General features: G+C 63.8%; 389 protein-coding genes, 16 tRNA genes, 3 other RNA genes, 20 pseudogenes and 1 riboswitch (2 of these 429 only partly in view). Of the genes and pseudogenes, 274 read left to right on the top strand and 154 right to left on the bottom strand.

The window, feature by feature from the left end:
* The 8 genes from NDY25_RS06425 to NDY25_RS06390 form a co-directional block, all read left to right on the top strand.
* Positions 1-1,271 carry the 3' portion of a CocE/NonD family hydrolase gene (locus NDY25_RS06425; RefSeq protein WP_168957097.1) on the top strand. Its footprint begins 310 nt before the window's first position, so 1,271 of the gene's 1,581 nt are visible here — the last part of the coding sequence; its start codon lies beyond the left edge, outside the window; the stop codon is at positions 1,269-1,271.
* Positions 1,272-2,182: 911 nt separating this feature from the next.
* Positions 2,183-2,275 carry a potassium-transporting ATPase subunit F gene (locus NDY25_RS06420; RefSeq protein ID WP_006452907.1) on the top strand — a complete coding sequence of 31 codons (93 nt, stop codon included), beginning with the start codon at positions 2,183-2,185 and terminating at the stop codon, positions 2,273-2,275.
* A gap of 15 nt (positions 2,276-2,290) precedes the next feature.
* Entirely contained in the window at positions 2,291-4,105 is a 1,815-nt protein-coding gene (kdpA, locus tag NDY25_RS06415) for a potassium-transporting ATPase subunit KdpA (RefSeq protein WP_168957096.1), read from the top strand.
* A 12-nt stretch (positions 4,106-4,117) separates the two neighbouring features.
* Entirely contained in the window at positions 4,118-6,166 is a 2,049-nt protein-coding gene (gene kdpB / locus NDY25_RS06410; protein WP_168957095.1) for a potassium-transporting ATPase subunit KdpB, read from the top strand.
* A 3-nt stretch (positions 6,167-6,169) separates the two neighbouring features.
* Positions 6,170-6,823: a potassium-transporting ATPase subunit KdpC gene (gene kdpC / locus NDY25_RS06405; protein WP_168957094.1), complete on the top strand. Its 654-nt coding sequence runs from the start codon at positions 6,170-6,172 to the stop codon at positions 6,821-6,823.
* Between the two features lie 76 nt (positions 6,824-6,899).
* Positions 6,900-9,560: a sensor histidine kinase gene (locus tag NDY25_RS06400; protein WP_168957093.1), complete on the top strand. Its 2,661-nt coding sequence runs from the start codon at positions 6,900-6,902 to the stop codon at positions 9,558-9,560.
* A complete protein-coding gene (locus NDY25_RS06395; RefSeq protein ID WP_168957092.1) occupies positions 9,550-10,266 on the top strand; it encodes a response regulator in 717 nt (238 codons plus the stop codon). The genes NDY25_RS06400 and NDY25_RS06395 overlap by 11 nt, the downstream gene beginning before the upstream one ends.
* Before the next feature lie 291 nt (positions 10,267-10,557).
* Entirely contained in the window at positions 10,558-12,528 is a 1,971-nt protein-coding gene (locus NDY25_RS06390; RefSeq protein ID WP_168957091.1) for an alpha/beta hydrolase family protein, read from the top strand.
* Positions 12,529-12,709: 181 nt separating this feature from the next.
* On the opposite strand, the gene NDY25_RS06385 is transcribed toward NDY25_RS06390, so the two are convergent.
* From NDY25_RS06385 to NDY25_RS06370, 4 genes are read right to left on the bottom strand one after another with little or no spacing between them, the layout of a single operon-like run.
* A complete protein-coding gene (locus NDY25_RS06385) occupies positions 12,710-14,098 on the bottom strand; it encodes an FAD-binding oxidoreductase (RefSeq protein WP_168957090.1) in 1,389 nt (462 codons plus the stop codon).
* A complete protein-coding gene (locus tag NDY25_RS06380; RefSeq protein WP_168957089.1) occupies positions 14,095-14,634 on the bottom strand; it encodes a metal-dependent hydrolase in 540 nt (179 codons plus the stop codon). Before NDY25_RS06380 ends, NDY25_RS06385 begins: the two co-directional genes overlap by 4 nt.
* A gap of 16 nt (positions 14,635-14,650) precedes the next feature.
* Complete coding sequence (locus NDY25_RS06375) at positions 14,651-15,019, bottom strand: YraN family protein (protein ID WP_006451851.1); 369 nt, start codon at positions 15,017-15,019, stop codon at positions 14,651-14,653.
* Positions 15,020-15,023: 4 nt separating this feature from the next.
* Positions 15,024-16,754, bottom strand: coding sequence for a penicillin-binding protein activator (locus tag NDY25_RS06370; protein ID WP_168957088.1), 1,731 nt, complete (start codon positions 16,752-16,754; stop codon positions 15,024-15,026).
* A gap of 82 nt (positions 16,755-16,836) precedes the next feature.
* On the opposite strand from NDY25_RS06370, the gene rsmI reads away from it, so the two are divergent.
* Together rsmI and rnpB are read left to right on the top strand one after the other, a co-directional pair.
* The gene (gene rsmI, locus NDY25_RS06365; RefSeq protein WP_168957087.1) at positions 16,837-17,658 is read left to right on the top strand and encodes a 16S rRNA (cytidine(1402)-2'-O)-methyltransferase; all 822 of its coding nucleotides are present in this window, start codon (positions 16,837-16,839) and stop codon (positions 17,656-17,658) included.
* A 146-nt stretch (positions 17,659-17,804) separates the two neighbouring features.
* Positions 17,805-18,154: RNase P RNA component class A (gene rnpB / locus NDY25_RS06360), an RNA gene on the top strand.
* 382 nt (positions 18,155-18,536) lie between these two features.
* Here the strand turns inward: rnpB and NDY25_RS06355 are convergent.
* From NDY25_RS06355 to NDY25_RS06345, 3 genes and pseudogenes are all read right to left on the bottom strand, one after another.
* A pseudogene (locus tag NDY25_RS06355) lies at positions 18,537-18,853 on the bottom strand (CcdB family protein).
* On the bottom strand, positions 18,850-19,101 hold the full coding sequence (locus NDY25_RS06350) for a type II toxin-antitoxin system CcdA family antitoxin (protein ID WP_168957085.1): 252 nt from the start codon (positions 19,099-19,101) through the stop codon (positions 18,850-18,852). Before NDY25_RS06350 ends, NDY25_RS06355 begins: the two are co-directional and overlap by 4 nt.
* A gap of 50 nt (positions 19,102-19,151) precedes the next feature.
* Positions 19,152-19,919: an NRDE family protein gene (locus tag NDY25_RS06345; protein ID WP_168957084.1), complete on the bottom strand. Its 768-nt coding sequence runs from the start codon at positions 19,917-19,919 to the stop codon at positions 19,152-19,154.
* Positions 19,920-20,233: 314 nt separating this feature from the next.
* On the opposite strand from NDY25_RS06345, the gene mraZ reads away from it, so the two are divergent.
* From mraZ to lpxC, 15 genes are all read left to right on the top strand, one after another.
* Positions 20,234-20,689 (top strand): division/cell wall cluster transcriptional repressor MraZ, encoded by a 456-nt coding sequence (gene mraZ, locus NDY25_RS06340; protein WP_116906581.1) that lies wholly within the window; start codon positions 20,234-20,236, stop codon positions 20,687-20,689.
* A gap of 14 nt (positions 20,690-20,703) precedes the next feature.
* Complete coding sequence (gene rsmH, locus NDY25_RS06335; protein ID WP_168957290.1) at positions 20,704-21,762, top strand: 16S rRNA (cytosine(1402)-N(4))-methyltransferase RsmH; 1,059 nt, start codon at positions 20,704-20,706, stop codon at positions 21,760-21,762.
* A complete protein-coding gene (ftsL, locus tag NDY25_RS06330) occupies positions 21,759-22,022 on the top strand; it encodes a cell division protein FtsL (protein WP_005991913.1) in 264 nt (87 codons plus the stop codon). The genes rsmH and ftsL overlap by 4 nt, the downstream gene beginning before the upstream one ends.
* 208 nt (positions 22,023-22,230) lie before the next feature.
* Positions 22,231-24,099 carry a peptidoglycan D,D-transpeptidase FtsI family protein gene (locus NDY25_RS06325; RefSeq protein ID WP_168957083.1) on the top strand — a complete coding sequence of 623 codons (1,869 nt, stop codon included), beginning with the start codon at positions 22,231-22,233 and terminating at the stop codon, positions 24,097-24,099.
* 8 nt (positions 24,100-24,107) lie between these two features.
* Positions 24,108-25,583: a UDP-N-acetylmuramoyl-L-alanyl-D-glutamate--2,6-diaminopimelate ligase gene (locus NDY25_RS06320; protein WP_180336505.1), complete on the top strand. Its 1,476-nt coding sequence runs from the start codon at positions 24,108-24,110 to the stop codon at positions 25,581-25,583.
* On the top strand, positions 25,580-27,073 hold the full coding sequence (locus NDY25_RS06315) for a UDP-N-acetylmuramoyl-tripeptide--D-alanyl-D-alanine ligase (protein WP_168957081.1): 1,494 nt from the start codon (positions 25,580-25,582) through the stop codon (positions 27,071-27,073). The genes NDY25_RS06320 and NDY25_RS06315 overlap by 4 nt, the downstream gene beginning before the upstream one ends.
* On the top strand, positions 27,063-28,148 hold the full coding sequence (gene mraY, locus NDY25_RS06310; protein WP_023902725.1) for a phospho-N-acetylmuramoyl-pentapeptide-transferase: 1,086 nt from the start codon (positions 27,063-27,065) through the stop codon (positions 28,146-28,148). Before NDY25_RS06315 ends, mraY begins: the two co-directional genes overlap by 11 nt.
* The gene (ftsW, locus tag NDY25_RS06305; RefSeq protein ID WP_168957080.1) at positions 28,148-29,524 is read left to right on the top strand and encodes a putative lipid II flippase FtsW; all 1,377 of its coding nucleotides are present in this window, start codon (positions 28,148-28,150) and stop codon (positions 29,522-29,524) included. The genes mraY and ftsW overlap by 1 nt, the downstream gene beginning before the upstream one ends.
* 59 nt (positions 29,525-29,583) lie before the next feature.
* Complete coding sequence (gene murG / locus NDY25_RS06300; RefSeq protein ID WP_168957289.1) at positions 29,584-30,801, top strand: undecaprenyldiphospho-muramoylpentapeptide beta-N-acetylglucosaminyltransferase; 1,218 nt, start codon at positions 29,584-29,586, stop codon at positions 30,799-30,801.
* Positions 30,798-32,231, top strand: coding sequence for a UDP-N-acetylmuramate--L-alanine ligase (murC, locus tag NDY25_RS06295; RefSeq protein ID WP_168957079.1), 1,434 nt, complete (start codon positions 30,798-30,800; stop codon positions 32,229-32,231). The genes murG and murC overlap by 4 nt, the downstream gene beginning before the upstream one ends.
* Positions 32,228-33,184, top strand: a complete 957-nt coding sequence (locus NDY25_RS06290; protein ID WP_168957078.1) for a D-alanine--D-alanine ligase — start codon at positions 32,228-32,230, stop codon at positions 33,182-33,184. The genes murC and NDY25_RS06290 overlap by 4 nt, the downstream gene beginning before the upstream one ends.
* 112 nt (positions 33,185-33,296) lie before the next feature.
* Positions 33,297-34,133 carry a cell division protein FtsQ/DivIB gene (locus NDY25_RS06285; protein ID WP_256627839.1) on the top strand — a complete coding sequence of 279 codons (837 nt, stop codon included), beginning with the start codon at positions 33,297-33,299 and terminating at the stop codon, positions 34,131-34,133.
* On the top strand, positions 34,130-35,365 hold the full coding sequence (ftsA, locus tag NDY25_RS06280) for a cell division protein FtsA (protein WP_003485272.1): 1,236 nt from the start codon (positions 34,130-34,132) through the stop codon (positions 35,363-35,365). The genes NDY25_RS06285 and ftsA overlap by 4 nt, the downstream gene beginning before the upstream one ends.
* Before the next feature lie 290 nt (positions 35,366-35,655).
* Positions 35,656-36,894: a cell division protein FtsZ gene (gene ftsZ / locus NDY25_RS06275; RefSeq protein ID WP_104550786.1), complete on the top strand. Its 1,239-nt coding sequence runs from the start codon at positions 35,656-35,658 to the stop codon at positions 36,892-36,894.
* A 235-nt stretch (positions 36,895-37,129) separates the two neighbouring features.
* A complete protein-coding gene (lpxC, locus tag NDY25_RS06270; RefSeq protein WP_006448956.1) occupies positions 37,130-38,041 on the top strand; it encodes a UDP-3-O-acyl-N-acetylglucosamine deacetylase in 912 nt (303 codons plus the stop codon).
* A gap of 186 nt (positions 38,042-38,227) precedes the next feature.
* Here lpxC and NDY25_RS06265 read toward each other — a convergent pair whose 3' ends face one another.
* Positions 38,228-38,674 carry a DciA family protein gene (locus NDY25_RS06265; RefSeq protein ID WP_006448957.1) on the bottom strand — a complete coding sequence of 149 codons (447 nt, stop codon included), beginning with the start codon at positions 38,672-38,674 and terminating at the stop codon, positions 38,228-38,230.
* On the opposite strand from NDY25_RS06265, the gene NDY25_RS06260 reads away from it, so the two are divergent.
* From NDY25_RS06260 to NDY25_RS06240, 5 genes are all read left to right on the top strand, one after another.
* Complete coding sequence (locus NDY25_RS06260; RefSeq protein WP_006448958.1) at positions 38,675-39,619, top strand: M23 family metallopeptidase; 945 nt, start codon at positions 38,675-38,677, stop codon at positions 39,617-39,619.
* Between the two features lie 155 nt (positions 39,620-39,774).
* Positions 39,775-42,513 (top strand): preprotein translocase subunit SecA, encoded by a 2,739-nt coding sequence (gene secA, locus NDY25_RS06255; RefSeq protein WP_168957076.1) that lies wholly within the window; start codon positions 39,775-39,777, stop codon positions 42,511-42,513.
* Positions 42,514-42,714: 201 nt separating this feature from the next.
* Positions 42,715-43,080, top strand: a complete 366-nt coding sequence (locus NDY25_RS06250) for a VOC family protein (RefSeq protein ID WP_233366302.1) — start codon at positions 42,715-42,717, stop codon at positions 43,078-43,080.
* Positions 43,081-43,228: 148 nt separating this feature from the next.
* A complete protein-coding gene (locus NDY25_RS06245; RefSeq protein WP_168957074.1) occupies positions 43,229-44,176 on the top strand; it encodes a Nudix family hydrolase in 948 nt (315 codons plus the stop codon).
* Positions 44,173-44,691, top strand: coding sequence for a P-loop nucleotide/nucleoside kinase family protein (locus NDY25_RS06240; protein ID WP_168957073.1), 519 nt, complete (start codon positions 44,173-44,175; stop codon positions 44,689-44,691). Before NDY25_RS06245 ends, NDY25_RS06240 begins: the two co-directional genes overlap by 4 nt.
* A 253-nt stretch (positions 44,692-44,944) precedes the next feature.
* Here NDY25_RS06240 and NDY25_RS06235 read toward each other — a convergent pair whose 3' ends face one another.
* Both NDY25_RS06235 and metF read right to left on the bottom strand, forming a co-directional pair.
* Positions 44,945-45,604 (bottom strand): hypothetical protein, encoded by a 660-nt coding sequence (locus NDY25_RS06235; RefSeq protein WP_256627974.1) that lies wholly within the window; start codon positions 45,602-45,604, stop codon positions 44,945-44,947.
* A gap of 141 nt (positions 45,605-45,745) precedes the next feature.
* Positions 45,746-46,573: a methylenetetrahydrofolate reductase [NAD(P)H] gene (metF, locus tag NDY25_RS06230; RefSeq protein WP_168957071.1), complete on the bottom strand. Its 828-nt coding sequence runs from the start codon at positions 46,571-46,573 to the stop codon at positions 45,746-45,748.
* Positions 46,574-46,786: 213 nt separating this feature from the next.
* On the opposite strand from metF, the gene NDY25_RS06225 reads away from it, so the two are divergent.
* Both NDY25_RS06225 and NDY25_RS06220 read left to right on the top strand, forming a co-directional pair.
* Positions 46,787-47,023: a hypothetical protein gene (locus NDY25_RS06225; RefSeq protein ID WP_023903043.1), complete on the top strand. Its 237-nt coding sequence runs from the start codon at positions 46,787-46,789 to the stop codon at positions 47,021-47,023.
* Positions 47,024-47,164: 141 nt separating this feature from the next.
* The gene (locus NDY25_RS06220) at positions 47,165-48,142 is read left to right on the top strand and encodes an NAD(P)H-quinone oxidoreductase (RefSeq protein ID WP_168957070.1); all 978 of its coding nucleotides are present in this window, start codon (positions 47,165-47,167) and stop codon (positions 48,140-48,142) included.
* A 140-nt stretch (positions 48,143-48,282) separates the two neighbouring features.
* On the opposite strand, the pseudogene NDY25_RS06215 reads toward NDY25_RS06220, so the two are convergent.
* Positions 48,283-48,464: pseudogene (locus tag NDY25_RS06215) on the bottom strand (hypothetical protein); the annotation flags it as partial.
* Positions 48,465-48,628: 164 nt separating this feature from the next.
* On the opposite strand from NDY25_RS06215, the gene NDY25_RS06210 reads away from it, so the two are divergent.
* Positions 48,629-49,564: a Gfo/Idh/MocA family protein gene (locus NDY25_RS06210; RefSeq protein ID WP_168957069.1), complete on the top strand. Its 936-nt coding sequence runs from the start codon at positions 48,629-48,631 to the stop codon at positions 49,562-49,564.
* A gap of 148 nt (positions 49,565-49,712) precedes the next feature.
* Here NDY25_RS06210 and NDY25_RS06205 read toward each other — a convergent pair whose 3' ends face one another.
* Complete coding sequence (locus tag NDY25_RS06205) at positions 49,713-51,383, bottom strand: histidine phosphatase family protein (RefSeq protein ID WP_256627838.1); 1,671 nt, start codon at positions 51,381-51,383, stop codon at positions 49,713-49,715.
* Between the two features lie 628 nt (positions 51,384-52,011).
* Here NDY25_RS06205 and NDY25_RS06200 point away from each other — a divergent pair.
* Positions 52,012-52,557: a DUF2058 domain-containing protein gene (locus NDY25_RS06200; RefSeq protein ID WP_168957068.1), complete on the top strand. Its 546-nt coding sequence runs from the start codon at positions 52,012-52,014 to the stop codon at positions 52,555-52,557.
* A gap of 58 nt (positions 52,558-52,615) precedes the next feature.
* Positions 52,616-53,170 carry a DUF3228 family protein gene (locus NDY25_RS06195; RefSeq protein WP_168957067.1) on the top strand — a complete coding sequence of 185 codons (555 nt, stop codon included), beginning with the start codon at positions 52,616-52,618 and terminating at the stop codon, positions 53,168-53,170.
* Positions 53,171-53,352: 182 nt separating this feature from the next.
* Here NDY25_RS06195 and NDY25_RS06190 read toward each other — a convergent pair whose 3' ends face one another.
* The 3 genes from NDY25_RS06190 to ahcY are packed head-to-tail and all read right to left on the bottom strand — an operon-like array spanning position 53,353 to position 55,828.
* On the bottom strand, positions 53,353-53,592 hold the full coding sequence (locus tag NDY25_RS06190; protein WP_146094702.1) for a hypothetical protein: 240 nt from the start codon (positions 53,590-53,592) through the stop codon (positions 53,353-53,355).
* A gap of 2 nt (positions 53,593-53,594) precedes the next feature.
* Positions 53,595-54,329, bottom strand: a complete 735-nt coding sequence (locus tag NDY25_RS06185) for a hypothetical protein (RefSeq protein WP_168957066.1) — start codon at positions 54,327-54,329, stop codon at positions 53,595-53,597.
* 56 nt (positions 54,330-54,385) lie between these two features.
* Positions 54,386-55,828 (bottom strand): adenosylhomocysteinase, encoded by a 1,443-nt coding sequence (gene ahcY, locus NDY25_RS06180; protein ID WP_168957065.1) that lies wholly within the window; start codon positions 55,826-55,828, stop codon positions 54,386-54,388.
* Positions 55,829-55,859: 31 nt separating this feature from the next.
* A riboswitch (S-adenosyl-L-homocysteine riboswitch) is annotated at positions 55,860-55,973 on the bottom strand.
* Between the two features lie 127 nt (positions 55,974-56,100).
* Between ahcY and NDY25_RS06175 the strand changes: the two are divergent.
* From NDY25_RS06175 to NDY25_RS06145, 7 genes and pseudogenes are all read left to right on the top strand, one after another.
* Positions 56,101-58,624 (top strand): annotated as a pseudogene (locus NDY25_RS06175) (S9 family peptidase).
* A gap of 401 nt (positions 58,625-59,025) precedes the next feature.
* The gene (gene ppc, locus NDY25_RS06170; protein WP_168957064.1) at positions 59,026-61,740 is read left to right on the top strand and encodes a phosphoenolpyruvate carboxylase; all 2,715 of its coding nucleotides are present in this window, start codon (positions 59,026-59,028) and stop codon (positions 61,738-61,740) included.
* Positions 61,741-61,885: 145 nt separating this feature from the next.
* A complete protein-coding gene (locus NDY25_RS06165) occupies positions 61,886-62,458 on the top strand; it encodes a TetR/AcrR family transcriptional regulator (protein ID WP_006450143.1) in 573 nt (190 codons plus the stop codon).
* Positions 62,455-63,492, top strand: a complete 1,038-nt coding sequence (locus NDY25_RS06160) for a DUF4105 domain-containing protein (RefSeq protein ID WP_168957063.1) — start codon at positions 62,455-62,457, stop codon at positions 63,490-63,492. The genes NDY25_RS06165 and NDY25_RS06160 overlap by 4 nt, the downstream gene beginning before the upstream one ends.
* A gap of 77 nt (positions 63,493-63,569) precedes the next feature.
* The gene (locus NDY25_RS06155) at positions 63,570-65,534 is read left to right on the top strand and encodes an esterase/lipase family protein (protein ID WP_256627973.1); all 1,965 of its coding nucleotides are present in this window, start codon (positions 63,570-63,572) and stop codon (positions 65,532-65,534) included.
* Between the two features lie 1,017 nt (positions 65,535-66,551).
* On the top strand, positions 66,552-67,754 hold the full coding sequence (locus tag NDY25_RS06150) for an OmpA family protein (RefSeq protein WP_343243421.1): 1,203 nt from the start codon (positions 66,552-66,554) through the stop codon (positions 67,752-67,754).
* 551 nt (positions 67,755-68,305) lie between these two features.
* A complete protein-coding gene (locus tag NDY25_RS06145) occupies positions 68,306-69,532 on the top strand; it encodes a histidine-type phosphatase (RefSeq protein WP_425526359.1) in 1,227 nt (408 codons plus the stop codon).
* A 1,305-nt stretch (positions 69,533-70,837) separates the two neighbouring features.
* Here NDY25_RS06145 and metK read toward each other — a convergent pair.
* Positions 70,838-72,049, bottom strand: coding sequence for a methionine adenosyltransferase (gene metK, locus NDY25_RS06140; RefSeq protein ID WP_006449196.1), 1,212 nt, complete (start codon positions 72,047-72,049; stop codon positions 70,838-70,840).
* Between the two features lie 234 nt (positions 72,050-72,283).
* Between metK and NDY25_RS06135 the strand changes: the two genes are divergently transcribed.
* Positions 72,284-73,372, top strand: coding sequence for a metal-dependent hydrolase (locus NDY25_RS06135; RefSeq protein WP_168957060.1), 1,089 nt, complete (start codon positions 72,284-72,286; stop codon positions 73,370-73,372).
* 30 nt (positions 73,373-73,402) lie between these two features.
* Here the strand turns inward: NDY25_RS06135 and NDY25_RS06130 are convergent, their stop codons facing one another.
* The 4 genes from NDY25_RS06130 to NDY25_RS06115 form a co-directional block, all read right to left on the bottom strand.
* A complete protein-coding gene (locus NDY25_RS06130) occupies positions 73,403-74,230 on the bottom strand; it encodes a class I SAM-dependent methyltransferase (RefSeq protein WP_168957059.1) in 828 nt (275 codons plus the stop codon).
* A 40-nt stretch (positions 74,231-74,270) separates the two neighbouring features.
* On the bottom strand, positions 74,271-75,269 hold the full coding sequence (dusB, locus tag NDY25_RS06125; RefSeq protein WP_168957058.1) for a tRNA dihydrouridine synthase DusB: 999 nt from the start codon (positions 75,267-75,269) through the stop codon (positions 74,271-74,273).
* A gap of 599 nt (positions 75,270-75,868) precedes the next feature.
* On the bottom strand, positions 75,869-76,825 hold the full coding sequence (locus NDY25_RS06120) for a ribokinase (protein WP_043888963.1): 957 nt from the start codon (positions 76,823-76,825) through the stop codon (positions 75,869-75,871).
* A gap of 78 nt (positions 76,826-76,903) precedes the next feature.
* Positions 76,904-78,202, bottom strand: a complete 1,299-nt coding sequence (locus tag NDY25_RS06115) for a NupC/NupG family nucleoside CNT transporter (protein ID WP_006451423.1) — start codon at positions 78,200-78,202, stop codon at positions 76,904-76,906.
* Positions 78,203-78,923: 721 nt separating this feature from the next.
* On the opposite strand from NDY25_RS06115, the gene NDY25_RS06110 reads away from it, so the two are divergent.
* The 5 genes from NDY25_RS06110 to NDY25_RS06090 all read left to right on the top strand — a co-directional run bounded on the left by NDY25_RS06110 (position 78,924) and on the right by NDY25_RS06090 (position 84,420).
* Complete coding sequence (locus NDY25_RS06110) at positions 78,924-79,892, top strand: potassium channel beta subunit family protein (RefSeq protein ID WP_168957057.1); 969 nt, start codon at positions 78,924-78,926, stop codon at positions 79,890-79,892.
* Positions 79,893-80,083: 191 nt separating this feature from the next.
* Complete coding sequence (gene hemP, locus NDY25_RS06105) at positions 80,084-80,323, top strand: hemin uptake protein HemP (protein ID WP_180336504.1); 240 nt, start codon at positions 80,084-80,086, stop codon at positions 80,321-80,323.
* Positions 80,324-80,597: 274 nt separating this feature from the next.
* Positions 80,598-82,829, top strand: coding sequence for a TonB-dependent hemoglobin/transferrin/lactoferrin family receptor (locus NDY25_RS06100; protein ID WP_168957055.1), 2,232 nt, complete (start codon positions 80,598-80,600; stop codon positions 82,827-82,829).
* Positions 82,830-82,834: 5 nt separating this feature from the next.
* Entirely contained in the window at positions 82,835-83,467 is a 633-nt protein-coding gene (locus tag NDY25_RS06095; RefSeq protein ID WP_168957054.1) for a ChuX/HutX family heme-like substrate-binding protein, read from the top strand.
* A 29-nt stretch (positions 83,468-83,496) separates the two neighbouring features.
* Positions 83,497-84,420: a DUF6607 family protein gene (locus NDY25_RS06090; RefSeq protein WP_168957053.1), complete on the top strand. Its 924-nt coding sequence runs from the start codon at positions 83,497-83,499 to the stop codon at positions 84,418-84,420.
* A gap of 94 nt (positions 84,421-84,514) precedes the next feature.
* Here NDY25_RS06090 and NDY25_RS06085 read toward each other — a convergent pair whose 3' ends face one another.
* From NDY25_RS06085 to NDY25_RS06055, 7 genes are all read right to left on the bottom strand, one after another.
* On the bottom strand, positions 84,515-84,868 hold the full coding sequence (locus tag NDY25_RS06085; protein WP_168957052.1) for a DMT family protein: 354 nt from the start codon (positions 84,866-84,868) through the stop codon (positions 84,515-84,517).
* 84 nt (positions 84,869-84,952) lie between these two features.
* A complete protein-coding gene (locus tag NDY25_RS06080; protein ID WP_154844876.1) occupies positions 84,953-85,837 on the bottom strand; it encodes an ABC transporter permease in 885 nt (294 codons plus the stop codon).
* Positions 85,834-86,673, bottom strand: a complete 840-nt coding sequence (locus NDY25_RS06075) for an ABC transporter ATP-binding protein (RefSeq protein ID WP_168957051.1) — start codon at positions 86,671-86,673, stop codon at positions 85,834-85,836. Before NDY25_RS06075 ends, NDY25_RS06080 begins: the two co-directional genes overlap by 4 nt.
* Before the next feature lie 3 nt (positions 86,674-86,676).
* On the bottom strand, positions 86,677-87,726 hold the full coding sequence (locus NDY25_RS06070) for an ABC transporter substrate-binding protein (RefSeq protein ID WP_168957050.1): 1,050 nt from the start codon (positions 87,724-87,726) through the stop codon (positions 86,677-86,679).
* 85 nt (positions 87,727-87,811) lie between these two features.
* Positions 87,812-88,729, bottom strand: coding sequence for a TauD/TfdA dioxygenase family protein (locus NDY25_RS06065; RefSeq protein WP_168957049.1), 918 nt, complete (start codon positions 88,727-88,729; stop codon positions 87,812-87,814).
* A gap of 245 nt (positions 88,730-88,974) precedes the next feature.
* Entirely contained in the window at positions 88,975-91,458 is a 2,484-nt protein-coding gene (locus NDY25_RS06060) for an ABC transporter permease (protein ID WP_168957048.1), read from the bottom strand.
* On the bottom strand, positions 91,455-92,054 hold the full coding sequence (locus NDY25_RS06055) for an ABC transporter ATP-binding protein (protein WP_043889686.1): 600 nt from the start codon (positions 92,052-92,054) through the stop codon (positions 91,455-91,457). Before NDY25_RS06055 ends, NDY25_RS06060 begins: the two co-directional genes overlap by 4 nt.
* Positions 92,055-92,163: 109 nt before the next feature.
* On the opposite strand from NDY25_RS06055, the gene NDY25_RS06050 reads away from it, so the two are divergent.
* The 3 genes from NDY25_RS06050 (at position 92,164) to NDY25_RS06040 (ending at position 95,050) form a co-directional block, all read left to right on the top strand.
* A complete protein-coding gene (locus NDY25_RS06050) occupies positions 92,164-92,832 on the top strand; it encodes an arylesterase (RefSeq protein ID WP_168957047.1) in 669 nt (222 codons plus the stop codon).
* Positions 92,833-92,923: 91 nt separating this feature from the next.
* Entirely contained in the window at positions 92,924-93,637 is a 714-nt protein-coding gene (locus NDY25_RS06045) for a response regulator transcription factor (protein WP_002811889.1), read from the top strand.
* Between the two features lie 141 nt (positions 93,638-93,778).
* Positions 93,779-95,050 carry a sensor histidine kinase gene (locus NDY25_RS06040; protein ID WP_176339600.1) on the top strand — a complete coding sequence of 424 codons (1,272 nt, stop codon included), beginning with the start codon at positions 93,779-93,781 and terminating at the stop codon, positions 95,048-95,050.
* Positions 95,051-95,081: 31 nt separating this feature from the next.
* Here NDY25_RS06040 and NDY25_RS06035 read toward each other — a convergent pair whose 3' ends face one another.
* Positions 95,082-95,783, bottom strand: a complete 702-nt coding sequence (locus NDY25_RS06035) for an SGNH/GDSL hydrolase family protein (RefSeq protein WP_168957046.1) — start codon at positions 95,781-95,783, stop codon at positions 95,082-95,084.
* 318 nt (positions 95,784-96,101) lie between these two features.
* Here NDY25_RS06035 and NDY25_RS06030 point away from each other — a divergent pair, with 318 nt between their 5' ends.
* The 7 genes from NDY25_RS06030 (at position 96,102) to NDY25_RS06000 (ending at position 101,404) form a co-directional block, all read left to right on the top strand.
* Positions 96,102-96,482 (top strand): diacylglycerol kinase, encoded by a 381-nt coding sequence (locus NDY25_RS06030; protein WP_023902762.1) that lies wholly within the window; start codon positions 96,102-96,104, stop codon positions 96,480-96,482.
* 341 nt (positions 96,483-96,823) lie between these two features.
* Entirely contained in the window at positions 96,824-97,456 is a 633-nt protein-coding gene (locus tag NDY25_RS06025) for a LemA family protein (RefSeq protein WP_023902764.1), read from the top strand.
* Positions 97,457-97,750: 294 nt separating this feature from the next.
* Positions 97,751-98,638, top strand: coding sequence for a TPM domain-containing protein (locus NDY25_RS06020; RefSeq protein WP_168957045.1), 888 nt, complete (start codon positions 97,751-97,753; stop codon positions 98,636-98,638).
* Entirely contained in the window at positions 98,638-99,129 is a 492-nt protein-coding gene (locus NDY25_RS06015) for a TPM domain-containing protein (protein ID WP_168957044.1), read from the top strand. The genes NDY25_RS06020 and NDY25_RS06015 overlap by 1 nt, the downstream gene beginning before the upstream one ends.
* Positions 99,130-99,183: 54 nt before the next feature.
* Positions 99,184-100,074: a prolipoprotein diacylglyceryl transferase gene (lgt, locus tag NDY25_RS06010; protein WP_168957043.1), complete on the top strand. Its 891-nt coding sequence runs from the start codon at positions 99,184-99,186 to the stop codon at positions 100,072-100,074.
* Complete coding sequence (locus tag NDY25_RS06005) at positions 100,071-100,865, top strand: thymidylate synthase (protein ID WP_168957042.1); 795 nt, start codon at positions 100,071-100,073, stop codon at positions 100,863-100,865. Before lgt ends, NDY25_RS06005 begins: the two co-directional genes overlap by 4 nt.
* 44 nt (positions 100,866-100,909) lie before the next feature.
* Positions 100,910-101,404, top strand: a complete 495-nt coding sequence (locus NDY25_RS06000; protein ID WP_104591458.1) for a dihydrofolate reductase — start codon at positions 100,910-100,912, stop codon at positions 101,402-101,404.
* Between the two features lie 164 nt (positions 101,405-101,568).
* Here NDY25_RS06000 and NDY25_RS05995 read toward each other — a convergent pair whose 3' ends face one another.
* From NDY25_RS05995 to NDY25_RS05925, 15 genes and pseudogenes are all read right to left on the bottom strand, one after another.
* Positions 101,569-102,756 (bottom strand): acyl-CoA dehydrogenase family protein, encoded by a 1,188-nt coding sequence (locus tag NDY25_RS05995; RefSeq protein WP_168957041.1) that lies wholly within the window; start codon positions 102,754-102,756, stop codon positions 101,569-101,571.
* Between the two features lie 268 nt (positions 102,757-103,024).
* Complete coding sequence (locus tag NDY25_RS05990; RefSeq protein WP_168957040.1) at positions 103,025-103,783, bottom strand: ABC transporter ATP-binding protein; 759 nt, start codon at positions 103,781-103,783, stop codon at positions 103,025-103,027.
* On the bottom strand, positions 103,780-104,634 hold the full coding sequence (locus NDY25_RS05985; RefSeq protein WP_168957039.1) for an ABC transporter permease: 855 nt from the start codon (positions 104,632-104,634) through the stop codon (positions 103,780-103,782). Before NDY25_RS05985 ends, NDY25_RS05990 begins: the two co-directional genes overlap by 4 nt.
* Before the next feature lie 8 nt (positions 104,635-104,642).
* On the bottom strand, positions 104,643-105,647 hold the full coding sequence (locus NDY25_RS05980; protein WP_168957038.1) for an aliphatic sulfonate ABC transporter substrate-binding protein: 1,005 nt from the start codon (positions 105,645-105,647) through the stop codon (positions 104,643-104,645).
* A gap of 11 nt (positions 105,648-105,658) precedes the next feature.
* Positions 105,659-106,822, bottom strand: a complete 1,164-nt coding sequence (gene ssuD, locus NDY25_RS05975; RefSeq protein WP_006451485.1) for an FMNH2-dependent alkanesulfonate monooxygenase — start codon at positions 106,820-106,822, stop codon at positions 105,659-105,661.
* Between the two features lie 265 nt (positions 106,823-107,087).
* Positions 107,088-107,651: an FMN reductase gene (msuE, locus tag NDY25_RS05970; RefSeq protein WP_104550672.1), complete on the bottom strand. Its 564-nt coding sequence runs from the start codon at positions 107,649-107,651 to the stop codon at positions 107,088-107,090.
* Between the two features lie 600 nt (positions 107,652-108,251).
* The gene (locus NDY25_RS05965) at positions 108,252-109,208 is read right to left on the bottom strand and encodes a symmetrical bis(5'-nucleosyl)-tetraphosphatase (RefSeq protein WP_168957037.1); all 957 of its coding nucleotides are present in this window, start codon (positions 109,206-109,208) and stop codon (positions 108,252-108,254) included.
* Positions 109,209-109,236: 28 nt separating this feature from the next.
* On the bottom strand, positions 109,237-109,620 hold the full coding sequence (gene apaG, locus NDY25_RS05960) for a Co2+/Mg2+ efflux protein ApaG (RefSeq protein ID WP_006451488.1): 384 nt from the start codon (positions 109,618-109,620) through the stop codon (positions 109,237-109,239).
* A 36-nt stretch (positions 109,621-109,656) separates the two neighbouring features.
* The gene (rsmA, locus tag NDY25_RS05955) at positions 109,657-110,445 is read right to left on the bottom strand and encodes a 16S rRNA (adenine(1518)-N(6)/adenine(1519)-N(6))-dimethyltransferase RsmA (protein WP_006451489.1); all 789 of its coding nucleotides are present in this window, start codon (positions 110,443-110,445) and stop codon (positions 109,657-109,659) included.
* Positions 110,446-110,550: 105 nt separating this feature from the next.
* A complete protein-coding gene (gene pdxA, locus NDY25_RS05950; RefSeq protein ID WP_168957036.1) occupies positions 110,551-111,519 on the bottom strand; it encodes a 4-hydroxythreonine-4-phosphate dehydrogenase PdxA in 969 nt (322 codons plus the stop codon).
* Positions 111,520-111,523: 4 nt separating this feature from the next.
* Positions 111,524-112,924, bottom strand: coding sequence for a peptidylprolyl isomerase (locus tag NDY25_RS05945; protein ID WP_023902939.1), 1,401 nt, complete (start codon positions 112,922-112,924; stop codon positions 111,524-111,526).
* Positions 112,921-115,350, bottom strand: a pseudogene (gene lptD, locus NDY25_RS05940) (LPS-assembly protein LptD). The gene NDY25_RS05945 and the pseudogene lptD overlap by 4 nt, the downstream one beginning before the upstream one ends.
* Before the next feature lie 127 nt (positions 115,351-115,477).
* Complete coding sequence (locus tag NDY25_RS05935) at positions 115,478-116,386, bottom strand: histone deacetylase family protein (protein ID WP_168957034.1); 909 nt, start codon at positions 116,384-116,386, stop codon at positions 115,478-115,480.
* 37 nt (positions 116,387-116,423) lie between these two features.
* Positions 116,424-116,981: a cob(I)yrinic acid a,c-diamide adenosyltransferase gene (locus tag NDY25_RS05930; protein ID WP_168957033.1), complete on the bottom strand. Its 558-nt coding sequence runs from the start codon at positions 116,979-116,981 to the stop codon at positions 116,424-116,426.
* 1 nt (position 116,982) lies between these two features.
* Positions 116,983-117,561, bottom strand: a complete 579-nt coding sequence (locus NDY25_RS05925) for a hypothetical protein (protein ID WP_168957032.1) — start codon at positions 117,559-117,561, stop codon at positions 116,983-116,985.
* Between the two features lie 129 nt (positions 117,562-117,690).
* Between NDY25_RS05925 and ubiH the strand changes: the two genes are divergently transcribed.
* The 5 genes from ubiH (at position 117,691) to NDY25_RS05900 (ending at position 122,578) form a co-directional block, all read left to right on the top strand.
* Complete coding sequence (ubiH, locus tag NDY25_RS05920) at positions 117,691-118,899, top strand: 2-octaprenyl-6-methoxyphenyl hydroxylase (RefSeq protein ID WP_168957031.1); 1,209 nt, start codon at positions 117,691-117,693, stop codon at positions 118,897-118,899.
* The gene (locus NDY25_RS05915; RefSeq protein WP_168957030.1) at positions 118,896-120,077 is read left to right on the top strand and encodes a UbiH/UbiF family hydroxylase; all 1,182 of its coding nucleotides are present in this window, start codon (positions 118,896-118,898) and stop codon (positions 120,075-120,077) included. The genes ubiH and NDY25_RS05915 overlap by 4 nt, the downstream gene beginning before the upstream one ends.
* A 102-nt stretch (positions 120,078-120,179) precedes the next feature.
* Positions 120,180-120,899: an alpha/beta fold hydrolase gene (locus tag NDY25_RS05910; protein ID WP_168957029.1), complete on the top strand. Its 720-nt coding sequence runs from the start codon at positions 120,180-120,182 to the stop codon at positions 120,897-120,899.
* Positions 120,900-121,003: 104 nt separating this feature from the next.
* Positions 121,004-121,435, top strand: a complete 432-nt coding sequence (locus NDY25_RS05905; protein ID WP_168957028.1) for a nuclear transport factor 2 family protein — start codon at positions 121,004-121,006, stop codon at positions 121,433-121,435.
* Between the two features lie 114 nt (positions 121,436-121,549).
* Positions 121,550-122,578 (top strand): SphA family protein, encoded by a 1,029-nt coding sequence (locus NDY25_RS05900; RefSeq protein ID WP_043907453.1) that lies wholly within the window; start codon positions 121,550-121,552, stop codon positions 122,576-122,578.
* A 175-nt stretch (positions 122,579-122,753) separates the two neighbouring features.
* Here NDY25_RS05900 and NDY25_RS05895 read toward each other — a convergent pair whose 3' ends face one another.
* Positions 122,754-123,428, bottom strand: coding sequence for a GntR family transcriptional regulator (locus tag NDY25_RS05895; protein WP_168957027.1), 675 nt, complete (start codon positions 123,426-123,428; stop codon positions 122,754-122,756).
* Positions 123,429-123,663: 235 nt separating this feature from the next.
* On the opposite strand from NDY25_RS05895, the gene NDY25_RS05890 reads away from it, so the two are divergent.
* From NDY25_RS05890 to NDY25_RS05880, 3 genes are all read left to right on the top strand, one after another.
* The gene (locus NDY25_RS05890) at positions 123,664-124,560 is read left to right on the top strand and encodes a gallate dioxygenase (RefSeq protein WP_168957026.1); all 897 of its coding nucleotides are present in this window, start codon (positions 123,664-123,666) and stop codon (positions 124,558-124,560) included.
* A gap of 10 nt (positions 124,561-124,570) precedes the next feature.
* Complete coding sequence (locus tag NDY25_RS05885; protein ID WP_168957025.1) at positions 124,571-124,930, top strand: protocatechuate 3,4-dioxygenase; 360 nt, start codon at positions 124,571-124,573, stop codon at positions 124,928-124,930.
* Positions 124,931-124,996: 66 nt separating this feature from the next.
* Entirely contained in the window at positions 124,997-125,998 is a 1,002-nt protein-coding gene (locus NDY25_RS05880) for a LysR substrate-binding domain-containing protein (RefSeq protein WP_043888995.1), read from the top strand.
* Between the two features lie 195 nt (positions 125,999-126,193).
* Here NDY25_RS05880 and NDY25_RS05875 read toward each other — a convergent pair whose 3' ends face one another.
* The 7 genes from NDY25_RS05875 to NDY25_RS05845 all read right to left on the bottom strand — a co-directional run bounded on the left by NDY25_RS05875 (position 126,194) and on the right by NDY25_RS05845 (position 133,563).
* Positions 126,194-127,672 (bottom strand): AMP-binding protein, encoded by a 1,479-nt coding sequence (locus NDY25_RS05875; protein ID WP_168957024.1) that lies wholly within the window; start codon positions 127,670-127,672, stop codon positions 126,194-126,196.
* A 147-nt stretch (positions 127,673-127,819) separates the two neighbouring features.
* The gene (locus tag NDY25_RS05870; RefSeq protein ID WP_168957023.1) at positions 127,820-129,289 is read right to left on the bottom strand and encodes an aldehyde dehydrogenase; all 1,470 of its coding nucleotides are present in this window, start codon (positions 129,287-129,289) and stop codon (positions 127,820-127,822) included.
* Between the two features lie 83 nt (positions 129,290-129,372).
* On the bottom strand, positions 129,373-130,200 hold the full coding sequence (locus tag NDY25_RS05865) for a p-hydroxycinnamoyl CoA hydratase/lyase (protein ID WP_168957022.1): 828 nt from the start codon (positions 130,198-130,200) through the stop codon (positions 129,373-129,375).
* A 34-nt stretch (positions 130,201-130,234) separates the two neighbouring features.
* On the bottom strand, positions 130,235-130,708 hold the full coding sequence (locus NDY25_RS05860; RefSeq protein WP_256627836.1) for a MarR family winged helix-turn-helix transcriptional regulator: 474 nt from the start codon (positions 130,706-130,708) through the stop codon (positions 130,235-130,237).
* Positions 130,709-131,312: 604 nt separating this feature from the next.
* Entirely contained in the window at positions 131,313-131,711 is a 399-nt protein-coding gene (locus NDY25_RS05855) for an EF-hand domain-containing protein (RefSeq protein ID WP_168957021.1), read from the bottom strand.
* A gap of 144 nt (positions 131,712-131,855) precedes the next feature.
* A complete protein-coding gene (locus tag NDY25_RS05850; protein WP_168957020.1) occupies positions 131,856-132,578 on the bottom strand; it encodes a hypothetical protein in 723 nt (240 codons plus the stop codon).
* Positions 132,579-132,660: 82 nt separating this feature from the next.
* Positions 132,661-133,563 (bottom strand): SMP-30/gluconolactonase/LRE family protein, encoded by a 903-nt coding sequence (locus NDY25_RS05845; protein WP_168957019.1) that lies wholly within the window; start codon positions 133,561-133,563, stop codon positions 132,661-132,663.
* A gap of 263 nt (positions 133,564-133,826) precedes the next feature.
* On the opposite strand from NDY25_RS05845, the gene NDY25_RS05840 reads away from it, so the two are divergent.
* A complete protein-coding gene (locus NDY25_RS05840; RefSeq protein WP_256627835.1) occupies positions 133,827-134,936 on the top strand; it encodes a Gfo/Idh/MocA family protein in 1,110 nt (369 codons plus the stop codon).
* 270 nt (positions 134,937-135,206) lie between these two features.
* Here the strand turns inward: NDY25_RS05840 and rlmM are convergent, their stop codons facing one another.
* The 6 genes from rlmM to NDY25_RS05810 all read right to left on the bottom strand — a co-directional run bounded on the left by rlmM (position 135,207) and on the right by NDY25_RS05810 (position 140,647).
* Entirely contained in the window at positions 135,207-136,250 is a 1,044-nt protein-coding gene (rlmM, locus tag NDY25_RS05835; protein WP_168957018.1) for a 23S rRNA (cytidine(2498)-2'-O)-methyltransferase RlmM, read from the bottom strand.
* A 36-nt stretch (positions 136,251-136,286) separates the two neighbouring features.
* A complete protein-coding gene (locus tag NDY25_RS05830; protein WP_024938261.1) occupies positions 136,287-136,847 on the bottom strand; it encodes a nucleoside deaminase in 561 nt (186 codons plus the stop codon).
* Positions 136,847-137,263: a hypothetical protein gene (locus NDY25_RS05825; protein ID WP_168957017.1), complete on the bottom strand. Its 417-nt coding sequence runs from the start codon at positions 137,261-137,263 to the stop codon at positions 136,847-136,849. Before NDY25_RS05825 ends, NDY25_RS05830 begins: the two co-directional genes overlap by 1 nt.
* Positions 137,264-137,438: 175 nt before the next feature.
* Positions 137,439-137,690 (bottom strand): hypothetical protein, encoded by a 252-nt coding sequence (locus NDY25_RS05820; protein ID WP_256627834.1) that lies wholly within the window; start codon positions 137,688-137,690, stop codon positions 137,439-137,441.
* A 60-nt stretch (positions 137,691-137,750) separates the two neighbouring features.
* Entirely contained in the window at positions 137,751-138,680 is a 930-nt protein-coding gene (locus tag NDY25_RS05815; RefSeq protein WP_256627833.1) for a DMT family transporter, read from the bottom strand.
* Positions 138,681-138,907: 227 nt separating this feature from the next.
* Positions 138,908-140,647 (bottom strand): glutamine--tRNA ligase/YqeY domain fusion protein, encoded by a 1,740-nt coding sequence (locus NDY25_RS05810; protein ID WP_168957016.1) that lies wholly within the window; start codon positions 140,645-140,647, stop codon positions 138,908-138,910.
* Between the two features lie 245 nt (positions 140,648-140,892).
* Here NDY25_RS05810 and NDY25_RS05805 point away from each other — a divergent pair, with 245 nt between their 5' ends.
* Positions 140,893-141,534 (top strand): glutathione S-transferase family protein, encoded by a 642-nt coding sequence (locus tag NDY25_RS05805; protein ID WP_168957015.1) that lies wholly within the window; start codon positions 140,893-140,895, stop codon positions 141,532-141,534.
* Between the two features lie 2 nt (positions 141,535-141,536).
* Positions 141,537-141,767: a putative signal transducing protein gene (locus NDY25_RS05800; protein ID WP_006449566.1), complete on the top strand. Its 231-nt coding sequence runs from the start codon at positions 141,537-141,539 to the stop codon at positions 141,765-141,767.
* A gap of 505 nt (positions 141,768-142,272) precedes the next feature.
* Here NDY25_RS05800 and NDY25_RS05790 read toward each other — a convergent pair.
* The 3 genes from NDY25_RS05790 to NDY25_RS05780 are packed head-to-tail and all read right to left on the bottom strand — an operon-like array spanning position 142,273 to position 145,348.
* The gene (locus NDY25_RS05790; protein ID WP_006452452.1) at positions 142,273-142,737 is read right to left on the bottom strand and encodes a response regulator; all 465 of its coding nucleotides are present in this window, start codon (positions 142,735-142,737) and stop codon (positions 142,273-142,275) included.
* Positions 142,734-144,644, bottom strand: coding sequence for an ATP-binding protein (locus NDY25_RS05785; protein ID WP_168957014.1), 1,911 nt, complete (start codon positions 144,642-144,644; stop codon positions 142,734-142,736). Before NDY25_RS05785 ends, NDY25_RS05790 begins: the two co-directional genes overlap by 4 nt.
* A complete protein-coding gene (locus NDY25_RS05780; protein WP_168957013.1) occupies positions 144,641-145,348 on the bottom strand; it encodes a helix-turn-helix transcriptional regulator in 708 nt (235 codons plus the stop codon). The genes NDY25_RS05785 and NDY25_RS05780 overlap by 4 nt, the downstream gene beginning before the upstream one ends.
* 124 nt (positions 145,349-145,472) lie before the next feature.
* Between NDY25_RS05780 and NDY25_RS05775 the strand changes: the two genes are divergently transcribed.
* Together NDY25_RS05775 and msrA are read left to right on the top strand one after the other, a co-directional pair.
* Positions 145,473-145,988 carry an SgcJ/EcaC family oxidoreductase gene (locus NDY25_RS05775; protein WP_168957012.1) on the top strand — a complete coding sequence of 172 codons (516 nt, stop codon included), beginning with the start codon at positions 145,473-145,475 and terminating at the stop codon, positions 145,986-145,988.
* A gap of 83 nt (positions 145,989-146,071) precedes the next feature.
* On the top strand, positions 146,072-146,722 hold the full coding sequence (gene msrA / locus NDY25_RS05770) for a peptide-methionine (S)-S-oxide reductase MsrA (RefSeq protein WP_168957011.1): 651 nt from the start codon (positions 146,072-146,074) through the stop codon (positions 146,720-146,722).
* A 262-nt stretch (positions 146,723-146,984) separates the two neighbouring features.
* Here the strand turns inward: msrA and NDY25_RS05765 are convergent.
* The 6 genes and pseudogenes from NDY25_RS05765 to ahpC form a co-directional block, all read right to left on the bottom strand.
* Positions 146,985-147,553, bottom strand: a pseudogene (locus tag NDY25_RS05765) (type 1 glutamine amidotransferase family protein).
* A 157-nt stretch (positions 147,554-147,710) separates the two neighbouring features.
* Positions 147,711-148,679, bottom strand: a complete 969-nt coding sequence (gene tal, locus NDY25_RS05760; RefSeq protein WP_168957009.1) for a transaldolase — start codon at positions 148,677-148,679, stop codon at positions 147,711-147,713.
* Positions 148,680-148,746: 67 nt separating this feature from the next.
* On the bottom strand, positions 148,747-149,172 hold the full coding sequence (rnk, locus tag NDY25_RS05755; RefSeq protein WP_168957008.1) for a nucleoside diphosphate kinase regulator: 426 nt from the start codon (positions 149,170-149,172) through the stop codon (positions 148,747-148,749).
* Positions 149,173-149,624: 452 nt separating this feature from the next.
* A pseudogene (locus NDY25_RS05750) lies at positions 149,625-150,565 on the bottom strand (LysR substrate-binding domain-containing protein).
* 90 nt (positions 150,566-150,655) lie between these two features.
* Positions 150,656-152,248 (bottom strand): alkyl hydroperoxide reductase subunit F, encoded by a 1,593-nt coding sequence (gene ahpF / locus NDY25_RS05745; RefSeq protein WP_168957006.1) that lies wholly within the window; start codon positions 152,246-152,248, stop codon positions 150,656-150,658.
* A gap of 218 nt (positions 152,249-152,466) precedes the next feature.
* Positions 152,467-153,030 carry an alkyl hydroperoxide reductase subunit C gene (gene ahpC / locus NDY25_RS05740; RefSeq protein ID WP_006451401.1) on the bottom strand — a complete coding sequence of 188 codons (564 nt, stop codon included), beginning with the start codon at positions 153,028-153,030 and terminating at the stop codon, positions 152,467-152,469.
* Positions 153,031-153,231: 201 nt separating this feature from the next.
* Here ahpC and prmC point away from each other — a divergent pair, with 201 nt between their 5' ends.
* Positions 153,232-154,083, top strand: a complete 852-nt coding sequence (gene prmC / locus NDY25_RS05735; RefSeq protein WP_168957005.1) for a peptide chain release factor N(5)-glutamine methyltransferase — start codon at positions 153,232-153,234, stop codon at positions 154,081-154,083.
* Positions 154,084-154,314: 231 nt separating this feature from the next.
* Positions 154,315-155,256: a prolyl aminopeptidase gene (gene pip, locus NDY25_RS05730; RefSeq protein ID WP_168957004.1), complete on the top strand. Its 942-nt coding sequence runs from the start codon at positions 154,315-154,317 to the stop codon at positions 155,254-155,256.
* Positions 155,257-155,414: 158 nt separating this feature from the next.
* Here pip and NDY25_RS05725 read toward each other — a convergent pair whose 3' ends face one another.
* The 4 genes from NDY25_RS05725 to NDY25_RS05710 are packed head-to-tail and all read right to left on the bottom strand — an operon-like array spanning position 155,415 to position 158,320.
* A complete protein-coding gene (locus tag NDY25_RS05725; protein WP_168957003.1) occupies positions 155,415-156,221 on the bottom strand; it encodes an N-formylglutamate amidohydrolase in 807 nt (268 codons plus the stop codon).
* Positions 156,214-156,765 carry an NUDIX hydrolase gene (locus tag NDY25_RS05720; RefSeq protein WP_006451767.1) on the bottom strand — a complete coding sequence of 184 codons (552 nt, stop codon included), beginning with the start codon at positions 156,763-156,765 and terminating at the stop codon, positions 156,214-156,216. The genes NDY25_RS05725 and NDY25_RS05720 overlap by 8 nt, the downstream gene beginning before the upstream one ends.
* Positions 156,762-157,757 carry a 5'-3' exonuclease gene (locus tag NDY25_RS05715; RefSeq protein WP_218973909.1) on the bottom strand — a complete coding sequence of 332 codons (996 nt, stop codon included), beginning with the start codon at positions 157,755-157,757 and terminating at the stop codon, positions 156,762-156,764. The genes NDY25_RS05720 and NDY25_RS05715 overlap by 4 nt, the downstream gene beginning before the upstream one ends.
* Positions 157,745-158,320 (bottom strand): nitroreductase family protein, encoded by a 576-nt coding sequence (locus tag NDY25_RS05710; protein WP_168957001.1) that lies wholly within the window; start codon positions 158,318-158,320, stop codon positions 157,745-157,747. Before NDY25_RS05710 ends, NDY25_RS05715 begins: the two co-directional genes overlap by 13 nt.
* A gap of 361 nt (positions 158,321-158,681) precedes the next feature.
* Here NDY25_RS05710 and NDY25_RS05705 point away from each other — a divergent pair, with 361 nt between their 5' ends.
* Positions 158,682-161,045: a DUF1631 domain-containing protein gene (locus NDY25_RS05705; protein ID WP_168957000.1), complete on the top strand. Its 2,364-nt coding sequence runs from the start codon at positions 158,682-158,684 to the stop codon at positions 161,043-161,045.
* Positions 161,046-161,231: 186 nt separating this feature from the next.
* On the opposite strand, the gene NDY25_RS05700 is transcribed toward NDY25_RS05705, so the two are convergent.
* Positions 161,232-162,098 carry an alpha/beta hydrolase gene (locus tag NDY25_RS05700; protein WP_168956999.1) on the bottom strand — a complete coding sequence of 289 codons (867 nt, stop codon included), beginning with the start codon at positions 162,096-162,098 and terminating at the stop codon, positions 161,232-161,234.
* Positions 162,099-162,228: 130 nt separating this feature from the next.
* Between NDY25_RS05700 and NDY25_RS05695 the strand changes: the two genes are divergently transcribed.
* Entirely contained in the window at positions 162,229-162,828 is a 600-nt protein-coding gene (locus NDY25_RS05695; protein WP_023902788.1) for a TetR/AcrR family transcriptional regulator, read from the top strand.
* Between the two features lie 126 nt (positions 162,829-162,954).
* Here the strand turns inward: NDY25_RS05695 and NDY25_RS05690 are convergent, their stop codons facing one another.
* From NDY25_RS05690 to NDY25_RS05675, 4 genes are all read right to left on the bottom strand, one after another.
* On the bottom strand, positions 162,955-163,449 hold the full coding sequence (locus NDY25_RS05690) for a DUF3106 domain-containing protein (protein WP_256627832.1): 495 nt from the start codon (positions 163,447-163,449) through the stop codon (positions 162,955-162,957).
* Positions 163,450-163,454: 5 nt separating this feature from the next.
* On the bottom strand, positions 163,455-163,799 hold the full coding sequence (locus NDY25_RS05685; RefSeq protein WP_006451760.1) for a hypothetical protein: 345 nt from the start codon (positions 163,797-163,799) through the stop codon (positions 163,455-163,457).
* Positions 163,796-164,359 carry an RNA polymerase sigma factor gene (locus NDY25_RS05680; RefSeq protein WP_074058743.1) on the bottom strand — a complete coding sequence of 188 codons (564 nt, stop codon included), beginning with the start codon at positions 164,357-164,359 and terminating at the stop codon, positions 163,796-163,798. Before NDY25_RS05680 ends, NDY25_RS05685 begins: the two co-directional genes overlap by 4 nt.
* A 245-nt stretch (positions 164,360-164,604) precedes the next feature.
* On the bottom strand, positions 164,605-165,024 hold the full coding sequence (locus NDY25_RS05675; protein ID WP_043909879.1) for a hypothetical protein: 420 nt from the start codon (positions 165,022-165,024) through the stop codon (positions 164,605-164,607).
* A gap of 195 nt (positions 165,025-165,219) precedes the next feature.
* Between NDY25_RS05675 and sufT the strand changes: the two genes are divergently transcribed.
* From sufT to NDY25_RS05650, 5 genes are all read left to right on the top strand, one after another.
* Positions 165,220-165,774 (top strand): putative Fe-S cluster assembly protein SufT, encoded by a 555-nt coding sequence (gene sufT / locus NDY25_RS05670; protein ID WP_006451756.1) that lies wholly within the window; start codon positions 165,220-165,222, stop codon positions 165,772-165,774.
* Between the two features lie 64 nt (positions 165,775-165,838).
* Positions 165,839-166,924, top strand: a complete 1,086-nt coding sequence (locus NDY25_RS05665; RefSeq protein ID WP_168956997.1) for a branched-chain amino acid aminotransferase — start codon at positions 165,839-165,841, stop codon at positions 166,922-166,924.
* Positions 166,925-167,232: 308 nt separating this feature from the next.
* On the top strand, positions 167,233-168,978 hold the full coding sequence (locus tag NDY25_RS05660) for a S8 family peptidase (protein ID WP_168956996.1): 1,746 nt from the start codon (positions 167,233-167,235) through the stop codon (positions 168,976-168,978).
* Between the two features lie 256 nt (positions 168,979-169,234).
* Entirely contained in the window at positions 169,235-170,644 is a 1,410-nt protein-coding gene (locus tag NDY25_RS05655) for a S8 family peptidase (RefSeq protein WP_168956995.1), read from the top strand.
* A 333-nt stretch (positions 170,645-170,977) separates the two neighbouring features.
* Positions 170,978-172,675 carry a S8 family peptidase gene (locus tag NDY25_RS05650; protein ID WP_256627831.1) on the top strand — a complete coding sequence of 566 codons (1,698 nt, stop codon included), beginning with the start codon at positions 170,978-170,980 and terminating at the stop codon, positions 172,673-172,675.
* A gap of 209 nt (positions 172,676-172,884) precedes the next feature.
* Here the strand turns inward: NDY25_RS05650 and ybaK are convergent, their stop codons facing one another.
* The 4 genes from ybaK to wrbA form a co-directional block, all read right to left on the bottom strand.
* The gene (gene ybaK / locus NDY25_RS05645; protein WP_168956993.1) at positions 172,885-173,358 is read right to left on the bottom strand and encodes a Cys-tRNA(Pro) deacylase; all 474 of its coding nucleotides are present in this window, start codon (positions 173,356-173,358) and stop codon (positions 172,885-172,887) included.
* Positions 173,359-173,362: 4 nt separating this feature from the next.
* Positions 173,363-173,848, bottom strand: coding sequence for an asparaginase domain-containing protein (locus NDY25_RS05640; protein ID WP_168956992.1), 486 nt, complete (start codon positions 173,846-173,848; stop codon positions 173,363-173,365).
* Between the two features lie 155 nt (positions 173,849-174,003).
* Positions 174,004-174,348: a DUF2069 domain-containing protein gene (locus NDY25_RS05635; protein WP_023902799.1), complete on the bottom strand. Its 345-nt coding sequence runs from the start codon at positions 174,346-174,348 to the stop codon at positions 174,004-174,006.
* Positions 174,345-174,941: an NAD(P)H:quinone oxidoreductase gene (wrbA, locus tag NDY25_RS05630; RefSeq protein ID WP_168956991.1), complete on the bottom strand. Its 597-nt coding sequence runs from the start codon at positions 174,939-174,941 to the stop codon at positions 174,345-174,347. Before wrbA ends, NDY25_RS05635 begins: the two co-directional genes overlap by 4 nt.
* Before the next feature lie 111 nt (positions 174,942-175,052).
* On the opposite strand from wrbA, the gene NDY25_RS05625 reads away from it, so the two are divergent.
* The 4 genes from NDY25_RS05625 (at position 175,053) to NDY25_RS05610 (ending at position 178,522) form a co-directional block, all read left to right on the top strand.
* Positions 175,053-176,330 (top strand): YihY family inner membrane protein, encoded by a 1,278-nt coding sequence (locus tag NDY25_RS05625; RefSeq protein WP_168956990.1) that lies wholly within the window; start codon positions 175,053-175,055, stop codon positions 176,328-176,330.
* On the top strand, positions 176,327-176,938 hold the full coding sequence (locus NDY25_RS05620; RefSeq protein ID WP_168956989.1) for a TlpA family protein disulfide reductase: 612 nt from the start codon (positions 176,327-176,329) through the stop codon (positions 176,936-176,938). Before NDY25_RS05625 ends, NDY25_RS05620 begins: the two co-directional genes overlap by 4 nt.
* On the top strand, positions 176,938-177,204 hold the full coding sequence (locus tag NDY25_RS05615) for an acylphosphatase (protein ID WP_168956988.1): 267 nt from the start codon (positions 176,938-176,940) through the stop codon (positions 177,202-177,204). Before NDY25_RS05620 ends, NDY25_RS05615 begins: the two co-directional genes overlap by 1 nt.
* 85 nt (positions 177,205-177,289) lie before the next feature.
* Positions 177,290-178,522: a hypothetical protein gene (locus NDY25_RS05610; RefSeq protein ID WP_168956987.1), complete on the top strand. Its 1,233-nt coding sequence runs from the start codon at positions 177,290-177,292 to the stop codon at positions 178,520-178,522.
* Here the strand turns inward: NDY25_RS05610 and ppk2 are convergent.
* From ppk2 to hemA, 5 genes are all read right to left on the bottom strand, one after another.
* The gene (ppk2, locus tag NDY25_RS05605) at positions 178,504-179,286 is read right to left on the bottom strand and encodes a polyphosphate kinase 2 (protein WP_168956986.1); all 783 of its coding nucleotides are present in this window, start codon (positions 179,284-179,286) and stop codon (positions 178,504-178,506) included. The genes NDY25_RS05610 and ppk2 overlap by 19 nt on opposite strands.
* 31 nt (positions 179,287-179,317) lie before the next feature.
* Positions 179,318-179,836, bottom strand: a complete 519-nt coding sequence (gene moaB / locus NDY25_RS05600; protein WP_023902806.1) for a molybdenum cofactor biosynthesis protein B — start codon at positions 179,834-179,836, stop codon at positions 179,318-179,320.
* Between the two features lie 574 nt (positions 179,837-180,410).
* Positions 180,411-182,117, bottom strand: coding sequence for an O-linked N-acetylglucosamine transferase, SPINDLY family protein (locus tag NDY25_RS05595; RefSeq protein ID WP_168956985.1), 1,707 nt, complete (start codon positions 182,115-182,117; stop codon positions 180,411-180,413).
* Positions 182,114-183,199 (bottom strand): peptide chain release factor 1, encoded by a 1,086-nt coding sequence (prfA, locus tag NDY25_RS05590; protein ID WP_168956984.1) that lies wholly within the window; start codon positions 183,197-183,199, stop codon positions 182,114-182,116. Before prfA ends, NDY25_RS05595 begins: the two co-directional genes overlap by 4 nt.
* Positions 183,177-184,475, bottom strand: a complete 1,299-nt coding sequence (gene hemA, locus NDY25_RS05585) for a glutamyl-tRNA reductase (protein WP_168956983.1) — start codon at positions 184,473-184,475, stop codon at positions 183,177-183,179. Before hemA ends, prfA begins: the two co-directional genes overlap by 23 nt.
* Before the next feature lie 65 nt (positions 184,476-184,540).
* On the opposite strand from hemA, the gene NDY25_RS05580 reads away from it, so the two are divergent.
* From NDY25_RS05580 to NDY25_RS05310, 55 genes are all read left to right on the top strand, one after another.
* Positions 184,541-186,229: a tetratricopeptide repeat protein gene (locus NDY25_RS05580; protein ID WP_168956982.1), complete on the top strand. Its 1,689-nt coding sequence runs from the start codon at positions 184,541-184,543 to the stop codon at positions 186,227-186,229.
* Positions 186,226-186,882, top strand: a complete 657-nt coding sequence (gene lolB / locus NDY25_RS05575) for a lipoprotein insertase outer membrane protein LolB (protein WP_168956981.1) — start codon at positions 186,226-186,228, stop codon at positions 186,880-186,882. The genes NDY25_RS05580 and lolB overlap by 4 nt, the downstream gene beginning before the upstream one ends.
* Positions 186,864-187,751 (top strand): 4-(cytidine 5'-diphospho)-2-C-methyl-D-erythritol kinase, encoded by an 888-nt coding sequence (ispE, locus tag NDY25_RS05570; RefSeq protein ID WP_168956980.1) that lies wholly within the window; start codon positions 186,864-186,866, stop codon positions 187,749-187,751. Before lolB ends, ispE begins: the two co-directional genes overlap by 19 nt.
* 3 nt (positions 187,752-187,754) lie before the next feature.
* Positions 187,755-187,831 (top strand) — tRNA-Gln (locus NDY25_RS05565).
* Between the two features lie 157 nt (positions 187,832-187,988).
* A complete protein-coding gene (locus NDY25_RS05560) occupies positions 187,989-188,948 on the top strand; it encodes a ribose-phosphate diphosphokinase (protein WP_006450614.1) in 960 nt (319 codons plus the stop codon).
* A gap of 109 nt (positions 188,949-189,057) precedes the next feature.
* Entirely contained in the window at positions 189,058-189,693 is a 636-nt protein-coding gene (locus NDY25_RS05555; RefSeq protein WP_168956979.1) for a 50S ribosomal protein L25/general stress protein Ctc, read from the top strand.
* A gap of 51 nt (positions 189,694-189,744) precedes the next feature.
* The gene (pth, locus tag NDY25_RS05550; protein WP_168956978.1) at positions 189,745-190,329 is read left to right on the top strand and encodes an aminoacyl-tRNA hydrolase; all 585 of its coding nucleotides are present in this window, start codon (positions 189,745-189,747) and stop codon (positions 190,327-190,329) included.
* 74 nt (positions 190,330-190,403) lie between these two features.
* Complete coding sequence (gene ychF, locus NDY25_RS05545) at positions 190,404-191,495, top strand: redox-regulated ATPase YchF (RefSeq protein ID WP_168956977.1); 1,092 nt, start codon at positions 190,404-190,406, stop codon at positions 191,493-191,495.
* A 153-nt stretch (positions 191,496-191,648) separates the two neighbouring features.
* Positions 191,649-191,734, top strand: a tRNA-Tyr gene (locus NDY25_RS05540).
* Positions 191,735-191,763: 29 nt separating this feature from the next.
* Positions 191,764-191,837: transfer RNA gene (locus NDY25_RS05535), tRNA-Gly, on the top strand.
* Positions 191,838-191,870: 33 nt separating this feature from the next.
* Positions 191,871-191,946: transfer RNA gene (locus tag NDY25_RS05530), tRNA-Thr, on the top strand.
* Positions 191,947-191,992: 46 nt separating this feature from the next.
* Positions 191,993-193,183, top strand: a complete 1,191-nt coding sequence (gene tuf, locus NDY25_RS05525) for an elongation factor Tu (protein WP_108350190.1) — start codon at positions 191,993-191,995, stop codon at positions 193,181-193,183.
* A gap of 106 nt (positions 193,184-193,289) precedes the next feature.
* Positions 193,290-193,365, top strand: a tRNA-Trp gene (locus tag NDY25_RS05520).
* Positions 193,366-193,414: 49 nt separating this feature from the next.
* The gene (secE, locus tag NDY25_RS05515) at positions 193,415-193,825 is read left to right on the top strand and encodes a preprotein translocase subunit SecE (protein WP_168956976.1); all 411 of its coding nucleotides are present in this window, start codon (positions 193,415-193,417) and stop codon (positions 193,823-193,825) included.
* 13 nt (positions 193,826-193,838) lie between these two features.
* Positions 193,839-194,396 carry a transcription termination/antitermination protein NusG gene (gene nusG / locus NDY25_RS05510; RefSeq protein WP_043908886.1) on the top strand — a complete coding sequence of 186 codons (558 nt, stop codon included), beginning with the start codon at positions 193,839-193,841 and terminating at the stop codon, positions 194,394-194,396.
* A gap of 198 nt (positions 194,397-194,594) precedes the next feature.
* Complete coding sequence (gene rplK / locus NDY25_RS05505) at positions 194,595-195,023, top strand: 50S ribosomal protein L11 (RefSeq protein ID WP_168956975.1); 429 nt, start codon at positions 194,595-194,597, stop codon at positions 195,021-195,023.
* Between the two features lie 3 nt (positions 195,024-195,026).
* Positions 195,027-195,725 carry a 50S ribosomal protein L1 gene (gene rplA, locus NDY25_RS05500; protein ID WP_006450622.1) on the top strand — a complete coding sequence of 233 codons (699 nt, stop codon included), beginning with the start codon at positions 195,027-195,029 and terminating at the stop codon, positions 195,723-195,725.
* Positions 195,726-196,274: 549 nt separating this feature from the next.
* Entirely contained in the window at positions 196,275-196,808 is a 534-nt protein-coding gene (gene rplJ, locus NDY25_RS05495; protein ID WP_016900680.1) for a 50S ribosomal protein L10, read from the top strand.
* A 54-nt stretch (positions 196,809-196,862) separates the two neighbouring features.
* Positions 196,863-197,228 carry a 50S ribosomal protein L7/L12 gene (rplL, locus tag NDY25_RS05490; RefSeq protein WP_006450625.1) on the top strand — a complete coding sequence of 122 codons (366 nt, stop codon included), beginning with the start codon at positions 196,863-196,865 and terminating at the stop codon, positions 197,226-197,228.
* A gap of 294 nt (positions 197,229-197,522) precedes the next feature.
* Positions 197,523-201,674, top strand: a complete 4,152-nt coding sequence (gene rpoB, locus NDY25_RS05485) for a DNA-directed RNA polymerase subunit beta (protein ID WP_006450626.1) — start codon at positions 197,523-197,525, stop codon at positions 201,672-201,674.
* A gap of 100 nt (positions 201,675-201,774) precedes the next feature.
* Positions 201,775-205,992, top strand: coding sequence for a DNA-directed RNA polymerase subunit beta' (gene rpoC, locus NDY25_RS05480; RefSeq protein WP_168956974.1), 4,218 nt, complete (start codon positions 201,775-201,777; stop codon positions 205,990-205,992).
* Between the two features lie 222 nt (positions 205,993-206,214).
* Complete coding sequence (rpsL, locus tag NDY25_RS05475) at positions 206,215-206,589, top strand: 30S ribosomal protein S12 (RefSeq protein WP_006450628.1); 375 nt, start codon at positions 206,215-206,217, stop codon at positions 206,587-206,589.
* A 12-nt stretch (positions 206,590-206,601) separates the two neighbouring features.
* Positions 206,602-207,069, top strand: coding sequence for a 30S ribosomal protein S7 (gene rpsG / locus NDY25_RS05470; RefSeq protein WP_006450629.1), 468 nt, complete (start codon positions 206,602-206,604; stop codon positions 207,067-207,069).
* A gap of 140 nt (positions 207,070-207,209) precedes the next feature.
* Entirely contained in the window at positions 207,210-209,327 is a 2,118-nt protein-coding gene (gene fusA / locus NDY25_RS05465) for an elongation factor G (RefSeq protein WP_006450630.1), read from the top strand.
* 50 nt (positions 209,328-209,377) lie between these two features.
* Complete coding sequence (tuf, locus tag NDY25_RS05460; RefSeq protein ID WP_055819390.1) at positions 209,378-210,568, top strand: elongation factor Tu; 1,191 nt, start codon at positions 209,378-209,380, stop codon at positions 210,566-210,568.
* Between the two features lie 465 nt (positions 210,569-211,033).
* Complete coding sequence (rpsJ, locus tag NDY25_RS05455) at positions 211,034-211,345, top strand: 30S ribosomal protein S10 (RefSeq protein ID WP_003486723.1); 312 nt, start codon at positions 211,034-211,036, stop codon at positions 211,343-211,345.
* 11 nt (positions 211,346-211,356) lie between these two features.
* Positions 211,357-212,007 (top strand): 50S ribosomal protein L3, encoded by a 651-nt coding sequence (rplC, locus tag NDY25_RS05450; RefSeq protein ID WP_006450633.1) that lies wholly within the window; start codon positions 211,357-211,359, stop codon positions 212,005-212,007.
* Positions 212,008-212,019: 12 nt separating this feature from the next.
* The gene (rplD, locus tag NDY25_RS05445) at positions 212,020-212,625 is read left to right on the top strand and encodes a 50S ribosomal protein L4 (protein ID WP_023902821.1); all 606 of its coding nucleotides are present in this window, start codon (positions 212,020-212,022) and stop codon (positions 212,623-212,625) included.
* Positions 212,622-212,921: a 50S ribosomal protein L23 gene (gene rplW / locus NDY25_RS05440; protein ID WP_002811694.1), complete on the top strand. Its 300-nt coding sequence runs from the start codon at positions 212,622-212,624 to the stop codon at positions 212,919-212,921. The genes rplD and rplW overlap by 4 nt, the downstream gene beginning before the upstream one ends.
* 10 nt (positions 212,922-212,931) lie before the next feature.
* Entirely contained in the window at positions 212,932-213,759 is an 828-nt protein-coding gene (gene rplB, locus NDY25_RS05435) for a 50S ribosomal protein L2 (protein ID WP_168956973.1), read from the top strand.
* A 6-nt stretch (positions 213,760-213,765) separates the two neighbouring features.
* Positions 213,766-214,035, top strand: a complete 270-nt coding sequence (gene rpsS, locus NDY25_RS05430) for a 30S ribosomal protein S19 (protein WP_005993369.1) — start codon at positions 213,766-213,768, stop codon at positions 214,033-214,035.
* Positions 214,036-214,047: 12 nt separating this feature from the next.
* On the top strand, positions 214,048-214,383 hold the full coding sequence (rplV, locus tag NDY25_RS05425; RefSeq protein WP_002811686.1) for a 50S ribosomal protein L22: 336 nt from the start codon (positions 214,048-214,050) through the stop codon (positions 214,381-214,383).
* Between the two features lie 17 nt (positions 214,384-214,400).
* The gene (rpsC, locus tag NDY25_RS05420; protein WP_006450636.1) at positions 214,401-215,135 is read left to right on the top strand and encodes a 30S ribosomal protein S3; all 735 of its coding nucleotides are present in this window, start codon (positions 214,401-214,403) and stop codon (positions 215,133-215,135) included.
* Positions 215,136-215,140: 5 nt separating this feature from the next.
* Complete coding sequence (gene rplP / locus NDY25_RS05415) at positions 215,141-215,554, top strand: 50S ribosomal protein L16 (RefSeq protein WP_006450637.1); 414 nt, start codon at positions 215,141-215,143, stop codon at positions 215,552-215,554.
* A complete protein-coding gene (rpmC, locus tag NDY25_RS05410; RefSeq protein WP_006450638.1) occupies positions 215,554-215,739 on the top strand; it encodes a 50S ribosomal protein L29 in 186 nt (61 codons plus the stop codon). The genes rplP and rpmC overlap by 1 nt, the downstream gene beginning before the upstream one ends.
* Before the next feature lie 11 nt (positions 215,740-215,750).
* On the top strand, positions 215,751-216,020 hold the full coding sequence (gene rpsQ / locus NDY25_RS05405; protein WP_005993374.1) for a 30S ribosomal protein S17: 270 nt from the start codon (positions 215,751-215,753) through the stop codon (positions 216,018-216,020).
* Positions 216,021-216,034: 14 nt separating this feature from the next.
* Entirely contained in the window at positions 216,035-216,403 is a 369-nt protein-coding gene (rplN, locus tag NDY25_RS05400; protein WP_003486699.1) for a 50S ribosomal protein L14, read from the top strand.
* Positions 216,404-216,418: 15 nt separating this feature from the next.
* Positions 216,419-216,736, top strand: coding sequence for a 50S ribosomal protein L24 (gene rplX / locus NDY25_RS05395; RefSeq protein ID WP_006450639.1), 318 nt, complete (start codon positions 216,419-216,421; stop codon positions 216,734-216,736).
* 11 nt (positions 216,737-216,747) lie between these two features.
* A complete protein-coding gene (rplE, locus tag NDY25_RS05390) occupies positions 216,748-217,290 on the top strand; it encodes a 50S ribosomal protein L5 (protein WP_006450640.1) in 543 nt (180 codons plus the stop codon).
* 18 nt (positions 217,291-217,308) lie between these two features.
* Entirely contained in the window at positions 217,309-217,614 is a 306-nt protein-coding gene (gene rpsN, locus NDY25_RS05385; protein WP_005917137.1) for a 30S ribosomal protein S14, read from the top strand.
* A 204-nt stretch (positions 217,615-217,818) separates the two neighbouring features.
* Positions 217,819-218,217 carry a 30S ribosomal protein S8 gene (gene rpsH, locus NDY25_RS05380; protein WP_006450641.1) on the top strand — a complete coding sequence of 133 codons (399 nt, stop codon included), beginning with the start codon at positions 217,819-217,821 and terminating at the stop codon, positions 218,215-218,217.
* Positions 218,218-218,232: 15 nt separating this feature from the next.
* On the top strand, positions 218,233-218,760 hold the full coding sequence (gene rplF, locus NDY25_RS05375; RefSeq protein WP_006450642.1) for a 50S ribosomal protein L6: 528 nt from the start codon (positions 218,233-218,235) through the stop codon (positions 218,758-218,760).
* A 91-nt stretch (positions 218,761-218,851) separates the two neighbouring features.
* On the top strand, positions 218,852-219,211 hold the full coding sequence (gene rplR / locus NDY25_RS05370; protein ID WP_006450644.1) for a 50S ribosomal protein L18: 360 nt from the start codon (positions 218,852-218,854) through the stop codon (positions 219,209-219,211).
* A 159-nt stretch (positions 219,212-219,370) separates the two neighbouring features.
* Positions 219,371-219,913 (top strand): 30S ribosomal protein S5, encoded by a 543-nt coding sequence (gene rpsE / locus NDY25_RS05365; protein WP_003486682.1) that lies wholly within the window; start codon positions 219,371-219,373, stop codon positions 219,911-219,913.
* A complete protein-coding gene (gene rpmD / locus NDY25_RS05360) occupies positions 219,906-220,097 on the top strand; it encodes a 50S ribosomal protein L30 (protein ID WP_006450646.1) in 192 nt (63 codons plus the stop codon). The genes rpsE and rpmD overlap by 8 nt, the downstream gene beginning before the upstream one ends.
* Before the next feature lie 4 nt (positions 220,098-220,101).
* The gene (gene rplO, locus NDY25_RS05355) at positions 220,102-220,545 is read left to right on the top strand and encodes a 50S ribosomal protein L15 (protein ID WP_012439114.1); all 444 of its coding nucleotides are present in this window, start codon (positions 220,102-220,104) and stop codon (positions 220,543-220,545) included.
* A gap of 7 nt (positions 220,546-220,552) precedes the next feature.
* On the top strand, positions 220,553-221,920 hold the full coding sequence (gene secY, locus NDY25_RS05350; protein WP_023902825.1) for a preprotein translocase subunit SecY: 1,368 nt from the start codon (positions 220,553-220,555) through the stop codon (positions 221,918-221,920).
* A gap of 334 nt (positions 221,921-222,254) precedes the next feature.
* Positions 222,255-222,611 (top strand): 30S ribosomal protein S13, encoded by a 357-nt coding sequence (gene rpsM / locus NDY25_RS05345; RefSeq protein WP_003486672.1) that lies wholly within the window; start codon positions 222,255-222,257, stop codon positions 222,609-222,611.
* A 10-nt stretch (positions 222,612-222,621) separates the two neighbouring features.
* On the top strand, positions 222,622-223,014 hold the full coding sequence (gene rpsK, locus NDY25_RS05340) for a 30S ribosomal protein S11 (protein ID WP_002811645.1): 393 nt from the start codon (positions 222,622-222,624) through the stop codon (positions 223,012-223,014).
* A 14-nt stretch (positions 223,015-223,028) separates the two neighbouring features.
* Positions 223,029-223,655, top strand: coding sequence for a 30S ribosomal protein S4 (gene rpsD / locus NDY25_RS05335; RefSeq protein ID WP_024938562.1), 627 nt, complete (start codon positions 223,029-223,031; stop codon positions 223,653-223,655).
* 53 nt (positions 223,656-223,708) lie between these two features.
* Positions 223,709-224,707, top strand: a complete 999-nt coding sequence (locus tag NDY25_RS05330) for a DNA-directed RNA polymerase subunit alpha (RefSeq protein WP_023902826.1) — start codon at positions 223,709-223,711, stop codon at positions 224,705-224,707.
* 181 nt (positions 224,708-224,888) lie between these two features.
* The gene (rplQ, locus tag NDY25_RS05325) at positions 224,889-225,272 is read left to right on the top strand and encodes a 50S ribosomal protein L17 (RefSeq protein WP_003486665.1); all 384 of its coding nucleotides are present in this window, start codon (positions 224,889-224,891) and stop codon (positions 225,270-225,272) included.
* A 312-nt stretch (positions 225,273-225,584) separates the two neighbouring features.
* Complete coding sequence (locus NDY25_RS05320; RefSeq protein WP_023902828.1) at positions 225,585-226,103, top strand: disulfide bond formation protein B; 519 nt, start codon at positions 225,585-225,587, stop codon at positions 226,101-226,103.
* Between the two features lie 48 nt (positions 226,104-226,151).
* Positions 226,152-227,543, top strand: coding sequence for a class II 3-deoxy-7-phosphoheptulonate synthase (locus NDY25_RS05315; RefSeq protein ID WP_168956972.1), 1,392 nt, complete (start codon positions 226,152-226,154; stop codon positions 227,541-227,543).
* An 86-nt stretch (positions 227,544-227,629) separates the two neighbouring features.
* Positions 227,630-228,757 carry a mechanosensitive ion channel family protein gene (locus NDY25_RS05310; RefSeq protein WP_074056773.1) on the top strand — a complete coding sequence of 376 codons (1,128 nt, stop codon included), beginning with the start codon at positions 227,630-227,632 and terminating at the stop codon, positions 228,755-228,757.
* Here the strand turns inward: NDY25_RS05310 and NDY25_RS05305 are convergent.
* From NDY25_RS05305 to typA, 3 genes are all read right to left on the bottom strand, one after another.
* A complete protein-coding gene (locus NDY25_RS05305) occupies positions 228,747-230,363 on the bottom strand; it encodes an amidase (RefSeq protein WP_256627972.1) in 1,617 nt (538 codons plus the stop codon). The two genes, NDY25_RS05310 and NDY25_RS05305, sit on opposite strands and share 11 nt — an antisense overlap.
* A gap of 109 nt (positions 230,364-230,472) precedes the next feature.
* On the bottom strand, positions 230,473-230,892 hold the full coding sequence (locus NDY25_RS05300; protein WP_256627971.1) for a DUF2127 domain-containing protein: 420 nt from the start codon (positions 230,890-230,892) through the stop codon (positions 230,473-230,475).
* A gap of 72 nt (positions 230,893-230,964) precedes the next feature.
* The gene (gene typA / locus NDY25_RS05295) at positions 230,965-232,794 is read right to left on the bottom strand and encodes a translational GTPase TypA (RefSeq protein WP_006450655.1); all 1,830 of its coding nucleotides are present in this window, start codon (positions 232,792-232,794) and stop codon (positions 230,965-230,967) included.
* A 218-nt stretch (positions 232,795-233,012) separates the two neighbouring features.
* Here typA and NDY25_RS05290 point away from each other — a divergent pair, with 218 nt between their 5' ends.
* The gene (locus tag NDY25_RS05290; protein WP_006450656.1) at positions 233,013-233,507 is read left to right on the top strand and encodes a peptidylprolyl isomerase; all 495 of its coding nucleotides are present in this window, start codon (positions 233,013-233,015) and stop codon (positions 233,505-233,507) included.
* Positions 233,508-233,623: 116 nt separating this feature from the next.
* Complete coding sequence (locus tag NDY25_RS05285; protein WP_168956970.1) at positions 233,624-234,610, top strand: malate dehydrogenase; 987 nt, start codon at positions 233,624-233,626, stop codon at positions 234,608-234,610.
* A gap of 173 nt (positions 234,611-234,783) precedes the next feature.
* On the opposite strand, the gene NDY25_RS05280 is transcribed toward NDY25_RS05285, so the two are convergent.
* The 3 genes from NDY25_RS05280 to NDY25_RS05270 all read right to left on the bottom strand — a co-directional run bounded on the left by NDY25_RS05280 (position 234,784) and on the right by NDY25_RS05270 (position 238,051).
* Positions 234,784-235,398: a glutathione S-transferase family protein gene (locus NDY25_RS05280; protein ID WP_006450658.1), complete on the bottom strand. Its 615-nt coding sequence runs from the start codon at positions 235,396-235,398 to the stop codon at positions 234,784-234,786.
* Between the two features lie 66 nt (positions 235,399-235,464).
* On the bottom strand, positions 235,465-235,926 hold the full coding sequence (locus NDY25_RS05275) for a cell wall hydrolase (RefSeq protein WP_014506828.1): 462 nt from the start codon (positions 235,924-235,926) through the stop codon (positions 235,465-235,467).
* Between the two features lie 814 nt (positions 235,927-236,740).
* A complete protein-coding gene (locus NDY25_RS05270; RefSeq protein ID WP_168956969.1) occupies positions 236,741-238,051 on the bottom strand; it encodes an MFS transporter in 1,311 nt (436 codons plus the stop codon).
* A 190-nt stretch (positions 238,052-238,241) separates the two neighbouring features.
* Between NDY25_RS05270 and NDY25_RS05265 the strand changes: the two genes are divergently transcribed.
* Positions 238,242-238,319: non-coding RNA, sX9 sRNA (locus NDY25_RS05265), on the top strand.
* A 186-nt stretch (positions 238,320-238,505) separates the two neighbouring features.
* Here NDY25_RS05265 and NDY25_RS05260 read toward each other — a convergent pair.
* Positions 238,506-240,545, bottom strand: coding sequence for an NADPH-dependent 2,4-dienoyl-CoA reductase (locus NDY25_RS05260; RefSeq protein ID WP_168956968.1), 2,040 nt, complete (start codon positions 240,543-240,545; stop codon positions 238,506-238,508).
* Positions 240,546-240,704: 159 nt separating this feature from the next.
* Positions 240,705-241,727 carry a zinc-binding alcohol dehydrogenase family protein gene (locus NDY25_RS05255; RefSeq protein ID WP_168956967.1) on the bottom strand — a complete coding sequence of 341 codons (1,023 nt, stop codon included), beginning with the start codon at positions 241,725-241,727 and terminating at the stop codon, positions 240,705-240,707.
* Positions 241,728-242,138: 411 nt separating this feature from the next.
* Between NDY25_RS05255 and NDY25_RS05250 the strand changes: the two genes are divergently transcribed.
* The 3 genes from NDY25_RS05250 (at position 242,139) to NDY25_RS05240 (ending at position 244,816) form a co-directional block, all read left to right on the top strand.
* The gene (locus NDY25_RS05250; RefSeq protein ID WP_023902839.1) at positions 242,139-243,236 is read left to right on the top strand and encodes an OmpA family protein; all 1,098 of its coding nucleotides are present in this window, start codon (positions 242,139-242,141) and stop codon (positions 243,234-243,236) included.
* A gap of 190 nt (positions 243,237-243,426) precedes the next feature.
* On the top strand, positions 243,427-243,945 hold the full coding sequence (locus NDY25_RS05245; RefSeq protein WP_256627829.1) for a hypothetical protein: 519 nt from the start codon (positions 243,427-243,429) through the stop codon (positions 243,943-243,945).
* 19 nt (positions 243,946-243,964) lie between these two features.
* Positions 243,965-244,816, top strand: coding sequence for a pseudouridine synthase (locus NDY25_RS05240; protein ID WP_168956965.1), 852 nt, complete (start codon positions 243,965-243,967; stop codon positions 244,814-244,816).
* On the opposite strand, the gene NDY25_RS05235 is transcribed toward NDY25_RS05240, so the two are convergent.
* Positions 244,770-245,159, bottom strand: a complete 390-nt coding sequence (locus NDY25_RS05235) for an HNH endonuclease (protein ID WP_168956964.1) — start codon at positions 245,157-245,159, stop codon at positions 244,770-244,772. The genes NDY25_RS05240 and NDY25_RS05235 overlap by 47 nt on opposite strands.
* Positions 245,159-246,367 (bottom strand): glycine C-acetyltransferase, encoded by a 1,209-nt coding sequence (gene kbl, locus NDY25_RS05230; protein ID WP_168956963.1) that lies wholly within the window; start codon positions 246,365-246,367, stop codon positions 245,159-245,161. Before kbl ends, NDY25_RS05235 begins: the two co-directional genes overlap by 1 nt.
* 90 nt (positions 246,368-246,457) lie before the next feature.
* Between kbl and NDY25_RS05225 the strand changes: the two genes are divergently transcribed.
* The 5 genes from NDY25_RS05225 to NDY25_RS05205 all read left to right on the top strand — a co-directional run bounded on the left by NDY25_RS05225 (position 246,458) and on the right by NDY25_RS05205 (position 251,425).
* Positions 246,458-247,558 carry a sulfate ABC transporter substrate-binding protein gene (locus NDY25_RS05225; RefSeq protein WP_074056781.1) on the top strand — a complete coding sequence of 367 codons (1,101 nt, stop codon included), beginning with the start codon at positions 246,458-246,460 and terminating at the stop codon, positions 247,556-247,558.
* Between the two features lie 3 nt (positions 247,559-247,561).
* Complete coding sequence (gene cysT / locus NDY25_RS05220; RefSeq protein ID WP_043888978.1) at positions 247,562-248,422, top strand: sulfate ABC transporter permease subunit CysT; 861 nt, start codon at positions 247,562-247,564, stop codon at positions 248,420-248,422.
* The gene (gene cysW, locus NDY25_RS05215) at positions 248,419-249,372 is read left to right on the top strand and encodes a sulfate ABC transporter permease subunit CysW (RefSeq protein ID WP_104551821.1); all 954 of its coding nucleotides are present in this window, start codon (positions 248,419-248,421) and stop codon (positions 249,370-249,372) included. Before cysT ends, cysW begins: the two co-directional genes overlap by 4 nt.
* Positions 249,373-249,379: 7 nt before the next feature.
* Entirely contained in the window at positions 249,380-250,411 is a 1,032-nt protein-coding gene (locus NDY25_RS05210) for a sulfate/molybdate ABC transporter ATP-binding protein (RefSeq protein ID WP_168957286.1), read from the top strand.
* Positions 250,412-250,708: 297 nt separating this feature from the next.
* On the top strand, positions 250,709-251,425 hold the full coding sequence (locus tag NDY25_RS05205) for a TorF family putative porin (RefSeq protein ID WP_168956962.1): 717 nt from the start codon (positions 250,709-250,711) through the stop codon (positions 251,423-251,425).
* 620 nt (positions 251,426-252,045) lie between these two features.
* On the opposite strand, the gene tdh is transcribed toward NDY25_RS05205, so the two are convergent.
* Entirely contained in the window at positions 252,046-253,080 is a 1,035-nt protein-coding gene (tdh, locus tag NDY25_RS05200) for an L-threonine 3-dehydrogenase (protein WP_180336495.1), read from the bottom strand.
* Between the two features lie 269 nt (positions 253,081-253,349).
* The gene (locus NDY25_RS05195; protein WP_180336494.1) at positions 253,350-255,785 is read right to left on the bottom strand and encodes a TonB-dependent receptor; all 2,436 of its coding nucleotides are present in this window, start codon (positions 255,783-255,785) and stop codon (positions 253,350-253,352) included.
* A gap of 105 nt (positions 255,786-255,890) precedes the next feature.
* On the opposite strand from NDY25_RS05195, the gene NDY25_RS05190 reads away from it, so the two are divergent.
* The 11 genes from NDY25_RS05190 (at position 255,891) to NDY25_RS05140 (ending at position 269,524) form a co-directional block, all read left to right on the top strand.
* On the top strand, positions 255,891-257,972 hold the full coding sequence (locus NDY25_RS05190) for a phosphocholine-specific phospholipase C (protein ID WP_168956960.1): 2,082 nt from the start codon (positions 255,891-255,893) through the stop codon (positions 257,970-257,972).
* Positions 257,973-258,214: 242 nt separating this feature from the next.
* On the top strand, positions 258,215-260,299 hold the full coding sequence (locus NDY25_RS05185; RefSeq protein WP_180336493.1) for a S46 family peptidase: 2,085 nt from the start codon (positions 258,215-258,217) through the stop codon (positions 260,297-260,299).
* Positions 260,300-260,390: 91 nt separating this feature from the next.
* Positions 260,391-261,035, top strand: a complete 645-nt coding sequence (locus tag NDY25_RS05180; RefSeq protein ID WP_115039917.1) for a histidine phosphatase family protein — start codon at positions 260,391-260,393, stop codon at positions 261,033-261,035.
* An 84-nt stretch (positions 261,036-261,119) separates the two neighbouring features.
* Complete coding sequence (locus NDY25_RS05175; RefSeq protein ID WP_425510785.1) at positions 261,120-261,632, top strand: hypothetical protein; 513 nt, start codon at positions 261,120-261,122, stop codon at positions 261,630-261,632.
* 136 nt (positions 261,633-261,768) lie between these two features.
* Positions 261,769-263,061 (top strand): bifunctional tetrahydrofolate synthase/dihydrofolate synthase, encoded by a 1,293-nt coding sequence (folC, locus tag NDY25_RS05170; protein WP_256627828.1) that lies wholly within the window; start codon positions 261,769-261,771, stop codon positions 263,059-263,061.
* 59 nt (positions 263,062-263,120) lie between these two features.
* Entirely contained in the window at positions 263,121-264,188 is a 1,068-nt protein-coding gene (locus NDY25_RS05165; protein WP_256627827.1) for an SPOR domain-containing protein, read from the top strand.
* 230 nt (positions 264,189-264,418) lie between these two features.
* Positions 264,419-265,165: a CvpA family protein gene (locus NDY25_RS05160; RefSeq protein WP_168956956.1), complete on the top strand. Its 747-nt coding sequence runs from the start codon at positions 264,419-264,421 to the stop codon at positions 265,163-265,165.
* A 30-nt stretch (positions 265,166-265,195) separates the two neighbouring features.
* Positions 265,196-266,662, top strand: coding sequence for an amidophosphoribosyltransferase (gene purF / locus NDY25_RS05155; RefSeq protein ID WP_006449393.1), 1,467 nt, complete (start codon positions 265,196-265,198; stop codon positions 266,660-266,662).
* A 61-nt stretch (positions 266,663-266,723) separates the two neighbouring features.
* Positions 266,724-267,527 carry a ferritin-like domain-containing protein gene (locus NDY25_RS05150; protein WP_168957283.1) on the top strand — a complete coding sequence of 268 codons (804 nt, stop codon included), beginning with the start codon at positions 266,724-266,726 and terminating at the stop codon, positions 267,525-267,527.
* A 187-nt stretch (positions 267,528-267,714) separates the two neighbouring features.
* Positions 267,715-268,968, top strand: coding sequence for a zinc-dependent metalloprotease (locus NDY25_RS05145; RefSeq protein WP_168956955.1), 1,254 nt, complete (start codon positions 267,715-267,717; stop codon positions 268,966-268,968).
* A 136-nt stretch (positions 268,969-269,104) separates the two neighbouring features.
* Positions 269,105-269,524, top strand: coding sequence for a hypothetical protein (locus NDY25_RS05140; protein ID WP_168956954.1), 420 nt, complete (start codon positions 269,105-269,107; stop codon positions 269,522-269,524).
* A gap of 31 nt (positions 269,525-269,555) precedes the next feature.
* Here NDY25_RS05140 and lpxH read toward each other — a convergent pair whose 3' ends face one another.
* The 8 genes from lpxH to NDY25_RS05100 form a co-directional block, all read right to left on the bottom strand.
* Positions 269,556-270,299 (bottom strand): UDP-2,3-diacylglucosamine diphosphatase, encoded by a 744-nt coding sequence (gene lpxH / locus NDY25_RS05135; protein WP_168956953.1) that lies wholly within the window; start codon positions 270,297-270,299, stop codon positions 269,556-269,558.
* Positions 270,300-270,623: 324 nt separating this feature from the next.
* Positions 270,624-271,166 carry a phosphatase PAP2 family protein gene (locus NDY25_RS05130; RefSeq protein WP_043909856.1) on the bottom strand — a complete coding sequence of 181 codons (543 nt, stop codon included), beginning with the start codon at positions 271,164-271,166 and terminating at the stop codon, positions 270,624-270,626.
* Positions 271,147-272,283, bottom strand: a complete 1,137-nt coding sequence (locus tag NDY25_RS05125; protein WP_168956952.1) for a glycosyltransferase family 4 protein — start codon at positions 272,281-272,283, stop codon at positions 271,147-271,149. The genes NDY25_RS05130 and NDY25_RS05125 overlap by 20 nt, the downstream gene beginning before the upstream one ends.
* A gap of 216 nt (positions 272,284-272,499) precedes the next feature.
* A complete protein-coding gene (gene ppx / locus NDY25_RS05120) occupies positions 272,500-274,026 on the bottom strand; it encodes an exopolyphosphatase (RefSeq protein WP_006451734.1) in 1,527 nt (508 codons plus the stop codon).
* A 165-nt stretch (positions 274,027-274,191) separates the two neighbouring features.
* Positions 274,192-276,294 (bottom strand): polyphosphate kinase 1, encoded by a 2,103-nt coding sequence (gene ppk1 / locus NDY25_RS05115; protein WP_104551379.1) that lies wholly within the window; start codon positions 276,292-276,294, stop codon positions 274,192-274,194.
* Positions 276,295-276,415: 121 nt separating this feature from the next.
* Positions 276,416-277,744 (bottom strand): phosphate regulon sensor histidine kinase PhoR, encoded by a 1,329-nt coding sequence (gene phoR, locus NDY25_RS05110; protein ID WP_167387194.1) that lies wholly within the window; start codon positions 277,742-277,744, stop codon positions 276,416-276,418.
* A 79-nt stretch (positions 277,745-277,823) separates the two neighbouring features.
* Complete coding sequence (gene phoB, locus NDY25_RS05105; protein WP_006451737.1) at positions 277,824-278,513, bottom strand: phosphate regulon transcriptional regulator PhoB; 690 nt, start codon at positions 278,511-278,513, stop codon at positions 277,824-277,826.
* Positions 278,514-278,708: 195 nt separating this feature from the next.
* Positions 278,709-280,355, bottom strand: coding sequence for a M48 family metalloprotease (locus tag NDY25_RS05100; RefSeq protein WP_168956951.1), 1,647 nt, complete (start codon positions 280,353-280,355; stop codon positions 278,709-278,711).
* A gap of 148 nt (positions 280,356-280,503) precedes the next feature.
* On the opposite strand from NDY25_RS05100, the gene grxC reads away from it, so the two are divergent.
* From grxC to NDY25_RS05085, 3 genes are all read left to right on the top strand, one after another.
* The gene (gene grxC, locus NDY25_RS05095) at positions 280,504-280,812 is read left to right on the top strand and encodes a glutaredoxin 3 (protein ID WP_006451739.1); all 309 of its coding nucleotides are present in this window, start codon (positions 280,504-280,506) and stop codon (positions 280,810-280,812) included.
* Positions 280,809-281,204: a carboxymuconolactone decarboxylase family protein gene (locus NDY25_RS05090; protein ID WP_074056792.1), complete on the top strand. Its 396-nt coding sequence runs from the start codon at positions 280,809-280,811 to the stop codon at positions 281,202-281,204. The genes grxC and NDY25_RS05090 overlap by 4 nt, the downstream gene beginning before the upstream one ends.
* Positions 281,205-281,463: 259 nt before the next feature.
* Complete coding sequence (locus NDY25_RS05085) at positions 281,464-282,471, top strand: isocitrate dehydrogenase (RefSeq protein WP_168956950.1); 1,008 nt, start codon at positions 281,464-281,466, stop codon at positions 282,469-282,471.
* A gap of 115 nt (positions 282,472-282,586) precedes the next feature.
* On the opposite strand, the gene NDY25_RS05080 is transcribed toward NDY25_RS05085, so the two are convergent.
* Positions 282,587-283,348, bottom strand: coding sequence for a Bax inhibitor-1/YccA family protein (locus tag NDY25_RS05080; protein ID WP_168956949.1), 762 nt, complete (start codon positions 283,346-283,348; stop codon positions 282,587-282,589).
* Positions 283,349-283,500: 152 nt separating this feature from the next.
* On the opposite strand from NDY25_RS05080, the gene NDY25_RS05075 reads away from it, so the two are divergent.
* The 5 genes from NDY25_RS05075 (at position 283,501) to NDY25_RS05055 (ending at position 284,651) form a co-directional block, all read left to right on the top strand.
* A tRNA-Pro gene (locus NDY25_RS05075) sits at positions 283,501-283,577 on the top strand.
* Between the two features lie 42 nt (positions 283,578-283,619).
* Positions 283,620-283,696 (top strand) — tRNA-Arg (locus NDY25_RS05070).
* Between the two features lie 32 nt (positions 283,697-283,728).
* Positions 283,729-283,805, top strand: a tRNA-His gene (locus tag NDY25_RS05065).
* A gap of 84 nt (positions 283,806-283,889) precedes the next feature.
* Positions 283,890-283,965: transfer RNA gene (locus NDY25_RS05060), tRNA-Lys, on the top strand.
* 239 nt (positions 283,966-284,204) lie between these two features.
* A complete protein-coding gene (locus NDY25_RS05055; RefSeq protein ID WP_233366316.1) occupies positions 284,205-284,651 on the top strand; it encodes a hypothetical protein in 447 nt (148 codons plus the stop codon).
* Positions 284,652-284,655: 4 nt separating this feature from the next.
* Here the strand turns inward: NDY25_RS05055 and NDY25_RS05050 are convergent, their stop codons facing one another.
* Complete coding sequence (locus NDY25_RS05050; RefSeq protein WP_168956947.1) at positions 284,656-285,951, bottom strand: PAS domain-containing sensor histidine kinase; 1,296 nt, start codon at positions 285,949-285,951, stop codon at positions 284,656-284,658.
* A 267-nt stretch (positions 285,952-286,218) separates the two neighbouring features.
* On the opposite strand from NDY25_RS05050, the gene NDY25_RS05045 reads away from it, so the two are divergent.
* The 10 genes from NDY25_RS05045 (at position 286,219) to NDY25_RS05000 (ending at position 295,564) form a co-directional block, all read left to right on the top strand.
* Positions 286,219-286,303: transfer RNA gene (locus NDY25_RS05045), tRNA-Leu, on the top strand.
* A gap of 203 nt (positions 286,304-286,506) precedes the next feature.
* On the top strand, positions 286,507-287,802 hold the full coding sequence (tig, locus tag NDY25_RS05040; protein ID WP_168956946.1) for a trigger factor: 1,296 nt from the start codon (positions 286,507-286,509) through the stop codon (positions 287,800-287,802).
* Positions 287,803-287,925: 123 nt separating this feature from the next.
* On the top strand, positions 287,926-288,552 hold the full coding sequence (gene clpP / locus NDY25_RS05035; RefSeq protein ID WP_023902875.1) for an ATP-dependent Clp endopeptidase proteolytic subunit ClpP: 627 nt from the start codon (positions 287,926-287,928) through the stop codon (positions 288,550-288,552).
* A gap of 124 nt (positions 288,553-288,676) precedes the next feature.
* Complete coding sequence (clpX, locus tag NDY25_RS05030) at positions 288,677-289,963, top strand: ATP-dependent Clp protease ATP-binding subunit ClpX (RefSeq protein ID WP_256627826.1); 1,287 nt, start codon at positions 288,677-288,679, stop codon at positions 289,961-289,963.
* A 144-nt stretch (positions 289,964-290,107) separates the two neighbouring features.
* The gene (gene lon, locus NDY25_RS05025; protein WP_168956945.1) at positions 290,108-292,579 is read left to right on the top strand and encodes an endopeptidase La; all 2,472 of its coding nucleotides are present in this window, start codon (positions 290,108-290,110) and stop codon (positions 292,577-292,579) included.
* A gap of 214 nt (positions 292,580-292,793) precedes the next feature.
* Complete coding sequence (locus tag NDY25_RS05020; protein ID WP_006451749.1) at positions 292,794-293,066, top strand: HU family DNA-binding protein; 273 nt, start codon at positions 292,794-292,796, stop codon at positions 293,064-293,066.
* Positions 293,067-293,077: 11 nt separating this feature from the next.
* Positions 293,078-293,152, top strand: a tRNA-Val gene (locus NDY25_RS05015).
* Between the two features lie 28 nt (positions 293,153-293,180).
* Positions 293,181-293,257, top strand: a tRNA-Asp gene (locus NDY25_RS05010).
* A gap of 94 nt (positions 293,258-293,351) precedes the next feature.
* A tRNA-Asp gene (locus tag NDY25_RS05005) sits at positions 293,352-293,428 on the top strand.
* A 165-nt stretch (positions 293,429-293,593) separates the two neighbouring features.
* Positions 293,594-295,564, top strand: coding sequence for a peptidyl-prolyl cis-trans isomerase (locus tag NDY25_RS05000; RefSeq protein ID WP_168956944.1), 1,971 nt, complete (start codon positions 293,594-293,596; stop codon positions 295,562-295,564).
* Positions 295,565-296,010: 446 nt separating this feature from the next.
* Here NDY25_RS05000 and NDY25_RS04995 read toward each other — a convergent pair whose 3' ends face one another.
* A complete protein-coding gene (locus NDY25_RS04995; protein ID WP_168956943.1) occupies positions 296,011-297,189 on the bottom strand; it encodes a lytic transglycosylase domain-containing protein in 1,179 nt (392 codons plus the stop codon).
* A complete protein-coding gene (gene gloB, locus NDY25_RS04990) occupies positions 297,186-297,953 on the bottom strand; it encodes a hydroxyacylglutathione hydrolase (protein WP_168956942.1) in 768 nt (255 codons plus the stop codon). The genes NDY25_RS04995 and gloB overlap by 4 nt, the downstream gene beginning before the upstream one ends.
* A 12-nt stretch (positions 297,954-297,965) precedes the next feature.
* Between gloB and NDY25_RS04985 the strand changes: the two genes are divergently transcribed.
* The 3 genes from NDY25_RS04985 to dnaQ are packed head-to-tail and all read left to right on the top strand — an operon-like array spanning position 297,966 to position 299,853.
* A complete protein-coding gene (locus NDY25_RS04985) occupies positions 297,966-298,622 on the top strand; it encodes a hypothetical protein (protein ID WP_006450175.1) in 657 nt (218 codons plus the stop codon).
* A 31-nt stretch (positions 298,623-298,653) separates the two neighbouring features.
* Positions 298,654-299,106: a ribonuclease HI gene (gene rnhA / locus NDY25_RS04980; RefSeq protein WP_104550701.1), complete on the top strand. Its 453-nt coding sequence runs from the start codon at positions 298,654-298,656 to the stop codon at positions 299,104-299,106.
* 12 nt (positions 299,107-299,118) lie between these two features.
* Positions 299,119-299,853, top strand: a complete 735-nt coding sequence (gene dnaQ / locus NDY25_RS04975; RefSeq protein WP_168956941.1) for a DNA polymerase III subunit epsilon — start codon at positions 299,119-299,121, stop codon at positions 299,851-299,853.
* Here the strand turns inward: dnaQ and NDY25_RS04970 are convergent.
* Entirely contained in the window at positions 299,850-300,554 is a 705-nt protein-coding gene (locus tag NDY25_RS04970; RefSeq protein ID WP_168956940.1) for a PP2C family protein-serine/threonine phosphatase, read from the bottom strand. The genes dnaQ and NDY25_RS04970 overlap by 4 nt on opposite strands.
* Before the next feature lie 197 nt (positions 300,555-300,751).
* Between NDY25_RS04970 and NDY25_RS04965 the strand changes: the two genes are divergently transcribed.
* Both NDY25_RS04965 and NDY25_RS04960 read left to right on the top strand, forming a co-directional pair.
* Positions 300,752-300,840 (top strand) — tRNA-Ser (locus NDY25_RS04965).
* A 99-nt stretch (positions 300,841-300,939) separates the two neighbouring features.
* A complete protein-coding gene (locus NDY25_RS04960; RefSeq protein ID WP_168956939.1) occupies positions 300,940-301,344 on the top strand; it encodes a DUF6165 family protein in 405 nt (134 codons plus the stop codon).
* 105 nt (positions 301,345-301,449) lie between these two features.
* Here NDY25_RS04960 and NDY25_RS04955 read toward each other — a convergent pair whose 3' ends face one another.
* Positions 301,450-302,499: a glycosyltransferase family 9 protein gene (locus NDY25_RS04955; protein WP_168956938.1), complete on the bottom strand. Its 1,050-nt coding sequence runs from the start codon at positions 302,497-302,499 to the stop codon at positions 301,450-301,452.
* Positions 302,500-302,519: 20 nt separating this feature from the next.
* Between NDY25_RS04955 and NDY25_RS04950 the strand changes: the two genes are divergently transcribed.
* The 6 genes from NDY25_RS04950 to NDY25_RS04925 all read left to right on the top strand — a co-directional run bounded on the left by NDY25_RS04950 (position 302,520) and on the right by NDY25_RS04925 (position 306,314).
* Positions 302,520-303,269, top strand: a complete 750-nt coding sequence (locus NDY25_RS04950; RefSeq protein WP_168956937.1) for a 3-deoxy-D-manno-octulosonic acid kinase — start codon at positions 302,520-302,522, stop codon at positions 303,267-303,269.
* Positions 303,269-304,018, top strand: a complete 750-nt coding sequence (locus tag NDY25_RS04945; RefSeq protein WP_168956936.1) for an MBL fold metallo-hydrolase — start codon at positions 303,269-303,271, stop codon at positions 304,016-304,018. Before NDY25_RS04950 ends, NDY25_RS04945 begins: the two co-directional genes overlap by 1 nt.
* On the top strand, positions 304,018-305,052 hold the full coding sequence (gene moaA, locus NDY25_RS04940) for a GTP 3',8-cyclase MoaA (protein ID WP_168956935.1): 1,035 nt from the start codon (positions 304,018-304,020) through the stop codon (positions 305,050-305,052). Before NDY25_RS04945 ends, moaA begins: the two co-directional genes overlap by 1 nt.
* Before the next feature lie 76 nt (positions 305,053-305,128).
* Entirely contained in the window at positions 305,129-305,626 is a 498-nt protein-coding gene (moaC, locus tag NDY25_RS04935; RefSeq protein ID WP_168956934.1) for a cyclic pyranopterin monophosphate synthase MoaC, read from the top strand.
* Positions 305,623-305,868: a MoaD/ThiS family protein gene (locus NDY25_RS04930; RefSeq protein WP_006448430.1), complete on the top strand. Its 246-nt coding sequence runs from the start codon at positions 305,623-305,625 to the stop codon at positions 305,866-305,868. Before moaC ends, NDY25_RS04930 begins: the two co-directional genes overlap by 4 nt.
* Positions 305,865-306,314 carry a molybdenum cofactor biosynthesis protein MoaE gene (locus NDY25_RS04925; protein ID WP_168956933.1) on the top strand — a complete coding sequence of 150 codons (450 nt, stop codon included), beginning with the start codon at positions 305,865-305,867 and terminating at the stop codon, positions 306,312-306,314. Before NDY25_RS04930 ends, NDY25_RS04925 begins: the two co-directional genes overlap by 4 nt.
* Before the next feature lie 75 nt (positions 306,315-306,389).
* Here NDY25_RS04925 and ffs read toward each other — a convergent pair.
* An RNA gene (gene ffs / locus NDY25_RS04920) (signal recognition particle sRNA small type) lies at positions 306,390-306,486 on the bottom strand.
* Positions 306,487-306,865: 379 nt separating this feature from the next.
* On the opposite strand from ffs, the pseudogene NDY25_RS04915 reads away from it, so the two are divergent.
* From NDY25_RS04915 to NDY25_RS04905, 3 genes and pseudogenes are all read left to right on the top strand, one after another.
* Positions 306,866-307,272 (top strand): annotated as a pseudogene (locus tag NDY25_RS04915) (tyrosine-type recombinase/integrase); the annotation flags it as partial.
* Between the two features lie 156 nt (positions 307,273-307,428).
* Entirely contained in the window at positions 307,429-307,806 is a 378-nt protein-coding gene (locus NDY25_RS04910) for a hypothetical protein (RefSeq protein ID WP_256627824.1), read from the top strand.
* Positions 307,807-308,266: 460 nt separating this feature from the next.
* Positions 308,267-308,863, top strand: a complete 597-nt coding sequence (locus tag NDY25_RS04905) for an RES domain-containing protein (protein WP_256627823.1) — start codon at positions 308,267-308,269, stop codon at positions 308,861-308,863.
* Positions 308,864-309,099: 236 nt separating this feature from the next.
* On the opposite strand, the gene NDY25_RS04900 is transcribed toward NDY25_RS04905, so the two are convergent.
* From NDY25_RS04900 to NDY25_RS04870, 7 genes and pseudogenes are all read right to left on the bottom strand, one after another.
* Positions 309,100-309,735 (bottom strand): XVIPCD domain-containing protein, encoded by a 636-nt coding sequence (locus tag NDY25_RS04900; protein WP_256627822.1) that lies wholly within the window; start codon positions 309,733-309,735, stop codon positions 309,100-309,102.
* A gap of 20 nt (positions 309,736-309,755) precedes the next feature.
* Positions 309,756-310,253 (bottom strand): hypothetical protein, encoded by a 498-nt coding sequence (locus tag NDY25_RS04895; protein WP_256627821.1) that lies wholly within the window; start codon positions 310,251-310,253, stop codon positions 309,756-309,758.
* A 291-nt stretch (positions 310,254-310,544) separates the two neighbouring features.
* Positions 310,545-311,273, bottom strand: a complete 729-nt coding sequence (locus NDY25_RS04890; RefSeq protein ID WP_256627820.1) for a hypothetical protein — start codon at positions 311,271-311,273, stop codon at positions 310,545-310,547.
* A gap of 24 nt (positions 311,274-311,297) precedes the next feature.
* The gene (locus NDY25_RS04885; RefSeq protein WP_168956929.1) at positions 311,298-312,194 is read right to left on the bottom strand and encodes a hypothetical protein; all 897 of its coding nucleotides are present in this window, start codon (positions 312,192-312,194) and stop codon (positions 311,298-311,300) included.
* A gap of 176 nt (positions 312,195-312,370) precedes the next feature.
* Positions 312,371-312,750, bottom strand: a pseudogene (locus tag NDY25_RS04880) (hypothetical protein).
* Complete coding sequence (locus NDY25_RS04875; protein ID WP_168956927.1) at positions 312,747-313,058, bottom strand: hypothetical protein; 312 nt, start codon at positions 313,056-313,058, stop codon at positions 312,747-312,749. The pseudogene NDY25_RS04880 and the gene NDY25_RS04875 overlap by 4 nt, the downstream one beginning before the upstream one ends.
* Before the next feature lie 45 nt (positions 313,059-313,103).
* Positions 313,104-313,864: pseudogene (locus NDY25_RS04870) on the bottom strand (hypothetical protein).
* Positions 313,865-313,975: 111 nt separating this feature from the next.
* Between NDY25_RS04870 and NDY25_RS04865 the strand changes: the two are divergent.
* Positions 313,976-314,314, top strand: coding sequence for a helix-turn-helix domain-containing protein (locus NDY25_RS04865; protein ID WP_046343993.1), 339 nt, complete (start codon positions 313,976-313,978; stop codon positions 314,312-314,314).
* 142 nt (positions 314,315-314,456) lie between these two features.
* Here the strand turns inward: NDY25_RS04865 and NDY25_RS23265 are convergent, their stop codons facing one another.
* A complete protein-coding gene (locus tag NDY25_RS23265; protein ID WP_233366327.1) occupies positions 314,457-315,041 on the bottom strand; it encodes a BrxR family transcriptional regulator in 585 nt (194 codons plus the stop codon).
* A gap of 121 nt (positions 315,042-315,162) precedes the next feature.
* Here NDY25_RS23265 and NDY25_RS04855 point away from each other — a divergent pair.
* The 4 genes from NDY25_RS04855 to NDY25_RS04840 all read left to right on the top strand — a co-directional run bounded on the left by NDY25_RS04855 (position 315,163) and on the right by NDY25_RS04840 (position 320,112).
* Positions 315,163-316,270, top strand: a protein-coding gene (locus NDY25_RS04855) for an IS3 family transposase (protein WP_256627624.1) whose coding sequence is annotated in 2 segments (ribosomal slippage) — positions 315,163-315,419 and positions 315,418-316,270 — 1,110 coding nt in all. Because the reading frame shifts where the segments join, the coding sequence is not laid out codon by codon here.
* A 233-nt stretch (positions 316,271-316,503) separates the two neighbouring features.
* Positions 316,504-319,077, top strand: a complete 2,574-nt coding sequence (locus NDY25_RS04850) for an RHS repeat-associated core domain-containing protein (RefSeq protein ID WP_233366606.1) — start codon at positions 316,504-316,506, stop codon at positions 319,075-319,077.
* Between the two features lie 23 nt (positions 319,078-319,100).
* The gene (locus NDY25_RS04845; protein WP_256627819.1) at positions 319,101-319,253 is read left to right on the top strand and encodes a hypothetical protein; all 153 of its coding nucleotides are present in this window, start codon (positions 319,101-319,103) and stop codon (positions 319,251-319,253) included.
* Between the two features lie 376 nt (positions 319,254-319,629).
* A complete protein-coding gene (locus NDY25_RS04840) occupies positions 319,630-320,112 on the top strand; it encodes a hypothetical protein (protein ID WP_256627818.1) in 483 nt (160 codons plus the stop codon).
* Between the two features lie 702 nt (positions 320,113-320,814).
* On the opposite strand, the gene NDY25_RS04835 is transcribed toward NDY25_RS04840, so the two are convergent.
* Together NDY25_RS04835 and NDY25_RS04830 are read right to left on the bottom strand one after the other, a co-directional pair.
* Positions 320,815-322,296 (bottom strand): site-specific integrase, encoded by a 1,482-nt coding sequence (locus NDY25_RS04835; RefSeq protein WP_256627817.1) that lies wholly within the window; start codon positions 322,294-322,296, stop codon positions 320,815-320,817.
* An 86-nt stretch (positions 322,297-322,382) separates the two neighbouring features.
* Positions 322,383-322,475 (bottom strand) — tRNA-Ser (locus NDY25_RS04830).
* A 233-nt stretch (positions 322,476-322,708) separates the two neighbouring features.
* Here NDY25_RS04830 and dnaX point away from each other — a divergent pair.
* The 4 genes from dnaX (at position 322,709) to NDY25_RS04810 (ending at position 326,242) form a co-directional block, all read left to right on the top strand.
* Positions 322,709-324,769, top strand: coding sequence for a DNA polymerase III subunit gamma/tau (gene dnaX, locus NDY25_RS04825; protein WP_168959460.1), 2,061 nt, complete (start codon positions 322,709-322,711; stop codon positions 324,767-324,769).
* 6 nt (positions 324,770-324,775) lie between these two features.
* Positions 324,776-325,096 carry a YbaB/EbfC family nucleoid-associated protein gene (locus NDY25_RS04820; protein ID WP_005913896.1) on the top strand — a complete coding sequence of 107 codons (321 nt, stop codon included), beginning with the start codon at positions 324,776-324,778 and terminating at the stop codon, positions 325,094-325,096.
* 96 nt (positions 325,097-325,192) lie between these two features.
* Positions 325,193-325,786, top strand: coding sequence for a recombination mediator RecR (recR, locus tag NDY25_RS04815; RefSeq protein ID WP_154844822.1), 594 nt, complete (start codon positions 325,193-325,195; stop codon positions 325,784-325,786).
* A 105-nt stretch (positions 325,787-325,891) separates the two neighbouring features.
* Positions 325,892-326,242: a histidine triad nucleotide-binding protein gene (locus NDY25_RS04810; RefSeq protein ID WP_006448425.1), complete on the top strand. Its 351-nt coding sequence runs from the start codon at positions 325,892-325,894 to the stop codon at positions 326,240-326,242.
* Positions 326,243-326,365: 123 nt separating this feature from the next.
* On the opposite strand, the gene NDY25_RS04805 is transcribed toward NDY25_RS04810, so the two are convergent.
* From NDY25_RS04805 to NDY25_RS04790, 4 genes and pseudogenes are all read right to left on the bottom strand, one after another.
* Positions 326,366-326,878, bottom strand: coding sequence for a Slp family lipoprotein (locus tag NDY25_RS04805; protein ID WP_256627970.1), 513 nt, complete (start codon positions 326,876-326,878; stop codon positions 326,366-326,368).
* Between the two features lie 23 nt (positions 326,879-326,901).
* A pseudogene (locus NDY25_RS04800) lies at positions 326,902-328,851 on the bottom strand (transglutaminase TgpA family protein); the annotation flags it as partial.
* Positions 328,844-329,800: a DUF58 domain-containing protein gene (locus tag NDY25_RS04795; RefSeq protein ID WP_256627815.1), complete on the bottom strand. Its 957-nt coding sequence runs from the start codon at positions 329,798-329,800 to the stop codon at positions 328,844-328,846. The gene NDY25_RS04795 and the pseudogene NDY25_RS04800, both read right to left, overlap by 8 nt.
* Before the next feature lie 5 nt (positions 329,801-329,805).
* Positions 329,806-330,759, bottom strand: coding sequence for an AAA family ATPase (locus NDY25_RS04790; RefSeq protein ID WP_168959463.1), 954 nt, complete (start codon positions 330,757-330,759; stop codon positions 329,806-329,808).
* A gap of 36 nt (positions 330,760-330,795) precedes the next feature.
* Here NDY25_RS04790 and NDY25_RS04785 point away from each other — a divergent pair, with 36 nt between their 5' ends.
* Both NDY25_RS04785 and NDY25_RS04780 read left to right on the top strand, forming a co-directional pair.
* Positions 330,796-332,646, top strand: coding sequence for a glycosyltransferase family 39 protein (locus tag NDY25_RS04785; protein WP_168959464.1), 1,851 nt, complete (start codon positions 330,796-330,798; stop codon positions 332,644-332,646).
* Positions 332,647-332,754: 108 nt separating this feature from the next.
* The gene (locus tag NDY25_RS04780) at positions 332,755-334,470 is read left to right on the top strand and encodes a hypothetical protein (RefSeq protein ID WP_256627814.1); all 1,716 of its coding nucleotides are present in this window, start codon (positions 332,755-332,757) and stop codon (positions 334,468-334,470) included.
* A gap of 102 nt (positions 334,471-334,572) precedes the next feature.
* On the opposite strand, the gene NDY25_RS04775 is transcribed toward NDY25_RS04780, so the two are convergent.
* Positions 334,573-335,148 (bottom strand): Maf family protein, encoded by a 576-nt coding sequence (locus NDY25_RS04775; protein ID WP_256627813.1) that lies wholly within the window; start codon positions 335,146-335,148, stop codon positions 334,573-334,575.
* Positions 335,149-335,256: 108 nt separating this feature from the next.
* Here NDY25_RS04775 and NDY25_RS04770 point away from each other — a divergent pair, with 108 nt between their 5' ends.
* The 13 genes from NDY25_RS04770 to NDY25_RS04710 all read left to right on the top strand — a co-directional run bounded on the left by NDY25_RS04770 (position 335,257) and on the right by NDY25_RS04710 (position 345,896).
* A complete protein-coding gene (locus tag NDY25_RS04770) occupies positions 335,257-335,766 on the top strand; it encodes a YceD family protein (RefSeq protein ID WP_168959498.1) in 510 nt (169 codons plus the stop codon).
* Positions 335,767-335,863: 97 nt separating this feature from the next.
* Entirely contained in the window at positions 335,864-336,058 is a 195-nt protein-coding gene (rpmF, locus tag NDY25_RS04765) for a 50S ribosomal protein L32 (RefSeq protein WP_003483870.1), read from the top strand.
* A gap of 88 nt (positions 336,059-336,146) precedes the next feature.
* Positions 336,147-337,124, top strand: coding sequence for a beta-ketoacyl-ACP synthase III (locus NDY25_RS04760; protein ID WP_168959467.1), 978 nt, complete (start codon positions 336,147-336,149; stop codon positions 337,122-337,124).
* Between the two features lie 61 nt (positions 337,125-337,185).
* Complete coding sequence (locus NDY25_RS04755; protein ID WP_168959468.1) at positions 337,186-337,968, top strand: BUD32 family EKC/KEOPS complex subunit; 783 nt, start codon at positions 337,186-337,188, stop codon at positions 337,966-337,968.
* Between the two features lie 104 nt (positions 337,969-338,072).
* Positions 338,073-339,017: an ACP S-malonyltransferase gene (fabD, locus tag NDY25_RS04750; protein ID WP_168959469.1), complete on the top strand. Its 945-nt coding sequence runs from the start codon at positions 338,073-338,075 to the stop codon at positions 339,015-339,017.
* Positions 339,018-339,104: 87 nt separating this feature from the next.
* Positions 339,105-339,848: a 3-oxoacyl-ACP reductase FabG gene (gene fabG / locus NDY25_RS04745; RefSeq protein WP_168959470.1), complete on the top strand. Its 744-nt coding sequence runs from the start codon at positions 339,105-339,107 to the stop codon at positions 339,846-339,848.
* Positions 339,849-340,004: 156 nt separating this feature from the next.
* The gene (gene acpP / locus NDY25_RS04740; RefSeq protein ID WP_002814322.1) at positions 340,005-340,244 is read left to right on the top strand and encodes an acyl carrier protein; all 240 of its coding nucleotides are present in this window, start codon (positions 340,005-340,007) and stop codon (positions 340,242-340,244) included.
* Positions 340,245-340,384: 140 nt separating this feature from the next.
* Positions 340,385-341,620, top strand: coding sequence for a beta-ketoacyl-ACP synthase II (fabF, locus tag NDY25_RS04735; protein WP_168959471.1), 1,236 nt, complete (start codon positions 340,385-340,387; stop codon positions 341,618-341,620).
* Between the two features lie 170 nt (positions 341,621-341,790).
* A complete protein-coding gene (locus NDY25_RS04730; protein ID WP_168959472.1) occupies positions 341,791-343,146 on the top strand; it encodes an aminodeoxychorismate synthase component I in 1,356 nt (451 codons plus the stop codon).
* A gap of 66 nt (positions 343,147-343,212) precedes the next feature.
* A complete protein-coding gene (gene mltG, locus NDY25_RS04725) occupies positions 343,213-344,280 on the top strand; it encodes an endolytic transglycosylase MltG (protein ID WP_425510770.1) in 1,068 nt (355 codons plus the stop codon).
* Positions 344,277-345,236 (top strand): DNA polymerase III subunit delta', encoded by a 960-nt coding sequence (locus NDY25_RS04720; protein WP_168959473.1) that lies wholly within the window; start codon positions 344,277-344,279, stop codon positions 345,234-345,236. The genes mltG and NDY25_RS04720 overlap by 4 nt, the downstream gene beginning before the upstream one ends.
* Complete coding sequence (locus NDY25_RS04715) at positions 345,233-345,586, top strand: PilZ domain-containing protein (RefSeq protein ID WP_003483889.1); 354 nt, start codon at positions 345,233-345,235, stop codon at positions 345,584-345,586. Before NDY25_RS04720 ends, NDY25_RS04715 begins: the two co-directional genes overlap by 4 nt.
* 235 nt (positions 345,587-345,821) lie before the next feature.
* Positions 345,822-345,896: transfer RNA gene (locus NDY25_RS04710), tRNA-Val, on the top strand.
* Positions 345,897-346,092: 196 nt separating this feature from the next.
* On the opposite strand, the gene NDY25_RS04705 is transcribed toward NDY25_RS04710, so the two are convergent.
* Together NDY25_RS04705 and NDY25_RS04700 are read right to left on the bottom strand one after the other, a co-directional pair.
* On the bottom strand, positions 346,093-346,350 hold the full coding sequence (locus tag NDY25_RS04705) for a Txe/YoeB family addiction module toxin (RefSeq protein WP_023902910.1): 258 nt from the start codon (positions 346,348-346,350) through the stop codon (positions 346,093-346,095).
* Positions 346,347-346,598, bottom strand: coding sequence for a type II toxin-antitoxin system Phd/YefM family antitoxin (locus NDY25_RS04700; protein ID WP_043888988.1), 252 nt, complete (start codon positions 346,596-346,598; stop codon positions 346,347-346,349). Before NDY25_RS04700 ends, NDY25_RS04705 begins: the two co-directional genes overlap by 4 nt.
* Before the next feature lie 185 nt (positions 346,599-346,783).
* Here NDY25_RS04700 and NDY25_RS04695 point away from each other — a divergent pair, with 185 nt between their 5' ends.
* Positions 346,784-347,110 (top strand): hypothetical protein, encoded by a 327-nt coding sequence (locus NDY25_RS04695; RefSeq protein ID WP_168959474.1) that lies wholly within the window; start codon positions 346,784-346,786, stop codon positions 347,108-347,110.
* 242 nt (positions 347,111-347,352) lie between these two features.
* Here the strand turns inward: NDY25_RS04695 and prpR are convergent, their stop codons facing one another.
* Positions 347,353-348,972 (bottom strand): propionate catabolism operon regulatory protein PrpR, encoded by a 1,620-nt coding sequence (gene prpR / locus NDY25_RS04690; protein WP_180336594.1) that lies wholly within the window; start codon positions 348,970-348,972, stop codon positions 347,353-347,355.
* A 174-nt stretch (positions 348,973-349,146) separates the two neighbouring features.
* Between prpR and prpB the strand changes: the two genes are divergently transcribed.
* From prpB to pbpC, 13 genes are all read left to right on the top strand, one after another.
* Positions 349,147-349,995 (top strand): methylisocitrate lyase, encoded by an 849-nt coding sequence (gene prpB / locus NDY25_RS04685; RefSeq protein WP_256627969.1) that lies wholly within the window; start codon positions 349,147-349,149, stop codon positions 349,993-349,995.
* Between the two features lie 75 nt (positions 349,996-350,070).
* Positions 350,071-351,225 (top strand): bifunctional 2-methylcitrate synthase/citrate synthase, encoded by a 1,155-nt coding sequence (gene prpC, locus NDY25_RS04680; protein ID WP_168959477.1) that lies wholly within the window; start codon positions 350,071-350,073, stop codon positions 351,223-351,225.
* 207 nt (positions 351,226-351,432) lie between these two features.
* Entirely contained in the window at positions 351,433-354,075 is a 2,643-nt protein-coding gene (acnD, locus tag NDY25_RS04675; RefSeq protein WP_168959478.1) for a Fe/S-dependent 2-methylisocitrate dehydratase AcnD, read from the top strand.
* A gap of 64 nt (positions 354,076-354,139) precedes the next feature.
* On the top strand, positions 354,140-355,339 hold the full coding sequence (prpF, locus tag NDY25_RS04670; RefSeq protein ID WP_168959479.1) for a 2-methylaconitate cis-trans isomerase PrpF: 1,200 nt from the start codon (positions 354,140-354,142) through the stop codon (positions 355,337-355,339).
* A gap of 321 nt (positions 355,340-355,660) precedes the next feature.
* Complete coding sequence (locus tag NDY25_RS04665) at positions 355,661-357,877, top strand: TonB-dependent receptor (RefSeq protein ID WP_168959480.1); 2,217 nt, start codon at positions 355,661-355,663, stop codon at positions 357,875-357,877.
* A 106-nt stretch (positions 357,878-357,983) separates the two neighbouring features.
* Entirely contained in the window at positions 357,984-358,955 is a 972-nt protein-coding gene (locus tag NDY25_RS04660; protein WP_168959500.1) for a nucleoside hydrolase, read from the top strand.
* Between the two features lie 900 nt (positions 358,956-359,855).
* Positions 359,856-364,757 carry an alpha-2-macroglobulin family protein gene (locus tag NDY25_RS04655; protein WP_180336595.1) on the top strand — a complete coding sequence of 1,634 codons (4,902 nt, stop codon included), beginning with the start codon at positions 359,856-359,858 and terminating at the stop codon, positions 364,755-364,757.
* Between the two features lie 153 nt (positions 364,758-364,910).
* Positions 364,911-365,378 carry an REP-associated tyrosine transposase gene (locus tag NDY25_RS04650; protein ID WP_168959482.1) on the top strand — a complete coding sequence of 156 codons (468 nt, stop codon included), beginning with the start codon at positions 364,911-364,913 and terminating at the stop codon, positions 365,376-365,378.
* Positions 365,379-365,651: 273 nt separating this feature from the next.
* The gene (locus NDY25_RS23110; protein WP_251756664.1) at positions 365,652-365,849 is read left to right on the top strand and encodes a hypothetical protein; all 198 of its coding nucleotides are present in this window, start codon (positions 365,652-365,654) and stop codon (positions 365,847-365,849) included.
* A 208-nt stretch (positions 365,850-366,057) separates the two neighbouring features.
* Positions 366,058-368,751 carry a TonB-dependent receptor gene (locus NDY25_RS04640; RefSeq protein ID WP_233366605.1) on the top strand — a complete coding sequence of 898 codons (2,694 nt, stop codon included), beginning with the start codon at positions 366,058-366,060 and terminating at the stop codon, positions 368,749-368,751.
* Positions 368,752-368,914: 163 nt separating this feature from the next.
* Complete coding sequence (locus tag NDY25_RS04635; protein ID WP_256627812.1) at positions 368,915-369,862, top strand: glycerophosphodiester phosphodiesterase family protein; 948 nt, start codon at positions 368,915-368,917, stop codon at positions 369,860-369,862.
* Between the two features lie 149 nt (positions 369,863-370,011).
* Positions 370,012-370,788 (top strand): CPBP family glutamic-type intramembrane protease, encoded by a 777-nt coding sequence (locus tag NDY25_RS04630; RefSeq protein ID WP_168959484.1) that lies wholly within the window; start codon positions 370,012-370,014, stop codon positions 370,786-370,788.
* A 104-nt stretch (positions 370,789-370,892) separates the two neighbouring features.
* Positions 370,893-373,316: a penicillin-binding protein 1C gene (gene pbpC / locus NDY25_RS04625; RefSeq protein WP_168959501.1), complete on the top strand. Its 2,424-nt coding sequence runs from the start codon at positions 370,893-370,895 to the stop codon at positions 373,314-373,316.
* A 563-nt stretch (positions 373,317-373,879) separates the two neighbouring features.
* Here pbpC and NDY25_RS04620 read toward each other — a convergent pair.
* Both NDY25_RS04620 and NDY25_RS04615 read right to left on the bottom strand, forming a co-directional pair.
* The gene (locus NDY25_RS04620; protein ID WP_168959485.1) at positions 373,880-374,440 is read right to left on the bottom strand and encodes a ferritin-like domain-containing protein; all 561 of its coding nucleotides are present in this window, start codon (positions 374,438-374,440) and stop codon (positions 373,880-373,882) included.
* A 42-nt stretch (positions 374,441-374,482) separates the two neighbouring features.
* Positions 374,483-374,965, bottom strand: coding sequence for a peroxiredoxin (locus NDY25_RS04615; protein WP_168959486.1), 483 nt, complete (start codon positions 374,963-374,965; stop codon positions 374,483-374,485).
* 159 nt (positions 374,966-375,124) lie between these two features.
* Between NDY25_RS04615 and NDY25_RS04610 the strand changes: the two genes are divergently transcribed.
* The 10 genes from NDY25_RS04610 (at position 375,125) to NDY25_RS04565 (ending at position 385,782) form a co-directional block, all read left to right on the top strand.
* Complete coding sequence (locus NDY25_RS04610; protein WP_168959487.1) at positions 375,125-375,601, top strand: Hsp20/alpha crystallin family protein; 477 nt, start codon at positions 375,125-375,127, stop codon at positions 375,599-375,601.
* Positions 375,602-375,741: 140 nt separating this feature from the next.
* Positions 375,742-376,638, top strand: coding sequence for a DnaJ C-terminal domain-containing protein (locus NDY25_RS04605; RefSeq protein WP_168959488.1), 897 nt, complete (start codon positions 375,742-375,744; stop codon positions 376,636-376,638).
* Between the two features lie 423 nt (positions 376,639-377,061).
* The gene (gene pilH / locus NDY25_RS04600) at positions 377,062-377,448 is read left to right on the top strand and encodes a twitching motility response regulator PilH (protein ID WP_168959489.1); all 387 of its coding nucleotides are present in this window, start codon (positions 377,062-377,064) and stop codon (positions 377,446-377,448) included.
* Positions 377,449-377,844: 396 nt separating this feature from the next.
* The gene (hflK, locus tag NDY25_RS04595) at positions 377,845-378,987 is read left to right on the top strand and encodes an FtsH protease activity modulator HflK (RefSeq protein WP_115039970.1); all 1,143 of its coding nucleotides are present in this window, start codon (positions 377,845-377,847) and stop codon (positions 378,985-378,987) included.
* A complete protein-coding gene (gene hflC / locus NDY25_RS04590) occupies positions 378,984-379,847 on the top strand; it encodes a protease modulator HflC (RefSeq protein WP_023902980.1) in 864 nt (287 codons plus the stop codon). Before hflK ends, hflC begins: the two co-directional genes overlap by 4 nt.
* Before the next feature lie 266 nt (positions 379,848-380,113).
* Positions 380,114-380,311 (top strand): DUF2065 domain-containing protein, encoded by a 198-nt coding sequence (locus NDY25_RS04585; RefSeq protein ID WP_081376439.1) that lies wholly within the window; start codon positions 380,114-380,116, stop codon positions 380,309-380,311.
* Positions 380,312-380,738: 427 nt separating this feature from the next.
* The gene (locus NDY25_RS04580; RefSeq protein ID WP_256627811.1) at positions 380,739-382,031 is read left to right on the top strand and encodes an adenylosuccinate synthase; all 1,293 of its coding nucleotides are present in this window, start codon (positions 380,739-380,741) and stop codon (positions 382,029-382,031) included.
* Between the two features lie 174 nt (positions 382,032-382,205).
* The gene (locus tag NDY25_RS04575) at positions 382,206-384,869 is read left to right on the top strand and encodes a M1 family metallopeptidase (RefSeq protein ID WP_168959490.1); all 2,664 of its coding nucleotides are present in this window, start codon (positions 382,206-382,208) and stop codon (positions 384,867-384,869) included.
* A 330-nt stretch (positions 384,870-385,199) separates the two neighbouring features.
* A complete protein-coding gene (locus tag NDY25_RS04570) occupies positions 385,200-385,484 on the top strand; it encodes a CopG family transcriptional regulator (protein ID WP_104627855.1) in 285 nt (94 codons plus the stop codon).
* 1 nt (position 385,485) lies between these two features.
* Entirely contained in the window at positions 385,486-385,782 is a 297-nt protein-coding gene (locus tag NDY25_RS04565) for a type II toxin-antitoxin system RelE/ParE family toxin (RefSeq protein ID WP_256627810.1), read from the top strand.
* 46 nt (positions 385,783-385,828) lie between these two features.
* Here NDY25_RS04565 and bdcA read toward each other — a convergent pair.
* Positions 385,829-386,383, bottom strand: a pseudogene (gene bdcA, locus NDY25_RS04560) (SDR family oxidoreductase); the annotation flags it as partial.
* On the opposite strand from bdcA, the pseudogene NDY25_RS04555 reads away from it, so the two are divergent.
* Both NDY25_RS04555 and NDY25_RS04550 read left to right on the top strand, forming a co-directional pair.
* Positions 386,373-386,861: pseudogene (locus NDY25_RS04555) on the top strand (TetR/AcrR family transcriptional regulator); the annotation flags it as partial. The pseudogenes bdcA and NDY25_RS04555 overlap by 11 nt on opposite strands.
* 39 nt (positions 386,862-386,900) lie before the next feature.
* Positions 386,901-387,201: pseudogene (locus NDY25_RS04550) on the top strand (MarR family transcriptional regulator); the annotation flags it as partial.
* A gap of 65 nt (positions 387,202-387,266) precedes the next feature.
* Here the strand turns inward: NDY25_RS04550 and NDY25_RS04545 are convergent.
* From NDY25_RS04545 to hsdR, 7 genes and pseudogenes are all read right to left on the bottom strand, one after another.
* Positions 387,267-389,069, bottom strand: coding sequence for a GmrSD restriction endonuclease domain-containing protein (locus NDY25_RS04545; RefSeq protein ID WP_168959493.1), 1,803 nt, complete (start codon positions 389,067-389,069; stop codon positions 387,267-387,269).
* A gap of 41 nt (positions 389,070-389,110) precedes the next feature.
* Positions 389,111-389,572: a restriction endonuclease subunit S gene (locus tag NDY25_RS23105; protein WP_425526358.1), complete on the bottom strand. Its 462-nt coding sequence runs from the start codon at positions 389,570-389,572 to the stop codon at positions 389,111-389,113.
* A 311-nt stretch (positions 389,573-389,883) separates the two neighbouring features.
* Positions 389,884-390,426 (bottom strand): restriction endonuclease subunit S domain-containing protein, encoded by a 543-nt coding sequence (locus tag NDY25_RS04535; RefSeq protein ID WP_256627808.1) that lies wholly within the window; start codon positions 390,424-390,426, stop codon positions 389,884-389,886.
* 16 nt (positions 390,427-390,442) lie between these two features.
* Positions 390,443-391,978 (bottom strand): HsdM family class I SAM-dependent methyltransferase, encoded by a 1,536-nt coding sequence (locus NDY25_RS04530; protein ID WP_251774327.1) that lies wholly within the window; start codon positions 391,976-391,978, stop codon positions 390,443-390,445.
* Positions 391,975-393,119, bottom strand: a protein-coding gene (locus NDY25_RS04525) for an IS3 family transposase (RefSeq protein ID WP_256627573.1) whose coding sequence is annotated in 2 segments (ribosomal slippage) — positions 391,975-392,882 and positions 392,882-393,119 — 1,146 coding nt in all. Because the reading frame shifts where the segments join, the coding sequence is not laid out codon by codon here. Before NDY25_RS04525 ends, NDY25_RS04530 begins: the two co-directional genes overlap by 4 nt.
* 95 nt (positions 393,120-393,214) lie before the next feature.
* Positions 393,215-394,417, bottom strand: a complete 1,203-nt coding sequence (locus NDY25_RS04520) for a Fic family protein (protein WP_256627807.1) — start codon at positions 394,415-394,417, stop codon at positions 393,215-393,217.
* 86 nt (positions 394,418-394,503) lie between these two features.
* Positions 394,504-396,183: pseudogene (gene hsdR / locus NDY25_RS04515) on the bottom strand (type I restriction-modification system endonuclease); the annotation flags it as partial.
* Between the two features lie 81 nt (positions 396,184-396,264).
* On the opposite strand from hsdR, the gene NDY25_RS04510 reads away from it, so the two are divergent.
* From NDY25_RS04510 to NDY25_RS04455, 10 genes and pseudogenes are all read left to right on the top strand, one after another.
* A complete protein-coding gene (locus NDY25_RS04510; RefSeq protein WP_168959497.1) occupies positions 396,265-396,528 on the top strand; it encodes a YlcI/YnfO family protein in 264 nt (87 codons plus the stop codon).
* 6 nt (positions 396,529-396,534) lie between these two features.
* Positions 396,535-396,843, top strand: coding sequence for a type II toxin-antitoxin system RelE/ParE family toxin (locus NDY25_RS04505; protein WP_104555409.1), 309 nt, complete (start codon positions 396,535-396,537; stop codon positions 396,841-396,843).
* Between the two features lie 249 nt (positions 396,844-397,092).
* A protein-coding gene (locus tag NDY25_RS04500; RefSeq protein WP_256627968.1) for an IS5 family transposase occupies positions 397,093-397,855 on the top strand; the annotation gives its coding sequence in 2 pieces (ribosomal slippage) (positions 397,093-397,412 and positions 397,411-397,855; 765 coding nt in all).
* Between the two features lie 8 nt (positions 397,856-397,863).
* Positions 397,864-400,806 (top strand): annotated as a pseudogene (locus NDY25_RS04495) (BPTD_3080 family restriction endonuclease); the annotation flags it as partial.
* 11 nt (positions 400,807-400,817) lie between these two features.
* Positions 400,818-403,752: pseudogene (locus tag NDY25_RS04485) on the top strand (site-specific DNA-methyltransferase).
* A 4-nt stretch (positions 403,753-403,756) separates the two neighbouring features.
* Positions 403,757-404,422, top strand: coding sequence for a hypothetical protein (locus NDY25_RS04480; protein WP_256627803.1), 666 nt, complete (start codon positions 403,757-403,759; stop codon positions 404,420-404,422).
* Entirely contained in the window at positions 404,419-404,856 is a 438-nt protein-coding gene (locus tag NDY25_RS04475) for a hypothetical protein (RefSeq protein ID WP_256627802.1), read from the top strand. Before NDY25_RS04480 ends, NDY25_RS04475 begins: the two co-directional genes overlap by 4 nt.
* A 391-nt stretch (positions 404,857-405,247) precedes the next feature.
* A pseudogene (locus NDY25_RS23100) lies at positions 405,248-407,325 on the top strand (UvrD-helicase domain-containing protein).
* Positions 407,326-407,740: 415 nt separating this feature from the next.
* Positions 407,741-408,037, top strand: a complete 297-nt coding sequence (locus NDY25_RS04460) for an XAC0095 family protein (RefSeq protein ID WP_168958011.1) — start codon at positions 407,741-407,743, stop codon at positions 408,035-408,037.
* On the top strand, positions 408,034-408,303 hold the full coding sequence (locus NDY25_RS04455; RefSeq protein ID WP_168958010.1) for a hypothetical protein: 270 nt from the start codon (positions 408,034-408,036) through the stop codon (positions 408,301-408,303). Before NDY25_RS04460 ends, NDY25_RS04455 begins: the two co-directional genes overlap by 4 nt.
* Positions 408,304-408,497: 194 nt before the next feature.
* On the opposite strand, the gene xopG is transcribed toward NDY25_RS04455, so the two are convergent.
* Positions 408,498-409,136: a XopG/HopH/AvrPtoH family type III secretion system effector gene (xopG, locus tag NDY25_RS04450; RefSeq protein WP_251773521.1), complete on the bottom strand. Its 639-nt coding sequence runs from the start codon at positions 409,134-409,136 to the stop codon at positions 408,498-408,500.
* Between the two features lie 612 nt (positions 409,137-409,748).
* The gene (locus tag NDY25_RS04445; RefSeq protein WP_425510786.1) at positions 409,749-410,522 is read right to left on the bottom strand and encodes a C1 family peptidase; all 774 of its coding nucleotides are present in this window, start codon (positions 410,520-410,522) and stop codon (positions 409,749-409,751) included.
* 106 nt (positions 410,523-410,628) lie between these two features.
* Here NDY25_RS04445 and NDY25_RS04440 point away from each other — a divergent pair, with 106 nt between their 5' ends.
* Positions 410,629-410,814, top strand: a complete 186-nt coding sequence (locus NDY25_RS04440; RefSeq protein ID WP_256627798.1) for a hypothetical protein — start codon at positions 410,629-410,631, stop codon at positions 410,812-410,814.
* 20 nt (positions 410,815-410,834) lie between these two features.
* On the opposite strand, the pseudogene NDY25_RS04435 reads toward NDY25_RS04440, so the two are convergent.
* Together NDY25_RS04435 and xopQ are read right to left on the bottom strand one after the other, a co-directional pair.
* Positions 410,835-411,206, bottom strand: a pseudogene (locus NDY25_RS04435) (transposase); the annotation flags it as partial.
* A gap of 56 nt (positions 411,207-411,262) precedes the next feature.
* Positions 411,263-412,651 (bottom strand): type III secretion system effector XopQ, encoded by a 1,389-nt coding sequence (gene xopQ / locus NDY25_RS04430; protein WP_425510771.1) that lies wholly within the window; start codon positions 412,649-412,651, stop codon positions 411,263-411,265.
* A 487-nt stretch (positions 412,652-413,138) separates the two neighbouring features.
* On the opposite strand from xopQ, the gene xopAV (NDY25_RS04425) reads away from it, so the two are divergent.
* Entirely contained in the window at positions 413,139-413,828 is a 690-nt protein-coding gene (xopAV, locus tag NDY25_RS04425) for a type III secretion system effector XopAV (protein WP_168958006.1), read from the top strand.
* A 124-nt stretch (positions 413,829-413,952) separates the two neighbouring features.
* Positions 413,953-414,702, top strand: a complete 750-nt coding sequence (gene xopAV, locus NDY25_RS04420) for a type III secretion system effector XopAV (RefSeq protein WP_168958005.1) — start codon at positions 413,953-413,955, stop codon at positions 414,700-414,702.
* Between the two features lie 64 nt (positions 414,703-414,766).
* On the opposite strand, the gene NDY25_RS04415 is transcribed toward xopAV (NDY25_RS04420), so the two are convergent.
* Complete coding sequence (locus NDY25_RS04415) at positions 414,767-415,396, bottom strand: TetR/AcrR family transcriptional regulator (protein ID WP_168958004.1); 630 nt, start codon at positions 415,394-415,396, stop codon at positions 414,767-414,769.
* A gap of 171 nt (positions 415,397-415,567) precedes the next feature.
* Here NDY25_RS04415 and NDY25_RS04410 point away from each other — a divergent pair, with 171 nt between their 5' ends.
* The 3 genes from NDY25_RS04410 (at position 415,568) to NDY25_RS04400 (ending at position 419,163) form a co-directional block, all read left to right on the top strand.
* Positions 415,568-416,347 (top strand): histidine phosphatase family protein, encoded by a 780-nt coding sequence (locus NDY25_RS04410; protein WP_168958003.1) that lies wholly within the window; start codon positions 415,568-415,570, stop codon positions 416,345-416,347.
* Positions 416,347-417,222: an NAD(P)H-hydrate dehydratase gene (locus NDY25_RS04405; protein WP_168958002.1), complete on the top strand. Its 876-nt coding sequence runs from the start codon at positions 416,347-416,349 to the stop codon at positions 417,220-417,222. The genes NDY25_RS04410 and NDY25_RS04405 overlap by 1 nt, the downstream gene beginning before the upstream one ends.
* A 480-nt stretch (positions 417,223-417,702) precedes the next feature.
* Positions 417,703-419,163, top strand: coding sequence for a glycoside hydrolase family 30 protein (locus tag NDY25_RS04400; RefSeq protein WP_168958001.1), 1,461 nt, complete (start codon positions 417,703-417,705; stop codon positions 419,161-419,163).
* Positions 419,164-419,469: 306 nt separating this feature from the next.
* Here the strand turns inward: NDY25_RS04400 and NDY25_RS04395 are convergent, their stop codons facing one another.
* Complete coding sequence (locus NDY25_RS04395; RefSeq protein WP_168958000.1) at positions 419,470-420,372, bottom strand: SDR family oxidoreductase; 903 nt, start codon at positions 420,370-420,372, stop codon at positions 419,470-419,472.
* Between the two features lie 183 nt (positions 420,373-420,555).
* Here NDY25_RS04395 and NDY25_RS04390 point away from each other — a divergent pair, with 183 nt between their 5' ends.
* Positions 420,556-421,263, top strand: a complete 708-nt coding sequence (locus NDY25_RS04390) for a DUF429 domain-containing protein (protein ID WP_168957999.1) — start codon at positions 420,556-420,558, stop codon at positions 421,261-421,263.
* Position 421,264: 1 nt separating this feature from the next.
* Here the strand turns inward: NDY25_RS04390 and NDY25_RS04385 are convergent, their stop codons facing one another.
* The gene (locus NDY25_RS04385) at positions 421,265-423,619 is read right to left on the bottom strand and encodes a GH92 family glycosyl hydrolase (protein WP_256627796.1); all 2,355 of its coding nucleotides are present in this window, start codon (positions 423,617-423,619) and stop codon (positions 421,265-421,267) included.
* Between the two features lie 173 nt (positions 423,620-423,792).
* Here NDY25_RS04385 and NDY25_RS04380 point away from each other — a divergent pair, with 173 nt between their 5' ends.
* The 3 genes from NDY25_RS04380 (at position 423,793) to NDY25_RS04370 (ending at position 426,647) form a co-directional block, all read left to right on the top strand.
* Positions 423,793-424,422 carry an alpha-ketoglutarate-dependent dioxygenase AlkB gene (locus NDY25_RS04380; protein WP_168957997.1) on the top strand — a complete coding sequence of 210 codons (630 nt, stop codon included), beginning with the start codon at positions 423,793-423,795 and terminating at the stop codon, positions 424,420-424,422.
* A gap of 213 nt (positions 424,423-424,635) precedes the next feature.
* Positions 424,636-426,345: an FAD-dependent oxidoreductase gene (locus NDY25_RS04375; protein WP_168957996.1), complete on the top strand. Its 1,710-nt coding sequence runs from the start codon at positions 424,636-424,638 to the stop codon at positions 426,343-426,345.
* Positions 426,342-426,647 (top strand): UBP-type zinc finger domain-containing protein, encoded by a 306-nt coding sequence (locus NDY25_RS04370; RefSeq protein ID WP_168957995.1) that lies wholly within the window; start codon positions 426,342-426,344, stop codon positions 426,645-426,647. Before NDY25_RS04375 ends, NDY25_RS04370 begins: the two co-directional genes overlap by 4 nt.
* A gap of 208 nt (positions 426,648-426,855) precedes the next feature.
* On the opposite strand, the gene NDY25_RS04365 is transcribed toward NDY25_RS04370, so the two are convergent.
* Entirely contained in the window at positions 426,856-427,602 is a 747-nt protein-coding gene (locus NDY25_RS04365) for an EAL domain-containing protein (RefSeq protein WP_168957994.1), read from the bottom strand.
* Between the two features lie 146 nt (positions 427,603-427,748).
* Here NDY25_RS04365 and NDY25_RS04360 point away from each other — a divergent pair, with 146 nt between their 5' ends.
* The 3 genes and pseudogenes from NDY25_RS04360 to NDY25_RS22910 all read left to right on the top strand — a co-directional run bounded on the left by NDY25_RS04360 (position 427,749) and on the right by NDY25_RS22910 (position 438,354).
* Positions 427,749-428,387 carry an HD domain-containing protein gene (locus tag NDY25_RS04360; RefSeq protein ID WP_168957993.1) on the top strand — a complete coding sequence of 213 codons (639 nt, stop codon included), beginning with the start codon at positions 427,749-427,751 and terminating at the stop codon, positions 428,385-428,387.
* A 709-nt stretch (positions 428,388-429,096) separates the two neighbouring features.
* Positions 429,097-431,673 (top strand): excinuclease ABC subunit UvrA, encoded by a 2,577-nt coding sequence (locus NDY25_RS04355; RefSeq protein ID WP_168957992.1) that lies wholly within the window; start codon positions 429,097-429,099, stop codon positions 431,671-431,673.
* Positions 431,674-432,204: 531 nt separating this feature from the next.
* Positions 432,205-438,354: pseudogene (locus NDY25_RS22910) on the top strand (transducer protein car).
* 385 nt (positions 438,355-438,739) lie between these two features.
* Here NDY25_RS22910 and NDY25_RS04340 read toward each other — a convergent pair.
* Entirely contained in the window at positions 438,740-441,025 is a 2,286-nt protein-coding gene (locus NDY25_RS04340) for a glycoside hydrolase family 3 N-terminal domain-containing protein (protein ID WP_256627793.1), read from the bottom strand.
* 82 nt (positions 441,026-441,107) lie between these two features.
* Positions 441,108-442,181 carry an NAD(P)-dependent alcohol dehydrogenase gene (locus tag NDY25_RS04335; RefSeq protein ID WP_168957990.1) on the bottom strand — a complete coding sequence of 358 codons (1,074 nt, stop codon included), beginning with the start codon at positions 442,179-442,181 and terminating at the stop codon, positions 441,108-441,110.
* Between the two features lie 132 nt (positions 442,182-442,313).
* On the opposite strand from NDY25_RS04335, the gene NDY25_RS04330 reads away from it, so the two are divergent.
* A complete protein-coding gene (locus tag NDY25_RS04330; protein ID WP_256627791.1) occupies positions 442,314-442,964 on the top strand; it encodes a TetR/AcrR family transcriptional regulator in 651 nt (216 codons plus the stop codon).
* 99 nt (positions 442,965-443,063) lie between these two features.
* On the opposite strand, the gene NDY25_RS04325 is transcribed toward NDY25_RS04330, so the two are convergent.
* The 3 genes from NDY25_RS04325 to NDY25_RS04315 are packed head-to-tail and all read right to left on the bottom strand — an operon-like array spanning position 443,064 to position 446,994.
* Complete coding sequence (locus NDY25_RS04325; protein ID WP_168957988.1) at positions 443,064-445,361, bottom strand: xanthine dehydrogenase family protein molybdopterin-binding subunit; 2,298 nt, start codon at positions 445,359-445,361, stop codon at positions 443,064-443,066.
* The gene (locus tag NDY25_RS04320) at positions 445,358-446,443 is read right to left on the bottom strand and encodes an FAD binding domain-containing protein (protein ID WP_256627790.1); all 1,086 of its coding nucleotides are present in this window, start codon (positions 446,441-446,443) and stop codon (positions 445,358-445,360) included. Before NDY25_RS04320 ends, NDY25_RS04325 begins: the two co-directional genes overlap by 4 nt.
* The gene (locus NDY25_RS04315; protein WP_168957986.1) at positions 446,416-446,994 is read right to left on the bottom strand and encodes a (2Fe-2S)-binding protein; all 579 of its coding nucleotides are present in this window, start codon (positions 446,992-446,994) and stop codon (positions 446,416-446,418) included. Before NDY25_RS04315 ends, NDY25_RS04320 begins: the two co-directional genes overlap by 28 nt.
* Positions 446,995-447,285: 291 nt before the next feature.
* Here NDY25_RS04315 and NDY25_RS04310 point away from each other — a divergent pair, with 291 nt between their 5' ends.
* The 5 genes and pseudogenes from NDY25_RS04310 to NDY25_RS04290 all read left to right on the top strand — a co-directional run bounded on the left by NDY25_RS04310 (position 447,286) and on the right by NDY25_RS04290 (position 455,054).
* On the top strand, positions 447,286-447,810 hold the full coding sequence (locus NDY25_RS04310) for an RNA polymerase sigma factor (RefSeq protein ID WP_023903059.1): 525 nt from the start codon (positions 447,286-447,288) through the stop codon (positions 447,808-447,810).
* Positions 447,807-448,890, top strand: a pseudogene (locus NDY25_RS04305) (FecR family protein). The gene NDY25_RS04310 and the pseudogene NDY25_RS04305 overlap by 4 nt, the downstream one beginning before the upstream one ends.
* 197 nt (positions 448,891-449,087) lie before the next feature.
* Entirely contained in the window at positions 449,088-451,985 is a 2,898-nt protein-coding gene (locus tag NDY25_RS04300; protein WP_168957984.1) for a TonB-dependent receptor, read from the top strand.
* 314 nt (positions 451,986-452,299) lie between these two features.
* Positions 452,300-453,640: a histidine-type phosphatase gene (locus tag NDY25_RS04295; RefSeq protein ID WP_233366614.1), complete on the top strand. Its 1,341-nt coding sequence runs from the start codon at positions 452,300-452,302 to the stop codon at positions 453,638-453,640.
* 109 nt (positions 453,641-453,749) lie between these two features.
* Positions 453,750-455,054 carry a jacalin-like lectin gene (locus tag NDY25_RS04290; protein WP_168957983.1) on the top strand — a complete coding sequence of 435 codons (1,305 nt, stop codon included), beginning with the start codon at positions 453,750-453,752 and terminating at the stop codon, positions 455,052-455,054.
* 240 nt (positions 455,055-455,294) lie between these two features.
* On the opposite strand, the gene NDY25_RS04285 is transcribed toward NDY25_RS04290, so the two are convergent.
* Positions 455,295-455,720, bottom strand: a complete 426-nt coding sequence (locus NDY25_RS04285) for a type II toxin-antitoxin system death-on-curing family toxin (RefSeq protein WP_104550538.1) — start codon at positions 455,718-455,720, stop codon at positions 455,295-455,297.
* 8 nt (positions 455,721-455,728) lie between these two features.
* Positions 455,729-455,950, bottom strand: coding sequence for an AbrB/MazE/SpoVT family DNA-binding domain-containing protein (locus NDY25_RS04280; RefSeq protein WP_006450805.1), 222 nt, complete (start codon positions 455,948-455,950; stop codon positions 455,729-455,731).
* A 158-nt stretch (positions 455,951-456,108) separates the two neighbouring features.
* Here NDY25_RS04280 and lexA point away from each other — a divergent pair, with 158 nt between their 5' ends.
* Complete coding sequence (gene lexA, locus NDY25_RS04275) at positions 456,109-456,726, top strand: transcriptional repressor LexA (protein WP_168957982.1); 618 nt, start codon at positions 456,109-456,111, stop codon at positions 456,724-456,726.
* Position 456,727: 1 nt separating this feature from the next.
* Positions 456,728-457,290, top strand: partial view of a translesion DNA synthesis-associated protein ImuA gene (gene imuA / locus NDY25_RS04270; RefSeq protein ID WP_168957981.1) — the 5' portion only. Its footprint extends 91 nt past the window's final position; 563 of the gene's 654 nt are visible here — the first part of the coding sequence; the start codon lies at positions 456,728-456,730; its stop codon lies off the right edge, out of view.

The following is a 457,290-nucleotide window of genomic DNA, read 5'->3' as shown; positions in this document are numbered from 1 at the left end:
CCGGTGCGGACACCGTGGAGGACGTCAGTGCGGTGATCGACTGGGCCCTGGCGCATACGCCGGCCAACCCGAACGCGATCGGTGCGTCGGGCATCTCGTACGGGGCCGGCATCAGTCTGTTGGCGGCTGAGCGCGATCCGCGCATCAAGGCGGTGGCTGCGCTCAGTGGCTGGGCCGATCTGGAAGCCTCGCTGTATTCCAACCGCACTGTCAGCCAGCAAGGGGTGGGGCTGTTGGTCGGTGCCGGCGCGTTGACCGGGCGGCCTGGGCCGGATCTGGCGCAGATCGGCGCACGGGTTGCAGTGGGCGATTACGACGGCGCGGTGCAAGGCTTCCTGCCGCAGGCGGCCTCGCGTAGCCCGGCAAGCGATGTGGCCGCACTTAACGCGCGTGGCACGGCGGTGTTGCTGGGCAATGCTTTCAACGACGGCTTGTTTCCGCCCAACCAGACCATCGCGTTCTTCAACCAGCTGCGCGGGCCCAAGCAGTTGCTGCTCAGCCAGGGCGATCACGCCACGGCAGAACTGCCGGGCGCGTTGGGCCTGCCCAACGAGGTGTATACGGCGACCACGCGTTGGTTCGATCGTCATCTCAAGCACGTACGTAACGGAGTGGATGCCGAGGCGCCGGTGCGGTTGTCGCCGCGTGCGGGGCAATGGTTGGAATACACAGACTGGGCGTCGGTGCAGCAGGGCAGCACACGCTTGGGGCTATCCGCACCGGCAGGACTGCTTAGCCCCACCGGCGGTTTGATCGGCGGCACTGCCAGCGGTTGGCAGTCGCGCATCGCCACCGATGTGCCGACGTTGGCCGATTCGGGCGTGGTACTGGTCAGTGGTCTGTTGCAGGGCATCGGCCTGCCGGTGACTACTTCGATTCCGTTAGTGAATCGTGCTGGCGCTGCAGTGTGGGTTGGCGCGCCATCAAGCGGTGTGCGGCGGTTGGCGGGTAGCCCGTCGCTACGGGTGACCGTGGTGCCCAGTCAGTCAAAGGTGAGTTTGTTCGCGTATCTGTATCGCATGGATGGTCTAGGCGTAGCGCAGCTGATCACGCATGCGCCGTATTCGTTGCGCGGGGCCACACCGGGTCGTGCGGTAACGCTGGATTGGTCGCTGCAAGCGGCCGCTGCGGAGATTCCGGCCGGGCAGCGTCTGGTGTTGGTGATCGACACGCGCGACGTGCGTTACACCGACGCAAGCGATGGCGGCGGCACAGTGACGTTTACTTCGCCGGTGGCAACGCCATCGGTGTTGAACGTGCCGCTGCGATAAGGCTGCCGTCGGCCAGTAACGCGGTAAGTCTTTGCCGGCTTGCATCTGATTGGGTGATTGCGTTGAGTAGTTTTCATCCCACCCTCTCGCACCTGCGTTTTTATCCGCTTGCAGAGCGGGTGATCTGTTGCTTGGCTGCGGGGCCCTTGCCCGCCCACCATCGCGGGACACGCCGCAAGTACGTCCGTGTAGGCTCTTACGCGGCATCCATGCCGCGTAAGGTCCCGCGACGGTGGGCGGGCAAGGACCAGTCGAGAGGGGCGGTGTGCAAGGTGCAAGCAAGCCACAGCATGCGCTGTTCGGATAACGGCTCGACCGATCAGCACCCCAAGCAAGTCAAGCATCAGGCAAACTTTCAACAAAACAACCTACAAACGTCCTGGTGCGGTGTCCTCGCCGATTGCGGGACCATGTGGCGGCATGGATGCCGCCACTGAGCCTACATGGACGTACTTGCGGCGTGTCCCGCGAGCGGCGAGGGCACCGCGCCCTCGACCAACAAGGCTTTGCTACAACGTCATAACGCCATGATTCGAAAGCTGGTCATCCTGAGCTGAGCTTGGTGAGCTGAGCTTGGAAAGTGTGGATAAGGCAGTGGCCGTAGCTGTCTTGAGAAGATTGAAAAGTGTGGATGCGTTATTAAATGCCAGCGCCACGCAGCATTTATGCGGAATTTACGCCGCCGCCCTGGTAGGTCCATAGCGACTTTACGCAGGCCGGGAAGACACTGCGCAGGTTGGCGGAGCGGTTCCGCCCTGGACGATCCCGATGCATCCCTTGACTTGTCTGCTCCATCGGCGCTGCGCGCACGGTGCGGCAGCGTTTTGCCTTGTTGGCATGCACACGCTGCATGCGCCGTCGCACATCGCATCCATCGCGCCGCGTTGCGCGCGTCTCGGGGAGTAGCCGACATGCCTGCCTGGTTGTCCCTGTTGTGCGGCGTGGCCGTGCTCGTTGCCGCTGCGTACCTGTTGTACGTGGTGCTGCGGCCCGAAGACTTCTGATGCGAGTGCGCTCCGATGATTGAAACCCTACTTATCTATGCGCTGGCCATCGTGCTGGCGTGGCCCCTGGGCCGCTATCTGGCGGCGGTGATGCGTGGCGCACCGATGCGTGGCGATGCGCTGTTCGGCTGGATCGAGCGGCCGTTGTATGCGTTGCTCGGTACCCGTCCGCAGCAAGGCATGTCGTGGCGCGGCTATGCCGTGGCGTTCTTGCTCAGCAACCTGGTTGTTGGTCTGCTGACCTGGGCGGTGTTCATGACCCAGGCGTGGCTGCCGTTCAACCCCGACGGCATCCCCAACATGCGCTGGGATACCGCGCTGCACACCATGGTGTCGTTCGTCACCAACACCAATCAGCAGCATTATTCGGGCCAGGCGCAGTTGTCGTATCTGGCACAGATGACCGGCATCGTCGGCCTGCAGGTGGTGACGCCGATGATGGGCCTGGCGTTGGCAGTTGCGACCTTGCGTGCCTTGTTCGGCGGGCGAGCTGTCGCAGGCGTGCCCAATGCCTCGCTGGCATCGAACGCGCCGGCGAGTACATCGCCACGGATGGCCGGGCCGGACGATCCGGAGATCGCAATGGCGCGCCAGGGACGGCAGCAGTCGAGTTCCGGATTGGAGGCCCTGCCCGAAGCAGACGTTGGCAACTACTGGGCGGATGTGATCCGCGCCAGCGTGCGCGTCTTGTTGCCGCTGTGCCTGCTGTGGAGCGTACTGCTCGGCTGGCAAGGTGTGCCGTCCACGCTGCAGGGCGCGGCAACTGCGACACCGTTGGATAGCAGTGCGAGCATGCCCAAGCAGACCATCCCGGTGGGCCCGGTTGCGGCGATGGTCGCGGTCAAGCAACTCGGCACCAATGGGGGTGGCTGGTATGGCCCCAATAGCTCGGTGGCGCTGGAAAATCCTACGCCGTTGAGCAATTTTCTGGAAACGTTGGCGATCGTGTTGTTGCCGATGAGCGTGGTGTTCATGGTCGGCTATCTGACCGGGCGCAAACGTCTCACCGCCTTGGTATTCGGCACCATGTTGACGATGTCGGCCGCATCCACCGCGCTGTTGCTGTGGTCCGAAGCGCACTCGGCCAGCGCGAACTCGCCTTCCTTGATGGAAGGCAAGGAAGTGCGTATCGGCGCGGATGCCTCGGCGTTGTGGGCGGCGTTGACCACGCAGACCTCCAACGGCTCGGTCAATGCGATGCACGACTCGCTGGCGCCATTGAGTGGCCTGGTCACGCTGGTGAACATGCTGATCAATGCGATCTGGGGCGGCATCGGCTGTGGTTTGCAGCAGTTCGTGGTGTATCTGCTGTTGAGCGTATTTCTGGCTGGGCTGATGACCGGACGCACGCCGGAGTTGTTCGGCCGCAAGATCGAATCGCGTGAAGTGCAATTGCTTGCGCTCTTGATTCTGTTGCAACCGCTGGTGGTGTTGGGCTTCACCGCAGTGGCGCTGGCAGTGCCGTCTTTCACCGCAAATTCCAATCCCGGTTTCCATGGCATCAGCCAGGTGTTCTACGAGTACACCTCGGCCTTCGCCAACAACGGGTCGGGTTTCGAGGGCCTGGGCGATGCGACGTACTGGTGGAACTTGAGCTGCTCGGTGGTGTTGGTCCTGGGCCGGTATCCGGCGTTGATCCTGCCGTTGATGGTGGCGGCGCGCATGGCAGTGAAGCGGCGTGCGCCAGAGTCTGCCGGCAGCCTGCAGGTCGAAACCCCCACCTTTGCGTTGACCCTGATGGCGATCGTGCTGGTGCTCACCGTGCTGCAGTTCATGCCGGCACTGGTGCTGGGTCCTATCGCTGAACACCTCGCCCTGGCGGCGTCCTGAGAGTTTTGAGCAATGTCTACGATCGATACGACTGAAAAACGCGAGCGCGGTGACGCAGCGTTGTTCGATGCTGCCGTGCTGATGGCGGCGATGCGTGCGGCCTTCCTCAAGTTGGCGCCGCGGCATCTGCTGCGCAGCCCGGTGATGGCGGTGGTGATGGGCGGTACGTTGCTGGCGGCGGTGATTACCGCCAGCGGGCATGGCAATGCCGGCTTCGGCTGGGCGGTGACGGCGATCCTGTTCGTCACCGTGTTGTTCGGCAATTTCGCCGAGGCCATTGCCGAAGCGCGTGGACGCGGCCAGGCCGCATCGCTGCGGCGTGCACGCAAGGACCTGGTCGCACGTCGCGTGGAAACCGCGCTCGGCGGTCGCGAGACGCGCGTGCCGGCGGCGGAGCTGCGTCCGGGCGATTACGTGATGGTGTCCGAGGGCGAATTCGTCCCGGCCGATGGCGAAATCGTGCGTGGCGTTGCCACCATCAACGAAGCAGCGGTCACCGGTGAATCTGCACCGGTGTTGCGCGAGGCCGGCACCGATCGCAGCGGCGTGATTGGCGGCACGCGGGTGCTGTCCGATGAGATCGTGTTCAAGGTCACCGCCGAGCCGGGGCACAGCTTTCTGGACCGCATGATCGCGTTGGTGGAAGGCGCCAACCGGCAGAAGACGCCGAACGAAATTGCGCTCACCCTGTTGCTGGCGGCGATGACGCTGACCTTCCTGATCGTGGTGGCCTCGCTGCCGGCGATTGCAGGTTTCGTTGGCGTCACGCTGGATCCGCTGTTGCTGATCGCGCTGCTGGTGTGCCTGATTCCCACTACCATCGGCGGGTTGTTGCCGGCGATCGGTATTGCCGGCATGAACCGCGCGCTGTCGGCCAATGTGCTGGCCAAATCCGGCAAGGCAGTGGAAGTGGCCGGCGACGTGGACGTGTTGCTGCTCGACAAGACCGGCACCATCACCTATGGCGACCGGCAGGCCACCGCGTTTCATCCGCTGGCTGGCATCGATCGTGCGCAACTGCGCGATGCAGCGATGCTGGCGTCGTTGGCCGACCCGACGCCGGAAGGTAAATCCATCGTCAAACTCGCGCGCCAGCAGGGTGCGGTGGCAGTCGAACCGGACGGCGCGCATTTCATTGCGTTCACTGCGCAAACGCGCATGTCCGGCGTCGATATCGCTGGGCGCAGCATTCGCAAGGGTGCCGGCGACTCGATCGTGGCCCATGTGCAGGCAATGGGCGTCACGGTCTCGCCGGAATTGAACGGGCGCATCGAAGAAGTCGCACGCGGCGGCGCCACGCCGCTGGTGGTGGCCGAAGGCCGGCATGTACTGGGCGTGGTCGAGTTGAGCGATGTGGTCAAGCAAGGCATCAAGGAAAAGTTCGCGCAGCTGCGTGCGATGGGCATCAAGACGGTGATGATCACCGGCGACAACCCGCTCACTGCCGCCGCCATTGCCGCCGAAGCCGGCGTGGACGATTACATTGCGCAGGCGCGCCCGGAAGACAAGCTGGCACGCATCCGTGCAGAGCAGGCTGGTGGACGGCTGGTGGCAATGGTCGGCGACGGCACCAACGATGCACCGGCGCTTGCCCAGGCCGATGTGGGCCTGGCGATGAACTCCGGCACGCAGGCGGCCAAGGAAGCCGGCAACATGGTCGATCTGGATTCGGATCCGGCCAAATTGCTGGCGGTTGTCGAAGTGGGCAAGCAGCAGCTGATCACGCGCGGTGCCTTGACCACCTTCTCGCTGGCCAACGACGTCTCCAAGTATTTCGCGATCCTGCCGGCCCTGTTTGCTGCGGCGATTCCCTCGATGGCGGCGCTCAACGTGATGCAGTTGTCCAGCCCGCGGCATGCGGTGCTGGCGGCGTTGATCTTCAATGCGCTGATCATTCCGGCGTTGATTCCGTTGGCCTTGCGCGGCGTGCGCTTTCGTCCCTCCAGCGCCACGGCCTTGTTGCGCCGGAACATGCTGATCTACGGCGTGGGTGGCGTGTTGCTGCCGTTTGCCGCAATCAAGTTGATCGACCTGGCGCTTGTCGCCGCTGTAGGAAACTGAGTCATGACGATTTCTTCAAACACCAACCTATCCACTTCGCTGCCGTTGCGCGACGACGGCGTCTTGCGCGGCTCGGTAATGCTCGCGTTGTTCATCCTGCTCGGCCTAGGCTTGAGCTATTCGCTGATCGCCACCGGCATCACTGGTGCATTGTTTCCCGCGCAGGCGCACGGCTCGCTGTTGCGTGTGGATCAGCGCGTGATCGGTTCGTCGCTGGTCGCCCAGCCGTTCGCCGATGCGCGTTACTTCCAGCCACGCCCCTCGGCCGCCAAGTACGACCCGACTGCGGCGGCCGGCAGCAACCAGGCGCGTTCCAATCCCGACCTGCAAGCGCGCATCGCGGCAACGCGTGCAGAAGTTGCTGCACGTGACGGTATCGCAGCAGAGGCTGTGCCGAGCGAGTTGCTCACCCAATCCGGCAGCGGCCTGGACCCGCACCTGAGCCCGGCCGCCGTGCAGGTGCAACTGCGCCGCGTCGCCACCGCGCGTGGCTGGCCGGAGCAGCGCGTCGCCGCCCTGGTGCAAGCCGCCACAGAACAACCGCAGTTCGGTTTGCTTGGGCAGCCGCGAGTGAATGTTCTGGCGCTGAATCTGGCGCTTGATCGCGCCGGGAATGGGGAGTCGGGAATCGGGAATGGGGTGAAGCAAAAGCACTAGGATCATCGGGCAGCTGTAGGCTTTGCGATTCCCCATTCCCCATTCCCCATTCCCCATTCCCCATTCCCCATTCCCGATGATTGACGCCCGTACCCAACAAGCCGACGCACTCATCGGCGAACTGCAGCGCGAACATGGTGGGCGCCTGACGGTGTTTCTGGGCGCGGCGCCCGGCGTGGGCAAGACCTACGCCATGCTGTCGCGCGCACGCGAGCGCTTGCGGCAGGGCATGGACGTGGTAGCCGGTGTGATCGAAACCCACGGCCGCAGCGAAACCGCTGCGCTGCTGGAGGGCCTGCCGCTGCTACCGCGCGCTCGCGTGAGTTACCAGGGTCGCGTGCTGGAGGAATTCGATCTGGACGCGCTGCTGGCGCGCAAGCCAAAGCTTGCTCTGATCGACGAACTGGCGCATCGCAATGTGCCAGGCAGCCGGCATGAGCGGCGCTGGCAGGACATTGTCGAACTGCTCGATGCCGGCATCGACGTCTACACCACGGTCAATATCCAGCATCTGGAAAGTCTCAACGACATCGTGCTGCGCATCACCGGCGTGCGCGTGTCCGAGACCGTGCCCGATGCGGTGTTCGACCGCCTGCGCGACATCGTGCTGGTGGATCTGCCGCCGCGCGAACTGATCGAACGGCTGCAGCAGGGCAAGGTGTATCTGCCCGAGCAGGCCACGCAGGCCTTGCAGGCATTTTTTTCGCCATCCAACCTAACTGCCTTGCGCGAGTTGGCAATGCAGACTGCCGCCGACCGTGTCGACAGCGATCTGCGCGACACCCAGGCTGCGCGTGGTTTGCCCGGCACCGCTGCCTTGCGTCGCCGCGTGGTGGTGGCCATCGACGGGCGTGGCAGCTCGGATTATCTGGTGCGGGTGGCGCGGCGGTTGTCCGAGCGCCGCGATGCGCCGTGGACGGTGGTCACCGTGCAGACGCGCACCTTGGCCGATGCCGCGTGGCAGCTGGAAATCGACCGCGCGTTCGCACTGACGCGTCGGTTGGGTGGCGACACCGCGTTGCTGCACGGCGCCAACGTCGCCGAGGCATTGCTGGATTTCGCCGCGCAAAACGGCGTGTCCACGCTGGTGCTGGGACGCACTCGCGAGCGCCCGCTGGCGCGCATGTTCAACCGCACGCTGACCCAGCAATTGCTGCAGCGTGGCGCGCACTACGAACTGGTCATCGTCAGCTCCGCCGATGCGCGTGCACGTGCACGTCAGCGCTGGCGCAACCCGCGCCAGTGGCTGCAGCGTTACGACCTGGCGTTTGCGGCGATCGCCGCCGCTGCGGCGGTCGCGGTGGCGTGGGTGATCCAGCGCTGGACCGACATCGACGATCTGTCGATGGTGTTCATCGTCGCAGTGGTGCTGGTGGCCTCGCGCACGCGCATGGCGGCTGCGGTGATCGCTGCGCTGCTGAGTTTTGTCGCCTACAACTTCTTCTTCATCGAACCGCGCTTCACCTTGCATATCAGCGCGCGCCAGGGCGTGGTGACGGTGTGTCTGTTCCTGATCGCCGCACTGGTTGCCGGGCGCCTGGCCTCGCGCCTGCGTAGCCAGGTGCTGGCACTGCGCGCCGCCAACACGCATGCCAATGCACTGCAGACGCTGGCGCGCGAACTCAGCACCGCCGCCGATCTGGGGCAGGTCTTGGAAGCCGGACGCCGCGCGTTGGCGACAGCGCTCGATGCAGAAACCTGGCTGCGTCTGGAGCAACGTGAAAGCGATGCACCGGCCAGCTTCGGCGCACTCGATCGCAGCGCAGCGGATTGGACCCAGCGCCACGGTCAACCGGCCGGCCGCTTTACCGATACGCTGGCCGGCGCGCAGTGGTGGTGCCTGCCGGTGCGGCACGAACGGGGTAGCCTGGGTGTGGCCGCATTGCGTTTCCGCCAGAGCGTGCAGCGGCCCGGCCTGGAGCAACGCCGGTTGGCCGAGGCGATGGTGGAAGACATCGGCCAGGCAGCGTTGCGTACGCGTCTGGTCGCCGATCTGGAAGGCGCGCGCGTCAGTGGTGAAACCGAGCGATTGCGCTCGGCGTTGCTGTCCTCGGTCTCGCACGATCTGCGCTCGCCGCTGGCGTCGATGATCGGCTCGGCCAGCAGCCTGGCCAGCTACGGCGATGCGATGGACGCGCAGGACCGCCACAGCCTGCTCGACACCATCCAGCTCGAAGGCGAGCGGCTGGACCGCTACATCCAGAACCTGCTCGACATGACCCGGCTCGGCCACACCGGGCTGACCTTGAATCGCGACTGGATCGGCGTGGACGAACTGCTCGGCTCGGCCACACGCCGGCTGCAGCGCTACCAGCCGGCGGTGCGCCTGCAACTGGATCTGGCCGCCGACCTGCCTGCGATCTGGGTGCATCCGGCGCTGGTGGAACAGGCCATCTTCAACGTGCTGGAGAATGCGGCGAAATTTTCGCCACCGGGTATCGCGGTGACTGTGCAGGCGCGGCTGCAGGCCGGCGCCTTGCAGATCGATATCGGCGACCAGGGCCCGGGCATTCCCGAAGACGAGCGCGCCCGCATTTTCGACATGTTCTACAGCGTCGAGCGTGGCGACCGCGGTCGCAATGGCACCGGGCTGGGCCTCGCCATCTGCCAGGGCATGATCGGCGCGCACGGCGGCAGCGTGGAGGCGCTGGCCGGCGCAGATGGTCACGGCACCACGATCCGCATTACGCTGCCGTTGCTCGTTCCCGCCGCGCCACCTCGCCCCGATGCCGACTGACCCCACTGCCATCCCGCCTGCCCGTGTGCTGATCGTCGACGACGAGCCGCAGATCCGCCGCTTTCTCGACATCAGCCTGCGCGCGCAGGGCTATCGCGTGCTGCAGGCCGGCACCGCCGAAGAAGGCCTTGCCCTGCTGGCCGGGCAGGGCGCCGAACTTGTGGTGCTGGACATCGGCCTGCCCGATCGCGATGGCCACGAGGTGCTGCGCGAGATCCGCCAGTGGTCCAGCGTGCCGGTGATCATGCTCACCGTGCGCGCCGGCGAAACCGAAAAGGTCGCCGCGCTCGACGCCGGCGCCAACGACTACGTCACCAAGCCGTTCGGCGTGCAGGAACTGATGGCACGCATCCGCGCGCTGCTACGCCAGGCCGGCGCCGGCAGCACGGTGGAAGAAAGCGTGTTCGACGACGGCCGCCTGCATATCCATCTGGGCCTGCGCGAGGTCACGCTGGCGGGCGAAGCGGTACCGTTGAGTCGCAAGGAATACGCCTTGCTCGCGCTATTGCTCAAGCACGCCGGCCGCGTGGTCACCCAGCCGCAACTGCTACGCGAAGTGTGGGGCCCCACCCACGAAGAAGATACACATTACCTGCGCATCCTGGTCGGCAAGCTGCGCCAGAAACTGCACGACGATGCCGCCGACCCGCATTACATCGTGACCGAGCCGGGTGTGGGTTTGCGCTTTATCGGTGTGACGCGTTGATCAACGCAGCGCAGGTGCTTTGTGGCGAAGGCGCGGACAGCTTGAGTGAAATCCGGTTGCCCCGGATGGTGCAAGGTCGGCTGAGGCGTTCGGTCGCGCGATGCGGGAGCCCGCAAGCACGTGGGTGCAATGCGGCCAAGACCTCGCCCTGATGGGGGATGACCTCGAACGAGACCAGGGGCGGGCCCAGGACATGGTCTGGTACGCGTTGCAGGTGCTTTCACGCCGCCGCTAATGGCATGCCAACATGCGCGGCGCAGCATGCGTCGGCATTTGGAAGAGGTGGGTGACATGCGGTATCGGTTCGGTGTGTTGTGGCTGTTGTCGGGTTGGCTGTTGTTGACCTGCTGCGCGTTTGCACAGACCGTGCCGACGCCTGCGCAGATCATGCAGCTGCGCAGCGTGGGCGACCCCCAGATCAGTCCGGATGGTCGCCGCATCGCCTACACCGTCGCCATCCCGCAGGCGCAAGGCAAGCCGCCGCTCAGCAAGATTTGGCAGATACCCGCACGCGGTACCGCTGCCGCGGTGTCGATGCCCTCAACCGATGAGGCCAACGACCAGCATCCACGCTGGTCTGCGGATGGCCGAAGGCTGCTCTTCCTGTCGACGCGGCCGTTGCCGGACGACGCCACCCGCGAGCAACTGGCGCCAGCTCAGGTCTGGCAACAGATGGGAGGGGCGGCACCGCAGCTGCTGACGCGTTCGGCTGGCGAGGTCAGTGAGTTCTCGTTGTCGCCCGATGCGCGCCAGATCGCGTACCTGGCGCTGGATCCGCCCACCGCGCAGGCAACGGCCGATGCGGACGCAAAGCGCGATGCCGTGCAGATCGAGCGGCCAACCCGGTTTTCACGGGTGTGGGTGCGTGATCTGCAGAGCGGCCAGACGCGTGTGCTGACACCGCCCGGCCTGCAAGTGCACGACCTCGCCTGGTCACCGGACGGCCGGCAACTGGCGCTGCGCGTGTCCGACGGCACCACGCTCAACGACTACTGGTACGCATCGCGCGTGCAGCTGTTGTCGCCGCAGGACGGCGTGCTTGGTGCGGTGCTGGAGCCGCATGCCTCGGCATTGCCATTGCAATGGTCACCGGATGGCAGCCGGCTGCTGTATGGGCAACTTGGCGAGCACGGCATGGTGGCGAATCTGGTGGTGCACCAGCTGCGCAGTCAGCGGCGTGTGGTGCTGGCACAGGACTGGCCCGGCACCTTGTGGCTGGCGCGCTGGCAAAACGACAGCAGCTTGATCGGCGAAGGATTACAAGGCGTACGTGGCGCCTTTCTGCGCATCGATGCCGACAGCGGGCGCTGGAAGCCGCTTGCCCAGCCGCAGATTCCGTATCAGGCATTCACCGTTACGCGCAATGGCGATATTGCCTATCTCGGCCTGCGTGATGACCAGCCTGCCGAGGTCTGGACGCTGCGCGCTGGTCAGCTCGCGCAGCGCAGTAACACCAATTCACAGGTCGCCACCTGGGCGCATGGCCAGCTGCGCGAATTGAGCTGGACTTCATCGCGCGATGGGCGATCGATCGCGGGCGTGTTGGTCACGCCGCCCGGCTGGAAGGCGGGAACGCCGTTGCCGACCTTGGTGCAGATCCACGGGGGACCGGGAGCTGCCTGGGCGTCCGGCTGGTTGGGGTCCTGGCATGACTGGGCGCAACTGCTGTCCACCCATGGCTACGCGGTGCTGTTGCCCAACCCGCGCGGTTCCGAAGGGCAGGGTGCGGCGTTTACCGAGCTGGCGCGCCACGACTGGGGCGGTGCGGATTTTCAGGATGTGCTCGACGGCGTGGACCAACTCGAACGCGAAGGCGTGATCGATCCTGCGCGTCTGGCCATCGGCGGCTGGAGCTATGGCGGTTATCTGTCTGCATGGGCAGTGACGCAGTCATCGCGCTTCAGGACCGCCATCGTCGGTGCAGGCGTGGTCGATATTGGCGCCATGGCGCTGACCACCGATGTGCCCGATTACCTGCCGGGCTATTTCGGCGACCCGGTGCGCAACCGTGTCGAATACGACGCACACTCGCCGATACGCTACGCCGACAAGGTGCATGTGCCGGTGTTGATCCTGCATGGGCAGGCCGACCGACGCGTACCGCCATCGCAAGGCGACATGTTGTACCGTGCGCTGAAACTGCAGGGCACAGCGGTCGAGCAGGTGACCTATCCGCGTGGCCCGCACTGGTTTTACGAAACCGAGCATGGCGTGGATGTGCAACAACGCGTGCTGGATTGGCTGGATGCGCAGTTGCGTTGAGTCGTGGCGGTGCTGCTCCGCAGCTCATCGTTGCTGCGGGGGACACTCTCTCGACTTCGACTTCGACTTCGACGCCGATGATCGTGCCATCGGCGCACTGCGCTCTTCGACCCCGGAAACGAGCCAGGCCAGCGCAGCGTTCACCGGATCACGTTCGGCAATCCAGGTGCGTCGCTGCGGGTCACTCAACGGGTGGCAACACCTTGCCTGGGTTGAGAATCCCGTCCGGATCCAGCGCGGCCTTGATCGCACGCATTGCCGCCAGCGTCGGTGCACTGAAAGCCTGTGTCATGAAATCGCGCTTGGCCACGCCGATGCCGTGCTCGCCGGAAAGCGTGCCTTCCAGCGCCAGCACCAGTGCGAACAGGCGCGGCAATGCGGCGTGTGCGCGTGCGTCTTCATCGGCATCGGCCGGGTCGTACATGATGTTGACGTGCAGGTTGCCGTTGCCCGCATGGCCGAAGGCGACGATGGGCAATGCGAATTCCGCAGCGAGTGCTTCCACACCGGCCACCAGTTCGGGAATGCGCGACACCGGCACTACCACGTCTTCGTTGATCTTGCCGGGCTTGATCGTGCGCAATGCCGGCGACAGCGCGCGGCGCGCCGCCCACAACTTGTCGCGCGCGCTGCCATCGGCGGCAATGTCCAGGCTCAACACGCCCTCGCCATTGGCGGCGTCGTGCAACGCCTGCAATGCATAAGGCAAGGTGTCGTGATCGCCATCGGCTTCGATCAACAACATCGCGCCTGCCTCGGGCACATCGCTGCCGTTGCGGCGCAGCAGTGCGATTGCGCTGGCATCCATGAATTCCAGCATCGTCGGCGTGGTCGGTTGCGCCATGATGCGCGACACCGCGGCTGCAGCGGTGGCCGCATCGCGATACAGCGCGCGCAAACCGGCTTGTGCGATTGCGCGCGGCGTCAGCTTCAACGTCGCTTCGACGATGATCGCCAAGGTGCCTTCGCTGCCGACCAGCAAATGCGTGAGGTCGTAGCCGGTGGAATTCTTGGTATACGCACCGCCGCAGCGGATCACCTCGCCGGTGCCGGTCACTGCCACCAGGCCGAGCACGTTGTCGCGGGTGGCGCCGTATTTCACTGCGCGCGGGCCGCCGGCATTGGTGGCGAGATTACCGCCGACACTGCAGATGTCCGCACTGGACGGATCCGGTGGCCAGAACAAGCCGTGCGGCTGCAATGCCTGTTGCAAGTCGCCATTGAGCAGGCCCGGTTGCACGATGGCGCAGCGATCCGCCGGACGCAGCGCAAGGATGCGGTTCATGCGCGCCATCGACACCACCACGCCGCCGGAAAACGGCACTGCGGCACCGGTGGTGCCGGTGCCCGCGCCACGCGCCACGATCGGCACGCCATGCGCGCGGCAGGCCTGCACGATCGTCACCACCTCATCGGTATCGCGCGGCAAGGCGACCGCGGCGGGCAATGCCCAGCGGTGCGAATCGTCTTCGCCATAACGACGCCGCGCATCGTCGCCGGTCAACCAGCCATCGGGTCCAAGTCGTGCTGCCAGCAGTTCGGCCAGCGCGGTGGGAAGCACATCGGTCATGACGGGTGATCCTGTGGTGCCGCGCGCTGGATGCATTTCCACCCCAGCACTGCGACGGTGAGCGGCAGCCAGACCCAGCGCAGCTCGGAGAACAGCGTGGCAAGGCCGCGCGCATTGAAGAAACCGTTGGCGAATGGCGACACGCGAATCGGCCGCCACGGCGCGAACCAGCGCGCATCGCTCCACGGCCAGGTCAACGCAACGCCGAGGCCGCCGGACGTCATCGCATCCAATACAGGATGCGATGCGGTGCAGACAAACAAGAACGCTGCGGCCTGCAGCGCATCCGCACGCAACACGCGATGCGCAATGCCACCGAGTAATGCAATCACCGCGGCGAACACCAACGAGTGGCTGGCACCACGGTGACCGAACGCATCGGCATAGGGAATGTGCAGCGCGAACGCCACCACATCGGCATCCGGCAACATCGCCGCAACGATGCCGGCACCGAGCAAACGTGGCGAGAGGCGGCCGCGTTCGCTGGCGCACCAGAGCGCCAGCGGCACCGCGGCGTGGGTGAGGATGGTGGGCATCGCGCGTGGGTCGTTGTCAGCAGTCGTCGGCGCGGAAGGCGTCGCGGATCCAGTTCAACACCGGCGGCTCGCCGCTGGCTTCGACCACATCGAAGCGGCACGGCAAGCTCGCCAGTGCCGGGTGATAGGCAAGGAACACTTGCGCGGCCAGCACCAGTTTGCGGCGCTTGCGCCGGTCCACCGATGCAGCGCCGCCGCCGAAGCGGTTGTCGCGCCGATAACGCACTTCCACAAACACCAGCGCTTGCCCGTCGCGCATCACCAGATCGAGTTCGCCGCCGCGGTAGTTGGCATTGGCCACGACCAGCCGCAGACCGGCCTGCTCCAGCAGCGCGCGTGCCAACGCTTCTACCGCCGCACCACGTTGCTGACGCGCTGCCGGCATGGCGTCAGCGGCCGTCGGCGATCGGCACCGGGCGGCCACCGTTGAAGGTGGACCACGCCGGTGTACGCAACACGTTGCCGAAGCCATCCAGATGCAAGGTGCCGGTGGCGCCGCGCAGGCCGCCGTCGGCGCCGGTGGCCAGCTTTTCCAGATACGCGCTGATCTTCCAGGCGTCGTAGCCGAATGCGAACAGGCGTGCGCCCGGCCCGCGTGCGCTGGGCAGCGTGCTGGCCACCTGGGTGGAGGCCGGCAGGCCGGACACGCCCAGGGCGGTCCAGGTTTCGCTCGGGTAGATGATGCCGTCCAGCGCCAAATCGTCTTCGACCTTGCCGGTGCCGGCCACCAACTGCGAGGTACCCACGCGCGATTTGCCGGCGAAGCCGCTCAACGCCAACTGCGGCGCCAGCGCCCGCGCCGTATTGCCGCGCACTGCCAGAAATACCGCATCGGCAGTGCCGTAATTGCGTAGCTGCGCGCCGATATCGCCCGGTACTTCGGCCACGCTGATGCTGCCGGCGACGGTGCCGCCGCGTTCGGTAAAGCGGTCGCGGAAGGCCTTGATGGTGCGCTTGCCGTTGTCGTCGCTGGTGCCGACGATCAGCACCTTGCGGCGCTCGCGCGAGAGCAGATATTCGGCGGCCATGATGCCGTCGTCTTCCGGCGCCAGCGAGAAGCCGGCGCTGCCGCTGGGCGGTGCCTTGTTGTCGGTGGGGCGGTTGAGTGCCAGCACCGGCACCGCCAGTTGGCCGCGTGCAAACACCGCGCTGACTTCGTCGCGCCCCAACGGGCCGACCACGTAGTCCACACCGGCGCTCACGGCCTTGTCGTAGGCGGCATTGGCTCCGGCGGCGGTGCCGGCGGTATCGAAGAAGCGCAGTTCCGGGCGGCGGCGGGTTTCGGCGTAGTAGCCTGCCAGCAGACCGTCGCGCACCGGCGCCGAGGCGGTGGCCAGATTGCCGCTTAGCGGCAGCAGCACGCCCAGCTTGATCGGCGGGCGATAGCCATCTCGCTCGGCCGGCGGGCGCTTGCTGGTGTCGAAGCCCCACTGCGCATCGCGCTCGAACGCACGCGGCAGCGCCAAGCCGCGGCTGATCATGGCGCGGCCGGCGAAGTTGTACAGCGGGTCGCCGGCCGGCAGTGCGGCGGTGCGGCCTTTGAGCGTGGCGTCGTCGAGCGCGGCGAGCAGGCGCACGATTGCGCGCTGGTTTTCGCTGCGCGCGGTGCCGGTCAGGCTGGCATCGGCGCGTGCGCGGTCGGCGGCGGCACCGAACAGGTCGCCGGTGCCTTCCAATGCGGCGGCGCGTGCCAGCAGCCAGCGGGTCTGCAACGGCTGCGGCAGGCCTTGCGGGCTGTCGCCCAGCGCCTGCAGCGCTTGCGCGGCCTGCTTGTCGATCACCGCCAGCTCGCCGGTCAATAGCTCGAAGCGGGCGCGGTCTTCGCCGCTGAGATGGCGCGGGGTCACCTGCGCCAGCAGCGTGCGCGCACGTGCGTCATCGCCGGCGTCGTGCCAGCCGAATGCAGATGCGGCCAGCAGGCGGCTGCGCTGCGCACCGCTGGCGCTGGCCGCCTCGGCTTCCAGTTGCTGCGCCGCCTCGCGCGGCTTGCCCTGGTCCAGTAACGCCAGCGCCGCGCTCTGGGCCGGCGACGCAGGCTGCGTCACGCTGCTGGTGGCGCAACCGGCGGCCAGCATGACCAGCAGCGACAGGGCGGAGATCCTTGCAACACGCTTGTTCATTTCAGATCCATTGGACGGGGCCCGCCGGGGCGGACCGTTAAAAACGCTACGATTCTACTCTTTGCCCCCGGAAATACCGCTGATGACGTCCCCCGGAACCCTGCATGTGGTCGCCACGCCGATCGGCAACCTGGCCGACCTATCGCCGCGTGCGCAGGAGGTGCTGCGTGGCGTGGCCGCGATCTGCGCCGAAGACACCCGCCACACCCGCCAGTTGCTCGGCCATTTCGGCATCGACCGTCCACTGCTGGCCCTGCACGACCACAACGAAGAAGCCATGTCCGAGCGCATCGTCGCGCGCCTGCGCGAAGGCGAGTCGCTGGCCATCGTCAGCGACGCCGGCACCCCGCTGGTCAGCGACCCCGGCTTCAAGCTGGTGCGTGCCGCGCGCGCGGCCGGGATTCGGGTCAGCCCGGTGCCTGGCGCCTGCGCCGCCATCGCTGCGCTCAGCGTGGCCGGCCTGCCCAGCGACCGCTTCAGTTTCGAAGGATTTCTGCCCGCCAAAAGCGCTGCCCGCCGCGAACGCCTGGCGCACCTGGCCGGCGAGACCCGCACCTTGGTGTTCTACGAATCCTCGCACCGCATCGTCGAGTCGCTGGCCGACCTGCGCGGCGCCTTCGGCGACGAGCGCCCGGCGGTGATCGCCCGCGAGCTGACCAAGCTGTTCGAAACCGTGCTCGACGGCACCCTGGCCGAGTTGCAGGCCAAGGTCGAAGCCGACGACAACCAGCGCAAGGGCGAGTTCGTGGTGATGGTGCAGGGCGCCGCCGACGCCGCCGAAGGCCAACTGGCCGAAGGCCGCCGCGTCTACGCCAAGCTTGCCGAGCACCTGCCGCCGTCCACCGCCGCCAAGCTGGCCGCCGAGCTGACCGGTGCGCCGCGCAAGGCGTTGTATGGCGGGTAGGTTTGCTGTTGCAGGAGCACGTTTACGTGCACTGGGATTTTTCTCGGTAAGGCCTCTCGCGCCCGGGTGCGCTCCTACCGGTAATGGCGGGGCTGGCATCGCTGCGCCGTTCTGCAAGGTGGCGATAGCGTATAGTGCGCCCCGGCGGAGTCGGCCAGACAGTCGCGTCACTCGCAAGAGTGCCGAGGAAAGTCCGGGCTCCATAGGGCAAGGTGCCAGGTAACGCCTGGGCGGCGCAAGCCGACGGAAAGTGCAACAGAAAGATACCGCCTACGTTCCTTTCGGGGAGCCGGTAAGGGTGAAATGGTGCGGTAAGAGCGCACCGCGAGTCCGGTAACGGACCGGCACGGCAAACCCCACCTGGAGCAAGACCAAATAGGGATCCATTGGCGTGGCCCGCGCTGGATCCGGGTAGGTTGCTTGAGCGCTGCGGTGACGTAGCGCCTAGACGAATGACTGTCCACGACAGAACCCGGCTTATCGGCCGGCTCCGCCGCCTTTTTGGGCGTAGGCCCAAAAATGCGCCCACGCTTCGTACCGCCAAAGGCGGTACAAAACGCGGGTCCCGCTCCGGGCACGCCAGAACCCCGCGGCTATCGCCGCGCCCCCTTGACTCAAGGGGGCTTGCAGGTAGGTGGTTGGTCGAGGTGCTTGCGCTACGCGCTCGCAGCCGCTTTGAAGATCGAAGGACTACTTGGCTTCGTCAGTCGTTCACTGGCTGTAGCCAACTTCGCTGTATTGATTGCACAAGGTTTCTTGAGGTGCTCATGGCGCGTCTCTAGCGACTTGTACTGTGCCGTCCGTTCTAGTGCGCCCCATTGGGGTGCTGGACCTGGGGCTTGAGCTGCGTCGCTAGAGCTGTTGTGTCGATCTGATACCTAGCCGAATGAGCGGGTGAATAACTCGTCCAGGGCGTCGATGATGCGTTGGCCCTGGTCCTTCAACGTGCCGGCGGGCTTGTTGAGCACTGCCAAGGGCACCGAGGTCATTTCCAGGGGTTGGAGGATGACGCGTTGGCCGGCGACGGTGAGTTCCGGGGTGAAGCGGGATGGGGTCGGGGAATGGGTGGACTTTCGGACCAGGGGTACCACGACGCGGCGGGGGAGGCGTCGAAGATCTTCGACTGGACGACGACGACATAAGGAATGTTCTTGTTCTGGCCGACGTTTGCGTAGACAGCGAACTGGTCGGTCATAGCGTGGAGAACTCGTCGGCGAAGGAGCCGTGCGCCTCAGTGAAGGCTTTCCATTCGCTCGCAGAGCGCTGTAGTTCCATCGCTCTGGCGCTGTGGCCTTCGCGCTCTTTGGTGACGTAGTCGGCCAGCAGTTCCTCGACCTTTGCCGACAGATTGCCGGTCATGGCGCGGGCCTGAGAGGCCAGGTCGGAATTGATGGTCAGGTTCAGTGGCTTCTTTTGCGCGGAGCTATCGTAATAACGGCTCATGAGCGGCCTCCCGGGGGTTATGCGCACGCTATGCGCATGACCCCGGGTTGTCAATGCGTGCTGGCGATGTCCAGCCGTGTTTCGCCCTGGAAGATCCCATTTGGTCCAAAGCGGCGTTCGTGGATGAAGCCGCGGCCTTGCTGGTCCACCGCCACGATGGTGCTGGCACGCGTGCCGTAGCTGGCGCCGGTGATGAAGGCGGCCGAGAGCAGGCGTTCGGTTGCCAAGTCCACCCCGGTGTGGGGAAGCGCGGCGTCGGGTGCGATGGCAGGGTTGCCCAGGGCGGTCCACAAGGGTTGCAGGTCGTCGCTGTCGGTGGCGCACCAGTGGTGCAACGCATTAGTCAGTGCGCCGGTCTTCGGCCACTGCGCGTCCAGCGGGCCGTTGGACATGCCATGGATGCCGGGCGCCAGCGTGCGGGCCAGTGGCGGGTGGTTGCTGAGGTGCTCGCAACGCTCGGCATCGCACAGCAATAAGTTGAAGGGCGGGAACTCGTGCGCGGCCGCTGCCAGATCGCTGGCGTAGGCGGCGGCATCCAGGCTGCCGGCCAGGTAATCGGCAATCAGATGACCGCGCGAGCGCCCGGACGCGGTGGCGAGCGGGTCGCGCACGTTGGTCACCACCGCGACGCGACCGTGGTTGCCCAGCCCTACCCAACTGCCGCCCGAGCGTAGGTCGCGGCCCGCCAGCACGCCGTCGGCCGGCGCTGCCCAACGTGCCAGCGGCGCGGTTGGGCGCTCGTGGAATTCATCGCGGTTGCCCGCCAGCAGCAAACGCCAGCGGGGGTGGGCTTTCCAGGCGAGAGCGACCAGGCACATGCCGCCGATTGTCGCCGGTTTGCGCAGTTGCGATGTGTAGCAGGCTCAATGTGAAGTGAGACCACGGTCGAGTTTACATGGCCTTCACACCCCTGAACTTTTGTTCAATCTCAAAATCTGAGACGAAACAGCAACTTGTGGATAACCTTTGAACAAGTCTCTAAAGAGTGCTGCAACTCATTGATGCAACTGGCGATTTGCGGCCTCCAAAGTTGTTGACAACCTTCGGCGCACTGCTAAGGTGGGCAACGGAGGGAAAACCAGGTGTTTTGTGGTTTTTCGTGGTTCAATGATCCCCCAGCGGGTATTCGAGGTTGCATTCGGTGTTTCAGGGCGAGACTGCCATCACGGTGGACGACAAGGGGCGTATGGCGGTGCCAACCGCGTACCGCGACCTCGTCACGCGTGCGAGCGGCAACCGCCTGGTACTCACCTACAACCCGTTCGAAGCCGGATGTCTGTGGCTGTATGCGGAAAAGGAGTGGGAGCGGGTGCGTGACGATGTGATGTCCAAGCCCAATACCCAGCGCGTGGTTCGCACGCTGCAGCAGAAACTGGTGGGTTCTTCGGCCGTGCTGGAGCTGGACGCCAATGGCCGTCTGAGTATCCCGGCCAGCCACCGCAATGCGGTCGGCATCGAGAAAAAGGCCGTGCTGCTGGGCATGGGCGACAAATTCGAACTCTGGAGCGAGCAGGCACATCGCGCACTGATCCAGCAGACATTGTCTGACGGGGATCTGGGCGATGAATTGCTCGATCTCAGGTTGTGAGCCGGGGTGCCCGGATGCGCGGTGAAGCGCAGCCCGGTCACCCGGTGTCGCAGCCGCCGGCAGCCCATGTGCCGGTGCTGTACACGCAGGTTCTGGATGGCCTGCAGGTGATCGAAAACGGAACCTATCTCGATGGCACGTTCGGACGTGGCGGACACGCCCGTGGCGTGCTGCAACACCTTGGCCCGGGAGGTCGACTGCTGGTGATGGACAAGGACCCCGACGCGATCGCGGTGGCCGAACAAGCGTTCGGTGGCGATGCGCGCGTGTCCATCCATCGCGGCAGCTTCGCCGGGCTCGGCCAGGTGGTGGCTGCGGCAACCGTCGACGGCATCCTGCTGGATCTGGGCGTGTCCTCGCCGCAGCTGGACGTGGCCGGGCGTGGTTTCAGTTTCGGCAAGGACGGCCCGCTGGACATGCGCATGGACCCGGACGCCGGCCAGAGCGCGGCCGAGTGGCTGGCGCAGGCCAGTGACCGCGAGATTGCCGATGTGCTGTGGACCTATGGCGAAGAACGCCAGAGCCGCCGCATTGCACGCGCCATCGTGGCACGCCGCGCCGAACAGCCGCTGCTGCGCACCGCGCAGCTGGCCGACCTGATTGCCTCGGTGATGCCGCGTGGCGACAGCAAGACCCATCCGGCCACACGCAGTTTTCAGGCGATCCGTATCTACATCAACCGCGAGCTGGACGATCTGGAAGCCGGCCTGGATGCCGCCCTGAGTGCGCTCAAGCCGGGCGGGCGCCTGGCGGTGATCAGCTTCCACTCGCTGGAAGACCGCATCGTCAAACAATTCATGGCCCGCTACGCCAAGGCCCCGCCCAGCAACCGCCGCCTGCCCGAAGCGCAGCCGTTCGTGCCGACGCTGCAGTTGATCAGCGGCGCAGTCAAAGCCGACTTCGACGAGTTGAGCGTCAACCCGCGCGCGCGTAGTGCGGTGTTGCGGGTGGCTGAGAAGCTGGGAATGGAGAATGGGGAGTCGGGAATGGGCAAAGGCAACAGCGCCGCTGCTTCCCGATTCCCGAATCCCGAATCCCGATTCCTGGCGTCTCACAACGGAGACGTCGCATGAGCCGCCTGCTGCTCATCGTGCTGCTCGCCTGCAGCATCGCCTCGGCGATCGGTGTGGTGTACATGCGCCACATGCATCGCAAGCTGTTCGTGCAGTTGTCCAAGCTCGAACACACGCGTGATGAATTGAATATCGAATTCGGCCGGCTGCAGCTGGAGCAGGCCACCTGGGCGGAAAGCAATCGGGTCGATCAGGTCGCGCGTGCGCGCATCGGGATGAAGTTCCCGGAGACCAACGACATCGTGGTGGTGCGCCCATGACAGAACGGCAGGACAGCCGTTTTGCACGGCGCAGCCGCCCGCAGGGTGGTGCACACGGTACGCCCATGACAGAACGGCAGGACAGCCGTTTTGCACGGCGCAGCCGCCCGCAGGGTGGTGCACACACAGGTACGCCCATGACAAAACGGCAGGACAGCCGTTTTGCACGGCGTAGCCGCCCGCAGGGTGGCGCACACGGAGGTGCGCCATGAAAGCCGGCCGCAACCGCGCGCGCAGCAACTTCAATCTGCGTGGCCGCCTGACGCTGGTCGGCATCGCGCTGGGCCTGTGCTCGGTGACGCTGATCGGCCGCGCGGCGTTCGTGCAGCTGGTCAATCGCGATTTCTATCAGCGCCAGGGCGAGGCGCGTTACCTGCGCGAGCTGCCGATCGCCACCTCGCGCGGCATGATCACCGACCGCAACGGCGAGCCGCTGGCGGTGTCCACGCCGGTGGAATCGATCTGGGTCAATCCGCAGGAACTGCTGCGTAATCCGGACCGCATTCCCGAGTTGGCCAAGGCACTCGGCCAACCGCTGGACGAGTTGAACGCCAAGCTGGCGCAGAAGGCCGGCAAGGAATTCATGTACCTGCAGCGCCGGATCAATCCGGACAAGGCGCATGCCATCGTCGAGCTGAAGATTCCCGGTGTGTTCTCGCAGCGCGAGTTCCGTCGCTTCTATCCGCAAGGCGAAGCGATGGCCCATGTGCTGGGCTTCACCAATATCGACGACCGCGGCCAGGAAGGCCTGGAGCTGGCCTTCGACGAATGGCTGCGCGGCAAGCCGGGCTCCAAGAAAGTGGTGCGCGATGCGCGCGGCGCGATCGTGGAGAGCGTGGATCTGGTGCGTCCGGCGCAGCCGGGCAAGGACCTGACGCTGAGCATCGACCGCCGCATCCAGTTCCTGGCCTACAAGGAGCTGCGCAACGCGTTGGTTGAGAACAATGCTGCCGGCGGTTCGATGGTGGTGATGGACGTGGCCACCGGCGAAGTGCTGGCGATGGTCAACCTGCCCACCTACAACCCCAATTCGGTCACCGGCATCAATCCGTCGGCGCGCCGCAACCGCGCGGTCACCGATCTGGTCGAGCCGGGTTCGACGATGAAGCCGCTCACCGTGGCCACCGCATTGACTGCCGGCGTGGTGACCAAGGACACCATCATCGACACCAACCCCGGCTACATGGCCGTGGGGCGCTTCACCATCCGCGATGTGCCACGCAACAACGGCGTGCTCAACGTCACCGGGGTGATCACGCGCAGCTCGAATATCGGTGCGGCCAAGATTGCCGCCAAGGTGCCGGATCAGACGTTCTATCAGTCGATCCGCAATTTTGGTTACGGCAGCGCGCCGCATAGCGGTTTTCCCGGCGAATCCTCGGGCGTGGTGCTGCAGCCGGCGCGCTGGAGCGGCCCGTCCAAGACCACGATGTCGTACGGCTATGGCCTGTCGGTGACGCCGCTGCAGATCGCGCAGGCGTACGCCACGCTTGGCAACGGCGGCAAGCTGACCCCGCCGACCTTCGTACGCGGCCAGCACAACGAAACCCGCCAGGTAGTCACGCCGGAAGTGGCGCGCCAGGTCATCCACATGATGGAAACCGTGGTCACCCAGGGCGGCGCCAAGGGCGCGGCCATCCTGGGTTATCACGTGGCCGGCAAGACCGGTACCGCGCGCAAGAACGGCGCCAACGGCTACGAGCGCGGGCATTACAACGCGCTGTTCGCCGGCCTGGTGCCGGCCACGCGCCCGCGCTTTGCAACGGTCATCGTGATCAATGATCCGCAGGGCAAGGTGTATTACGGCGGCCTGGTGTCGGCGCCGGTGTTCCACAAGGTGATGGAAGGCGCGCTGCGCCTGATGGACGTGCCGCCGGACGACATCCAGTCGTGGCTGGCCGCACAGGCCGCCGGCAAGACCGGGCAGCCGATCGCCAAGCCGCAGCCGCCCGAGCTGGACCCGGCATTGATGCCGGATCCGGTGGATGAAGTGTCTGCCGGTATTCCAACCGCACTTGCACCTGCCGCGCTACCCGCGCCGGCCCAGCCCGCACCGCTGCAGGAGAGCCGCCAGTGAGCCGCTCCATGCCGCTGTCGCAGCTGTTGCCAGACGTGCCGATCGCCCACGACGTGCAGGTCTCGGGTCTGGTGATGGACAGCCGTGCGGTGCGTGCGGGCGATGCCTTCGTGGCGATCGCCGGTTTCGGTGCGCATGGCCTGGGCTTCGTCGAACAGGCGCGTGCCAATGGCGCGGCGGCGGTGTTGTTCGAGCCGCCAGCGCCTGCCGAATTGCCGGCACCGGCCGATGCGATCGCCGTGCCTGGTTTGCGCGCGCGTCTGGGCGCGATGGCCGATCAGTTTCATGGCCAGCCCTCGCAGGCGCTGCGCATGGTCGGCGTCACCGGCACCAACGGCAAGACCTCCACCGTGCAGTTGCTGGCGCAGGCGTTGACGTTGCTTGGCATGCCCACCGGCACCCTCGGCACCTTGGGTGTTGGCCTGTATGGCAATGCCGTGCCGACCGGTTTCACCACGCCGCTGGTGTTGCCTACGCACGCGTTGCTGGCGCAATTACGCGATGAAGGCGCGCAGGCCGTGGCGATGGAAGTGAGTTCGCACGCGCTCGACCAGGGCCGCGTCGACGCAGTGCACTTCGACGTGGCGGTGTTCACCAATCTCACCCGCGACCATCTCGATTACCACGGCGACATGGCGCAGTACGGCGCGGCCAAGGCCAGGCTGTTCACGCGCGCTGGATTGAAAGCAGCTGTGGTGAATCTGGACGATGACTTCGGCCGCACGCTGCTGGCCGCGCTTGACCCCGCGCTGCGCGCGATCGGCGTGAGTTCGCGCGCGCAAGCCCAGGCAGTGGTGCGTGGGCAGGCGCTGCAGCTGGACCACAACGGCATCAATTTCGCGCTCAACATCCATGGCGAAGTGCATCCGGTGCACTCGCCGCTGCTGGGCCGCTTCAACGTCGATAACCTGCTCGCGGTCGCCGGCGCGTTGTATGCGTTGGAGATCGCGCCGGCACAGATCGCCGAAGTGCTTGGTCAGCTGCAGCCGATCCACGGCCGCATGAATCGTCTCGGCGGCGCGCATGGCGCCCCGCTGGTGGTGGTGGACTATGCACACACGCCCGACGCGCTGGAACAGGCATTGGCCAGCCTGCGTTCGCATGCGCAGGACCGGCTGATCTGCGTGTTCGGCTGCGGTGGCGAGCGCGATACCGGCAAGCGTACGCAGATGGCGGCGATTGCCGAGGTCAATGCGGATGTAGCGATCGTCACCGACGACAACCCGCGTGGCGAAGATGGCGATGCAATCGTGGCCGACATCCTGCGCGGCTTTGCGCGCCCGGATGCGGCGATCGTGCAGCGCGACCGCGCCGCGGCAATCCATCAGGCCATCAGCATGGCCGGTGCCTCCGACATCGTGCTGATCGCCGGCAAGGGCCACGAGCCGTATCAGGAAGTCGCCGGCGTGCGGCATGCCTTCGACGACGCCATCGTGGCGGCGCAGGCCTTGCTGCCGCGCACCGTGCTGGGAGTGCGCGCATGAAGCTCACTCCGTTGTCGTTGATCGCCCACTGGGCCGGCGGCGAGTTGCACGGCGACGACGCCATGATCGACGCGGTCGGCAACGACACCCGCACGCTCGCCAACGGCAGCCTGTATGTGGCGCTGCGCGGCGAGCGTTTCGATGGACACGACTTTGCCGCAGACGCGATGGCGCATGGTGCCAGCGGGTTGCTGGTGGAGCGCTTGCTGCCGACGCTGAGCGTGCCGCAGGTGCTGGTGGAAAACACCGAACTCGCGCTGGCGCGTATCGCCGCCGGCATGCAGCGCGACCGCGCCACGCGCGTGATCGCGTTGACCGGCTCCAACGGCAAGACCAGCGTCAAGGCCTTGCTGCTGTCGATCCTGGAAGAGGCTGGGCGTGTCGATGGCACCACCGTCTACGCCAATCCGGGCAACCGCAATAACGAGATCGGCCTGCCGCTGGCGGTGATCGCCGCGCCGGACGATGCGGACTTTGCGATCTACGAAATGGGCGCCGGCAAGCCGGGCGATATCGCCTATCTCACCGACATCGCGCAGCCGCATGTGGCCCTGGTCAACAACATCGCACCCGCCCATCTGGAACGCCTGGGCAGCCTGCTCGGCGTCGCGCGCACCAAGGGCGCCATCTACGCGGCATTGCCGGCCGATGGCGTGGCGGTGATCAATGCCGACGATGCCTTCGGCGCCTGGTTCGAGCAGCAATTGCATGCGCAGCCGGTGCACGGTCGCCGCGTGTTGCGTTATGGCTTGCAGGCCAGCGCCGACATCACTGCACGTGGGCTACGGCTGCAGGAAGGTGGTGCGCGGTTCACGCTGGTGACGCCGCAAGGCGAGGGGCAGATCGCGCTGCCGTTGCCGGGCCGGCACAACGTGCTCAACGCGCTGGCTGCGGCCGGGCTGGCGTTGGGCGCGGGTATCGCATTGCCGATCATCGCCGCCGGTCTGGCGCAGGCGCGCCCGGTGGCCGGTCGTCAGATCGCACACACGCTGCCCAGCGGCGCGGTGCTGATCGATGACAGTTACAACGCCAATCCCGGTTCGCTGGATGCGGCCATCGATACGCTGGCTGCCGCGCCGGGCGCGGGTTGGCTGGTCCTCGGCGACATGCGCGAACTCGGCCCGGAAGGCAAGGCGCTGCATGCCGCTGCCGGGCGTCGCGCACGCGCGGCCAAGCTGCAGCGTCTTTACGCGTTGGGCGAGCTCAGTGCCGCCGCCGCGCAGGCGTTCGGCGATGGCGGCCGCGTGTTCGCCACTCATGCCGCGCTGGTCGCGGCGTTGCAGGCGGATCTGGCGCAGGTCGCCGTTTCGCCGACTCAAACGCAGGAATCTTCTTCGATGCACGAACACACCGGTGCGGCGGCGCAGACTGCCGCCACCACGGCGCAGGTCCCGCCCACGTTGTTGGTGAAAGGCTCGCGTGGCAGTGCGATGGACCGCATCGTCGCCGCGTTGCTCGCACCGGCGGAGGACGCCTCCCATGCTGCTTGAGTTGGCCCGTTGGCTACAGCAACTGGAGAGCCTGTTCGGGCTGTTCAACTATCTGACCTTCCGCGGCATTCTGGCGGCGCTGACCGCGTTGTTCCTGTCGTTGTGGATGGGCCCGGCGGTGATCCGCAAGCTGGGCCAGTTCAAGGGTGGCCAGCCAATCCGTCAGGACGGCCCGCAGACGCATTTTTCCAAGGCCGGTACGCCCACCATGGGCGGCTCGCTGATCCTGCTGACGGTGACCTTGTCGGTGCTGTTGTGGGGCGACCTGCGCAACCGCTATGTGTGGTTGGTGCTGGCAGTGATGCTCTGTTTTGGCGCGATCGGCTGGTACGACGACTGGATCAAGATCGTGCGTCGCGATCCCAACGGCCTGAAGTCGCGCTGGAAGTATCTGCTGCAGTCGATCTTTGGCCTGGCTGCCGGTTTGTTCCTGTACTACACCGCCGATGTGCCGGCCGCGATCACCTTCTACATTCCGATGTTCAAGGCGGTGGCGCTGCCGTTGGCCGGCGTGAGCTTTGTGGTCATTGCCTACTTCTGGATCGTCGGCTTCTCCAATGCGGTGAACCTCACCGACGGTCTGGATGGTCTGGCGATCATGCCGACCGTGCTGGTGGCCTGCGCGCTGGGTGTGTTCGCGTATGCCTCGGGCAACGTGGTGTTTGCCGAATACCTGAAAATCCCGCTGATTCCCGGGGCCGGCGAGCTGATCATCATCTGCTCGGCGATTGCGGGGGCAGGGTTAGGGTTTCTGTGGTTCAACACCTATCCGGCCATGGTGTTCATGGGCGATATCGGCGCGCTGTCGCTGGGCGCGGTGCTCGGCACCATCGCGGTGATCGTGCGTCAGGAACTGGTGTTGGTGATCATGGGCGGCGTGTTCGTGATCGAAACGCTGTCGGTGATCATCCAGGTGGCCAGCTTCAAGCTGACCGGCAAGCGCGTGTTCCGCATGGCGCCGATCCATCATCATTTCGAACTCAAGGGCTGGCCGGAACCGCGCGTGATCGTGCGCTTCTGGATCATCTCGGTGGTGCTGGTGCTGATCGGTCTTGCCACGTTGAAGGTGCGCTGATGAACGATAACGCGCGTCAAGCCACTCGACTCGAGGCCATCGGCGGCCGCTACGACCCGTGGCTGCTCGGTGCCGCGGCCACGCTCGCCTCGCTGGGCGTGGTGATGGTGGCGTCCAGCTCGATCGAACTGTCCGACAACCCGTTCTATTACCTCACCCGCCATCTGCTGTTTCTGGGCATCGGCGTTGGCCTGGCGTTCTGGGCAATGCGGACCGAGCTCAAGACCATCGAGCAGTACAACCAGGTGCTGCTGCTGGCCTGTTTCGGCCTGCTGATGGTGGTGTTCGTGCCCGGCCTGGGCAGCAGCGTCAATGGCGCCAAACGCTGGATCAATCTGGGCGTGTCGAAATTCCAGACCGTGGAAGCGGTCAAGGTGCTCTACATCGTGTGGCTGTCCAGCTACCTGGTGCGCTTTCGCGATGAGGTCAACGCGACCTGGCCGGCGATGCTCAAGCCGCTGGGCGTTGCGATCGCACTGGTCGGCCTGCTGCTGATGCAGCCGGACTTCGGCTCGTCCACGCTGTTGCTGGCGATCACCGCCGGCATGCTGGTGCTGGGCGGGGTGAACCTGCCGCGCATGTCGATGCCGATCGTGTTCGGCCTGCCGGTGTTCGCCTTCATCGCGATCCTGGAGCCGTACCGCCTGCGCCGTATCACCTCGTTCCTGGATCCTTGGGCTGACCAGCTCGGCTCCGGCTACCAGTTGTCGAACGCCTTGATGGCGGTCGGCCGCGGCCAGTGGACCGGCGTTGGTCTGGGCGCCTCGGTGCAAAAGCTCAACTACCTGCCCGAAGCGCATACCGATTTCATCTTTTCGGTGATTGCCGAAGAGCTCGGGTTTGTCGGCGTGTGCGGGGTGATCTCGCTGTACGCGCTACTGGTCGGCCGCGCGTTCTGGCTGGGAATGCGCTGCGTGGAAATGAAGCGCCACTTCTCCGGCTACATCGCCTTCGGCATCGGTCTGTGGATCAGCCTGCAGAGCTTCGTTTCGGTGGGCGTGAATCTGGGCATCCTGCCGACCAAGGGCCTGACCCTGCCGCTGATTTCCTCCGGCGGTTCGTCGGTGCTGATGACCTGCGTGGCGATGGGCTTGTTGTTGCGCGTGTCCTACGAAATGGATCGCGCCGAGCGCCTGCGCAGCAAGTTGTCGCCGCAGGGTGCGGGCGCGCCGTCGGCGGAGCCGGCCGAGCCGGTGGTCGACTCAGTGCCGCCGGCGTATGCGCCAGCGCGCAAACCGCAGCGCGATACCGTGGCTGCCGCTGCGCCCGCACCCGCACCGGTCGCTGCAGCATCGGTGGCGCCGGCATCGGCCATTCTGCGCGGCACCAGCCGCATGCAGCCGCGTGTGGAACCGACGTTCGGGAGAATCGCGTGAGTAATAAGCACGCCAATCCCGCACAAGCGCCCGCGCAGTCTGCTGTGGTTCGTCCGGTCATGATCCTTGCTGGCGGCACCGGTGGGCATATCTTCCCGGGCCTGGCCGTGGCCAAGGTGCTGCGCGCGCGTGGCGTGCCGGTGACCTGGCTCGGCGCCGATGGCGCGATGGAAACCCGCCTGGTGCCGCAGCACGATATCCAGCTCGACACGCTGGCCATCACCGGGCTGCGCGGCAAAGGCATCGTGAAACTTCTCGGCGCGCCGGTACGGGTGATGCGCGCGGTGCGCGCCGCCGGCTTCGTACTGCGCAAGCGCCAGCCGCGTGCGGTGATCAGCTTCGGCGGATTTGCGGCCGGCCCGGGCGGCCTGGCTGCACGTCTGCTCGGCGTGCCGTTGCTGGTGCACGAACAAAATCGCGCGCCCGGCATGACCAACAAGGTGTTGTCGCGTTTCGCGCGTCGCGTGTTGACCGGTTTTCCGGGCAGCTTCGCTGGCGAAGAAGCGGTGGGCAATCCGGTGCGTGCGGAAATCGCCGCGCTCCCCGTGCCGGCTCTGCGCCTGGTCGGTCGTGGTGGCCCGGTACGCATGCTGGTCCTCGGCGGCAGCCAGGGTGCACGCGCATTGAATCAAGCCGTGCCGGCGGCACTGGCGGCACTCGGTCACCCGGATGTCGAGGTGCGTCATCAGTGCGGCGAAAAGCTGCGCGCCGAAGCCGAAGCCTCATACGCGCAGGCCGGCGTCAACGCCAGTGTCGAACCCTTTATCGCCGACATGGCGGCTGCCTACGCCTGGGCCGATCTGGTCGTGTGCCGTGCCGGTGCCTCCACGCTGGCCGAACTGTGCGCCGCCGGTATCGGCAGCGTGCTGGTGCCCTTCGCCGCCGCCGTCGACGATCACCAGACCCGCAATGCCGAATACCTGGTCGGCGCCGATGCCGCCGTGCTGCTCAAGCAGGACGACACCCTGGCAGTGCGTCTGCAGCAGGTCTTGCAGACCTTGCTCGCCGACCCCGCGCGCCGCCTGTCGATGGCGCAAGCCGCCCGCACCCTGGCCAAACCCGACGCCGCCGAACGCATCGCCGACATCATTCTTCAAGAGGCCGGGAATGGTGAGTCGGGAATGGGGAATGGGCAGAGCTCAGAACACTTGCAGGAACACAAATTGATGCACGCAGACAAGCGCACCGACCAAGTATCCGTCGCCGCTGGCGCTCCGCTCCACACGATTTCCGATTTCCGATTCCCGATTTGCACCTCCGCAGGAGGTGCCGCGTGATCCGCCGTCTGCAAGACAGCGGCGATCTGGTGCGTGCATTTCCGCGCGTGCATTTCGTCGGTATCGGCGGCACCGGCATGAGCGGTATCGCCGAGGTGATGCTGACGCTGGGCTATGAAGTCTCCGGTTCTGACAACTCCGATAACGCGGCGACGCGTCGGCTGACCAAGCTGGGTGCGCGCGTGATGCGCGGCCATTCGGCGGCCAATGTGCTCGGCACCGATTGCGTGGTGGTGTCCAGCGCGATCCGCGAAGACAACCCCGAGCTGATGGAAGCGCGCAGCCAGCGCATTCCGATCATGCCGCGTGCAGCGATGCTGGCCGAGTTGATGCGTTTCCGCCGCGGCATCGCAGTGGCCGGCACGCATGGCAAGACCACCACCACCAGCCTGGCGGCGGCCGTGCTGAGCGAAGGCGGGCTGGACCCGACCTTCGTCATCGGCGGGCAGTTGCTGGCCGCCGGTGCCAACGCAAAACTCGGAGGCGGCCAGTGGCTGGTTGCCGAAGCCGACGAGAGCGATGGCAGCTTCCTGCGTTTGAATCCGTTGATGGCGGTGATCACCAATATCGATTCGGATCACCTGGAAAACTACGGCAACGATTTCTCGCGCATCCAGGCGGCATTCGCAGAATTCCTGCAGCGCCTGCCGTTCTACGGTCTGGCCCTGCTGTGCATCGACGACCCGGAAGTGGCTGCACTGGCCAGCAAGACGCCGCGCCACGTGATGAGCTACGGCATGAGCGAAAACGCCGACGTGCGCGCCGAAGATGTGGTGCAGGACGGCCCGCGCATGCGCTTCACGCTGCGCCTGCCCGAGGGCACCACCACACCGGTGACGCTCGCACTGCCGGGCCGTCACAACGTGCTCAATGCACTGGCAGCAGCGGCGATCGGTTGGCAATTGGGCGTGGCGCCGGAAACCATTGCGCGTGCGCTGGAAAACTTCGCTGGCATCGGCCGTCGCTTCAACGATCTGGGCGAAGTCACCACCAGCACCGGTGCACGCGTGCGCGTGGTCGACGATTACGGCCACCATCCGCGCGAGCTGGAAGCGGTGTTCGCCGCAGCCCGCGGTGGCTGGCCGGACAAGCGTCTGGTGGTCGCATTCCAGCCGCATCGTTACAGCCGTACCCGCGATCAGTTCGATGCCTTTGCCGCGGTGTTGAGTACCGTCGATGCGCTGGTGTTGAGCGAGGTCTACCCGGCCGGCGAAGCGCCGATTCCCGGCGCCGATTCGCGTGCGTTGGCGCGTGCCATCCGTGCGCGCGGCCGCAGCGAGCCAGTGGTGGTCGGCCAGATTTCGGGCCTGGCCGAAGTGTTGCCGGACGTGCTGCAGGACGGCGATCTGTTGCTGATGATGGGTGCCGGCGATATCGGTTACGTGGCCCAGCACATCATCAATAACGGCTTCACCGGAGCGGCTGCATGAGCGCGACGGTCGCCAACGTGCGCGGCACCGATCCGGCCGCGTTCGGTCGCGTTGCCGTGCTGCTCGGCGGCACCTCGTCCGAGCGCGAAGTGTCGTTGAACTCCGGCAACAACGTGCTCGATGCACTGCGCGCGCGCGGTGTCGATGCACAGCCGGTCGATGGCATTCCGGCATTGGCGCAGGCACTGGTCGAGCAGCGCTTCGACCGCGTCTTCAACGTGCTGCACGGCCATAACGGAGGCGGCGAAGACGGCATCGTGCAAGGCCTGATGGAAGCGTTCAAGGTGCCGTACACCGGCTCCAACGTGCTTGGCTCGGCGCTGAGCATGGACAAGATCCGCACCAAGCAGGTGTGGCTGTCGCTGGGCCTGTCCACACCGCGCTATGCGCGTCTGGCGGCCGGCGCCAGCGCCGATCAAATTCATGCCGCCGCACAGCAGATCGGCCTGCCGGTCATCGTCAAGCCAGCCAACGAAGGCTCCAGCGTCGGCATCAGCCGCGTGTTCGACCAGGCCCAGCTCGAAGAAGCCGTGGTGCTGGCGGCGCGATACGACGGCGCGCTGCTGATGGAGCAGCTGATCGAAGGCGACGAACTCACCGTGGCCGTGCTCGGCGAAGTTGCGCTGCCGTCGATCCGCATCGTGCCCAAGGGCCAGTGGTACGACTACAACGCCAAGTACGTGGCCGACGACACCCAGTACCTGTGCCCGGGCCTGGAAGGCGATGCCGAAACGCAACTCCGCCAGCTCGCACTCGACGCTTTCCGCGCCGCCGGCGCCCGCGGCTGGGGCCGCGTGGACGTGATGCGCGACCGCGCCAGCGGCCAGCTGTATCTGCTTGAAGTGAACACCGCTCCGGGCATGACCAGCCACTCGCTGGTGCCCAAGGCCGCGCGTCAGCTCGGTATCGATTTCGAAGAACTGGTCTGGCGCGTGCTGGAGCAGACGCTATGAAGACGGGATTGGGGATTCGGCATTCGGGAATCGCAAAAGCGACAGCCGGCAGTGCGCCGCTGTTGACGATTCCCTATTCTCGATTCCCCATTCCTGCGCGCGGAGCGCGCGCATGAACGCCACCCTGCGCATCCTGGCCTGGTTGATCGCGGTGACGCTGGTCGCGTTGCCTGTGGTGGCCGTGCTCAATGGCTGGGTCGGCGCCGAGCGTTGGCCGTTGGCGCGGTTGCGGGTCTCCGGCGACTTCAAGCGGGTGCCTGCCGAAGAGCTGCGTGCGGTGGTGCTGCCGTATGCGCGCTCGGGTTTTTTCGCAGTGAAATTGCAGAACGCGCAGGACGCCATCGCACGGTTGCCGTGGGTGGAAAGTGCACAGGTGCGCAAGCGTTGGCCGGACGTGCTGGAAGTGCGCGTCACCGAGCACAAGCCGTTCGCGCGCTGGGGCACCGACCGCATGTTGTCCGAGCAGGGCAGGCTGTTCCGCACCCCGCCGTTGTTGAAGGACTTCAAGCTGCCGCAACTCGGTGGCCCGGACAGCAAGACGCAGGACGTGGTGGCGCTGTACAACGAATCGCGCGCGCTGTTCGCCCCGACCGGACTGGATGTGGAGCGTCTGGAAATGGACGCACGTGGCAGCTGGTCGCTGGGTCTGAGCAACGGCGTACAGATCGTGATCGGCCGCGACGATGCGCGCGCACGCCTGCAGCGCTTCGCCCGCGTATTGCCGCAGCTGGCCGACCCGCAACGCCCGATCGCCCGCGCCGACCTGCGCTACACCAATGGCTTTACGGTCGAACGGCGAATGGAGAGTGGGGAATCGGGAATGGATAAAAACCACAAGCCGGTGTCGCCTGCTGCGCCGCACACGCTGGTCCTGAATTCTCTACGCCTCCGTACACCGCTGTTGACCATTCCCCATTCCCCATTCGCTATTCCCGGCTTTAAGACATGAACCGCAAAGGCGACAAATCCCTCATCGTTGGACTGGACATCGGCACCTCCAAGGTCGTCGCGCTGGTCGGCGAGTACTCGCCCGGCAATCCGATCGAAGTGATCGGCATCGGTTCGCATGAATCGCGCGGCCTCAAGCGCGGCGTGGTGGTGGATATCGAATCCACCGTGCAGTCGATCCAGCGTGCAGTGGAAGAAGCCGAGCTGATGGCCGGCTGCGAAATCCGCTCGGTGTACGCATCGATTTCCGGCAACCACGTGCAGTGCAAGAACTCGCCCGGCATCGTGCCGATCCGCGACGGCGAAGTGACCTGGAGCGATCTGGAGCGCGTGCTCGATGCGGCCAAAGCCGTGGCCATTCCTGCAGACCAACGCATCCTGCATGCGATCCCGCGCGAATACGTGCTGGACGATTCGCAGGAAGGTATCCGCAATCCGGTCGGCATGACCGGCGTGCGCCTGGAGGTGCATGCGCATCTGGTGGTGTGCGCGCAGTCGGCCGCGGCCAACATCACCAAGTGCGTGCAGAAGTGCGGCTTGCAGGTCGACGATCTGGTGCTGTCCTCGCTCGCATCGTCGGTGGCGGTATTGACTGCCGACGAGCGCGAACTGGGCGTGGTGCTGGTGGATATCGGTGCCGGCACCACCGACCTGGCCGTCTACGTGCAGGGCGCGATCTGCCACACCGCATCGCTACCGATCGCCGGCGACCACGTCACCAACGACATCGCGCACATGCTGCGCACGCCCACGCCGGAGGCCGAGCAGATCAAGGTGCGCTATGCCTGCGCACTGGCGCAACTGGCTACCGCCGAAGAAAGCATCCAGGTGCCATCGGTCGGCGATCGCCCGCCGCGTCGCATGCCACGGCATGCGCTCGCGCAGGCAGTACAGGGCCGTTACGAAGAAATTTTCGAAATGGTGCAGGCCGAATTGCGCCGCTCCGGTTTCGAGGAGATGGTGCGCGCCGGCATGGTGCTCACCGGTGGCGCGTCGAAGATGGAAGGCGTGGTCGAACTGGCCGAGGAAATGCTGCAGATGCCGGTGCGCGTGGGCATTCCCCAGCACGTCACCGGCCTGGGCGAAGTCGTCGGCAACCCGGTGCACGCCTCCGGCGTGGGCCTGTTGCTGATGGGCAGCCAGATCGAACACCCGCGTCGTCCGTCGATCCCGACCGGACGTGCCGGGAGTTTGTTCAAGAAATTGAAGAACTGGTATCGCGGCGAATTCTGACGAATCGGGAATCAGGATTCGGGAATCGGTTGAGGCAAAGGCAAAGCGGTTGCGGCAGGTTTGAGTAGAGAGCGGTGAGAGCGGGCAGGGCATAGTTTTTTTGTGGTTCCGCCGAGGAGGCAGTGGTTGGCGTGAAGGTGATTCGCGGTTGCGATTCCCCATTTCCGACTCCCCATTCCCGGTATTCAAACAACAACATTCGCCGACATGCGGGTGTTGGGCTGGCGAACGGAGCAATCCGATTCCCCATTCCCGATTCCCCATTCACGGCATCTAAAGAGGACACTGACATGGCACATTTTGAACTGATCGAAAAGATGGCTCCCAACGCGGTAATCAAGGTCGTTGGCGTGGGCGGCGGCGGCGGTAACGCGGTTGCACACATGGTCAACACCAACGTCGATGGCGTGGAATTCATCACCGCCAACACCGACTCGCAGGCCATCAAGAACTGCGGCGCCAAGTTGCAGCTGCAGCTCGGCACCAATGTCACCAAGGGCCTGGGCGCAGGCGCCAATCCGGAAGTCGGCCGTCAGGCCGCGCTGGAAGATCGCGAGCGCATCATGGACGCGCTGCAGGGTGCGGACATGGTGTTCATCACCGCCGGCATGGGCGGTGGCACCGGCACCGGTGCAGCGCCGGTGGTGGCGCAGCTGGCCAAGGAAATGGGCATCCTGACCGTGGCCGTGGTCACCAAGCCGTTCCCGTTCGAAGGCCGCCGCCGCATGCAGGTTGCGCTGAAGGGCATCGAGGAACTGAGCCAGCATTGCGATTCGCTGATCACCATCCCCAATGAAAAGCTGATCACCGTGCTCGGCCGCAACGCGACCATGATTCAGGCGTTCCGCGCTGCCAACGACGTGCTACAGGGCGCCGTGCAGGGCATCGCCGATCTGATCGTGCGTCCGGGTCTGATCAACGTCGACTTCGCTGACGTGCGCACCGTGATGTCGGAAATGGGCCTGGCCATGATGGGCACCGGGTCGGCACGCGGCGACGATCGCGCGCAGGCCGCTGCCGAAGCCGCCATCCAGAACCCGCTGCTGGACGATGTGAACCTGGCCGGTGCCAACGGCATCCTGGTCAACATCACCGCCGGCCCGGACTTCACCATGGCCGAGTTCGACGAGATCGGCCGCACCATCGAAGCGTTCGCTTCGGAAGATGCCACCGTGGTCGTCGGTACCGTGCTCGACCCGGACATGCAGGACGAAGTGCGCGTCACCGTGGTGGCCACTGGCCTGAACCGTGCGGTTGCACGTCAGACCCAGCGTCCGGACCAGCGCGCGCCGATCAAGCTGGTGCGCAACGCCACCACCGGCCAGCCGGAATTCGGCGATTTCGAAACCAGCGGTGGCGATGCGGTATCCAAGGCCGTTGGCGGCAGCATGGGCCTGGGCCTGCGTCGTCCCAGCAGCGACTCGGTCGGCAGCAGCAACACCAACGGCGGCGGTTCCTCTGCGCCGGCGGCAGACCTGCCCAACGACTACCTGGACATCCCGGCGTTCCTGCGCCGCCAGGCAGACTGACGCTTCACTGCGATGCCACCTTGGTGGCGCCGCTCGCAATGCCCCGAGGTTCGCTTCGGGGTTGCAATGCCATGTCCTCTTTCTGCCGGATCGACGCGTTGATCCGGCAGCTTTTGCAGTGGCGTGACCGGTCGATTACAGTTGCCGTCACGCGTGACTTGTTAAAATTCGGATAATCTCAACGATTGGACAGCCGGTTCAGCGCCTGTCTGCATTGTTCATCCAGACTTCGCATATGACCCAGCAACGCACTCTCAAAAACACCATTCGTGCCACCGGCGTCGGCCTGCATAGCGGCGACAAGGTGTATATGACGCTACGACCGGCTCCTGTCGATCATGGCGTGGTGTTCCGGCGTGTGGACCTGGAACCTGTCGTCGAAGTCCCCGCCGATGCCGAGCTGGTCACCGAGACCACGCTGTGCACCGGCTTGACCTGCAATGGCGCCAAGATCCAGACCGTGGAGCATCTGATGTCGGCATTGGCCGGCCTGGGTGTGGACAACGTCATCGTCGAACTGTCTTCGGCCGAGTTGCCGATCATGGATGGCTCGTCCGGCCCGTTCGTGTTCCTGCTGCAGTCGGCTGGCATCGTCGAGCAGAACAAGGCCAAGCGCTTCATCCGCATCAAGCACACGGTGGAAGTACGCGAGGGCGACAAGGTCGCGCGCTTCGAGCCATACGAGGGCTACAAGCTCGGTTTCACCATCGAATTCAATCACCCGATGATTCCGGCCAAGCAGTCGCGCCAGGAAATCGAGTTCTCCACCTCGGCTTACGTCAAGGAAATCTCGCGCGCCCGCACCTTCGGCTTCATGCGCGACCTTGAGTACATGCGCGAGCGCAATCTGGGCCTGGGCGGTTCGATGGACAACGCCATCGTGCTGGACGAGTTCCGCGTGCTCAACGAGGACGGCCTGCGGTACACCAACGAATTCGTGCGGCACAAGATCCTGGACGCCATCGGCGATCTGTATCTTGCCGGCGGCGCCATCCTGGGCGCCTACGAAGGCTTCAAATCCGGCCACGCGCTCAACAACAAGCTGGTGCGTGCGCTGCTGGCCGATCAAGCCGCCTGGGAATGGGTCAGCTTCCCAGAAGGCAGCGTGCAGCCGCCGGTCACCTACGCCAGCCCCGTCTACGCCTGATGTCAGGGAATGCCTTAGTTGGCGTTCGAAGTGTGAACTCTGTCGGATTTCCGGCCCGTTCTTAACGTTTATTTAAGACTTCTCTAACTCCTACGTGGCCTATGCCCGCTAGGATGCGTCGGGTCGTGTGCGGTCTTCGCAATTCTTTCACGCACCGGCGGCCGTTTCGACAAGGCGGCACGGACATCACCGCTTGGTCGGTGGAACGTCCTGCAAGGAGGCCAAGGCGTCGCGCAGTCCTTTGTGCGTCGCCTCGGAAACAGGGCGTGGACGTTCACGGTTCTGCGGCATTGGGGAATGCAGCGGGGTCGTGATGGTCTTGATGGTCACTGCGGTGGCCTTCAGTCCGATGGATCGGGCGGCATCCAACAATTGGGTCTCGGCAAGCCGCAACTTGGCATGCCAGACAGGTGAATCAACCAGAAAAACCAGCTGTTCGCCTCGGACATTGGCCAACCGGCAACGGGTGGCCAGATGAGGCGGTAACAGGGGGCGCAACTGCCGGTCCAGCGCATCGAGCCACAAGGCGCGACGCAAGGGGTCGCCAGCCTTTTCACCCAACGCGGCCTCGATGGCCGGTTGTGGAGCGGAAGGGTTGCGTGCGTTGGACTTGGGCTTGGACATGACACTCATATGGCGTTGAAGAAAGTTGTAATCAAATCTCGGCAAACCCGGACCCAGCGTGTGGTCCGACAGTTCCAGGGCTTCGCCGCAGATCGACCGATGGTAGTCCTCGGCGCGGTGTTGGGCTTGGGGATGTTGATCGGCGTCGGTGCCAGCACCGCCACCGGCATGGTGACCAATTCCGCGCTGCAGGCCAAGGTCGCGCAGCAGCAGGTCGAGCTGGCCCAGGCGCAGCGCGCTTCGCAGGCGCAGGTCAATGCACTGGCCGCGCGCATGGGCGAGTTGCAGGCGCAGGCCACCCGCCTCAATGCCTTGGGCGAGCGGCTGACCGAAATGGGCAAGTTGAAGGACGGCGAGTTCGACTTCGATGCGCCGGTGGGTGTCGGTGGCGGCGATGAACCGGTCAGCGACATGCCGGTGGAATCGCTCAAGGAGACGCTAGGGCAAGTGGAACAGCAGTTTTCCGCCTCCGGCCAGCAATTGAACGTGCTTGCCTCGCTGATGTTCGATCATCAGCTCGAGCAGAACTCGGTGCCCTCGCGGATGCCGATCCGCAACACCTACATCACCTCGGGCTTTGGCGGCCGCGCCGATCCGTTCGACGGCGGTTCGGCCTTCCACAAGGGTGTGGACTTCCACGCCAACGTGGGCGACCCGGTGATGTCGGTCGCCGATGGCGTGGTCAGCTACGCCGGGGTGCGCGGCGGCTATGGCAACGTGGTGGAAGTGGATCACGGCAATGGCTACGTGACCCGCTACGCGCATAACTCGCGGCTGGTAGTGAAGGTGGGCGATCTGGTGCGCGCCGGCCAGCAGGTGGCCAGGGCCGGTTCCAGCGGCCGTTCCACCGGCGCACACGTGCATTTCGAAGTGTGGGCGGACGGGCGGGTGGTCAATCCGCGCAAGTTCCTGGGCGACACCAACACGCCGGTGGGACGCCGCGGGCGCGGTTGACGAAGGCGCGCTCAGCGCTTGATTCGTGAAGGCCCGCCCCAAGCTACAATAGGGTGTTGCCATCGACAGGGCGCAGTGCGCCCTGTTTCGTTTACGGCGGCCGGGTCTTGGGGACCGGCGTCGGTCAAACCGTTCCTTTTCAACCGGTTTCTTCAATGATCAACAGTCTGCTTACCCGTGTCTTTGGCAGTCGTAACGAACGCCAGCTGCGCCAGCTCACCCGCCTCGTCACCCAGATCAATGCGCTGGAGCCGACGATCGAGAAGCTCTCCGACGCCGAGCTGCAAGCCAAGACTCCGGAGTTCAAGCAGCGACTTGCCGCCGGCGAGTCCTTGGACAAGATCCTTCCCGAAGCCTTTGCGGTCTGCCGCGAGGCCAGCCGCCGCGTGCTCGGCATGCGTCATTACGATGTGCAGCTGATCGGCGGCATGGTGTTGCACCTGGGCAAGATCGCCGAGATGCGCACCGGCGAAGGCAAGACCCTGGTAGCCACCCTGCCGGTGTACCTCAATGCGCTGCAGGGCGAGGGCGTGCACGTGGTCACGGTCAACGACTACCTGGCGCGCCGCGATGCCGCGCAGATGGGCAAGTTGTACAACTGGCTGGGCCTGAGCGTGGGCGTGGTGTATCCGGGCATGCCGCACAGCGACAAGCGCGAGGCCTACGGCAGCGACATCACCTACGGCACCAACAACGAATTCGGTTTCGATTACCTGCGCGACAACATGGCGCTGTCGCGCGCCGATCGTTACCAGCGCAATCTGCACTACGCGATCGTCGACGAAGTCGACTCGATCCTGATCGACGAAGCGCGCACCCCGCTGATCATTTCCGGCCCGGCCGACGAATCGCCGGAGCTGTATATCCGCGTCAACCGCATCGTGCCGCAGCTGACCAAGCAGGAAAGCGAAGAAGGCGAGGGCGATTACTGGATTGACGAGAAGGGCAAGCAGGTGCATCTGTCCGAGGCGGGCATGGGCCACGCCGAAGAACTGCTGATGCAGGCCGGCATTCTCGAGAATGCCGAAGACGGCCTGTATGCCGCGCAGAACCTGAGCGTGGTGCATCACCTCAACGCCGCACTGCGTGCGCATGCGATCTACCAGCGCGATGTGGATTACATCGTGCGCGATGGCGAAGTGGTGATCGTCGACGAATTCACCGGCCGTACGCTGTCCGGGCGTCGCTGGTCCGATGGTCTGCATCAGGCGGTCGAGGCGAAGGAAGGCGTGCCGGTGCAGCGCGAGAACCAGACGCTGGCCAGCATCACTTTCCAGAACCTGTTCCGCATGTACAAGAAGCTGTCCGGCATGACCGGTACGGCCGACACCGAAGCCTACGAATTCCAGAGCATCTACGGCCTGGAAGTGGTGGTGATCCCGACCAACCGCCCGACCGTGCGCAAGGACCATCCGGACCAGGTGTTCCTCAACCGCAAGGGCAAGTTCAATGCGGTGCTGGCCGATATCGAAGACTGCGCCAAGCGCGGCCAGCCGGTGCTGGTGGGCACCACCTCGATCGAAACCTCGGAGATGCTGTCCGAGCATCTGCGCAACGCAGGTGTGAAGCACGAAGTGCTCAACGCCAAGCAGCACGAGCGCGAAGCCACCATCGTGGCCAACGCCGGCCAGCCGGGTGCGGTGACCATCGCGACCAACATGGCCGGTCGCGGTACCGATATCGTGCTGGGCGGTTCGCTGGAAACCGAGCTGCACGGCTTGGGCGAGGACATCAGCGACGAACAGCGTCTGCAGGCCAAGACCGAATGGCAGCGTCGGCATGACGCGGTCAAGGCGGCCGGCGGGCTGCACATCATCGGTACCGAGCGGCACGAGTCGCGCCGTATCGACAACCAGCTGCGCGGCCGTGCCGGCCGTCAGGGCGACCCGGGCTCCTCGCGCTTCTATCTGTCGCTGGAAGACAACCTGATGCGCATCTTCGCCTCGGACTGGGTCCAGAAGGCGATGCGCATGATGGGCATGAAGGAAGACGACGTCATCGAAGATCGCCTGGTCAGCCGGCAGATCGAAAAGGCGCAGCGCAAGGTGGAAGCGCACAACTTCGACATCCGCAAGAACCTGCTGGACTTCGACGACGTCAACAACGATCAGCGCAAGGTGATCTACGCCCAGCGCGACGAATTGCTGGATGCCGAATCGGTCAAGGACAACGTCGACGGCATCCGTGGCGATGTGATCTACGATCTGGTCGCGCGCTTCGTGCCGCCCAACTCGGTCGACGAGCAGTGGGACCTCAAGGGTCTGGAAGCCACGCTGGAATCGGAGCTGGGCATGCCGCTGGCGCTGAGCGAGATGGCGCGCACCCAGGAAGAGCTGGACGCCGAGCAGATTGCGGCCAAGGTGCAGGCGGCGGTGGATGCGCACTTTGCCGAGAAGGAAGCGGCAGTGGGCAACGACACCATGCGCGCATTGGAGAAGCACGTGATGCTGACCGTGCTCGACCAGGGCTGGAAGGAGCATCTGGCCAAGATGGATTACCTGCGCCAGGGCATCTATCTGCGCGGGTATGCGCAGAAGCAGCCCAAGCAGGAATACAAGAAGGAAGCCTTCGAGCTGTTCTCCGAGATGCTGGAGAGCGCCAAGCGCGAAGTGATCAACCTGCTGGCGCGCGTGCGCATCCGCAGCGAAGAAGAAGTGGCCGAGCTCGAAGAGCAGGAGCGTTTGCAGGCGCAAGCGCGCCTGATGGCCTCGCAGTTCCAGCACCAGGACGCCGGCGGCTATGGTGCCGACGAAGAAGTGGAACAGATGCAGGGCGGCAACGCGCCGGTGCCGGTGTCGCAGGTGACTCGCGACGAGCCCAAGGTGGGCCGTAACGATCCATGCCCGTGCGGTAGCGGCAAGAAGTACAAGCACTGCCACGGTCAACTCAGCTGAGCTGAGTTGACCGTGGTGCAGCCCGCGAAGCGGGCTGCACCTCAAGCGTCCGCTACGCGGATGCTTGGGGCACGGTACTCCTCCGATCCCCGCGCCTCTGGCGCGCCCCCTACCAAGGGGGCTCTGCTTACGGAGGGGACATGCTCCGCCTGCGCCACTGCGGGGCGTATGCTCAGTCCACGTCCTGCGTGGAGTGCGGTCATGGCGCTGTCCAGCCAGCAACTGAAGGTATTCGTGCCTGCGCGCGACTACGCGTTGTCGCAACGGTTCTATCGCGCGCTGGGCTTTGTGCAGGAAGACGAGGTGGGCAACGTGACCTGCTTCCGGCATGGCACGCATTGCGCGTTTTTGCTGCAGGATTTCTATCTGCGCGAGCTGGCCGAGAATCTGATGCTGCACCTGTGGGTGGACGATGCCGATGGTTGGTGGCAACACGTCCACGACACCGGGCTGGGCGAGCAGTTCGGGGTGACCTGCAGTGCGCCGGAAGATCGACCATGGGGCGCACGCGATTTCACCTTGCACGACCCCAGCGGAGTGCTCTGGCGCATCGGGCATCCGCTGTAGGCGGGAATCGCGAATGAATGGGGAATGGGTAATTGCAAAGGCCGGCATGGTGCGTGCTTCAACCAATCCCGATTCCCGATTCCCGAATCTCCATTCCCCGCCCTCAAGCGATTGCACTGAACGACTCACTCGCGGCACTCTTGTGCCCATGCCCGATTCTCTAAGATCCATCCACGTCGTTGCCGGCGTGATCACCGACCCCCGCGGCCGCATCCTGCTGACCCGCCGTACCGAGACCCGCGACATGCCCGGCCTGTGGGAGTTCCCGGGCGGCAAGCGCGAACCCGGCGAAACCTCCGAACAGGCGCTGGTGCGCGAACTCAATGAAGAGCTCGGTATCGAGGCGCAGGTGGGCGAGTGGCTGATGGACGTGCCGCAGCTGTACCCGGACAAGCGGTTGCGCCTGGAAGTGCGCCACATCACCGCATGGAAAGGCAGCCCGCGCGGGCGCGAGGGCCAGGCAATGACCTGGGTGGCCACAGACAAGCTGACGCGCTATTCGATGCCGCCGGCCGATGTGCCGGTAGTGGGGGCGTTGCGCCAGCCCGACCGCTATCTGATCACGCCCGAACCGGACGACGACATGCTGTGGCTGGAAGGTCTGGAGCGTGCGCTGCAAGAGGGCGTTACGCGCATCCAGTTGCGCGCGCGGCAGGCCGAACCGGCGCGCTGGCAGGCACTGCTGCAACAGGTGATGCGCCTGCGTGGTCGTGCGCGCGCGCAGTTGCTGCTCAATCGCGACATCGCGCTGGCCGGCGAACTCGGCATCGGCGTGCATCTGGGATCGGAGCAATTGGCCGCACTGCAGGAGCGCCCGCTGCCGGCCGAACAGCTGGTTGCCGCCTCGTGCCACGGGCTGGAAGACCTGCGTCATGCACAGCGGCTCGGCTGCGATTTTGCGGTACTGGGTCCGGTGCAGACGACGACCTCGCATCCGGGTGCGACACCGTTGGGATGGGACGGTTTCGAAACCTTGCGCGAGCAGGTCTCGCTACCGATCTACGCACTCGGCGGCATGCAGATCGACGACCTGTGTGAAGCACGCTCGCATGGCGCGCAAGGCATTGCGGCAATTCGCTCGCTCTGGCCGCAGTGATTGCGCCGTCGGCGACCTTGGTGGTGTTCGGCGGGTTGCCGGGCGTCGGCAAGAGTTCCATTGCACAGCGGCTGCTCACGCACTGCAATGCGATGTATCTACGCATCGACAGCATCGAGCAGGCGCTGCGCGACAGCGGTGTACTCGCCCACGACGTCGGGCCGGCTGGCTATCTGATTGCCTACGCCATTGCAGAGGCGAATCTGCGCCAACGCCAGGTGGTGGTCGCCGATAGCGTCAATCCCTTGCCGGTCACCCGCGAAGCATGGCGTGACGTGGCGCGTCGCACGCAGAGCCGCTTGCTGGAGATCGAAGTAGTGTGCAGCGATCGCGACGTTCATCGGCAGCGCGTGGAATCGCGGCACAGCGAAATCCCCGGACTGCGCACGCCGGAGTGGTCGTCCGTACTTGCGCATGACTATGTAGCCTGGACCGAGCCGCATTGGGTGATCGACAGCGCGGTGCTGAGTCCAGAGCAAGCGGTTGCAGAGATCATGCGTCGGTTTGCTGCTTAGTCTGAAAGCGTTTGGCCAGCTGTGTGCCTACGTGCGGGCAACGTCATTTGAGAGGGCTGCTCGAAGCAGAGACGGTCATGGCAGCCCACGCGTGCGATAGACCGATGCAATCTCGCTGCCAATTTGAGAACTGCTGACAGTGTGTAGCGAGCAGTCGTCAGGCAGGTGTGGAGGGCATCACAGCGCGGTAGATGCCGATTCCGAGCGCTGGCAGCGACCGCCGGGCGATGAGTGCAGTCGTTTGTGAGCGGCTTTAAAACGTCACCCAGAAGCAGTTGTACTGCCGGCGCAGGCGCAGCACGCTGCGTGCGGGCGTGCCGCTGGGGAGGTTCTGTTCCAGGCGCAGGCCCCACGGTCGTGGGCGGCTTGGAGTTGCGGGAAGCGGGGCGTCGATGGCGCTGCCGTCCAACGATGGAGCGGCTGTGGCTGTGCTGCCGGCCTCGGCTTCCCAGGTTGGTGTCTCGCTTTGCGGGTACATCGGGACGATATCCAGCAACGGGCGTTGCACGATGGCTTCCAGGCGGCTCAAGACCTGGTTGGCAGCGGCATCGGACTGGCCACTCCACAGGTACAGGCTGGACAATCGGTTGACGTCGCGGCTGTCTACCGCCAGTTGCAGCAATGACACCAGTTCGCTCAGCCGACGCGGGCAGCCGTAGCGATACAGGCCGGTGTTGCCCTGTGTGCGGGTGGCCGGTGGCGGACGCGAAGCGGCGCCGACGTCTTCGCAGCGGCGGTCGGTGAACATCGTCTGCCCATCCGGCGTGACGCAGCGGCGGATCTCCTGCGCCTGCACACGCGTGGCGGAGCCAAGGCAGAACAACAGCAACAAAGGCAGCAGGAGTGGACGCATCGGCGCAGCGTAGCCGGGGGCGTGTGAGCTGGCGAGATACGTGCGCGCGCAGGTGTGCATGCGATACCGGCCGGTCACGCGTTCAACCTCGGCAGCACGCGTGCGCATCAGGACCTGCGCATCGGTGTGCGACGTGCTGTGGTTGTGATGCAAGGCCGGCCAAACGCACGCCAGCAGCGCACGCGCGCGCAAAGCCCGCACTCAGCGCCCGAGCAGTTGCAACACCTGGGTGGTCGGCTTGGCCAGGTTGAGCGTGTAGAAGTGCAGGGCCGGCGCGCCGCCGGCAATCAGGCGTTCGCACACCGTGGCCACCACTTCCGCACCGAAGGCGCGCACCGCATCGGCGTCGTCGCCGTAGGACTGCATCTTCTTGCCGATCCAGCGCGGAATCTCCGCACCGCATTGCTCGGAAAAACGCCGCAGCTGCGAGAAATTGGAGATCGGCATGATGCCGGGGATGATCGGGATCTCCACGCCCATGCGCTGCACCGTGTCGCGGAAATGAAAGTACGCATCGGCGTTGTAGAAGTACTGGGTGATCGCCGCATCGGCGCCGGCATCCACCTTGGCCTTGAAGTAACGCAGATCGCTCAGCGCATCGGTGGCCTGCGGATGGGTTTCCGGGTACGCACCGACTTCGATACGGAACGCATCGCCGTGTTCGGCGCGGATGAAGGCAATCAGGTCGCAGGCATAGCGCAGGTCGCCCGGATGGCCCATGCCCGAGGGCAGATCGCCGCGCAGCGCGACGATGCGGGTGCAGCCGATCGCGCGATAGAGTTTGAGCAGTTCGCGGATTTCTTGGCGGCTGCCGCCGACGCAGGACAGATGCGGGGCGGCTTCGAAGCCATGCTTCTGCTTGAGGTGACGCACCGTCTCGGAGGTGTAGCTGAGCGTGGAGCCGCCGGCACCGAAGGTGCACGACACGTATTCCGGCGCGTAGCCCTTCAACCTGGCCGCGGTGCGGTCCAGCTGCGCGCGCTGGTCATCGGTCTTGGGCGGGTAGAACTCGAAACTGAGATGCGTCATCGCGGCGGGTCCGGCAGAGCGTGCGGGCATAATATCGCTTCATCGCGATGAATGCATATTTGGTTGCGGGCGTCCCGATTTTCGCGTTCGCCTTTATGGGGGCATCCGGGTGCAAGCGTATATCCGCATGGCTGCGGCTGCTTGGGCGAGGGCATCACTATCTATCGCACGCGGTAAGCTTCCAGACCCCACGCCACTTGATCGGAGCGCAACATGCAAGAAGAGGAAATGGATGTCATCGCCGAATCGTTGGGCCGCATCTGGGTTGCGCTGGCGCGCAGCGTCGGCGACCTGGCGCTCGCCCTGGCCGAGCAACCCGGTGTGGATGGCGACAAGTTGCTGAGCGACTTCGCTGCGCGCCTGCCGTCCGGGCAGGACGACGGCACCTCGAAGGTGTTCGAGGCGATTCGCCAGTACATCGACCAGGGCGTCGCTCCCAGCGAGGAGTGATGCGTGCCATGCGCGTCCGCGTCAGTGCAGGCGCGCGTGGCGATTCATGGGGTCTTGCGCTGCGCAGCATCGCTGCCCACCTGCGCCAAACGTTGACGCCTGCATGCCTACACTGGGCGCACTTTCTACGGAGCGCCTTGCATGAGCGACACCACCATGACCGCCATCGCCATCCGCGATGGCAAGGGCGATGCGGATGCGCTGTATGTCAGCGAGCAACCGCGTCCGCGTCCCGCGCCGGGGCACGTGTTGATCCGCGTGCACGCCGCCGGCATCAATCGTCCCGATCTGCTGCAACGTGCCGGCCACTATCCGCCGCCGCCCGGCGCGCCGGAGACCCTTGGCCTGGAAATCGCAGGTGAAATCGTGGAGCCGGCCGGTCGCTGGAAAGTGGGCGATCGCGTGTGTGCATTGCTGGGCGGCGGCGGCTACGCGCAGTACGCAGCGGTCGACGCGCGCCATGTGCTGCCGATTCCGGCCGGCATGGATCTGGTGCACGCCGCCGCATTACCGGAAACCATCTTTACCGCCTACGCCAACCTGTTCGAGCACGGCCGGCTCGCGGCCGGCGAGTGGCTGTTGCTGCATGGCGCCACCTCCGGGATCGGCGTCACCGCGATCCAGATGGCCAAGGCCGCCGGCGCGCGTGTATTGGCTACCGCGCGTTCGGCAGGCAAAGCGGCACAGGCGCGCGAACTGGGCGCCGATGTGGCGATCGACTCCACCACCGAATCGTTTGTCGCCGTGGCCAAGGCGCACGGCGGTGTGGATGTGTCGCTCGACATGGTGGGCGCTGCGGTGTTCGCCGATACCCTGGAGGCGCTCAATCCGCGCGGACGCATCGTCTACATCGCCTCGCAGGCCGGTTCGACCATCGAGGTGCCGATTCCGCTGCTGATGCGCAAGCAGGCGATCCTCACCGGTTCGACGCTGCGCCCGCGCAGTGTCGACGAAAAGGCGCGTCTGGCGGCGGAAGTGGAGCGCGTGGTGTGGCCGTGGATCGCGCAGGGCAAGCTGCGCGTGCTGCTCGACAAGCGCTTCCCGCTGAGCGAGGCCGCTGCGGCGCATCGCTATCTGGAACAGGGCAGCCACCTGGGCAAGGTGGTGCTGGAGATGTGACTGCCTGCGGTCAGCTGCCTGGCATGCGCGCGTGTCAGGCAGGCGACTCCTGTCGCGGCGGGATGTTGTCGGATAGCGCATTGCAATGCGCACCCAAGCAGGTTGGTGTATGGATCAATCCAGCAGATGCCGGCTTCCCACTGCTTCAACGCCAGGCTGTCTTCGCCGCCTGGCCGGCCGTACGCGACCGCCTGATCGAGCGTGCCGGCTCCAGATCGGACCACACCCGCACATAGCCGAGCGCGCCGAGCACGGCATCGTAAAGCGCGCAGCAATGGCCGTTCTTGCGCGGCCACCACGCGTCGCAGGTATAGCAAAACAAGCAGGAGCGATGTCTCGCGGCGAGCCGCACCCTGACCGTACACTGCGTGCTCGCTTGCAGGGCTGCGGAGCTGCATTGCGCCATTGCCGCGTTGGCCTCGCGCAATCGCTTGCTTCATGCGATCGAAGCGGCGCTGTCACTTCCACATCAGCACGAAGGTTTCGATGAAGCATCCAGACGCATTGCGCATTGCCCTTGTCGGTATCGGCAAGATCGCTCGTGACCAGCATGTGCCCACCATCGCCGCGCGCGAGGATGTGCAGCTGGTCGCCACCGTGAGCCGTCACGGCACGGTCGATGGCGTGCCGGCCTATCACACGTTGGAAGAGGCGTTTGCTGCGCATCCGCAGATCGAGGCAGTGGCGTTGTGCACGCCACCGGTCGGGCGTCATGCGCTTGCCCAAGCCGCGCTGAGCGCTGGCCGCCATGTGTTCCTGGAAAAACCCCCCGCCGCCACGCTCGCAGAAATCGATGATCTACGTGCAGTGGCGCAGCGTGCGCAACGTAGCCTGTTTACCAGCTGGCATTCGCGGTGTGCCGCCGCTGTGGAGCCTGCGCGGGCGTGGCTGGCCGACAAGCAGATCCTGCGCGCGCACATCACCTGGAAAGAAGACATTCGCCATTGGCATCCGGGGCAGGACTGGATTCTGGAGCCGGGCGGCATGGGCGTGTTCGATCCCGGCATCAATGCGTTGTCCATCGTCACGCATCTGTTGCCACGCCCCTTCGCGCTGCGCGAGGCCGAGTTGCATACGCCGGAAAACCGCCAGGCACCGCTATACGCCAAGCTCGCCTTTGTCGATACCGCAGGTGTGCCGGTGACGGCCGAATTCGACTTCCTGCAAACCGGTCATCAGCGCTGGGATATCGAGGTGGAAACCACCGCAGGCCTGCTCATGCTCAGCGAGGGCGGTGCCAAGCTCAGCATCGATGGGCAGCCGCAGGCAGTGGATGTGGCAGGCGAGTACGACGGCTTGTATCGGCGCTTTGTGCAGCTGGTGCGCAGCGGCGAGTCGGAGGTGGATGTCGCGCCATTCGTGCACGTTGCCGACGCGTTTCTGCTGGCTGCACGCAAGGTTACCGCGCCGTTTGCCTGGTAGTCGGTCGCGCTCTCCAGGGTCCTGCAGCATTGGAAACACCGGCCATTGGCCGGTGTTTTTTTGCGTCAGAGACCGCGCTTTTCCACGCGCGTATCCCAGCGAATCGGCAGCAAACGCCTCGGGTCGACACTTCTGCTGCCGGCATGTCTCAGCGACTGTCCAGCACCGCCTTGTCCTGCCCGACAGTGGCGGTAGTGGTCACGCCATTGGCTGAAGTGGAACGACTCGCAAGCTTGCGCATCGCAGGTGCGATCTGCGCGCGGAAACGCCTAACCACCCATGCCTCGTCCAGCAGCGCAAACGCAAAGAAGCCCAGCAACGTACCGGCTACCAGCGTGGGCGCGTGCGCAAACGTGCCGGGCAGCAACAGGCTCAGCCACAAAAAGATATTGGGCGAGGTCTGCAGCAGATGGATGTCCGAGGCGATGGCGGCGCTGATGCGCTTGCCGGTCATCGCCTGGTGCACGCGCAGATACAACGCGCTGCCCACGCGGCATGCCATCAGTAGCGTAAATGGGAGCAGCAGTGCAGCCCATGCCCGCCAGCCACCATGCAGCAATGCATCGGCCAGCGCCGCTCCGTCGGCGCGCAGCGAGACCAGCAAGGCCATCGGCACCATCGTCAATGAGCCAACCCAGCCCCAGTTGGTTGCGAGTTTGCCGGCTGCGATCGGGCGCGCACGCCGCCAGACCTGTGCGAGCAAGGAGGGTAGCGCCAAGGCAAGCAACAGCACCACGAAGAAGCGCTCCAGCGCATGCGCGTTGCCCAGTACTTCACGGTGGTCCACATACAAGACCAATAACAGCACCGGCAGCAGGATCGACAGCACCAGCGTGTAGCGTGCCGCAAAAAAGTAATCGCCACCGCGCGCCAGCGAGAAGGTCGGTACCGACAAGGCGGGCGGCACGATCAGCAGCAAGCCGATCACATGGATCCATTCGTTCTGGAAGTGTGTGAGCAGGAACATGGCAACGAGTGCGCGTGCCACGCTGATGATGCTGAGCGCGATGTTTTCCGGACCTTGGGTCAGGCGCAGTGCGCCCGGTTCGATACGTACCGACAGAAAGAAGGCATTCGCTGCCAGCAGCGCGACGATGGCGGTAGTGGTGACGACATGCGGAAGACTGACGCCCAGGCACGACAGTGCGAAGCCGCTGATTGCCGCGAGCAACATCCATTGCAATAGGTGGATCTCGGTCTGCTCGCCCAGATAATTCATGCGCGAGGAGCTGCGTGCCGTCATCTGCTTGAGTTCGTCCCACGACAGCGGGCGCGAAGTGGGCAGGCGGAAGTCGATGTACTCGGCAGGCGGCAGGCCAGAGGCAATCAGCGCGAACACTTCGACGATGTACTTGTGCGCCACCACCAGGACCTGCTTGCCTTGTCGATCCAGCGGGGCCAGCACGGTGTCGTAGTAGCGCTTGCAACGCGCATACATGTCCATCCAGTGTTCGCCATCGGGTGGCGCTCCATCAGCGTCGTGAAAGCAGGCGTCGTAGAGACGGTGGCCGATCGACTTCTTGATCAAGGTCTTGTTCTTGCCGGCGAAAATGCCGAAATCGCGCTCCACCAAGGCGGCGCTCGAGCGCACCTGCGGGTTGCCTTGCGCACCCTCCAAGATGATGGCCGCTGTGGCCTGTGCACGCTCCAATGTGGACACATGCACTTCGTCGAAACGTAATGCGCGTTGGCGCACGTAGCGTGCTGCCTGCTGTGCCTGGCGACGGCCGAGCGGCGTGAGCGGTGAGTTCTGCGCACCGGCAAAATAGTTCTGTTCGTTGGCGAGCGACTCACCATGGCGCACGAAATAGAGAGGCATCGCATTGCTCCGGTCTGCTGCACAGTTCATCGAGACTGAGGCGTCGCTGCCTGAAGCAAGGCGGCGTCGCCTCATCGGGGGATAGCTGCGGCGCATGCGATGTGCTGATGACACTGCATGCATCGAGTTGCCCCCGTAGGTCCGGCGAACAAGCGGCTTCGTTGCAGTCGCGAGATTTCTTTTTTCAATCAATGCGAGTTGAACGCGAGCGCGCGTTGATGGTGCTGCGATATTTCGCTCCCTCTGCGTTGCCGCATCACATGTGCGAGCGTTACTGAAAACATAGGAAAACTGCGCAAATTATTCGGGAGATAGAATCCTCCGCACGCGATGACGCGGCAGAGGCACTGTGTCGATCGCACCATGAAGGCGTATTTTCAAGTTCAAAGGTGCGCTACAGATCACCTTGTCGTGCGATGAGAACAGTGGCGTGTGGCGTACTCGCCTGGATTGTCTCGCAACTCAACGACGCCAAAGACGTGCCCCGCGCGCCGGCAGGGGATGGGGATGACGCGTGCTGTCCAGGCATGGCCGGCGGATGAAGCAGATGCCCCGGTAAGCGAGCCGAACACCAGGACCACGCGCTGGCCGCTAAACTATGCGCATACCCACCTGCCGACCCATTCCCATGCGCAATCCACTGCAAGAACAACTGCTCAAGGCTGGCCTGGTCAAGAAGGCTCAGGTGGACAAGGTCGCACGTGAGCAGCTCAAGCAACGCCACGCCAAGGGTGCTGCGGTGGCGCCGGCAGACGTGGACAAGGTGGACACCGCGCGTCTGCAGGCCGAGCGCGCCGAACGCGATCGCGCGCTGGCCGAGGAGCGCAAGGTGCAACTTCGGCGGCAGGAACTGCTGGCCCAGGTCCGGCAGATCGTGGAGACCAGCAAGGTCAAGCGCGAGGGCGAGATCGACTACCGTTTCAACGACGGCAGCGTCATCCGCAGCGTGCTGGTCAATCCCACGCTGCGCAGCCAGTTGGCCAGTGGCGCACTGGTGATCGCACGCCACGGCGACGGCTTCGAGCTGATTCCACGCACAGCAGCCGACAAGGTTTACAGTCGCGATGCGGACACCGTGGTGCTGGACCATGGCCGCGGCAGTGCCCCGGCACCGACAGACAGCGACGATGACTATTACAGCCAGTTCAAGGTGCCGGACGATCTGATCTGGTAAGTGGCCGCGTGCGAGGCTGCACGCTACCCTGGCGGTCTTTGTCGCCTCCAACACTGCCATGTCGATCGTTCTAACGCCGTTCGCCCGTACCCGCCTGTTCCCGCGCGGTGGTCGCGGCAACGCCATCAAGGACTGCACGCCCGAGCAGTTCATCCAGCGGCTCAATGACGAAGTGCCGGTGCGCGTGATCGACGGCTATGCGCCGTTCTGCCGGCTGCATGTGCATCGCAACTGGACCTCGACCCGCTGCCTCACCGCGCCGATCACTGACGACAATCGCCACCTGCTGCGTTCCGGCTACGAAGCGCGTAGCACCCAGGAACTGGCGGTGCTGGTGCGTTGGTTCGAAGGTGTCGAACCGCCGGTGGCCGCGTATCTCTTGCCGATTTTGTATAGCCGCGATCAGCTGGCGAAGGAAGGCTCGCCGATCGACGCCGACTGGGGCGTGGTCGGTTGCCTCTATACCACCGAGCCGGAGGAAATTCCGATGGCGCCGATCACGATGTTGCGCAACGCACTGGGCGTGGAAGAAGGCGGCTCCGGCACGCCACTGGATCGCGATGCCTACCGGCGCAGCGTTGCGTTCTGGGAGGCCAATGCGAACTGGCGATAAAGCGTGGTCTTGCCTGTCAGGGTCGCCGCGCAGGCACTCAGTGGGCGGGGAGAGATCGATAAAGCGGGCCTGTAAGGCGCGCCAAGTCGGCTGACGCAAGGCGATGCCAAGTCAATGCCCGCCGCCGTCGACGTGCATGGCGGAAAGGTGTTGCGCGTTGGGCCCGTGTTGACCGGGGCGTCTTAGCCTGCACTTTTGTCGAAGCGGCGGTGCTTGGAGAGGTCGTCGAAGTATCGGCCGTGGCTTCGCTTCAAGTCGGACATGTCATTAGCTTCAAGAACGACGATCTCATCCCCATTGTGCTGTCCTGCCAATCCGATTTCGACTGCGAGTTTATCCTTTGAAGCGGATGTGCCGTCGCGATACTCCGTCAGTCGTACCACGCTTCTCGATTTGCGGTTGTAGTGGACAAGGTAAAACATCCTCAGATTCCCCTCAAAATTTCGCTATTAATAAGAACTCTAGCGCGGGACATTGCGGCTTCAAAGATGCGCTTTGCCTGTTGCTCTTCTTTTCTGATTGATGCCCATTCTTCATTTGAAACCCTCTTTCTTTTCGCACGGGATAGTTCCAATTTTGCCCTGGCGTAGCGTTCGTTTGCTAATTCAGTCGATTCGAGTGATGCGGCGAGTTCGAGCAGATGCCGCAGCAGGTGGTTTGGCCCACCACCATACTTGACTTCCTGTCCATGGAGGTCAGCCATTCTTTCAGAAATACTCGCCCAGTAATTTTGTATCAGCGTTCGCACTTGAACTTCGACTGTCTTGCCTTCTGTTCTGATCAGGACATGTGTCGCGCGATAACCGTTGCTTGTCTCAATCGTACGTTCTACGACGCGTGTATTGTCGAACCACTGCGTCAGTCCATCCACGACTTGAAGTTGCTCTGCAAGCGACCGGGTGATGACCCTGCAGCCTGCAATATCTTGAATTTGAGAAAGCCGGGAGCTTCCGCGACGAAGTTTTTCAACGATAGAAATAGTCGATTTGAACCGCCCTGTCGCTGAGAGGAATAGTTTTTCCTTCAAAATCCGGAGTACATGGTTGTATGCGGGAATAAACCCAGATCGGTGAACCTCAAGCTCGCTCAGTGCCGTTGCATCGTCAACGCCGTCCCTGAGTCGTTCTCCGAGGCGGGTGACTTGACTGTTGCTCAGCAATGCGATTCTCCAAGGTGCCGTGGGAGGGAGGGTTTCTTCCGTCCCACGGCTGAAACTTAGTAGCGGTAATGATCCGGCTTGTACGGACCCGCCACATCCACGCCGAGATAATCGGCCTGGTCCTTGGTCAGGGTGGTCAGCTTGACGCCGATCTTTTCCAGGTGCAGGCGGGCCACTTCCTCGTCCAGGTGCTTGGGCAGGATGTAGACCTTCTTCTCGTAGCTGTCGCGCTTTTCCCACAGGTCGATCTGCGCCAGGGTCTGGTTGGCGAACGAGTTGGACATCACGAAGCTCGGGTGGCCGGTGGCGCAGCCCAGGTTCACCAGGCGGCCGTCGGCCAGCAGGAAGATCGCGTTGCCGTTGGCGAACACGTACTTGTCCACCTGCGGCTTGATGTTGATCTTCTCCACGCCCTTGAGTGCATTCAGCGCATCGACCTGGATCTCGTTGTCGAAGTGGCCGATGTTGCACACGATGGCCTGGTCCTTCATCGCCTGCAGGTGCTCGACGGTGATGATGTCCTTGTTGCCGGTGGTGGTGACATAAATGTCGCCGCGGCCCAGTGTGGATTCGATGGTGTTGACCTCGAAGCCTTCCATCGACGCTTGCAATGCGCAGATCGGGTCGATCTCGGTCACGATGACGCGGGCGCCATAAGCGCGCAGCGAGGCGGCACTGCCCTTGCCGACGTCGCCGTAACCGCAGACCACGGCGACCTTGCCGGCCAGCATCACGTCCATCGCGCGCTTCAGGCCATCGGCCAGCGACTCGCGGCAGCCGTAGAGGTTGTCGAACTTGCTCTTGGTGACCGAGTCGTTGACGTTGATGGCCGGGATCAGCAGCTTGCCGGCTTCGGCGATCTGGTACAGGCGGTGCACGCCGGTGGTGGTCTCTTCGGAGACGCCCTTCCAGTCCTTGACCACGCGGGTCCAGTACCCCGGACGCTCGACGGCTACGCGCTTGAGCAGCGCCTTGATCACGCCTTCTTCGTGCGAAGCCGCCGGCTCGTCGACCCAGGTGCTGCCGTTTTCGAGCTCATAGCCCTTGTGGATCAGCAGGGTGACGTCGCCGCCGTCGTCCACCACCAGCTCCGGGCCGGTCTGGGTGCCGTCGGGCAGGGTGAAGGTCAGCGCGTCCAGGGTGCAGTCCCAATACTCTTCCAGCGTCTCGCCCTTCCAGGCGAACACGGGGGTGCCGGTGACCGCGATCGCGGCAGCAGCGTGATCCTGGGTGGAGAAGATGTTGCACGAGGCCCAGCGCACGTTGGCACCGATGTCCTTGAGCGTTTCGATCAGCACGGCGGTCTGGATGGTCATGTGCAGCGAGCCGGTGATGCGTACGTCCTTCAGCGGCTTGCTCTGCGCATGCTTGCGGCGGATCGACATCAGGCCCGGCATCTCGTGCTCGGCGATGTCCAGCTCCTTGCGGCCCCAATCGGCCAGGGAGAGGTCGGCGACCTTGTAGTCGGTATGTGGGGCGATTTTCGTGACAGCGTTCATGCAATAGCTCCGGTAAGCAGATCAATGTCTGCAATTCGGGGCGCCGTTGAACGATGAATGCTTGTCGAGCCTGGCCGTATTGCCTGCACGGTTTGTGCAGTTGGCGGATCAGTCCGCCATACCGGTCGCAGCGCCCCTCGACGAGAGCGTTGATTATATCGGCAGCACCCCCCTCCGGCATGAATTGGACTGCATGACCCCCAACCAACGGCAGGGGAGTCGCCGACCAACGGCTGCTATGGTCCAGGGTCGATCGAGACCGGGGACGGACAATGCAGGCAAAGCAGAATGCGCAGGGCTGGCGGCAGTACACGTGGGTGTGGGCGGGCGTGTTGGCGCTGAGCGCGCCGCTGCTGGCATCGGCGGCCAGCACGCCGGCTGCGCAGCCCACTGCGGCTGCCAGCGGGTACCAACTGCCCTCGAAGGCGCTGCAGGCGGTGGTGGACGCCCCGCGCGCGCCGCTGCTGCACATCTCGCCCAAACGCGATCTAGCTGCGATGCTGCAAATGCCGGCGCTGCCGGATATCGCCGAAGTGGCCCAGCCCGAGCTGAAGCTGGCTGGTCTGCGCGTCCATCCCAAGACCCATGCGGCCAGCCGGTTTGCCTTCGCCACCAAGCTGTGGCTGCTGTCGGTAGCCGACGGCAGCGAGCGGCAGATCGCCGGGTTGCCGTCGCCACTGTCGCTGGCCACGTTGAGCTGGTCGCCGGATCAACGCTACCTGGCGTTCCGCCGCGAGGATGCGACCAGCGGTGCAAACGAGCTGTGGCTGGTGGATGTGGCGGCCGGGCAGGCGCGGCGTCTGGTGGCCGGCTTGAACACCAGCGTCAACGACGAGTTGGGCTGGTTGCCCGATGGCAGCGGGCTGCTGGTTCAGCAGCAAGTGGCAGGGCAGGGCGCGCCGCCCACGCGCGATGCGGTGCCGGACGGTCCTGCGACCCAGCAGACCAGCGCTGCCGCCGGCGTGCGCTCGCTGCCGACCTATCAGGACCTGCTGCGCAACGAGGCCGATGCGCGCGTATTCGAGTACTACGCCACCGGCCAGCCGATCATCGTCAGCGTAAGCGGGCAGGTGCGCCCGCTCGCCGCGCCCGGTATCTACCTCAACCTGTCGGTGTCGCCGGATAGCCGTTACATCCTGAGCGAACGTAGCGAGCGGCCGTTCTCGTATGTGGTGCCGGCGGACCATTTCGCGCGTCGCATCGAGGTGCTGGACCTCCAGGGCAAGCTGGTGCGGCAAATCGCCAAGCTGCCGCTGGTGGAAGGCCTGCCGACCGGCAACGACGCCGTGCCCACCGGCGTGCGCGACATCAGCTGGCGGCATGATGCACCGGCCACATTGGTCTGGGCCGAGGCGCAGGACGGCGGCGACCCGGCACGCGCCAGCAAGATCCGCGATGCGGTGCTGATGCAGGCCGCGCCGTTCGCGCGTGCACCGGTGACGCTGGCGCAGTTGGGCAGCCGTTTTGACGGCATCCAGTGGGGCCGGGGCGATCTGGCCATCCTCAGCGAGAGCTGGTGGAAGACCCGCCGCACCAAACGGTGGCGCATCGCACCGGATCAGCCGCAGCGCGCACCCGAACTGCTGTGGGACCGTTCCTCGCAGGACCGCTACAACGACCCCGGCACGCCGGCGACGGTGGCCGATGGCAAGGGCCGCGCGCTGCTGCAGACCGGTGCCGATGGCAACAGCCTGTTCCTGCTCGGCAAGGGCGCCTCGCCGGAAGGCGATCGCCCGTTCGTGGACCGCTTCGATCTGCAGGGCAAACGCGCCACGCGCCTGTTCCATTCGCAGGCACCGACCTATTCCGCGCCGCTGGCATTGCTGGATGCGCAAGGCACGCAGTTGCTGCTCAGCCGCGAATCGCCTGAAGAACCGGCCAACTATTTCGTGCAGGCGCTGGGCGATGCAGCGCCTGCGCCGCGTGCGTTGACGCATTTCGCGCATCCCTTGCCGCAGTTGCGCGGCGTGCAGAAGGAGCAGATCCGTTACAAACGCGCCGATGGCGTGGACCTCACCGCCACGCTGCTGCTGCCGCCCGGATACGACCCCAAGCGCGATGGCCCGCGGCCGCTGCTGATGTGGGCCTACCCGGGTGAGTTCAAGAGTGCCGACACCGCAAGCCAGGTCACCGATTCGCCGTACCGCTTCAATGCGATCAGCTACTGGGGACCGCAGGCGTTTCTGGCGATCGGCTATGTGGTGCTCAACAACCCGACCATGCCGATCGTCGGCGAAGGCGATGCCGAGCCCAACGATACCTATGTGCCGCAGTTGATCGCCGATGCGCAGGCCGCCGTGGACGAAGTGGTGCGACGCGGTGTCACCGACCGCGAGCACATCGCCATCGGTGGGCATTCGTACGGCGCCTTCATGACCGCCAATCTGCTCGCGCATACGCGGTTGTTCAAGGCCGGCATCGCGCGCAGTGGTGCCTACAACCGCACGCTCACGCCATTCGGTTTTCAGGCTGAAGAACGCAATTACTGGCAGGCGCAATCGGTGTATCAGGCAATGTCGCCGTTCAACTACGCCGACAAGATCAAGGACCCGTTGCTGCTGATCCACGGCCAGGACGACAACAACACCGGCACTTTCCCGATCCAGAGCGAGCGCATGTTCGCTGCGATCAAGGGCCTGGGTGGCAACGCGCGCCTGGTGATGCTGCCCAACGAGTCGCATGCCTACCGTGCGCGGCAGTCGATCCTGCAGATGCTGGCCGAGAGCGAGCAGTGGTTGAAGACCAATCTCGGCGAGCCAGTGGGTGAAGGAGACCGGCGCTACGCGCACGCGTTGATCGAGAGTGCGCTGGCACCCGTAGGAGCGCGCTCGCGCGCGATGAAGCATCACCGATAAAGCTTCGTCGCGCCCGGGTGCGCTCCTACGGTGGATGCGGCCGCCGCGCGTCCCGGGAAGATTCGCTGCGGCGTCAACACGATTGTCGCGATCACCCGTAGGAGCGCACCTGGGCGCGACCGGGCATGACCAGGACAGCCACACCGCGGAGGAGCGGGCTTGCCCGCGATGGGGCATTACCGGGAAAGCCCCATCGCGCGCCAGCGCGCTCCTACGAGAGCCATCGGTAGGGGGCACTGGCACACGATGGTTCGTGTTGAAACCGTCGCGGCTGTCGCAACCATCTAATCCTTTTGGGTTAGTCTTCGACGACTTTGCGCTTGAAGAGGGTGTGCGTTTCCGATGAACGAGTACCGCAGCAGTCTTGTGTTCGCTACCCCCGATCTTGCCTTGCGCGACGATGTGCGTCGGCTCGGTGCACTGGTCGGTGATCTGCTCGCCGAGCAGGTCTCTGCGGAATTCCTCGAAGAGATCGAACATGTCCGCACCACGGCGATTGCGCGGCGCGAGGGCGATGCACCGCCGTCCACGCTGAGCGAGCAACTGACCGGGCGCGAGCCGCGCGAAGCCGAGTCGTTGGTGCGCGCCTTCAGCACCTATTTCCAGGTGGTCAACATCGCCGAGCGCGTGCATCGCATCCGCCGCCGCCGCGAGTACCAGCGCAGCAGCACCGACACCCCGCAGCCGGATGGCCTGCACGATGCATTGCGCCGGCTCAAGGCGCAGGGCGTGACACTGGACGAACTCAGTGCGTGGCTGCCGCGCATCGACGTGGAGCCGGTGTTCACCGCGCACCCCACCGAAGCGGTGCGGCGCGCGCTGCTGGAAAAAGAACAGCTGATGGTCGCCAGCCTGGTCGACAACCTCGATGGCATGCGCACGCCCAACGAGCGCGCCACCGATGCGGCGCGCTTCCGCATGGCTTTGACCGCCTCCTGGCAGACCGCCGATTCCTCGCCGGTGCGTCCCACCGTGGAAGACGAGCGCGAGCATGTGGGGTTCTATCTCACCCAGGTGCTGTATCGCGTGGTGCCGGTGATGTACGAAACCCTCGAACACGCCATCGAAGAAACCTACGGCAGCGTGCCGACCCTACCGCGGCTGTTGCGCTTCGGCACCTGGGTGGGTGGCGACATGGACGGCAATCCCAATGTGGATGCCACCACCATCGCCGGCACGCTGGATGCGCAGCGACGCGCGGTGCTGGATCGTTACCAGAACGAGCTGTGGCAACTGGCCAGCCTGCTCAGCCAGTCGACCACGCTGGTGGCGGTGAGCGCGGCATTGACCGAGCAACTGGAGCGCTACCGCGCGTTGATGCCGGATGACGCCGCACGCTCGCGTCCGCGCCATGGCGACATGCCGTATCGCCTGCTCAACGATCTGATGCGCGCGCGTCTGCAGGCCACGCTGGACGATGCCAAGGGCGCCTACACCGCACCGTCCGAGCTGGAACACGATCTGCAGCTGATCCTGGACAGCCTGCAGGCCAACAAGGGGCTGCACGCCGGTTGGTTCGCGGTGCGCCGCCTGTTGTGGCGCGTGCGCACGTTCGGCTTTCATCTGGCCCGTCTGGATGTGCGCCAGGAATCGAGCGTGCATGCGCGCGCGGTAGCCGACGCATTGGGCCAGGCTGATTGGGACGACCAGGACGCCAAGCAGCGCGCCGCATTGCTCGGCCCGTATGCCTCCGGCGAACAGGTGCTGCCGCGCGTGGCCGACGAAGGCAATGCACGACTGGATGCGGTATTCGCCGCGCTCGCCGATGCGCGCAGCCGCCACGGCGCCGATGCGTTGGGCAGCTACATCATCTCGATGGCGCACAACCGCGCCGACGTACTCACCGTGCTCGCGCTGGCGCGACGCGGCGGCCTGGTCGACGACGCTGGCGCAGTGCCGCTGGATATCGTGCCGCTGTTCGAAACCGTGGACGATCTGCGCGGCGGCACCGGCACCGTGCAGGATCTGCTCGCCGACCCGGTCTATCGCCAGCATCTGGCCGCGCGCGGCGACACCCAGATGGTGATGCTGGGGTACTCGGACAGCGGTAAGGACGGTGGCATCACTGCCTCGCGCTGGGGCCTGCAGCGCGCGCAGGTGGAATTGCTTGAAGCCGCGGCCGAGCTGGGCGTGCGACTGACGTTCTTCCACGGCCGTGGCGGCTCGATCGCGCGTGGCGGCGGCAAGACCAGCCGCGCGCTGGATGCCGCACCGCGCGGTAGTGTCGATGGCCGTCTGCGTGTCACCGAACAGGGCGAGGTAATCCATCGCAAGTACGGCATTCGCGCGCTGGCCTTGCGCTCGCTGGAACAGATGACCGGCGCGGTGCTGCTCTCCAGCCTGCGCCCGCGTGCGCCCGAGCCGCGCGAGGATCGCTGGCGGCCGGTGATGGATCTGGTCGCAGAACAAAGCACTGTCGCGTACCGCGCGTTCGTTGGCGCGCCGGATTTCATGCAGTATTTCCGCCGCGCCACGCCGATCGACGTGATCGAACGCATGACCCTGGGCTCGCGCCCGTCGCGCAGGCTCGGCCAGGACGCGGCGTTGTCCAATCTGCGCGCGATTCCATGGGTGTTCGCGTGGAGCCAGGCGCGTGCGGTGATCCCGGGCTGGTATGGCGTGGGTAGTGGCCTGCAGGCGGCAGTGGATGCGGGACATGAAGAGACCTTGCGCGAGATGGCGCAGGACTGGCCGTTCTTCCGCACCTTTCTGGACGACGTGGCGATGGTGCTGTCCAAGGGCGATCTCAACATTGCCGAGCTGTTTTCGCGGCTGTCGGGTGACCTGCACGAGCGGTTCTTCCCGGGCATTCGCGACGAACTGGCGCTGACCAAGGGCTGGGTGAAGGCGTTGACGGGGCAGCAATCGCTGCTGCAGCACGACCCGCGACTGGCCTTGTCGATCCGCCTGCGCAACCCCTACATCGACCCGATCAGCGTGTTGCAGGTGGATCTGCTGCAACGCTGGCGTGCCACCGATGGCGAAGACGACGAGCTGCTGCGCGCACTGGTCGCCTGCGTCAACGGCGTCTCGCAAGGCGTGCAGAACACCGGCTGATCCGGTCTGCTGGCTCGGCCGTCGGATCCGACGGTCGAATCCGGCGGCCTGGTCAGACCGTCTGATCAGACCGTTGGTCGGAGAGGGTGCGGATTCGTCAAGCGGACTCTGGCGTTACCGGACAAATCTGTCCGATAATGCCGCCATGACGACTCCCCGCCCTGATGCCGCGCTGCGCCGCCGGCAGATACTCGATGCCGCCGACGAAGTGTTCAGCGAACACGGCGTCAATGCCCCGCTGGAACTGGTGGTGGAACGTGCCGGCCTTGGCCGCGCCACGCTGTACCGGAATTTCCCCGATCGGCTCGCGCTGATGACCGCGTTGATGACCCGTGGCCTGGACGGCCTGGAACGGCTCGCCGCCGATCTGGGCGAGCGCCCGGACGGGCTGGCCGTGCTGCTGCACGACGTGGCCGAGCACATCGCCCAATCCGCACCGCTGGTGGATTTCTGGCGTTCGATCGAACGCGCACACCCGGCCGTGGAAGCGGCCGACCGGCGTGTGGTGCGCATCTTCCTGCCGTTTGTGCATCGTGCCCGCGACGCCGGCCTGTGCCGCGCCGATGTCGACGACGAGCAGCTGCTGCTGGTGATCGACATGCTGGGCAGTTGCCTGCGTGGCAATGACGAATCCGAACGCAAACGGCTTGCCCATCGCTCGGCCGATCTGCTGATGCACGCCTTGGGCATGCAGGTACCGGAAGGCGGCACCAGATGACACCGGCCACGCGGTCCCGCCTCGGTCGCTGGGCGCTGCGCGTGGCGCTGGTGCTGGCCGCGCTATGGGGTGGACTTGCGATCTACTTCGCGATCACTGGCAATGCGTTCGTGCGCGCGGCCTGGGTGGGCTCGTGGTGCGCGATGGCGCTGGCGGCATTGTGGGGCCTGCGCCGTGGCCGCGAGAACTGGGCGTTGGTGGGCATCTTCAGTGCGGCGTTTGCGGTGCTGGCGGTGTCGTGGTGGATGATGCAGCCCAGCCAGGACCGCGACTGGGCCGACGATGTCGCCCAGCGGCTGCAGCCCGAAGTGCACGGCAACATCGTGACGCTGCGCAACGTGCGCAATTTCGATTGGCAGAGCGAAACCGACTACCAGCCGCGTTGGGAAACCCGGCGCTACGATCTGGATCGTCTGGTCAGCGCCGATCTGGCGCTGTCGTACTGGATGGGGCCTGCCATTGCGCACACGCTGGTGTCGTTCGGTTTCGACGACGGCTCGCACGTGGTGTTCTCGCTGGAAATTCGCAAGGAACGCGGCGAGTCGTTTTCGGCATTGGGCGGGTTTTTCCGCAGCTTCGAAGAAACCCTGGTGGCCGCCGACGAGCGCGACATTTTGCGCGTGCGCACCAACGTGCGTGGCGAGGACATGTATCTATATCGGCTGGCGATTCCCAAGGCCGGTCTGCGCCGCATGTTCATGGGCTATGTGCGCATGGCCAACGACCTGAATCGCGCCCCGGCGTTCTACAACACGCTCACCAGCAACTGCACCACGATTGTGTTTGCGCTGGCGCGGCAACTGCAGCCGACGCTGCCGCTGGATCATCGCCTGCTGCTGTCCGGCTACGTGGACGCATACGCCTACGATCATCAGGGCCTGCTGCCCGGCTACGATTTTGCCACCTTGAAGCAGCGCGGGCATTTCACCGCACGTGCGATCGCAGCCGATACGGCGGCAGATTTCTCCGAGCGCATCCGTGTCGGCATGCCGCAGGCCCCGGCGCCAGCCGCCGTCACGAGCGCACCCCGGTGACGTCGCGCCTGCGTGGACGCCGCACCGCTGCAGTGTTGGCGGGTGTGTTGGGCAGCCTGTTGCTGAGCGGCTGCGCCATGGTCACGGTGCAATCGCACAGCAGCGGCGATTACATCGCGCGCACGCGCGGGGATGTGCTCAGCACCGGCGCGTTGAGCCAGGCCAGCAGCGAGACCCAGCAGGTGGCCGGGCTGCAACCCAAGGCCTGCCGCAGCGACCCGTTGCCATGCCTGCAGCAACTCACCAGCGTGGCGGGCATCGGCGAGGAGCGCCGTCTGGCAACGCAAGCCGAGCTATGGACCGCGCATGCGATTGCATTAGGCGGGCGCGACCCGACAACGATGAGCGACGCTGCAGTCGACGCCTGGCTGGAAGCCGCGCGGCATGCGTACGCGTACCTGTTTTTCAGCGCCCGCCCGCCCAGTGCACGTGCGTTCGAAAATCGCCAGACGCAGGTGCGCGACTACTACAACTACGCCGTGCAGCAGGTGATCGAACGCCTGTTCGCACGCGCGCAGCAGACCGGCCAAAACGAGCGCGAACCGACCACCTTGGGCCGCTGGCAGGTGGCGATCGACATGTCTGCGTATCGGTTGCCGGGCGGCGGCAACACGCCACGCGCAATCTTCGCCGCCTCGGCCTTGCGCTTCAATGGGCTGCGCAGCTCCTATCGGCGCGATGGCTTCGGTGCCGAGCTGGTGGCCGAGCTGGTGGCCGAGGTGGACCCGCAAGTGGTCGGCGATCCTGCCGGGCTGGCCTTGCAACAAGCCGCCACTGCAGTCGCATCGCCAGAGCGGCCGTTGCCCACTTTCAGCGAGATGCCGTACGCACCGGCCACGCTGCTGCTGCGTTTCGAAGGCGAGACGCTGGATGCCGTGCTACGCGGCAACATCGCCACCGTGGTGCCGTACGACCCGTATCGCCAGAACGAAGTGGTGTTGCACGATCAGCGCGTGCCGCTGGCGGCCAACTTCACTGCGGCCTATGGCTTGTGGCTGGCCAAATCCGGCTTCGCTGCGCAGTCGTTGCGGTCGATGCTGGGCAGCGCGCGCGGTATCGATCGCCCGCATCTGTATCTGATGCAGCCCTACGATCCCGATCGACGCGTGCTGCTGATGCTGCACGGGCTGGCCAGCAGCCCGGAAGCCTGGGTCAATGTGGCCAACGAGGTGATGGGCGATGAAACGCTACGCCAGCGCTACCAGATCTGGCAGGTGTATTACCCGACCAACGCGCCGGTCGCGGTCAACCGTGCGGAAATCCAGGCATTGGTGGAGCGCAGCCTGCAGCACTTCGACCCGGCCGGCACGGCCATCGCATCGCACGACATGGTATTGATCGGCCACAGCATGGGCGGGGTGATCGGGCGCTTGCTGGTGTCGTCTTCCGGCGACACGTTGTGGAATTCATTGCTGGAAAACTACCGGCTGGAAGGCGAGCGCGGCGCACGCGTGCGCGCGAAGTTGTCGCCGCTGCTGCATTTTTCGCCACTGCCGCAGGTAGACCGCGCCATCTTCATTGCCGCGCCGCATCGCGGTACGCCATTGGCCGAAGGTGGGCTTGGGCGCTTCGTCGGCCGCTTGGTGCGTTTGCCGATCGCCTTGCTGGATCGCTTCGGCGATGTGCTGCAGGACCTGGCCAACAGCGAGCGTGACGGGCAGGGCGGCGGCCCGCGACGCAAAGGCCGGCTGTTGCCGCCGACCAGCATCGACAACCTGCGCGATACCGACCCGTTCGTGCGCGCCAGCATGGACCTGCCGATCTCCCCACAGGTGCATTACCACACCATCGTCGGGCGCGAAAAACCGCAGGTGCCGCTGGCCGATTCCGACGATGGTCTGGTGCCGTATCGCAGCGCACATCTGCAGGGCGCCGAGTCGGAACTGGTAGTGACCTCCTGGCATAGCGTGCAGGAAACGCCGCAGGCGATTCTGGAGATCCGCCGCATCCTGCATGCGCAGCTGCAGGCCGAGGAGGCGGGAAACACGAGTGCGCACGGCGCGCAAGGCGAGATACCGGCTGCACCCTCGGCAACGTTCTGAAAGCAAGCAGAATCGAGACGCCGTTGTGGTCAGCGAATGGTCGGTGCGCATGGCGTTCAATAAAACAGCCGGCCAGCTATCTGGTGCGGTGAGGGCGCCGCGCCCTCGACGCTGCGAGTTGGCTGCAGGGCCCTTGCCCGCCCACCGTCGCGGGACACGCCGCAAGTACGTCCATGTAGGCTCTTACGCGGCATCCATGCCGCGTAAGGTCCCGCGACGGTGGGCGGGCAAGGGCCAGTCGAGAGTGTCGTTTTGCATGGTGCAAGCAATGCATGACGTGCGTCGTTTAGGTGACGGCGCGCCCGATCAGCTTCCAAGACAAGCCGAGAAATAGGCAGGCTTTCAACAAGGCAACCTACTAACTGTCTGGTGCGGTGTCCTCGCCGATTGCGGGACCGTGTGGCGGCATGGATGCCGCCACCGAGCCTCCAGGGATGGATTCACGGCGTGTCCCGCGAGCGGTGAGGGCGCCGCGCGCTCGACGCTGCGAGTTGGTTGCAGGGCCCTTGCCCGCCCACCATCGCAGGACACGCCGCAAGTACGTCCATGTAGGCTCTTACGCGGCATCCATGCCGCGTAAGGTCCCGCGACGGTGGGCGGGCAAGGACAAGTCGAGAGTGTCGTTTTGCATGGTGCAAGCAATGCATGACGTGCGTGGTTTGGGTGACGGCGCGCCCGATCAGCTTCCAAGACAAGCCGAGAAATAGGCAGGCTTTCAACAAGGCAACCTATAACTGTCTGGTGCGGTGTCCTCGCCGATTGCGGGACCGTGTGGCGGCATGGATGCCTTCACCGAGCCCCCAGGGACGGGTTCACGGCGTTTCCCGCGAGCGGCGAGGGCACCGTGCCCTCGACTAACTAGGCTTTTGACTGCATTCACCAAGACGTGACCGACAAAGTCACTGCACTCACGCCTAGCGGCCGCGCAGCGGTTTTGTTCGCCGTTCTTAGCGCATTGTTTACCAGCCTCATGCTATCAGGCGGTTCTCTCGAACACGCTCCAACAAGGAAGACGCGATGCGCAATACGCTGTCGGCAGTGATCTGGGTGCCCTTGCTGCTGGCCGGTTGCGGCCGCGGCGAAGGTCAGAAGAACGCGGCAGACGCTGCGGCTGCAACGCCGCCGGCAGCGGAGACTGCAGCGCGTCCATCCGATGCGCCGCCGGCCACCGATGAGGCGGTGCCCGAGTTCCCGGCCATCCCGTTGATCGTGGTGCCGGACATCGCCGGCGTGACCCCGGCCCAGCGCGCGCTGGAAGCCTCGCTGCAGGACATTCTCGACCCGATCGAAGGTGTCAGCATGGCGCCGGCACGTTGCGGCGATGGCGGCACCCTGATCAACGATGCCGGCATCACCAGCGTCGATGCCAACGGCAATCTGCTGCGCAACGGCGACGGCGGGCTTTTCGACCTCAAGGCCGACGGCAGCGGCGCCGCCAACTTCGACGGCGGCTTGATCCGCGTCAACGCCGACGGCAGCGGCACCATCAATGCGAGCGGCGCCGGCGGCGACGACGCGATCATCCAGGTGCAAGCCAATGGTGCCGGCACCTACAACGGCCCGGCCGGTCTGATCAGCCTGGACGCCAAGGGCGTGGGTACCTGGAACAGCGACAATAGCGGCTTGGTGAACAATCACGGCGATGGCAGCGGCACCTGGAACGGTCCACGCGGCCTGATCACCATCAACGCCGACGGCTCGGGTACCTGGAACGGCCCGGACGGGCTGGTGCAGAACCGCGGCGATGGCACCGGTACCGTCGGCACACCGCCGCGCGAGGTACGCATGCCGCCGCTGCCGAAGGTGCCGCCTGCCGGGCGCTTCCCGCTGCTGCAGAAGTTCGCACCTCCCGGCGCGCCGTGCGGCTATCTGATCACCTTGAACGAACGCATCCTGTTCGACTTCGACAAGGTCGAGATCCGCCCCGATGCCGCGCGCGTACTCGACGTGCTGGCCGCCGCACTCGGCAAGGTCAACACCAAGGACATGCAAGTGCGCGGGCATACCGATGCCAAGGGCAGCGATGCCTATAACCAGGCGCTATCCGAGCGCCGCGCCGATGCAGTACTGGCCGCGTTACGCACACGCGGTGCCGCGCAGTCGGCCGGCGCAAAGGGCTACGGCGAATCGCAGCCGGTAGCGCCGAATACGCTCAATGGACAGGACAACCCCGGCGGGCGACAACTCAATCGGCGTGTGGAAATCTTCCTGCGCACCTGAGTGCAAGCCGATCTGCGCGGCATCGCTCGCATGCAGACGCAGGACCATGCGAGCGCGGACAGGTGACGCATCACGCACGCGGTTCGGGCGTGTGTCGATGGGCTGATGCCGACCCATCTGCATGTCATCGTGCTGCTGCCTTGTGCAGTGTGTCCTGACGACCGGTGTGTCGGGTTATGTACGCAAGGCAGCGCACCCGGCGGCGAGTCGTGGTTGGACAAGACTGATGCCGCACTTGGTGCCGCAATCGTGCGGCTGATTCCGGGGATCTATCGCCGCGTGGCGGCTGCCCGAATATTTGAGGAAGTTTCGCCAGGTGTCGTCTGCCTTGCATATTGGCACCGTACATTCCGCCATGACCAACGGGATGACCGCCAAGTATGTGTTCCAGGCAAGCGATGAAAACTGGGCAGGGTGGTGAACAGACGCCCGCAGGCGATGACGGCAGCGACGCGCTGGGGATTGCGTTGTTACCGTCGCGCGGGATCAATGCGCCGTTGCAGGCAGGTGTCAGGCAACGCTCGAAGACAGCGCCTCGGCCGCGCTGGCTGATGCCGGTACTCGCATTTGGCGTGTTGCTGCTGATCGCTTGCACGCCGCGGACACCTGCGCCGCCTGCAGTCGTGCAGACCGCGCAATTGGAGCGCGTGGTTGTGGTGTTCCGACATGGTGTACGTGCGCCATTGCAGGGCGAAGCCGCCGCCGCGCACTACGCAGACGCACCGTGGCCGCAGTGGTCCACGCCGGCTAGCCTGCTCACCCCGCATGGGCGCATCGGCGTGCAATTGAGCGGCGAGTATCTGCGCCAATGGCTGGCGCAGCACAAGGTGTTGCCGAGCAGCGGTTGCCCGGCGGCAGGCAGCGTGTCGATCTGGGCCAACACCGATCAGCGCACCATCGACAGCGGCGCCTTGCTGGCCGAGGCGTTGGCACCCGGTTGCGGCATCGTGGCCGGGCACCGTGAGGCCGGCAGCAACGACCCGTTGTTTCGACCGATCGAAGCCGGCGCGGTTGCATTCGATGCCGCCGCAGCAGTGGCATCGATCGAAAAGCAGACCGGCGGTCCTGCCGCGTTGCTGCAAGGGCATGCGGCCGAACTGCAGGCGATGCAGCAGATTCTGGGCTGCACCCGCACGCCCTGCGACTTTGCGCAGATGCCATCCACGCTGAGGCCGTCTGCCAATGGCCGCGGCCTGGCCTTGGGTGGGCCGATCGATCTGACCTCCGGCACCGGCGAGGTCCTGCTGCTGCAATACGCCGAAGGCTTGCCGCAGTCGCAGGTCGGCTGGGGCCGCGCCACGCCCGAGCGACTGGCTCAGGTCTCGCGGCTGCATGCGCTGCTGTTCGACATCTACGCACGGCCGCACTACATGGCCTCACGCTCGGGCGCACCGCTGGCGCGCGAAGTGCTGCAACGCTTCGGCGACGCGCAGGCGGCGAAGGTATCGCTGTTCGTCGGCAGCGACACGCATATCGCCGCGTTGAGCAGTTTGCTGGGTGTGCACTTTCACTTGCCCGGCTACGGCGCGGATGATCCGCCGCCGGGCGGTGCGTTGGTGCTGGGCCTATGGCGCGAGCCGAGTGGGAAGCAGGTGGTGCGTGCGCAGTATCTGGCGCAATCGCTGGATCAACTGCGGACGCTGGCGCCGCTCAATCTGGAGCATCCGCCGTTGCAGCAGAAGTTGGCGCTTGGCGTTTGCAAAGCAGAGCAACGCATGGCGTGCCCGTTGCCGGAGTTTACGCAGGCGCTTGAGAAGCAGCTGCAGCTTGATCGGTAACCGTACAGCAGCAATCTTTAACTCGAAAAAGGCGGTCAGCGGCCGTTCCTTCTCCCACCGGGAGAAGGTGCCCCGCAGGGGCGGATGAGGGTACGTGCGAAGCCTCGTGTCATCGATTACTCAAGGAGGCTTCGCCCCGTACCCTCACCCCAACCCCTCTCCCGCAGAATCGTCGCTGTCGCAAAGCAAAGCTAAAGGCTTTCAAGCCGCCTAATGCTTGCTGATTCCGCAGGCGATGTTGTCGGTATCGATTCAACACGTTGCCATTCGACACTGCCGCCACAGTGCCAGTCGTTGGAACTATCACTTCGCCAGCGAAGTCCACGCTCCGAAGCTCGATCAGTTCAACCAGACCCCGCTTTTCCGTCAACCACCGACAACAACCGGTGGTGCTTGCACGCGTACCGGCGTGGGACCTTACGCGGCATGGATGCCGCGTAAGAGCCTACACGGACGTACTTGCGGTGTGTCCCACGCCGGTACGCGTGCAAGCGCCCGCAGCAAGCCGAAGCATTGGCATGAAAACGCCAGATGTCGTGCGCAAGACCGATCGGTGTGCGGAGTCGGTCGGCGGCGCGGCGCCACATCCGGTGTCGGGACACGCCGTAAATCCATCCCTGGAGGCTCGGTGGCGGCATCCATGCCGCCACACGGTCCCGCCCCCGGACGCGGCACCGCGCTCCCAACATTGCCACTGCTGATCGGCAGATAATACTTTCAAGCAGACATCGCACCCGCCGGTTTTTTGCAGGCCATGTCGTTGGGATCATCGCAGCACTTCGTCTTTAGTAGTGGCGACGGAAACACGATCCAAACCACGATCACTCAACCGGCCGCCGCTTTTCTTTCAGTCGCCGACAATGATCGGTGGTGCTTGCACGCGTGCCGGGGTGGGACCTTACGCGGCATGGATGCCGCGTAAGAGCCTACACGGACGTACTTGCGGCGTGTCCCACGCCGGTACGCGTGCAAGCGCCCGCAGCAAACCGAAGCATTCGCATGAAAACGCGAGATGTCTTGCGCAAGGCCGATCGGTATGCGGAGTCGGTCGGCGGCGCGGTGCCACATCCGGTGTCGGGACACGCCGTAAATCCATCCCTGGAGGCTCGGTGGCGGCATCCATGCCGCCACACGGTCCCGCCCCCGGACGCGACACCGCGCTCCCAGTATTGCTACCGCTGATCGGCAGGCGATGCTCCCCACACAAGCCTTGATCACGATACGCGTTCGGCCAAAACGCAAATGGACCGCATCTGCGGCCCATTTGCACTTCTCGTCAGTTCCACTCCCGCAGGAGCAACTGACTTACTTCAGCTTGGCGTCGGCGCGCAGCGCATCGGCACGGTCGGTCTTTTCCCACGAGAACGCGGTGGCGTTGTGCTGCGCACCGGTTGCGTCGGTGTAGCTGAAGTCCTTCGGCTTGCGGCCGAAGTGACCGTAAGAGGCGGTCTGCTGGTACATCGGGTGGATCAGGTCGAGCATCTGGATGATGCCGAACGGACGCAGGTCGAAATGCTTGCGGATCAGTTTTTCGATCTGCTCGTCGGCGATCTTGCCGGTGCCGAAGGTGGTGACCGAGATCGAGGTCGGCTCGGCCACGCCGATGGCGTAGGAAACCTGCACTTCGCAGCGGTCGGCCAGGCCGGCAGCCACCACGTTCTTGGCCACATAGCGTGCAGCGTAGGCAGCCGAACGATCGACCTTGGACGGATCCTTGCCCGAGAACGCACCGCCGCCGTGACGTGCCCAGCCGCCGTAGGTGTCGACGATGATCTTGCGACCGGTCAGGCCGCAATCGCCCACCGGGCCGCCGATCACGAACTTGCCGGTCGGGTTGATGTGGAACTTGGTGCCTTTGTGCAGCCACTTGGCCGGCAGCACCGGCTTGAGGATTTCCTCGCGCACCGCTTCGATCAGGTCTTTCTGCTTGACGCCCGGATCGTGCTGGGTCGACAACACCACCGCATCGATCGCAGTCGCAACGCCGTCTTCATAGCGCAGGGTGACCTGCGACTTGGCATCCGGACGCAGCCAGGACAGCGCCGAGTTCTTCTTCTTGCGGATCTTGGCCTGCTGCTCGACCAGGCGGTGTGCCAGGTGGATCGCCGCCGGCATGTGGCTGTCGGTCTCGTTGGTCGCATAGCCGAACATCAGGCCCTGGTCGCCGGCGCCCTGCTGTTCCGGGTTCTTGCGGTCAACGCCCTGGTTGATGTCCGGCGACTGCTTGCCGATCAGGTTGAGCACACCACAGGTCTCGCCGTCGAAGCCGACGTCGGAGCTGTTATAGCCGATGTCCAGGATCACCTTGCGGGTGAGCGCTTCCAGGTCGATCCAGGCGCTGGTGGTCACTTCGCCGGCAACGATCGCAACACCGGTCTTGACCATCGTCTCGCACGCCACGCGGGCACGCTTGTCCTGGGCCAGGATGGCATCCAGCACAGCGTCGGAGATCTGGTCGGCGATCTTGTCCGGATGGCCTTCGGAGACCGATTCGGAGGTGAACAGGTAGCTGGACATCTGGCTTATATCCCTTGATTCGGATGAAAAGATGGCTGCGGATGATACACGCCCCGCATGTCCGTTGCATTGTGCGCCTGAACAGGTGGCAATGGAGTTAAGCAGACGTCGGTGACAGCAAGGCGCTGCTGTCCCGGACGACCAGCCAAGCCTCGCCGATGATCGCCCTGCATTCGACTGAAAACGCGTACAAACATGCCTGCCAATGCAGGTTGGGCCTGCTAGCATCGGGCGATGGATTCATTGACCCAGATCGTTCTCGGCGCCGCCGTCGCTGCCGCCATCGCCCCGGCCGGACAGCGCCGTGCCGCCTTGTTGGCCGGCGCGGCACTGGGCACCTTGCCCGACCTCGATTCGCTGGCGCTGCTGCCCTTTACCAGTGACCCGGTCACGCAGATGACCGTGCATCGCAGCGCCAGCCATTCGTTGTTGGTGCTGCCATTCGTCGGTTGGCTGATCTGGTGGCTGTATCGCCGCTACGGCAACCGGCGGGTGGCCAGTGCGCCCAAGCGCTGGTTCTGGGCGATTCAACTGGCCTTGATCACGCATCCCTTGCTGGATGCCTTTACCGTCTATGGCACCCAGTTGTGGTGGCCGTTGCAGCCGCATCCGGCGATGTGGTCGAGTGTGTTCATCATCGATCCGGGCTACACGCTATGGCTGTTGCTGGCCTGTGCGGTGGCGTGGTTCGCACGTGCGCGGCCGCTTGCCCAGCACGCCTTGGTGATCGGCCTTGCGTTGAGTTCTGCGTATCTGGGTTGGTCGCTGCTGGCCAAGCACCTGGTCGACCGCGAAGCCAATCGCGCGCTGGCCGCACTCGGTTTGAAGGATGCGCCACGCTTCTCGGTGCCGATGCCGCTCAATACCTTGTTGTGGCGGGTGGTGGCGATGACGCCCAACGGCTATGTGATCGGCGAGCGCTCGTTGGTCGCCGACAAGGGCCCGATGCAGTTCCGCGGCTATTCCAGCAACACCCAGGCTTTGGGTGAAGTGGCCAGGTTCGAATCGGTGCGCCGGCTGACCCGGTTCAATCGCGGCTTCATGCGCGCGCGCCTGGTCGACGACGAGTTGATGCTCAGCGATCTGCGCATGGGCCTGGAGCCAGACTACAACTTCAACTTCGTGGTCGCCCATCGCCAGGACGGCCAGTGGCAGCCGATCACCCCGCGGCAGGTCCAGGCGGCCTACCGGGCGCCGGTGGCACGCGATCAGATCGGCGAAGTGCTGGCGCAAATGTGGCACCGCATCTGGCACGAGCCGGCCGGCACGGTGCTGACCGGCGATCTGGAACATGCCGCCGCGCCTGCGCCGGTTACTCAGTAGAACCGCGCACTAGACCCTCTCGGCGCCGGCTCAGTACACCGTGGCGCGCGCCTGCACAAACGAATAGAAGAACACCGCATTCGGGTCGCTGTGCACTTGCGCCAGTTCGCGGCGCATGCCTTCCACGGTCTCTGCGTCAACCGCGCCGGCCTGCAGCAATTGCTCGGCCGCCGACAGCAGCACTTCTTCCCAGAACCCGATCATGGTCTTGCGCCGGCCCGGCTCGCGGTTGTCCAGGTGCAGCGTCTTGATCTCGGTCTGCACATCGCGAAAGCCGCCGGCCAGCAGCAGGTTGCCCAGCTTGGCGCCGACGAACGGATCGCCGCCCTGGTCGTGCTGAAAATCGTTGAACGCCATCCAGTAGCGCCACAGATTCGGCGAGTACGGATGCAGCAGGAACGAGGCATTCATCACCTCGGTGACGTACACCGGCGAACCCGGCAATAGCACGCGGCGCACTTCGTTGAGCACGCGTGCGGGCGAGGGCACATGTTCGAGTACCCAACACAGGAATGCCGCATCGAATTGACGCGCCTCGAACGGCAGGTCGGTCGCATCGGCCTGTTGCAAGGTGTAGCGCTCGCGGCACCACGCCAGCCGCTCGAGATTCGCGCGTGCCGCGCCCAATTGCGCTTCGCTCAAGTCCACGCCGGTAACGTGCAGATCGGGAAAGCGGCGCAACAGGATCTCGGTTTGCGCGCCCACGCCGCTGCCCACTTCCAGCAGACGCCGCGCGCCGCTGTAGTCGATCTGATTGAACAAGGTGGCTTCGAGCAAGCGCGCCTGTTTGAGCAGGCGTGCCTGTTCGGTGGGCGAAAAACCATGCAGATAGGTGGGTGTGTCGCCAGGTGCGCTCATGCGTGCAGCTCTCAAAAAATTGAAGCTAGAAAAATCAGATTCAGGCAGCGGCCGACAGCGCCGGCGGCACACCGGCGATCAACGCATCGAAATAATCGCGGGTCAGCGCCAGCTGCGCCTCCGGCGTTTCGGCGCGATTGACCACCGCGCGGAAGTCGGTGCTTTGCGGGTGATCCTTGGCGTACCAGCCCAGATGCTTGCGCGCGATGCGCACGCCCTGCGGCTGCCCGTAGAACGCATGCAGCGCTTGCAGATGGCCAAGCAAGGTGTCGCGCACGAACGCCAACGACGGCGGCGGCAATAGTTCGCCGGTGGCCAGATAATGCGCCACCTCGCCGAAGATCCACGGCCGCCCCTGCGCGGCGCGGCCGATCATCACCGCATCCACGCCGGTGTCGCGCAGCACCTGCGCCGCCTTCTGCGGCGAGTCGATATCGCCATTGGCGATCACCGGAATCTGCAGTGCAGCCTTGATCTGCGCAATCGTCGCGTACTCCGCACTGCCGGTGTAATGCTGATCGCGGGTGCGCCCGTGTACTGCCAGCGCCGCAATGCCGCAGTCCTGCGCGATGCGCGCGATGGTGGGGCCGTTGCGATGATCGCAATCCCACCCGGTGCGGATCTTCAAGGTCACCGGCACATTCACCGCCTGCACCACTGCGCGCAGGATGCGCGCCACCAGGTCTTCGTCGCGCATCAGCGCCGAGCCGGCCCAGGCGTTGCAGACTTTCTTGGCCGGGCAGCCCATGTTGATGTCGATCAGCTGCGCGCCATGATCCACGTTGTAGCGCGCGGCCTCGGCCAGCTGCTGCGGCTCGGTGCCGGCGATCTGCACGCTGATCGGATCCGGCTCGCCGGCATGGTCCATGCGATGCAGCGATTTACGCGTGCCCCAGAAGCGTGGATCGGAGATGGTCATCTCCGACACCGTCAGCCCGGCGCCCAGCTGCTTGCACAACAGCCGGAACGGCTTGTCGGTGACGCCGGCCATCGGGGCCAGGATCACCTTTGGGTCGATGGAGTAGGGGCCGATGTGCATGGCGGCATTGTAGCTGGGCGGGGAATGGGAAGTCGGGAATGGGGAGGGAATCGTAAGAGCGCTTGCGGGCTTCAGTCCTGCGCCACTGCTATGCGAGTCAGTTGAGCAATGTCAGCGCTCTAAAAAACGACGGCTATGGCGGAGATGTTGGCGGGCCGACATCTCACCCCGCCTCTCCGGTTAGTTGACTGTCTTCCGTCGTACCCTCACCCCAACCCCCGCTTCGCGCCCCTGCCCGCGCTTGCGGCGCGGGCGCTCCAAGGCACACGCGCCAGTGGCGCGTAGGCAGCGCCTTTTCGCCCCGCGGGGAGGGGGTTTCTCCATCCTTCTCCCATCGGGAGAAGGTGGCGCGTCAGCGCCGGATGAGGGTACGGGCGCCCGACACTGCATCAGGCCTCGTCCTGTTTACCCCAGACGACTGTCCGATGAAGAGGACAGAGGTTTCGTTGCCGACAGTGTTCGCAGCATCCGTCGGCAGACAGGTCTCAACATGCCGTTCGCCAATCAAAAACATTCTCTAACGTGCAGGCCAACGCCCTGAACGCAAAAGGCGACCGCATCGCTGCGGTCGCCTTCGTCGATCGCGTGAAGCGTGCGGATCACACCGCCGGTTCGGGCACCATTCGCGGCATCGAGGTAGCAGCGCCTTCCACTTCGGTGGAGCGTGCGGCATAGCGGGTGGCAAAGCGCACGTGGGTGTTGAAGCTGGCGCCGGGCGACTGCGCCAGCGAGGCCACCAGCGCACCGTTGAAGGCATCGCCGGCGCCGGTGGTGTCCACCGTCTGCGCGCTTTCCGCACCCACCCGGTAATGCGCGGCGGTATCGCCACGCAGCTGTTCTTCGGCGTGCGAAATGAACGCGCCTACCGAACCCAACGTCACCACCACAGTGCCGCCGGGCAACAACTTGCGGCACAGCGAATGCAGCGTGTTGCCATCCAGCGCGGCCACGTCGTCGGCATTGATACGCTCGCCGACATGGCGGCCGAGCAGGGCGGCGAATTCGGTTTCGTTGGGCGTCAGCACATCCGACAGCTTGAGCAGACCGATCGAGGTCGGCGCATTGGCCGGCGCGGCGTTGAGCACGGTCAGTACGCCGCACTCACGCGCCAAGGCCAGCGCAGATTCGATGGTTTCCGCCGGCGATTCCAATTGCGCCAGCAACACCCGGGACGAGGCGACCAGCGCGCGCTGGTTGTCGACGAACGCGGCGCTCAGCACCGAGTTGGCACCGGCACCGATCACGATGGTGTTGCGGCCGTGCGCATCGACATAGATACCGCCGGTGCCGGTCGGCTCATTGCTGGGCTCGGCGATCAGCGCAAAGCCATCGTGCGCGGCAAGCGAGCGCGCCAGCGCACCACCGGCATCGTCGCCCAGCGCGCACAAAAAATGCGTCTTGGCGCCGGCACGCGCGGCCGCGACCGCCTGATTGAACCCCTTGCCCCCGGGGCCGGTGCTGTAGCGACCGGCGATGGTGGCACCCGGCGCGGGCAGGACATCACAGCGCCACACGTGATCGACATTGAAGGACCCGACAACGACGACCGAACTCATAAATACCCTTAACTTGAATGACTGAATAAAACGTGGCGTGCGGCGATTAGACCGGCACACCGATGAACCCGCGCCACCTCAACCGAAATGCGAGAGCACGCCGGCAATGGTAGCGGTCATGAACGTTGCGATCGAACCGCCGAGCACCGCGCGCAGCCCGAACTTGGCCAGATCGTGACGGCGTTCCGGTGCCAGACCGCCGATGCCGCCGATCTGGATCGCAATCGAGCTGAAGTTGGCAAAGCCGCACAGCGCATACGTGGCAATCAGCCGGCCTTCGGCGCTCAGGCCCACGCCCGGTACTTCGCCCTTCACGATCCGCGACAGCTCGCTGTAGGCGACGAACTCGTTGATCACCACCTTCTGGCCGATCAGCGAACCGACCGTGGTCGCGTCCACCCACGGGGTGCCGATCACCCAGGCGATCGGCGCCAGCACGTAGCCGAAGATCGTCGACAGGTTGGTCGGATGGCCCAGCGCCTTGGCGGCGCCGGTGACATCGCCCAACCAGGTCAGCGGTGCGTTGATCAGCGCGATCAGCGCGATGAAGGCCAGCAGCATCGCGCCGATATTCAGCGCCAACCGCAAGCCATCGCCGGCGCCGGCCGCAGCCGCATCGATGACATTGCTGGTGGTCTTTTCCACTTCCATCTTGACCGTGCCGCGGGTCAGCGGGGTGCCGGTTTCCGGCACCAGCAGCTTGGCCACCACCAGGGTGGCGGGCGCGGCCATGATGCTGGCGGCGAGCAGATGCTTGGCGTAGAACGCCTGCTGTGCGGGGTCGCTGCCGCCGAGCATGCCGACGTACGCAGCCAGTACGCCACCGGCGATATGTGCCATGCCGCCGATCATCATCGTCAGCAGCTCGGACTGGGTCATCTTGGGGATGTACGGGCGCACCGTCAGCGGGGCTTCGGTCTGGCCGATGAACACGCTGGCGCACACGCTGGTAGTTTCCGCCCCCGACACGCGCATCACCTTGGTGATCGCCCAGGCCATCGCACGCACGATTACCTGCATCACGCCCAGGTGGTAGAGCACGCCCATCAGCGCGGAGAAAAAGATGATGGTGGGCAGCACCTGGAACGCAAAAATGAAGCCGTTGCTGTTGATGTCCATCAGGCTGCCGAAAATGAAGCTGGAGCCCTCATTGACGAAGCTCAGCACCCTCACGAAGCCCTGGCCTAGCCAGTCGAACACGTCGCGCCCGCCCGGCACCAGCAGCACCAGTGCGGCGAACGAAATCTGTAGCGCCAGACCGGTGGCGACCAGCTTCCAGTCGATCGCGCGGCGGTTGTTCGAAAACAGCCAGGTGATGCCGATGAGCACCGCCAGACCGAACAGGCCAAAGCCGATCCTTCCCAAACCTTCGACCATTCCATTCCCCGGCGCAGACGGCAAACCGAGAAGCCTAGAGCAGGGGGTGACGGTGGGCAAGGCGAGCGGTGTTCAGAGGCTCCCCTTTAGCCCGCAGCCGAGATGCAGCGGGCGCTGACAGGCCGGCAGTAGCGAGCGGGTGAGCCGTGCTTGCGCAAAGTGGGGGATTTGCGGAGTCGACTCACCGCTGGTAGTGGAAGGGATAGCGCGATGGCGCCAGCGAAGGCCACGCTCCGTGATTCGATCCGGCAGCCAGACGCTGCTTTTCCATCAGTCGCCGACGACAGCCGAAGGTGCTTGCGCGCGTACCGGCGTGGGACCTTATGCGGCATGGATGCCGCAGAAGAGCCTACACGGACGTACTTGCGGCGTGTCCCACGCCGGTACGCGTGCAAGCGCCCTACAGCCACTGAAGCGTTCGCCTCGAACTGGCAGACGTCGTGCGCGGCGTTGGTCGATGCGTGGCGTCGCATCCGGGAGCGGGACACCGCAAGTACGTCCATGTAGGCTCGGTGGCGGCATCCATGCCGCCACACGGTCCCGCACCCGGATACGCCACCGCGCTCCCACTTTCTGCGGTTACTGATGGGCAGGCAATTCCGTTGGTGGCGGAATGCCTGCGGATTACGCAGTCCACGCCCTGTCGCCCCAGCAACCTCACGTCCTACACTGCGCACGCCGATCCGGGGCAGGGCGCCACGGAGGTTGTTGGAGTCTGCCAATGCATTACCGTCGTCTGGGTTCCACCGGGCTGCAGCTGTCGGCCTTGTCGTTCGGGGCCTGGGTCACCTTCGGCAAGCAGATCGGGCGCAGCGAAGCGCGCAACCTGATTGCTGCCGCCTGGGACAACGGCATCAACTTTTTCGACAACGCCGAGGTGTATGCACGCGGCCGCGCCGAAGAAGTGATGGGCGATGTGATCGCCGACCTGCGCCTGCCGCGCGATGGCTATTGCGTCTCGAGCAAGGTGTTCTTCGGCGCGGTGGACAGCCCGCGCCCGACCCAGCGCGGGCTCTCGCGCAAGCACATCACCGACGCCTGCCATGCCGCACTCAAGCGCCTGCGCGTGGAGTATCTGGATCTGTATTTCTGCCACCGGCCCGACCCGGAGACGCCCATCCAGGAAACCGTGCGCGCCATGGACGCACTGATCCGCCAGGGCAAGGTGCTGTACTGGGGCACCTCCGAATGGAGCGCCGAACAGTTACGCGCCGCCATCGCCATCGCCGAGCAGGAGCATCTGCACGCCCCGTCGATGGAACAGCCGCAGTACAACCTGCTGCATCGCGACCGGTTGGAGCGCGAGTACGCCCCGCTATGCGAAGCCGGGCTGGGCACCACCATCTGGTCGCCGCTGGCCTCGGGCCTGCTGACCGGCAAGTACAACGCCGGCGTGGACGCCGACAGCCGCCTGGGCCAGCCGGGCAATCACTGGTTGCAGGACGAAGTGCTGGGTGCACCGGAGGCCCGCCGCCTGGAACGTGCCCGCGCGTTCTGCGCGCTGGCCGCCGAGTTGGGCCAGTCGCCCGCACGCCTGGCCATCGCCTGGTGCTTGCGCAATCCGCATGTGTCCACGGTGATTCTCGGCGCCAGCCGCGTAGCGCAACTGGAAGAAAACCTCGGCGCGCTGGAAACGCTGACCAAGGTCGATGCAGCTGACTGGGCGCGGGTGGAAGAGGTCACGCGCTGAAAGGTGGGGTGTTGATCCAGCTGGGCCAGGTCGTCTCCAGCTGGAATGTGAGAAGGCAGGCTTTTCATGACGGACGATGGAGCTGCGCCACGACTGCTGCCCATATCGATTGATAAATGCAATCGAAGTGGGTGTATTCATCTAAAGATCCAGGCATTCAAATGAGAATGGCTCTTGATCATTAAATGAGAATGGTTATTATTTGTCTGGCCAACCGACTGGAGATCCAGATCATGACCGCTCACCCCGTGCTGCTTCGCTCCGAACCGGTCAACCTGCGCGACCGCGCCGTCCCGCGCGCTGTCCCCGCAGAAGACGTCATCAGCAGCGAGGCGCTGCTCAAGGGCCGTCGCGAAGTGCTGATCCAGCATGGCGATCGCATCTATCGCCTGCGCCATACCAGCAACGACAAGCTCATCCTGACCAAGTAACACCGCCGATAACCCGCTGCGCACCGCCAAGCGGGCGCGGTCGGTCGAGATCGGCAGGTGCCAGCATCAGCCGGACTCGTTCGCTCCCGCAGCCTGATTGCCGCGCACGATGTTCTAAGTCGCTTCACCCCCCCGATGCCCGCTCGCGCAGGTATTGGAACTGTCTGCCGCGGGCGTTGCCGCCGCCGCCCGCCACTTCATTCTCTACCCTCGGCTGCCGCTCGCGGCGTCTGCCGCAGCGCGCGCTGTCGGGGGTTCTTCTCGAAGGTTTCCGATGATCCGCCTGCATCCGCTGGTGGTCGCGCTGTCGCTGGCGCTGCCTGCTGTTCCGTTGTGTGCCCATGCTGCTGAACTCGACGGCAGCGGGGATGCCGCGCGTGAGGTGCACGACTTCAACCGGCTGCAGGTCACTGCCACGCGCACCCAGCGCGCCCTGGTCGATGTGCCGAGCACGGTGGATGTGATCGACCGCGAACAACTGGACAACCAACTGGTGCGCGAGCTCAAGGATCTGTTCCGTTACACGCCCGGCGTGTCGGTGACCAGTACCAGCGGCCGGTTCACCGGCGCCAATGGCATCCGCATCCGTGGGCTGGACGGCAACCGCGTGGCGATCCTGGTCGACAACGTGCCAGTGTCGGATACCTTCAGTTTCGGCAGCTACCTCAACGCCAACCGCAACTTCGTCGATCTGGAAACGCTCAAGCGCGTCGAAGTGGTGCGCGGGCCGGCCAGCTCCTTGTACGGTTCCGATGCGCTGGGCGGCGTGGTGGCCTTCGTCACCAAGGACCCGGCCGATTATCTGAGCGCCGACAAGCACAGCTACGTCGGGCTGAAGTTCGGCTACGAGGGAGACTGGAACGGCCTGTTCGCCGGTGCCACCGGCGCGTTCGGCGGCGAGCGCTGGAGCGGCATGGTGGCGGTGAGTCACCGCCAGGGTCAGGAAGCGCAGAACCAGGGCGACAACCGTAGCCGCGATTTCACTCGCACCGCAGCCAATCCGCAGCGCATCGACGGCCGCAGCGTGCTCGCCAAACTCGTCTACGCGCCAAGCGCGCAGCAGCGCTTCAAGCTCACCGTGGAAGGCAACGAAGACTACGGCAGCATCGATGCCTTGACCGGTATCGACCCGCGCAACGCGATGGCCTCGCTGCGCATTCTGTCGCAGGAAGGACGCGACCATCAGACCCGTGCGCGCGTCTCGCTGCGGCACGAGCTGGATGCACTGGATTGGGCGATCGCCGACGATCTGCAGTGGCAGTTGTATCGCCAGGACAGCGAGAGCCTGCAGCGTACCGATGAGTTGCGTGGCAACAACACGCGCCGCCACAACGAACACAATTTCGATCAGCGCGTGTACGGGCTGCTGGTCAACGCGCACAAGTCCATCGACACCGGCACGCTCAGCCACGACATCACTTACGGTCTGGATGGCACCTGGACCGACACCCGCGCCAAACGCGACGGGTATTCGGTGAATCTGGCCAATGGCGTGGTGACCAACCGGGTCGGCCAGGACGTGTTCCCTGTGCGCGATTTCCCCAACAGCGAAACCACCAAGCTCGGGTTGTACGCGCAGGACGAGATCCGCCTGTTCGACGGCAAGCTGTCGCTGACACCCGGCGTGCGCGTGGATTATTTCCGCCTCTCACCGCAGGTGGACGATATCTTCCGCGAAGACAATCCCGGCGTGGCCGCTGCGACCATCGACGAAACCCAGGTCTCGCCCAAGTTCGGTGCGGTGTGGCGTTTCTCGGATGCATGGTCGGCGTATGCCAATTACGCGCACGGCTTCCGCGCCCCGCCGTACAACGACGTCAATATCGGCTTCACCAATCTGCAGGCGCGCTACACCGCCATCGCCAATCCGGACCTGAAATCGGAGACCAGTCGCGGTGGCGAATTGGGGCTGCGTTTCAACGACGCGATCGGGTATCTGGGCGTCGCGGTGTACTACACCGACTACCGCAACTTCATCGAATCGTATGCGCCGGCCGGTTTCAACGCCGATGGGCTGATGCTGTTCCAGTCGCGCAACGTGGACGATGTGGTGATCAAGGGCGCCGAAGCACGTGCCGGTGTCGATCTGGGCGCGCTGGCGGGTTGGCAGGGCTGGTCGCTCAACAGCGCCGTCGCCTATTCGGAAGGCGACAATCTCACCGACGACACGCCGCTCAATTCGGTCGACCCGCTGCGCGGCACCTTCGGGGTGGCCTTCGATAGCGATGGCTGGGGCGCAGAGTTGATCGGCACCTTCGTTGCGCGCAAACGCCGCCCGCAGTTGGACAGCTATTACACGCCGGCCGGCTACGCCACGCTGGATCTGATGGGGCATTGGGAATTTGCGCCCGGCGCCAAGGTCACCGCCGGCATCTTCAATCTGGCCGACCGCCGCTATGTGGACTGGAACGCGCTGCCCAACGGCACGCTGGCCAGCAGCACGGTGCTCGACCGCTTCACCGGCGCCGGGCGTACCGCCTCGGTCAGCCTGGCCGTGAGCTGGTAGCGGCCATGACCAGCGCCCGCCCACTGCCGCAGTTGTCGCATGCACGTGCCATCCGCGCCGCGCTGCCGCGTCCGCAGCAGCTTGCGGCCCTGGGCACGGTGCTATGTCTGTATCGGCCCGCGCTGGGCAACGAGCTGGATGGCTGGCAGCACGCGGTGGATGCGGCGGCATGCCGGCAGGTCGACAGCGACGGCGTGCGCGAAAGCATCTGGTTCTTCGATGCCGAAGGACACTGCTGCTGGCGGATTTGTCTGTTGCCGGACAGCGATTTTTTGATCTGGGATCGCCTTGTCTCGCGCTTGCCGCCGCTGCCGATGGAAACCCATGAGCTGGGCGTCGGCGAGCGGCTATGGCGTCGTCTGGCCGGCCGTATGCGCGGTGAGGCCTGGCGATTGAGCGCGCTGCGTCTGCAGACCGCCGCCAGTCGCGAGCAACCGTTTGTCGCCAGCCTGGCGACAGTCTCGGCGCTGGGCGCGGAAGTGGCCGCACGCCTGGCACGCGAGGAGGGCATCGACGGACGCGTGGCGGTGGATGATTGCTGCTGCGCGCGCGCAGCCGCCTTGCGCGCTGACTCCACCTCATCAAGCAATACTGATCCATCCGACATGACGACGTCGCTGGTGCGCTTGCGCCGCTGACGTTCCTGAGACCACCAACGAGAGTTCCGATGAGCCCACTGTTTCCCCGCTGTATCGCACTGACGCTGAGCCTGTTGCCGTTGATTGCCGCCGCCGACGCCCAGCGCGATCGCCAGAGCATCCTGGCGATGCAGGGCGAATACGCCGTGGACTTCGCCTTCGACGAAACCGTGCTGCTCAAGCCCGGTTACGAACGTGCCTCGGCCATGCGCAGCGGCGCCAGCGAAGTGGTCATCGTGGTCGAAGATTCACCGCGCAAAGTGGTACTGCAACACTTGCTGGTCGATGAAAAGAGCAAGCATGTGACCAAGCACTGGCGGCAGGACTGGATCTTCGAGGCGCCGCAGCGTTTCGAGTTCACTGCCGAGCAGACCTGGACGGTGCATGCATTGCCGGCAGCCGTCACGTCTGGCGCATGGACGCAATGCGTGTATGAAGTCAGCGATGCGCCCCGCTATTGCGGCACCGGTCGCTGGGACTATGCCGAGGGTCATCCCACCTGGACCAGCGATCTGAGCTGGCGCCCGTTGCCACGCCGCGAATACACCAAGCGTAGCGACTACAACGCGCTGTCGGTGATCAATCGCCACACGCTCACGCCCAACGGCTGGACCCACGAACAGTTCAACACCAAGGTGCTGCGCAAGCCCGATGGCAGCCAGGAGGCGATCGCGCGCGAGTTCGGCTTCAACGATTACCGCAAGACCACCGAGGTCGATTTCGCCCCGGCCTATGCGTACTGGAAAGGCACACAGGGTTATTGGGCCAAGGTGCGCACGCGCTGGGCCAAGTTCCTGGACACGCCGCCGGGCCTGCATCTGAAGACCAAGCCGGACGGCATGGCGATGATCATGCCGATGTTCCAGCAGGCCGAGACCGTGCAGAAGGGCAAGCGGGTCAAGGACGCGCAACTCGATGCGGTGTTCGCGCAGTGGGTGGAACCGGCGAACTAAGCACCCGGATGTCGTAGGAGCGCGCTGGCGCGCGATTGAGGCTTTATCGGTAACGCCTCATCGCGCGCTAGCGCGCTCCTACGGGGCATTAGCCTTATTCCTTGAACATCAAGAACGCGGCCACCAGAATCAGGCCGAACGCGGCCCAGTGATTCCACTTCAACGACTGGCCCAGGTAGAACGTCGAGAAGCCGGCGAACACCAGCAGCGTGATCACCTCCTGCATGCCCTTGAGCTGCGGCGCCGAATACACCGCGCTCCCGAGCCGGTTGCCCGGCACCTGCAGGCAGTATTCAAAAAACGCGATGCCCCAGCTGACCAGGATCGCGATCATCAACGGCGTGCTCTTGTACTTCAGATGCCCGTACCAGGCGAAGGTCATGAACACGTTGCTGGCGAGCAACAGCAGGATCGGGTAGACGTAAGCGGCGAAGGGCGCGGTGGGCATGACGGCGGTCGGGGTGTGAGCGGGCCGGCAGCATAATCCAGCCCTGTTAAGCGCACGCGACCGTGCCGATGAGCCCGGTGCCGCCTAGCGCTGCATGCCCCAGCGGCGCACGGTCAGCCGCTCGATCGCCTGGAATACCACGCCTTCCACCAGCAAGCCCAGCACGATCACCATCGCCAGGCCGGCGAACACCCGATCTGTATACAGCTCGTTGCGGTTCTGGAAGATGTACCAGCCCAGACCGCCCTGGCCGGAGGTGGCCCCGAACACCAGCTCGGCGGCGATCAAGGTGCGCCAGGCGAACGCCCAGCCGATCTTCAGCCCGGACAGGATCGCCGGCAGCGCGGCCGGGATCAGCAGCTGCGCCACGTAACGCGGCCCACGCAGCCCGTAATTGCGCCCGGCCATGCGCAGCGTTTCCGGTACTGCCTGGAAGCCTGCATAGGTGGTCAGCGCCAGCGGCCACAGCACCGAATGCACCAGCACGAACACCAGGCTGCCGGTGCCCAGGCCGAACCACAGCAGGGCCAGCGGCAGCAACGCGATGGCCGGTAGCGGGTTGAACATGGCGGTCAAGGTGCCGAGTACATCGCGGCCCCAACGTGTGGAGGCGGCCAGCGCGGTCAGCACGAAGGCGAGCACCACGCCGAGCGCGTAGCCCTGCGCCAGCACGCGCAGCGAGGCGCCCACACGGCGCAGCAACTCGCCCGACAGCAGTCCATCGTAAAACGCGCGTGCGGTCTGCAGGGCGCTGGGCAGCATCAGATCGTCGCCAACCACGCGCGCGGCGATCTCCCATATGGCGACCAGCACCACCAGCACCAGCGCCTTGCGCAGCCACGGCGGCGCCTGCCAGCGCGCCGGCGCGGCGGTGGCAATCAATGCGGGATCCAGCGGTTGTAGTGCACGTTCGTACTCGGGCCGCACCGGCGGGAGCGGCGGCAGCGCGCTGGCGTCGCTACGGCTCATGGCAGCGCCTCGCGTTGACGCACGGCCGGGCGACGCAATGGTGCCACCTTGTCGTCGTCTAGGGTGTCGTCGGGCAAGTCGAACAGCAGCCGGTGAATCCGCTGCGCGGTCTGCTGAAACGCCACGCTGCCGGCACTCTGCGGGCCAAATGCATGTGCGTTGAGTTCGGCGCGAACCTGACCCGGATGCGGCGACAACAGCAGCACCCGGTTACCGACCACCAGGGCTTCTTCAATCGAGTGGGTGACGAACAACAAGGTGAAGCGCGATTGCTCCCACAGCTCCAGCACCTGCTCCTGCATGCGCGATCGCGTCAATGCATCGAGTGCAGCGAAGGGCTCGTCCATCAGCAACACGCGCGGGCGCATCGCCAATGCGCGCGCGATCGCCACGCGTTGCTTCATGCCGCCGGACAAGGTGTGCGGATACGCCTCGGCAAACGCGCTCAGCCCGACCTGCGCCAGACTGTCGTCAGCACGTTCGCGCGCTTCGGCACGCGAGAGCTTGCGTGCCGCGCGCAGGCCGAACACCACGTTCTCGCGCACGGTCTTCCAAGGCGCCAGTTGATCGAATTCCTGGAACACCACCACCCGGTCCGGCCCGGGCCCGGTTACTGCTTTGCCATCTAGACGGATCTGCCCCTCGCGCGGGGTCACAAAGCCGGCTACCGCCTTGAGCAAGGTGGATTTGCCGCAACCCGAGGGCCCCAGCAGCACGAAACGATCGGCTTCATGCACATCGAAACGCACGCGGTGGGTGGCACGCACCACGCGCTGCGCGGAGGCGTATTCCAGGCTGACGTGGTCGACCTGCAGCAAGGGCGTCGGCGTGGGCATCGCTCAGCTCCCGCCCGCAATCAGCGGGTCGTCGAAAAAGTAGTCGCTCAGCTTGCTCGGCGTCTGCTTGATCGCGCCGCTGTGCTGCATGAACTTGCCCAGCCCCAGCGTGTTCTGCGGCACCACGGTGAATTGCACTTTCGGGTCCTTGAGGATCTGCAGCACCAGCGCGCGGTCGATGCTCGAGCCATTGCGGCGCAGAAAGATATCCGCCGCCTGTTCCGGATGCGCGGTGACAAAACGTGCCGCCTGATCCAGCGCAGCGACGAAGGCGCGATAGGTCTTGGGATTGTCGCGGCGGAATTTTTCGGTGGCATACAGCACCGTCGCCGACGAGGGGCCGCCTTCGATCTCGTAGGAACTGGTCACGATATGCGCGGCCGGGTTACGCGCTAGTTCCTGCTCCTGAAACGGCGGGCTAGCGAAGTGGGCGGTGATCTCGGTGCGGCCACGGATGATCGCGGCGGCCGCATCCGGATGCGGCAATGCGACCTGCAGCGGATCCAGCTGATGGGTGCCCTTGTCGCCCCAACGTTGCTGCGAAGCGTGCTGCAGAAAACGCGACTGCACCGACACGCCGGTGGCCGGCACCGCAATCCGGTCCTGCGGGGTGAAATCGCCAATGGACTTGATGCGCGGATTATTGCTGATCAGGTAATACGGAAAGTTACCCAGCGAGGCCACGCCGCGCACGTTCTGGCGGCCATGCGTGCGGTCCCAGATGGTGAACAACGGCCCGACGCCGGCACCGGCGATATCGATCGAACCGGTCAGCAAGGCATCGTTGACCGCCGCGCCGCCGGACAACTGCAGGAACTGCACGTCGATATCCACGCCAGCGGCCTTGCCCTGCTGCTCGATGAGTTTTTGATCCTGCGCCACGTCCAGCAGCAGATAGACGATGCCGAACTGTTTGGCGACGCGCAGTTTTCCTTCTGCCTGCGCATGCGCGCTGAACAGCAAAGGCAACGCGGCCAGGAGCAGCAGCGCAACACGCCCGAAGAAACGACGGCGCTGCGGGGCTGCGTGGTGAGAAGTGACGGTCAAACGCATGCGGCGCTCCAGTCGAAAGGGGGAGGGAAGGGCGCATTTCAAAGCGCGTTACGAGCCATAAGACCCACGCGGCGGCGCACGATTTCTAGAACGGCGCATCGCCTTCGATGGTGGTGCGGTTGAGCCGACGGCGCAGGTGGTCCGGCGTGCCGGCGGCCAGATGCATCACTGAGCGGTTGTCCCAGAACACCATGTCGTGTGGCTGCCAAAGATGCCGATACACCAATGCCTCACGGGTACTGTGTTCGAACAGGGCCTGCAGCAATGCATCACTTTCGTCGTCGGGCAAGCCGACGATGCGAGTCGTGAAATGTTCGCTGACAAACAGCGCTTTCTGGCCGGTCTCCGGATGCGTGCGCACGATCGGATGCTGCACCGGTGTCACTTCGGCGATCTGTTCGGCCGTCAGCGCCGGACGCCACGGATTGCGCGCACGCAGCTCTTCGTATTTGGCCAGATAGCTGTGCTCGGCGCGCAGGTCCTGCACGGTGCGCTTGAGCGCATCGGGCAAGGTGTGCCAGGCCAGATGCTGATTGGCGAACAAGGTGTCGCCGCCCTCGCTAGGCAGCTCTTGCGCGTGCAGCAGCGAGCCCAGACTGGGCGTTTCCTTGTACGACAGGTCGGAGTGCCAGTAATGCCCGGCATCGCCCAGACCGATCGGTTCGCCGTTCTCCTTGATGTTGGACACCACCAGCACTTCCGGATGCCCACGCAACTGGAAATTGCGCAGCACATGGATCTGCAGCGGGCCGAAGCGACGGCTGAAATCGACCTGCTGCGCCGGGGTGATGCGTTGGTCGCGGAACACCAGCACGTGGTGATCCAGATGCGCTTGATGGATACGCGCAAAGGTGTCCGCATCCAGCGGCTGCGACAGATCCAGGCCGATCACTTCGGCGCCCAGCGGGGCATCGAACGGCACGATCTGCACGCCGGAAGCTTGCACTGTGGAAACCGCATCGCGCGGGGTCTGCGCACGCGCGGCGGAAGTGACGCTGGCCATGACGGTGGCACCTCGACGGCAACGAAAGGCCGCCTGGGCCGGCGACCGGACAGACCACTCTAGGCAGTCGTGCCGCCGCTGCGAACGTACGATTGGCAACGTGCTTATGCGCTGCAGGTATATGCGACCCGGCATGCCGGGCGACGCAGCTTGGCGCCGCCCGATTCGAGCTCAACTGCTTTACGTCGATGAGTAGATATTGACGCAGCGCCGCCTGGGCAGCGCAGTCGCTTTGTGGTGCGCTCTTACTCCGCCCGCAACGCCAACGCCGGCGGCGTCGACAGGATGCGCCGCGTGCCCGACCAACCGGCCAACAGACTCAGCACCAGCCCGAAGGCGCCGCCGATCAGCAGACGCGGCCAATCCGGTGTCAACGCGATTTCGAACGCCTGGCGCCCAACCACCGCGCCGATCACCGCCGCTGCGGTCACCGCCAGCGTTGCCGCCAGCAAGCCGAGCGCGCCGAATTCCACCAGCACCGCGCCACGCAACTGCCCGCGACGCGCGCCCAGCGTGCGCAGTACCGCGCTGTCGTAGCGACGCTCGCCTGCGGTGGCCTGCAACGCCGCCAGCAGCACCAGCACGCCCGCCAGCAGGCTGAAGCCCATCACCAGTTGCACCGCCTGCGCCACCTGGTCGATGACCTCGCGCACGCGGCCGAGGATGGCGTCGATATCCAGCACCGAAATGTTGGGATAGTCGCGGCTCAACGACGCCAGCTTGGGGGCGTTGCCAGGTGGCAGATGGAAGCTGGAAATCAGGTTGTATGGCGCATCGCCGACGGAACCTTGATTGAGCAGCAAGAAGAAATTAACCCGGAACGAATCCCAGTCGGCCTTGCGGATGCTGGTGACGGTGAAACTGCGCTGCTGTTCGCCCAGCAACAAGGCGATGCGGTCGCCGAGTTTGAGCTGATACCGCTGCGCCCAGCCTTCTTCCACCGAAGCCTCCGGTGCCGTGCTGTCGGCTGCCCAGAACTTGCCTTCTAGCAAGGTATTTGCGGGAGGAAATGTATGCCGCCAGGAGAAATTGACCGGGCGGTTGTCGCCATCGCCATTGTCCTGTGGATCGCGGTCGCCGCGTGCAGGTGGTTTGTCGTTGATTGCCACCAGACGCCCGGTCGAAAACGGCTCCACGGCCGCATCGTTGACGCCCAAGCCGCGCAGCGTCTGCAGCACCGGCACGGTCTGCTCGGGCTGGATGTTCATCAGGAAGTAGTTGGGCGTCTCCACCGGCAGGCGGTCGCGCCATTGCCCGAGCAGTCCGGGGCCGACCACGGCCAGCAGCAACAGCGCGCACAGCGACAGCGATAGCCCGACCAACTGCACCACGCTCAGCCCACGCCGCCGCGTCAGCGAGGCCAGACCCAACTTCCAGGCGCCACGCAGGCGATGCTGGATCGGCCGCAGCAACGTGAGCAGCCCCAGGCCCAGGGCCATCGCCACCAGCGCCAATGCAGCCAGCCCGCCGAGCACCCAACCAGCGAGCACCAGATTGCCGGTGGCATAGACAGTAAGCGCCAGCGTGGCCGCCAACGCAGCGGCGTAGACCAGCAACGAGCTCGGCGGTACTGCGGCGAAGCTGCGGTTTAGCACGCGCATCGGCGGCACGTTGCGCAGCCGCAGCAGCGGTGGCAGGCCGAAGCCCAGCAGCAGTACCAACCCGATGCCGGCACCGGCCAGGGCAGGGGTGGCCTGCGGCAACGGCAGCCGGTTAGGAATCAGGCTGCCGAGCGCCTGCACCAAGCCTTCCTGCGCGAGCATGCCCAGCCCGATCCCGACCAGACAGGCCGGGATCGCGGTCAACAGCAATTGCAGCGACAGCATCGCCAGGATGTCGCGCTGGCGTGCGCCCAGGCAGCGCAACACGGCGACGGTGTCGATGCGGCGCATCGCAAACCGGTTGGCCGCCAATGCGGTGGCCACGCCGGACAACAGTACCGCCAGCAGCGCCGACAAGGCCAGGAAGCGGCCGGCGCGATCGAAGGCCGCGCGCATGCCGCGCTGGGTGTCTTCGATGCCGACCAGACGGTATTCGCTGGCGCGTGGCTTCAACCAGGCGCGCAAGTCGGCGATGGCTTCCGGCGCACCGGAAAACATCAGCCGGTACGAGGCGCGACTGCCCGGGCCGAGTAGGCCGGCGCCGTCGATATCGGCGCGATTGACCAACAACGGCGGCGACAACTGCATCAGCTCGCCGGAGGCATCCGGTTCGGCACGCAGCACGCCGGTGATGGTGAGATGGCCGGCGCCGAATTCCAGCTGTTCGCCCACCCGCAGGCCCAGCGCCTCGAGCAGACGCGGGTCGGCATAGGCCTGACCCGGCGGCGGTGCGCTGGCGACGTTGCCTTCCGTGCCAGTGCTGTCCTTGGAGACCAGCAACTGACCCCGCAGCGGGTAGCCAGCACCCACGCCGCGGATGTTGGCCATCTGGCTGGACTCGCCATGGAACAACACGCTGGGGAAGCTGACCATGCGCGTGCTCTGCAGCCCGCGTCGCTGCGCTTCAGCAGCGAAGTCGGCCGGAATCTCCTGGCGGCCGGTCACGCCCAGATCGCCGCCGAGCACTTCGGCCGCGCTGGAGGTCAGCGCCAACGTCACCCGGTCGACCAGCGTGCCGACCGCCGTCATCACCGCCACGCCCAACACCAGCGCTGCGAACACGGTCAGTAGATCGCCGGCTAGAAACTCGCGGCGCACCGCGCGCGCGGCCTGTCGCAGCACGTTCATGCGGCCGGACCGGTCTGAGCGTGCAGGCGGCCGCTGTCGATGCGGTAGATGTGATGGCAGCGCTGCGCCAGCGTCATGTCGTGGGTGACCAGCACCAGGGTGGTGTCGCTGGTGGCATTGAGCGCGAACAGCAGGTCGCTGATCTGCGCGCCGGTGGTCTGATCGAGGCTGCCGGTGGGCTCGTCGGCGAACAGGATGCGTGGCCTGGCCACGAAGGCGCGTGCCAGCGCCACGCGTTGCTGCTCGCCGCCGGAAAGCTGGCGCGGGTAGTGGCGCGCACGTGCGCTCAGGCCCACCGCCTCCAACACCTCGCGCACCCGCGCCGGATCTTCGCGCCCGGCCAGTTCCAGCGGCAATGCGATGTTTTCTTCGGCGGTCAGTGCCGGCAGCAGATGGAAGCTCTGGAACACAAAGCCCACCTCGCGCGCGCGCAAGGCGGCACGGGCTTCTTCGTCGAGCTGGCCCAGGTCCTGGCCGGAGAGCGCGATGCTGCCGCGGCTGGGCAGGTCCAGCCCGGCAAGCAGGCCGAGCAGGGTGGTCTTGCCCGAACCGGATGCGCCAACGATGGCGATACTGTCGCCTTCACTGACCGTCAAGCTCACGTTGTCGAGGATGTGGAGTGTTCCCTCCGGTCCACTGACGGACTTGCCGACCTCGCGGACGTCGATGGCGGTGCGGGTGCTGGAGCGGGGGGCCAGACTGTCGATGAGGAATCTCCGAATGCGTGAAAGAACACTGCGATATGGCGCGCTGGTCCTGTGGCTGCTGACACTGTCCCTGCTTGCGCCGGGAATTGCCTCTGCCAAAAGTCCGGTGGCAACCGCACCGATCCTGGTCGTGGGCGACAGCTTGAGCGCTGCGCACAACATCCCGGTGCAGTCCGGCTGGGTCACTCTGCTGGACCAACGCCTGAAGCGTGACATGGCGACGCCACCGGCAGTCGTCAATGCCAGCATCAGTGGCGAGACCACCTCCGGCGCATTGACGCGGCTGCCCGGCCTGCTGGAAAAGCACCACCCCGGCGTGGTGGTGATCGAACTTGGCGGCAACGATGCATTGCGCGGCCTGACCCCGGCCCAGCTCAAGGGCAATCTGGAAAAGATGATCCAGCTCAGCCAGCAGGCCGGCGCAAAGGTGCTGCTGCTCGGTATCGATGTGCCGCCGAACTACGGCCCGGCCTACCGCGAACGCTTGAAGGCGGCCTATGCCGACCTGTCCAGACAGTACAAAACCGCGCTGGTGCCGTTCTTCCTGGAAAAGGTCGCGCTACAGCCGGGGCTGCTGCAGGCTGACGGCTTGCATCCGACCGCTGCGGCTCAGCCGAAGGTGCTGGAAACTGTCTGGCCAGCGCTGCGTCCACTGCTCGGTCGCTAGGCGTCGTCTGTCACAGAACGTCGCCGGTCCTTCACGCCCTTTCCACCGTCGATCCGGCATGTTTCACAAAGCTGAAGACCGAGGAAAGTCCATGCGTCAGACCAAGGAAACGTCCGGCCTCGTGCTGGTCGTCGAAGACAATCGCAATATCTCCGAAATGATCGGCGAGTACCTGGAAGGCCGTGGCTTCGAGGTCGACTATGCGCAGGACGGACTGGACGGTTATCGTCTTGCCGCCGAGAACAGCTACGACGTGGTCGTGCTGGATCTCATGCTGCCGCGCCTGGACGGCATCGAAGTGTGCCGCCGACTGCGCAACGACGCACGTAAGTCCACCCCGGTGCTGATGCTGACCGCCCGCGATACGCTGGACGACAAGCTCACCGGCTTGGGCTTCGGCGCCGACGATTACCTGACCAAGCCGTTCGCGATTCAGGAACTGGAAGCGCGCCTGCGTGCCCTGATCCGTCGCGAGCGCCGCCAGGTGGGTTCGGAAGTGCTCAAGGTCGCCGACCTGGTGCTCGATCCGGTCAGCATGCGCGCCACCCGTGCCGGCACCGAGCTGCAGCTCTCGCCGATCGGCCTGCGGTTGCTCACCATTCTGATGCGCGAATCGCCGCGTGTGGTCACCCGCCAGGAAATCGAGCGCGAGATCTGGGGCAATGGGTTGCCGGATTCGGACACCTTGCGCAGCCATCTGTACAACCTGCGCAAGATCATCGACAAGCCGTTCGATCGCCCCCTGCTGCACACCGTGCAAAGCGCCGGCTATCGCATCGCCGACATCGCCCAACCGATGGCCTGATGTCACTGGCCGGTCGCCTTCTGGCGGCCGGCTTTTCCTGTAGGCGCTCACGCGCCGCTCGCTTCCGCGTGCTGCCGGCTGGTTGCACGACGGGCTCACGGAAGCGTTGCCTCTAATCCGGCGCTCTCCCTGGATGCCGCAATGCCGCACGGGCTCCCACGAAAAATACGTCTCGCCTTCCTGTTGCAGGTCGCACTGGCGAGTCTGGCGATCGTCCTTGGCGGCTATCTGATCTCCTTCGTGATCAAGTACAGCCTGGTGCGCACCGTACTGGCCGACGAGGCGGTGCATTTCTGGCGCCTGCACAAGAGTGCGCCGAACAACCCGCCGCCAAATACCCGCAATATCCAGGGCTATTTCTCGCCTGCCGGCAAGCTCGGCGACAGCGCACCGCCGGTATTGCAACGGTTGCCGCGCGGCTTCAGCGAAGTGGCCGCTGCCGACGCGCTGGTGTATGTGGATCAACGTCCGGAAGGACGCTTGTATCTGGTGTTTTCGCGCTCGCGCGCCGCCCATCTGACCTTGTGGTACGGCGTGGTGCCGGCGATCGTGGTGTTGCTGTCGATCTACGGCGTGTCGTGGTTTACCTATCGCATCTCCAAACGCCTGGTGTCGCCGATCAGCTGGCTCGCACGGCGCGTTTCGCAGTGGGACCCGCGCAATCCGGATGTGGATGAGTTGGCACCTGAGCGATTGCCCGCCGAACTTCAGGGCGAAACACGGCAGCTGGCCGCAGCGTTACATGCGCTGGGGCAGCGGGTCAGCGACCATGTCGCGCGCGAACGCAACTTCACCCGCGATGCCAGTCATGAATTGCGCACGCCGCTGACGGTGATCCGCGTGGCCAGCGACATGGCCCTGGCCGACGACGAATTGTCGCCGCGCACGCAACGCAGCCTGCGCCGTATCCAGCGGGCCGGCCACGATATGGAAGCGGTGATCGATGCGTTTCTGATCCTGGCGCGCGAGGCCGAAATCGACCCGCAAAGCGAAACCTTCGATGCCGCCGAACTGGCCAGCGAAGAAGTCGACAGCGCGCGTGAGCTGCTTGGCGACAAGCCGGTGTCGTTGCAGATGGTTGGCGACCGCAGCCTGCAGATGTTCGCCCCGCCGCGCGTGATGCGCGTGGTGCTGAGCAATCTGTTGCGCAATGCCTGTGCCTACACCGACACCGGCAGCATCGAAGTCGAAGTGACCCAGGACCGCATCATCGTGCGCGATACCGGCATCGGCATGAGCGAAGAAGCGCGTGCACGTGCATTCGAGCCATTCTTCCGCGCCGATCCTACACGCCCGCAGGGCACCGGGCTGGGCCTGTCGATCGTGCGCCGGCTATGCGACCGCTTCGGTTGGCGGATCGAATTGCACAGCGAAGCCGATGTGGGGACGTCGGTGGCGGTGGTGGTGGCCTAAGGGCGTCTCTTGTTGACCGATTTGCCAGGTCTTACTTCTGCTCCAACACTGGTGCCACGGCCTTGCGCCAAATGGCGTAACCATCGGCGGTCATGTGCAGCATATCCTCGCGAAACAGCTCGGCGCGCGGCTTGCCGCTGGCATCCAGCATTGGCGTGTAGACGTCCACGTAATCCACGCGCGGCAGCGGTGCGAGTGCGTCCTTGATCAGGCGATTGGCCGTCACGATTGCCGGCAGCAAATGCGCGCGCGACGGGCTGGGTTTGATCGACAGATAGCTGATGCGCGCCTTCGGCAGATCGCTTCGAATGCGCGTTACAAATGCCAGCACGTCGTCGCGCACCTGCTCCGGTGTACGGCCGCTGTTGAGATCGTTGTCGCCGGCATACAGCACCACCTGGCGCGGCATGTATGGAATCACGATGCGGTCCGCATACCAGGTGCTGTCGCGCACTTCCGAGCCACCGAAGCCGCGATTGATCACCGGCTTGCCGGGGAAATCCTGCGCCAAGGTGTCCCAGAAACGGATCGACGAACTGCCGACGAACACAATGCCGTGCTTGGGCGGCTGCTGCTGCGCGTCGCTGTCGGCAAAGCGCTGCATGTCGTTTTCCCATGCGGCATTGGAGACTTGCGCCGGTACTTGCGGCGCGGTGTGTAGGGTGTCGGCGTGGACGTGGCCGGACAACAACGCAAGGGCGCACAGCAGTGTGCGCAAGGGATGCTTGATCATGCGAGAGAGCCTGCGGCAGTGAAGCGGACCGCCATGGTGCGACAGGCCCGGAGCTGAGGGCAAACCTGCTGGCTTCCAGCGCTCGGCATCGCCTTGCGCGTAGATCGCGTCGTCGGGCCTGACCAGAACATGCGGCAGATGGTGCGCCTTGCGGCAGGATCCGACTGCCTTGTAGGCCCAACGGCAGCTGTTCGGACGGGTGGCACGCCCTGGCGGTGCGCGGCGCCACGGTGCAAAATTCGGCATTTCCTGAGTAGCGACCACAGCATGCGTTCGATCCGTCCCCTGATACGCCCTTGCGGCCGGAAGCGCTGACGCGTGGCCGATCAACTGGGACACGTGCCGCGCGGCCCGCGCCGCATGCTCAAGGCGGCGATCTGGTCGTGGCAGGGATTGCGCGCGGCATGGCTGCATGAATCCTCGTTTCGGCTCGAGGTCTGCCTGGCCGTGGTGCTGGCCCCGCTGGGGCTGTGGCTCGGTCAGTCCGGTCTGGAGCGCATCGCGCTGATTGCGCCCTTGCTGATCGTGCTGGCGGCCGAATTGTTGAATTCCGCGATCGAGGCGGTGATCGAGCGCTACGGCCCGGAACACCATGTGCTGGCCGGCCGCGCAAAGGATATGGGCTCGGCGGCGGTGTTCTTGCTGCTGATCAATGTGCTGCTGTGCTGGGGGCTGATTCTGTTGCCGCGGGTGTTCTGAGAGCGATTGGTCACGCGCGCGCCGTGGCAGCCAGGCCTTTCTTGTAGGCGATTGCTTAGCGAAAGCGTGGAGACGTACATGGCGATGCGACGAATCAGAGTGCGAGTGCGAGTGCGTCAGTGGAAGAGCCCGGCGTTCGTGTGGCGCGTAGTGACTCTCTTTGACAATTGCCAGCCTCTGTCGCGCCTAGCGACCGCGCGCGCACCGATGCGTTCGAACTGAGGTTGTTCTTAATCCAAGAACTGATCGCCCAGTGGAACAACCCGCCAGGCGGGCGCATGTGCATGCCGGCTTGACTTGCTACATGGCATGCTGCGGCTCTCTTCTACGGAGTCGCCTGCATGCCTGTCCTGATTCGCGCCCTGGTGTTGCTGATGCTGACCGTCTCGCTGTCCGGTTGCGGTTACAACGCGATCCAGCAGAAAGAAGAAGGCGTCAAGGCAGGTTGGTCGGAAGTGCTGAATCAATATCAGCGCCGCGCCGATCTGATTCCCAATCTGGTGCGCACGGTGCAGGGCTATGCCCAGCAGGAGCGCCAGGTGCTGACCGAAGTGACCAATGCGCGCTCGCGTGTCGGGCAGATTCAGGTCAACGCCGACGACGCAGCGTCGCTGAAGAATTTCCAGCAAGCGCAGGGCGAACTCGGTAGCGCGCTGTCGCGTTTGCTGGTGGTCAGCGAAAACTATCCGCAGCTGAAATCCGACCAGTCGTTCCGCGATCTGCAGGTACAGCTGGAAGGTACCGAAAACCGCATCACCGTGGCGCGCGGTCGTTATATCCAGACGGTGCAGGAGTACAACACCTACATCCGTTCGTTCCCGCAGGTGATCACCGCCAAGATCTTCGGGTATCAGCCCAAGCCGAATTTCACTGTGGAAAACGAAGCGCAGATCTCGCGTGCGCCGCAGGTGGACTTCGGTAACCAACAGGCGCCGCAGCAGCAGCCCGTGCAGCAACCGCAGCCTGCGCAGTAAGTAATTGCGATTTGCGCAGCATCAAATACTGCGGGGTTGGCCGCACGGCATGTCGAGGCAATTGTTAGGTTAGCCATGTCGATCTATCTATCGTCCGCTTGCTCAACCAACTTTCAGAAGCTGGGCATCAAGCCCCTCTCCAGCGGGAGAGGGGTGAGGGTACGGAGCGAAGCCTCTGTGTCGTCTAACTGCACGAGGCTTCGCTCGTACCCTCATCCGCCCCTCTGGGGCACCTTCTCCCGATGGGAGAAGGGAACGGCTGAGTTTCAGTACTCATCAGGTAGGAGTTAGCTAATGCGGCAAACGCACAGGTGGGTGTTGTGGATGATGGCGCTAGTGCTATTGCCGGCATCGCTGCTGGCGCAGGATCTAGCGGCGATTCCGCCGCTACGCTCGCCAGTGGTCGATGTCACCGGCACATTGGATGCCACCCAGATCCAGCAGCTTGAGCAGCAGGCGCTGGCCTTGCAGCAGCGCAAGGGCGCGCAGTTGCAGATTCTGATCGTGCCGACCACCCAGCCGGAGGCGATCGAGCAGTACACCCAGCGCGTGTTTGACCAGTGGAAGATTGGGCGCAAGGGCGTGGACGACGGTGTGTTGCTGCTGGTGGCCAAGGACGACCGCCGCGTGCGGATCCAGCCCGGTTACGGTCTGGAAGGCGCGATTCCCGACATCACGGCCAACCGCATCATCCAGGAGTATCTGGCACCGCGCTTCCGTGAGGGCGACTACGCCGGCGGCATCAGCGCTGCGACTGCGACGCTGGCCGGTTTGATCGAGGGCGAGGCTTTGCCCGCTCCGGTCAGCGGGCATGCCGATAGCGGCTCGGGCGATGGCGGCGGCTGGATCATGGCGTTGTTCATCGGCTTTGTCGTTGCGATAGTGGCGCGCGGCATTCTCGGTGCGCTGCCGCGGCCGCTGCGCGCGTTGCTGACCGGCGTCGCAGCCGGCGGTGCCGCACTGCTCTTCACTTCACTGTTGTTCGCCAGCGTTGGCGCTGCGGTCATCGGGCTGCTGGCGGGCCTGGCATCCGGCTCGCCGGGACGCTTCGTCGGCGGCGGTGGCTGGGGCGGCGGCGGGTTCGGCGGATTTGGGGGCGGCGGCCGTGGCGGGCTCGGCGGCGGCGGTTGGGGTGGTGGTGGCGGGTCATCGGGAGGCGGTGGCGCCTCGGGGAGCTGGTAATGCGTTGGCTCAGGCATGTCTTTGCGCCCTCGGCGCAGCGTAGTTTCCCGGCCAGTTGCATGGACGCGATTGCCGCAGCCGTTGCAGCCAGCGAGCGCACCCATACCGGCCAGATCATGGTGGCGGTGGAAGCCGATCTGCCGCTGAGCGCGTTATGGCGGGGGCACACCGCGCGCCAGCGTGCCGAGCAGGCCTTTGCGCAATTGCGCACCTGGGACACCGACGCCAATAACGGGGTGCTGCTCTATCTGCTGCTTGCCGACCACGCCATCGAAGTGGTCGCCGACCGCGGTCTGCGCAGCCGCGTGCCGGATGCGCAGTGGGCGGAGGTGTGTAGGCGCATGCAGGAATTCCTGCGCGAAGGCGAGCATGAGGCGGCGGTGCTGGCCGGGATCGAGGCGGTGACCGAGCTGTTGAGCGAGCATTTCCCGGCCGCTGCAAACGCGCAGCATGAAGACGAGCTGCCCGATCGTCCCCAGCTCTTAGGCTGAGCGCGTGCGAGATGTCAGAATAGACGCCTCGCTTTTTTGTGATCCGCGGTCCGCATGATCTATCTGCACGCCATCGACCCCATCGCCTTCTCGCTTGGCCCGGTGCAGGTGCACTGGTACGGGTTGATGTACCTGGCCGCGTTCTTCTCCGCCTGGGCGCTGGGCCGCTCGCGCATCCTGCGCGGCCGCCTGCCCGGTGTGGACATGGACGGATTTTCCGACCTGTTGTTCTACGGCATGCTTGGCGTAGTGCTGGGCGGGCGCATCGGCTACATGCTGTTCTATGCGTTCGACAGCTTGCTGGCCAACCCGCTGATTCTGTTCAAGGTGTGGCAAGGCGGCATGAGCTTCCACGGCGGCCTGCTGGGCGTGCTGATCGCCTGCGGGCTGTGGGCGCGCAAGCACCGGCTGCACTTCTTCGACGTGATGGACTTCGTGGCGCCGCTGGTGCCGTTGGGTCTGGGCTTCGGGAGGCTCGGCAATTTCGTCGGCGGCGAGTTGTGGGGCAAGTTCACCCAGGCCGGCTGGGGCGTGATCTTCCCGCTTGCGCCGGAATTGGCCGGCCAGTTGCCGGCCCAGATCCAGGCGCAGTACGCCACCGGTGCGTTGAATCAGTTCGCGCGCCATCCCTCGCAGCTGTACGAAGCGGCGCTGGAAGGCGTGGTGATGTTCGTGGTGTTGTGGGCGTTCTCGCTGAAGCCGCGTGCGCGTTATGCGGTGTCGGGGATGTTCGCGCTGCTGTATGGCGTGTTCCGTTTCATCGTGGAATTCGTACGCGTGCCGGATGCGCCGATCGGCTACCTGGCCTTCAACTGGCTGACGATGGGGCAGATCCTGAGCCTGCCGTTGATCATCGGCGGGCTGGTGTTGTTGGCGATGTCGCGCCGCGCGCCGGTGTTGCAGCCGGTGGTGAGGGACACCGCCGTGGCGGGAGCCGCCAAGTGAAGCCGTATCTGGACCTGCTGCAGCATGTGCTGGAACACGGCGCGGAGAAGTCCGATCGCACCGGCACCGGTACGCGTAGCGTGTTCGGCTGGCAGATGCGCTTCGACCTCAACGACGGCTTTCCGCTGGTCACCACCAAGAAGCTGCACGTGCGCTCGATCATCCACGAGCTGCTGTGGTTTCTGCAGGGCGACACCAACATTGGCTATCTCAAGGACAACCAGGTCCGCATCTGGGACGAATGGGCCGATGCCGATGGCAATCTCGGCCCGGTCTACGGCAAGCAGTGGCGGCGCTGGACCGGCCCGGATGGTGTGGAAATCGACCAGATGCAATGGCTGGTGGACGAGATCAAGCGCAACCCGGATTCGCGCCGGCTGGTGATCAGCGCCTGGAACGTGGGCGAGCTACCGCAGATGGCGCTGATGCCGTGCCACAGCCTGTTCCAGTTCTATGTGGTGAACGGCAAGCTCAGCTGCCAGCTGTATCAGCGCAGCGGCGATATCTTTCTCGGCGTGCCATTCAATATCGCAAGCTATGCACTGCTGACGCATATGGTGGCGCAGGCCACCGGCCTGGGCGTGGGCGATTTCGTGCATACCTTGGGCGATGCGCACCTGTATTCGAATCACTTCGATCAGGCACGCGAGCAGCTGACGCGCACACCGCGCGCGCTGCCCAGCTTGCGCCTGAATCCGGAGGTGACCGATCTGTTCGCGTTCCGCTTCGCCGACATCGCCATCGCCGGTTACGACCCGCATCCGGCGATCAAGGCACCGGTTGCGGTGTGAGCGGCGGTCGCATGATGCAGCCTGCCTGCGCTGTATGCTGAGGTATGAAAATCACCCTGATCGTCGCCTTCGACCGCAACAATGCCATTGGCCGCGATAACGAATTGCCGTGGAAATTGCCGGATGATCTCAAGCGCTTCAAGGCGCTGACGTTAGGCAAGCCGATCCTGATGGGGCGCAAGACCGCGCAGTCCTTGGGGCGTGCGTTGCCGGGGCGCTTGAACCTGGTGCTGACGCGTTCCGCGCAGGTGCCGTTCGAGGGTATGCAGGCGGTGGCTTCGGTCGATGAGGCGATCGCGCAGGCCGATGCATCCGGTGCGCAGGAGCTGTGCGTCATCGGCGGTGGCGAGGTGTATCGCCTGACGATGGAACTGGCGGATGTTATGGCCGTCACCGAGGTCGCCACGATCGTGGAGCAGGCCGACACCCACTTTCCGCCGATCGACCCGGCCGTGTGGGAACCGGTACAGCGCGAGCGACACACGGCCGATGCCCGCCATGCGTTCGCGTTCGATTATGTGGATTATCGCCGGCGCTGAGGCATGCGCGTTGCTGAAAGACCGATCGCTGCAGTGCGCAGTGGCGCGTGCGTTGAATGAGCGGTTGGTCGCTATCGCCGCATCACGTTCAAGCAACCAAGCGCGGCTGACACAACGAGTGCGTGGATGCAGGCGAAACATCAGCGCACTCAGGAATAGAACACTCAGGAATAGAAGCTGGGTGTCGGCGGCTGCTGGCACAGCGCCCATTCGCCGAGTTCGCGCAGCTTGTAATCGACCGGGTCGTGCAGCGTCTGGGTACGCAGGTTGCGCCAGTAGCGGTCCAGCCGCAGCGCGGCGTGGGTGGCGCGCGCGCCGGTGACTTCGAACAGCTTGCTGCAGACCTCCAGCCCGACACGGGTGGTGGCGACCTTGGCGGCAGCCACCGCCAACGCGACCTGCGTGCGTTCGTCGCTGCTCAGTGCGTGTTCCTTGCGCCAGGCGGCATCGAGCAGTTCGGCGGCGCGACCGGTGAGTAGCCGGGCACTTTCCAGGCCCAGCCAGAACTCGCCGTAATGGGCCAGGATGTAGGGGTCCTCGCTGGCCTGTTCGACACCGGAGCGATGCCAGGCGCGAGCTTGGGTCAGGGTGTAGGTGCGCGCTTCTTCGAACGCACCCTCGGCAATCCCCAGGAACAGATGCGCGAACAGCAACTGCGCGATCAACGGGCGCAGACAGGCGAACGGTGTGCTCAAGGGGCCGGGATCGAGCAATAGTTCGCTTTCTTCCACGCGCACGCGTTCGAAGGTGGCGCTGCCGCTGTCGGTCTGACGCTGGCCGATGTTGTCCCAGTCGTGGCCCAGCGTGATGCCGCTGCGCGTGGTGGGAATGGCGCCGATCAACAGTTTGCCGCTGCGTTCGTCCAATGCGGAGGCGATCAGCATCTGCGAGTCGATGGCACCGGAACAGAAACTCTTTTTGCCGGAGAACTCGCGCCAGCCGTCTTGGTGCACGGCGACGGTGCGGGTATCCAGCGGATTGAGTGCGTTGCCCCAGAACCAGTGCGCGCGCGCGGTCTGTTCCAGCCACGGCTGCCACTGCGCTGGCTGGCCGAACAGGCGTACGGTGGCCAGCATCAAATGATGGAAGCCGAAGACATGCGCGATGGAGCTGTCGACCTTGGCGAATGCGCGCACGATCTGCAGCACCTCGCTCCAGCTGGCGCCAAGGCCGCCGTACTGCACGGGAATGCTCAGCGCGAGCAGTCCGCTGGCTCGCAATGCATCGCGTTCGGCCTTGGGCGTGCCGCCGCGTGCATCGCGTTCGATCGCGGTCTCGGCGAATTCGGCCGCCAGGCGCTGAGCGGTCTGCAGCGGAGTGAGCACGGACGGTTGTGGTGGGAGGCTCGTCATGCGCGATGGCCTTGTCGGATGGGAAACAGTGCGGTCAGTGCGGGTTGACCAGTAGCAAGTGTTGAGTGCTGATGATCGGGGCGGCAGCCAAGCAGGGTCTTGCGCCTGCATTCCAGTTCGGCAGACGCGTCAGGCGTGGCGAGCAAAACGACTGTGCGCTCATCAGATCGGCATGCACGGTACTTGGAATCTCATGTGCCACGCTTGCATGACGTTGTCTGCGACTTGTCCAAGGCCGGCCGACGGCCGCTCTCGCGCCTGATCATCTTCAAAACACATGAATGTCGTGCAGCGCCGCGAGCAGGGTCTTGCGGGCCTGACGCAGTGCCGGTTCGTCGGTTTGGCGATCGCGCGGACGCGGCGTGTCCAGCTGCAGTGCATGCGCAATCGACCCTGGCTGGCCGCCGATGACAATCGCACGGTCGCTCAGGTAGACCGCTTCTTCGATGTCATGGGTGACCAGCAACACGCTGAAACCATGCTCGCCGGCCAGGCGCAGCAACAGGTCCTGCAGCTTGATGCGGGTGAACGCATCCACCGCGCTGAAGGGCTCGTCGAGCAGCAGCACGCGCGGTTGCCGGTACAGCCCACGGGCCAGCGCCACGCGTTGCGCCTGGCCGCCGGACAGTTGCTTGGGCAGCGCGCTTGCGTAGTCGAGCAGGCCGACCTCGCCCAGCAACTGCTGCACGCGTGGAGATTGCCGCGCCGCAGCTGGCGACAGATCCGAATCGTCGGCAAAGGCGACATTGGCGGCCACGTCCAGCCACGGCAGCAGGCGCGGTTCCTGGAAGATGAAACCGATGCGCCGGTCGACCCCGCGCACGCGCGCGCCATCCAGCAGCATCTCGCCGGCGTAATCGCGTTCCAGACCGGCCACGATGCGTAGCAGGGTGCTCTTGCCGCAGCCGCTGGCGCCGATCAGGCTGACGATCTCGCCCGGTGCCAACTTCAGCTCGATGTCGCGCAGCACCTGGCGTGCGCCGAACTGCTTGCCGGCGATGCGCAGCTGCAGGCCGGTGCTGCTCACGTGTGGTTTCCTGCGTGACCAGGCGCGCTGCGGTTCTGCAGGTTGTCGCGCCAGCGCAGCGTGCGCGATTCGATCGCCTTGAGCAGGCTGTCGCTGAGTTTGCCGAGCAAGGCCAGCAGCACGATCGCACCGATCACGATATCCGGCCGCGAGGTTTCGCGCCCGTCGCTGAGCAGATAGCCCAGCCCTCGCGTGGCGGCAATCAATTCGGCGGCCACCAGAAACATCCAGGCCAGACTCAGGCTGGTGCGCAGCCCGGTGAAGATCGACGGCAGCGCCGCCGGCAGCAGGATCCGCCGCACCAGGCGCGGTTTGGACAGGCCGTAGCTTTCGCCCAGTTCCACCAGCGTGCGGTCGACCTGGCGCAGGCCGCTGACCACGCCCAGATACACCGGGAAGAACGCGCCGATGGCGACCAGGGTGATCTTCGGTGCCTCGTCGATGCCCATCCACAGCAACAGCAACGGTACCCAGGCCAGGCTGGGCACCGCGCGCAGTGCCTGGAAGCTGGGGTCGATCAGCTGTTCCAGCCAGCGGCTCAGTCCAACCCCAACGCCGATCAGCAAGCCCAGGCCGGCGCCGATAGCGAAGCCGGCCAGCACCCGCAACACGCTGGCGCCGATATGGCTGGCCAGCCCGCGGCCGGCCTCGTCTGCCAGCGTGGTCAGGATCTGGCTTGGCGGCGGCAGCAGGTAGCGCGGTGTCCAGCCGAGCGCCGAGGCGATTTCGAGCGCGCCGAAGAAGCTCAATGGCAACAGCCAGCCGAGGCTGCTGGCCGGCAGTCTGAGTTGCAGTCGCGACGGCGTCGTGGTCGATAAGCTGCGCGCAACGCGCAAGGAGGTGTCGTTCATCGCCGCGCTCAGCCCTGCGCCACACGTGCGCGTGTGGCGTAACTGGGATCGATCAGTGCGGCCAGCACCTTGCTCAGATCGGTGCCGGGCCGGACCAGGCCTTCTTCCAGCAGGATGGGCGCCGCGCTCTGCAGCGCCGCCCGCTCTTCGGGGCCAATCACCGGATTGCGCAGGTCGGTGCGCTGCAGCTGTAGCGTGGCGACCTGGGGTGACAACCGGGCCTCGGTGGCGATCAGCGCGGCAAGTTCGTCGGGGTGGGCGATCGCCCATTTGCGCGCTTTTTCGTAGGCCTGGATCACCAGCGGAATCTGATCGGGGTAAGCGGCCGCGAAGGTCTCGCTGACATTCAAGAAGCCACGGGAATTGAAGGCGACGTTGCGGTAGATCAACCGCGTGCCGGCCTCGATCTGGCTCGCGGCGAGGTGCGGGTCCAGGCCGGACCACGCGTCCACATCGCCGCGTTCGAGCGCGGTGCGCCCGTCGGGATGCTGCAGATGGACGATCTCCACCGCGTTCTTGCTCAACCCGGCCTGCCGCAGCGCGCGCAGCAGGAACAGGTAGGCGTCGGTGCCCTTGGTGGCAGCGATGCGTTTGCCTTTGAGTTCGGTCAGCTGCCGGATGGGCGAGTTCTTGCCCACCGCCAGCGCAATCCATTCCGGGCGCGAGTAGATGTACACGGCCTTGATCGGATTGCCGTTGGCGCGCGCCAGCAGCGAGGCCAGGCCGGCGGTGCTGCCGAAGTCGATGCTGTTGCCGCCCAGGTATTCCAGCGCGCGATTGCTGCCGGCCGACAGCACCCATTTGACTTGCGTGCCCTGCGCCTTGAGCGCTTGTTCCAGCCAGCCGAAGTGCTTGAGCACCAGCGAGGTCGGCGAGTAGTAGGCGTAGTCCAGGCGCAGTTGTTTGGGAACCGCACCGTTGGCTTGCGCAAGGGCGGTGCTCGACAACAGCGGCGAGGCGCCGAGCGCGACGCCGGCGAGGGTTCCGAATTTCAGCAGGTTGCGGCGCTTCATAAATGCTCCAGTCAGCGCGCCGCAGCGCGCGGCACGATGGTGTTGGCGATGACCTCGCCGAAGGGGCCGCTCAGGGCCTGCCCGGGCAGCTTCTGCTTGAGCGCGCGCGGCAGCAGCGGGAACACCAGCTCGGCGAAGCGGTAGGCCTCCTCCAGATGCGGATAGCCGGAGAAGATGAAGGTGTCGATGCCGAGCGCTGCGTATTCCTCGATGCGCTTGGCCACGGTCTGCGGGTCGCCGACCAGCGCGGTGCCGGCCCCGCCACGCACCAGGCCGACGCCGGCCCACAGATTCGGGCTGACTTCCAGATCGGCGCGGGTGCGGCGCTGACCGCTGCTGTGCAGCGCGGCCATGCGCCGCTGGCCCACCGAGTCCATGCGTGCGAAGGCACTCTGGGCGCGCTCTACGGTGTCATCGTCCAGGTGACTGATCAGCGACTCCGCTGCCGCCCACGCTTGTTCATCGGTCTCACGCACGATCACATGCAGACGGATGCCGAAGGTGAGCGAGCGCCCAAGTGCGGCGGCCTTGCTGCGCACCGAGGCGATCTTTTCCGCCACCGCTTCCGGCGGCTCGCCCCAGGTGAGATAGGTATCGACCTGTTCGGCGGCCAACTCGTGCGCAGCATCGGAAGAACCGCCGAACCACACCGGCGGATACGGCTGCTGCACGGTGGGATACAGCAGCTTGGCTGCCTTCACTTGCAGATGTTTGCCGTCGAAGTCGTAGCTGTCGCCTGCGTGGCTGTGGGCGATGATCTCGCGCCAGATGCGGATGAATTCTGCCGAGGCTTCATAGCGCTCGGCGTGGTCGAGAAACACGCCATCGCCTTCCAGCTCGCCACGGTCGCCGCCGGTGACCAGGTTCACCAGCAGGCGCCCGCCGGACAGCCGATCGAAACTGGCGGCCATGCGTGCGGCCAGCGCTGGCGCCATCAGGCCAGGGCGCAGCGCGACCAGAAACTTCAGCCGGCGTGTGGCGTTGATCAGACTGGACGCGACCACCCAGGGGTCTTCGCAGGAGCGCCCGGTGGGAATCAGCACACCGTCGTAGCCAAGGGTGTCGGCCGCAACCGCCACCTGGGTAACGTACTCGGCGCTGACCTGGCGTGCGCCGGCGCTGGTGCCCAGATAGCGGCTGTCGCCGTGGGTGGGAATGAACCAGAACATGTCCATGGTTGGTCTCTTTGGTGCGAGCATTCGGTGCGAGTCCCTCGCAGGAGCCCGCACATCCATGTGCGGGGATTGGATCGGGCGAGTCCGTCGCAGGAGCCGCACATCCGTGTGGGGAGTAGAAGGGGCCAATTCGTTGCGGTAGCCATCGCATCTATGCGTACGTGTGCTAGGCGAGTTCTTTGCAGGAATAGTCCGTAATTACGTGCGCGGGGACGTAATAAACGGCTGATCTATCAGAGCTCGCACTTGCGCATGCAGGATTTGCTCAGGCAATGCGACGCAGCGCGTCGGGGCGTGCGCCGAGTACGCCTGCGGCGCGTTCGGCGGCCAGTTCGATGCGTTGACGCAGGGCCGGATTGACCACGCGGTACTCCTGGAAATCGGTCTCGGTGGCGTAGATGCCGATCGGCAAGGTCAATGCCTGGAAGAAGGCGAACAGCGGGCGCAGTTGATGGTCGATCACAAGTGCGTGCCGCTCGCTGCCGCCGGTGGCAGCGAGCAGGATCGGTGTGTCGATCAGCGCGTTGATGTCGATCAGATCGAACAGATGCTTGAGCAGGCCTGGATAGGAGCCGCGATACACCGGTGCGACGACCAGCAGCAGGTCGGCCGATTCGATCTGGCGTAACGCCTGTTCGGTCGTCTCATCCAATTCGCTGCGCCACAGCGCCGCGCCTAGCGGCCGGGCGATATCGCCGAGTTGGAGAATGCTGGGTTTGATCGGCAGTCGTCGCGCAAGTTCGGCAAGCGTTGCCTCAGCCAACGCAAGGCTGCGAGAAGGGCGCGAGGTGCCGCCGGAAACGGCAACGACATTCAACGGAGTGCGCATGCAGGAGTCCTGTGGTGGCGGTATCGGGCGGTCACGTAAATCCGTGCCATCCGGATAACAACAGTGTTGCTGCAAAGTAAAGAGCAGTGCGTCGACACTGTTTTCTGTATCGACAGCGTGGCATCCCATCTGACTGCACACTGGCAGACATGGCAATGCACGCTACCTTCAAATGCGCTGATGGCTTATCAGATTTGAGAATGACTTTATGAAAAACGCGTCATTCGCCCTGTTTTATCGATCTTTCCATCGTCGCTCATGATGCTGATGGCATGACGAAACTGCCTGCGGAGATAAGTGCAGACCGAATGTGGGTGGAGCACGATTAACTCAGCAGGTTGCGATGCGAACCTGATCGAAACTCCGCCGCAGTTCGCCGAACGTGGCGTCGTTGGGCAGGGCATCGGCGTGGCTTTGCGGCTTCCCGCATTTCATCGAAGCACCGATTACTTCAGTCTCAACGTATCTCGGCATGCACGCGTACTGGAAGCCGAGAGCGCATGCATTCCGGTCACGTGGCAGCGCCACGCTAATGCCGGCACGCTGCCGCAAAGTAGACGCTCGGCATGCTGCAACCAGCACGCCGACCAATCCAGCTTTTCAGTCTGCGGCGGGCGGAGCCGTGTTGGGGGCCGTGGTGGAACTTGCGTTCGCGTTCGCGGTGTCGCCACCGCCACCACGCTGGCGTTGCCGACGACGCGGTGGTCGTGCGCGCTGCGCTGCCTGTGGCGGGTGCGTGATCGGAATGCCGGGCACCTGCACCACGCGTAGTTCGTCGGTGTCCAGCTGCAGGGCGGTGAGTTTGCCGCCCCACACCGCGCCGGTGTCGATGGCGTGCACGCCCTGGGTGATGGTCAGGCCGAGCGCGGACCAATGCCCGCAGACGATCTTCAGATCGCGCTCCACCCGGCCCGGCACTTCGAACCACGGATACAGACCCTGCGCCTGCGTGCCCGGCGTGCCCTTGTCGTCGGTGGCGATGCGCCCACGCGGGGTGCAGTAGCGCATGCGCGTGAACAGGTTGATGATCGCGCGGCTGCGGTCGTAACCGCTCAAGCCCGGCGACCAGCCCGGCTGATCGCCGTACATATTGCGCAGCAGTTTGCGATAGCCGCCGCCCTGCAATTGCTGCTCGACCTCGCGCGCATGCTTCTCGGCCAGTTGCGTGGTCCACTTTGGCGCCAGCCCGGCATGGATCATCATCCAGCCCAACGCGCGGTCTACATGCGCCAGTTTCTGCATGCGCAGCCAGTCGAGCAGCACGTCGCGATCTTCGGCCAGCACGATGCGCAGCAGATCCGGATTGACCTTGCGCTGTTCTTCTTCCGAACGCGCGCCGATCGCCAGCAGCGAGAGATCGTGGTTGCCCAGCACCACCACACTGTGTGCGCGCAGCGAATGCACCAGCCGCAGCGTTTCCAGCGATTGACCGCCGCGGTTGACCAGATCGCCGCAGAACCACAACGTGTCTTGCGCGGGATCGAAATTGATTTTTTCCAGCAGGCGCTGGGTGATGTCGTAGCAACCCTGCAGGTCGCCAATTGCCCAGACGCTCATCGCGTGCGCTCCCTCATTGCAACATCCATCAGTGCAGCGTCCTGGGTACGCTCAGCACGAAGGCGGCGATCGGGGCGGTGAATTCGGTGCCATCGTCGGCCACCATGTCGTAGTGACCTTGCATCTGTCCCTGCTCGGTTTCCAGCAGCACGCCGGAGGTGTAGTTGAAGGCCTCACCCGGGCGCAGCCATGGCTGTTCGCCGACCACGCCTTCGCCATCCACCCGCTCGGTGCGTCCGTTGGCATCGGTGATCTGCCAATGGCGCGCGATCAGGCGCGCGGGCAGCGCGCCCGCGTTCTGGATGCGGATGCTGTAGGCGAAGGCATAGCGGCCTTCTTCCGGGGTCGATTGATGAGCGAGGAAGCGGGGCGATACCTCGACCTCGACCCGATAGCGCGGATCATCTTGCATGGGGAAAGTCTAAGGAAAACGATGTGGGAGGGGCGCTCAAGCCAGCTCGACATTGGCCAGACGGATGAAATCCGCGACCTCGAGTTGTTCGGCGCGTGCATCCGGGCGCACCTGCGCGGCCTCGAAATGCGCCGGCTCGCAGACCTCGGACAGGGCATTGCGCAAGGTCTTGCGGCGCTGCCCGAAGCCGGCGCGCACCACGTCGGCAAAGCGCCGGCGGTCCTTGATCAGCACCGTGGCCGGGTCGCGCGGCACCAGCCGCACCACCGCCGAGTCCACCTTGGGCGGCGGCCGGAACGCCCCGGGCGGCACCACGAACAATGCGGTGACCTCGCAGTACGCCTGCAGCATCACGCTCAGCCGGCCATAGACCTTGCTGCCGGGGCCGGCGGCCATGCGGTCGACCACTTCCTTTTGCAGCATGAAGTGCATGTCGGCCACGGCGCCTGCATGGTCCAGCGCATGGAACAGGATTGGCGAGGAAATGTTGTAAGGCAGGTTGCCGACCAGCCGGATCGGCGTGCCATTGGCCAGCGCGGTGAAATCCACGCTCAACACATCGCGATGGATGATGCTCAACGCGCCGATCGGTGCGGCGGCGTCGGTCAATGGCGCGATCAGGTCGCGGTCGAATTCGATCACGGTCAACGCGCCGTGCTTGCGCAGCAGCGGGAAGGTGATCGCACCCTGGCCAGGGCCGATTTCGACCAGATGCTGGCCGGCGCGCGGGGCCACTGCCTGCACGATGCGGTCGATGTAATACCGGTCGGCAAGAAAGTGCTGGCCAAGCGACTTCTTGGCCGGAGCGCTGAAGGAATGATTCATGCGCGCAGTTTAACGGAGCCAGTGCATGCAAGCGGTGTCGTTTCTGACTGCCTGACGAATCTAACGGACGATCGGCGCGCAAATGCGCATGCGATCAGGCATCGCTCAGCCGCGTGCGGCCAATCGCGCGCACAGGGCGGTCGCGGCCATCAGGCTGGACGGATCGGCAATCCCGCGCCCGGCCAGTTCCAGCGCGGTGCCATGATCGACCGCCACGCGCGGGTAGGGCAGGCCGAGCGTGATATTCACCGCCTGCTCGAAGCCGCTGTACTTGAGCACCGGCAGACCCTGGTCGTGATACATCGCCACCACCGCATCGAAACCGGTGAGCTTCTGCGGCAAAAATGCGGTGTCGGCCGGTAGCGGGCCGATCAGCTGCAGGCCTTCGCCGCGCAGTTGCTCCAGCACCGGGATGATGATGTCCAGTTCCTCGCGGCCCAGATGCCCGTCTTCGCCGGCATGCGGATTGAGGCCGAGCACGGCGATACGCGGGTGTTCCAGGCCGAAGTCGCGCCGCAATGCCGCCGCGGTGATACGCAAGCAGCGTGCAACGGTGTCGGCGGTGATCGCGTCGGCCACTGCGCGCAGCGGCAGATGCGTGGTCACCAGCGCCACACGCACGATCGCATTGGCCAGCATCATCACCACTGGGCAGCCGGCCTGTTCGGCCAGTAATTCGGTGGTGCCGGAATAAGGGATGCCGCCGGCATTGATCACCGCCTTGTGCACCGGGCCGGTGACGATTCCCTGCAACTTGCCGGACAGACAGTCGCCGGCCGCGCCACGCAGGCCGGCGATGACCGCCGCCGCGTTGGCAGGGTCGGGTGTGCCAAAGCGGGTTGCCACGGCCTGGCGGATCGGATGCAACGGCAGATCGCCGGTTGCACGCGCAGGTTGATCCGGATCGAGCAGGCGCACAGACAAACACAGCGCCTTTGCGGCGCTGTGCAGGGTATCGGGATCGGCGTAGGCGATCAGGTGCGCATCGGAGCGCGGCCGCTGGGCGAGCCGGACACAGAGTTCCGGCCCGATCCCGGCCGGCTCGCCTGGCACCAGCGCGAGCGACGGGAGCATCGAATCAGCGCGTCGGCTGTGCCGGCGGCGGCGTCGGTGCGGCAGGCGCCGCAGGGTCTGCCGGCTTGGCCGGAGCGGCAGTGGCGTCGCCATCGGCGCGGTCGCCGGTGCGGAAGCTCACATACGCTTCGCCGCGCAGTTCCTGCAGGTAGCGGTTGTACTCTTCTTCCAGCTTGCGACGGCCGATCGTTTCACGGATCTGCGCACGCTGGCTCTCGGCACTGACATCGGTCTGGCGGCTACCGACGCGCTGCACGATATGCCAGCCCGCCTGAGTGCGGAACGGCTCGGACACTGCGCCGTCTGCCAGGCCTTCGACCTGCTTGCCGAAATCCGGGCCGAACGCGTCGGCCGGGAACCAGCCCAGATCGCCACCCTGACCACGGCTATTGGTGTCTTCGGAAGACTCCTTCGCCGTGGCCTGGAAGTCGGCGCCACCGGTGATGCGCGCACGCAGCGTATCGATCTTGGCCTTGGCCTGCGCCTCGGTCTGGTTGTCGCCGATGCGCACCAGGATGTGGCGTGCGTTGTACTCGGTGACCAGTTTCTTTTCGCCACCGGCATTGGCGTCGCGCATTTCCACCAGCTTGAGCAGCTGGAAGCCGCTCGGGCCACGCAGCGGTCCGGCCACCTGGCCAGGCTGCATGTCGCGGATCAGCTGAGCGAACGCGTTGGGAATTTCGTCCAGGCTGCGCCAGCCCAGGTCGCCGCCTTCCAGTGCATTGGGGCTATCCGAATAACGCACCGCAGCCGCCGAGAAGTCCAGCTCGCCTTTGTCGATCAATGCCTTTACGCCATCGACCTTCTTCTGGCCGGTGGCGATCTGTTCGGCATTGGCGCCTTCCGGCAGGCCGACCAGGATGTGCGCCAGGTGATATTGGCTACCGGTGGTGGCCTGTTGGGCCAACGCGGTATCCACTTCACCTTCGCTCACGCTGATACGGCTCTGCGCAAAGCTCTGACGCAGGCGCTGCACGATGATTTCGTCGCGCACCGAGGCACGGAAGTCGCCATAGCCCATGCCATCGGCGGCCAGCTTCTGGCGCAAACCATCCACCGTGGTGCCGTTCTGCTGCGCAATGCTGGCGATCGCCCGGTTGAGCTCCTCGTCGCTGACGCGAATGCCGGTGCTGTCGGCGCGGCCGACCTGCAACTTGACCAGCACCAGACGCTCGAGCACCTGACGCTGCAGGACATCGTCCGGCGGCAGCTGATTATCGCGGCCGGCGTATTGCGACTTGACGTTGCGCACAGCGCGATCGAGCTCGCTCTGCAGCACCACGTCTTCGTCCACAATGGCAGCGATGCGATCCAGTGGCTGGGATTGCTGTGCCGAGGCCATCGGCGAAACCGTGCTGGTGATCACCAGCAGCGAGGCAAGTAACACAGAGAAAGGCTTGGTCATGGAATCAAGTTCGGATCGTAATCGTCCGGATTAGTCGTGGTGTTGCTGGGCGGGACCAAGTACAGGTCGTCGCGGTAATAGCCGAGAATAGCACGGCGCAAAGTGCGGTCCGTGTTCTGCCCGAACGAGCTCAAGCCCTTCAGCACGAACTCCACCTGGATGGAGTTGTCCATATCGCCATTGCGGTTGCGCACGAACCGGCGCACCAGCCCACGCACGGCCAGACAGCAGCTGTCCCACTGCACGCCACCGATGATTTCCAGCGGCTTGCGGTCCAGCAGCGAGTAGTAATAACGACCGACCGCGCTCCAGGTAGGGTTGATCGGATACAGGAAGGAGAAATCGGCCTGCTTGAGCTGGTCGCTTTCGTCGATCAGGTTGCGCCGGTAGCGATACGCCAGGTTGATGATGCCGTCGTTGTTGAGCAGATAACGCGTGCGCAGGCTGGCCAGATCTTCCTTACGCGAGTTTGGATTCCACTGATAGGTGGCGCCCATCGACCAGCGGTCGTTGATCATGTAGTTAGCGTCGGCCACCCAGGCAGACTTGCCCTGTTCGATGGTCTGCTCGCTACCGGCCGCCGAGTTGGTGCTGTTGTTGATGGTGACCAGCGAATCGTTGAAGTACAGGATCTGGCCTGCACTCAACGACAACTTCTCGCGACCATCATCCTGGCGCAGCCAGCGCGAGGTCACCGCCAAGGTCAACTGGTTGGCATCGTTCTGGCGGTCGGCGCCGGTGTAGCGCGAATCGCGGAACAATTGGCCGTAGCTGAAAGTAAACGGACGCGTATCGAAGACCGGCAGGTCGTCCTGGTCGCGGTAGGGCACGTACAGGTAATACATGCGCGGCTCCAACGTATTGAGATAGTTGGTGCCGAACAGCGAGGTCTCGCGGTCGAAATACAGACCGGCATCCACCGAGGCGATCGGGAGGCTGCGTGAGGGCGAGCGATCGCCGGTCAGCGGCGCCGTGTTGGCCAGCGTCGAATCCAGCTGGTACGTGGTATAGCGCCAGGCCACGGTCGGCGTCAGGAACCACGCCGCACCTGACAAAGGCATCGAGATGTAAGGCTTGATGTCCAGGCGTGAGCCGCTGCCGTATTCCTTGTTACGGATATTGGTGCGGACGTAATCGTCCCCGTCGTCGCCGTTGGTGTTTCCGTCCCTAGGGGGCTGGACAAAGTAAGAGTCGTCGTGGGTAAAGCGCACCGCTTCGGCATATACGCCAGCTTCGAAAATGCCGAACGGCTTCTCCCAGGTGAAATACGCACGCGGTTGCCGGTTGTAGGGCAGTGACTGCTCATCAAGCGTGTAGTCGGTCAGCTGCCAGCGGTCCGCCATCAGGCCTGCAGTCCAGGTCTCGCCGGTACCGTAGATGCCCACGGTGCTTTGCACACTGGAAGCCGAGCCCATGCCATTGATGCGGCTGGTGAAATCTTCCACGTAGCGGGTGTCGCTGACCCAGGAAATGCTGCTGCGCGCCTGCCAGTACTTGTTGACGTTGTGATAGCCGCTGTAGAAGACGCTGCCACGGTCCTTGTCGCGCAACTTGTCGTTGGGCAGATAGTTGCCGGTGATCTCGCCGCGACCACCCTCGTACAGGTAACGGAATTCGGTACCGAACATGAAACCGCGCTTGCTCATGTAGCGCGGCAACAAGGTGGCGTCGTAGTTCGGCGCCAGGTTGAGGTAGATCGGCTGCAGGTAATCGAAGCCGTTGCGGCCGGACAGGCCGAACTGCGGGAACAGCAGGCCGGTCATGCGGCGGTCGTCGATCGGAAACTTGAACCACGGGAAGTACAGCACCGGCACCTTGCCGATCTGCAGCACGGCGTTGCGCGCGGTACCGAAGCCTTCTTCGTTGTCGACGTCGATCTCCGGCGCGCGCACGCGCTAGATCGGCTGCGAAGGATCGCAGGTGGTGTAGGTGGAGCGGTGCATCTGCCCGACCTGGCCCTGCAGGTCCACCGATTCCGCGGCGCCATTACCGCGGCGATCCACCAACTGGTACTGGATGTTGCTGACCTTGTGGGCGTCGGTGTCCTGATTGCCTTCGGCGCGGTCGGCGACCATGCGGAAGGAGGTGTCCTGATAGCGCACGTTGCCTTCGGCGATGTAATTGCCGGTCTCGGTGTCCATGCGCAGGTTGTCCGCACCCAGGAACTGGTCGCCGCGCTTGAGCGCCACGTTGCCCTGGTATTGCGGGGTGGTGCTGGTGCCGGACAGCTGATCGCCTTCGATATCGGTGGGCAGCTGTTGGCGCATCTCGGCGGCCTTGGCATCGGCGGCCGGGGCGCCGTCGAAGCCGGGAAGCGGGTCCACGGCAGGGCACAATCCCCAGTTCAGCGGCTTGTCGGCAGCCATGGCCGGGAGGCAGATGGCAATGCTCAAAGGCAGGGGCAGCAGGCGAAGGACTCGGCGCACGCGTGGGTTCAACCAGTAAAATGGCGACTAGCTTGCCGTATACCCCGCATGGGGGCAATGAAAAGCCCCCGCATCGGGAGGGCGAGGTTCATCGCAATGGGTGGCGCGACCAACGCGCCGTCGGGGTTCAACGCAGTGCGGCCACGTGCGCCACGCTGCTCTCGCGCAAGGCTTGCAGGTCGTAGCCGCCCTCCAGCATGGAGACGAGGCGGCCGCGCGCATGCCGTTCGGCCAGTGTGCGCAAGGCACGGGTCAGCCAGGCGAAATCGTCGGCATCGAGCATCAGATCGGCCAGCGGATCGCGCAGATGCGCATCGAAGCCGGCAGAGATCAGGATCAGCTGCGGGCGGAAGGCATCGATCAGCGGCAGCATCTCGTCTTCCCACACGTTGCGGAAGCGCAGCCCGTCGCTGCCCGGTGGCAGCAGCAGGTTATGGATGTTGCCGAGGCCGCGTTCGTAGACGCTGCCCGAGTGCGGATACAGCCCGGACTGGTGGGTGCTGAGGTATTGCACGGTCGGGTCGCGCTCGAAGATCGCCTGCGTACCGTTGCCGTGGTGGACGTCGAAATCCACGATGGTGATGCGTTCCAGCCCGTGCCGGTCGCGCGCGTGGGCGGCGGCCAGGGCGATGTTGTTGAACAGGCAAAAGCCCATCGACACCTGCCCGGTGGCGTGGTGGCCGGGCGGGCGCACCGCGCAGAACGCGGTGCGGGTGAGGTCGTGCATGACCGCGTCCACCGCCGCGATGCCGGCGCCTGCCGCGCGCAAGGCGGCCGCGCGCGAGCCGGGCGACATCACGGTGTCTACATCGAGCCGGTGATGGCCGTCAAAGGCGGTTTCCAGCACCGCATCGACCTGTTCGCGCTCGTGCACCCGGCACAGGTCGCCGAGCTTGGCCAGCGGCGCCTCGCGCCAGTCCAGATCCGGGAAGGCGTCGCGCAGGGCATCGACCACCGCTTCCAGACGGGCGGGGCGCTCGGGATGGTCGGGGCCGGCGTCGTGGCCGAGGCAGGCGGGATGGGTAAAGACCAACATGGGGCAAATCTAGCCTTTCTGCCGTGCCATGTGCATGTCAGCCGCGCCGGCGGTCGTGCCGCCACAGCACTTCCTGCTGGCCATCGGCACGCGCCAGCACGCGGGCAAGCACGAACAGCAGGTCGGACAGGCGATTCAAATAGCCGATCGCCTCGCTGCGCACGGTCTCCTGACGCGACAGCGCAACGGTCTCGCGCTCGGCCCGGCGCACGATGGTGCGGGCCAGGTGACAGCGCGCGGCCGCTTCGCCACCAGCCGGCAGGATGAATTCCTGCAGCGGGGGAAGCGTGTCGTTAAAGTGGTCGAGCTGACGCTCCAGCGTCTCGATATCGGTGGCGTCGATGGCCGCATGCCCGGGGATGCACAGCTCGCCGCCCAGATCGAACAGTTGGTGCTGGATGGTCGTCAGCAGCGCGGCGATCGGCTCCGGCACGCCCGGGGCGGCCAGCAATACGCCGATGGCCGAATTGGCTTCGTCCACGGTGCCGTAGGCAGTGACGCGCAGCGCGTCCTTGCCGGTGCGGCTGCCGTCGCCCAGGCCGGTGCTGCCGTCGTCGCCGGTGCGCGTATAGATGCGTGAGAGCCGGTTGCCCATCTCAGCCGGCCTGGGTCTGGCCGTGCGCGCTGGTCAGGCGCTCGGCGGCAACCTGGATCACTGCGGCCGCCGCAACGTAGAGCGCGGCGCTGCGCAGGTAAGGACCCAGCCAGTCGGTGTAGTTCTTGAACCAGCCGGCGACGGTCGGCTCGGCCACGCTGGCGCTGATCCAGTAGAAGCTGCCCTGGGCGATCAGCTGGCACAGCGCCACGGCGATCAACAGCGCCGGCACCAGCTTGCCCAGCGCGCTCCAGTCGGCGCCGTGGTAATGCCGGCGCAGCCAGACACCACCGGCCCACAGCGCGAAATACGCCGGGATCAGGCACCAGTAAGCGGGCGACACGCAGTAGTGCTGCCAGAAGCTCAGGCCCTGGTTGGTGATCACCAGCCAGTCCACCGCCACCGCCAGCAGCATCAGCAGCGGGAATGCCAGTTTGCTACGCGCGGCCAGATGGAATCCGCCAATGAAAAACACCGCCCACGAGGCGTCCGGGACCGGCGCGAAGTGGTTGATCCGCGTGGCCGCCATCAGGACGGCGAGCAGGCTCAAAATCAGGGTGTCGTGCGAGCGAGGAGTCATGCGCGAAAGGAGCCGGATCACAGGCCCGGGAGTGTAGCGTGGAACCCGCCGAGCCACGCGCGCCTGGCGCGTCAAGCTGTCCCACCCGATCACGCCAACAGGCCATGGGCGAAGGCTTATCATGTGGGGATGACACACCTACATGACGTTCTGATCGTGGGCGGCGGCCTGGTCGGCTCCAGCCTGGCGATCGCGCTGGACCGCATCGGCCTGGATGTCGGGCTGGTGGAAGCCACCCCGGCCGGCACTCCGCCAGCCGTGTTCGACCAACGTAACCTCAGTTTTGCCGCCGCCACCGTCAACGCGCTCGGCGCACTTGGGGTGATGGCCAAGCTGCGCAGCCCGCCGGGGCCGATCCGGCGCATCCATGTCAGCCGCGCAGGCGACTTTGGCCGAGTGCAGCTGGACGCCGCCGACTACGGGCGCGACAGCTTCGGCCAGGTGGTGGTGGCGCGCGACTTCGGTGATGCCTTGCAGGCACGCCTGGACGAACTGACCCATCTACGCCGTTATCGCCCGGCGCGTTGCATCGGGGTCGAACCGGTGCAGGACGGCCTGCGCGCACTGCGCCTGTCCACCGATGAAGGCGAGCAGCTTGTGCGGGCCAGGCTGGTGGTCGGCGCCGACGGCAGCCACAGCGCAGTGCGCGAGCTGCTGCATATCGGCAGCGAAGCGCACGACTTTTTCCAGACCCTGTTCGTCGCGCGGGTGCGCGCATCCAAGCCGCCGGATGGCACCGCGTGGGAGCGCTTCGGCGAGCACGGGCCAACCGCATTACTGCCGCGCGGCGATCGACATTACGGTGCTATCCATTGCGTGGCGCGTGCCGACGCCGAGGCAGTGGCTGCGCTCGACGAGGCAGGCTGGCTGGCCCGCTTGCAGCGCGCGGCCGGCTGGCGCGCCGGGCGTTTTGTCGCCAGCGGCGAGCGCAGCGCGTATCCGTTGCTGCAGGTGCTGGCCACCAATCTGGTGGCCGAGCGCGTGGTGCTGATCGGCAATGCGGCGCAGACACTGCACCCGATCGGCGCGCAAGGCTTCAACCTCGGCTTGCGCGATGCGCTGACGCTGGCCGAATTGATCGAACACGATCGCAGCGATGCCGGTGCCGGCGCGCTTCTGAGCGAGTATCTGGCGCGTCGGCGCGTGGACCGCGAACAGACCATCGGGTTTTCCAGCGGATTGGCACGGCTCACTGGCAATCCGGCGCCGTTGCTGCGGCCGTTGCGCAGTCTCGGGCTGCTGGCCACCTCGCAGGCGGCACCGCTGCAATCGATGCTGGTCGGCGGGGCAATGGGCTTCCGTGGCGATGTGCCGCAGCTATGCCGGGGAATCGCATGAGCCGCCGCAGCACCCGCGATGCGTTGATCGTCGGCGGTGGTGTGGTCGGTGCCGCCTGCGCGCTGGCCCTGGCCGATGCGGGCTTGAGCGTCGCTTTAGTCGAAGGCCGTGAGCCTGCGCGGTGGCACGCAGAGCAACCCGATCTGCGCGTGTACGCCTTTGCCGCTGACAATGCCGCGCTGCTGGAGAGCCTGGGCGTGTGGAAGGCCGTGCGCGCCGCACGCGTGCAGCCGTACCGGCGCATGCGGGTCTGGGACGCAGGCGGTGGCGGCGAATTGAGTTTCGATGCCGACACGCTGGGCCGCGAACAACTTGGCTGGATCGTCGAACACGCGTTGCTGGTCGATCGTCTGTGGGCCGCCGTGCATGCCGCAGGCATCGCAGTGCATTGCCCGGCGCGCGTGGTCGAGCTGGAGCAGGACGCAGGCAGCGTGCGCCTGCGCCTGGACGACGGCAGTCGGCTGGAGGCGGCGATTGCAATTGCTGCCGATGGCGCTGCCTCTACTTTGCGCGAGTTGACTGGTCTGCCGGTGGCGCGGCATGCCTATGCACAGCGCGGCGTGGTGGCGTTCGTGGAGACCGATCAGCCGCATCAATCCACCGCCTGGCAGCGCTTTTTGCCCACCGGCCCGCTGGCATTTCTGCCGTTCGCCGATGGCCGCAGTTCGATCGTGTGGACCTTGCCGGATGCCGAAGCCGAGCGCGTATTGGCACTCGACGATGCCGACTTCTCGCGCGAGTTGACCCAGGCCTTTGCCGCGCGACTGGGCGACGTGCGCGTGGTGTCTGCGCGCGCGGCATTTCCGCTGCAGCGGCAGTTGGTGGAGCAATACGTCAGCGGCCGCGTGCTGACCTTGGGCGACGCCGCACACGTGGTGCATCCGCTGGCCGGGCAGGGCGTCAACCTGGGCCTGCGCGATGTGGCGGCGTTGCGCGATGAGGTGCGCAACGCGCTCGCAAAGCGTGCCGGCTGGGCCGCCCCACATCGCCTGCAGCGCTGGGCACGCACGCGGCGCAGCGAAAACACCGTTGCCGCGTATGGCTTCGACGCGATCAACACGGTGTTCTCCAACGACGAGATGCATCTGACCCTGCTGCGTGGCGCGGTGCTGGGGGCGGCGGGCAAGCTCCCGCCGTTGGTGGACCTGCTGTGGAAGCGCGCGTCCGGCAACGCGTGAGCGCACCGCGCTGACGGTCTGCTGGCTACTATGTTCCAGAGGTAATAGCGAAGGCCGCAGTTTCCATACGACGGACGCGCCCGGGCTGGCTACAGTCGGGCCATGACCTCCGCCGTTTCCATACGACTCACCCCGCCGCTGCTCCTGCTGAGCGGGCTGCTGTGTGACGCCAGCATCTGGGACGAGCAACGTGCGGCGCTGGCGGACATCGCCGAGGTGCGCGTGCTCGATTTCCCGGGTATCGACAGCGTGCAGCAGATGGCTGCGCAGGCATTGGCCGCGGCGCCTGACCAGTTTGCGCTGGCCGGTCATTCGATGGGCGGCCGGGTGGCGCTGGAGATCGTGCGGCAGGCGCCGGAGCGCGTGCAGCGCCTGGCGCTGCTGGACACCGGCGTGCATCCGGCGCACGCGCAGGAGCATGCGCGGCGTGGTGCGCTCGTGGAGCTGGCGCGCCGCGACGGCATGCAGGCGCTGGCCCGCCAGTGGTTGCCGCCGATGCTGCACCCCGACCACCACGACGACGCCGAACTGATGCAGGCACTGGTCGCCATGGTCATGCGGCAGACCCCGCAGAGCTATGCCGCCCAGGTGACCGCGCTACTGCATCGGCCCGATGCCGCGCCCGTGCTGGCGCAGGTGCATTGCCCGACGCTGCTTGGCGTTGGCCGGCAAGACAGCTGGAGTCCGCTGGAACGTCATCAAGACATGGCGCGGCAGATCCCGCACGCGCAGTTGGTGGTGTTCGAGCACAGCGGGCATATGACGCCGGTGGAAGCGCCTGCTGCGGTCAGTGCCGCGCTGCGCGATTGGCTGGTTGCATGACCACCGTCTCCCCATGCGGCGCCACACCCATCGGCTCACGAATGCACGTTGGCTGACCTCAGCGTCGCCCGCCACTTATCACCCATTGCCAGTGAGGCCACCGCGTGTCCCCAGACGCTTCGATCATCGTTGCTTGCGAACAGCTGATCCGCCGGTTCGCCTTGTACAACGATCGCCATGAACATGACGCACTGGCTGCGTTGTTCACCGCAGATGGCGTCTTTGCAAGGCCTAGCGCACCAGACGCGCCCGTGCATGGGCGCGAGGCGATCCGCGAGGCATTCCGTGCACGGGCGCCGCGCAGTACCTGCCATCTCATGCTCAATACCCTGGTCAGCGTGCACTCAGACGCATTGGCCCATGCACACAGCTACGTGGTGCTGTACAGCGCACCACAGGCCACCGCGCCGCCGCCGTGGACCGCACAGGCGCCGGCATTGATTGGCACGTTCGACGATGTGCTGGTGCGCCAGGACGACCACTGGCTGTTCAAACAACGCCTCGGCGCATTGCTGGTGCGCGTGGAAGCGCACTAGACACCCACCACCGCTGTTCAACGGTGCCCCCGGCGAACCCGGGTGGCATCGCACCACTGCTCCTCCCCCCTGTCGCGTTGCCTCAATCGCCCATCCTTATCGGAGAATCGCCTAGTGGAACGCGCACGCTTGTCTGTTGGTCGTCGTCCTTCATCGTCCCGGTCGCGCCGCCAGCATGCGGGCAGGCTGGCCCTCTTGCTTGGCACGCTGGCACCGGCGGTCGTCCTCGCGCAGGCAGCGCCCGACACAGTGGCCATGCCGCAGGGCATCAACCTGGGCGGCACCAGTTTCATGGATGGCTTCGGCTCCACCACGCCGGGCTGGACGGTGCTGGAATACCTGCGTTACTACGACTTGAACACGATCAAGAATGCGCGCGGGGATAACTCGCCTGCGTTTCGCGACCCGCAGGTCGGGGTCAGCGCTTTACTGACCCAGTTGATCTACGTGACCCCGTATTCGCTGGGGCGCGGTTCGCTGAGTTTCAACACCATCATCCCGCTGGTGAACTACGACACCTCGTTCGCAGCCGACAGCCCGGTGCGATTGAGCAGCAATGGGTTTGGCATGGGCGATATTTCGTTCGGTCCGGCGCTGCAGATGCCGCCTGTCATGCGGGACGGGCGTGTGTTCTTCTTTCAGCGCTTTGCGCTGGATCTGTTCGCACCGGTCGGCAAGTTCGATCGCGACATTGCCATCAACCAGGGCACCGGCTTTTGGTCGATCGCACCGCACTGGGCATTCACGGTGCAGCCCACCGACAACTGGGAAATCAGTGCGCGCATCAACTATCTCTACAATTTCCGCACCGACCGTGCCGGTGGCGTGCCGCCGATCCCGGGCTTCCGGTTTCGCAATGGCCAGGCCGGCGACGCGGTCTGGGTCAACTTTGCCAGCTCGGTGAAAGTGAGCGAGCAACTGCGCGTGGGTGTGAACGGCTATTTCCTGCAGCAGCTCAAAGACAACCGGACCAATGGCGCGCGCGTGGCGGACAGCAAGCGCATGCAGCTGTATCTGGGGCCCGGGCTGTCATGGCGCGTGGATGCAAAGAACCTGTTCAACCTCAATCTTTACATCCCGCTGGACGTGGAGAATTCGGTCGCCGGTAACAGCGTGAACCTGATGTACGTGCATTCGTTGTAGGGCGGCCGAACGGCGTGCATGCGGGCGCAAAGCCGGCATGCACGTGACGTGGAGCGCGGGGGTGACGTGACTCGCACTGTGCGCTTGCGCAACGCAAGGGAGCTGGCACACGTGAGTGTTGACGTCTGCTGCCTTCATGGTTTGGCCGCGCTGAAAACGCAACCAAGCTGCAGAGTTAAATCCCCATGCTGTGCCGCTGTGTGTTGGCATGCTCGCGGAACAACAGTTCGGCGCGCGCGCCGTCGCGTTGCTCGATGGCCGACACGATCGCCCCATGTTGCCGATGCCCGTAATACAGATCGTCGTAGGCCAGCGTCGGCGAGCGTTGCCCGAACACCACGTTGGTGGGGCTGACAAACGGTACCAGCGTGCAGCGGTCCACCGTCTCAATCAGGATCGGTTTGTCGGCCGCCATCACGATCATGCGGTGGAACCGCGCGTTCATGTCGCCGTAGGCCAGCTCGTCGCTGGCATCCAGGGTGCGCTTGGCCAGGATGCGGTCACCCTCGTCCAGGCAGGCATGCAGGGCGGCGAGCAGGTCGGCCGAGGCGCCTTGTTCGGCCACGGCGCGTGCGGCCATACCTTCCATCAACGCCCGGACCGCCAGCGCGTCCAGGCTCTCCTGCTGGCTGAAACGCCGCACCGCATAACCGCGGTTGCCCGTCTGTACCAGCAGGCCCTCCTGGCACAGCGCCGGCAATGCCTGCCGGATGGGGGTGCGGGAAATGGCCAGACGCTCGGCCAAGGCCGCTTCGGTGATGCGTTCGCCCGGGGCAAAGGTGCCGCACAGGATCAATTCGCGTAGTTGCTGGACCGCTTGCAATCGGTGGTTGTTCGCCATTGGCTCCATTCTCTCGCGCCGTACCGCAGCGCACGTTCCTTCGAGCGGGGAAACTTGCAATTACTTGTATAAAAACCTTGCGGATGAGAACGCTTGATGGCAATTTGGATCCCAAGGATACCGTTTTGGCGGTCCGGAGTCGTTGACCTTCCTTCTTTGGGATCCATTGCGTCGCTGATCCCGACTCAACCAATGACGCGCGTTTGGCCCCGGAAGCGGCCGGCCCGCGTCGCAGGAGTGCAACATGGCAAGCATCATCGGCGGCATCGGGACCTCGCACGTTCCCACCATCGGGGTGGCCTACGACAAGGGCAAGCAGCAGGATCCGCTCTGGAAGCCGCTGTTCGACGGTTACACACCTGTGGCCGCCTGGTTGGCCGAACAACAGGCCGACGTGCTGGTGTTCTTCTACAACGACCATTGCACGACCTTCTTCTTCGACCTGTACCCGACCTTCGCACTGGGCATCGGCGAGCGCTTTCCGGTCGCCGACGAAGGTGCGGGACTGCGCAATCTGCCGCCGATCCGCGGCGATGTGCAGCTGCAGGCGCATATCGCCGAATGCCTGGTCAACGACGAATTCGACCTGACCGTGTTCCAGGACAAGCCCATCGACCACGGCTGCGCGGCGCCATTGCCGCTGCTGTGGCCGCACGTGCCGGACTGGCCGGGCACGGTGGTGCCGATCGCCATCAACGTGCTGCAGTACCCGCTGCCGACCGCGCGCCGCTGCTACCGCCTGGGCCAGGCGGTGCGCCGCGCGATCGAATCCTATCCGCAAGATCTCAAGGTGGTGGTGGTGGGCACCGGCGGGCTCTCGCATCAGATCCATGGCGAGCGTACCGGCTTCAACAACACCGAGTGGGACATGGAATTTCTGGATCGTTTCCAGCATGCGCCGGAAACGCTGACCGAGTTGACCCATACCGATTACGTGCGCCTGGGCGGTGCCGAGAGCGTGGAGCAGATCATGTGGCTGGCGATGCGTGGTGCTCTGGACGGGCCGATCCGCAAGCTGCATCAGAACTACTACCTGATGACCACCACTGCGATGACCGTGGTGCTGTACGAGCCTGGCGAAGAAGCCGCCGGCGCGCTGCGCTCTGCAGAATTGCTCGCGCACACCGCGAATGCGGCATGAGGACCTGACGATGAATCCGCAAGTACAGGGCATGGAGCAGATCGGCGGCACCTACGTGTTCGATCTGCGCACCAGCAACCGCGCGCTGCGCATCAATCGTTTCTTCTGGCACATGATCCGCGCCCCTTGGCGCGATCGTTTTTTGCAGGATGCCGAAATGCTGATGCAGGAAGCCGAGCTCACCGATCAGGAAAAAGCGCTTATCCGTGCGCGCGACTGGCTCGGCCTGGTGCAGTATGGCGCCAATTTTTTTGCGATCGAGAAATTTGCACGCGTGGTGCGCATGACCAATCTGCAGGTTTACGCCATCATGCGCGGCGAATCTTTCGAAGACTTCATGCAGACGCGGCGTGTGCCCGATGCACGCTGATCTGCACGCGTCGGCCCTGTGCCGCAGCGCGGCTTCACCCGACTTCCCAAACGTAAGGTCCTCCCCATGACCATGTCCTCTGTGTTCTTCGAACACCGCATCAAGGTCCGGCATCTACGTGTCATCGAGGCGCTGGACCGGCAAAAAAGCCTGTTGCGCGCCTCACGCGTATTGAACGTCACCCAGCCCGCATTGACGCGCGCCCTGCAGGAGATCGAAGAGATCGTCGGCGCGCCGTTGTTCGAGCGCCATTCGCGCGGCGTGCGCCCCAATGCGATGGGCGAGGTGCTGGTACAGACCGCGCATGTCGTTCTTGGCCAGCTACGGCGTGCGCAAGATACCTTCGAGGGTCTGCTGCAGGACGATGCGCTCACGATCACCGTGGGCGCATTGCCGGTGGCGGCAAGCGGATTGTTGCCGGCCGTGCTGGCCGCGTTGTACCGCGCCGAGCCAACGTTGCGGGTGCGCCTGCTGCACGGCCGCACCGACGAGTTGCTGCCCAAGCTGGCCGGCAACGAGATCGACCTGGTCGTGGGCCGGCTGTATCCGCTGGCCCGTTACGATGCGCTGATCCGCAAGGTGCTGTACCAGGATCCGATCGCCTTGGTTGCACGCAGCGATCACCCCTTGTTCGCCAACGGCCCGGTGCGCATTGCCGAAGCCGCGGCCTATCGGCAGGTGTTGCCGACGTTGAGCCAGCATGTGGAGCGCGACGTGGCTCAGGTGATGCGCGAACACGGCCTGGCCACGCGCGATCAGTTGCGTTCCAGCTCGGCCAGTTTCACCCGCGAGATTTTGCTCGGCACCGACAGCATTGCGGTGATGCCGAGCATGATGGTGGCAGGCGATATCGCACGTGGCGAGCTGCGCGCGTTCCAGCTGCAGCAGCCCTCGCAGGCGCGCGCAGGCGGGGTGATCTATCGCGATGGCGCAGCGATCCATAAGCCCGGCGTGCGCTTGCTGATGCGCGAGCTGGAGCACCAGTTGGGGGTGATGGCCGAGCAGGGCGCGGTGTGGGTGGATGAGCAGATCGGCGAAGACGACATGCTGCTGGACGCGTCTGCGTAATCGACTGAGGCCGTGGTAAGGGCTTGATGCGTGCTGTCGATCACTGCCGTGTGTGCCTGATGCAAGCGAACAACGGGTAGCCCAGGCTGCCCGTTTTGTTGTGCGCGGCCAGGTCGTGTGCGGCCAAGTCGTCCGTATCCGGCCGCTGAATTGATGGCTTGAAGATGGCCGGGCGCAGCACGCGCCCAACGCATGTCACGCCTCATTCGCCAATGCCTCTTTCAAACGCCCCTTCTGCAACTTGCCGGTCGCGGTGCGTGGCAGCGTCTCGACGACGCGCAGGTGTTTGGGCACCTTGTACTTGGCCAGGCGTTCGACCAGATAGGCGCGGATCTGGTCCAGATCCGGTGCCTCATCGGTGGGCACGATTGCCAGATAACCAACTTCGCCCCACTGCTGGTCGGCGATGCCCACCACCGCGCATTCACGCACTTGCGGATGCTCGGCAAGCACGGCTTCGATTTCTGCCGGATAGACGTTCTCGCCGCCGGAAATGAACATGTCTTTCTTGCGGTCGACGACCCAGAAAAAACCATCCGCATCGCGTTGCACGATGTCGCCGCTGCGGAACCAGCCGTGCTCATCGAGCGCTTCGGCGCTTGCCTGTGGGTCGCGCCAATAGCCGGGGCTGAGATTGGGCCCGCGCAACAACAGCTCGCCGGGGACCCCGGCCGGGCAGTCGTTGCCATCGCCATCGACCACGCGCGTTTGCACCGCCGGTGTCGAAATGCCGACCGCGCCGAGCTTGTTGCGGATCACCGCGCAGTCCACAGACATGCCGAATACCGTGCCGGCCTCGCTCATGCCGAAACCGCACACCATCGGGATGCCGTCGTCCAACCAGCCGAGCAGATCCTCGCTGGCATGTGGCGCGCCGCCGCTGACCAGCGCGGTCAGGTGACGCAGCGAGGCCGCATCGAAACCGGGCTGGCTGCGGAAGGCCTGCATCATCTGCGGCACGCCGACGTAATGCGTGATTCCCAGCGATTGATCGCTCAGCCAGCCCAGGGTACGTTTTGGTTCGAAGCCGCTGGACACCTGGATCGAGCCGCCGACGGCCAGTACCGGGCGCACATTGGTGACCAGACCGATGATATGGAACATCGGCGCCTCGCACAGAAAACTGCTGGTCGCATCCACGCGGGTGGTGACGCCGAAGTTGTGCGCCACCTGCTGCAGATTCTGCTCGCTCAGCATCACGCCTTTGGGCTGGCCGGAGGTGCCTGAGGTGAACAGGATCAGGCTGACGCGATCGGGCGGAATCGGCGCGGTGTCGGCGGGTTCGAGTTCGTTGGCCTCTTCGATGAAGTCGGTCAGCGGCACGACACCGGCGCGCCCGGCGGCGACGTCATCGCCTAAAAACAGGCCAGGTTCTGCGCGTTGTAACAAGGCATCCAACTCGCCCGCACTCAATCGCCAGTTGAGCGGCACATAGATCGCGCCGACCCGCCCGCAGGCGAAATGCAGCGCTACCTGCCATACCGAATTGCGTGCCAGCACCGCCACGCGTTCGCCATCCACACAGCCGCGCGCTTGCAGCAACGCGGCGAAGCGGCCGATCAACGCATCGAGTTCGGCGTAGGTCCATTGCGCGCCGAGCAACAGGTCGCGTGCGGCGAGCGTGTGTGGCGCAAGACGGGCGTGAAAAGCGATCGAGTCGGTCGGCATGGTCATGGCGCGGTCTTCCGGAGTGCGGAGTTGGGGAGTGACTGGCGTGAGTGCGACTGCTGAGAGCTGAAGGTTGAACGTGGCTGACAGAGGTGGCCAACAGAACGTAGCGAGCGTTTATGTAGCGGACGCGTCGTTGTGTCGATGGACGCTCTAACTGAGATAAATGGTCCTGGTTTCAAGAAATGCGTGCAGGCCTTCGATACCGCCTTCGCGGCCGATACCGGAATTCTTGAACCCACCGAATGGCATCTCGATATCCACCCACATGCCATTGATGCAATGGCTGCCGCTGCGCACACGGCGTGCGATGCGATACGCGCGCTCGGGATCTTCGCTGTAGACCGTGCCGTGCAGACCGAAGTCGCTGGCATTGACCTTGGCGATCAGGTCGGCGTCGTCGTGATAATCGATAAAGCTGACCACCGGGCCGAAGATCTCTTCGCGAGCGATGGTCATGTCCGGTGTCACCTCGGCAAATACCGTTGGCTCGATAAAGAAACCGCGCGGCAAGTGCGCCGGACGACCGCCACCCATGACCAGGCGCGCACCCTCGGCGCTGCCTTGCGCGATGTAGGACTGCACGCGCTCGAGCTGGCGGCCAAGCGCCAACGGGCCCATGCCGGTATCGGCGGCGAACGGGTCGCCGAGCTTGAGCGCACTCAATGCCGCGCAATAGGCTTGCAGGATCTCTTCGCGCCGCTGCGCCGGCACCAGCACGCGGGTGAGCGCAAAGCACACCTGGCCGGTGATCGGCATGGAGTAGGGCACCAGGCTGGGCAGCACCTTGGTCAGATCGGCATCGTCGAGCACGATCGCTGCGGATTTGCCGCCCAGTTCCAGCCCGACCCGCGCTAACCGCTGCGCACAGGCAACGCCGATCGCTCGGCCGGCCTGGGTGGAACCGGTAAAGCTCACCTTGTCCACCTGCGGATGACCGATCAGTTGTTCGCCGACCTCGCGACCGGCCGGCAACAGATTGAACACGCCATCGGGGACACCGGCGGCGCTGATGCATTCGGCCAGGATGTAGACATCGATCGGTGTTTCCGGGGAGGGCTTGGCCACCACCGTGCAACCGGCGGCCAATGCGGCGGCGACCTTGTAGCAGAGCAGCACCAATGGGGCGTTCCATGGCGTGATCGCCGCGACCACGCCGACCGGCTCCTGCACGACGTGCACGCGGCCACCGTTGGCGCGTGTACGCGGCTCCACGAACGGATGGGTGGCGATCAGGTCGCCGTAGTAATCGAACAGGCCGGGCGCTTGCTGCGAGGCGCGGCGGCTGAAGCCGATGGTGGCGCCGACCTGGCCGGTCCAGGCCTCGGCCAGTTCCGGCATGCGTGCACGCAGGTGTTCGGCAACGCGCTTGAGCACCACGCCACGTTCGGGCGGCGACAGTTGTGGCCAGGGGCCGGTGTCGAACGCGGCACGCGCAGCAGCGACTGCTGCATCGGTATCGGCAGAGGAGGGTTCGGTGTAACGCAGCAGCCGCTCTTCGGTGTGCGGCGCGATCACATCGACATGGCGATCGCCGGTGCTGGCGCGCCACTGACCATCGATGAACAGACCCAACGGCCCACGCGCGGCGATCCCGCGCAGGGTTGCGGACAAGGCTTCCATACTGCCTCCTCGGTGCGAAAAACCACTGGCAGCGCCAGCGATGCGTGTGCTGCACGCATCGCGTCAGACGCCGTAGGTGTTACTCAGGCGCCGTTTTTAGTGAGGTCGTATTCGCCCAGGCCGGGCTTGTAGCTCTTCTCGTCGATGAACTGACGGATGCCTTCCTTGCGGGCGTTGTTGTCGAACGAATTGGCCGCTTCCTGCATGCGCACCAGATAATCTTCGGCTTCGTCGTAGGTCATGGTGCCGACGCGGCGCACTGCATCTTTTGCGTATTTCAGTGCGACCGGGTTTTTCTTGAGCAGCAGCTCGGCTACTTCGCGGGTGCGCGTTTCCAGCCGTTCCAGCGGTACGCTTTCGTTGACCAGGCGCCATTCGGCAGCCTTCTTGCCGTCTACCATTTCGCCGGTCAGCGTCATCCACATCGCATCGCGCATGGACAGCAATTCCACCGCGACCTTGGTGACGCCACCGCCGGGCAGGATGCCCCAGTTGATTTCCGACAGGCCGAACTGCGCTTCATCGGCGGCGATCGCCAGATCGCAGGCGAACAGCGGGCCAAAACCACCGCCGAAACACCAGCCGTTGACCATGGCGATGGTGGGCTTCTGGTACCAGCGCAGGCGGCGGAACCAGCCGTAGGATTCGCGCTGCGAGCGGCGTACGCCACGCAGGCCCTGGGCTTCGGTTTCGCGGAAATACTCTTTCAGATCCATGCCGGCCGACCAGGCGGTGCCTTCGCCACCGAGCACCAGTACGCCGACGTTGTCGTCGAATTCCAGCTCGTCCAGCACATCCATCATGCGGCGATTGAGCGCCGGGCTCATCGCATTGCGCTTGTCGGGGCGTGCAAACTTCACCCAGGCAATGCGGTTTTCGATGCGGACCGATACCACGTCATGCTCGTTCAAGCGGCGTCTCCTTGGAGTCGTAATGGTGCGGGGATCAGAGTTCTTCGGTCAGCGCGGTGTCTGCCACGCCGGCCCGTTCCAGTGCGGCGCTGGCGTTTAATTTGCACAGCAGGCGCAGCGGTGTTTGTCGCTCGGAGGCCTGCAGATCGCTGCAGGTGCGCTCGACCGCGCGCGCCAGGCAGGCCTGCGCCATGGCAAGCGTGCGTTCGCCCGATGGCGTGAGATACAGGCCCTTGCTGCGCCGATCGCGACCGGCCAGGCGTTCGATCAGGCCTTGCTCGGCCAGGAGGTTGGCGATCTTCATACCGGCGGCGCGATTGACCAGCAGGCGGTTACCGAGTTCGGTCTGGTCGCAGCCAGGCTGGTCGCGGATATGGATCAACGCGGTGACGCGCGCCGGGGTGAGTTGCAGCTCTGCCAGCTCCTGGCGCGCGGCATGGCTGGACGCCAATGCGGCCAGTTGCAGTTGGTAGCCAAGGTCTGCGGCAAGTGCCAGGCGAGCGGTCATCGATCCATCCAAATTGTATCCGTTAAATACAATCTAGCCGACCAAAGCGGGCGCTGCAAGAGGCAGATGCGACGACAAACGAAGCGCGGTGCGCGATGGCGTAGCGCCGGTGTGTTGGCTCGTGTAGAGCGACTGATCTGTGGCCTGGCTGCAAGGTCCTTGCCCGCCCAGCATCGCGGGACATGCTGCAGGTACGTCCATCTAGGCGAATGCGATGACAAACGAAGCGTGGTGCGCGATGGCGTAGCGCCGGTGTGTTGGCACGTGTAGAGCGACTGATCTGCAGGCTGGCTGCGGGGTCCTTGCCCGCCCACCATCGCGGGACACGCCGCAAGTACGTCCGTGTAGGCTCTTACGCGGCATCCATGCCGCGTAAGGTCCCGCGACGGTGGGCGGGCAAGGACCAGTGGAGATGGTCGGTGGGCTTGGTTGCGAGCAGTGTGCGTTTTGCGGCCGTTCGATGAGGTGCGGTCGATCGGTCCTTTCGATCCGAACAAGGCCACTTCCATTTTCGACATCACACCAGTCGTTAACGAAGGCGCGTGTGGCCAAACACTTGCAGCTATCGCTACGGCGTTTGGCAGGTTTTGTTGGTCGCTCTTGGCTACTGGATCAACCAGCCGGCGAGCTGTTCGCGGGTCAGGTGGCCGCTATGGCGCGTGTCTAGCGCATCGAATTCGTCGGCCAGCGCGGGGTTGGCCTGCGCTTCGGCGCGGCTGATGCTGCTGTCGCCATCGGTATCCATCGCCTGAAAGTCGATGCGATAGCTGCCGACCACGCTGCTGGGTTGAATCGAACGCACGATCACGCTGGATTCGCCGCGTGGGCGCTCCAACTGAGTCTGGTGGGTGACGTCGCCGCTGGACAGCGGCTGGGTGCGAATGACGTTGGGAACGTCGACCAGCGGCATGCTGCTGGCGGGTGTGGGCGTTTGTTGCGCGAAAGCGTTGCTGCCCACAAGCAGCAAGATGGTCGCTACGGTGATGCGGGTAGTGATGGTCATCAGATCCCCCTGATGTGGAACAGCCCGCAAGTCTAGAACGTGTGGCGTCCCTTGCGAGGATCTGCGTTGGTGATGAGCCATGATGCATGGCGTGTCGCCACGGTAATCGCACGCCACCGGGTGACACGCCACTGTGCGTCCTGCTCAGCCAGGAATGAACGGGAACACGATCTTCAACAGACCCTTCAAGCCGCCCTCGGCGGTGCTGGCCACGGCCTTGGCACCGAGACTGTTGAGTGCGCGCCGCACGTCTTCCCACCGCAGTTGCGCGATGTCCTTCTTCAGCAGATCCCCCACTTCTTCAGCGGTGGGCGTGAGCTTTTGCAGTTCACGCACGGTGGCCTGTGGATCCGGCTGCAGATAACCCCAACGTTCGGCGATCTTCAGCAGCGTGTCGAAACGCACCGCAACCACTTCGCGATTGCGCTCGTACACCGGCAGGGCGCCGACATCGAGAATGGCCTGCTCGAATTGCTGCGCATCATCCGGGTGTTCGATGCGCACCGCCAGAAATCCTTCCTTGCGGCTGCGTTCGCTGACGTGCTTGGCACCGGAGCGCAGATTGTCTTCGGTGAGCACGTTGGCGACGATGCGCTGCATCGCCGCGTCGCCTTCTTCGGGCACCAGCGAGCGCCAGCGCGCATAGCCGTCGCGGCGCAGCGCCTTGACCTTGGCCGAGGTCACCCGCAAGTGCAGCGCGACTATCGCGTTGGAGCTATTGCGCGAGATGGCGCCGTCGCGTTCTAGCAGCACGAAGATCAGCAATTCCAGATCGCGCTTGGTCAGCGACTGGAAGCCCTGCAGCAGGGTCAGGCGCAGGAATTCGTTGCCAAACGCGGCTGCGTCCTTGAGTTCGATCGGTTGCATGGGGGAGTCCTCCACAGGTGACCTGCAGGATGCCAGGACGCTGTTGCGCGGCCTGAGAACCGGTGCGACGCGGGCAGCAGTTTCAGTGTCCGGTTTCGCGCCCCGGGCGATCGGATCTGAACGTTTCAATTGCGCCGCGATCCTGCAAGGTGACGAACACCTGCTTGCCATCGGTGCCACCGAACGCGACGTTGCTGGCCTTGCGGCCTTTCAATACGACCGTGCGTAGCAGCTTGCCTTGCGGCGAGACCACCGCAATCTGCCCGGCATCGTAGCGGCCGATGTAGAGATTGCCGTCGGCATCGCAGCGCATGCCGTCCATGCCGAAGTCGGGGAACGCGATCAGCAGGCGTTTGTTGCGTAGGCTGCCGTCGACGCGGTCGTACACCCACACTTTGCGCGAGATGCTTTCGTTGACGTAGAGATGCTTGCCGTCGGGGCTGACGTCCAGCCCGTTGGGCGTGGTCATGCCGGCTTCCAGCAATTGCACGACGCCCTCGCGACTGATCTGCCACAGGCGCCCGCTGTTGTCCTTCCAGTTCGGGTCGCTTGCATAGAAGCTGCCATCGGGTGCGAGTGCCAGATCGTTGGGGCCATCGGCATCGGGCAGCGCGGCGAAGGTGCTCACTGCGCGCGTTTGCATGTTCACTTGCAGAATCTTGTGGCCGGTGTAATCGGCCACATACATCGCGCCGTCGCGGAAGCGGATGCCGTTGCCGGTGCTGCCTTCGGGCAAGGTCACAAAGACCTCAGGTGTTGCGCTGCCATCGGCGTGCAAGGCGATGCGCGCGATGGTGCCGTCCTTGCCCAGATTCACTGCATAGAGCGCGCCGTCCGGTCCTGCCGCAGGGCCTTCGGCGTTATGCGTGAAGGCGCCATCGCCGATCAGGTCGCGCGCAACGAAGGGCGCATTGGCGGCAACTGCCAGCGAGCTGGACAACAGCAACGCCAAGGGAAGGAAACGACGGCGTGCGACAGCGATCATGCGACATGCTCCGGATGGGATCGTTGGCAGTGTGCCAGAACGTGCGCCGCGACCATGGCGGTGATCACGCACGATAAAGTAAGGTGCCCGGGCAGCATTGGCCGACGGCGACCAGTTTCGCGATGGCGCCCACCTTCGGGTAGCGCGATTGGGACGCGGTGCGGCATGTACCCACTGACACTCCGGTTTGGGTGCGTTGTCGTCAGATGACGATTACGCGCGCTGGCTGTGTCAGCCGCTCTCATCTTGCGAAGGAGGTTTGCATGTCCGTGGAATCGATCACACGTCGCCGTTTGCTCGCCGCTTTCGGCGGTGCAGGCATTCTACTCGCCGCGCCCGGCTGGGCACTGCCGAAAAAAGCCGCTGGAAAACCGCTGAATGTGGCGTTGGCCGGTCTGGGCAGTTATGCCAGCGAGCAACTCGCGCCGGGTCTGGCATTGACCAAACATTGCAAACTGGCCGGCATCGTCACCGGCACTCCATCGAAGATTCCGCAGTGGCAGGCCAAGTACGGCATTGCCGATCGCAACGTCTATAACTACGAGAACTTCGATCGCATCGCCGACAACGACGAGATCGACGTGGTGTACATCGTCACGCCAACCCATCTGCATGCGCCGCTGACCCTGCGCGCGGCGGCGGCCGGCAAGCATGTGTGGTGCGAAAAGCCAATGGCGATGCATGCCGGCGAATGCGAGGCCATGATCAAGGCCTGCAAACGTAACAAGGTGGCGCTGACGATCGGCTACCGCATGCAGCACGAACCCAATACGCGTCGCCTGATTGCGATGGCCAGCGAAAAGCCGTTCGGCGCGATGCAGCGTGTGCGTGCCGAGGCCGGTTACAACGGTTATCACGATGCGACCAAGGCCGATCGCCCGTGGCGGTTGCGTTCGCAATTCGGTGGCGGTGCGATGTACGACATGGGTGTGTATCCGCTCAATGCCGCTCGCTACACGGTGGGCACCGAACCACTTGCGGTGACGGCCAAGCGCTGGACCGATCGTCCCGACCTGTTCGACGAAGTCGACGAGCATATGGACTTCACGCTGGAATTTCCGAATGCGGTGCGTGCCGAGTGCAAGACCAGCTTCGGGAAGAACATGAATGTGCTGCGCGCCGAGTGCGAGCGCGGCTGGTACGAGCTGTCGCCGTTCCAGAGTTATCAGGGCGTGACCGGCAAGGCCAGCGACGGACGCGTGTTCGACGCCAAGGTGCCGCACCAGCAGGCGTTGCAAATGGACGAAGACGCACTGGCGATCATCAATGGCACACCGCTGCGTGCGCCCGGTGAAGAAGGCCTGCGCGACATCCGCATCGTCGATGCGATCTACCGCTCGGCACGCGAGGGCAGCAAGCGGATCGTGCTGTGATCGCGCCTCGCTTCGTCAATCGACGGGGCAGGCCCGCCTGAGCCAAGCGAGCAGGCGGGCGCGCACCAGCCTGCCACGATGACGTACCACAGGCCGTGCAGTCCACTAACGGAGCGGCTGCCCAGCAATCACGCCGGACTGCCAACACTGCGACTGCGCGCGGATGAAACATCACATCAAGCCACGCGAATGCTCGCCAGCGCCCAAAGCAATGACGCCACCAATCCCCCGCTTTTACGAATCCCCCATCCCAATCCCCCATCCCAGCTCTCAGCCCCGCATCGCCAGCACCGTGATCTCTTCGCGATCGTGATACAGCTGCTTGGCGCGCACGATCAGCGATTTTTCGGCCTGCTGCTCGAACAGATCCAGACACAGGCGGGTTTCGTCCCAGCGCTTTTTCATCGGCAGCTTGAGATTGAAGATGGTATTGCGGCACCAGCCTTCGCGGATCCAGGTGGCCATGCGTTCGGCGACGCGACGCGGTTGTTCGACCATGTCGCAGACCATCCAGTCCAGCGGCTGCGCAGGCTTCCAATGAAACCCGTCGGCGCGCAGATGCTCGACCAGACCGGTTTCCAGGACATGCTCGCGTAACGGGCCGTTGTCGACGCTGGTGACATGCACGTGCTGGCGCGTGAGCACCCAGGTCCAGCCGCCAGGCGCCGCGCCCAGATCGGCCGCGCGCATGCCTGGCTTGACCAGCGCTTCGCGTTCTTCGGGTGTGAGCAGGGTGAGCAGCGCTTCGTCGAGTTTGAGCGCCGAGCGCGATGGTGCCTCCGGCAACAGCTTCAAACGTGGAATGCCCAGCGGCCACGGCGCACTGTCGGCGCTGTCGGCCACCGCCAGCAGGGCGTGGTCGCCATCGAGAAAGCAGATGTGCAGGCGCGCCTGGCGCGGCTGCGGTTTGTCGGTAAGCAGGCCGGCCTTGCGCAAGGCCGGACGCAGCGCATTGCCGAAGCTGCGTGCCAGCCCTGCCAGCGGCTTGCCGGCATCCGAATCCGGGTGTTCCACCCATAGATCGCCGAAGCGCTGCTGCCCTTCCAGTGCGGCAAGAATCGGTGTGATGCGGTCCTTGGGGTCGATGCCTTTCAGCTCGGCAATCACCACCAGCTTCTGCCGCGCGAAGATCAACTCGCGCCAGTGCAGCTTGGCGGCCAGCTGCGCGGCTTCATCGCAGACGAACAGCACATAGCCATCGTTGCGTTGCGTGCGCGCATAGCCGGCGATGCCGACAAATGCGGCGCGCGCGCTCAACTCGGCAGCCAGCTCCGGCTCAAAGCCTGGGCGGCAATAACACAGCAGGCCGCTCATCGCAGTGCCTGGCGTGCTTGATCCAGGTGTGGCAGATCAATAATGGTCACCGCCGCCCTCGCCATAGTTACGTAGCACGGCGCAGGCCTGGTCGCGATGCACGTCGCGCACCACCTCGATGCCGCGGCGGGTGAGTTCGCCCACCCAATCGGCGGGCAGCGGGCCTTCGTCGAATTCGGTCAATGCCATCACGTCTTCGGCGCGTGCGCCGATCAGCAGACGATCGATGCCGGCCCACACGGTGGCGCCGTAGCACTGGCAGCACGGCTGCGCAGAAGTGGCCAGCGTCACCGGCGACAGCACATCGTTCAGGCGCGGCGTCTGCAGGCGCTGCTGCGCGAGCATGTAGGCCATATTCTCGGCATGCGCCAGCGAGGTGGTCTGCGGCACCACGCGGTTCACTGCCGCGGCGATGATGCGGTGGTCCGGGCCGAACACGACCGCGCCGAACGGGCCGCCGCTGCGCTCCTGCACATTCATCCGCGACAGCTCGATCGCCAGCGCCACCTTGTCTTCGTCGCTGGGATAGGCGCGGCTGTCGTCGACATGCGCGTGGATCCAGTCGGGCAGTGTGAGGTGGACTTGCGCGTAAAGCATCAGTGGACCATTTCTGTAGAAGGGGGAGCGGGGCGCAGTGTATCGGCCTGGGCGTCCTTTGCGGCACATTGCCCGGCCACGCACTGGCAGGCGCTGATCTCGCGGAAGCCGCACACGCTCATCATGCCGCTGGCCTGGCACTGTGCCATCACGCCTTCGGGGTCGGTGGCGCTGTCGACGTTGACACAGGCGGGAAATGCGCCGCAGCAGTTGCCGACGTTCCTTACCGTGCAATCGGCATCGGTGCGGCAGGTGGTGGTGACGACGATTGGTTTGCCGCCTGCCGGCCCGCTTGCCGAGCCGGTGGCCGGAGGCGGCGTGGTTGTATCGGTTGGTGGTGCGGCCACGCAGCCGATCGAAACAAGGCCGGCCAGCAGCAATATCGTGCTCAGGCACCAGGACAAAGGACGGGACATGCGGCCGCTCCGATCAGGACATGTGAGCTGCCATGGTAAGCCCCTGATGTGCGGAGTGCTGCAAAGCCTGGGTCACCTGCAGAAGACCAGGTGATCCAGGTCTTGCGACCTTTGCGGCCGACGGCGCTGGCTGCGGCGTATCGCATGCCGATAAACGCCTGCAACTGCTATGCAGTCAACGATGTCTGCGCAGTGCAGAGTTGCAGCGGGTGGCGAGGTCCAGTTGCTGCATGCTTTCATCGCGGCGATCGGTGGGCAGATCGGCATCTGGCGTATTCGGCAGCAGCGCGCAGAGCGCTTCTGCCGGGGTGACCGCGTTTGAGGTAGCCGGTGGCTGCGAGCAGGCCGCCAGGCCGACCGACAACGAAAAAACAGCGCTGCATAGCGTGTTCGCACGTCGGCGTGTAGGTGGTTGTGGGAGACACATGGCGGTGTTCCTGAGGACACAGCCTGCAATCTAGGCGGATGCGCACGTGAGTCGCCGCCGTCATTTCGCTTCCGCATGCAGCGCTGCGCACCACAACACGCCGACCAGCAGGCAGGCGATAGCCGCCAGCTCCAGCGGCGTGGGCAGGCGCATTTCCCAGGCAAACCCGTATAGCAGCGCAAACACGGTTTCGAACACGATCATCTGGCCGACCAGGGTCAGTGGCAGCACGCGGCTGGCCCGGTTCCACAAGGCGTTGCCGATCACCGACGCCAGAATGCCCAGCAACAGCGAAATCCCCCAGAAACCCGCCCATGCAATCGGTGCGTGCGTCGCGCTGCCGACCAGCGCGGCCGGCGCCAGCAACAGCGCCAGTGCACCGGTGACCACGCCGGTCAGTAGCGACCAATCGCCGCCGGACAGGTCCGGGCGCCGCCGTAGCCAGCGCGCATAGACAATCGAATAGGCCGACCACGACGCCAACGCACCGAATGCGCAGAGCAGGCCGGCAATGCGCGTGGCGCGATCGTTGGCGTGTTGGCCGGAGTCGTGTTGCAAGGTGTCCAGGGCGACCAGCGCCACGCCGATGACGCACAACACGCAGGGTGCAGCCAGGCGCCGCAATTGCACCGCGCCGGCGGCACGCGTGCCGATCACGGTAACCACCACCGGCAACAGCCCGATGATCAGCGCGGTGGCCGCACTGCCGGCCCACTGCACCGCGCTGCCGAGCAGCACGTAATAGATCAGATTGCCCAGCAAGCTTAGTCGTACCAGTGCCCACCACTCGGTGCGACCCAGCCGCGCAGCGGTCTGCCGCGCGCGCGGTGCCAGCACCAAAGCCGCCACTGCGCCGTACGATAGATAGCGGGCCACGGCCAGTTGCAACGGCGTAAACGCCGCCAGCAATTGCGGCGCCAGGAACACCAATCCCCACAACGCGCCTGCACCGATCCCGCAGGCGACACCCACCATCAAGCGCTCACGCATCGTGCTGCTCCTTTATGCCGTTCAGCATGCAATGAAGTGCGGCACGCAGGCTCCATTGCGCTTGTTCAATTGTTCATTAGCTCAGAAGACAACGCTCTGAGGTGGCGTCACGTGGGGTGCGTGACGCGCGTGGCAGCCAGCAGCGCGCCGCTAACCGGATGCCACGCGTCGCTGCGGCTGTCACTGCCGATCTGCACCGGATGGTAGCCATCCGGTGCGGAGTTGACTCACTTGGCCCAGGTGTCGCGCAGGGTCACGCTGCGATTGAACACCGGCGTGGCGGCACTGTGGTCGCGGCGATCGGCAACGAAGTAGCCGGTACGCTCGAACTGGAACGACTGCTCGGGCGCAGCCTGCGCGGCGCTGGGCTCCACATAGCCGCGCACGCTGCGCTTGGACTCGGGGTTGAGATAATCGCGGTATGTCTTGCCTTCGGATTCGTCATCGGGCTTTTCGACCGAGAACAGACGATCGTACAGACGGATTTCCGCTTCCACCGCATGCGCGGCGCTGACCCAGTGGATGGTGCCCTTGATCTTGCGATTGGCGCCTTCCATGCCCGGACGCGATTCCGGATCCAGCCAGCCACGCAGTTCGACAATCTCGCCAGCAGCGTCCTTGATCACCTCGTCCACGCGCGCAATGCCGGCGCCGCGCAGGCGGACTTCGCCGCCCGGCACCAGACGCTTCCAACCCTTGGGCGGCACTTCGGCAAAATCTTCGCGCTCGATCCACAGCTCACGCGAGAACGGCACCTCATGCGTGCCGAAGCTCTCGTCCTTGGGGTGGTTGGAAAAAGTCAGCGTCTCGGTGTGGCCTTCCGGCAGATTGCTCAGCACCAGCTTGATCGGGTCGATCACCGCCATGCGGCGCGCGGCGGCCGTATCCAGATCCTCGCGCAGGCAGCCTTCCAGTACCGAGAAATCGATCAGCGAGTTCTGCTTGCTGATGCCGACGCGATCCACGAACAACCGCATCGCCGCCGGCGTATAGCCGCGCCGACGCAGGCCCTGCAGCGTGTACATGCGCGGGTCGTCCCAGCCGTCCACCAACTGTTCTTCCACCAGCGCGGTGAGTTTGCGCTTGCTCATCACCGTGTAGTTGATGTTGAGGCGCGAAAATTCGATCTGGCGCGGCTTGGCCGCCTCGCGCGGCAGGCCCTTGTCCAGCAGCGGCTGCAGCAACTCCGGATGCGCGGCCAGATCCACCTTGTCAACGCACCAGTCGTACAACGGGCGATGGTCTTCGAATTCCAGCGTGCACAGCGAATGGGTGATGCCTTCCACCGCATCGCCCAGCGAATGTGCGAAGTCGTACATCGGGTAGATCGGCCATGCATTGCCGGTGTTCTGGTGCTCGACGTGCTTGATGCGGTACAGCGCCGGATCGCGCAGGTTGATGTTGCCGCTGCCCATGTCGATCTTGGCGCGTAGCGTGCGCGCGCCATCGGGGAATTCGCCGGCGCGCATGCGCCGGAACAGGTCCAGATTTTCCTCAGTACTGCGCTCGCGGAACGGCGAGTTGCGGCCGGGCTCGGTCAGCGTGCCGCGGTATTCGCGCACCTGTTCGGCAGACAGATCACAGACGAAGGCATGGCCGTCGCGGATCAGTTTTTCCGCGGCCAGGTAATACACCTCGAAATAGTCCGACGCATGGCGCAGCTGCGCCCACTCAAACCCCAGCCAACGTACGTCGTCCTGGATGGCGACTACGAACTCGGGGTCTTCCTTGGCCGGGTTGGTGTCGTCCAGGCGCAGATTGCACAGCCCGCCGAACTCGGCCGCCAGGCCGAAGTCCAGGCAGATCGCCTTGGCGTGGCCGATGTGCAGGTAGCCGTTGGGCTCGGGCGGGAAGCGGGTGCGGATGACCGTGTGCTTGCCGCTGGCCAGATCCTCGCGGACGATCTGGCGGATGAAGTCTTTCTTCTCCGCCGGGGCGGTGGCGTCGGTGGCTAGGGTCTCGGACATGCGCGCATCAGCAATAGGTAAACCACAAGTTTAGGCGGTGGCACCGGTTTAGGGGTAGGACGCGTGTGGGTAGCCGGGCAGTTGGCGGCGATCGCGCGCCTTCGTTACCTGCGGGCAAGCACCGGGCTGGCAAGGGCTCTGTGGTCGACCCCAGGCAGGACCAGCTGCATTGGCGAGCGATAACCAGGCTGGCCGTCATCGCCGCCGACGCGTACGCTGCGCCGATCCTTCGGAGTGCCCCACGCATGTCATTGCCCCGCCTGGTGATCGGCGACAAGACCCTGTCCTCCTGGTCGCTGCGCCCGTGGCTGCTGCTGCGGCACTTCCAGGTGCCGTTCGAGGAGATTGCGCTGCCGCTGGATACGCCCGAGTTCCAGGCCCGCATCGCCGGCTATTCGCCGACCCGGCAGGTACCGGTGCTGTGGGACGGCACCTTGCATGTCTGGGATTCGCTGGCGATCTGCGAATACATCAACGAGCGCTGGCTCGCCGGGCGCGGCTGGCCGGCCGACCTGGCCGTGCGGGCGCAGGCGCGCGCCGCCGCCGCGGAAATGCATTCGGGCTTCGCCGCCTTGCGTAGCCAGCTACCGATGAATCTGGCCCGCGCGCCTGGCCCCGCGCACTGGGACGCGGCCGCCGAGCGTGACATCACCCGCATCCAGGCGCTGTGGGCCAGCCTGCGCGTCGAGCATGGGCATGCCGGCCAGTACCTGTGTGGTCAGTTCGGCATTGTCGATGCCATGTTCGCCCCGGTCGCGTTGCGCTTTGCCAGCTACGGCGTCCCGCTGTTCGAAGCCGCTGGCGACTATCTTGCCGCACTCGATGCACTGCCGGCACTGCGCGAGTGGAAGCAGGGCGCCGAGCGCGAACGTCTGGGGCGTCATTGACCATGCAGATCGCGTATCGCGCCAGCCACATCATCGACGCGCATCTGGCCAAGCACGCGCTGGAAGATGCGGGCATCACCGCGTTTGTGTTCGGCGAGTCGCTATTGGGCGGCGCCGGCGAACTACCCGCATTCGGCGTACTGCAGGTCTGCGTGGCCGACCTGCATCTGAGTCAGGCGCAGGCGGTGCTGGCTCAGATCGGGTTGTGCGGCGAGGTCACGCGGGCGGTGTAAGGTAGGTTTAGCCGCTCTTGGCGTCATCTGGATGGTCCAAGCGCGTTGGTCGAGGGCGCGGTGCCCTCGCCGCTAGCGCGACACGCCGCAAGTACGTCCATGTAGGCTCGGTGGCGGCATCCATGCCGCCACACGGTCCCGCAAGCGGCAAGGACACCGCACCAGAAAGTGAGTCGGTTGCTTTGTTAAAAACCACACACACCGATTATCTCGACTGGTCCTTGCCCGCTCACCGTCGCGGGACCTTACGCGGCATGGATGCCGCGTAAGAGCCTACATGGACGTACTTGCAGCGTGTCCCGCGACGGTGGGCGGGCAAGGGCCCTGCAGCCAAGCCGCAGATCATCCGCTCTAAAAACCTAACTCTGCTGACGCCACCCCGGCGGCGCAGCATCAGGCGCGGCGAGTGCACGCAGACGCTAAAAGAACGTACTTGCAGCGTGTCCCGCGACGGTGGGCGGGCAAGGGCCCTGCAGCCAAGCCGCAGATCATCCGCTCTAAAAACCTAACTCTGCTGACGCCACCCCGGCGGCGCAGCATCAGGTGCGGCGAGTGCACGCAGACGCTTGAACAGCACCGTAGTTTCGGCCACGTTCCAGACCCGCAGCGCGACCTCGAAGGTGTCCAGGGGCTTGGTCAAAAAATCCTTCGCGCCGAGGCCTAACGCACGGTGGCGCGCGCTGCGGCTGGGGTCGGCGGTGAGCACGATCACCGGCAAAAAGTGGCCGGGATCGGACAGCCGTGCCAGTTGTTCCAGCAGCGCGTAGCCATCCAGCTCCGGCATTTTCAGATCCAGCAAAATCAGGTCCGGCGCGAATGCAGACACCAGCCCCATCACCCGCAAGGGGTCGGTGGTGGCGATCACCTGTTGGAAGCCTTCGCGCTGCAGCAGGTCTTCGAGCAGCCGTACGTTGGCCGGCTCGTCGTCGACGATGAGGATGCGGGAACCCAGGATTTCGTCGCGTGTCATGCCAGCAGCCCGTCGATCACAGTGAAGAATTCCGCCACATCGAGCGGTTTGGTCAGATACGCGCGTACGCCCTGATTGCCCACACGTGCCAACGTGGCAGTGGTGGCATCGGCGCTGATCACCACCACCGGCACCTCCGCAGTGGCCGGCTGGCTTTGCAACTCGCGCAGCAGCTCTTCGCCGTTGCCGTCGCTCAAATGCAGATCCAGCAGGATCAGATCCGGCAGGCCGTGCTGCAGCAGCTCGCGCGCCTGCGCCAGACTGGCCGCTTCGAGCAGCTGCCACTGCGGGCGACGCTCGCTGAGGGTGCGGATCAAGGCCTGGTTGGACGGGTTGTCTTCGATGCTCAGCAACCGGCACACGCCGCTGCCGGCGCTGCTCGGCGGCAGGATGGTGCGCGCCGGCTCGCTACGTTGCGGGTCACCCTGCGGTAGCGCGATCCAGAAGCGCGCGCCATCGCGGCTGCTGTCCACGCCGATGCGCCCGCCCATTGCCTCGATCAGGCGCTTGCTCAACGCCAGGCCCAGGCCGGTGCCTTCCACCGCCGAACGCTCCGCACCCAACCGCTCGAACGGTGTGAACAGGCGTTCGATCTGCGCCGGCGTCAGCCCCGCGCCCTGGTCGGCGACCGTGATCCGCACCTGCTCGCCATCCGGCTGCGCGCTCACCTGCACCTGGCCGCTGGTGCGATTGAACTTGACCGCGTTCGACAGCAGATTGAGCAGCACCTGACGCAGCCGCTGCGCATCGGCGCGCACTGTCCATGGCCCGTCGATGGCGGCCGGTTGCAGCGCGATGCCGTGCTTGTCCGCGTCCGGCGCGATCAGGCCAAGGGCCTCGTGGACGGCGGCACGCACCGAGATCGGTCCCGGGCTCAGATCCAGCTGATCGGCTTCGATACGGGCGATATCCAGCAACTCGGTGATCAGCCCCAGCAGATGCCGGCCGGCACCGAGAATGTGTTGCAGATGGCGTCGGTGCGCAGGTTCGGGCAGATCCATTTCCAGCACCTGCGCGTAGCCCAAAATCGCATTGAGCGGCGTGCGCAATTCGTGGCTGCTGCGCGAGAGGAATTCGGTTTTTGCGCGGTTGGCGGTTTCGGCCTCGCGACGTGCCAATTGCGCTTCGGCCGCGCGCGCGGCGAGCAGTTCGCTGGCCTGCGCCAGGCGCTGACCGACCTGGCCCAGTTCATCGCCTGCACGTGGCTGCGGTGCCAGCGGCAAGCCTTCGCCCAGCCGATCCGCATTGGCCGCCAACGTGCGCAAGCGCCCGGACAACGCCGAGGCGAACCACGCCACCGCAAAGACCGCGCCCAGGCCACCGAGCATCGCCGCGCTCAAGGTGATGATGAGATTACGCTGGCGCAGCCCCTGCGCCTTGGCGGTGCGTACCTGCAACTGCGCGGTTTCGTAGTTGCGCAGTTCGCGCAATTCGGCGCGCAGGATGTCGAGCTTGTACTTGCCGTCCCAGAGCTGGCGGATCTCTTCTTCGCGGCTCAGATCCGGTGCCAGCAAACGGCGCCAGCCCTGCATTTTTTCGGCAAATAACGGTTTGATGCGCGCAAACCGCTGCGCTTGTCCCGGGTCGGTGATGCGTTGCGACAGCCGCTCTGCCACGCGTTGCAAACGCGGTTCGGCATCGCGATACGGGGTGAGGAATTCATCGCGGCGCACCAGGCGATAACCGCGCACGCCGGCTGCGGTTTCTGCCAAGAGTGCGTGCGCTTCGTATAGATCGCTCAGCACTTCAAGGGTCTGCCGCACATCGTTTTCGGCGGCGATGTTCTGCCGTTCCACGCTGTAGATCGCCATCAGTGCGACCGCCAGCAGCAGCAGCGGCAAGGTCACCACCGCCAGGCTCTTGCGGGTGATCGGCCAATCGTTCCAACGCACCGCCAAAGCATTCATAGCGCGAGTCCGGCATGGACCGCGTACACCGCGGCCTGGGTGCGATCTTTTACCTCAAGTTTCTGCAGGATTCGCTCCACATGCACTTTTACCGTGCCGGGAGAAATCCCCAGTTCAGCTGCGAGCGTGGCGTTGGTGAGCCCGCGCGGGAGCAGCGAGAGCACCTGTTTCTCGCGTTTGCTCAGCGCGCTGAGGCGATCGTCCTGCACCGGTTTACGCCGGCGCGTGGCGAGCGGTTTGGCCGGTTCGGCCACCATTGCCGGCAGCAATAGCGCGAACGCTTGCAGCGCCTGCACATCGTCGTTGCCGGGTGCCGGGCGGCTGTCATTCCAGGCAACGCACAGCATGCCGTGGGTGGTACCCAGCGCATGGATCGGGACCTTGGCTTCGCGCATATCGGCCGGGCGCGGTGGCATCAACCAGGCCGCTTCATGGCTGTCGCCGGCAGCGCTGGCGCCGGGCGGCAGTGCGCGGCCGCGGCTGGCGAGTACCTGCGCGCGCGGACCGCGTTGCGCCAGCACCGCGCCATGTTCCAGGCCCAGCAACAGCAACACGCGTCCCAGCACCGCATCGCAGGCCTGCTCCGGGGTCTGTGCCTGCCGTAGCGCCACAGCGGTCTCCCAGAGCGCTTGCCAACGTGCGCTGTCGGAGGCGTCGCGCCGTAGCGCAAGGCGCCAATCGCCAGCATTGTTGGGGGTTTCCATGTCTTGCCTCTAGGCCGATCAGCATATTTGAGTATATGCCACTCGGCAGAATTTTCGAGGGCGAGCGATTTCGATACTGAGCCTGCCCGATGAGGCACCCCCATCACCTACACGGAGATTCCCCATGCGTCGCACCTTTATTTCTCTGGTTCTGGCTCTGGCTGCCACCCCGGCGCTGGCTGGCGGCGTGATGCACTACACCGACAAGGCCAAGCTGCCTGCCGATGGCGAAGAGCGCGAAGTGGCGGCGTTGTTCGACACCTGGAATGCGGCGCTGGCCACCGGCAACCCGGACAAGGTCGCCGATCTGTACGCACCGGACGGTGTGCTGCTGCCGACCGTCTCCAACGAAGTGCGCGCCTCGCGCGAGCAGATCGAAAAGTACTTCGAGATGTTCCTGACCAAGAAGCCGCAGGGCGTCATCAACTACCGCACCGTGCGCGTACTGGATGAAGACAGCGCGGTGGATGCCGGTGTCTACACCTTCACGCTGACCGACAAGGACGGCAAGAAGACCGACGTGCAGGCCCGCTACACCTTCGTCTACGAAAAGCGTGACGACAAGTGGCTGATCATCAACCACCACAGCTCGGCGATGCCGGAAGTGGACACCGCCACTGCCTCGTTGACCAAGAAGTAATGCCGTATTGACCGTAGCGGCTTGAAAGCCGCTACGGCCGGCGCCATCCAGCAGGCAACCCTTACACACGCGGGAGTTGCACCATGCTGGGAATCGGCGCCTTCAAGCAACGCATGCCACGTCCAGGCGAAGCACTACCGGGACGCGAGCAAGCGCTGCCGCTGCACAACACGCACCTGATCAACGGCCATCCGTTGCGCGGGAAGTTCACCGGCCTGGCCCAGGTGCAATTCGGGCTTGGCTGCTTCTGGGGCGCAGAACGCAAGTTCTGGAACGTGCCAGGGGTGTACAGCACGGCAGTGGGTTACGCCGGTGGCGAAACACCCAATGCCACTTACGGCGAAGTGTGTTCCGGACAGACCGGCCACACCGAAGCGGTGCTGGTGGTCTATGACGCACAGGCGGTGTCGTTCGCGCAATTGCTGCGCACCTTCTGGGAAAGCCACGACCCCACCCAGGGCATGCAGCAAGGCAACGACGTCGGCACGCAATACCGCTCGGCGATCTATTGCACGACACAGCAGCAATACGACGCTGCGCTGGCCAGCCGCGATGCGTACCAACAACAACTGGACGCAGCCGGATATGGCGCAATCACCACGGAGATCCGTTTCCCGGCGCCCACGTTCTATTACGCCGAAGACGATCACCAGCAGTATCTCGCCAAGCATCCCAATGGCTATTGCGGGCTTGGCGGAACGGGAGTGAGCTGCCCGATCGGGCTGGATGCCTGACGGAAAGGCGGGTCGGATTGAGCGCTGTCATCCATTGTGGTGACGTGCCGATGGCCAACAGTGACCGGCAGCGTTATCACGATCAGGCAGCGCATGGGAGTGCATGCCAGGCAACTTGAATGGCTACGTTGGAGACAACGTGGCCATCTTTTTTTTGCGGCGGTCGCAAGGCAATGTCTGCGACGCGGCGGCGGAGCAGCGATGCAATGCGTGCAGCGAATCAGCTGTGCCGGTTCAGATCCGCCGTCTCACATCTCCCAGGTCAGACAAACTCTCCGGCGAACATGCCGCGCAATTGCGCAAGCATCTCGATGCGTTCCGGATGCAGCAGCCGCATGCAGGCAAGCGCGAAACCGACCGGGCTGGTGCCGGGCGCGGTGATCACGCCGTCGGCGGTGACGACTTTTCGTGCCGATAGTGCGCAGCGCCCGCGTACGGCACCACGTGCTCCTGCAGAAAGGCCAACGCGTTGCTGGTGTGCGCACGGTCGTCGAGCAAACCGGCATAGGCCAGTGCAATGGTTGCGCCGCAAATTGCAGCGACCGGGCGCTGATGTTGCACGCGCTCGATCAACAGGCCGCTCAGCCCTGGAATCTCGCCAGCCTGCCAACGTTCGCTGCCGGGCAGGATCCATAGATCGGCCTCCAGTGGCGCCAGATCGGAAAGCGCAAAGTCCGGCGTGATGCGCAAGCCGCCGATCGACTGCACTGGCTGGCCGTCGATGCTGGCAATGGCGACCTGGTCGCCGAACCATTCGCGTGCTGCGGGCAACACCACGCCGATTTCCCAATCGGCCACGCCATCGACCATTACCACTGCAATGTTTGCCATTGTCCGCTATGCCCGTTGAGGAACCTGGATTCTAGGCAGTGCGCGCAAGGCGGTTGTAAGCGTTTTGTGGAGGCGCGCGCGGAACTAAACGCCAGAAACGCCAACGCCCGCAGCAAGAAAGCCGCGGGCGTTGGCGTCACACAACCGCGATAGGCAATCAGCCGGCGAGCTTGTCGGCGATGGTCTTGCGCAGCGCTTGCAGATCCTTGGCGAAGGTGTCGATGCCGCTGGCCAGTTTGTCGGTGGCCATCGGGTCGGCGGCCAGATCGGTGGCGAAGCTGTCGCTGTCGATCGGGGTGATTTGCGCGTTGTCCGCTTGCGCAGGCGAGAGCTTGCGCGGCAACTCACCGTGTTCGGCGTCGAGCTTTTCCAACAGCTCCGGAGAGATGGTCAAACGATCGCAACCGGCCAGCGCTTCGATCTGCGCGGTGGAGCGGAACGAAGCGCCCATCACCACCGTGGACGAGCCACGCTGTTTGAATTCGTTGTACACCGTGCGCACGAACACCACGCCCGGGTCTTCGTCGATGCTGGCCGGGGTTTGCCCTTGGGCGACGTAGTAATCCAGGATGCGGCCAACGAACGGCGAAATCAGGAACACGCCGGCTTCTGCGCAGGCAAGCGCCTGCGAGCGGTTGAAGATCAGCGTGAGGTTGCAGTCGATGCCTTCCAGTTGCAGTTGACGCGCCGCTTCGATGCCTTCCCAGGTCGCTGCGATCTTGATCAGGATCTTGTCTTTGGACACGCCGCGCTCGGCATACATCGCAATGAATTTGCGCGCCTTGGCGATGGTGGCTTGGGTGTCGTGCGCCAGGTCTGCATCCACCTCGGTGGAGACGCGGCCGGGCACCAATTCGGAGAGCTTGGTGCCCACGCCGACGGTGAGGCGGTCGGCCACTTCGTTGACGGTGCTGCTGCGATCGTCGCCGCCGTGTTCGCGGCCCCAGGCCAGTTCCTGCTCGATCAACTCCGCATAGACCGGCAGGTCCAGCGCTTTCTTGACCAAGGTGGGATTGGTGGTGCAGTCGACCGGCTTCAGGCGCTTGATGGCGTCGTAGTCGCCGGTATCGGCAACGACGACAGACAGCTCACGCAGTTGAGCAAGCTTGGAGGGGGATGCAGTCATGCGGGTTCTCTCGAATCGTGGACGGGTCGTGGATAGGACGCAGCGCGTTACGTTAGCGCGCTCAGCGTTATAAGTCGTCGGCCAATGCATGTTGGTCGTGCACGGCAGTCACACGCAGGCGCAGATCGCGTCCGTCGGGCGTGCGCCAATCGATGCTCTGGCCGACCGACAGGCCAAGCAGCGCACTGCCAACCGGCGCGAGCACCGAAATGCGGCCGTGCTGTACATCGGCCTCGTGCGGATACACCAGGGTGAGCGTATGTCGTTCGCCATGCAGCTCATCTTCGCAGTCGATGCGGGAGTACATGGTGACGACATCGCCCGGAATCTGATCGGGTGGCACAACGCGTGCACGGCCCAGTTCGTCGCTCAGCGCAGTGGCGGCGGGATGCTTGTTGAACGCGGGCGAATCGAGCAATGCCTCGAGACGGGCGAGGTCATGGCTGGAAACAAGAATGGACGGCGGCAAGCCGCTGTGGTGTTGCGAAGGCATGGCAATCTCCTGACGACTACAGCCCGCCGACACGGCGAGCATCCGTCACAAGATGAGGGCGCGGTGGGTCGATCGCAATGCATGGCGAGATAGCGCAGGGCACGCCGCATTGTGAGTGAGGCAGGTGCGGTTTTAGGAGATGCCGGCATTGGCAATCGCATCAAGCACGCGCGGCGATACGTTAGTACGCAGTCGCAAGCGACAGGGTTGGAGTCTGCCGCATGCTAATGATGCAGGTGCTGCCGTGTTTTCGGATGCTTGACGCAGTAACAAGTAGCTAAACAAAAAACGACGCTCGCGCGTCGCTTATGTCCGGTGGCAGGTGAGAAAGCATCGCGCGAAGCGACCGCAGCCGTGAAACAATTTCCCGAATCCCGAATCCCGAATCCCGAATCCCGAATCCCGAATCCCGAATCCCGAATCCCGAATCCCGAATCCTGAATCCTGAATCCTCAGGCAGCGACCGCCTTGGGGCCGCTGGTCGGCTGGTCCAGGGTGAACAGGCTTTCCGGCAATTCCTTGAACAGCTGCGACAGTTGCTCCAGAAACGCGGTCATCGCCGAACTGCGGCGCCAGACCATTGCGATACGCCGGCTGGGCTGCTTGTCTTCGCGGAAGCGGATCAGGCGGATGTTTTCCGAACGTGCCACCGGCGGTTTGACTGCTAGCAGCGGCAACAAGGTGACGCCCACATTGGCGGCCACCATCTGGCGCAGGGTTTCCAGGCTGGTGGCCTGGAACTCGGATTTTTCCAGCGCGCCGGCAAGATGGCACACGTCCAGGGCCTGTTCGCGCAGGCAATGGCCATCTTCCAGCAACAACAGGCGCTGCTCGGACAAGTCGTCCAGCGTCATGCTGTCGTGACGCGTCAGCGGGTGGCCTTCCGGCACCGCCAGCACGAAGGGTTCTTCGAACAGGAACTCTGCGTGCAGCTGATCGTCCTGCACTGGTAGTGCGAGTAGCGCGGCATCCAGGCGCCCTTCGCGCAACTGATGGATGAGCTGGTCGCTTTTTTCTTCGATCAGCAGCAGTTCCAAGCGTGGGAAACGCTGGCGAATGCCCGGCACCACATGCGGCAACAGATACGGTGCGAGCGTGGGAAAATGCCCAGCCGCACGGTACCCGCTTCCGGGTCCTGACTACGTCGTGCAGCTTCTTTCATCTGTTCCACTTCGGCCACGATACTGCGTGCGCGCACCGCCGCTTCGCGGCCGGCAGGCGTCAACATGACCTTCCGCGGCGCGCGCTCCACCAACGAGACGCCGAGTTCGTCTTCGAGTTTCTTGATCTGGGTGGACAGGGTTGGCTGACTGACGAAACACGCCGTTGCAGCACGACCAAAATGCTTGTGGTCGGCCAGGGCTACCAGATACTTCAGGTCACGCAGATTCATGTGCAGCAGCCCTTATTGCGTTGACGGGAAACGACGTGAGCACTTGGCGAGCTTAACGCCCGGCAGTGCCGGGCGCTGTGTTGTGGGCGGTTATGCGGCCTCAGCCACAACCTCGGCGCTGACCGGTGCACTGGAGCGGATCAGGTAATCGAACGCGCTCAGTGCAGCCTTGGAACCTTCGCCCATCGCGATCACGATCTGCTTGTACGGCACCGTGGTGGCGTCGCCGGCGGCGAATACGCCCGGAACGTTGGTCTGGCCGCGGTCGTCGACGATGATCTCGCCGCGTGGCGACAACGCCACCGAACCCTTGAGGAACTCGGTATTGGGCAGCAAGCCGATCTGTACGAACACGCCTTCCAGATCGACATGCTGGATGTCGCCGCCGGTACGGTCCTTGTAGACCAGGCCGGTGACCTTCTGCCCATCGCCCAGCACTTCGGTGGTCTGCGCGCTGGTGATGATGCGCACGTTGTGCAGGCTGCGCAGCTTGCGTTGCAGCACTTCGTCGGCGCGCAGTTTGTCGTCGTATTCCACCAGCGTGACATGCGCCACGATGCCGGCCAGGTCGATCGCCGCTTCAACGCCCGAATTGCCGCCACCGATCACCGCCACGCGCTTGCCCTTGAACAAGGGGCCATCGCAATGCGGGCAATAGGCCACGCCCTTGTTCTTGTACTGATCTTCGCCCGGCACGTTCATCTGCCTCCAGCGAGCGCCCGTGGACAGGATCACGGTCTTGCTCTTGAGCGAGGCGCCATTGGCCAGCTTGATTTCGATCAGGCCATCGGCACCGGCCGGAATCACCTGCTCGGCACGCTGCAGATTCATGATGTCCACATCGTACTGGCGCACGTGCTGCTCGAGCGCGGCGGCCATTTTCGGGCCTTCGGTTTCCGGCACCGAGATGAAGTTTTCGATCGACATGGTGTCCAGCACCTGGCCACCGAAACGCTCGGCGGCCACGCCGGTGCGGATGCCCTTGCGTGCGGCATACACCGCCGCTGCCGAACCGGCCGGGCCACCGCCGATCACCAGCACGTCGAAGGCGTCCTTGGCCGCAATCTTGACCGCGTCGCGCTTTGCAGCGTTGGTGTCGAGCTTGGCGACGATCTGCTCCAACGTCATGCGGCCCTGGTCGAACAATTCGCCGTTCAAGTAGACGGTGGGCACCGACATGATCTGGCGGGTTTCGACTTCTTCCTGGAACAGCGAGCCGTCGATGGCGACGTGCTTGATGCGCGGGTTGAGCACGGCGGCAAGATTCAGCGCCTGCACCACGTCCGGGCAGTTCTGGCACGACAGCGAGAAATAGGTTTCGAACTGGTAGTCGCCATCCAGGTGCTGCACCTGCTCGATCAGCTCGGCGGTGGCCTTGGAGGGGTGACCGCCGACCTGCAGCAGCGCCAGCACCAGCGAGGTGAACTCGTGGCCCATCGGCAGGCCGGCAAAGCGCAGCGAGATGTCCTGGCCGGGCGTGGTCAGCGCGAACGAGGGCTTGCGCTGGTTGTCGTCGCGGTGGATGTCCAGGCTGATCTTGTCCGACAACAGCACCAGATCTTCGAGCAGGTCGAGCATGTCGCGCGAACCTGCGCTCTCGTCGATCGAGGCATTGATCTGAATCGGCCGCGTGACCCGTTCCAGGTAGGCGGTCAGCTGGGTCTTGAGGTTGGCATCCAACATGGAAAACTCCTGGGAATGGGCAAGGGGAGGGCGTGGCGTCGCTGCGATGAGGCAAGTCGCCGGGGAGGAGGAGATGAACCGCAGCCGGCGCAATGCTCGGGAATGCGTGCTGGCGATGGCTGGCGGGCAGCCCGGCACCGGCTCCGGTTCACCCCCGGCCCATCGCTGGGCCGGAGATGTCCCTCCGGCCTGGCGACAGGCCGAAGGGATGCGTCGACTTAGATCTTGCCGACCAGGTCCAGCGACGGAGCCAGGGTCTTGGCGCCTTCCTTCCACTTGGCCGGGCAGACCTGGCCAGGATTGTTGGCGACGAACTGGGCAGCAGTCAGCTTGCGCAGCGTCTCGGTGACGTCGCGGGCGATCGAGTTGTCGTGGATTTCCAGCGTCTTGATCACGCCTTCTGGATTGATGATGAAGGTGCCGCGCAGGGCCAGGCCTTCTTCTTCGATGTGCACGCCAAACGCGCGGGTCAGCTGGTGGGTCGGGTCGCCGATCAGCGGGAACTGCGACTTGCCGACGGCCGGCGAGGTCTCGTGCCACACCTTGTGCGAGAAGTGCGTGTCGGTGGTGACGATGTACACCTCGGCGCCGGCCTTCTGGAACGCAGGATAGTTGTCGGCGGCGTCTTCCACTTCGGTCGGGCAATTGAAGGTGAAGGCGGCCGGCATGAAGATCAGCACCGACCACTTGCCCTTCAGGCTGGCTTCGGTGACTTCGATGAAATTGCCGTTGTGGTACGCATTCGCCTTGAACGGCTTGACCTGGGTGTTGATGAGAGACATTGAGTTTCCTCGAGCGATGAAAGGGGGGCGGGGGATGGAACAGCCGCCATGGTAGGCAGGATCGATAGATTTCTCAAATCGATTAATGGGATTGTATAGATAGGCTGAGGCTATCAGCTTTGCAGGCTGGGTCTGCCGCTGCAGGGGCCATTCCATCTCCGATAATGGTCAGCCGATGTTTCGCAGGAGTGAATGATCCGTATGAGCGACGACCCAGCCGGCCTTGCTGCCGACCAGCTGCTGCGGCGGGCAGCCGAGCGGATCGACCGCAGCGATGCCGAACCGTTGCTGCTGCATGCGCTGGGGCGCGACCGCGCCTGGTTGTTTGCGCATGGCCGCGATCCGGTCGCGGATGCTGTCGCGCAGGCGTTCCAGGCATTGGTGCAGCGGCGCCAGGCCGGCGAACCGGTCGCGTATCTGACTGGCACGCGTGGATTCTGGACGCTGGATCTGGCGGTCTCGACGGCCACGCTGATTCCGCGTGCCGATACCGAAGCGCTGGTCGAGCTCGCCCTTGAGCGCCTCGACAACATGCCAGGCCGCCGCGCCGCCGATCTGGGCACCGGGAGCGGCGCGATCGCGCTGGCCATCGCCAGTGAGCGGCCACACGCACAGGTGATCGCCACCGACGCCAGTGCCGCAGCGCTTGCCGTCGCCCAGCAAAACGCCAACCGCCATCAGCTACGCAATGTCGAATGCCGGCTGGGTCACTGGTTTGCACCGCTGGCGGGCGAGCGCTTCGATCTGATCGCCAGCAACCCGCCGTATATCGCCACGCAGGACCCGCACCTGGGGCAGGGCGATCTGCGCCACGAGCCGGCCAGCGCGCTCGCCTCCGGCCCCGATGGGCTGGACGACATCCGGCTGATCGTCGCCGATGCGCCCATGCATCTGTTGCCGGGCGGATGGCTGCTGCTCGAACACGGCTGGGACCAGGGCACGGCGGTGGCCGACCTGCTGCTGGCACGTGGCTTCGAGGCGGTGGCGACGCATCAGGATCTGGAGCAGCGCGATCGGGTGACGTTGGGGCGCTGGTCGCACACTGCGGGCTAAGCGCGGCTGACAAAACCCAGCAAGCGGTCGTTGTCAGGTGGATGCGGACGGCGCTCAGACCCGGCGAGCCCGGGTGGTACACGCCGATGCCGAGCATCGACCGCGCACGCCTTGGCAATGCGCGCAGGCGTTTTTTGGTCGCTCCGAGCCTTCGCGCATTGCCGTGCGCCAGCCCTTGGTCGATCGTGTGGGCGCTGCCGATACACTAGCGGTTTCCCGCAGGACCGACGCATGCGCACGCTCTATCCCGAGATCACGCCGTACGACCACGGCACCCTCCAGGTCGACGACCGCCACACGCTGTATTTCGAGCAGTGCGGCAACCCGCATGGCAAGCCGGTGGTGATGCTGCACGGCGGCCCCGGCGGCGGCTGCAACACCAAGATGCGGCGCTTTCACGACCCGGCCAAGTACCGCATCGTGCTGTTCGATCAGCGCGGCGCGGGCCGCTCCACCCCGCATGCCGATCTGGTCGACAACACCACCTGGGATCTGGTCGCCGACATCGAGCGCTTGCGCGACCACCTGGGCATTGCGCGCTGGCAGGTGTTCGGCGGCAGCTGGGGCTCGACGCTGGCACTGGCCTACGCGCAGACCCACCCGCAGCAGGTCACCGAGCTGGTGCTGCGCGGCATCTTCCTGCTGCGTCGGTTCGAGCTGGAATGGTTCTATCAGCAAGGTGCCAGCCGGCTGTTTCCGGATGCGTGGGAGCATTACGTCAATGCGATTCCGCAGGTGGAGCGCGCCGATCTGATGTCCGCCTTTCATCGCCGCCTGACCAGCGACGACGAAGCCACGCGCCTGGCCGCAGCCAAGGCGTGGAGCGTGTGGGAAGGGGCGACCAGCTTCCTGCATGTGGACGACGATTTCGTTACCGGGCATGAGGATGCGCACTTCGCACTGGCGTTCGCGCGCATCGAGAACCACTACTTCGTCAATGGCGGTTTCTTCGAGGTCGAAGACCAGCTGCTGCGCGACGCGCACCGCATCGCCGACATTCCCGGCGTGATCGTGCACGGCCGCTACGACGTGGTGTGCCCGCTGCAAAGCGCGTGGGATCTGCACAAGGTTTGGCCGAAGTCGACACTGCAGATCAGTCCGGCGTCCGGCCATTCGGGCTTCGAGCCGGAAAACGTCGATGCGCTGGTGCGTGCGACCGATGGTTTCGCCTGAGCGAGTAAGTCAATCGCAGCCGGGGCATGCGCTCGCATGACCCGTAGGAGCGCGCTGGCGCGCGATGAGGCGTTACCAGTAAAGCCTCGTCACCCGTAGAGCGCGCTGGCGCGCGATAGGGCGTTACCAGTAAAGCCCCATCGCGCGCCAGCGCGCTCCTACGGTGATTTCATGTCTAGCAGGGCTTCTGCCAAGGGCGGCAAAATGCGCGCCAGCCGCTGCGCCCAGGCCTGTTGCCCAGCCGCATCGGCGATCAGATCCTGGCGCAACTCCAGCTCCACATGCAGCAGGCCGCGGCCTTCGCCGTAGACCGGGACAGCGTAGTCGCTGGTGTCGCTGACCGCGTAGGGCTGGTTGTCGCCGACCACCAGGTCCGGTTCATCGCGCAAGGCTTGCAACAAGCGGTGTGCCAGCCGTGTGTCGCGGTGGTACAGCACGCCCGCATGCCAGGGCCGTGCGTTGCCGGCCATCGCCGGGGTGAAGCTGTGCATCGAGACCAGCAGCGTGGGCTGATTGCGCGCCTGGCGTGCATCGAGTTCTGCAGCGATACGCGCGTGATACGGCGCGAAGATTTCGTCGATGCGCTGCTGCCGATCGGTTGCCGTCAGCGCCAGATTGCCTGGAATCGAGGTGCCATCGCTGATCTCCGGCATCAGGCTGGCCGCGCCATGCGGGCGATTGCAGTCGATCACCAGCCGCGAATAGGTCTGGGCAATGGCGAACGCATCCAGCGCATCGGCCAACAAACGGGTGACTTCGGCAATGCCGATATCCCAGCCGATATGGCGGTCCAGCGCATGCGGCGGCAGGCCCAGGTTGGCCAGCCGCGCCGGTACGCGCTTACCGGCGTGATCGGCGATCAGCAACCACGGCGATGTCGCGTGCGCGTTGAATACGGTGAACGTTGCGGGATCGTCGGCACCCAGCAAACGTGCAGGGGTGGCGTCAGTCGTCGCTTCAACCACGCGGAGTGCCGTCCAGTGCGTGATCGACCAGATACAGCCCGGCCCACAACTTTGGATCCATCTGATAACCCTCGGCCATCTTCTGTACCAGCCAGGCGCCGACCTGTGCGCGCGGGATTTCGTGCACGGTGATGTCTTCGCTGGCATCGCCGCCGCCTTCGCCGACCTTGCGCAGGCCGGTGGCGCGCACGAAGGCGATCTTCTCGCTGCTGGCACCGGCCGAGGTCGGGCCGATCATCAGCACTTCGGCGTGCTCGGCGGTCCAGCCGGTTTCTTCTTCCAGTTCACGAATCGCCGACAGCTCGATCGACTCGTCGGCATGCACATCGCCGACCAGGCCGGCCGGCATTTCGATGGTGCGCGCCTGCAGCGGCACGCGGAACTGTTCGACGAACAGCATCGCATCGTCCGGCGTCACCGCCACGATGATCGCGGCCAGGCCGCCGGCATGCACGCGCTCGGAATATTCCCAGGTGCCGCGCACGACCATGCGCTGGTACTTGCCTTCGTAGACCACGGTGGGCGGGGTGTCGTGTCGGTTCATGGGTGCAGACCTTGTTCCAGGGAAACGGTGGGAAGCGCTGCGGGTGCGCCGGTGCACGCGGCCAACAGCCGACGCCGGGTGAGCGGGCCGAAACGCAGGCTCTCGCACAAGCCGGTCAGCATGTCCGCGTCGGCCTGCGCACGCGTGAAACCGGCCTCGGTCAACGCCAACGGCGCATCGAGCGCAATGGTGCTGAGCTGGCGCCACAGCAAGGCGTGTTCGCGTTGTTCGCGCAGCCGCACCGCCATCTGGGCGGCGCCACGCAGGCGCAAAAATGGGAGTTCGTCCACGCGCTCCAGCAAGGCATCCAGGCTGCCGAAATGCGCCAGCAATATTACGGCGGACTTGGCGCCGATGCCGGTGACGCCGGGAATGTTGTCGATGGCATCGCCGCACAGCGCCAGATAATCGGCGATCTGGTGCGCATGCACGCCGTAGCGGGCCTTGACGCCGTGCATGTCCCAGCGTTGGTTGCGTGCGTAATCCCATTGTTCGTCGTGTTCGAACAACAGCTGCGACAGATCCTTGTCGGCCGACACGATCACCCCGCGCAAGCCCTGCGCACGCGCGCTGTGCAAGGCGCTGCCGATCAGATCGTCGGCTTCGTAGTCGCGGTGGGCCAGCACGCTCAAACCCAATGCCGCGCACAGCGCCTTGCAATGCGCGAACTGGCGCCGCAGCGCATCCGGTGCCGGGGTGCGATTGCCCTTGTAAGCGGGGTACAGGGCGTGGCGAAAGCAGCTATCCAGCGCTTCGTCGAAGGCGATGGTGATGTGTTCGGGGTCTTCGCGTTCGAGCAGGTCGAGCAGAAAACGCGCGAAGCCGTGCACTGCATTGGTTGGCCAGCCCTGCGCATCCTGGAATTCGTCCGGGATGGAATGCCAGGCGCGGAACACGTACAGGCTGGCGTCGACCAGATAAAGCGGGGTCGGGCGCGCGCTGGTGGGCGGCGCGCCGTCGATCGTGGTGGTGTACGAGGTCACGGCGTCCAGTCGCGCAGCAACGCACGCGGATCCGGGCGCTCGCGTTCGGGGATCTGCATGCGTGGCGTGCCGATGTGGATGAAGCCGGCGATCCGCTCGTTTTCCTCCAGGCCCAGATAGGCGGTCACCGCCGGGTCGTAGGCCATCCACGCGCTCAGCCATTGCGCGCCGAAACCGTGCGCCTGCGCCGCCTGTAGCAGTGCAAAGCACACGCAGCCGGCGGTCAGCAATTGTTCCTGTTCGGGCACCTTGTGCTCGGGGCGCAGCGAAGCGATCACCACGATTGCCAATGGCGCATCGTTGAAGCGCCCGCGTTCTTTCGCGATTGCCGCAGCAGATGCCAGCGGGTCGGCTGCCTGGGTGCGTTCGGCCAGGAAATCGCCCAGTACCTGGCGCGCGTCCCCGCTGATGCGCAGAAAGCGGAACGGCACCAGCTTGCCGTGATCGGGCACGCGCACCGCCGAGGTGAGCATGCGCAGCAGGGTGTCCTCATCCGGCCCGGGCTCGCCGAGCTGTTTGGAGGGGACCGAACGGCGCGCGTCCAGCGCCTGGAGCGAATACGGTGCGTGCATAGTTCCGGATCGAGGCAGCGAAACGGCAATTATAGACGGGCCCTTCCCAACGCCCGCCGCATCGTGCCCGGCCAGGCACCCGCAGGTGCAGCCGGGCCGGGGCCGATGGCGTGGGCGAGCCTGCCAAGCGCAAGGCTTAACCCTCGCCAGCGTATAAAGGGCTTGGCAAGCGCCACAGCGGCGCTGCAAGCTACGATGTTGACTTGACACGCAAACCACGGGCGGTCACGAATAAAGTGAGAGATTCATCACATTTAATGGATGAGCGAAACGCCTACCATGCAATAGCGGAATTTGGGGCCGCGTCCGTTTTTTCTTGTTTGAATATTTTCACGCCTGCAGGGGCGGGGAGCCTTTGCGCATGACTTTTCAGCCCAGTCCGTCGGGACACCCGGGCCGTGACCAACGCTTGCTTGAACAGGCGCATGCCGCGTTCGTGCCGGCAATTGCGCAGGTATTTGCCGCTGCAGTCGCACATTTCGACGATGTGCTGTTCGATCGCGCCGAATCTGCGGGCACCTCGCAGTTGCTGTTTCTCGATGGCATGCGCGAGCTGCGTCGCAAACGCGACGACGTGGCCGAGCGCTTTCGCCAACAGCTGGAAGACGGCTGGCAGGCACTGGTACTGGGCATGCCGCTGTCGGCCGAAGTGGTGCTGGCTGGCGAAATCGGCACCGGCCCGCTGAGCCTGGTGCCCGAACATGTGCTGGAATCGCGGCTGGCAGTGCGCAATCTGGCCACCGTGCTGCTGCGCGACTTCAAACAGGTCCTGGCGCGGGTGGACCGCCGCCTGGGCTGGATCGCCGGCGGCCTGGAACTGGTGGCCGATACCAACCCGATCGGCCCGGAACACCTGGGCGTGGCCATCCACGAAGCCTTCGCCATCTGCGACCTGGCGCCGGAAGTGCGCCTGGTGCTGATCAAGCTATGCGAGCGCGACTTGGCCGAGCCGATCGGCAAGTTGTACGCGCGCCTGGACGAAACCCTGCTCAAGGCCGGCGTCATGCCGGAAATGTCGCCACCCAAGCGTCAGCCGCCCCGCGCGCAGCCGCGCGGCGAGACGCCCGAAGAGCGCGCGCGGCCCGATGGCCAGGGGCAGGGCGCGGCTGCCGAGATGGGCGGCGACGATCAGAACGACCAATACGCACCGGCCTGGGCCAACCGTTTTCTGGACCGCTGGGCGCATAGCCGCGGCCGCATGCAGGCCGCCACCCAGCGCGGTCATACCGATGGCGGCGGCAGCGCAGGTGGGATGGACGGCGATGGCGATCACCCCGGCGGTAGCCAGGGCATGTTGCTTGAAGCGCTGCACGAATTGCTGCAGCAGACGCGTAGCGTGCGCGACAGCGCCGCGTCTGCGGCAACGGTGGCGGTGGGCCAGCAACGCCCCCTGAGCCAGCGCGAAATGATGTCGGTGCTGTCGCTGCTGCAGGCCACGCCGAGCGGGACGCTGGGCGCGTCCATCGGCGATGACAACGAATCACTGGCGCAGCGATTGAAGAACGAAGTGCTGTCCAGCGCCACGCGGCTGGGCGTGGACCCGGCCACCGCAAAACTCGACCCGATGGACGAAGATGCGATCGATCTGGTCGGCATGCTGTTCGATGTGATGCTGGACGAGCGCGATCTTGAAAATCGCTCGCGCGAGATGATCGGCCGGCTGGTGGTGCCGTTCGTCAAGGTCGCGCTGCTGGATCGCAAGATGTTCGTGCAGAAGACCCATCCCGCGCGGCGCCTGCTCAACTCGCTGGCCGAGGCCTGCGAAGGCAATAACGGCGACAGCGCGGCCGAACGCGTGCTGATGGGCAAGGTCGAGGAAATCGTCGACCGCCTGGTCGCCGAATTCAACGAGAACCTGGCGATCTTTCAGACCCTGGAAGAAGAATTCCGCGACTTCCTGTCGCAGCACCGGCGCCGGGTGGAGATCGCCGAGCGCCGTGCCACCGAAACCCAGCGTGGCCAGGAGAAACTCGAACTGGCACGCAGCCGCGCGTTGTTCGAACTGGAGCAACGCGTGCTGGCCGGCGCGCCATTGCCCAAGGCGGTGGAAGATTTCCTGCGCCAGCCCTGGCTGCATCACCTGACCATGGCGATCCTGCGCGACGGCGACGAAGGTCCCGGCACCGTCGAAGCGCTGGCGCTGGCCGATGGCGTACTGGAAGAACTGGCCGAGGCGCGTCGCCATATCGTCGGCAAGCCGTGGCTGCAGGTCTGGCAGCCGGCGCTGTATCGCGTGTTCGCCAGCATCGGCCTGCATGGCGATGCGGTGGTGGTGGCGATCAGTGCGCTGCACGACACCTTGCAGGCGATTGCCGAAGCGCGCCCTGAACTGGAAAAGTCGCTGCCCGACTTGCCGCAGGTCAACCTGCCGCCGCCGGCCGCAGAAAGCATCAATGTGGTGCTGGGCGCCGAAGCGGTGGCGCAGAGCATCGACAGCGCCGACGCCACGCGTTTTCGCGCGATGGATATCGGCACCTGGCTGGACTTTGTCGACAAGGACGGCAAGGTGCAGGCCGGCAAGCTGTCCTGGGTGAGTCCGATCTCGCAACGCCTGCTGTTCGTCAACCGCCGCGGCGTGCGTTTTTGCGTCGCCTCGCCGGAAGAACTGGCGGTGATGGTGCGGCTGGGCCGCCTGCGCGAACATATCAACGACGGCGCCTTCGACAGCGCGATGCAGGGCGTGATCGACCGCCTGGATCCGCTGCATAACGGCACCGTGCACTGAGAGCCGCGATCAAGGCACCTCCACGCGCCGCCAGGTGTGCGCGGCCATTACGCGATGCGGCAAGGCCACCGGTACGCGGCGGTTCCAAGCGTTCCATCCGCATCCAGCTGGCGACCGATCGCCAGGTGGTTCAGTCAATTCAAACAGGCCGGCACGCTCGCGATGTGCGTGCCCTTGCGGTCTGGATCAGGGCGATGCCGGGCCGATGAACTGCAACGCCTGATCGATCACCGAAGCGTGGTCGACCATGCGGTTGTGGCCCAGTCCTTCGGTACTGACCAGTCGCGCGCCCGGCCAGAGCGCCGCAAAACGTGCGCCTTCTTCCCAGGGGGTTTCGCGGTCGCGGCGGTCGTGAATGATCAGCGCCGGGCGGTCACCGAAGTGCGGCAGGCGCGGCGTTGCGTCGAAATCGGCGAAGCGCTTCCCGGTCAGCTGATGCAACCAATTTTCAAACGGTGCGAACGTGCCGGGTGCGATGCCGAATGCGCGGAACTGGCGCTGCGCACTCTGCGCCGGTGCCAGCAGCGGGGCGATCAGGACATAGCGTGCCGGCCGCCACGCGGGGTCATCGGCAAAGACCGCCGCTGCCGCGCCCAGGGAATGGCCGATAAAGACGGCCGGGCGACCGTGGGGACCGCCGATGTCGCGCAAAATCCGCACGAAATGCGGCATGTTGCTGATCCTGCCGCCGCTCAAGCCATGTGCGGCCTGATCGAACGCCACCACCGCATAGCCGAGCGCCCGCAACTGCGGCACCCATGCCGCAAAGCGCAGCCCGTAACTGGCCCAGCCATGCGACAGCAGCACATACGGCTGCTGCGCCGGGTCGCCCCACCGGTAAACGGCAATGTCGACGCCATCGATGCGCAGATTCTGGCGATGCGCATCGGGCAACTGAGCGGCGAGTCCGGCGGCCTGCCGGCGGCCGGCCGCTGCCGGGGTCACGAAGCGGCGAGCCAGAAACCGACCGGTCGGGCCGGGGGCCAGCCGACTGGCGCTGGCCAGCACGCCGCGCAGCAGGCGCGCACGCAATTTGGCGATGGACGAGGACATGGCGAGATCCTTGGAGTGGGCGACGTCGTATGGATCTTGTCGTCGACAAGATATACATGAGTCTGCCCAGTCCATCTTGTCAGCGTCAAGATGATCTGCTCCACTGAGGTCTCTGCAAACGAAGTTGCCCATGTCGCAATCATCCGTGCCTGCTGCGTATCACCATGGCGATCTGCCGGCTGCGTTGCGGCGCGCGGGGTGGGAACTGTTGGGCGAGGCCGGTGCGCGCGGGTTGACCCTGCGCGAGTGCGCGCGCCGCGCCGGTGTCTCGCATGCCGCGCCGGCGCACCATTTCGGCTCGCTCGACGGGCTGCTGTCGGAACTGGCCGCCGATGGCTACGAGCGCATGCTCGATCAGATTCTCGCGACCCAGCAGGAACTGGCCGATCCGCTATTGGGATGCGGGCTGGGCTATATCCGCTTCGCCAGCGCGTTTCCGCAGCATTTCCGGCTGATGCTGGGGCTGGATCTGCGCTCGCGCAGCTTGCCCAGACTGTTGCATGCCAGTGAAGCGGCGATGGCCTGCCTGCGCGAGACGCTGCGGATGCAGTGGATCGCGCGGCACGGCAGCGCCCCGAGTGCCGAGGTGCTGGAGCAACGCACGCTGCTGGCCTGGAGCACGGTGCATGGGTATGCCTCGCTGGCGATCGACCGCAAGCACGCCGGGCTGCTCGCATTTGCACCCGAACAGGTGCTCGCGCCGCTGCTGCAAGCGGTGCTGATGCCCTGATTGCGCGCGATTGGCGCTCTCATGACCGGATCGCGTCGTCGATCCGCTTTGCTGCCTGATACGTGAATCAGCCCACACGACGGCACGCGGGATCGCCTGCGATATCGCTCAATCGTCAGCTGTCGCTCAATCGTCTACCGGCGGATGCTCGCGCAGCCAGGCGCTGCGTTCGGCCGGGCTCATCTTCTGCCAGCGTTGCTGCAGCGCATTGCGTTCTTGCTGGTTGAGCGTGCGCATGCGTTCGAACAAGGCCTTGGCTTCGCGGCGCTGCTCGGGACTCATGTTGCGGAAACGGTCCATGCCGGCCTTGGCCTGCTTGCGCTGTTCGGGGGTCGCGTCCAGCCAGCGGCGTGCGTGGCGATACATGCGCGGGCGCTCTTCGGGCACCTCGTTCCAGCGTTCGCGCAGCGCATTGATCAGCACCTGGCGCTGCTGCTGGGTCAGTTTTTCCCACTCGGGCATCGGCGTCTCCGCCTCGCGCGGTCCCGGACCACGCGGGCCGGGGCCATCGGAGGAGGGTGGCGGCCCCGGCGGGCCCGGCGGAGGTGCCTGGGCCAACAGCGACGCGCAGGGCCCGGCGCACAGCAGCAGGGTCAATAGCAGGCGGGTGGTGCGGGTCATCGTGCTTATTCCATGGCCAATGCGGTGTCGGACCCGAGCCAGACGTACAGGTCCGGGTTCTGGGTCAGCATGTCGTCGGTATCGGTGGTGGTGCTGGCGATCGCCTGGGTCCCGGCGGTGCCTGAGGGTGCCGATTCGCCCGGACGCAGTTGCAGGCCGATGCCGATCGCCAGCAACCCCGAACACGCGGTCGCCAATAACCAGTAACCGCGACGGTTGCGCGAGGGCGCAGTTGCGTGACGTGCCTGGCGCAGTCGTGCAAGGGTCTGCGGCGGCAGGCTGGTGAGCGCGGCGGTGTGCAGTTGACGTAGTTGCGCGTCGAACCGGGCCGGATCGTGGGAGCGGTTCACAGGAAATCCTCGAACTGTTTTTGCAACGCGTCGCGCGCACGCGACAGATGGGTTTTGACCGAGCCTTCGGAGCAGCCCATCGCCTTGGCGGTGGTGGCCACGTCCAGCTCTTCCAGCACGCGCAGCGTGAACGCTTCGCGCTGGCGCGCCGGCAGGCTGCGCAGGGCCTCGACCAGGCGCTGGTAGGCCTGCTGGTGTTGCTGTTGGTCGACCGGACCGGTGCCGGGGTCTGCCCAGTCGATGGTGCCTTCGTCGTCGGAACGTTCGGCCGGCGCCCAGAATTTCAGGCGGAAGGTACGCCGCCGCTGCAGGTCGATGATGCGGCTACGCAGGATGCTCCAGAACAGCGGCGTCCATTCGGCGGCCGGGCGCTCGCGGTAACCGAGCAGCTTCACCATGGCGTCCTGCACCGCATCCAGCGCGTCTTCGCGGTGACGCAGGCCGGCCTCGGCAAAACGGAACGCACGCGGACCGATGCCGGCCAGAAAGGCATCCAGCGACACGGGCGCAGTGACGGCCGGTGGAGAGAGCTGCGGATCGAAAGGGGTTCCCACCAGCACAGCGTAGCTTCCGCGGAGACGATACAACGTCAACGGGCGAGGGTGGATTCGGTTGACACGCCTGCGCGCTGTCGCCGCGCGGATGGGCGGCCGTACGCACGCCGTGCACCAGACGATGCGAAGAGGCGATCAGCCGTGTGCTGTCTTTCACCGGCCGTGGCGGCGCGGGCGGAGATCGGCCACCTCGTCGCCGCTGGCTAGCGCTGCCGTCGATCCGGCAGTCAAAACCCGCTGATCTCAGCTGCTCAGCGCGCTGCCCACCAGCCCAGCACCAGCGCCGCGAGATAACAGGCCAGGTCGAAACCGCTATTGGCCAGCTGCAACAAGGTCCAGGCCAGGCCGGCGCCCATCTTCTGCGCCGAGGTCCATGGGTCCAGTCCCAGCGAGCCGCCAAGCTGTGCGGACGCAATGCCCCAGTTGGCACCGACGATCACCAGGACCGTGGCCACCAAGGTAATGCCGATGCGCACACTGCCGGCGCGCAACGTGCCCAGGCGCAGCATCCAGGCCACTTCCAGCGCGACCAGCAGCGCCATCCAGCCGGCCTGATGACCAAGCGCAAGGGCGATAAGCATCCAGGCAATGAGGGCGGTGACGCATCCCAGCAGCAGGAGCGGGGGCCAGAGCCAGTGGGCGGTTCTGGCGGACGCGGTGGTGGGCGGCATTGGAGCTCCTGACAGTGCGCACATGATAGAGCGCGTGGCGCGTTTTGCGCTGCACTGCCGGTGTGAGCGACGGTGGCTGCAGATGACTGTGTTTCATATGGAATGCAGCGTCGGCGGCACGACCGGCAGCGGCATCGCCGTGGTCGGCTAGAATGGCCGACTTGCGCGCATCCGCCGCGGCCCCATATCCAGCCCATGTATTCCCGTAGCAGCGAACCCGTCCAGTTCGAACGCGATTGCGATGCCGTCATGGTGCCGCAGGGCGATTCGGTGACCCTGCCCGCAGGCAGTTACGGCTATATCACCCAGGCGCTGGGCGGCAGCTATACCGTCTTTGTCGAAGGCAATCTGTTTCGCATTGCCGGCAAGGATGGCGATGCGATCGGCAAGGAGGCCCCGCCGGGGCTGGAATTGCCCGCCAATGCTAGCGATGAAGAGGTGGAAGCGCTGGTGTGGCAGCAGCTGCGCACCTGCTTCGACCCCGAAATTCCGTTCAATATCGTCGATCTGGGCCTGGTCTACGAGGCGGTGATCAGCCATCGCGAAGAAGACGATCAGCGCCGGGTGGACGTCAAGATGACCCTCACCGCGCCCGGTTGCGGCATGGGCGAGATCCTGGTCGACGACGTGCGCAGCAAGGTCGAGATGATTCCGACCATCGCCGAGGCCGATGTCGAGCTGGTCTTCGACCCGCCGTGGGGCCGGCATATGATGTCCGAAGCGGCCCGTCTCGAGACCGGCATGCTCTGATCGTCAGGCGCCATGTCGAAGAGGTGGCGCCGCGTCCTTTCGCCCGCCATACAGGAAACTTCCGGTGTCCGTGTCCTTCGCTTCCACCCGTTCCCCGTCGCCGCGCAGTGCCGACGAGCTGTCCGTGATCCTGGCCGCGCCCGGCTTCGGGCTGCACTTCACCGACCACATGGTCGCCATTTCCTGGACCAACGAGCTCGGTTGGCACGACGCGCAGGTGCGCGCGTATGGCCCGCTGCAGCTGGATCCGGCCGCCTCGGTGCTGCATTACGGCCAGGAGATCTTCGAAGGCATCAAGGCCTACCGGCATGCCGACGGCTCGATCTGGACCTTCCGCCCGCAGTCCAATGGCGAACGCCTGCAGCGCTCGGCGCGCCGGCTGGCGCTGCCGGAACTGCCGGTTGACCTGTTTGTCGAATCGCTGCGCCAGCTGGTGGCGGTGGATGCCAGCTGGGTGCCGTCAGCCCCGGAAACCAGCCTGTATTTCCGCCCGTTCATGATCGCCGACGAGGCCTTCCTGGGCGTGCGTGCGGCGCACAAGGCCTCGTACTACGTCATCGCAAGTCCCGCCGGTCCTTATTTCGCCAAGGGCGTGGCGCCGGTGTCGATCTGGTTGTCCACCGAGTACGCGCGTGCGGCCAAGGGCGGCACCGGTGCGGCCAAGTGCGGCGGTAACTACGCCGCCTCGCTGCTGCCGCAGCAGAAAGCCTATGCGCAGGGCTGCTCGCAGGTGCTGTTCCTGGATCCGGTGGAAGGCAAATACATCGAAGAACTGGGTGGCATGAACGTGTTCCTGGTCTACAAGGACGGCACGTTGGTGACGCCGGAATTGTCCGGCAGCATTCTGGAAGGCATCACCCGCGACAGCATCCTGCAACTGGCCCGCGACCGCGGCATGCAGGTGATCGAGCGCAAGGTCGCCATCGACGAATGGAAGCAGGGCGTAGCGTCGGGCGAGATCACCGAAGTGTTTGCCTGCGGCACTGCGGCGGTAGTCACCCCGATCGGCGAGCTGAAGGGCGATGGCTTTGCGGTCGGCGATCTGTCCGCGCCGGCCGGCGAGGTGACCATGTCGCTGCGCCAGGAACTCACCGATATCCAGTACGGGCGTATCCCTGACCGCCATGGGTGGTTGGTGCGTTTGTCGTAAGCCGACACATTTCGTCAAAAAAGGGCCCCCGCATGTCAGTGCGGGGCCCTTTTTTGTTTGCGAGACAACAAAAGGGAGGATTTCGACAGGAATCGGGTCGAATTCAGCATGAATTACCTGTGATTAATGTCACAGAACCGTAATTTTATTTCTAAAATTACCAACTTCGTATTGTCCAGTCTGGTTTAGTTGGTATAGGTTCGCTGAACGGATCGATAACAGGGGCGATCCGGGACTCCGGATCTTCGCCAAAGGCGGCGTTTCCGGAAACACCGCTTCGGCGGTTCTCTTGACTGGAAGGGAATTCAATGCTCAACGAGACGTTTCGTCTGCGTCACCATGCGCTCCGCATCCTGGGTGTGTCGGCACTCACCTCGCTGCTGCTGGCAACGCCGGCCTTCGCAGGCGAGGTTTACTTAGACGGCCTGGCCACCGCACAGACGCATCAGAAATTCATCGTGACCTACAAGGACGGCAGCAACGCGCTGGCCAGCCCCACCGCCTTGAGCACTTCGCTGCGAGACGCTGCACGCGCGGTTCCGGCCAAGGCCGGCAAGGCACTGGGCTTGAACTCGGTGCGCCGCCTGGCGCTGGGACCGGAGCTGGTCCAATCCACCCGCGCGCTGGACCGTCAGGAAGCGGAAACCCTGATGCGCCAGCTGGCCGCCGACCCCAACGTGCAGAGCGTGGAAGTCGATCAGATCCTGCATGCCACGCTGACCCCGAACGACACCCGCCTGTCCGAGCAGTGGGGCTTCGGCACCACCAACGCCGGCCTCAACATCCGCCCGGCCTGGGACAAGGCCACCGGCACCGGCGTGGTGGTGGCGGTGATCGACACCGGCATCACCACCCATGCCGACCTCAACGCCAACATCCTGCCCGGCTACGACTTCGTCAGCGACGCCACCGCCGCGCGTGACGGCAATGGCCGCGACAGCAACCCGGCCGACGAAGGCGATTGGTATGCCGCCAACGAATGCGGCACCGGCATTCCGGCCTCCAATTCCAGCTGGCATGGCACCCATGTGGCCGGCACGGTTGCGGCAGTGACCAACAACAGCACCGGCGTGGCCGGTACCGCCTACAACGCCAAAGTCGTGCCGGTGCGGGTGCTGGCCAAGTGCGGTGGCTCGTTGTCGGATATCTCCGACGGCATCGTCTGGGCCTCGGGCGGCACGGTCAGTGGCATTCCGGCCAACGCCAATCCGGCCGAAGTCATCAACATGTCGCTCGGCGGCGGCGGCGCCTGTTCGTCCACCCTGCAGAACGCGATCAACGGCGCGGTCTCGCGCGGCACCACCGTGGTGGTGGCGGCCGGCAACGATTCGGCCAACGTCTCCGGCTCGTTGCCGGCCAACTGCGCCAACGTGGTTGCAGTGGCGGCCACGACCTCGGCCGGCGCCAAGGCCAGCTATTCCAACTTTGGCACCGGGATCGATGTGTCCGCGCCGGGTTCGGGCATTCTGTCCACGCTCAATAGCGGTACCACCACCCCGGGCAGTGCCAGCTACGCCTCTTATAACGGCACCTCGATGGCAGCGCCGCATGTGGCCGGTGTAGTCGCGCTGGTGCAGTCGGTTGCGCCGACCGCGTTGACGCCGGCAGCGGTGGAGACCTTGCTGAAGAACACTGCACGTGCGCTGACTGGTGCCTGTTCGGGCGGTTGCGGTGCCGGCATCGTCAATGCCGATGCCGCAGTGACGGCAGCCATCAGTGGCAGCAACGGTGGTGGCGGTGGCGGGACCGGCAACACGCTGACCAACGGCACCCCGGTCACCGGCCTGGGCGCTTCCACCGGCGCGGAGCTCAACTACACCATCGCGGTTCCGGCCGGCAGCGGCACGCTGACCGTGGCGATCAGCGGCGGCAGCGGCGATGCGGACCTGTACGTGCGTGCCGGCAGTGCACCGACCGACAGCACCTATACCTGCCGCCCGTACCGCAGCGGCAATGCCGAGACCTGCACCATCAGCGCGCCCTCGGGCACCTACTACGTGCGCGTCAAGGCTTACAGCACGTTCTCCGGTGTGACCCTGAGAGCCAGTTACTGAGGCCCGCGTCGGCACTGCCTGGCCGTTGTCAGGCAGTGCCGGCCCGCAGCCGCGGTACCCCATCAGCGATGTATCGCCCACGTCTGCCATATCGGCAGGCGCAGGGGATGTGTTGCCACTCGGCCGGAATGGACATCGGCCAATCGTCTCAGCGGGTGTACGCGCCCGTGCAATTCCCGACCCGATCCGCAGTGCGCGGTGAGGGTCTGGCCATCTCGCCGCAACTGCGGCACCTCTCATAATTAAGGAACGATCGATGTCCAATGTGTCGCAACGTCGTGCGCCTGCGCGCGCGCTGGTGGTCCTGGGTGTTTCCGCGCTGACCTCGCTGCTGGCCGTGCCGGCGTTCGCCGGTCAGGTGAATCTGTCCGGGCTGGATTCGCAGCCCACGCTGGACCGTTTCATCGTCAAATACCGGGATGGCAGCAGTGCGTCGGTGAGCCCGACCTCGATGCGCGCATCGCTCAATTCCGTTGCCAGTGCGGTGCCGGCACGCGCCGGCCGTACGCTGGGCCTGAACCATGTGCGTCGTACCGCGCTGGGGTCGGAAGTGCTCAAGACCACCCGTAGCCTGGACCGCGCCGAGGCCGAGACGCTGATGCGCCGGATCGCTGCCGACCCGGGCGTGGAGTACGTGGAAGTCGACCAGATCATGTACCCGACGCTGACCCCGAACGACACGCGTCTATCCGAACAGTGGGGCTTCGGCACCACCGCATCGAGTATCAACGTGCGTCCGGCCTGGGATACCGCCACCGGTACCGGCGTGGTGGTCGCAGTGATCGACACCGGCATCACCAGCCATCCGGACCTCAACGCCAACGTGCTGCCGGGTTACGACTTCATCAGCGACGCGGCGCGGGCGCGCGACAACAACGGCCGTGACAACAATGCCGCCGACCAGGGCGACTGGCGCGCTGCCAATCAGTGCGGGACCGGCGTGGCGGCCGCCAATTCCAGCTGGCACGGCACCCACGTGGCCGGCACGATTGCCGCCGTCACCAACAACAGCACCGGCGTGGCCGGCACCGCGTTCAACGCGCGCATCGTGCCGATCCGTGCGCTGGGCCTGTGTGGCGGCACCACCTCCGACATCGCCGATGCGATCGTCTGGGCTTCCGGCGGTACGGTCTCGGGCGTTCCGGCCAATGCCAATCCGGCTGAAGTGATCAACATGTCGCTGGGCGGCAACGGCACGTGTTCCAGCACCTACCAGAACGCCATCAACGGTGCGGTCTCGCGCGGCACCACCGTGGTGGTGGCGGCCGGCAACAGCAACGCCAACGTGGCCAACTTCACCCCGGCCAGCTGCGCCAACGTGATCTCGGTGGCGTCCATCACTTCGGCTGGCGCACGTTCGAGCTTCTCCAACTTCGGCACCACCATCGACATCTCCGGCCCGGGCTCGGCGATCCTGTCCACGCTCAACAGCGGTACCACCACGCCGGGCAGCGCCAGCTACGCCTCCTACAACGGCACTTCGATGGCGGCCCCGCATGTGGCCGGCGTGGTGGCGCTGGTGCAGTCGGCAGCGACCCGTCCGTTGACCCCGGCGGCGGTGGAGACCTTGTTGAAGAACACCGCGCGTCCGCTGCCGGGCGCCTGCTCGGGCGGTTGCGGTGCGGGCATCGTCAACGCGGCTGGCGCGGTCAGCCAGACCCCGTAACGCTGCGCCGACGACGCCGATGCCGGTGTTGTTGCCGGCATCACGTCGGGTCTGCCCCGACTGCACTGTCGGGGTTTAGAAACCTGCACTGCCCCGCTTCGGCGGGGCAGTGTGCGTTCGGGCATCGGCGATTGCCCGGCTGCGAGGCAGCGCAATGGCTGAACGAAGCGTTCGCCAGTGCAGGTTGGCCGCTTCAGTGCCGCGTGGGGCACGCCGATAGCCACCCCACGTGAGGCACGGCGGTATGCATGCCCACGCATGGGGCAGGGCGCATTGCAGTGGCGTTAGCGCGTTGCCATCCGGGTTGCCAGATCTTTGGGGAGGGATGGATTCATGTCGTATCACTCAGTTGGCGCACTGCGCCGCGCGGCGTTCGTCTGCGCATTGTCATGCACGTTTCATGCCGCCGCTGGCGAGGTCAATCTGCAAGGGTTGAGCTCCAGCAGCACCCATCAGCGCTTCATCGTCAGCTACAAGGACCGCGTCGGCAGCAGCCGGGCGACCGGCCTGTCTGCGCCCTGGCGCGACATCGCGCGTGCCGTGCCGGAAGCGCGCGGACGTGCGCTAGGTCTGTCGGCCACGCGCCGGCTCAGTACCGGCCCGATGCTGCTGGTGGCCGACCGCAAGCTGGACCGCGTGGATTCGGAAAGCCTGATGCGGCGCCTTGCCGCCGACCCGGCCGTTAAACGCGTGGAAGTAGATATCCTGATGCGGCCGTTGCTGGTGCCCAACGACCCGGGCGTACCGCAGCAGTGGGCGATGGGCGCGACCGCCGCCAGCCTCAACGTGCGCCCGGCCTGGGACCGTTCCACCGGCAAGGGCATCGTGGTGGCGGTGATCGACACCGGCATCACCAACCATCCGGACCTCGCGGCCAACGTATTGCCCGGCTACGACTTCATTATCGACCCTGCAATCGCGCGCGACGGCAATGCGCGCGATGCGACTGCCGCCGACCAGGGCGACTGGGCGGCGGCCAACGAATGCGGGCCCGGCGCATCGGCCTCCAATTCCAGCTGGCATGGCACGCATGTGGCGGGCGTCGTGGCGGCGGTGGGCAACAACGCGGTGGGTGTTGTCGGCACCGCCTTCAATGCCAAGATCCTGCCGCTGCGCGTGCTGGGGCGATGCGGCGGCTACATGTCCGATATCGCCGATGCGATCGTGTGGGCGTCGGGCGGCAAGGTGAACGGCGTGCCGAACAATCCGAACCCGGCCACGGTGATCAATCTGTCGCTGGGCGGCTCCGGCACGTGCTCGACGACGTTGAGCAATGCCATCACCGCTGCGGTGACGCGCGGCAGCGCGGTGGTGGTGGCCGCCGGCAACAGCAATATGGATGTCTCCACCAGCGTACCGGCCAACTGCCCGAACGTGATCGCGGTGGCGGCCACCACCTCGTCCGGCGCCAAGGCCAGCTTCTCCAACTTCGGTAAGGGCGTGGATATCGCCGCGCCCGGGCAATCGATCGTGTCCACGCTCAATACCGGCACCACGGTACCGGGCAACGCGGCGTATGCGGTATGCAGCGGCACCTCGATGGCGGCGCCGCATGTGGCAGGCGTGGTGGCGTTGATGCAGTCGGTGGCACTGAATCCGCTTACCCCGGCAACGGTGAAGGCCCTGCTCAAGAGCAGCGCACGGCCACTGCCGGTCGCCTGCACCCAGGGCTGCGGGGCAGGGCTGGTGAATGCCGATGGCGCGGTGACGGCGGTGATCGATTCGACCACCTTGACCAGGAATGTGGCACGCACCGGGCTGAGCGCGGCGCTCTCCGATTCGCTGTATTACCAGGTCAACGTGCCGGCCGGCACGCGCTCGCTCAAAGTGACGCTTGCCGGTGGCAGCGGCAATGCCGACCTCTCCGTGCGGGCGGGTGCGCTGCCCACCGATGCGGCCTACAGCTGCCGCAGCATGCTGCCGGGCAATGGCGACAGCTGCACGCTGGCCGCGCCCGCGGCGGGCATCTATTACGTGCGCTTGAAGGCGACGCTGGGCTTTTCTGCGGTCAGCGTCACTGCGGCGTATTGAGCGATCCCGGCGCGGTGGTGTTGCCGCACCGGCCAGATGCCGAGATTTCTGGATCGCGAGCACTGGTCAGCGCACGTGGACGTGCGCTGCGACGTCGACCAGAGGTCGCAGTGGTCGCAGTGGTCGACTGCGATGCACACGGTAGGCCCTGGATTCTCAGTGTCGGACGCGCGCACCGACCGGCGCGCCCGGCATCGTGGTCTAGGCGCTCACTCGCACAGCAGGCAGGCGCGCCCAGCCAGTGCGTGCAACAGCTGGTCGCCCCGCAATTCCAGCAGCAAACCGCGTTGCCCGGCGTTGATCCACAGCGATGGTGCATCCAGCGCGGTGGCTTCGATCAGCACAGGCGCCGGGCGTTGTTGCCCGAGCGGGCTGATGCCGCCGACCTTGTAACCGGTTCGACGTTGCGCATCGGCCACCTCCATCATGCGCGCCGACTTGCCGCCGTATGCGTTGGCCAATTTCTTCAACGACACCCGGCGATCGCACGGGATCACCACGCACACGGCCTGGTCGTCGACCCAGGCCATCAGCGTTTTCAGCACCGTATGCGGCGCCAGTCCCAACGCGTGTGCAGCCTGTAATCCCTTCGCGTCGGCATCGGCCTGGTATGCGTAGGGATGCAACACATAGGCCACGCCGGCTGCGTCCAATGCGCCGGTTGCGCGAGTGGCCTTGCTCATTGCCTCAGACCGGCTCGAAGCGGTTGGCGGCGACGTTCTTGCGCACGTTTTCCGGATTCCAGATGCGCCCGTTCATGGCGATATACACACCGGCCGGCAGCGACTGCACTGCGCCGACTGCGCAGCCGATGTTGAATTCGGCATCCGAGCCGCGGAAGCGCGCCGGGTTGAGCGCGCCGGTCATCACGATGGTCTTGTCGGCGATCGATTGCAGCACCTTGCCGGTTTCCACCATCGAATCGGTGCCGTGGGTGATCAACACATGGCGCGTCGGCTGGGCGGCGATGGTGGCGCGCACCAGCTCGCGGTCGGCAGCGTTGATGTGCAGCGAATCCTTGCGGATGATCGGGATCACCGAAAAGCGGAAGGTCACGCCCAGTTCCTTGAGGATCTGGCCGATCTGCGGGTCGCCGATCTGGTAGTCCGATTTGTCGTCGAAGTAGATCTTGTCGATCGTGCCACCGGTGGTGACGATCAGGAGGTCTTCCATTGCTGGGAATCCTTAAAGCGGGTGATGCAGTGTGAGATGCAAACGAGACGTCCCATGCTGCGATGAAGCAGGCGGGCGACGCAGCATCGGCGCGGTATAAAACGCGCGAGGGTCGTCATGATACGACCCCGGCGCGCGCGCTGCAGGACGTTGGGCTAGCGCGCCGCGCGCCGCTTGCCGAACCGCGCCGCCACGCCGGGGCCGCTGACCAGCGCCACCACCAGCAGGGCCAGCAGCAATTCCAGCCACGCCAGCCCACGCGCTTGCGGCTGGCTCCAGGCCGCCATCACGCCATGACTGAACCAGCCCAGCGCGAACACCCCCGCCCAGAACCGCGCGCGCGCACTGCGCAGCGCCAGCGCGGCCAACAGCGCCGGCGGCAATGCGAATACCAGCAGCGCCGCGGTGCGATGGCGGTCGTCGTGAAACCAGACCACGAACACCACCGCCAGCGCCAGCAGTGCGGCGGTCAGCAGCCAATGCAGGGCGCGCAGGCTCATGGGCTGGCCAGCCGCCGCGCGATATCGGCGACCCGGCGGCCGAGCGCACGCGCCAGCAGGGCTTCGTCCTCGCTGGGTTGCGGGTCGCCGTCGGCGCCGGACACATGGCTGGCGCCATAAGGCGTGCCGCCGCTGGTGGTGTGGCTCAGCGCAGCTTCGGTAAACGGGATGCCGACGATCAGGCAGCCGTGATGCAACAGCGGCAACTGCATCGACAACAGCGTGGACTCCTGGCCGCCGTGCATCGAGGCGGTAGAGGTGAACACGCCTGCCGGTTTGCCAGCCAGGGTGCCACTGGCCCATTCGGCGCCCAGGCTGTCGAGAAAATGCTTCATCGGCGCGGCCATGTTGCCGAAGCGGGTCGGGCTGCCCAGCAGCAAGCCGCTGCAGTCGGCCAGATCGGCCTTGTCGACATACGGCGCGCCATCGTCCGGCACCGGCGGGGCGCTGGTTTGGGTCACCGCCGCCACCGGCGGTACCGTGCGCAGCCGCGCGCTCATGCCGGGCACCTCGCCGATGCCGCGCGCGATCTGCCGCGCCAGCCGCGCCACCGAACCGCCACGGCTGTAATACAGCACCAGAATCTCCGCCATCGCGCATCTACCGCTTGTGTGAGTTGCCGCAGTATCGGCGATGGCGTGGTCGGGCTGCACGCCGCAGGTGCGACAAGGCCGCGATGACGGCGCATCGGGTACCCTTGCGCGATGTCGCGTGTGAACAAACTCCACCAATGGAAAGAACGTCTGCGCGACCGCGCGCGGACGGTCAGTTTCGGCCGCTTCCTGTGGCGTCGCTTTCTCGATGACCGCCTGTTCCAGGCCGCCGCGTCGCTTGCCTACACCACGGTGTTTGCGCTGGTGCCGCTGGCGATCGTGGTGTTCGGGGTGCTGTCGGCGTTTCCGGCCTTCAACGAGTGGAAGGACGCGCTCACCGATTTCATCTTCAACAACTTCGTGCCCGGTGCGGCGCGCTCGGTGCAGAACTATCTCAACCGCTCGCTGGAAGATCTGGGCAAGTTCACCGTGGCCGGTATGGTCGCGCTGGTGGCCTCGTTGCTGATCACCCTGCACAGCATCGAGCAGACCTTCAACAGCATCTGGCGCGTGGCTGCCGCGCGGCCCAAGGTGACGCGGTTTTTGATTTATTGGACCGTGCTGACCCTGGGTACGATGCTGGCCGCCGCCTCGATGGCAATGGCCGCGTATGTATTCGCGCTGCCGCTGTTCCGCACCACCGAAGGCCAGTGGCTGGCCGAATTCGCCTGGCGGCTGGCGCCGATGGCGGTGGAATTCGTTTGCATCGTGCTGATCTACCGTGTGGTGCCGCAGCATGCGGTGCGCCTGCGACATGCGCTGCCGGGCGCGCTGCTGGCGGTGATCCTGATGGAAATCGTCAAGTGGGGCTTCGGTTTTTACCTTGGCAATTTCCAGACCTATCAACGCATCTACGGCGCGCTGTCGGCGCTGCCGATCCTGCTGTTGTGGATCTATCTGAGCTGGGTGTCGGTGTTGCTGGGCGCGTCGTTGGCCTCGTCGATGGCGGCGTTCCGCTATCAACCCGAAGCCATGCGGCTGCCACCGGGCTTCGAGATCTATGGTCTGCTGCGCTTGCTGGGCCGCTTCCGCCAGGCGCGTATCCACGGCAACGGGCTCGACGAAGACCGCATCCTGGCGCTGGAACCCATGCTCACCGACACGCTGATGCAGGAGCTGCTGTGCGAGCTCAAACGCATCCGCCTACTGCGCCGCGACGAACGCGGCCAATGGCTGCTGGCGCGCGATCTGGACGTAGTGCCGCTGGCCGAACTCTACGAAAGCTGCCAACTGCGCGTGCCGATCGAAGACCGCCCGTTGCCGTGTCGCGACGATGCCTACGGCCAGGCTGCCGCCGCTGCGTTGGAGCAATTGCGTCAACCGCTGCGTAGCGTGCTGGCGCAACCGGTCGGCGACCTCTACACCCATCTTCCCGGAGATCTTCCATGACCTTGCGCCTTGTGTGCGGCGCCTGTGCGCTGCTGTTGCCGCTGTTGTTGATGACCGCCTGCAAGCCCACCGGCGAGGGCGCCCCCGCCGCCGACACCGGCACTGCGCCTGCAGCGACCCCCCAGGCGCCGGACAAACCTGCCGCAGCCGCCGACCCGGCAGCTGCGCCCGATACCTCGGTGGTGCAGCAGACCGCCGAGATGCCGAAGTTGTCGCTGCCCACCGTGACCGGCGAGGCCTACGACCTGGCCGCGCATCGCGGCAAGTGGGTGGTGGTCAATTTCTGGGCCACCTGGTGCGCACCGTGCCTGAAGGAGATGCCGGAGCTCTCGGCGCTGCACACCATGCGCGACAGCATCGAAGTGGTGGGCCTGGCCTACGAAGACATCACCAGCGCCGACATGCAGGCGTTTCTGAAAGATCACCCGGTGTCGTATCCGGTGGCCATTCTCGACCCCTACCAGCCGCCACAGGACTTCGCCACGCCGCGCGGCTTGCCGATGACCTATCTGATCGGTCCGGATGGCAAGGTGGCCAAACAGTTCCTCGGCCCGGTCACCGCGCGCGATATCGAAACCGCCGTGGGCATCACCGGCAAGGCCGGCTGATGCAGGCGGCGCGCTTCGTCGTCACCGGGGTGGTGCAGGGCGTGTGGTTCCGCGCCTCCACCCGCGAACGAGCGCTTGCACTGGGCGTGCGCGGACATGCGCGCAATCAGGCGGACGGCAGCGTGGAGGTGATCGCCGCCGGTACCGATGCCGCGTTGAACGCGCTGGAAACCTGGCTCTGGCAGGGCCCGCCAGCGGCCAAGGTCGCGACCGTGACGCGCACGCCTTGCGCGATGCCGCCGACTGAAGACTTTGTAACTGGCTGAGCATTCGCCGTTGGAGCAGGGCAACAGACTTGCATGGCCTCGCCGATAACCTCCTCAACGCGATCACAGCGTGCAGGGGGAATGTATGGCCGCTCCATCTCAAGACCGCAATGAAAGGCACGTGTCGCCTGCACACCGCAGCAACCGTCAACTGACGCAGCTCGCGCCGTGGTTGTATCTCGGCGTGCTGCTGGGCAGCGGCTGGTTGTTGTTCCTGCAACCGCAGACCCGCGTGCTGCAACCCGAGCAGGCGGCTACGAGCTGGCTGCTGGCCTGGATCTTCGGCGGCATCGTGATTGGCGCGGTGCTGTGGAGCCTGCGGCTGGCGCGCGACGGCCTGGGCCAGGCGTCTTCGGCCAGCTATCCCATGTCTGCACGCCTGCCCGATTCGTGGACGGACGCCTACGCCGCCTTGCTGCGCCCGGCTAACGCTGCGCCGCTCTCCGCGCCCAAGCCTGACCCGGCCGATACCCAGCGTGGCGCGGCCTGGCACCGTTTCGGCGGCGGCATGCTCAGCGTGGAAAACTTCGATCCCAACGACGCCACCCGCGCGCCGTGGGACAACCTGGACGCGCAGACCTGCATCGCCCGTCTGGACGATGTGCGCCCGGCCTGGCAGAACGCCAGCGCCAACCGCGCGCTGCAGCAGGAGCGTCGCTACTGGCTGGATGTGGTGCTGTCCCTGCTCGATCACGGCGTCACCCGCCCGCTGCAGGACGGCTATCTGCCCGATACCGCCACGCTGCGTACCGAGCGCTTCCTGCTCGGCGCCGATGCCGGCCCGATCGTGCTGGCCGACGTGCCGGCGTTGTTCGCACGCCGATTGGCGCTGGCCATCGAGACCATGCCGACGCCGCAGCGCGAGGCCGCCGGCGTGCAGTGGCGTTTGCTACAGCAACTGCACGGTCTGGTCGCTGAAAGCCGCATGCTGGACGAGCGTTCGCAGGTCATCCAGGTGCTGGCGTGGAATCCGGACGTGGACCTGGATCAGGTCGAAGTGGCCTACATCCTGGCCGACGAATACCGCCAGGGCATGCGCGACTGGTTACGTCGCGCCGCACTGGTGCGTCTGCCCGACAGCGCGCTACGCCTGGACGAAGTCTTGCTGTCCTCGTGCAGCCCGCTCGGGGCACAGGCCGATGATGTGGATTACATCGAAGCGATGCGTCCGCTGCACCGCGGTTTCATGCAGCTGTTCAGTCAGCGCCTGAGCCAGTTGGTGCTGCAGGCCGAACAGGCCGAACGTCAGGCCGGCCTGTATCCATTACCGCGTGCCACCGCTGCCAGCGACGAACTCTCTCAGGACTGGCCGGCGTAATCGTCGATCGGTTCCAGCACGCCATAACGTTCCTTGTGCGGTTTGCCGTCCAACGGCGGCAGCTGCACTTTTTCTTCGGGCACCGCGGTGTCCGGCAGCCGATGCAGCAGGTCGCGGATCAGGCTCAATCGGCCCAGCTTCTGGTCGTTGAACTCCACCAGCGTCCACGGTGCGTCCGGCGTATGCGTCACCTCAAGCATGCGCTCGCGTGCAGCGGTGTAGTCGTCGTACTTGCTGCGTGACTGCAGATCCACCGGCGACAGTTTCCAGCCCTTGAGCGGATCTTCGTGGCGTTCGGCGAAGCGCTGTTCCTGCTCGGCCTGATCCACGCACAGCCAGTACTTGAACAGCAAAATACCGTCGTCGACCAGCAGTTGTTCGAAGCGCGGCGCCTGTTCAAGAAACGCCTCGTATTGGGCGTCGGTGCAGTAGCCCATCACCCGTTCCACGCCGGCGCGGTTGTACCAGCTGCGATCCATCAGCACCAACTCGCCGGCCGCCGGCAGATGCGCCACATAGCGCTGGAAATACCACTGCGTGCTTTCGCGATCATTGGGTGTCGGCAACGCTACCACCCGGCATTGGCGTGGATTGAGATGGCTGGCGATGGTCTGGATCACGCCGCCCTTGCCGGCGGTATCGCGGCCTTCCACCAGCACCAGTGCGCGCTGGTTGGTATGCCGCAGCCAGCGCGCCATGTTGACCAGTTCAAGCTGCAGCGGTGCCAGCAGTTTTTTGTAGGCCTTGCGTTTCAGGTGCGACATGCGCGTTCCAACAGCGATGGAGGCGCGCAGGCTATTCGCCCAGACGTGGACGCAGTGTCGCCAGATTGCAGGGCTTGGTGCGCGCATCCAGTTGTGCACGCACGATCTTTTCCCACGCCGTGCGGCAGGCCGAGGTGGAGCCGGGCAGGCAGAACACGAAGCTGTGATTGGCCAGGCCTGCGAATGCGCGCGACTGCAGCGACGAGGTGCCGATTTCTTCCACGCTGATGGCGCGAAACAATTCGCCAAATCCGGGCATGGTCTTGTCCAGCAACGGTGTGATCGCCTCCGGCGTGCTGTCACGGCCGGTGAAGCCGGTGCCGCCGGTGATCAGGATGCCGTCGACCTGCGCATCGGCTATCCAGTTCGAGACGATCGCGCGCATGCGGTAACGGTCGTCCGGGCATAACGCGCGTTCGTGCAGCAGGTGACCGTCGTGAGTGAGGGCCTCGACCAGATAATCGCCGGAGCGGTCATCGGCCAGGCTGCGGCTGTCGGACACCGTCAGCACGCACAGGTGCAAGGGAATGAAGTCGAGATTGGAAGGCATGCCGCCAGCCTAGCGAGCCTGGACGGCCGGGTACAGCACCACGGCGTGAAGCCGCACAACGTCAGTCGCAGTCGAGGATCCGCTGATACTGGCAATTAGCAACTGACAGTTCGTGGCAAATCGATAAGCCGCTCTCCCTGGGGGCGAGAAGGCACAGCTTGCGCGCCACTGGTGTGCGTGCCGCCGAGCGACCACGCCACAAGGTTGGACACCCCTCTCCCGCCGGGAGAGGGGTTGGGGTGAGGGTACGTCCAGGCGCGCCGTGTTAGTTGCCGGCTTCGGTAAGGGCGGCAGCGCGGCCGGGGACTGGCTCCTCGGCTCGGTCAGACATCCTGTCTGACTCGCCGCCGCGGCACATCCCTGTGCCGCTCTACGCCAATCCCCGGCCACGCTGCCGCCTCGGCGCGTTATTGCTGTGACTTACGTTGTTGCCGTGGCTTGGAAAGTGTTGAGCAAAGAAAGTTTTGAGTAGCTTACTGACGAGTCGCTCTAGAGCCCCTCTCCCGCTGGGAGAGGGGTTGGGGTGAGGGTACGGCGGAAGACAGCCATCTATTTTGAAAGCAAAAAGCCCGCGCTAAATTCCCAACCAACCATGGCGCCGCGCGAGTGCCTGCAACAACTCAGCAAAATCATCCGCAAACCCCTCCATCTCAAACACCCCGGACGCACGGCGCAGCACATCCACCCGCTTACGCAACGCACCCAGCGCCGCCGGATCACTCGCCAACGCCACCGCCTTGGCAACAAACGCCGCATCGTCCGCCACATTCATCTCATCCAACCCAAGATGATGATTCAAGCTGCCGGCTACGCGCGCCGCAAAGGTCTCGCCGGGTGTCGTCAACACCGGGCAACCCGCCCATAACGCATCCGATGCGGTGGTATGCGCGTTGTAAGGATGCGTGTCCAGAAACAGGTCCGCATGCCGGTAGCGCGCCAGATACTGCGCATGCGTCAGCTTCGGCATGAACACCAACCGCTGCGCATCCACACCCTGCGACTGTGCCACCGCACGCAGGCGCGCGTCGGCCTCACCTGGTCCGGACAACAACCACAGCACGCTACCCGGCACCGCGCGCAGCACCGCCAGCATGCGCGTCATGCTGCGCGGATTGAGCTTGTAGCTATTGTTGAAGCAGCACAGCACCACGCCCTGCTCGGGCAAGCCGCACTGCGTACGCGAAGGCGGTTCGGCAACCACGCGTGAGGTGTCCGATGGCTGAAATGCTCCTCGCAAGCGCAACACCTTCTCGCTGTAAAACGGTTCCAGCGACGGCGGTAGCGCGAATGCATCGCCCAGCACGTAGTCCATCCACGGTGCGCCGGATGTGCCCGGATACGCCAGCCAGTTGAGTTGTACCGGCGCTGGCCGCAGCGCGAACACTTCCGGTCGCCCGCCGCCGCCCCAGCCGCGTAGATCGAACAACAGATCGATGCCCTGGTCGCGGATGTGCTGCGCAGTGGCCAGATGCCCGAGCGCGGTGACATCGTGCAAGGTCGTGGCTTGCGCCAGGCGCGCGCGAATCTCGCTGCGGTCGTCATGGCTGGTCGCAAACAGATGCACTTGCAAGGTCGGCTGACGCCGCTGCAGCGCTTCGAATAACGCCACGGTCAGCAAGCCGGTGGGATGTGCACCAAACCCATTGGAGACGAAGCCGACCCGCAACGCGCCCTGGCGGCGCACGGCAGTCGGTGGTAACGGGCGCAGGACGGAAGCAATCGTCTGCGCGCGCGTTCGTGCACACGCGAGCTGTTCGGCAGCGCTGGCGTCCTCGCTCAGGAAGGCGAACGGTTCCACCGCCGCAACGCCCTGCGCCACGGCGGCACGCACCTGTGCAGCCAGTGCATCCAGCCCGCGCCAATCGCACAGGCGGCGGCGCCAGTTGAGCAATTGCGCAGTGATGTAGGGTTCGTCGGGCAGCAACTGATGTGCGCGCGTATACGCCGCCGCTGCAGCTTCGGCCTGGCCCGCGTCTTCCAGTGCATGCCCAAGCCACAACGCAATGCCCGGATGCTGCGGCACCAGGTCCGATGCCTGCTGCAACAACGCCGCTGCTTCTGCATGCCGTTGCTGCGCCCAGCGCACCCGTCCAAGCCGCGCCACCGCTTCCGGATGGCCCGGGTGCAGTGCAAGCGCGCGTTGCACCGCGGCTTCGCCGGCGGCGATCGCGCCCATGCCGAGTTCGGCGTCGGCCAGCATCAGCCAGGCGATGAAATCGCCGGGCTGGTGTCGCACCGCCTCGCGCAGCTGCAGCAGCTCGCGCGGGACCTGTGCACTCACGGGCTGTCGCTCAACCGCGCCAGTTCGTCGGCCTGATGCTCATGCAGCAGTCGTGCGATCAAGGCATCCAGATCGCCTTCGATGATGTTGGGCAGGTCGTACAGCGTGAGGCCTTCCACGCGGTGGTCGGTGATGCGGCCCTGCGGGAAGCTATAGGTGCGGATGCGTTGGCTACGATCACCGCTGCCCACCTGCAATTTGCGCGTCTGCGCTTCGGCGGCGGCCGCCTTGCTGCGCTCCGCTTCCACCAATTGCGCCTTCAAGCGCTTCATCGCCTTGTCGCGATTGGCGTGCTGGCTGCGCTCGGTCTGGCATTCCACCACCACGCCGCTGGGCACATGGGTGATGCGGATCGCCGATTCGGTCTTGTTGACGTGCTGGCCGCCTGCGCCGGAGGAGCGAAACGTGTCCACCTTCAGGTCGGCTGGATTGATCACGATCTCTTCCACGTCGTCGGCTTCGGGAATGATCGCCACCGTCGCGGCCGAGGTGTGGATGCGGCCCTGCGATTCGGTCGCCGGCACGCGTTGTACGCGGTGGGTGCCGGATTCGAACTTCAACCGCGAATACGCACCGCGCCCGACCACCCGTGCCACCACTTCCTTGTAGCCGCCGTGTTCGCCGGGACTGTCGGATTCGATTTCCACCTTCCAGCCCTGACGCTCGGCATAGCGGGCATACATGCGGAACAGATCGCCGGCAAAGATTGCCGCCTCGTCGCCGCCGGTGCCGGCGCGCACTTCCAGAAACAGATTGCCTTCGTCGCGCGGGTCGCGCGGTACCAGCAGCAGGGCCAGCTGCGCATCCAGCTCCTCCAGGCGTGCCTGAGCGGCGGCGATTTCCTCTTCGGCCAGCTCGCGCATTTCCGGGTCGTTGCGCATGGCTTCGGCTGCGCTCAGATCGGCTTTTGCGCGCGCTTCGTCTTCCAGAGCGACGGCCACCGGCTCCAGCTGCGACAGCTCGCGCGACAGCGTGCGGAACTTGTCGTTGTTGCTCACCACCTCGGGGTCGGAGAGCAGGTGCTGCAGTTCTTCGCGGCGCTCGGCCAGCGCTTCGAGCTTACGGCGCAGGGTCGGCGTCATCAGTCCTCACGATCGGGGTAGTTACAGGGGGATGTTGGTAGCCAGGTTTTTCCGGGAACAGTCGCTCGGCCGCGCTGGTCAATTCCAGGTCGTTATTGAGCGCCGCATCGCGCAACGCCGCAGTTGGCGGATGCAGCAGGCGGTTGGTCAGCGCATGCGCCAGCTGTTCCAGTACTTCGTCGGCCGGCTTGCCGTTGTGCAACTGCTGGCGCGCCTTGGCCAGCAGTTCGTCGCGGGTACTGTCGCCGAACGCGCGCAAGCGCTTGAGCGGCGCCTGGCGAGCGTTGGCCTGCAAGGTCTCGACATAGCGAGCCACCTGCAGGTCGATGATGGCTTCGGCCTGGTCGGCGGCTTCACGGCGGCCGCGGCGGTTGTCTTCCACCGCGCGTTCCAGGTCGTCCACGGTGTACAGGTAGGCATCGCCCAGCTCGGCCACCGAGGCTTCGATATCGCGCGGCACCGCCAGATCGAACAACAGCATCGGCTTGCGTTTGCGCGCGCGTATCGCCTGTTCCACCTGCATCCGGGTCACGATCGGCTCGCGCGCGGCGGTGGCCGAGAACACCACGTCGGCCTCGGCCAGATGCCGGTCCAGATCGGTCAGCGGCAACGCATAGCCGCCGTGCTGGCTGGCCAGCGTCTGCGCATGCGCCAGCGTGCGATTGGCGATCAACAGCCGGCGTACGCGGCCTTCGCTCAGATGTTTGGCGGCCAGCTCGATGGTTTCGCCAGCGCCGATCAGCAGCACTGTGGATTCGTTGAGCCGCGCGAAGGACTCCTGCGCCAGCCGCACCGCAGTGGAGGCCACCGACACCGGATTGGCGCCGACACGGGTGTCGGTGCGCGCACGCTTGGCCACCGAGAAGGTCTGCTGGAACAGGCGGTCCAGCCCGCTGCCCAGCGCACCGTGCGCACGTGCCACCGCCCAGGCGTCCTTCACCTGACCCAGAATCTGCGGCTCGCCCAGCACCATCGAATCCAGCCCGGTGGCGACGCGAAACAGATGCCGCACCGCCGCTTCTTCCTGATGCTGATACAGATAACCGCTCAAGCCCGGCGCATGCGTTTCCAGCCAGGTCACCAGGCTGTGCGGGTCGTCGGCCATCGCGTACAGCTCGGTGCGGTTGCAGGTGGACAGCAATGCAGCCTCGCGCACCTGCGGCAACGCGCGTAACGATTCGAGCGCGCGCGGCAGCGCCTCACCTGCGAACGCCGCGCGTTCGCGCAGGTCCACAGGTGCGGTCTGGTGATTCAGTCCGAGCACCCACAACGTCATTGTTCAGTTGCTTGCGATAAGCTGGCGGCCATTCAGGGCCCCATTTTACGGCCCGGTTGCCCCCGATGCCTGTACCGATTCGCATCCTGAGTGTTCTTTTGCTGGTAGCAGTCTCCGCCAACGCCATTGCAGCACCCAAAAAAGCTCCGCCCACGCCGCCGGCCAGCAGCGCCGGCGCCACCTCGCTGGAACCGGTGCTCGCTGGCGAATTCGCCTTGCAGGCCGGGCAGTTGGACGATGCCGCCCGCGCCTATCTGGACGCGGCCAAGGCCGAAGCCGGCGACGCCGGGCTGGCCGAACGCGCCGCTCGCATCGCCATGCTGGCCAACGACGATGCCCGCGCGGTCGAAGCCCTGGCGCTGTGGCGCGCGCGCGCGCCCTCGTCGATGGCCATGCGCAGCACCGAAGCCTCGCTGGCCCTGCGCCGCAACGACCTGCGCACCGCACGCCGCGATCTGCTTGGCCTGCTCAAGGAGCCCGACCCGCGCGGCTGGCGCTTCGCCCTGATCGCCCTGGCCAATGGCGGGCGCGAGCCGGAAGCCTCGGCCGACGCGCTCGAAGACCTGGTCAAGGCCGGCGCCATTCCCAATCAGATCGAAGCTTGGCAAGAATTCGGCCGGCTCGCCCTGCGCATGGAGCGCCCGGCGCTGGCCAAGCGCATCGTCGACGAAGTGGTGCGCCGCTTCCCCGAAGAGCCGCGCGTGGCGTTGTTGCACGCCACTCAGCTGCAGCAGGAAGGCAAGAACGACGAAGCGCTGGCGCTGCTGAAGAATGTCGAACCGCAAGCGGTGAACGACTCTGAATTGCGCGGCGCGCTCGCATTCGCCTACGACGCCATGGGCCAGACCGAGGCGGCCGCACAGGTGCTCTCGACCGGGCCGCAGGACACCCAGACCTACGGGCTGCGTGCCTCCATGCTCGCCAAGGAAAAAGACCGCACCTCGCTGGAGGCGTTGTACGGCGAGCTCAAGCGCAACGCCACCAAGCCCGATCCGGACCGTCGCCTGCTGCTCGGCAAGATCGCCGAGTTCCTCAAGCGGTACGACGAGGCAGTGGAGTGGTATCGCGGCGTGCCCGGCGGCCCGCAGCTGAGCGAAGCGCGCTTGCGCGCGGCCAGCGCACTGTACGAACTGGGCCGCAAGCCCGAGGCGCTTGCCGAAGCCCGCGCGCTGCAGGGCGATGCCAGTGCCGACGACGATGCGCGTCGCGACGCCTACGTGCTCGAAGCCGAGCTGCACCAACGTGCCGGCGACGCCCCGGGCGAGCTGGATGCTTTCGAACGCGGCCTGGCTGCGTATCCGGACGACGGCGCCCTGCTGTACGCCCGCGGCCTGGCCTGGGAACGCCGCGACGACGTCCCACGCGCCGAGGCCGATCTGCGCAAGATCCTGGTCGCCGAGCCGGAAAATGTCGGGGCGCTCAACGCGCTGGGCTATACCCTGGCCGACCGCACCACCCGCTACAACGAAGCGCTGGCGCTGATCGACCGCGCCCGCACTGCCGATCCGGACAACCCGGCCATCGTCGACAGCTACGGCTGGGTGCTGTATCGCATGGGCCGCCTGAAGGAAGCCCTGGTGCAGCTGCGCCGCGCCTGGGCGCTGGTCAATGACCCGGAAATCGCCGCGCATGTCGGCGAAGTGCTGTGGGTCAGCGGCAAGCAGGACGAGGCGCGGCGCTATTTCGATGAAGCGCGCCGTATCGATCCCGACAACCGCGCGCTGCAACGCGCCGTGGAAAAGTTCGGGCTATGAGCCGTGGTGGATTCCGCACACTGGCCCTGAGCGGGTTGGTGCTCGCAGGCTTGTCCGGCTGCGTCAGCGTGCCGCGCGGGCAGGGCAGTGGCGCGGCCGTAGTCGAGCAGGTCTCCGATAGCGCGCGTCAGGTCGAAACCGCGCGCCAGGCCTGGCTGCAGGCGCATCCGAACTGGTCGTTCCAGGGCCGGGTGGCGATCAGCAAGGGCAGTAATGGCGGCAGCGGCCGCATCGACTGGCAGCAGGACGGCCCGCGCTATCGCGTGCAGCTCAGTGCGCCGGTGACCCGGCAAAGCTGGGTGCTCACCGGCGACACCACCACCGGTGCCGGTCGCCTGGAAGGTCTGGAAGGTGGTCCGCGCAGCGGCACCGACGCCGAGCAGGTACTGCTGGAAGCAACCGGATGGACCATCCCGGTCAACCAGATGCCCGATTGGGTGCGCGCACTGCGGATCGCCAATGCGGGCGCCGAACGCGTGGATCTGGATGCCGCCGGCCGCCCGCGCACCGTGCAGCAGGACGGTTGGATCATCGACTTTCTCGCCTGGGCGCCGGCCAGCGCCGGCCAGCCCGAGCTGCCGCAGCGCATCGAAGCCCGCAACGGCGAGGCCAAGGTGCGCCTGCTCATCGACCAATGGACGGTCTCGCCCTGATGTCAGCGTTGGAAGCGGGCTGGTCGGCGTGGCCTGCGCCGGCCAAGCTCAATCTGTTTTTGCAGATCGTCGGCCGTCGCGCCGATGGCTATCACCTGCTGCAAACCGTGTTCCGGCTGCTGGACTGGGGGGACACCATTCATCTTCGTTTGCGCAGCGACGGCCTGATCCAGCGCGTCGGCCAGAGTCTGCCCGGCGTGGCCGAGGACGATGATCTGGTGATCCGCGCCGCGCGCCTGCTGCAGTCCAGCGCTGGCGCGCAGGCCGGCGCCGACATCCGGGTCGACAAGCGCATCCCTGCCGGCGGCGGTTTCGGCGGCGGTTCGTCGGATGCGGCCACCGTGCTGGTCGCGCTCAATGCCTTGTGGGGACTGGGTTTGCCGGTCGATGCCCTGGCCGAGCTGGGCTTGCGGCTTGGCGCCGACGTGCCGGTGTTCGTGCACGGACACAACGCCTGGGCCGAAGGCATCGGCGAACAACTGACGCCTATCAGCCTCTCGAAAGCCTCCTATGTGCTGGTCGATCCAGGCATTCACGTGCCCACACCAGTTTTATTTCAATCACAGGAATTGACGCGGGATGCTGCGCCCGTGAAAATAGCGGACTTCGCTTCGGGTTCTCTGCTCGACAATGCGTTCGAGCCGGTCCTCCGGCGCCGTGAACCCGCCGTCGAGGCAGTGTTCCAGGCGCTTTCCAGGATCGGGACGCCGCGTTTGACCGGGTCAGGGAGCGGTTGTTTCGTCGAATTCGCCACGCGCGCTGCTGCAGAGCAGGCCTTGGCGCAGTTGCCGGACAACCTGAGGGCGTGGGTCGTGGAAGGTGCAGCGCACTCGCCACTGCTCGACGCACTGGACGCGAGACAAGTTTGATGCAGGGGCGTCGCCAAGAGGCCCAAGGCACCAGGTTTTGATCCTGGCATTCGTAGGTTCGAATCCTACCGCCCCTGCCATTTTATGCAGGTCCCTCTGCAACAGTCGTAGATGCAGGTCCCTCTGCAACAGCCCGCACATCCATGTGCGGGGATTGAACAAAAGCCCGGCATTAGGTCGGCTCCATCCCGCTCCACCATCGACCCGCACGCTCTTCGCCGCCGCCCGAGAGATCTCATGCAAGACCAACGTAATCTGCTGGTGTTCTCCGGCAATGCCAACAAGCCGCTTGCCAAGAGCATCTGCAAGGAGCTTGGCGTTCGCATGGGCAAGGCGCTGGTTACGCGCTTTTCCGATGGCGAAGTGCAGGTCGAAATCGAAGAGAGCGTGCGCCGGCAGGAAGTGTTCGTCATCCAGCCGACCTGTGCGCCAAGCGCCGAAAACCTGATGGAACTGCTGGTGCTGATCGATGCGCTCAAGCGCGCCAGCGCTGCGTCGGTGACTGCGGTGATCCCGTACTTCGGTTACTCGCGCCAGGATCGCCGCATGCGTTCCTCGCGCGTGCCGATCACCGCCAAGGTCGCCGCCAAGATGATCTGCGCGATGGAGGCCGACCGCGTGTTGACGGTCGATCTGCATGCCGACCAGATCCAGGGCTTTTTCGATGTGCCGGTCGACAACGTCTACGCCTCGCCGCTGCTGCTGGCCGATATCTGGCGCGCTTACGGCACCGATAACCTGATCGTGGTCTCGCCGGACGTGGGCGGTGTGGTGCGCGCGCGCGCCGTCGCCAAGCGTCTGGACGATGCGGACCTGGCCATCATCGACAAGCGTCGTCCGCGCGCCAATGTCGCTACGGTGATGAACATCATCGGCGACGTGCAGGGCAAGACCTGCGTGCTGGTCGACGACCTGGTCGATACCGCCGGCACCTTGTGTGCCGCCGCTGCAGCGCTGAAGCAGCGCGGCGCGCTCAAGGTCGTGGCCTACATCACCCACCCGGTGCTGTCCGGCCCGGCGGTGGACAACATCAACAATTCGCAGCTCGACGAGCTGGTGGTCACTGACACGATTCCGTTGAACGAAGCCGCGCGCACCTGCGCCAAGATTCGTCAGCTGAGCGTGGCCGAACTGCTGGCCGAGACCATTCGCCGCATCGCTTTCGGCGAGTCGGTCAGCTCGCTCTACGTCGACTGATCCTTCATTCGGTGCCCGGTTCTCAGGGTGCCTGCACGACGTCTCACCTGGTCGCGGGTGAGACGCTTCATCGCCGCGAGGCGATATTCCAATCCAGGTAGTAAATCCAATGGCAAAGACACACGAAATCAAGGTCGAGCGCCGCGCGAACGAGGGGAAGGGTGCGAGCCGCCGCCTACGTCACGCTGGCGTCATTCCGGCCATCGTCTACGGTGGCGAACTCGAGCCGGTCAGCATCCAGCTCAACCACGAGCAGATCTGGCTTGCCCAGCAGAACGAGTGGTTCTACTCGTCGATCCTCGACCTGAACCTCAATGGCGACGTGCAGCAGGTGCTGTTGCGTGACATGCAGCGCCATCCGTTCAAGCAGTTGATCATCCATATCGACTTCCAGCGCGTCAGCGCCAACGAGAAGCTCAGCGCCGCTGTACCGCTGCACTTCGTCAACGAAGCAACCTCGCCGGCCGGTAAGTCCAGCGAAGTGGTCGTGACCCACGAACTGAACGAAGTTCAGGTCGTCTGCCTGCCGAAGGATCTGCCGGAGTTCATCGAAGTGGACCTCGGTGAACTGGAAGTTGGCAACGTGATCCATCTGTCCGAGATCAAGCTGCCGGCCGGTGTGGAAATTCCGGAGCTGAAGCTGGGCAAGGAGCACGACGTGGCGGTGGTTGCTGCCAAGCACGTGCGCATCGAAGAAGAAGACGCTGCCGGTGAAGAAGGCAGCGAAGGCGCCGAGACCAAGTAATCCGTCGGCCGATCCCTCGCACTGCGCGGGGGATCGGCTGCGGTCACTGGCATGTCTGCACTCCGCCTGATTGTGGGACTCGGGAATCCCGGTCCGGAACACGCGCAAACCCGGCATAACGCCGGGTTTCGTTTCGTCGATGCCCTCGTCGAGCGCCATGGCGCGCGTTGGGGGCTGGATGCCAAGTTGTTCGGCGAGACTGCAAAGGTCGAGATCGCCGGTCAACCGGTCTGGCTGCTCAAGCCGGCCACCTTCATGAATCTCAGCGGCAAATCGATCACCGCCGCGTTGCGGTTCTGGAAGATCGAGCCGGAACAGCTGCTCGTTGCACACGACGAGCTGGATCTGGCGCCGGGCATTGCAAGGCTCAAGTTCGATGGCGGCCACGGCGGCCAGAACGGCCTGCGCGATACCATTCGCCTGCTGGGGCACGGCAAATTTCACCGTCTGCGCGTCGGCATCGGTCATCCCGGTCACAAGGATCGCGTGGTGCCATGGGTGCTGGGACGGGCAGGGCGCGACGACGATGTGGCGATCGGCACCGCGGTGGACGCCGCCATCGATGTGCTGCCGCTGGCAATGGAGGGTAATTTCAACGAGGCGATGAAGCGGCTGCATACCAGTAAGGACGCGTGATTGGGGATTGGGGATTTGCGGCCATGCGGCATTGCGAATCTCCAATCCCGAATCCCAAATCCCGGACGTGCACCATGGGTATCAAATGCGGCATCGTCGGCCTGCCCAACGTCGGCAAGTCGACCCTGTTCAATGCGCTGACCAAGGCCGGCATCGCTGCGGCCAATTTCCCGTTCTGCACCATCGAGCCGAACGTCGGCATCGTGCCGGTGCCGGATCTGCGGCTGAACCAGCTGGCTGAGATCGTCAAGCCGCAAAAGCTGATCCCGACCGCGGTCGAGTTCGTCGATATCGCCGGCCTGGTCGCCGGTGCGGCCAGTGGCGAAGGCCTGGGCAACAAGTTCCTGGCGCATATCCGCGAAGTCGATGCGATCACCCACGTGGTGCGTTGCTTCGAGAACGACGACGTCATCCACGTGAACAACAAGGTCGACCCGATCGCCGATATCGAAACCATCGATACAGAGCTGGCATTGGCCGATCTGGATAGCGTGGAAAAGGCGCTCAACCGTGCCGAGCGCAGTGCCAAGGGCGGCGACAAGGATGCAGCGGCACGCAAGCCGGTGCTGGCCAAGCTGCAGGCCGCATTGGCCGATGGCAAGGCTGGCCGCGCAGCCGGTCTGGACGAGGAAGAAAAAGCGCTGGTGCGCGATCTGTTCCTGCTCACGCTCAAGCCGGTGATGTACATCGCCAACGTGCTCGAAGACGGTTTCGAGAACAACCCGCACCTGGATGCGGTGCGTGCGCATGCAGTGACCGAAGGTGCCGAAGTGGTGCCGGTCTCGGCAGCGATCGAGGAAGAGCTGTCGCAGCTCGACGACGAAGATCGCGACACCTTCCTGGCCGACCTGGGCCTGGCCGAGCCTGGCTTGAATCGCGTCATTCGCGCGGCCTACAAGCTGCTTGGCCTGCAGACCTACTTCACCGCAGGCGTCAAGGAAGTGCGCGCGTGGACGGTCAAGGCCGGCTCCACCGCGCCGCAGGCCGCAGCGGTGATCCATACCGATTTCGAGAAGGGCTTCATCCGCGCCGAGACGATTGGTTTCGACGACTTCATCAAGTACCGCGGCGAAACCGGCGCGCGCGATGCCGGTCGTCTGCGGCTGGAAGGCAAGGAATATCGCGTCAAGGAAGGCGATGTGCTGCACTTCCGCTTCAACATCTGAGCGGGTGCGCGCGGCCGGCATGGCTGCGCACATTCAGGCGTGACAAATAGCGCGAAATTTTTGTTGACACTGCTTGTCTCCCACAACAAAATAGCGGGCTGCTTCACCCCGAACCGAATCGCTTCATCGCGCCCCGGTCCGGTAGTAAAAGCTGGAGGGATACCCAAGCGGCCAACGGGGGCAGACTGTAAATCTGCTGGCTTACGCCTTCGGTGGTTCGAATCCACCTCCCTCCACCAGTTTCATGTTGTGTCTTGCAGTTCCCGGCGCGGGAGTAGTTCAACGGTAGAACCTCAGCCTTCCAAGCTGATGGTGCGGGTTCGATTCCCGTCTCCCGCTCCATTGAACGTAAATGCATGGCATAATGCAAAACTCGCTCACGTAGCTCAGTCGGTAGAGCACCTCCTTGGTAAGGAGGAGGTCGAAGGTTCGATTCCTTTCGTGAGCACCATTACTCAATCGTCTTCAACTCCAAACGATTACCGAGACACGCACCCATGGCAAAAGCTAAATTTCTTCGCGAAAAGCTGCACGTTAACGTCGGCACCATCGGTCACGTCGACCATGGCAAGACCACGTTGACCGCTGCGCTGACCAAGATCGGTGCCGAGCGTTTCGGTGGCGAGTTCAAGGCGTACGACGCGATCGACGCAGCGCCGGAAGAGAAGGCGCGTGGTATCACGATCTCGACCGCACACGTTGAGTATGAGTCCGCAGTGCGCCATTACGCGCACGTCGATTGCCCCGGCCACGCCGACTACGTCAAGAACATGATTACCGGTGCTGCGCAGATGGATGGCGCGATCCTGGTGTGTTCGGCTGCCGACGGTCCGATGCCGCAGACCCGTGAGCACATCCTGCTCTCGCGTCAGGTCGGTGTGCCGCACATCGTCGTGTTCCTGAACAAGGCCGACATGGTCGACGACGCCGAGCTGCTTGAGCTGGTCGAGATGGAAGTGCGTGAGCTCCTGAGCAAGTACGACTTCCCGGGCGACGACACTCCGATCATCCACGGTTCGGCCCGTCTGGCGCTTGACGGCGATCAGAGCGAAATCGGTGTGCCGGCGATCCTGAAGCTGGTCGAAGCGCTGGATACCTTCATCCCGGATCCGACCCGCGACGTCGACCGTCCGTTCCTGATGCCGGTCGAAGACGTGTTCTCGATCTCGGGCCGTGGCACCGTGGTGACCGGTCGTATCGAGCGCGGCATCATCAAGGTTGGCGACGAAATCGAAATCGTCGGTATCCGCGACACGCAGAAGACCACCGTCACCGGCGTGGAAATGTTCCGCAAGTTGCTGGACCAGGGTCAGGCAGGCGACAACGCCGGTCTGCTGCTGCGCGGCACCAAGCGTGACGACGTGGAGCGCGGCCAGGTGCTGTGCAAGCCGGGTTCGATCAAGCCGCACACCGAGTTCGAAGCCGAAGTCTATGTGCTGTCTAAGGATGAGGGTGGTCGTCATACCCCGTTCTTCAAGGGCTACCGTCCGCAGTTCTACTTCCGCACCACCGACATCACTGGCGCCTGCCAGCTGCCGGAAGGCGTGGAGATGGTGATGCCGGGCGACAACGTGAAGATGGTCGTGACCCTGATCAACCCGGTCGCGATGGACGAAGGTCTGCGCTTTGCGATCCGTGAAGGTGGCCGCACCGTCGGCGCCGGCGTGGTTGCCAAGATCATCAAGTAAGTGCCTGCATCCAGTCGCCTCGCGGCGGCTGGATTCAAACGAATGGCGGGCCGGCTGAACCTCGGTCCGCCTTCGTTGTCTTAGGGTTTGCGGTAAACGAGTACATACGCCAGTAGCTCAATTGGCAGAGCAGCGGTCTCCAAAACCGCAGGTTGGGGGTTCGAGTCCCTCCTGGCGTGCCACTCCTCTTTCCGGCCCAGTAATTCGGGTCAGATCGGTAACTAGAGCCGGATGAATAGCAAAATCGAGCCTTCCAAAAGCGCGTCTGCTGCCAGCGCTGATATCGTGAAATACGTCCTCTCCGCGCTCCTGGTGATTGTGGGGTTGTTTGTGTGGTTCTGGTTTTCTGCGCCTGAACGCGCAACCCAGTTTGGAGCTTGGACGCCGCAATTGCGCGCGCTGGCTGTGATCGTTGGGTTGGCGGCGGGTGCGTTTGTGTTTCTGGGGACCGGCAAAGGCCGTGAAACCCGTGAATTCATGTCCGAATCCAGGTTCGAGTTGCGCAAGGTGGTCTGGCCGACGCGCCAGGAAGCCATCCGTACCACCTGGGTCGTGATTGTTGTTGTGATCATTCTGAGTTTGCTGTTGGGCGGCTTCGATTTCGTCATCCAGAAGCTCACGCAGTGGTTCCTGGCTCGTTGAGGAGAATCAAGCAGTGAAGCGTTGGTATGTCGTTCACGCCTATTCAGGCTTTGAAAAATCTGTTGCGCAGGCCTTGCGCGACCGCATCGTACGCGCCGAAATGGAAGAGCGTTTCGGTGACGTGCTGGTGCCGACCGAAGAAGTCATCGAGATGCGCGCCGGCCAGAAGCGTCGGTCCGAGCGCAAGTTCTTCCCCGGCTATGTGCTGGTGCAGATCGAGACGCACGAAGAAGCCGGTATCCCGCGTATCGACAATGAAAGCTGGCACCTGGTGAAGGAAACTTCCAAGGTGATGGGTTTCATTGGTGGCACGGCCGACCGCCCGTTGCCGATTCGCGACGAAGAGGCGGATGCAATCCTGCAGCGTGTGCAGGATGGTGTCGAGAAGCCGCGTCCGAAGGTGTTGTTCGAGCCGGGTCAGATGGTGCGCGTCACCGATGGCCCGTTCAACGACTTCAATGGCGTTGTTGAAGAAGTCAATTACGAGAAGAGCCGGTTGCGGGTTGCCGTACTCATCTTTGGTCGCTCCACGCCGGTCGAGCTCGAGTTCGGTCAGGTCGAGAAGGGCTGACTCAGTCGGGTGCTGCCTAGGCACCTGCAACAATTGCTGCTATAGTGCGCGGCTCGCTCACCTGGCGAACCGCCGGGAAACAATGGCTGCCGCATGGCAGCCATCTGCGTGTTACCAGAAACGTGAAGCCGGGACACGTGATTTCCCGGTCCGATGGGGAGCCTGTCGTCAAGGCGCTAGCACCCGGAGAGTGTCGAAATGGCTAAGAAAATACTTTCGTATATCAGGTTGCAGGTCAAGGCCGGTCAGGCCAACCCTGCGCCGCCGGTGGGCCCTGCGCTGGGTCAGCGCGGTCTGAACATCATGGAGTTCTGCAAGGCGTTCAATGCAGCGACCTCCAAACTGGAGCCGGGTCTGCCGACGCCAGTAATCATCACCGCGTATTCCGACCGTACCTTCACGTTCGTCACCAAGAGCACCCCGGCCAGCGTGCTGCTCAAGAAGGCTGCAGGCGTGACCTCCGGCTCCAAGCGCCCCAACACCGACAAGGTGGGCAAGGTGACGCGCAAGCAGCTGGAAGAGATCGCCAAGGTCAAGGAAGCCGATTTGACGGCGGCCGAGCTGGAAGCGGCAGTGCGTACGATTGCGGGTTCTGCCCGCAGCATGGGTTTGACGGTGGAGGGCTAAGACATGGCACAGAGCAAGCGCGTGAAGGCCATTGCGGCCGCTGTCGTTCCGGGCAAGACCTATGCCTTCGATGACGCAATCAAGATCCTGAAGACCGTGACCAAGGCCAAGTTCGTCGAGTCGATCGACGTTGCTGTGCGCCTGGGCGTGGACGCCAAGAAGTCCGACCAGCAGGTGCGCGGTTCCACCGTGCTGCCCGCCGGTACCGGCAAGAGCGTGCGCGTTGCAGTGTTCGCACCGGCCGGCGCCAAGGCTGACGAAGCCCTGGCTGCAGGCGCCGAGGCAGTGGGCATGGACGACCTGGCCGAGAAGATGCAGGCCGGCGATCTGAGCTACGACGTGGTCATCGCCACCCCGGACGCAATGCGCGTCGTCGGTAAGCTCGGCACGCTGTTGGGCCCGCGCGGCCTGATGCCCAACCCCAAGGTCGGCACTGTGTCTGCCAACCCGGGTGAAGCCGTCAAGAATGCCAAGTCGGGTCAGGTGCGCTACCGCACCGACAAGGCCGGCATCATCCACTGCACCATCGGCAAGGCCAGCTTCGATGACGAGGCGCTGAAGTCGAACCTGCAGGCGCTGCTGCTGGACCTGATCAAGGCCAAGCCGGCCACCTCCAAGGGGACCTACCTGCAGAAGGTGTCGGTCAGTTCGACGATGGGTCCTGGCGTCACGGTTGATCAGTCCAGCCTTGCGCTGAAGTGATCCGATGGGTCAGGCCTGTCATGGGTCTGACCCGTCAATGTAGTACAGCATTGTTTTTCCGGCCCGGGTCACCGTGTGCTGGGAGTCCGTTCCCTCCTTTGGGGTAACGGACATTTTGAAGGCGATCGCCGGCATGTCCGGCGGTAGCCGTCAAAGACCGCAGGCGCGGTCAGCGCAGATCGACGACGGGCAGGGATGCTCACATTGGCAAGGAGTCGCCGTCGATGCAGCGGGGTCGCTTAATCAGGTTCGTATGAGCCGGCCGGCGTAGATGGTGTCGCCCTTCTGGAGCTTTCTGGTTTACGCGCGTCTGGGACATCCCGGATCGAGCCCACTCCAGGTCTAGAAAGGCCACCAAAGGAACATCGGTCGATGTTCCCGGCTTCCAGGATGGAGGCTGCCCTGGACCGCAACCGGCAGGAGCCGCGAGCGGAGTAGTTTGAAGCGGGGATTGGAGATTCGGCATTGGCGATTGGCAGAAGCGGCTTCATCAGCTCTGACCAATCCCGAATCGCTAATCCCGAATCCCGGCTTTAACGGAGGAGTGCAATGGCTCTCAATCTGTCTCAGAAGCAAGAAGTAGTCGCCGAGCTGGCAGACATCGCCGCCAAGGCCCACTCCTTGATCGCCGCCGAATACGCTGGCATCACGGTCTCCCAGATGACCGCGATGCGCAAGCAGGCCCGCGAAACCGGTGTGTTCTTGAAAGTTGTCAAGAACACCCTGGCTGCGCGCGCCGTTGAAGGTACTGATTTCGCTGTCGTCGCTGACAAGCTGGTCGGTCCTTTGCTGTATGCGTTTTCGATGGAGGAGCCCGGCGCTGCCGGTCGCCTGATCAAGGAATTCGCCAAGGGCAACGATAAGTTGCAGGCCAAGGTCGTGTCCATCGGCGGGGAACTGTTCCCGGCTGGTCACGTCGACGTGTTGGCATCGCTGCCGACCCGCGATCAGGCCCTGGCCATGCTGGCCCGCGTGCTGTCCGAACCGGCTGCCATGTTCGCCCGTGCCGTCAAGGCCGTCGGCGACAAGCAGGGTGGTGGCGACGAAGCCGCCGCGCCGGTCGCCGAGACTGCCGAAGCTTGATGTCCTAGCGTCTGCTAGAACCCCAATCCAGAAAATCATTTAAAGGTAATCACAATGTCCCTTACCAACGAACAGATCGTCGAAGCCATCGCCGAGAAGTCCCTGATGGAAGTGATGGAGCTGGTCAAGGCCATCGAAGAGAAGTTCGGCGTCTCCGCCGCCGCTCCGGTCGCTGCTGCTGCAGCTGGCCCGGCTGCCGTGGTTGAAGAGCAGACCGAGTTCAACGTGGTGTTGGTCAGCTGCGGCGCCAACAAGGTCGGCGTCATCAAGGCCGTCCGCGCCGTGACCGGCCTGGGTCTGAAGGAAGCCAAGGATCTGACCGAAGCCGGTGGCATCCTGAAGGAAGGCGCAACCAAGGACGAAGCCGAGAAGATCAAGAAGGAACTGACCGAAGCCGGCGCGACCGTCGAAGTCAAGTAAGCAGCATCTTGCATCGCCAGCGTTTCAGGGTGATGCACTGAAGGCTGGGAGCGTAAAGCTCCCGGCCTTTGGCCGTTGATGGAAAGCCGGGATTTGAGAGTCGGCATTCGGGATTCGAAGGCAATCTTCGCCATCCCCAATCTGGTCATCCCAATCTCCGCTTCACCGAGTTGGTAGTTGGAAGTAGCAAGAGAAGGCGTGCTGGTGCCGGCAATACCAGCGACTTCCAACTGACAATTTTGTTATTTCAGGGCCGCGGCGACGCTGCCCCCGCAACCTAGGGTGGAAGACCTCATGACGTCTTATTCGTTCACCGAAAAAAAGCGTATCCGCAAGGATTTCGGTAAGCAGCGCTCGATTCTCGAAGTGCCGTTCCTGCTTGCGATCCAGGTGGACTCCTACCGCGAATTCCTGCAGGAAGACGTGGAGCAGAACAAGCGCAAGGACCTCGGTCTGCACGCAGCGCTGAAGTCGGTGTTCCCGATTTCCAGCTACAGCGGCAACGCCGCGTTGGAATACGTCGGTTACAAGCTGGGTCAGCCGGTGTTTGACGAGCGTGAATGCCGTCAGCGTGGCATGAGCTACGGCGCGCCGCTGCGCGTGACCGTGCGCCTGGTGATTTACGACCGCGAGTCGTCGACCAAGGCCATCAAGTACGTGAAGGAGCAGGAGGTCTATCTGGGCGAAATCCCGCTGATGACCGACAACGGTACCTTCATCGTCAACGGCACCGAGCGCGTGATCGTCTCGCAGCTGCACCGTTCGCCGGGTGTGTTCTTCGACCACGACCGTGGCAAGACCCACAGCTCGGGCAAGCTGCTGTACAGCGCCCGCATCATTCCGTACCGCGGCTCCTGGCTGGACTTCGAGTTCGACCCGAAGGATGCGCTGTTCACCCGTATCGACCGTCGTCGCAAGCTGCCGGTGTCGATCCTGCTGCGTGCGCTTGGCTACAACAACGAAGAGATGTTGGCCGAGTTCTTCGAGATCAACACCTTCCACATCAATCCGGACGAAGGCGTGCAGCTGGAGCTGGTGCCGGAGCGTCTGCGTGGCGAAACGCTGAACTTCGACCTGGCCGATGGCGACAAGGTCATCGTGGAAGCGGGCAAGCGCATCACCGCGCGTCACGTCAAGCAGCTCGAAGCCGCCGGCGTCGCCGCGCTGGCCGTGCCGGACGATTATCTGGTCACGCGCATCCTGTCGCACGACGTGGTCGATAGCTCGACCGGCGAACTGCTGGCCAATGCCAATGACGAGATCACCGAAGACCAACTGGCTGCGTTCCGCAAGGCCGGCGTCGATGCGGTCGGCACCCTGTGGGTGAACGATCTGGATCGTGGTCCGTACCTGTCCAACACCCTGCGTATCGATCCGACCAAGACCCAGCTGGAAGCGCTGGTCGAGATCTACCGCATGATGCGTCCGGGCGAGCCGCCGACCAAGGAAGCCGCACAGAACCTGTTCCACAACCTGTTCTTCACCTTCGAGCGCTACGACCTGTCCACGGTCGGCCGGATGAAGTTCAACCGTCGCGTCGGCCGCAAGGAAGTCCTCGGCGAGTCGGTGCTGTACGACAAGAAGTACTTTGCCGAGCGTAACGACGAAGAGTCCAAGCGTTTGGTCGCCGAGCACACCGACACCTCCGACATCCTGGAAGTGCTCAAGGTGCTCACCGAGATCCGCAACGGTCGCGGCGTGGTCGATGACATCGATCACCTGGGCAACCGTCGCGTGCGTTCGGTCGGCGAAATGGCCGAGAACGTGTTCCGCGTGGGCCTGGTCCGCGTCGAGCGCGCGGTCAAGGAACGTCTGTCGATGGCGGAGTCGGAAGGTCTGACCCCGCAGGAACTGATCAACGCCAAGCCGGTGGCTGCTGCGATCAAGGAATTCTTCGGCTCCTCGCAGCTGTCGCAGTTCATGGATCAGAACAACCCGCTGTCGGAAGTGACGCACAAGCGTCGCGTCTCCGCACTGGGCCCGGGCGGTCTGACCCGCGAGCGCGCCGGCTTCGAAGTGCGCGACGTGCATCCGACCCATTACGGCCGCGTCTGCACCATCGAAACGCCGGAAGGCCCGAACATCGGCCTGATCAACTCGCTGGCCGTGTTTGCCCGTACCAACCAGTACGGCTTCCTTGAAACCCCGTACCGCAAGGTGCTGGACGGCAAGGTCTCCGACGACGTCGAGTATCTGTCGGCGATCGAAGAAAACGAGTATGTGATCGCCCAGGCGAACGCGCTGACCGACGCCAAGAACATGCTCACCGAGCAGTTCGTGCCGTGCCGGTTCCAGGGCGAATCGCTGCTGAAGCCGCCGGCCGAAGTGCACTTCATGGACGTCTCGCCGATGCAGACCGTGTCGGTTGCCGCGGCGCTGGTTCCGTTCCTGGAACACGATGACGCCAACCGCGCACTGATGGGCGCCAACATGCAGCGCCAGGCCGTGCCGACGCTACGTTCGCAAAAGCCCCTGGTTGGTACCGGCATCGAGCGTGCGGTTGCGCGCGACTCGGGCGTGACCGTGAATGCGTTGCGTGGTGGCGTGATCGAGCAGATCGACGCAGCCCGCATCGTGGTCAAGGTCAACGAGGCAGAAATCGGCGGCGGCACGGATGCCGGCGTGGATATCTACAACCTGATCAAGTACACCCGCTCAAACCAGAACACCTGCATCAACCAGCGTCCGCTGGTGAACGTGGGTGACGTGATCGCGCGCGGCGACGTGCTGGCCGACGGCCCGTCCACCGACATCGGTGAGCTGGCGCTGGGTCAGAACATGCTGATCGCGTTCATGCCGTGGAACGGCTACAACTTCGAAGACTCCATCCTGCTCTCCGAGCGCGTGGTGGAAGAAGATCGTTACACCACGATCCACATCGAAGAACTGACCTGCGTTGCGCGTGACACCAAGCTGGGGCCGGAGGAAATTTCCGCCGACATCCCGAACGTGTCCGAGCAGGCTCTGAACCGTCTGGACGAAAGCGGCGTGGTGTACATCGGTGCGGAAGTGCGTGCCGGCGACATCATGGTCGGCAAGGTCACGCCGAAGGGCGAAAGCCAGCTGACCCCGGAAGAAAAGCTGCTGCGTGCGATCTTCGGTGAGAAGGCGTCCGACGTGAAGGACAGCTCGCTGCGCGTGCCCCCGGGCATGGACGGCACCGTCATCGACGTGCAGGTCTTCACCCGCGACGGCATCGAGAAGGACAAGCGTGCGCGTCAGATCGAAGAGTCCGAAATCAAGCGCGTCAAGAAGGACTTCGACGACCAGTTCCGCATCCTGGAAGCGGCCATCTACGCACGTCTGCGCTCGCAGATCGTGGGCAAGGTCGCCAACGGCGGTCCGAACCTGAAGAAGGGCGACAACGTCACCGACGCGTATCTGGACGGGCTGAAGAAGTCCGATTGGTTCCAGCTGCGCATGAAGGACGAAGACGCAGCCGATGCCATCGAACGTGCGCAGAAGCAGATCCAGGCGCACGAGAAGGAATTCGAAGCACGCTTCGCCGACAAGCGCGGCAAGATCACCCAGGGCGACGACCTCGCACCGGGCGTGCTGAAGATGGTCAAGGTGTTCCTGGCAGTGAAGCGCCGCATCCAGCCGGGCGACAAGATGGCGGGCCGCCACGGCAACAAGGGTGTGGTCTCCAACGTCGTGCCGGTCGAGGACATGCCGTACATGGCCACCGGCGAGCCGGTCGACATCGTGCTGAACCCGCTCGGCGTGCCGTCGCGTATGAACATCGGCCAGATTCTGGAAGTGCATCTGGGCTGGGCCGCCAAGGGCCTGGGTCGCAAGATCCAGCGCATGCTGGAAGCCCAGGCCGCAGTCAGCGAGTTGCGCAAGTTCCTGGACGACATCTACAACCACGACAGCGCGATCAATGCACAGCGCGTGGATCTGTCGCAGTTCAGCGATGAGGAATTGCTCAACCTGGGCAAGAACCTGATCGACGGCGTGCCGATGGCCACCCCGGTGTTCGACGGCGCCAGCGAAGCAGAAATCAAGCGCATGCTGGAACTGGCCGAACTGCCGCAGAGCGGTCAGACCCAGTTGTACGACGGTCGTACCGGCGAAGCGTTCGATCGCAAGACCACGGTCGGCTACATGCACTACCTGAAGTTGAACCACTTGGTCGACGACAAGATGCATGCACGTTCGACTGGCCCGTACTCGCTCGTTACTCAGCAGCCGCTGGGTGGTAAGGCGCAGTTCGGTGGTCAGCGCTTCGGTGAGATGGAAGTCTGGGCGCTGGAAGCCTACGGCGCGGCCTACACCCTGCAGGAAATGCTGACGGTGAAGTCCGACGACGTGCAGGGCCGCAACCAGATGTACAAGAACATCGTCGATGGTGAGCACGAGATGGTCGCGGGCATGCCGGAATCCTTCAACGTGTTGGTGAAGGAAATCCGCTCGCTGGCGATCAACATGGAACTGGAAGAGTGATCGAGCTGGATCCAGGCGCCGTAATGCGGTGCCTGGATCCGGAACGTAATGCCCTCGGTTTCATCTCAGATACGAAATTCCTCCGACCCGGAGATATCCAATGAAAGACCTGCTCAACCTCTTCAATCAACAGCGCCAGACGCTGGATTTCGACGCGATCAAGATCGCGCTGGCCTCGCCTGACCTGATCCGTTCGTGGTCCTACGGCGAAGTGAAGAAGCCCGAAACCATCAACTACCGCACCTTCAAGCCCGAGCGTGACGGCCTGTTCTGCGCTGCCATCTTTGGTCCGATCAAGGACTACGAATGCCTGTGCGGTAAGTACAAGCGCATGAAGCACCGTGGCGTGGTCTGCGAAAAGTGCGGCACCGAAGTCACCCTGGCCAAGGTGCGTCGTGAGCGTATGGGTCACATCGACCTGGCGTCGCCGGTCGCGCACATCTGGTTCCTCAAGTCGCTGCCCTCGCGCATCGGTTTGATGCTGGACATGACCCTGCGTGATATCGAGCGCGTGCTGTACTTCGAAGCCTACGTGGTCACCGAGCCGGGCCTGACCCCGCTCGAGCGCCGCCAGCTGCTGACCGAAGAGCAGTACCTGACCGCACGCCAGGAGTACAACGACGACTTCGACGCCGCCATGGGCGCCGAGGCCGTGTACGAACTGCTGCGCACGATCGAGCTGCAGTCCGAAATGACCCGTCTGCGCGAAGAAATCGCCAGCACCGGTTCGGAAACCAAGCTCAAGCGTCTGACCAAGCGCATCAAGCTGATCGAAGCCTTCCTGGAATCGGGCAACCGTCCGGAGTGGATGGTCATGACCGTGCTTCCCGTGCTGCCGCCGGACCTGCGTCCGCTGGTGCCGCTGGATGGCGGCCGCTTCGCAACCTCGGATCTGAACGATCTGTACCGCCGCGTGATCAACCGCAACAACCGTCTGCGTCGTCTGCTCGAGCTCAATGCGCCGGACATCATCGTGCGCAACGAAAAGCGCATGCTGCAGGAATCGGTCGATGCGCTGCTGGACAACGGCCGTCGCGGCCGTGCCATCACCGGCACCAACAAGCGTCCGCTGAAGTCGCTGGCCGACATGATCAAGGGCAAGCAGGGCCGGTTCCGTCAGAACCTGCTCGGCAAGCGCGTGGACTACTCCGGTCGTTCGGTCATCACCGTCGGTCCGTACCTCAAGCTGCACCAGTGCGGCCTGCCGAAGAAGATGGCGCTGGAGCTGTTCAAGCCGTTCGTGTTCGCCAAGCTGCAGCGTCGCGGCCTGGCCACCACCATCAAGGCCGCCAAGAAGCTGGTCGAGCGCGAAGAAGCTGAAGTCTGGGACATCCTGGAAGAAGTGATCCGCGAGCATCCGGTGTTGTTGAACCGTGCGCCGACCCTGCACCGTCTGGGCATCCAGGCGTTCGAGCCGGTGCTGATCGAAGGCAAGGCTATCCAGCTGCATCCGCTGGTGTGTACTGCGTTCAACGCCGACTTCGACGGTGACCAGATGGCCGTCCACGTGCCGCTCTCGCTGGAAGCCCAGCTGGAAGCGCGTGCGCTGATGATGTCCACCAACAACATCCTGTCGCCGGCGAACGGCGAGCCGATCATCGTGCCGTCGCAGGACGTCGTGTTGGGCCTGTATTACATGAGCCGCGCCCTGGAGAATAAGAAGGGCGAGGGCATGGTGTTCGCCAACACCAGCGAAGTGAAGCGCGCCTATGACAACCGCGTGGTGGAACTGCACGCCAAGGTCAAGGTCCGTATCACCCAGGTGGACGTGAATGCGGTCGATGGAAAGCGCACCAGCGGTACCTCGATCGTGGACACCACGGTCGGTCGTGCGCTGCTGAGCGAAATCCTGCCCGAAGGCCTGCCGTTCCAGCTGGCCAACACCGAGATGACCAAGAAGAACATCTCGCGTCTGATCAACTCCAGCTACCGTCTGCTGGGCTTGAAGGACACCGTCGTGTTCGCCGACAAGCTGATGTACACCGGCTATGCCTACGCCACACGCGCAGGCGTGTCGATCGGCATCGACGACATGCTGATCCCGGACGAGAAGAAGGGCATCCTCACCGAGGCCGAAGCCGAAGTGCTGGAAATCCAGGAGCAGTACCAGTCCGGTCTGGTCACCGCCGGCGAGCGCTACAACAAGGTCGTGGACATCTGGTCGCGTACCAGCGAGCGCATCGCCAAGGCGATGATGGACACCATCGGTACCGAGAAGGTCGAAAATGCCAAGGGCGAAACCATCGACCAGAAGTCGATGAATTCGCTGTACATCATGGCCGACTCCGGTGCGCGTGGTAGCCAGGCGCAGATCCGTCAGCTGGCCGGTATGCGCGGCCTGATGGCGCGTCCGGATGGCTCGATCATCGAGACGCCGATCAAGGCGAACTTCCGCGAAGGCTTGAACGTGCAGGAGTACTTCAACTCCACCCACGGTGCCCGTAAGGGTCTGGCCGATACCGCGCTGAAGACCGCGAACTCGGGTTACCTGACCCGTCGTCTGGTCGACGTGGCGCAGGACGTGGTCATCACCGAAGTCGACTGCGGCACCACCGAAGGGTTGATCATGACCCCGATCGTGGAAGGCGGCGATGTGGTCGAGCCGTTGAAGGAGCGCGTGCTGGGCCGTGTGGTGGCCGAGGACGTGTACCTGCCGGGCAACGACGAAGAACCGATCGTCACCCGTAACACGCTGCTTGACGAAGCCTGGGTTGCCAAGTTGGAAGAGGCCAGCGTGCAGTCGGTGAAGGTGCGCTCGACCATCAGCTGCGAGTCCTCGTTCGGCGTGTGCGCACGTTGCTACGGTCGCGATCTTGCACGTGGTCACCAGGTCAACATCGGTGAAGCGGTCGGCGTCATTGCCGCACAGTCCATCGGTGAGCCGGGTACCCAGCTGACCATGCGTACGTTCCACATCGGTGGTGCGGCTTCGCGTGCGGCTGCGGTGGACAACATCACCGTCAAGACCACCGGTTCGGTGAAGTTCAACAACCTCAAGTCGGTGGCGCACGCCAGCGGCGCGTTGGTTGCGGTCTCGCGTTCGGGCGAACTGTCCGTGCTCGATGGCCATGGCCGCGAGCGCGAGCGTTACAAGCTGCCGTATGGCGCCACCATCACCGCCAAAGACGGCGATGCGGTCAAGGCCGGGCAGGGCGTTGCCAATTGGGATCCGCATAACCACCCGATCGTGTCGGAAGTGGCCGGTTTCATTCGTTTCATCGACTTCGTCGACGGCGTCACCGTCATCGAGAAGACCGACGAACTGACCGGTCTGGCCTCGCGCGAAATCACCGACCCGAAGCGTCGCGGTGCACACGCCAAAGAACTGCGTCCGATCGTGCGCATCGTCGATGGCAAGGGCAATGATCTGACGATCCCGAACACGGATCTGCCGGCCCAGTACCTGTTGCCGCCGCGCTCCATCGTCAACCTGCAGGACGGCGCCGCCGTCGGCGTGGGCGACGTGGTCGCCAAGATCCCGCAGGAAGCATCCAAGACCCGCGACATCACCGGTGGTCTGCCGCGCGTTGCCGATCTGTTCGAAGCACGCAAGCCGAAGGATCCGGCGATCCTGGCCGAGCGTTCGGGCATCATCAGCTTCGGCAAGGACACCAAGGGCAAGCAGCGCCTGATCATCAAGGACACCGATGGTTCGGAACACGAAGAGCTGATCCCGAAGTACCGCCAGATCATCGTGTTCGAAGGCGAGCACGTGACCAAGGGCGAGACCGTGGTGGACGGCGAGCCGAGCCCGCAGGACATCCTGCGTCTGCTGGGTGTCGAGCCGCTGGCAGCGTATCTGGTCAAGGAAATCCAGGACGTGTATCGCCTGCAGGGCGTGAAGATCAACGACAAGCACATCGAGGTGATCACGCGCCAGATGCTGCGTAAGGTCGAGATCACCGATCAGGGCACCAGCAAGTTCCTCAACGGCGAGCAGGTCGAGCGCCAGCGCGTCATCGAGGAAAATGTCCGCCTGGTCAAGCGCAACGAATTGCCGGCCAAGTACGATCCGGTGCTGCTGGGTATCACCAAGGCCTCGCTGGCCACCGAGTCGTTCATCTCGGCGGCTTCGTTCCAGGAGACCACTCGCGTGTTGACCGAGGCTGCCGTGCGCGGTACCCGCGACAACCTGCGCGGTCTGAAGGAAAACGTGATCGTGGGTCGTCTGATCCCGGCCGGTACCGGTCTGGCCTACCATGCCGGACGTCGCAAGTCTTCGGGTCTGACCGACTCGGAAATGGAAACGCTGTCGGGCAAGCCGGCAGTGGCCGAACCGGTCGCCACGGTGGCCGACGCTGGCGCGGACGAGGAGTAAGCGCTCCGACGGCGGTCGCAAGATCGCCGTAAGCCAAGCGAAAAGGAGGGCAGGAGGCTCTCCGTTTTCCGGCCTTTGGATGGGCCAGCAGGGTTAGATTTCCGTGAAGTTGACGGAGTTTCGTCCTGCCAGCTATACTTCCCTGTCTCGGCGGGCCGTTTTTCGGCCTGCCTTTGTTTTCGTGCAAGGCCGTCTCGGCCTCTCAATCAGAAGAATCAACTGATGACGACGATCAATCAGCTGGTCCGCAAGCCTCGGCAAGCGACCACCTACAAGAGTGCCTCCCCGGCACTGGACAAGTGTCCGCAGCGCCGCGGCGTCTGCACACGCGTCTACACCACTACCCCGAAGAAGCCGAACTCGGCCCTGCGTAAGGTTGCCAAAGTGCGCCTGACGAACCAGGAAGAGATCATCAGCTACATCGGTGGTGAAGGCCACAACCTGCAGGAGCACTCCGTGGTCCTGATTCGCGGTGGCCGCGTCAAGGATCTTCCCGGTGTGCGTTATCACACCGTCCGTGGTTCGCTGGACGCCGCCGGCGTCGCAAAGCGCCGTCAAGGTCGTTCCAAGTACGGCGCCAAGCGCCCGAAGAGCTAAGGAAATACTCCAATGTCCCGTAAAGGTTCTACTCCGCAGCGCACCGTCCTGCCTGATCCAAAGCATGGCAGCGAAACCATTGCCCGCTTCATCAATATGGTGATGCAAAGTGGCAAGAAGTCGGTTGCTGAGAAAATTGTCTATGGCGCGATGGACGTCATTGGCGAAAAGAATCCGAATGCCGTCGAGCTGGTGCAGAAAGCACTGGACAACGTGGCCCCGGCTGTCGAAGTTAAATCGCGTCGCGTCGGTGGTGCTACCTATCAGGTGCCCGTCGAAGTGCGCTCCTCCCGTCGCACGGCGCTGGCAATGCGCTGGTTGATCGATTCCGCGCGTAAGCGTGGCGAGAACACCATGCCGCGCAAGCTGGCTGCAGAACTGTTGGACGCCTCGGAAAGCCGTGGCGGCGCGATCAAGAAGCGCGAAGAGACGCACCGTATGGCGGAGGCGAACAAGGCGTTCGCACACTACCGCTGGTGACCTCGTGGGCCTTGGTAACGGGGCCCTTCAGCACCATCTGAGTGCTGTTTGCGACGCGCGATTAGCGTCGCATCTAAATCCGAAGGCCGCCGAAAGGCGGCGTTCGGCCATCCGAAATCCAAGAAATTGAGAGGCTCCCCGTGGCCCGCACCACCCCTATCGAGCGTTACCGCAACTTCGGCATCATGGCCCACATCGATGCCGGCAAGACCACCACATCCGAACGCATCCTGTTTTACACCGGCGTCAGTCACAAGATCGGCGAAGTCCATGACGGCGCTGCGGTGATGGACTGGATGGAGCAGGAGCAGGAGCGTGGTATCACCATCACTTCCGCTGCCACCACCGCGTTCTGGTCGGGTATGGACAAGTCCATGCCGCAGCATCGCCTCAACATCATCGACACCCCTGGGCACGTCGACTTCACCATCGAAGTGGAGCGCTCCTTGCGCGTGCTCGACGGTGCGGTGTTCGTACTGTGCGCCGTGGGTGGCGTGCAGCCGCAGTCCGAGACCGTGTGGCGGCAGGCCAACAAGTATTCCGTGCCGCGCATGGCTTTCGTCAACAAGATGGACCGTACCGGTGCCAACTTCGACAAGGTCGTCGAGCAGCTGAAGGCCCGTCTGGGAGCCTACGCCGTGCCGATGCAGGTGCCGATCGGTGCTGAAGACGGTTTCGAGGGCGTGGTCGACCTGCTGAAGATGAAGGCGATCCATTGGGATGTTGCCTCGCAGGGCACCACCTTCGAATACGGTGACATCCCGGCCGATCTGGTCGAGATTGCGACCGAGGCGCGTTCGTTCATGGTTGAAGCGGCTGCAGAAGCCAGCGAAGACCTGATGGACAAGTACCTCAACGAAGGCGACCTGACCGAAGAAGAGATTCTGGTGGGTCTGCGCGAGCGCACCCTGAAGGTCGAGATCGTGCCGGTGTTCTGTGGCTCGGCGTTCAAGAACAAGGGCGTGCAGGCCATGCTCGACGGCGTCGTGCACCTGTTGCCGTCGCCGGCCGACCGTCCGCCGGTCCAGGGCATCGACGAAGACGAGAAGGAAGACACCCGTCCGGCGACCGATACCGCGCCGTTCTCGGCGTTGGCGTTCAAGATCATGACCGACCCGTTCGTGGGCTCGCTGACGTTCTTCCGTGTCTATTCGGGCACGCTGAACTCCGGCGACCAGGTCTATAACCCGGTCAAGTCGAAGAAAGAGCGCGTGGGCCGCATCCTGCAGATGCACTCCAACAATCGCGAAGAGATCAAGGAAGTGCGCGCTGGCGACATCGCCGCAGCCGTGGGTCTGAAGGACGTCACCACCGGCGATACGCTGTGTGCGCAGGACAAGATCATCACCCTGGAACGCATGATTTTCCCGGAGCCGGTGATCTCGATGGCGGTGGAGCCGAAGACCAAGTCGGACCAGGAAAAGATGGGTACGGCGCTGGGTCGTCTGGCGCAGGAAGATCCCTCGTTCCGCGTCAAGACCGACGAAGAATCCGGCCAGACCATCATCTCCGGCATGGGCGAGTTGCACCTGGACATCATCGTCGACCGCATGCGTCGCGAGTTCAATGTCGAGGCCAACGTTGGCAAGCCGCAGGTTGCGTATCGCGAAACGATCCGCAAGACCGACGTCAAGTCCGACTACAAGCACGCCAAGCAGTCCGGTGGTAAGGGTCAGTACGGTCACGTGGTGATCGAGCTGTCGCCGATGACCGAAGAAGATCGCAAGAACGACAACGTCAAAGACGATTTCCTCTTCATCAACGACATCACTGGCGGCATCATTCCGAAGGAATTCATCCCCTCGGTCGAAAAGGGTCTGCGCGAAACGATCACCAGTGGTCCGATCGCCGGCTTCCCGGTGGTGGGTGTCAAGGTCAAGCTCGTGTTCGGCTCGTACCATGACGTCGACTCCTCGGAAATGGCGTTCAAGCTGGCCGCGTCGATGGCGTTCAAGCAGGGCTTTGCGAAAGCCAGCCCGGTGTTGCTTGAGCCGATCATGAAGGTCGAGATCGTCAGCCCGGAGGATTACCTGGGTGACGTGATGGGCGACGTGAGCCGCCGTCGTGGCGTGTTGCAGGGTCAGGACGACAGCCCGTCGGGCAAGATCATCAATGCGATGATTCCGCTGGGTGAGATGTTCGGTTACGCGACTTCGCTGCGCTCGATGAGCCAGGGTCGTGCGACGTTCTCGATGGAATTCGACCATTACGAAGAGGCGCCGACCAACATCGCCGACGCCGTCACCAAGAAGGGCTGAGTTCGCTCAGTCGCTTCAAACAAAAATTTCCAATTAGAGGTTAGTGAGTCATGGCAAAAGCTAAATTTGAGCGCAAGAAGCCGCACGTGAACGTCGGCACCATCGGTCACGTCGACCATGGCAAGACCACGTTGACCGCTGCGCTGACCAAGATCGGTGCCGAGCGTTTCGGTGGCGAGTTCAAGGCGTACGACGCGATCGACGCAGCGCCGGAAGAGAAGGCACGCGGCATCACGATCTCGACCGCACACGTCGAGTACGAATCCGAGAACCGTCACTACGCGCACGTCGATTGCCCCGGCCACGCCGACTACGTCAAGAACATGATCACCGGTGCAGCGCAGATGGATGGCGCGATCCTGGTGTGTTCGGCTGCCGATGGCCCGATGCCGCAGACCCGTGAGCACATCCTGCTCTCGCGTCAGGTCGGTGTGCCGCACATCGTCGTGTTCCTGAACAAGGCCGACATGGTCGACGACGCCGAGCTGCTCGAGCTGGTCGAGATGGAAGTGCGTGAACTCCTGAGCAAGTACGAGTTCCCGGGCGACGACACCCCGATCATCCACGGTTCGGCCCGTCTGGCGCTGGAAGGCGATCAGAGCGAAATCGGCGTGCCGGCGATCCTGCGCCTGGTCGAAGCCCTCGACACCTTCATCCCGGAGCCGACGCGCGACGTCGACCGTCCGTTCCTGATGCCGGTCGAAGACGTGTTCTCGATCTCGGGTCGTGGCACCGTGGTGACCGGTCGTATCGAGCGCGGCATCATCAAGGTCGGCGACGAAATCGAAATCGTCGGTATCCGCGACACGCAGAAGACCACCGTCACCGGCGTTGAAATGTTCCGCAAGCTGCTGGATCAGGGTCAGGCGGGCGACAACGCCGGTCTGCTGCTGCGCGGCACCAAGCGTGACGACGTGGAGCGCGGCCAGGTGCTGTGCAAGCCGGGTTCGATCAAGCCGCACACCGAGTTCGAAGCCGAAGTCTATGTGCTGTCGAAGGATGAGGGTGGTCGTCATACCCCGTTCTTCAAGGGCTACCGTCCGCAGTTCTACTTCCGCACCACCGACATCACTGGCGCGTGCCAGTTGCCGGAAGGCGTGGAGATGGTGATGCCGGGCGACAACGTGAAGATGGTCGTGACCCTGATCAACCCGGTCGCGATGGACGAAGGTCTGCGCTTCGCCATTCGTGAAGGCGGCCGTACCGTCGGCGCCGGCGTGGTTGCCAAGATCATCAAGTAAGTGCCTGCGGTCTGGCGACGTCTCGTCGCCGGATCAGCAAGTAAGCAACGCAAAGGGTCGGCGCAAGCCGGCCCTTTTTGTTGGGCGGAAATCTGCGCGTACAGAGTCATTTGCGGGGCGGGGTGCTTGCGTCAATAAAAACACCTCGCTATAATACGCGGCTCGGTGTCCCTGGGTAGGGCGCGGAGTTACAGCGAAAAGAACGGCAGGAAGCCGCTCGTGTTCGCCAGACCGGGAAGGTCGCGTTGCATGGAGCACTCAACAACTCACGTGTTGTTGACGGTGCTCTCGTTGCGCACTATACTTTTCCGTCTGGGCAGACCGGTTTACCGGCCTGCCTCAGTTTTTGGGCGGAGGAAATGCCCTCGCTGGCAGGACGCACGGCGATTTCATCTACGCAGGAATATCGGGGCAGGTATCCCAGAGGCCTTGCCCGTCGCTCTTTTAACGAAGGAAGCTTCCGTCATGTCGGAACAAAAGATCCGGATTCGGTTGAAGGCGTTCGATCATCGATTGATCGACCGTTCGGCCAGCGAGATCGTCGAAACGGCTAAGCGGACCGGCGCGCAAGTGCGTGGCCCGATCCCGTTGCCGACCAAGATCGAACGTTACACCATCCTCGTATCCCCGCATGCCGACAAGGATGCGCGTGACCAATACGAAACCCGCACGCACAAGCGTGTGCTCGATATCGTCGACCCGAACGACAAGACCGTGGACGCGCTGATGAAGCTCGAACTCGCGGCTGGCGTCGACGTCCAGATCAAGCTGACCTGAGGACTACGACCATGACGAAGAAATATTCGTTGGGCTTCGTAGGCCGCAAGGCTGGTATGAGCCGCGTCTTTACTGAAGACGGCCGCTCGGTACCGGTCACGCTGATCGAAGCAACTCCAAACCGCATCGCGCAGATCAAGACCGTTGAGGCTGACGGCTACAGCGCAGTGCAGATTACCGTTGGTGCCCGTCGCGCCGCACTGGTCAACAAGCCGGCTGCTGGTCACTTCGCCAAGGCGAAGGTGGAAGCGGGTCGCGGCCTGTGGGAATTCCGCGTTGAAGATGCGCAGCTCGGCGATTTCGCCGTCGGCGGCGAGATCAAGGCGGACATCTTCGAGGTCGGCCAGAAGGTCGACGTCCAGGGCGTCACCAAGGGTAAGGGTTTCCAGGGCACCATCAAGCGCTACAACTTCCGTATGGGCGATGCAACTCACGGTAACTCGCTGTCGCATCGCGCGCCGGGTTCGTTGGGTCAGCGCCAGACCCCGGGTCGTGTTTTCCCGGGTAAGAAGATGTCGGGCCACATGGGCGCCGTGCAGCAAAGCACGCAGAACCTGGAAGTGGTCAAGGTCGACGTCGAGCGTGGTCTGATTGCTATCCGCGGCGCCGTGCCTGGCGCAGCTGGTGGCGACGTGATCGTCCGTCCGGCGAGCAAGGCATAAGGAGAGATGACGATGGAACTCGTTATCACGGGTAGTAACAACAAGGTCTCGGTCTCCGATGCCGTGTTCGGTCGCGAATTCAGCGAAGATCTGGTTCACCAGGTCGTCGTCGCTTATCGCAATGCCGGTCGCGCTGGTACCAAGGCTCAGAAGACACGTTCGGAAGTTGCGGGCACGACCAAGAAGTCGAAGAAGCAGAAGGGCGGCGGTGCGCGTCATGGCGCGCTGACGGCTCCGATCTTCGTCGGTGGCGGCGTGACCTTCGCGGCCAAGCCGCGCAGCTTCGAACAGAAAGTCAACCGCAAGATGTACCGTGCGGCCATCTGCGCGATCTTCTCTGAGCTTAATCGCCAGGGTCGCCTGATGATCGTCGAAGCGTTCGACGTCGAAGCAACCAAGACCCAGGGTCTGATCGAGAAGCTGAAGGGACTGGACGTGGGCAAGCGCCCGCTGATCGTCACCGAGGAAGCCTCCGAGCACCTGTACCTGTCCGCTCGCAATCTGCCGTATGTGCAGGTGCGTGATGTGCAGGGTCTGGATCCGGTCGCTCTGGTCGGGGCCGATACGGTCGTGATCACCGCCGATGCGGTCAAGAAGATCGAGGAGTGGCTGGCATGAGCAGCAACGAAAAAATCTTCAGCGTGCTGCGTGCTCCGCGAGTCTCTGAAAAGACCGCGCGCCTGCAGGAAATCTCCAACCAGTATGTCTTCGAAGTTTCGAACGAAGCCACCAAAGCCGATGTAAAGGCCGCGGTTGAGCAGCTGTTCGACGTCAAGGTCAAAGCTGTCAACGTGGTCAACGTCAAGGGCAAGAGCAAGTCCTTCCGTAACCGTGCTGGTAGCCGCGGCAATTGGCGCAAGGCGTACGTCCGCCTGGTTGATGGTCAGTCCATCGACGTAACGGCTAAGGCCTGAGGTCCATCCCATGCCATTGATGAAGTTCAAACCCACCTCTCCCGGCCGTCGTTCCGCCGTGCGTGTGGTTACTCCCGATCTGCACAAGGGCGCACCGCACGCGGCGCTGCTCGAGTCGCAGAGCAAGTCCGGTGGTCGTAACCACCATGGCCGCATCACCGTGCGTCACGTCGGTCGTGGCCACAAGCAGCAGTACCGCATCATCGACTTCAAGCGCAACAAGGAAGGCATTCCGGCGCGTGTGGAGCGGATCGAATACGATCCGAACCGTACCGCTCATATCGCCCTGCTGTGCTATGTCGACGGCGAGCGTCGCTACATCATTGCCCCCAAGGGCTTGAAGGCTGGCGATCAGGTCATTGCCGGTGCCAACGCACCGATCAAGACCGGCAACACGCTGCCGCTGCGCAACATCCCGGTCGGTACGACGGTGCACGGTATCGAGCTGAAGCCGGGTAAGGGCGCTCAGATCGCACGTGCTGCCGGTGCTGCCGTCCAGCTGGTCGCTCGCGAAGGCATCTATGCCACGCTGCGTCTGCGCTCGGGTGAAATGCGCAAGGTGCCGGTCGAGTGCCGCGCCACCATCGGTGAAGTCGGTAACGACGAGCACAACCTCGAGAAGCTGGGCAAGGCTGGCGCCAAGCGCTGGCGCGGTGTTCGTCCGACAGTTCGCGGTGCGGCCATGAACCCGGTCGACCATCCGCACGGTGGTGGTGAAGCGAAGGCTGGTCAGGGTAATCCGCATCCGGTCACCCCGTGGGGTGTTCCGACCAAGGGTTACAAGACGCGCAAGAACAAGCGCACCCAGCAATTCATCGTCCGCGATCGTAGGGGCTAATCGACCATGGCACGTTCACTTAAGAAGGGCCCGTTCGTCGATCACCACCTTGCAAAGAAGGTGGAGTCCGCTGCGGGTAGCAAGAAGCCGATCAAGACCTGGTCGCGCCGTTCGATGATCCTGCCCGAAATGGTAGGCATCACCATCGCCGTGCATAACGGTAAGAACCACATTCCGGTGCTCGTCAACGAGAATATGGTCGGCCACAAGCTCGGCGAATTTGCCGTCACCCGGACCTTCAAGGGTCACGGTGGCGACAAGAAGTCGAGCAGGTAAGGAGAGATGACGATGGAAGCGAAAGCAATCCTGCGCACCGCGCGCATCTCCCCGCAGAAGGCCCGCCTGGTCGCTGATCAGGTGCGTGGACTGTCCGCCGAACGTGCGGTCAATCTGCTGAAGTTCTCGGACAAGAAGGCTGCACACCTGATCAAAAAGGTAGTGGAGTCGGCTATTGCAAATGCCGAGAACAATCAGGGCGCGGATGTCGACGAGCTGAAGGTCAAGACCATCATGGTTGATGAAGGTCCCTCCCTGAAGCGTTTCATGGCGCGGGCGAAAGGCCGCGGTACCCGCATCCTCAAGCGCACCAGTCACATCACTGTGATTGTTGGCGCCGCCAAGTAAGCGGAAAGGAAAAGACCATGGGTCATAAAGTTCATCCGACTGGAATCCGTCTTGGCATCGCCAAGGACTGGAATTCCAAGTGGTACGCAAACAAGGCCGATTTTGCCGGTTATCTGGCAGCCGACCTGAAAGTGCGTGAAATGCTGCGCAAGAAGCTCGCGCAGGCAGGTATCAGCAAGATCTTGATCGAGCGCCCTGCCAAAACCGCCCGCGTGACGATCCACACTGCCCGTCCGGGCGTGGTGATCGGCAAGCGTGGTGAGGACATCGAAAAGCTGCGTAAGGAAGTGAGCGCGATGATGGGTGTTCCTGCCCACATCAACGTCACCGAAGTGCGCAAGCCGGAGCTGGATGCGCAGCTGGTCGCCGAGTCGATCGCGCAGCAGCTAGAGCGTCGCATCATGTTCCGCCGTGCAATGAAGCGCTCGGTCGGTAACGCGATGCGCCTGGGTGCCCTGGGCATCAAGGTCAACGTGGCTGGCCGCCTCAACGGTGCAGAAATCGCCCGTTCGGAGTGGTACCGCGAAGGCCGCGTGCCGCTGCACACGCTACGTGCCGACATTGATTATGGTTTTGCCGAGGCGTCCACGACGTACGGCATCATCGGTATCAAGGTCTGGATCTATAAGGGTGAGGTCTTTGACTTCTCCCAGGTTGGCCAGGAGAAGCAGGACGACAGCCCGCGCAACGATCGTAACGATCGCGGCGACCGTGGTGACCGTCCTTCGCGCCCGGCTCGTGAAGCGAGGTAACGGCAATGTTGCAACCCAAGCGAACCAAATATCGCAAGATGCACAAGGGCCGTAACGACGGCCTGGCATGGAGCGGAAACGCCGTCAGCTTCGGCGAGTACGGCCTCAAGGCAACCGCGCACGGTCAGCTGACCGCGCGTCAGATTGAAGCAGCACGTCGTACGATCAGCCGCCACGTCAAAAAGGGCGGCAAGATGTGGATTCGTGTGTTCCCCGACAAGCCGATCACCAAGAAGCCGATCGAAGTCCGCATGGGCTCCGGTAAGGGCAACGTGGAGTACTGGGTCGCGCAGATTCAGCCGGGTCGCATGATCTATGAAATCGAAGGTATTCCCGAAGATGTCGCACGTGAGGCATTCCGCCTTGCCGCCGCGAAGCTGTCGGTGACTACCACTTTCGTGACCCGGACGGTGCGCTGATGGACATCAAACAACTCCGCGAGAAGTCGGCTGACGAACTGAAGGCCCACCTGACCGATTTGCGTAAGGAGCAGTTCTCGCTCCGTATGCAGCAGGTCACCGGCCAGCTGCCGAAGACCCACGATACCCGCCGGGTACGCCGCGAGATTGCTCGCGTCAAGTACCTGCTCGGCAGCACCAAGTAAGGACGGCCGCGATGAGCGATAACAACGAAAAGCAAGCGCTGCGCACGGTCGAAGGCCGTGTCGTCAGCAACAAGATGGACAAGACGGTCACCGTGTTGGTGGAGCGCCAGGTCAAGCATGCTCTGTACGGCAAGTACATCAAGCGCTCGACCAAGCTGCACGCACACGACGCCGACAATGCCTGTAATGAAGGCGACGTCGTGCGTGTGACCGAGATTGCTCCAATGTCCAAGACCAAGAACTGGCGGGTGGTTGAAATCGTCACCCGTTCGGCCGGCTAAGGGAGATCTGAATCATGATCCAGATGCAGAGCTACCTCGATGTGGCCGACAATTCGGGTGCCAAGGAAGTGATGTGCATCAAGGTGCTGGGCGGCTCGAAGCGCCGCTACGCACACATTGGTGACATCATCAAGGTGACCGTCAAGGACGCCATTCCGCGTGGCAAGGTCAAGAAAGGCGAAGTCTACGACGCCGTCGTGGTGCGTACCCGCAAGGGTGTGCGCCGTCCCGACGGTTCGCTGATTCGCTTCGATGGCAACGCCGCTGTGCTGTTGAACAATAAGCAGGAGCCGATCGGGACCCGCATCTTCGGGCCGGTGACGCGCGAGCTGCGTTCCGAGAAGTTCATGAAGATCGTCTCGCTCGCTCCCGAAGTGCTGTGAGCGGAGGACATATACATGGCTAACCGTATCAAGAAGGGCGACCAGGTCGTCATCAATACCGGCAAGGACAAGGGTAAGCAGGGTGAAGTTGTGCGTGTGGATGGCGATCGCGTGATCGTCTCCAATGCCAACATCATCAAGCGCCACACCAAGCCGAACCCGCAGGCGGGTGTCGCCGGCGGCGTGGTCGAGCGTGAAGCGTCGATCCATATCTCCAACGTCAATATCGTCAACCCGGCAACGGGCAAGGGCGAGCGCGTTGGCTTCAAGGTGCTGGAGGATGGACGCAAATTGCGTGTGTTCCGCTCCAGCGGTGAGGCGCTCGACGCCTGAGGAATGCGATCATGAACACTCGTCTCGAAAAGTTTTACAAGGAAAACGTGGTGCCGGCCCTGATGAAGGAGTTCGGCTACACCAATCCGATGCAGGTGCCGAGGCTGGTCAAGGTCACGCTCAATATGGGCGTGGGCGAGGCGGCCACCAACAAGAAGATTCTGGAAAATGCAGTCGGCGACATGTCCAAGATCTCCGGTCAAAAGCCGGTGGTCACCAAGTCGCGCGTTTCGGTCGCATCGTTCAAGATCCGTGACGGTTGGCCGATCGGCTGCAAGACCACGTTGCGTCGCGCCAAGATGTACGAGTTCCTGGATCGTCTGATCAACATCTCGCTGCCGCGCGTGCGCGACTTCCGTGGTGTTTCCGGTCGTTCCTTTGACGGTCGTGGCAATTTCAACATGGGTGTGAAGGAACAGATCATCTTCCCGGAAATCGATTTCGACGCTGTCGACGCGATCCGCGGTATGGATATCGCCATCACCACCACCGCCAAGACGGATGCGGAAGCGAAGGCGCTGCTGGCAGCGTTCAAGTTCCCGTTCCGTAACTGACCGTAGAGGACATCCGAAATGGCAAAGACCTCCATGATCCACCGCGACATCAAGCGTGCAAAGTTGGCGAAGAAATTTGCCGGCAAGCGTGATGCGCTGAAGAAGATCCTCTCCAGTCAGGATGCGTCCTACGAAGAGAAGATCGATGCCTCGACCAAGTTGCAGAAGCTGCCGCGCGATTCGTCGCCGAGCCGCCACCGCAACCGTTGCGAACTTTCCGGTCGTCCGCGCGGTGTCTACCGCAAGTTCGGTCTGGGTCGCAACATGCTGCGCAAGGCCACGATGAACGGCGACGTTCCGGGCCTGCGTAAGGCAAGCTGGTAACAGCTTTCCGGCCGTTCGCGGCCGGTTTGAACAGGATTGTTCTGTTCAACAAGGGAGTCCGACGCAAGTCGGGCTCTTTTGTCGTATACTTCCGCTTCTATCTTGCCTGTACAGGCTTGGCACGTCGTAAAGGGTCCTGGCCCATCCCCAGGAAAACACAAGATTTTCGCGAAAGCGGATATCGGTGCACTCAAAGGTACTCATATGAGCATGACTGATCCCATCGCCGACCTGCTGGTACGCATCAAGAATGCGGCCGCGGTTGGTAAGCAGACGGTGAAATTGCCGTCGTCCAAGATCAAGGTTGCGATCGCCCAAGTCCTGAAGGACGAGGGTTACATCACCGACCTGCGCGTGACAGCGACCGAGAACAACAAGTCGGAGCTGGAAATCGTGCTGAAGTATTTCGAAGGCCGTCCGGTCATCGAGACCTTGAAGCGTTTCTCGCGCTCGGGTCTGCGCCAGTACCGCGGCAAGACCGAGCTGCCCAAGGTCCTGGGTGGACTGGGCGTCGCCATCATCTCCACGTCGAAAGGCATCATGACCGATGCGCAGGCTCGCGAAGCCGGCGTTGGTGGTGAAGTCCTGTGCTTCGTGGCCTAAGGGAAGGAATCGAACATGTCCCGTGTAGCCAAGAAGCCTGTGTCCCTTCCGAAGGGTGTTGAGCTCAACGTCCAGCCCGAGCTGGTCAGCGTCAAGGGCCCGAAAGGCACCCTGACCCTGCCGAAGCCGGTTGGCGTCGAAATCGCCATCGACGGCGATGTTGCAACCCTGTCGGCCAATGATCCGTCGCAGCTGGCCATCACCGGCACCGTGCGCGCCATCCTGGCCAACATGGTCAAGGGTGTGTCCGACGGCTTCGAGCGCAAGCTTGAGCTGGTCGGCGTCGGTTACCGCGCCGCCATGCAGGGCAAGGATCTGAGCCTGGCGCTCGGTTTCTCGCACCCGCTGGTGTTCGTGGCGCCGGAAGGCATCACGCTGTCGACCCCGACCCAGACCGAAATTCTGGTCCAGGGTGCCGACAAGCAGCGCGTCGGCGAAGTCGCCGCCAAAATTCGCGGTTTCCGTCCGCCGGAGCCCTACAAGGGCAAGGGTGTGAAGTACGCCGGTGAAGTCATCATTCGCAAGGAAGCCAAGAAGGCGTAAGGCAGGTCCCTCTGCTAGGAGCCCGGCCATCCATGGCCGGACTTTTCAATGCAAAAGCCTGTTTTCCTTCAGCTTCCGTAGGATAAATATCATGAGCATCAACAAGAACATCGCCCGTCTGCGTCGCGCCAAGTCCACCCGTTCGCACATTCGTGAGCTGGGCGTCGCCCGCTTGTCGGTGCTGCGCACCGGCCAGCATCTGTATGCGCAGGTCTTCACTGCCGACGGCTCCAAAGTGATCGCTGCTGCGAACACGCTGCAGGCCGACGTCAAGGAAGGTCTGAAGAACGGCAAGAACAGCGATGCGGCCGTCAAGGTCGGCAAGCTGATCGCCGAGCGCGCCAAGGCTGCGGGTATCGAGAAGGTCGCATTCGATCGCTCGGGCTACCGCTACCACGGCCGTATCAAGGCGCTGGCTGACGCAGCTCGCGAAGGCGGCTTGAAGTTCTAAGCACTGCTGCGACTGTGGCCATCGTCCACAGTCGCGTTACCGCCGGCAGGGGAGATGCCGGACTGTCCCGTTCTTTTGCAACGGTGCCGGGAACACAGTTCCATTCCACAACCATAAGCGGCCCCGAGCCGTACATACTCAATCAATCAAGGAATCAAGATGGCAGAAGAACGTGCACCGCGGGGTCGTGATCGCGACCGTAACCGCGAAGAGAAAGTCGACGATGGCATGATCGAGAAGCTGGTCGCGGTCAATCGCGTCAGCAAGACGGTCAAGGGCGGTCGCCAGTTCACCTTCACCGCGTTGACCGTGGTCGGCGATGGTCTGGGCAAGGTTGGTTTCGGTTACGGCAAGGCGCGCGAAGTGCCGGTCGCCATTCAGAAGTCGATGGAGCAGGCGCGCAAGAATCTGGCGACTGTCGATCTGAACAACGGCACCTTGTGGCATGCCGTCAAGTCCGGTCATGGCGCGGCTCGCGTTTACATGCAGCCTGCTTCGGAAGGTACCGGCGTCATCGCGGGCGGCGCCATGCGCGCTGTGCTTGAGGCGGTTGGCGTGAAGAACGTGCTGGCCAAGGCGGTCGGTTCGCGTAATCCGATCAACTTGGTGCGTGCAACGCTGAAGGGTCTGTCGGAAGTGCAGTCGCCGGCGCGTGTTGCGGCCAAGCGCGGCAAGAAGGTGGAGGAGCTCAACCATGGCTAAGGACACTGGCAAGACTGTGAAGGTGCGCCTGGTGCGCGGCCTGCGTGGTACCCAGTCGCGTCACCGCCTGTCGGTGCATGCGTTGGGCCTGAATAAGATCAACGATGTGCGTGAACTCAAGGACAGCCCGCAGGTGCGTGGCCTGATCAATACGGTTCACTACCTCGTCAAGGTTGAGGACTAATCCCATGACTATGCATCTCAATGACCTCAAGCCCGCTGACGGCGCCCGTACCGAGCGCACGCGCGTCGGTCGCGGCATCGGCTCCGGCCTTGGCAAGACCTGCGGCCGCGGCCACAAGGGCTCGTTCGCTCGCAAGGGTGGCGGCAAGATCAAGGCGGGTTTCGAAGGCGGCCAGACCCCGATGCAGCGTCGTCTGCCGAAGATCGGTTTCCGCTCCAAGATGGCGCGTGACAGCGCTGAAGTGTTGTCCTACCAGCTGGATAAGCTGGAAGCCGGTGAGATCGACTTTGCAGCGTTGCGTGCGGCCAATCTGGTCCCGAGCCGCGCCAAGAAGGCGAAGATCGTGCTGAAGGGCGAGCTAAGCAAGAAGTTCGTGCTGAAGGGTGTCGCTGCGACTGCAGGCGCCAAGGCAGCAATCGAAGCTGCCGGCGGCAGCGTAGAGGAGTAATCGGCAGATGGCGCAGGCTGGCATTGGTAACCTCGGTGGCGGGCTTGGCAAGTTCACGGAACTTCGCCAGCGGCTGTTGTTCGTCCTCGGGGCATTGATCGTCTATCGCATCGGCTGCTATGTGCCGGTGCCTGGCGTGAATCCCGATGCCATGCTTTCGTTGATGCAGGCGCAGGGTGGCGGCATCGTGGACATGTTCAACATGTTCTCGGGCGGCGCCCTGCACCGTTTCAGTATTTTTGCGTTGAACGTGATGCCGTATATTTCGGCATCGATCGTGATCCAGTTGGCCACGCACATCTTTCCCGCCCTCAAGGCGATGCAGAAAGAAGGCGAATCCGGCCGACGCAAGATCACCCAGTATTCGCGCATCGGTGCGGTGCTTCTGGCAGTAGTGCAGGGCGGCAGTATCGCGCTGGCACTGCAGAATCAGACCGCGCCGGGTGGCGCTCCGGTGGTTTACGCGCCGGGCATGGGCTTTGTGCTGACTGCAGTGATTGCACTGACCGCCGGCACCATCTTCTTGATGTGGGTTGGCGAGCAGGTCACTGAGCGCGGCATCGGTAACGGTGTGTCGCTGATCATCTTCGCCGGTATCGTGGCAGGGCTTCCGTCGGGCGCAATCCAGACTGTCGAAGCGTTCCGCGAAGGCAATCTGAGCTTTATCTCGCTGTTGCTGATCGTCATCACCATCCTGGCGTTTACGCTGTTTGTGGTGTTTGTCGAACGCGGACAGCGGCGTATCACGGTCAATTACGCGCGTCGCCAAGGCGGCCGCAATGCCTACATGAATCAGACCTCGTTCCTGCCGTTGAAGCTCAACATGGCAGGCGTGATTCCGCCGATCTTCGCATCCAGCATCCTGGCATTCCCGGCGACGTTGTCGATGTGGTCCGGTCAGGCAGCATCGGGCAGTGGTGTGGGTTCGTGGTTGCAGAAGATCGCCAACGCGCTTGGGCCTGGTGAGCCAGTGCATATGCTGGTGTTCGCTGCACTGATCATCGGCTTCGCGTTCTTCTATACCGCGCTGGTGTTCAACTCGCAGGAAACTGCCGATAACCTCAAGAAGTCCGGTGCATTGATTCCAGGTATTCGTCCGGGCAAGGCCACTGCGGATTATGTGGACGGCGTGCTGACGCGTTTGACTGCGGCTGGTTCGTTGTACCTGGTGATCGTCTGCCTGCTGCCGGAAATCATGCGCACGCAGCTCGGTACCTCGTTCCACTTCGGTGGCACCTCGCTGTTGATTGCGGTGGTGGTGGTGATGGACTTCATTGCGCAGATCCAGGCGCATCTGATGTCGCACCAGTATGAGAGTTTGCTGAAGAAAGCCAACCTCAAGGGCGGCTCGCGCGGCGGTCTGGCGCGCGGTTAAAGTGGTACACTAGAACTTCATTACGTGAAGACGGCCTGGTTCCCGGGCGACGATCTTCCGATCAGAAGGGCGGCTCGCGCGACGTCTCGCGCGCGGGTGTGACGAGGTGGTCCTGTGCGGGAGTAGTACAGGCGATTCGGAGAAGTTTTCTGGATCAACATCGTCCGGCGCCGGAGCGAGGGCACACTCCCCACGCCGGGTCCATGGAACTTTCTGGTTCCACGGGCTTCAAAGCAATCCGAGGCCTTGCTACAATTCCGAGTTCACTTTTGATCCATCCTGCCGGATGGCGCCTGGGCGCTGTCGGGCCATCACTCAGTTGGAGAATCGCGTCATGGCGCGTATTGCAGGCGTCAACCTGCCAGCCCAGAAGCACGTCTGGGTCGGGTTGCAAAGCATCTACGGCATCGGCCGTACCCGTTCGAAGAAGCTCTGCGAATCCGCAGGCGTTACCTCGACCACGAAGATTCGTGATCTGTCCGAACCCGAAATCGAGCGTTTGCGCGCCGAAGTTGGCAAGTATGTCGTCGAAGGCGACCTGCGCCGTGAAATCGGTATCGCGATCAAGCGACTGATGGATCTCGGCTGCTACCGCGGTCTGCGTCATCGTCGTGGTCTCCCGCTGCGTGGTCAGCGTACCCGTACCAACGCCCGCACCCGTAAGGGTCCGCGCAAGGCGATCAGGAAGTAAGGGATAGATCATGGCAAAGCCAGCAGAAAAGAAAACGAAGAAGAAGATCAAGCGCGTCATCACTGATGGCGTCGCCCACGTCCACGCTTCGTTCAACAACACCATCATCACCATCACCGATCGCCAGGGCAATGCACTGTCGTGGGCTACGTCCGGCGGCGCCGGGTTCCGTGGTTCGCGTAAGTCGACCCCGTTCGCTGCTCAGGTTGCCGCCGAAAAGGCTGGCCGCGCTGCGCTCGATTACGGCGTGAAGTCGCTGGAAGTGCGTATCAAGGGTCCGGGTCCGGGCCGTGAGTCGGCCGTGCGTTCGTTGAACAACGTGGGCTACAAGATCACCAACATCATCGACGTGACGCCAATCCCGCACAACGGGTGCCGTCCGCCGAAGAAGCGTCGCGTCTAAGGGAGCGATAAGAAATGGCTCGTTATATCGGTCCTACCTGTAAGCTCGCCCGCCGCGAAGGCGTCGACCTTTCCCTCAAGAGCCCCGCGCGTGCGCTGGACTCCAAGTGCAAGCTTGAGCAAAAGCCCGGCCAACATGGCGCGGCTCGCAAAGGCAAGCTCTCCGACTACGCTACCCAGCTGCGTGAAAAGCAGAAGGTCAAGCGCATCTACGGTTTGCTGGAACGTCAGTTCCGCAACTACTACAAGAAGGCCTCGACCAAGAAGGGCAACACCGGCGAGAACCTGCTGCAGTTGTTGGAAACCCGTCTGGACAACGTCTGCTATCGCATGGGCTTTGCCGTCACCCGTCCGGCCGCGCGCCAGCTGGTGTCGCACCGTGGCGTGCTGGTCAATGGCAAGTCTGTGAATCTGGCTTCGTACCAGATCAAGGCTGGCGATGCGATCACGCTGTCGGAAAAGGCACAGAAGCAGCTCCGCGTGCAGGAAGCCCTGACCGTGGCTGAGCAGCACGACATGACGCCGTCGTGGGTCGAAGTCGATTCGAAGAAGTTCAGCGGCGTGTTCAAGGCTGTTCCGGATCGTGCCGACCTGCCTTCGGATATCAACGAAGCGCTGATCGTCGAGTTGTATTCGAAGTAATTCACATCGGAGAGCCTCCGGCACCGCCGGAGGCTCGCAGGAGACCCCGCAACATGACGGTTACCGCCAACCAGGTTCTGCGCCCCCGTGGTCCGCAGATCGAACGTCTTACCGACAATCGCGCAAAGGTCGTGATCGAGCCCTTGGAGCGCGGTTACGGGCACACGCTGGGCAATGCCCTGCGTCGTGTGCTGTTGTCGTCGATCCCGGGTTTTGCGATCACCGAGGTCGAGATCGATGGCGTGCTGCACGAGTACACCACGGTCGAAGGGCTGCAGGAAGACGTGCTTGACGTCCTGCTCAACCTGAAAGACGTGGCGATTCGTATGCACAGTGGCGATAGCGCCACGCTGTCGCTGTCCAAGCAGGGTCCGGGTACGGTCACTGCGGCCGACATCAGGACCGATCACAACGTCGAGATCGTCAACGGCGACCATGTGATCTGCCACCTGACCAAAGACACGGCGCTGAATATGCGCCTGAAGATCGAGCGTGGCTTCGGCTACCAGCCGGCTGCCGCACGTCGTCGTCCGGACGAAGAGACCCGTACCATCGGTCGTCTGATGCTGGATGCGTCGTTCTCGCCGGTGCGTCGCGTTGCCTATGCCGTGGAAGCTGCGCGTGTGGAACAGCGCACTGACCTCGACAAGTTGGTGATCGATATCGAAACCAATGGCACGATCGATGCCGAGGAAGCCGTGCGCACCGCCGCCGACATCCTTAGCGATCAGCTGTCGGTGTTCGGTGATTTCACCCACCGCGATCGCGGTGCGGCCAAGCCGGCTGCCAGCGGCGTGGATCCGGTGCTGCTGCGCCCGATCGACGACCTCGAGCTGACCGTGCGTTCGGCCAACTGCCTGAAGGCCGAAAGCATCTACTACATCGGCGATCTGATCCAGAAGACCGAAGTAGAGCTGCTCAAGACCCCGAATCTGGGCAAGAAGTCGCTCACCGAAATCAAGGAAGTGCTGGCACAGCGCGGCCTTGCACTGGGCATGAAGCTGGAGAACTGGCCGCCGGCCGGTGTCGCTCAGCACGGCATGCTTGGTTAATGTGTCAAGGCATGGGCGTCTTCGGGCGCCCATGTTTGTTTTTTCCACATCGACGGGCCAAAGCCCGCGGTGACATCCGGTCAAAGGACGGCCGGCTCGGACCAGCCGCAGTCCATTCAACAGCGCCAGGATGGCGACAACGTCTCTCAAGCAGTCTCAATATTTTTAGGAAATCACACTCATGCGTCACCAGAAATCCGGTCGTAAGTTCAACCGTACCAGCGCGCACCGCGAAGCCATGTTCCGCAATATGGCCGCTTCGCTGTTCAAGCACGAGCTGATCAAGACCACCTTGCCGAAGGCCAAGGAACTACGTCGCGTCGCCGAGCCGCTGATCACCATCGGTAAGGTCGATGGCGTTGCCAATCGTCGTCTGGCGTTCGCGCGCCTGCGCGACAAGGAAGCAGTGGGCAAGCTGTTCGTCGAGCTGGGCCCGCGTTACGCGACCCGTCCCGGCGGCTACCTGCGTATCCTGAAGGCCGGCTTCCGTGCCGGTGACAATGCGCCGATGGCGTATGTCGAACTGGTCGACCGTCCGGTCGTCGCCGAGGAAGTGGCCGAGTAATCGGATCGCTGCTCGCAAAGATTCTTGAAAAAGCCCGGCTAGCGCCGGGCTTTTTCATTTGTGCGTCGAACGTGATTGCGTTGGTGGCAGGGATGCGTAGGGCTGCGCAATGGCGGCGGCATGCAGTCGCCAGCTGCCGGGTCGGTGCTGCTTTGCTGCTGGATGCGATCACGGGCAGGTGTTGTCTTGATGCTGTCAGGCAGATACGCGCTGTGTGCTTGGCGCCCTCCGAGCCGGCAGACGCAGGCTTGCGTGGTCATGGCGGCGGCGATGGCAGATAATCGATGACTCGATCCTAGGCAAGCGGTAACGATGAATCCATTTCGTTGGGGTTTCCGGGCGCAATTTCTGCTGGGCTTTCTTGCATGCGCAGGATTGCTTGCCTATGCGATCTACGTGCAGCTGCATCTTGGGCTTGAACCATGCCCGCTGTGCATTTTCCAGCGCATCGCATTTGCGGCACTGGCGGTGTTTTTCCTGCTGGGTGCGTTGCATGGGCCACGCGCCGCGGGCACGCGCAAGCTCTATGGTGTGCTGAGTTTCATCGCTGCCGGCGTGGGCATGGGTATCGCGGCGCGGCATGTCTGGGTGCAGGTCCGGCCCAAGGACATGATGTCTTCGTGCGGGCCGCCGCTGAGCTTTCTGAGCGAGACGATGGGGCCATTCGAAGTGTTCCGCACCGTGCTGACCGGCACCGGCGATTGCGGCAATATCGATTGGCGCTTTCTGGGCCTGAGCATGCCGATGTGGAGCATGCTGTGGTTCGTGGGCTTGGCGCTTTGGGCGCTGTATGCCGGGTTCAAGCAGCGTGGTCCGCGTAAATTGTTCTGATCGTTCCGTTCCGGCAATGGCCGGCGCCCGAGATTTCTGGAGTTCACGATGTCAGCTTCCCTTCATCCGTCCGTTGACGAGGCAGGCCACTGGTCGCCGCAGAGTTGGCGCCAGCGTCCGGCGCTGCAGATGCCGACCTACCCGGACGCAGCTGCGTTGGAGCACACCTTGGACGAGTTGCGGCAGCTGCCGCCGCTGGTGACCTCGTGGGAAATCTTTGCGCTCAAGCGCCAGCTGGCCGAGGCCCAGGAAGGCAAGCGTTTTCTTCTGCAAGGTGGCGATTGCGCGGAGAATTTCAGCGACTGCGAATCGGGCACGATCTCCAACCGCTTGAAAGTGCTGCTGCAAATGAGCCTGGTGCTGGTGCACGGCCTGCACTTGCCGGTGGTGCGCGTAGGGCGCTTTGCCGGGCAGTATGCCAAGCCGCGTTCGGCCGACACCGAAACTCGCGACGGGGCGACCTTGCCGAGTTATCGCGGCGATGTGATCAATGCGCCGGCGTTCACCGAAGCGGCGCGCATACCGGATCCGCGCCGCATGATCACCGCGCATTCGCGCTCGGCGATGACGATGAATTTCGTGCGGGCCTTGATCGACGGTGGCTTTGCCGACCTGCACCACCCCGAATACTGGAATCTGGATTGGGTGGGCTATTCGCCGCTGGCGGCGGACTACCAGAAGATGGTGTCCTCGATCGGCGATGCAGTGCGCTTCATGGAAACCTTGTCCGGGGCGGAGGTGTACAACCTCAATCGCATCGATTTCTACACCTCGCACGAGGCGCTGTTGCTGCCGTACGAGGAAGGCCTGACCCGTCAGGTGCCGCGTCAGTGGGGCTGGTTCAACCTGAGTACGCATTACCCGTGGATCGGCATGCGCACCGCTGCGCTGGATGGCGCGCATGTTGAGTATCTGCGTGGCGTGCGCAATCCGATCGCGATCAAGGTCGGGCCGTCGGTGCAGCCGGACCAGTTGCTGCGTCTGATCGACGTGCTCAATCCGGAAGACGAACCCGGCCGCTTGAGTTTCATCCACCGCATGGGCGCGGCCCAGATCGCCGAAAAGTTGCCGCCGCTGCTGGATGCGGTCAAGCGCGATGGACGGCGGGTGTTGTGGGTGTGCGATGCGATGCACGGCAATACCGAAAGCACCGGAAATGGCTATAAAACAAGGCGTTTCGACAATATCCGCAGCGAGGTGGAGTTGTCGTTCGATCTGCACGCGGCGGCCGGGACGCGGCTGGGCGGTGTGCATCTGGAGCTGACCGGCGAAGACGTCACCGAATGCACCGGCGGCGCGCGCGAGTTGACTGAGCGCGATCTGGAGCGCGCCTATCGTTCCAGCGTGGATCCGCGCTTGAACTATGAGCAGTCGCTGGAAATTGCGATGGCGATCGTGCGCAAGCAACAACAGGTGGTGGCGCAACCGCTGGGCGCGTGATTTCAATGTGCGTATGACGTGATGCTCATGCTGCTTGCGGCATGATGCTGCAGCCATCCCTCTTACCCCCCCACAGGAGGAACGGTTTGACTGCCGATTGGAACGTCATCCGCGAATACGCAATCCCACTTGGTGCCTCGCTATTGGCAGGCATCGTCGTCTGGTCGTTGATGCTGTGGCTGTTTCGCCGCATGCAAGGCCGCGACTATCGCCGCGCACGCATCATTCGCGTGGTCACCCTGCCGGCTGCCTTCATCCTGCCGTTGCTGTTTCTGGGCATCGCCACCGAGGCGACGCCGCTATCGGGCAAAGGCCTGGCAGCGGTGCAGCATCTGTTGCATGTCGGCATCGTCGGTTGCGTGACCTGGTTATTGGTACGCGCGGTCGCCGCCGGTGAGATGGCAATTCTGCGCAGCAACCCGATCGAGGTGTCCGACAACCTCACCGCACGGCGTATCCAGACCCAGACCCGTGTGCTGAGCCGGGTGGTGATGGGCGCGGTGATCCTGCTCGGTATCTCGGTGGTGTTGCTGACGTTTCCGCAAGTGCGCCAGATCGGCAAGACGCTGCTGGCCTCGGCCGGCATCATCGGGCTGGTCGCCGGTATCGCGGCCAAGCCGGTGTTCGGCAACCTGATCGCCGGTCTGCAGATCGCGTTGACCCAGCCGATCCGGCTGGACGATGTGGTGATTGTGGAAGGCGAGTGGGGTCGCATCGAGGAGATCGGCAGCTCCTATGTGGTGGTGCGGATCTGGGACGAGCGGCGCATGGTGGTGCCGTTGACCTGGTGGATCGAGCACCCGTTCCAGAACTGGACACGCAGCAGCGCCGATCTGCTCGGTACCGCGTTCCTGTGGCTGGATTACCGCACCCCGATCGCGGCGGTGCGCGCGGAGCTTGAGCGCATCTGCAAAAGCGAGCCGCTCTGGGATGGGCGCGTGTGCGTGACCCAGGTGACCGAAACCAGCGAGAGCACGATCCAGGTGCGTCTGCTGGTGAGCGCACGTAATTCGGGCGACGCGTTCGATCTGCGCTGCATCGCGCGCGAGCGCATGATCGACTTCCTCACCCGTGAGCACGCTTACGCGCTGCCCAGGATCCGCGCCGAGATCGCGGCGCAGGAAAAACCGCCGGTGCATGCAGCCGAGCCGATCGCCCAGGAGAGCGTGCGCTCGCCCGGTGCCGAAGACGGCGAGCCTGCGACTACGGTTTAGGCACCGGCAACGCCGCTGCCGGTGCGCTCGGCGCATAGCTGGGCGCAAAGCGCGCCTTGCTGCGTTGCTCGTAGGCGTAGGCCAGTTCGATCAAGCGCGGCTCGCTCCAGGCGCTGCCCATGAACAGCAGGCCGAGCGGCAGGCCCTGGGTCTGCCCCATCGGCACGCTCAGGCTGGGATAACCGGCCACCGCGGCGGCACCGTAACCGGCGCCGGGAAAGGTATCGCCCTTGACCAGATCGGTGACCCAGGCGGCGCCGGTGGTCGGTACGATCAGCGCGTCCAGGCGATGGGCCTTCAGTGCGGCGTCGATGCCTTCCGGCCCGGCCAGCCGTTTGGCGGTGGCGCGCGCAGTGAGATACGCGGGGTCTTCCAGGCCGGGTGCCGCCTGCGACTGCTCGAACAGCTCTTGCGCGAAGTAGGGCATCTCGCGCTGCGCATGCGTGCGATTGAAGGCGATCAGCTGTTCCAGGCTCGACACCGGTGCGGCGTGGCTGCGCAGATAGGCATTCAACCCCGCTTTGAATTCGACCAACAACACCGTCTGCTCAGCGGCATCCCACTTGCCATCGGTGGCCAGGCTGGTTTCGATGACCGTGGCACCCGCTGCACGCAGGCTCTGCACGGCGCGATCCAACGCTGCGGCAATGGCGGGATCTTCGCGCAGCGGGTTGCGCAACAGGCCCAGTCGCGCGCCACGCAAGCCATCGGGTTTGAGGTGCGCGAGATAGTCCGGTGTTGAAGACGGCGCATCGCGTGTGGCCGGATCCTGCGGATCGGGTGCGGCGATCGCCTGCAGCAACGCGGCAGCATCGGCAACGCTGCGCGTCATCGGGCCGGCGGTGTCCTGGCTGGCCGAGATCGGGATGATGCCGTCGCGGCTGACCAGGCCCACGGTTGGTTTGAGTCCGACCAATCCATTTACCGAGGCCGGGCAGGTGATGCTGCCATCGGTTTCGGTGCCGATGCCGACGGTGGCCAGGCTGGCGGCGATCGCCGCGCCCGTGCCGGCACTGGAGCCGCAGGGATTGCGATCCAGCGCGTAAGGATTCCGAGTCAGGCCGCCACGTGCGCTCCAACCGGAACTGGACTTGGTGGAGCGGAAGTTGGCCCACTCACTCAAATTGGTCTTGCCGAGAATCACCGCGCCGGCCGTGCGCAGGCGCTGCACCAGAAACGCATCGCGGCTGGGCTTGAAATCGGCCAGGGCCAGCGAGCCTGCGCTGTTGACCATCGGCACAGCATCGATGTTGTCCTTGAGCAACACAGGAATGCCATGTAACGGGCCGCGCACGCGACCGGCGCGGCGTTCGGCGTCCAATGCGCGGGCGTCCGCTTCGGCCTGCGGATTGAGTTCGATCACCGAGTTGAGTTTGGGGCCGGCACGATCGAGCGTGGCGATGCGCTGCAGGTACGCGCGCGTGAGTTCCAGGCTGTTGGTCTTGCCGGAAGCCATATGCGCCTGCAGGCCGGCGATGTCGGCATCGGTCAGATCCAGTTGCTCGGCGGTCGGTACGTTCGCATCGACCTGTGTCAGGCCATCAACGAGCGCAGGGCCATCGGCATGCGCACAGCCGCACAGCGCAAGCAATAGCGCAAAGGACAAGGTGGTGGATCGCATTGATGGTCTTCCCCGGGGGACTGTTCGCAGGCTAACGGCGCTGCGTCGGGGTGACAACGTGTAGGACGAAGTGCCCGCAGACGGGCAGGGTGCGTCAGCGACGCCGGCGCTTGAGCAGATCGCGTGCCAGCACGCCGACCACGATCAGATTGATTGCCAGTACGCCCCAGGCGGTCCAGCCGGGATGGCGGACGATGGCGTAGATATCGAATGGCAGATAGATGGCCGCCGACAGGCAGCCCAGCACCGAGGCCCATGCCTTGGCACGCCACAACCCCCAGGCTTCCACCACATGCAGCAGGCCGTAGGCCGGCATGGCGGCAGCGGCCAGATGGACAGCGTCGGGACTGATGGTCTTGAGCAACGACGGCAGTGCGCCGTGGTCGGGATCCAGACTAAAACGGCGGATCAGGGTACTGACCGCATTTTGCAGCGGGAGCGGGCCCAGAATTTCCAGGCCCGTCGCCGCCAACAGCGCAAGCGTCCCTTTGACCGCCTCTAGCAAGGCGATCACATGCAGCCCCGGATGCGCACGCGGATCCGGGCTGTAGGGTTTGTTGCTCACGACCGTGGGCTAACCAGCAACTCAGCCCGAACGGCCGGAGCGCTTACGATCACTTTCGGTCAGGCCCTTCTTGCGCAGACGGATTTCCTTCGGGGTGACTTCAACCAGCTCGTCGTCCTCGATGAAGTCCAGTGCCTGCTCCAGCGTGTACTTGATCGCCGGGGTCAGCTTGATCGCATCGTCCTTGCCCGAGGCGCGCATGTTGGTCAGCGGCTTGGTCTTGATCGCATTGACGGTCAGATCGTTGTCCTTGGAGTGGATACCGACCAGCTGCCCTTCGTACACGTTGTCGCCTTCGGCAGCGAACAGGCGGCCACGCTCTTCCAACGGCCCCAGCGCATAGGCCGGGGTGGCGCCTGCAGCGTTGGCAATCATCACGCCGTTCTGGCGCTTGGCGATCGCGCCCTGTTCCTTCGGACCGTAATGGTCGAACACGTGGAACAGCAGGCCCGAGCCCTGGGTCAGGGTGCGGAACTCGTTCTGGAAGCCGATCAGACCACGCGCCGGGATCATGTAATCCAGACGCACACGGCCCTTGCCGTCCGACTCCATGTTCTTCAGCTGGCCCTTGCGGCTGCCCAGCTTTTCCATCACGCCGCCCTGGTGCTGCTCTTCGATATCGACCACAAGCTGTTCGATCGGCTCCATCTGCTTGCCGTCGATCTCCTTGATGATCACTTCCGGACGCGACACGGCCAGTTCGTAGCCTTCACGACGCATGTTTTCGATCAGCACCGACAGATGCAGTTCGCCACGGCCGGAGACCAGGAACTTGTCGGCGTCGGAACCTTCCTCGACCTTCAGCGCCACGTTGTGCACCTTCTCGCGGTCCAGACGGTCGCGCAGCTGGCGGCTGGTCAGGAACTTGCCGCCGGACAGGTCCTTGTTGCCTGCGAACGGCGAGTTGTTGACCTGGAAGGTCATCGAGATGGTCGGCTCGTCCACGGTGAGCGGCGGCAGGCCTTCCGGCGCGTCGAGCGCACACACGGTGTCGGAAATAGTCAGCTCGGACACGCCGGAGATGGCCACGATGTCGCCGGCCTCGGCGGTGTCCTGCTCGATGCGCTCAAGGCCCAGGAAGCCCAGCACCTGCAGCACCTTGCCCTGACGCTTCTTGCCTTCGCGGTCGATCACGCTGACCGGCATGTTCTTCTTCAACACACCGCGCTGGATGCGGCCGATGCCGATCACGCCGACGAAGTTGTTGTAATCGAGCTGGCTGATGCGCATCTGGAACGGGCCGTCCGGATCCACGTCCGGTGCCGACACGTGCTGCATGATCGCTTCGTACAGCGGGGTCATGTCGCCGTCGCGCACGCTCGAATCCAGGCTGGCGTAGCCGTTCAATGCAGAGGTGTAGACGATCGGGAAATCCAGCTGCTCGTCGGTTGCGCCGAGCTTGTCGAACAGGTCGAACACCTGGTCGATCACCCAGTCCGGGCGCGCGCCGGGACGGTCGATCTTGTTGACCACCACGATCGGCTTGAAGCCCATCGCAAAGGCCTTCTGGGTCACGAAGCGCGTCTGCGGCATCGGGCCGTCCATCGCGTCGACCAGGATCAGCACCGAGTCCACCATCGACAGCACGCGCTCGACTTCGCCACCGAAGTCGGCGTGTCCTGGGGTGTCGACGATGTTGATGCGGTTGCCGTTCCAGGTGATGGCCGTGTTCTTGGCCAGGATCGTGATGCCACGCTCCTTTTCCTGATCGTTGCTGTCCATCACACGCTCAGCCAACACGGTGCGTTCGGACAGGGTGCCGGACTGCTTCAGCAGGCAGTCGACGAGGGTGGTCTTGCCGTGGTCGACGTGCGCGACGATGGCGATATTGCGGAGTTTTTCGATGGACATGCGGAAAGGGCCCCTGTCTGGCGCCAGTCTTGAGAAGGTAAGCCCGACATTATAGCGGTTTCGTTGCCGTGCCGTTGCGCCCGGCCGTCAGATGGTTCAAAACGCCCATTCAGCTTGCTGTGCACCCCCCGACAATGGTCATACGTCTGCACGGCCGGCTGCACGCCCGGGTGTATTCTAATGGGCTGTCATACACCCTGAAACCTGCAAGGATTTCCATGTCCCTGATTGCCCATTTCGACACTACCCGCGGCCCGATCGTGGTTGAGCTGTTCGCCGACAAGGCCCCGCTGACCGTTGCCAACTTCGTCAACCTGGTCCAGCGCGGGTTCTATGACGGCTTGAGCTTCCACCGCGTCATCGCCGACTTCATGATCCAGGGCGGCTGCCCGGAAGGCTCCGGCCGCGGCGGCCCGGGCTACCGTTTCGAAGATGAGGCCAACAACGGCGTCGGTCACGACCGCGGCGTGCTGTCCATGGCCAATGCCGGCCCCAACACCAACGGCAGCCAGTTCTTCATCACCCATGTCGCCACCAACTGGCTGGACGGCAAGCACACCGTGTTCGGCAAGGTCACCCAGGGCCTGGACGTGGTCGATGCGGTCGCCCAGGGCGATGTGATCAACAAGGTGACGATCGAAGGCGACACCGACGCCGTGCTGGCCGCCAAGGCCGACCGCGTCGCGGAGTGGAACAAGATCCTCGCCGCCTGATGTCTTTCCCCGAACGGCCGCCAAGTGCGGCCGTTCGCTTGTCATTGCGCGCCGCCAGGCCTTGCGCCACGCCAGCGTGCACCTTCACCCACGTTTTTTAGCAGAGGAAACTCCCCATGAAAGCACCTGTTCGTGTTGCCGTGACCGGCGCTGCCGGCCAGATCGGCTATGCCCTGCTGTTCCGCATCGCCTCCGGCGAAATGCTGGGCAAGGATCAGCCGGTGATCCTGCAATTGCTGGAACTGTCCAATGAAAAGGCCCAGGCTGCGCTCAAGGGCGTGATCATGGAACTGGAAGACTGCGCATTCCCGCTGCTGGCCGGCGTGGTCGGCACCGACGACGCCGAAGTGGCGTTCAAGGACATCGACGTTGCGCTGCTGGTTGGCGCGCGTCCGCGCGGCCCGGGCATGGAGCGCAAGGACCTGCTGCTGGAAAACGCCAAGATCTTCACCGCGCAGGGTGCGGCCCTGAACAAGGTCGCCAAGCGTGACGTCAAGGTGCTGGTGGTCGGCAACCCGGCCAACACCAATGCCTACATCGCGATGAAGTCGGCGCCGGATCTGAACCCGAAGAACTTCACCGCCATGCTGCGTCTGGACCACAACCGCGCGCTGAGCCAGCTGTCGCAAAAGCTCGGCAAGCCGGTCGGCGGTATCGAGAAGCTGGTGGTGTGGGGCAACCACAGCCCGACCATGTACCCGGACTACCGTTTCGCCACCTCCGATGGCGCCTCCATCGGCGATGCGATCAACGACCAGGAATGGAACGCGTCCACCTTCATCCCGACCGTGGGCAAGCGCGGCGCGGCGATCATCGAAGCACGCGGTCTGTCTTCGGCTGCGTCGGCCGCCAATGCCGCCATCGATCACGTGCGTGATTGGGTGCTGGGCAGTGACGGCAAGTGGATGACCATGGGCGTGCCGTCCGACGGCTCCTACGGCATTCCCGAAGGCGTGATCTTCGGCTTCCCGGTGATCACCGCCAATGGCGAGTACACCCTGGTCAAGGATCTGCCGATCGACGACTTCAGCCAGAAGTACATCGACAAGACCCTGGCCGAGCTGGAAGAAGAGCGCAGCGGCGTGTCGCATCTGCTGGGCTGAGTTTTGCTTCAGGTTGTAACGAAAACGCCGGGCAGTGCCCGGCGTTTTTTATGCGTCGCGTAAGTGATGCGTTGCGTTGTGGCGCCAAAAATCAATCACGCACGTCGATGGTGGACTCTCCGTGCGGTAGGTGCTGCCGCCGCACTCTGATCAACTCGCGCGATGCGATCGGCTTACGCCAGACCTTCGGCCTTCAATGCGGCCTGCACATCGGCATCGGCCAGCATGCGCTGCACGAACGCATCCAGTGCATTCAAGCCACTCAAATCCACGCCGACCTTCTGCGCCCACAACAAGGTCACGAACAGATACGCATCGGCACCGGTATGGGTGTCGCTGGCCAGCCAGGTACGATCCTGCAGATGCGTGTTGGCACGTTCGTACAAGGTGCGCAACTTGCTGCGTGCGTCGTCGTGGCTGCGCGCAAGCAGCGCGTCGTCCTGCAGATACGCAGTGCTGCCGAAGATCGGCTTGAACGTCGGATGCACATCGGCATTGGCGAAGGCGATCCAGCGATTGATCTCGGCGCGGCTGCGCGCAGTGCCGTCGCCAGACAGACCGGTAAGCGGTGCGATGTCGGCGATGTAATTGAGGATGGCCGCGTTCTGATTCAACGCCCAATCGTCGACTACCAACAACGGGACGGCACCGGCTGGATTGAGGCGCAGGTACTCGGGAGACTTCATCGTGGCGGCATCGACCACGGTCAGCTCGAACGGCAGGCCCGACCAGCGCAACACGATGTGATCTGCCAGCGAGCACGCGCCGGGCTTGGTGTACAGCTTCATGGAGATTCCATGCAAGAATGAAGACGCAAGCTTAGCGGCAACGCCTGCGCACGTGCGTGGAGAGCGTCAGGACGCAGTGCGTGGGCGCAGCTTCTGCACACGATAAAACGTGTGGTCGCCGATGGTGGCAACCTGATACGCATTGCGCCAGCTAGGGCTTGCAATCGCGCTGGCGGCAAAGTGGCTCGCGCCTGGCACGATCTCCTTGCGTTGGCCTACCGGTAGCGCCCAATTGCGCTCTGCGGCCAGTGCCACATCCAATGCCTTGTTCCAGGCATCGTCATTCTTGAGCTGAGTTCCCGGTGACACGATGGTTGGCGCGAACTGCTTGCGCGCGGTGACCACCTGGCACATCGAATCGCCCCACAAACCACTATCCAGACGACGCAATGCGACTTCTGCAACGGCCTGTTGGCCACGCAAGGTCTGGTCGCGCGCTTCCAGGTACACGGTGGTACTCAAACACAACGAATCTGCAGCCGGCTGCGGCAATAATTGCGACAGCCAAAGTATCCAAGCCAGTTTCATATCACTCCTTGCTCCGTATGGGCCGATCCGCAGGCCATCCAAAGTGGATGCACCAGTACGAAGGGCTTGGCGTCATGGGGAGGCGACCTGCCAAGGGTCGCCAAGTCTCCGGCGAAAGACACATCTGCCGAAGGTGCCCACCAAATGCGATGGGTCAAAAAGTTGGCGCAAGGTAGGCGGCGATCACATAATCCCTGCTGAATGGGCGGGGTTGACGCGCGTGATTGCTTGCTGCGTCTGGTGCTTCGCTTGATGAGAGCTTTGCGATGCAACATTGAGATGCGTCGCATCGATGTAGCGACTGCAGATATTGAGACTTAGATCTGCGCGATACGCATGCAGTGTTTGGCAATTATTGAGACTTAGATCTGCGCGATACGCATGCAGTGTTTGGCAATTGCACAGTGTGATTGCCTTGCGCTGCATGCACGGAAGTTGCGTATGCCGCACCAAATATGTTCTGCGCTACACGCCATCATCACTCACTAATATGCATAGGCGCCGATTTCAGGCGCATTGACTATGTATCGAGATGCGCATGCGGGTAAGTGCTTAACGCAATGGTCCGCACATGGCTTGCGTTGATAGCTTCGCGCAGGCGTATCAGTGTCAGCAGCGTACGACGATGTTTTGTCAGCTGCTCTAAGTCGCTACAGTTTTGACCGCATCGTGCGTAATGAATGAAGCGCCTCAATTCAGTGTGGCACAGAGATTTTGTGCATGTACTGCATGCAGTGCGATTGCTGGTGCGCATCGCAATCAGCGAAGAACGTCAGGCGCAATCGCTGAAGCTCTTGCTGCGGTATCGGGACGATTACACGTGGCGCGAAGGCAGTGCTGCGACAGACCGGCGTTTTCCAGACATCACAAAGGTGCTGCCGGCCCAGGCGATCAACACGCACAGCACACCGCAAATCATCGGACCCAATGCCATTGCCCACGCCAGATGCGCGTTGTGACCAGAGCGATAGTCGGATGCGCCAAGTAGCAATCCGATCAATGCACTGCCTGCTGCCAATGCAAGTTGGGCGGTGGCGGTGAGTGCGGCGAATCCGCGCGCCTGCTGTGCTGGACCGTGGCACGAGGCGAGTTCTGCATGCCGTGCCCAGACCCATTGCCCGGCACTGCCCGCCGCCAGACCCATGCCGAAGGCCAGGCTGGCATCCAGCACGGTGTGGCGAGAGACAGCCATGGCGAACACCAGCCCAAGTGCGGCCAACGCCGCTCCGCTGACGCCTAGTCGACGCATTGCCACAGTCGGCCAGCGTGCAGCCAAGGGCTGCACGAAGACGCTGCCAAGCGCGTAGGCAATCAACACAGCGCTACCCCATCCCGCCGAGCCCATACGCGACTGCGCCAAATACGGCGCCAATTTGGTAAATGTCGGCAGCGCCAACGCCAGTGCTGCGATGACGGCCAACGGCAGTAACTGATCGCGCTGCCATCGTGGTGCACATGGCGGTGTTGCAGCGCCTGCAAGCACGTGTACGTGGCGCTGCAGCGTCTGCCGTAACCACCACGCCGATAGCAGTGCGATGCTGCCGGACAGCGCGACGATCATCAGTGCAGTCGATGCGGCGGTGTTAGTGCCGTCTTTCAGTAGCAGGCCGATCGCTGCGCTGACCAGCAACGCAGCCAGTCCACTCCCGATCAGACGCAGCCCACTGACGCCGCGTGCGCCATGCCAAGGCCAGTGCCCCATTCCCAACAAGGTGTTCTGAGCCACGTCGCCGATCGCATATGCGGCGCGGAACGGCAGGCTGAGTAGCAGTACGCTGATCAAGCGGATATCGGGCGGAAATGCCGGCGTGACAAAGACCAACGACAAGGCGACAGCTGCCAGCGCAATGCCGCGCCATTGCGACCGCCCAGCCCACGCCAGGCTGGCGCCGGCACTCCAGCGCTTCGCTGCGAACACGCCCATCACTGCGCTCACGACCAGGCCGCCGGCGACCGAGACGCCAGCCGCAATCGCGCCCAGTCCGACGTATTCGGTCAACGCAAAAATCAGCAGTAATTCTGCGGTGTACCAGAGCAGGCTCTTGCCGAAATGCGCCGCAGCGTAGGCCAGCAACGCTGCGGGCGGGAGGGTAGGCGGCGGCGATGCAGTCCGGGTCGATGGCATGCCGGGTTTATAGCCGAGCCGCGCGACAGAAAAAGAATGTACCGAGCATGCTCCGACCAGCGGCGTACCCGGTGGTGTCGCGCCATTGATGGCAGCGTCAACGCCGGCACTGATCTGTCTGTGTCTAAGAGCGGCTAACAAAAGGACTGCGCTCACTGCCAGGCGGGCGCGGTAGGTGCTCGGAATCGGCATGTATCACTCGTATCACTGCGGTTCTGGGCGCGCCATCCACGCCCACCTGACGACTGCTCGCTACGTTTTGTTAGCCGCTCTAAGACGCCCGTGCCCGCGTGCACTTGCGCAAGCGTCTGCCGAGCAGACCGGCTGTTGCCTTAAAGACCGCCGATATCAGCATCGAAGTGAAACCAATGCGGCTCTCTTGCAGACGCACAAACCCGCTCTGGCGTCGTAATGAAGAACGGCTGCGGCTTCTACGACATTGCGTGCAAGCTCGTTACAAGGTTGCCGCCAACCGGCACGCCTGATTGATCGCACGCTTGGCATCCAGTTCGGCGGCAACATCCGCACCTCCGATCAGATGCGGTTGCTGTCCGTTTGCCTGCAGCGCGGCAAGCAGCTCGCGACGCGGTTCCTGCCCGGCGCAGACCACCACCGTGCCGACATCGAGCAGTTGCTCGGTGCCTTCCACGCGGATCCGCAGACCGGCATCGTCAACGCCCAGATACTCCACGCCGCCGAGCATCTTGACGCCCTTGGCCTTGAGCGTGGCGCGGTGGATCCAGCCGGTGGTCTTGCCCAGACGCGCGCCGGGTTTGCCGGGGCTGCGCTGCAGCAGCCAGACCTGACGGGCAGGGCGCTCGGGTTGCGGTTTGGCCAACGCGCCGCGTGTTTCGAAGCTCGGATCCACGCCCCATTCGGCCATCCAGCGCGCCGGATCCAGCGATGGCGAGACGCCTTCGTGCACCAGAAATTCGCCGACATCGAAACCGATCCCGCCGGCGCCGATGATGGCGACCTTGTCGGCCGCGACATGGCGGCCCAGCACCACGTCCAGGTAGTTGACCACCATCGGGTGATCGGCACCGGGAAAGTCCACCTTGCGCGGCTCGATACCGGTGGCCAACACGATTTCGTCGAAGTCTTTCAGGTCAGCCGCCTGCGCGCGTGTCTGCAGCCGCAGCTGCACGCCGGTGGCTTCGATAAGGTGGCCGAAATAGCGCAGCGTCTCGTTGAATTCTTCCTTGCCCGGAATGCGTTTTGCGACATTGAATTGCCCGCCGATTTCATCGCCTGCATCGAACAAGGTCACGTTGTGGCCGCGCTCGGCCGCCACCGTTGCGCATGCCAATCCAGCAGGGCCTGCACCGACTACCGCGATGCGTTTGGGCGTGGTGGTCGGTGTGTAGATCAGCTCGGTTTCGTGCACTGCGCGTGGGTTGACCAGGCAGCTGGCCAGCTTGTTGTCGAACACATGATCCAGGCAGGCCTGGTTGCAGGCGATGCACGTATTGATCGTGTGCGATTGGCCGGTGCTGGCCTTGTTGGCCCATTGCGGGTCGGCCAACAGTGGACGCGCCAGCGACACCATGTCGGCTGCGCCGTCGGCCAGGATGCGCTCGGCCACTTCCGGCATGTTGATGCGGTTGGTTGCCACCACCGGAATGCGCAGGTGCGGCTTGAGCTTGGCGGTCACCCCGGCAAACGCCGCGCGAGGTACCGAGGTGGCGATGGTCGGGATGCGCGCCTCGTGCCAGCCGATTCCGGAATTGATGATGGTGGCGCCGGCCGCTTCGATCGCCTGCGCCTGCGCCAGGATTTCCTGCCACTGGTTGCCGTCATCGACCAGATCCACCAGCGATAGCCGATAGATGATGATGAAGTCCGGCCCGCAGGCCTCGCGGATGCGCCGAACGATCTCCACCGCAAAGCGCATGCGCTTGGTCGCATCGCCGCCCCAGGCATCGCTGCGCTGGTTAGTGCGCGCGGCGGTGAATTCGTTGATCAGATAGCCTTCCGATCCCATCACCTCTACGCCGTCGTAACCGGCCTCGCGCGCCAGCTGCGCCGCGCGCGCATAGGCGGCGATCTGCCGATCCACCGCACGCGCCGACAACGCGCGCGGAGTGAACGGGTTGATCGGCGCCTTGAGCCTGGACGGCGCCACCGACAACGGGTGATAGGCGTAGCGCCCGGCGTGCAGCAGCTGCAGGCAGATCTTGGCGCCGTGTGCGTGCACCGCACGGGTCACCTGACGATGCGGACGCACTTCCCACGGCCATGACAGCTTGCCGCCGAACGGTTTGAGCCAGCCCACCACATTCGGCGAAAACCCACCGGTGACGATCAGCCCGACGCCGCCGGCCGCGCGCTCGGCGAAATACGCCGCCAATTTGGGGAAATCGCGCGCACGGTCTTCAAGGCCGGTGTGCATCGAGCCCATCAGGACGCGATTGCGCAATTGCGTGAAACCCAGATCGAGCGGGGCGAACAGATGCGGGTAGGGCGAGTCAGGCAGGCCGGTGGCGGGCGACATGATATGGATACGCTGGCGTACGGAGTGCGCACGATGCAGGCAAACGGGCGTGTCGGCAAGTCTTGACGCACGCGGCCCGTGCTGGCGGCAGTCCGCTGGAGAGGGCCGGACCCGCAAGCCCGCGCAAACGCAGCGGGCAAACTCAACCAGTGACGCCGATCACCAGCCCGCCAGCACCAACTTGCCGATCGTGCTGCCGCTTTCCAGCCGCCGATGCGCCTCGCGCAACTGCTGCGCATTGATCGGCGACAGCGTCTCGGTCTGCGTGGTGTGCAGTTCGCCGGCATCGATCAGGCTGGCGGCACGATTGAGGATGCGGTGCTGCTCGACCATGTCTTCTGTTGCATAACGGGCGCGCGTGAACATCAGTTCCCAGTGGATGCCGATGCACTTGGATTTGTAGGGGTCGCCAATCGACAGCGGGCCGCGCGGCTCCACGATCAAGCCCACGTGTCCCTGGGGTGCCAGGATCTCGCCCAACTGCTGCCAGTAGCGGTCGGTGTCGGCCAGATTGAGCGCCGCATCCACACTCTGCAGGCCTAGCGCCTGCAATTGCGGGTGCAACGGTTGGTGGTGATCGATCACATGCTGCGCGCCCATTTGGCGTACCCATTCAATCGTCTCCGGCCGCGATGCAGTGGCGATGACCGTGAAGCCGGCATGCCGCGCCAGCTGGATCGCAATGGAGCCCACGCCACCGGCACCCCCGATGATCAATAAGTGCTTGCCGCGATTGCGTGCGCCGTCGAAGGCGAACGGCATGCGCTGGAACAACAACTCCCACGCGGTCAGCGTGGTCAGCGGCAACGCAGCCGCCTCGGCGAAGCTGAGCGAGGTCGGCTTGCAGCCGGCGATGCGCGCATCGACCAACTGGTACTGCGCGTTGCTGCCCGGCCTTCCGATATCTCCTGCGTAATAGACCTCGTCGCCCACCACGAATGCAGTGACCTCCGGGCCGACCGCTTCGACCACGCCGGCGGCGTCGTAGCCCAGAATTTTCGGCGCATCCAGTGTTTGCGGCTTGGGCGCACGCACCTTGGTGTCGACCGGATTCACCGAGATCGCCTCCACACGCACTAATAAGTCATACCCGGACGGCGCCGCAGGCCTTGGAAGCTCCATGTCAAGCAGCGACTCGGGATCGTCGATTGGAAGATGGCGAGTGATGGCGATGGCTTTCATCGAGGCGCTCCTTTGGGGAGTTCAGGGTGCGTTGTGATGCCGTTGGCTCGCAACTACCAAGCCCACAATTCAGCTCGGACTAGGGCTCGCATTCACCAATGTGGTCGCGGAGTCATGCCGCCTGTCCGCCGGGGGGCAGACCGCAAGCGTATTCAACTGGCTTAATTGGGCTGCCGTTCATGCGGGGCAATTGTGCTAACTGAGCGCCCGGTCCTTTCCTTCATGAAGCTGTATACGTAGTATTGAGTGGGATCGCCGTCTCTGTTGATTGCTTTCACATGTTATATGTCCGTTAACGCGATCTTCACTGAAGCCGGCTTAATCTGCGCCCCGATGGCTCTGGATGTGACGAGCATCTTTACCAAGAACAATGCCTCTATCGGTTTATCTCCCAAAGAAGGAGCTGTATACATGAACAAGAAAATTCTCACTGCCGCGTTGCTTGGCGGCCTGGCGTTTGCCCAGGCTGCTTCCGCGCAGGAATTCGATGACCGTTGGTACCTGACCGGTAGCGCTGGCTTCAACTTCCAGGACAGCGATCGTCTGACCAATGATGCTCCGTTCGTGACCCTGGGTCTGGGCAAGTTTGTCAGCCCGAACTGGTCGATCGACGGCGAGCTGAACTATCAGAACCCGAATTTCGATGCCAACCAGGACCAGAACTGGAGCCAGTACGGCATCTCGTTCGACCTGCGTCGCCACTTCATCGCTGAAGGCCGCGGCTGGAACCCCTACCTCCTGTTCGGCCTGGGCTACCAGCGTTCGGAAGAAGAGTTCGACGCAACCCCGAACCCGGTTTCGCCGGGCCAGCAGAAAGACGGCAACTTTGCCGCCAAGGCTGGTGTCGGTCTGCAGACCACCTTCGACAAGCGCGTTGCCGTGCGTGCCGAGTTGGCCTACCGCGCTGACTTCAACGACCAGAGCGTTGCTGCTCCGCAGGAAGACTGGTTCGGCGACGTGCTGGCTTCGGTCGGCGTCGTGATCCCGTTGGGACCGGCTCCGTCGACCGCTCCGCCGCCGGCTCCGGCTCCGGTTGCTCCGAGCTGCGCAGACCTGGATGACGACGGTGACGGCGTCAACAACTGCGACGACAAGTGCCCGGCTTCGCAGCCTGGCCAGACCATCGGTCCGGACGGTTGCCCGGTTCCTGTGTCGATCGACCTGAAGGGCGTGAACTTCGACTTCAACAAGTCGACCCTGCGTCCGGACGCACAGTCCATCCTGAGCGAAGCGACCGAGATCCTGAAGCGTTACCCCGACCTGAAGGTCGAGGTTGCCGGTCACACCGACTCGAAGGGTACCGACGCGTACAACCAGAAGCTGTCTGAGCGTCGTGCGACCACCGTGTACGACTATCTGACCAAGAACGGCGTTGATGCGTCGCGTCTGGTCGGCCCGATCGGCTACGGCGAGAGCCGTCCGATTGCTCCGAACGCCAACCCGGATGGTTCCGACAATCCGGAAGGCCGTGCGAAGAACCGTCGTACCGAGCTGAACGTCCAGAACTAATTGGACCGCTAGCTGTTGCATACAAAACCCGGCCTTGTGCCGGGTTTTGTCTTTGTAGGACCAGGAAAAGTGCGTCGAGTCGCCGCCAAACCTGTCTGTGTTGCCATCCAGGCACGGTTCCGGTTGAAACAGCGTTCATCGCTGCCTACACTCGCCGCGTCAACACCAAACTCATAATTGGAAGAACCCGATGCTGCGTACCGCCACGGCAGGTTTGCTCTGTCTCGCTTTGATTCCTGCCGCTTACGCCGCTCCGAACTGCGCCGGCAGCACGGTGTCCCAGCCGCTGCCGTTGCCTGCCACGGTGATTGCGCCTGCGGCCGCCGAGTTCTATACCCGGAGCGTCCAGCTGGGCATGCCCACCGGCGTGTTGGCCCAGCCGTATACCAGCGAGCAATCGGTGGATCGCGTGCTGCTGCGGTTGCGCGTGGAAGGCTGCCAGGATCTGGCCAAAGTGATGCCACCGGGCGGCACGGTCAATCCGAACGATCCGGCCGCCTACAAGGCCACCACTGCGTTCGATAACACGCCGTGGCGTTTTGACATGAGCCAGAACGGCAAGCGCATGACCGCCGAAGAATTCGATGCCTGGATGAAGGCGCGCGGTGTGCGCGTGGTCAAGGCGCGTCCGGTAGCTGCGCCGGCTCCGGCCGCTGCTGCGGCAACTGCAACGCCTGCGGCCGACGCCAAGTCGGTCGAAAACAAGTAAGCGGCACGGTCGGGACGGCATGACCCGGCGGCCTCCGCCGGCAACGTTCCGGCAACGCAAGCGTGGTCCTGCCGGTGCTTCGCGCGCCTCCGCTACGGCCACGGCGACCACTGCGCCGCGCCACGGGCTGGCGCGCGTGCTGTCCAAATTGGGCGTGTGTTCGCGTACCGAAGCGGCACGCTGGATCGTCGAAGGGCGGGTCAGCGTGGCTGCGCGTGTGGTCCACGACCCTGAATATCCGATCCGCGCCGATCAGCAGTCGAGCATTACTGTCGACGGGCAGCCGTTGGCCGGGCCGGCGCGCTGCTATCTGATGCTCAACAAGCCGCGCAGCGTGGTCACGACCGTGCGCGACGAGCAGGGCAGGGACACGGTGTATCGCTGCTTCGATGGTGCCGGATTGCCGTGGATCGCGCCGGTCGGGCGATTGGACAAGGCTAGCGAAGGGCTGCTGCTCTTCAGTAACGACCCGCAATGGGCAGCGGCGCTGACCGATCCTGCGACCGGGCCGAACAAGACCTATCACGTGCAGATCGATTGCCGCCCGAGTGCCGAGCAATTGGCACAGTTGCAGGCCGGTGTGGTCGATCCCGATCCTGAGGGCGATGGTGTGCTGCTGCGCGCCAAGCACGTTGGCGTGCTGCGCGAAGGCGAGCGCAATGCGTGGCTGGAGATCGTGCTGGACGAGGGCCGCAATCGGCAGATCCGCCGCTTGTTGGCGGCGCTGGAGATCGGTGTGCTGCGGCTGGTGCGGGTGGCGATCGGTGCGCTGGCGATGGGTGAGTTGGGCAAGGGCGCGTGGCGCATGCTCAGCGCCGAGGAAGTCAGGGCGCTGACGGCGGCTCCCGCCAGCGCGCCAGACGCGCGCTGAGCAAGGCGCTGACGACTTCAAAAGCACGTGCGTCGCCGGCGCCGTTGGCATCGTGACGGCGACCCTTGGCGTGATTGCAACCGGCACAGGCCAGGGCAAGGTTGCGCGCCGCATTCGGATCCTCGCCCACCATCGCGCACAGCGCCGCCGCCGCGCGACGGCCGAACCAAGCCTGCGGGATTACGTGTTCCAGCGTGGTGTGCCCGAGCGGTTCGCCATCTGCGCGCAGCTGCAAGCGCCGACGGCAATGCAGGCAGCGGGTTTCCCAACTGCCGTCCAGCAAGTGCGCCTGGGCATCGGTGTGCGCCGCCAGCAACAGCCGTTGGCGCAGCACCGTGCGCATCAGTCTTTGATGACGTCGAGTTCGCGGCCGATCTTGATGAATGCAGCGATCGCCTGATCCAGCTGCTCGCGGGTGTGCGCGGCGCTGATCTGGGTGCGGATGCGCGCCTGGCCCTTGGGCACCACCGGGAAGAAGAAGCCGATGGCGTAGATGCCTTCTTCCAGCAGGCGCTCGGCGAATTTCTGCGCCAGCGGTGCGTCGTAGAGCATCACCGGGCTGATCGGATGCACGCCGGGCTTGACGTCGAAGCCGGCGGCGGTCATGCGCTCACGGAAGTAGCGCGTGTTGTCGACCAGCTGCGTGCGCAGCTCGCCGGCGGCATCGAGCATGCCGAACGCCTTGATGCCGGCGGCCACGACGTGCGGCGGCAGCGAATTGGAAAACAGATAGGGACGCGAGCGCTGGCGCAGCAGTTCGATGACTTCACGCTTGGCGGTGGTGAAGCCGCCCAGTGCGCCGCCCATCGCCTTGCCCAGCGTGCCGGTGAAGATATCGATCTGGTCCAGCACGCCCTTGACCTCAGCCGAGCCGCGGCCGGTAGCGCCCAAAAAGCCGGTGGCATGGCATTCGTCGATATGCACCAGCGCGTTGTACTTGCGGGCGAGGGCGGTGATCTCGTCCAGCGGGGCGATGAAGCCGTCCATCGAGAATACGCCGTCGCTGGTGATCAGCTTGGTCTTGCAGCCGGCGGCATCGGCGGCCTGCAGCTGCGCTTCCAGGTCGGCCATGTCGCAGTTGGCGTAGCGGAAGCGCTTGGCCTTGCACAGGCGTACGCCGTCGATGATCGAGGCGTGGTTGAGCGCGTCGGAGATGATGGCATCGTGCTCGCCGAGCAGCGGTTCGAACAGGCCGCCGTTGGCATCGAAACAGGCGGCATAGAGGATGGTGTCCTCGGTGCCGAAGAAGTCGGCGATGGTGCGCTCGAGTTGCTTATGCAAATCCTGGGTGCCGCAGATGAAGCGCACCGAGGCCATGCCGAAGCCGTGGGTGTCCAGCGCGTCCTTGGCCGCCTGGATGATGTCCGGATGGTCGGCCAAGCCCAGGTAGTTGTTGGCGCAGAAGTTGAGCACGCTGCGGCCGTCGGCGAGGGTGATCTGCGCCGACTGCGGGCCGGTGATGATGCGCTCGGACTTGAACAGGCCCTGGGCCTGGATCGTCTCCAGTTCGGCGGCGTAATGGGCGGTCAGCGCGGCGGGAGCGTTGGTCATGGCGATCGCAGTGGCAGAAAGAAGCGCGATTTTAACGATCACGGCGGCATACCACTACGTCATGCAAAATCGGTATAAGCGCAGGCGTGTATGTCATTTCACCGCCCGCGTAGCGCTGCGCAGCATGGCATGCTTGCTGTTCAGCTGCGCCCAACCGGCCAGGAGATTGCTGTGACCCACCCCCGCTACCGCTTCGTGTCGATCCTGTTGTGCAGCTTGCTGGCCCTGGCCGGCCCGGCTGGCGCGCGCGACATCGGTCTGCTCAATGTGAGCTATGACCCCACCCGCGAGTTCTATCGCGACTACAACAGCGCGTTCGCCGCGCATTGGAAGCAGCAACATCCGCAGGACACGGTGACGGTGGAAACCTCGCACGGCGGCTCCGGCAAGCAGGCGCGTGCGGTGATCGACGGCATCGAGGCCGATGTGGTCACGTTGGCGCTGGCCTACGACGTGGACGCGATCGCCGAGAAGGCCAAACTGATCGACAGCGATTGGGAAAAGCGCCTACCCGACAACAGCGCGCCGTACACCTCGACGATCGTGTTCCTGGTGCGCAAGGGCAACCCGAAGAACATCCACGATTGGCCGGACCTGCTGCGCTCCGGCGTGGCGGTGGTGACGCCCAACCCCAAGACCTCCGGCGGCGCGCGCTGGAATTACCTGGCCGCCTGGGCGTATGCCGACCGCATCTTCAAGGGCGACCGCGAGCGCATCGTGCGCTACATGCAGGCCTTGTTCCGCAACGTGCCGGTGCTGGACACCGGCGCGCGCGGTGCCACGACGACCTTCGTGCAGCGTGGTATCGGCGATGTGCTGCTGGCCTGGGAAAACGAAGCGCTGCTGGCGCGCGATGAACTGGGCAAGGACAAGTTCGAGATCGTGGTGCCGAAGTTGTCGATCCTGGCCGAGCCGTCGGTGGCGCTGGTCGACAAGAACGTCGACAAACACGGCACGCGCGATGTGGCCGAGGCCTACCTGCGTTATCTGTACGCGCCGGAAGGGCAGAAGCTGGCAGCCAAGCATTTCTATCGCCCGCGTCACCCGGAATTTGCCGACCCGGCCGATCTGGCACGTTTCCCGGACATCAAGCTGGTGACCATCCAGGAAGCGTTCGGGTCGTGGGACAAGGCGCAGCAGGAACACTTCGCCGACGGTGGTGTGTTCGATCAGATCCAGGCAAAAAAGTAGGCAATGCAGATGTCGGTTGCTCCCCATCCAGCGCCGTCATCGCGCCGACGCGTGATGCCGGGGTTGGGCTTGAGTCTTGGAATTACGCTGACCTGGCTGGGATTGATTGTGTTGATCCCGCTGCTGGGCATCTTCATCAAAACCAGCGGATTGGGTTGGGACGGCCTGTGGCGGGTGTGGAGCGAGCCACGGGTGTTGTCGGCCTTGCGGGTGAGCTTCGGTACGGCGTTCGTGGCCGGCGCCTTCAACGCACTCATGGGCACCTGGGTGGCGTGGGTGTTTGTGCGCTACAACTTCCCGGGCAAGCGCTTCTTCGACGCGGTGATCGATCTGCCATTCGCGTTGCCAACCGCAGTGGCCGGTATTGCGCTGACTGCGTTGTATGGCGGCAACGGCTGGGTCGGGCGCTGGCTGGAGGCGATCGGTATCAAGGTCGCCTATACGCAGTTGGGGATCGTGCTGGCGCTGGTGTTTGTCGGCCTGCCGTTCGTGGTGCGGGTGGTGCAGCCGGTGCTCGCCGAGAGCGAGCGCGAACTGGAAGCGGCCGCCGCCACGCTGGGCGCGTCGCGCTGGCAGACGGTCTGGCGGGTGGTGCTGCCGGGACTATGGCCAGCGGTCCTGACCGGGTTTGCGCTGGCCTTCGCGCGCGGCGTGGGTGAGTACGGCTCGGTGATCTTCATCGCCGGCAATCTGCCCAATTCCACCGAGATCGCGCCGCTGCTGATCACCATCCGGCTGGAAGAATTCGATTATGCCGGCGCCACCGCGATTGCGGCGGCAATGCTGCTGCTGTCGTTCGTGATCCTGCTGGTGGTCAATACGCTGCAGGCACGCCTGCTGCGCTATCAACGGAGGCCTGCATGAACGATGCTGTTTCGTCGCTGCCCTCCATGCTGCAGAACCGCACAATGACCGAACAGGCGCGCCGCATCACCGACTCGGCCACCAACGAGCCTCGCTGGGTGCAGTGGCTGATGATTCTGGGCGCGCTGCTGTTCCTGCTGGCGTTTTTGCTGCTGCCGCTGGTGCTGGTCTTCGCCGAGGCGCTGCGGGGTGGTTGGGAAACTTTCCTGCGCGCAGTGGTCGATCCGGATGCGTTGTCAGCGATCAAGCTGACCTTGATCGTGACTGCGATCGTGCTGCCGCTAAATCTGGTATTCGGGGTGGCAGCGGCGTGGGCGGTGAGCAAGCATCGCTTTCCCGGCAAGCGCTTGCTGATCAGCCTGATCGATCTGCCGTTTTCGGTGTCGCCGGTGGTGGCAGGTTTGATCTTCGTGCTGATCTTCGGGCGCAGCGGTTGGGCGTGGCCGTTGATCGACGAAGGTTGGCAGCTGCAGCTGCCGTTTTTTGGCGAGATGCTGATTCAGCTGCCGCGGATCGTATTCGCGCTGCCTGGCATCGTACTGGCGACGACCTTTGTCACGTTTCCGTTTATCGCGCGCGAGCTGATGCCACTGATGGAGCAGCAAGGCAGCGATGAAGAACTGGCCGCATTGAGCCTGGGCGCAAGCGGCTGGCAGATGTTCTGGCGGGTGACCTTGCCCAATATCCGTTGGGGCCTGATGTACGGCGTGCTGCTGTGCGCGGCGCGCGCGATGGGCGAGTTTGGTGCGGTGTCGGTGGTGTCCGGGCATATCCGCGGGCGCACCAATACGCTGCCGTTGCATGTGGAAATTCTCTACAACGAATACGCCTACAGCGCCGCGTTTGCGTGTGCCTCGCTGCTGGCATTGACCGCGCTGCTGACGCTGGCGCTGAAGACGTATCTGGAATGGCGACACGGCGATTCGCTTGCCGCCAACCACCGACATTGAGGTGACCATGGGCATCCGCATCCACCGCCTGCGCAAGCAGTTCGACACGTTCACCGCGTTGGACGACATCACCCTGGACGTGCGCCAGGGTGAGTTGCTGGCACTGCTGGGGCCGTCGGGCTCAGGCAAGACCACGTTGTTGCGCATCATGGCCGGGCTGGAGCATGCCGATGGCGGGCAGGTGCTGTTCGGCGACGAAGATGCCACGCGCATGAGCGTGCAGTCGCGCCGGGTCGGCTTCGTGTTCCAGCACTACGCGTTGTTCAAGCATATGGACGTGTTCGAGAACATCGCCTTCGGCTTGCGGGTGCGGCGCGGTAACGAGCGTTGGGCTGAAGCGCGTATTCGCGCACGCGTTGAAGAATTGCTGGCGCTGGTGCAGTTGCATGGCCTGGAGCAGCGCTATCCCACCCAGCTGTCCGGTGGTCAGCGGCAGCGCGTGGCACTGGCGCGTGCGTTGGCGATCGAGCCGCGTGTGCTGCTGCTGGACGAGCCATTCGGGGCACTGGATGCGCAGGTGCGCCGCGACCTGCGTCGCTGGCTGCGCGAGCTGCACGAACGTACCGGTCTGACCACGGTGTTCGTGACTCACGATCAGGAAGAAGCGCTGGAACTGGCCGACCGGGTGGCGATCCTCAACCGCGGCCGCATCGAGCAGCTCGACACCCCGGCGATGATCTACGACAAGCCGGCCTCGCCGTTCGTATATTCGTTCGTGGGCGCGGTGAACCGCATTCCTGGTGTGCTGGCGGAAGGTCGGATCCAGGTGGCCGGGCATGCATTGCCGGCGGCCAATGCCGCGTTGCCCTCCGGCCCGGTCGAGGTGTATGTGCGACCGGAGGATCTGGTGCCCGATGACGCCGGTTGGCCGGCGACGGTGGCCTGGTCGCAGCGCAGCGGGGCGCGTCTGCGTCTGCGCGCAACGCTGGAGCCGGCGGGCAACGAGGTGGAAGTGGAACTGCCGGCCTCGGCGGGGAGTTTTCAGCCAGGGCAGCAGCTAAGGCTGGCGGCGCGGCATTACGGGGTGTTTCCGGTGTGATTCGACGCCGGCTGGGGCCGGTATTGAATGGGGAGGGATTTGGGAGTAGGGATTCGGGATTCGCAGAGCGGGTCCGCCTTTGCTTTGGCGTTACGAATCCCCAATCCCCAATCTCAAGATCCTGCACATTCAGTCGATGAGATGGGCATCCTGATCAGCATCATCGGTGGTTAAAGCCTGTGTGCTTGTTCAAAGGCGCACGACGTTGATGTTGCGCTGCAATGACAGTTGGACTAATAAAGTCACTGCAACCTCGCTTCGCGTCATCCGACCGCCCATCGTCCCAGGAGATGCTCCATGAAGCCGTCCCCCCTCGCGTGTTGTCTGTCGTTGTTGTTGCTCGGTGTCGTGCCGTTGGCGCATGCGCAGGATGAAGAAGCGCCAGCGTCGCCCTTCAGTGGCACGTTTGCGGTCACCAGCGATTATCTGTTCCGTGGTATCTCGCAGACCAATGAAGAGCCCGCCTTCCAGGCTGGACTCACGTACACGACGCCGTTCGGCGTGTACATCGGCACCTGGACCTCCAATGTCGATTACGGTGCGGGCGATCCGGATTGGGAAGTGGATGGCTTTGTCGGCTACAACACCGATCTGGGCACGAACTGGAATTTCGATGTGATGATCAACCGCTACCAGTACCTGGGAGCTGGCGCGTCCAACTACGCCGAACTGATCACCAAGACCACATTTTTGAAGACCTATAGCTTGACCGTTGCCTATACCAACGATCTGTATGGGTCGAAGACCGACGGCTATTACTACGCACTCGATGCCAACTGGACGTTGCCGTACGACTTCACGTTCGGCGCGCACGCCGGGCACAGCGTTTATACCTCGGCGCTCAGTCAGGTGGATCACGATTACAACGACTTCGGCGTGAATGTCGGCAAGGCGTTCGGTCCGCTGGGTTTGAGCGTGGGCTATTACGACACCAGCGAAGCGGCCGAATTCGGCTTCGGTCGGCAGAATTCGCAGAACCATCTGGTGGCGACTGCGACGGTCACCTGGCCTTGATGGCGATGGGCTAAAAGCGGCTCTGACTAACTGGTTGTGTAGTTGTGAGATGGGAAGAGTTGATGCTCGGATGCTTCGGCATCTACATCTAAACGATGCTTAGGAATCTAGATTTCGGTTGGCTTGTTTTGGAGTGCTTGCACAGTGCGGACAGGTCGCTTGTAGAGCGGTTGATCTGGGGCTTGGATGCAGGGCCCTTGCCCGCCCATCATCGCGGGACACGCCGCAAGTACGTCCATGTAGGCTCTTACGCGGCATCCATGCCGCGTAAGGTCCCGCGACGGTGGGCGGGCAAGGACCAGTCGAGATGGTCGGTGCGCGTAGCTCTTTTCCAAGCAATCAGCAAACTGTCTGGTGCGGTGTCCTCACCGATTGCGGGACCGTGTGGCGGCATGGATGCCGCCACCGAGCCTACACGGACGTACTTGCGGCGTGTCCCGCGAGCGGTGAGGGCACCGCGCCCTCGACCCACTGAGCCTTTGCCTGCAATCCTCGCCGACCCTGCGTTCTTGAAGCGCTCCGCTCGCACCTGAGGATTTCTCGCTGCGTTCGTCAGTACTGTGAAGACGGACACGCAAAGGCGCCTCGCGGCGCCTTTTGCGTTCAAGCGTATTGGCCGATCAGTTCCAGCTCAACACGACCTTGCCGGCCTTGCCTTCTTCCATCAGGTCGAAGCCCTTCTGGAAGTCGTCGATCGGCAATTGATGGGTCAGCACCTTGTGCAGTGGAAAGCCCGACAGCACCAGTTGCGTCATCTTGTACCAGGTCTCGTACATCTTGCGGCCGTAGATGCCCTGTACGGTGAGGCCCTTGAAGATGATCTTGTCCCAGTCGCAGCCGGCGCCGCGCGGCATGATGCCGAGCATGGCGATCTTGCCGCCGTGATACATGCAGTCGAGCATGTCGTTGAAGGCACGCGGGTTGCCGCTCATTTCCAGGCCCACGTCGAAGCCTTCCATGTGCAGGTCGGCCATGACGTCCTTGAGCGATGTCTTGGACACGTTGACCACGCGGGTAGCGCCCATGTCGGCGGCAAGCTTGAGGCGGAAATCGTTGACGTCGGTGACCACCACGTTGCGCGCACCGATGTGCTTGCAGATGCCGGCGGCGATGATCCCGATCGGGCCGGCGCCGGTGATCAGCACGTCTTCGCCGATCACGTCGAATTCCAGCGCGCAATGTGTGGCGTTGCCGTAGGGGTCGAAGAAGGCGGCCAGCTCGGAGGGAATCTGGTCGGGGATCGGCCACAGGTTGCTGGCCGGCATCAGCATGTATTCGGCAAATGCGCCATTGACGTTGACGCCGATGCCGACCGTGTTGGGGCATAGATGCGGGCGGCCGCCGCGGCAATTGCGGCAATGCCCGCAGACGATGTGGCCTTCGGCCGACACGCGCTGGCCGACCTGGTAGCCGGTCACCGCCGAACCGAGCTCGGCCACACGGCCGACGAACTCGTGGCCGATGGTCAGGCCGGGTTTGATGGTGCGCTGGCTCCACTCGTCCCACAGGTAGATGTGCAGATCGGTGCCGCAGATTGCGGTCTTTTCCAGCTTGATCAGCACCTCGTTGGGGCCGGGGCTGGGCACGGGGACCTGTTCCAGCCAGATGCCCTTGTTCGCTTCGCGCTTGACCAGCGCCTTCATCGTCTGCGCCATCTGGCGGGACCTGCTGAGTGAAAGTAAGGCGGCGATTATAGGCGTCGCGAGGTTTGCGCCATGCGGCGGTGCGGTAATTGGCGGTGTTGGCCGACACGGATCTTGGCGGGGTAGGCGCCGATGTAGTCCTTCTCCCATCGGGAGAAGGTGGCGCGCAGCGCCGGATGAGGGTACGAGCGAAGCCTCGTGCAGTGGAACCACACGAGAGCTTCGCCCGTACCTCACCCCAACCCCTCTCCCGCAGGGAGAGGGGAAAGAGCGCCGGCAACTCAGAACTTCACATCAAGACTCATGAAGTATTGCCGCGGTGCGCCGACCACTATGGTCTGGTTATAGCCCTGCGGATCGGAGGCGACATAGCCGTTGGTGCCGGTGCTGGCGAAGTAGCGCTTGTCGGTGAGGTTGGTGATGTTGAGCGCTAGCGCCACATCGGCCACACCGCCCACACGACCGAAGTCGTACCGCGCGCCCGCATTGAACAGCCAGTACGAGGGCACCTGCGAATCGTTGAGGAAGGTGATGTAGCGCTTGTCGACGTACTTGCCGTCCAGATCCAGGCGCAGGTTGCCGAGCTGGTAGCTGGCGCTGGAGGAGAACATCAACGCCGGGATGCCGACCACGTCCTTGCCGGAGGTGGCGACCACGCCGTTGTTGAGGTAGTCGTCCTGATAACGCGAGCGATTCCACGACAGCGAATTCAACCAGCTCAGGCCTTCCATCGGACGCCACATCAACGCCAGATCCGCACCGGCGCTGTGCACGGCACCGACATTGCTCAGGATCGCCGCGCAGGTCTGCACCGCGGTGCACGGCGAGGTGGTCAGCAAGCGGTTGGAGAACTTGGTGAAGTAGGCGTCGGCCGACAGCTGGAACTGCGCATCCTGCACGCGGTAGCCCACCTGCACGGTCTGTGATTCTTCCGGCTCCAGCGTCGAACGGCTGCGGTCGAACGCGGCCTGCGAGGTACCGAACGGAGTGAAACCGAAGGCGGCGATGTTCTTGCTGTAGGAGGCGTAGATGTCCTGCCGCTCGTCGAGCTTGTAGTTCACGCCAAGCTGCGGCAGGAAGTTGTCTTCAGCGCGGATGCGCCCCTGTGCCAGCGCGGTGGTCGGCACCAGCGATTGCGCGCGCGTGGTGGTGCTGAGCGCCTTTGCGCCGTAGTTGAGGGTCAGGCGATCGTCGAGCAGGCGCACGGTGTCCTGCAGGTACAGCATGCGGGTCTGGGTGGTATAGCGCTGCAAAAAGTCGCGACGGAATGGGGTCTGCGCTTCGTACACGTTGTACAGCGAGGTGTAGCCCTCGTTGCCCAGCGCGAAGTAATTGCGCCCTTGCGTGGTGCGTGCATTCTCGGCCCACACGCCCGCTTCCAGATCGTGATTGCCCCACGACCACTTCAGTGCGCTGGTACCGCCGAAACGGTCCAGGCCATAGTCGGTGGTGCGCATCGACACCGGGATCTGCGCCGAGGTGACGACATACGGTGTCACCCACTGACCTTCGCCGCGATTGGCGTGGTAGTAGCCGGCGGCATCCAGGGTTGCACCGCCGAACACGAACGTGCCCGACAAGCCTGCCAGGTTGTCGCGACGCAGACCACCGCCTGCGTAGTAGCTGGCATCCAGCCAACTGTAATCATCGGGCAGCCCCGCCAGCGATTGCGGGTAGCCGTTGGCCACGCCGCTGGTGGCACCGGTGTTTTGATACGCACGCGCCATCTGCACCGCAGTGGCCCAATCCGGCTGCAGATAATCGTAATCCCAGCCCAGCGCGCGCTGGCTGGTCAACGACAGATCCATGTAGTCGTATTCCTTGCGCCGCGAGGTATCCACAAACAGGCTCAGACGGTTGCCTTCGCCCCATTGGTACACGGTCTTGAGGTTGGCCTGCTCTGACTGCTGGTCGCCAAAGCCCTTCCACTTGTCGGTGGTGGCATTGGCATAAGACAGATACGCCGACAACCCATTGCGATCGCCGGTGTCGCCACGCACGAAGGTGCGACGCGTCGCATCGCTACCCACCGTCTGCACCAGCCGCAGGCCGGGCGTGGTCTGCGGGTCGGCCGAATAGAACTGCATGGTGCCGCCGAGATTGGTGTTGGACGCAGTACCGAGCGCGCCGGCGCCTTGCGCGATTTCCACCGAGCCGAGGTTTTCCGAAATGATCGCGCGAGTAATGTGTAGGCCGTTGGTGACGCCATAGCTCATGTTGCCGAGCGGAATGCCATCGAGTGTGTAGCCGAGCCGGCTCTGATCGAAGCCGTGCAAGGTCACCTGCGTGGACCATTCGTAGGTGCCGAATGGGTCGGCCGACTGGAACTGCACGCCCGGCAATTTTTCCACTGCCTTGAAGGCGCTGCTGCCCGGTGTGAGCTGCTCGATGTCCTGCCGGCTGATGCGCTGCACCTGGCGCGTGCTGCCTTGCGAGACCACGTTAATCGCATCCAGCTGAGTGGCATTGGTTGCGGTATCGGCGGCGGTGACCGGCGCATCCGCGGCCGGCGCGTCTGCAATGGCAGCCGGATCGGCAGCCGTTGTGGCGGCAGATGCCATGACGGGAAGCAGCGCTGCCAGGGCGAACGCCAGCGGAGTGACATGAAAACGACGAGTGGAAGTCATGGGGGAATCCTGTTCGGGCACGGCTGAGGGCGGACGCACGGTGCAAGACCGACGTTTCGCGACGCAGGGTGTCAACGACTCATGAAACATTGATGACGGTCGCTGTCTTAAAACTGTCGCGCTCGCCCGCTATACGTGTCGTGTCCAGCCGCCACCTGCGGCCACGCACCCGTATTTCTGCCAGGTTTCGCATCCATGACGTATTCCCCCTCGCGCCGTGATTTCCTCAAGCGCGTCGCCGCGCTGACTGCCGCCGGCGCCTTGCCGTCTTCGATCGGCCGCGCACTCGCGCTGCCTGCCAATTCGCGTACCGGTACGCTGCGCGACATCGAACACGTGGTGATCCTGATGCAGGAAAATCGCTCGTTCGATCATTACTTCGGTGCGCTGCGCGGCGTGCGCGGGTTCGGCGATCCGCGTCCGCTGCAATTGCGCGATGGGCATCCGGTATGGAGTCAGCCGGCGAAGGACGGTCGTCGCTTGCTGCCGTTCGCCTTCGATTCACAAAACACCTCCGCGCCGTTGATCAAAAGCCTGGATCACTCGTGGAAAGCCGGCCACGGGCAGGACCCGGCGCGCTGGGCCGAGTACGACGCCTGGGTGCCGTACAAGGGCGAATTGACGATGGGGTATTTCCAGCGTCACGACATTCCGTACTACCACGCGCTCGCCGATGCGTTCACCATTTGCGACGGCTATTTCTGTTCGCTGCACGGGCCGACCAATCCCAATCGCATGTATCTGTTCACCGGCACCAGCGGCCCCAGCGTGGGCAATGTCGGTGCGCAAGCGGTGACCAATGCCGACGACGGCAACTGGACCGCCGACATGGCGCGCGACAAACCCGGTTACGCGGCGATGGACTGGACCACCTACGCGCAGCGCCTGCAGGCTGCGGGTGTGGATTGGCGCGTGTATCAGGAATACGACAACTTCGGCTGCAACTCGCTGGCGTATTTTTCGCACTATCGCGATCTGCAGCCCGGCGACGAACGCTATCGGCGCGCGCGTGCGTGCGTGGCCGGTTCCACCGCAGAAAACGCCGCCACCACGCAGGCCGAGCATCTGGTCGCCGCGATCGCCGCCGACGTGCAGGCCAATCGTTTGCCGCAGGTGTCGTGGGTCGTTCCGCCCACTGCGTATTGCGAACATCCGGAGGCACCGCCGGCCTATGGCGAATCGCTGGTGGCGCGTTTGATCGATGCGCTCACTGCCAATCCGGAGGTGTGGGCGAAGACTGCGCTGATCATCAATTACGACGAGAACGACGGCTTCTTCGATCATGTGCCCGCGCCATTGCCGGCGCTGGATGCGCGCATGGGGCGCAGCAATGTCGACACGCGTGGCGAAGTCTACGAGGGGCTGCCGATCGGTCTTGGTATCCGCGTGCCGATGCTGGTGATCTCGCCGTGGACGCGCGGCGGCTGGGTCAATTCGCAGGTGTTCGATCACACCTCGGTACTGCGCTTGCTGGAGCGCCGTTTCGGCGTGGCCGAGCCCAACATCAGCCCGTGGCGGCGTGCGGTGAGCGGCGATCTGACCAGCGTGTTCGATTTCCGCAAGCCGGACGATTCGGCGTTGAGTGCGTTGCCGGCGATCGGCGACTATCGCGCGCGCACCGCAGCCGTGAGCGGCAAACCGCTGCCGGCACCGCCGACCACCGCGCGCATGCCCAAGCAGGAACCAGGTCAACGTCCTGCACGCGCGCTGCCGTACGCCTTGCAGGTGCATGCGCGCGTGCACAACGAGACTGGTGTGCAACTGCAGTTCGTCAACAGCGGCGCTGCTGCAGCCGCGTTCAATGTCTACAGCAGTGCTGCAAGTGGCGGCCCGTGGTACTACACCGTGCTGCCCGGCACGCAGCTCGACGATGTACCGCTTGGCGCTGCACACAACGGTGCCTATGCCTTGAGTGTGCATGGGCCGAATGGATTCCTGCGCGAGTTTGCGGGCGAACTCGTCGCCGCTGTGACGCAATCGGCAGCGCCGTGGTTGGAGGCCAGGCAGGACGGCGAAATGCTGGTGCTGGAACTCGGCAATGCCGGGCGCCAACCATGCACGTTGCAACTGCGCGCGCTGGATTACGCAGACCCGACCGCGCGCGCCGTGCAGCTGGCCGCAGGCCAGCGGCAAACCATCCGCCTGCCGTTGGCAGCAAGCGATCACTGGTATGACGTTGTCGTGGAGCAGCCGGGTGGGGCATTCCGCCGGCGCCTGGCCGGGCATCTGGAAACCGGCAAGCCCAGCCGCAGCGACCCGGCGTTCGGTCGCGCCTGAGCCGGCGCCCGGCCACCGCTCAAACGATGCCTGCCCGGCCAGGCGGGGCAGCGCGCAGCGAGCACACCGGCAGGAGCTGGATCAGGGCGTGGACCCTGCCGTTGGTCATGGGGACCGCTGCGGATGTGAGGGTTACACTGTAACGCTCACCTTTCCGGGGCTGTGCGATGCGTCCGAACCTGCTTGCCGTTTCCATGCTGACAACACTCGCGCTCGCGGCATCCGCACAGGCAGGCGAGGGGATGTGGGTTCCGCAGCAACTGCCCGACATCGCCGGCCCGCTGCAGCAGGCCGGCTTGCGCCTGTCGCCGCAGCAACTGGCCGACCTGACCGGCGATCCGATGGGTGCGGTGGTCGCACTGGGCGGCTGCACTGCCAGCTTCGTGTCGCCGCAGGGCCTGGTGGTGACCAATCACCATTGTGCTTATGGCGCAATCCAGCTCAATTCCACAGCGCAAAAGAATTTGATCAAGGACGGTTTCAGCGCCGCCACACCTACCGACGAACTGAGCGCAGGACCCACCGCGCGCATCTACGTGCTCGATGCCATCACCGACGTGACCGCGCCTGCCAAGGCCGCGATGGCGACAGCCGGCGATGATCCGCTCAAGCGCACACTGGCGCTGGAGGATTTCAGCAAGCAGCAGATCGCCGCCTGCGAGGCGCAGCCCGGTTACCGCTGTCAGTTCTTCAGCTTTGCCGGCGGAAATGCCTACCGGCTGTTCAAGAATCTGGAGATCAAGGACGTACGTTTGGCCTATGCGCCGCCAGGCAGCGTGGGCAAGTTCGGTGGCGATATCGACAACTGGATGTGGCCGCGCCACACCGGCGATTTTTCGTTCTACCGCGCCTACGTGGGCAAGGACGGCAAGCCGGCCGCCTATGCCAAGGACAACGTGCCGTACCAGCCCAAGCACTATCTGAAGTTCGCCGATCAGCCGCTGGGCGCAGGCGACTTCGTGATGGTGGCCGGTTACCCGGGCCGTACCAATCGTTACGCGCTGGCCGCCGAATTCGACAACACCGCCGGCTGGACCTATCCGGTGGTGGGCAGACATTACAAAGACGTGATCGCTCTGATCGAACAGGCCGGCAAGCAGAATCCCGACATCCAGGTGAAATACGCTAGCACCGTGGCCGGCCTCAATAACGCCGCCAAGAACTACGATGGGCAACTGGAAGGCTTCAAGCGCATCGGGGCGCAGGCGCAGAAGCAGGCCGACGAAGCCGCGGTGCTGGCCTGGCTGAAGGGTCGTGGCGCAGGCGGGCGGCAGGCGCTCGCGGCGCACGACGCCCTGGTCAAACTGCTCAAAAGCGACCAGGCCACCCAGCAGCGCGACTTCGTGCTGCGGCAGTTCGACGCCACCGGCACGGTGGGGGCGGCAGTGACGCTATATCGGCTGGCGCTGGAACGCGCCAAGCCCAATGCCGAGCGCGAATCCGGGTACCAGGACCGCGACCTGCCGGCCATCGAAGGGACGATGAAGCAGATGGAGCGCCGCTACGTGCCGGCCATGGATCGGCAGCTCCAGCAGTACTGGCTCAGCCAGTATCTGAAGCTGCCCGCCAACCAGCGCATTGCCGCACTGGACCAATGGCTGGGCGGCGGCGATGCGGCCGCCGTGCAGGCCGCGTTGGGCAAGCTCGATGCCACCACGTTGGGCAGCACCGAGGCCCGCCTGAAGTGGCTGGCCGCCGATCGTGCCGCGTTCGAGGCTAGTACCGATCCGGCGATCCAATATGCCGTGGCGGTGACTCCGGCGCTGTTGCAGATCGAGCGCGAAACCAAGCTGCACACCGGCGAGCAGCTCAAGGCGCGGCCGGTGTATTTGCAGGCCCTGGCCGATTACAAAAAGAGCAAGGGCGAGGCGGTGTATCCGGACGCCAACCTGTCGCTGCGCATCACCTTCGGCAACGTCAAGGGTTACACCCCCAAGGATGGCGTGGCCTATACCCCATTCACCACTCTGGAAGGTGTGGCCGCCAAGGACACCGGCGCCGATCCGTTCGATTCGCCCAAGGCGTTGCTGGAGGCGGTCAAGGCCAAGCGCTATGCCGGGCTCGAGGACAAGCGGCTGGGCTCGGTGCCGGTCAACTTCCTGTCGGATCTGGACATCACCGGCGGCAACTCCGGTTCGCCGGTGATGGACGCCCACGGCAAGCTGGTCGGGCTGGCGTTCGATGGGAACTGGGAGTCGGTGAGCAGCAACTGGATCTTCGATCCGTCCATGACCCGGATGATCGCCGTGGATAGCCGGTATCTGCGCTGGGTCATGACCGAAGTCGCCCCGGCGCCGCAGCTGTTGAAGGAACTCGGCGTGCGCTGAGGCGGCCGGCCGGCACGAGGGCGGGAGGGGTTATGATGCGCTCCCGTTTCGCTGCGGCGAGCCGGACCCTCCCCCAAGGAATCTCTCGCGCATGCGCATCCTGCTTGCTCGTCACGGCGAGACGCCGTGGAACGCCGAAGGCCGTTACCAGGGCCAGATCGATATCCCGCTGTCGCCGGTCGGCGAAGGCCAGGCCGCTGCCCTTGGTGCGCGCCTGCAGTCGCTGGAGATCACCCGCGCGGTGGCATCGCCGCTGTCGCGCGCGCAGGCCACTGCGAAGCTGGCGCTGGGCAGTGCACGCGAGAGCTTGCTGCAGACCGATGCGGACCTGCAGGAAATCGCGCATGGCGAATGGGAAGGCTTGCTGGCCAGCGAGATCAACGACAAGGATCCGGCGCGCTTGCGTGCCTGGCGCGAAGAACCGGATACGGTGCTGATGCCGGGCGGCGAATCCTTGCGTCAGGTACTGGACCGCAGCTGGCGCGGGCTGGTACGCGCGGCCGATGGCCTGGGCGCCGACGACACCTTGCTGGTGGTGGCGCACGATGCAGTCAACCGCGTGATCCTGTGCAAGATTCTGGGCCTGCCGTTGTCCAAGCTATGGACCTTTCGCCAGGCACCGACCACGCTCAACCTGCTCGAAGGCGAGGACGTGGATCACCTGGAAGTGGTGCGTCTGAACGATTGCGCGCATCACACGCCATTTTTCGGTGAAGCCAAGCATCGGGCGTTGTAAGGCTTCGATTGGAAGGGGGTAAGCAGTTCGGTGGCGCGCAACAGTGGAGCAACCTCCAAGCGTACACAGCCCATCAAGCTGGCACTGGTACTCGGACTCTTAGGCCTGCTGGTGCTGGGAGTCTTCGGCAATTTCATCCCCGCCACGTTTCTATCTGGTCGGCAATGGATAGCGCCGATGCTGCTGACAGGAGCCATTCTGACGGCCCTGCCTTTTCTGCATGCCTACCGCCACGGGCGACTTAAGGCAGTTGTCAGCAAGGGCCTGTTCAATACGTTGCTGGCAATCGTCGTGGCGCCGCCGTTGCTGGGCTGCGTGTGCTGGCTGATGCTGGCCCGAGGTGCGCCGTGGGTGTACACGCGTATCGCCGGTGCCAGTTTTCAAGAAACGCATCTCATGCAGACTGAGTACTTTCAAAGCGGGCGTTCGTGCAAATACCGATTGAGTGGCGGGCCGCTGGAAGATCGGTTTCCCAGCCACCTGTGCATCAGTGAGGCGCTCTATCGTCGGCATCCCGATCAGCAAATGGCCGTGGTGTTGACCGGTCAGCGCTCGGTGCTGGGAATGCGGATTGCAGCGATCGAGGACGTCCCGTGATCGAGGACGTCTCGACACAGATAATTGGATTTGGCAACGACAAGCGCATGTGCCTGAGCACGCCGTCGTCTTTTGTCCGAGCACGTCGCGGCCTGGAAATTCGCGATAATGCAGTTCTTCCTGCGCAGTCCTCGCCGTGAACGCAACCAACTCTCTCTCCGACTGGCTCGCCTACATCGAGCAACAGCATCCGCAGAACATCGCCATGGGCCTGGAGCGCGTGCGCGAGGTCGCTGCGCGTCTGCAGCTCGCAGCGCCGGCCACCCACGTCATCGTCGTCGGCGGCACCAATGGCAAAGGGTCGACCGTGGCCTTTATTGAGGCGATCGGGCGCGCGGCCGGCTGGAAGGTGGGTACCTACACTTCGCCGCATCTGCTGCGCTACAACGAGCGCGTGCGTATCGATGGAGAAGAGGCCAGCGATGCACAACTGGTCGACGCCTTTGCAGCTGTCGAAGCGGCGCGTGGCGAGACCGCACTGACGTATTTTGAGTACGGCACGCTCGCAGCGCTGTGGCTGTTGCAGCGCTCCGCGCTGGACCTGGCGGTGCTGGAAATCGGCCTGGGCGGGCGTCTGGATGCGGTGAACATCATCGATTCCGATGTGGCAGTGATCACCACCGTGGATATCGACCACACCGATTGGCTGGGCGAAGACCGCGAGGCGATCGGTACCGAGAAGGCCGGCATCATCCGCGCCTGGAAACCAGTGGTGCTGGGCGAAATCGATCCGCCGTCGAGCGTGTTGCGGCGCGCCTACCAGCTGGGCGCCAATGCAATCCGTGCAGGCAGCGATTACTTCTTCGAGCCGATCGATGCACAGCATTCCAATACGCAGCATTGGCGTTGGCGCGATGTTGCAGTGACCCTGGAACTACCGATGCCGGCCCTGCACGCGCCGGTGCAACTGGCCAACGCCGCCGCCGCAATCGCCGCGCTGCAGGCGTTGCCAGTCGAGGTGCCCCATGCGGCCTGGGCGCAGGGCATCACCAACGCGCAAGTGGCCGGGCGCCTGCAGCGCATCGATGCCGATGGCGTGCAGGTGGTGCTGGATGTCGGCCACAACCCGCAGGCCGCGCGCGCGCTGGCCGACGCACTCGGCGCGCAAGCGCACGCAGGCAGCACGCATGCGATCTACGCCGCATTGGCAGACAAGGACGTGCCGGGCGTGGTGGCGGCGGTAGCCACGCAGATCGACCACTGGGTGCTGGCCGGGCTGGAAGGCGCACGTGGGCAGTCGGCCGAGGCATTGCAGCAACGCCTGCAGGGCACCGCCGCGGCGCAGGCGCCGTGCCATCGTGACGTCGCAAGCGCACTGCGCGCGGTACTCGCGGCGGCCAAACCAGGCGATCGCGTGCTGGTGTTCGGCTCGTTTCATACCGTCGCCGACGCGCTGCACGCACTTCATTCAGGCCACCAAGGTCGGTAGCCCGGCTGCGGCCTTATAATCGCCGCGGCAACCCGCCACGCCGCCTCTCGTCTCTTTACGTGGATACTGCTCTGAAACAGCGATTGATTGGCGCCATCGTTCTGGTGGCGCTTGCCGTGATCTTCCTGCCGATGCTGGTCAAGGGCCCTGCGCCGTCGAGCGGCGTGGCCGATGTGCCGCTCGAGGCACCCGCAGCGCCTGCCAATGGCGAGTTCGAAACCCGCGAATTGCCGCTGGTCACCCCGGGCGATGCGCCTGTCGGCGGTGCACTGGGCATGCGCGGTGCCGCCACGGCGCCGGCAGCGGTGCAGGACAACCCGGATGCGGCCGACCTGGCCAAGCCCTCCAGCGCGCCATCGGCCCCTGATGTGGCCGCCGGCAACTACGCGGTGAATTTCGGTGCCTATGCCACCAGTGCCGATGCCGATGCCGTGATCGCGCGGCTCAAGCAGGCGCAACTGCCGGGCTTCAGCGAAAAGACCCAGATCAACGGCCGCCCTGCCTGGCGCGTGCGCGTGGGGCCATATGTCGATCAGGCCCAGGCCGAATCGGCCCGCCTGCAGGCAGTGAAGGTGCGCGGCGACGTCAATGCGCAGGTGGTGACGCTGGATGCCAATGCCGCCGCGCCAGCGCCTGCCGCAGCTGCACCGACGCCTGCACCGGCCGCAAAGCCCAGCAGCAGTGTGGCAGCCGCCAGCACCACCGCGCCGACCAGGACCGAAAGCCTGCCGCCGGAGCCGGCCAAGCCGGTAGCCGCCGCGCCCAAGCCGGCCGAGGCGCCCAAGCCTGTGCCGGCCAAGCCGGAAGTAGCCAAAGCCGAGCCGGCCAAGCCCGAACCTGCCAAGCCGGTCGTGGCTGCGCCTACCGCGCCGGCAGCGCCTGCCGCCAGTTCGGTCGGTTTTGCGGTTCAGTTGGGTGCGTTTGGCCGCGCCGAAGACGCCAATGCCCTGCGCGACCGCGTACGCGCCGCCGGCTTCAGCGCCTTTGTCGAACAGGTCCGCACCGATAAGGGCGCGCTCAACCGCGTGCGTGTAGGCCCGGTGGCCAACCGTGGCGATGCCGAACAGCTGCGTGCGCAGGTGGCGGCCAAGGTCGGCATTTCCGGCATGGTGCGTCCGCATCCGTAAAACGGCTGCGCCGCCATCGGGTGTGCGTCGCCGGTATCAGACATCTGCATCGGCGCGACCCTTCGTACACTGCGCGTGCTGCAGGTCGTCCGCATCAAGCCTGACAGCCACTCACGACATGTCGTCGGTGGTTTTCAGATTCCCGACCGCCTCACACCCATGGAGGGGAGCGCAATGAACACCGAGCCAGGTTGCAGCAACGGCGCGTGCGCCGCGCGGAGAAGTTGGCAATGATCGACATGGTGCTGGGCGTCATCATTCTGGTGTCGGCCCTGTTGGGCTTGCTGCGCGGCTTTGTCGCAATCGTGGTCGGTACGCTGTCTTGGTTGCTTGCTGGCTGGGCCACATTCCAGTTCGGCGGCTCGGCCGCGCGCTGGATCGCCGACGGCAAGCATCCGTCGGCCACCGAGTCGTTCGGCGGCTACGCGATGGTGTTCGTCGGCGTGCTGATCACCGTAGCGGTGATCGGCATGGTGATCCGTGCCGGCGTGGATGCAGTGCGGCTCGGCGGGATGGACCGCATGCTCGGGTTCGGCCTGGGCGTGGTGCGCGGCGGCTTTCTGGCCAGCGTGCTGGTGCTGCTGATGAGCTTCACCCCGCTGCCGCGTGAGCCGTCCTGGCGCCAATCGGTGCTGATGCCGATGCTGTCGCCGGGTGCGGGCTGGATGCGGGCGCAACTGCCGGCCTGGCGCATGCCGTCGATGGACATGCCATCGATGGAACTCGGCAACTTGCCAACGGAGTTGGGGAAGTTGCCCTCGGCAGGCAATAATACGGATCTGGGCAAGGCGCTGTCCGGGTCCGGTTTGAGCGACACCATCACGCGTGCGCTTGGGCAACCCGGTAAAGCCGCCAGCGACGGACGCGATCCGACGCAGGCGATGCCGGCCAATATCGATCCGGCGCAGATTCGCGGCGGAGAAAGCGACCCGGCTCGGGTCGAGTCTCAAGGCCAGGCACGGCCACCTTCACAGTAACGGCGCAAGCCGCAGCGGAGAACGCGCACCATGTGTGGCATCGTCGGTATTGTCGGCAACCAAAACGTCGCCGGGCAGCTTTATGACGGCCTGACCGTCCTGCAGCATCGTGGGCAGGACGCCGCAGGCATCGCCACAGCCGACGGCACGCGCCTGCGCGTGCAAAAGGCCAACGGGCTGGTACGCGACGTCTTCGACGAGAAGAAGATGGCGGTGCTGGAAGGCCGCGTCGGCATCGCGCATTGCCGCTACCCAACCGCGGGCTCGGAAGGCATGGACGAGGCGCAGCCGTTCTACGTCAACTCGCCCTACGGCATCGCGCTGGCGCACAACGGCAACCTGATCAACACCGAGGCCTTGCGCCAGCAGGTGTTCGAGGCCGACCGCCGCAACATCAACACCGATTCGGACAGCGAAGTGCTGCTGAACGTGTTCGCCTACGAGCTGGACGCGCAGCGCATGCTCACCCCCGAGGCGGCGATCCGCGCGGTGGCCGGTGTGCACCGTCGCTGCAAGGGCGGCTATGCGGTGGTGAGCGTGGTGCTGGGCCTGGGCCTGGTGGCGTTCCGCGACCCGCACGGCATTCGTCCGCTGGTGCTGGGCAAGCGCGATCACGCCGAAGGCACCGAATACATCGTGTCCTCCGAATCGGCGGCACTGGACATCCTGGGCTACCAGCGCGTGCGCGACGTGCGCCCCGGCGAGGCGCTGGTGATCACCGCGCGCGGCGAGCTGTTTTCGGAAATCTGCGCCGCGCCCACCGACCATGCGCCGTGCATCTTCGAGTACGTGTATTTCGCGCGTCCCGATTCGATGATCGACAACATCTCGGTGCACAAGGCGCGCATGCGCATGGGCCTGAAGCTGGGCGAGAAGATCCTGCGCCTGCGCCCGGATCACGATATCGACACCATCATTCCGATCCCGGACACCTCGCGCGATGTGGCGCTGGAGATGTCCAACGTGCTCGGGGTGAAGTACCGCGAAGGCTTCGTCAAGAATCGCTATGTGGGCCGCACCTTCATCATGCCGGGGCAGGGCGAACGGCAGAAATCGGTGCGCCGCAAGCTCAACCCGATCCACCTGGAATTCCGCAACCGCGTGGTGCTGCTGGTCGACGATTCGATCGTGCGCGGCACCACCAGCCGGCAGATCGTGCAGATGGCACGCGATGCCGGTGCGCGCAAGGTGTATCTGGCCTCGGCTGCGCCGCCGGTGCGTTACCCCAACATCTACGGCATCGACATGCCAGCCGCCGAAGAGCTCATTGCGCACGGCCGCAGCGAGCACGAGATCCAGGAATTTCTCGGCTGCGACTGGCTGATCTATCAGGATCTGGAAGACCTGGAAGTGGCGGTGCGCGAAGGCAACCCGGACATCAAGCAGTTCGATTCCTCGTGCTTCAACGGCGAGTACATCACCGGGATCGAGCCGGGTTATTTCCAGCGCATCCAGCAGTTGCGCTCCGACGAAGCCAAGCGCAAACGCCGCGCGTGATGGTGGTGGGGCAGCGTTGTGGAGTTGCGCTGCCCGCGAACGACGGAGCGCTGAAGTGACGATGGATCTCTTGCAGGCCGCATACGCCTGCCTGCAAGCGGCCGATCCGCTGGAGAAGGTCGCGCTGACCCAGCGACATGCGGCCGCGTTCCGCGCCGGCACGCTGTCGTTGCCGTCGCCGCAGGCCGCGCCACCGGCGCCGATCTGCATGCCGGGCCGGCCCGCAACGCCGGTGCTGGTGCACCCGCGCGAGGTGCCACGGCGTGGATTGGGCACGCCGGAAGGGCGCGCCGCCTTCATCCACGCCATCGCGCATATCGAACTCAACGCTATCGATCTGGCCTGGGATGCGGTGTATCGCTTCCGCGGGTTGCCGGATGCGTTCTATGCGGATTGGGTAGCGGTGGCCGATGACGAATCGCGTCACTTCATGCTGCTGCGCGCGCGATTGCAGGCGCATGATCACGACTACGGCGATTTCCCTGCGCATAACGGCCTGTGGGAAATGTGCGAGAAAACCGCGCATGACGGCCTCGCACGCATGGCCCTGGTGCCACGTGTGCTGGAAGCGCGTGGCCTGGACGTGACCCCGGCGATGATCGTCAAGCTGCGCTCGCTGGGCGACATCGCCACTGCGCAGGTGCTGGAAACCATCCTGCGCGAAGAAGTGGCGCATGTAGCGGCCGGCTCGCGCTGGTATCGCTGGTATTGCGCGCAGGCCGGCATCGAGCCGCGCGCGCGTTTCAAGGCGCTGCTGCGCGAATACGCCGGCGGCTATCTGCATGGACCATTCAATATCCAAGCGCGGCTGCTTGCCGGTTTCGATGAGGATGAGTTGGCCAGTCTGGTGGAGCAGGCTGGCTGAAAAATGTGCGCGGGTTCCCTCTGCGCAGCCGCCGGAATCGCATGCATTCAAGGCGATCATCACAGAACTGTAATTTTCCTTTGCAACTACTTGCAATGTGGACTGTCACTCCGGCCTTAAAGGCGTCCCGGGGGCAGGGGCCCGGTGTTTCACATCCGTTACTTCCATGTCTAAGGAGAGAGAGACGATGAAGTCGAAGTCGATGTGCACCACGGTGGGTCTGATTGCCATGTGTCTGGCCGGTTCGGCCGCCGCTGCCGGCAAACCGCTGTATCAATCCGGTCCTGCGCTGAGCCGCAGTGCAGCCGCCACGGCCACCACCGAACCCTCGCTGCAACGGGTGTTGAGCTCACCGTCAACAGCCACCGCGCAGGTAGTCCAGCTCGATGCCGGCGCAGTCACCGCGTCGGAAAAGCTGCTGAAACTGCAACTGGACGGCCAGACCATCACCGCCACCCAGGCCAAGGTCGATGCCCTGGAAGGCGGCGATAGCGTGTGGTACGGCAACCTGGGCCCGCGCGCTGGCACGCGTGCACGCACGCTGTCGGGCGTGGATCCGCTGAACTCAGCGATCTTGGTCCGTAGCGGCGACACCGTCACCGGAACCATCCGCTACGCCGGCAAACTCTATCGCCTGCGTCCGCTGGCTGATGGTCGCCACGTGCTGGTGCAGGTGGATGAGCAGCGCATGCCGCAGGAGCATCCGGCCGAATACAGCCTGCTGCCCAAGTTCGACATGCCCGGCGACGGCCGCGTCACCGCTGCCGCCGCCTCGTCCGGCAGCCCGGCGACCATTCGCGTGCTGGTGGTCGCCACCAATCAGGCGGTGACTGCGTACGGCGGCAACATGCAGGCGCTGGTGCAGCTGGCGGTGGCCGAAGCCAACCAGGGCTACACCAACAGCAACGTCGGCATCACCTTGCAGCTGGCGCGTTACGAGACCACCAGCTACAGCGAAACCGGCAACTTCACCACCGACCTTCAGCGCTTCCGCGTGACCAACGACGGTTACATGGACAGCATCCACACCAGCCGCAACACGTATACCGCCGATGTGGGCGTGATCGTGTTGAACAACGCCACTTACTGCGGACTGGCTTCGGGTATTGGGTCGACCGCCGCAACCGCATTTGCATCGGTGTACTGGGATTGCGCCACCGGCTACTACAGCTTTGCGCATGAAATCGGGCACCTGCAGAGCGCACGCCACGACGCCACCAACGACCCGAGCACCTCGCCGTATGTCTACGGTCACGGCTATCGCTACGGCAACAGCTGGCGCACCATCATGGCCTACGACTGCAGCAGCGGTTGCCCGCGCCTGAACTATTGGTCCAACCCCAACATCAACTACAACGGCATCCCGATGGGCAATGCCAGCACCGCCGACAATCAGCGCGTGCTGGTCAACACCAAGGCCACGATTGCCGGCTTCCGCTGAGGTTGACGTTGAGCGTTTCGCTGTCGGCCCGGCACTCCATGTGCCGGGCTTTTGCCGCTACACCCGCGCGCAGGTGTAGCGCAGACTAGGCGCACCGTCGGCAACTGCCGGCCTTGTCTTGTGGAGCGGAGCACTTATGTCCAAGTCCTTGCGTTATGCGGCGCTTTGCCTGGCCGTACTTGCGGTTGCCGGCTGCAAACAGCAACCCGCCGAGCCGGCTCCCTCTCAACCCAAGCCCGCTGCTGTGGCGACGGCAACGCCCACCGGCAACGATGCCGAAGTGCGCGCGCTGCATGTGCTGGAAGCGCGTTTGCAGAGCGATCATTTTTATCCGGACAACTGCATCAGCATCCTGTCCGAACAGGGCGATGCGCCCACCCCGGATGCCTTCGAATTCGCAGTGCATGAGCGCCATGGCAACGACTGCCCTGGCGACCCGCAGACCAGCCCGGTACGCGACCGCTTCCGCGTGCAAGCCGACGGCACGGTGCTCTGGTACGACGTGGTCAATGCCGGTTTTGTCGACTACGCCGAGCATGCGCGTAGCGTGCAGTGATGCCTTTGCTCGCTAGGTTCTCTCAGCCACGCTAAAGCGCCAACTGCTCCAGCGCGATGCTATCGGCATCCACACGCAACACCGAGCCTTGTTCGTACCAGTCGCCCAGCACGATGCGCGTGCAGGTGTGGCCACCGGCCTGCAGCGTGTGCACGTTGGGGCGATGGGTATGACCGTGGATCAAGCGATCTACGCCATAACGCACGAAGGTCGCTTCCACTTCGGCCGGTGCGACGTCGGTAACGGTTTCGAAGCGCGATTGATCGCCCTGCTTGAGTTCCGATTGACGCGCCTGGCTTGCCGCGCGCGCCTGCTGCGCGAACGCCACCCGTGCGGCCAGCGGCTGGGCCAGGAACTGCGCCTGAAACACCGGGTCGCGCGTCTGTGCACGGAACGCCTGATAGGCGGTGTCGTCGGTGCATAGCAGATCGCCGTGCATCAGCAGCGTCGGATGCCCGTACAGATCGATGACGGTGGGGTCGGGCAGGATGCGGAAGCCGGCGCGCTGCGCATAGGTCTGGCCAACCAGAAAATCGCGGTTGCCTGCCATGAAGAACACCGGTACGCCGCTATCGGCGACGGCATGCAGCGCAGTGGCGACCGCATCTGCGGCGGTCGTCGGGGTGTCATCGCCGATCCAGGCTTCGAACAGATCGCCGAGGATGTAGAGCGCGTCGCTGCCGGGCACCTGCGTGCGCAGGAAGTCCAGAAACAGCTCGGTAATCGCCGGCCGGGCCGGATCCAGATGCAGGTCGGAAATGAACAGGTTCGTCATTGCGCCATTGTACGGCGGCAGCGCGGGACGGGAACCGGGACGCTGGGGTAGGCAGCGTGAGCAGGACAAGCACGGAGCGAAATCCCCTCTCCCTGCGGGAGAGGGGTAGGGGTGAGGGTACGGGGCGAAGCCACACGCTGAAGTTGCAATTGCTGCGTGTTGGCTTTTTATCAACCTTCGCGAGAGATCTTGTACGGCGAGTGCGCGAGGCTTCGCACGTACCCTCATCCGCCCCTGCAGGGCACCTTCTCCCGAGGGGAGAAGGGAGTGCTGAGACGCGTTACTTATCTGGGCGGATCACTCGGGCCGACCCGGCCTGATTCATCACCCCAGCAACACCGGTAATCCCCACAACGACAAACTGGCCAGCACCACCCCGATCGCGGTCGCAGCCAGTACATCGCTTGGATAATGCAGCCCCAACACCACCCGCGACAGCGCCACGCCCGCCGAGAACGGCACCAGCAACGGTGCCAGCCACGGATAGTAGGCCAGCGCCACGATGCTGAAGGACACCGCGTGCAAGGTGTGGCCGGACGGAAAACTGAACTCGTCCAGCGGTGCCACCCAGGCGCGAATACGCACGTCGGCGGCATACGGGCGTGGCCGCCGCGTCCAGCGTTTGAGCGACTTGTACAAGGTCAGCGCAAGCACGCCGGTGGCCGCCATGTGCGCAGATGCGCGCACGCCGTCCATGCCGTCGAGCAGCACCAACAGGCCCATCAGGCCATACCAGAACACCCCATCGCCGAGCCGGCTGATGGTGGCGAACGCGCGCCGCACCGGGTGACGCCGGCACCAGTGATTGGCGCGCCGGCACCAGCGCGCTTCGTGACCGCGTAGAACCTCAAGCCGCGTTGCCGACATAACGCCCCCGTGCAGCGGTGATGCCCAGCAACAAGGCTTCGAAATCGGACACCACATTGTCCGGATGCAGTTTCTGCATCGCCTGCGCGGCCGCAGCACCCATGCGCTGGCGCATCGCGTCGTCGTCGGTGAGTGCGACGGCGGCCTGGATAAACGCCTCGTCGGTCTCGACTGCCGCGCCGCTGTGACCGCTGCGCAGATACTCGCGTGCAGCGCCGTAATCGAAAGCGACCGTGGCCACGCCGCTGGCCATCGCCTCCAGGGTCACGTTGCCGAAGGTCTCGCTGCGGCTGGGGAACAGGAACAGATCGCCGCTGGCGAAGTGGCGTGCCAGCGCTTCGCCGCGCTGGATGCCGCAGAAAATGAAATCAGGATTCTCGTGCGCGATCTTTCCGCGTGCCGGGCCATCGCCCACCCACACGAAGCGTGCTTTCGGGCGGATCTGCTGCAGCTTGCGGAATGCATGGATGGCAAGCGGCAGATTCTTTTCGTTGGCGATGCGCCCGACGTAGATTGCAGCGAAGCCTTCGCCTTCGATCCCCCATTCGGCACGCAGGGCGTGATCGCGTCGCGCCGGATCGAACTGCTGGTTGTCCACCGCGCGCGCCAGCAATTGCACGCGCTCGAATCCGCCCTCGCGCAGGAATTGCTGCAATTCGCGCGTCGGCACCAGGGTGGCATCGGCCTGGTTGTGAAAGCGCCGCATCCAGCGCAACGCGGTGCCTTGCAGCCAGGCGGCGCCGTAGTCGGGCAGGTATTCGTCGAAACGCGTATGGAAGCCGGTGGCGACCGGGATGCCGAGCCGGCGCGCTGCACGCATCGCCGACCAGCCCAGGGGGCCTTCCGTGGCCACATAGATCGCATCCGGCTGCGTGATTCGCCAATGACGGATGAGGCGCTGCGTTGCCGGCAGCCCGAATTTCAGCCCCGGATAGCGCGGCAGCGATGCGCCGCGCACCAACAAGGCAGTCGCCGGTTCCGTATCGCCGCTCTGACGCGGGCGCACCACGTCCACCTGATGTCCGCGTGCCCGCAGGCCGGTTTCCAGGCCGTGCACGGTCAGCGCCACACCATTGACTTCGGGGGGATAGGTTTCGGTAACGATCGCGTAGCGCATGCCCGTTCTCCGGTTTTGGCTAGCTTCCGGGAGAGCGATGGCATGGATGTTGCGCGCACAAGTCGTGGCGGTGACAGCGGAATCGGGAATCGGGAATCGCAAAAGCAGCGTGCTGCATTCGTTCAGCGCAATCGCCACCAGTCAGAAACTTCTCAGAGCCCCGTGGTGGACTATTCCCGAATCCCCATTCCCGATTCCCGCCTGAGGCCGCAGGCCTCAGGTCACAAATGGTTTGAACGCGATTCCCAGCCCGGCCATGCTTTCGACTTCGCCGATCAGGTCGGCGCGCAGCAACGGGCGCGAGTCGATCCAGCTTTGCGACAGGATCAATGACAGCCGGGTGTCATCGGCAGTGAGTTCCAGGGTCGGAATCGGGTCGGACTCGTGCGCGCGATGCAGTAGCACTGCCAGCCGCAACAATGCGGCCTTGCGTCGGGTTGGCAGCAACAAACGGTCCGGCAGCGCCTCGAACGCGGTCTTGGGCACGTTGCGCCGGTGCGTGCGCACCAGCGATGCCAGCACCTGCTGTTCCTGCCGCGAGAAACCGGCGATATCCGAATGCTCCAGGATGTAGCTGCCGTGCACATGATATTGGCTGTGCGCAATGATCAAGCCCAGCTCGTGCAACCGCGCGGCGCGGCGCAACACCTGCGCATCGTCTCCATCCAGTTGCCAGGATTCGCAGACCTGATCGAACAGGCGGCAGGCGGTGGCTTCCACGCGCTGGGCCTGCACTTCGTCGATCCCGTAGCGCTGCACCAGTGAGGCCACCGAGCTGTCGCGTGGGTCGTTCTCGCCGCCGCGGCCGAGCATGTCGTACAGAATGCCTTCGCGCATCGCCGCCTTGCTGACCATCAGCTTCTCCAGCCCCAGGGCCTGGAATGCGGCCTCGAGCACCAGAATGCCGCCGGCGATGATCGGACGCCGCTCGGCAGCCAATCCGGGCAACTGGATGTCTTCGATGCGCTTGGCCTTGAGCAGTTCATCGCGCAGTGCCGGCAGCGCCTCGGCGGTGATTGCGCCCTTGGTCAGCTTCATCGCCGCGCAGATTTCGCCGATGGCCTTGTGGGTGCCGGACGAGCCGATCGCCTCATGCCAGCCCAGCGCCTTGTACTGATTGGCGAACTGCTGGAACTCGGCGCCGATCTCGGTCAGCGCGTCCTTCCATTTCTTTTTCGACAACTTGCCGCCGGGGAAAAAACGTCGTGTGCTGGCGATACAGCCGGCCTGCAGACTTTCGCGTTCCAGTGTCTGAAAACCGCGGCCGATGATGAACTCGGTCGAGCCGCCGCCGATGTCGATCACCAGCCGGCGCTGATCGGGCTTGGGCGGCTGCGCATGCGCAACGCCCAGATAGATCAGGCGCGCTTCCTCGCGGCCGCTGACCACTTCGATCGCATGCCCGAGCGCGGTTTCGGCCGGCATCAGGAACGCTTGTGGCGAACGCAGCTGACGCACCGTGTTGGTGGCCAGCGCACGCACGCGCAACGACGGCACTTCACGAATGCGCTGGCCGAAGCGCGCCAGACATTCCAGTGCACGTTGGCGCGCTTCGTTGGAAATGCCACCTTTGCCATCCAGGCCATCGGCCATACGCACGGTCTCGCGCAGGCGATCAACGACGCGCAGCTGACCCATCAGGTAGCGCGCAATGACCATGTGGAAACTGTTGGAGCCTAAGTCGATGGCGGCAAGGTAATCGCCGTCGCGCAGTGGCGGTATCGTGGGGGAGGGTGTTGGCATGGCCGCATGGTAGCCGATGGATGGTTGGCCCCGTGAGAGGCACCGGCAAAACCACTGCGCACACCGCGGCAAGGCGTGTGTGGCGCCGCGTACCAGCCACGAGGCGGCTGCGCTGCGCCGCCGGCACCAACGCACGACTGCGCGCTACGTGTTGTCAGCCGCTTGTTAGACCCGATCGAGCAAGGTCATCTGCGCCGAATGCGCCGGCTCGCCGGGACCCGGCGTGCGCTTGTGATAGACGCCCTCGGCATCCAGCTCCCAGGCGTTGACGTTGTCGTCCAGGTAGTTCTGCAACGCTTCGCGATAGACCCGCTTGGCCAGGTCCGGGTCCAGGATCGGGAAGCAGGTCTCCACGCGCCGCAGCAGATTGCGTTCCAGCCAGTCGGCGCTGGCGCAATACAGTTCCGCCGCACCATCGTTGCCGAACCAGTACACGCGGCTGTGTTCCAGAAAACGCCCCACGATCGAACGCACGCGGATGTTGTCGGAGAAGCCCGGCACGCCCGGCCGCAGCGTGCAGGCGCCGCGTACGATCAGATCGATCTGCACACCGGCTTGCGACGCCGCGTACAACGCGCGCACCACCTGCGGCTCGTTGAGGGCATTCATCTTGGCGATGATGCGGCCCGGGCGACCATTGCGGGCCAGCCGGGTTTCGCGTTCGATCCGCTTCAGCACCCCGGTATGCAGGGTAAACGGCGATTGCAGCAACTGCTCCAGCTTCATCCGCGGAGCAAGACCGGACAATTGCTGAAACAGCATGTGCACATCGTTGCCGATTTCCACATCCGCCGTGATCAGGCTGATGTCGGTGTACAGACGCGCGGTGCCGCTGTGGTAATTGCCGGTGCCCAGATGTACGTAGCGTTTGAGCTTGCGCCCCTCGCGTCGCACGATCAGCAGCATCTTGGCGTGCGTCTTGAAACCAACCACGCCGTAGACCACCTGCACGCCGGCTTCCTGCAGCTTGTCGGCCAGGCCCAGGTTGGCTTCTTCGTCGAAGCGCGCACGCAGTTCCACCACCACAGTGACGTCCTTGCCGTTGCGCGCGGCCAGGATCAGCGCATCGACAATCAACGAATCCTTGCCGGTGCGGTACAGCGTCTGCTTGATCGCCAGCACGTTCGGGTCGACTGCGGCCTGGCGAATCACGTCCAGCACCGCAGTGAACGCATCGAAGGGATGATGCAACAACACATCGCCCTTCTTGACGATCTCGAAGATGCCGTCGTTGTCGCGCAAGGTGCGCGGATTGAACAACGGGTACTTGAGTTCCGGGCGCTGCACCAGGTCGTAGACCTGGGTGACACGGCTCAGATTGACCGGCCCGACGATGCGATACACCGCGTTTTCGTTCAAGCCGAAGTTCTGCAGCAGCGTGCGCATGATCGGCGACGGGCAGTCGTGCGCGATCTCCAGCCGCACCGCCGGCCGGTAGCCGCGCGTGACCAGTTCGTCGCGCAATGCCAAGGCCAGGTTTTCGACTTCTTCCTCGTCCACCACCAACTCGGAGTTGCGGGTGACGCGGAACTGATACGAGCCCTTGACCTGCATGCCCGGGAACAGCTCATCCACAAACTCGGACAGCACCGAAGACAGAAACACAAAGCTCTGCGTTCCCTCCGGCGACAGGCTGGCCGGCAACTGGATGATGCGCGGCAACGAACGCGGCGCCCGCACGATGGCCAGATGGCCGGCGCGGCCAAACGCATCCTGGCCATCCAGCACCACAACGATGTTCAAGGTCTTGTTGAGAATCTTCGGGAACGGATGCGCCGGGTCCAGGCCGAGCGGCGACAGCACCGGCATGATCTCGTTGCGGAAGTACGCGCGCAGCCAGCGCTTCTGACGCGAGTTCCACGTCGAGCGGCCCAGCACCGCCACCCCGGCAGTTTCCATCGCCGGGCGTAGCACTTCGTTCCACGCGTGGTACTGCTGCTCGACCAGCTTCGCCGCGCGATCGTGCACGGCATTGAGGATGGCGGTGGGGCTCAGCCCATCGGGTGCCGGCGGCAATCCGAATTCCTGCGCGTGCCTTACGGTGGCCGCGCGGATTTCGAAGAATTCGTCCAGGTTGGTGCAGGAAATGCACAGGAAGCGCAGCCGTTCCAGCAACGGGACCTGCTCATCCAGCGCCTGCGCCAGCACCCGGAAATTGAAATCCAGCTGCGACAGTTCGCGGTTGATATACAGCGACGGCTCGCGCAACGGATCGGCGGCGATCTCTTCGGAAGAAGCGGTGTCGTGGGAGTGTTTGGCGTGGCCCATGGAGTCGATCATCAAGACGGAATGGAATGCGTCGTTAGCGCGCGCAATATGCAGCGCGGTGCGACGTGGCGCGCGCTGCGCAGGTGCATCGCACCGCGCTGCGGCGCGCACCCACTACATATCACGCCGAGCGTGACAGTGGCAGGGACTGATCGCGCTGCACCACGCGTGCAGCCACAAAATGACACGAGAATTCGCTGCCGCGCCCGACTTCGCTTTCGATCTCCAGCCGCGCCTGATGCAGCCCCAGGATGTGCTTGACGATCGACAACCCCAGCCCGGTCCCGCCGCTCTCGCGCGAGCGGCTGCTGGAGACGCGATAAAACCGCTCGGTGATGCGCGGCAGATGCGAGGCGGGAATGCCGTAGCCGGTGTCGCGCACCGCCAGTGCCGCGCCATCGCCGTCGCGCACGAAGCGGATCGTCACCTTCCCACCGCCAGGCGTATAGCGCACTGCGTTGGTGACAAGGTTGGAGAACGCGCTATGCAGTTCCTTGTTGGAGCCAAGCAGATCCACGCCGGCCTCGTCGAACACTTCCACCGTGTGGCGGCCCTGGCTATGCGCCTCGGCTTCGCGGCGTAGCGTGGACAGCATCGGCGCCATCGCCACGTGTTCCTCGCCGAGTTCTTCCTGCGATTCCAGCCGCGACAGCGTCAGCAGATCTTCGACCAGTTGCGCCATGCGTTGCGATTGCTTGCGCATCTCCGCGAGCATCGGGCCCGAGTCGGGGAAGTCTTCCGGGTCGAGCATGTCCAGATAGCCGTGCACCACCGTCAGCGGTGTGCGTAGCTCGTGCGAGACATTGGCCACGAAGTCGCGGCGTACCTGCTCCAGCCGCAGCAGCTTGCTGACATCGCGCGCCACCAGCAGCCAGTAGTCGTCGGAATAGGGGATCAGGCGCAGATTCAGCCGCAGATCCGGATCGACCGGCGAGGCGGCATCGAGCATGGGTTCTGCATTGCGACCGGCCGCCAGCCAATGCGCCAACGGCAATGGCTGCAGCCGTTCCACCACCGACACGCCCATATCGCCGGGATGATGCAGGCCAAGCAGGCCACCGGCGGCCTTGTTGAACCACTGCACGCGCTGGCTGTTGCGATCCACCACCACCACCGCATCGGGCAACGCCTGTGCGGCGGCGCGGTAGGTGCGCAGCATGTCGATCAGGCGACGCTTGCGCCCGCGCATTTCGGCCTGGCTGCGATAGAGCAGCCGATCCAGTTCGTTCCAGGCACCGACGCCGGCCGCCGGCTCGGCACGCTGGCGTGCAGTGAGCCGCCGCAGCACCTGACGCAGCCGCCAGTAATGCCAGGCCAGTACGCCCAGCGCAGTCAGCGTCAGCGCCATCCACACATGTTCGATCAGCACACCGGTCAGCACGGCAGCGCCCAGCAACAGCGCCAGGGTACCGAGCGTCTTGAACCAGGCGGAACGAATATGTTGGGGCATGGAAGGCGTTACCACGGAGCGTCGGGTAGGCACGCAGCCCGACCGGTGTCAGCGGCCGGGCCGGCCTGTGCGGCAAGCATCAGGCGGCCGAAGAGAAACGGTAGCCCGAGCCACGCACGGTCTGCACCATGTTTTCCAGGCCGAACGGTTCCAGCGTCTTGCGCAGGCGGCGGATATGCACGTCGATGGTGCGCTCTTCCACGTACACGCTGCCGCCCCAGACATGATCCAGCAACTGGGTGCGCGTGTACACGCGCTCCGGATGTGTCATGAAAAAGTGCAACAAGCGGTATTCGGTCGGGCCGATCGGCACCGGCGCGTCGCCGGCGAACACCCGATGCGCGGCGCCATCGATGCGCAACCGGCCCACGGCCACGCTGCCGTCTTCGTCGTCTTCGCGGGTGCGGCGCATTACCGCACGGATGCGCGCCAGCAATTCGCGCGCCGAGAACGGCTTGACCACGTAATCGTCGACCCCGGCCTCCAGGCCACCGACGCGGTCGTTTTCTTCGCCGCGCGCGGTCAGCATGATGATCGGAATCTCGCGGGTCAGCGATTCCTTGCGCCAGCGCCGCGCCAGGTCCAGCCCGCTGGTGCCTGGCAACATCCAGTCCAGCAGGATGAGGTCCGGCACACGGTCGGCGATGGCGGTCTGCGCCTCGCGGGCGTCGCCAGCATGGATGGGTTCGAACTCGCCCTTGCGCAGCGCGAACGCCACCATGTCGCGGATTGCGGGTTCGTCGTCGACGATCAGGATGCGTTTCTGCACGCGGGGCTTACCGTCTGGCTTCGATGGTCGCCAGTAGACTACGGTTTTGTGACTCTAATGTGACATGGCAGGCGCATTACGTCGTTCGCACCACTAATAAGCGGGCTGTGCTGCGAGGCGACAGGCAGGCGTTGCGGCATCGAACACGCGATTTGTCATCCCGGACAGTGAAGCCACCGCACTGCATGACATGCGCTAACGCGTGGACAGATCCGGGTCGCGGATGCCCTGGCGGCGCAGTTCCAGCACCGTGGGCGTAATGGCGGCAATGCGGGCGTCCACGCGCGCACGTGTCACATAATCGAGATCTTTCTTCTTCAGCGCCTCCAGCTGGATCAGCGCCTGTTCGGCGCGGCCGTTCAAGTACGCGGATTCGGCATAGGCCTCGCTGGCGCGCAGCTGGTCGCCGGCCAATTCGCAGGCGCGGGCGTAGGTCTGCTGCAACAACGCATCATCGCCGTTGCGATACAGCAGCGGTTCCAGCACCTGGCGCGCACGCTGGCCGGATGTCTCGGTCGCCTGCTCGTTGAGCGCGCCGGCATAGGTCAGCGCCACCGCACGGTTGGTTGGCAATTGCTTGAGCAGCGCATCGAAACGCGCATTGGCCACCTCGCGCTGGCCCACGCGCGCCTGCGCCTCGCTCAGGCCCAGCGTCAGCCATAAATTATCCGGATGCGCCTCCAGCAGGCTGGCCAGTTCGGCCACCGGCTCGCTTGGCCGCCCGCCGCTGTTGCGCAAGCGCGCCAGGGCCAGCCCGTAGCGCTGCGCATCGGTCAGGCCGCCCTTGGCGCTGCGGCGCAGGGTCTCGTATTCGCGAATGGCCGCATCCGGGGTGGTTGCGCTGAGCACGCGCAGGCGCTCCTTGGCCCAATCGAAGCTTTGCTGTTCGCCGCTGCGGCTGAGCGCATCCACCGGCAACCGCAACGCATACGGAAGAATCGTATTGCCGTTGCGGCTCAGCGGCTCCGACAGCGACGGGTCGGAGGGATTCACGCGCTCCTGGCGCGTGCCGCCCGGCACCGAGGTGGTCAGCACCACGGTGTTCTTCTTCATCTGTTCGGCGCGCGCCTTGGCCTCGCTGATGCGGGTGACGGTGACCGGGTGGGTCTGCAGGAAGTCCGGCGCGCTGTAGCCGCCCTCGTTGGCGCGCATCGCCACCGACATGCGCTCGAAGAAGCCGGCCATCGCATCCACGTCGTAGCCGCTGCGCACCAGCGTGCGAATGCCCAGCCGGTCGGCTTCGGATTCATTGGAGCGGGTGTAGTCGATCTGGCGCTGCTGCATCAGCCCCATGGCGCTGGTGATGCCGGCCATGGTGGCATCGCCCTTGGAATTGCCGCCGGCCTGTTGCGCGGCGACCACCGCCGCCAGCATGCCGAGAAGGATCGGGATCTGATCGCGCTGCGCCCGCTCAACCCCGCGCAACACGTGCTGCTGGGTGACGTGGGCGATTTCGTGCGAGAGCACTGCGGCCACTTCGTCCTCGCGCTCGGCCGTCAGCACCAGCCCGGCGTTGACCGCAATGTAGCCGCCCAAGGTGGCGAAGGCGTTGATCTGGCGGTCGCGCAGCATGAAAAACGTAAACGGCTGCTGCGGCTGGTCGCTGTTGGCGCCCAGCCGGGTGCCCATGGTCTGCAGCCAATCGGTGACCAGCGGGTCGTCCAGCACATAGTCGTAGTTGCGCAACTCGGCCAGCATCATCTTGCCGTACTCGGCCTGGCGCGCCGGGGTCAGCAACTCGCCGGCAGACGAACCGATATCGGGCAGGCGGCTTTCCTGCGCAGGTGCCACACCCATGGCAACGGCCAGCGTGAGGGCAGTGGCGAGCGGTAGCAGGCGCAAGTAGAACTCCCAGGTGATGCGCGGAGCATGCGGGCAGCAAGGCGCAGGGGCGTGAATCGACAGTTAATCCACAGTGTTGCGGTGACGACATGGAAATTCCAGTCGCCCGGTACCATTGTCAGACCTCAGACCAACCACGGAGTTTCCCGTGAGCCAAGACCCTAACGTGCAGGATGCGGCCACCGGCCCGCAAATCACCCTGTATTCCTCCGCGATCTGCCCGTACTGCGTGGCGGCCAAGAACTTCCTAAAGAGCAAGGGCAGGACCTGGACCGAGGTGCGCATCGACCTGGACCCGGCCGAGCGTCACAAGATGGTCGCGCTGGCCAAGCGCACCAGCGTGCCGCAGATCTTCGTCGGCGACGTCCACGTGGGCGGCTACGACGACATGATGGCCATGCACCGCGCCGGCAAGCTCGAACCGTTACTGGCCGGCGCCACGGGTGGCCAGGCATGAGTGAGCACGAGGGCGGCAGCGACGACCGTCTGCGCGAGTTCACCGAATTCCGCCAACGCATGAATCAACGCATCCTGGCCGAGCCCAACCAGGTGGTGCGCCGCTTCTTCGCGTTGGACACCCAGACCTATCAGGCCGGCGCGCTGGACGTCAAAACTAAGGAGCTGCTCGGCCTGGTCGCCTCGATGGTGCTGCGCTGCGACGACTGCATCAGCTACCACGTCGCCCAATGCAAGGAGGCCGGCGTGACCCGCGAAGAGTTCTTCGAAACCTTCTCGGTCGGCCTGGTGGTCGGCGGCTCCATCGTCATCCCGCATCTGCGTCGCGCGGTGGACTTCCTCGACCAGCTCGAAGGCGGCGCGCAGGCCCCGGCGCAGCACGCGCACGACTGATGCATGACTGGTCGGGAGTCGACCGGCGTGTGAGTCAGGATTGGTCATTCGGGATCGGGATTCGTAAAAGCGAGCCGGTCGCGCGCGCCGCCCATCGAGGCGGCGCGCTGCGTTGTGGAGGGTGTGCGCCGCTCTTAGACCAAGGTCGGTTTGGGCGCCTTCACCGGCATCGGGCATAATTGCCTGTGAAACCTCCTTGCGCCGCTCTGCCGGGTTTTACGGCTGGCGCTCCCCCCTTCAAGTTCGGAAACCCAACGTTATGACGCAGACAATCACGGTCATCCGCGGCGACGGTATTGGCCCGGAGATCATGGATGCCACGCTGTTCGTGCTCGACGCGCTGCAAGCTGGCCTGACCTACGAGTACGCCGATGCTGGCCTGGTCGCGCTGGAGAAGCACGGCGATCTGCTGCCGGAGTCGACCCTGGCTTCGATCACCAATAACAAGGTGGCGCTGAAGAGCCCGCTGACCACGCCGGTCGGTGAAGGTTTCAGCTCGATCAACGTCGCCATGCGTCGCAAGTTCGACCTGTACGCCAACGTGCGTCCGGCCAAGTCGTTCCCCAACACCAAGTCGCGTTTCGCCGATGGCGTGGACCTGATCACGGTGCGCGAGAACACCGAAGGCGCCTACCTGAGCGAAGGCCAGACCGTGTCCGAGGATGGCGAGACCGCGTTCTCCGGCGCCCGCGTCACCCGCAAGGGCTCCGAGCGCATCGTGCGCTACGCCTTCGACCTCGCCCGCGCTACTGGCCGCAAGAAGGTCACTGCGGTGCACAAGGCCAACATCATCAAGTCGACCTCGGGCCTGTTCCTGAAGGTGGCACGTGACGTGGCGACGCAGTACCCGGAAATCGAATTCCAGGAAATGATCGTCGACAACACCTGCATGCAGCTGGTGATGCGTCCGGAACAGTTCGACATCATCGTGACCACCAACCTGTTCGGCGACATCATCTCCGACCTGTGTGCCGGTCTGGTGGGCGGCCTGGGCCTGGCCCCGGGTGCCAACATCGGTCTGGATGCGGCGATCTTCGAAGCCGTGCACGGCTCGGCGCCGGACATCGCAGGGCAGGGCAAGGCCAACCCGTGCGCGCTGCTGCTGGGCGCGGCGCAGATGCTGGATCACATCGGTCAACCGCAAAACGCCGAGCGCCTGCGCGAAGCCATCGTGGCCACCCTGGAAGCCAAGGACTCGCTGACCCCCGACCTGGGCGGCACCGGCAACACCATGGGCTTCGCCAAGGCCATCGCCAGCCGCCTCTGAGCGAACCAGCGACTGGAAACAAGAAGGGCGCCTAGGCGCCTTTCTTTGCTTGAAGTTCGGGATGCGGAAGGGGGCCGCTCTTGCGATTCCCTAATCCCGATTCTCGATTCCCCGCTTAATTGCGCGACTGCAGCTTCGACAACAACCGCAGGAACTCGATGTACAGCCACACCAGCGTCACCATCAGGCCAAACGCGCCGTACCACTCCATGTGCTTGGGGGCGCCTTGTTCCACACCGCTTTCGATGAAGTCGAAGTCCAGCACCAGATTCAGTGCTGCCACCACCACCACGAACAGGCTGAAGCCGATGCCGATCAGCCCCGAGTCATGGATGAACTGGATGCGCACACCGAACAAGCCCAGCACGATGGTCGCCAGATACACCAGCGCAATGCCGCCGGTTGCCGCAACCACGCCCAGCTTGAAGTTCTCGGTGGCCTTGATCAGTCCACTGCGGTAAGCAAACAGCAGCGCGAACATCGTGCCGAAGGTCAGCAGCACCGCCTGGAACACGATGCCGTTGAAGCGCGCCTCGTACACCGCCGAAATCGAGCCAAGAAAGAAGCCTTCCACCAGCGCATACAGCGGCGCGGTGATCGGTGCCCAGGTCGGCTTGAAGCTGGTCGCCAGTGCGAACACCAGCCCGCCGATCGCGCCGGCAATCATGTACAGCTTGGCTGCAGGCAATGGCATGCCGTCTGCACCAACAGATTGCGACCAGGCGAAAGCAGCGGTGAGCACGGCCATCAACAACAACGCACCGGTCTTGTTGACGGTGCCGTTGAGGGTCATCGCCTGGCCGTCGCGGGTGACGACCGAGCCGGAGCCAAGGTCGAGGAATGTGGATTCCCGAAGGGCAGGGTTGCCGCTACGCATGCGTGTTCTCCATGAAATGTAGGTGCTCGCCATGGTGGTGAGCGTTGTCGCGAGGATACCGGATCGGCGAATTGACGCAGAGTGATTGACAGCGAGGCCAATCGTTCCCAAAATAGCCGACCTTTCCAGCCTTCGGGATTGAAAGGTCCCGCCGGGGTATAGCGCAGTCTGGTAGCGCGCCTGCTTTGGGAGCAGGATGTCGGGGGTTCGAATCCCTCTACCCCGACCATTCCGAGCTTCTTGCGGCGTGGGAATGCAACGTTCGGTCCGGGCGCCCGTAGCTCAACCGGATAGAGCACCGGCCTTCTAAGCCGGCGGTTACAGGTTCGAGTCCTGTCGGGCGCGCCATCGGCGGTGCGGTAGGAAGTAGGTTTTCAGTGGTGGCTGTAGCTCAGCTGGTTAGAGTACTGGATTGTGATTCCAGATGTCGGGGGTTCGAGTCCCCTCAGCCACCCCACTGATTGCAGGAAATGTTGGACCCGACGCATCGCGGGGTGTTGCAACGAAGCAAAAACGCACATACAATGTGCGACCAGTTTCAGGGCCGTTAGCTCAGTTGGTAGAGCAGTTGACTCTTAATCAATAGGTCCAAGGTTCGAATCCTTGACGGCCCACCAAATAAAAGCACTTAGGCAAACACCTAGGTGCTTTTCTTTTCTCCGGCACTGGAAACAAGAAGAGACGTCTCAAGGCAGGAACTGCGCGAGTTGTTCGCTTGCAGCGAATTCTGCTGCTGTGTCTGTTCAGCAGTTGCCTAATCAAGCTTGTTGCTTGGCCGGCGCGAAGTCTGCGTGCATCGGATGCCTGGTGACCTGTGGTCTGCAGCCCAGGCCGGCAAACTCAAATGAGGCGTGATGTGTCCAGAGCAACACGGCGCTCGATCCTCCAGCAGGTCATGATCTTTGCAGTGGTCGGTCCTCCGCTAGGCGGATTGCTGGGCTTTCTGCAGTGGGCGCGGCTCGATAGCGAGACTGCTTTTCTGATCGCAGGCTTGTCCTACGTCCTGGTGTTGCCGGTGATTGCTGCCGCTGGTGCGGGATTGGGGTGCGCGTTGACGTGCCGTCGTCTGTATCGCGAGCGTGCGCCAAACCCCTTTGTCCAGATCGCAATCGGCGCGCTGAGCGGCCTGTTTTCGGCTGGGTTGGTCGTGTTGCTCACAGCGGTCGTTGGCGGCTGGTCCATGGGCTCGGATCGCGATCTGATCCTGGCCTTGGTGCGAAGCGGGCTATGGGGCGGCGGCACCTGCGCATTGCTTGCGTGGCTCTTCAGGTCACGCTTGTCGCGTACAACTACACCCCTGTAGCCGTTCAGGGCGATGCGGTCAGCTCAGACGTCTGGCTTCGTTGCATACGCGGAAACGCCAGCAAGAAGCGCGCACCTTTACCGGGAGCCGAACTCACTTCGACAAAGCCACCGGCCTGACGCACCGCGCTATACACCTGCGTCAAGCCAAGCCCGGCTCCTTTGCCTGCGTCCTTGGTAGTGAAATAGGCTTCGAATAACCGCGATTGCACACCTGCATCCATGCCATGTCCGCTATCGGCAACGGTGATGGTGACGTAATGCCCGCCCGGTTTGCTCAGGCTCGCGTCCTCGGCGGCCACGACGGTGTCGCCGGTTTCGATACGGATGGTGTCCCCGCTCTTGCAGGCATCGCGGGAGTTGATCACCAGATTCAGGATCGCGCGCTCCACCGTATGGCGATCGACCATGGCGCAGCATCCGCCTTCGCTGGTGCGCAACTGCAATTGCAACTCGGCGCCGACCACCTGTTCCAGCAATGGGCTCAGCTGTTCGGCCAATGCGGCAAGATCCACTGCCTCCGGGCTGTACGGATACTGGCGCGAAAATCCGACCAGCCGCTGCGCCATGACCGAGCCATGCTGAAGCGCCGCGTCGGCCACGCTCAGCAGCTTGGCATCGTGCGCATCGATCCTTGCGCGCTGTACGACCAGGTCGATGGCCGATGTCGCCGCCTGCAGCACGTTGTTCAAGTCGTGAACGACGCCTGCCAGCAATTGGCCGACCGCTTCGCCTTTCTGTGCCTGCTCGGAAATTTTCTCGGCCGCTCCCTGTGCGGCGCGCGCAATGTCCAGATCGCCTTCGATGCGCTCCTGCAGGTCGCGCAGGGTATGCAGTTCGGTCGACAGCGAATTTTCGCGCGCACGCGCCAGCATCAAGGCGCCGGTGGAAAACTCGCGTTCGGCCTTCAGCATGGAATCCAGCGTATGGAACGCCGCCTCCAGCGCCCTGCGGTCGGAGATGTTCTTGCTCACCGCAAGAATCGCCTCGACGTTGCCAAAGGCATCGAACAGCGGGCTGGTGACCACCTGCCAGGTCTGACGCACGCCGGCGAAGTTCACGCAGACGGCCTCGAATTCCTGGATCAAGCCATTCGCGGAGCCGGCGATCGCCGCATCGACCAGGCCCACGGCCTCGGGCGGCCACAATTCGCGCCATGGCTGCGAGATGAGCTGGTCGGGATGGCTGACGCCGAGTCCGGCCAGCCCATTGACGTTGATTGCCGTGATCCGCCCATCGAGGTCGATCTCTTTGATGCAATCGCGGGACAGTGCCACGATCTGGCGATATCGGTCTCTCATCGCGACTGCTGCCTCACTCATCTAGATTTAACGGAATTTTCGCAAATCCTACCTTTACCGTGTACGAGTAAAAGTACGAGGCTTTGATCGCTGCGGCGATGCAAAGTTTAACGGTTCACCTCGCTTCCCGGGCAAAGTGCGTCCGGGATAGCCTGCGGATCGGCTTCAAGCCCATTGGGCTTGAAGCCGATTGAACGTGCACCGCGGCATCACGACGCTTTTTCTTTCCTGGTATCCCTGCAACAATGCGCGGGCAAGCGCAACATCGCGAAAGTGGCGGAATTGGTAGACGCACCAGATTTAGGTTCTGACGCCGCAAGGCGTGGGGGTTCGAGTCCCCCCTTTCGCACCAATGCAGTGCGGCCGTGAGTGGTCCGGCCGCTGCATGATCCGCAAAACCGGCTGTCCAGACGCGAGCGACGCGGTTGTGCGCATGCCGCTGGCAGCGGCAGCCGTTATCGGCGAAACTACAAGGCTCGGCGGCTTTCTCGCCATCCGTCAACCCGCATCTTCCATCTCGTGCCGACGCTTGTGCTGTCGGTGGCAGGAGTCAACATGCAAGCATCGATCGAATCCACCGGCAATCTGGAACGCCGCCTGACCTTCACCCTGCCGCAGGAGCGTCTGGAGACGCACGTCGGTGGCCGCCTGCGCGAGATCGCGCGGACCGCGCGCATCAAGGGGTTCCGCCCCGGCAAGGTGCCCGCCAAGGTCATCGAGCAGCGTTTCGGTCAGCAGGTGCGTGCCGAGGCAATGGATGGTTTGCTGCGTGAGACCTTCGATTCGGCCGTGCGCGAGCATGCGCTGCGCCTGGCGGGCAACCCGCGGATCGACAAGGCCGGCGAGAGCGATTTCGATTTCGTCGCCACCTTTGAAGTGGTGCCGGACTTCGGCGACATCGATGTGACCACGCTGTCGGTAGTGCGCCATACCGCCGAAGTGACCGACGCCGACATCGACCAGATGATCGAGAACCTGCGTCTGCAGCGTCGCACCTGGAACCCGGTCGAGCGTGGCGCCCAGGTCGGTGACCTGGTGGCGCTGGAGACCTGGTCGCAGGCCGGCGACGAGCGTCTGCCCGCTGAAGGCGTGGAGACCGGCAGCAGCGTGCTGGGCTCGGGCGTGATGTTCGATCAGATCGAAAAGGGCCTGGAAGGTCTGGCCAAGTGCGAAGACAAGACCCTGACCATCGACTTCCCGGCCGAGTGGCGCGTGCCACAGCTCGCTGGCAAGACCGTGCAGGTGCACGTCAAGGCGGTCGAAGTGTCCGAGCCGGTATTGCCGGTGGTGGACAAGGAGTTCATCAAGAGCTTCGGCGTGAAGAGTGGCGATGCCGAGCAGTTCCGCGCCGACATCCGTACCAACCTGGAGCGCGAGCTCAAGGGTGCGCTGATGAATCGTCTGCGGCGCGAAGTGGGCGAGCAGCTGATTGCCGCCTATGCGCATGTGGAAATGCCGCCGCGTCTGGTCGAAAACGAAGCACGTTCGATGCTGGCCCAGCAGGTGGAGCAGGTCCGCCGTAGCGGCCGCAACCCGGGCGAGATTCCGGCCGATGCCCATCAGGGTTTCATGGACGCGGCCGCCAAGCGCGTACTGGTCGGTCTGCTGGTGGGCGAGGTGGCCCGTCGTAACGAGCTGCGTCTGGAATCCAAGCGCGTCAGCGAAACGCTGCGTCTGATCGCCTCGACCTACGAAGAACCGGAACAGGTCATTGAGATGTACCGCAACGACCCCCAGTTGATGGGTGGACTGCAGAGTCGTGTGATGGAAGAGCAGGTGATCGACTGGATCGCCGAGCGCGCCCAACACACCGAGCAGCCGATGTCGTTCCAGGATGCGATCCGTCAATAAAATGCGAGTCCCTCGCAAGAGCCCGCACATCATGCGCGGGGATTCAGTAATGCGAATCCTTCGCAAGAGCCCGCACATCCATGTGCGGGGATTCAACTAATCGACACAGGAGATTCCCCTCGCGTGGACAATGTAACCAGAGCCTTGAACCTCGTCCCGATGGTGGTCGAACAGACCAGCCGCGGCGAGCGTGCGTACGACATCTACTCGCGTCTGCTGAAGGAGCGTCTGATTTTCCTAGTCGGTCCGATCGACGACCACATGGCCAACGTGATCGTGGCGCAGCTGTTGTTCCTGGAAGCGGATAACCCGGAAAAGGACATCAGCATCTACATCAACTCGCCCGGTGGCGTGGTCACCGCCGGCATGGCGATCTACGACACCATGCAGTACATCAAGCCGGACGTGAGCACCATCTGCGTCGGCCAGGCTGCATCGATGGGCGCGCTGCTGCTGGCATCGGGTGCGGCCGGCAAGCGCTATGCGCTGCCGAACTCGCGCGTGATGATCCATCAGCCGCTGGGTGGCTTCCAGGGTCAGGCAACCGATATCGACATCCATGCGCGCGAGATCCTGACGCTGCGTTCGCGCTTGAACGAGATCCTGGCCAAGCACACCGGCCAGTCGCTGGAAACGATCGGGCGCGATACCGAGCGCGACAACTTCAAGAGCGCGGTCGATGCGCAGGCCTATGGCCTGGTCGATCAGGTGCTGGAGCGTCGTCCGGAAGAGTCGATCCAGCCGTCCTGATCGCCAGATGCCTGAAATTGCAGGAAAAACGGCAGGGTCGGGCTGGACGGATGTCCTCTCGGCCCTGTGCTATTCTCGAAATCGAACCCCCGTGCATCGGGTGGGGTAACTGGGTAACAGAAGCATGAGCGAAGACCGCCAAGGTCGTTCCGGCGACAGCAACAAGATTCTCTACTGCTCGTTCTGCGGTAAGAGTCAGCATGAAGTCCGTAAGCTGATTGCCGGTCCCAGCGTATTCATCTGCGATGAGTGCGTTGAGCTGTGCAACGACATCATCCGCGAGGAACTCGAAGAGAAGGCGCAGTCGGCACGTTCCAGCTTGCCCAAGCCGCGCGAGATCCTCGAGGTGCTGGATCAATACGTGATCGGGCAGCTGCGCGTCAAGCGCACGCTCGCAGTGGCGGTGTACAACCACTACAAGCGTATCGAGAGCCGCAGCAAGAACGACGAAGTCGAGCTGGCGAAATCCAACATCCTGCTGGTCGGTCCGACCGGCTCGGGCAAGACGCTGCTGGCCGAAACGCTGGCGCGCCTGCTCAATGTGCCGTTCACCATCGCCGATGCCACCACGCTGACCGAAGCCGGCTATGTCGGTGAGGATGTGGAAAACATCATCCAGAAGCTGCTGCAGAAGTGCGATTACGACGTCGAGAAGGCGCAGCAGGGCATCGTCTATATCGATGAAATCGACAAGATCTCGCGCAAGAGCGAGAACCCGTCGATCACCCGCGACGTGTCCGGCGAAGGCGTGCAGCAGGCACTGCTGAAGCTGATCGAAGGCACGGTTGCCTCGGTGCCGCCGCAGGGCGGGCGCAAGCATCCGCAGCAGGAATTCCTGCAGGTCGACACCAAGAACATCCTGTTCATCTGCGGCGGCGCGTTCGCCGGCCTGGACAAGGTGATTCAGCAGCGGTCCAACGATGCCGGCGGCATCGGCTTCGGTGCCAAGGTCAAGAGCAGCGAGCGCAAGCAGGAAGTCGGCAAGATCCTGGCCGAAGTCGAGCCGGAAGATCTGATCAAGTTCGGCCTGATCCCCGAGTTCGTCGGCCGCCTGCCGGTGGTTGCCACGCTCGAGGAACTGGACGAGCCGGCGCTGATCAAGATCCTGACCGAGCCCAAGAACGCCATCACCAAGCAGTTCAAGAAACTGTTCGATATGGAAGGTGTGGAGCTGGAATTCCGCCCCGACGCCCTGTCTGCGATCGCCAAGAAGGCGCTCAAGCGCAAGACCGGCGCGCGCGGTCTGCGCACCATCGTCGAATCGGTGCTGCTGGATACGATGTACGAGCTACCGTCGCAGGAAAATGTCAGCAAGGTGGTGGTGGACGAGTCGGTCATCGAGCACAAGTCCGAGCCGTATCTGATCTACCAGGCGCAACCGGCTCCGGCCAAGGCCGCGTCCGGCGACTGAGCCTTTGATGCCGCGTCGCCAGGCCGTGGCCTCGCTCGCGGATAAAGGGTTTCCGACCGCTACTTGCAAGACCTCGCCGATGGCCCCATAACGGGGCCATCGGCTTTTTTTACGCCTTATTTCCCGATTCCTGCGGAGCGCCCCATGGCCCAGTCCCAACCAGAAGTTCTCGATCTGCCAGTGTTGCCGCTGCGCGACGTGGTGGTGTTTCCGCACATGGTGATTCCGCTGTTCGTCGGTCGCGACAAATCGATGCGCGCGCTGGAAAAAGCCATGGAGGCCGACAAGCGCATCCTGCTCGTCGCGCAGAAGTCCGCGGAAACTGATGACCCGACCGCAACCGATCTCTATACCGTCGGCACGCTTGCGCAGGTATTGCAGTTGCTCAAGCTGCCCGACGGCACCATCAAGGTGCTGGTCGAAGGGCTGTCGCGGGTCACCGTCGACAAGGTCGTCGAATTGGACGGCGCGCTGCAGGGGCAGGGCATCGAGGTCGAAGCCAGCGACGCGCGCGAGCCGCGCGAGGTGGAAGCGATCGCGCGCTCGCTGATGTCGCTGTTCGAGCAATACGTCAAGACCAATCGCAAGCTGCCGCCGGAGTTGTTGCAGACCCTGGCCGGTATCGATGAGCCGGGCCGTCTGGCCGACACCATTGCCGCGCATATTGGCGTGCGTCTTGCCGACAAGCAGCGCCTGCTGGAGATCACCGAAATCGGCGAGCGCCTGGAGTTGCTGGTCGGCCTGGTGGACGGCGAGATCGATGTGCAGCAGCTGGAAAAGCGCATTCGCGGCCGCGTCAAGTCGCAGATGGAGAAAAGCCAGCGCGAGTACTACCTCAACGAACAGATGAAGGCGATCCAGAAGGAGTTGGGCGATCTGGACGACGCGCCGGGCGAACTGGAAGAAATCGCCCGCAAGATCGCCGAGGCGGGCATGCCCAAGCCGGTCGAGACCAAGGCGAAGGCCGAGCTCAACAAGCTCAAGCAGATGTCGCCGATGTCCGCCGAGGCGGCCGTGGTGCGCAACTATCTGGATTGGCTGTTGGGCGTGCCGTGGAAGAAGCGCTCCAAGGTGCGCAAGGACTTGAAGGCTGCGCAGGACACGCTGGACGCCGATCACTACGGTCTGGACAAGGTCAAGGAACGCATCCTTGAGTACTTGGCCGTGCAGTCGCGCGTGAAGCAGATGAAGGGGCCGATCCTCTGTCTGGTCGGGCCGCCTGGCGTGGGCAAGACCTCGCTCGGGCAGTCGATCGCCAAGGCGACCAACCGCAAGTTCGTGCGCATGAGCCTGGGCGGTATCCGCGACGAAGCCGAGATCCGTGGCCATCGCCGCACCTATGTGGGTTCGATGCCGGGCCGGCTGGTGCAGAACCTCAACAAGGTGGGCAGCAAGAATCCGCTGTTCCTGCTCGATGAGATCGACAAGATGTCGATGGATTTCCGTGGCGACCCGTCGGCGGCGTTGCTGGAAGTGCTCGATCCCGAGCAGAACCATTCCTTCAACGACCACTATCTGGAAGTCGATCTGGATCTGTCGGAGGTGATGTTCGTCGCCACCTCCAACTCGCTCAATATTCCGGGTCCCTTGCTGGACCGCATGGAAGTGATCCGCATCCCCGGCTATACCGAGGATGAGAAGCTCAATATCGCCATGCGTTACCTGGTGCCCAAGCAGATCAAGGCCAACGGCTTGAAGCCGGAAGAGATCGAGATCGGCAGCGACGCCATCCAGGACATCGTGCGTTACTACACGCGCGAATCGGGCGTGCGTAACCTCGAGCGCGAAGTGGCCAAGATCTGCCGCAAGGTGGTCAAGGAAATCGCGCTCGCCGGTCCGCAGCCGGTGGTGAAAAAGCTCGTCGCCAAGAAGGGCAAGCCCAAGGCCCTGGTCGTGGTGAACTCGAAGAATCTCGACAAGTACCTGGGTGTGCGCCGCTTCGATTTCGGGCGTGCTGAAGAAGAGAACGAGATCGGTCTGGTCACCGGTCTGGCATGGACCGAAGTCGGCGGCGAGCTGCTGCAGGTCGAATCCACGCTGGTGCCGGGCAAGGGCAACCTGATCCTCACCGGTCAGCTTGGTAACGTCATGAAGGAATCGGCATCGGCTGCGTTGTCGGTGGTGCGTTCGCGCGCCGAGCGACTCGGCATCGATGTGGACTTCCTGCAGAAGCAGGACGTGCATGTGCACGTGCCCGATGGCGCCACACCGAAGGACGGCCCAAGCGCAGGTATAGCCATGGTGACCTCGCTGGTGTCGGTATTGACCAAGGTGCCGATCCGCGCGGATGTGGCGATGACCGGCGAGATCACCTTGCGTGGTCGCGTCTCGGCAATCGGTGGGTTGAAGGAGAAGCTGCTGGCTGCACTGCGTGGCGGCATCCGTACCGTGTTGATCCCCGACGAGAATCGCAAGGATCTTGCCGATATTCCTGCCAACGTGACGCGCGATCTGAAGATCGTGCCGGTCAAATGGATCGACGAAGTGCTGGATCTTGCACTGGAGCGTCCGCTGGCACCGAAGAAGGCGGGCAAGGAAAAGGCCCGCAAGACCGCCTCGCGCGTCGCCGTGCGCGGCAAGTCCCGCACTACTCCGGGTGCCCGCGTCAAGCACTAGAAGCGCTTGTCTAAACCCAGGCAAAACAAGCCAAAACCCGCGTCGTTATTGGGTTTTGGCTTGCGTGCGGTTGGGGGCGCTGGTATAAATGCACGACTCGTGGGCGCGGCAAATTGTGATGCGTCACGCGATACCACTTGTGTCGGGTTCTTCGCTAACGGCAAGAGCGCCGATTGTCGATTCCGCGGCATCTGCCGCAAAGGGAGTTTCAAGAATGAATAAAACCGAATTGATCGATGGCGTTGCCGCTGCCGCTGACATCTCCAAGGCTGAAGCTGGCCGTGCTGTCGACGCGGTTGTGAGCGAAATCACCAAGGCACTGAAGAAGGGCGAAGCTGTCACCCTCGTCGGCTTTGGTACCTTCCAGGTCCGCGAGCGCGCTGAGCGCACCGGCCGTAATCCGAAGACCGGCGACAGCATCAAGATCGCTGCTTCGAAGAATCCTGCGTTCAAGGCTGGCAAAGCCCTGAAGGATGCAGTAAACTAATCGACTCGCTAGGGTGCTTAGCTCAGCGGTAGAGCGTCTCCCTTACACGGAGAGGGTCGGGGGTTCGAAACCCTCAGCACCCACCATTAAGCACCAGGCAAACGTTTAAAGCGCGGAGCGGTAGTTCAGCTGGTTAGAATGCTGGCCTGTCACGCCGGAGGTCGCGGGTTCGAGTCCCGTCCGCTCCGCCAGTTACACCCGAAGCCCCTGAGCAATTGGGGGCTTCGTTTTCTCCACATCATTCGTACTGCGAATGCTGCAGAGAAAAAAGTCCAAGTTTAAAGCGGAGCGGTAGTTCAGCTGGTTAGAATGCTGGCCTGTCACGCCGGAGGTCGCGGGTTCGAGTCCCGTCCGCTCCGCCAGTTATACGAAAGCCCTCGGCCTTGTGCCGGGGGCTTTTTTTTGCAGCATTGCCAAAGGTTACGCGTTGAATAGCGCATCGCGGCCGATGGCGTGGAGCATTGGGCTGGGTGCTCGGCGCCAAGCGCGTTACACTGCGCGGCTCGCCCACAGGCCGTGATTTGCCAATGCTGCAGAAACTTCGCGACAAGACGTCAGGCTGGATCGCTACCGCCATCCTGGGGTTGCTGATGATTCCGTTCCTGTTCGTCATCGACAACAGCTACCTCGGCGGCATTGGCGCCAACAACGTGGCCAAGGTGCAGGCGCCGCCCACATGGTGGAAATCGGCACCTTCCTGGTGGCCGGTGTCGCTGCTGTGGCAGCACCATGAAATCAGTACGCAGGATTTCCGCGCACGCTTCGAGCAGGCGCGTATGCAGGAGCGTCAGCGCCAGGGCGAGAATTTCGACCCGCGCACGTTCGAATCGCGCGAAAACAAGCTGCAGGTGCTCGATCAACTGGTTGACGAGCAAGTCGTGCGTCTAGGTGCCGAAGATGCCGGCATCGTGATCGGCGATGCGACGGTGCGCGATTACATCACCGGCATTCAGGCGTTCCAGGTCGATGGCAAATTCAGCCCCGACCAGTACCGCGCCGCGCTCGCACAAGGCACGCCACCGCGCACGCCGGCGCAGTTCGACGCATTGGTGCGCGACAGCTTGCAGCAGTCGGTGATTCCGCAGGCGATTGCCGAGTCGGGCTTTGCGACCAAGGCCGAGTTCGAGCGCCTGCTCAAGCTGATGGGCGAAACGCGCGACGTGGAGCTGGCGATGCTGCCGCCACCGGCTGCAGACACCGCGCCGGTCAGCGATGCGCAGATCAAGCAGTGGTACGACGGGCATGCGCAGGATTTCCGTCAGCCTGAGACCGTGACGATCGAGTACGTCGAGATCAATGCGGCCAAGTTGCCGCCGGCAACCGCCGCCGACGAGGCGACCTTGCGCAAGCGCTATGAAGAAGAGAAGGGCCGCTTTGTCGAGCCGGACCAGCGTCTGACTTCGCACATCCTGATCAGCGCTGGCAGCGACCCCGCCGCGCAGAAGGCTGCCGAAGCGAAGGCAGCCAAGCTCGCCGCAGAAGCCAAGCAGCCGGGCGCCGATTTTGCTGCATTGGCGAAGGCCAACTCGCAGGATCCGGGCTCCAAGGGGGCTGGTGGCGATCTGGGGTGGGTCGAGAAGGGCACGATGGTCAAGCCGTTCGAAGACGCGTTGTTCGCAATGAAGGCTGGCGATGTGGTTGGCCCGATCAAGAGCGAGTTCGGTTACCACGTGATCCAGCTGCGCGAGGTCAAGGGCGGCCAGGGCAAGTCGTTCGAGCAGGTGCGCGATCAACTCGCTGCCGAGCAGCTCAAGGCCGATGCCGACAAGGCGTTTGCCGATGTGAGCGGCAAGTTGGTGGATCAGGTCTACAAGAATCCCACCGCGTTGGAGCCAGCGGCCAAGCAGGTCGGTCTGCCGGTGCAGACGCTGGGCCCGTTCTCGCGCGCCGATGCCAGTGGTATCGCGGCCAATCCGGCGGTGCTGCGTTCGGCATTCTCCGAGACGCTGGTGCAGGACGGCACGGTGAGCGACCCGATCACCATTGCGCCCAATCACAGTGTGGTGTTGCGTGTGACCAATCACAGCGCCGAGCAGGCGTTGCCGTTGGACAAGGTGCGCGACAAGGTGATTGCGGCGATCCATACCGACCGCACCGAGAAGGCGGCGGCGGCGGCTGCCGATGCAGTGTTGGCGCGGGTGCAGAAGGGCGAAACGTTGCAGGCGCTTGCGGCCAGCGAGAAGCTGCAGGTGCAGCCGATCCCCGGCCTGCCGCGCACCGCGCCGATCCCGACACCGGCGGCAAACCGTGCCATCTTCAGCGCGCCGCGCCCGACCGAAGGCAAGCCGTCGGTCGGCAAGGTGGAGCTGGACGGCGGGCGCTTTGCGGTCTTCGTCATCGCCAAGGCCACGCCGGGCGACCTGAAGCAGATGCCGGCCGAGCAGCAGACCATGCTGCGCGAACAGCTGAGCCAGATCGATGGCAACAACGCGGCGCAGGCGTACGTCAAGGAAATGCGCAAGCGTTACAAGATCCAGATCGAAGAGGCGCAGCTGTAAGGCTGTCTTCTTCAGCTGGTGAAGACGAGAAAGCCCGGGTGACCGGGCTTTTTCTTTGGGATATCTGTGCGTGCCGTGGGGCTGAGGCCTTGTAGGTGCGTTTGACGTACTCGGCCGATGTCTTCGGGGTCGGGGTCGATGGTGTGTCTGCTGGTTCAAGAGCGCTAGAAAGACTGCTCTCTAATGCTGCCCACATGCTGACGAGCGCGCGTGGCCACGCAGTTCGCAGTCGATTGAATGGGGTGGCCCATTGCCGTTCGATTATTTCAGCACGCCTGCTGTGTCGCCGGCAGTTTCGCCCAGGCGTTCAAGCGTGCAGCAGCTGCTGCACCAGGCAATCCTGATCACGGTGATGCTGGCTGTCTAGAACGTCATGCGAGCGACGGTGGCAGGCGCGATGTCGCTGCGGACCAAGTGGATTACTACGTAGGCTGCGTTGTGTCGGCTTAAGGCCTGTCGTCGAAAGACAACACCATGCCCGGCTTCAGCACCGCACGCTTGTCCAGCCCATTGCTGGCAAGCAGCGTCGCCACAGTCACGCCGTAGCGGCGCGCAATGGCCCAGGCGGACTCGCCGTTACGCACCGTATGCGTACGCGCTTGCGCGTTCGACGTCCTGGCAGTCGTGGCGACCACCGTAGGCGCGGCATCGTTGGTCTCGGCAATCCTGCCCACATCAGCGGATGCGACTACGGCACCGGCCGAGCCGGGCTGTGCTGCTGCGACTGGGGCAAGTACATGCACACCACTTGGCGCAGCACGTGCGCTGGCCAATGCCGGATTCAGCCGGGCGAGCAGCTGCGGCTCGATGGCGCGCTGTCCGGCCCAGGCGTTGAGGCTGGTGCCAACCGGCAACGCGTGTTCGGTCAGTACGGGAACCGGGCGGTCGAGCGAGGTCAGCAGGTTGCCTTGCTGTTGCGCGTGGTCGAGTACACAGGCGAGCGCGTGCAGCTTTTCGACATACTCATAGGTGACCTTGGACATGCCGGGCAGCTCGGACGGACGCGCGTTCTGCGCGTTCATACCGGCCGTGCGCATCGCCTGCAGCACACGGTACTCGCCAGCGTTGTAGGCCATCAGCGCCAGGCGCCAATCGCCGCCGAACATGCCGTAAAGCGTCTTGAGATAACGTACCGCAGCGGTGGTGGAATCCACTGCCGAGAGGCGGCCGTCGTATTGCGCGCCAACCGGCACATGGTGGTTGCGCGCAGTGGTGGCGATGAACTGCCACAAGCCGGCCGGTCCGCTACCATTGCGGGCGCCCGGGCGGTAGCCGCTTTCCACAAAAGGAATCAGCGCAAACTCGGTCGGCATGTCGGCCTTGCGCAGCTCGTCGACCACGTAGCCGAACAGCGGCAGGACATCCTGTGCATCGTCGGCCAGACGGGCTGGTGCGCGCGAGAAGTGCTGTTCCCAACGCGTGTCGCTGTGCTCGCTATCGCAGCCTGGATCTGCACGCCCGTCCAGAAACGACGAAAAGATGTCCTGACCATTGCGCAGGCTGGGTGCGGCTGGCGGCGTCGTCGAGCTGACTGTGGGTGTGGGGCGGCTTGCGTCGACGGGCGATGCGGCTGCTGGTGCAATGGCCGCACAGGCGGCCAACGCTGCCAAAAGCAAGCGCCTCATGCGCGAAATTCGTCTTTCCAGCGCCGAAGTTCGGCGAAAACATCTACATCGGAGGAAAGTGCGCCAGATGCGCGCGCTGCGACTGCGGCGCGAATCTCGGGACTGCTGGTACGGAGAAAAGGGTTGGTGGCCAGTTCACTCTTGAGCGAAATCGGCAGGGTAGGACGGGCTGCTTGACGCATGGCCTGGGCTTCCTGTTGACGGCGCTGCAAGGCAGCGTTGGTGGGATCGACGTGCAGCGCGAAGGACGCGTTGGCCAACGTATATTCGTGGCCGCAACACACAAGCGTTTCGCCGGGCAGAGAGGCCAGGCGTTGCAACGAGTCGAACATCTGAGGAGCGGTACCTTCGAACATCCGCCCACAGCCTAGGCTGAACAGCGTATCACCGCTGAACAGATGCTCGTCGGTGACAAAGGCGATGTGGCTGCGGGTGTGGCCCGGCACCTCGAGCACTTCAAAGCCCATGCCAAGCAGAGTCAAGCGCTCGCCTTGTCCTACCTGGCGGGCATCGGCGGGACTGCGTTCGTCGGCAGGGCCGAACAGTTCCAGGTCCGGCCAGCGCTGCTGCAATGCCGCCACGCCGCCGATGTGGTCGGCATGGTGGTGGGTGAGCAACACGGCGCTGGGAGTGAATCCTTCGCGCTCTGCCGCAGCGAACACCGGCTCTGCCTGACCGGGGTCGACGATGACAGCGCGGCCATCCGCAGCGACCAGCGCCCAGATGTAGTTGTCTTCGAATGCGGGCAGGGCGGTCAGTCGCATAGAATTGGGACCATGCCTGCCACGCCCTTCTCCCGTCAAGCTGGCGTCTCATCCTGGTTTGAAACAGGCGCGGGGCGCAGTCTGCTCCAGCTGGAGCGCCAAGTGGCGCTGGCGGCGCTGCAAACGCGTCCGTCGCAGCCCTGGTTGTGGCTGACGCCAACCACCGACCTGCCGCCGCGCGAGGCGTTGCAGGGGCGTGGTTTGCGCTTGTATCGCAGCGCGGGGCGCTTCGCTGGCGATGCGCGTTGCGCGATGCCGTTCCCGTTGCCGGCCGAGAGCCTGCAGGCGATTGTGGTGCAGCATGCGGTGGTCGGCGGCGCGGCGGAATTTTTGGCCGAATGCGAGCGGCTGCTGATGCCCGGCGGCCGGCTGTGGCTATTCACGCTCAATCCGATGAGCCCCTACCGCTTTCGCTGGGCGCGACGTGGTCCGGTCGCCCTGCGGCCGGATCGCTGGCGGTTGCTGGCGCAACGTGCGGGGCTGCAATGCGTGGACCAGGAACGTTACCTGGGGCCGATCTGGCGTACCGGAAGTGGCCCCTCCGGCCCTGGCCGCGCACCCTGGCGCGCGGTGTATTTACTCGAAGTGGAAAAGCGTGCCGCCGCTTCGATCGGCCCGACCCCGATCGCAATGCCCTCGCGCTGGCCACAGCCCGTGGCCACGATCTGACGACTGATTACTTTCCAAACACCAGAAGCTGATGAAATCAATTGAAGTGCATACCGACGGCTCCTGCCTCGGCAATCCCGGGCCGGGCGGTTGGGCGGCCCTGTTGCGTTACAACGGCCGCGAGAAGGAATTGGCCGGCGGCGAAGCCACCTCCACCAACAACCGCATGGAGTTGATGGCGGCGATCATGGCGTTGGAAACGCTCACCGAGCCATGCCAGATCGTGCTGCATACCGACTCGCAATACGTGCGCCAGGGCATCACCGAATGGATGTCCGGCTGGGTGCGGCGCGGCTGGAAAACTGCCGGCGGCGACCCGGTCAAGAATCGTGAACTGTGGGAGCGGCTGCACGCGGCCACGCAGCGTCACAGCATCGATTGGCGTTGGGTGAAAGGCCACAATGGCGACCCGGATAACGAGCGCGTCGACGTGCTTGCCCGCAATCAGGCCATTGCCCAGCGCGGCGGCCTGGCAACACAATAAGCAAGAGGATTCATGCGTCAGATCATTCTCGATACCGAAACCACCGGCCTGGAATGGCGCAAGGGCAACCGCGTCGTCGAAATCGGTGCGGTGGAGCTGCTGGAGCGGCGCCCCAGCGGCAACAACTTCCATCGCTATCTGAAGCCCGATTGCGACTTCGAACCCGGCGCGCAGGAAGTGACCGGGTTGACCCTGGAATTCCTGGCCGACAAGCCCTTGTTCGCCGATGTGGTGGAGGAGTTTCTGGCCTACATCGACGGCGCGGAGCTGATCATCCACAACGCTGCGTTCGATCTGGGCTTCCTGGACAACGAACTGTCGCTGCTGGGCGACAACTACGGCCGCATCGTCGAGCGCGCCACCGTGGTGGATACCTTGATGATGGCGCGCGAGCGTTATCCGGGGCAGCGCAATTCATTGGACGCCTTGTGCAAACGTCTGGGCGTGGATAATTCGCATCGCCAGTTGCACGGCGCCTTGCTCGATGCGCAGATCCTGGCCGATGTGTATATCGCGCTGACGTCTGGCCAGGAGGAAATCGGGTTTGCCAGCGCCGATGCCGGTCAGAGCACACAGGACGCTGACGGCATGATCAGCTTCGATCCGGCACTGCTGTTGCCGCGCCCGCGCGTGGCGGTGACTGCCTCGGAGTCGCAGGCGCACGAGGCGCGTCTGGCGCAGTTGCGCAAGAAGGCCGGGCGTGCGCTGTGGGATGCGCCGGTCGAAGAGGTTGCCGCTGCCGGTTAGTAGCTACGTACCAGAATCGCGGTGATGTTGTCCGAGCCGCCGCCATCCAGTGCGGCGGCGACCAGGCATTCGACGCATTCCTGCGCGCTGCAATCGGCTTGCGACAAGGTTGCGGCGATGGTGGCGTCGTCGATTTCTTCGGTCAGGCCGTCGCTGCATAGCAGCAGCTGCATGCCGGATTTGAGTTCGCCCTGCATGGTGGCGACATTGAGGTGGGCCGGGTCGGTCACGCCCAACGCCTGGGTCACCACGTTGCGATGCGGATGCGCGCGTGCCTGCTCGCTGGTGAGCGTGCCCTGCGCGATGAGTTCCTGTACGTAACTATGGTCCTGGCTCAGCTGTGCGAGCCGGCCGTCGCGCCACAGATAGGCACGGCTGTCGCCGACCCAGGCCACTTCGAAGCGCTGGCTCAGCACACGGGCAGCGACCACGGTGGTGCCCATTGGCAAGGTATCGTTGCAGCGGCGCGAGGTCTTGATGATTTCTTCATCGGCAATACGCACCGCCTGCGCCAGCGGTGTGCCGGCGCGCACTTCGCGCACGATGGTTTCGCGCGCCAACGCGCTGGCCACTTCGCCGCAGGCATGCCCGCCCATGCCATCGGCGACCAGCCATAACCCCAGCTCGCTGTCGCCGTAGTACGTGTCCTCGTTGAGGTCGCGACGCAGGCCGACGTGGGTGAGATGTCCGAATTCGAGCATGGGGCCGGGTCGCCAGAGGAAAGATGCGCCACCATCATCGCGGCCCGACCGGCCAGCGGCAACAGACTGCTTGCCGGTACTGCAGTGCGGGTTCACTCCGGGCCCGGATGGCGCAGTGTGTCGAGCTTGCCCAGCCCGCTTGTGGCTTGGCGCCTGTGCCCGTATGATTCACGGCCCCGGGACACCGGGGACCATCTGGAGAGGTGGCAGAGCGGTTGAATGTACCTGACTCGAAATCAGGCAGGCGTTTATAGCGCCTCGGGGGTTCGAATCCCCCTCTCCGCCAGATTCGCATTAGCCCCCGCAAGGGGGCTTTTGTTTATGGGTCGCAGCCAGCCGGTGCGATGCCTACACTTCCACCTTTGCTATCCGTTGGAGGCATGACATGTCCGAGATTCTGGTGCCGGTGTCCTTTGGTGAGCTGCTCGACAAGATCGCGATCCTGCAGATCAAGTCCGAGCGCATGCGCGATGCGGCCAAGCTGACCAATGTGCGCAACGAGCTGTCTGCGCTGGAAATCAGCTGGATGGCGCATCCGGCCGCCGGTCACGACATCGTGCGTTTGCGTGCCGCGCTCAAGGCTGTCAACGAGCGGCTGTGGGTGATCGAAGACGACATCCGTCTCAAGGAGCAGGCGCAGACCTTCGACGATGAATTCGTGCAGCTGGCGCGCAGCGTCTATATCGAAAACGACGAGCGCGCGCGCATCAAGAAAGAGATCAACCTGGCGCTAGGGTCGTCGTATGTGGAAGAGAAGTCGTATCAGGACTATCGCGCGACGGGTGTCTGAGCGCTAATGCTTTGCGCTGCTCCTAGGCAGCCGAGCAACGGCGCAGTGCGCGCCGCTTGCTCAAGCGATTGAACGCCTGTTTGAGCGACCATCCGTCGCCGCTCCTCAGCGCGGATGATCGGTGCGATAACGCTCGAAAGCAGCGATCGCATCGTCCACGGTGATCAGCGACATCACCTCGTCGAACTCGATCTTGGTGCCCCATTTCAGGTGATCGGCCGGCTTGCCCAGGTATTTGCGGGCGGCCGCATCGTAACGATCCACACAATAGCGCACGTCCGAATACGGGCCGCTGCGCAGCGGGTTGCTCGCTGCATGCAGGCCGAGCACCTTGGTGCCCATCGCATTGGCGATATGCATCGGGCCCGAATCCGGTGTGACCACCAGATCGGCGCGGGCGAGCAGGGCGGGGAGCTGCTTGAGCGTGTCCTTGCCGACCAGGTCCAGCACCGGCGTGCGTGCGGCCGCGACGATGGCATCGGCGGTGCTGCGTTCAAGCTCGCTGCGGCCACCGCACAGCACGATTCGCCAGCCTTGCGCAGCGGCGTGATCGGCCAGCGCCGCGTGGCGGTCTGGGTACCAGTTGCGGCGTGCGTGGCTGGAGCAGGGCGAGATCATCAGCACCGGGCGGCCGTCGTCCTCCCACTGCGCGCGGGCCCAGCTCTGCGCATCCTCGGGAACCGGCAGGTCCCAGCGCACCTGGGTCTGGGTCAAGCCGAGCGGCTGCGCGAAGCTGCCGATGGCGTCGAGCACATGGATGCCGGGGCGGTCGGCGATGCGCTCGTTGACGAACAGGCCGTGCAGGTCTTTGGAGCGGCTGCGGTCGTAGCCGATCCGCCGCCGCGCCGGCACGAATGCCGACAGCACATTCGCGCGGAAGGCCACCTGCATCTGCAGCAAGGCATCGAAGCGGTCCAGCGGCGCCAGCGACTGGCGCAGCGCGCGCATGCCGGCAATGCCGGTGCGCTTGTCGTAGGCATGAAACTGCACACCGGGCAGGCCGTCGAGCAACTTCAGCCCGGCCTTGTCGATGATCCAATGCAGCTGGCTTGCTGGAAATCCCGCCTGCAAGGTGCGCACCAGCGGCACCACGTGGGTGACGTCACCCAGGGCGGACAGGCGCAGCAGGCATAATGAAGCGGGCGTAGAAGCCATGGTGTTGTTAGACTCGATAGATGGTTTCTTTCGACGCCACTGAAGCGCTGACGCCGTACCGCGAAGGCCGCGGTTATGGCGCCATTCTGTTCGACCGCGAACGGCTGCGGCAAGCCGATACCACGCTGTTTTCGCCGCAACACTGGGGCGACAGGGCGCGGCCGGTGGATGAGGGCGGGCGTGGCGGGGCGTGGTTTGTGGATGCGCCGTTCGGCCGCAGCGTGTTGCGCCAGTATCTGCGTGGCGGCATGGCTGCCCGGGTGAGTCGCGATCACTACCTGTGGAAAGGGGCAGGGCGCACACGCAGCTTCGCCGAATTCCGGCTGATGCGCGAGTTGCTCAGCCGCAAGTTGCCGGTGCCGCGCCCGTTGGCGGCCTGCTACCTGCGCGAAGGATTGGGCTATCGCGCTGCGCTGTTGATGGAACGCCTGGAAAACGTGCGCTCGCTGGCCGATCACGCGCAGGTTGCCGGCCGTGGCGCGCCGTGGGAAGAGACCGGGCGGTTGATTGCGCGCTTTCATCGCGCCGGCCTGGATCACGCCGATCTCAACGCGCACAACATTCTGTTCGATGCTGGTGGGCACGGCTGGTTGATTGATTTCGACCGTGGCGTGTTGCGCATTCCGGCCACGCGCTGGCGCGAGCGCAATCTGGCGCGGCTGCATCGCTCGCTGTTGAAATTGCGCGGCACGCGCAGCCGCGAAGATGTCGACAAGGATTGCGAGCGCCTGCATCGCGCCTACGAACTGGCCTGGGGCCGGGGCTACTAATGAACTGGGCGTTGCGTGTGCAGGGAGTCGGCAATGCGTCGGCGGTGGCGCTTGGCTCGCCGATGGCCACACTCGAGCGCGCCGGAGCGCCGTGGCTGACCATCGACTGCGGCAGCGAGGGGCTGACTGCGTACCAGGCCCATTACGGCCAGTTGCCGCAGGCGTTCTTCATCACCCATGTGCATCTGGACCATGTTGGCGGGCTAGAGCGGGTGTTCGTGGACAGCTATTTCTCCGAGCGGCGCGGGCGCACCCGCCTGTACGTGCCGGCGCCGGTAGTGCCGCTGCTGCAGCGGCGGATCGCCGACTACCCGAACGTGCTGGCCGAGGGCGGCGCCAACTTCTGGGATGCGTTTCAGCTGGTGCCGGTCGGCGATGCGTTCTGGCACGACGGCGTGCGGCTGGAAGTGTTCCCGGTGCGCCACCATTGGCCGGAGACCGCCTACGGGCTGCGCCTGAAGGGTGCGCTGGTGTGGAGCGGCGATACCCGGCCGATCCCGGAAATGCTGGCCCGCTATGCCGATGACGGCGAGCTCATCGCGCATGACTGCGGCGTTCACGGCAACCCGTCGCATACTGGCGTGGACGATTTGGAGCGGGAATACCCGCAGGACCTGTTGAGCCGCATGCTGCTGTACCACTACGCCAGCGATGCCGACGGCGACGTGCTTCGCGCACGCGGCCATCGTGTTGCGGTGCCTGGACACTACCTGGAGCTGGCGGAGCCGACCGCCGCCATGGTGCCCTGATGAGCGCCTTGCTGCTGCCGAGTCCGACTGCCGCGCCGATGCAGGACCGCTATGGCCGGCCGCTGCGCGATTTGCGGCTGTCGGTCATCGAGGCCTGCAACTTCCGCTGCGGTTACTGCATGCCAGCCGATCGGGTGCCGGACGACTACGGATTCGACGCGCAGCAAAGGCTGAGCTTCGATCAGCTGGAAACGCTGGTGCGCGCATTCGTCTCGGTGGGCGTCACCAAGGTGCGTCTGACTGGCGGCGAGCCGTTGCTGCGCCGTGACCTGCCGAGCTTGGTTGCGCGACTGACCGCCATCGACGGCATCGAGGATCTGGCGCTCACCACCAACGGCACCTTGCTGGCGCGTCAGGCGGTTGCCCTGCGTCAGGCCGGGCTGCGCCGCATCACCGTGAGCATGGATGCCTTGGATCCGGAGCTGTTCAGACGCATGAGCGGCAACCGCGGCGAGATCGCGCAGGTGCTGGCCGGTATTGCCGCTGCCGAGCGGGCCGGCTTCCAGCGCTTAAAGATTAATTGCGTGGTGCAGCGCGGCGTCAACGAAGATCAGGTGTTGCCACTTGTGGAGCACTTCCGTGGCACCGGCCACGTGCTGCGCTTTATCGAATTCATGGATGTGGGCAGCTGCAATGGCTGGACGCCGGATGCGGTGGTGACCTCAGCGCAACTGCACGAACGCATCCACGCGCGCTGGCCGCTGGTGCCGCTGGATGCCAATTACACCGGCGAAGTGGCGCAACGGCATGCCTTTGCCGACGGCGCGGGCGAGGTGGGTTTCGTCAGTTCGGTCAGCGTGCCGTTTTGCGGCGATTGCCAGCGCGCACGCGTGTCGGCCGATGGGCAGTTGTATACCTGCCTGTTTGCTAGCCAGGGCCATGACCTCAAGCCAGCGTTGGGCCAGGGCGAGCATGGATTGTCGGAACATCTGCGCGCGCGCTGGAGCATCCGTGGCGACCGCTACAGCGAGGTGCGTGCGTCGTCGACGCCGCGCCGCGGCAAGCCGGTCGAGATGTTTTTGATCGGTGGGTGAGTGGTGGTTGTTTCATCAGGGCACCGCTTTCACCGAGAATGCCGCATCCTGGGCGCCTGTCATTGTGTCGTTTCCCATGCCCGCAAAAAGCCGTTCCGCACGCCTGACCCACCTGGATGACGCCGGGCTGCCCACCATGGTGGATGTCTCGGACAAGGCGGTCACCGCACGCAGTGCTACTGCCGAAAGTCGCGTGCGATTTCCCGCAGCCGTGGCCACGCAGCTGCGCGCCAACGGCTTGCGCAGCGCCAAGGGCGGCATCGTGGAGACCGCGGTGATCGCCGGCACCATGGCGGTCAAGCGCACGCACGAATTGATTCCGTTCTGCCACCCGCTGCCGATCGATGCGTGCCGCTTCGAGATCGACTGGGTTGGCGAACAGGTGCTGCACATCAGCTGCACGGTGCGCTGCGTACATCGCACCGGGGTGGAGATGGAAGCGCTTACCGGTGCCAGCGTGGCGGCATTGACGGTCTACGACATGTGCAAGGCGTTGTCGCATGCAATGAGCATCGGCCCAACCAGGCTGGTGTCCAAACGCGGCGGCAAGCGCGATATCGGAGCAACGCGATGAGCGCGACAGTGACGGTGCTGTATTTCGCCAGCTTGCGTGAAGCGGCGGGCGTTGCAAGCGAGCAGGTGCACTCGGATGCGCAGGATTTGCGCGCGTTCTATGCCGAACTCGATACGCGCCATGGCCTGCGCTGGACGCCGACGCAGCTGCGCGTCGCGGTGGATGGCGCGTTCGCACGCTGGGAGGACGAGGTGCGCGACGGCAGTGAAATCGTGTTTATTCCGCCGGTGTCGGGAGGTTGAGTGTGAGCGAGCAGACAACCGCCATCTTTGCGCTTTCTGACGTGCCGTTACCGATCGACAGCTTGCGTGCTGCGCTGGAGCATCCGCATGCCGGCGCGTTTGCCAGTTTCGAGGGTTGGGTGCGCAACCATAACGAAGGCCGCGGCGTGGCCGGGCTGCGCTACGAAGCCTATGCCGCACTCGCGCAGGCCGAAGGCCAACGCGTGCTCGACGAAGCGATGAGCCGGTTTGCCATCGTCAACGCGCACTGCGTGCACCGCGTAGGCGAGTTGCGCATCGGCGACATGGCGGTGTGGGTGGGCGTCAGTGCGGCGCATCGCGGTGCCGCATTCGATGCCTGCCGCTTCATCATCGACGAAGTCAAGGCGCGCGTGCCGATCTGGAAGCACGAGCATTACCTGGAAGGCGATGCGGGCTGGCTGCATCCGGAAGCGCATACGCAATGACAGCGTTGCTGCCGCTTTGCGAATGCGCACACAACCGTCGCCACATGGGCAGCCTGTTTTTTGATTAGGGTGGTGTCCCCGCCGGTTGACCTCGGCGCCCGCGTCAATCGATACCGTTGCTGCCTTCCGGCCCTGGCGGGATTTTCGATCTAGCGTCGCGAGGGACCGACGGGGCCACCATAAGACGTGGGCCACTGGCGTGACCCTGGATCCATGCAATCGCGTTGCAGGATCATAAAACTGGCGGAGAGAGGGGGAGGTACTGATCCCGATCCAACTTCCTGACTCTCCTACAGCCACGCAAACCAGGAGGGTGTCCTGCTTTGTGGTCTGCCATTGTAGCGGGTTGTTCATGCCCGTTGCTAGCCTCAGTGATCGGCTCCCCGTTGGCCACTGGAGGGGCGTGGAGGTGGTAATACCCCACTCGCATCATTGGTTTGAAGATGGGACGGACTCCAAGACCAATCACCAGTCACGCCCGCAAGCATGGATATCCCTGGCGCCTCCCAATCAGTTGCCTTACGGCAGCAAGAGGAAGTGGCGTTTAGGCAGTCATCGAGGCGGGGTTCCTTCCTGACGTGGAGGAAGCTCGGGTAAAGCGGTTGTTTCCAAGCCTACCCAACTCAACAGGGCTGGGCTATGGGCGGCAGCTGAGCCGCCAGTCTCCGTCTACATCAAGCGGCAAGGGGTGTCGGAGAAGGGGCGGGCCTTCCACGGCTTCCGCCACACCATCGCTTCAAAGCTGGATGAGGCGGGTGTGTCGGCGTCTGCTATCGGGGCGCTCATGGGCCATGGGACGGGGCAAACGGTCTTGGAGAGGTTCCACATCGACTGGCGGGGCCTGCTGGACCGGGTGGCTTCGCTCGACCGTTTTAATCAGTTGGTTTCGCTTACTGTCTACAAGCCCCTGAAGTTTTGGACAACCTTAAGTAGTCGCTGGCCAAAATCTATCAGATAAGCCATATAAGCCATACTTGACATATGTAGGCTCAGCGATTACCATGAAATTGCTCAAAAATGGAATTCGATTATGTCTACGCCTACCCCTACATTTCCGTGGGATGAGGTCGCTTCTACAGGCCGCGATCTACAGCAGTCTAAGGAGAGGCTGGACATGTTGGAGCTCTCGCTTGCAAGTGTGTTGTCGAAAATCCGACCTGGCCTGCACGGGGCGGAGCATATTCCTGGATATCTAGCTGACTGGAGCTTGGCCAGCTCCGTGCTTGTCTCTTCGTCCAACCTTTCGTTCGAGCTCGTAAAGTCAGAGGCTCGGCACCTACGCACCCATAGTCGGCTTGAGGCTGCATTACAGCAAAGCAGCGATGCGCACGCCATCGCGCTGAAAGAAGCAGGGCTTGAGCCTACAGTGCTGGAAATACTGAAGTCGTGGGTCGAGGTTCAAGTTGAGGGCCGTGTGCTGCAGCGGCAGTTGGATTTTGACCGTCTGGTCAACCGTGTGGCAGATGTTAAGCCAGCGGAGGTCTTTTTATAACCTGGCGCGATGCCAGCAAATTTTTATCTGCTTCTGAGTTCTCAAGGGAGCTAGGTATCAGTGACGAAACCGTGCGTCGGCGCGAAGCTGACCGTGAGGTGTTCTCAATACTTCGACCGGGACGCAAGCGCGGCCGTGAATATCCGGCTTTTCAAGCATGGCCAGGAATCGTTGGAGCGCCACTGGTTAAAGTATTGACAGCGCTGGACCCGGGATTGGGTTCAGCAACCTATGGTTTCTTCGTTTCGCCCAATGAACTTTTGTATGATCTGACTCCGGTAGAAGTGCTTTACGGTGTAGTCCTATCGCCTCGAGACCTGAGCGCTGGCGGTGCCGATGAGCTTTTGGCTTCGGCGCCAGATGCGCGACTAGAGGCCGTCGTTAGGGCCGCCAACGCGTATGTCTTGGGGCCATGAGGGGACGGATTTATGGCGTTGTCTGCTGAAAAATCCAGGTTCACTTGCTTGATCCGAACAGCCGGCCTTTGGTCCGGCTGTTTCGTTATGACGGCATGGAGTGGGACCCACCAGATGTCAAGTTTCGTAAACTCCGCGTTGACCCTCCAGATGGATTTAAGGATCAGTTTGCTGTGCTATATACCGCCGACACTTTGCCAGCAGTGGCAATGGAATGCCGGGTGTTGCAGGTAAGCGCTCTGGATGACAGCTTTAAGTGGTCAAAGGATTTGGCAGAGCAATACTCAGTCGTCCGCTATGCATTTTCAGAGCCGGCGCTTTTCATCCCAATCGATGGTAATAATCGTGATTTGCTGGGGCTATCGTGGCGGGGCGGTAAGTTAGACCACACCTATTTGCCATTTCAGAAGGCTGCGCTCGAGTTGCATCAGCGATTCGGAAAAATCATCCACGGGTTGAGCTGGCAATCTTATCATCGCCATCAGTTGGGTCGTGTTTATGCAATCTGGCACGAACATAAGTCTACAATTGATTTGAGCATAACGTCGAGCAAGCCGTATTCCAAGCTCATTGATGACTCTGAGTGGAGTGATTTTCTAAATGAAAACCCTGGCATTGAGCAAATAGACAAGGCGCCTTAAGATTTCTGGATTTGCCAAGATGTGACCATGTGCTAGAAATGCGGCTTCGCAAACTTCATCTGCTGCTGTGTTTGAACGGGGCAGTCAAAAGAAAAAGGCAGGAATATCCGAGCTTTCTTGGTGCGACCACCAAGCGTGGTTGATCAGAAGTTGCACTCCCCGCATCGCGAGCGATTCGTGACCAAGCCTGCTATGACGGTTCGCAGCGTCATCACTCAACACAGCCTCGTCCGCGATCAGGTCATCCGCATCTGGGGCGTGTTCTGGCTTTGCGTCTGTTCGACCGCTTGTTGCTGAGCCTGACTCTGCGCCAAGCGTTGGTTGGTCTGTTCTAACTGGGCGAACGATTGCTCAACGGGGGCATGGGCGGCCTGCGCGGTTGGCATGTCAGCACGCAAGGCGGCGGGGTCTCCCAACCTGCCTTGGACCACAAAGATGGTGCGTGCAGCTTCCACGGTATCCGTTGCACTGCTAAGCAATACATGGTCCACGCGCGTTAGACCATTTTCCTTAGCTAGGGCCAAAAGGCTGGCGCTGGTCTGCTGGTTTATCTCATCCGGAACGCCCGCTTGCCGTCCAAGCTCGGTCACTTTGCCTTTGATTTGCTCGTGCATCGCGTGGTCCGGGTGTTCGGGATGCGCTGGCGTCTTGGCCGGTGCGGTCGGAACGGGGTTGTTGGCGCGCTCCAACGCACGATCCGCGGGCGTTTGCCAAGGTTCAATCAGCGGCTTGCCACCAATGTGCCCCGTAGCCAGATCCTTTTCCAGATTGACGCGAGCCCATTTGGAATCAACATCCAAGCGACGTGTGGCTTCGTCGAAGTGGTTGTCGATGAGGTGTTCGGCGGTTGCCTTGGCTTGCTCCTCCCACATGTTCTTGGGGTCCCAATGGCCTAGGGCTTCAATCGCCCTTTCAAGCCGCGAGGTGACCAGCTGTTGTGGGTCGCCGGTTTGGTCTTTGCCACGCCGATGACCGACGCTTTGACCTCAAAAACTTCCCAGCGGTCTGCTTTGGGATTGAAGCCGACCAAGTCGTTGCCGTGGCCAGAATTGTTTTGGATCGGCACCAAATCGCGATATCCCTCCCTGGCGAGTTGGTGCGAAACAATGGCCTCGCCGATGTCACCCGTCTCGGCTCTGGTCAAGGCTGAGAGTTCTCGGCCCCCGACGGACTTCGTGATCGCTCTATCGAACGGCACCGAGCCATCGAACATGGTGACGTCTTGGCGGGCCAGATAGCCCAGTTCCTTTGGCGTCAGTGCTCCGCTTTCGAGTAATCCATCCAGATGGCCTGATTTGCGCAGTCCCTCCACCAATTCCCCAAGCTCGCCCTGGCTGCGTTTAACGCCTGCCAGGCCGCTAAACATCAGGTCGGCACCCTTGGCTTCCATTCCCCCTGGTCTGGGCCTGTCTAGCTTCGTGGGCCAACTCAAGCAGTTCCTGTGAAAGCTCGCCTGCTACGTGCCCCTCAGCTCTGCCGGCAATGCGTCCAGCGGGAGGTGTTAACTCTTCGGCTGCGTTGGCGGCCTCGGCTACCTTGCCAAGCTTGGTGAGCTTGGACGCGGGCACGAACGTTGCGATGATCTCAACGGCGGCCGCGCCTTTTGCTTCGCCTAAGTATTGTTTCTGCGTGCCATCTCGAGTGGCCTGTTCAAATCCCTTCTCCCATTCGTTCCAGGCGTTCACTGCTGCGTTGCGGATATCGCGTGGCACCTTCCCGGGTCTTCGACGACTTGTGAGCCATAGACCACAGCCGAACCAATGACCAAGTTTCGAAAGTTCTCATCGGTGCTGAACTGATGGGCAAACTTGGCCAGATCGACTGTATCGCCCAGCATATTGAGGCCGTGGCTTGTGGCCCCCTTCATCGCGCCATAGCTGTCCTGTCCACTCTCGGCAAGATTGGCTGAGAGGGTGCCGGCGGCACGTTCCAGGTAGCTGTTTTGTGGGTTGTTGCGAACTTCTTGGGACCAGTTCCGCGATGCGGCCAGGCTGTCGCTGATCTCGGTATCGGTCCAACGCAGCGCAGCGCCGCCGCTTGTCTCAACCTGCTTCCAAGCCGCAGCCGCCGGCTCCTCAATGAAACGCTCGGAGATCCGTTCCAGCATTGATTCGTTGACATTGGCCGAATCACGTGCTGCTTCCAAACGCATTGCATCGGCAGGTGGAAGGCGACTGGAGATTGCTTGGATCAGCGTGCCAACCTGTTCACGCCCCTGCGGGTTGGCGTAGGCGGGCGATCGAACAATGTCATTGATCAGTCCGGGGGCATCAAGTCCTTGGATGGTTTGGTGATTCAAGATGAGGCGATGGGCCTCAAGGGCGGTGAGATCCACATGGCCATTGGCATCGGTCGCCATAGCCATTGCCGCAATGTCGGAACTACGTGTGGTGCGTGCCGGATCGTTCATGGATGAATCCTTTCAATCGGTCGGTCAACGGAACAGCGGGTAGTCCTCTTTCACGCGCGTCAAGACGGCAGCGATGAGGGGGTGGGGCGAAGCAGGAGCGATGTCACGCACTACAGACCATGGCCCATCAATCAGCGTGTGGCCGCATGTAAAATCTGGAAGATGATCGCGACGCCTAAGTGCTTGAACGGCCAACAACTCGACCGGGAAGACGCGGTCAAAGTTGCGGTCGAATTCATAGGACTTAGAGCCAGTGCTGGCTTTGCTTCGGCTGAGATGGAATTCAGCGGCCTGATTCATTTCTCGCGCAAAGGTGTCTTGGTCGTCGGTCTTCCAGCTGTCTAAGACACCTTGATATGCTGCGATCAACGGTTTGCGTGGCTCAAAGGTGGTGGAGAGGCCATAGGCTTCGGAAAGCAAGGCAATCAAAAACACGTCGTGGGTGTTGTGAGCGATGCGCCGGGACTGAGGCAACGTGTTGAGCCTCTCGTCCTTTTCGGCCATTTCTAGAAAACGCTGCGTGCAGATGTTGCCGGCGTCCCAATAGGACAAAGCCGTAGGACCCGCCGCGCGCAGGCTGTCGGAATACTCTGCTGGCCAATTGCCAAGCTGCGCGTGCATTTGGCTATGCACCGCATCCCAGCGGAGCAGCAGAGCGCGGCTTTCGATGGTCCAGTGGAGGAACTGGGAAAGCTCGGCCACGTCGGAACGAAAGTAAGCATCGCAAGCCGCAATGCTCCAAAAGTGGCTGATTCGCCCAAGTTGCGTGCCGGCCTTCGGACTCAGCGTTGCGGTGGCTTTAAGATGTTCTTGCAGAGCACTGGTGTAACGATCTATGTCGCCCGATGTTTGAGCGCGCTCAAGCCATTCCTTGCATTCCGGAATCAGGGCTTTCAACGAGGGATGGAGGGGCAGCGTCATGCGGGGTGGTTCCTAAGCGTCAATCATCCTGATTGGATCGTAGCTTACCGTGGAGATATCGGAGGCTGCATGGAGCGCAGATGGATTGGAAGGCATTTCTCACGTATGCGGAAGATTCATAGCGAGCAACCGCCGATCGAGCCAAGCGGAGCTGTTTCGTCGTTTTAAACGATCCCTCATGTGCTGAGGTCGACCCAAAGCACGAGCAGCAACATGGGCAGCCCGCTCAGCACCGAGGTAACCCAAAAGCTCCCATCACGGTCAGCGGCGTCATGACCCACCACTGCCACCAGCTGAAGCCACGATCGCGCTGGCGGGCCATGTGAGCCTCGAAAGCGTAGAGGCGCTCTGCTTTTCGCAAACCTCGTCGAGCCATGAGCGGCCCAACGATGAAGCCAAACGGGCCCAGGAAGAGAAGGCTGAGCGAGAACCACCAGAAGAACCGGTTGTGCGGAGTAGTAACCTTCTTGTAGGCAGCGCGCATGGCGCCGTCTTCGCGGAAGTCGCCGATGGCGCCTGCCGACATTCCCACAATCGAATCGGGTTGGGTCTTCATTTGGCGTAGGCCCTCCAAGTGCCGTCGGCCTTCGCATAGCGAAGATTTTTGCTGACCGGGATGGGCACCTGCCGGCCCTCAATGTTGAGCACCGCTTGGCCGCGGGTATCGCAGCGGTAGCCCTCGGCGCCTTCCGCTTCAACGCAGCCGGAGAGCTCGAATTGGACGTCGGTGACCTGTCCGGCGCCGCTGTCCTTCAGCAGTTGGACAAAGGCTTCCTTGGCATTGTCAGACGAAGGCTTGCCGCCGCAGGCGGTCAGGCCCAGGGCCATGGTCAACGCGACCAGGCCGATCCTTGCGTGTTTCATGTCTGTCCTTTGATAGCGAGAGGGATTGGGAAGTAGGAGGCAGGGTTACTTGTCGCGGTTCCCGTCGGGCTTGAACCCAGCGATCCACATCCGTGTGTCCTTGAAGGGCGTCAGCAGGCCGCTGGGTCCGGGGTGCAGGTCGGCGGTCTGGATAAAGCCGGCTACCCAAGCGATGCGCAGCGACACGTCCACAGCGCGGTCAGCGACGCCAGGGCGGCTCACGTTGACCACGAATGGCTGAGCTGGTGGGTTGGGACCCGTGGACCGCTGAGCGCCCGTGTTGGGCTTGCTGGGCAGCACGCGGATACCGCTTAAAGTGTCCCGGCCCTTCCAGAGCGCAGCGCTGTTTAGCTCCGCCGTCTCACCCAGGTCGTCCGTTTCCGTCACGGCAGCATCGAAGCAGGCGCGGAAGGTCTCGACGCTTGAGGCGGTCGGGCTGGTCCAGATGCGGGCTTCCGCGGTCCAGCAGGGCAGGGATGCCCCCACTCGGTAAAGGTCAACGCGACTCGGGGCCAGTCCAGGCGCCCCGCCTGGGCAGCCTGGTGGTTGTCGCCCTTGAAGAGGTTGGGCAGCTTCCCGGCGCCACTGACGGGCGTGTAGATCGAGCCGGTCCCCTGACCGCCAGCCTTGCTTGCGGTGTTCGTCTTGATGCCGACCATTTGCTTGCCGGTGTCGGCCAAGCCCTTGCCGAGCTGACGAAAGAAGCCGGACTTCTGCTCCGGCACCTCTTGTGCTTGGACACTGAGTGGAGAGACGAGCGTCAACGCCACGAGCGCAGCGAACGCTCCTTGTCCTGTGTGCTTCATACGAAAAGCCCCTGTAGACCGCCGGTCTGGCAGCATTTACGATAATCGCAGATGAGTCGCCCGCTTCCAAGCGGCACACTGAGGGAATTCAGCTTTCGTGCAATCTTCTCGATGCCCAAACCCAAGACACCGGCCACGGTCTATGGCACGCGTCTGCGCCATGCGCGGATGGCCATGGGCTGGACACAAGCCGAGCTGGCGGAGCGCATTGGGATGGTGGACTCGGTGTCGGGAGCCACGCGCGTGAGCCGCTACGAGACGGGGCAACATGACCCGGACCCTGCGACGGCTGAGGCCTTAGCAAAGGCGCTGGATTTGCCGGTGGCTTACTTTCATGCGACGTCAGACCTCCTCGCGGAGGTCATTCTGCTGGTCGCCAAGCTTCCCGCCGCGAAGCAAAAAGAAGCACTGAAACGTTTGCGCGAAATTGCGGAGTCAGCTGAAGGCTGATGCCGGCCGTGCCGTATCTAAGCACTCGCTGTGTCTTCGAGTCTCGGCCACGTGGAAAGCTACTCACCAAAACTAAGTGACTAAAGTCGCAACTTCATCAAGTTCTTGGGCGCAGTTTTAGCTTCCAAAGGCCGGCTACGTGTCACGATTCAATAAGGCCTGGCACATGTTGAGCAAGCTCTGCGCGATTCAGAAGAACAATCTGCTGTTCGTTGCCTGGCAAGTCTTCCGTGCGACGGTGAACTCCGAGTCGCCGTAAGAGGTAGTAGGCCAAGCATTGGCGAGTTGATATGGCCAATTGCCCATCGACCATTTCGTAGTCGAGCTCGATAGCCCTTCGCTGCCCTGGTGACAAGTCAGGGTGTGGGCCGATCACGATCGTAAGCAGACGCTCCCACTCCTCATCTACTTCTGGAACGTGCTGGGCGGGCAGGGGAGCGACATAGTCCATCACGCGAGCGAAGACAAAGTCACAGAAAGCCTCACGTCTATGGCAGAACGCGCGCACGTGCCAGCGGGCCCCATCGTATGCGAGCCCGCGCGGGCTGATCTGACGCCGCGTTGGCTCGGGTCGACTCATGGACTGGTAGTTGATCTCGATGCTATCCCCCGTTCGAATCGCGTCCAACACCGCTCGCAAGAGGTCAGTCTGGACGGACCTAGTGGGGTGTCGAACAATCGCCGTCTTTGGCACGTCTGCTAAAAAGCTAACGTCCGCAGGAATCATTCCGGTGGTCAGCGCGTAAAGCTCTGCCAAATATCTGCTGCTGGTCGTGTCGACTCCCCGTAAAATTGATCCATCCATAACTAGAGGTCTCCGGGCACACTAGCCACCAAGGAGACCAACGATGCGCAAGAGCAAGTTCACCGAAAGCCAGATTGTCGCCACGCTGAAGCAGGTTGAGGGCGGCCGCCAGGTCAAGGATGTGTGCCGTGAGCTGGGCATTTCCGATGCGACGTACTACGTCTGGAAGTCCAAGTACGGTGGCATGGAGGCAGCCGATGTGCAGCGCCTTCGCGACCTGGAGACCGAGCACAGCAAGCTCAAACGCATGTACGCCGAGCTCGCCATGGAAAACCATGCATTGAAGGATGTCATCGCAAAAAGCTGTAGACCCGGCGCACAAACGCCCGCTTCTTGCCTGGCTCGTCGAGCAGCATGGCTGGAGCGAGCGCCGGGCCTGTGCGGTCGTTGGCGTGGCTCGCTCGACAGTGCGCTATCGGCGTCGTCCCGATCGCGACGAGGAGGTCATTGCGCTGTTGTCCGAATTGGCCGAGCGTTTTCCCGAGCGTGGTTTTGGAAAGCTCTTTCAGATCATCCGCCGTCGCGGACATGTGTGGAATCACAAAAGGGTGTGGCGCGTGTATTGCCTGATGAAACTCAATCAACGTCGTCGCAGCAGGCGCCGGGTCCCGACGCGTCATCCACAACCGCTGGCATGCGGAGAGCGACCCAATGCTGGATGGTCGATCGACTTCATGTCCGATGCGTTGTGGGATGGTCGACGCTTCCGCACGTTCAATGTCATCGACGATTTCAGTCGGGAAGCCTTGGCGATCGAAGTGGACTTGAATCTCCCGGCCGCCCGCGTCATCCGCACCTTGGAACGCATCGCAGCCTGGCGCGGCTACCCCGCCAAACTTCGCTTGGACAATGGCCCGGAGTTTGTCGCATTGGCCTTGGCCGAGTGGGCCGAGCGCAAAGGCATCGCCTTGGACTTCATCGAGCCGGGGCGTCCAATGCAAAACGGTTTTATCGAACGCTTCAACGGCAGCTACCGGCGCGGCGTGCTGGACATGCATCTCTTCCGCACGCTGAGCGAGGTTCGCGAACAGACCGAACACTGGCTGGCCGACTACAACCAGCAGATCCCGCACGACAGCCTGGGCGGGCTAACGCCCGCCGAGTTCCGTGATCAACATCAACCGCAGACCTCTAATTTTGGCTGGCATTGAATTACGGGGAGTCGACACAAGCACTGACCCAGGTCGAGCAAGATGCCGTTTCCGGGAAGCAGCGTCAGCAGACCTTCACCTATTGCGAGCAGGTCGACGTAACCGCAGGAAGCTGCCCCCTGGTGGGAGTGCTGCTGCGTGTGGACGGAGCGCGCACGGATCTCAGCGACGCCACCACCTACGACTACTATCCCGCGGCCCAGGGCGGAGACCTGAAGACGATCACCAATGCAGTGGGCCAGGTCACCCAGTTCCTCAGTTACGATAGCGCCGGCCGTCTGTTGTCGCAGAAGGATCCGAATGGGGTTGTGACCGACTACAGCTACGATGCGCGAGGTCGGCTGACGGCAAGCATGGTCAGAGGACAGGACAGCGGCTCGGAGACGGATGACCGCATTACGCGCTACAGCTATTTGCCCACCGGCTTGGTCAAGCAGGTTGCGCTGCCGGGTGGCGACGTGTCTGACTTCACCTACGACAGCGCATTCCGCCTGACCAAGGTTTCGGATCGTTACGGAAATGCCATCCTCTATACGCTCGACAAATCCGGACACCTGATCAAGGAGGACATCACGGATGCAAAAGGCGTTCTTAAGTCCACCATGTCCCGGCTCTACGATGAGCTAGGCCACCTAAAAACAACCGCAGATGCGCAGGGCAACCCAACGGATTTTACCTACGATGCAGTGGGCACGTTGAAGGAGCGGACAGATGCCATGGGTAGGTCAAGCACCTATACCTATGATGCCTTGCATCGCTTGAAGCAGAGTATTGAAGACGCTGGCGGCATTAAGGTGACGAGCGCTTTCCAATACGACGTGCTTGGACAACCGTCAGTGGTAACGGACCCGAAAGGCTTGAAGACAACCTACCAGCGCAATGGTCTGGGCGAACTGTTGGCGCTACAGAGTCCCGACACAGGCAGCACCGGCTTCACCTACGACGACGCAGGCAACGTGCTGTCCAGGAAGGACGCAGCCAGCCGGCAGGCCACCTACACCTACGATGCCTTAAACCGGCCAGTGTCGGTGACCTATGCCGATGCGGCGCTCGAAACCCGTTTTGTCTACGACGTGGCCCCGGCTGTCTGCGTGGCGGGAGAGCAGTTCGCAGCCGGGCGCCTGGCCAGCATGAAGGACGGCAGCGGCACAACGCAGTATTGCTACAACCGATTCGGTGACCTGGTGCGCAAGGTCCAGACGACCAATGGCAAGGCACTGACGGTCCGTTATGCCTACACGGCAGGCGGGAACTTGACGAGCATGGTCTATCCGGACGAGGCGATGGTTGACTATGTGCGCAATGAGCTGGGGCAGATCGCCGAGGTGGGCTATACCGCGCCTGGAGGCTCGCGCGAGGTGTTGGTCAAGGGTGTCACGTATTTGCCGATGGGCCCGGTGGCCGGTTGGACCTACGGCAACGGCCGCGTGCTGACCCGAGCTTACGATCAGGATTACCGCCCCAAGGCCATTCAGGACAAAGCGGTTGGCGGTCTGGATGTCGGGTTCGGATTCGATGAGGTGGGCAATCTCACCTCACTGACCCCAGCCGGCAATCCGACGCCGGAGATCGGCCTGGGCTACGACACGCTCGGCCGCCTCACAGCCCTCACCGACGGTGTCACCGGAACCGTCATTGATGGCTATAGCTATGACGCCACCGGCAATCGCCTCAGCGCCAAGGTCGGCAGCGTGACACAGGCTTACACCTATCCAACGACCAATCATCGCCTGAGTGCAGTAGCTGGCGTGGCGCGCACCTACGACAAGACAGGCAATACGCTGAGTATCGGTGGCAAGGCGCGGGAGTTCCCCTACGACGCATCCGGTCGCATGAGCATGGTCAAGCGCGCAGGCGCGGTGGTGATGAACTACCGCTACAACGGTAAAGGCGAGCAGGTGCGCCGCTTCCTCGGCACCACCAACACCTACACACTTTACGATGAAGCCGGCCACTGGCTGGGCGACTACGACACCAATGGCGCGCCCAAGCAGCAGGTGATCTGGCTGGACGACCTACCGGTGGGCCTGCTGGCCAACGCCAACAAGCTGCACTACATCGAGCCCGATCACCTGGGTAGCCCGCGTGTGGTGGTTGACCCGGTTCGTAACGTGGCGGTGTGGAGTTGGAGCCTGAAGGGCGAGGCCTTCGGCAACACGGCGCCGAATCAGGATCCGGATGGCGATGGTGCGGCGTTGGTGTTGGATATGCGGTTCCCAGGGCAGCGGTTTGATGCGGCCAGTGGACTAAATCAGAATTACTTCCGGGATTACGATGCTGCTACCGGGCGATATGGGCAGAGTGATCCGATTGGGCTTGATGGAGGGATTGCCACGTATGCCTATGTTGGCGGGAGTCCTTATGGCAAAATTGATCCACTGGGATTGGCTGATGTTTATATTTGGATGCCATTGCCTTATACGGGTGGCATCCCCAGCTACGGGAAATTGCACTCAACGTTTGGCCACGTGTCGGTGGATGCTTATGGTCAAGGTTTCTCATATGGCCCGGCAGGAAACACGATAGATCCTTGGTATTCCAGCAATCAGCATGAAATTAGGGATGCGGTTGTGCACCACTTGGATATGAGTCCATCGCAGGAAAAAGCTTTAGCTACCTGCTTGTCAAAAGATCAAGGGGAATATGGCTTGACGAACAACTGTGGTTCCCCGCTTCAGAATTGCTTGCGGGATATGGGGATGCCATTATCTCCATTGAATGCTATTTTTCCGGAGACTCTGAATATGATGCTGTATATCAATCCAGCTGTGAAAAAGTCACATTCACTCTTTCAGGCTAGGCCATGATCGCGCGGTTCCGGACATTGTTAATGGCTCTTCTGCTGACGTTGACTATTACGGGCTGTGCTCCGGATATGGAGATCATTCCCGTTGGCGAAGTGACGGTTTATAAAAAATCAGATGGTCCGGAAGTGTTGGGGGTGGCTTCGAGCCCCTGCCAGTTAAGAAAGTGGTTTACCTGAATAAGGCGGATTATGTGGTTGAAGTTGAGTATCAAGGTGGGAACGGCTACGTAAGGGGTGGAGCTTTTCACCTTTCGCGTAAATAACTGAGGTATAAAAGCTCTCAGCACCCAATCACATGGGGCCTTCTTCCCTAGTCCTCTCGACAAATTAAGAATGGCGAAAATCTCAAGAGCCTGGATAAGAAGGTTATTTTAACGCTCATTTTGGTGTGGCAGCTTCTTACAATAATTTTATTGTGGGCCAGGAAGCTTCGTAGGAATGTCGTGTGGCCCCGTAAAATCTTCAGTGGGACGGAGTCGATCTTGCTTATGATTTGGCTTGTCTTGGAGCACCGTTGGCTTTCTATTCTATTGCATCTCGGAGTGAGGTCAGGATGAGTAGAGCCAAGATTTTATTGTTTGCCCTGCTTACGCTTTCAGGCTGCGCACCTTATGACGCTCCAAGAATTTATAAGGATTTGGAAAGCCTGGAGACATCGAATGATTTTTCAGTTTCAGCGTCGCTAGGTGGCATACCTAGTGATGCTACCGAAATCGATGTTTACTCTGACATTGATTCGGGTCTCACGATGATGTCCTTTAAGACTGCTCAGAGTGTGACTGTTTCTGAGTTGTTCGATCGCCAGTTGCCTGCGGTCCAATACCATCTTGTTCAGGACAACGTTGGATTTGCAGGCGCCACTATCGTGGACATACGTTATGGATGTGAGAGCAGGGAGGTGAAGGCGAGCGGCGAGTCGCTGAAATATCAGAAAGTCGTGTTTTTAGGGGCGACCTCCGGCAGGCGGTATCGGTGGAATAACGTGAATCCTGATATTTATAGTAGGCTCTGCTCAAATCCAGCGGTAGGAGCCTAATTTGGTAGCAGATGATGCCCTTCGTTTTGAATGGGTGGTTTTCAATGTGGAGCGCTGGCATCACCGTATTCGCCGGCTATGGCGTTTCAATGATCCAGGTCGGCGGCGATGTGGATCATTGAGTCCTCCTGAGAGGTCGGGTGCTTACAACTTCTTCGAGAACGGCCCGAGTCGTGGCTTTAAGATAGGCGCTGGCGGTGTTGCCGGCTCAACCACAGCTGTAGATTCATCCGTTTCAAAATGTGGCTGCAAGTGATGAGCATTAAGATGATCGCCAGGATTTTTTTGCGGCAAGTGCGATGGCATTTGCATTCCTTATGGTGTGCTTCCTTGTCGTTCTCGTGGCATTTGATCTCGATTATGCGGATAAAGTTTGGAGCGGAATTTATCCAGTAATAGCTTGGCTAATCGCTTTATTGATTTGCTGCAAATTCATGCGTGAATCAAAGGCGACGTCCCCCCAATCTGAGTAGCAGTCGGGCTTAGAGGCCGGGGTTTGTGATATCGGTGTTGGTCAGCTGTTTCGCATACGTAGATGGCGTCGTGCCGCCGATTGCTGGACCGCCCCGAGAAGTCTTGAGGTTCCATTTCTTGAGAAGGTGGAGCCATCAGCGGAGCAAGCAAGTTCTCCCCGGAAATCCGGGGAGCCTTCGGCGAAGATGGCGCTGGAGTATCAAGGCGCTTGAGCGCAAAGGGAACGACTCACGTTGTCTGATTCATCAAGGCCGATAAGGAATCAAGGCTAAGCTCGTAATTGAGCACCGAAAGGCCCGGCGACACGCCCCGTAACCCATCAAGCTTCTCGCTGGCGGTGAAGTCCCGGCTGTAGGTGACGTGGTGTTCGTCGTCCAACTCGTGGCCGACCAACTGAGCCCGGAGCTCGGACACCACACCGGCGCCTTGCAACTCCTGGATCAGGGTTTTGCGCAGCGAGTGAAAGCCACGCTTGGCCTTGGGCCAGTTCTTGCCCACCTCGGCCAGGTGCCGGCTGAAGGCCTTGGAGATCCAGTTGCCTTGGCCGTTCTTGGCATCGGCCTTGGCCGCTGGGAACAAGCGCTCCTGGCCTTTGGCGCGCGCCTGCTCGACCCAGCCCAGAAAGCCCAAGGCAAGCAGGTCGGGATGAATCGGCACGGTCCTCAAGCTCACGTCCGTCTTCACTTTCTGGTGCTCGCCCTCATCCGAAATCTGGATGCAGGGGATGCCGCCTTCCTCGACTACGTCGGCGGTCAGCAGTTGGCCGACCTCCGAAGCACGGGCGCCGGTATACAGGCCAATGAGGGATGCCCACCGTGCCGCCAGGGGCAGGGCTTCAAAAGCAGCCGGTGCGAACAGGGCCTGGACCTGGTGGGCGTCGTAGGCCTTGAACCCGAACTTGCGCCTGGCCCGCTTCTCGCGGGTGGAATAGCTCACGTGCCCGGACGCAGGGTTGTCGCCCCGGGGGTAGTGGTCCGAGGCCTGGGCCCACTCGAAGAACCCGCCCTTGCCGCCGATGTAGGACTGCTTGTTGGTGAGCGTGGGTGTAGATGCTCCCTTCTCTCGCATGTCCTGATACCAACGCGCCAGGTCCGAGCGGGTGATCGTGTGTAGCTTGGTCTTCTCGCCCAGGAAGCTGGTCAACAGCTCGATGGCGGTCCGCTTGATGGTCCAGGTCTTGGGCAAGGTGCTGCCCTTGAGGCTGTTCAGCCAGGTGTCTCGGGCCTTCCCGAGCGTGATTGATTCGAGGGCGGGCTTCGTCGTCCGCCGTGGCGTCGGGAGGGGCGCCACGTGCTGATGAATCAACTCCCCCAACGCGCTGGGCTGCGGGGCCGTGAGCGCCATGAGTTGCTGGTAGAGCGTGACGTCCTCTGGGCTGTCGATCTGCCATTGCTCGGTGATCGACCCATCCGCCGAGCGCGTCCGATTCAGCGTCAACTCCTGCGGACGTTCGGTGCCGGTCAGGCGCGCGAGGAGCGCGTCCAAGTCGTCGTCTCGGCTTTGCATGCGTCGTTCCCTCAACACAATGAAGACCTGAGCATAGCGGGCGGCCAGCGTCAGCGCGCGCAGCCGAGCCTCGCGCATGTCGTAAGTGTGCAGGGTGCGTTTGAAGGTCTGCCGACCCACGATGGGCTGCAAATCGACCGGGACACGCTGGCGATAGGACCAAAGTCCGGAGGGGGCTCGAACGAGATGATGAGGAATGCGCATGGGCGTCGTGTGTTCCGACTTGCGCAGCTGCAGCCAGTTTTTACGCTAACAAAAAAACCCCTGATTTCTCAGGGGTTTGCGTATTCTGGCGGAGAGAGGGGGATTCGAACCCCCGAAGCGCGGTTTAGACGCTTACACACTTTCCAGGCGTGCTCCTTCAACCACTCGGACACCTCTCCGTACCTGCCGTCCGACTGGGTCAGCGGCAGGAGCGGGATTCTAGCCGCCGCAGGCGCGGTTAACAAGGCGAACGATCTCTGCGGTCGGGAGCATGCCGCCGATGTAGGCCCTCAGGTTAAGCAAACACGCTTGCCGGGCGACCTCGGTCAGCGGGGACGGCCGGGTACCACTGCTGAACGATCAATCTGGCGCGCCATGGCACAATATCGGTTCAGAGGAAGCTGGTTGCCCGATGTCTTATCTTGTTCTCGCCCGCAAGTGGCGCCCGAAGCGTTTTGCCGAACTCGTTGGCCAGGAACATGTGGTCCGCGCGCTCAGTAACGCGCTCGACAGTGGGCGCGTGCACCACGCGTTTCTGTTCACCGGCACCCGCGGCGTGGGCAAGACCACCATCGCGCGCATCTTCGCCAAGTCGCTCAATTGCGAGACCGGCACCAGTGCCGATCCGTGTGGCACGTGCCCGGCCTGTCTGGATATCGATGCCGGCCGCTATATCGACCTGCTGGAAATCGACGCCGCCTCCAACACCGGCGTGGACGATGTGCGCGAGGTGATCGAGAACGCGCAGTACATGCCCTCGCGTGGCAAGTTCAAGGTCTATCTGATCGACGAAGTGCACATGCTCTCCAAGGCGGCGTTCAATGCGCTGCTCAAAACCCTGGAAGAGCCGCCGGAGCACGTGAAGTTTCTGCTGGCCACCACCGACCCGCAAAAGTTGCCGGTGACCGTGCTGTCGCGCTGCCTGCAGTTCAATCTCAAGCGGCTGGACGAGGATCAGATCCAGGGCCAGATGACCCGGATCCTGGCCGCCGAGCAGATCGAATCGGATCCATCGGCGATCGTGCAGCTGTCCAAGGCCGCCGATGGCTCGTTGCGCGATGGGTTGTCGCTGCTCGACCAGGCCATCGCCTATGCCGGCGGCGCGTTGCGCGAGGACGTGGTGCGCACCATGCTCGGCACGGTCGACCGCACCCAGGTCGGGGCGATGTTGCAGTCGCTGGCCGATGGCGATGGCGCGCGCCTGCTGCAGGTGGTGGCGGCGTTGGCAGAGTTTTCGCCCGACTGGAGCGGTGTGCTGGAGGCGCTGGCCGAGGCCTTGCACCGCATCCAGGTGCAGCAGTTGGTGCCGTCGGTGGCGTTTGTCGGCGATGGCATCGACCCGACCGCGTATGCCGCGCAGCTGCGGCCGGAAGTGGTGCAGCTGTGGTATCAGATGGCGCTCAACGGGCGTCGCGATCTGTATCTGGCGCCGAGCCCGCGCGCCGGTTTCGAGATGGCGGTGCTGCGCATGCTGGCCTTCCGTCCTGCGGCGGCGGTGCCTGCTGGTGGCGCTGATGACGGACGCGGTGCTGGCGCCGGTAGCGGTGCGCGTTCGGCAGCGGCTGGCGGTCAGATTGCTGCACCGGTCGCGGCGGTGCCTGCTGCAGTAGCGAAGCAGGCAGTGGCCAAGCATGCCGAGGCGATTGAAGCGACGCCGGCTGCCGTTGCGGCGGATGTGGCGCGTCCGGCGCCCGCAGTTGCAGTGGTCGCTACAACGCCTGCACCGGTTGTCGTCCTGACTGCTCCGGCGGCCTCTTCCGATGCTTCGCCGTCAGCCACCCCCGCGCGCAACGACGACACGCCGCCCTGGGCGATGGACGATGCGCCCGTGCGTGCGACATCTGCGCCCGTCTCCGCGTCGCCCGCTGTGTCCGCGCCGGAAGCCGCAATGGCAGCCCCGGCAGCAGTTGTGGCGCCACAACCTGTCGCAGTTGCGCCCGAAGCTGCAGTTGCGCCTCCGGTGGCTGCGGTGGCACCTGCGCTCGCCGCGGATGCAGCGCCGGCTGTGGCGACACCCTCCGCGACTGCCGTATCCGCAGCATCGCCAACACCCGATCCGTCGGTCCTGCTCGACGACGGCCAGATTGCCGACGCCGAGCAATGGTTGGAGCTGGTCACCCGGAGCGGCTTGAACGGCCCCTCGCGCCAGCTTGCGGCCAATGCTGCCTTCGTCAGTCATCGCGATGGCGTGCTGCGTCTGGCGCTGGCGCCGGGCTTTGAATATCTGAACTCCGAACGCTCTATCGCCAACCTTGCGCAAGCGCTCGCGCCCGAGTTGGGAAACACCCCGCGCATCGTCATCGAAACCGGCAGTGCCGATGTCGAGACCCTGCACGAGCGGGCCAATCGCCAGAAAGGCGAGCGCCAGAGCGCGGCCGAAACCGCCTTCATGAACGACCCGAATGTGCAGCAGCTGATTCAGCAGCAGGGCGCGCGGGTGGTTCCCGATTCCATCCGCCCTTACGACGAGTAACGACACATGCGTGGGAACATTGCCCAATTGATGCAGCAGGCGCAGAAGATGCAGGAAAACCTGCAGCGCGCCCAGGAAGAACTGGCCAAGCTGGAAGTCACCGGCACTGCCGGCGGCGGCATGGTCAGCGTGACGCTGACCGGTGCCAAGGAGTGCCGCAAGGTGCGGATCGACCCCAGCATCCTCTCCGACCAGGAGATGGCCGAGGACCTGATCGCCGCCGCCTTCAACGATGCCTCCAACAAGATCGATGCCGAGTCCAAGGACCGGATGGGCTCGGCCACTGCCGGCATGCAGCTGCCGCCGGGCATGAAGCTGCCGTTCTGAGAGGCGGGGAATCGGGAGTAGGGAATCGGGAATCGTCAAAGCGAGATTGTCTTTGGCTTTGCGATTCCCCACTCCCGATTCCCGATTCCCAACTCGATGTCCTCTCTTCTCGAACAACTGATCGAGGCCTTCCGGGTGCTACCGGGCGTGGGCCAGAAATCGGCGCAGCGCATGGCCTACCACGTGCTCGAACGCGAGCGCGAGGGTGGGCGTCGCCTGGCCACGACGTTGGCCAATGCGGTGGAGAAGGTCGGCCATTGCGCGCAGTGCCGCGACTTCACCGAGTCGGAGATCTGCGCGATCTGTGCCAGCGCCAGTCGCGACCGGCAACAGCTATGCGTGGTCGAATCGCCAGCCGATCGCCTTGCGATCGAGCACGCCACCGGGTATCGCGGGCTGTATTTCATTCTGCAGGGGCGCTTGTCGCCGCTGGATGGCATCGGCCCGCGCGAGCTGGGGCTGGACCGGCTCGGCGAGCGTCTGGCCGCCGGTGAGGTCACCGAAATGATCATCGCCACCAATGCCACGGTCGAAGGCGAGGCGACAGCGCATTACCTGGCGCAACTGGCGCGACAGCATGCGGTGCGCCCGAGCCGACTCGCGCAAGGCATGCCGCTTGGCGGCGAGCTGGAATACGTGGATCGCGGCACCTTGTCGCATGCCTTTGGCACGCGTAGTGAGGTGCTTTGAGCGCGGGGGATTGGGAGTGGGGAATCGGGAATCGGAGAAGCGAAAGCAATGGCGGGCGCGGTAAGCTCTTGCGATTCCCTACTCTCGATTCCCGATTCCCCACCCATGACCGACACCATCTTCGGCAAGATCATTCGTCGCGAAATCCCGGCCAACATCGTCTACGAAGACGACGAGGTGCTGGGCTTTCAGGACATCGCACCGCAAGCGCCGGTGCATGTGCTGTTCATTCCCAAGCAGCACGCCATTCCCACGCTGGACGATGTACCGCCAGAGCAGGCGCTGCTGGTCGGCAAGCTCGCACTTGCTGCGGCGTCGTACGCGCGCGAACAGGGACTGGCGCAGGATGGCTATCGCATCGTGATGAACTGCCGCGAGCATGCAGGCCAGACGGTGTTCCATATCCATCTGCATCTGCTGGCCGGCGCGCCGTTGGGGCGTTTCGGTACGCCCTGACGCATTTCTCGATCAAGCGTCGCCTGAGCGCATAACGCGCCTGATGCGAGTTCCCCAGATCGCATAAACAAAACGCCGCTCCCTACGAGCGGCGTTTTTGTGTGAGAACTATTTAGCGGTCGATTACCACCAACCTCGGCCACCCCAGCCCCAGCCGCCGCCCCAACGCGGGCCCCACGGATCGCCCCATGGGCCATACGGGTACGCCGGCACCACGTCGACCTCGCGCAAGACGGGCCACAGATAGACCACGTCGGCATTCACCTTGGGCAGCTTGTAGTCGTACTCGCCGATCTTGGTGGTTTCATAGCCTTCGATCTTGCCGATGAAGGTCACTTCGCGGCCCGGCTCGAACACGGCCGGATCGTAGAAGCCCGAACGGCAGGCCAGGAAGCGGCCATCGCTGGCATCCACGGCGTTGCGGTCCGGGCGCCCGCTGGCATTGAGCGGGCGCGAGATCAGCTCGAAGCAGGTCTGGCCCTGGCTCGGTGTTGTCTGGATGATCTTGCCGCCCCAACGCACGGACGTACCGACCTGGGCGCTCGCAGTGGAATCGCTCGGGCTGACCGTAGGAAACTGGCCCTGCAGCGGCTTGGGCGCAGTCGCGCAGGCTGCGAGCCCGAGCACAGCGACAATGGGAAGAAGAAAGCGGGTACTCGCGAGGAAGCTCCGGTTCGCGGGCGATGCTGCAGCAGATCTTTAAGGAGTGAGGCGCTGTCCGAATCAGCGCCAGCGTATCGCGCGGCAGCGAAACGTTGGCTGAGCGGCAACAATGCCGTATTCGGGTGTGAACGGGCGACACGTTGCGCCCAGGCGATGGCCGGTTCGTAGGGTTCGCGTGCCAGGCCAAGCTTGGTATAGCGGCAGCCGAGCCGATGCCAGGCACGCAGCAGCGGATCGCGCTCACGCTCGCCGCGCGCCAGCAACCAGCCCATCCAGGCCAGTGCGCTGACGGCGAAGATGCCGAAGATGGCGGCCAGCTGCGTGGTGTCGAGGCGATCGATGCCGAACGGCTGCAACAGGCGTTGCTGGCGGTCGGCATCGAAGGACAGCACCAGGTCGTTCCAGCCGCGGCGCAGCAGATCGCTGACCTGGGCAAGGCTTTCCCAGGCACCGAGCTGGGCGAAGTTGTTGCCTGCACCGTTTTGTACGCGATCTTCGAGCGTGTCGTAGATGCGTTCCGGCGCCACTGCGGCGGTCGGGTCCACGCGCACCCAGCCGCGGTCGGCCAGCCAGACTTCGGTCCAGGCATGCGCATCCATGCGCCGCACCACCCAGTAATTGCCGAAGCCGTTGTAGGTGCCGCCGGCATACCCGGTGACCACGCGCGCCGGGATGCCGGCCGCGCGCATCAGCACCACGAACGAGGAGCTGAAGTGCTCGCAAAAACCGGCTTTCTGCTGGAACAGGAATTCGTCGACGCTGTTGCGCCCGAGTAGCGGCGTGTCCAGCGTATAGGCGAACTCGCGGGTGATCCACTGCAGTGCGCGCTGCACCACCGCATCGTCGTTGCTGCCGGCTTCCGCGCGCCATTGCCGTGCAAGGGTGAGCGTGCGTGGATTGAAACCGGGTGGCAGGGCGAGCGCACGCTTGCGCAGTTGGTCTGGAAGGTCGGTATCGAAACGTGCCGGTGGTGCCGATTGCAGCTCCCAGCGGGTCAACGCGCTCAGTGGCCGCTGCGCAAACAGTTCGTAGTCGGGCGACAGCTCGGCATTGGCCACCGCTTGCGTGGGCAGGTCCAGCGACACCAGTTGGCGACGGTCGGTGGGCTCGTAGTCCAGGCGGTAGCGGTAGGTCTGCGGCCCGGCAGTGACCGAGGCGGGTTGGCCGCGACCGGTCCAGCGCGCGCGCTGCCAGGTGCGGCCGTCGAAGTCCCACATCACCGGCCCACGCCAGTAGCGTTGCTCTGGCGGCGGTGCCTTGCCGGTGAACTGCACGCGCAAGGCCGGGCTGTCGTCGGCCATCAGGTCGATCCATTCGCCCGGCGACATGTTGTCCGACAGGCCGGGACGCGACAGCGCGCGCTCGGGCACGCCCCACAGCGGCGAACTCAGCCGCGGCAGCAACCAGAACGTGGCCAGCGCCAACGGCACGCCGATGGCGACCAGCTTGCCGATGCTGCGCAGTTGCAGGCGCAGGGCGGGCGTGCCGGTGCGGTGCTCTTCGTCGGCCAGCCGCTGCATGCTGAGTAGCGCGCTGACTACCGCCAGCAGCGCCAGGCCCATCGTCGCCGGCCCCTGGTCGAGCAGAAAGGCCGCGAATGGGGCGAACAATGCAAAACCCAGCAGGCTGCGTGCATCGCGCAAGGTGCGCAGTTCGGAAGCCTTGATCGCCAGCATCGACGCCAGCACCGCGCAGCCGGTGTCGCGCCCAAAGCGCATGCCGATCTGCCAATACACCGCCGCCAGCATCGCGACCACCAGCAACAGCCGCACCGGTGCCATCAAGGTGCCGCGCCAGCTCAGTACGACGACCAGCACGGCGGCCACGGCAATGGTGCCGGCGAGCAACCCCGGTAGCTGCAACAGCAACGGCGCCAGTGCCAGCCAACTGGTGGCCAGCACCCAGCCGCGGCTGGGCTGGGTGATCGGGAGGGACGGCTCAGTCACGAGGAAGCAAGGCCAAGGCGCGCAGGCACAGATGATGATGCGAGGGCCCTTGTGCAGGACCCAGCGGCGGCTGGCCCGGCAGCAGCAACCGGTAGCGTCGCCCGTCGCGCTCGGCCAGGTTGATCCAGCGGGCAAGCCGCGCAATGCGGCGTTCGTAGGGCAGTGCGTTGAGCGTGCGCCAGTCCAGCGTGACTTCGATGCCCAGGGGTTGCTCGTATTCGCGCACCAGCAGGCTGTCGCGGCGCGCGGAGTGCTTCCAGGAAATGGTGCGTGGCGCATCGCCGGCGCGATATGGGCGCAGCTGGTGCAACTCCTCGCCTTGCGCGTGGAGGCGGGTCTGGTTGGGCGAACCGGCGCCTTCGGGCAATGACGGCCCCTGTTCTTCGGGCTTGGGATAGGCCAGTAACGGCGTTTCCGGCCAGGCCCACGACCAGGCGCGCACCAGCCCCAGCGGCTGGGTGCTGGACAGGCGGATGCGTTCGATGTCCTGCCAGCCGCGCCGTTCGGTGGGCACCAGCAGGTCGACGTCGGCCATGTCGTGCTCGATCAACGAGCAAAAACCGCTGCTCTCCAGATGGTCCAGACGCAATCCGCGACGCACGCGGGTGTCGCGACGCGCCAGTGATACGCGCATGCGTAATGGCTCGCCTGCGATCACCGGCTCGGCCGACACCGCCTCGATGCGCAGCGCCGACAATTGCAGGTGCGCCATGATGCTGCTGGCAATCCCGGCGGTCGCCAGCAGCAAGGCCAGCAGCAGGGCGGGGTTGTTGTTGTAGTTCAACGCACCCAGCAGCATTGCCAGCAGCAAGGCGGTGACGAACAGCCCGAAGCGCGTCGGCAGCACGTAGATGCGCCGCCGATCCAGCACGATCGGCAAGGCCTCCGCGCCCCGCGGACGCGCCAGCAGGCTGAGTCGGCGGCCGATGCCGCGCAAGTGCGCACGCACCTGGGTCAGTCCACCGGCACGCTGTGCAGCAGCGCCTTGGCCAGTGCCGGCCCGGACGACGATTCGGCCTCTGGCACCAGCCGATGCCCGGCCACGGCCACGAACAGCGCCTGCACGTCTTCCGGCAGCACGTGCTCGCGCCCTAGCAGCAGCGCGTAGGCCTTGGCCGCGCGCAGCAGCGCGATACCGGCACGCGGCGACAGACCGACGCGCACGCCGGCGTGCTGGCGGCTGCGTAGCAGCAAGGCCTGCACATAGCCGATCAGCGCATCGCTGGTATGGATCTGGCTGACCACCGCGCGCAGTGCGACCACCTCGGTATCGCTGAGTTGCGGCACCGCCTGGGCGATCAGCTCGCGCCGGTCCACGCCCGACAGCAGCGCGCGCTCGGCATCGGCGCTGGGATAGCCCAGGCTGAGTCGTAGCAGGAAGCGGTCCAGTTGCGAATCCGGCAGCGGGAAGGTGCCGGACAGGTCGACCGGGTTCTGCGTGGCGATCACGAAGAAGGGTTCGGGCAGCGCATGGGTGACGCCGTCGAGCGTGACCTGCTGTTCGGCCATGGCTTCGAGCAGCGAGCTTTGCGTGCGTGGCGGCGCGCGGTTGATTTCGTCGGCCAGCAGCACGTTGGTGAACACCGGGCCGGGATGGAACTGAAACTGGCGCGAGGCGGCGTCGTACACCGATACGCCCAGCACATCGGCCGGCAGCAAATCGGAGGTGAACTGCACGCGCTGGAAGCCCAGCCCCAGGCTGGAGGCCATCGCGTGGGCGAGGGTAGTCTTGCCCAGGCCGGGCAGATCCTCGATCAGCAAATGCCCGCCGGACAGCAGCGCCACGAACGCCAGACGCACTTCCTGCGCCTTGCCCAGCAACAGCGAATTGACCTGGTCTTGTGCGCGCCGCAGCGATTGGCGCAGCGCATCGGTTAGCATTTCCGTGGAACGCAGCGGTGTCGACATCACAATTCCGTAGGTGAAAGAAGAGTGCACAGGGCAATGCAAGGGGATCAACGCGCACATCGCACTTTCGTGATCCTGTGGACACTGGCGACAGCCGTCAAGCTGTTGATTGCCGCGCGGCTGCCGCTGTTCGTGGACGAGGCGTTCTATTGGCAGGAAGGCCAGCATCTGGCCGCCGCATATTCGGATCTGCCCGGCATGACGGCCTGGCTGGCGCGGCTGGGTGTGGAAGTCGGCGGGCATCATCTGCTGGCCTTGCGCCTGCCGTTTCTGGCCATCGCCGCGCTGCTGCCGTGGCTGATCGCGCATATCGCCACGCGCTGGTTCGGCTCCACCCTGGGCTGGCAGGCCGGCAGCCTGACCTTGCTGATGCCGCTATCGGCCACGCTCGGCATCTTGGCCGTGCCCGACGTGCCGATGGCGCTGGCCGCGGTGCTGTGCATGGACGCTGGCGCGCGGCTGCTGCGCGAAGTCGACGCCACCAGTGCGCTCGAGCTCGCCATTGGGCTGGTGATCGGTGCGCTCAGCCATTACCGCTTTATCGGCGTGATCGGGGTGGGCTGCATCGCGTTGCTGTGCATTCCGCAGGGGCGCGCGGTCATGCGCGACCCACGCATCTGGATGGCGCTGACCGTAGGCGCGATGAGCTGGCTGCCGCTGTTGTTCTGGAATACCGACCATGACGAGGCCGGGCTGCGCTTCCAGTTGGTCGACCGGCATCCATGGCGCTTCCAGATCACCGGGCTGTGGTTCTTGCTGATACAGGCGGTGCTGGTGACGCCGCTGCTGGCCTGGGCGATGGTCAAGGTCGGGCTGGCTGGCACGCGTGCCGGCGGCGGCTCGCGTGCGCAATGGCGTTATTTCGGCTTGCTGGGCGGCATTTCGACCGTGGCGATCTTCGTGCTCGGTTTCTTCAGCGATGCCGAGCGGATCAGCTTCCATTGGCCGCTGCCGGGCTATCTGGCCTTGCTGGTCGCGGTGCCGGTCATCCTGATGCGTTGGCCGCATGCGCTGCGTCGCGCCGCATGGGTGATCGCCTTGCTCGGCACGTTGGGCGCTTACGGTTATTACCTTGCAGTGTCGGTGCCGTCGATTCGCGCGCATGCGGCTGGCGAAAAATACTATCCGCGTAATTTCGCCGGCTGGAACCACCTGGCGGGTGCGGTCAAAACCAGACTGGCACAGATGCCGCCGGGCACGCGGGTGCTGGCGGAAAACTTCAAGGTCGGCGCCGAGCTCGGTTTCCAGTTGCACGATGCCAACGTGGAAGTGTTGCGCGCGGACTTGAACGACAAGCACGGACGCAGCGCGCAGTTGCTGCAGTGGGGATTGCTCAGTGACGGCACGCGTGCCGGACCGCGCCTGCTGGTGCTCTCGCCCAGCGATCAGCGCTATCGCGACCTGCTGAAGCGTTACCACGCCATCTGCGACATGGTCGGGCCGTTGCCGCCGCCCACGGTGGTGTCTACCGACCATGGCTATCAACGCTTTCTGTTGTTCGCACTGCCCGCACAACGTCAGCCCGGCCCGTGCATCGCCCCGGCGATGGCCTGGATCGATACGCCGTTGCCCGATGTACGCGTGTCCGGGCAGGTGCAAGTGCGCGGCTGGGCATTCAAGGATGGCGTCGGCCTGTCGGATGTAGAACTGCTGCTCGACGGCCGCCCGGCCGCGCAGGCCGAGTACGGCACGCCGCTCGACGTGCGCCCGTATTGGAAGATCTCCACCGACCCGCAACACCCCAACGTCGGCTTCACCGCCACGCTCGATACCCACGCGGTGCCGCCCGGCACGCATTGGCTGGGGCTGCGCCTGCACGGCCACGATGGCAGCGTCGAGGATTGGTGGGAACAGCCGCTCACTGTCACGAATGATGCTGGGTTGTAACGTTCGAGCGCCGAGTAGAGCAGTCTGTTCGAGTCACAACACTGCTCAAGCGGCCTTCTGCGTGGTCCAACGGCCGGTCATAGTCGACAAGGAAAAAAGGAAAAGCAATTGCAGCGCAAATATAAGGATTTACCCGGCGATTCCGGCGACCGCCGTCGGGCAGACAGGGCTTGGAGCAAGCTGCCGGAGGTGCTGCTGGTTGGTGCCAAGTGGTCCTATCTTGCAATCGGTGTGTTGGCGATGGTTACGCTGTCGCCCAAGGTGCTCTATGCCGATCCATGGCGATTCGCGAAAAATCTCCTTGGCCAGCCTTGGCCGCGGAATGTACTTGCGGTGGATAACGGACATCGTGAGGTCCTGCCCAATCTGCTGCGTCTGGCAGAGCTCAGATGGTTCGATGGCAATCAATGGCTGCAGATCTGGGTAGGTATTGCGCTGGCATTGCTGACAGTGTGGATGTTGCTGCGTCTGGTGCGTACCGAGCGTCTGGGTTCTTTGGCGCAGGCTGCCGCTGGGCTGGTTTGTGCGACGAGTATTTTCTGGCTCGGAAACGAGCGGGCATTGGTGCATGCAAACGAGTCGGTGCATGTCTATCTGATCACCGCGTTTCTGGTCGCCGGTTGTTGGTTGCTTGGTCATGGCAGCGGTTGGTGGCGCGCCGTACTGGCGGCACTCTGCGGGTTCGCAGCGACCTTCTGTTTTGGTGCGGGCATAGCCACGTTCGTTGCTTTGCTGGTGATGTTGCTGCTGCGTAGGGCGTCATGGGCCCAATGGTGCATTGTGCTATCGGGCTTTTCTGTATCTCTACTGCTGGTCCTGGGCTTTGGTGATGCGCACACACAGGGCGCGCGCATCATCGCGCCACTTTCGCAGTTGGATATTGTGCTGCGTTGGCTATCTGCGCCGTTTATTTATGCCTGCCTTCCACTGGTTGACGTAAACGTTGCAGCAAAATTGCCAGTGGAATCCTTGAGGGCAGTTGCAGTTGCAATTTCCAATGCATACACGGCGTTATTCGGCCCGGTCATGATCTCGGCCTGGCCGCACAGATTGATAGGGGGATTGGGTGTGGGTGGGTTGATGGGCATTACCTACTCACTCTGGCGTCGGCGGGCGGAATCGGTTGCAGAGCTGACAGCGATCTCGATTGCCTGGTTTGCGCTCGCCATCGGAGCGGCAATCGCTTTGGCGCGCGCCATCTATTTCCAGTCTTTTCCCGAGCAATTGCTGGCTGGGCGCTATCTGCCTTGGTCGGTCCTGTTCTGGAGCGGTCTGTTGTTGTGGTCGTTCGTTCGGTATGGACATTTTCACCCGCGCCGTGTCGTAGTGGCGGGCTTGGTGCTGGCATGTTGCTTGGTGCCAAGCACGCTATGGATGGCGCTCCTTGCGCAGCGCATGCAGACCGCGGCCAACATGACGGCAACCGCGGCAGCGGCAGGAGTGATTGATGCGGATGCCGTCTACGGAGAGACCGTTCTCACGGAAGTTGCCGATGCACTGCCTTTACTGAGGGCAGAAGATACGTCCATCTTTGCATGGCCGGAAACACGTTATCTGGATGGCACGCAGGTCGCTGCCGATCCAGTTGCGATCGCAGATGTTGCTGCAACGCCGGTCCGTAATCTTCTGAATGATGCGTCAGCGATTCGATTTGATTTCAAGGCAGAGACGTCGGCGTCGCGTCTGGTCCTGATGTGCGACAAAACCCCTCTGGGAGTGGCGACGCGCGTGGGACGCGGGCCGCAGTGGGTTGGTTGGTCGGCACGAACTGCTGCTCCATCCTGTCTTCGGGCTCTTCAGGTGAGAGGCAGTGCCTGGTTTTAGGTTTGCCTTCGCGCCTGGCATGTCTAGCGGTTCAGTCAGTTTTTAGCACTCACTGCATGGCAGAGGAGGTCTTGTCGCCTCCCTGCGATCGTTGCCGGTCACTCAAGGCAGTTCAAACCCCGCCTGCCGCAACAACCGCGCCAGTGCGATCAGCGGCAGGCCGACCAGTGCGGTGGGGTCTTCCGAGCGGATGGCGTCGAACAGGCTGATGCCCAGGCCTTCGCACTTGAAGCTGCCGGCGCAATCCAGCGCTGGCTCGGCGGCCAGGTAGCGCTCGATCTCGGCGGGCGTCAGCGGACGTAGCTGTACTTCGGTGAGATCCCGCGCATGCAAGCTGCGCTCCGGGCCGACCAGGCTCACGGCGGTGTGGAAGCGCACCACGCGGCCGGACATTGCAGTCAGCTGCGCGCGCGCCTGGTCCAGCGTTCCCGGCTTGCCCAGAGCCTGGCCGTCCAGGTCGGCCACCTGATCCGAGCCGATCACCCAGGCATCCGGGACGTGTGCCGCTACCGCTGCTGCTTTCTCGGCGGCAAGACGGCTGGCCAGAGCGCCGGGGATTTCTCCGGGTTGCGCCTGCTCGTCCACCTCCGGCCGGGCGGTGCTGAAATCCAGTTGCAGGCGGCCGAGCAGCTCACGCCGGTAGACGGAAGTTGAGGCAAGGATCAGGCGTGGCATCATGGCGTGCTGTGAGTGGACGGGTAGGGGAGTCTGCCAGCCGCCGCGCCGCGCATGTGTGAATGGGCGCATTTGACACGGAACCTGCGGGTCTTTAACATTCTGCGGCTTATGTCCGCGAACGTACCCGAAATGCTGGATGCTTGGCGGATGGTCGCAGCGCGCAGGCGCTTCGATGGCCGCATCCCGCTCTCTGCGATGACCCGTCTGCAAGGAAGCCTTGTCGATACCGAGGGCGAATGTGTCTATTCGCTTGAATTCGACCAGGACGATCTGTTGAAGGTCGCTTATGTCGAACTCAGTATCGATGTCGAGCTGCCGCTGGCGTGCCAGCGCACCCTGCAACGGTTTCTGTATCCGGTGCAAATCAGACAGCGTCTTGGTTTGATCCGTGACGAGGCCGACGAAGCTGCATTGCCGGCCGAGTACGAAGCGCTGCTGGTGCCTGAAGATGGCATGCTGCGGGCGGTGGATCTGGTCGAGGACGAGCTGGTGTTGTCGGTACCGGTGGTGCCAATGGCGCCGGGAAGCGAAGCCGTCGAGGCCGAGTGGGTTCCGACCCAGGAAGAGCAAGACAAGGCCAGTCCGTTCGCGGCGCTGGCAGCGTTGAAGAAACAGTAACCGCCGCTGTTAAGGGCGGAAAGACAGGTCGACGCGGGCGTAGAGCGTCCTGTTCGACTCGACAGACAAGTTATCGAACTTAAGTTGGAGCAATCCCATGGCTGTGCAGAAATCCCGAGTCACCCCGTCCCGTCGCGGCCAGCGTCGTTCGCACGATGCCCTGACCGCCAAGCAGCTGTCGACCGATCCGACCAGCGGCGAGATCCATCTGCGCCACCACATCACCGCTGACGGTTACTACCGCGGCAAGAAGGTGATCGCGACCAAGTCGTCGGCCGTCCAAGAAGATTGATCCGTGGCGCCCGCCGCACTCAGCGGCCGGGCGACCCTCGATTCTTCCGGAGCCGTCGGTCACCGCGGCTCTTGCACTAGGAAACAGCATGAGCAAGCGGATCTATTCCAGAATCGCGGGCACGGGTAGCTATTTGCCCGAAAAGGTGTTGACCAACGACGATATGTCCAAGATCGTCGACACCAGCGATGAATGGATCTTCTCGCGCACTGGTATCCGTGAGCGTCATATCGTTGCCGACGACCAGACCACCAGCGATCTGGCGTATTTCGCCTCGCTGAAGGCGATGGAAGCGGCCGGCGTCAGCGCCGACGAGATCGACCTGATCGTGGTCGGCACCACCACTCCCGATCTGATCTTCCCGTCCACTGCCTGCCTGTTGCAGGCGCGGCTGGGCAGTGTCGGTTGCGGTGCATTCGACGTCAATGCGGCCTGTTCGGGTTTCGTCTATGCGCTCAGCGTCGGCGACAAGTTCATCCGCAGTGGCGACGCCAAGACCGTGCTGGTGGTCGGTGCAGAAACGCTTACCCGTATCGTCGACTGGACTGATCGCACCACCTGCGTGCTGTTCGGCGATGGTGCTGGCGCGGTGGTGCTCAAGGCCGACGAAGAAACCGGCATCCTCAGTACCCATCTGCACGCCGATGGCAGCAAGAAAGAGCTGTTGTGGGATCCGGTCGGCGTGTCGGTCGGTTTCGGCGAAGGCAAGAACGGCGGCGGCGTGTTGCTGATGAAGGGCAGCGAGGTCTTCAAGTACGCGGTCAAGGCACTGGACTCGGTGGTCGACGAGACGCTGGCGGCCAATGGCCTGGGCAAGGGCGACCTGGATTGGCTGATCCCGCATCAGGCCAACATGCGCATCATCGAAGCCACCGCCAAGCGCTTGGAGCTGCCGATGGACCAAGTGGTGGTCACCGTGGATCGCCATGGCAACACCTCCTCGGCCTCGGTGCCGTTGGCGCTGGACGAAGCGGTCCGCTCCGGCCGCGTGCAGCGCGGTCAGCTGCTGCTGCTGGAAGCGTTCGGTGGTGGATTTACCTGGGGTTCGGCGCTGCTGCGCTACTGAGTCACCGCAGGCATCGCCGCGTCCGCCGGCGATGCCTGGCAGCATCAGGGACGGACCCGTTATGGCAGAACCCATCGTCATCGCCGGACAGCGGGTCTGGCTGAAGCAGTACCGCCGCGACAGCCGGGCGGTCTCGCTCGGAGCACTCAACTTCGTCGCCCGCCGCTGGGGCCTGGATGCCTTGCGTCCACCGCCGCACCGTGGCGGCGATGCCGCACGCGATCTGGAAGCGCGCCGGCTCGGCGAACTGCAGGCGCAAGCGGTGAATGTGCCGCGCGTGGTCGGTTGCGGGCAGGCGGCCCTGGTGCTCAGCGACAACGGCCGTTCCTTTGCCAGCTGCCTGCGCGAGGCCGACGCGCCCGAGCGCGACCGCCTGATCGCGCTGGCGGTGGCGGCCATTGCCTATGCTCACCGCGATGGCGCGTATTTCGGCCAGCCGCTTCCGCGCAACATGACCGTCGACGGGCAGGCGGTCGGCTTCATCGATTTCGAAGAGGATCCGCTGGAAGTGATGGACCTGGCGCAGGCCCAGGCGCGCGACTGGCTGGTGTTTGGCTACGGCGTGGCCAAGTACTACCGTGGCCGCCGCGAGGTGCTGCAGCGGTTGATGACGGGCGCTTTCGATGCGGCCGGCCCGGCCGTGGCGGCGCATGCGCATGTGGTGACCGGACGATTGCAGCGGTTTGCGCAGCTCACCGGTCGCCTGGGGCGCTCTGCCGGGGCACTGGCGCGCGCCATCCAGGCCATCCACGCGGCGACTTCCCTGGCCGTGGTGCTGGTGCTGGTGATGTGCGAGGACTGGCTCGCCGATGGCGAAATGGACCTGCTCAACGCCTTGCTGTAAGTGTGCCGGCGGTCGCGCTGGCCGGGTCTTGCATACGCGGCAGTACAGACGCCAGGGCGATTTCGCACGTATTATCCCGGCTCGATTTTTGTAGGCAGCAACGCGTGACCGAATCCACTCTCGCCTTCGTGTTTCCCGGCCAGGGCTCACAGTCCTTAGGGATGCTGGCCGAACTGTCCGAGCTGCATCCGCAGATTCGCGAAACCTTCGCCGAAGCCTCCGAAGGCGCTGGCGTCGACCTGTGGGCGCTGTCGCAGGGCGGCCCGGAAGAGATGCTCAACCGCACCGAATACACCCAGCCGGCCTTGCTGGCCGCAGGCGTGGCGGTGTGGCGGTTGTGGAACGCGCAGCGCGGGCGACGCCCCGCGGTGTTGGCTGGCCACAGCCTGGGTGAATACACCGCATTGGTCGCGGCCGGTGCCTTGTCGCTGCACGACGGTGCGCACCTGGTACGGCTGCGCGGCCAGTTCATGCAGGCCGCCGCGCCGGCCGGTGTCGGCGCGATGGCGGCGGTGCTGGGTGCCGAGGATGCGCTGGTGCTGGAGGTCTGTGCCGAGGCGGCGGGCAGCCAGGTGGTGGTGCCGGCCAACTTCAATTCGCCGGGTCAGATCGTCATCGGTGGCGATGCGGCCGCAGTGGATCGCGCGCTGGCCTTGCTGGCCGAGCGCGGCGTACGCAAGGCGGTCAAGCTGGCGGTGAGCGTGCCTTCGCACACCCCGTTGATGCGCGATGCGGCCAACCAGCTCAGCGAGGCGATGGCTGGCCTGAGCTGGCATGCCCCGCAGATTCCGGTGGTGCAGAACGTGGATGCACGCGTGCACGACGGCAGCGAGGCGATTCGCAGGGCCCTGGCCGAGCAGCTGTATCTGCCGGTGCAGTGGACCGGCTGCGTGCAGGCGCTGGCTGCGCAGGGCATCACCCGGATCGCCGAATGCGGCCCGGGCAAGGTGCTGAGCGGGCTGATCAAGCGCATCGACAAGAGCCTGGATGCGCGTCCTCTGGCCACGCCTGCCGATTACGCTGGCGCGCTTGAGGCGTGGGCGCACTGATACTACGACGCATATGCCGGTGTCATGCCGGCCTCCATCAGCGTTCGCAATCACGGTTGCGACGTCCCCCTTCGAGGAAAAGAATTCATGAGCAAGCCACTGCAGGGTGAGATCGCCCTGGTCACCGGCGCCAGTCGCGGGATCGGCGCGGCCATCGCCGACACGCTGGCCGCCCAGGGCGCCACCGTGATCGGCACTGCCACTTCGGCGTCCGGCGCGAGCGCGATCGGCGCGCGTCTAGCCGCCCACGGCGGTCACGGGCGCGAACTCAATGTCACCGACGCAACTGCGGTCGATGGCCTGATCGATGCGATCGGCAAGGAGTTCGGGGCGATCTCGATTCTGGTCAACAATGCCGGGATCACCCGCGATAACCTGTTGATGCGGATGAAGGAAGACGACTGGCAGGCGATCATCGACACCAATCTGACCAGCGTGTTCCGCACCTCCAAGGCGGTGATGCGCGGCATGATGAAGGCGCGCAAGGGCCGCATCGTCAACATCGCCTCGGTGGTGGGTGTGACCGGCAATCCCGGGCAGACCAACTACGCCGCGGCCAAGGCCGGCATCATCGCGTTCTCCAAGTCGCTGGCCAAGGAAATCGGCTCGCGCGGGGTCACCGTGAATGTGGTGGCGCCCGGCTTCATCGACACCGACATGACCAAGGTGCTGCCGGACGAGGCCAAGACCGCCTTGCTGCAGCAGATCGCGCTTGGCCACCTGGGACAGCCGGAGGACATCGCCAATGCGGTGGCATTCCTGGCCGGCCCGAGTGCCCGTTACATCACCGGTGAGACCCTGCACGTCAACGGCGGCATGTACATGCCGTGAGCGTGCGGCGCCGGGAGGCGCTAAGTGGCTGATCGGCTGGGAGTTGTGATGCAATGCAACGCTCGGTCGCTTCCACTACACTATCCAACGCGGCCATCGCAGCGGCGATGGCGTTTTTTTCGTACCACCACTACTCCATCCGGAGCGATATCCCAAATGAGCACCATCGAAGAACGCGTCAAGAAAATCGTCGTCGAACAACTCGGCGTCAAGGAAGAGGAAGTCACCACCAGCGCATCGTTCGTCGATGACCTGGGTGCCGACTCGCTGGACACCGTCGAGCTGGTGATGGCGCTGGAAGAAGAGTTCGAGTGCGAGATCCCGGACGAAGAGGCTGAAAAGATCACCTCGGTCCAGCAGGCGATCGACTACGTGAAGGCTCACGTCAAGAGCTGATGCGTTGTTCCTGACGGTGGCGGCGTGCGTCATGCCGCTGCTGCGTCAGACATTCCATGGGGCCGCTGATGCGGCCCTGTGTTTTTCAGCGTTAATCGCAAACCGCAAGCACCGTCTGTTGCGTGGTGAGGAGATCTGCAATGAGTCGTCGTGTTGTCGTTACCGGCATGGGCATGGTGTCGCCGCTGGGCAATGATCTGGCCACCAGCTGGGATGGAATCATCCACGGGCGCTCAGGCATTGGCCCGATCAGGCAGATCGATGCCTCGCAGTTCACCACCAAGATCGCGGGTGAGATCAAGAATTTCGACCCCACGCTTTTTGTGTCCGCCAAGGACGTCAAGAAGATGGATTCGTTCATCCACTACGGTGTCGGCGCCTCGTTCATGGCGTTGGACGATTCCGGGCTGGAGATCGACGAAAGCAATGCCGAACGCGTTGGCGCCATTCTCGGCTCCGGCATCGGCGGTCTGCTCGGTATCGAAGAGCAGACCATCAAATTCCATGAGGGCGGCGCGCGCAAGATTTCGCCGTTCTATGTGCCCAGTACCATCATCAACATGCTGCCGGGCCAGGTGAGCCTGATCAAAGGCCTGAAAGGCCCGACGTTCTCGGCTGTTTCCGCCTGCGCCACCTCCAATCATTCGATCGGTACCGCGATGCGGATGATCCAGTACGGCGATGCCGATGTGATGCTGGCCGGCGGCGCCGAGCGTGGGTCCTCGCCGAGCTCGGTGGGCGGTTTCTGCGCAATGAAGGCGATGTCCACTCGCAACGACGACCCGACCGCCGCTTCGCGTCCGTGGGACAAGCAGCGCGACGGCTTCGTGCTCGGCGACGGCGCCGGCGTGCTGGTGCTGGAAGAATACGAACATGCCAAGGCGCGTGGCGCGCGTATCTATGCAGAGCTGGTCGGCTTCGGCGCCAGTTCCGATGCCTTCCACATGACCGCCCCCAGCGAAGACGGCGAAGGCGCGGCGCGCAGCATGGTTGCGGCCATGCGCGATGCCAAACTCAATCCCGAGCAGATCGGCTACCTCAACGCGCACGGCACCTCCACCCCGCTGGGCGACCTGGCCGAGACGCTGGCGATGAAGCGCGCATTGGGCGACCACGCGTACAAGGCCATGGTGAGCTCGACCAAGTCGATGACCGGTCATCTGCTTGGCGCGGCCGGCGGCGTGGAAGCGATCTTCTCGGTGATGGTGCTGCATACCGGCATCATCCCGCCGACCATCAATCTGGAAGAACCCAGCGAAGGCTGCGACCTGGATTACGTGCCGAACGTGGCGCGCGAAGTGCAGCTGGACGCGGTGATGTCCAACGGCTTCGGCTTCGGCGGCACCAACGGCACGCTGGTGTTCAAGCGCATCTGAGTTGGCGCGCCGTTCTTTTTACGGAGAACGGCGCGCAAGATCGTTTTGGCCGCCGCGCGCGATGCGTCCGCGCGGCCTGATTTCTGATTCACAGCCCGATTCCATCGTCGCTCGCCCTCTGCCGTTGCAGCAGGGCGGCGCGCTCTAGCACCCCACGCCAAACCAGGCCGATGACGCTCACCAGATCCCTGCATGCGGACATCGACCTGCTGGCGCTGCATCGGCTGGCGCCGCAGCGCTATCCGGCCTTGCTCGAATCCACCGCCTTCGGTACCGAGCACGGTCGCTGGGATGTCTTGTTGCTTGCAGAAGGTGCCAGTCTGCGGCTCGACGCCGATGGGCACACGCGCGATGGCGACGGACGCGTGCTGGAAGGCGGCTTTCTGGCTGCGCTGGATGCAGCCTGGCAGGCCGAGCGCGTGCCGCACGATGCGACAAGTCCGTGGCCGTTTCGTGGCGGCTGGGCGGTGTTGCTGGATTACGAACTGGCCGCGCAGGTCGAGCCGATTTTGCAGTTGCCTACCCGCGCCGACGGCTTGCCGAGCGCGCTTGCCTTGCGTGCGCCTGCAGCGGTGTTGCGCGATCGAGTAAATGGCCTGTGCGTCGCACTGGCCGAGCCGGGCCGCGAGGATCTGCTGACGCGCATCGTTGAGGACATCGCCGCCTGCGCCGTGCTGCCACCGTTGCCGGACTGGGTCGCTCCGGTGGCTGTCGAAGAAGACGCGCCCGAACACTTCACCGATGCAGTGGAGCGCGTGCTCGCCTATCTGTGCGCTGGCGACGTGTTTCAGGCCAATATCTCGCGCGCCTGGCATGCGGTATTCGCTGCTGCGGTCGATCCGGCAGCGCTGCATGCGCGTCTGCGCGCGGCCAACCCCGCACCGTTTGCCGGCCTATTTGAGGCGGCAGGACGCGCGGTGGTGAGTTCCTCGCCGGAACGCCTGGTGTCGGTGCAGGGCGATATGGTGCAGACGCGCCCGATCGCCGGCACCCGTGCGCGCTTTGCCGGCGACGACGATGCCGCACGCATCCGCGAGCTGGTCGGCCATCCGAAGGAACGCGCCGAGCACGTGATGCTGATCGACCTGGAGCGCAACGACCTGGGCCGCATCTGTGCGCCCGGAACGGTGGAGGTGGACGAGCTGATGGGCGTGGAGAGCTACGCGCATGTGCACCATATCGTCAGCAATGTGCGCGGCCGCCTGCGCGCTGAGGTCACGCCCGGCGAGGTGATCGCGGCGGTGTTTCCCGGCGGCACCATTACCGGCTGCCCGAAGGTGCGCTGCATGCAGATCATCGCCGAGCTCGAATGCACCGCACGGGGTGCGTACACCGGTGCGTTCGGCTGGCTCAATCGCGACGGCGACATGGATCTGAACATCCTGATCCGCACCGCCGAAGTGGCCGGGAACCAGGTGCATTTCCGCACCGGGGCCGGGATCGTGGTGGACTCGGATCCGCAGCGCGAGCTGGACGAAACCCGCGCCAAGGCGCGCGGCCTGCTGCGTGCATTCGACCAGACATGAGCGCTTCAACGGGACATCACCGGCGCGCGGTATCCTGCGCGGCGCTGGGGCAATGACGAGGTACGTGTGGCGGTGACTGGCAAACGTGGATGTCTGGCCGTGCTGGGCACGGCACTGTTGCTCGCGGCGCTGCTGGCGATTGCGGCTGTGGTGGCGTGGCGGCATTACCTGCACTTCGCCGATACACCGGTGAGCGCGAGCGCGCCCAGTGTGGTGATTGCGCCCGGCGATTCGCTCAAGGTGACGTTGCGCAAGTTGCGCGATGCCGGCGTGGCGCAGGGCATGGATCTGGAATGGCAGTTGCTCGCGCGCCAGGTCGATGCGGCCGGCAAGCTCAAGGTGGGCGAATACGCGCTGGCGCCGGCCTTGTCGCCGCGCGCGCTGCTCGAGCGCATGCGCCAGGGCCGGGTGATCCAGTACCGCTTCACGATCGTGGAGGGCTGGAATTTCCGCCAATTGCGCGCGGCACTGGCTACCTCCACGCCGTTGCAGCAATCCATCGGCGCGCTGGACGATGCGGCTGTGATGGCGCGGTTGGGCTTTGCCAATCAGCATCCGGAAGGCCGCTTCCTGCCGGAAACCTATCTCTACCAGCGCAGCGACAGCGATGTGGACGTGCTCAAGCGCGCCCACGTGGCGATGGACAAGGCGTTGGCGCAAGCCTGGGAGCAGCGCGCGCCCAATCTGCCGCTCGGCTCGCCGGAGCAGGCGTTGATCCTGGCCTCGATCATCGAGAAGGAGACCGCGCTAGGCAGCGAGCGACCGCTGATTGCCGGGGTGTTCCTGCGCCGCCTGCAGATGGGCATGAAATTGCAGACCGACCCGACCGTGATCTATGGCATCGGCAGCAGCTACGACGGCAATATCCGCCGCCGCGATCTGACCACCGACACGCCGTACAACACCTACACCCGCACCGGCCTGACCCCGACCCCGATCGCCATGCCCGGTCGTGAAGCATTGCTGGCGGCGGTGCGTCCGGCGCCCGGGGATGCCTTGTACTTCGTCGCGGTTGGCGACGGCACCGGCGCGCATGCGTTCTCGGCCACCCTGGCCGAACACAATGCCGCGGTGGCGCGTTACCTGCAGCGCCGCCGCCTGCCGGAAATTCCGCCGACGGAGTCCACTCCATGACTACTGCGTTCTCACCCTGGCAGCAGCGCGCCTACGATCAAACGCTGGCGGCACTGGACGCCGGCCGGCTCGGGCATGGCTTGCTGATCTGCGGGCCCGATGGCCTGGGCAAGCGGGCGGTGGCGTTGGCGCTGGCCGAACACGTGCTGGCCAGCTCGCCGGACCCGGCGTTGGCGCAGCGCACGCGGCAGCTGATCGCCGCCGGCACCCATCCGGATCTGCAGCTGATCTCGTTCATTCCCAATCGCACCGGCGACAAGCTGCGCACCGAGATCGTGATCGAGCAGGTGCGCGAGATTTCGCAGAAGCTCTCGCTGACCCCGCAGTACGGCATCGCCCAGGTGGTGATCGTCGACCCGGCCGATGCGATCAATCGCGCTGCCTGCAACGCCTTGCTCAAGACACTGGAGGAACCGTCGCCGGGTCGCTACCTGTGGCTGATCAGCGCGCAGCCGGCGCGCTTGCCGGCGACCATCCGCAGCCGCTGCCAGCGTCTGGAATTCAAGCTGCCGCCCGCACACGAGGCGCTGGCCTGGCTGCTGTCGCAGGGCGTTGGCGAGCGGGCTGCACAGGAAGCGCTGGAGGCCGCACGCGGCCATCCGGGGCTCGCCGCGCAGTGGTTGCGCGAAGATGGCCTGGCGGTACGTCGCACGGTGGCGCAGGACCTGGAGCAGATCGCCGCCGGGCGCGCCAGCGCAGTGGATGTTGCGCAGCGCTGGACCAACGATGGCCAGGCCGACCAACGTCTGCGCCACGCCGCCGACCTGGCGCTGGCACAGGCATCGGCCGGCTTGACCGATCCATCGCGGTTGCACAAGCTGGCGACCTGGTTCGACGTCGCCAATCGCACGCGCGATCTGCTGCGCACCACCGTTCGCGCCGATCTGGCGGTGACGGAATTGTTGCTGTCCTGGCGCGAGGGAGAGCGTCCGGTACGTTCTAGGGGAACTCGATGAGTGCAATGAATGCACGCCAAGGCATTTTGTCGCTGGCGCTGAAGGACAAACCGGCGCTCTACAGCGCCTACATGCCGTTCGTGAAAGGCGGCGGCATCTTCGTGCCCACGCCCAAGCGCTACATGCTCGGCGACGAAGTGTTCCTGCTGCTGACGCTGCCGGACTCCAGCGAGCGCCTGCCGGTCGCCGGCAAGGTCATCTGGACCACGCCCGCCGGCGCGCAGGGCAACCGCGCTGCCGGCATCGGCGTGCAGTTCCCGGATGGCCCGGAAGGAGAGGCGGTGCGCAACAAGATCGAGACGCTGCTGGCGGGGTTGACGACTTCGGATAAGCCGACGCATACGATGTGAAGTGAGGATGCAACGCGCGCGTTTGTCGGTATCGGTCTGCTGGGGAAGTGACGGGAAGCGGCGCAACCCGGCCTGTCGAGCGACTGCTGCCGACGTGCAATCGCAGCGTCTCACGCAGCACCGCAACGGCCTGTGTGTCTGCCGCGCTGCGCTGTTTTCCGGCGCCGTGCAGCCGCCTCGAATGAACCTGTTGACGATCGCCACAGCTGCCCTATAATGTGCGGCTCGCGTCACCGGGCGGTTAGCTCAGCGGTAGAGCATTGCCTTCACACGGCAAGGGTCACAAGTTCGAACCTTGTACCGCCCACCATCGAAATCCAGTAACAGATATGGGTTTCAGCGCGAGAAGAGAAGAGCCGGCCAAGTGCCGGCTTTTTGCTGTCCTGCAAGGTGTTGAGCATCTGGTTCAGTTGAGTATTTGTGCCGCCTGACAGATGTCGTCGAATCGTTGTGGCTGTCCAACGCTGCGTTTGGCGGGTGTCGCCGGCAGCGTGGATGGGTAAGGATTACGCGTAGTGGTAGCGCGCCTGAGCAATCAGCAGGATACCGTTCTCGGCCTTGTAGACAATCCGGTGTTCGTCGTTGATGCGGCGTGACCAGTAGCCCGCCAGCGCATGGCGCAACGGTTCGGGTTTGCCGATGCCCTGGAAAGGATCGCGCTGAATGGCCTTGATCAACTCGTTGATGCGTTTGAGCATCTTCTTGTCGGTCTGTTGCCAGTAGAGGTAGTCCTCCCAGGCATTGTCAGCAAACTGCAGAATCACTCAGCCAGTTCCCGTTCCTTGCCGCGACCGGCCTCAAGCTGGGCAATGGATTCCAGCAGCCGTTGCGCGCTCTTCGGGCTGCGCAGCAGGTAGGCGGTCTCTTCCATGGCCTTGTAGTCTTCCAGCGACAACATGACTACGGCGCGCTCACCGCTGCGCGTGATGATCACCGGCTCATGGTCATTGACGACACGGTCCATGGTGTCGGCCAGAGAGGCACGCGCGGCGCTGTAAGTGATGGTGTCCATGAGATGATCCGGATATGTACAGGAAATTGTACGTATGTGTCTGGGAGAGTCAACTGTCCAGTCTGCTGGCCTCCGGACTGGTTCAACGTCCCTGACCGTTATGTTGTTCCGGTTGTGCCTGCTTCTTGCGGGCCCGCGAATGAATCGCCATCCTGCAACACCCCCGCGTTGAAGAAGGAGTGGCGATGAAAATGCTGCTTGGAAGTGCTCTGGTTGCGATGTTGCTGATGGCCGGCTGTGCCCGCGATGTGGGCGAGCAGTACGTGGGCAAGTGGGTCAACGTGAAGTCGCAGAAGAACGTGCTGAGCATCGAGCACAATGGCGAGAGCTTCATCATTCGCGATACCACGCCGGAGTTATTGGGCAGCGGCGTCAAGACAAAGAATCATCCGGCGATCTTGAATAAGGGCGTACTGCAGGTGTCCAGCGCGGATGGCACCGTCAATTACGCGATCGATCAGGCGACCGGCCATTTGAGTACGGGCGATAGCGAGTACACGCGGGTCAAGTGATCGCTACGCGCTCGCTCAATGGGCGTGCGCTGGAGTGGGCGGCGCTGCGTGTGCAGCGGGATCGCATCACCAACGTAGCAGCGATCATGTCGTGTGGATTGCGTCGCTGGTTTGTGACTGCTGACCGCGATTCTTGCGTTCTCAACGACGCGCTGCCAAGCCCAGTGCTTGTGCCCTAAGCAGGCGATGCCAGAGCCCGCAGCTGCGTCTTAAACACCCAAAGCCAAGTGTGCGTTTGCATCCTAAGCACGCGATGCCAACGCGTGCGTCTGCATCCAGCGCCACAACGTGGTGCGCGAGACGCCGAGTGCTTGTGCGGCGAGGCCGCGATTGCCGTTTGCTCGCTCGAGCGCTGCACTGACTGCTGTTGCAGTGAGTTGCATGCGTGAGGTTGCGAGATCGGTGTGTTCGGGTGCCGTTGTGCTGTCGCCAAGGTATATGTCGAATAGCTCTGGCGCCCAGCTTTCCAATTGATCCAGGCTCAGGGTGTCGTGCGGCTGTGCCTTCCAGTGGATGCACAGGCGTTCGACCAGATTACGTAGCTCGCGCACGTTGCCTGGCCACGCGTGCTGTTGCAGCCGCTGCAGCGCTGTCGATGCCAGTGGTGAAGGGATGCTGCCGAGTTGCTGGAAGTAATGCGTCAGCAACAAGGCGATCTCATTGGGTCGGTTGCGCAGCGGCGGCAGTGCGATGCGCAGCGCTGCCAGCCGATAGAAAAGATCGCGGCGAAAGTGGCCTTGTTCGACCAGAAGCTGCAGCGGTTGCAGGCTTGCGGCGACGACGCGTACGTCGACAGCGACCGGCAGCGTGGCGCCGACACGTAGCACTTCGCGCTCTTCCAGTACGCGCAATAAGCGTGTCTGCAGCGGCATCGGCAGTTCGCCGATTTCGTCGAGGAATAGCGTGCCGTCTTGCGCGGCTTCGATCAGGCCGGTATGGCCGCCGCGGCGTGCGCCGGTGAATGCGCCATCGCTATAGCCGAACAATTCTGCTTCCAGCAGCGATTCGCTGATGGCGCCGCAGTTGATGGCAACGAAGCGGCCGCGCCGACGGCTGCCGGCATGCAGTTGGCGCGCGACCAATTCCTTGCCGGTGCCGGTTTCGCCGCTGATCAACACAGTACCTGGGTGTGGTGCGTACAGCTGCACCAACGCGCGCACGTGCGCCATTGCCGCGTCTTCGCCAAGTAATGCGTCGGTGCGGCGAGCGCGACGCGTGCCGGTGCGGTCGGTGGGGCGATCGTTGCTGGGCGCAGTGCCCAAGGCGATGGCGTGTTCGAGCGCCAGGCGCACCGACTCTGCCGAATACAACAGCACGCCGGGCAAGCCGGCCTGTTCGGCGAAATCGATCGCCATGCCGGTGCCAACGATGACCTGGATGCCGCTGGCACGCAGGTCGGCGATGCAGTCGCGCGCGTCTTCGGCGGTGACGAAACGGCGGTGTTCTATGTCGAGGTCGAAACTTTGCTGGAAGGCGCGGAACGAGGGCACATCGGTGGCGTGGGTGACCACGCCGATACGCGGCGCGATGCGGCGTGCGCGCGCCAGCGCTTCCATCAGATCGAAGCCGGTAGCCTGGATCGGAGCCAGCGGCAGCGCAAGCCGGCTGCGTAAGTAAGCTGCATTGGAGCCGCCGGCGACCAGTACGTCGCAGCGCTCGCGGCGCAGGCGCTGGCCGATGACCTCCACCGCCTCGGCAAAGCCGAGGTTGATCTGCTCGATGCGCGCGCGCTGGTCGAACTCGGGGATGACATCGGCCAGCAGGCCGGTCAGACGCGAGACGCTGACGGTCCAGATCACCGGTGATGAGACGTTGGAAGGCTCAGGGATGGAGGGTGTGCGCATGATGCAGTCGCGTTTCAATGACGTTCCATGCTGCTCCACGTGTTACGGATTTGCAACAAATTGAAATAGGCTGGGCAGTCAAATCAACGGGTTACAGTTGGCACGTCACTTGCGCCCACTACCGTATCCCAACCCAGGAATCGCCATGACGTCTTCGCCCCCGCTTCCGCCGGCACGCGCTTCCGCGCCGCACTGGCTGCCGAATCGCCGCTGCAGGTGATCGGCGCGATCAACGCCAACCATGCGTTGCTGGCCCAGCGCGCCGGCTACCAGGCCATCTACCTGTCTGGCGGCGGTGTGGCGGCCGGCTCGTTGGGGTTGCCGGACCTGGGCATCAACACGCTGGAAGACGTGCTGATCGACGTGCGCCGCATCACCGATGTCTGCGAACTGCCGCTGCTGGTGGATGTGGACACCGGCTTCGGGCCGAGTGCGTTCAACATCGAGCGCACCATCAAATCGCTGATCAAGGCGGGCGCGGCCGGTTGCCATATCGAAGACCAAGTCGGCGCCAAGCGTTGCGGGCATCGGCCGGGCAAGGAGATCGTCAGCCAGGGCGAGATGGTGGATCGGGTCAAGGCGGCCGCCGATGCCAAGACCGATGCGGCGTTCTTTCTGATCGCGCGCACCGACGCGATCCAGATGGAAGGCGTGGATGCGGCGATCGAACGCGCCATCGCCTGCGTGGAAGCCGGTGCCGACGGTATCTTTGCCGAAGCCGCATACGACCTGGACACCTACAAACGCTTCGTCGATGCAGTGCGCGTGCCGGTGTTGGCCAACATCACCGAATTCGGCAAGACGCCGCTGTTTACCCGCGACCAACTTGCGCAGGCCGGCGTGGCGATCCAGCTGTTTCCGTTGTCCGCATTCCGTGCGGCCAACAAGGCGGCCGAGGCGGTCTACACCGCGATTCGTCGCGACGGGCATCAACAAGTCGTGCTCGAAAGCATGCAGACACGCGAAGAGCTGTACGAGCGCATCGGCTACCACGGCTACGAGCAGCGCCTGGATGCGCTGTTTGCGCGCAAAGGCGCATGATCGCGCTCTGCTGCGCGCATGTTTCGCCACCTCATCCGTGACACCGCAACACGACATAGTTTGGGAGCTCATCGCATGAACGACACCGTCAATCCCGGCTTCAAGCCGAAAAAATCCGTTGCATTGTCCGGTACTACTGCAGGCAACACCGCGTTGTGTACGGTGGGGCGCAGCGGCAACGATCTGCATTACCGCGGGTACGACATTCTGGATCTGGCAACCACCAGCGAGTTCGAGGAAATCGCGTATCTGCTGGTGCACGGCAAGTTGCCCAACAGCGGCGAATTGCGTGGCTACAAGGCCAAATTGCGCTCGCTGCGCGGCGTGCCGGCTGCGGTGAAGACTGCGCTGGAACAGCTACCGCCGTCGGCGCATCCGATGGATGTGATGCGCACCGGTGTGTCGGTACTGGGCTGTCTGCAGCCGGAGAAGGACGACCACAATCATCCCGGCGCGCGCGATATCGCCGACAAGCTGATGGCCTCGTTGGGCTCGATGTTGCTGTACTGGTATCACTACAGCCACAACGGCAAGCGCATCGAGGTGGAGACCGACGACGATTCCATCGGCGGACATTTTCTGCATCTGTTGCACGGCTTTGCGCCGAAGGAGACGTGGGTGCGTGCGATGCACACCAGCCTGATCCTGTACGCCGAACACGAGTTCAATGCCTCCACGTTCGCGAGCCGCGTGATTGCCGGTACCGGTAGCGATATGTATAGCGCCATCGCCGGCGGCATCGGCGCGTTGCGCGGGCCCAAGCACGGCGGCGCCAACGAAGTGGCGTTCGACATACAGAAGCGTTACGACACGCCGGATGAGGCCGAGGCCGACATCAAGGCACGCGTGGAGCGCAAGGAAGTAGTGATCGGCTTTGGACATCCGGTCTACACCGTGTCCGACCCGCGCAACAAGGTGATCAAGGAGGTGGCGCGGGAGCTCTCCGATGCGCAGGGCAGCCGCAAGATGTACGACATTGCCGAGCGCCTGGAGACGGTGATGTGGTACATCAAGAAGATGTTCCCGAACCTGGATTGGTTCAGCGCGGTGAGCTATCACATGATGGGCGTGCCGACCGCGATGTTTACGCCGTTGTTCGTGCTGGCGCGCACCGCCGGTTGGAGCGCGCACATCATCGAGCAACGCGTGGACGGCAAGATCATTCGCCCCTCGGCCAATTACACCGGGCCGGAAGATCAGGTGTTCGTGCCGTTGGATCAGCGTCCCTGAGAACGCGCCAGCCGTTGGAGTGGTCCACCTCGATCGCCTTCGTTCAATGAAGGCGATCGAGCTCTCGCAATCGTGATGAGAGATGGCAAAACCCCAAAGGCGTCTGAGACTCTAATCCGAATCCCGAATCCCGAATCCCGAATCCCGAATCCCGAATCCCGAATCCCGAATCCCGAAATGCCCCCGCCCGCTTCAATATCGCCAGCCATGAACAGCCAGTACCGCAAGCCCCTGCCGGGCACCTCGTTGGATTACTTCGATGCACGCGCTGCGGTGGATGCGCTGCAACCAGGCGCGTACGCAACGCTGCCGTACACCGCGCGCGTGCACGCCGAAAACCTGGTGCGGCGTGCAGAACCGCAGATGCTGGAGGCGTACCTGCGCCAGCTGATCGAGCGCAAGCGCGACCTGGATTTCCCGTGGTTTCCGGCGCGCGTGGTGTGCCACGACATTCTGGGGCAGACCGCCTTGGTCGACCTGGCCGGCTTGCGCGATGCGATTGCCGAGCAGGGCGGCGATCCGGCGCAGGTCAATCCGGTGGTGCCGGTGCAGTTGATCGTCGATCACTCGCTGGCGGTGGAATATGCCGGTTTCGACAAGCAGGCCTTCGCCAAGAATCGCAGTGTGGAAGATCGGCGCAATGCCGATCGCTTCCACTTCATCGAATGGACCAAGCGCGCGTTCGAAAACATGGAAGTGATTCCGCCGGGCAACGGGATTATGCATCAGATCAATCTGGAGAAAATGTCGCCGGTGATCTATACGCTCGATGGCGTGGCGTTCCCCGATACCTGCGTGGGCACCGACAGCCACACCCCGCATGTGGATGCGCTGGGTGTCATCGCAGTCGGTGTGGGCGGATTGGAAGCGGAAAACGTGATGCTGGGGCGCGCGTCGTGGATGCGCTTGCCCGACATCATCGGTGTGGAGTTGCTGGGTAAGCCAGCACCCGGTATCACCGCCACCGACATCGTGTTGGCGTTGACCGAGTTCTTGCGTCAGCAACGTGTGGTCGGCGCCTACCTGGAGTTCTATGGCATCGGCGCCACTGCGCTGACCATTGGCGATCGCGCGACCATTTCCAACATGACGCCGGAGTTCGGTGCCACCGCGGCGATGTTCTATATCGACCAGCAAACGCTGGACTATTTGCGTCTGACCGGGCGCGAAGACGCGCAGATTGCGTTGGTGGAAACCTACGCACGCCACACCGGCTTGTGGGCGGATGACTTGGTCACCGCGCAGTACGAGCGCGTGCTGCAGTTCGATCTGGCCAGCGTGGTGCGCAACATGGCCGGCCCGTCCAATCCGCATAAGCGGGTGGCGACCAGAGAGCTGGCCGATCGCGGCATTGCCGGCGCGTGGGAAGACGTGCCGGGCCAGATGCCCGATGGCGCAGTGATCATCGCGGCGATCACCTCGTGCACCAACACCTCCAACCCACGCAACGTCATCGCTGCCGGTTTGCTGGCGCGTAATGCAAATGCACGTGGACTGACGCGCAAACCGTGGGTGAAAAGTTCGCTGGCGCCAGGCTCCAAGGCGGTGCAGTTGTATCTGGAAGACGCCGGCTTGCTGAGCGAGCTGGAACAACTGGGCTTCGGCATCGTCGCGTTCGCGTGCACCACCTGCAATGGCATGAGCGGCGCGCTGGATCCGGTGATCCAGCAGGAGATCATCGACCGCGATCTGTATGCGACAGCAGTGTTGTCGGGCAACCGTAATTTCGACGGGCGCATCCATCCGTATGCCAAGCAGGCGTTTCTGGCATCGCCGCCGTTGGTGATTGCCTATGCCATCGCCGGCACGGTGCGCTTCGATATCGAAAAAGATGTGCTGGGTATCGATGCCGATGGCGTGGCGGTGACGCTCAAGGATCTGTGGCCCAGCGATACGGAGATCGATGCGGTGGTGGCGCGCAGCGTCAAGCCGGAGCACTTCCGTAGCGTTTACGACCCGATGTTCAAGCGCAGCGTGGGGCAGGGCATCCGCGTGAGTCCGTTGTACGACTGGCGGCCGACCAGCACCTACATCCGTCGCCCGCCGTACTGGGAGGGCGCACTGGCCGGTGCGCGCAGCTTGCATGGCATGCGTCCGTTGGCGGTGCTGGGCGACAACATCACCACCGACCATCTGTCGCCGTCGAATGCGATCCAGGCCGGCAGTGCCGCTGGCGAATATCTTGCGCAGATGGGCGTGCCGGAAGAAGACTTCAACTCCTACGCCACCCATCGCGGCGACCACCTCACCGCGCAGCGCGCCACCTTCGCCAACCCCAAACTGATCAATGAAATGGCTGTGGTCGATGGACAGATCACCGCCGGTTCGCTGGCGCGTCTGGAACCGGAAGGGCAGGTGCTGCGCATGTGGGAGGCGATCGAAACCTATATGACGCGCAAGCAGCCGCTGATCATCATTGCCGGTGCCGATTACGGGCAAGGGTCCTCGCGCGACTGGGCGGCCAAGGGCGTACGGCTGGCCGGGGTGGAGATGATCGTAGCTGAAGGCTTCGAGCGGATTCACCGCACCAATCTGATCGGCATGGGCGTGTTGCCGCTGGAGTTCAAGCCCGGCACCGACCGCAAGACGCTGGGCATCGACGGCAGCGAAACCTTCGACGTGATGGGCGAACGCACGCCCGGCGCTACGCTGACGCTGTCGATCCATCGGCGCAACGGCGAGCAGTTGCAGGTGCCGGTGACGTGCCGGCTGGATACTGCCGAGGAAGTGTCCATCTACGAGGCGGGCGGCGTGCTGCAACGGTTTGCGCAGGATTTTCTGGAGAGCCGGGAATCGGGAGCCGGGAATCGAGATGCGTTGAAAGCGACATCGGCATCGCAAGCACACTAGCGTCCATGGCTCCCGGCGTCGTACTGCCGCTCTAATCCCCAATCCCCCATCCCGGCCTTCACCCATGACCCATCTCCCCCAACTCCGCATCCCCGCCACCTACATGCGCGGCGGTACCAGCAAGGGCGTGTTCTTTCGCCTGCAGGATTTGCCTGCCGCTGCACAGCAGCCCGGTCCGGCGCGCGATGCCTTGTTGTTGCGGGTGATCGGTAGCCCCGATCCGTATGCCAAGCAGATCGATGGCATGGGCGGGGCGACTTCGAGCACCAGCAAGAGCGTGATTGTCTCTGCAAGCACGCGCGCCGGGCACGATGTGGACTATCTGTTCGGGCAGGTTTCCATCGACAGTGCGTTCGTGGACTGGAGCGGCAACTGCGGCAATCTGTCGGCGGCGGTGGGGCCGTTTGCGATTGCCAATGGCCTGATCGACCCCGCGCGAGTGCCGCGCGATGGTGTGGCGACGGTGCGGATCTGGCAGGCCAATATCGGCAAGACCATCGTGGCGCATGTGCCGATGAGCGATGGCCAGGTGCAGGAAACTGGCGACTTCGAACTGGATGGAGTGACCTTTCCGGCGGCCGAAGTGCAGCTGGAATTTCTCGACCCGGCCGATGCTGCAGAAGGCGAGGGCGGGGCGATGTTCCCCACCGGCAAGCTGATCGATCAGTTGGAGATTCCGGGCCTGGGCACGATCGCCGCGACGCTGATCAATGCCGGCATTCCGACCATCTTCGTCAACGCGCGCGATCTGGGTTACACCGGCACCGAGTTGCAGGAGGCGATCAATGGCGACCCGCGTGCATTGACCATGTTCGAGACCTTGCGTGCGCATGGTGCGGTGCGGATGGGTTTGATTGCGAAGGTAGAAGATGCCGCCACGCGGCAACACACGCCGAAGGTGGCGTTCGTTGCGCCGCCGGCCGATTACATCGCCTCCAGCGGCAAGCCGGTGCACGCGGCCGAACTCGATCTGCTGGTGCGCGCGATGTCGATGGGCAAGTTGCATCACGCGATGATGGGCACCGCGGCGGTGGCGATCGGGACCGCCGCCGCAGTGCCCGGTACCTTGGTCAATTTGGCGGCGGGCGGCGCGACGCGCTCGGCGGTGCGCTTCGGGCATCCCTCCGGCACGTTGCGCGTTGGGGCCGAGGCGCAATTGGTCGATGGCCAGTGGCAGGTGACCAAGGCGCTGATGAGCCGCAGTGCGCGGGTGCTGATGGAAGGCTGGGTGCGGGTACCGGGTGATGTTCTGCAGGCACAGTGATCGGCGCCAAGCGTCATGGAATGCCGCCGCCACCGCTGGCGATGTCAGCGCCTTTCCCCATGATTGGAACAGCAGGCTCAAGCCTCCTTTCTAGGCGACCCGTCACCAGTCTAGGCGACCCGTCGCCAGGCACCGGGGCCTGAGACCCAGTACGCACCAACGCACAAATTGCACGGCCGTGTTGCATTAATTCGAACACCTTTTCGAATTCCGAAAACTTTTTCGCACGCGCTCTGCCAAATTTGTGTAAATCGTGTTAATTCTGTTGCAACGCGGCATGCAGATCAGGCCGTTCCGCCACCAGAATCCGGAGTCTTTCCCATGTCCGCCAGCCGGTCGCTCAAGATCAGCGCGCTCGCCGTTGCCGTCGCTTCCCTTCTTCCGTTCCATGCCGCTGCCCAGCAGGCGCCCAGCGACGACGGTGTCGTGCGTCTGGACGCGGTCAAGGTCACGGTCGAACGCCGTTCGGAAGACTCCAAGGACGTGCCGGTGTCGGCCTCGGTGCTGCGTCCGGAATTTCTGGATGCCATCTCCACCAGCGGCTCGGATATTCGCGTGCTCGCCGGCAAGGCGCCCAGCCTCAATATCGAATCGTCCAACGGCCGTGTGTTCCCGCGCGTGTACATCCGCGGCTACGGCAACACCGATTTCAACACCTACGCCTCGCAGCCGGTGTCGTTGATCTATGACGACGTGGTGCAGGAAAACGCCTTTCTGAAGGGCTTCCCGATCTTCGATCTGGAAGGCCTGGAAGTGCTGCGCGGCCCGCAGGGCACGCTGTTCGGCCGCAATACGCCGGCCGGTGTGGTCAAGTTCAATTCGGTCAAGCCGACCATCGGCGCCAATGACGGCTACGCCAGCCTGTCTTACGGCACCTACGGCACGATGACGCTGGAGAGCGGCCTGAGCATCGCGATGGGCGAGCATTGGGCGGCGCGTCTGTCCACGCTGGGCCAGCGCCGCGACGACTGGGTGGAAAACAGCGACGGCCGCGATCTGGAAGGCTATACCGACTCGGCCGTGCGCCTGCAGCTGCTGTATCAGGCCAGCGACGATTTCAGCGCCTTGTTCAACGCGCATGCGCGTCACCTGGACGGCACCGCGCGCCTGTTCCGCGCCAACATCATCCAGCCCGGCACCAACCAGTTGGTGGACGGCTTCGACGAAGAAAAATCCTTCATCGACGGCGCCAACAACCAGGAGCTGCAGACCTACGGCGGCAGCGCCAATCTGACCTGGGATCTTGGCGATATCGCGCTGCACTCGATCACCGCCTACGAAGGCATCGGCAAGTACTACAGCCGTGGCGATATCGACGGCGGCTTCGGCGCGGTGTTCGCACCGCCGTCCGGCCCGGGCGTGATTCCGTTCCCGGTGGAAACCGCCGGCGGCATCAAGAGCCTGGACCAGTACAGCCAGGAACTGCGTGCCGAATCGCAATACGAGGGCCCGCTCAACTGGCAGGCCGGCCTGTACTACTTCCACGACGATGTGGAAGGCGAAAATTACACCTACAACACCTTCAGCGGCGGCGACCTGGCCAGCTATCAGCTGACCCGCCAGCGCAACACTTCGTGGGCGGCGTTCGGCTCGTTGAACTACGCGGCAACCGACCGCCTGAACCTGCGCGCCGGCATCCGCTACACCTACGACAAGAAGACCTTCGACGTGCTGGCGCTGGACCGCGTCACCCTGGTCGAGCCCTCCAGCGGCGAGACCGACAACTCCAAGGTCACCGGCGATCTGGCGGCAACCTTCTCCCTCAACGACGACGTCAACCTGTATGCACGTGCCGCACGCGGGTTCCGCGGCGCCAGCTTCGGCGTGCCCTCGGGCACCGCGCCGCTGACGGTGGCCGAGCCGGAAACGGTGGATTCGTTCGAGATCGGCATCAAGTCGGATCTGTTCGACAACCGCGCACGTCTGAGCTTCGACATCTACGATTTCCGCGTCAAGAATCAGCAGCTCACCGCGGTGGGTGGCGTCTCCAACGACGTGCGTCTGCTCAACGCCGACAAGACCAAGGCGCGCGGCGCCGAGTTCGACGTCGAAGCGCTGATCACCCAGAACCTGCGCGTCACCGCCGGTGGCGCCTACAACTGGACCCGCATCGACGACCCGAGCCTGTCGGTGGGCGTGTGCCGCACCTGCACCGTGACCGACCCGCTCAATGCCGCCGGCAATGCGCTGATCGATGGTAATGATCTGCCGCAGGCTGCCAAGTGGATGGCCAATGCCACGCTGCGTTACGGCATCCCGATGGGCAACGACGGCGAGCTGTTCTTCTACACCGACTGGTCCTACCGCAGCGAAGTGAACTTCTTCCTGTACGACTCCAAGGAGTTCACCGGCCAGCCGCTGGTCGAAGGCGGCGCCAAGATCGGCTACAACTGGGGCGCGGGTGCGTACGAGTTGTCGGTGTTCTGCCGCAACTGCACCAACCAGATCCGCGTGACCGGTGCGATCGACTTCAACAACCTCACCGGCTTCATCAACGATCCGCGCATCGTCGGTGCGCAATTCCGCGCCAATTTCTGATCGGCGTTGTGGTGTAGCACTCTTGAACCGCCGGCGATGATGCCGGCGGTTTTTTTATGGCGGCAGGAGCAGATGCATGCAGCGGATATGTCGAAATACGTGGTGGGTGGTGGGGCTGTGGTGTGCGTCGACAGTGGCGTGGGCGCAGACGCCTGCGGCGAGTGCAGCGCAGGCAGCGCCAACGCCCACATCCACCGAGTTGCTGGTGGTCTCCACCGATATCGGCGACGACATCGACGATGCGTTTGCGTTGGGGCTGTTGTTGCGTAGCCCGCAGTTGCGCGTGCTGGGCATCGCATCGGCCTGGGGCGATACCAGCTTGCGTGCGCAGTTGTTGCAGCGCCTGTTGCAGCAGGCCGGGCGGAGCGAGGTTCCGTTGGCGGTGGGCGCGCGTACCACCAGCACGATTGCCTTCAGCCAGGCGCGTTGGGCGGCCAAGGGACAGTTGCCAGGCAAGCTGCCGGATGCGGCGGCGATGATCCTGCAGCAGGCTCGCCAGCATCCCGGTCAGGTGACCTTGCTGGTGTTGGGGCCGATGACCGACGCCGCATTGGCGCAGCAGCGCGACCCGGCCGGCTTTGCCAAGCTCAAGCGCATGGTGGCGATGGGCGGCTCGGTACGCGTGGGCTATGGCAAGTCGGCGTATCGCCTGGCCAGTGCGCCGGCACCGGAGTACAACATCCTCTCCGATGTGGCCGCTGCGCAGCGCGTGTTCTCGGCAGGCGTGCCGATTGTGTTGCTGCCCTTGGACGCCACCCAGATCACGCTGGAAGAACCCGAGCGCATCGCCTTGTTTGCACATGGCGATGCGCTTACCGATGCGCTCACTCAGCTGTACTACCAGTGGCGCAATACCGACCAGCCCTGGGCCAGTGCAACGCCTACCTTGTTCGACGCGGTGCCGGTGGCCTGGCTGCTGCGCCCCGCGCTGTGCCCGACCACGCCATTGCATCTGGAGGTCGATGCGCAGGGGTACACCCGCGAAGGCGCTGGCATACCGAACGTGCAGGCCTGCCTGCGTGCGGACAAGGCGGCGTTGATCGACATGTACATGCGTACGTTGTTGCAGTTGCACTAAGAGCGGCGAACAAAACGACTTCACGCCGGTCCGTTGCAGGGCCGCTGAGCTGCGACTTTGCTGCAGGGCCCTTGCCCGCCCACCATCGCGGGACACGCCGCAAGTACGTCCATGTAGGCTCTTACGCGGCATCCATGCCGCGTAAGGTCCCGCGACGGTGAGCGGGCAAGAACCAGTGGAGATGGTCGGTCTGCGTAGCTTCAACAAAAGCAACCGACGAATTCTCTTGTGCGGTGAGGGCACCGTACACTCGACCGACAAGGTTTCTTACCTGAGCTTCTGACTGCATCTAAACGGCGCTGCGACTCAAGTCTCAGCATGTCGAAGTGATTGCTTAGCGCGGATAGATCAGTTGCAGAGCGGTTGATCTTCCACTTGGCTGCAGGGCCCTTGCCCGCCCACCATCGCAGGACACGCCGCAAGTACGTCCGTGTAGGCTCTTACGCGGCATCCATGCCGCGTAAGGTCCCGCGCTGGTGGGCGGGCAAGGACCTGTCGAGATGGTCGGTGTGCATGTTTTTCAACAAAGCAACCCGTCAACTCTCTGGTGCGGTGTCCTCGCCGATTGCGGGACCATGTGGCGGCATGGATGCCGCCACTGAGCCTCCATGGACGGATTCACGGCGTGTCCCGCGAGCGGTGAGGGCATCGCGCCCTCGACCGACTAGGCTTTTTGCTTTGGACTTTTGACTGCATCCAACAAGATGCGACCAATAAAACCACTGCGTCCGCAGGTCGGGCGCGCCGGTGCCATCGCAACGCTTGCCTAGCGGCGCATGATCGCCGCCCATCGGTAAGTCCATGCCTCGCCGCCATCGCCGCCATCAGTGACGTGAACGGCATCGCTATACTTGCGTCCTCAGTCATGGGGTAGCACGAATGGACAGCCAGCAATCAGGGATGAAGTGGTCGGGCACGCGGCGCATGTTGCTGTGGGTGGTGTTGCTGACCGTGGCGATCGGCGGGGTGGCGTGCAAGCGCAACGAAAGCGGCCAGTTGCCCACCGCCAGCGGCGAGGCGATCAAGGCCGACAAGCAGGCCATTACCGGCTTTGCGCTGGCGCGCGCCTATCCCGACCAGACCAGCGACGGCCTGTCGCTCGCGCTGGAATTCTCGCGGCCATTGGTCGGTACCCAGGAGTTCGATGCGCTGGTGCGCTTCGAAGAAAAGGTCGGCACCGGCGACAGCAGCTGGTCGCTGTCCGACGACGGCAAGACGCTGCGCTACCCGTATGTGGAAGCCGCCAAGGACTACACGGTCTTGATCGACGCCAACCTGCTGGCCGCCGATGGCAGCCGCCTGGGCAAGCCGCTCAAGCAAAAGGTCTATACCGGCGAGCTGAAGCCTGTTGCCGGGTTCGCTTCGCAAGGCAGCGTGCTGCCGGCGCGCGAGAGCCGCGGTCTGCCGGTGGTGTCGGTCAACGTACCGGAGGTGGACGTTGAATTTTTGCGCGTGCGCGAGAAATCGCTGCCGGCGTTCTTTCAGCAGTTTCAGCGCGGCGGTCGTCGCGGCAGCTGGGAGCTGGAGAGTGAGTACAGCGACAAGGAACCGCTGTCCAAGCTGGCCGACCCGGTCTACGTCAATCGTTTCATTCTTGGCGGCAAGCAGAACGAGCGCGTGCTGACCTACCTGCCCACGCAGGACATCAAGGAACTGCAGGAGCCGGGCCTGTACTTCGCGGTGATGAAGCGCGCCGGGAGTTTCGATAATGGTTTCGATACCGCGTTCTTCACCGTCAGCGACATCGGCCTGCACACGCGTGCGTACAAGGACAAGCTGTTCGTGCACACCGCCTCGCTGCAGAGCGGTGAGCCGATCAAGAACGTGGAAGTGCGCATCCTCGATGCCAAGGGCGAGCTGTTTCTCAAGGGTGCCACCGACGGCAACGGCAACGCGCTGCTCAACTACACGCTCGATGCCGGTCACGTGCTGACGGCGCGCAGCAAGACCGATATCTCGGTGCTGCCGTTCAACCAGCCGGCGCTGGATCTGAGCGAATTTGCGGTGGCCGGGCGGCAAAGCGCGTGGTTCGATGTATTTGCCTGGGCCGGTCGCGACCTGTATCGCCCCGGCGAGACCATGCGCGTGTCGGCGATCCTGCGCGACAACGACGGCAAGCCGACCAAGCCGCAGCCAGTGTTCCTGCGCCTCAAGCAGCCGGACGGCAAGACCTTCCGCGAAACCAGACTGCAGCCCGGCGAGCAGGGCTATTTCGAGTTCACCCAGCAGATTCCGGCGGATGCGCCGACCGGGCGCTGGCAGGTGGAATTCCGCACCGATCCGGCCAGCAAGGACGCCGTGCAGGGCATGACCGTGCGCGTGGAAGAGTTCCTGCCCGAGCGCATGAAGCTGGACCTGGACAGCACGCAAAAGACCCTCAGTGCCGGCCAGCCGTTCAAGCTGGTCGCCAACGCCGCCTATCTGTATGGCGCGCCGGCCGATGGCAACCGCTTCACTGCCAAGCTCGCGGTCAGCGTCGAACAGCATCCGCTCGAGTCCCTGCCGGGCTGGTTCTTCGGCGATCCCACGCTGGAGCTGCCGCGCGAAGCCAAGGACGTGATCGACACCGAGTTCGGCAGCGACGGCGTATTGCGCGAAGACATCGCGCTGCCCGCCGAAGCCAAGCCGGTGAGCACGATTGCGGCGGTGGTGTCCGGCAGCGTGTACGAAACCGGCGGGCGCACCGTCACCCGCACCGTCAAGCGCGTGCTGTGGCCGGCCAAGGCGCTGGTCGGCGTGCGCCCCTTGTTCGACGACAAAGACGGCGCCGATGCCAATGGCAATGCGCGCTTCGAAATCACCCGCGTGGATGCCGATGGCAAGCCGCAACCGGCCAAGGGCCTGAAAGCCACGCTGGTGCGCGAGCTGCGCGACTACCACTGGAACTACACCGACGACCATTGGGATTACGACTTCACCCGCCGCTTCGAGAACAAGGACACGCGCACGCTCGACATCGGCAGCGGCAATGCCAAGCTTGATGTGCCGGTGGAGTGGGGCGAGTACCGCCTGGACGTGTTCGACCCGGCCACCGGCCTGACCACGCGTTATCCGTTCCGTGCCGGCTGGAGCTGGAACGACGAAAACCGCGGTCTGGATGCGCGCCCGGACAAGGTCAAGCTGGCGCTGGACAAGACCGGCTACCGCGCCGGCGACACGCTCACCGTCACGCTTACCCCGCCGCATGCCGGTAAGGGCGTGCTGTTGGTGGAAAGCGACAAGCTGCTGTACGTGCAGGACATCGACGTCAAGCCGGGCAGCACCTTCGAAATCCCGGTGACGGAAGGCTGGGAGCGCCACGATGTGTACGTCACCGCGCTGGTATTTCGCGGTGGTAGTGCGCCGAGCAAGATCACCCCGGCGCGCGCGGTGGGTGTGGCATTTGTGCCGATGGATCGCAAGACACGGCGTGTGGCGGTGGGCTTGGCTGCGCCTAAGCAGATGCGCCCCGAGCAGGCGTTGCCGGTGACGGTGAGCGTGCCGGAGTTGGCCGGCAAGGCTGCGCACGTGACCATCTCTGCGGTGGACGTGGGCATCCTCAACATCACCCGCTTCCCGGTGCCCGATGCCAACGCGCAGTTCTTCGCGCAGCGCCGGTTGGGTACCGATTCCTACGATATCTATGGGCGGGTGATCGAAAGTTTCGAAGGCGCCAGCGGCAAGCTCAAGTTCGGCGGCGACATGGCCCTGGAAGCCTTGCCGCAAGCCAAGCGCCCGACCGCGCGCGTGCAGACCGTGGACCTGTTTTCCGGCTCGGTAAAACTCGATGCCAAGGGCAATGCGCGCGTGCAACTGCCGGTGCCGGATTTCAACGGCACGCTGCGCGTCTCGGCGTTGGTGTATTCGGATACGCGGTTCGGCAATCACGCGATGGAAACCGTGGTGCGCGCGCCGATCCTGGCCGAGGCCAGCATGCCGCGCGTGATGGCGCCGGGCGACCGCAGCACGGTGACGCTGGACGTGCAGAACTTCACCGGCAAGCCGGGCGAGTTCAATGTGCGCGTAGAGGGTGTTGGCCCATTGGCCATCGCCGAGGCGTCGCGCAGCGTCAAGCTCGGTGTGGATGCCAAGCAGACGCTGAGCTTCCCGTTGAGCGCCACCGAAGGCTATAGCGTGGCCAAGGTGCGCGTGCGTGTGGACGGCAACGGCTTCAAGGCCGACCGCAGCTACGACCTGCCGGTGCGTGCCGGTTGGCCGCAGGTGTTGCGTGCGCAGACGCGCGTGCTCGATCCGCTGGCGCCGATCACCCTGGACAGCGGCTTTGCCGATGGCCTGATGGCCGGCTCGGTGACCGCGCGCATGGTGGTCAGCCCGCTGCCGCCGATTCCGTTCGCCAGCGCCTTGCAGGGGGCGTTGGAGTATCCGTATGGCTGCGCCGAGCAGACCACCAGCAAGGGCTATGCGGCGCTGCTGCTCGACGATGCCACCGCCAAGGCGCTGGGCACCAAGGGGCTGGATGCGGCCACGCGCCGCGAGCGCATGGAAGGCGCGTTCGGTCGCCTGGCCTCGATGCAGATCGCCAGCGGGCATTTTTCGATGTGGGGCGACGACGGCTACGTCAATCCGGGCCTGACGCCTTACATCGCCGAGTTCCTGCTCGACGCCAAGGACGCCGGATTTGCAGTGCCCGACAACGTGCTGCAGAAAGCGCTTAATCGGCTCAGCGAAGATTTGCTGTCCGGTGGCAACGAGTTCTACGGGCAGGATCGCCGCGATAGCCTGAAGTTCGCCAATCAGGCCTGGTCGGGGTATGTGTTGGCACGCGTCAACCGCGCCCCGCTGGGCACGCTGCGCGCGCTGTACGACAACCAGCGCGACAAGGCACTGACCGGTTTGTCGCTGGTGCATCTGGGTGCGGCGTTGTCGCTGCAGGGCGATACCAAGCGTGGGCAGGCGGCGATCAAGGCAGGGTTCGCCAAGGACAGCAGCGAGCGTCCGCTGTACTTCGCCGATTACGGCAGTGCGATCCGCGACGATGCGTTGATGATGGCGCTGCTGCACGAGCGTGGCTTGTCCAAGCCCGAGTACGACACCCGTGCGGTTGCGCTAGGCCGCGCGCTGGATGCACGTCGCGCCACCGGGTGGCTGTGGCTGAGCACGCAGGAGCAGGTGGCGCTGGCGCGCTTGGGCAAGGCGTTGATGGTGGGGCAGGGCAAGCAGGTCTCCGGCACGCTGACAGTGGGCGGCGAGGTGCAGGAAATTGCGCCGGCACGCCTGTTCGGGCGTAGTTTCGATAGCGCCGCATTGGCGCGCGGCGTGCAGTTCGCACCGCAGGGCGAAGCACCGATGTACGCCAGCCTGGAAGTGGCCGGCATTCCGCGCAGCACACCGGAGCCGGACACGCGCAACCTCAGCGTGGAGCGCAGCTGGTACACCACCGACGGCAAACCGTGGACGCCGCGTCCGCTCAAAGAGGGCGAAGCGTTGATCGTGCGGGTGGTCATCACCGCCAACAGCAGCATGCCGGACGCGTTGCTCACCGACCTGTTGCCGGCCGGCCTGGAGATCGAGAACTTCAATCTGGGCGATGCCAAGCAGTGGGCCGATGTGGTGGTGGACGGCATCGGCATCAGCGAGCGTTCCAGCGCTGCCGACGTCAAGCACGAAGAGTTCCGCGACGACCGCTACGTGGCCGCGCTGTCGCTGTCCTCGGGCAGCAAGGCGCAGGTGTACTACCTGGTGCGTGCAGTCACGCCGGGCACGTACACGGTTCCGCCGTCGTTGGTGGAGGACATGTACCGTCCGGAGCTGCGCGGTGTGGGGCGCAGTACGCCGGCGACGATGACGGTGGTGCAGCCGTAGGAGATCAATGCAGGAGCGCGCTCGCGCGCGATGAGGCTTTCCCGGTAATGCCCCATCGCGCGCAAGCGCGCTCCTACGTTTCGGGAGTTTTCTCACCGACCCGAGCATCCGACTCCGATGCAAGCGTTTGCATGGGTGGGCCAGAATGTATCGATGCTCAGCTCTATTTCACCAGGACATCGTGCGCTACGTCGCGGCCGGCGCTCGCTTGCAAATTGCTGCTATCTACTCACCGTCACAACCTGCCAGCGGCGACGTGTGTTCGACGATTTTCAGCTGGCCGCGTCGGCGTGCCGCGCATTCATCGCCGCGCTGCCGGAAGATGCCACGTTACTTGCTTGGGTACTGATGCCGGACCATGTCCATTGGCTGGTGCAGTTGGGAGATGTGACGCCACTGGCGCGAACGGTGTCATGCATGAAGGCAGCCAGCACGCGTGCGGTCAACAGGCAACGCGGGATGCGCGAGGCGGTTTGGGCGCGTGCCTACCACGACCGTGCCTTGCGCAAGGAAGACGATCTGCGCAGCGTGGCTCGCTACCTTATCGCCAATCCGCTGCGCGCTGGACTGGTTGAAAGGGTCGGCGATTATCCATTCTGGGATGCACTCTGGCTGCCGTAGGAGCGCGCTTGCGCGCGATTGGCATCACCGGGGAAGCCTCATCGCGCGCAAGCGCGCTCCTACGCCAGCAAAACTGCTGCTTCGCATATGGAGACATCACTGCGCAGTGTCTTTTCAGTGCGATGCAAGCGACACGCAAGGGTCATTTTTACTGGCTACGGTGGCGTGCTTTCTTACAGGCGCGGCGTCCTTGCTGCGCGACTTACGGGATTCCATGCAGCGCTCCGATTCGTACCGTTTGCACTTGTCCGTTCTCGCCGTGGCCATTGCGGCATGTTCGCCAGCTTCGCAGGCCTGCGCCAACGAGCGTGCAGCGATGCCGGCCGACGCCGCAGCTCAAACGTCTTCTGCAGCTATGGCTACGACTGCGAGCGCATCAGCGAGTGTAGTTGCACCTACACCTACACCTACACCTACACCTACACCTACACCTACACCTACACCTACACCTACACCTACACCTACACCTAGAGATACAGCTACGGCTAATACTGAAGAGGCAACCACGTCCGATGCTGAAGTTGCGACGGCAAAGCAACGTTCTCCATCGTCGCCGGATGCATCTACAGATTCCGTAGATCCTGCTGCATCGCCTTCATCGGCAACATCGGCACAAGGCGAAGTAACCAACGCCGACGCACCGCCCACTACCAAAACCGGTGTGCAGACCCTCGATGCCATGCAGGTCACCGGCGTGCGTCGTGCCAACGCCGCCGCGGTGGAAAGCAAGCGCGCAGCAACCAATATCACCGACGTCATCAGCGCCACCGATGTGCGCGCCTTGCCAGACAGCACCATCGTCGAAGCATTACGCCGCGTGCCCGGTTTGTCGGTATTGCCGGCGACCGACAACGAGCACCCGCGCGACGAAGCGGCCACACCGGTCTTGCGTGGCCTGGGTCCGTCTTACAACAACGTCACCATCGATGGGCTGACCATCGCCTCGCCCGGCACGCCGAACGGCACGCTCGGCTCGATCACCCGCGGCGTGCGTCTGGATTTGTTGCCGGCGTCGATGGTCAGCGAGTTGCAGGTGGTCAAGACGTTTACGCCCGATCTGGATCCCAATGCCACGGGCGGGGCGATCAACCTCAAGACGCGCAGCGCGTTCGAAAACGGCGGCAAGCCCTTCTTCAGCGCCGAAGCCGCGCTCGGCCACGCCAACGATGTCGGCAAGCCGCGCGATCAGGACGACCCCGGCTATCGCTTGAACGCCACCGGCAGCCGCACCTTCGGTAGCGAGCAGCAATACGGCTTCACGCTGTCGGCCAATTACCAGACGCTGAGCAGCTACACCGAAACCCATATGACCACCGACACGGTGCACTACGGGTTCTACGACAACAACGGCGTGCTGCAGACCGGTGCCAACCTGGGCAATGGCTGGGCAGTGCCGCAACAGGACAAGTATTGGTACGTGCAGAATCAGCGCGACCGTTATGGCGTCACTGGCAAGTTCGAGGTGCATCCCAGTGCTGCGCTGGAAGCCTATGCGATGGCCGGCTACTACTATTTCAAGGACAACATGCAGCGCAACGAGGTCCTCATCGACCCGCGCAACCGTGGCCAGGTGTTCAATCAGACTGCCACCTCCGGCAGCTATCCCGGTGGCGATATCGAGGTGGGCTATTCCAACCAGATCGTCACCACGCGCACCAAGGTGGCGCAGTTGGGCACGATCTGGCGGCCCACCGATCGGCAGCAGTTTTCTGCACGCGGTGCGTGGTCGGATGCGACCTACGACGAGCCGATCCGCATGATCAAGTACGCCACCGGCATCACCCGCGCGGCGCCCGTGCCGGTGGGCCAGACCGGCAGTGGGGTGACCATCAATGCCACGCCCAACTACGCGTTCAATTACGACACCTCCGGCTTCGATCAGCGCTTCGGGGTATCGCCGCAGGCCTACAACAACCTGGACAACTACAGCCTGTCGTACTGGCGCCCGGACTATAAACGCACTGCGGCCGATCGCATCCTCACCGGCCGGCTCGATTACGGCTTCAACCAGGGCGAAAGCGATCAGGGCATCGGCTTTGCGGCAGGCGTGTCGTACACCACCGACAAACCGTCCTACGACATCTATCGGGTCGAATATCAGCCCAACACCAGCGCGCCGGCGTTCGGCCTGGCCGATGTGGCAGGCACCGGCAGGGCGCCGATGCGCTATGCCGGCCTGAACCTGCTCACCATCGATCCGGACAAGGCCAATCGCGCGTTGGCTGCGACACCGCTGAGCGCATTCAACAGCACCGACCAGCAGGCTTTCAGCAATCAAGACAACTTCACCCATACCGAAAAAACCTTCGGCAGCTACGGCCTGGTCAGCTATCGCAGCGAGCGTTTCAACGTGCAGGGCGGCCTGCATTTCGACAGCACCAAGCTCAACACGGTCGGCCGCCAGCGGCAGCTCGACACCGCCACCAATCGCTACGTGTATGTCGATAATCCGACCAATGCGGACTACGACTATCTGCTGCCCTCGGCGATCATGACTTACCACCTCACCGACGCACTCGACCTGCGCGCCGGTGCCAGCCGCACGCTCGGTCGCCCGCCGTACGATGCCTATGCAGCGCGCACCTCGATCGGCTTCGTCAACACTGCCGATGCCGGCAACCCGAATGCGCAAGGCGTCACCGTCACCATCGGCAACCCGGACATCAAGCCGCGCGTGTCCAATAACCGGGACCTGTCGCTGGAATGGCGGCTGCCCGGCGATTTCGATGCGTTCGCGTCTACGGCCGTGTTCGACAAGCGCATCCAGGACGAGATCTTTACGCTCTCGCGCACCGACAGCTTCACCTTCGACGGCACCACCTACGCCAACGCGCTGATCAGCACGCCGGCCAATGCCGCCAAGGCGCGCATCCGCGGGGTGGAATTCAACGGCATAGTCAACACCCTGGCACCGCTCGCGCCGTGGCTGAGCGGTGTCGGTTTCAGTGCGAACTTCGCGGTGCTCGATGGCAGCCTGGATGTGCCCTACAGCGTCGGCAGCGGCAGCAACGTGGCCCAGCGCGAGCGCAAGCTCGACAACCTGGTCGGCCAGCCGGACTACACTGCCAATGCCACGCTGTTCTACAACACCGGCGGTCTGGAGTTGCGCGCAGCCTACAACCGTCAGGGCAAAGCCTTGCGTGCCATCGTCAGCAATATCGATTGGCAGGATCTGTACTGGTCGCCGCGCTCGCAGCTGGATTTCACTGCGACTTATGCGATCAGCAAACAGCTCAGCCTGATCGGCCAGGTCAGCAACCTCACCCACAGCCGCATCACCAGCGTGACCGGTCCCGGGCAGAATCTGCTCAAGGACAGTTACTCGGTGCCCACCACCTATTGGTTCGGTCTGCGCTTTACGCCGACGTTTTAAGCATGGCGAAGACGCGTCGCGAGCGGTCGTTAGGTGTGAGTACCGGCGCAGTGGTGGTCGTGCAGCGCACGCGCGCTAGCTGCCGCAGCGTGCATCACGCATTGGCCGCGCCGCCCGACGAAGCGCTGTCATTCTGTCAATCACATTCAAGCGGAGTTATTCGATGACATTACGTTCTGTTGCCACACTTGCGGCGATGCTGTGCGTGGCGCTCGCCACCACTGCAACCGCAGCGCCCACCGGTGTCGCCGCGATCCAGGCCCGGCTGACCAATCCAAACGGCGGCATCGTAGTGGTGGCGCATCGCGGTTGCCACGCACCGGCACCGGAGCACGGCTTCAAAGACACCGCACCAGAAAACTCGCTGGCCGCGCTTGAGCGCTGCATCACCATCGGCGCCGATGTGATGGAAACCGATGTGCGGCGTGCCGCCGACGGCACCCTGGTGATGCTGCACGACGCCACCGTGGACCGCACCACCGACGGCACCGGCAAACCGTCCGAGCTGACCTTGGCCGACTTGCAAAAGCTGCGCCTGCGCAGCGACGAAGGTGGCGCGCAGGCACCGCTGACCGATCAACGCGTGGTCACGCTCGATCAGATGCTGGCCAGGTCCAAGGGCCATATCCTGCTCAATCTGGACGTCAAGGATGCGATCTACGTGCAGGTGGTCGATGCGGTTGCCCGTGCCGGCATGCAGCATCAAGTGATCGTCAAGGCCGAAGCCGGCATTGCTACGCCGCCGCTGGCCGCAATGCTGCCGTTCGACAAGGTGTATTTCTTCCCGATCCTGATCAACGCGCATGGCAATGCCGATCTGGCCGCGATCGCCACCGCGCAGACACGTAACGCGCATCCGGCCGCGTTCGAGTTGCCCAAGATGTCGGCAGCGCAGTTACCGGCATTGGTCGCCGTGAGCAAGGCGCACAACGTACGGCTGATGGTCAACTCGCTGTGGGAAGGCTTCATTGCCGGCTACGGCGGCGACGCCGATGCCGAGCGCGACCCGGACAAGGTGTGGGGCCGCTTGTACCGCGATGGCGTGTCGATCATCCAGACCGATGCGCCGGAAGCCTTGTTGCGCTATCGCGCCACGTTGGAGAAGCGCTAAGCGCGCTACAAGGCTGCATGCTGCAGCCGGTGCAAGCGGCAGACGCGCCGCGGAGACGGCTGGCGTCGCACGGCATGCATGACCCATGACACTGCGGCGATCTCGCCGCCGCCGTTATAGTCAGCGCCTCTGCACGCAAGGACGTCTGCATGCCGCTCGATATGCCGCAGCGCCGATTCACCAAGCATCTTGTCTGGTTATTGGTACTGCTGATCGCACTGCAGGTGCGCGACGTGGCCAAGCTCGTCGGCCTGCCTATCCCCAAGATTCCCGTGCCCTACGGCGGCGGGATTGCCGACAATCTGCTTAGCGTGGTGGTCGTGCTCGTTGCAGCGGCCTTGCTGCGTCCTGGTACGCCAGGCGAGATCGCAGCGCGTCTGGGGCTGCGTTGGAACGGCTTACGCGGCCCGGCGCTGACGCTGTTGGCCACACTGCCGTGCTGGCTTGGGCTATGGACGCAATCCACCTCGGTCGGCACCGGCGATCTGCTTGGCCTGCTGTGGCTGGCGCTGCTGTTTCCGCTGGCCGAAGAAATCGTCTTTCGTGGTTTCGGCTTCATCTTTGCCTGCCGCGCGTTGGCCTGGCGTCCGGCGATCGCCGCGTTGGTACAAGCCGTTGTGTTCGGCGGCGTGCATTGGCTGGGGGCAGGCGGCGGAGGCGGCGACGCCTTATTGATCTTCGCCATCACCGGCATCGGAGCGCTGCTGTTTGCCATTGTGGATGCGCAGGACGGCTACACGATCTGGAGCGGCTGGGTGCTGCATGTCTCGCTCAATGCAGCCTGGACGGTCTTTGCGGTGTCCGATTCGGCCGCCAGTGGCTGGCTCGGCATGGCATTGCGGCTATCTGCCGTATTCCTGACGATGGGATTGCTGCGGCTGTTTGTAACGCCGCCTCGCTCGCTGCGTGCGGACGTTGCAAGCTAGCGCGTTCGTCATTACGTCATTCAGGAGTGCGCAGGTGAGCTGATCACCCGATGCGCGGCGCGCAAGAGTGGCCGAAATGTGTTTTGCCCTGCATGCTTCGCAAGATGGATGAGCAGCAGCAAGCGCAGGCAAGGACCGAGAGGACGCAGGAACGCGTCGCTGGCACTCATGATGTGGCCCAACGCGGCCACCGCCGTTGGTTGACGTGGCTGCGCTGGAGCGCCGTGGCACTGTTGTCTGCCGTGCTGGTGCTGGACCTGGCTTTTCCGCTGCCGCTGCCCAAGTCGCGCGACACCTCCACGCTTGTGGTCGCACGCGACGGTACGCCGTTGCGTGCATTCGCCGATCGCAATGGCGTGTGGCGCTATCCGGCCACGCCGCAGAGCGTGTCGCCGCTGTATCTGCAGGCGCTGCTGAATTACGAAGACCGCTGGTTCTGGCGCCATCCCGGGGTCAATCCGTGGGGGCTATTGCGTGCTGGCGCGCAGTGGGTCGGGCAGGGGCGCATCGTCTCCGGCGGTTCGACGCTGACCATGCAGGTGGCACGCATCCTGGATCCGCATACGCGCACGCCGTGGGGCAAGGCCAAGCAGTTGTTGCGCGCGCTGCAGCTGGAAGCGCACTTGAGCAAGCGCGAGATTCTCACGTTGTATCTGGAGCGCGCGCCCTACGGTGGCACCATTGAAGGTGTGGAAGCGGCCAGTTGGGCGTACCTGGGCAAACCGGCCAAGGCCTTGTCGCAGGCCGAGGCCGCATTGCTGGCGGTGCTGCCACAATCGCCAAGCCGCCTGCGCCCGGATCGCCATCCGGAAGCTGCGCAACGTGCACGCGACAAGGTGCTCGATCGCATGGTGGAACTGGGCGTGTGGTCGCGCGCGCAGGTGGACGATGCGCGGATCGAACCGGTGGTCACGCGCTCGCTCAAACCGCCCTTGCATGCGGCCTTGCTCGCGCAGCGCTTGCACAGCGCGCAACCGCGTGCGGCGCGCATGGTCACCACGCTGGATGTGGAACTGCAGCGCACGCTGGAAGAACGCGTGGCTACATATTTTTCGCAATTGCCCGAGCGCACCTCGGCCGCCTTGCTGGTGGTGGACAACGCGACGATGGAAGCGCGTGCGTATGTGGGGTCGGCCAGCTTCGGCGATCGCAAGCGGCTGGGGCATGTGGACATGGTGCAAGCCTGGCGCTCGCCCGGTTCCACCCTCAAGCCGTTTCTGTACGGCATGGCGTTGGACGATGGGTTGATCCATTCGGAAAGCTTGTTGGTGGATGCGCCGCAGAGCTTTGGCAGTTATCGGCCCGGCAATTTCGATGCGGCCTTCAACGGGCCGGTGAGCGCAGCCACCGCGTTGCGGCTCTCCTTGAACGTACCGGCGGTGGATCTGCTCGATCGTATCGGCCCGGCACGCTTTGCTGCGCGGCTGTCCAATGCCGGGATCGGGCTGCGGTTTGCACATGGCAGCACGCCGTCGCTTGCATTGATTCTGGGCGGCACCGGTGCGCAATTGCAGGAACTGGTGGGCGCATTTGCTGCGCTCAATCGCGGCGGGATTGCCGGGCACGTGCGCTACACGCCAGAGGATGCGCGCATCGAGCGCCGGCTGATGTCGCCGGGTGCGGCCTGGATCGTGCGCGAGATTTTGCAAAGCAATCCGCGCCCCGGGTATGGCAGCGACACTTTCGACACCGCCGCGCGCCCGGGTGTGGCGTGGAAAACCGGCACCAGTTACGGCTACCGCGATGCGTGGGCGATCGGCGGCACGCGCCGTTACACGGTCGGGGTGTGGGTGGGGCGCCCGGACGGCACACCGCTGCCGGGCCAGTACGGTGCGGTCACCGCGCTGCCGCTGATGTTCGAAGTCATCGATGCGTTGCCGCGCAGTGCCGGCGATAGCGCGCCAGTGCCGATGCCGGCCAATGTGCAGGCCTTGGAGATCTGCTGGCCGCTTGGTGGTGCCGCCGATCGCACGCCACCGGCGCAGTGCGCGCGACGTGCCGAAGCGTACGCACTCGATGGCGCAGTACCGCCCACCTTCGCCGAACGCGATGCGCGGTTATGGCAGAGCGGCCAGCTGCACTTCGATGTGGATGCGCGCAGCGGTCAGCGGTTGTCGCAGGAGTGCAGCCAGCCGCATCAGCGCGAGCCACGCACGTTGGCGCGTTGGCCGGCACTGGTCTCGCCCTGGCTCAGCGCAGCCGAACGCGGTGCCGCGCAATTGCCGCTGCTCGCGCCGGACTGCCTGCCCGATGGGCGCATGACCGGTGGTGGCGTGCTGCGCATCGACGGCCTGAGCGATCGCGCCACGCTGGCACGCGCCAACGCCACCGCGCGGCCGGTGCGCTTGCAATTACGCGCATTGGGCAGCGACGCGCGCATCGACTGGTTGCTGGACGGCCGCTGGATCGCACAGACCAATGGCCGGCAGGGATTTCAACGCGATTTTGAAGAAGTGGGCGCGCATACGTTGACGGCATTGGCTAGCGATGGCGCCTGGACGCAGGTGCGCTTTCGGGTGTTGCGTTGAAGCAGAGATTCAGGAGCGGCTGGTCTGTTGTTTGGCTGCAGGGCCCTTGCCCGCCCACCATCGCGGGACATGCCGCAAGTACGTCCATGTAGGCTCTTACGCGGCATCCATGCCGCGTAAGGTCCCGCGACGGTGGGCAGGCAAGGGCCAGTCGAGTTGATCGGTACGCATGGTTTTTAACAAAGCAGCCAGCAACCTGTCTGGTGCGGTGTCCTCGCTGCGCTCTTGATGCTGTGAGTCTGCTGCAGGGCCCTTGCCCGCCCACCATCGCAGGACACGCCGCAAGTACGTCCATGTAGGCTCTTACGCGGCATCCATGCCGCGTAAGGTCCCGCGACGGTGGGCGGGCAAGGACCAGTGGAGATGGTCGGTGTGCATGTTTTCAACAAAGCAGCCGACTAACTTTCTGGCGTGGTGTCCCGCAAGCGGCGAGGGCACCGCGCCCTCGACTAACCAGGCTTTTGACCTGAGCTTTTGATCTGAGCCTTTGACCGCATCCAAACGACGCTACGACGCGATATCAATGCAAGTTGCGGTGCACTGACGCATCAACCACCATCACCTCACTCGCCAATCCAGCCTTCCAGCATGTCGGCAAACTCGTCGGCATGCTCTTCTTCCTGAGCCAGGATGCTTTCGAGAATGCGCTTGGTGGTGGTGTCCTTGTCGCCGATGAAATCGATCATCTCGCGGTAGCTGTCGATGGCGATGCGTTCGGCGATCAGATTCTCGCGCACCATGTCGCGCAGGTCGGTGCCTTCCTTGTATTCGGCGTGCGAGCGCTTGGTCAGCGTGTCCGGGTTGAGGTCCGGTTCGCCGCCCAGTTGCACGATGCGCTCGGCGAGTTTGTGCGCGTGGGCCTGCTCCTGCTGCGCGTGTTCCAGGAACTCGCCCTTCACCGCGTCGGCAAGCATGCCCTTGGCCATGAAGTAGTGGCGGTAGTAGCGCAGCGTGCACACGTATTCGGTGGCCAGTGCGGTGTTGAGCAGGTCGATCACCGCCTCGCGGTCGGCGTGGTAGCTCTCGGTGATGGCACCGTCTTCGATGCTCTGGCGTGCGCGGCTGCGCAAGGTGGCGGTGTCGGTGATACCGGCGGGGAGTTGCTTGGCTGGCTGGGTAGACATGGCTGGCCGTTTTCCTTCTGAGTGGGCGGGGGAATCAATGCATCAATCGGGCAGGTGCTGCAGCACGTAATCGGCCGCAGACACCTTGAATTCGCCGGGTTCTTCGACGAACAGGGCTTTCACCACCGCATCGTCGGCATACAGCGCGTAGCGACGCGAGCGCAGGCCCATGCCCGAGCTGCTGGCATCCACTTCCAGGCCCAGCGCGCGGGCCAGGTCGGCATTGCCATCGGGTAGCATGTGCAGGCCATCGGGGATCAGCTGGCTGCGGCCCCAGGCCTGCATCACAAACGGGTCGTTGACGGCGGTGCATAGCACTTCGATGCCGCGTTTGCGGAACTGCTCGAAGTGCTCCACATAGCCCGGCAGGTGCTTGGCCGAACAGGTCGGGGTGAACGCGCCCGGCACCGCGAACAGCAGCACCTTGCGGTCTGCGAACAAGGTATGGGTGTCGACTGTTTCGATCCCCTCACGCAAGCGCTTGAGCACGATTTCGGGGATGCGGTCACCAACGTGGATGGTCATGCGGCGTGCTCCTGTGGCTGAACGAATTCTAGAAAAGGACAAGGGAAAAGCGCGTCAACACGCTTGAAATCCGCAGCGAGACGCCTATCTGACGCACATGGCCGGCGCGATGGCGCGCCGGAGCGGCCGGCCCTTCACCCAACCTAATGGAGGCTCGCAATGAACATCGTTCGTTATCCACAGTGGCCCACCCACGCCCTGCAAAACGAGATCAAGCATGTGTTCGACCGTTTCTTCGAGCACAACGGCGACACCGACGAATCGGCGGTGGTGACCGCCCAGTGGGTGCCGCGCGTGGACATCAAGGAAGAACCCAACCACTTCGTGTTGTACGCCGATCTGCCCGGCATCGACCCGAGCCAGATCGAGGTGCAGATGGACAAGGGCATCCTGTCGATCAAGGGCGAGCGCAACAGTGAGTCCAGCACCGAGACCGAGCGTTTCTCGCGCATCGAGCGTCGTTACGGCAGCTTCCACCGCCGCTTCGCGCTGCCCGACAGTGCCGACCCGGACGGCATCACCGCGGCTGGACACAACGGCGTGCTGGAAATTCGCATTCCCAAGCGCCCGGCGGCCACCCCGCGCCGTATCCAGGTCGGCAACGGCCAGGGCGCCAGCGGCGGCACGGTGCAGTAAGGCGACGAACCTGGAGCGAAGTCATCGGCTTCGCTCCCCGGCGGCAACCGCACCGTAGAATAGGTGCGGTTGCCCGCCCGGCTGCGATATGACTGGCTCGTGGCCTTGGCTGCGGGCCGTTTTTTTCCAGAGGTGATTAGATGGAATTCAAGGATTACTACGCAACGCTGGGCGTCGAGCCCAGCGCGGGCGATGCGGAGATCAAGACGGCCTACCGCCGACTCGCCCGCAAGTACCACCCCGACGTCAGCAAGGAAGCCGGTGCGGAAGACAAGTTCAAGGCGATCAACGAAGCCTACGAGGCGCTGCGCGACCCGCAAAAGCGCAAGGCCTACGACCAGCTCAAGGCGCAGGGTTTCCGCCCGGGTGACGAGTTCCAGGCCCCGCCCAACTACAACGGCGGCCAGGGCTACGAGTACGATGAAGTATTCGGCAACGGCGGCGCCGGTGGCGGCTTCAGCGATTTCTTCGAAAGCCTGTTCGCCGGCCAGCGCGGCGGCCGCCCGCGTGGCCCGGGTGCAGGGCCCGGTGCAGGTCCCGGCCCGCAAACGCGTGGCGACACCCGCGCCAAGCTGGCGGTGCCGCTGGAAGCGGTCTATGCCGGCGACAGCGTGCGCATCACCATCAACGGCAAGCAGCTGGACGTGCGCGTGCCCAAGGGCGTCCAGCCCGGCCAGGTGATCCGCCTGAGCGGGCAGGGCAATGGTGGCGGCAATCTACTGCTGGAGATCGAATACGCCGCGCACCCGCAGTTCGAGGTGGACGGGCGCAACATCCTGTACACGTTGCAGGTCACGCCCTGGCAGGCCGCGCTGGGCACCACCATCAGCGTGCCGACCCTGGGCGGGTCGGTGGAGTTGAAGGTGCCGGCCGAGTCGGACGCCGGCCGCAAGTTGCGCCTGCGTGGCCGCGGCTTGCCGGGCACCACCCCGGGCGATCAGATCGTGGAGCTGGAGATTCTTGCACCGGCGCCCACCGACGATGTGCAGAAGAAGGCGTACCGCAACCTGGCCAAGGCGTTCGGCGAGACGGTGTGAGTTGGACCAAACAGCGCAAGCGAGATGAAGCCCCTCCCCATCCGGCGCTACGCGCCACCTTCTCCCGGCGGGAGAAGGGATCAAAGCCCCTCTCCCTTCGGGGCGATAAGGCGCTGCTTGCGCGCCAGTGGCGTGCATACCTTGGAGCGCCCGCGCTGCTAGCGCGGGCCGGGGCGCGGAGCGGGGGTTGGGGTGAGGGTACGGCAAGAAAGCGAAGCATCAACCAACGACCATCTGCGAGGTTGTTGAATCCAACTGTGCCCCATCTGACGTAGTACGCCAGCAGCGACCCGCGACGAAAAACAACGTGCCGCCAAATCGCACATCGCAACAGCTTCGCCAAGCATCCAGCGCCTGTCCTGGCCCCAGCTACCGAAAGCGCGGCCGGCGCACTACACTCGCCGCGCACACTAGGGGAAACACATGGCTCGCATTCTGATCGTCGACGACTCGCCGTCGCAGCTGCTGGGGATTCAGCGCATCGTCGAGAAGCTGGGGCACGAAACCATCACTGCAACCGATGGCGCTGCCGGCGTGGAAGCGGCCAAGTCCTCGCTGCCGGATCTGGTGTTGATGGATGTGGTCATGCCCAACCTCAATGGATTTCAGGCCACGCGCACGCTCAAGCGCGAACCGACCACCCAGCACATTCCGGTGATTCTGGTGACCACCAAGGACCAGGACACCGACCGCATGTGGGGCATGCGCCAAGGCGCCCGCGCCTACATCACCAAGCCGTTCTCCGAAGACGAACTGCTGGAAGTGATGGAGCGTGTGTTCAACCAGAAAGACGAACCGCCGATTGCGTGAGTGCGTTGGCGCGATGCGAGCGAAGTTGGCGTCTTCGTTCCGCAGGACCACAAGCTAACGTGTGATCGCGGTAACCACGCGCCACCTCGCGTTGATGCCAAAGCCAGCTGTGCTGCTGGTGCCGTTCGGACATCGTTGCAGTACTGAAGCTTGATCACCCTCTGCCAACTCCAGCGCGCACGCTCCGACGCTTGACCCCAAATCGCGCCGACACCGTGCCCCGAGCCGCCCGCCACCCCCGCCACCGGCTTAACTCACCCCACCGGCTAAACCGCCGATGCACCAAATGGGGCCTTTCAAAACGGTGGGTCTGCCCCATCTAGTAGAATCATCGAATCACACAACACGGCGGCACTGCGGGACTGGCCCGCGCAGCCCCTCGATCATGGAGCGTGCATGGCCTGGAACACACCCGGCAACAAGGGCGGAGACGGCCCGGATCCCAACCGTCGCAGGTCCTGGGGCCCGCGCGGTGGTGGCAACGGTGGTGGTTGGGGCAATCTGCCCGCCCCGTTGAAAGAGTTGTTCGATGGCGGCGTGTGGCGCTGGATCCTGGTCGCGGTGGTGCTGATGGTGCTGTTCTCCAGCTTCCAGCTCATCGGCGAGCAGCAGCGTGGCGTGGTGCTGCGCTTCGGCCAGTTCTCGCGCATCCTCCAGCCCGGCCCCAACTTCAAGCTGCCGTGGCCGGTGGAGTCGGTGCGCAAGGTCAACGCCACCGAGATCAAGACCTTCAGCAATCAGGTGCCGGTGCTGACCCGCGACGAGAACATCGTCAACGTCTCGCTCAACGTGCAGTACCAGATCAGCGACCCGCGCAAGTATCTGTTCGGTTCGCGCAATGCCGATCTGGTGCTGGAGCAGGCTGCGCAAAGTGCGGTGCGTGAGCAGGTCGGTCGTTCCGACCTCAATACCGTGCTCAACAATCGCGGCCCGCTGGCCATCGCCTCCAAGGACCGCCTGCAGGCTGCGCTGGATGCCTACAACACCGGTCTGTCGGTGACTGGCGTGACACTGCCCGACGCGCGCCCGCCGGAAGAAGTGAAGCCGGCCTTCGACGAGGTCAACGGTGCCCAGCAGGTGCGCGAGCGCCTGATCAACGAAGCCCAGGCCTATGCCGCCAAGGTGGTGCCCGAAGCCCGCGGCCAGGGTGCACGCACCCGCACCGGCGCCGAAGGCTACAAGCAGGCGACCGTCTCCAAGGCCGAGGGCGACGCCGACCGCTTCACCTTGTTGCAGGAGCAGTACGCCAACGCCCCCGAGGTCACGCGCAAGCGCCTGTGGCTGGAGACCGTGCAGAAGGTGCTGTCGGAGAACCGCAAGGTGATCGGCAGCGATGGCCGCCAGGTCATCTACGTACCGCTGCCGGCCGACCTCAACAAGCCCGCCAACAGCAGTGGCAATACGGGCAACGGCGGCATGCCGTCGATGGTGCCGCAGGATGTGCTGTTGAACCCGCCGCAAAGCAGCGGCAGCAGCGAGGGCATCCGCAATCCGGAGCGCGGCCCGCGCCCGACCGGCCGTGAGGGAACCGAACAATGAAAAATTCGCTAGTCATCGGCCTGATCGTCGCCGTGCTGCTGGCCCTGATGGGCTCGGTGTTCGTGGTACGCGAAGACCAGACCGCCATGGTGCTCAACCTGGGCCGCGTGGTGCGTGCCGACCTCAAGCCCGGCCTGCACTTCAAGCTACCGGTCGTGGAATCGGTGCGCGTGTTCGATCGCCGCTTCCAGGTACTGGACACCGCCCCGGCGCGCTACTTCACCGCCGAGCAGAAAGACGTGAGCGTGGACTTCTTCGCCATCGGCTACATCTCCGATGTGCGTGCGTTCTACCGCGCCACCGGTGGCGAGGAGTCGGTGGCCAATTCGCGCCTGGCCCCGATCATCACCGACTCGCTGCGCAACCAGATCAACTCGCGCACCTTGCAGCAGCTGGTCTCCGGCGACCGCAGCGAATTGATCGCCAACCAGCTCAAGGGCATCAACGGCGCCATCAAGGGCTTGGGCATGCAGATCACCGACCTGCGCATCAAGCAGATCGACCTGCCGACCGACAGCCAGGTGATCACCGACGTCTACGAGCGCATGCGCGCACAGCGCAAGCAGGAAGCCAGCAAGCTGCGCGCCGAAGGCGAAGAACAGGCCCTGACCATCCGCGCCCAGGCCGACCGCGAGTCCACCGTGATCGTGGCCGACGCCGAGCGCGATGCGCAGAAGCTGCGCGGCGAAGGCGACGCCGATGCCGCCCGCATCTACGGCCAGGCCGGCTCCAAGGATCCGTCGTTCTACGCGTTCTATCGCAGCCTTGAGGCCTATCGCGGCTCAATGACCGACGGCAACGGCGTGGTGGTGCTGGACAAGAACGACCCGTTCCTGCAGTACCTCAAGAGCGATCGTTGATCGCTCGTTGATCGCTTCGCGTTGAAACAAAAACGCCCGCGCAATGCGGGCGTTTTTGTATGTGTCCCCGGCGCGGCCGAAGGGACATGAGCCTGCCGCATCGCGATGTCTCAAGAGCGCACGTGTAAGCGCCAGCCTCTGTAGGAGCGCGCCTGGGCGCGATCGCTTTCCCGGTAATGCCAGTCGCGCCCAGGTGCGCTCCTACGACGTGCGGAGGCTTGTTGGATTGCCGAACTTGTCGGGCACACTGCAACTCCCACGTTGTGATGGTGTTGGTGATGCACGAGTTTCTGTCCGCGTTATGCCTGATCGCCGTCATCGAAGGCCTGCTGCTGTTTGCCGTGCCCGCCGCCTGGAAGCGCATGGTCGAGCAACTGTTCAGCCTGCCCACCGCCCAACTGCGCGCCATTGGCGGCGTGACCTTGGTGCTGGGCGCGATCGCGCTGTGGATCGTGCGCCACTGAGTGGGTGGTCCATTCCGACCGCAACGGGCAGCGTAGGAGCGCACCTGGGCGCGACGGCTTTACCGGTAATGCCTGTCGCGCCCTGGTGCGCTCTTACGACCCATTGGGATTGTCGCTACGGGATCTCCCAGGCTAGGGGCCGGCAGCGCTCGGAGCACCGCGCAACCGACGGCCAGCCGCAATCTGACCAGCTCCCCGATCCGCCGCCTGCAAGGGGTAGTGCCTGCCACCCGAAACCCGGATAATGCACAAAAGCCGGCCGGGCACGCTCCAACCAGAGCACTCCGTTCGGCTTTTTCCGTGTCAGGGCTTTCGCGCCATTGCAACGCTCCCCGATGGAGCTGCGCGCCAGGTGTCGCCGCCAGCCTTGAACCGGTCCCATCCCGCGGCCCCGATGGCCGCAGCAAAACTCAGGAGTTCACCCGTCATGGGTCAGTCAGTTGTCGTGCTCGGTGCCCAGTGGGGCGATGAAGGCAAAGGCAAGATCGTCGATTTGCTCACCGAAGAGATCGGTGCGGTCGTCCGCTTCCAGGGCGGCCATAACGCCGGCCACACCCTGGTCATCAACGGCAAGAAGACCGTCTTGCATCTGATCCCCTCCGGCATCCTGCGCGACGACGCGCTGTGCCTGATCGGCAATGGCGTGGTGATCTCCCCGGCCGCGCTGATCAAGGAGATCGGCGAGCTGGAATCGGCCGGTGTGGAAGTGCGTTCGCGCCTGAAGATCTCCCCGGCCGCGCCGCTGATCATGCCGTACCACATCGCCCTGGATCAGGCCCGCGAGAAGGCCGCCGGCGGCAAGGCCATTGGCACCACCGGCCGCGGTATCGGCCCGGCGTACGAAGACAAGGTCGCGCGCCGCGGGATCCGCATCGCCGACCTGCATTACCCGCCGCAGCTGGAAGAACTGCTGCGCACCGCGCTGGATTACCACAACTTTGTGCTGACCAAGTACCTGGGCGTGGAAGCGGTGGATTTCCAAAAGACCTTCGATGAGGCGCTGGCCTTCGGCGAGTACGTGCAGCCGATGAAGTCGGATGTGGCCGGCATCCTGCACGACCTGCGCAAGCAGGTCAAGCGCGTGCTGTTCGAAGGCGCGCAGGGCGCGTTGCTGGATATCGACCACGGCACCTACCCGTACGTCACCAGCTCCAACACCACCGTGGGCGGCGCACTGGCAGGCACCGGCGTGGGCGCTGACGCGATCGACTACGTGCTCGGCATCGCCAAGGCCTACGCCACGCGCGTGGGCGGCGGCCCGTTCCCGACCGAGCTGGACGACGAAGTAGGCCAGGGCATCCGCGACCGCGGTGCCGAATACGGCGCCTCTACCGGCCGCCCGCGTCGTTGCGGCTGGATGGACATCGTTGCGCTCAAGCGTGCGGTGGCCATCAACGGCATCTCCGGCCTGTGCATCACCAAGCTCGACGTGCTCGACGGCATGGAAAAGCTCAAGGTCTGCATCGCCTACGAATACCGCGGCAAGCGCACCGAATACGCACCGCTGGACGCGCAGGGCTGGGAAGAGTGCACTCCCGTGTACCTGGAGTTCCCGGGCTGGACCGAGAACACCCACGGCATCACCGAGTGGGACAAGCTGCCCGTGGCCGCCCGCGCCTACCTGCGCGCGCTGGAAGAACTGGCCGGCTGCCCGATCTCGATCGTCTCCACCGGCCCGGATCGTGACCACACGATGGTGCTGCAGGATCCGTTCGCCTGATCGGCTGACGCCAATCGCGGCATCGTCCAACGGCCCGGCTTGTCCGGGCCGTTGGCGTTTGAGGATTACTGAGATTTGGCATGACTTTTGGCGGTGCCTGCGTGCACTGTTCCGGCGGATCATCCGCGGACTGGCGCCGTTGCGTGCCTACTTCGCCCCCATCGAGAATTTCCCATGCGTCTTCCCCTGGTGACCGCCATCGCACTGGCCCTGGTTGGTACAAGTCCGGCTGCCTCCGTCTTCGCAGCTGCGCCCGTGCCGGCGAGCGTCGATGCCTCGTCCATCACCACCCAGTTGCCGCGCACGGCCAAGCCCACGCATTACGCAGTGGAGATCACTCCGCACGCCGACAAGATGACGTTCGACGGCAAGGTCGCCATCAACATCAGCGTGCTGCAGCCCACCGACCGCATCGTGTTGCAGGCGGCCAAGTTGAGCTTCGCGCGTGGCACGCTCATGCAAAAAGGCGGCAAGCCGCAAACGGCCAAGGTCAGCACCGATGCCGATGCGCAGACTGCCACGTTCGCGTTCGGCAAGCCGCTGGCAGTGGGCGAGTACGTGCTGTCCATCGACTACAGTGGCGTGATCAACACGCAGGCCAACGGCTTGTTCGCGCTGGATTCCACCACCGCACAAGGTCCGCGCCGCGCGCTGTTCACCCAGTTTGAAAACTCCGATGCGCGCCGCTTCATTCCTTCCTGGGACGAGCCCAACTTCAAGGCCACTTTCGACCTGGCGATCAATGCGCCGGCCGGGCAGATGGCGGTGAGCAACATGCCCGTTGCCTCGTCCCGGCCGGGCGCAAACGGTCGCACCCGCATCGCGTTCCAGACCTCGCCCAAGATGTCCACATACCTGCTGTTCGTCAGCGTGGGCGATTTCGAACGTTCCACCGTCAAGGCCGACAACGGCACCGAGATCGGCGTCATCGCGCAGAAGGGCAAGGTGGACCAGGCGCAATTCGCACTGGAATCCGGCCGCGATGTCTTGCACGAGTACAACGACTACTTCGGCATCCCGTACCCGCTGCCCAAGTTGGACAATATCGCCGCGCCCGGACGCAGCCAGTTCTTCAGCGCCATGGAAAACTGGGGCGCGATCTTTACCTTCGAATACTCGTTGTTGCTGGATCCGGCGGTGTCCAACATCAACGACAAGCAGGGCGTCTTCACCATCGCTGCCCACGAAATCGCCCACCAATGGTTCGGCAATCTGGTGACCATGGCGTGGTGGGACGACCTGTGGCTCAACGAAGGCTTCGCCAACTGGATGGAAGCGCGCACCACCGCAAAACTGCATCCGGAATGGGATATCGACAAGACCGGCCCTGCGCAGAAGAGCCGCGCGGCGATGCGGCGCGATGCGTATGCGACCACCCACCCGGTGGTGCAGCACGTGGCCACCGTGGAACAGGCCAGCCAGGCCTTCGACGCCATCACCTACCAGAAGGGCGAGGCGGTGATTGCCATGCTGGAAGACTACGTCGGCTCGGATCACTGGCGTGCGGGCGTGCAGAGTTACATCAAGCAGCACCAGTACGGCAATGCGGTGACCGACCAGTTGTGGCAGCAGATCGACGCGGTGGCCCTGGGCAAGCAATTCACCCAGGTGGCGCACGACTTCACCCTGCAGCCGGGCGTGCCGCTGATCAAGGCCAGCAGCCGCTGCGTCGGCGGCCAGACCGCGGTGACGCTGGAGCAGGGCGAGTTCACGCTGGACCGCCCCGACAAGCAGCCGTTGCGCTGGCATGTGCCGGTGGTCCTGCGCGGCGGCGATGGCACGCCGGTGCGCGTGCTGGTAGACGGCACTGCCCAGGTGCAGGTGCCGGGCTGCAACGCGCCAGTGGTCGTCAATGCCGGGCAGAAGGGCTACTTCCGCACGTTGTATGCGCCTGCGCAGTTCAAGGCGCTGACCGACAGCTTTGGAACGCTGCCGGTGGTGGACCAGTTGGGCGTGTTGAACGACACCAGCGCACTGGCCGTTGCCGGCGTACAGCCACAGGCCGACATGTTGGATCTCACTGCCCAGGTGGTGGCAGGCGCATCGCCCGATGTCTGGGACATGGTGGCCAGCATCTACGATGGCGTGGATGCCAGCTTCGAGCGCGACCCGGCTGCGCGCGCTGCGTGGCGTGCCTATGCCGTGCCGCGCCTGTCGGCCGAATTTGCAACGCTGGGCTGGGACAACCGCGCCGGCGACTCGGCGCAGATCCAGCAGTTGCGTAGCCGCCTGATCGCCAGCCTCAGCGACATGGGCGATGCCGCCGTGATCGCCGAGGCGCGCCGGCGCTTTGCCGCCTTCCAGGCCAACCCCGCCTCGTTGTCGCCGGAGCTGCGCGACAGCGTGCTGGGCGCGGTCGCGCGCAATGCCGACGCCGCCACCTGGGACGCCTTGCATGCCTTGGCCAGGCAGGAAACCTCGTCGATGGTGCGCGACACCTATTACGACTTCCTCTCCATGCCCAACGACGAGGCGCTGGCCAAGCGCGCGCTGGAACTGGCGCTGACACCGGAGCCGGGCGCCACCACCGGCGCAAGCATGATCGACCGGGTCGCCTCCCAGCATCCGGAGCTTGGCTTTGACTTCGCCGTGGCGCATCGCACGCAGGTGGACACCCTGGTGAACTCCACCTCGCGTGCCCGCTACTACCCCAGCCTGGGCATGGGCTCGGCCGAGCTTGCCACGGCCGACCGGATCAAGGCCTATGCCGAGCAGTACATCGCGCCCACCTCGCGGCAGGCCGCAGACAACGCCATCAACACGATCCAGACGCGGGTGAAGCTGCGGGCGGCGTTGCTGCCGCAGATCAAGGCGTGGTTGAAACAGCGCAAACGCTGAGCGTTGCAGTCATCGCAGCACAGGAAACAGCCCGGCCTTGCCGGGCTTTTCCTTGCCGGGCCGGCAGTCACCGGGAGGTGGGGAGCGAGGCGTGCTTGCAAAAGCAGAAGGGGGTGAGCAGACCCTGACTCGCACGCCTGGTTGCAGTGCTTTAGGTGCTCCACGCTGTCAGTGCAGTGCCCCGGTCCGCCCTGGGGGGAGGCGCGTAGGCGCCCGCCCGGACGCGGTCGCTTTCGAGCGGGCCGGCAACCGGCATGCGGTGTAGATGCAAGGTGCTGTGACACAGCTGTGCTACATTCGCGCGTACGAATGCACAAGCTCGAGGATTTCATGAGCACCACAACCATCCGTCTTCCAGACGAACTCAAGATGCGCGTTGCTGCAGCCGCGAAGCGGGGCGGCACGACGGCACATAGTTTCATCCTGGAAGCGATCGCCGAAAAGGCGGAATCGGTCGAGCGTCGTGCCGATTTCGATGCGGTTGCCGAGCAGCGTTATGCCGGCATCGTGGCGTCCGGGAAGACCATCGCCTGGGACGACATGCGTGGCTATCTGGAAAAGCGCATGGCCGGCGAACCGGCAAAGCGTCCCACGGCCCGCAAACTAGCCCGGTAGCATGGCGCGTATCGAGCTGGCACCGGAGGTTGCACAGGATCTTGAGCGGATCTTCGACCACCTCCAGCGCCATGAGGCCGCACATGTCGCAGCACGCCTGCACGAGATCATTGCGGCAATCGATGTGCTGGAAACCAATCCGCTGATCGGCCGGCCGGCTGGCGGCGACAAGCGCGAACTGGTGATCGGTCGCGGCGCGCACGGCTATCTGGCGCTGTACCGCCATGTCGCGCAGATCGACACGGTGTTTGTGCTGGCCGTTCGCTCGCAACGTGAGGCGGGCTTTGCGGGGCCGTGATGTCCGCAGTTCCCTCATCGCCGTAGCCAATGCAGACGCCGCCGCGTCATGCTCCAAACGCACCATCGATCGTATGCATCGCGCCGGTGACAACGCTCGCTTCCGGTCCAGCCAGCCAGGCCACCATGCCGGCCACTTCGTCGGCACGGCCGTGGCGTTTGATCGCCATGAAGCTGTGCATCAGGTCTTTCATCGGCCCGTTTTCCGGGTTGGCGTCGGTATCGATCGGGCCCGGTTGCACCACGTTGATGGTGATGCCACGCGGCCCGAAGTCGCGGGCCAGCCCGCGTGCCAGCCCTTGCAGCGCGGATTTGCTCAGCGCGTAGGACGCCATGCCGGGCAGCGGCATGCGGTCGCCGTTGACCGAGCCGATCACGATGATGCGCCCGCCGGGCGGCATCTGCCGCGCGGCCTCCACGGCGGCGTGGTAGGGCGCGTGCACGTTGATGCGGAACAGCCGGTCCACCGCGTCCGGATCCTGGTCCAGCGCATCGCCGAACAAGGCGATGCCGGAGTTGATCACCAGCACATCCAGCGGCCCGCTGCGTCGCACCGTGTCGATGACCGCATCGCGGTCGGCGCTGTCGGCCAGCACCGCGGTCCTCACCCAGGCGCTGGGCATCAACCCGCCGAGTTTCTATGCCGCCTTCGGCAGCAAGGCCGGCCTGTATGCGCGCATCCTCGACCGCTACGCGCAGACCGGGGCCATCCCGCTGCCGCAGATTCTGGACGCCAACCGCCCGCTAGCCGACGCGCTGGCCGACGTACTGGAGCAGGCCGCCCGCTGCTACGCCGCAGACCCCATCGCCACCGGCTGCCTGGTGCTGGAAGGCACGCGCAGCAACGACGCGCAGGCGCGCGAAGCGGCCTGCGGCTTTCATGTCGCGGCCCAGGAGTTGATCCGCTCCCACATCGCCAAGCAGTGCCCGCACGACGCAGACCGGCTGGCCGATTTCGTCAGCACCACCATGGCCGGGCTGTCCGCCAGCGCTCGGCATGGGCAGAGCCTGGAGCGTCTGTTGGCGAGTGCGCGGTTGGCGGGGGAGGCGCTTCGGGTGGCGCTGCGGGGAATTGGGTGAGCGTGTCTGGCTTCTGCCGTTGAGCGGTAGACCTCATTTCAGGCCTGGACCTATGCCTTCCTTGGAGAAGCGCTGGGCATGAGCGCCTCTCAGGTGCATCGCAGCGTCAAGCGCGCGGTGGCATCCGGCTTGGCGCTGGGGAAAAGCCGCGGCGAGTGGGAGACGGTGCGCACGGCGCTGCACGAGTTTGCGGTCCACGGCGTGCGTTACGCCTTTCCTGCGGTCATCGGGCCGCTAAAGCGTGGCATTCCTACGGCCTTTGGCGTGCCCCCGCTGTCCACTGCGTTGCCAGCTCCCCAGGGGGGCACAGGTGTGGCCAAGCGCGCAGGTCACAGCCAAACGTGCCCTGTTAGCTGGAAAACGCGCTGCTGTAGGAGCTGGCGGCGAAGCTCCAAGCGATGGGTGTCAGTCAGTCTCCACCGCTGCAGCGCGCTTTCCCATTGCCGCCTCGATCAGCGCCAAGAGGTTCTGCTGGCGCTGATCGCAGAAGCTGTCGAAGTCATCGGCACGCAGGGCGGCTACCGGGATGCGATGGCTGGCCAGCAGCGCATCCATGCCAACGTTGTCCAGCTGGACCTGCTTGTGGGCCTGCAGGGCGGCCAGATAGCTGGAGGGGGCCGATCCGCCAATCATGCGGTTGGCCTTGTAGGAGATCGGCGTCTTGTTGATGATCGAGTCGTAGAGCCGACGCGGGATGTCCTGCTTTTCGCACCAATCGCGCGGGAAGATGTGGTGGATGTCCAGCGCCACCTCGTCGGCTTCCAGGTCGCGGATACGCGATTTCCAGAACAGGTCCTGTGCGCCTTCGCGCAGCACCAGCACGTTGATGCCCTTGTAGGCGGCGCTCAGGCGCGAGGTCAGCGAGGCGAGGCGGTCGATCTGGAAGGTGGCATCGGCAATCGTGCGCGGCGGTTGGCCATCGTGCTCGATCCAGCTCAGCAGCTCATCGACGTCATTTGCAATACGGGTCTCCACCGCGCCGCCGTAGAGTTCGCCCAGCACGCCGCACCAGAACCACTGCGCCAGCTTCTGGTGGATGCGCGGCTCGCGCCAGTGCTCTTCGGCGCCGATCAGTGCCAACACCGCCGCCAACGGCGCCAGCTGGGTGCGGTAAGGCAAGTCGCGTGGCGCGGTGAAACATTCCTGGCGCAGGAACTTGGCCGCACGCAGGAAGCCTTGCTCAACCGGGTCGGCCCAGCGCTTGTAGGCATCCAGCGGCAGTTCCAGTACGGATGCGCGCTTGGCGCTGACCGGGGCCACCTGCTTGCCGGTCTTGCCGGCCTCAATGTCGGCACGGCGCTTTTCCAGCGTGTGTAGCATGGTCACCGCCTGCAGAAAGTCGGTGTTCTCCACCCCGCGTAGGATTGGTTCCTTGGCCAGCCGCTTGTAGCGCGACGACACCTTACGCAGCTCGCTGCCATACCAGTCGTCGCGCAGGTTGTAGCCATCGGCGGCGTAGCTGGCGGTCACCAGCTCGAACACCGATAGCGGTACGCCGCCGGTATTGACCTTCTCGAACACCAGGCACACCGCTTCCTTGCTGGTTTCTTTCTTCAGCACGATCAGCGGGATCTGGTACTCGTTATAGGCGTCGAGTACCTGCTTCTTGAACTCGAAGAACTGCGCCACCGCTTCGGCGTTGTGTTCGTACAGGTCCTGCAGCCAACCCATCGCCTCCAGGATCTCCGAGCATGGGAAGTACAGCTGTTTGCATTCCAGCTCGCGCGTGGACAGGTCCAGATCCAGCCTACGGCCGAAATCGCTGCGCTGCTGGCGGCTGCCGTCGGTGGCGATGATGGCCTCGTCCAGCCGGTCCGGGCCGGCCAGGGCGGTGGGGATGTGGATGTAGTAGTGGCGGTCGACCGGCTTGCCTTTGTCGGTCGTGGTCTTGACCGGGCCGGACAGCTTGAGCACCTGGGTCAGCGTAGTCAGACGCTGCTGACCGTCGAGGATCAGCTTCTCCGGCGCGGCCAGTCCTTGCAGCGGCACGTTCTCCACCGGGCGGACCTGGAAGCGCACCTCGCCGCCGGTTTCCAGCAGCATCACTGCACCCACCGGGAACGAGCGCCCCAGGCTGACCAGCAGGCTGCGCACATGTTCGTCATCCCAGACCCAGCCGCGCTGGAAATCCGGTAGCTGGATCTTGCCTTGGACGACGTCCTTGAGCAGGTCCTTCAATGGCAGCTTGGTGCTGTCGAATGTGGTCATGTGCTTCGCTTCCTTGTGATGGATGTGATGAATAAAGAAAGTCAGTGTGCGGCCGCCTTGCGGCCGCGCTTTGGTTTGGGCGTGGCGGCGCGCTGGTTGCGGATGCGTTCCAGCAGCACGCTGGCCGGTTCGTCGCTGGGGTCCTGCGGCACTAGTTCGCCGCGGAAGGCTTTGGCGAGCAGGCTCTGGGTCATCGTGTTGATGCGCTGCTGGGCAGTGGCGACCTTGGTTTCCAGCTGGTCGGCATAGGCGAAGAGCTGTTCGACGCGGCGGACGATTTCGGTTTGTTCGGACAAAGTGGGGACCAGAATCGAGCAGGCTTTGACGTCTCTCTGATTGATGCTTGCCTGATTGACCGCATGCTTCGCGTTGGCGATTAGCCTTGCACGTCCAATCTCGGCGCTCAATGCACGCATCAAGAATTCGGGTTCGATCACCCGCTCATCGACGGCTATTCGCATCATATTGCTTTCAAAAACCGTCGGTCCTGGGAGCGAACGCACAAGCGCGCACTTGCCGAGATATTCGATGCTGTTGACGCGATTGATGAGGATGTCACCTACTTTGAGCGCCCACACCTGTTCTTCGCGTGCGTCGAGTTGGAGCGACCGGAAAGAGTGCCAATCCCTTAGCTCGCCGGAATAGAAGCCATCAATCCTGACGATTTTTGTTCCAGAGCCGTATGCGCTTGATGGCTTATACAGCCCGTTCTGCGGCCCCGTCCGGATGAGCTCGCCCAGTTTCGTTGGGACGGGATCATCCAAACCTTGCGTCGCGCGCCATTCGCTTGTCAGCTCGCATGTCGCTGCGGAAGTCAGTACAGACTGTATGAAGCGCTTGAGGAGGGCGGGGATGGCGTCGATGCGGGCCTTGAGGGTGTCGACCTGGGCCAGCAGCGTATCCAGCTTCTGCGCGATGCGCTTTGCTCTGCGAGCGGCGGCAGCAGAAACGGGGCAGTTTTTGCTTGTTCTGTTCCGAGGCGCGGCATTCTCACGCCATGTGTCACTGCTTGTACGTAGTCGCGGAAGCGTGGCGATTTGAGGTAGTGAAATAGATAGCCACCGTCTAGCTGATTAGGCTTAATGGCGATAATTTCACTTGAGCTATATCCATTGCGGTCTGCGCGAACCACCTTATTGAGATAAGGGCGCAACTTTCCGTAAAGCACGTCGCCCGCATGGAAGCTGTTTTTGGCACTTTGTGGTTTGCGTTTGCCGACCGTTTCGTAGGCGAGGATGTGTGACGAGTCGCGCTCGATGTCTTCGAGCTCGAGTAGCCATGCGTCTTCTTGCATCGCATCCGGTTGCACGGTTGTGTTGTCTGCGTAATTGACAACATCGCCGAGCTTGAGCTCCATCCATCCACCCGGCAACTCACTCACCGCCCACCTCACCACTCGCCACTTCCAGCCCCATCACCTCGGCCAGCAGCCGCTTCTGTTCCAGTGCCTCATCACCGGCGCCCAGCGCCTGCATCAGCGCGTCGAGTTCGCGCAGCGCTTCGCTGAGTTCGGCCATCGCTTCGGCGGCCAGCACTTCGGGCGCGGGCAGGCTATTAGCATCGACGCTGTCGGCGTCCTTGAGCCAGCTGATATCCAGTGAGTCGCCGCGCTCGGCGATCTGGGCGCGGGTGAAGCAACGGAAGCGGCCTTGCTCGCCTTCATCGGTGCGTGGGCTGGCGCCGTTGGGGTCGGTGCCGTAGGCCTCCTCAAACGGTTTGAGGTGCGTCGGCCCGAACGGGGTGCGCTTGCCGAAGTTGGGCATGTTGCTGCGCAGGTCGTAGACCCACGTTGCCTGCGTGCAGCCGGTGTCCTGGCGCGGGTTGGTGGCGGTGCCTTTCTGGAAGAACAGCACATTGGTCTTGACGCCCTGCGCGTAGAAGATGCCGGTGGGCAGGCGCAGCAGGGTGTGCAGGTTGCACTTGTCCATCAGGTCGCGGCGAATCTCGGTACCGACGCCGGCCTCGAACAGCACGTTGTCCGGCAGCACCACGGCGGCGCGGCCACCGGGCTTCAGGCCACGGTAGATGTGCTGCAGGAAGGCGAGCTGCTTGTTGCTGGTCTTGTAGGTGAGGTCGTCACGGGTGGGTCCGCCGCCGCCCTTGGCGGTGCCGAAGGGCGGGTTGGACAGGATGATGTCCACCTTGGGCAAGGCGGCGCCGGCATTGCCGAGGCTGTTGCCGAGCTGGACCACGCCGGCGCCTTCGCCGGACATGCCGTGCAGCAGGCAGTTCATCAGCGCCAGGCGGCGGGTGCCGGGCACCAGCTCCATGCCGGTGTAGGCCTTGTGCTGCTGGAAGCGGCGGGCCTTGTCGTCGAGCGTGTACAGAGCGTCGGTGTTGGCCTTGATGTAGGCATCGGCGGCGATCAGAAAGCCGGCGGTACCGGCGGCCGGATCCTGCAGGGTTTCGCCGGGCTGCGGCTGCAGGCAGCGGATGATGGCGTCGATCAGCGGGCGCGGGGTGAAGTACTGGCCGGCGCCGGACTTGGTCTCGTTGGCGTTCTTCTGCAGCAGGCCTTCGTAAAGGTCGCCCAGGCCGTCCTCGCGCGCGCTGAACCAGTCCAGCCCGTCGAGCGCGGTGACCAGGGTTTCCAGATGGCGCGGTTCCTTGAGGCGGGTCTGCGCATCGGCGTAAATGGCGGCGATCATCGGATCGCTGCTCTTGCCCAGGTCCAGCAGCATCTGCCGGTAGTGGTTGAGCAGGTTGAGGCCTGACTTGCCGTTGAGATCGGGCCAGCGGCTGCCGGCGGGCAGCTTGTGCTCGAAGGCGTCGTTGTTGCGTACCTGCTCGTATTCCATCTTGACGAACAGCAGCAGCACCAGCTCGGTGACGTAGTCGCTGTAGTTGATGCCGTCGTCGCGCAGGACGTCGCAGAGGTTTGATACGCCCAGGGTTCCGTAGACACTCAAGACCCTCGTTGCGCGTAGCGCCGTTCAAACTCTACAGGGGACAAGTCGCCAGTTGAACCGTGGCGGCGGTTGGGGTTGTAGAACATCTCGATGTAGTCGAATACCTCGGCGCGAGCGGCGTCCTTGGTGGGATAGGTCCGCCGCCTGATCCGCTCGCGTTTGAGCAGGCCGAAGAAGCTCTCTACGGGTGCGTTGTCGTGGCAGTTGCCACGCCGACTCATGCTGCACACCAAGCCATGGGACGCCAGGAAACTGCGCCAGTCATCGCTGGTGTAGACAGACCCTTGGTCCGAGTGAACCAAGCAACCAGTGTTGGGTTTGCGCCGCCACACCGCAGACAACAAGGCCTGCACGACCAACTCGGTGTCGGCCCGATCGCGCATCGCCCAGCCGACGACCTGCCTGGAAAACAGATCGATCACAACAGCCAGGTACATCCAGCCTTCATGCGTGCGGATGAAGGTGAAATCGCTCGCCCAGGCCGTGTCCGGCTCCGTCACGTCGAACTGTCGGTCAAGCAGATTGGCAGCCGCCTTGCACTGCATCCCTCCATGGAAGCGCGGTTTGCGACCATAGCCCACCTGGGCACGCAGTCCCTCGGTGCGCATCAGCCGATGCACCCGATGGCGACTACAACGCTCACCCAGATCGCGCAGATCCGTGGTGATCTTGCGATGCCCATAGACACTGCCGCTGGCCAGCCAGTGGTGCTTGATTAGTCCAAGCAAGCGATCATCTTCCTTGGCGCGCTCACTGTTGGGCGAGCACAACCAGGCGTAATAACCCGACCGGTTGACCCGCAATACCCGGCACATCGCACACACCCTGAATTCCCTGCAGTGGGCTTGCATGAAGGCGTACTTTGCCTTTACCCCTTGGCAAAGTACGCGGCGGCCTTTTTTAGGATGTCGCGCTCCTCGGTCACTCGACGCAACTCTGCCTTCAGCCGCCGAACCTCGGCGCTCTGGTCCACCTCGGCGCGATGCACCACGCCAGACTTGCCGAACGTGCGCAGCCAGGCGTACAGGCTGTGCGTCGTGACACCCAGCCGCTCGGCGACTTCTGCCACCTTGAACCCACGATCAGTCACTTGCCGGACCGCCTCGATCTTGAACTCATCCGTATACCGCTTGCTGCTCATAGACACCTCCGAATCGACCATTTTCCATGGCCTTGAGATGTCTAGGAAACCCTGGGCGTATCAGTTCCAGAGTTTCTGGACGATGTCGTTATGGGTCATGGGGTGCTGCCTTGTTCTGAAGTGGTGCGGGCCGGCAGCGCGATGCTGGAGGCCGGCGTGTTGATGGCGTAACGGGTGCTGCGGCCACTGCCGGGCAGGCGGCGCAGGCAGCCTTTTTCCAGCAGGTCGGCCAGATGGCGGGTGGCGGTGGCCTTGGAGACCTTGGCCACGGCCTGGTATTGCGAGGCGCTGATGCCGTGTTCGAAGCCGCGCTCGCCGCCATCGAGCAGGCGGTTGAGCACCTTGACCTGTTCGGCCGACAGCGGCTGTGCGTGGTGTAGCTGCCAGAAGCGCGCCTTGGCCAGCACGCGGTCGATGCGGTGCAGGGCCTGCACGAGGCTGTCATGCAAGGTGGTCAGGAACCAGTGCAGCCAGTGGGTGATGTCGAGCAGGCCTTTCTGGGTAGTTTCCAGGCTGCGGTAATAGCCGCTGCGGTCGGCAAGGATGCTGGCCGACAGTGCATGGAGACGGATCGCCTGCGGTTGCGCCTGGGCCAGGGCGAGATCGGTGAGTGCGCGGGTGAGGCGGCCATTGCCGTCGTCGAACGGGTGCAGAGTGACGAACCACAGGTGGGCGATGCCGGCGCGCAGCAGCGGGTCCAGCGTGGCGTCGGTGCGCGAGCTGGCGAACCAGTCGAGGAAGGCGGCGAGCTGGGCGTCGAGCCCGTCGCGCGGCGGGGCTTCGAAGTGGACGGTAGGGCGGTCAAGGCGGCCGGAGATGACCTGCATCGGCTCATCGCCACGTAGCGCGCCGATGCGGATGCGCGTGGGCAGCAGGCTGTCCTGTTCGGCAAACAGCCAGTGGTGCCATTGCAGCAGGCGGGGCAGGTCCAGCGGGGCGTCGGCGTGGCCGGTGGCGTCTAGCATCAGCTCGGCCAGCCCCTCGCTGCGGCCAGTGGTGCGGCGAGGACTGTCTTCGGCCAGGCCCAGATGGCGGGCCAGCGAGGAGCGTACCGAGCCGACATCCAGCCGCTCGCCCTCGATGGCCGAGGAGGTGACGATGTTGGAGAGCAGGGTGTCCAGCGCTTCGGCGGCCTGCTGGTCGCCGGCGACCGCGCCAGCCATGCCGAGCAGCTGGCCGTGCGCGTGCTGGCAGTCGCGCAGCAGAGCCGCCAGGGCATCGGCCTGCCAGTGGAAGCGAGGCCAGTCGGGCTGCTGCCAGATCCAGCGGGGGCGGGGATCGGTTATTCGATTGGGCATCGGTGAGCCGATTGGCTGGATTAATTGGCTCGTTGGGTGAGCCGATTATCCCGACTAATCGGCTCATACGCCAGTGAACTAGCGACTCAGCCAGTCTGATCCCACAGTTGCTCGCCCAGATCGCCCAAGATTTGGTCCAGCCGGCCATCGAGCAGGCGGTCCAACTGCAGGGCGCCGCCGTCGCCGCTGAAGTTGCGTTGCACGGTGTCGCGGTCCATCACCACCTCGTGTATCAGCTGCTGGGCCAGCCGCTTGAGCCAGCGCCGCTGCACCGGCGTCCAGCTGCGCTGGGCATAGATGCCCTGCATCGCCTTGTCGACGCGCTGCTCGAACGGCACCAATGCCTCGCCCAGCGCGGCACGGCGGATGTAGCCGATGATGCTGGCGGCGACCTCCTGCTGGGTGCTGTCGCGCCACGCGCCGCGCAGGTGGGCCTCGCTGTAGCCGTGCTGGTCGAGCAGCAGGCGTACCTCGCGCAACTGGGCGCGGGTGAGGTCGCGGGGGCGGTTGACGATGACGCTGAGCGCGGCGGACTGGTTGATCTGCTCGCGGATGAAGGCGTTGAAGCTGTCCAGGTAATCGGCTGGGGCTTCGTTGACACCGTAGTTCTGTGCGCGTTCGAGCAAGGTGTCGAGGTGTTCGGAAATGACCGGATAGCGGTCCGTGCCCAGCAGCACGCCCACTTCGGCCAGTTGCTCCACCAGACGCGAGTGCTCGCGGAGGAAGCTGGCGGCATTGCGCGCGCCGAGCTTGTGCAGGTGGGTGTGCAGCACGGCGGGCACCACGCCCCAGGAGGTTTCCAGCTCGCTGAGCTTGTCGCGCAGATCCGGGCGCTGCTCGGCGCGATGCTGGGCCTTGCGCAGCACGCGCATGATGCGCTGGCTCAATTGGTCGAGCGCGTCGTCGGCATGGCTGCCGCCGTTGCTGCCGGGGGCATCGAAGCTGCGCTGCTGGCCGAGCTCGTGGACCAGCTGCTCGATGCTGATGTTGGGGTCCTTGACCAGCGGGCGCATGGTGTCGACGTGTTCGAGCGCGGTGTACAGATCGACCGGATCGAAGATGCGGAACACGGTCTTGCCGATGTCGTCGCAGCGGCGGGTGGCGCGGCCCTTCATCTGTTCGTAGAGGATGCGCGAGCGGACCCGGCGCATGAACACCAGGTTGGCGATACGCGGCACATCGATTCCGGTGGTCAGCAGGTCGACGGTGATGGCGATATTGGGGTAGCGCTCGTTCTTGTAGTTGCGGATCAACTGGTCGACCTTGTCGCTTTTGCCGGTGATCACCGCGACGCTGGCCTGGTTGTAGTAATTGCCATGGACCTGTTTGAAGGCCTCGTCCAGCTGGTTCTTGACGCGTTCGGCGTGGGGCTGGCTGACGCAGAAGATCAGGGACTTTTCCTCGCCGTCCGGGTCCAGTTCGATGGCGAGCTGCTCGCAGACGACCCGGTCGAAGTCCGCGGTGATCACACGCCGGTTGAACGACTCGATATTGAAGTCGAGCTCGTCTTCCAGGTCAGCGGTATCGACTTCGCCGGTCTGCGTGTTGATAACGCTGACGCGCTCGCCGCGATCGAAGTGGATGCCGTTCTTGCCGAGCGCGGTGGTGTAGCGGATGGGCGGCTCGTGGTCGATCAGCCAGTCATCTGCCACTGCTTCGCGGTAGCTGTAGGTGTAGATCGGCTTGCCGAAGATCTCGGTGGTGTGCTTGGCCGGCGTGGCGGTCAGGCCGATACGGCAGGCATCAGCGTAGCTGCGACATCGTCGGCTTAGGTCTGCAAAGAAAACCTTGAAGCACCGCCGCTCGCTTGCGATGATGCATCGCAATTGCAACGCACTGGACCAGCCATGAAATCCGCATCTCTTCCATCGCTCCGGGTAGACCCGGCGCTGCGCGAAGCGGCCGAAGCTGTGTTGCAGAAGGGTGAGACGCTTTCCAGCTTCGTCGAGCACTCCGTGCGTGCCCAGGTGCAGCAGCGTCAGCAGCAGGAAGCCTTCATTGCACGCGGGCTGGCCTCGCGTGACAGCGCCAAGGCGTCGGGGCGGTACATCGACGCAAAGGATGTGCTGGCCGGGCTGCAATCCAAACTGGACAAGGCGCGCAAGGGCTAAGCCAACGTGGGATTTTCTGTCCGCTTCACTCAGGAAGCGCGCGACGATCTCGCGCGGCTTTACGACTGGCTGCTACAGCGTGCCGAAGGCGACTTCACCGTTGCCGAACGTGCGCTGCAGGCCATCGGCGATGGCGTCACCGTGCTTGAACTGGCTCCTTTGAGCTGCCGCAAGGCGGGGGTGGCAGACCCGTTCTTGCGGGAGTTGGTGATCGGCTTCGGTGTCAGCGGCTACGTCCTGCTGTTTGAGGTTGAAAGCAATCAGGTCGTCACCGTTTTGGCAGTCAGGCATCAGCGTGAAGACGACTATCATTGAGTTGATCACCTGCATCCAACTGGTGGCGTGAGAGTCGATGTCCGGCTAGGGCCAAGATCAGGGGTTAAAGATAATGAGTGACCAGTTTTTCAATCAGCCTATTCTCAATTCTCCATACGGTTACCCGTCTTTGCACTGGGAGCTCGACGAAAAGGGTCAACCTACACAGCAAGTAGTCGAATCTCGCCGAGCATCCAGCTTCATTAGGGCCTGTTAACACTAATGGCCCGAGCGATTAAACTATTGGGTATGGAGATCACGCCAGCACAATTTTCTCTGATCGAACACTGCCTGCCGGCGCAGCGCAGCAATGTCAGCATGACCAACCTGCAAGTGGTCAACGCCATCCTTTACGTTGCCGAGCATGGCTGCAAATGGCGCGGCCTACCCAAGCGCTTTGGCAACTGGCATACGGTCTACACACGCATGAACCGTTGGGCCAAGGCGGGTGTGCTGGACCGGATGTTCGCCCAATTGCAGAAGTCCCAGATCGTGCGCATCAAGATCGAAGCAGTCTCGCTGGACTCCACCAGCGTCAAGGTCCATCCCGATGGCACGGGTGCATTAAAAAAACGGCCCGCAGGCCGTCGGCAAGTCTCGCGGTGGATGGAACACCAAGATTCATATGGTTGCCGCAGATGCTCGAACAGCCATCACCTTTGGATTGACGCCTGGCAACGTGCATGACGCACCTGCAGGCCGCGCGTTGCTTGAACACCTGGGGCCAGTGGAGCGGCCGATTCATTTGTTGATGGACCGTGCTTACGAAGGCAACGAAACACGCCAGTTGGCGCTCGATCTTGGCTTCGTGCCGGTGGTCCCGCCGAAATCCAATCGGGTCGAGCCTTGGGAATACAACCGGGAGATGTACAAGCGGCGTAACGAAGTGGAGAGACTGTTCCGTCGCTTGAAAGGCTACCGCCGGATTTTCTCGCGCTTCGAGAAGCTGGATGTCATGTTCCTTGGATTCCTCAGCTTCGTCCTAGTCGTTGATGGGCTTCGGATGTGTTAACAGGCCCTAGTCCGATTCCAAAGCCACGTCGGCACCAGGGCGAGCAGGCTACCCTGGCGCTGGATGAAGTTGAGAGCCTGGCTGACGACGGGCAGCGCTACCGACACTCTGAGCTGATCAATTCGGTGCGGCGCGAGGTCGATGCTTGGCGTCTCTTGCCACCTGCGCAGTGGCGCGTCACCCCTGAAACAGCCCGCTTACTGGAACATTGGCGCAACCACAAGTTCGCCGGTGTGCGCCCATTCTTTTGCCAAATAGAAGCGGCCGAGACCGCCATCTGGTTGACCGAGGTCGCTCCACAGCTTGGAAAGAGCGGCGAGCGCTTCCTCGATCACCTGAAAAAGGCCAGCACTGATGCCAATCCCGGCTTGATGCGTTTGGCGCTGAAGCTGGCGACTGGTGCTGGCAAGACCACAGTCATGGCCATGCTCATTGCATGGCAGACGGTCAATGCTGTACGGCATCCGCAGAGCAAGAAATTCACCCGTGGTTTCTTGCTGGTTGCCCCTGGCCTGACCATCAAGGATCGTTTGCGTGTGCTATTGCCCAATGATGCAGACAGCTACTACGTCAACCGCGAAATCGTGCCGCGCGACATGCTGTCCGATTTGGACAAGGCCAAAATCGTTATCACTAATTACCACGCTTTCAAGCGGCGCGAACGCATGGAGCTGTCCAAGGGCGGCCGCCGCCTGTTGCAAGGCCGTACCGGCAGCGAGCTGGAAACGCTGGAAACCGAGGGACAGATGCTCCAGCGAGTCATGCCGGAATTGATGGGGCTGAAGAATATTCTTGCCATCAACGACGAGGCACACCATTGCTATCGGGAGAAGCCGCACGCTGCCGTGGACGACGAAGATCCTGATAAAGATCAGAAAGCGGAAGCCGAGGACAACAATGAAGCCGCCCGGCTTTGGATTTCTGGCCTAGAAGCGGTCAACCGCAAGCTGGGGCTGCAGCAGGTGATGGACCTGTCAGCGACGCCTTTCTTCCTCGCCGGCTCTGGCTATGTGGAGGGCACGCTCTTTCCGTGGACGATGAGCGATTTTTCGCTGATGGACGCTATCGAGTGCGGCATCGTCAAGTTGCCGCGCGTGCCGGTCGCCGACAACATTCCCGGCGCGGAAATGCCCATCTATCGTGAGCTTTGGAAGCACATCGGCAAGAAGATGCCGAAGAAGGGGCGCGGCAAAAACGCCCAGCTCGATCCATTGGCCATTCCGGTGGAATTGCAGACCGCACTGGAAGCCCTGTACGGCCACTACCTCAAAACCTACGAAGCGTGGAAGCAGGCAGGCATTCAAGCGCCACCGTGCTTTATCGTGGTGTGCAATAACACCGCGACTTCAAAATTGGTGTTTGATTACATCTCCGGTTTTGAGCGCACGGATGAGAATGGCTTCATCAAGCCTGTACCCGGCAGGCTTGAATTGTTCCGAAACCATGATGAACACGGTCCGTTAGCACGTCCGAACACCCTGCTGATAGACAGCGAGCAACTCGAATCAGGCGAGGCGCTGGATGATAACTTCCGGGGGATGGCGGCCGACGAGATAGAACGCTTCAAGCGCGAAATCATCGAGCGCACCGGCGATCGTCGTCAGGCTGAGAACCTGAGTGACAGCGAATTGCTGCGCGAGGTGATGAACACCGTTGGCAAGCAGGGTCGCTTGGGTGAACAAATCCGCTGTGTGGTGTCGGTGTCGATGCTCACGGAAGGCTGGGATGCCAATACAGTTACCCACATCCTCGGCGTGCGTGCCTTTGGTACTCAGCTGCTGTGCGAGCAGGTGATTGGCCGTGCCCTGCGTCGCCAGTCCTATGAGCTGAACGAGCAAGGTCTCTTCGACGTGGAGTACGCCGACATATTCGGCATCCCCTTCGACTTCACAGCCGAGCCTGTCATCATCACGCCGCCCAAGCCCCGCGAAACCATTACAGTCAAGGCACTGCGTCCGGAACGCGATCATCTGGAAATCTGGTTCCCGCGCGTACAGGGCTATCGCGTTGAACTGCCAGAAGAACAACTCGAAGCAGAATTCAACGACGATCACCACCTCAGCCTGACGCCTGACATGGTCGGCGCGACCAGGACCCACAACGCCGGCATCATTGGCGAAGCGGTAGAGCTGGATATCAAGCATCTGGGAGACGTGCGCCAGTCCACCCTACTGATGGAGTTGACCAAGCATCTGCTGTTCCAGCATTGGCGTGATCTAGGCCAGGATGCACCGATTGCCTTGTTCGGGCAGCTCAAGCGTATCGTGCGCCAGTGGCTGGACCAGTGCCTGGAATGTAAGGGTGGCACCTACCCGGCGCAGTTGATGTACCGCGAACTGGCAGATATGGCCTGCCAGCGCATCACCAAGGGCATCACCGCGAAGGAACTGGAGAAGGGTCGGCAGGTTAAGGCCATCCTCGACCCATTCAACCCGACCGGCAGCACCGCGCACGTGCGTTTCAACACTTCTCGTCCGTGCATTGAACGCTGGGAAACCCTCGGCGTGGAGAACCAGCCGAAAAATCAGGTCAACTGGGTGATTCTGGACAGCGGCTGGGAAGGCGAATTCTGCCGCATCGCCGAATCGCATCCCAAGGTGCTGGCCTACACTAAAAACCACAATCTCGGCCTGGAAGTACCTTACCGCTTTGGCTCGGCCAACCGCATCTACATCCCGGATTTTATCGTGCAAGTGGACGATGGACGCGGTAAGGGTGATCCGCTGAACTTGATCGTTGAGATTAAGGGTTACAGGCGCGAAGACGCGAAGGAGAAGAAGTCCACTATGGACACCTATTGGATTCCCGGCGTGAACCACCTCGGCAGACATGGCCGCTGGGCCTTCGCCGAGTTTGGCGACGTGTACGAAATGCAGCATGACTTCGCGAAAGAGGTCGAGGCGAAGTTCAACCAAATGATTGAAACGGCTGTGCCCGCGCCGGGGAAATAAGGAGTACTAAGATGGCAACGAAGAAAACAGAGAATCCCGGCAAGAGTATCGAGCAGATCACCCACACCGAGGCCAAGCGGAAGAACATTCCGACGGTGGAGCATCAGTCCGTGATGCAGCACCACGAGCAAGCGCCTGTGCAAGTGGCCTATCCGCGTGCCAACAGGCAATGGCTAGGGGAACTGTGCGCCTTGCATGACGGGGGAAAGGTTTCCCGGAATTCCAGCAGCGGCTTAACCGCGACCTCGATCCACAACTCATTTGGCGAGGCAAGGATCAGCAAGACTGGTCAGATCTGGTCGTCAATGCGCCGCCGCTGTACATCCAAGAGAAGGTGAAACCCAAGGCGCTGATCGACGATCTGCGCCGCCAGACCGAAGAACGACGCGAAGCTGCCACGCCGAAACAGGACTCGCTCGATTTGTTCGGCGACTTCAATGGCCTTCCCGAAGGAGCGGATCGCACCGAGTTCTACCAACATGAGGGGCATTGGCAGAACCGGATGATCCTGGGCGACTCCTTGCAAGTGATGGCTAGCCTGGCCGAGCGCGAGGGGCTTCGCGGCAAGGTGCAGTGCATCTATTTCGATCCGCCCTATGGCATCAAATTCAACAGTAATTTTCAGTGGTCCACCACCAGCCGCGACGTGAAGGACGGTAACGTGGGCCACATCACCCGCGAGCCGGAGCAGGTAAAAGCGTTTCGCGATACGTGGCGCGATGGCATTCATTCGTACCTAACTTATTTACGCGACCGACTAGTTGTGGCGCGGGATTTGTTGACGAACAGCGGTTCGATCTTTGTGCAGATCGGCGATGAGAATGTGCATCGCGTGCGGGCGGTAATGGATGAAGTTTTTGGTGACAGGAACTTCATTAGTTTGATCACGGTACAGACAACGACGGGCTTCGTGACGAACTATGTCGGCAATGTGAGTGACCATATCCTTTGGTACGCCAAAGACAAAGCACTTGGCGCTCGTAAAGCGCGTTCGCCCATGTTCCGCAAAAAGTTTGAGCTTGGAGAAGGAAACGCTCGCTGGTTGATGTTTCCTGATTTCACCTATCGTGGCGTGTCAGCAGCTGAAAAGCGTGGCGATATTCCAGTTCCAGAAGGTTCATTGCCATATGCTCCAGACAATCTTCTTTCACAAGGTCGTGCCAAGGAGCATCAGCCATTCACTTTTCGCGGGAAAGGCTACGATACTTGGGAGAAGAACTCGCATTGGAAGGCATCATTCCCAACGGGAATGGACAGGCTTGCAAAAGCTGGGCGCATTCATGTTGCTGAAAACTCACTGAGATTCATCCGTTATCACACTGACTTTGAGCTGTCGGCCCATGGGAATGTTTGGACGGATGTAAGCACTGGCAGCTTCACGGAAGAAAAGGTCTACGTCGTCCAAACGAACACCAAAGTGATTGAGCGCTGCCTACAGATGGCAACCGACCCTGGCGACTTGGTGCTTGATCCCACTTGCGGTTCCGGCACTACCGCCTATGTTGCCGAACAATGGGGCCGCCGCTGGATCACCATTGACACCTCGCGCGTATCGTTGGCGCTGGCCCGCGCTCGAATCATGGGTGCCCGCTATCCGTTCTATCTGCTGGCGGACAGCAAAGAAGGGCAGTTGAAGGAAGCCGAGATCACCCGCAGTGCGCCGTCCAGCCAGCCCACGTGGGACAATATTGCCCACGGCTTTGTCTGCGAGCGCGTGCCGCACATCATGCTCGAAACGATTGCCAACAACGCAGAGATCGACGTCATTTGGGAAAGATTCCAGACCGTGCTGGAATCGCTGCGTGAAGCGCTGAACAAATCACTCGGCAAGCAGTGGCAGGAATGGCAAATCCCGCGCGAGGTAGAGACCGAGTGGACTGCTGAAGCCAAGAAACTCCACGCCGACTGGTGGCAACAACGCATCGCCCGCCAACAGGAAATCGATGCCTCTATTGCCGCTAAGGCTGAGTTTGAGTACCTCCACGACAAACCATATGAGGACAGGAAGATGGTACGTGTGGCCGGCCCCTTCACTGTGGAATCCCTGTCGCCGCATCGCGTGCTGGGCGTGGACGAGGAAGACAACCTGATCGACCACGTGGCCGAGACTCAAGCGGAGTACGGACAGGACTTTGCCAGCCTGATCCTGGCCAATCTGCGCACCGCTGGCGTGCAGCAGGCGCACAAGGCCGACAAGATAGAGTTCACCTCACTGGAGCCGTGGCCGGGCGATTTGATCTGCGCCGAAGGCCGCTATCTGGAAAACGGACAGGTAAAGCGTGCCGGCATCCTGGTCGGCCCAGAGTTCGGCACAGTCACCCGTGCAGATTTGGTCGATGCTGCCCGCGAGGCTGGCGATGCCAATTTCGACGTGCTCATCGCCTGCGCCTTCAACTACGACGCACCGGCCACCGAATTCAGCAAGTTGGGCCGTATCAATGTACTAAAGGCGCGTATGAACGCCGACCTACACATGGCCGAAGACCTGAAGAACACCGGCAAGGGCAATCTGTTCGTGATCTTCGGCGAGCCGGATGTGGACGTGCTGGACACACAGGGCCACAGCATCCGCCGATACGATGGCAAGCGTGACGTTATCGAGGTACCTGCCGACGGGCAACTGGTGGTGCGCATCAACGGCGTGGATGTGTTCCACCCCAGCACCGGTGAAGTGCGTAGCGACGGTGCAGACGGCATCGCTTGCTGGTTTTGGATACCGACTACAACGAGGAATCCTTCTTCGTCCGCCATGCCTACTTCCTCGGCGCGAATGACCCGTACAAGGCTCTGAAGACTACCCTCAAAGCTGAAATCGACCCCGACGCTTGGGCAACGCTCAACTGCGACACCTCGCGCCCTTTCCCGAAACCGAGTAACGGTCGGTTTGCGGTGAAGGTCATCAATCACCTCGGTGATGAGGTGATGAAGGTTTTCAAGGTAAGCTAGATATATGAAGATCGACTTCTCCCAGCCCAAGTTCACTGGCGCACGCTTTGACGAGCATACATTGCCCGTCGATGTGGCTCGTGATCTTGCGGCTTATGAACGTCTGATTGTCGAACTGGCCAAGCATCTGTATTTGCAGGAGCACCCAGGACGGCAGCGTGTGCCCAAGGGCTTTGAAGCGGGTTTCCGCTTGGATATTGAGCGCATCGACGAAGGTAGCACCAAGCCGATGCTGGCGTTGGTCATGGCTGGCGCGCTTGCCCTACAAGGCGGTGAGAGAGATTATTTCGAGCGTGCCCGTGATTTGGTGGCTGAGTGTATCGCAGCACCGGTTACTGCATTGCCAGATGCATTTCCGAAAGAATTGTTAGGGCACTTCAATCAGTTCGGACGTTCTTTGCGTGCCGATGAAGCTTTAGAGTTGCCACTTCAGATCGGAAATCCGGCCCGCCTAACGCAGGAAAAACGCAAGCAACTGGTGCTGGCTGCGGACCAGGTATATGAGCGAGAAATTTCGCTCAATGGCTACATTGAAGAGGTTGATTTCGCCAAATCCTCATTTCGCCTGAAGCCGGCAGACAATAGCCCGGCCGTTGTTATTCCCATGGTGGACTCGTTTCATAACACGGCTCGCATCTATGGGGGCGCGAGCGTCATCAGATTAGCGTGATAGGCGTAGGTGCGTACGATTCTTACGAACGCCTGCAAAAAATAATTTCCATCGAGTCACTGGAAGTCACCAAGAACTATGCCATCTCGGCGCGCTTCGACGAGATCTCCCAGCTTAAAAATGGCTGGTTCGCGGGTAGTGGTCTGGCGCCCGATGCCGACAGGCTGTCTAGTGTCTCTGAAAAAATAATCGCTGATTACCCGGATAAATTACCGTCACCCATAATTGTTTCAAAGCAGGATGGCAATATTTTGCTCGAATGGAAAGTCGAAGGTGATCCGTCGCTGGACATCGACTTGACGAACTTGCAGGCCAGTTACCATGCGTTCGGGGCCGATGAGGAGGACGTGGAGAGAGACTTCAATCTCGATCCTGTCGGCTGGCAATCCCTGTTCGCGTTCTTGAATGACACCATCAAGGTGCAGCAGGCATGAACGATCAGACCTTATTGCTGCGCCAGGTGCATCCGAATTTTTCCCCGATGGTGAAGTCTCCAGCCAGGCTTTTTCCCTTTCCCAAAGGATGACGGAAAGCTGTCCGTTTACGATGGCGATCAGACTACCGCGGAGGCATCGCATCATCACTACACACTGGATCTCGGTTTGGAGTCCGTTGGTGTGTGGGCTGTCAGTGGCGCAGAGGCCGCATCGGTTGGGCTGATACATCAGCCCGATCCCGTCGTCGGGAACCCAGCGCACGCGATTATTAATTTCAACGCGGTCACCGAAAAAGAGTGTCGGAAGCTGGCGAAGAAGCTGAAAAAATTTGCGGTGGATCGCGGTAGCCAGTACCGCGCGGCGTAGTTGCCAGAATTGAGAGGAACTGATGGAATTCCGCATCGCCGACACCTTTACCACTAGTCTTGCGCGCTTGACCGGCGATGAGCAAAAGGCAGCCAAGACCACCGCCTTCGATTTGCAGGTGGATCCTGTTGGTAACGGCATGAGCTTCCATAAGCTCGACAGAGCCAAAGATCCGAACTTCTGGTCGGTGCGTGTCAGCCGCGATATTCGCCTGATCGTCCACAAGACCGCTGGCAGTCTGCTGCTCTGCTATGTCGATCATCACGATAAGGCCTATCAATGGGCCGAGCGGCGCAAGCTGGAAGTGCACCCGACCACCGGCGCAGCGCAGCTTGTCGAAGTCCGCGAGCGTGTCGAGGAGATCCTCGTTCCGAAGTACGTCGAGGACAGCAGGCCTGCCACGTGGCGGAAGCCGAAACTGTTCGCGAAACATGGTGACGACCAACTGCTGGCCTATGGGGTGCCGCAGGAATGGCTTGCCGACGTGAAAGCTGTCGACGAGGATTCGCTGCTTGAGCTGGCCCATCATCTTCCCGGTGAGGCGGCAGAAGCCCTGCTTGAACTGGCGACCGGCGGCACGCCGGCGTTGCCGGAGGTGGCGGGTAGGGGCGCGGATCCGTTCCAGCACCCGGACGCGCAGCGTCGCTTCCGCGTCATGTCCGATATGGACGAGCTGGCTCGCGCCTTGGAATACCCGTGGGACAAGTGGACAGTTTTCCTGCATCCGGCACAACGGCAACTTGTCGAACGTCATTACAACGGTGCGGCGCGTGTGTCTGGCTCGGCGGGCACGGGCAAGACAGTGGTTGCCTTGCACCGGGCTGTGCATTTGGTGCAAAGGACGAAGACGCACGCGTCCTTCTTTCCACGTTTTCGGACACGTTGGCCAACGCCTTGCGCGGCAATCTGTATCGGCTGATCTGGAACACGCCGAAGCTAGGTGAACGTATCGACGTATTCGCCATGGATGCTCTTGGTATCCGCTTGTATGCGGCGGAATTCGGCAAGCCGGTATTTGCCAGTCGTGATGAAACTTTCTCTATGCTGAAGTCAGCTGCTACGCAGGTCGATGGCCTGAAGGCCAACGCTGCGTTTTTGCTGTCCGAATGGGACGACGTGGTGGATACATGGCAAGTGGAAAGCTGGGAGGCTTACCGCGATGCCAAGCGGTTAGGGCGCAAGACACGTTTGCCGGAGGCGCAGCGAGCGTTGTATTGGCAGGTTTTCACCCAGGTGCAAGCGCAATTGAAACAGGCCGGCAAGATCACTACTGCCGAAATGTTCGCCAAGCTGGCCGAAGTCATGCCCAATCGCAAACATCCGGTATTCGATTACATCGTGGTGGATGAAGCGCAGGATATCAGCGTGCAACAATTGCGCTTCCTTGCAGCGATTGGCGGCAACCGCGCCAATGCGCTCTTCTTCGCCGGCGACCTCGGTCAACGCATCTTCCAGACGCCTTTCTCGTGGAAACATTTGGGTGTTGATGTGCGTGGTCGATCGCGCACGCTCAATATCAATTACCGCACATCGCACCAGATTCGCTCGCAGGCCGATCGTCTGCTCGGCCCCGAGGTATCCGATGTGGACGGAAACGTCGAAAGCCGCAAGGGCACGGTTTCCGTGTTCAATGGGCCGGAGCCGACCATCTGCGGCTATGCCGATGCCCAGACGGAAAGCGAAGCCGTTGGCGTATGGTTGAAGCAGTGCAGCAGCAGTGGCGTGCAGCCGCAGGAAATCGGTGTCTTCGTCCGATCCGAAAGCGAACTGTCTCGCGCACAGGCGGCAGTAAAGGCCGCTGGCCTACAGGGGCGCGTGCTTGGCAAGGATATGGCGACGGAAGAGGGCTTCGTCAGCATCACCACCAAGCATTTGGCTAAGGGCATGGAATTCCGCGTGGTCGCAGTGATGGCCTGCGATGATGCAATCATTCCTTCACAGGCGCGCATCGACACTGCCGCCGACGAGGCCGAGCTGACCGAAATTTACAACACCGAGCGCCAGTTGTTGTACGTAGCTTGCACCCGTGCCCGCGATCAATTGCATGTCTCAGCGGTGAAGCCTGAATCAGAATTCCTTCAGGACTTGCTGCAAAAGTGATCAGCCGTTTTCTCGTTTTGGGAAGGTACGTAGGCAAACCGACCTTCTTGGCAGGAAAAAGTAGGCGATGATACAACTGTGACTATGTCTGTTTGCGACCCGTTCGACCTGTAGCCACGGCTACAGAGATCACTGCTACCGCCTCTCGTATTGACTCATCCGAATTTCAGTAGCAGTCTTGCTGCACGGAGCCTCGAAACTCCACGTGTAGCGGTACCCACCTCCGACAAACCGGTGGGTTTTTGTGCCTGCTTGTTTAGGGGTGCAACCGACGTGATGCCTGCGTCGGGAGGGCGGCTAATACAACACCCGCAAGGGGAATACGCCCGCCGGCTACACGCGGTTTCGAGCCTCCCGACTTCCCGTCCGCCGCCTTGCGGCGGGCGGGCTGATTCCATGGAATGAGGAGCAGGCCATGTCGGACGTTGTACGAGATGCGCAGTCACACCCGGGCTACTACCTGCCAGAAGGCGCGCAATACCGTTTGCAGCAACTGCGCGACCACATGCGGTTTCTAGCGCGCCTGGCGCAGCCGCGCACGCAGGCCGAAGAGCAGTTGCGGCAGCCAGGCATCTGCATGGAGGAGTTGGCGTGCTGCCTGGAGCTGCTGGCCGAGCAGGTGACGCAGGCACTGGCGCAGGTGCAGTGGCCCGCGCGCCTGGAGCCCGACGCCTCTGACAGCGCGCGTGCTGACGCCGGGGAGGCCGCATGAGCCGGTCGGTGATGGCGTCGGCCCGCGCGCGCAGGCGGGCAGGGGATGACAAGCCGTGTGATGCGTTTGCCTTCGGCATCACGATGGAGCAGGTGGATGCACTGGATCAGTTGTTGCTGACCATTGCCGCCCATGGCGATGTGATCGCTGCCGGCAACGCCGATCGGCTGGACCGCCGCACCTTGCCCGTGCTGGGCAGCGCGATCTTTGATGCGGCCGGTGCGATGCGCACCATCCTGGATCAGTTGGCGCTTCAGCGGCTTTGATGGGCCGCTGTGGCCATTGAGCGTTAGCGAAAGATGAATGCAGCTACAGGTTCTGCACTTTGGGTGGTGCAGAGATCCGGGACCGGCTAAACATGGTCCATCAAGTGGCGCATTCCTACATTTTGCAGAAGCCGGTAGCACGCAACGTGCTCTCGTCAAAATGGCGTGGGCGAAAGGTCGCGCCGTCGTGTGATTCACTCGCTTCTATAGCCAATGTGATGGTAGCTAACCCGTTTTGGTAAACCGTGCTCGGCTCGAATAGAATTTTCCGATGGTTCGCCTGACTGAGAATATTTGTATTTTCCTAAGCCGACGGCACGCAACTCTTCCTTCCCGGTGGGAGTGTCTGGGCCACGATCATCTTCATATGAGCCTTTCCACGTTCCAGCCATCATATGCTTTGCATGCACCAATTCGTGCCCCAACACTGAAACTTTGTCGATGGGACTGGAGGTCACCTTAGTGGTTGGGTCCCCATCGTCGTCCAGCTCAATGCTCGTCTGACGGGCACTCCATGACACAACAACACTTGATCCCTGGTTTTTTTCGCCTCCCGGCTTCTTCAGAGCATATGAACGGCCGGCTTTCTCGCGAATATCTTTGAATCTGCTTAGCTCAGGATGAGCGTCTAATTGGTGCCGTGAGAGAACGGGCTCTGCACCTGGATTTTCGGGGGGAGCGATCTCATGAATAGTGACCTTGTGTCTTCTTTTTCCACTAAGCTGCTGTAGCTTGTCCAGTAACTGGTTGCCAGTTGGTCGAGAGTTGAGATGATCGAGATGCACATTCACTTCCGCATTAAACCGATCTTGGTCGCGGGGCGTATTGGGCATGCTTTGTGAGTAGATCCCGCTATAATTGGTTTGGATTGGCATAATGTATATAGTTATTATGTCAAGTGGATGTGGCGCGCACTATACCTTCGCCTATACGTTGTTGCTATCCAAGTGCGCAAATCTACAAGCTGATGCGAAGCAGGCCAATAACCCCTGATTTAGTGAAGTTTCTATAAAATATACTCAGCATTGACAATGCAGGCCTCTCACAAGTCGCGCTTGGCGACCTCGCCACAGCCTCGACACCTGAGGCAATCTTCATCAGGTGCCAGTGATTGATTTTTAGCATGGGCGACCGTTGCGAGAAAGCGAAATCCCAAGTTCGCCCGCAACGCCGCGCATTGTTCAGAGGTTCCCTAAAGATAGTCTAGGGCCATCAATCGTGCCGAATGCAGCTGCCGTAGGTGAGTGGTCGCAATTTTGCCGCTGGCGAAACAATATTCAGGGGGTTGTTAACGGTTCTTGGTTTGTAGCGCTGAGCATTGAATTTCCAAGTGTTTGACGCTGGCAGTGGAGTCAGATGCACTGAGGCGGTACCCTTCGTCCGGAAGTTGGCCGCGCCCGCACTTGCGGCGGACGCGGCCCTCATCATGTTTCCTTTAGCGGCTTCTAATGAGCTACTACCGCTATGAAGACATCCTTGCCAACTACTTCCCAAGACAGCGTGCCAAAGCCTCGAGAGCCCCAGTTCTCGCCCCAACTGTTCTCGATAATCAGCCCGCTTTGATTATAGCCAAGTGCTACGACGCCGTGCCCACCATCGACCGGACTGGTAGTGTCGTTGTCCACTTCGTTGGCGCCTAGGTCGTTAAAGCCTTGTCTGGTGTTGAAGCCGATCACCACCGGTGTTGATGCAGCTAGCGCTCGTTTTATCTGTTCGATCAGCGGGGCATTTCCGTTCCCGCTACCCGAATAAATCACAGTGTATTTCTTGTACGGCGTTCGATGGTTTGCCGCACTGGCACGGTCGGCTGCGGTTGGTTTGTGCTTCCAGTCGTAGTTGCCCCAGGAATAATGCTGCTCCGTGTCGATTCCTTGTGAAAGCGCTGTATCCAGGTTCGCTTCAATGGTGCTACCTTCATCGACACCATTATTTACTTGGCTATAAAGATACATGGGGGCAAATCGTTTAACTGCCTGCTTCCCTGCGTTGGCGTACCAGCCGCCCAATGTGTGAGCCGTGGCCCAGGATCCGCAGGAATTGACTTGCCCCTGGTCACCGGGCTCAATGGCAAAGCCGCGCAGATCAACACTGGCGGGTAGGTCGCCGGCACCGGTGCTCATGGTGCCAAAGATGGGGGTGACTGGCTGGACCATCAAAGACTGCTTGAGGCCTTTGCCATGGGTTGCAGCCTGTGCAAGGGACATGGTGGAGCACCCCATCAATACAACGAGGCAAGTGGAAATCGAGCATAATTTTTTCATTGGTTTCTGGTTCGCTTAAGGAGTGAGTCGCACAGAGCAGCCGCGTGGGCATGCACCACGCAGTGTGAGTGACGGCGGTTTGGTTGGTGAAGAGTATAAAAAAGCAGATTTTCGCGGCTCCCCAGCCGCAGCACAATATGATGCCCGCACCGGGGCCATGCTCACCGCAATGCGAAGAACTCTTCGCAATAAAGAACGTTTAGTCGAACTGGATTTTTCGAGACTTTATCTCTATTTTAAGGGCGGTTAACAAAACCCAGGAAGAAGTCGTCAGCAGATGATGGAGCAAGCAAGCAAGAGCAACGTCATGTGGAGATCGATGCGGCGTTCAAAGCGGATGCGCAGTTTGCCCAGGCCTGCGAACCAGGCATGGGTGCGCTCGACGACCCAGCGATGACGGCCCAACCGGTGGTTGCGCTCAATGTCTTTGCGTGCGATCCGGGCAATGATGCCGCGCTGCTTGAGGAAGGTGCGACAGCGGGCGATGTCGTAGGCCTGGTCGGCGTGCAATTTGTCTGGCCAACGTCGCGGGCGCCCTGGTTTGCCACCAATTGGCGGCAAGGCGTCGATCGACTCCTCGAACACGACCGAGTCGTGCCGATTGGTGCCAGTGAGGCGCACCGCCAATGGCACGCCGGGGCGGCCTTCGGCAATTTTTCCTAACGCGGACTCAAAGTGTAACTGCAATGATTTGCCCTTCATTTTTCAGAAGCAAGCGCCACTTTTGCCAATGCAGACATCAACAGCTTCGCCTTTTCTGGATGCTTGACTTCCTGTTCGCCCACCAGCTCCACAACGCTGCAGCCATCGGTGTGTATCGGCCTTGGCGTGAACAGCATGCCCGCCGCGCCGGGAACCGAGGCCAGCAGCGTCAACGGGTCGTACAAGTTGAGTTTGGTGACCTTCGGCCAGATCTGGTCGAAGGCCATGGCTTGATTTGCGCCCTCTTGCGGGCTGTTTGCCTGCGGTAGTGCGTCTGCGGTGAACGTGCGAAAGAACCACGCCTGATCCAGGCCCGGAAGCAGCCCTGCCTGAATCCCTTCCCACAAGCCGTTCAAGGCGTTTTTCTGCACGTCTTCGAGATACCTGCCCACCGAATGCCCACTTTTCGCGAGGCCTTCGTAGAACGAGGGCGACACCGCTGTCTTGTAGGCAGCTTCCTTGGTAACGATGCGCAACGGGATGCGCAGTTGCTGTGCCTTGCGGTACAGGCCACGGGCCGCGTCCAGGTCTGTCGCATTGTTGTAGGCGCGTGCGTCGGGCTGCACATGGCCGTCAGCGTCCCTGGCCGGCTCGACGCCCCCCATGATGGCGATGCTCTTGACGCGCTCGCGCACAAGCGCCGGATGCGCATCGACCAGCGCATGGGCGTCGGTCATGCCGGCAATCACCACCATGCTCAGCCCCTGCGGTGCCTGCATCAGGCGCTCGTGCAGCGCTTGCAGGCTGTTGTCGCAAATTTCGGCCGATTCCGCATGCAACCCCTGGCCTTCCTGCAGGAATTTGGCATGGTCCTCGGCCTGTTTCGCACTCATCGGGTAGTCCTGCCCGCGTGAGACACGCACATCGGGTAATTGCAGGCGGTTGAAGACGCCCTTGGCGAGCCGGGCGCGCTGCTCGCGCACGCTGGCATCGCCCAAGGTCACCGCAACGTCGGTGAGGCGTACAAAGCCTGCTACCTGCAGTTGCTTGCCGATGGTGTAGGCGACCACATCGTCGGGGTCCTTGTTGGGGTCGGTAAACAGCACCGTGTCGCGCGGTGTCGCCGGGGTGTGGAAACTGAGCTCCCGCAGCATCGCTGCTTCGTCGGGCGTCAGGCACGTACCGCCTTCAGACCCGAGTTCGGCAAGCATTCGGCGCTGTGTTGCCGTCAGCGCAGGCACACTGAGTGAGCGTTTGAGAACGGCAGCGCCTTGTGGTCTTTTCCGCGGCAATGCCTGCAGCACTCCATCGCTGACATTCGCATGGGGCAGGGGTTGCGCTGCCGCCGCGGGTGCAGTGCACTCACCCATAGACCCGGACGCCACCGAAGCGCCCATACAGGGTTGACTTGCCGCGCGTGTGAGTTGCGGACTGATGGGGGTCATCTGCTGTCCTCGCGTCGATGCTGGCCAATGAGGCGATCAGGATGGAGGCGGCTCCATTCTCTGGGATATCGATCGGCGAAGGGCGTTGCAACGACACGAAGCGCCGGTTGCCTGTTGCACTGCTTTGAGCCTGAAAGCGTGACCATCAGCATGGTGAGCGCGCGTTGCGATCCGCAGAGACTCTGGGCCTCACGATGCCATTGCCGTCTGCCTGACGATTGCCTTCTACGCCGCTGTCAGATGCTCCCTTCAGGCGAGTGGCCGCAGAGTCATGCAATTGCGTGGTGCTCACGCCGATATCTTGTAACTCTGCAAGGTGCAGATTTGTCTGTTTCGCCAGAAGCTTCGATCTTTCGGTTATTCGCTGTACGCACTGACGTCCGAATGGAACATTAGCGACTTGGACAACCTGGTGAAGAGGTGAAGCATGCGCCCGGTGAATTTGACATCAGCAACACGTAGAGGGGCAAGACACGATCAACAGGACATGCCAGCCGAGCGTGGCGTGGGCGCCTCCTCTGAGCGAACAGACCCCGATGAGAACACGCAATTGACGGAAAACCTAAGGCGGCCACCAGTGCGTGAGGCGCGTCTCAGAGAGCCAAACGTACCCATCGGCGTACAGATTGCAAACGTTGGAAGTCAGGTAGCGCATGCGGGCACGACACTGGCAGCTATCTCCACCATTCCTACCGGCTTGAACGCATTATCGGCGCCTTTCGCGGCAGCTTACGGTTACGCGACAGATGATCCGTACTTGAAAAACTATGCAATGGTCGCCTGTCTCCCTGTTGTGGCGTCGTTGAGTGCATTGGGCGCTACATATTCAGTTGAACGCCTGGCGGCCTGGTATCTGCAAGCACAAGCGCAGGCATCTGTTACAAAGGCAGCCAGGGCGACCGAGCTAGGAACAACGGAAGCATGTCTGGATGCCGCCATCGAGATGGTCACCATGCCTGACGCAGAGACTCCCACCCCTGAAATGAGCGAAGGTGAGCGGACTGCACTGGCCATGGATCTTCTGCACCTGGCAACGGCAGACCGTTCCCGATTGCCTCCTGAAATCTGGAGCGCTGCCAGTGGCGTCGGCGACGATGCCTATACATTGGTCAGTAACTTACTTGCGGCTGCGCGAATTCGCGCGTCTGCGGAAGCGTCTGCATCGTCTGCTGGCTGAGCGCTCTGCCACGCATGTACGTCGCCACACGGTCTATTGTTTCGGTCTTGCGTCCAAGTGCAATAACGCTTGCGTAGCGCAGTGGAACGCAGCCACTTTGGTGAACTGTTAGAAGAGGTGAGGAATGAGTTCCATCCCAGTGACTTATGCGGCTCGTGAAGCGGTAAGACACGATCAACGCGAGGCGCAGGCCCCGCGTGAGGTGGGTTACTCCTCGCAACGCGGCGACCCGCAGGCCAATCCACAATTGAAGCAAGACCTGTCGCGTGCGCCCGTGCGTGCGGCGCGGCTCAAGGCCCCACGCGTGCCCATCGGTGTGCACATTGCGAACACCGGGCTGCAGGCAGCGCGGTTTGCCACCTCTGCGGTCGCAGGGCCTGCCGAAGCCGCAGTTCTGGACGCGGTGCATGCGCCCGCTGCGGCGGCATATGAATATGCAAAAGGGGAGGTGTCCTGGAAAAAGAATGCGGGTGTCACGCTTGCGCCGGCCTTGGCCTACGCCGTGGTGATGGGCACGCTGTCTGCCGTGCAGTATCTGGCGAACCGGTACCTGCAAGCGCAGTCGCAGACGAGTGTCAGCAAGGCCGACAGGGCGAAGGAGTTGGGCGTCACCGAAGCATGTCTGGACGCGGCCGTTGCCATGGTGAACAAGGGGGAGGTGGCCGGTCCCGGGGGTGAGATGACCGAAGAAGAGGCAGCTGCGCTGGCAGCAGATCTTCAGAACCTGGCAACCGCAGACCGTTCCCGGCTGCCGCCAGAGCTCTGGCGCGCTGCCAGCGGCGTTGGCGACGACGCCTGCGCATTGGTTACTCAACTGCTCTTGGCCGCAAGAGCCCGCGCGTCTGCAGAGGCGTCTGCATCGTACGGCAGTTGAAAGGTGATCCCACGCGTTGCTGGTTGGAGTGGCGGGCCACGCATGCCCTGCCGGGTTTTCCGAACTACACCGGCGCAGACTTCAAAATCCCCGACAAACTCTCCCGCAAAATCAGCTGCAAATGCATGCGGTTGAGTTCCATGCCGCTGGTCATCACGTTGTGCAGGCCGCCGCACATGGCGGCCACGGCGAAGACGCGGGCCTGGAATTCCTGCTCGCTGCTGGCCGGGTCGGCGTGGCCGCGCAGCAGGCGCTTGAGCAGCGCGCTGAGGTGTTCGATCAGCGATGCGCTCTGCCTGCGCATGAAGGCGGCCAGCACCGGGTCGCGCAGGGTGGCCAGGTGCAGTTCCAGGTCGATGCGGGTGCGCTTGATATTGATTTCCTGCAGCAGCCATTCTTCGAGCAGGCCGGCGATGAAATCCACCACGTGCACGTTGGCGGGGCGTTCCACCAGCCACATCTGGCGGATGGCGCGCATGTAGTTGCGCTCCAGCAAGGCGCGCACCAGCGCGTCCTTGTCTTCGAATCGCTGCAGCAGGCAGCCGCAGCTGACCTTGGCGCGCTCGGCAATCAGTTCGAAGCTGGTGGCGCCCAGGCCGGCGGCGTCGATGCATTGCTCGGCGGCGTCCAGCACCTCTTCCCGCAGCAGTTCTTCGCGCTCTTTCGCCGTGCGCAACAGCAGAACGTTGGACATGGGCAGCAGGGTGCCAGGGGGCTGCAGTATACCGGCGCGGCGTTATTGCCCCGTTGTGCCTGCTTGTTGGTGTGCTGTGTTGCGCGCGTTGCTGAAACGCCTGCAGGCAATGGGTGATCGACCACGTTTTCACGGGCGCTGTGCGACACGTGAGGCTGATTTGTGCAGGAGATGGATGTGAGTGAGAAAAGTGCGGTGGCTGGCGTGTCCACCCAGTGGCCCGAGCGGTTGTGGGTGGTGCGGCATGGGCAGAGTTCGGGCAACGTGGCGCGCGATGTGGCAGAGGCGCACGGCCATGCATTGATCGATCTGGAACATCGCGATGCGGATGTGCCGCTGTCGGCGTTGGGCGAGCGTCAGGCGCATGCGTTGGGCACGTGGATGTTGGGTCTGCCGCAGCGCGAGCGGCCCACGGTGGTGCTGTGTTCGCCCTATGTGCGTGCGCGCCAGACCGCCACAGCGGTGGTGCGCGCGCTGGGCCACGGCGACGATATGCTCAGCATCGACGAGCGCCTGCGCGAGAAGGAGTTCGGCGTGCTCGACCGTTACACCACGGCCGGCATCCTCGCGACGTTTCCGGAGCTGGCCGAGCAACGCAAGTTGGTGGGCAAGTTCTACTTCCGCCCGCCCGGTGGCGAGAGTTGGTGCGATGTGATCTTCCGGCTGCGCGCGGTGGTTGGCGATCTGCAGCGAAATCATGTGGGCGCGCGCGTATTGATCGTGGGGCATCAGGTGATCGTCAATTGTTTCCGTTATCTGGCCGAACGCATGGATGAGGCCACGATTCTGGGCATCGACCGCGAAGGCGAGGTGCCCAACTGCGGTGTCACCGAATACGTGGCCGGCCGCGAGGGGCAGGCGTTGCACCTGGTGCGGACCAACTTCGTCTCGCCCGAGCTTGCCGATGAGCCGGTGACCACCGAATCCGACCGCCCGGCCGGAGCACGCTGATGGCCACCGCACGCGTCCGCACGCTCAGCGCTGCCGCATTGCGTGCGCTGCCACTGCCATCGCCCGGTGGCGACAAGGAGCAGCGTGGGCGGGTGTTAATTGTGGGTGGGTCGATGCGTGTTCCTGGCGCGGTGTTGCTTGCCGGCGAGGCGGCACTGCGCGCAGGTGCGGGCAAGTTGCAGATCGCCACCGCTGCGAGCGTGGCGCCCGGCATGGCGTTGGCGGTGCCGGAGGCCCTGGTGCTGGGATTGGCGCAGAACGGGCAGGGCGAAATTACGCGTGGGCATCGTGCACTGGATGCGGCATTGGAGGCCTGCGATGCGGCGGTGATTGGGCCGGGGATGGCGTCATCGGCGACCACCGCTGCATTGGTTAAACGCGCGGCTGAAAAAGCGGTTTGCACGTTGGTGCTGGATGCGGGAGCGTTGTCGCGCGGCTTGCGTGCGCCGGTTGGGCGGCCATTTGTATTGACGCCGCATGCGGGCGAGATGGCGGCATTGGCTGGAGACGACAAGGCAGCGATAGAAGCGGCGCCGGGTGCGTACGCGCTGACCTATGCGAAGAAACTGCGCAGTGTGGTGATTGTCAAAGGCGCGGACAGTTTTATTGCCGGGCCGGAGGGGGCGTTGTGGATGCATCGCGGTGGTGCGTCCGGCTTGGGAACCTCCGGATCGGGCGATGTGCTGGCCGGATTGATTGCCGGGTTTGCCGCGCGTGGCTGCGATGCGTTGACGGCTGCGTTATGGGGTGTGTTTGTGCATGCGGCGGCGGGGAAGCTGCTGTCGAAACGGATTGGGACGGTGGGGTTTCTGGCGCGTGAGCTTGGGCTGGAAGTGCCGGGGATTTTGGATCGGTTGGCGCGGGCTGCGCGGTAGTCGGCTCGCGGACGATTTGAGTTGTTGTCCTGTTGAGCGAGAGGGCCTGGCTTGCGTGCCACTGGCGCGCGTGTCTGGGAGCAACGCGTGGGCGGTGGTGACTACGGGTGTTGGGGACGTGTTGTCCTGGTCGGCATCTCTGTTGCTGCGTTGGTTTACGGGCTGGCCAGCAGTCCGTGCAGACGTACCCTCATCCGGCCCTTCGGGCCACCTTCTCCCGAGGGGAGAAGGGAGCGTCCGGTGGTAGAAGGATGCATGGTTGCGCTCGTTTTTCGTGCGATGTTGCGGCGCGTTGGTCGGTTAGGCTTGCTCACCAACCTGGGAGGGTGCACGGTGAAGCGAACGATTGCGTGGTCGATGGTGGGACTGTTGGGGGTTTGGGGCGCTGCGACTGAAATGGTGTTGGCATCTGCATCTGCATTAACAGCAACAACAGCTGCAGAAACTGCAGCAACAACAACTGCAGTAACGCCGATTCCGATGCCGACATCGACGACATCATCTGTCTCTACACCTGCATCGAAAGTGGCGGATGCCGCAGTTGCGGATGCGGCTACGCAGCCAGCAGCACCCGCCGGCGCGCTACGCGTTTACACCACCGCCCAAGGCGCGACGCAGCAGATGCGCGTCAGCACCGTCGAGGCACTCAAGACCGGGCATGCGTTGACGGAGAAAGAGAACAGCATCTTCGTCAATCCGCAACATCGCTTTCAGGAGGTGCTGGGCATTGGCGGGGCGATCACCGATTCCAGTGCGGAGACCTTCGCTAAGCTGCCCAAGCGTGCGCAGCGCGAACTGCTCACTGCCTACTACGATCCGCAAAAAGGCATCGGTTATACGCTGGCGCGCACCACCATCCATAGCTCCGATTTCAGCAGCGCCAGCTACACCTACATCAAGGAGGGCGATACGGCGCTGAAGACCTTCTCGGTCAAGCACGATCAGCGCTATCGCCTCCCGATGCTGCGCCAGGCCATCGCGGCGGCCGGCGGCAAGTTGACGACATTTGCCAGCCCCTGGAGTGCGCCGGCCTTCATGAAAGACAGCAACAGCATGCTCAAGGGCGGCAAATTATTGCCTGCGTATGCGCAGGCCTGGGCCACGTACTACACACGCTTCATTGCGGCCTACGAAAAAGCCGGCATCCCGATCTGGGGCATCAGCCTGCAGAACGAGCCGATGGCGGTGCAGACCTGGGAATCGATGCAGTTTTCTGCGGAAGAAGAACGCGATTTCCTCAAAAACCACCTCGGGCCGACCATGGCAAAAGCCGGCTACGGCGATCGCAAGATCATCGTGTGGGACCACAACCGCGACATGATGGTGCACCGCGCGCACGTGATCTTCGACGACCCGGAAGCGGCCAAGTATGCGTGGGGCATGGGCTTCCACTGGTACGAGACCTGGGCCGGGTTTGCGCCGATGGTGGAGAACGTGGCGGCGGTGGCGCAGGCGTACCCGGACAAGCATCTGCTGCTCACCGAGGCGGCGGTGGAAAAGTTCGACCCCGCCAGGTTGCAGTACTGGCCCAATGGCGAGCGCTATGGCACGGCGATCATCAATGATCTCAATCACGGCGCGGTGGGCTGGACCGATTGGAACATCCTGCTCGACCAGAACGGCGGCCCCAACCATGTGGGCAATTACTGCTTTGCACCTGTGCATGCCGACACGCGCACCGGTGAGGTGATCTATACGCCGAGCTATTGGTATATCGGCCATTTTTCCAAATTCATCCGGCCGGGTGCGCGGCGGGTGAGTGCGGCCAGTAGCCGTAGCAATCTGATGACCACTGCATTTGCGAACCGCGATGGCTCACTGGCGACGGTGGTGATGAATGCCAGCGATGTGGCGATCCGCTACAACCTGTATGTGGGCGAGGCGTCGCGCGAATTGGAGATTCCGGCACATGCGATCCAGACGGTGGTGATGACGCAGTAAACGTGGATGGTGGTCGCAGTGCTGGTGGGAGATTGCGTACCCTCATCCGCCCTTCGGGCACCTTCTCCCGGCGGGAGAAGGAGGGGCTTGCGTGATCGAAGCCATCTTTGCGTAGCCGGTCGAACTAACTTGCGTATCCGTCTTACTGATGCATCACTTACTGATGCATCACCAGTCGATACTGTCGCCAGTACCAAAAACGCCACCGAAGAGACGCTTGCCGATCGCTGCGCATGCAGCGATCGGCAAGGTTTTGGTGGCGCTACGGCGGAAGCTCCTTCTGTTGACTCAGGACAGCCTGTTGGCTCAGGACAGCAGCAGACCACCGGTGGCACCGAACACTTCGCCAGTGACGTAGCTGGATTCCTGCGAAGCCAGGATCACATACAGCGGCGCCATCTCCACCGGCTGGCCGGCACGCTTGAGCGGGGTTTCCGAGCCAAAATCGGGAATCTTCTCCGGCGGTTGGCCACCGCTGGGTTGCAGCGGGGTCCACACCGGTCCGGGTGCGACCGCGTTGACGCGGATACCCTTTTCGGCGACCTGCTGGGCCAGGCCCTTGGTGAAGTTGACGATGGCGGCCTTGGTGGAGGCGTAGTCGAGCAGGGTGGGCGAGGGCTGATACGACTGGATCGAGCCGGTATTGATGATGGATGCACCCGGTGGCAGATGCGGAATGGCCGCCTTGCATAGCCAGAACATCGCGTAGACGTTGGTCTTGTAGGTGGCGTCGAACTGCTCGGTGGTGATGTCGGCGATGTCTTTCACCGCGGTCTGCTTGCCGGCGATGTTGACCAGCAGATCCAGCCCACCAAGTTCATTGACCGCGCGTGCGACCAGTTCATTGCAGAAGGCTTCGTCCTTGAGGTCGCCCGGGATGCTGATGGCGGTGCGGCCTTCGGCCTGGATCAACTGCACCACCTCCGCCGCGTCCTGTTCTTCTTCCGGCAGGTAGTTCAGCACGATGTCGGCGCCTTCGCGTGCGTAGGCAATCGCGGTGGCGCGGCCGATGCCCGAATCGGCGCCGGTGATCAGCGCCTTGCGGCCCTTCAGGCGGCCGAAGCCCCGGTAGCTCTGCTCGCCGTGGTCGGCCTTGGGTTGCAATGCATGGATGGTGCCTGGCGCTTCCTGGGTTTGCTCGGGAAACTTGGGCTGCGGAAATTGGGTGAGCGGGTTCTGCATTTCGTACTGGTTCTTGGTGCTGGACATGCACTGGCTCCTGCATTGGGGGATGGCAGGCCGCAGCGTGCTGCGGCCCGATGCAGAGCAGTCTGGAAAGCACCGCGATGCGTGCGGGTGAAAGAATGTTGTGCATGATGTGAACGCGTCACGCAGATCGCGTGCGAGCGAGGCTGCAGCGCTGTGCACGCACGTTACGACCGGAGAACAGCAATGCAGTGTGTGGGGATCGATGGCGCCGGCAGCGGTTGGTTGGCGGTGTGGGAGACAGACGATGGGCTGCAATTTGCCTGCTATCCGACAGTTGGCGCCTTGGCGAGCGCACTGCGCCACATCGATGTGCTCGGCGTGGATATTCCAATCGGCTTGAGCGAGCACGCGCCCCGCGCTGCGGATGTGCAGGCGCGGCGCTTTGTGGGCGGCAGACGCGCATGCAGCATCTTTGCCGCGCCGCTGCGCGGGATATTGCATGCAAGCACGCAGGTGGAAGCCTCTGCGTTGCATCGGGTGCTGGATCACGACGGGCAGCGTGGCTTTGGCGTGCAGTCGTTTGCGCTGCTGTCGAAGATTCGCGACTGGGACAGCGCCTTGCGCGCCGATCCGGTATGGGCGGAGCGCGTATTCGAGGTGCACCCGGAAGTGTCGTTCGCCGTGCTCGCTGGCGGGCAGGGCCTGACGGCGGGAAAGAAGAGCAGTGCGGGCCACCAACAGCGAGCCGCCTTGCTGGGCCAGTGCTACGGCGCAAGGCAAGTCGCCGCATTGCTGGAGCGCGTGCCGCGTGCGCTGGCCAAGCCGGACGATGTGCTGGATGCCCTGGTGGCCTGCTGGAGCGCGCAGCGCATTGCCGCAGGTACCGCCGGCAGCCTGCCGGCGGTGGTGGAGCGGGACGCCTGCGGGCTACGCATGGGCATCCACTACTGACTCAGTGCGTCTGGATGGACATCGAATACGGCCGCTGCGCCGGGTCGGTGGCCCATTGCGTGTTCGGCGTGGCCTGCATGCGGAAGCGCAATTCGCCGCCGGCTTGAATCTGCTCGTGGGTTAGGTAGGCGCGGGTCAGCGGTTGGCCGTTGAGGGTGACGCTGCCGATATAGGCGCGCGCAGTGCTCAATCCCTCGGCGATCACGCTGAAGCGCTTGCCGTTGGGCAGGTTGAGCGTGACGCGCGGCAGGAACGGGCGGCCGATGATGTATTGGTTGCTGCCCGGTGCGACGGGATAAAAACCCAACGTGGTGAACACGTACCACGCCGACATCTGGCCGAGGTCGTCGTTGCCGGCCAGGCCTTCGGGGCCGGCGTGGTACTGGGTGTCCATGATCTGGCTCAGCCGCGCCTGGGTGCGCCAGGGCTGGCTGGCGTAGGCGTACAGATAGGCGACATGGTGGCTGGGCTCGTTGCCGTGCGCGTACCAGCCGATCAGGCCGGTGATGTCTTCCATGTGCTCGAACACCTTTGGGTCGACTTTGGCATCGAACACCGCATCCAGACGTGCCAGCAGTTTGTCGTCGCCGCCATGCGCGGCCGCAAGCCCGGCGACGTCCTGCGGCACGTACCACGAGTACTGCCAGGCATTGCCTTCGGTGTAGTCGCTGCCATAGCCGCTGGCGGATGGATCGAACGGTTCGCGGAAGTTGCCGGCGCGGGTCCGCGCGCGCATGTAGCCGGTAGCGGGATCGAAGGCGTGTTTCCAGTTGCTGGCGCGCTTGCTGAATTCTGCGGCGATGGCGGGCTTGCCGAGCTTGTCGGCCATGCGCGCGATGGTCCAGTCGTCGAAGGCGTATTCCAGCGTCTTGGAGGCGGCTTCGCCTTCTTCGTCGATGGGCACATAGCCCAGCTCGCGGTATTGCGCGATGCCGTCGTAGGGGCCGTAGTTGGCGCTGGCGACCATGGCCTCCAACGCTTCGTTGGCATCGAAGCCGCCGATGCCTTTCATGTAGGCGTCGGCAATCACCGGCACCGCGTGGTAGCCGATCATGCACCAGGTTTCCAGGCCGTGGAACGCCCAGACGGGGAGGATGCCGTAAGCGCTTTCGCGGCGCGATGCGAGCAGTGAATTGACCACATCGCTAGTGCGTTGCGGCGGCTGCACCAGGGTGAGCAGCGGATGCAGGGCGCGGTAGGTGTCCCACAGCGAGAAAGTGGAGTAGTTGGTCCAGCCCTTGGCCTGATGCACGGCATTGTCCGGCCCGCGGTACTGGCCATCGCTGTCCATGAACAACGTGGGCCCGAGCAGCGTGTGATACAGCGCGGTATAGAGCTGGGTGCGTTGTTGCGGCGTGCCTTGCGCATCGATCGCCGACAGCGCCTGCGTCCATTGCGCGCGCGCATCGGCGCGCACACGGTCGAAATCGAAGTCGGGTACTTCGGCCTGCAGATTGGCGATGGCGCCAGCTTCGCTGACCGGCGAGAGCGCGACCTTGACCACCAGCGGGGTGCCGTCGTTGGCGACATCGAACACGCCCACCAGTTGGCGGCCCTCGATCTGTGCGCGCTGTGCGGGGTTCTTCTCGCCCGGCGGCGGAAAGCCCTTGTACGGGATGTCCTGCTCGGTGTCGTGCAGTTGGGTAGCGGTGAGTGGGCGCGAAAAACGCATGGCGAAATACAACTGCCGGCCTGGCGCCCAGCCGCGGGTTTGGCGAAAGCCGGTGACGGTGCCATCGCCGCGCACGCGTAGCCGCGACCACTGCACCTTGCCCGGGTAGTCGTACAGGCTGGTGCGCAGGTCCACCAGCACGTGTGCCGGTGTGTCCTTGGGGAAGGTGTAGCGATGCACACCCACGCGCGCACTGGCGGTGAGTTCGGCGCGGATGTTGCGGTCTTTCAATGTCACCGCGTAATACCCGGGCTGGGCCTGCTCGCTGGCATGGTCGAACTGCGCGGTGTAGCCGCTGCCGGGTGTGGCGACATCGCCGCGTTCGAGTTTGACCTCGCCGGTTTGCGGCATCAGCAAGATATCGCCCAGGTCCGAATGCCCGGAGCCGGAAAAATGCTTATGCGAGAAACCGACAATCGTGCTGTCGCTATGCCGGTAACCGGCGGCCCAGCCGTAGGCTTCCTTGCGCGGTTTGATCTGCGTGTCCGGGCTCAGCTGCACCATGCCGAACGGCACCGTGGCGCCAGGATAGGTGTGGCCTTCGCCACCGGTGCCGATGAAGGGATCCACCGGCTGGAAGCCGGCGTCTGCAACGCGTGGCGCAGCGACGCCGGCAGACGTGGCGAGGGCGGCAAACAGCGCCAGCCAGCGCAGAGGAGACAAGGCGATCGACCGATGCTGCATGCGGAAGGTTCCAGGCGGATGCAGCGCCGGACCGTAGCACAGCTGTCGGGCTTGATCGCGTGGCATCGTGCGCCTGCATCGTTGAGCTCGCTGGTTTGTACGCAAAGCGTTTGCCAAAGAAAAACTCAAGGCCGTGCTGCTGAAATCGCGCAGACCGTCCGCATATCACGCAGATGGATCTGTTCGACGCTTCTTCCATGCCCTTGCAGGTGCTGCACGATGCCGAGGGCGGTGTGCGCTATTGGCCGCAGCTGCTGACGCCTTCGCTGGCACAGGAATGCTTCGCTGCATTGCGTGAGGCAACCGACTGGCGCAGCCAACACCGCGAGATGTACGACCGCATCGTCGCGGTGCCGCGCATGCTCGCCTCGTATCGGCTGGATGCACCGCTGCCGCCCGGGTTGCCATTGCACGCGCTGCTCGCGGCAGTGCAGGCCGTGCTGCCCGCGCCGTACAACGCAGTGGGCTTGAATCTGTATCGCGATGGCCGCGACAGCGTGGCAATGCATCACGACAAACTACAAACGCTGCTGGCGCCGCACCCGATTGCCTTGATCTCGTTGGGCGCGCCGCGCCGGATGCAGTTGCGGGTAAAAGACGGCAGCACGCGTGCGATGGGTGTGGACCTGGCGCCCGGGAGCCTGCTGGCAATGAGCCATGCCTCGCAAGTCACCCACGAACACGGCATTCCCAAGACGGCCCGTGCGGTAGGCGAGCGCATCAGTGTGGTGTTTCGTGTGCGCCCGGCCGAGCGCATGGCTGCCGGGCAGCACGGCCCACATTGGGAGCAGGCGCAGAGATAGTGCGCACGGTTGCGGTTGATTGCTGCGTTGAGTTCGGTAGCACGCCGCTGGCCCGGTTCCTCCGCAAACGCTGCACATGTCCTTGCACAGCAGCAGCTTTTGTTCGCGTGCCCGTGTGCTGCGTGTCATCGCCGGTCTTGCGCATTCGGGTGATTGCCATCGCCCTCACGGCTGGCCATGCTTGCGTGCAGTCCCCCTCAGCGTCGCCATCCCATGTCCCTGGCCGATACCCGCCACCATCAGATGTTTCCCGAGCTGGACTCGGGCCAATTGGCGATCACGCGGCGTTTTGCCAGCGGGCCGGCACAGCGTTTCGATGCGGGCGAGACCGTGTTCGAGGTCGGCGATGCGCATGCGCCGGTGTGGGTGGTGCTGCAAGGCGCCATCGAGGTGGTGCGCCGCGACGGGTTGGGCAACGAAAAGCCCATCACCTTGCATACGCCCGGCCAGTTCACCGGTGAGGTCAGCCAACTGGCCGGGCGCGCGTCGCTGGCCGGCGGACGCGCCGGGCCGGAAGGTTGCCTGGCATTGCCCTTCGACACCGCACATTTGCGCGCCTTATTGATCAGCTCGGCGGAAGTGGGCGAGGTGGTGATGCGCGCGTTGATCCTGCGCCGCGTGGGTTTGATCGAAGGCGATGCCTCGGGGTCGGTGTTGATCGGCGAGCCGGACGACCCGCATCTGACCCGTTTGCAGGGCTTTTTGACCCGCAATGGCTACCCGAACACGGTGATGGATGTCTCCGATGAGGAAGGCCGCGCGTTGGTCGAGCGGTTGGGCATCCAGGAACACGATTTGCCGGTGATGGTGTGCCCCAGCGGCCGCGTGTTGCGCCAGCCCAGCGATACCGAAGCCGCGCATTGCCTGGGCATGACCCCGGAGATCGACCCGGACAAGCGCTACGACGTGGCGATTGTCGGCGCCGGGCCGGCCGGTCTGGCCACCGCGGTGTATGCCGCCTCCGAAGGCCTGTCGGTGATGGTGCTGGACCAGCGTGCCATCGGCGGGCAGGCCGGTGCCTCGGCACGCATCGAAAATTATCTGGGTTTTCCAACCGGGATTTCCGGCCAGGCCCTGGCCGGGCGCGCCTATAACCAGGCGCTGAAATTCGGCGCCGAACTGGCGATCCCGATCGAGGCCGGCACGCTGGAATGCGGGCGCGAAGACGGTGCGCTGAAGCTGGATCTTGCCGATGGCAAACAGCTGCTGGCCAGCACCGTGGTGATCGCCTCGGGTGCGCGTTACCGGCGCCCGGAGATCGAAGGGCTGGACCGTTTCGAAGGCCACGGGGTGTCGTACTGGGCCTCGCCGGTGGAAGCGCGGCTGTGCGAGGGCGGGGTGGTGGCGCTGGTGGGCGGTGGCAATTCGGCCGGCCAGGCGGTGGCGTTTCTGGCACCGCGGGTGAAGCAATTGCACCTGATCATTCGAGGCGAAGGCCTGGAATCGTCGATGTCGCAATACCTGATCGAACGCATCGCGGCGCTGCCGAATGTGCAGCTGCATACCGGCACCGAAGTGTCCGCACTGGAAGGCGACCCGGAGCGCGGTCTGCAGGCGGCGGTGTTGCGCACGCGCGCGGACGGGCAGACCACGCATGTGGAACTGCGGCATCTGTTTCTGTTCGTCGGTGCCGACCCCAACACCGGTTGGTTGCAGCAGTGCGTGGAGACCGATGCACGCGGATTCGTCATCACCGGCACCACGCGCGGCGATGGTGTGCCGGCGTGCCTGCCGCTGGAAACCAATCGCCCGGGCGTGTTCGCCATCGGCGATGTGCGCGCCGGCTCGGTCAAGCGTGTGGCGGCCGCAGTGGGCGAGGGCGCTGCAGTGGTGGCGCAGATTCACCAGTACCTTGCGCACCAGGCCAACCCGGTGCCCGAGTCCGAACTTGCCACTGCCACCCAGGAGTCCGCCACATCATGAGTGATCCATGCACGCATACCGGGCAGATTGCCGGCGTCACGCCGAGCGCGCGTGGCTGCGAAGACTGCCTGGCAATCGACAGCCCCTGGGTGCATCTGCGCCTGTGCCGCAGTTGCGGCCATGTGGGCTGCTGCGATGATTCGCCGCACAAACACGCCACTGCGCATTACCGCGCCACACACCACCCCATCATCGAAGGCTACGACCCGCCCGAAGGGTGGGGCTGGTGCTATGTGGACGAGGTGGAAGTGGCGTTGCCGGATCAGACGCCGCAGCTGGGGCCGATTCCGCGGTATGTGTGATGGCGGCGCGGGGTATTGATCGGGGGCGTTGATGAGGGCTGGGGCGCCGCCGGGAATCGGGATTGGGGAATCGGGAATCGGGAATCGCAACGGCGGATTCCGTGCGTTTAATTTCTTTCCTGTTGGGACGTTGTGCGTTGCTGATTGCTAGTGGCACCCGCTGATGGGGTGCGTGCTGGTTCGCTTGCTTCACTCGCACACATGCGAATCACTCCGGCCAATGCACCTGCGGCAACACACCAATCTGCGGGCGGGCGAACAGATAGCCTTGTTGCAGGTGGATGCCCATATCGCGCAGGGCGCGGTATTCGTCGGGGTGTTCGATGCCTTCGGCAATCACCGCGATGCCGAGTTCTTCGCACATGCGGGTGGTGTGGCGGACGATGGTCTGGCGGCTGCGGTCGGCGTCGATGCCGCGCACCAACGCGATGTCCAGCTTGAGCAGATCCGGTTGGAAGTCTGCGAGCAGGCCGAGGCCGGAATAGCCGGCGCCGAAGTCGTCGATGGCGGTCTTCAGGCCGCGCGCTTGATAGGTGCGCATGATGTCGAGCAGATGCGCCGGCTCGGCCAGGTGTTCCTGTTCGCTGACCTCGAAGATGATGGCGTCCAGCGGCCAGCCGTATTGCTCGGTGGCCGAGAGCGTGGCGCGCAGGCAGTGCTCGGGGTTGTAGACCGCATTGGGCATGAAGTTGATCGACAACAAGGCCGGCAGCGCGGTCTGCGCGGCGCATTCGATCGCCTTGATGCGGCAGGCCTGATCGAAGGCGTAGCGGTTGCGCTCATCCACTGCGGCCAGGATGCTGCCGGCCGATTCGCCGTTGATGCCACGCACCAGCGCTTCGCCGGCATAGACCGTGCGGGTGGACACATCGACGATGGGCTGGAACGCCATGGTGATGGCGGTGGGGAAGTCCTGGCCATCGCGGCAGGCGTTGCAAACGGGAAGGGTCGGCATGGCTGAGCAATCGTGCGGCGTGGGGAAACTCTAGCCTTATCGACCGCAACAGCGTGTCATTGAGCCTGCACGCATCATCGCGGCGTCCTCACCCTGCGTCTGGGCGAGCTCGGCGATAATGCGCCATCGCTCGCATCGGACGCCCCATGACCGCTCTCACCGAACGTTACGCCCTGGCTGTGGATTACGCGCGCATCGCCCATGCCGGGCAGCTGCGCAAGGGCACGCAAATTCCGTATCTGAGCCATTTGCTGGGCGTGTCCACGCTGGTGCTGGAATGCGGCGGCGATGAGGAGCAGGCCATTGCCGGGCTGTTGCACGATGTGGTGGAAGACTGCGGCGGCGGCCATGAGGCCTCGATCCGCGCGCAGTTCGGCGATACCGTGGCCGACATCGTGATGGCGTGTACCGACGCCACTGCCGAAGACAAGGCCGAAGTGGACAACACCGAGCGCGCACGCAAACGCGATTGGCGCGAGCGCAAGTTGGCCTACCTGGACCACTTGCGCAAGACGCCGGAGCGCGCGCTATTGGTATCGGGCTGCGACAAGCTCTATAACGCGCGCACCATCGTGCAGGACCTGGAAAACCCCGCCGTGGGCCAGGACATCTTCAACGTGTTCACCGCCGGGCGCGAGGGCACGCTGTGGTACTACGGCGAGCTGGAAGCCATCTTTCGCACGCGCGATGCCGCCACTGCGCGGTTGTTCAGTGGCGTGGTGGCGCGCATGCAGGCATTGGCCGATACCGGCGAGCAGCCGGTGCCGGCGCATGCGTTGGGGTGATCGCGTTGTGGAGCGGCTGATTTGCGGGTTTGTTGCAGGGCCCTTGCCCGCCCACCGTCGCGGGACACGCCGCAAGTACGTCCTTGTAGCGTCATCGGCACGTTGGTTCGCGGCTGATCTGCGGGTTTGTTGCAGGGCCCTTGCCCGCCCACCATCGCGGGACACGCCGCAAGTAAGTCCTTGTAGTGTCATCGGCACGTTGGTTCGCGGCTGATCTGCGAGTTTGCTGCAGGGCCCTTGCCCGCCCACCATCGCGGGACACGCCGCAAGTACGTCCGTGTAGGCTCTTACGCGGCATCCATGCCGCGTAAGGTCCCGCGACGGTGGGCGGGCAAGGACCAGTGGAGATGGTCGGTATGCATGGTTGCAAGCAAGGCATGACATGCGCTGTCTAGATAACTGCGCGTCCGATCAGCTGCGCAACACAACGAGATCAACAGGCAGGCTTTCAACAAAGTAGCCGGCTCACTTTCTGGTGCGGTGTCCTCGCCGATTGCGGGACCGTGTGGCGGCATGGATGCCGCCACCGAGCTTACAAGGACGTACTTGCGGCGTGTCCCGCGAGCGGCGAGGGCACCGCGCCCTCGACCGACCAGGCTGTTGACTGTTGACCTAAAGCAATCGACTGCACCTAAACGATGCGACGACGACATCGGCTGCATGCGCGCCGCGCTAGGCTAGTGCGTTGTCGAACGTCGGTCTGGTGGTCATGTCCAACGCAATCTCGTCGTCCTCTGGCCTGGTGCGTGTGCGCGGTGCGCGCGAGCACAACCTCAAGAACGTGGACGTGGACATCCCGCGCGATGCGCTGGTGGTGTTCACCGGAGTGTCCGGCTCGGGCAAGTCGTCGCTGGCGTTCGGCACCATTTTTGCCGAGGCGCAACGTCGCTATCTGGATTCCATTTCGCCGTATGCGCGGCGCCTGATCGACCAGGTTGGCGTGCCGGAAGTGGATTCCATCGAAGGCCTGCCGCCGGCAGTGGCCTTGCAGCAGGCGCGCGGCGCACCGAGTGCGCGCTCGTCGGTGGGCAGCGTCACCACCATCTCCAATTCCTTGCGCATGCTGTATTCGCGTGCAGGCACGTATCCGCCGGGGCAGGAGATCATCTATGCGGACGGATTTTCGCCCAATACCCCCGCCGGTGCATGCCCCACCTGTCATGGCCTGGGGCGCATCTACGACGCCACCGAAGCGACCATGGTGCTGGATCGCACACTGAGCATCCGCGATCGCGCAGTGGCCGCCTGGCCCGGTGCCTGGCATGGACAGAACCAGCGCGATATCCTCACCACGCTGGGCCACGACGTCGACGTGCCGTGGCACACGCTGCCGAAGAAAACCCGCGACTGGATTCTCTACACCGACGAGCAACCGGTGGTGCCGGTGTATGCCGGCTACAGCCTGGACGAGGTCAAGCGCGCGCTGCGCCGCAAGGAAGAACCCAGTTACATGGGCACCTTCACCAGTGCGCGGCGCTATGTGCTGCACACCTTCGCCACCACCCAAAGCGCGCAGATGAAAAAGCGCGTGGCGCAGTATCTGATCAGCACGCAGTGCCCGCAGTGCGATGGCAAGCGGCTACGGCGCGAGGCGTTGTCGGTGACCTTTGCTGGGCTGGATATCGGCGAGCTGTCGCGCAGGCCACTGGATGAAGTGGCCGAGTTGTTGCGCCCGGCTGCCGAGGGCGATGCTGGCAAGCGCAAGCGGAATAACGCGCGCACGCAGGCCGACACACATCCCGAGCAAGCGATCGCCGCGCAACGCATCGCTGCCGATCTACGCGCGCGGATCGCCGTGGTGCAGGCACTGGGCCTGGGCTATCTCAGCCTGGAGCGCAGCACGCCCACGCTGTCGCCAGGCGAGCTGCAACGGCTGCGGCTGGCCACGCAGATCCGCTCGCAATTGTTCGGCGTGGTGTATGTGATGGACGAGCCCTCGGCAGGCCTGCATCCGGCCGATGCGCAGGCATTGCTGGGTGCGCTGGATCAGCTCAAGGCTGCGGGTAATTCGGTTTTCGTGGTCGAACACGAGGTGGATGTGATCCGCCATGCCGACTGGATCGTGGACGTGGGCCCGGCTGCCGGCGTGCATGGCGGGCAGGTGCTCTACAGCGGCCCGCCTGCGGGACTGGAACAGGTGGACGCCTCGTCCACGCGGCGCTATCTGTTCGGCACGCCGCCGCAGGTGCACAGCCATGCGCGCGCAGCCACCGGGTGGCTGCAGTTGCGCGGCATCACCCGCAACAATGTGCGCGCACTGGATGTGGACTTGCCGCTGGGCGTGTTCACCACCGTCACCGGCGTGTCCGGCTCGGGCAAGTCGTCGTTGGTGAGCCAGGCGCTGGTGGAATTGCTGGCCGCCCATCTTGGGCAAACGCAGGCAGAGGAAGACGAGGCGCTGGATCCGCTGGAGCGTGGCACGCAGGTGCCGCTGGGTGGCGCAATCGTCGGTGGACTCGAACAGGTGCGTCGTCTGGTGCGCGTAGACCAAAAACCGATCGGCCGCACACCGCGTTCGAATCTGGCCACTTACACCGGCTTATTCGATCCGGTACGCAAGCTATTCGCCGCCACGCCAGCCGCGCGTCGCCGCCGTTACGACCCGGGGCAGTTTTCGTTCAATGTCGCCAAGGGCCGCTGCGCCACCTGCGAAGGCGAAGGCTCGGTGCACGTGGAATTGCTGTTCATGCCCAGCGTCTACGCACCGTGCCCCACCTGTCATGGCACGCGCTACAACGCCAAGACCCTGGAGATCGAACTGCGTGGTCACAGCATCGCGCAGGTGTTGGAAATGACGGTGGACCAAGCCGCCACATTCTTTGCCGAAGACGCCAGCGTGCTGCGTCCGTTGCAGGTGTTGCGCGAAGTAGGACTGGGCTATCTGCGTCTCGGCCAGCCGGCCACCGAACTCTCCGGTGGCGAGGCGCAGCGCATCAAGCTGGCCACCGAACTGCAACGCGCGCAGCGGCGCGACACCGTCTATGTGCTGGACGAGCCGACCACCGGCTTGCATCCGGCCGACGTGGACACCTTGATGCGCCAGCTGCAAGGCCTGGTGGTGGCGGGCAATACGGTGATCGTGGTCGAACACGATATGCGCGTGGCCGCCAGCAGCGACTGGGTGCTGGACATGGGGCCGGGCGCGGGTGGTGCGGGCGGCAATGTTGTGGTGGCGGGTACACCTGATGTGGTTGCACGGCATCGCGGCAGCCGGACTGCTCCCTTTCTCGGGGCGCTGATCTGTTTAATGATAGATGTCGCAGTTGGACGACAACGCGCTGTCTAAGTGTCAAGAAGGTTCGCCAGCTCGCGCAGAGTTTCGCATGTGCATTTCCGCACCGACATAATCGAACTAAAGTAATCGGGACTAACCCAAGCTGGGTGTCTAGGGTGCTTAGGACACTATGTGCCCGCGCGATGTGCCAACTCTTCTGGGAGGGAGACGGGTATGTGCTTGATTGTGGAAAATGCAACGGTGCCGGCGTCGGTCTGTATTGATCACGATGCTTATGTTTCGGCCAGCAGTGCGCGTGCAAACACCGCGCGCGATGGTCTAGATGGACCGCGCTGCGTGACTGTGCGCTCGGCTTGCGCAGCTGGGGACGTAAGCACTGCTTCGCCTCAGTGGTCGGATGCCTTGTGCACCTTCGGTATCGCAGCGGTTCGAATGCATTTCCAGCTAGCGATCGGACGCATGCATTTTCTGGCGTCGTGGATTCGCACGCCTGCCGCATAGGCGCGCGTGGGCGTTGCAGAGAATGCGAGATCGTCGTCAGTAGATGCCGATGCCTAGTATCCAGATCTTTGGGCTATTCAAATGACCTCACCGGATTCGATCACACGTTCGAGTCAGTCGCGACAAACGCCAACGCTGGAGCCTGCAGAACCAGCGACGGCTTCACCGCAGAGTAGGCCTGCACCCGAGACTGCGGCCGACATCCTGGGCGCCTTGCCTGCGCGGGCGGGGCGCAGGGCATCCAGTAAGACCGCCAATGCTGCGCTCCACGTGCAGAACGTTTCATCGCATGGTGGACGGCGGGCTCGCATGCATCTCGAGGGCGCGGCTGCCGCAGACGGCGATGTCATGAGCTTGATGGAGGCGTGTCTGGCACGTCGGCCCGTCGTTCACAGCGAATCCAATCTGGGTGGCGGTGGACGTCTGTTGCGCTACATGCCGGATCGTGACGACTCGCGCATGCCACGCAACGAGGCGTTCTTCACCACCATCCCCGGCTTGCTGATCGCAGCTCTTACCGTGCATCCGGCGGTCGAGCGCCGCATCGGTACTATGCCGACGGCCGACCAGGTCGCTAGTCAGCTCGCCGATCCGCCGATCGGCCAGCTGACCGGTATCTGGCAGGCTGCCGACGGGCAATGTTTCGCCCTGCGTGCCAACCAGCTGCATCGTGTGGAGGCGTCCGGGCACTGGGCAGCCGTACCGCTGCCACCGGCATGTGATGGGATTGCCCATCTCTGCATGCTTGGCCGGCAGGCCGATGGCGGTGTGTACGTCCGTGCAGGCGAGCTGTGCTGGCGTGCCGGCAACGAGCAGATGTCCATCGCGGTGGGCCCGACGCCCGAAGGCGCCGTGCTGCGGTTCGATGCGGACGGCAGGCCATGCATGCTTCATGCTGGCGTACTGCGCCGCTGCGATGACGATCAGCTCGGCCGGGTCGTGGAGCTGACGCGTCCGGTAGCTGGCGGCCCGGCCTTCGAGTCGACACCTGCGATGCCTGTGGATGTGTTGCCACTGGCGCATGCTGCTGCCTTGGTGCTTGATGACAAGGGACGTGTGTATGAAGCCGACATGCGCGGGAGCGGGCCAATTGTCGCGCGACGATTGACGTTGCCTCGCTCGATGGGCAGCGAGGAGGGCTGGGCGGTGACCTCCATGGGGTTGTCGACCGATCACAGCGTGCATCTTCTGCTCGAACACAGCGACGGCCGCCGCATCTCGCTGCAGCGGCCAGCAGGGCAAGCGCAGTTCCAGCCGGCGTTCATGCTGGATCGTCCGTTGTTGCTCATGCGCAGCGAGGGGCTGCAGATGCCTGCGGATGAGGCGATGCAGTCGCGGGTGGTGCTCGATGGGCACGCGCAACTGGGACATCTGGACGGCGTCCTGCATTACTCGCCTGCTCCGAACCAGCCATGGGAGCGGCTGACGCTTCCCGGCGGCGCGCCGTTGACCGGCGTTGTCTCCCTGCATAGCGGTCCGCGCGGTTTTGTCGATCGTCGTCCGGTGTTTGCACTGCTGGCCGCACCGTTCCGATTGGTCGAGCTCAAGCTTCCCGGGCGCACCACCTGGCTGGCTGCTCATGCGGCGCCCAGCACACCCTCGGGTGGGCCGCTCGCCGTGGTGCCGGACGTGGTGGAGGTGCGTTGCCTGCCGATCGCCCGCTTCGATGAAGACATCGCGCAGGCGGCGGTGCATGCAGACCGCAGCGCTGTGGTGATGGCCGCCTCGGGGCGATTGATCAAGGTCGATGCGGATCGAAGCAGCGGGGACATGCCCGCGCTGGAAGGCGTTGTCGCGATCGCGGTGGGATTGGATGATGCCTTGTACGCCTTGAGCCAACCCGGCGATGGATCTGCACACGTGCACCGTCTTTCGCACGACCATGACCGGTGGGAGGCTTTTCCGGTTACGTTGCCGCAGACCTCGCCACTCCCGAGTGCGCTGCGAACCACGCGTACCGGACAGCTGCAGTTACGGCTCGGCGCGCAGTGGCACACGGTGCTGCCAGCGATGACCGGTCCCGACGGGGCCCGCTTGCCTGCACGCGTGGCTGCGCATGCGTCGCCTGACGACGTGGCCGTTTCCGGCACCCAGTCTGGCTCCAATGCACGGGTCAATCGGCAGCAGGCAAGCCGTCTCAGGACACCGGACCACGATGCGGCGGTCAGCACCACGTTGCTGGGGACCACCTCCACCGATCCACTGAGCCTGCGCTCGAATGCACGGGTGCTCGTACAGGGCGGCCGCGCGCAGGCCGCTGCGCTCGTAAAGGTGCTCACGGACGTTGCCGGCGGCACTGCGCGTGCCGTGGCCGGGTGGACTGGCGTTGGATACGCGCCCACCACGCAGCAACGGCGGCTCGCCCGTTTCCGTACCGAGGCAGAGCGGGTCCTGTCCTCGGCGCTTGAGATGTTCGACACCTTGCCGGTACTGGCAGAGGCGCGTATTGCCGGTGCCGCAGGTCCGCACCAGCCTACCGCGCTGTCGCAGAGCCAGCACGAACGACTGACGACGCTGCGTAAAACAACCTTGGCTGGCTTGCTGCGCGATCTGCGCAAGATCGGGTTCCGTGAGGGCGTTCTGGCTGCCGATTTCTCCATGGCGGATGGCGGGTGCACCCAGCGCGCGAGTTCGACCGCAAGTTATCGCGCCGCCGAGCTTTGGCGGCGGGCGCGTTCGGCCGTGATGCGCACGACGGTACAGAACAGCGATGACATGTTGCCGCACTTGGATCGTTGCATCGCTGCGCTGGCCGGCGGTGCGTCGCTGCATCCGCAGGCGTTGACCGCTATGGAGCATGCACAACTGGCCGAATTGCGCGAGGTCAGTCATCGGCTCAAGGCTGCCGGGGTCAGATTGCCGATCCGAAATGGTCGCGCCACCGATGCGTCGAGTGATCCGCATGCCCTGCGCAGTGCATGCCTGCTCGCAGGTCTGATGGAGTACAACGCGTTGCTGGATGTCGATGATGCGGCGGCCTTGGAGGCTGCCGACGCAAGGCATCGGCAATCCGGGCTGCGAGCCCTGGCGAAGCTGGGTCTGTCGTCATGGCAGGAACTGGAGGCCTTCGACGATGTGGTGACCACTTTCCGCGAGGAAGTCGCCACCCCGGGGAGCGCGCGTCAGCTGCAATTGCTCAAGAGCATCGGCCTGTCGCCAGGCGCGGCCCCGGACGAAATGGCTGCGCGCATGATCGATGTGTTGCAGGACCTGTTCAATCGCAGCACGTTCTTCACAAGCAGAGCGCGCTCTGCCGAGCTGCGCGGCTCTCTCGGTTCTACGCAATGGATGGATATCAATCCGGTCAGCGTCGGCATGGGCGGCGAAGCCATCCACGCGCTGGGTGTCGAACGCATCGGCGACTCGAAGGACGGCGATGCGGGACTGGTTGCCTTCTTCGTTCGGCATGCCAAAGCAACCGCGTCAGGGACGGCAGGCATACGCATCGATCTGCGGCCTGGCCCAGGAACCGGCGCACATGTCTACGATGCGGATCCTGCACGGACCTTGTCGGCGACGTGGGGCGGTGCGGCAAATCTCAGCGCAGGCGGTACCTACCAACATGGCGTGGGCGCAGCCGTCATCCTCTCGCCATCGACGATTCCTGAGTTCGCCAGGCTGTTGTTTGATCGTCATGATGACGACACCACCAAGCTATTGCGTGCAGGCGTGAACGAGGGGGCGATCGGGCTGGATCTGTTCGAAACCAATGCCAATGCATCGCTCAACGTCAACCTGACCTGACAGCCGCTCGCGGTGCGGCATCCTTACGGTCCAAGACAGCCCGTCGCACCCAACGCCGCGCCAGACGCAGCCGGCACCGACAACCCGCGTAGCGCGGTCTCGGCCTCCTTGCCGTTCAGCATGACGGCGCAGGCCGGTGTGCAATGGAGCCAGATGGAGCTGCATCTGGACCATGCGTGGCAAGAGATCATCGGACTCGAGTTCCAGGGCCGCGTCGGCCTCACTGCCGAGGTCAGCAGCGGCATCAATCTCTCGGGCGCATTGACGTCGGTGCTTGGCCGAAATTTCGCACGGCTGGTCAATGCGGTTACCGGTGCCGGCAATCTGCAGTTGGCCGGTGTTCGAGTGGCCTCCAGCGACGTGCAACTGCCGACCGATGCGGCATTGGACGATACGCGCACCGGGCCTTTGCTGGGGACCGCCAGCTACAAGCGCACGCTTGACACGCAAGCCGCCCAGCCGATTGGCCCGCAGGCATGGAACGCGATGCGCAAACAGCTCGAAGAGATCATCCCGGAGAGCATGGCCGAACTTGATGGAATGCGATATCCGGCGACACCAGGCGAGCGACGGGAGGTATTGCTGACAGCAATCGAACGTATTCAGGGGGCGCAGGCGCGCGCGATCGAAGCTGGCGCCTTGCTGGAGGGTCCGGCGCTGGTGCAACAACGTGCGCGTGCCGAACAAGCCACCCTTGCCGAGGCGTCCTCGCTATGGAAGGGCGGCTCGCCCTCCGAGCGCGCGGCCATGGTCTACCTGCTGCACCAGTTGCGGCAAGAGGACGCTGCCGCCATCCAGCAACGTGCGCGCATCATTCCTGGCGCACGTGTGGAGATCAACATGTTCGGGCGCGAATCGCTCGACGCGGTGGTCAGCCATGCCATTGGTCATTACGCGTTGGGCGAGAAGATGCGCGACGTTGCGGAGATGCGTCTCAAGATTCCCGGGCTGGGCGAGGTATTGCAGAGGTTCAAGGATATTCCCAACGTGAATCAGGTTCGCTTCGTGTTCGAAATGCGGCCCCAGGCGATTGTCGCGATCAACGACGCGCTGGAGGTCAAGCAGCACGCGCAGGCTGCAACCGCACTGGGATTGCAGGAGCCCGCAGGTGCAATGGCCTGGCGTGATGCGCTCGTTGCCGCGCAGCGGTCGCCGGATCTCTACCGTCTGGCGGCTATCGCTGTGCACAATACCGACGAAAACCCGGTGACCAGTCGCGTCGGCCTGCCGCTGCTGAATGTGGCAGCTACGGCAGTGGCGTCGCACCAGCTGTTCGAGGCAGAGATCCAGTTCCGTTATGGGCTGTACGATCGTATCGAGGGCGCCGAAGTGCTCGAGGCAGGAGTACGTGCACTGCGACAGTCACTGGACCCCTTGCAGGTGGTGGGTGTTCAGGCGCTCGGGCAACGTCAGGGGGCGAACATTCCGTCATCCGTTCCGGCCTCGCCGCGCGGCGAACGGCCCAGGCTGAAGGAAGCGCGCGACCTAGAATTCGAACGCCATCTCCAGATGGGCGTCGTGCCGGTCGGCCCACACCTGCGCTCCTTGACGCGCGACCTGACACGGTTCGAGGAGCAGACCCAGCGCACCGTGGCACAGTATCTGGCACACGACGCTTTAGCAGATGCAGTGAGTGGCGCACAGGCCAATGTAGGCGAACGCATCAATCAATTGCTGGCCAGGCTTGCACCGGCAGACGACGGCGTGACCGAGGCGGCTATTACCGGATCAGGCCTGCGTCGTAGGCTCGCTTCGCTGCAGGCCTGTCGCGATGCTGTGCATCAGGCAACCGATGCGCTGAACAAGGCCTACGACGACTTCCGCACCCACATGGACGCCAGTCGCGCCGAGAACAGGGACATTACGGCGGTTCAACATGCGTTCGAATTTCTACAGCGCGCTGCTGAGTGCGATCACACGCTGGTGTCTGCAGTCGACGATCTCTTGCGTCGGACCGCAGAAATATATGAGGTGCAGGACCGAGAGCTCCGGGATATGGACGACAGGCTGGACGACTTGCTGCCGCGTCTCGATGGCCTGGGTCAGGCCTCTGATCTGGAGCGCAGGGCTTTTGAAGATGCCGAACAACGCCTTGTAGAGGTCCGAGGCGAAGCGCTGCAGGTATTGGACAGGCACGCTGGGGGGACGGACGCTGCAAAAGCGATTGATGCGGAGGGCAAGGCAGAGGCCATCAAGACACTTGAAGATGCGATGAAGAACGCCTTGCAGCAGATGGCTGCGACCCGTGATCGCATCGCAGAGCTCGTGTCGTTGAAAGATAGTCTTTGCGCCCGGCTGGCAGACGATGTCGGGGCGTTGCGCGACATCGACGAGCAGACACTTGCCGCGCGATCAGTCGTGACGCAGGCGCGTGATCTGGGCGCCGGTGCGCATGCCGCAATGGTGGCCATGCTGAAGGAATTGTCGGATGACGATGCCCCGGGCCAGGACGTCGCCGGCAGGCAGATCACCTCTGGCCAGGGGTAACCGACCACCCAGGCATCGTGCAGTTTCAATCAGCTGTGTCGCTCCGCAGCGCAATGTTGCTTTCGCATCATCAGGCATGGGACTTCAGGCCGCTTGTCCTACGCCGGGGGAGCATGCCTTGGCCGACGCCAATTGTCCGAGCCTCATTATCCGATACATCTGGGATCGCGCGAGCGGTGCGCTTCGTCGAGCCGATACGAAGTTGATCGTCGCATCGATACGTGTCACGGTGCGCAGTCTATGTTCCGTGCGCGCCAGGTGCGCGTTGAATGTCTCCCGCATCTACGCGGCAGTTTGCCCGGTGTCAGGCAAACGCTGGAAGTCGAGAAACGTGGTGTCGTGAGGGAGAGAGATCCAGGCCGCCAAACTGAGCGACGCAGAACACTCACCCTAGCAGTTCAAATCTCGCAGAAACGCCTGCAGCTTCGGCCGATGGCGCCACCCACACATCGAACACGCCGGGCTCCACGGTTGGTTTCAAGGCCTGGCCGATAAACAACAGATCCTCACGGCGCAGCACGAATTCCACCGCCACGCTGCCGCCTGCCGGTACCGCAACCTTGCGAAAATCCTTCAGCTCGCGCACCGGGCGGGTGACGCTGGCACTGCGGTCGCGGATGTAGAGCTGCGCCACTTCTTCGGCATCGCGCGTGCCGCGGTTGTGGATGCGCGCGCTGATGCGCAGGCTGCCGGTCGCCGTCATCCGCGTATCGCTCAAGCGCAGCTCGCCGTATTCGATGCGGCCATAGGTCAAGCCGTGCCCGAAGGGGAACAGTGCGGTGTTGGGCACCGTTCGGTAGTGCGTTTTATACGGCTCCAGCACATCCGGCTGCGGATTGGGGCGGCCGCTGGAGGTGTGTGCGTAGAAGTAGGGCACCTGGCCTGCCGCGTGCGGAAAACTCACCGGCAAGCGGCCCGATGGCGCACGCGTGCCAAACAGGATGTCGGCCACTGCAGCGCTCGCCTCCGAACCCAGGAACCAGCTGACCAGGATTGACGCGCATGCGTGCACCGGCCCCTCCAGCGCGAGTGCACGGCCGGTGCTCAGCAGCACCACGACCGGCGTGCCGGTGGCGATCACTGCCGCCAGCAATTGCTGCTGTACCTCGGGAATGCTGATCTCGGTGCGCGACTGCGCCTCGCCCGAATAGCTCAAGGGTTCACCGATTGCCAGCAGCGCCACATCGGCATTGCCAGCGGCTGCCACTGCCGCCTGCACGCCGCCCGGCAGCGCTTGATCGAAGCCGCAACCGTCCTCCACGCGCAGTGCAGTGGGGTCGTCCAGCGCGCCCGACAGCGCAGCGGCCAGCGTGTTGCGGTTGTCCTCTTCATCGAACAGGCTCCACGGCCCGGCGTGATTGAGCCAGTCGCGCGCCATTGGCCCGATCAACGCAATGCGCTGGCCGCTGCGTCGCAATGGCAACAGCTCGCCCTCGTTCTTCAGCAACACCACCGATTTGCATGCGGCTTCGCGCGCCAAGGCCAGGGTTTCGGCGCGGCGCTGACGCGACTGCGCGAGCCTGGGCCGGATACGCCGGAACGGATCGTCGAACAGCCCCAACGCCGCCTTGAACGTCAGCACGCGGCGCACCGAGGCATCCAGACGTGCCATCGGCACCTCGCCTGCGGCAACCAGGGCAGGCAGATAGCGCAGATACAGGCCGCTTTCCATGCTGATGTCCACCCCGGCCATGAAGGCCAGCCTGGCCGCCTCGCGGTCGTCGGCTGCAACGCCGTGCGCGACCAGTTCCTGGTCGGCGCTGAAGTCGGACACGACCAAGCCCGGATAGTCCCACTGCTGCCGCAGCACGCCATCCAGCAACCACGCGTTGGCCGTTGCCGGAATGCCCGACAGTTCGTTGAATGCCGCCATGGTCGTGACCGCACCGGCAGCGAAGGCGGACTGAAACGGCGGGAAATAGACCTCGCGCAGCGTCCGCTCGGAGACATCCACACGGTTGTAATCCAGCCCTCCTTCGGCCGCGCCGTAGGCGGCGAAATGCTTGGGGCAGGCTGCCATCGCATCGGGATTCGCCAATCCTGCATCGCCCTGGAAGCCGCGCACCCGCGCCTGTGCGAACAGCCGCGCCAGCAGCACGTCTTCGCCAGCGCCCTCGACACCGCGGCCCCAGCGTGCATCGCGGGCGATGTCCACCATCGGCGCGAAGGTCCAGTCCAGACCCACCGCACTGGCCTCCATGGCCGCTGCGCGCGCCGTGCGCCGTGCCAGGTCTGGCTCGAAGCTGGCCGCTTCGGCCAACGGCACAGGGAAGACGGTGGTGTAGCCATGGATCACATCGGCGGCGAACAGCAACGGAATGCGCAGCCGGCTTTGCAGCGCTGCCTTCTGCAGTTGCTGGTGCCAGCGGACGTTGGAGCCATTGAAGACCCCGGTCAGCCGCCCGGCCCGGGCCGCAGCCAGCTGATCGTCCCCATCGGCAGAGCGTGCAAGCGGGTTGGCGACGATCGCCTTGCCATCCTGCTGCGCCGAGCTGAACAGGCTGAGCTGCCCGGCTTTTTCTTCAACGCTCATGCGCGCGATCAGTGCGTCGATGAAAGCAGGCGTGCGCACCGCCCCTGACGGCAGCGCCCAGCCGGTGGGAATGCGCGCGAGCAGGCCTAGCGCGGCTGCGCCACCCAGCAGCTGGCGCCGCGTCGTGCGTGGAGACATGTGAGGATTCTTGGGTGGAGTGGGTGTGCACGCTACAGGATGGGCGACGCAGGTAACCAGACTGCTTTCGCTTTCCGCGCGGTTACAACGCAGAGGCCTGCAGATCGATCACAAAGCGGTAATGCACGTCGTTGTCGTGCACGCGGGCGAAGGCGTCGTTGATGTCCTGCATGCGGATCAACTCGATGTCGGCCACGATGTTGTGCTGTTGGCAGAACGCGAGCATCGCCTGGGTGTCGGCGGTGCCGCCGGTGCCGGAGCTGGTGATCTTGCGGCGGCCCATGGCGAGCATGACCGGGCGGAAATCCAGCTGGTCCGGCAGGCCCAGCGTGCACAAGGTGCCGTCCAGGTTGAGTGCCTTGAGCATGTCGTTCATCGGATAGCTGCGTGAGACGGTGTCCAGGATGAAATCGAAGCGGTAGGCCTGCGCCTGCATCTGTGCAGCGTCGGTGGACAGCACTACTTCGTGCGCGCCCAGGCGCTGGGCTTCGGCAGCTTTCTTCGGCGAGGTGGTGAACGCCACCACATGCGCGCCCATCGCGCGTGCGAACTTAATGCCCAGGTGGCCAAGCCCGCCGATACCGACCACGCCCACGGTGTGGCCGGGGCCGATGCCATACCGATGCAGTGGCGCAAAGCAGGTGATGCCGGCGCACAACAGCGGCGCGGCAGCGGCCGGGTCCAGGCCGTCGGGCAGCGCGTACACGAAGCGCGCATCGGACACGTAGAACTCCGAATAGCCGCCGCGGGTGCGGCTGCCGTCCACGCGATCCAGCCCGTCGAAGGTGAGCGTGGGGAACTCGCGGCAATACACTTCATCGTGCGCTTGGCAGGGCGGGCATTGCCGGCAGGAATCGACGATGGTGCCGATCATTACCCGCTGCCCCAGCGTAAAGCCTTCGACATCCGCGCCCAGCTCGATGACCTCGCCCACGATTTCATGGCCGGGCACCAGCGGGTACTCGCTGGCCCAGTGGTTTACCGAATGCAGATCCGAGTGGCAGACGCCGCAGAACAACACCTTGATCGCCACATCGTTGGCACGTACCGCGCGGCGTTCGAATTGCCACGGCACCATGGCGCCTTCTTTTTCAAGTGCGGCATAGGCGCGGGTGGTGCGGCCCTGGCCGGCGGGATGGGTGTCGGTTGAGGTCATGGCGGTCACTGTGCTTTACACTCTGCGGAACGTGTAAGGTTTACCTATTTACAAATAATGTCAAGTGTAAAGTCATCGAAGGCAGTGCCTGCGCCTGCCGCGCCCCAGGCTGTAAGCAAGGAGGCGCGCGTCATGGAGGTGGCGCTGCAGCTGTTTCTGCGTCATGGCTACCGCAAGGTGAGCATGAGCGATATTGCGCAGGCCACGCAGATGTCGCGGCCCTCGCTGTATGCCGCCTTCGCCAACAAGGAGGCGATCTTCGCCGCGCAAGTGGCGCGCCAGCGCGCATTCTGCATGGTCGAAACCGCCCAGCGCGTGCGTGGCTCACAAGATTTGCAGACCCAGTTGCGGCACTTGTTCGATATCTGGGTGCTGGAGCCGGTGGCGGCAGTGATCGGTTCGGACAACGGCATGGATCTGGTGGCCAACTGCGGGGTGTATGCGCCCGATGCGCTGGGCGCTCTGTACCAGCAGATGGAAACCACGCTGGTGCAGCTGCTGAGCCCGCATGTGCGTGCCGATAGCGCCATGTCGGCGGCCGATCTGGCGTATATCCTGCGGCTTGCCACCACCAGTTTGAAGGCCTCGGCCGACAATGAGGCAGTGCTGCGGCGGTTGATCGCCGGGTTGATCACCATGGCCTTGGCAACGGTGCAGGCCGGTGGTGCCGATGCGCAAGGCAAGAAAAAACCGCGCGCCGTTGATTGGCTGATTGGCGTTGACTCCATACTCGTTGCATGGATGAGCAGCAGCACACCACGCGTGGACCTACACCAGCGCTGAAACTGAAACGGGCCCAGTGCAATGGATGCATTGGGCCCGCTGAGTACCTCATCAACATCCAGTGGCGTTGTGTATCGCAAGCACATCGCCCCGCATTTCTCAGTCCGCCATCACCTTGTCCGGCGTCATCGGTGTGCTGCGGATGCGCTTGCCGGTGGCATGGAAGATCGCATTGCAGATCGCCGCCGAAACACCGACCAGGCCGATTTCGCCCACGCCCTTCGCGCCCAGGCTGCTGACGATGCGGTCGTCCTCGTCGGCGAAGATCACATCGATGTCGTGAATGTCGGCGTTGGCCGAGACGTGATACATCGCAAAATCGTGATTCATGAAGCGGCCGAAACGGTGATCGGACTGGGTGTGCTCGTGCAACGCCTGGCCGATGCCCCACACCACACCACCCACAATCTGGCTGCGCGCGGTGATCGGGTTGAGGATGCGCCCGGCTGCGATCGCGCTGACCACGCGGGTCACCCGCACCGTGCCCAGCTCTTCGTCCACGCGCACTTCCACGAACACCGCGCCATGGGTGGCACGGGTGTATTTGCGTTGCTTGAACACGTTGGGCAGCAGCAGGAACTTGTCTTCGATCTGGTCCAGCTGAGCGGCACGCAACAGCTCGGTCAAGGCGACGGTGGTGCCGGCATCGGCGCGCAATGCCAGCATGCCATCGGCGAAGACCACCTCGTCCAGTTTGGCCTTGGTAAAGCGCGAATTGGGCAATGCCTGAGCGAGCCGCAGCAGCCGCGCGCGTAGTTTTCCGCATGCACCATCCACCGCCGAACCCACCGTGGTCACATGCGACGAGCCGCCTTCGATCGGTGCGACCGGCAGTGTGGAATCGCCGAGCTGGAAGGTGACCTGTTCCAGCGGCAAGCCCAGCGCTTCGGCGGCGATCATCGCCATCACCGTGTAGGTGCCGGTGCCGATATCGCTGGCCGCACTGCTCACCACCAGCCGCCCATCGGCATGCAACACGGCGTGCGCGCGCGCAAACATCTGCATCGCATCCCATTGGCCGGTGGCCATGCCCCAGCCGACCCATTCGTTGCCTTCCTTGCGCGCGCGCGGCTGCAACGGGCGCTGCGCCCAACCGAAGCGCTCGGCACCTTGCTGGTAGCAGGCGCGCAGCGCCTTGCTGGAAAAAGGCTTGTCGTCGGCCGGATTGACCTCGGCGTAATTCTTCAGGCGTAGCGCCAGCGGATCCATGCCGAGCTCATAGGACAGCTCGTCCATCGCCACTTCCAGCGCATGCACGCCGTGTGCGGCGCCGGGTGCGCGCATGTCCATCGGGCTGAACTGGTCCAGGCTCACCAGGTTGTAGCCCAGATGCACGTTGTCGCAGGCGTACAACTGCCCGCTCCAGTTGACCACCACCTCGACGTAATCCTCGATGCGTGAGGTTTCGGCAATGGCTTCGTGCCAGATCGCACGCAAGGTGCCGTCGCGGTCTGCACCGAGCTTGAGCCGCTGCAATGTCTCCGGGCGATGGCCGAAGGTGAACATATGTTGCCGCGTCAGCACCACGCGCACCGAGCGGTCCAGCAGGATCGAGGCCATCACCGCAAGCGGCAATTGATACTGCGGGCGCAGCCCGGAGCCGAAGGCACCGCCCACGTAGGGATTGCGCACGGTGACCTTGCGCTTGCTCAAACCGAACACATGCGAGACATACCAACGGCTGTTCTGCGAGCCCTGGGTCTTGTCGTAAATGGTGAAGTGGCCATCGTCCTCGCGGATCACGGTGGAGGCGAACAACTCCATCGGATTGTGGTGCTCCACGCCGCTGTAATAGTCGGCCTGGACCTGCACGGCGGCATCGGCGAACGCGGTCTCCGGCTCGCCCTTGTCCTTGGGCGGCGGGGAGAAACCTGCCTTCATGGCCTTGGGTTTGTGCGCACGGTCCAGATTGGTCATCAGGTTGGTTTCGTGCGGGTCCTGTAGCAGCTCCACTTCCACCAGATGCGCCGCGTGGCGCGCCGCTTCGAAGGTTTCGGCAACCACCAGAGCGATCGGCTGGCCGCTGTACAGGATCTTGTTGTCGTACAAGGGGCGGAACGGCGAACCGGCAGGTGCGGTCATGTCCTTGTAGAACAGGTCCATGCCGCGCATATGCGGGCGGTTTTCATGGGTGACGATTTCCAGCACGCCGGGCACTGCACGCGCGGCGGCGAGATGGAAGGCGACGATCTCGCCCTTGGCGATGCTGCTGTTGACCACCACGCCATAGGCCAGATCCGGCACCGGCCATTCGGCGGCATAGCGCGCCTGGCCGGTGACCTTGGCACGCCCGTCGATGCGGGTGACGCCGGTGCCGGTGGGGCGATAGCCGGTGCCGCTGTCGGCAACCGGTGGGGTCAGGTCGCTGTTGGATAGATCGGTGCTGCGTGCGTTCATGGCGATTCCTCCAGCGCGCTGGTTCGCCCGCGGTTGTCGATGGTGCCCTCGCGGGCGACGTCCAATGCACGCACGATCGCGCGGCGTGCCAGCGGCAGTTTGAAGGCGTTTTCGCCTTGCGATTGCGCGCCTTGCAGCAACGCATCCGCCAGGCTGCCGAAACTCTCTGCCGTGGCCGGCTTGCCCGCCAGCTGCGCCTCGGCCTCGGGATTGCGCCAGGGCTTGTGCGCCACGCCGCCCAGTGCAACGCGCACCTCCCGGATGCTGCCGTCTTCTGCCAACTCCAGCGCTGCGGCCACCGAGACCAGCGCGAAGGCATACGACAGGCGCTCGCGAATTTTCAGATAGGCACTGTGCGCGGCGAAGCGCTGCGCATCGGGCAGATCGATATGCACGATCAGCTCGTCCGGCGCCAGGGTGCTGTCCCGCTCCGGGTGATCGCCCGGCAAACGATGGAACTGCGCAAAGGGAATATCGCGTTCGCCATTGGGGCCTTGCACATGCACGACTGCATTCAGCGCTGCCAATGCCGTGCACATATCCGAGGGATGCGTGGCGATGCAGTGCGCACTGGCACCCAGGATGGCGTGATATTTGGTCAGCCCGCCGATGGCCGAGCATCCCGTGCCTGGCTCGCGCTTGTTGCACGGCGTGGCATGATCGTAGAAGTACACGCAGCGCGTGCGCTGCAACAGGTTGCCGCCATTGCTGGCCATATTGCGGATCTGAGGCGAAGCACCGGCCAGAATCGCAGCGCTCAGCAAGGGGTAGCGTGTTTCCACGTCCGGGTGATAAGCGGTGTCGGCATTGCGCGCAAGCGCGCCCAAGCGCAGTCCGCCATCGGGCTGCGTGCTGATGCTGTCCAGCGGCAGCCGGTTGATATCGACCAGGCGGCTGGGCCGCATCACTTGCAGCTTCATCAGATCGGTGAGATTGGTGCCGCCGGCGATCAGACGCACGGGGGCTTCGGCAGGCACCGGCTGTGGGTCGCCGCGCACTGCAAGTGCAGTGAGCGCCGCATCGACGTTGTCCGGGCGCGTGTAAGTAAGCGGAATCATGCCGGCACCGTCCCTGGCGTCCACGGTGTGGTGGCGCTCTCGCTGCTGTCGCTGGGTTTGCCCAAGACCTCCATCACCGCATCGGTGATCTGCGGATAGGCACCGCAACGGCACAGATTGCCGCTCATCAATTCGCGCACCTGATCGCGGTCATGCGCCTTGCCTTCGTTGATCATGCCGATAGCCGAACACAATTGCCCAGGCGTGCAATAGCCGCACTGGAAGGCATCGTTTTCGATGAATGCGCGCTGCAACGGATGCAGTTGTTCGCCATCGGCCAGGCCTTCGACCGTGGTGATGTCGGCGCCGTCTTGCATGACCGCAAGCGTGAGGCAGCTATTGATGCGGCGACCATCCACCAGCATGGTGCACGCGCCGCACTGGCCGTGGTCGCAGCCTTTTTTGGTGCCGGTGAGATCGAGCCGGTCGCGCAGCAGATCGAGCAGGCTCACCCAGGCTTCGAGCTGTAATTGGTAGGGCTGGCCGTTGATGCGCAGGTTGACCGGGTAGGTCGGTGCAGCAGTGGTAGCGGTTGCCGGCGCCAGATGAGTGGCAGTGGCGGGCGTGGCATTCATGCGAACCCCGTGGCGATGGCTGAGAGGAGGACGCTCACCTTGATGCCTGCCTGGTCAAGGTGTGGTGTAGGTGGGTGATGCATCTTTCACACGTGCGCGATGTCGAAACATGCTCACGCGTGCAGCGGGACGCGCTGGCTGCGCATGACGTCGCTTGTGTGGATGACCCGCGTGTTGGAGCGGCGCGGTACGACGCTGCATGCACGGGCGCACGCCATGCAGCCGCGCGTCATCGTGGTGTCACCTGCATTGGCCAGGCTAGCCGGCCCAGCGCAAGGGGAGCGCCCACTCATGAAAGCCAACGCCGCCCGCGCGTGGACGCAGGTGTTCACCCAGCATGGATCGGTGCTGCGTGGCTTTTTCGTGCGCCGTGGTGCCAAAGAAGAGGCGGAGGATCTGGTGCAGGAGACCTATCTACGCCTGTTGCGTGCGCATCAGGATCAGGGTGAGGCGATCGCCAATCCCGAGGCCTATCTGTATACGGTGGCGCTGAACTTGGCGCGCGAGCAGGCCGTGCGACGTAAACAGGCGCCGCTGCGCATCGAAGAGATGGAGCAGTTTTCGCAGGTGTTGGCCGCAGGCGACGACGTGGAAGACGCCGCGCACCGGCAGCAGCGCCAGCAACGCTTGCAGGCCTTGCTGGCGACATTGCCGGAGCGCACCTGCGCGGTACTGGTGATGCAGTACCGCGATGGGCTGAGCTACAAGCAGATCGCCGAGCGCATGGGGGTGTCTGCGCATATGGTCAAGAAACACGTGGTACGTGGGTTGTCGGCGTGCAGACGCGCAGTGGCCGACAGCGGAGAAAGCTGGTGAGCAAATCTGCATTGCCAAGCCGCAGCGCTGTCGCTGAGGCCGCGCATTGGCATGCGCTGCAACGCATGCAGGCGCTGGATGCGGGGCAACAGGCCAGCTTTCTGCAATGGCTGACGGCATCGCCGTTGCATGTGCGCGAATACATGGCCGTGCTGCGCGTGGCTGGCGAACTGGGCGATGCATTGCGCGGCATGGATGGACGTGTACGCCTTGCTCGATGCCGACCGGCGCAAGAGCACTGATGCAGTGGCGCGGAACGTGATCGCGCTGCCGTTGCCGGCACGATTGACGCCGCAACATGCGGCCCAGCCACACCGCTCCGCAGCCCAACGCAGTGCGCGCGTGCGCCCATGGAGCATGGGGCTTGCCGCAGCGCTCTGCGGGGTGGCGGTGCTGACTGGCTGGGCCTGGCCGCGCACGCAAACCTACGCCACCGTGCACGGCGAGCAGCGCAGCGTGCAGTTGGCCGATCGCAGCGTGGTGCATCTGAATGCGCAAAGCAGCGTGCGCGCCACCATGACGCCATGGAGCCGTCACCTGCAGCTGTTGCGCGGCCAGGCCAGTTTTGTGGTCGCACCGGACCGGCGCCCCTTGCAAGTGCACGCAGGCCATCTGCGGGTGGAGGATATCGGCACCACCTTCGATGTTGCCTTGTATCAACACCAGGCACGCATCGAGGTGGCCGAGGGCCGTGTACACGTGTGGCACGAACAGCGTGCTGGGCAACCGATGCTCGCCAATCTGGGGGCAGGGCAGAGCGCGCGTATCGACGATGCCACTGGCCAGGTCGAACTGGCCAGCGAAGAGGTGGCCACGATGCATGCCTGGTGGCAGCGCCGCATCGTGTTCCGCGACGCACCGCTAGCCACGGTGGCCGAAGACTTCAATCGGCTCAATCGCACGCGCTTGTTGATCGACGACGCTGCCGCCGGTGCGTTGCTGCTCACCGGCAATCTACGCGGCGACGATATCGCCTCGCTGCGCGCCTTCCTCGACGGCCAGCCGAATCTACGGGTGGTCAGTGCGCCGGGAATTCTGCATGTGCACAGCCGGCCTGCACAGGGCGCGCTTGCGCGATAGCCGTGGTGCCAAGTGACGTCTCGATGCGTGCATCGCCTGCGCGCGCCCAGCGCTCGCACCTCCCGCAGGTGTCACAGAAAATTCATCAAAAAACGGTGCCCGATTGTCGCTGTCGATCCTCGTAGTCCGGGTACAACGCAGCATTCCCGCCTCGCGTGAGGTGCTGCGCATTGCTTCCTCCCCTACTGGATTCCCCGATGCGCCGTACGTTGTTTCTTTCGATCGCCCTCGCCCTGCATGCCGGCACTGCCGGCGCCCAGGCGGCACCTGCCACCATCGCGGTCGATGCGATTCCTGCCCAGCCACTGGCACGCGCGCTCAATGCGCTGTCGCGTCAGACCGGGCTGCAGTTTGTCTATGCTGCGGGCGTGGCCGGTAACCCGCAGACCCGCGCCACCGCTGCCGGCATTGCACCGGAGCAGGCCTTGCAGCAATTGCTCGATGGCACCGGCCTGCGTTACCGCTATCTCAATGCGACCACGGTGACGATCGAAACCACCGAGCCAGCGCCCGGCCTGCAGCAGGCGGTTCCTGCAACCGCAACGACCGCAACGGCGCCAATGCCGCGCGCAGACGCACCGGTGCAGGAACTGGACAGCATCCAGGTGCTTGGCAGTTACGCCGGCAGCCTCAGCGCCGCACTGCGGCAGAAGCGTTACGCCGACAGCGTGGTGGATGTGATCGCTGCCGAAGACATCGGCAAGCTGCCGGCGCAGAACGTGGCCGAAGCACTGCAGCGCGTGCCCGGCGTGTCGATCGTGCGCGACCGCGGCGAAGGCGTGTACGTGCGCGTGCGTGGTCTTGGCCCCAACTTCCAGGTCACCACGCTCAACGGCCAGACCATGGCGGTCAACGAAAACGTGCGCACGTCCGGTCAGACAGGTCGCCAGTTCCGTTACGACACATTGCCGGCCGAACTGGTCTCCGGCCTGGACGTGATCAAGAGCCCCACCGCCGACCTGGACGAAGGCGCCATCGGCGGCATCATCAACGTACGCACGTTCCGCCCGTTGGAACTGGGCAAGACGCTGACCAATGTGTCGCTGGAATCGAGTCAGGCCCAGCGCACCCAGGCCAACGATCCGCGCGCCTCCGGGCTGTTCAATTGGGTCAACGCCGAAGGCACTTTCGGCATGTTGATTTCCGGCGCGTATGCGCAACGTACGCTGCGCCAGGACCGCGTCAACGAGGTGAGCTGGGACTATTACCGCAACGGCGTGCCGGGTGTGCCTGGCGCCAATTACGTGCCCACCGGTCTGCGCCCGACGCTGGAGCTGGAAGAGCGCGAACGCACCGGTGTGGCCGCCTCGCTGCAGTGGAAGCCGAGCGCGGAGTGGGAGACCAATCTGGATCTGCTCTATGCCAAGCAGACCGTGCATTACGACGAATACAGCATGGGCGTGGGTTTCGATAGCCTGGCCAAGCTGAGCAATCTGCGTGTGGAAAACGGCGGCATTACCGGCTTCGATTACCGCAACGGGCAAGTACAGATCTCGCGCGAGACCTCCGGCATCACCGACGACAACCGCAGTGCGCGCCTGTCCAGCACCTGGAGCGGCGACCAATGGACGCTGGGCGCAGTGGCATTCCACTCGCAGGCGCACAGCTACGATTCGGACCCGATCCGACGCACACGCCTGCGCAGCGGCACCAACCTGTCGATGCGCGTGGACATGCCGCAGGCCGACGGCGACAACGTGCCCGATTGGAGCTTCACCAACGGCTTCGATCCAACCAACCCTGCCACCGTCGCAGGGCGCCGGCTGGAATGGCGCGAGATCGATGCACGCGACAAGGAAGATGCACTGCAGTTCGATGCCAAGCGTGCGCTCGACGGCAGCTTCTTCCGCGACTTCAAGGTGGGCGCCAAGTATCGCCAGCGTTCGCGCACTTACGACCGTGCCGACCTGCTGCTCAACAGCATTGCCGGCGTGCGTTTCCCGGGCAGCAATTTCACTGCATTGCCGGTGGGCGACATGCTGGCCGATGCCAACGGCAACATGCCGCGGCAATGGCTGGCGCCGATCGAATCCACGTTTTGGGGCAATTGGCCGACCAGCGCCGATCTCAGCAATACGCCCAACAGCGCCGACCTGCAGAACTCCTATGAGGTGCAGGAGAAGATCGCCTCGGCCTACGCGATGACCAACTTCGGCACCGAACTGGCCGGCCGCGAGCTGCGTGGCAATCTCGGTGCGCGCGTGGTGCGCACCGAACAGGCCACCGATGGCCATGCCGATGTCAACGGCAGTGCGCAACCGGTGCACTTCGAGCGCAGCTACACCAACGTGCTGCCCTCGTTCAATGCAGCCTGGGACGTGCGCGCGGACATGGTGTTGCGCAGCTCCGCTGCCAAGGTGATCACGCGCCCGGACCTCACCTATCTGTCGTCCAAGCTCACCTTCAATTCCAGTGGCGAACGCTTCACCGCCAGTGGTGGCAATCCTGCGTTGCAGCCATTCGAGGCATGGCAGTACGACCTGACCTTCGAGTGGTACATCGATGGCACCTCGGCCCTGACCGGCGGGTTGTTCTACAAGGATATTTCCAGCTTTATCCAGACCCAGATGTCCAATCTGGTCTACGAAGGCCAGACCTATCTGTTGTCGTCCAAGACCAACGGCAGCAAGGCGATGGTGCAGGGTGCGGAAGTGGCGTATCAGCAGGTGTTTAGCGGCCTGCCGTCGCCGCTGGATGGCCTGGGCATGCAGCTCAACTACACCTGGACCGACAGCAAGGCGACCTATCACGACGGCACCAGCAACTTCACCGACAGCCTGGAAGGCGTGGCCAAGAACACCTACAACGCGGTGCTGTTCTACGAGCAGGGGCCGTTGATGGCGCGCGTCAGCTATAGCTGGAGCGACGACATTCTCAACGCGGTGGGCACCGCCAATGTGGCCACGCTCAACAGCGACCAGTTCGGCAGCCTGGATGCCAACATGGCCTACAAGGTCAACGACACGCTGTCGGTGTTCGTCAACGCGATCAATCTCACCGGCGAAGTGCAGCGCCAGTTCGTTGGCGATCATTTGTTCGGCGGCTATACCGACTATGGTCGCACCTGGTCGGTGGGGATGCGCGCGCGTTTTTGAGAATGGCCGGGACCGGCTGACGAGCAGTCGTCAGCTGGCTGCGGACGGCGCGCTTGTGGTCCGAGCGTAGGAGCGGTGCATGCCGCTCCTGCATCGGCCACGCTCACCTGACAGCTGCGCAGTTGCGTTGATCGCCGTTCCACGGTTGTCGGCGGCAGCCACTGCCGCTACTCGGTGCCTGCTGCAGGGCGCCGCATGCAATACAGCATCGCCCGCGTTGGGGCTGTTTCCAGCTGCATTGCGCGAGATCTCGCGCAATGCAGTGGGTGCACCACGTTTTGAGACCACTCATGTCATTACTGCCCCGTATCTGTATGTGTTTCTTTGTGCTGTTCGTTGCCGGCCCGGCTGCGTTGGAAGTGGCGCATGCCGCTGCCGCGGCGTCGGAGACACTTGAAAAAGTCGTGATCCTCAAACGTCACGGCGTGCGTGCGGCGATGTCCAGCCCGGAGCAATTGGGCCGCTATTCCGCACGTCCCTGGCCACACTTCGATGTGCCGGCCGGTCACCTGACCGCCAACGGTGCACGTCTGGAAGCGTTATTCGGTAGCTATTACCGCGCCCATTACGCGCCGCTCGGTGTGTTCGATGGCGATGGCTGCGCCAACGTCTACTACTGGGCCAATCGCACCCAGCGCACCATCGCCTCGGCACGTGCGTTGGCAAGTACGCTCACGCCGGGGTGCACGAACACGGTGCACCACGTTGCCGATGACGCGTCCGATCCCCTGTTCGACGGTGCCCCGGCATTGCGGCAGCCAGCTGCCGCTGCATTGATGCGTGCGGCCATCGCCGGCCGCGTCGGTGGAGATGTTGCGGCCTGGAATGCGGCGCAACACGATGCGATCGACAGCCTGCAGCAACTGCTGCTGCAGTGCGCGCAGCGGCCGTGTCCAGCGCAGGCTGGTGCCGGCAAACAACGCCTGGATGCGGTGCACTCGCGCATGGGCGATGCCCACGATGTAATTGCCGGTGTCGAAGGCCCTGCACCGGCAGCATCAGGTATCAGCGAAAGCCTGCTGATGGGCTGGGCCGATGGCCAGGACTTTGCCGCGTTGGGGTGGCAAGGCGTGAACGAGGCCAGTCTGCTGCGCGTATTCGCACCGCATCAGGCCGAGTTCGCGCTGCGTCTGCGTGCGCCGACGGTGGCGCGCATGGCAAGTTCGCCGCTGGCCGCACGATTACTGGCGACATTGCAGCAAGGCAGCACTGCCGACGCTGGCACTGATACTCACAGCAACGGCAACCGCAATGCCAGCGACAACAGCAATGCACCGCACTCCACGCCGATCGGTGGCGATGCACGGCTGATAGTGCTGTCCGGGCACGACGGCACGCTGACCTTGCTGGCCGGCATGTTCGATCTGCATTGGCAGTTGCCCGGTTACCAGCCCGACCAGACCGTGCCCGGCGGCGCGTTGGTGTTCGAACGTTGGCGCCGTGCCGATGGGCAGCGCGTGATCCGCTTGCGCTACACCGCGCAGACCCTGGCGCAACTGCGCGAACGCCGCGTGCTGACGCCACAAGCGCCGCCGCCCTCGTCGCCTGTGTTCATTCCTGGCTGCAGCAGCGCCACACCGGATTACGACTGCCCACTGCCGGCCTTGGCCACGTTGATCGGCTCCGCAATCGACCCGCATTACCTGAGCGAATGACGCTGCACGCGCCGGCCACGACCGGCGCGTGTGGTTGCATCGGCGCATGAGCGCCGTTTCTCTGGCCACCGTGCCAGCCGCTGTTTCTTATCACTGCAAGAGGCGATTTATGCTCCACCAGCTACGTACTCTCGTCAGTCTCGGAATCACGCTCGGTCTTCCCTGTGCAAGCATCGCCCAGGCACAAACAAACGTCGGCGTCCTCGACGTGCTGACTTACAACGTCGCCGGCCTGCCCGAAGGGCTGTCCAGCGGAACGCCGGCCACCAACACCGCACTGCTGGCGCCGAAATTGGCACCTTACGGCCTGGTCAATGTGCAGGAAGACTTCAACTACCACGCCACGTTGTACGCGGGGGATGCGCATCCGTACCGCACCGCCACCAGTGGCGGCGCTGCCTTCGGCGACGGGCTCAATACGCTCAGCAACTATCCCTTCAGCGACTTCACCCGGATCAAGTGGAATCAGTGCAACGGCACCGACTGCCTGACCCCGAAGGGTTTCAGTTACATGCGCGTGCGCCTGGCCGATGGCGTGTTGCTGGATGTCTACAACGCGCATCCCAATGCCGGTGTCGAAGCGGGCGATCTGTCCGCACGCCGTGCCAATATCGGCCAGCTGGCGCAGTTCATCCAGACCTGGTCGGCCGGTAACGCGGTGCTGGTGATGATGGATTCCAACACGCGCTATACCCGCAGCGACGACAATATCCGCGAGCTGATCGCCTCCAACGGCCTGACCGATCCATGGCTGGAATTGATCAAGGGCAGCGCACCGGCGGCCGGCGCCGCACCGCTGCTGTGCGGCACGCCACCCACCAACAGCTGCGAGGTGGTCGACAAGATCCTGTACCGCGATGCGCCGCAACTGACCCTGGTGGCCAACCGCTATCAGCTCGATGGCGGCGGCTTCTACGACAGTGCAGGCAAGCCCCTGTCCGACCATTACCCACTGCATGCGCAGTTCGGTTGGGCAGTGGGCGATCGACTGCGCACCAGCGACCAGTTCGGTGGCCCGCACGGTATCCCGTTCAACGACCTGGCCGGCAACACCGGCGGTCGCCCGCTCAGCGGGGTGACCCTGCGCGGTGGCGCGCGTCTGGATGGCCTGGGTGTGATCCTGGACAGCGGCAAGCTGCTCGCGCACGGCGGCAGCGGTGGGCAGGCGACGACGTTGTCGCTGGGTGCCAACGAAACGTTGTCCTCGGCCACATTCACGGTGGGCAAGTACAACGACCGCACCCGCGTATTTTCGTTGAGCCTGCGCACCAACAAAGGCCGCAGCGTGCAGGTGGGCACACCGAGCAGCGAGACCTACACGCTGACCGCGCCGAGCGGCTGGCATATCGCCGGTTTCACCGGCCGCGCCGGCGACGAGATCGACAAGTTGGGTGTGGTGTATGCGAAGGACTGAGCGTAGCTGACGCAACAGACTGCGTAACGAGCGTAACGCGTTGCGTAGCAGCGGCACGGCCAGGGATGGCCAGTGTTGCGTGAGCGGCTGCACGCCCAGGCTTCAGCGATATTGACGCCGTGCTTGCTTGCATTCTTCACTGTGCACAGTGCAACGAGACCGCTGATGACGGAAGTAGAAACGCTCTGCACGGCTGCATGGGACGAGCGCAAAGCAGAGTGCTATCAGCCCGAGGGATGCTCAGCCATAGGTGGGTCGTGTCTCATGGATATGCCGGTCGTCACGCAAGCGCACCCTAGCCCGTAGCCACTGCGCAAACTGCTTCTCGCTCCAGGCGCCATCGGCCAATTGCATCATGGCGACGTACTTGTCTTCTTGCGACGCAATGAGCTCAGCACCATTGAGTCCAAGAAAGACGCGATAGCAGACATGGGCGGTGCGCTTGTTGCCATCCACAAACGGGTGATTGCGTGCCAGCCCATAGGCCAGGCTCGCAGTCAGTTCCACCAGGTCGGGCGGGGGATCGCCGTAGGAGAACAACTGTTGCGGGCGTGCCAGCGCCGAATCCAGCAAGGCTTCATCACGCACGCCAGCTGCGCCACCGTGCTCGCTCAACTGACGTTCGTGTATTGCCAAGGCAAGCGCGCGCTCGATCCAGACGACCATGCGCGTGTTCATTTGGCCAACTTGTGCAGCACCTGCCGATCCTCACGCATCACCTGCTCGGCCACCTCCATCTGCGCGGCCAGGGTCGGGTCGAACGCGGTCAGCTTGATGCCGTCGGGCGTTTCCAGCGCATACAGTTCGTCGCCCTTGCCCAGGCGCAGACGGGCCAGCAGTTCCTTGGGCAGGATGACGCCGGCGGAATTGCCGATGGAGGTGATCTTGAGTTTCATGGCGGCGCCCTTTGTTATTACGTAAGTTATAACTCGTTGCCCGGTCCGTCGCAAGCTCGCTCGCTGAATCGGCTCAGCAAGCTGAGTTGGCCAATCTCGCCTGCTGCGACCGAGGGGTGTACAAATGTACACCTAGTCCCGGCTGGCCGTTTTCTTCCATGGAACCTCTCTCTCCCAAACGTGCGGCGGTGCTGATCTTTCTGCAGGAACAGGCCCGCGCAGGGGTGTCGCCCAGCCTGGCCGAGATTGCGCAGGCATTCGGCTTCGCCTCGCGCAATGCCGCGCAAAAGCACGTGCAGGCACTGGCCGAGGCCGGGTTGATCGAGCTGCTGCCCAATCAAAAGCGCGGCATCCGCGTGCCAGGCCGGATGAGGCCTGATCCGGCGCGCGATGCGGTGCTGGCCTTGCCGGTGCTGGGGCGGGTGGCGGCCGGTGTGCCGATCGGGGCGGATATCGGGCTGGATCGCCAGCTGTGGCTGGACCGCGCGCTGTTCTCGCTGCGCCCGGATTATCTGTTGCAGGTGCAAGGCGACTCGATGATCGACGATGGCATTCTGGACGGCGATCTGGTTGGCGTGCATCGCAGCAACGATGCGCGCGATGGGCAGATCGTGGTGGCGCGGGTGGATGGCGAAATCACCATCAAGCGACTGGAGCGCGGGGCAGAGCGCATTCGACTGTTGCCGCGCAATCGCGCGCATGCGCCGATCGTGGTCGCCGCCGATGCCGACTTTGCGATCGAAGGGCTGTATTGCGGTCTCATCCGGCAGGGTTGAGATGAGCCAGGAGCCCGCGCGCATCAGGCAGGACGGCAACGCGGCAGTCGTACTGCCGCTGGACGCCCTGCTGGCCGCGCGCACAGTCTGGCGCGCAGGTCACGGCACGGCCATTGCCCATGGCGGCGAATCCACTGGGCATGCCGCACTGGATGCGCTGCTGCCCGATGGTGGCTGGCCGCGGCGGGCACTGACCGAATTGCTGTTGCCCGCGCACGGCGTAGGCGAGATCGCATTGTTGTTGCCCACATTGGCGCGCATGACCGGCGCCAGCAGCCGGGTGGTGCTGGTGGCGCCGCCGTTCATTCCCTACGCACCGGCCTGGCAGGCCGGCGGGGTGGTGCTGGAACATCTGGAAGTGGTGCAGGCCGAGCCGCGCGACGCCTTGTGGGCGTTCGAACAATGCCTGCGCAGCGGTGCCTGCGCGGCGGTATTGGGCTGGCCGCAGACCGGCGATGCGCGCGCGTTGCGGCGGCTACAAGTCGCCGCCGACAGCGGTAATTGCTGCGCCTTCGCATTGCGCGACCGCAAGCATGCGGTCAATGCATCGCCGGCCGCCTTGCG

The organism is Xanthomonas hortorum pv. pelargonii (assembly GCF_024499015.1).
GTDB classification, from domain to species: Bacteria; Pseudomonadota; Gammaproteobacteria; order Xanthomonadales; family Xanthomonadaceae; genus Xanthomonas; species Xanthomonas hortorum_B.
Note: the sequence above shows the minus strand (reverse complement) of the source record. Positions and strands in the feature narration are given on the sequence as shown.

Excerpts from the sequence above, each read along its gene's own strand:
- lolB (WP_168956981.1), top strand. The coding sequence starts at position 186,226 with ATGAGCCGTGGTGGATTCCGCACACTGGCCCTGAGCGGGTTGGTGCTC.
- NDY25_RS06205 (WP_256627838.1), bottom strand. The coding sequence starts at position 51,383 with ATGCCTCTCTATTTCGTGCGCCATGGTGAGTCGCTCGCCAACGAACAG.
- rpoC (WP_168956974.1), top strand. The coding sequence starts at position 201,775 with ATGAAAGACCTGCTCAACCTCTTCAATCAACAGCGCCAGACGCTGGAT.
- NDY25_RS05895 (WP_168957027.1), bottom strand. The coding sequence starts at position 123,428 with ATGGAGCCAATGGCGAACAACCACCGATTGCAAGCGGTCCAGCAACTA.
- NDY25_RS04615 (WP_168959486.1), bottom strand. The coding sequence starts at position 374,965 with ATGACCATCCACGTTGGTGACCGCATCCCCGAAATCGTGCTCAAGCGC.
- NDY25_RS04955 (WP_168956938.1), bottom strand. The coding sequence starts at position 302,499 with ATGGCTTCTACGCCCGCTTCATTATGCCTGCTGCGCCTGTCCGCCCTG.
- NDY25_RS05580 (WP_168956982.1), top strand. The coding sequence starts at position 184,541 with ATGCCTGTACCGATTCGCATCCTGAGTGTTCTTTTGCTGGTAGCAGTC.
- NDY25_RS05020 (WP_006451749.1), top strand. The coding sequence starts at position 292,794 with ATGAATAAAACCGAATTGATCGATGGCGTTGCCGCTGCCGCTGACATC.
- wrbA (WP_168956991.1), bottom strand. The coding sequence starts at position 174,941 with ATGGCGGAGATTCTGGTGCTGTATTACAGCCGTGGCGGTTCGGTGGCG.
- acpP (WP_002814322.1), top strand. The coding sequence starts at position 340,005 with ATGAGCACCATCGAAGAACGCGTCAAGAAAATCGTCGTCGAACAACTC.
- NDY25_RS04520 (WP_256627807.1), bottom strand. The coding sequence starts at position 394,417 with ATGCCCAATCGAATAACCGATCCCCGCCCCCGCTGGATCTGGCAGCAG.
- lon (WP_168956945.1), top strand. The coding sequence starts at position 290,108 with ATGGCCCAGTCCCAACCAGAAGTTCTCGATCTGCCAGTGTTGCCGCTG.
- NDY25_RS04480 (WP_256627803.1), top strand. The coding sequence starts at position 403,757 with ATGAAGATCGACTTCTCCCAGCCCAAGTTCACTGGCGCACGCTTTGAC.
- NDY25_RS04400 (WP_168958001.1), top strand. The coding sequence starts at position 417,703 with ATGCCGACATCGACGACATCATCTGTCTCTACACCTGCATCGAAAGTG.
- lpxC (WP_006448956.1), top strand. The coding sequence starts at position 37,130 with ATGACCCAGCAACGCACTCTCAAAAACACCATTCGTGCCACCGGCGTC.
- NDY25_RS05850 (WP_168957020.1), bottom strand. The coding sequence starts at position 132,578 with ATGCAACCGATCGAACTCAAGGACGCAGCCGCGTTTGGCAACGAATTC.
- NDY25_RS05315 (WP_168956972.1), top strand. The coding sequence starts at position 226,152 with ATGTCAGCTTCCCTTCATCCGTCCGTTGACGAGGCAGGCCACTGGTCG.
- rplN (WP_003486699.1), top strand. The coding sequence starts at position 216,035 with ATGATCCAGATGCAGAGCTACCTCGATGTGGCCGACAATTCGGGTGCC.
- rplQ (WP_003486665.1), top strand. The coding sequence starts at position 224,889 with ATGCGTCACCAGAAATCCGGTCGTAAGTTCAACCGTACCAGCGCGCAC.
- NDY25_RS06165 (WP_006450143.1), top strand. The coding sequence starts at position 61,886 with ATGACGACTCCCCGCCCTGATGCCGCGCTGCGCCGCCGGCAGATACTC.
- pbpC (WP_168959501.1), top strand. The coding sequence starts at position 370,893 with ATGGATGAGCAGCAGCAAGCGCAGGCAAGGACCGAGAGGACGCAGGAA.
- NDY25_RS05270 (WP_168956969.1), bottom strand. The coding sequence starts at position 238,051 with ATGCCATCGACCCGGACTGCATCGCCGCCGCCTACCCTCCCGCCCGCA.
- NDY25_RS06075 (WP_168957051.1), bottom strand. The coding sequence starts at position 86,673 with ATGCCCACGCCGACGCCCTTGCTGCAGGTCGACCACGTCAGCCTGGAA.
- NDY25_RS04950 (WP_168956937.1), top strand. The coding sequence starts at position 302,520 with ATGGTTTCTTTCGACGCCACTGAAGCGCTGACGCCGTACCGCGAAGGC.
- NDY25_RS06420 (WP_006452907.1), top strand. The coding sequence starts at position 2,183 with ATGCCTGCCTGGTTGTCCCTGTTGTGCGGCGTGGCCGTGCTCGTTGCC.
- rplX (WP_006450639.1), top strand. The coding sequence starts at position 216,419 with ATGGCTAACCGTATCAAGAAGGGCGACCAGGTCGTCATCAATACCGGC.
- NDY25_RS05820 (WP_256627834.1), bottom strand. The coding sequence starts at position 137,690 with ATGTGTCTCCCACAACCACCTACACGCCGACGTGCGAACACGCTATGC.
- rlmM (WP_168957018.1), bottom strand. The coding sequence starts at position 136,250 with ATGAGCGGCCTGCTGTGTTATTGCCGCCCAGGCTTTGAGCCGGAGCTG.
- NDY25_RS04340 (WP_256627793.1), bottom strand. The coding sequence starts at position 441,025 with ATGTCTCCACGCACGACGCGGCGCCAGCTGCTGGGTGGCGCAGCCGCG.
- NDY25_RS06095 (WP_168957054.1), top strand. The coding sequence starts at position 82,835 with ATGACCAGCGCCCGCCCACTGCCGCAGTTGTCGCATGCACGTGCCATC.
- NDY25_RS04835 (WP_256627817.1), bottom strand. The coding sequence starts at position 322,296 with ATGCGCATTCCTCATCATCTCGTTCGAGCCCCCTCCGGACTTTGGTCC.
- NDY25_RS04310 (WP_023903059.1), top strand. The coding sequence starts at position 447,286 with ATGAAAGCCAACGCCGCCCGCGCGTGGACGCAGGTGTTCACCCAGCAT.
- rplB (WP_168956973.1), top strand. The coding sequence starts at position 212,932 with ATGCCATTGATGAAGTTCAAACCCACCTCTCCCGGCCGTCGTTCCGCC.
- moaA (WP_168956935.1), top strand. The coding sequence starts at position 304,018 with ATGAGCGCCTTGCTGCTGCCGAGTCCGACTGCCGCGCCGATGCAGGAC.
- NDY25_RS06225 (WP_023903043.1), top strand. The coding sequence starts at position 46,787 with ATGCAAGAAGAGGAAATGGATGTCATCGCCGAATCGTTGGGCCGCATC.
- NDY25_RS05780 (WP_168957013.1), bottom strand. The coding sequence starts at position 145,348 with ATGGAAACCCCCAACAATGCTGGCGATTGGCGCCTTGCGCTACGGCGC.
- cysT (WP_043888978.1), top strand. The coding sequence starts at position 247,562 with ATGCAGATGTCGGTTGCTCCCCATCCAGCGCCGTCATCGCGCCGACGC.
- NDY25_RS05185 (WP_180336493.1), top strand. The coding sequence starts at position 258,215 with ATGTGGGTTCCGCAGCAACTGCCCGACATCGCCGGCCCGCTGCAGCAG.
- NDY25_RS06090 (WP_168957053.1), top strand. The coding sequence starts at position 83,497 with ATGAGCCCACTGTTTCCCCGCTGTATCGCACTGACGCTGAGCCTGTTG.
- NDY25_RS04390 (WP_168957999.1), top strand. The coding sequence starts at position 420,556 with ATGCAGTGTGTGGGGATCGATGGCGCCGGCAGCGGTTGGTTGGCGGTG.
- NDY25_RS05845 (WP_168957019.1), bottom strand. The coding sequence starts at position 133,563 with ATGATCGCTGTCGCACGCCGTCGTTTCCTTCCCTTGGCGTTGCTGTTG.
- lpxH (WP_168956953.1), bottom strand. The coding sequence starts at position 270,299 with ATGACGAACCTGTTCATTTCCGACCTGCATCTGGATCCGGCCCGGCCG.
- NDY25_RS04380 (WP_168957997.1), top strand. The coding sequence starts at position 423,793 with ATGGATCTGTTCGACGCTTCTTCCATGCCCTTGCAGGTGCTGCACGAT.
- NDY25_RS05810 (WP_168957016.1), bottom strand. The coding sequence starts at position 140,647 with ATGTCCGAGACCCTAGCCACCGACGCCACCGCCCCGGCGGAGAAGAAA.
- kdpC (WP_168957094.1), top strand. The coding sequence starts at position 6,170 with ATGACGATTTCTTCAAACACCAACCTATCCACTTCGCTGCCGTTGCGC.
- NDY25_RS05890 (WP_168957026.1), top strand. The coding sequence starts at position 123,664 with ATGGCAAGCATCATCGGCGGCATCGGGACCTCGCACGTTCCCACCATC.
- NDY25_RS04910 (WP_256627824.1), top strand. The coding sequence starts at position 307,429 with ATGTTGGAGCTCTCGCTTGCAAGTGTGTTGTCGAAAATCCGACCTGGC.
- rplR (WP_006450644.1), top strand. The coding sequence starts at position 218,852 with ATGAGCATCAACAAGAACATCGCCCGTCTGCGTCGCGCCAAGTCCACC.
- NDY25_RS04700 (WP_043888988.1), bottom strand. The coding sequence starts at position 346,598 with ATGGACACCATCACTTACAGCGCCGCGCGTGCCTCTCTGGCCGACACC.
- prfA (WP_168956984.1), bottom strand. The coding sequence starts at position 183,199 with ATGACGCCGACCCTGCGCCGTAAGCTCGAAGCGCTGGCCGAGCGCCGC.
- NDY25_RS06190 (WP_146094702.1), bottom strand. The coding sequence starts at position 53,592 with ATGTTTTACCTTGTCCACTACAACCGCAAATCGAGAAGCGTGGTACGA.
- tdh (WP_180336495.1), bottom strand. The coding sequence starts at position 253,080 with ATGGCGCAGACGATGAAGGCGCTGGTCAAGCGCGAAGCGAACAAGGGC.
- dnaX (WP_168959460.1), top strand. The coding sequence starts at position 322,709 with ATGTCTTATCTTGTTCTCGCCCGCAAGTGGCGCCCGAAGCGTTTTGCC.
- rpsC (WP_006450636.1), top strand. The coding sequence starts at position 214,401 with ATGGGTCATAAAGTTCATCCGACTGGAATCCGTCTTGGCATCGCCAAG.
- msrA (WP_168957011.1), top strand. The coding sequence starts at position 146,072 with ATGCTGGGAATCGGCGCCTTCAAGCAACGCATGCCACGTCCAGGCGAA.
- rplW (WP_002811694.1), top strand. The coding sequence starts at position 212,622 with ATGAGCAGCAACGAAAAAATCTTCAGCGTGCTGCGTGCTCCGCGAGTC.
- NDY25_RS05145 (WP_168956955.1), top strand. The coding sequence starts at position 267,715 with ATGAAGTCGAAGTCGATGTGCACCACGGTGGGTCTGATTGCCATGTGT.
- NDY25_RS05210 (WP_168957286.1), top strand. The coding sequence starts at position 249,380 with ATGGGCATCCGCATCCACCGCCTGCGCAAGCAGTTCGACACGTTCACC.
- apaG (WP_006451488.1), bottom strand. The coding sequence starts at position 109,620 with ATGCAAGATGATCCGCGCTATCGGGTCGAGGTCGAGGTATCGCCCCGC.
- NDY25_RS04535 (WP_256627808.1), bottom strand. The coding sequence starts at position 390,426 with ATGGAGCTCAAGCTCGGCGATGTTGTCAATTACGCAGACAACACAACC.
- NDY25_RS04865 (WP_046343993.1), top strand. The coding sequence starts at position 313,976 with ATGCCCAAACCCAAGACACCGGCCACGGTCTATGGCACGCGTCTGCGC.
- NDY25_RS04570 (WP_104627855.1), top strand. The coding sequence starts at position 385,200 with ATGAGCACCACAACCATCCGTCTTCCAGACGAACTCAAGATGCGCGTT.
- prpC (WP_168959477.1), top strand. The coding sequence starts at position 350,071 with ATGAACGACACCGTCAATCCCGGCTTCAAGCCGAAAAAATCCGTTGCA.
- NDY25_RS04370 (WP_168957995.1), top strand. The coding sequence starts at position 426,342 with ATGAGTGATCCATGCACGCATACCGGGCAGATTGCCGGCGTCACGCCG.
- NDY25_RS05560 (WP_006450614.1), top strand. The coding sequence starts at position 187,989 with ATGCAAGACCAACGTAATCTGCTGGTGTTCTCCGGCAATGCCAACAAG.
- NDY25_RS04385 (WP_256627796.1), bottom strand. The coding sequence starts at position 423,619 with ATGCAGCATCGGTCGATCGCCTTGTCTCCTCTGCGCTGGCTGGCGCTG.
- NDY25_RS04610 (WP_168959487.1), top strand. The coding sequence starts at position 375,125 with ATGAACATCGTTCGTTATCCACAGTGGCCCACCCACGCCCTGCAAAAC.
- murG (WP_168957289.1), top strand. The coding sequence starts at position 29,584 with ATGATCCTTGCTGGCGGCACCGGTGGGCATATCTTCCCGGGCCTGGCC.
- pilH (WP_168959489.1), top strand. The coding sequence starts at position 377,062 with ATGGCTCGCATTCTGATCGTCGACGACTCGCCGTCGCAGCTGCTGGGG.
- tuf (WP_055819390.1), top strand. The coding sequence starts at position 209,378 with ATGGCAAAAGCTAAATTTGAGCGCAAGAAGCCGCACGTGAACGTCGGC.
- NDY25_RS06035 (WP_168957046.1), bottom strand. The coding sequence starts at position 95,783 with ATGATCAAGCATCCCTTGCGCACACTGCTGTGCGCCCTTGCGTTGTTG.
- NDY25_RS04580 (WP_256627811.1), top strand. The coding sequence starts at position 380,739 with ATGGGTCAGTCAGTTGTCGTGCTCGGTGCCCAGTGGGGCGATGAAGGC.
- NDY25_RS04415 (WP_168958004.1), bottom strand. The coding sequence starts at position 415,396 with ATGTCCAACGTTCTGCTGTTGCGCACGGCGAAAGAGCGCGAAGAACTG.
- secA (WP_168957076.1), top strand. The coding sequence starts at position 39,775 with ATGATCAACAGTCTGCTTACCCGTGTCTTTGGCAGTCGTAACGAACGC.
- ftsA (WP_003485272.1), top strand. The coding sequence starts at position 34,130 with ATGAACCGCAAAGGCGACAAATCCCTCATCGTTGGACTGGACATCGGC.
- NDY25_RS23265 (WP_233366327.1), bottom strand. The coding sequence starts at position 315,041 with ATGATTCCTGCGGACGTTAGCTTTTTAGCAGACGTGCCAAAGACGGCG.
- NDY25_RS04300 (WP_168957984.1), top strand. The coding sequence starts at position 449,088 with ATGCGCCGTACGTTGTTTCTTTCGATCGCCCTCGCCCTGCATGCCGGC.
- secE (WP_168956976.1), top strand. The coding sequence starts at position 193,415 with ATGAATAGCAAAATCGAGCCTTCCAAAAGCGCGTCTGCTGCCAGCGCT.
- moaB (WP_023902806.1), bottom strand. The coding sequence starts at position 179,836 with ATGCCTTCCAATCTCGACTTCATTCCCTTGCACCTGTGCGTGCTGACG.
- NDY25_RS05180 (WP_115039917.1), top strand. The coding sequence starts at position 260,391 with ATGCGCATCCTGCTTGCTCGTCACGGCGAGACGCCGTGGAACGCCGAA.
- NDY25_RS06290 (WP_168957078.1), top strand. The coding sequence starts at position 32,228 with ATGAGCGCGACGGTCGCCAACGTGCGCGGCACCGATCCGGCCGCGTTC.
- NDY25_RS04715 (WP_003483889.1), top strand. The coding sequence starts at position 345,233 with ATGAGTGCAATGAATGCACGCCAAGGCATTTTGTCGCTGGCGCTGAAG.
- NDY25_RS05050 (WP_168956947.1), bottom strand. The coding sequence starts at position 285,951 with ATGAGAGACCGATATCGCCAGATCGTGGCACTGTCCCGCGATTGCATC.
- NDY25_RS05855 (WP_168957021.1), bottom strand. The coding sequence starts at position 131,711 with ATGACCATCACTACCCGCATCACCGTAGCGACCATCTTGCTGCTTGTG.
- NDY25_RS05250 (WP_023902839.1), top strand. The coding sequence starts at position 242,139 with ATGAACAAGAAAATTCTCACTGCCGCGTTGCTTGGCGGCCTGGCGTTT.
- xopQ (WP_425510771.1), bottom strand. The coding sequence starts at position 412,651 with ATGACCCCCATCAGTCCGCAACTCACACGCGCGGCAAGTCAACCCTGT.
- NDY25_RS06150 (WP_343243421.1), top strand. The coding sequence starts at position 66,552 with ATGCGCAATACGCTGTCGGCAGTGATCTGGGTGCCCTTGCTGCTGGCC.
- NDY25_RS04395 (WP_168958000.1), bottom strand. The coding sequence starts at position 420,372 with ATGTCCAGCACCAAGAACCAGTACGAAATGCAGAACCCGCTCACCCAA.
- NDY25_RS05925 (WP_168957032.1), bottom strand. The coding sequence starts at position 117,561 with ATGACTCCTCGCTCGCACGACACCCTGATTTTGAGCCTGCTCGCCGTC.
- rsmI (WP_168957087.1), top strand. The coding sequence starts at position 16,837 with ATGACGTCCCCCGGAACCCTGCATGTGGTCGCCACGCCGATCGGCAAC.
- tuf (WP_108350190.1), top strand. The coding sequence starts at position 191,993 with ATGGCAAAAGCTAAATTTCTTCGCGAAAAGCTGCACGTTAACGTCGGC.
- NDY25_RS05285 (WP_168956970.1), top strand. The coding sequence starts at position 233,624 with ATGAAAGCACCTGTTCGTGTTGCCGTGACCGGCGCTGCCGGCCAGATC.
- ahpF (WP_168957006.1), bottom strand. The coding sequence starts at position 152,248 with ATGTTGGATGCCAACCTCAAGACCCAGCTGACCGCCTACCTGGAACGG.
- NDY25_RS05275 (WP_014506828.1), bottom strand. The coding sequence starts at position 235,926 with ATGAAACTGGCTTGGATACTTTGGCTGTCGCAATTATTGCCGCAGCCG.
- NDY25_RS06325 (WP_168957083.1), top strand. The coding sequence starts at position 22,231 with ATGAAAGCCGGCCGCAACCGCGCGCGCAGCAACTTCAATCTGCGTGGC.
- NDY25_RS05660 (WP_168956996.1), top strand. The coding sequence starts at position 167,233 with ATGCTCAACGAGACGTTTCGTCTGCGTCACCATGCGCTCCGCATCCTG.
- NDY25_RS04875 (WP_168956927.1), bottom strand. The coding sequence starts at position 313,058 with ATGAAACACGCAAGGATCGGCCTGGTCGCGTTGACCATGGCCCTGGGC.
- NDY25_RS05000 (WP_168956944.1), top strand. The coding sequence starts at position 293,594 with ATGCTGCAGAAACTTCGCGACAAGACGTCAGGCTGGATCGCTACCGCC.
- NDY25_RS05290 (WP_006450656.1), top strand. The coding sequence starts at position 233,013 with ATGTCCCTGATTGCCCATTTCGACACTACCCGCGGCCCGATCGTGGTT.
- dnaQ (WP_168956941.1), top strand. The coding sequence starts at position 299,119 with ATGCGTCAGATCATTCTCGATACCGAAACCACCGGCCTGGAATGGCGC.
- NDY25_RS06050 (WP_168957047.1), top strand. The coding sequence starts at position 92,164 with ATGAGGAATCTCCGAATGCGTGAAAGAACACTGCGATATGGCGCGCTG.
- ppx (WP_006451734.1), bottom strand. The coding sequence starts at position 274,026 with ATGCCAACACCCTCCCCCACGATACCGCCACTGCGCGACGGCGATTAC.
- NDY25_RS04775 (WP_256627813.1), bottom strand. The coding sequence starts at position 335,148 with ATGATGCCACGCCTGATCCTTGCCTCAACTTCCGTCTACCGGCGTGAG.
- NDY25_RS04945 (WP_168956936.1), top strand. The coding sequence starts at position 303,269 with ATGAACTGGGCGTTGCGTGTGCAGGGAGTCGGCAATGCGTCGGCGGTG.
- rpsN (WP_005917137.1), top strand. The coding sequence starts at position 217,309 with ATGGCAAAGACCTCCATGATCCACCGCGACATCAAGCGTGCAAAGTTG.
- NDY25_RS05775 (WP_168957012.1), top strand. The coding sequence starts at position 145,473 with ATGCGTCGCACCTTTATTTCTCTGGTTCTGGCTCTGGCTGCCACCCCG.
- ppk2 (WP_168956986.1), bottom strand. The coding sequence starts at position 179,286 with ATGTCGCACCTGAAACGCAAGGCCTACAAAAAACTGCTGGCACCGCTG.
- pdxA (WP_168957036.1), bottom strand. The coding sequence starts at position 111,519 with ATGCTCCCGTCGCTCGCGCTGGTGCCAGGCGAGCCGGCCGGGATCGGG.
- sufT (WP_006451756.1), top strand. The coding sequence starts at position 165,220 with ATGTATTCCCGTAGCAGCGAACCCGTCCAGTTCGAACGCGATTGCGAT.
- NDY25_RS05840 (WP_256627835.1), top strand. The coding sequence starts at position 133,827 with ATGTCCGTGGAATCGATCACACGTCGCCGTTTGCTCGCCGCTTTCGGC.
- rplF (WP_006450642.1), top strand. The coding sequence starts at position 218,233 with ATGTCCCGTGTAGCCAAGAAGCCTGTGTCCCTTCCGAAGGGTGTTGAG.
- NDY25_RS05320 (WP_023902828.1), top strand. The coding sequence starts at position 225,585 with ATGAATCCATTTCGTTGGGGTTTCCGGGCGCAATTTCTGCTGGGCTTT.
- NDY25_RS05910 (WP_168957029.1), top strand. The coding sequence starts at position 120,180 with ATGACCTCCGCCGTTTCCATACGACTCACCCCGCCGCTGCTCCTGCTG.
- phoR (WP_167387194.1), bottom strand. The coding sequence starts at position 277,744 with ATGCCCCAACATATTCGTTCCGCCTGGTTCAAGACGCTCGGTACCCTG.
- NDY25_RS04655 (WP_180336595.1), top strand. The coding sequence starts at position 359,856 with ATGAAGTGGTCGGGCACGCGGCGCATGTTGCTGTGGGTGGTGTTGCTG.
- ychF (WP_168956977.1), top strand. The coding sequence starts at position 190,404 with ATGGGTATCAAATGCGGCATCGTCGGCCTGCCCAACGTCGGCAAGTCG.
- rplE (WP_006450640.1), top strand. The coding sequence starts at position 216,748 with ATGAACACTCGTCTCGAAAAGTTTTACAAGGAAAACGTGGTGCCGGCC.
- rpsD (WP_024938562.1), top strand. The coding sequence starts at position 223,029 with ATGGCTCGTTATATCGGTCCTACCTGTAAGCTCGCCCGCCGCGAAGGC.
- NDY25_RS05790 (WP_006452452.1), bottom strand. The coding sequence starts at position 142,737 with ATGACACGCGACGAAATCCTGGGTTCCCGCATCCTCATCGTCGACGAC.
- xopAV (WP_168958006.1), top strand. The coding sequence starts at position 413,139 with ATGCCAGCCGAGCGTGGCGTGGGCGCCTCCTCTGAGCGAACAGACCCC.
- NDY25_RS05875 (WP_168957024.1), bottom strand. The coding sequence starts at position 127,672 with ATGACCATGCCGACCGACTCGATCGCTTTTCACGCCCGTCTTGCGCCA.
- NDY25_RS05880 (WP_043888995.1), top strand. The coding sequence starts at position 124,997 with ATGACCATGTCCTCTGTGTTCTTCGAACACCGCATCAAGGTCCGGCAT.
- NDY25_RS05885 (WP_168957025.1), top strand. The coding sequence starts at position 124,571 with ATGAATCCGCAAGTACAGGGCATGGAGCAGATCGGCGGCACCTACGTG.
- prmC (WP_168957005.1), top strand. The coding sequence starts at position 153,232 with ATGAGCGACGACCCAGCCGGCCTTGCTGCCGACCAGCTGCTGCGGCGG.
- NDY25_RS06000 (WP_104591458.1), top strand. The coding sequence starts at position 100,910 with ATGAAAATCACCCTGATCGTCGCCTTCGACCGCAACAATGCCATTGGC.
- NDY25_RS05965 (WP_168957037.1), bottom strand. The coding sequence starts at position 109,208 with ATGAGCGTCTGGGCAATTGGCGACCTGCAGGGTTGCTACGACATCACC.
- NDY25_RS05980 (WP_168957038.1), bottom strand. The coding sequence starts at position 105,647 with ATGAAGCGCCGCAACCTGCTGAAATTCGGAACCCTCGCCGGCGTCGCG.
- NDY25_RS06235 (WP_256627974.1), bottom strand. The coding sequence starts at position 45,604 with ATGCACACCTGCGCGCGCACGTATCTCGCCAGCTCACACGCCCCCGGC.
- NDY25_RS05190 (WP_168956960.1), top strand. The coding sequence starts at position 255,891 with ATGACGTATTCCCCCTCGCGCCGTGATTTCCTCAAGCGCGTCGCCGCG.
- NDY25_RS05555 (WP_168956979.1), top strand. The coding sequence starts at position 189,058 with ATGGCAAAGACACACGAAATCAAGGTCGAGCGCCGCGCGAACGAGGGG.
- rplA (WP_006450622.1), top strand. The coding sequence starts at position 195,027 with ATGGCACAGAGCAAGCGCGTGAAGGCCATTGCGGCCGCTGTCGTTCCG.
- metK (WP_006449196.1), bottom strand. The coding sequence starts at position 72,049 with ATGTCCAGCTACCTGTTCACCTCCGAATCGGTCTCCGAAGGCCATCCG.
- NDY25_RS04280 (WP_006450805.1), bottom strand. The coding sequence starts at position 455,950 with ATGAAACTCAAGATCACCTCCATCGGCAATTCCGCCGGCGTCATCCTG.
- NDY25_RS06045 (WP_002811889.1), top strand. The coding sequence starts at position 92,924 with ATGCGTCAGACCAAGGAAACGTCCGGCCTCGTGCTGGTCGTCGAAGAC.
- rpoB (WP_006450626.1), top strand. The coding sequence starts at position 197,523 with ATGACGTCTTATTCGTTCACCGAAAAAAAGCGTATCCGCAAGGATTTC.
- NDY25_RS04650 (WP_168959482.1), top strand. The coding sequence starts at position 364,911 with ATGCTCAGCTCTATTTCACCAGGACATCGTGCGCTACGTCGCGGCCGG.
- NDY25_RS23110 (WP_251756664.1), top strand. The coding sequence starts at position 365,652 with ATGTTCGCCAGCTTCGCAGGCCTGCGCCAACGAGCGTGCAGCGATGCC.
- NDY25_RS05860 (WP_256627836.1), bottom strand. The coding sequence starts at position 130,708 with ATGACCGCTCGCCTGGCACTTGCCGCAGACCTTGGCTACCAACTGCAA.
- NDY25_RS05610 (WP_168956987.1), top strand. The coding sequence starts at position 177,290 with ATGGCCGCTCCATCTCAAGACCGCAATGAAAGGCACGTGTCGCCTGCA.
- NDY25_RS06245 (WP_168957074.1), top strand. The coding sequence starts at position 43,229 with ATGCCCGATTCTCTAAGATCCATCCACGTCGTTGCCGGCGTGATCACC.
- fabF (WP_168959471.1), top strand. The coding sequence starts at position 340,385 with ATGAGTCGTCGTGTTGTCGTTACCGGCATGGGCATGGTGTCGCCGCTG.
- NDY25_RS06320 (WP_180336505.1), top strand. The coding sequence starts at position 24,108 with ATGCCGCTGTCGCAGCTGTTGCCAGACGTGCCGATCGCCCACGACGTG.
- NDY25_RS04375 (WP_168957996.1), top strand. The coding sequence starts at position 424,636 with ATGTCCCTGGCCGATACCCGCCACCATCAGATGTTTCCCGAGCTGGAC.
- NDY25_RS04315 (WP_168957986.1), bottom strand. The coding sequence starts at position 446,994 with ATGAATGCCACGCCCGCCACTGCCACTCATCTGGCGCCGGCAACCGCT.
- NDY25_RS06285 (WP_256627839.1), top strand. The coding sequence starts at position 33,297 with ATGAACGCCACCCTGCGCATCCTGGCCTGGTTGATCGCGGTGACGCTG.
- NDY25_RS06130 (WP_168957059.1), bottom strand. The coding sequence starts at position 74,230 with ATGAGCGCACCTGGCGACACACCCACCTATCTGCATGGTTTTTCGCCC.
- mraY (WP_023902725.1), top strand. The coding sequence starts at position 27,063 with ATGCTGCTTGAGTTGGCCCGTTGGCTACAGCAACTGGAGAGCCTGTTC.
- NDY25_RS06155 (WP_256627973.1), top strand. The coding sequence starts at position 63,570 with ATGGTCACGGTGCAATCGCACAGCAGCGGCGATTACATCGCGCGCACG.
- cysW (WP_104551821.1), top strand. The coding sequence starts at position 248,419 with ATGAACGATGCTGTTTCGTCGCTGCCCTCCATGCTGCAGAACCGCACA.
- NDY25_RS05815 (WP_256627833.1), bottom strand. The coding sequence starts at position 138,680 with ATGCGTGAGCGCTTGATGGTGGGTGTCGCCTGCGGGATCGGTGCAGGC.
- NDY25_RS05140 (WP_168956954.1), top strand. The coding sequence starts at position 269,105 with ATGTCCAAGTCCTTGCGTTATGCGGCGCTTTGCCTGGCCGTACTTGCG.
- NDY25_RS04730 (WP_168959472.1), top strand. The coding sequence starts at position 341,791 with ATGACGCTCACCAGATCCCTGCATGCGGACATCGACCTGCTGGCGCTG.
- NDY25_RS04290 (WP_168957983.1), top strand. The coding sequence starts at position 453,750 with ATGCTCCACCAGCTACGTACTCTCGTCAGTCTCGGAATCACGCTCGGT.
- NDY25_RS04930 (WP_006448430.1), top strand. The coding sequence starts at position 305,623 with ATGAGCGCGACAGTGACGGTGCTGTATTTCGCCAGCTTGCGTGAAGCG.
- NDY25_RS06390 (WP_168957091.1), top strand. The coding sequence starts at position 10,558 with ATGCGGTATCGGTTCGGTGTGTTGTGGCTGTTGTCGGGTTGGCTGTTG.
- NDY25_RS05915 (WP_168957030.1), top strand. The coding sequence starts at position 118,896 with ATGAGCCGCCGCAGCACCCGCGATGCGTTGATCGTCGGCGGTGGTGTG.
- acnD (WP_168959478.1), top strand. The coding sequence starts at position 351,433 with ATGAACAGCCAGTACCGCAAGCCCCTGCCGGGCACCTCGTTGGATTAC.
- NDY25_RS06200 (WP_168957068.1), top strand. The coding sequence starts at position 52,012 with ATGCGCAATCCACTGCAAGAACAACTGCTCAAGGCTGGCCTGGTCAAG.
- NDY25_RS04445 (WP_425510786.1), bottom strand. The coding sequence starts at position 410,522 with ATGGGGTGCTCCACCATGTCCCTTGCACAGGCTGCAACCCATGGCAAA.
- NDY25_RS04635 (WP_256627812.1), top strand. The coding sequence starts at position 368,915 with ATGACATTACGTTCTGTTGCCACACTTGCGGCGATGCTGTGCGTGGCG.
- NDY25_RS05690 (WP_256627832.1), bottom strand. The coding sequence starts at position 163,449 with ATGACCCGCACCACCCGCCTGCTATTGACCCTGCTGCTGTGCGCCGGG.
- NDY25_RS05240 (WP_168956965.1), top strand. The coding sequence starts at position 243,965 with ATGACCCGGCGGCCTCCGCCGGCAACGTTCCGGCAACGCAAGCGTGGT.
- NDY25_RS04970 (WP_168956940.1), bottom strand. The coding sequence starts at position 300,554 with ATGCTCGAATTCGGACATCTCACCCACGTCGGCCTGCGTCGCGACCTC.
- hflC (WP_023902980.1), top strand. The coding sequence starts at position 378,984 with ATGAAAAATTCGCTAGTCATCGGCCTGATCGTCGCCGTGCTGCTGGCC.
- ppc (WP_168957064.1), top strand. The coding sequence starts at position 59,026 with ATGAACGAGTACCGCAGCAGTCTTGTGTTCGCTACCCCCGATCTTGCC.
- NDY25_RS04720 (WP_168959473.1), top strand. The coding sequence starts at position 344,277 with ATGACTACTGCGTTCTCACCCTGGCAGCAGCGCGCCTACGATCAAACG.
- NDY25_RS04510 (WP_168959497.1), top strand. The coding sequence starts at position 396,265 with ATGAAATCCGCATCTCTTCCATCGCTCCGGGTAGACCCGGCGCTGCGC.
- typA (WP_006450655.1), bottom strand. The coding sequence starts at position 232,794 with ATGTCCATCGAAAAACTCCGCAATATCGCCATCGTCGCGCACGTCGAC.
- rplD (WP_023902821.1), top strand. The coding sequence starts at position 212,020 with ATGGAACTCGTTATCACGGGTAGTAACAACAAGGTCTCGGTCTCCGAT.
- NDY25_RS05085 (WP_168956950.1), top strand. The coding sequence starts at position 281,464 with ATGACGCAGACAATCACGGTCATCCGCGGCGACGGTATTGGCCCGGAG.
- rpmC (WP_006450638.1), top strand. The coding sequence starts at position 215,554 with ATGGACATCAAACAACTCCGCGAGAAGTCGGCTGACGAACTGAAGGCC.
- NDY25_RS04335 (WP_168957990.1), bottom strand. The coding sequence starts at position 442,181 with ATGACCTCAACCGACACCCATCCCGCCGGCCAGGGCCGCACCACCCGC.
- NDY25_RS04575 (WP_168959490.1), top strand. The coding sequence starts at position 382,206 with ATGCGTCTTCCCCTGGTGACCGCCATCGCACTGGCCCTGGTTGGTACA.
- fabG (WP_168959470.1), top strand. The coding sequence starts at position 339,105 with ATGAGCAAGCCACTGCAGGGTGAGATCGCCCTGGTCACCGGCGCCAGT.
- rplK (WP_168956975.1), top strand. The coding sequence starts at position 194,595 with ATGGCTAAGAAAATACTTTCGTATATCAGGTTGCAGGTCAAGGCCGGT.
- NDY25_RS06250 (WP_233366302.1), top strand. The coding sequence starts at position 42,715 with ATGGCGCTGTCCAGCCAGCAACTGAAGGTATTCGTGCCTGCGCGCGAC.
- NDY25_RS05825 (WP_168957017.1), bottom strand. The coding sequence starts at position 137,263 with ATGTCCCGTCCTTTGTCCTGGTGCCTGAGCACGATATTGCTGCTGGCC.
- rpsS (WP_005993369.1), top strand. The coding sequence starts at position 213,766 with ATGGCACGTTCACTTAAGAAGGGCCCGTTCGTCGATCACCACCTTGCA.
- moaC (WP_168956934.1), top strand. The coding sequence starts at position 305,129 with ATGCCCGCAAAAAGCCGTTCCGCACGCCTGACCCACCTGGATGACGCC.
- rpsK (WP_002811645.1), top strand. The coding sequence starts at position 222,622 with ATGGCAAAGCCAGCAGAAAAGAAAACGAAGAAGAAGATCAAGCGCGTC.
- NDY25_RS05935 (WP_168957034.1), bottom strand. The coding sequence starts at position 116,386 with ATGTTGGTCTTTACCCATCCCGCCTGCCTCGGCCACGACGCCGGCCCC.
- NDY25_RS04355 (WP_168957992.1), top strand. The coding sequence starts at position 429,097 with ATGTCCAACGCAATCTCGTCGTCCTCTGGCCTGGTGCGTGTGCGCGGT.
- NDY25_RS05330 (WP_023902826.1), top strand. The coding sequence starts at position 223,709 with ATGACGGTTACCGCCAACCAGGTTCTGCGCCCCCGTGGTCCGCAGATC.
- NDY25_RS05245 (WP_256627829.1), top strand. The coding sequence starts at position 243,427 with ATGCTGCGTACCGCCACGGCAGGTTTGCTCTGTCTCGCTTTGATTCCT.
- xopG (WP_251773521.1), bottom strand. The coding sequence starts at position 409,136 with ATGCCCAATACGCCCCGCGACCAAGATCGGTTTAATGCGGAAGTGAAT.
- NDY25_RS04295 (WP_233366614.1), top strand. The coding sequence starts at position 452,300 with ATGTGTTTCTTTGTGCTGTTCGTTGCCGGCCCGGCTGCGTTGGAAGTG.
- NDY25_RS04755 (WP_168959468.1), top strand. The coding sequence starts at position 337,186 with ATGGCAGAACCCATCGTCATCGCCGGACAGCGGGTCTGGCTGAAGCAG.
- rplJ (WP_016900680.1), top strand. The coding sequence starts at position 196,275 with ATGGCTCTCAATCTGTCTCAGAAGCAAGAAGTAGTCGCCGAGCTGGCA.
- ahpC (WP_006451401.1), bottom strand. The coding sequence starts at position 153,030 with ATGTCTCTCATCAACACCCAGGTCAAGCCGTTCAAGGCGAATGCGTAC.
- NDY25_RS06100 (WP_168957055.1), top strand. The coding sequence starts at position 80,598 with ATGATCCGCCTGCATCCGCTGGTGGTCGCGCTGTCGCTGGCGCTGCCT.
- NDY25_RS06385 (WP_168957090.1), bottom strand. The coding sequence starts at position 14,098 with ATGACCGATGTGCTTCCCACCGCGCTGGCCGAACTGCTGGCAGCACGA.
- NDY25_RS05830 (WP_024938261.1), bottom strand. The coding sequence starts at position 136,847 with ATGCTTTACGCGCAAGTCCACCTCACACTGCCCGACTGGATCCACGCG.
- NDY25_RS06370 (WP_168957088.1), bottom strand. The coding sequence starts at position 16,754 with ATGAACAAGCGTGTTGCAAGGATCTCCGCCCTGTCGCTGCTGGTCATG.
- NDY25_RS05080 (WP_168956949.1), bottom strand. The coding sequence starts at position 283,348 with ATGCGTAGCGGCAACCCTGCCCTTCGGGAATCCACATTCCTCGACCTT.
- NDY25_RS05130 (WP_043909856.1), bottom strand. The coding sequence starts at position 271,166 with ATGTCGGCAACGCGGCTTGAGGTTCTACGCGGTCACGAAGCGCGCTGG.
- NDY25_RS04365 (WP_168957994.1), bottom strand. The coding sequence starts at position 427,602 with ATGCCGACCCTTCCCGTTTGCAACGCCTGCCGCGATGGCCAGGACTTC.
- NDY25_RS06040 (WP_176339600.1), top strand. The coding sequence starts at position 93,779 with ATGCCGCACGGGCTCCCACGAAAAATACGTCTCGCCTTCCTGTTGCAG.
- NDY25_RS04360 (WP_168957993.1), top strand. The coding sequence starts at position 427,749 with ATGACCGCTCTCACCGAACGTTACGCCCTGGCTGTGGATTACGCGCGC.
- NDY25_RS04630 (WP_168959484.1), top strand. The coding sequence starts at position 370,012 with ATGCCGCTCGATATGCCGCAGCGCCGATTCACCAAGCATCTTGTCTGG.
- NDY25_RS04995 (WP_168956943.1), bottom strand. The coding sequence starts at position 297,189 with ATGAGGCGCTTGCTTTTGGCAGCGTTGGCCGCCTGTGCGGCCATTGCA.
- kdpA (WP_168957096.1), top strand. The coding sequence starts at position 2,291 with ATGATTGAAACCCTACTTATCTATGCGCTGGCCATCGTGCTGGCGTGG.
- NDY25_RS05255 (WP_168956967.1), bottom strand. The coding sequence starts at position 241,727 with ATGAAAGCCATCGCCATCACTCGCCATCTTCCAATCGACGATCCCGAG.
- NDY25_RS04960 (WP_168956939.1), top strand. The coding sequence starts at position 300,940 with ATGTCCGAGATTCTGGTGCCGGTGTCCTTTGGTGAGCTGCTCGACAAG.
- NDY25_RS05235 (WP_168956964.1), bottom strand. The coding sequence starts at position 245,159 with ATGCGCACGGTGCTGCGCCAACGGCTGTTGCTGGCGGCGCACACCGAT.
- NDY25_RS05125 (WP_168956952.1), bottom strand. The coding sequence starts at position 272,283 with ATGCGCTACGCGATCGTTACCGAAACCTATCCCCCCGAAGTCAATGGT.
- hflK (WP_115039970.1), top strand. The coding sequence starts at position 377,845 with ATGGCCTGGAACACACCCGGCAACAAGGGCGGAGACGGCCCGGATCCC.
- NDY25_RS06015 (WP_168957044.1), top strand. The coding sequence starts at position 98,638 with ATGCGTTGGCTCAGGCATGTCTTTGCGCCCTCGGCGCAGCGTAGTTTC.
- NDY25_RS06260 (WP_006448958.1), top strand. The coding sequence starts at position 38,675 with ATGGCGTTGAAGAAAGTTGTAATCAAATCTCGGCAAACCCGGACCCAG.
- NDY25_RS05625 (WP_168956990.1), top strand. The coding sequence starts at position 175,053 with ATGTCGCGTGTGAACAAACTCCACCAATGGAAAGAACGTCTGCGCGAC.
- NDY25_RS05150 (WP_168957283.1), top strand. The coding sequence starts at position 266,724 with ATGGATCTCTTGCAGGCCGCATACGCCTGCCTGCAAGCGGCCGATCCG.
- NDY25_RS06110 (WP_168957057.1), top strand. The coding sequence starts at position 78,924 with ATGCATTACCGTCGTCTGGGTTCCACCGGGCTGCAGCTGTCGGCCTTG.
- ybaK (WP_168956993.1), bottom strand. The coding sequence starts at position 173,358 with ATGAGCAAGGCCACTCGCGCAACCGGCGCATTGGACGCAGCCGGCGTG.
- rpsM (WP_003486672.1), top strand. The coding sequence starts at position 222,255 with ATGGCGCGTATTGCAGGCGTCAACCTGCCAGCCCAGAAGCACGTCTGG.
- NDY25_RS05260 (WP_168956968.1), bottom strand. The coding sequence starts at position 240,545 with ATGTCGCCCGCCACCGGCCTGCCTGACTCGCCCTACCCGCATCTGTTC.
- pth (WP_168956978.1), top strand. The coding sequence starts at position 189,745 with ATGTCTGCACTCCGCCTGATTGTGGGACTCGGGAATCCCGGTCCGGAA.
- NDY25_RS04790 (WP_168959463.1), bottom strand. The coding sequence starts at position 330,759 with ATGTCGACACCGCTGCGTTCCACGGAAATGCTAACCGATGCGCTGCGC.
- ssuD (WP_006451485.1), bottom strand. The coding sequence starts at position 106,822 with ATGGACATGTTCTGGTTCATTCCCACCCACGGCGACAGCCGCTATCTG.
- NDY25_RS05720 (WP_006451767.1), bottom strand. The coding sequence starts at position 156,765 with ATGAACCGACACGACACCCCGCCCACCGTGGTCTACGAAGGCAAGTAC.
- ftsZ (WP_104550786.1), top strand. The coding sequence starts at position 35,656 with ATGGCACATTTTGAACTGATCGAAAAGATGGCTCCCAACGCGGTAATC.
- NDY25_RS06080 (WP_154844876.1), bottom strand. The coding sequence starts at position 85,837 with ATGAGCCGTAGCGACGCCAGCGCGCTGCCGCCGCTCCCGCCGGTGCGG.
- NDY25_RS05870 (WP_168957023.1), bottom strand. The coding sequence starts at position 129,289 with ATGGAAGCCTTGTCCGCAACCCTGCGCGGGATCGCCGCGCGTGGGCCG.
- NDY25_RS04565 (WP_256627810.1), top strand. The coding sequence starts at position 385,486 with ATGGCGCGTATCGAGCTGGCACCGGAGGTTGCACAGGATCTTGAGCGG.
- NDY25_RS05650 (WP_256627831.1), top strand. The coding sequence starts at position 170,978 with ATGTCGTATCACTCAGTTGGCGCACTGCGCCGCGCGGCGTTCGTCTGC.
- NDY25_RS05640 (WP_168956992.1), bottom strand. The coding sequence starts at position 173,848 with ATGGAAGACCTCCTGATCGTCACCACCGGTGGCACGATCGACAAGATC.
- NDY25_RS05805 (WP_168957015.1), top strand. The coding sequence starts at position 140,893 with ATGTCATTGCCCCGCCTGGTGATCGGCGACAAGACCCTGTCCTCCTGG.
- NDY25_RS04460 (WP_168958011.1), top strand. The coding sequence starts at position 407,741 with ATGTCGGACGTTGTACGAGATGCGCAGTCACACCCGGGCTACTACCTG.
- NDY25_RS04640 (WP_233366605.1), top strand. The coding sequence starts at position 366,058 with ATGCAGGTCACCGGCGTGCGTCGTGCCAACGCCGCCGCGGTGGAAAGC.
- NDY25_RS06265 (WP_006448957.1), bottom strand. The coding sequence starts at position 38,674 with ATGAGTGTCATGTCCAAGCCCAAGTCCAACGCACGCAACCCTTCCGCT.
- NDY25_RS04695 (WP_168959474.1), top strand. The coding sequence starts at position 346,784 with ATGAAAATGCTGCTTGGAAGTGCTCTGGTTGCGATGTTGCTGATGGCC.
- dusB (WP_168957058.1), bottom strand. The coding sequence starts at position 75,269 with ATGCACATCGGCCCCTACTCCATCGACCCAAAGGTGATCCTGGCCCCG.
- prpF (WP_168959479.1), top strand. The coding sequence starts at position 354,140 with ATGACCCATCTCCCCCAACTCCGCATCCCCGCCACCTACATGCGCGGC.
- ftsW (WP_168957080.1), top strand. The coding sequence starts at position 28,148 with ATGAACGATAACGCGCGTCAAGCCACTCGACTCGAGGCCATCGGCGGC.
- NDY25_RS05620 (WP_168956989.1), top strand. The coding sequence starts at position 176,327 with ATGACCTTGCGCCTTGTGTGCGGCGCCTGTGCGCTGCTGTTGCCGCTG.
- NDY25_RS05655 (WP_168956995.1), top strand. The coding sequence starts at position 169,235 with ATGTCCAATGTGTCGCAACGTCGTGCGCCTGCGCGCGCGCTGGTGGTC.
- NDY25_RS06380 (WP_168957089.1), bottom strand. The coding sequence starts at position 14,634 with ATGCCCACCATCCTCACCCACGCCGCGGTGCCGCTGGCGCTCTGGTGC.
- NDY25_RS06210 (WP_168957069.1), top strand. The coding sequence starts at position 48,629 with ATGAAGCATCCAGACGCATTGCGCATTGCCCTTGTCGGTATCGGCAAG.
- purF (WP_006449393.1), top strand. The coding sequence starts at position 265,196 with ATGTGTGGCATCGTCGGTATTGTCGGCAACCAAAACGTCGCCGGGCAG.
- kdpB (WP_168957095.1), top strand. The coding sequence starts at position 4,118 with ATGTCTACGATCGATACGACTGAAAAACGCGAGCGCGGTGACGCAGCG.
- NDY25_RS04985 (WP_006450175.1), top strand. The coding sequence starts at position 297,966 with ATGCCTGCCACGCCCTTCTCCCGTCAAGCTGGCGTCTCATCCTGGTTT.
- secY (WP_023902825.1), top strand. The coding sequence starts at position 220,553 with ATGGCGCAGGCTGGCATTGGTAACCTCGGTGGCGGGCTTGGCAAGTTC.
- rplL (WP_006450625.1), top strand. The coding sequence starts at position 196,863 with ATGTCCCTTACCAACGAACAGATCGTCGAAGCCATCGCCGAGAAGTCC.
- NDY25_RS04845 (WP_256627819.1), top strand. The coding sequence starts at position 319,101 with ATGGCTCTTCTGCTGACGTTGACTATTACGGGCTGTGCTCCGGATATG.
- NDY25_RS04545 (WP_168959493.1), bottom strand. The coding sequence starts at position 389,069 with ATGACCACATTCGACAGCACCAAGCTGCCATTGAAGGACCTGCTCAAG.
- NDY25_RS05800 (WP_006449566.1), top strand. The coding sequence starts at position 141,537 with ATGCAGATCGCGTATCGCGCCAGCCACATCATCGACGCGCATCTGGCC.
- NDY25_RS04885 (WP_168956929.1), bottom strand. The coding sequence starts at position 312,194 with ATGACGCTGCCCCTCCATCCCTCGTTGAAAGCCCTGATTCCGGAATGC.
- hemA (WP_168956983.1), bottom strand. The coding sequence starts at position 184,475 with ATGACGTTGTGGGTGCTCGGACTGAATCACCAGACCGCACCTGTGGAC.
- NDY25_RS05205 (WP_168956962.1), top strand. The coding sequence starts at position 250,709 with ATGAAGCCGTCCCCCCTCGCGTGTTGTCTGTCGTTGTTGTTGCTCGGT.
- NDY25_RS06065 (WP_168957049.1), bottom strand. The coding sequence starts at position 88,729 with ATGGCCAGCGTCACTTCCGCCGCGCGTGCGCAGACCCCGCGCGATGCG.
- lgt (WP_168957043.1), top strand. The coding sequence starts at position 99,184 with ATGATCTATCTGCACGCCATCGACCCCATCGCCTTCTCGCTTGGCCCG.
- msuE (WP_104550672.1), bottom strand. The coding sequence starts at position 107,651 with ATGCGCACTCCGTTGAATGTCGTTGCCGTTTCCGGCGGCACCTCGCGC.
- ahcY (WP_168957065.1), bottom strand. The coding sequence starts at position 55,828 with ATGAACGCTGTCACGAAAATCGCCCCACATACCGACTACAAGGTCGCC.
- NDY25_RS04810 (WP_006448425.1), top strand. The coding sequence starts at position 325,892 with ATGACCGACACCATCTTCGGCAAGATCATTCGTCGCGAAATCCCGGCC.
- NDY25_RS06315 (WP_168957081.1), top strand. The coding sequence starts at position 25,580 with ATGAAGCTCACTCCGTTGTCGTTGATCGCCCACTGGGCCGGCGGCGAG.
- rnhA (WP_104550701.1), top strand. The coding sequence starts at position 298,654 with ATGAAATCAATTGAAGTGCATACCGACGGCTCCTGCCTCGGCAATCCC.
- NDY25_RS04325 (WP_168957988.1), bottom strand. The coding sequence starts at position 445,361 with ATGAACGCACGCAGCACCGATCTATCCAACAGCGACCTGACCCCACCG.
- NDY25_RS05615 (WP_168956988.1), top strand. The coding sequence starts at position 176,938 with ATGCAGGCGGCGCGCTTCGTCGTCACCGGGGTGGTGCAGGGCGTGTGG.
- lexA (WP_168957982.1), top strand. The coding sequence starts at position 456,109 with ATGGAACCTCTCTCTCCCAAACGTGCGGCGGTGCTGATCTTTCTGCAG.
- tig (WP_168956946.1), top strand. The coding sequence starts at position 286,507 with ATGCAAGCATCGATCGAATCCACCGGCAATCTGGAACGCCGCCTGACC.
- NDY25_RS06085 (WP_168957052.1), bottom strand. The coding sequence starts at position 84,868 with ATGCCCACCGCGCCCTTCGCCGCTTACGTCTACCCGATCCTGCTGTTG.
- NDY25_RS05090 (WP_074056792.1), top strand. The coding sequence starts at position 280,809 with ATGAGTGAGCACGAGGGCGGCAGCGACGACCGTCTGCGCGAGTTCACC.
- NDY25_RS05280 (WP_006450658.1), bottom strand. The coding sequence starts at position 235,398 with ATGAAGCTGTACACCAAGCCCGGCGCGTGCTCGCTGGCAGATCACATC.
- tal (WP_168957009.1), bottom strand. The coding sequence starts at position 148,679 with ATGACTGCATCCCCCTCCAAGCTTGCTCAACTGCGTGAGCTGTCTGTC.
- NDY25_RS06025 (WP_023902764.1), top strand. The coding sequence starts at position 96,824 with ATGCCTGTCCTGATTCGCGCCCTGGTGTTGCTGATGCTGACCGTCTCG.
- NDY25_RS06345 (WP_168957084.1), bottom strand. The coding sequence starts at position 19,919 with ATGTGCCTGGTCGCTCTCGCCTGGAAAGCCCACCCCCGCTGGCGTTTG.
- xopAV (WP_168958005.1), top strand. The coding sequence starts at position 413,953 with ATGAGTTCCATCCCAGTGACTTATGCGGCTCGTGAAGCGGTAAGACAC.
- NDY25_RS05700 (WP_168956999.1), bottom strand. The coding sequence starts at position 162,098 with ATGTCCTCGTCCATCGCCAAATTGCGTGCGCGCCTGCTGCGCGGCGTG.
- NDY25_RS05785 (WP_168957014.1), bottom strand. The coding sequence starts at position 144,644 with ATGAATGCTTTGGCGGTGCGTTGGAACGATTGGCCGATCACCCGCAAG.
- rpsG (WP_006450629.1), top strand. The coding sequence starts at position 206,602 with ATGTCCCGTAAAGGTTCTACTCCGCAGCGCACCGTCCTGCCTGATCCA.
- gloB (WP_168956942.1), bottom strand. The coding sequence starts at position 297,953 with ATGCGACTGACCGCCCTGCCCGCATTCGAAGACAACTACATCTGGGCG.
- rpsE (WP_003486682.1), top strand. The coding sequence starts at position 219,371 with ATGGCAGAAGAACGTGCACCGCGGGGTCGTGATCGCGACCGTAACCGC.
- NDY25_RS05695 (WP_023902788.1), top strand. The coding sequence starts at position 162,229 with ATGTCGCAATCATCCGTGCCTGCTGCGTATCACCATGGCGATCTGCCG.
- NDY25_RS05705 (WP_168957000.1), top strand. The coding sequence starts at position 158,682 with ATGACTTTTCAGCCCAGTCCGTCGGGACACCCGGGCCGTGACCAACGC.
- NDY25_RS04895 (WP_256627821.1), bottom strand. The coding sequence starts at position 310,253 with ATGGAAGCCAAGGGTGCCGACCTGATGTTTAGCGGCCTGGCAGGCGTT.
- NDY25_RS05930 (WP_168957033.1), bottom strand. The coding sequence starts at position 116,981 with ATGGGCAACCGGCTCTCACGCATCTATACGCGCACCGGCGACGACGGC.
- NDY25_RS04330 (WP_256627791.1), top strand. The coding sequence starts at position 442,314 with ATGGAGGTGGCGCTGCAGCTGTTTCTGCGTCATGGCTACCGCAAGGTG.
- NDY25_RS04585 (WP_081376439.1), top strand. The coding sequence starts at position 380,114 with ATGGTGTTGGTGATGCACGAGTTTCTGTCCGCGTTATGCCTGATCGCC.
- NDY25_RS04405 (WP_168958002.1), top strand. The coding sequence starts at position 416,347 with ATGGCCACCGCACGCGTCCGCACGCTCAGCGCTGCCGCATTGCGTGCG.
- hemP (WP_180336504.1), top strand. The coding sequence starts at position 80,084 with ATGGTTATTATTTGTCTGGCCAACCGACTGGAGATCCAGATCATGACC.
- rpsL (WP_006450628.1), top strand. The coding sequence starts at position 206,215 with ATGACGACGATCAATCAGCTGGTCCGCAAGCCTCGGCAAGCGACCACC.
- NDY25_RS05160 (WP_168956956.1), top strand. The coding sequence starts at position 264,419 with ATGATCGACATGGTGCTGGGCGTCATCATTCTGGTGTCGGCCCTGTTG.
- NDY25_RS06020 (WP_168957045.1), top strand. The coding sequence starts at position 97,751 with ATGCGGCAAACGCACAGGTGGGTGTTGTGGATGATGGCGCTAGTGCTA.
- NDY25_RS06195 (WP_168957067.1), top strand. The coding sequence starts at position 52,616 with ATGTCGATCGTTCTAACGCCGTTCGCCCGTACCCGCCTGTTCCCGCGC.
- NDY25_RS04285 (WP_104550538.1), bottom strand. The coding sequence starts at position 455,720 with ATGGTCGTCTGGATCGAGCGCGCGCTTGCCTTGGCAATACACGAACGT.
- NDY25_RS05985 (WP_168957039.1), bottom strand. The coding sequence starts at position 104,634 with ATGAACGACACCTCCTTGCGCGTTGCGCGCAGCTTATCGACCACGACG.
- NDY25_RS05945 (WP_023902939.1), bottom strand. The coding sequence starts at position 112,924 with ATGACCAAGCCTTTCTCTGTGTTACTTGCCTCGCTGCTGGTGATCACC.
- recR (WP_154844822.1), top strand. The coding sequence starts at position 325,193 with ATGTCCTCTCTTCTCGAACAACTGATCGAGGCCTTCCGGGTGCTACCG.
- rpmF (WP_003483870.1), top strand. The coding sequence starts at position 335,864 with ATGGCTGTGCAGAAATCCCGAGTCACCCCGTCCCGTCGCGGCCAGCGT.
- NDY25_RS06145 (WP_425526359.1), top strand. The coding sequence starts at position 68,306 with ATGCCGGTACTCGCATTTGGCGTGTTGCTGCTGATCGCTTGCACGCCG.
- ppk1 (WP_104551379.1), bottom strand. The coding sequence starts at position 276,294 with ATGGGCCACGCCAAACACTCCCACGACACCGCTTCTTCCGAAGAGATC.
- NDY25_RS06350 (WP_168957085.1), bottom strand. The coding sequence starts at position 19,101 with ATGAGCCGTTATTACGATAGCTCCGCGCAAAAGAAGCCACTGAACCTG.
- clpX (WP_256627826.1), top strand. The coding sequence starts at position 288,677 with ATGAGCGAAGACCGCCAAGGTCGTTCCGGCGACAGCAACAAGATTCTC.
- NDY25_RS05195 (WP_180336494.1), bottom strand. The coding sequence starts at position 255,785 with ATGTTTCATGAGTCGTTGACACCCTGCGTCGCGAAACGTCGGTCTTGC.
- NDY25_RS04785 (WP_168959464.1), top strand. The coding sequence starts at position 330,796 with ATGCAAGGGGATCAACGCGCACATCGCACTTTCGTGATCCTGTGGACA.
- NDY25_RS06120 (WP_043888963.1), bottom strand. The coding sequence starts at position 76,825 with ATGAGTTCGGTCGTCGTTGTCGGGTCCTTCAATGTCGATCACGTGTGG.
- NDY25_RS04840 (WP_256627818.1), top strand. The coding sequence starts at position 319,630 with ATGAGTAGAGCCAAGATTTTATTGTTTGCCCTGCTTACGCTTTCAGGC.
- ispE (WP_168956980.1), top strand. The coding sequence starts at position 186,864 with ATGGACGGTCTCGCCCTGATGTCAGCGTTGGAAGCGGGCTGGTCGGCG.
- NDY25_RS04410 (WP_168958003.1), top strand. The coding sequence starts at position 415,568 with ATGGATGTGAGTGAGAAAAGTGCGGTGGCTGGCGTGTCCACCCAGTGG.
- rplC (WP_006450633.1), top strand. The coding sequence starts at position 211,357 with ATGACGAAGAAATATTCGTTGGGCTTCGTAGGCCGCAAGGCTGGTATG.
- NDY25_RS06220 (WP_168957070.1), top strand. The coding sequence starts at position 47,165 with ATGAGCGACACCACCATGACCGCCATCGCCATCCGCGATGGCAAGGGC.
- ubiH (WP_168957031.1), top strand. The coding sequence starts at position 117,691 with ATGACACACCTACATGACGTTCTGATCGTGGGCGGCGGCCTGGTCGGC.
- NDY25_RS05225 (WP_074056781.1), top strand. The coding sequence starts at position 246,458 with ATGTCATTTCACCGCCCGCGTAGCGCTGCGCAGCATGGCATGCTTGCT.
- NDY25_RS05635 (WP_023902799.1), bottom strand. The coding sequence starts at position 174,348 with ATGAGCCTGCGCGCCCTGCATTGGCTGCTGACCGCCGCACTGCTGGCG.
- ftsL (WP_005991913.1), top strand. The coding sequence starts at position 21,759 with ATGAGCCGCCTGCTGCTCATCGTGCTGCTCGCCTGCAGCATCGCCTCG.
- NDY25_RS04890 (WP_256627820.1), bottom strand. The coding sequence starts at position 311,273 with ATGAACGATCCGGCACGCACCACACGTAGTTCCGACATTGCGGCAATG.
- NDY25_RS04770 (WP_168959498.1), top strand. The coding sequence starts at position 335,257 with ATGTCCGCGAACGTACCCGAAATGCTGGATGCTTGGCGGATGGTCGCA.
- NDY25_RS05710 (WP_168957001.1), bottom strand. The coding sequence starts at position 158,320 with ATGCACGCACCGTATTCGCTCCAGGCGCTGGACGCGCGCCGTTCGGTC.
- rsmH (WP_168957290.1), top strand. The coding sequence starts at position 20,704 with ATGCGCGGTGAAGCGCAGCCCGGTCACCCGGTGTCGCAGCCGCCGGCA.
- NDY25_RS06135 (WP_168957060.1), top strand. The coding sequence starts at position 72,284 with ATGGATTCATTGACCCAGATCGTTCTCGGCGCCGCCGTCGCTGCCGCC.
- metF (WP_168957071.1), bottom strand. The coding sequence starts at position 46,573 with ATGACGCATCTCAGTTTCGAGTTCTACCCGCCCAAGACCGATGACCAG.
- rpsJ (WP_003486723.1), top strand. The coding sequence starts at position 211,034 with ATGTCGGAACAAAAGATCCGGATTCGGTTGAAGGCGTTCGATCATCGA.
- pip (WP_168957004.1), top strand. The coding sequence starts at position 154,315 with ATGCGCACGCTCTATCCCGAGATCACGCCGTACGACCACGGCACCCTC.
- NDY25_RS06070 (WP_168957050.1), bottom strand. The coding sequence starts at position 87,726 with ATGCGTTTGACCGTCACTTCTCACCACGCAGCCCCGCAGCGCCGTCGT.
- NDY25_RS05995 (WP_168957041.1), bottom strand. The coding sequence starts at position 102,756 with ATGACGAGCCTCCCACCACAACCGTCCGTGCTCACTCCGCTGCAGACC.
- rpmD (WP_006450646.1), top strand. The coding sequence starts at position 219,906 with ATGGCTAAGGACACTGGCAAGACTGTGAAGGTGCGCCTGGTGCGCGGC.
- NDY25_RS04665 (WP_168959480.1), top strand. The coding sequence starts at position 355,661 with ATGTCCGCCAGCCGGTCGCTCAAGATCAGCGCGCTCGCCGTTGCCGTC.
- rplP (WP_006450637.1), top strand. The coding sequence starts at position 215,141 with ATGTTGCAACCCAAGCGAACCAAATATCGCAAGATGCACAAGGGCCGT.
- NDY25_RS05675 (WP_043909879.1), bottom strand. The coding sequence starts at position 165,024 with ATGCCGCCCACCACCGCGTCCGCCAGAACCGCCCACTGGCTCTGGCCC.
- NDY25_RS06375 (WP_006451851.1), bottom strand. The coding sequence starts at position 15,019 with ATGCCGGCAGCGCGTCAGCAACGTGGTGCGGCGGTAGAAGCGTTGGCA.
- NDY25_RS06060 (WP_168957048.1), bottom strand. The coding sequence starts at position 91,458 with ATGAACGTGCTGCGACAGGCCGCGCGCGCGGTGCGCCGCGAGTTTCTA.
- NDY25_RS06395 (WP_168957092.1), top strand. The coding sequence starts at position 9,550 with ATGCCGACTGACCCCACTGCCATCCCGCCTGCCCGTGTGCTGATCGTC.
- rplV (WP_002811686.1), top strand. The coding sequence starts at position 214,048 with ATGGAAGCGAAAGCAATCCTGCGCACCGCGCGCATCTCCCCGCAGAAG.
- NDY25_RS06400 (WP_168957093.1), top strand. The coding sequence starts at position 6,900 with ATGATTGACGCCCGTACCCAACAAGCCGACGCACTCATCGGCGAACTG.
- NDY25_RS04455 (WP_168958010.1), top strand. The coding sequence starts at position 408,034 with ATGAGCCGGTCGGTGATGGCGTCGGCCCGCGCGCGCAGGCGGGCAGGG.
- kbl (WP_168956963.1), bottom strand. The coding sequence starts at position 246,367 with ATGACCAACGCTCCCGCCGCGCTGACCGCCCATTACGCCGCCGAACTG.
- rplO (WP_012439114.1), top strand. The coding sequence starts at position 220,102 with ATGACTATGCATCTCAATGACCTCAAGCCCGCTGACGGCGCCCGTACC.
- NDY25_RS04820 (WP_005913896.1), top strand. The coding sequence starts at position 324,776 with ATGCGTGGGAACATTGCCCAATTGATGCAGCAGGCGCAGAAGATGCAG.
- NDY25_RS04605 (WP_168959488.1), top strand. The coding sequence starts at position 375,742 with ATGGAATTCAAGGATTACTACGCAACGCTGGGCGTCGAGCCCAGCGCG.
- rnk (WP_168957008.1), bottom strand. The coding sequence starts at position 149,172 with ATGCCTTCGCAACACCACAGCGGCTTGCCGCCGTCCATTCTTGTTTCC.
- NDY25_RS06160 (WP_168957063.1), top strand. The coding sequence starts at position 62,455 with ATGACACCGGCCACGCGGTCCCGCCTCGGTCGCTGGGCGCTGCGCGTG.
- rpsQ (WP_005993374.1), top strand. The coding sequence starts at position 215,751 with ATGAGCGATAACAACGAAAAGCAAGCGCTGCGCACGGTCGAAGGCCGT.
- rpsH (WP_006450641.1), top strand. The coding sequence starts at position 217,819 with ATGAGCATGACTGATCCCATCGCCGACCTGCTGGTACGCATCAAGAAT.
- NDY25_RS04760 (WP_168959467.1), top strand. The coding sequence starts at position 336,147 with ATGAGCAAGCGGATCTATTCCAGAATCGCGGGCACGGGTAGCTATTTG.
- NDY25_RS04900 (WP_256627822.1), bottom strand. The coding sequence starts at position 309,735 with ATGTGGGAGGAGCAAGCCAAGGCAACCGCCGAACACCTCATCGACAAC.
- NDY25_RS06115 (WP_006451423.1), bottom strand. The coding sequence starts at position 78,202 with ATGGTCGAAGGTTTGGGAAGGATCGGCTTTGGCCTGTTCGGTCTGGCG.
- NDY25_RS04620 (WP_168959485.1), bottom strand. The coding sequence starts at position 374,440 with ATGTCTACCCAGCCAGCCAAGCAACTCCCCGCCGGTATCACCGACACC.
- rsmA (WP_006451489.1), bottom strand. The coding sequence starts at position 110,445 with ATGAATCATTCCTTCAGCGCTCCGGCCAAGAAGTCGCTTGGCCAGCAC.